Origin of the sequence: Stenotrophomonas forensis (assembly GCF_028752115.1) — a bacterium.
GTDB classification, from domain to species: domain Bacteria; phylum Pseudomonadota; class Gammaproteobacteria; order Xanthomonadales; family Xanthomonadaceae; genus Stenotrophomonas; species Stenotrophomonas forensis.
In genome coordinates this window covers 2,547,669-3,007,703 of record NZ_CP082270.1, presented here as the reverse complement: position 1 = coordinate 3,007,703, position 460,035 = coordinate 2,547,669, and the positions used below count along the sequence as shown (strand labels likewise).

The window sequence follows — 460,035 nt, the reverse complement described above, 5'->3', positions numbered from 1 at the left end:
TAACCAGGTCGTGGCGGGGGCGGTGACAGCAATCATGCGGGCTCCTTTGCAGCAGTCGTCATGGCGTATGCGAACGCCAGAAACAGGCACGCCCCGCAGAGGCGGGGCGTGCATGCAGCTGCAGTATGGGCGGACGCCAATGAAAGCGACGTCAGCCCATCAATGGATCAACCATTGGCCTTGTGCTTGGCCAGGCGCAGCCAGGTGTCGACCACGGTATCCGGGTTCAACGACACCGACTCGATGCCTTCCTGCATCAGCCATTCGGCCAGATCCGGATGGTCGGACGGGCCCTGGCCGCAGATGCCGACGTACTTGCCCTTGGCACGTGCCGACTTGATCGCCATCGACAGCAGCTTCTTCACTGCCGGGTTACGTTCGTCGAACAGGTGCGCGACGATCGACGAATCGCGGTCCAGGCCCAGGCTGAGCTGGGTCAGGTCGTTGGAGCCGATCGAGAAGCCGTCGAAGATCTCCAGGAACTCATCGGCGAGCAGTGCGTTGGACGGCACTTCGCACATCATGATGATCTTCAGGCCGTTCTCGCCCTGCTTCAGGCCGTTCTGTTCCAGTACCTCGATGACCTTGCGGCCTTCTTCCAGGGTGCGCACGAACGGAATCATGACCCACAGGTTGTCCAGGCCCATTTCGTTGCGCACGCGCAGCACGGCCTTGCACTCCAGCGCGAAGGCGGCCGAGAAGCTCGGGTCGACGTAACGGCTGGCGCCGCGGAAGCCGATCATCGGGTTCTCTTCGTGCGGCTCGTAGTTGCTGCCGCCGATCAGGTTGGCGTACTCGTTGGACTTGAAGTCCGACAGACGCACGATCACGGCGTTCGGGGCGACCGAGGCGGTGAGGGTGGCGATGCCTTCGGCCAGGCGGTCCACGTAGAAGCTGACCGGATCACCGTAGCCGGCGATCTTCTCGTCGATCTTCTTCTTGGTCGCCGCGTCCTGGCGGTCGTACTCCAGCAGCGCGTTCGGGTGGATGCCGATGTGGCTGGCGATGATCATTTCCAGGCGGGCCAGGCCGATGCCGGCGTTCGGCAGCTGGCCGAAGTCGAAGGCACGTTCCGGGTTGGCCACGTTCATCATGATCTTCAGCGGTGCCGGTGGCATGTTGCCCAGATCGGTGGTGGTGCGTTCGAAGCCGAGCTTGCCTTCGTAGATGAAGCCGGTATCACCTTCAGCGCAGCTGACGGTGACCAGCTGGCCATCTTCGATGACCTTGGTCGCGTTGCCCGAACCGACCACGGCCGGCACGCCCAGCTCGCGCGCGATGATCGCGGCGTGGCAGGTGCGGCCACCGCGGTTGGTGACGATGGCCGAGGCGCGCTTCATCACCGGTTCCCAGTCGGGGTCGGTCATGTCGGCGATCAGCACGTCGCCCGGCTGCACGCGGTTCATGTCGTCCAGCGTCTTGACCACGCGGGCCACGCCCGAACCGATCTTGGCGCCGACGGCGCGGCCCTCGGCCAGCACGTTGCCGCCCTTCTCGGTCAGCGCGAAGCGCTCGATCTGGGTCGCGTGGCTGCGCGACTTCACCGTTTCCGGGCGCGCCTGCACGATGAACAGCTTGCCGCTGACACCGTCCTTGGCCCACTCGATGTCCATCGGGCGGCCGTAGTGCTTTTCGATGACCAGGGCCTGCTTGGACAGTTCCTGCACGTCCTCGTCGCTGATCGAGAAGGTGTTGCGCAGTTCGGCCGGGGTGTCCTCGATCCTGACGCGCTCGCCGGGGACATCCGAATACACCATGCGGATCGCCTTGCTGCCGAGCGAGCGGCGCAGGATCGCCGGCTTGCCGGCCTGCAGGGTGGGCTTGTAGACGTAGTACTCGTCCGGGTTGACCGCGCCCTGCACGACCATTTCGCCCAGGCCGAACGAAGAGGTGACGAACACCACGTCGCGGAAGCCGGACTCGGTGTCCAGGGTGAACAGCACGCCGGAGGAACCGACGCCCGAACGCACCATCAGCTGCACGCCGGCCGACAGGAACACGTCTTCATGCTTGAAGCCGTGGTGCACGCGGTAGGCGATGGCACGGTCGTTGTACAGCGAGGCGAACACTTCCTTGACCTTGTGCACGACATCGTCGGCACCGGTGACGTTGAGGAAGGTTTCCTGCTGGCCGGCGAAGGACGCATCCGGCAGATCCTCGGCGGTGGCCGACGAGCGCACGGCCACGGCCACGTCGCCGCCGCCGTTGTCGGCGCTCAGCTGGGCGTAGGCGGTGCGGATGTCCTGGTCCAGCTGCGGCTGCAGCGGGGCATCGATCACCCAGGTGCGGATTTCCTTGCCCGCGGCGGTCAGCGCGTTGACGTCCTCGACGTCCAGCGTGGCCAGCTTGTCGAAGATGCGCTTGGACAGGTCGTTGTGCGCGATGAAGTCCTTGAAGGCTTCAGCGGTGGTGGCATAACCGCCCGGCACCGACACGCCCAGACCGGCAAGGTTGCCGATCATCTCGCCCAGCGACGAATTCTTGCCGCCTACGCGGGCCAGGTCGGCCAGACGCAGTTCGTGCAACCACAGGATGTTCTCGTTCAAGCGCGATGCTCCGTTTGGCCATCGCCCGAGGCGGGCTGGAATGGCCGCGTCCGTAGGAAGAAGCCGATATGATGCCGGGCAGACCACCGTTGGCACAAGCTTGTGCTGACGGCCTTTTTAGGCTTCGTAGGGGGTAAAAGCGCGCATGTCGACCATCCGTCCGGTGTTCTACGTTTCCGATGGAACCGGTATCACCGCTGAAACCATTGGGCATAGCCTGCTGACCCAGTTCTCCGGGTTCAGCTTCATTACCGACCGCATGTCGTTTGTCGACGACCCCGAAAAGGCGCGTGAAGCCTGTGCCCGGATCCAGGCGGCAGGGGAGCGGTACCAGGTCCGGCCGATCGTGGTGAACTCCTGCGTGGACCAGAGCCTGAGCCTGATCCTGGCCGACAGCGGGGCGCTGATGCTGGATGTGTTCGCACCGTTCATCGAGCCGCTGGAACGCGAGCTGGCCAGCCCGCGCCTGGCGCGGGTCGGCCAGGCCCACGGCATGGTCGATTTCGACACCTACCACCGCCGCATCAACGCGATGAACTTCGCCCTGACCCATGACGATGGCATCGCGGTGAACTACGACGATGCCGACGTGATCCTGGTGGCGGTGTCGCGCGCCGGCAAGACGCCCACCTGCATCTACCTGGCCCTGCATTACGGCGTGCGCGCGGCCAACTACCCGCTGACCGACGAAGACCTGGAAAGCGACCGCCTGCCGCCGCGCCTGCGCAACTACCGGCGCAAGCTGTTCGGGCTGACCATCGACCCGGACCGCCTGCAGCAGATCCGCCAGGAACGGCGCCCGAATTCGCGCTACGCCAACCTGGATACCTGCAAGCGCGAGGTGGCCGCGGCCGAAGTGATGTTCCAGATGGAGCGCATTCCGACGCTGAGCACCACCCACACCTCGATCGAGGAGATTTCCAGCAAGGTGCTGGCTACGCTGGGGCTGCAGCGCGAGCTGTATTGATCCGTGCACCACGACCAACGGTCGTGGCCTACCTACGTGGCGGGCATTGCCCCTCCTCCACGGTGGGTATCGACCGTTGGTCGATACCGAGCCCCTTTGGTCGGGGCGATCCCGCCCCCACGTTGAAGCACCAACGTGTAGGATCGACCCATGGCCCACGCCTCGCCCCGCACCGAACGTATCCCCCGCCTGAGCCGGCTGAGCTGGCTCATGGGCCTGTACGCGGAAAACTACCGCCACCTGGTGCGCCTGTTCGCGCCGGCCGAGCTGGTTGCGGGCAGCTACATCTCTTCGGTGGGTGATGGCCTGGACGTGCGCCTGGACGTGATCGAATGCCACCGCTACACGGTGGAACTGCGCCTGACCTACGACCTGGCCGACCCGGTCACCGGCGAGCCCGATCCGTCGGCCTATGTGCGCCTGTACCGCGACGCGCGCCAGGCCGAGACCACCCACTGCTACGTCGGCCGCCGCTGGCAGGACACGATGGGCCTGTATCCGCCGCCGGCGGAGCTGATCAGCCACCGCATGCGGATGAACACCTTCCTCGGCAAGTGGCTGGAATACCTGGCCGAGCGCGGCCACGGTGTCGCCACCCTGCGTCGCGATCCCGACGGCATCCCCACGCCGACCGAGCGCCGCCTGTCGCTGGTGCGCTGATCGGCCATAATCCGGGGCTGACCTGCCGCTGGATGCTGCCCCATGCCGTACACCCCGATCGTCGCCACCCTGGGCTACGTGCTTTCGCCTGATCGTCGCCAGGTGCTGATGATCCACCGCAATACCCGCCCGGGAGACCACCACCTGGGCAAGTACAACGGGCTGGGCGGCAAGATCGAAGCGGACGAGGACGTGGCCGCGAGCATGCGCCGCGAGATCCAGGAGGAGGCCGGCATCGACTGCACCGGCATGCGCCTGCGCGGCACCATCAGCTGGCCCGGCTTCGGCAAGCACGGCGAGGATTGGCTCGGCTTCGTGTTCGTCATCGATGGCTTCGAAGGTACTCCGCACGGTGGCAACCATGAAGGCACGCTGGAGTGGGTGGAGCTGGACAAGCTGGACACGCTGCCGATGTGGGAGGGCGACCGCAATTTCCTGCCGCTGGTGTTCGATGCCGACCCGCGCCCTTTCCACGGCGTGATGCCGTACAAGGACGGCCGCATGGTGAGCTGGTCCTTCAGCCGGCTGTAACCCGGCGAATCGGGTGGGTGCCGACCTTTCGGGTGGGTGCCAACCCTTCTGGTGGATGCCAACCTTGGTTGGCACGCTCTTCCGGCCAATTAATACCCGGACAATATTGACAGTCTCAAATTACCCGGGCAATATTTGCGCATCGCCTCCGATGCCCTTGCCATGCCTGCGTCCCGACTTCCTCAGTTCAGCTGTTTCGACGGCCATCGCCTGGTGGCGTCCGGTACCCCGGAAGTCGCCGCGTTGGCGCTGAAACAGCTGCGCGCCGACAACGCCGCCGGTCCGCTGCTGGTGTTCGACAACGCCACCGGCCGCACCCGCGATTTCGATACGCGCGGCACGGATGCGCAGCTGCTGGCGCGGGTGGCCGAGGCGTTCCCGCCGGCCGTGGAAGCGGATCCGGAAACCCCGGTCGACGATACACCTGCAATCCCACGCGGCCGCGGTCGACCCAAGCTGGGCGTGGTTGCCCGCGAAGTGACACTGCTGCCGCGCCATTGGGCGTGGCTGGCCGAACAGCCGGGCGGGGCCTCGGTGGTGCTGCGCAGGCTGGTGGAATCGGCCAGCCGTGCCGGCGCGGACAGGGATCGGCAGCGCCGGGACAGCGAGCGTGCCTATCACTTCCTGCAGACCATCGGCGGCGACCTGCCGGGCTTCGAGGACGCCATCCGCCTCCTGTTCGCGCATGACCGCGCGGGTTTTGAAACGGCATTGCACGCGTGGCCCGACGACGTGCGCACGCATGCCCTGCGCCTGGCGTTCGATGACCCTGCCAGCACTGCCGACGGCTGAAACACCCCGCGCTCGCTGAGCGAGCGCTTCACCTGATCGCGGGCCACGGCCCGTTCCCTTCGTGCGCGCTCTTTGCTGGCTGAAACGCCGGGCAGGGCGCCGCTTTGCCCAGAGACTCCGATGAACCCTCCTGCATCTCCTGCTGCGCCGGTTGCGCAGCCGCTGTGGCGCACCTATCTGACCCTGCTGCTTCCGATGCTGCTGACCAATGCGCTGCAGTTGGCCGCAGGCACACTGGACAACATCTATCTGGGGCACCTGCTTGGCACGCAGGCCGTGGCCGCCGCCGCCGCATTCTTCCCGGCTTTTTTCCTGCTGCTGGCGCTGGTGATGGGCCTGGCGACCGGTGCGATGGTGCTGATCGGCCAGGCCTGGGGCGCCGGTCGGCCACACCAGGCGCGAGCGGTGGCAGGCAGCGCGGTGGCGCTGGTGCTGTCGCTGTCGGTGCTGGCGATGGCGGTGGGCGGCCTCTTCGCGCCGCAGCTGCTGGCAGCACTGGGTACGCCGGCACCGATCCTGGACGAGGCCATCGCCTATGCGCGCGTGTTGTTGCTGGGGGCGCCGGCCTTCTTCCTGCTGTGGCTGGCGACCGCCGTAAGCCGCGCGGTGGGCGATGCGAAGACGCCATTGCACGCGCTGCTGCTGGCCACAGGGGTGGGCCTGTTGTGCACGCCACTGCTGATCCTGGGCTGGGCCGGCCTGCCGCGGCTGGGTGCGGCCAGTGCGGCGGTATCGGCGGTGTTCGCTTCGCTGCTGGGCCTGGTCTGGTTGCTGTGGCGCTGGCATCGTCTGGCACACCCGTTGGCGCCGGGCCATGATCTGCTGCGCGCCATCCGTTTCGATCGGGGGCTGATCCGCTCGATGCTGCGCATCGGCCTACCGTCCTCGCTGCAGATGTTCAGCCTGGCCATTGCCGAGATCGTGTTGCTGGGCTGGATCAACCGCTACGGCTACACGGCCACGGCGGCCTACGGTGCGGTCAACCAGTTGATGAGCTGGGTGCAGTTGCCAGCCATGTCGCTGGGCATCACCGCCACCATCCTTGCGGCCCACGCGATGGGCGCGGGGCGTGCGGCGCGGTTGCCGGCCATCGCCCGCACCGGCGTGCTGCTGGGGCTGGCGTTGCTGGCGGCGGTGGTGATGCTGGTGATGGCATTGGCGCCCTGGCTGAGCGGCCTGATCCTGGCGGCGCCGGAGGTGCGCGAACTGGCCGCGCTGCAGCTGCGTACGGTGGTCTGGGGCGTGCTGGCAATGGGTGTCACCGCGGTGCTGGTCGGGGTGATGCGTGGCAGCGGCACGGTTTTGCTGCCAGCGTTGCTGGGCATGTCGGCGGTGTTGCTGGTGGAACTGCCGCTGGCGATGTGGCTGCAGGCGCGGCATGGGCTGGCCGGGCTGTGGTGGGCGTGGCCGCTGGGATTGCTGGCGATGCTGGTGATGCAGGTGTTCTGTTTCGCGCGTTGGCGGCGACGGGTGCAAGGCGGGTAATACCGGCCGCTGGCCGGCAACGCGGAACGGTCGGGGCAGCCGGCCAGCGGCCGGCTCTACCACGTCAGCGCCGCTGTGCCAGCAGCAGATGGAAGTGCTTTTCGCGGGCCTGGCCATCGTTGCCGGGCGCGGTTTCGCGGTGGCTGCGCCAGGCAGAAACGCCGAACCCGGCGACACGCAGCGCCAGCTCCACTGCATCCAGCTCGTGCAGCTGGAAATCGGCGGTGAACGGCAGGCTGCGCATGAAGGCGGCATCGCCGAAGGCCAGGCATAGCCGGCCACCCGGGCGCACGACCCGTGCCAGTTCGCCCAGCACCGGCGCCAGGTCTGGCCAGAAGTACAGGGTGTTGACGGCCAGTGCCGCATCCATCGCGGCATCGGCGATCGGCAGGGCATGGGCGTCGCCATGGCGCATCCCGGCCCGCTCGGCCAGCCCGGCGGCGACGAGCTGCCGGTTGCCGGCCTCGACCATGGCGCTGGACAGTTCGATGCCCAGGTAGCGGCTGTCGCTGGCCTGCAGAAGCAGCGGCGCAAACGCAGCGTTGCCGGGGCCGATCTCCAGCACCCGTTCGCCTGAGGTCACCGCCAGCAGGCCGATCGCGGCCCGGTTGAGCGCGCCATTGCTGCGGTTCATCGATTCGGCCACAGCCTGTGCGGCGTCGCCGTGGGGGTGCCGCAGCTGCGCGGCCAGGGTGGAAGCATCCAGCATCATCATCGTCCGTCGCGGGAATCTGGACGTGGCGGCGGCGGGGTCCGCCGACGACCATAGCGCTGCCTTCGCAGCTTGGGAAGTAGGGGAACCCCGCTTCAGGGTGATGAGTAAATGTCCAGCGTCGCAGTCGGTGAGATCTGGTTGTCCACAGGGGGTGTGGATTACGCGTGGGCAACTTTGTGGATAAGCGGCGACAGGCGCCACCCCCCTAGGCTGTCAAGATGGGTGGCGAAAAATTCACCGCCAGTGAGGACAGGTGAGGGAGCAGTGAAGGATCGGCGCGGCCAGTGCTGTCGCCAGCGGCGGCGCTCGCGGTAACCTGTGGGCCTTGATGCTCCGTGAGACCCCATGAAACGTCACTTCTCGATGCTGCGCGAATTCCAGCTGGCCGACTGGTTCACCCTGGCCAATGCTTTCTGCGGCACCGGTGCGGTGTTCGCCGCAATGCGCTTCCTGCAGGACGGCGAGCGCGGCTACCTGATGTTCGGCATGGCGCTGATCCCGCTGGCCTTCATCTTCGACGCGCTGGACGGGCGCATCGCGCGCTGGCGCAAATCCAGCTCCACCCTGGGCCGCGAGCTGGATTCGCTGTCGGACGTGATCTCCTTCGGTGTGGCCCCGGCCGCACTGGCCTATGCCTGTGGCATGCAGGGCGGGTGGGACTGGCTGGTGCTGAGCTATTTCGTCTGCTGCGGCGTCAGCCGCCTGGCGCGCTACAACGTCACCGCCGAGGCAATGACGGGCGACGAGGGCAAGGTCACGTATTTCGAGGGCACCCCGATCCCGACCAGCCTGGTACTGGTGATCGTGCTGGCGATCGCGGCAGGCACCGGCGCCATCGGCCAGGAAATCTGGTTCGGCCAATGGCAGATCGGCCCGTGGCAGCTGCACCCGATGGTGCTGCTGTTCGCCCTGTCCGGGTCGCTGATGATCAGCAAGACCCTGCGTATTCCCAAGCCATGACCCAGCCCTGCGGAGGCCTGCGATGACCAGCTCGGCCCACGACGCCGGCAGCAGCGATTTCGAAGCCCTGGCCCGGCAGTACTTCGGCGCCTGGGGAGATGCCCTGCGCCACGCGGCGACGCCTGGCGCCCCGGCTGGCGATGGCCCGGGCAGCTGGCAGCGGCTGTTCGACGAGTGGGGCCAGCTGCTGCCCGAACAGGGGCCGGGCGCGCCGGAAGACGCGGTGCGCCGGTTCCGCGAACAGGCCGGTAGCTGGTACGGCACCATGCAGGACGTGGCCGCGCGATTCGCCGGCCGCGACGCCAGCAGCGCCGACGTGGCCCAGGCCTGGCGCGAGGCGGTGCAGGGGCAGGGTGATGGCATGCTGCAATGGATGCTGCAGGGCGCTCGTGGCAGCACCCACGCCGGCGCCGCCGTGCCCGAATTCGCCGCCTGGCTGCAGCAGTTCCAGCTGCAGGCGGGCCCGTGGCTGCAGAGCCCGGCATTTGGTCCGGGCCGTGAGCACCAGGCGCGCTGGCAGGCGCTGCTGCGCGCGCAGGAGGAATACCAGCAACATTCGCGCGCCTACGTCGAGCAGATCAAGCAGGCGCTGGACGAGGCCTTCGCGTTGTTCGAGCAGCGCCTGGCCCAGCACGAGCAGCCCGGCAGCCAATTGACCAGCGCCCGCGCGATGTTCGACCTGTGGATCGAAGTGGCCGAAGAGGCCTACGCCAAGGTCGCCATGTCCGAGCCGTTCCAGCAGGTGTACGCCTCGCTGGGCAACGCACAGATGCGCCTGCGCGCCGGCCTGCAGCGCGAGGTGGAACAGATGAGTGAGCGCATCGGCCTGCCGACCCGCAGCGAGATGGACGCCGCGCACCGCCGCATCGCCGAGCTGGAGCGCAGCCTGCGCCGCCTGCAGGCGCAGGTGGCGGTGCTGGCCGGTACCGCCACCGTGGATCCCGTGGCGCAGCCGGCGCCGGCGAAAGTGAAGCCGGCCGCGCGCAAGGCGGTGAAGAAGGCCGCACCTGCCAACAAGGCGGCCCCCAGCAAGGCGCCTGCAAAAAAAGTGCCCGCAAGGAAGGCGCCTGCGAAGAAGGCCGCCGCCCGCACCTCGTCACGGACGCGTGACCGATGAAGGGACCGCTGGGCTTCAACGCCGACGACCTGATGCAGGAAACCCTGGCCATGCAGCGCAAGCTGCTGGAAGGGCTCACGCTGCTGCCGCAGGTGGAGGACGTGGATTATGGCGTGACCGCCCGCGAGGAAGTCTGGCGCGACGGCAAGGTGGTGCTGTATCGCTTCGTGGGCGAACAGGCGCCGACCCGGCGCACGCCGCTGTTGATTGTCTACGCGCTGGTCAACCGGCCGTACATGGTCGATCTGCAGGCTGATCGCTCACTGGTGCAGAAGCTACTGGCGCTGGGCCAGGACGTATACGTGCTGGACTGGGGCTACCCGGACCGCTCCGAACGCTTCCAGACCCTGGAGGATTATCTGCTGCGCTATATCGATGGCGCGGTGGACGTGTTGCGCCAGCGCAGTGGTGGACCGGTGGACCTGCTCGGCATCTGCCAGGGCGGCGTGTTCGCGCTGTGCTACGCCGCGCTGCGCCGGCACAAGCTGGGCAAGCTGATCACCATGGTCACCCCGGTCGATTTCCAGACCGCCGACAACATGCTCTCGCACTGGGCGCGGCAGGTGGACGTGGACCTGCTGGTCGACACGCTGGGCAACATCCCGGCCGATCTGATGAATGCCAGCTACCTGATGCTCAAGCCGTTCCGCCTGAACGTGCAGAAGTACGTGGGCCTGCTCGACATCCTCGATGACAAGGCCGCGCTGGAGGATTTCCTGCGCATGGAGAAGTGGATCTTCGACTCACCGGATCTGGCAGGCGAAGCGTTCCGTGACTTCATCAAGCAGTTCTACCAGGGCAATGGATTGGTGAATGGCACGGTGCGGATCGGCGAGGAGGCGGTGGATCTGTCGCAGGTGACCCTGCCGGTGCTGAACATCTACGCCGAGCAGGACCATCTGGTGCCGCCGGATGCGTCGCGTGCGATGCGCGGGCGTCTGGGCACCGAGGACTACACCGAGTCCAGTTTCCGCGGCGGCCATATCGGCATTTACGTGTCCGGTCGCGCACAACGCGAAGTGCCGGCCACGATCGATGGCTGGCTGAAGGCTCGCGACCTGTAGAGTCGAGCTTGCTCGACTGCCCTTGGGGGGATGATGACGTACCGGATTTCGTTGATTCTTGCCGCACTGCTGGCGGCACCCCTGGCCCACGCCGCCCCTGGCCCGCAGGCGCAACGCGAGATCGCCCAGTTGATCTCCAGCCTCGACGGTTCGCAGTGCCGGTTCCAGCGCAATGGCAGCTGGTACGACGGCAGCGATGCGCGCGCGCACCTGCAGCGCAAGTACGACTACCTGCTGAAGAAGGACATGGTCGACAGCGCCGAGCAGTTCATCGAGCGCGCGGCCAGCCAGAGCAGCATGAGCGGCAAGCCCTATCGCATCCAATGTCCCGGGCAGCCTGAACAGACGGCTGCGGCCTGGTTCGGCGCCCGCCTGCAGGCCCTGCGCCAACGCGCGCCGTAGACATGGCCGGGGTGTAGAGTCGAGCCGCGCTCGACTGCGCTTTCTGGTTCCCGAGGAGATGCCACCATGAACACCACACCACGCACGCTGTCGCGTTCACTGAACGACCGCATGATTGCCGGCGTGATGGGTGGCATTGCCCATCGCTTTGGCTGGAACGCCACACTGGTACGGATCGTGTTCGTGCTGGTCTCGATCGGCTCGGCGGCCTTCCCCGGCATCCTGGTCTACCTGATCCTGTGGCTGCTGATCCCGAACGAGGCCGATTGAACGCCGCCTCCCGGCCCTGGCCACTCTGGCTGCGCGCGCTGCAGGTGCTGGGCGCGGTGTGGACGCTGCCCAATACGCTGATCGGCCTGATCGGTGGCCTGGCGGGCCTGCTGGGTGGGGCGACGCTGCGCTGGAGCGCCCGCGACTGTGCACTCATCTTCGATCACTGGCCGTGGGGGCCGGGCGGGGCGATCACGCTGGGCAATGTGATCCTGCATACCGGACACGACCTGGGCATGTCCTGTCGCACCTATGCGCATCAGGCCGGGTGGGGCGTGGAGCCGCTGATCCGGCTGGACGACCACGAGCGCGCGCACGTCTACCAGTACCTGGTGCTGGGACCGTTGTACCTGCCGGTGTACCTGCTGTGCGGCGGGGTGAGCGCGCGCAATCCGTTCGAGCGCGCGGCGGATCATTACGCCCGGTTCGGGCAGGGTTGGTGGCCGTAGGTTTCCAGCCAACGGCGCAGCCCCTCGTGGGTTGGTCGCGGAATGCCTGCTTCCTGGGGGCTGGCCGGGTGGGTGGGGCTGGCGGGGACGCCGTGAACCCATCCATGGGGGCTTAGCCGCGGCATCCATGCCGCGGATACCCCGCCACCCCCACCCACCCGGCCGCTGACAGTTTCCGTGCGCGTCCAGCCACGGAAAAGAAAAAAGAAGATCAAAAGCAGAAGCGGCCTGGCCGGCTGCTTTGTTGCTTCCTGTAGAGCCAAGCGATGCCTGGCTCACGAGCAAGCGCAGTGCGCGACCCGCTTTTGCTGTTCTTTTTCTTCTCCGTGGGTGGACGCGCACGGAAACTGTCAGGGGGCGGTCGGGATGGGTTCGCGGGACCGTTGGCGCCATGGATGGCGCCATCGAGCCCCCATGGACGGGTTTACGGCGTGTCCCGCGAGCCCACCCCGACCGACCCAATCACATGAAGCGCATTTCGCGGCCAAGCCACGAGGGGCTGCGCCGTTGGCGGGAATCCCCCGGGATTCGTTAGCCGGAAGTTAAAGATCCGTAAGCATTCTGCTGCGATCCCGCAGTCATCTGCATGCAACCGATCGTCATTAGCCTTCGTGACGTTCCAGTCAGGTTCGACGCGGTAAGCTCTCCCTCGATGAGCTCGCAGCATCGCTCATCGAGTGCAGTACGCAGTAGCAATTTGGAGGAATACATCACATGGCAATCGTTCTTTATGTCGGTGGTAGCAAGGATGGCGAGAAGGGCGTGGTGCCCTACGGCTTCAGCAAATCCCGCGCCGACACCGCGCTGGGGCCGGAGTTCTACACGGAGCGGTTCATGGAACTGCAGGGTGTCGGCAAGGTCCGCCTGATGGCCCTGGAAAGCATGCGTGACGACATCGTCATGCAGCGCGCCGCCCGCCACTACCGCTGACCTTCGCAACACGCGGCAGGGCGCGCCCACCATCGTGCGCCCGCGCCGGCATCCCAGCCCAGGGCCGGTCCGCGCCCTCTCTCCGCCAGGATGCCGGCGTCCACTCCGGGTACGCCGCTGAACCTCGCCGCCTGTCAATGCCTTGTCCGGCTCCGTCGTCGGTTGCCAGAATGGGGTCTTCCCGTAACGCGGCACAGACCTGAAGCAATGCACGACGCCAAGAACGCCCAGAGCGCGCTCGCCCAGCAGATCGCCCAGACCATCGCCGACGAGATCGGTGCCCAGTCCGCCCAGGTACGTGCCGCCGTCGGCCTGCTCGACGAGGGCGCCAGCGTTCCGTTCATCGCGCGCTACCGCAAGGAAGTGACCGGGGGCCTGGATGACACCCAGCTGCGCAACCTGGAAGTGCGCCTGACCTACCTGCGCGAACTGGAAGACCGGCGCGCGGCGGTGCTGGCCAGCATCGGCGAGCAGGGCAAGCTCAGCGACGAACTGCGCAACGACATCCTGGCGGCCGATACCAAGAGCCGGCTGGAAGACCTGTACCTGCCGTACAAGCCCAAGCGCCGTACCCGCGCGCAGATCGCCCGCGAGGCCGGGCTGGAGCCGCTGGCCGATGGCCTGCTGGCCGACCCGACGCAGGACCCGCAGGTGTTTGCTGCCAGCTTCGTCGATACCGAAAAGGGCGTGGCCGATACCAAGGCAGCGCTGGAGGGCGCGCGCGCGATCCTGATGGAGCGCTGGGGCGAAGACGCCGCGCTGGTGGGTGAGCTGCGCACCTGGCTGGGCGAAACAGGGGTGATCCGCGCCCGCGTGGCCGAGGGCAAGGAAACCGAAGGCGCCAAGTACCGCGACTATTTCGAGCATGCCGAGGCACTGGCGAAGATCCCGTCGCACCGGTTGCTGGCGCTGTTCCGTGCGCGGCGCGAGGAAATCCTGTTCCTGGAGCTGGACCCGGGCAACGATGCCGAGGTCGGCCACCAGTACGCCGAAGGGCGCGTGGCGCGCAAGGCCGGCATCGCCGACCAGGGCCGAGCCGCTGACCGCTGGCTGCTGGATGCCTGCCGCCTGACCTGGCGCGCCAAGCTGCACACCCACCTGTTGCTGGACCTGTTCAACCAGGCCCGCGAGAAGGCCGAAGCCGAGGCCATCGCAGTCTTCGGCGACAACCTCAAGGATCTGCTGCTGGCCGCGCCGGCCGGCCCGAAGACCGTGCTGGGCCTGGACCCGGGCATCCGCACCGGCTGCAAGATCGCCGTGGTCGACGCCACCGGCAAGCTGGTCGCGACCGATACCATCTACCCGCACGAGCCGCGCCGGCAGTGGGACCAGTCGCTGCAGACGATCAAGCAGCTGTGCGCCAAGCACAACGTGGAACTGATCGCGATCGGTAACGGCACCGCCAGCCGCGAGACCGACAAGCTGGCCGGTGAAGCGATCAAAGCGGCCGCCAACCCGAAGCTGCAGAAGGTGGTGGTCAGCGAGGCCGGCGCGTCGGTGTACTCGGCGTCCGAGTTCGCCGCCAGGGAATTTCCGGGCCTGGACGTGTCGCTGCGCGGCGCAGTGTCGATCGCGCGCCGACTGCAGGATCCGCTGGCCGAACTGGTCAAGATCGAACCCAAGGCGATCGGCGTCGGCCAGTACCAGCACGACGTGGACCAGTACCGCCTGGCGCGGGCGCTGGATGCGCGGGTCGAGGATTGCGTGAACGCCGTTGGCGTCTACGTGAACACGGCCTCGGCGGCGCTGCTGTCACGCGTGTCCGGCCTGTCGGCCACGGTGGCCGAGAACATCGTCCGCCATCGGGACGACAACGGCCCGTTCAAGCGCCGCAAGGACCTGCTGAAGGTCGCGCGCCTGGGCGAAAAGACCTTCGAGCAGTGCGCCGGCTTCCTGCGCATCGCTGATGGCGACCAGCCGCTGGATGCCTCGGCCGTTCACCCGGAAGCCTACCCGGTAGTGGAGCGCATCGTGGCCAGCACGGCGCGCCCGATCAAGGCGCTGATCGGCGACGGCAGCTTCCTGCGCGGGCTGAAGGCCGAGCAGTTCACCGATGCCACCTTCGGCGTGCCGACCGTGCGCGACATCCTCAAGGAACTGGAGAAGCCGGGTCGTGACCCGCGCCCCGAGTTCAAGGCGGCGCGTTTCGCCGAGGGCGTGGAGGACATCAAGGACCTGCGCGAGGGCATGGTGCTGGAAGGCGTGGTCAGCAACGTGGCGGCCTTTGGGGCCTTTGTCGATATCGGCGTGCACCAGGACGGCCTGATCCACATCTCGGCGCTGTCTGATACGTTCGTGAAAGACCCGCGTGACGTGGTCAAGGCCGGTGACATCGTCAAGGTGAAGGTGCTGGAGGTGGACGTGGCGCGCAAGCGCATCGCCCTGACCCGGCGCCTGGACGACATCCCCGGCCAGGCCACCAGCCGCCCGGGCCAGCGCGACGAGCGCGGCCAGGGGCAGGGGCCGCGCCGTGACGCGGGCGGCCAGAACCGTGGGCCGAACCGCGGCCAGGGCAATGGCGGCCGCCCCGGCGCGTCGGCAGCACCGGCCAACAATGCCCTGGCCGAAGCCTTCGCCCGCGCCAAGCGCAGTTGAGGATCGTGGCCCCCGTCACGGTTGATCCGGGGCGGGGGGCTTGTCGGTTTTCCCCGTGATTGCGCACACTGGCGCTTGAGGGGAGGCGTTCGGCCCCCCCCGCTGTCGCTGGGGAGGGCCATGACGCCAGCACGACCCGCCGTCTTCGTTGCAGGCTGCAGCGCGCCGCTGCGGCAGATGCGTGCCTGCGCGGGCGGGGGAACGGGTTGATGGCGGGCCAGGGAAACAACGGCAACGGGCTGCTTGAACGACGCCTGCAGGAGTTGGCCGAAGAGCGGCGCCGGCTGGCGATGATCATCGACGGCACGGCGGCCGGTACCTGGGAGTGGAACGTGCAGACCGGCCAGATGCGGGTCAATGCACGCTGGGCCGAGATCGTCGGCTACCGCCTGGAAGAGCTGCAGCCGATCTGCCAGGAAACCTTCCTGAAGCTGGTGCATCCGGATGACATCGCGTTGTCTGATGCCGCGCTGGAGGATCATTTCGCGGGCCGCAGCGACAACTACGCCTGCCTGCTGCGCATGCGGCACAGGAACGGCCAGTGGATCTGGATCCAGGACCGCGGCCGGGTCTTCGAATGGGACGGGCAGGGCCGGCCGCTGTGGATGGCCGGCGCGCATGCCGACGTGACCGAGCTGCAGCAGGCGCGGCAGGATGCGGCCGAGACCCGCCAGCGCCTGCAGGCGGTGGTCGATGCGTCCGATGAGGTGGCGGTGATCGCCACCGATACCGATGGCACCATCACTCTGTTCAATACCGGTGCGCAGCGCCTGCTGGGTTACAGCGCTCCGGAGGTGGTCGGCCAGCGCCGGCTCAACGCCTTCCATGATCCGGCCGAGCTGAACGCCTGGCTGCAGCCGCTGGCCGATGCCGAGGGCAATCTTCCGGGCGTGTTCGAGGCGCTGAGTGCGCGTGCCGACGGGCAGACCTACTCGCGGCAGTGGACCTTGCTTCGCAAGGATGGCCAGCCACGGCAGGTGCGCCTGTCGATCAGCCGCATGGATGGGGCCAACGGGGTGCGCATCGGCTATGTCGGCATGGCCATCGACATCACCGAGATCCTGCAGGCTCGCGCCGAGGCCCGCCTGTCGGCGGAGAAGTTCGCCGGTGCGTTCACGTCCGCCGCGCTGGGCATGGCCCTGGTTTCGCTGGAGGGGCGCTGGCTGGACGTGAACGACGCCCTGTGCCGGATCCTGGGTTACCCGCGCGAAGAGCTGCTGCAGGTCGATTTCCAGCGCCTGACCCATCCCGACGATCTGCAGGCCGATCTGGCGCTGGTGCACGATCTTCTGGCCGGGCGGCGCAGCCACTACCACCTGGAAAAACGCTATCTCGACCGCGATGGGCGGGTGATCTGGACTCGGTTGTCGGTGTCGCTGGTGCGCAACGAGCATGGCCAGCCGGTGCATTTCGTGTCGCAGATCCAGGACATCACCGCCCAGCGCAGCAGCGAGCAGCGCTTGTTCGAGAGCGAGCAGCGCAGCCGCCTTACGCTTGATGCGGTGGCTGACCTGGTGCTCAGCGTCAACCTGGATGGTCGTATCGACTATGCCAATGCTGCGGCCGTGCGCATGCTGGCCGGCGATGGCGCACTGTCGCTGGCCGGGCACAAGGTGCAGGACGTGCTGGCGCTGACCACCGAATACGCGCCGGGCTCAGTGCTGGATGTCTCGGTGCTGCTGGACCCGGAAAGCAATGCCGTGGACCTGCATGCCGATCTGCTGTTGCGGCTGGGCACGGCAACGGTACCGGTGGACCTGACCCGCGCGTGGCTGCGCGATGACGAAGGCCATGTGCGCGGTGCGGTCTGGGTGCTGCGTGACGACACCCAGCAGCGTGCGCGCCAGCGCGAGGCGCGGCACCTGGCCGAGATCGACCCGCTGACCGAACTGAGCAACCGCCGTGGTTTCGAAGTACACCTGCAGCAGGCCATCACCCGCGTCGAGCGTACCGGCCAGGCGGCCTCGCTGATGTACATCGACCTGGACCGCTTCAAGCCGGTCAACGACACCTGGGGCCATCTGGCTGGTGATGCCGTGCTGTGGGCGGTGGCCAGTGTGCTGCGCCATGGCGTGCGTGACTCGGACGTGGTGGCGCGGCTGGGCGGTGACGAATTCGCGGTGATCCTGTCCGGCTGCACGCCGCGCCGTGCAGCGCGCATCGGTGGCGAACTGCTGCATACGCTGGCATCGCTGTCCATTCCCTGGGACCAGGACCGGCTGCGGGTCGGTGCCAGTATCGGTGTCGCGCCGCTGGCCGGCGGCATGAGCGTGGACCAGGCTGTGGCCGCGGCCGACGCCCAGTGCTACCGGGCCAAGGCGATGGGCCGCAACAACGTGCAGGTGCAGGGCGAACTGTCCGAGCTGCCGGGTGACGACGGCGAAACGGGCTGAACCGGCCCGCACCGTGGTGGTGGATGAAGGATGTTTCATTTGCCCGTGCCGGCTGATTTGGCGAGCATGGGCCAGTCTCGACTCCAGCGGTGCCCATGTCGCGCGTATTGACCATCGAGGATGACGCCATCACTGCCCAGGAAATCGTGGCCGAGCTGGGCAGCCATGGCCTGCACGTGGACTGGGTGGCCGATGGTCGTGAAGGCCTGGTGCGCGCGGCCAGCGGCGACTATGACGTGATCACGCTGGACCGCATGCTGCCTGGCCTGGACGGCCTGGCCATCGTCACCACGCTGCGGCGGATCGGCGTTGCCACGCCGGTGCTGATGCTCAGCGCGTTGTCCGACGTGGACGAGCGCGTGCGCGGCCTGCGCGCCGGTGGCGACGACTACCTGACCAAGCCGTTCGCCTCCGACGAGATGGCGGCGCGGGTGGAAGTGCTGTTGCGTCGCCGCCAGCAGCCGGCCAGCAACGAGACCGTGCTGCGGGTCGGCGACCTGCAGCTGGACCTGCTGGCGCGCACCGCCCACCGTGGCGGGCGCAGCCTGAGCCTGCTGCCGACCGAGTTCAAGCTGCTGGAGTACCTGATGCGCAACGCCGGGCAGGTGCTGACCCGGATGATGCTGTTCGAGGAAGTGTGGGGCTACCACTTCGACCCGGGCACCAACCTCATCGACGTGCATATCGGCCGCCTGCGGCGCAAGCTGGACCAGGCCGATGCACCGTCGCTGATCCGTACCGTGCGCGGCAGTGGCTATGTCCTCAGCGAAACTGTCTGACGGCTGGCGTTCGTCCAGCAGCCGCCTGCTGGGGCTGTACAGCCTGCTGTTCGTGGCCTGGTCGTGCGTGCTGCTGGGGGTGCTGTACTGGCGGGTATCGCTGTACCTGGACGAGCTGGCGCAGTCGGCGGTGCTGCAACGCGCACATCTGTTCGAGCACTTCACCGGCGATGGGCTGACCGCGGCGCTGCGCGAGAACCGCCGCTACGACCTGCATGGCATTGATGCCTACGGCCTGTTCACCCCCGACGGAAAACCGCTTGCGGGCATGCTGAAGTCGCTGCCGGCACAGCTGCCACTCGATGGCAGCGCACACCCGGTTTCCGGATTGCCCATCGCCGATGTGAACGCGCGAGGCAAGCGCGGCTTCGGCCTGGCGATGCCCACCCGTGACGGCCGCATCCTGGTGCTGGTGCGCTACAGCGGGCCGTTGAACGAGGTCAATCACCTGATCCTCGACGCGCTGTTGTGGGGCGTTTCACTGACCCTGGTGCCGGGTCTGCTGGGCTGGCACCTGTTGCGACGGCGGCCGCTGCGACGCATCCAGGCCATCGAACAGGCGACCGCGCAGATCGTGGCCGGCAACCTCGGCCAGCGCCTGCCGCTGTCCAACCGGCGCGATGAACTGGACATGCTGGCGGCCATCGTCAACGCCATGCTCGACCGCATCGAGCAGCTGATGACCGAGGTCAAAGGAGTGTGTGACAACATCGCCCACGACCTGCGCACCCCGCTGACGCGCGTGCGTGCGCAGCTGTACCGCATGCGCCAGCAGGTGCAGGAGGACGACCCGCAGGCAGTGGCGCTGGAGCAGGTGCTGGAAGAAACCGACACGTTGATGGCACGCTTCCGCGCGCTGCTGCGGATCTCCGAGCTGGAGGATCACCAGCGTCGTTCCGGCTTCGCCACGCTGGCGCCGGACACGCTGCTGCAGGAGATCCACGCCTTCTATGCACCGCTGGCGGAGGAGAAAGGGCAGGTGTTGCTGCTGGAGTTGGCCGCCGATCTGCCGGGCGTGATGGGGGATCGCGGCCTGTTGTTCGAAGCGATCGGCAACCTGCTCGACAATGCGATCCGGTTCGCACCGGAGGGCGGCCGCGTGCAGCTCTCGGCGCGGGTGGAAGACGGCGCGACCTGCATCGCGGTGGAGGATTCCGGGCCGGGCATACCCGAGATGGAGCGCAGCCTGGTATTCCAGCGTTTCCATCGGGCGGAGGCGAGTAAGGGCGGTGGATTCGGCCTGGGCCTGTCGATCGTGGCAGCCATTGCGGGGCTGCATGGGTTTCGCCTGCAGGTGACGTCGTCCGCGCTGGGTGGCGCGCGCTTCAGCCTGCTGTGCCGACCGCAGGTGCTGTAGGGGGTGTTCTTCTGCAGGGCTTGCAGCCCTGCACCTGCCGCAATCAACGTCAACGTCAAAAGCGGGCAGTCCGTGGGATGGCGGGGTGGGTCCGGTGGCAGGGGACGCCGTGAACCCATCCATGGGGGCTTGGTCGCGCCATCCATGGCGCTCACACCCCTGCCACCGGACCCACCCCGCCTTCGACAGTATTTCGCGATCTGCTGGAACGGCATTCTGCTCTGGTAGGTGTCGACCTTGGTCGACACGGTAGATCTGATCAAAGTTTGACTATCGATATCTGACGGATGTGTCGACCAAGGTCGACATCCACCAACAGCCACGGGAATCTGTCAGAGGTGGGGCGGTGTCGGAGTGCGGGGTGTCAGCCGCATGGATGCGGCTGCCAAGCCTACACGGACGTACTTGCGGCGTCCCCGCACTCCGGCATCGCCCCACCAAACCGCGGAAAGCACGCTGTTGCTGTTGCTTTGGCTGTTGCTGTTGCCGTTGCTTCTGCGGGTGCAGGGCGCAGCCCTGCCGAACCCACTCCCTTCATGAAATATGTTTCATCTGCGGCACAGCCTTGTTTTAGCCGGTAGCGCCGATACTTGCCGGCCTGCGCTGCCCGCGGTGGGCAGTGGCATCGCTGGAGAGCCGCATGCTCGGGTTGGTCAGGACCGCGCTCAACAAGCCTTACACCTTCGTGGTGATGGCCATTTTCATCTGCATCGTCGGTCCGCTCAGCGCGCTGCGCACCCCCACCGATGTATTCCCCGATATCGGCATCCCCGTCATCGCCGTGGTCTGGCAGTACACCGGCCTGTCACCGGATGCGATGGCCGGGCGGGTGATCTCGCCCTACGAGCGTGCGCTCAGCACCACCGTCAACGACATCGAGCACATCGAATCGCAGTCGCTGGCGGGCATGGGCGTGGTCAAGGTGTTCTTCCAGCCCGGCGTGGACATCCGCACCGCCAATGCGCAGATCACCGCGATCTCGCAGACCATAGTCAAGCAGATGCCGGCCGGCATGACCCCGCCGCTGATCCTCAACTACAGCGCCTCCACCGTGCCGGTGCTGCAGATGGCGTTCTCCAGCCCGACGCTGGGTGAATCGCAGATCCGTGACCTGGCGCAGAACACCGTGCGCCCGCCGCTGACCTCGATCCCTGGCCTGGCCATTCCCGCGCCCTACGGTGGCAGGCAGCGCCAGGTCACCCTCGACCTGGACCCGCAGGCAATGGCGGCCAAGGGCCTGTCCGCGCAGGACGTGGGCAACGCACTGGCCGCGCAGAACCAGATCACCCCGGTCGGCACCGCCAAGCTGGGCAGCAACGAATTCACCGTGTTGCTCAACAACAGCCCCAGCGAAATCGAAGCGCTGAACGACCTGCCGATCCGCACCGTCAACGGTGCGGTGGTCACCATCGGCCAGGTCGCCCATGTGCGCGATGGCTCGCCGCCGCAGACCAACATCGTGCGGGTCAACGGTGGCCACTCGGTGCTGATGGCGGCGCTGAAGAATGGCGACGCCTCGACCCTGACCCTGGTCAGCCGCATCCGGGCCATGCTGCCGCAGATTGGCGAAACCCTGCCGCCGTCGCTGAAGATCTCGTTGCTCGGCGATGCGTCCACCTTCGTGCGCGAATCGATCAGCAGCGTCGCCCGCGAGGGCATCATCGCCGCGCTGCTGACCAGCGTGATGATCCTGGTGTTCCTCGGCAGCTGGCGCTCGACCGTGATCATCGCCGCCTCGATTCCGTTGGCGGTGCTGTCGGCCATCGCGCTGCTGTCCGCCGCCGGGCAGACGCTCAATGTGATGACCCTGGGTGGCCTGGCACTGGCCGTGGGTATCCTGGTCGACGATGCCACGGTCACCATCGAGAACGTCAACTGGCACCTGGAGCAGGGCAAGGGCGTACGCGAGGCGATCCTTGATGGCGCTGCGCAGATCGTCGGCCCGGCATTCGTGTCGCTGCTGTGCATCTGCATCGTGTTCGTGCCGATGTTCCTGCTCGACGGCATCGCCGGCTATCTGTTCCGACCGATGGCGCTGGCGGTGATCTTCGCCATGGCAAGCTCGTTCGTGCTGTCGCGCACGCTGGTGCCGACCATGGCGTTGTACCTGTTGCGTCCGCACCGGGTGGAGGGCGGGGCAGGCCATCATCCCGAGGATGCGTTCCTCAACCATCATGAAGGCGATCATCCGCAACCGCCTCGCGCACGGATGGCGGCCACGCTGGTGCGCTGGCAGCAGCGCTTCGAAGCCGGATTCTCCGCCACCCGCGACCGCTACCACGCGCTGCTGGGCCTGGCACTGGCGCACCGGGGCCGCTTCCTGCTGGGTTTCATGGCCTGCGTACTGGTGTCCTTCGCGCTGCTGCCAACCCTGGGCCAGGACTTCTTCCCGGCCACCGAAGCCAGCGCGTTGTCGCTGCATGTGCGCCTGCCCCTGGGCACGCGCATCGAGGAAACCGCTGCAGCGTTCGACCGCATCGAAGCGCGCATCCGCCAGGAACTGCCGCCGCAGGAGATCGATGCCATCGTCGACAACCTCGGCCTGCCGATGACCGGCATCAACATGGCCTACAGCGCTACGGGCACCATCGGTCCGCAGGATGGTGACATCCAGGTCTCGCTGAAACCGGGTCACGGCGATGCCGCCGAATACGCGCGACGCCTGCGTGAGGTACTGCCTTCGGCCTTCCCGGGCGCCAGCTTTGCGTTCCTGCCCGCCGATACCAGCAGCCAGATCCTCAACTTCGGTTCGCCGGCACCGCTGGACGTGCGCATCGCCGGACCGGATGCGGCCGGCAATCGCGCCTATGCGCAGGAACTGCAGCGCCGCCTGCGCCACGTGCCGGGCCTGGTCGACCTGCGCCTGCAGCAACCCGATGGCTACCCGACCCTGAAGGTGGAGGTCGATCGGCTTCGCGCCAATGGGCTGGGCATCACCGAGCGCGATGTCACCAACAGCATGGTGGCGTCGCTGGCCGGTAGCGGCCAGGTCGCCCCGACATTCTGGTTGAGCCCGAAGAACGGCATCTCCTACAGCGTGGTCGCCGCCACGCCGCAGTACCGCATGGACAGCCTGGCCGCACTTCAGGCGCTGCCGGTCACCGGCAGCGCTGGTGGCGTGCCACAGGTGCTCGGTGGCCTGGCCGAGATCCAGCGCGGCTCCAGTTCGGCGGTCGTTACCCATTACAACGTGCAACCCACGCTGGACGTATATGCCAGCGTGCAGGGCCGCGATCTCGGCGCCGTGGCGGCCGACGTGCAGAAGATCATCGATGGCATGGCAGGCCAGCGGCCGCGCGGCACCGAGGTTGGCCTGCACGGCCAGATCGATGCGTTGCACGTGGCCTTCAGCGGCCTGGGCTACGGCCTGCTGGCTGCGATCGTGCTGATCTACCTGCTGATCGTCATCAACTTCCAGTCCTGGACCGATCCGTTCGTGATCATCACCGCGCTGCCGGCGGGCCTGGCAGGCGTGGTCTGGATGCTGTTCCTGACCCACACCACGTTGTCCGTGCCGGCATTGACCGGTGCCATCCTGTGCATGGGCGTGGCCACGGCCAACTCGATCCTGGTGGTCAGTTTCTGCCGCGAGCGCCTGGCCGAGCACGGCGACGCGGTCAAGGCCGCACTGGAAGGGGGGTTTACCCGCTTCCGCCCGGTCTGCATGACCGCGCTGGCGATGATCCTGGGCATGCTGCCGACTGCACTGTCCACTGAACAGAATGCACCGCTGGGCCGCGCGGTGATCGGCGGCCTGCTGCTGGCCACGTGCGCCACGCTGCTGTTCGTGCCGGTGGTGTTCGCATTGGCCCACTCCCGTAAAACCCGTACTGCTCCTGCCGGAGAACCCCTGCATGTCTGAGTCTTCGCTGCCGCAGCATTCGCTGCGCCGTCCTCTGGTCCTGGCCGCCGCCGTGGTGGTCATCCTCGTTGCCGGTGGCCTGGCCCTGCGCGCGCAGCAGGCACACGCCGTGGTCGATTGGACCGAGCGCCAGGCGGTGCCGTCGGTGCAGGTGGTCACCGCAGGGGCGCGGGGTGCTGCGGGCACGATGACGCTGCCGTCGCACCTGAGTGCCTGGACCGAAGCACCGATCCACGCGCGTGTGGGTGGCTACCTGAAGTCGTGGAGCGCTGACATCGGCCAGCCGGTGAAGGCGGGGCAGGTGCTGGCGGTGATCGACAGCCCGGAGCTGGACCAGCAGATCGCGCAGGCGCATGCCCATCTGCTGCAGGTGCAGGCCGATGCGGCGCTGGCCAAGGTCAGCGCCGAGCGCTGGCAGGGCATGCTCGGCAGCCATTCGGTATCGCGCCAGGAAGCCGACGAGAAGCAGGCCAATGCGGTGGCCGCACAGGCCAGCGTGGAAGCGGCGCAGGCCGACTACGCGCGGCTGCAGGAACTCGGTCGTTACCGCACCTTGCGTGCGCCGTTCGATGGCACGGTCACCTCGCGGCAGACCGATGTCGGCCAGTTGATCCGCGCCGATGACAGCGGGCGCGAGTTGTTCAACATCGCCGATACCCGACGCCTGCGCCTGATGGTGCCGGTACCGCAGAACAGCGCGGCCAGCATCCGTCCCGGGCTGCAGGCAACCTTGCAGGTACCGGGCCAGGAGGGACGCCACTTCACCGCCACCCTGCAGGGAGACTCCAGCGCGATCGACCGCAGTTCCGGCACCCTGCTGGCACAGTTCGTGGTCGACAATGCCGATGGCGCACTGCTGCCCGGCAGCTACGCGGAAGTGACGCTGCCACTGCAGGGCGGGGGAGCTGGCGTGAGCGTGCCAGCGGAGGTGTTGATCTTCCGGGCCAAGGGCACCCAGGTGGCAGTGGTCGACAGCAAGGACATCGTGCACCTGCGCGACATCCATATCGCCAGTGACCTGGGCAGCACGCTGCGCGTCGACCGAGGCCTGCAGGCCGGGGACAGGGTCATTCCCAATCCGCCTGATGCACTGCGCGAAGGTGACCGGGTGCATGTGGTGGCCGGCGGACAGGAGCCCACGCATGCCCGCGGCTGAGCGCGCTGCCGTACTGGCGGCGGTGGCGGTGGCGGTGGCGCTGGCATTGGCTGGCTGCTCGCTGGCGCCCGCCTACCAGGTGCCAGCGGTGGCAGTGCCGGTGGCCTATGAACGTGCAGGGGCCACTGCCGGATCAGGGGCGCTGCCACAGGCGTGGTGGCAGGCCTTCCAGGACCCGGTGCTGGACCGGCTGCAACAGCAGTTGGGCGCGGCCAACCCGAGCCTGGCGTTGGCCGTGGCGCACTACGATGCGGCACGCGCCGCAGCGGGTGGAGTGGCATCGGCGCGGGCGCCCCAGGTCGGCTTCAGTACCGGCCCGGTGCGCCAGCGGCAGTCCGATGACAAGCCGCTGCGCAGCGCCACCCAGCCGGCCATCTATGACAGCAATACCGCCACGTTCTCGCTGTCGTTCGACCTTGATCTGTGGGGCCGCCTGCGCAACGCAGCTGCCGCGGGCAAGGCGCGTGCCGAGGCCAGTGGTGATGACCTTGCCGCTGCGCAGCTGAGCATGTCGCAGCAGTTGGCCGGGCTCTATCTGCAGCTTCGCGGCGCCGAGGCGCAGCAGGCGATCCTGCATGACAGCATCGAGGACTACCGGCAGGCGTTGGCGCTGACCGAAGACCGTTTCCGTGGCGAGATCGCTTCGCAACTGGATGTATCGCGCGCGCAGCACCAACTGGCCAGCGCGCAGGCCGATCTGGATGCGCTCGACGGCCGCCATGAACTGCTGCGGCATGCCATCGCCGAACTGGTCGGCGCGCCGGCCACCGGCTTCGTCATCGCCGACGCGGGTCTGCCGGCCCTGCCATCGGTGCCAGCCGATCTGCCCAGCCGCCTGCTGCAGCGACGGCCGGATATCGCTGCCGCTGAGCGCCGGGTGTTCGCTGCCAATGCGGGCATCGGTGTGGCGCGCGCCGCGTGGTTCCCGCAGCTCAGTCTCAGCGGCCTGCTGGGCGGCCAGACCTCGGGTGGCAGTGCCCTGCTCGACGCGGGTAACCGCTACTGGGCGCTGGGTCCACTGGCGGCGCTGCCGGTGTTCGACGGCGGCCGTCGCAAGGCGGCCAAGGCCGAGGCCTATGCCGAGTTCGACGCGGCCTCGGCGCAGTACCGGGCTACCGTGCTGGCCGCGATCCGCCAGGTGGAAGACCAGCTGACCCTGCTGCGCCAGCTCGATGCGCAGCGCGGCCACGAGCAGGATGCGGTGACCGCCGCACGGCGTGCCGAGCAGATCGCCAATGACCGTTACTCCGGTGGTGCGGTGAGCTACCTGGACGTGGTCAGCGCTCAGACCGATGCCCGCCAGGCGCAGTTGGGACTGCAGGACATCCAGAGCCGGCAGCTGCAGGCCAGCGCGGCGTTGATGGCGGCGCTGGGCGGAGGCTGGTCGCGATAGCCGCTGGAGGCGGTCTCAGCCTGTGAGAGGGCGGGGCGGAACAATCGCCCCATCCACCCCGGACAGGAGAGTGCACGATGATGGCCTGGAATCGAACTGTCGTTGCCGCCTACGCACCGGCGATGATTGGCTGGTGCCTGGCGCTGGCCGCCGGCTTGCGCCTGGAACAACTGCGAGGCGACCTGCATGCGCAGGCGTTGCTGCCGCTGCTGCACGGCGGCGTTGTGGCGTTGCTGGTGCTGACACTGGCCTGCACGCTGGCCGCAAGCGCGGTGCTGTGGCGGGCCAATCGGCCACCACCGCGAACCGCCGCCCCGTGATCTACAGCGCAGCGGCTTCCATCAGCACGAACCGGCAGGGCGCACGCTGGAAGGCGTTGATCTGTGGCACCAGGCGCTGGAAGTGTTCGCTGGCGCAGTGGAGGTCGAGCGCGGCGCGGTCCGGCGAGAGCTCGATGAAGACGAAGTGCCCGGGATCCTTCTGGTCAACGAACAGTTCATAGCTGATGCACAGCGGCTCGCGCTGCGTGCAGGCAACCAGCTCCCGGTAAAGCGGAAGCACGGTTTCCACGGCAGCGGGATGGATGAAATCCTCGGCGATCACCTTGAGCATGTCGGTACCTGCAACGCGGGCCCTGCAGGATAGTGCCGGCACAGGGCCGGCACCATCCACCGTCAGCGCAATACTGCGTCCGCACTGACCAGCTGCACATCGTGCATCTGGTTGAGGTAGGCCTCGTAGTAGCCCTTGTGCGAGGCGCCGACGATGGCCAGCATGCGGCTGCCGGGGTGCAGGCCCAGCACGTCGCGCATGTTGGCGACCATGCGCAGGTTGCGGGTTTCCCAATAGCCGACATACATCCTGCCGAACGCCTTGGCTGACGGCTCGACGAGTGTCGCGCCGAAGTCGCTCCGGTACGCGTCCATCGCCGCCGCGGGACTGTTGTAGGCCCTGTACAGCGCCAGCACGCCGTCGGGCTTGTCCAGATCGGCGACCAGACGCTTGTCGGCCTCCCGCCGCGCCTGCGAGTGCGCGTTCTTCCAGGCGCCGGTGATGGCGGCGTTGGCCGCCGCTTCGTCCTCGGCAGGTGTGGGTGAATCGGCGGTGTGGTCGTCCACCGCCCAGAGACGCTCATGGCCGAGGCGCGCAGCGACTTCGGCAGCGATCAGATTCGTTTCATTGCGGCGAGCCAGGCCTTTGTCGAGGAACTCGACCAGGGCCGCGCTCAGCCCGTCGCCGTCCTTGCGTTCGGCGGCGGGCAGGCGCAGCCACTGCACCTGTGCAGATCCCCGTTCGCCCGCCGCAAGAAACAATGCGGCCAGCCGACGACGCTGTGCAGGCGTCGGATCATGTGGCCAGTTCGAGAGCAGGCGCTCGACCTCGGTGTTCGCAGCGGGCACGTCCAGTCCGGTCGCGGCCTGTGCGGCCGAAGTGTCGAAGCAGTAGGTGGCCACGCTTTCCGCGTAGCGGGCGGGGTAGCGGCGCATGAAATCACACTGCAGGCCGGACAGGTCCTCGGTGGCGATCAGCTCGGGTTTCCAGGCGACCAGTCGCTGCAGCAAGGGCTCGAGCAGGGCCGGCTGGAAGGTCTTGGGCAGCCCGGACAAGTGGGTGCTGCCCAGTACCAGCACTTCGTTCGGGCGCCCGGCGGGCGGCCCCTTCAACTGGTCGGGATGGAAGGTCGGGCGATAGGGGGCATCGGCGGCCAGGGCGCCGGCGCTGCACAGGCCCAGGATCAGGAAGCTGGCCAAGCGTGTGAACATGCGATCTCCGTGTCAGTGAACGTCCTGCAGTCCGCTGCATGCTGGCCATTTTCATCTGCCTCGGAATCTCCCGTTGGTCATGCAAACCTTTTCGGCTTGAACTGCATCGGCGTTCGGGCGAGGCTGTGCTCAATGAAGGCAACGACGACCCATATCCCGCGTCCCAGCGACTGGACCATCGGCAGCCCGCGGCTGAGCCTTCGGCCCTTCACAACGGATGACGCAGGCGAGGCGTTCATCGCGATCACGCCGGGGCTGACCCGCTACATGGCGTTCGATCCGCCGGCATCGGAGCAGGCATTCGCCGTGGTCTGGCGCGCGTGGTTGCTCACCATCGCTGATGGTTCGGACTTCACATTCGTCATCCGCCGCCGCACGGACCACACCTTCCTTGGCTTGGCAGGCCTGCATCGCACCGGTGATGCGGAACCCGAGTTGGGCATCTGGATCGCTGAATCGATGCATGGGCAGGGCTATGGCCGCGAAGCCGTGTCGGCGGTGCTGGCGTCCGCGTCCCTGCGGCTGGACTGCGCCGCATTCCGTTACCCGGTAGCCGAGCAGAACGCGCCCAGCCGGCGCCTGGCGGAATCCCTCGGCGGTGTCCCCGTCGCGCGTGAGCAAGCTGTGAAGTACATCGCGATTGTCTACCGCATCCCCGCGATGGCGTCGCAAGTTGCGACGGACGTCGCGGAATCCCGCTAAAGCCGCCCGCCCCATCGCCGATATCCCCTCTGGATCCCGCTCCAGTCACCCGCTGCAGGACCCCAGGCTGCCCCCGATGGGCGGTCCGCGCTGTGTGTTCCGCCGCTCCCAGATGCCGATCGCACCCGCACCAGATGTTCTTGCCAGCCGCTCGAGGGGTGCCCACCCGGTACCTGTAGTCCCAAGCAACTGAAGTTGCCGCCGGGCATCCCGCCCGTCGGGTCGCAACCGCTTACCGGACACCGAGGATCAGACAATGCTCATTCCAGGCTTCACGGCGGGCGCGCAGGCGCCGGCCGAGCTGCATACCCGTTGGTCGCCGTGGCGTGCGCTGCTGGGCGCGCTGGCCCCGCAGCAGCGCACCCGCACCGAGCCGGCGGCGACCCACCGCGCCGAGCTCGAAGCCCAGGTTGCGGCGTTGCACCGCGTGCAGGCGGTCATCGAGTTCGCACTCGACGGCACCATCCTGCAGGCCAATGACAACTTCCTGCAGGCGATGGGCTACCGGCTGGATGAGATCCAGGGCAAGCACCATTCGCTGTTCGTCGATCCCGAACTGGCACGCAGCGCGGAATACCGTGATTTCTGGGCGAGGCTCGGGCGCGGCGAGTACGATGCCGGGCAGTACCGTCGCTTCGGCAAGGGCCAGCGCGAGATCTGGATCCAGGCGTCGTACAACCCGGTGCTTGACCAGCAGGGGCGGCCGTACAAGGTGGTCAAGTTCGCCACCGACATCACGGCGCAGAAGCTGCAGGCGGCCGATTCCGCGGGGCAGCTGGCGGCGATTGCAAAGTCGCAGGCGGTGATCGAGTTCAGCATGGATGGCCGCATCCTCTCGGCCAACGACAACTTCCTCGCCACCACCGGCTACAACCTTGATGAGGTGCGTGGCCAGCATCATTCGCTGTTCGTCGAGCCGGGGCATCGCAGCAGCGATGAATACCGCCAGTTCTGGGAAAAGCTCGGGCGCGGCGAATACGATGCCGGGCAGTACCGCCGCCTCGGCAAGGGCGGGCGTGAAGTCTGGATCCAGGCTTCCTACAATCCGATCCTCGACCTCAACGGCAAGCCGTTCAAGGTCGTCAAGTACGCTACCGACATCACCGCGCAGGTGCATGAGAACCAGGCGATGCAGCGTGCGGTTGCGCAGACCCGCGAGGTGGTGGCCGCAGCCAAGCAGGGCGATCTCACCCGGCGCGTGGCCACGGCCGACAAGCAGGGTGCGATCGCCGAACTGTGCGACGGCGTGAACTCACTGGTCGAAGCGATGGCCGCGATCATCGGCCAGATCAAGTTCGCCGCCGATACCATCGCGGTCGGTGCGACCGAGATCGCCCAGGGCAACAGCGACCTGTCGCAGCGTACCGAGCAGCAGGCGGCGTCGCTGGAGGAAACCGCGGTGTCGATGAAGGGGCTCGCCGAGACGGTGCAGCGCACCGCCACCAACGCGCGCCAGGCCAGCCAGCTGGCCGGTGGGGCGGCCGATGTCGCCGCGCGGGGCGGCAGCGTGGTGCATGAGGTGGTGGAGACGATGGCGGTGATCAATGCATCTTCGCGGCGCATCGTCGACATCATCGGAGTGATCGATGGCATCGCCTTCCAGACCAACATCCTCGCACTGAATGCCGCCGTGGAGGCTGCGCGTGCCGGCGAACATGGCCGCGGCTTCGCGGTGGTCGCCACCGAGATCCGCGAGCTGTCGCAGCGTTCGGCCAGCGCCGCCAAGGAGATCAAGCAGCTGATCGATGAGTCGGTGGCCAACGTCGGGGCCGGTACCGCCCAGGTCGAGAGTGCCGGCCGCACCATGGACGAGATCGTGACCAACGTGCGCCGGGTCAGCGATCTGATGACCGAGATCAGCACCGCCTCGCAACAGCAGAGCGATGACATCCAGCAGATGAACCATGCGGTGGACCTGATCGACCAGGGCACCCAGCAGAACGCGGCCCTGGTCGAAGAGGCTTCGGCTGCCGCGCGCAGCATGGAGGAGCAGTCGGCGCACCTGTTGCAGACCGTGGCCAGCTTCCGTGTCCAGGAAGGTGCTGGCCATGCGCATGGGGTACCGGCCCTGCGCGCGGTCTAGGCGCGCTGGCCGGACGGGGCCTCGGCGGTGCCGGGCGCCGGGGCGAGGTGCACGCAGTTGCGCCCGTCACGCTTGGCGCGGTACAGGGCCTGGTCGGCGTGAGCGACCAGGTCACTGGGTTCGCGCTCATCGCCGGCGGCCTGCCACGCCACGCCCACGCTGATGGTCACCTGGCCGTCGGCAGCCGGCAGTGCGGCGCTTTCGACGGCGGCGCGCAGCCGTTCGCCCAGCTCCAGCGCGTGCATTGCCTCGGCCGAGGGCAGGGCGGCGATGAACTCCTCGCCGCCGTAGCGGGCCAGCAGGTCATCGCCGCGCTGCAGGCAACCGTCGAGGATCGAGGCAACCGCGCGCAGGCGGCGGTCACCCTCCGGGTGCCCATAGGTATCATTGAGCCGCTTGAAGTGATCGATGTCGATCATCAGCACCGCCAGGCCCAGGCCCTGGCGGCGGGCACGGCGGTGCGCCGCGCCGAGTGATTCATCGAAGCTGCGCCGGTTGCCCAGCCCGGTGAGCGCATCGCGCCGGGCCAGCGTTTCCAGTTCATCGCGCTGGCGCTGGATGTCGACCTGGCTCAGCACACTGCGCAGGGCATAGCCGAGCAGGGCGCCCAGGAAGCCCACCGTGGCCAGGGTCGGCTGCAGGCGGGCGACCAGCAGCGCCACCATCATCAGCAGCAGGGGCAGCATCAACGGCACGCCGGCATCGACGATGCGCCGCAGCGCGAGGGAAATCTCCGCCGCGGGGCGGCGACGACGGCTGCCGGCCATCACTGCCAGCAGCACGAACAGTCCGCTGATCAGCAGGTCCCCCCAGCTGCCATCGGGCAGTTGTGGCTGGTAGGTGTTGATGTAGAGCGCCAGCAGGAAGTAGCCCGCCGCGTAGAGGGTCAGTGTCCGGAAGAAATCACGGCGGTCGGGATTGTCCTCGGCAATGAAGCGGATCAGTGCGAAGCAGAACACCAGGCTGTTCTGCACGCTGCTCATCGTCTTCAGGCACTGCGTCCACAACGCGGGGTTCAGAGGGGCCATGGCCTGGGTGTGCACGTAGTACAGCAGCCACAGCAGCGCGATGATTGCCAGGTCCACCGCACGGATGGCGCGGCTTCCGCCTCCCGGGCTGGCGGCCACGTAGGTCAGGGGAATCCGGTAGAACACGTACAGGATCAGCGATGACACGGTCATCTGCGCGGGATCGAGGCCGGCCACGTTGCGGTACAGCAGGGCCAGCAGTGCAAGCGAGAACAGCGCGACGGCGGCGCCAAGCATCCGCCATTTGCAGGCCGCGCGGCTGTCACGTGCACGCCGCGCGCAGGCCAGTGCGGCCAGCAATGGGGCGGTGATCAGCATCAGGTAGGAGCCGACCGGATCCTGCGGGCCGATCAAGGCAATGACGAGCGCGTGCGTGACCACAAAAAACAGTGCAGCACGCAACGTCATGCATTCCCCCGCCCCGATCCGGCGCGATCACGATAGGCAGAAGTGCGTGAGGCTGGCAAGAAAAGTGTGCGCTGCGTCTAGTGCCAACGTTGTCAGCGGTCGCAATTGTGCTTCAGCGGGGGGACGTGACCGCACCTTCGAGATGGGCAAACAGCCAGAAATTGCGAGGGTGGCCCCGTACATGACGATAGGCGTGCAGCAGCCCCTCCCGCTGCATGCCGAGACGCTCCAGCACGGCGATCGAGCGGGCATTGCTGTCGAGGACGGTGGCCTGGATGCGGACCAGGCGGCGTACTGCGTGCCCCCAGTCGAGCACTGCGCGCGCCGCATGCGTGGCCAGCCCTTGTCCCTGCCAATCCGGGTCGAGGTCATACGCGAGCTCGGCGCGGCGGTGCAGGAGATCGATGCCGTTCAAGCCGATGGTGCCGATCAACCCGTCCTCGGCATCGGCCAGCGCCCAGCGCTGATCGGGGCCGCCCGGCATGTAGCGGGCGATCTGCTGGCGCAACGCGTGTTCCGAGATGTCGCCCCAGCTGGTGTGTTCGATCACGCCCGGCAGCGAGAGGTAGCGGGACCATGCGGCCGCATCATCCGTCCGCAGGGGGCGCAGACGTGCGGGCAAGGTGTCCGGAAGTGGCGGCACATTCGACGCAGGCATGCCAGGCAGTGTGGGCACCTTGGGCCTGGAAAAGCAAAAGGCCAGGTCATGGACCTGGCCTTTGATGCAGTGGTGCCGGTGAAAGGACTCGAACCTTCATGGGGTCACCCCCGGCTGATTTTGAGTCAGCTGCGTATACCATTCCGCCACACCGGCAGGCAGCGCGTGAGTGTAACCGAGGTCGGCAGGGCTTTCATAGGGGCAGGGCCATTCGGGGCGCTTCCTGTCGGCATCGGCCCCGTGGTGGCTATACTGCGGCGGCGTGAATACCTCCAGGAGCGGTAGCCGATGACAGTGTTGCAGGACCTGAGGGTGCTGGTGGTCGAGAACGACGAAATGAGCGCCGCGCTGCTGCAGATGCAGCTGGTGCATGCCGGCGCGACCGTGGTCGGGTTGGCCGCGAGCGTGGACGAAGCGCTGCGCCTGCTGGAGGATTCGGCGCCGGACGTGGCCCTGCTCGACTACCGCCTGGCCCGCAACGAGACCAGCGAGCCCGTGGCGGCAGCGCTGTCGGCACGCGGTGTGCCGTTCGTGCTGGCCACTGGCATGCTGGCCGAGCAGTTGCCGGCGTCGATGCTGGCTGGGGTGCTGCTGGTCAAACCGTACCTGTCGGTGGATCTGTCCCAGGCGCTGGTGCGCGCGGTGGGGCATTCCCGCGTCAAGGCCTGATTGGCCCCGGCGCAGAGGACCGGCGTATGCTGCCGTGGCCTGAATGCTCAGGCCTACAAGGAGAGTGGCATGAAGAAGTGGATCAAGCGCATGGTTGCTGCGGGTGTCCTTTCGATGGCGGTCTTCGGTGGTACCGCGACTGCCGCATGGTGCGGCCAACCCTGCTTCCAGCTCTACAAGAGCTGCATCGCGCGCGGCGGTGAGGTCGAGCAGTGCCTGCAGGAACAAGCCTTCTGCGAAGAGGCGATGTGCGGCGGCAACCCCTGATCCAGAAACCCCGCCCAGGCGGGGTTTTTCATAGGCGCGTGGTGTTCATCCGGCTTCGTCGTATACGTAGCGGATGTCCTCGCGGTCGTCGAGGATGCGGTATTGCAGGGCCAGGTCATCCGGGTCCGGATTGAGCCAGGCGTCCAGGTGCTCCCGGCGGATCGGCACCACACCGCGGTCATGCCCGGCGGCGGCGACATCGGGTGGCGGGGCATCGGTGATCGTGGCAAATGACAGCAGCCGGCCTTCCGGTCCTTCCCACTCTGCCCACAGGCAGGCCAGCAGCAGGTCGCGGGGCGGATCGGGGCGGAATTCCAGCACCACGTCCTGTTCCTTCTCGTCGGCGCCCAGCGTGCGCGCGTCGATGGCGTGGCGTGGCACGTGCTCATAGAACGCCTGCACGACCACGACCCCATGGCGCAGCCCGAATGCGCCGCGCCAGTAGCCTTCCAGGCTGTCGCGCCGGGCATTGTAGGTGCCGGGGTAGAGCACGTCGTTGCGTGCTGGCGTGTCCGGCAGCCGGCACTGGTAGCGCATCGGCTTGATCACCCGCCGGCCGTTGTCGCTGACCATGACCGGTGCGTAGGTGCCCGGGAAAATGCGGTTGTCGCGCGGCAGCAGCTGCACCCGATGCAGATCCTCCAGCCGGGCCTGCGCGCGCTCGATGCGGTTGCCGGCCACGCGCAGGTCGTTGCGCGCCTTCTGGGTGGGGCGGGTCGCCAGCGTGGCGTGGGCGATATCGCGTCGTTCGCGCTGCCGGACCAGCTCGGCCTCCAGTGCCTGCTGCTCCTGCGCATGCCATTGCTGGATCTTTGCCACGATGTCGCGGCCCTGTTCCGTGCGCGCGCCGGCAAAGCCGTCGTCCATGGCTTTTGGGGTTTTCGGGCGCTTCTTGCCGGGATCGTGCGCGTACAGCTCGGCGAATTCCTCCAGCGAGAGAATGGCGCCGAACTCGCGCACCAGCTTGGCGTAGTCGGCGCGGATCAGGGCGGAATAGCACATGCGAACTCTGCCGGTGTGGGTCGCAGCGGCTGCGACGTGGATGCGGCAGGATAGCCCGACACATCAGGAGATGCCGCATGAATGAATCCGCCACCTGCCAGTTCCGCGAAGCCGTGCCCACGGTCGAGGACTACTGCCGGCTGCGTGTACTGGCAGGCCTCAGTGCCAAACATCAGGACGCCGCTGCGCGCGCACTGCCCAATACCTTGTTCGGCGTCTGTGCCTACCAGGGCAATGAGCTGGTAGCGATGGGGCGCATCGTCGGCGATGGCGGCTGCCACCTGCAGGTCTGCGACATCGCCGTGCTGCCACGCCTTCAGGGGCAGGGCCTGGGCAAGGAGGTGATGCGACGGCTGGACGACTGGATGCGGGCCAGCCTGCCGCCGTCGGCGTACGTCAGCCTGCTGGCCGATGGTGAAGCGCACCGGTTGTACGCACAGTTCGGCTTCGCGCCCACCGCGCCGGCGTCGATCGGGATGTATCGGCGGTTCTGAAATGAGTGCCTGGATTCCAGGCAAAGAAAAACCCCGGCCGAAGCCGGGGTTCTCAAGAATTGGCGTCCCCACGGGGATTCGAACCCCGGTCGCCACCGTGAAAGGGTGATGTCCTAGGCCTCTAGACGATGGGGACGCACGAAAACTTCAAGTTGTAGAACCTTCGACGGCCTAATGTCGAAGTGGTGGAGCCAAGCGGGATCGAACCGCTGACCTCCTGCATGCCATGCAGGCGCTCTCCCAGCTGAGCTATGGCCCCAATGAAACCGCGGATGATCTGCCGGGAGCAGAGTCCGTTTGAAACTGGCGTCCCCACGGGGATTCGAACCCCGGTCGCCACCGTGAAAGGGTGATGTCCTAGGCCTCTAGACGATGGGGACGCACGAAAACTTCAAGTTGTAGAACTTTCGACGGCCTAATGTCGAAAGTGGTGGAGCCAAGCGGGATCGAACCGCTGACCTCCTGCATGCCATGCAGGCGCTCTCCCAGCTGAGCTATGGCCCCGTGTTACCGAGCCGCCTATCATACCTGCGTGTTCACGTTTGTGGAAGCCTTTTTTCAACTTTTTTCGTCCCGGTTCATCCGAAGCCACAGGGGCAGGGGAACCGCAACGCCACAACCTGAATGCCGGTAGGCGGTGAACAAAAAAGACCCGGTTATCGGCCGGGTCCTCGTTGTTCGTGATGAGTGGCGTCCCCACGGGGATTCGAACCCCGGTCGCCACCGTGAAAGGGTGATGTCCTAGGCCTCTAGACGATGGGGACGCAATTCTCATCAATGTTCTTTAGCGACCTTTCGACGGCCTAATGCCGAAAGATTGGTGGAGCCAAGCGGGATCGAACCGCTGACCTCCTGCATGCCATGCAGGCGCTCTCCCAGCTGAGCTATGGCCCCACGTCGCTGAGGAGCGAAATAATAGCCTTGCCCCCGGGGGTTGGCAAGCATTTGTTGCACTTTTCTTCACGCACGCTGCGCGGCAGATTCCTGTCGCGGTGGCTACGCGTTGTCGCCGGTCAGCGCCGCCAGGATCGGGCATTGATCCAGCGCACCATGCCCGGGGCAGGCGTCGACCAGCTGCGAAAGCGCGGTGTGCATGCGCTGCAGTTCGGCCATCCGTTGCGCGATGTCCTGCAGGCGGGCCTGTGCGGTGTCGCGCACGCTGCCCATGTCCTGCGAGTGACGATCACTGAGCGCGAGCAGTTCGCCGATCTCGTCCAGGCTGAAGCCCAGCGCTTTGGCGCGGCGGATGAAGCGCAGCCTGCGCAGGTCCGGCTCGCCGAAGATGCGGTAGCCACCGGCCGAGCGCGCCGCCGTCGGCAGCAGCTGCTGCCGCTCGTAGTAGCGGACGGTATCGATCGGCACGCCAGCCTGGCGGGCCAGTTGTCCAATGTTCATGGCGGATTCCTGCAGGTGCTGCAGGTCATTGTGAAGCCTGGAGTCTGGTCAAGGGTCAAGACCTGGCCCGGAGGCGCGTATTCAGCGCACTTTGCAACTTTCTTCATAGCCCCGCCGCTGGACCAGTTCCTACCCTTCGCCTGAACCGGCCGTTCGATGGCCTGTAACAAACCGAGGAGGTGGTCTGTGGATGGAATCAGGAACGAGGGATTCGTCGAGGTCGCGGTGGTCGAGTATCCGGGAGGCGATCCGTCTGCCGCCTCCGTACTGGCTGAGATGGCTCATGTCGCAAATCGCCTGGCCCAGCAACAGCGCCGGCCGTTCAAGCGTGTGCTGGTCACGCGCTGGATCGTACCCGCCAGTCAGACCGGTGTGCACCGCATCGCCGGTGCGGAGATGCTCGATGCCGCCATTCCTGCGGTGATCGCCGTTCCCGGGCAGATCAGTCCCGGCACCTGCCTGCGTGCCGAAGAAGTCGTGCTGGACTGGCTGCGCGCCCACTATGACGGTGGCAGCCTGCTGGCTGCAGCCAGCGAAGGTGTGAGCGTTCTTGCGCGTGCGGGCCTGCTGGCCGGGCGAACGGTCAGCGGGCCTGATCTGGGGCGGCACCCGGGATTGCAGGCGCAGGCCGTGAGCTGGGTGCCGAGCGAGCGTGCGCTGGTCGATGACGGCGATCTGCTGACCGTCGGCGGATCGCAGGCGTGGCGCTTCCTGGGGCTTCGGCTGCTGTACCGGCTGCATGGACAGGGCGTGGCCAGCGCGGTGGCGCAACAGTTGGGCATCACGGTGCCGGATGCAGTGCAGCAGGATCTGGAGCGCTTCAGCGCCAATTTCGCGCATGGTGATCGCGACGTACTGAAGGCGCAGCGCTGGCTGCACACCACCGCAGCACGTGGCGCCACCCTGGCCGCGATCTGCGAGGTCTCGGGGCTGGAACCGCGGACGCTGCAGCGACGCTTTCTCCGGGCCACCGGTCTGCGGCCCATCGAGTATTGCCAGCGGCTGCGCATCGCCAAGGCGCAGACGCTGCTGCAGCAGGGCGCCGGTATCGACGAAGTGGCCTGGGGGGTGGGCTATGCCGACCAGAGCGCGTTCCGGCGCCTGTTCCTTCGCATTGTGGGCATGACGCCCGCCAACTATCGCCGCCACGTCAGCTGCAAGCGACGCGAGCGGCCGCTGATGCCTTCGGTCGCAGGCAGCCTGCGTGGGCTGCAGGCGCCGACGGGTGCGCAGCTGGGGCGAAGCGCCGCGTGAGACATCAATGTTGCAGTCGTGCTTGCAACCTGGGCGTGACGCTTCGACCATGGAGTGGATGAATGATTGAACAGGTGGGTTGATGTCGAGTGTTGGACCGGTTCCGATGCCGGTGGTGTTGATTCTTGTGTGCGCTGCGCTGGCCATGGCGGTTGCCCGCCTGTGGCCACGCGGAAACGCCCCGGAGCCGCTGCCGTCGGCGGCCAGCATGGTGCTGGACATGCTCCTGATCGGCCTGCTGTGCGGTCGCATCAGTTTCGTGGCACTGAATTTCGCGCTGTATCGTGGCGCGCCGTGGAGCATTCTTCAGATCACCGATGGTGGCTATCATCTGGTGGTGGTGGTGCTGGCGGGGCTTGCGTGGGGGCTGTGGCGCCTGCGCCGATGGCCCGTGTTACGTGCGCCGGTGCTGACAGCGGCCCTGGTCGGCGTATTGCTCTGGTTTGGAGGGAGCCAGGTATTGTCGCTGTGGCAGGAGCGCCAGATGCCATTGCCGACGCTGCAGGTGACGGATCTGCAGGGTGGCCCGGTTGATCTGCAGCAGTTCCGGGGCTCGCCGCTGGTACTGAATCTGTGGGCCACATGGTGTGGCCCCTGCCGCCGAGAAATGCCGGTGCTGGCCGCGGCGCAGCAGGCACATGCCGATGTGCAGTTCGTATTCCTCAATCAAGGCGAAACCCTGGATGAGGTCCAGGGTTTTCTCGCCGACGAGCGGCTGGTGCTGGGAAACGTGTTGCTGGACGACGACGCGGCCGCATCAACCGTGCTGGGCGTGCAGGCCTATCCTTCGACCCTCTTTTTCGATGCCGACGGGCGCCTGCGTGAACTGCACCTGGGCGAACTGACCGCCGCTGGTCTTGAACACAAACTGCGCCGGCTGCGGTAGCCTGCGCGGGCATCTCACTACGGAGTTCCCATGTTGTCGACTTCCCTGCGCACCGCTCCGGCGTTGCTGTTGTTGCCGGTCATGCTGGCATTGGCCGCCTGCAGCCAGGCCCAGACTCCGCCAGGCAAGACTGCGGCGGCACCGGCCGCAAGCGCTCCAGCCGCTGCCAAGGGTGACCGTCCCGCAGTGTTGAAGGGCATCGAAAAGCACGGCTTCGAGGTCGTTGCCGAGTTCGATGCGCCGGGTGGACTGCGTGGCTTCGCCGGTGTGGTGGGGGGGCAGCAGCCGGCTGCGGCCTACGTCACCGCTGACGGCAAGCACGTGCTGGTCGGCAGCCTGTTCGATGCCGAAGGCAACGACGTGGCTGCCGAGGCCGTGGAAAAGCTGGTCGCCGCACCGATGTCGGCCAAGATGTGGACCAAGCTGGAGGCCAGCGCCTGGGTGCGTGATGGCAAGGCCGACGCACCGCGTGTGGTCTATACCTTCAGCGATGCCAATTGCCCGTACTGCCACAAGTTCTGGGAAGCGGCCCGCCCATGGGTCGATGCAGGCAAGGTGCAGCTGCGCCACATCATGGTCGGCGTAATCCGCGAGGACAGCCCGGCCAAGGCCGCAGCCATCCTGTCGGCGCGTGACCCGAGCGCGGCGCTGCTGGAGAACGAGCACCAGTTCGACCGCGGTGGCATCAAGGCGCTGCCAAGCATCAGCCGCGAGATCGCGGGCAAACTCGATGCCAACCAGGTGTTGATGATCGAGATGGGCTTCCAGGGTACTCCGGGCATTCTGTTCCAGGATGCGCAGGGCCAGGTGCAGCGTCGTGCCGGCCTGCCGCAGGGGGATGACCTGCAGACGGTGCTGGGCCCGCGCTGATCGAAACCCGCATCGCATGACGTGAACCGCAGGCCCGCATGGTGACATGCGGGCCTGCTGCATTCAGCGGCCCAGGCGGGCACAGCCACCTGCGCAGCACCTGTTCTTCGTCACGTCTGAATCGTGACTGACATCAAGCATCGCGCCTTGATTCCAATCAAGGCCAAAAACGACAGCCGGATTAGCCTGTGACGCATGGAATACAGCGTCACTACGCGATGGATGCCGCGTTCGCCAGCCCCCAATCGGGGTCGGCCGGCTCAGCCATTCACGACACTCTCACTCCCTGCTTGTTACCCAGACCGCTGCGGTCGCCACCTCTCTGGCAGCGCGGCCTTGATGGAGTCGACATGGGGGCGGGCAGGACAGTGTCATCGTTCTGTTGCCTGCCACGCGCAGGCTGACCGGTGTCGTCGACGCAGTACCTGCATTTCCAGCAACGGCAACGCGAGGCCAGGGTGGCGCATGCGTGCGCTCCGGGAACGTGATGCGAATGTTCGTCCGGGGAGGATGCAATGCGTGTGGCGGTACTGAGTCTGGCGTGTCTGGGTGCACTGGCGATCACGCCAGCGTATGCGCAACAGCACGATGCGGAGGATACACAGACACTGCGGCGCGAGATTGCCGCCATGCGGCAGGCGCTGGAAGGCATGCAGCAGCGCCTGGATCGGCTTGAACAACGCGACGCGACGCCTGCGCCTGCGTTGGCGCAGATGCCGGCAGCGCCTGTAGCGGCTGGTGCTGCAACGGCGGCTGCGACCGATGTAGTCCATCGCACCCAGGTGCCGGGTGTGGCACAGCCGGTGCTGCCGCAACGCGACTCCGTGGCCGACCCGTCCACCGCCGCATCGCGTCCGGACAGCGCCGCAGGCCCGACCGACCCCGATCTGAAGGGCTTCTTCGCCATCCCGGGAACCGACACGGTGATCCGCATCGGGGGCTACGCCAAGCTCGATGCCATTGCCGACTCGCGCGCGGCGGGTGACGAAGACCAGTTCATTCCCTCGTCGATGCCGGTGGGGGGCAGTCATCGCGACGTGTCCAACTTCAACATCCATGCCAAGCAGACCCGCTTCAGTTTTGAAGCGCGGCGACCGACCACGCACGGCAATCTGCGCTTCTACCTGGAAAACGACTTCTTCGGCAGCAGCGATGGCTACGAGTTCCGGCTGCGCCATGCCTATGGCCAGCTTGGCAATACCTACGCCGGCTACGGCTACTCCAGCTTCATGGACCCGGACAGCCTGCCCGACACGCTGGATTTCGCAGGGCCGGGCGGTGCCGGTTATCTGCTGGTGGCGGGCATCCACCACAGCTTCGCGATGGGCAAGGGCAACACGCTCACCGTCGCCGCTGAAGACCCGAAGACCGAACTGGCCGGGGCCACCGAGGAACGGGCCGCAGTGAACCGGCTGCCCGATGTGACGGTGACCGCGCGCATGGAGCGTGACTGGGGCCATCTGCAACTGGGTGCGGTGGCGCGCAGCCTGGCCTATGACGGCGATGGCGAGCGCGACCGGCGCATGGCCGGCGGCCTGCAGCTCAGCGGCTCGGCCTCGGTGGGCGAGCGCGACCTGTTGCTGTTTGGTGCATTGGGCGGGCGTGGCCTCAGCCGCTACACCGCCGACCTGACCGGCTCCGGGCTGGATGCCGTGGTCGGCGCCGATGGCCGCCTGGATGCATTGGACCTGCATGGTGGCTTCGTGGGCTACACCCATTACTGGTCCGAACTGTGGCGCTCGAACCTGATCCTCGGGCAGCTGACGCTGGAACGGAATGCGGCACTGGCCACCGACGCGTTCCGGCAGAGCCGCTACGGCGTGTTCAACCTGATCTGGAGCCCGGCGCCCTCGTGGACGATGGGCATGGAGCTGCTGTACGGCCGCCTGGAACAGCAGGGCGGCACGCGCGGCGACACGGTCCGGGTGCAGGGCAGCCTGCAATACAACTTCATCAAGTAAGCGCCAGCGGCCGTACGCCAGCGCAACCGTCCCCACGCCCGGCCGTACCGGGCTCATGCCAGTACAGGAGATTGTCATGGCAGAAGCAAAGAAAATCGGGGTGGTCGGAGCCACCTTCCTCGTCGCCGGCAACATGATGGGCTCGGGTGTGTTCCTGCTGCCGTCCAGCCTGGCCAAGATCGGTACCGCCTCGATCTGGGGCTGGCTGATCACCACTGCCGGCGCGTTGCTGCTGGCCTTCGTGTTCGCCAAGCTGGGCAAGCTGGCACCGAAGGCGGGTGGTCCCTATGCCTACGCGCGTGACTGGTTCGGGCCGTACATGGGCTTCCAGACCAACACCATCTACTGGTTCGCCAACTGGATCGGTAATGTCGCCATTCCGATCGCCGCGGTGGGGTACTTCAGCTACTTCTTCCCGATCCTGTCCGAGCCGCTGGTGCGCTGCATCGCGGTGCTGGTGCTGGTGTGGGCGCTCAGCTTCGCCAACATGATCGGCCCGGCCTTCGTCAGCCGCGTGCAGACGGTCACCACCAGCTTCGCGCTGGTGCCGATCCTGGGCATCGCCATCTTCGGCTGGTTCTTCTTCGATGCCGACATCTTCAAGGGCGCCTACAACGTGTCCGGTGAGTCGAACTTCGGTGCGATCTCCAGCGCCGCGGCGCTGACCCTGTGGGCCTTCATCGGCGTCGAATCGGCCTCGGTGACCGCCGGCGTGGTCGAGAACCCGGAAAAGAACGTGGCCCGGGCCACGCTGGCGGGCGTGTTCCTGGCTGCCATCGCCTATATCGCCAGTTCTTCGGTGATCATGGGCATGGTGCCCAACGGTGAACTGCAGACCTCCGATGCGCCGTTCGCATTGGCCGCGGCCAAGGCGGTCGGTGGCTGGGGCGGTGCGCTGGTCAGCCTGTGCGCCTTCATCGGTGCTGCCGGTTCGCTGGGCGGCTGGATCCTGCTGACCGCGCAGAGCGCCAAGGCGGCGTCGGATGACGGCCTGTTCCCGAGCATCTTCAGCAAGACCAACAAGGATGACGTGCCGGTCAAGGGCGTGCTGATCGTAGCGGTGCTGATGACCCTGGCCGTGCTGGTCACCTCAACCTCGGAAACCGCGTCCGCGCAGTTCGACGTGATCACGTCAGCGGCGGTGGTGCTGACGCTGCTGCCCTACATCTACTCGTGCGTGGCGTGCTACTTCGTGGTCGAGCGTTCGCACACGCTGGTCCACACCGGAGCGTTCTGGACCCTGACCAGCCTGACCGTCGTGTACTGCCTGTGGGCGATCTACGGTTCGTCGGGAACCATCGTGCAGTACGCCTTCCTGTTCGTGCTGTTCATCACCGTGTTCTATCCCTTCTTCAGCGAGGAGCGCCGCCAGCAGCGGCAGCGCGCCCGCGAGGCCTCGGCGATCAGCGCCGGCGCCCAGCGTTCCTGAGTTAGACAAGGAGAATCAACGTGTACTTCAAGTCCCTGGACTACCCGGTCATTGTCATCGACAACGACTACGAGTCGCCGCGCATCGGTGGCATCCTGATCCGTGCACTGGTGGAAGAGCTGCGCAGCAACGACCAGCGCGTGCTGTGCGGCCTGAACCTGGATGATGCCCGTGCCGGTGCCCGCACCTACGTGGCCGCTTCGGCCGTGCTGATCTCGATCGATGGCAGCGAAGAGGTGGACGGCGAGTTCCAGCGCCTGACCGCGTTCCTGCGTGAGCAGAGCGCGCGCCGCGCCAACCTGCCGGTGTTCCTGTACGGCGAGCGCCGTACCATCGAGAAGGTGCCGAGCAAGCTGCTCAAGTACATCCATGGCTTCATCTTCCTGTTTGAAGACACCAAGAGCTTCATCTCGCGGCAGGTCATGCGCGCGGCCGAAGACTACATGAAGAACCTGCTGCCGCCGTTCTTCAAGGCCCTGATCCACCATGCGGCCGAGTCGAACTACTCCTGGCATACGCCGGGCCATGCCGGCGGCGTGGCGTTCACCAAGTCGCCGGTCGGCCGCGCCTTCCACCAGTTCTACGGTGAGAACACCCTGCGCAGCGATCTGTCGATCTCGGTGCCGGAGCTGGGCTCGCTGCTCGATCATACCGGCCCGATCAAGGACGCCGAGAACGAAGCGGCGCGCAACTTCGGCGCCGACCATACCTTCTTCGTCACCAACGGCACCTCCACCGCCAACAAGATCGTGTGGCACGGTACGGTGGCGCGTGGCGACGTGGTGTTCGTCGATCGCAACTGCCACAAGTCGCTGCTGCACGCGCTGATCATGACCGGCGCGGTGCCGGTGTACTTCACCCCCAGCCGCAACGCGCACGGCATCATCGGGCCGATCAGCCTGGACCAGTTCACGCCCGAGTCGCTGCAGCAGCGCATCGCCGCCAATCCGCTGGCCAGCAAGGCCTACCAGGCCGGCTCCAAGCCGCGCATCGCGGTGGTCACCAACTCGACCTACGACGGCCTGTGCTACAACGCCGAGAAGATCGCCGACGAGATCGGCAGCGCGGTCGACTTCCTGCACTTCGACGAAGCCTGGTATGCCTACGCCGCGTTCCATCCGTTCTACGAGAACCACTACGGCATGGCCAAGGGCAAGCCGCGTGAGCAGGATGCGATCATCTTCACCACCCATTCCACCCACAAGCTGCTGGCCGCGTTCTCGCAGGCGTCGATGATCCACGTGCGCAATTCCGCACATCGCAACCTGGATGCCGAGCGCTTCAACGAATCGTTCATGATGCACACCTCGACCAGCCCGCATTACGGGGTGATCGCGGCCTGTGACGTGGCCTCGAAGATGATGGAAGGTGACGCCGGCCGTTCGCTGGTGCAGGAGATGCACGACGAGGCGATCGCGTTCCGCCGCGCGATGCTGCACGTGCGCGATGACCTCGGCCGCGACGACTGGTGGTTCAGCGTGTGGCAGCCCACCAAGGTCGAGCGCAGCCTGGACAAGGGTGATACGCCGGCACCGCTGGTGGCCAAGCGCGAGGAGTGGTACCTGCAGCCGGATGCGCACTGGCACGGCTTCGAGAACCTGGTTGACGACTATGTGCTGATCGACCCGATCAAGGTGACCCTGCTGACCCCGGGGCTGGCGATGGACGGCAGCATGGGCAAGCTGGGCATCCCGGCGGCGGTGCTGAGCAAGTTCCTGTGGAGCCGCGGTATCACCGTGGAGAAGACCAACCTGTACTCGGTGCTGTTCCTGTTCTCGATGGGCATCACCAAGGGCAAGTGGAGCACGCTGGTCACCGAGCTGATGGCGTTCAAGGAGCTGTACGACCGCAACGCACCGCTGAGCCAGGCACTGCCGTCGCTGGCCGCTGACTACCCCAATGCCTATGCCGGGTGGGGCCTGCGTGACCTGTGCGATGCGCTGCACGCGTTCAACCAGGAATTCTCGGTGGCCAAGGTGATGCGCGAAATGTACGTGGACCTGCCGACCCCGGTGATGACCCCGGCCGACGCCTACAATCACCTGGTGAAGGGCGAGATCGAGCGGGTCGACATCGAGCAGCTCAGCGGCCGCGTCGCCGCCACCATGCTGGTACCGTACCCGCCGGGCATCCCGACCATCATGCCGGGCGAACGCTTCGGCGACAGCGACGAGCCGATCATCCAGTCGCTGCGCATCGCCCGCGAGCAGAATGCCCGTTTCCCGGGCTTCGAGTCGGACGTGCACGGGCTGATCATCGAGCACGATGGCGATGAGGCCTCGTACAGGGTGGAGGTGCTGAAGGCCTGACCGGCGACGGTCGGCCCTTCGGCGAACGATGGATACTGCGCGCGAGCAACGCATCCTGAAGTTCTCGATCGGGGTGACCATCGCGGTCAGCGCGGTCGGCTTCATCGGTGGCCTGCTGGTGGGATCGCAGGCCATCCTCTTCGATGGTGTCTACAGTCTGGTCGACGTTGCCCTGACGCTGGTGTCGTTGTCGGTACTGCGGCTGGTGGCGCGGGAACAGAGCCCGCGCTTCCAGTACGGTTACTGGCACCTGGAGCCGATGGTGGAGGCACTCGGTGGGGTGATTCTGTCGCTGGCCTGCGTGTATGCGCTGGCCAACGCGGTGATTGGCCTGACCACGGGCGGGCACGAAGTGAAGTTCGGGCCCGCGCTGTGGTGGGCGGCGTTGCTGAGTGCCAGCAACCTGGCAATGGCCGCGTTCGTCGCGCAGCGTGCGCGGCGCCTGCGCTCGGCGTTGCTGTGGCTGGACGTGCGTGGCTGGCTGCTGGGCGGATTGATGAGCCTGGCCGTGGTGCTGGCCTTCGTGCTGGCCCTGGTGCTGCACGGCGGTCAGTGGCATCACTGGGTGCCGTACCTGGATTCGATCGTGCTGGCGTTGATCAGCCTGGCGGTACTGCCGGTGCCGGCGCGAAGCGCGTGGAAGGCCATGCGTGAAGTGCTGCAGGTGGCGCCGGATGACCTGGACCGGCGCGTGCAGCAGGTGATGCAGGCGTTCGTGGCCGAGCGCGGCTATGCCGGCTTCACCAGCCACGTGGCGAAGATGGGGCGGATGCGCTTCATCGAGATCCATGTGCTGGCCGACCCGGCGACACCGCTGGGCTCGGTGGGCCAGGTCGATGCGATGCGTGATGAGATCGCAGTACGGCTGGATGCACGCGGCAGCACGTTCTGGCTGACCATCGATTTCACTGCCGATCCGGCGTGGACCTGACCCGGCATCGGTAGCGTCGAGCAGGTTCGACGCTACGAAGGGCCGTGATCGTTGCGCGCGCCGGACTACTCTGTTGCGTTGGATGCATTTGACCTCAACCGGAGTTGAGGTCGCAGACTGCTGCGCAATCCCGGTCATCCATACGAGGCCTGGGGCGCCTAGCGCAGGTAGTACTCCACCGGTACCACCAGTTCCTGCGGCGCCTTCAGTTCAGCAGGAATGGGCGGCAGTGGCTGCGCGCGGCGGAAGGTCTGCAGCGCGGCGTCGTCCAGCATCGGCTGGCTACTGGACTGCTCCAGACGCAGTGCCAGCAGCCGCCCCTCACGGTCGATGCTGGCCCTGACCCAGGCCGTGCCCTGCTGGCGTCGTGAGCGCGCGGCGGCAGGGTAGTAGCGGTACCGCTCCAGCCGCGCCATCAGGCGGGCTTCCCACTGGTCGCTGGCGGCGCCGGCCTGGAAGTCCGCAGGGGGTGCGTCTGGAGCGGGCGGCGCGGCCGTGATCGATGCCGGTGCGGGACTTGCATCGGTCGCGGCCGCAGGCGGGGCGATCGGCAGGGGCTGGCGGCCACGGCCACCGGTCTCGCTGGCCGCCAGCTCACCCTCGCGCGCTGCGGTGGGGGTGGGCGGTGGGGGCGATTTCGTCGGTTGCGATGCACGTGCCTGCTGCGCCTGGCTGGGGGTGTCGGCCTGGCGTTCCTCCACAGGTTGCGGCGGCGTGGCCGGTGCCAGCAGGCGCAGGCTGATGCGCACGTCCTGTTCCGGGGGGGGCAGCGCGGGCGGCGTGGCCACCCAGTGAACCAGCAGCAGCAAGGGCAGCAGGTGCAGGCCGATGCTGATAACAACGGCCTGCCAGTGGTGGCCACGCTCAGTCATCGCCCAGCACCCACAGCAGGTCGGCATCGGTGGCGTCGACCTGTTCGCCTGGAGACGCCAGCACGATCACCAGCGCCGGGGTACCCGGTGGCAGATGGCCCGGCACGCCGGTACCGCGCAGTACATGCCAGCGCCCGGCGACCAGCAGCGCCGGGGCCGGCGCATCGATCAGTACCTGTGCCATGCGGCGATCGCGGGCGTACTGTACGGCCAACATCCCGTCCAGCATCGGTGCTGCGTCTGCATGCTGTGCCAGCACCACCGCCGACAACCGTTGCCGAGCCGCAGCAACCGGAAATGCTACCGGTTCTGTAGAGGCCAGCAGGGTGTTGACCTCGGCGCGCGACAGGTTGCCGCCGACCAGCGCAATGCCTGCAGCCGCGGCGTCCTGCACCAGACCACCGTAGGCGGCCCACGGCCAGCGCGCGTCCCAGTCCAGCAGTTCCTGCAGGCGTGGGCCCTCGGCCTGGTTGCCCTTGGCCAGCCAGCGCTGTACCCGCTGCAACCGCGGCTGGCGTTCGCTGGCGATCATTTCCATCACCAGCGCACCCTGCGGGCGCTGCTGGTGCAGTGCCTGCAGCAACCAGCGCTGGGCGGCATGGTCGCCCGCAAGGTCATGACGCTCGCCCAGCAGCAGTCGCTGCGCGCCGGCCGCACGCTGGATGAACATGGACTCGTCCAGCGGCTGGCCGCTGGCGAGGTCGATCACCGTGCCGGGCATCGGCTGTGCGCTGGCCAGGGAGGTCAGCGCAAGCAGGCACAGCAGCAGCCAACGGCGGCTAGAACGCCACATTGACGCCCATCGAGACGGTGCGGCCACGGCCGTTGCCGCGGTCAAGGATCGGGCTGAAGATGCTGTCGATCGAGGCATTGTTGTCATAGGCCTTGTTCTGCAGGTTTTCGATGTTCAGCCACAGCGTGGTGTTGGGCTGGGGCTTGAAGCTGGCGTAGAAGTCCAGCAGCACGCCGGTGCCGCCGGTCTTGCGGGTCTGGAAGAAGTCGTAGCCTTCCTCGGTGGGACCGGAATACTCGGCGCGCAGGCCGGCCTGCACGCGCTGCTGCCACCAGCGGCCGCCGACGTCCAGCGTCCAGTAGCGGTCGGGCAGGGCGGTGATGTCTTCCAGGTTGACGAACTCGATGGCCGGCGCGCTGGTCTGCGAGCGGGTCCAGCTGAGGGTGGCGTGGTAGTGCTCGCTGGCGTAGTGCGCCTCCAGCTCGATGCCGCGCATGCGCACGATGCCCTGGTGGTTCATCCAGCGCGTGGTGGTGCTGAAATCGTCGGCATCCAGCGTATCGGTCCAGGCATTGAGCTGCGGATCGCTGTCGATCGGCACCACGAACGGCGCCACTTCCGGCGGATGCACGATCAGCAGGTACTGTGGCTTGATGTAGTCGCGGATGCGGTTGTCGAAGCGGGTGATGCGCAGCTGGGCCAGGTCGCCGTCGACCAGCAGCGAGTCGGTGCTGAGGTTGGCGCCGAACTGCAGGTTGCGCGAGCGCTCGCGGCGCAGGAACGGATTGGCGCCTACGCCGTCGGCATCGCTCATGCCCTCCAGCGGAATCTTCTCGAAGAACATTTCCTGCACCCGCGGCGGCCGCGAGGTGCGCGAGACTTCGGCGAACAGCTGCAGCCAGTCGGTCGCCTGCAGAGAAACCGCCAGGCTGGGGCTGAGTGCACGCTCGGTGCGGCGCACATCGATGTTGCCGCCGTTGATCTCCGCGCACTGGCCCGGCACCTCGGAACAGCCGGGGATATGGCCACGGATGCCGTAGCGGTCCTGGCGCAGGCCGGCGGTCAGTGCATAGATGTCGTACTGCAGTTCCAGCGTGCTGAACACGCTGTCGAGCTGGCTGCGCCCCTGCGGGTTGGCGCCGCGCAGGGTAGGCGTGTCGGCCACGAAGATGTCCGACTGGTGCTTGATGCCGGTGTTCCAGCGCGCCTGCAGCGCGCCGATGTCGAAGCGGCTGGTGTTGTCGAGGGTCCAGCTGCTCAGGCTGCTGTGGGTACGGCGGCCGATGTAGCTGGAGTCCTCCACCGGCGGGTAGAACAGCCGGGTCTTGTTGCTGGCGAAGGTCGCACGCAGGTCGACCCACGGGGAGTAAGGCGTGTAGTGGTAGCTGGCGCGCTGGTTGCGTGCGGAAATCTGCCACGGGTAGTTGTGGTAGAAGTCGTTTTCGTAACGCATGTGGCTCAGGTCGAGCCGATGCTGGTCGCTGGGCTGCAGGCGCGCTTTCAGCAGCCAGCTGCTGGGCTGCTGGCTGCCAGGGTCGGCCTTGTTGGTCTGCCCGCGTGCCGTCGCGTATTCGCCGCTGCGGCTGCTGCTGGCGGCGGCGAGCAGGCCGAACTGGCGGTCGCCACCGTCTTCGCTGTGGCGCCATGCGCCGGCGAAGGTGCGGCCACTTCCATAGCCGTTGTTGCCATGCCGGTAGCCTGCACGCAGGCCCCAGTCGCGGCCTTCGCCAAGCAGATCGTCGATGTCCAGGGTGCGGAAGTTGGCGCTGCCGGCCAGCGTACCGGCGCCATCGCCACCGGCGACCGCCCCGCGCTGCACGTCCACGCCGGCCAGCAGGAACGGATCGACGTAGGCGAACGGGCCACCCGATCCATGGCCGGCGTTGTTGCGGAAGGTCTGGGTGACACCGTCGATCATGGTGTTGACCCGGCCGGCGCCGGTCATGCCGCGGATGTTGACCTGCAGGCCGGGCTGGCTGCGCGAGTGGAAGCTGTGGGTTCCGGGCATCGAGCGCAGCAGGCTGTTGCCATCCTGGCGCTCGGCCATCGCCACCCGCTCACTGCCTACAGCGGGAGCGAAGCCATCGCGGGTGGCGGGCACGTACTGGCTGGCGCCGGTGCCTGGCGCCTGGCCATGCGCGGTGTCGCCCTGAACGCGCAGCGGCCCGGTGCGGCGGCTGCCGTCGCTGCGTTCGGCGGGCGCCGGCTCCAGGGTGGCGCGACGTGCATCGATGAAGCGTGGGCGCAGGCCACTGCCGGCCAGCAGGCGTGACAGCGCCTGTGCGTCATCGAAGTCACCGCGCAGGGCCGGTGCAGGATGGCCAGCGGGCAATGCCGCGCCGATCACCAGGTCGACGCCGGTCAGGCGGCTGTACGCATCCAGCGCGGCGGCCAGCGGCTGCGCGGGCAGATCATAGGTGCGGGTGGCCACCTGCGCGTGGGCGCTGGAGGGCAACAGCGGAACCGTGCTGGCACAGGCCAGCGACAGGGCAAGAACAAGGGGGCGGTGGCACAGCATCGAAGACTCCAGGGGCTGACGCAGAGCGTCGTCATCCTGGGTAGACGCAGCGGCAGGCCCGATGTCAGGGCGCATCAGCATGTTCCCTGCGCGGCGGCAACCAGACCTGCACGCCCGCGCCCAGGCGCAGCACGCGCACGTGCAGCTGCGCGGCCAGTTGATCGCGGTTGCTGGCTGCGCCGTCGGCACTGCCCAGCAGGGTGACCGGTTGCTGGCGCAGGCGCGCGCCGATGATCCAGGTGTGCCCGCCGTGCCAGCGGTCCAGGCCTTCGGTGACATCGGCGAGGGGGGCCGAGACCCAGTGCAGGCGTCGTTCGCGCCAGGCAAGGCCGCCGCTGTCTGCCGGCTGGGCGGCAGGCGGTGACTGTCCGTTGAAGCGTACCTGTTGCCCCTCGGCCGCCTGCACGGTCCCGCTGCCGTCCTCTACCCGGACGCGATGTTCGGTGACCGTGACCCTGCTGCTGTTGCCCTGCACGACGAGGTCGAAGGCAGTACCCAGCGCAGTGACCGTGCCATGCGGCGTATGCACCTGGAACGGCCGGCGGGCGTCGGCAGCGACCTTGAACCAGGCCTGGCCGCGTTGCAGCTGCAACTGGCGATGTTGCCCATCAACGCGCACATGCACTTCGCTGCCTGGTGACAGCAGGACATGCGAACCGTCCGGCAGCGCTTCGTCGCGGATTTCGCCAGCGGCGGTGCGCAGCACCTGCGTGGCCGGCGGCGGGGCAGGGCGGCCATACAGTCCAAGCGCGCACAGCAGCAGCACCGCAATACCGGCTTCACCCAGGTGGCGGCGGCGCCGGCGTTGCTGCTGGCGCTGAAGGCTGGGGGTGGCGGCACCGGCCTGCCACAGCTGCTGCAGGTGCTGGTACTGCAGGGCATGGCGCGGGTCGGCCTGGCACCATTGGTTGAACGCGTTCTCATCGCGTTCGCCGTCGTGCCCATCCAGCCACCAGCGGGCGGCTTCGCGTGCGATGGTGTCCTGGCTCATGGGCCAGGCACCTGCTGCAGGGCGACCAGGGCGCGCAGCAGATGGCCGTGCGCGGTCTGCCGGCTGATGCCGAGCTGGCGCCCGATCTCGGCCAGGGCCATCTGCTCGACACGGGCGAGCAGGAATACCTGGCGCGAGCGCGGTGGCAGCGCGGCGATGATCGCATCGAGATGACGCAGCTGTTCGGCGTCGAGCAGGCGCTGGTCCGGCAGTGGTGCGGGATCGGCGATGGCATGCAGCTGGGTGTCATCCAGCGCCTCTTCGCGCCGGCGCTGGCGCTGCCGGTAGTGGTCGGCGATCAGGTTGTGGGCAACGCGATACAGATAGGCGCGGCCATTGTTCAGCAGGCCGCTGGCGGCGACCTTGACGATACGCAGCCAGGTTTCCTGGACGACGTCATCGGCATCGCAGCGTTGCGGGAGTTTGCGACGGACATGGGCGTGCAGCGGCCGGTAATGGGCCGCGCACAGCTGCGCGACATCCGTCGGTTCGACAGGCGTGGACACGGGGCGGGCGACAACTGGGAAAGGGAACAGCCCGCGGCGGCAAGGGCAGCGGCAGCACCTTACAGCAAAAGAGAATCATTTGCATCCATGGGTGGCCATCAGCCAGTGATGGACCCGCCAGCCGTTGGCCGGCATGCCCCCAAACGGGTCAGAGGTCGCGGTACTGGATCTGCGCGGCGAGCACGCGCAGGCCGTCAGCGTTGCTGGACAGGATGCGCTCCTCGCCGATACCTTTCTGCCGCTTCAGCTGGAAGCCCTGTTCGCTGGGCAGCCGTGCGGCGATGACGTCCATGCGCAGCAGGGCGTCGGGGCCGCTGCAGTCGAAGTGGCCCCAGTAGGCGCCATCGCGGTAGACCTGCAACCGGTAATTCATCGTGGCATCTCCGGCAGGTCCTGCAGCCAGTGGTCGAACATCGCGGTGGCGGCGGCTGCCAGCGGGGCACCATAGCGGCGCGCCTGCGCGCGCAGGTCGTTCGGGTCGATGCCGGCCTGGGCCAGTTCCAGGGTGTGGCCGATCAGCCAGCGTTCGAACTGGCGCGCGTCCAGCTCCGGATGGCATTGCAGGCCCAGTGCGTGCTGACCGATGGCAAATGCCTGGTGGCGGCAGGCGGGCGTGCTGGCCAGGCGGCGTGCGCCGGGCGGGAGTTCGAAGCCCTCACCGTGCCAATGCAGTACCGGAATGCCCTGCAGGGCCTGCAGGGGCGAGCGCTGGCCGTCATCGGTGAGCAGCAGTGGCGCGAAACCGATCTCCTTGCCGCCACTGGCAACGACGCTGGCGCCGAGCGCGCGCGCCATCAGCTGCGCGCCGAGGCAGATGCCCAGGGTTGGCCGCTGCTGCTGCAGGCGACGCTGCAGCAGGGCGATGCTGTCGGTGACGAAGGGATAGGTTTCTGTGTCGTTGGCACTGATCGGGCCACCCAGCACGACCAGCAGTTCGGCCGCTTCGGCATCGTCGAGCGGATCGACACCGGCCTGCAGCACCTTCAGCTGCCAGCCCTGCGCCAGCAGCAGCGGTTTCAGGGTGCCGAGATCCTCGAAGGCAACGTGCTGCAGGACCACCGCGTGCTTCATGCCGGTGCTCCGCTGGTGGGCCAGTAGAAACTGTCCGGGGTGGCGCGGGCGCCGAAGATGGCCTGTCCGACGCGGACCACGGTGGCGCCTTCCTCGATGGCCACTTCGAAGTCGCCGGACATGCCCATCGACAGCTGCGACAGGTCGAGACCGGCGGGCGCAGAGCACTGCAGCTGGTCGCGCAGTTCGCGCAGGCGCACGAAGCAGGCGCGCACCCGCTCGACCTCCGGGGTGAACACTGCCAGGGTCATCAGGCCGCGCGCGCGCAGACGATCGAAGGCGGGCAGCTGCTGTACGAAGTCGCCGACCGCGTCGGGTTCGAGTCCGTACTTGCTGGGTTCAGCCGAGGTGTTGACCTGTACGAATACATCCAGCGTGCGGTCTTCCAGCTGCAGGCGCTGCTGCAGGGCCTCGGCCACGCGCAGGCTGTCCAGCGCCTGGAACTCGCTGGCGAAGCGCGCCACGTAGCGCGCCTTGTTGGTCTGCAGGTGGCCGATCACCGACCAGTGCACGCCCAGGTCGGCCATGGCCTCGGCCTTGCGCTGTGCCTCCTGGACCTTGTTCTCGCCCAGTTCGTGGCAACCAGCGGCCACGGCCATGCGGATGCGGGCGTCATCGACGGTCTTGCTGACCGGCAGCAGGCGCACGCTGGCCGGATCACGGCCAGCGCGGGCGCAGGCGTCGGCGATGCGCTGGCGCACGGTGGCCAGGTTGGCGGCGATCTGTTCAACAGACTGGGCCATGGGCCAGTCGGCGGCAGCAAGGGGCATGCGGGCACCTCCAATGCGGAATGGCCAGGGTGGGATACACTGGCACAGGACAAGAGTTATTTTGGCATAGGACAAAATGAAAATCACCGGGCATAGCGCCGAGTCGATCTTCGACAGCATCCGCGACGGCATCGGCAAGGGCCGCCTGCCGGCCGGCAGCGTGCTGCCGCCGGTGCGTGAGCTGGCCGAGCAGCTGGGGGTGAACCGCAACACCGTGGCCGCAGCCTACAAGCGGCTGGACGCGGCGGGCCTGGCCAGCACTGCCGGCCGTCGCGGCACGGTGGTGCGCGGCTTGCCGTCGGCAATGGCACGCGAAGGAAGCACGCCGGGAGTGGCCCTGCATGACCTGGCCAGTGGCAACCCGGACCCGCGCCTGCTGCCGAACCTGCGACTGGCTCCGGCGGCGCCACGGTTGTATGGGGTGGGCACGGTCGACCCGCGGTTGCAGGCGCTGGCACGGGCCTCGCTGGATGCGGATTGCCCCGAGGGGTATGCGCTGGAGCTGACCCATGGCGCGGTCGATGGCATCGAGCGCCTGTTGGCAGCATGGCTGCTGCCGGGTGATCGCATCGCGGTCGAAGATCCCTGTTTCCTCGGCAGCCTCAACGTACTCAACGCGGTAGGCCATGCGCCGTTGCCGGTGGCGGTGGATGCGCATGGCATGCAGGTTGAATCGCTACGTGCCGCGCTGGAGGCCGGCGCACGCGCGGTGCTGCTGACCCCGCGTGCGCACAATCCGACCGGGGCCAGCCTGGATGCGAAGCGCGCACGGGCACTGCGGCAGCTGCTTGCCCACTATCCGCAGGTGGCAGTGCTGATCGACGATCACTACGCGCTGCTCTCGCAGCAGGCCTACCATTCGGTGTTGCCGCTCGATGGCCGGCGCTGGGCGCTGTTGCGCTCGCTATCCAAGCCGCTTGGCCCTGACCTTCGGCTGGCCTGGTTGGGCTGTGATGAGGAAACTGCGGCGCGGTTGCGGCTGCGGTTGGCATCGGGCACGGGCTGGGTCAGTCATCTTCTGCAGGACGCGGCCACCTCGGTGCTGGGCTCGGCGTCGCAGCGGGCGAAGATCGCGTCGGCAGGCGAGCGTTACCAGCAGCGCCTGCAGTCGCTGCAGGAATTGCTCGTTGCACGTGGCGTGGCGACGCCGCAGCCGATGGAAGGGCTGAACCTGTGGCTGCCCTTGCCGGCCGACAGTCATCCGCAGGTGCTGGCGCTGGCCGCGCGTGGCTGGCATGTGCGCGCGGGCGAAGTGTTCGCGGTGGCGGCGCCCGGGCATGGCCTGCGCATCACCTGCGCGGCGCTGGGGCCGGTGCAGCAGCGGCAGCTGGCCGATGATCTGGCGGCGGTGTCTGGACTGTAGAGTCGAGCTTGCTCGACTGCTCGTGCCAACAACAGTCGAGCAAGCTCGACTCTACAAAGGTGAAGCAAAGTCGAGCAAGCTCGACGCTACAAAAGCAGATCAGGGCGCGGCGTTGGCGCCCGGGCGCACGTAGTAGGACTGGCCGCTGTCATCGACGAACATCAGTTCAGGCTTTCCCTGCCAGGAGGTGAGCATGGCGCCGGTATTGTTCTGGTGCTTGACCATCAGGCTGGCGCCGCGGTCCGGGTTGGCCACCACCTTGAACACTTCAGTGGTGCCGGTGGCATCGTCCAGGGTCAGCAGGGCCTCGCCGCCGCGGTCGCTGGTGCCATAGCCACCGCGTTCGGAGCCGTCCGGGCCGAGCAGGATCAGGCCTGACAGGGCGGTCGCACGCGGCCCCTGGGTGCGGCCCTGGCTGAGAGGATCGGGAACCGGTGCGCCGAGGATCACCCGTGGCTGTCCGCTTTCATCGTGGATGACCAGCCCGCGTGCTTCGATGATGCGCTGTGGCGATTGGCTGCGATGCAGGCTCCAGGCGGTCCAGCCGGACACCAGCAGGGCGAGGGTGGCGACCACCAGCGTGGTCAGCAGCAGTGCACGGGGCATCGTGTCGTCCTTCCTTGGATGTGCCGACGATAGCGGATGCGGACCGGCAATGGCCAGTTCGTTGTGTGACGTTGTGTATCGTCAGTGGAAATCGCGGCTGTGGCTGCGCAGTCCCTGCAGTAGTTCATCCAGGCAGTGCATGCGCTGCACGATGACATGCTGCACGCCATCGACGCGCTCCAGGCGGCCATCGATCTGCATCAGCTGGGTATCAACCAGCACCCGGTGCTGGCGATCAGCGATGTGCCGCCAGACCACCGCGTTGACCATGCCGGTTTCGTCCTCAAGGGTGAGGAAGGTCACGCCACTGGCGGTCTGCGGACGCTGGCGCATGCGTACCAGGCCGGCAATGCGCACGCGGCGGCCATGGCCGTGAGCCGCCAGTTGCGCGGCGTCCAGGCAGCCACGAGTGCGCAGCTGTGCGCGCAGGAACGAGATCGGATGGCGGCCAAGCGTGGTGCCGGTACTGCGGTAGTCGGCCTGCATGTCTTCCCAGGTGCTGGGCAGCGGCAACGGCACGCGGGCCTCGGCGGTGGCGCGGGCGTGGTCGAACAGCGGCAGCCGGTTTTCAACGCCGGAGATATCCCAGCGCGCACGATGGCGATGGCCGCTGAGCCCACGCAACGCGCCAGCATCGGCCAGCAGGCCCTGTTGGCGACGGTCCAGCGCGGTGCGCTGGCACAGGTCGCCCACGTCGTCGAAGGGGCGCCGCGCACGTTCTCGCATGATGGCCTGCACGGCGGGTTCGTTGCAGCCATCGACCAGGCGCAGGCCGAGCCGGATCGCGGCCGGTCCCTTGCTGAAATCCAGCGTGCAGTCCCAGTCGCTGTGGCGCACGTCCAGCGGCAGCACGCCGATGCCATGCCGGCGCGCGTCCTGCAGCAGCTGGTCGGGGCTGTAGAAGCCCAGTGGCTGGCTGTTGATCAGGCTGGCGGTGAACGCGGCCGGGTGGTGGCACTTCAGCCAGCAGCTGGCATAGGTCAGCAGGGCGAAGCTGGCGGCGTGGCTTTCCGGAAAGCCGTAATCGCCGAAGCCCTTGATCTGCTCGAACAGGTGTTCGCCGTATTCGCGGCTGAAGCCGTTCTTCAACATCCCCGCCAGCAGCTTCTCGCGATGCGGCTCCAGCCCGCCACGGCGCTTCCACGCGGCCATCGAGCGGCGCAGGGCATCGGCCTCGCCCGGGGTGTAACTGGCCGCATCCACCGCCAGCTGCATCACCTGTTCCTGGAACAGCGGCACGCCCAGGGTGCGCGCGAACACGCGCTCCAGCTGCGGCGGGTAAAGCGGCTCTTCCAGGTTGTCCAGCGCCTCTGGACCCTGTTCGCGCAGCAGCCGGCGGCGCTCCAGGTAGGGGTGCACCATGTCGCCCTGGATCGGGCCGGGGCGCACGATCGCCACTTCGATCACCAGGTCGTAGAAGTTGCGCGGCTGCATGCGTGGCAGCATCGCCATCTGCGCACGCGACTCGATCTGGAACACGCCGATGGTGTCGGCGGCGCTGATCATGTCGTAGGTGGGTGTGTCCTCATCGGGAATCGCATCCATGCGCCCACTGTGCAGGCCATGCTGCTGCAGCATCGCCAGGCATTTGCGGATGGCGGTGAGCATGCCCAGTGCCAGGCAGTCGACCTTCATCAGGCCGGTGGCATCCAGGTCATCCTTGTCCCACTGGATGACGGTGCGGTCGGCCATCGCTGCGTTCTCGACCGGTACCAGGGTGGACAGAGGATGCTCGGAAATCACGAAGCCGCCCGGGTGCTGCGACAGGTGGCGTGGGAAGTCGATCAGCTCGGCGGTCAATGACAGCAGCCGGCGCATCAGCCAGGTGTCGGGATCGAAGCCGCGTTCGCGCAGGGTCTCCGGCAACGGCACGTGGCCGCCCCAGTGATCCATCGCCGCCCCCAGTTCGTTGACCTGGTCCATCGGCAGGCCGAGCGCACGGGCCACATCGCGGATCGCACTGCGGCCGCGGTAACTGATCGCCACCGCAGTCAAGGCAGCACGTTCACGCCCATAGCGCTTGAACACGTACTGCAGCACTTCTTCGCGGCGCTCGTGCTCGAAGTCGATGTCGATATCCGGCGGCTCGTCGCGTTCGGCAGAGATGAAACGCTCGAACAACAGATTGCTGCGTGCCGGGTCGATCTCGGTCACGCCCAGCACGAAGCACACCGCCGAGTTGGCCGCCGAGCCACGGCCCTGGCAGAGGATGTCCTGGCTGCGCGCGAAGCGCACGATGTCCTGCACGGTGAGGAAGTAGGAGGCGTAGTTCTTCTGCCGGATCAGCGCCAGTTCGTGTTCGATCTGTTTGCGCTGCGCCGGTTCGATGCCGTTCTTCCAACGCCACGGAATGCCACGCTCGACCAGCACGCGCAGCCAGCTGTCCGGGTCGTGCCCTTCCGGCACCAGTTCGCGCGGGTAGGTGTACTGCAGCTGCTCCAGGGTGAAGTGGCAGCGTTCGGCGATGCGCAGGGTCTCGGCCAGCAGTTCGGGCGGATACAGCTGGGCCAGCGCGGTGCGTGGGCGCAGATGGCGCTCGCCATTGGGAAACAGGCGCCAGCCGGCTTCGGCTACGCTGCAGCGGTGGCGGATCGCGGTCAGCGTGTCCTGCAGCGCACGGCGGCGGCGCACGTGCATGTGCACATCACCACTGGCAACCAGTGGCAGGCGGTGGCGTTCGCCAAAGGCCTGCAGCTGCTGCAGGCGATGCGCGTCGTCATGCTCGTGATGCAGCTCCACCGCCAGCCACAGGCGATCATTGAAGCCGGTGCGCAGCAGCTCCAGATCGGTGGCGGCCGGCTGCCGGTCCAGCCACAGGCAGAGCAGCCCGTCGGGCAGGCCGAGCAGGTCGTCGCGCAGGCAACGGTATTCACCCTTGGCCGCGCGTCGCCGGCAGGTGGTGATCAACTGGCACAGCCCGGCATAGGCGGCCTGGTCGGTGCACAGCAGGGCCAGCTTCGGCCCGTCCTCGACCTGGAACTCGGCGCCGACGATCAGTGCCACGCCATGCGTCTTCGCCGCCTGCCAGGCGCGCACGATGCCGGCCAGCGAGCACTCGTCGGTGATTGCCAGCGCCCGGTAGCCCTGGCCGGCGGCGCGCGCGAACAGTTCTTCGGCAATCGAGGCGCCGCGCTGGAAACTGAACGCCGACAGGCAGTGCAGTTCGGCGTAGCCGGGCAGTTCACTTTGCATGGCGGCTCAGCCGAACCAGCCGTGCAGCATCCACGGTGCATGCGGATCGTTGCGTGTGCGGAAGGCCCAGCCGCGCTGGCCATGTGCGGTTTCCACCACGTAGTAATCGCGGCGTGTATCGGCCTGGTCCCACCAGCCCGATTCGATCCGCTCCGGCCCGGCGATGATGCGCAGGCGTGGATCGCGCAGTGGTTGCGGCGTATCCAGCAGCCAGCCCGGACGTAGCGGCCAGTACGACGGCGGTTTGACCGCCGGCTGGGTGCCGCTGGCGCGTTCGGGGCGATGGTCGGCCTGCACCGCCAGCGGCTGCACGGCGTCATCGCCCAACCGCGCACGCAGGCGCTCGCGCAGCTGGGTCCAGGGCATCGCCTGCGCCGGCCGGGTATCGAACAGGTCACGCGCGGCGGGCACGAAGGGCGGCAGCTGCTCGGCCTGCAGGCGCAGTGCGCGGCTGCCGGCGGGCAGGGCGAAGGCTTCCATGCGGTTGCGCGCGATTTCGAACAGCAGCGCGGGATCACGCTCCGGTGCCAGCAGGCCGATGGTCAGCACGCTGGGTGGCAGCAGGTCGTGCTCGAAATGCAGGTCGAAGCGCTGCACGCCACCATCGCGGGAGCACAGGAAGGCGGCCAGGTCCAGCAGCAGGCGACGCAGCGGGAACAGCAGGGCCTGGCTGGATTCGATCTCATATTCGAATTCGATGCGCGCATCGAAACGGTCGGGAGGCTGGTAGTAGCGCAGTGGCGCGGTGGGCAGGCCACGCAGCGCATCCAGCTGCTGCAGCACGTCGGGGGCGAAGCGCCGGGCCAGGCTGTCGCGCGGCAGTGCGAGCACCGCACCCAGCGTGCGCAGGCCGGAGCGTCCCAGCACGGTCACTGCTTCGCTGGGCAGCCCACAGCGCGGCAACGGCAGCTGCGCGAGTACCACCGGCAGCTGCTGCGCATCGAGGCCGAGGCCATCGTGCACGTTGGCCAGCACGCGCGCGGCATGCGGCGTGGGCGCGGCCACCAGGCGATGGCGGAAACCCAGTTCGTGCAGTTCACCGCGCAGGCGTTTCTCGATGGTCAGCCAGTCACCGAACAGGGCACGGCTGGCACCGATCTCCAGCACCAGCGCATGCGGGAAATCGAGGCTGACCTGCGAACTGTAGGCATAGGCCCAGCTGGCCAGCAGCTGCCGGGTGTGCTGTTCGGCGTTCGGGTCGTAGTCGTTCAGGTGCATGTCCTGCACCAGCACCTGCGCGGCCGACAGCAGCATGCCCGGGCGCAGCCCGGCTGCCCGTGCGGCCGGGCTGACCGCGCGCAGCACGCGGCGTTGTGCCGGACCCTGCAGCAGCACCAGCGGCCGCTGCGGGTCCGGTTGCAGGCGCAGCACGCTGTCCAGCGCCAGCTGCGGCAACAACAGGCAGGCCCAGTTCACGGCGCGGCCTCAGTGGCTGATGGCCAGGGGCAACGGCTGCGCCGGCGGCAGGCCACCACGGCATTTCAGTACCCGCACCTGGCCGTGGTCGAGCTGCAGGCGCAGGCTGGCCGGGGAGGGGTTGCGCGCTGCCTGCGCCTCGCGGAACACGAAGCCCAGGCACTGGCCGCTGTCGGCGGCGACCTGCAGCCGGCGCAGGGCACGGTCATCGGCCTGCTGTGGCCAGCACAGCACCGCGGCGCAGGCGGCCGAGCGCAGGCACTGCTCGGCCGCCCACAGCGCCTGCTTTGGCACGGCGTGGATGATCTGCAGCTGGGCCAGGTCCAGCCCGGCCGCCGCCCAGGCCGGCGCATGCGGGCGGTACGGGGGCGCGACCAGCACGATCGGGCGTCCGCGCTGGCTCAGCTTCGCCAGCGCCGGCCAGACCAGCGCCAGCTCGCCCACGCCCGGGGCTGCCTGCAGCACCTCGCACAGCCCGCTGGCCGGCCAGCCACCGCCGGGCAGGCGTGCATCCAGTGCCGGGTGGCCGCTGGCCAGGTGGTCGCTGGCGGGCCCTTGGCGGGCCGGGCCGCGCCACAGCTGGCGGCCATCCAGCAGCCGGTCGAGGGCGACGACGGCGCCCATCAGCCGGTCCTCCAGGAGAGGCGCCGGGCGGGCTGGGGGCGACAGGAATGGGCGGAAACGGCGGGCATGGAGCGAGTATCGACAGGCCGGTATCAGGGGCTGAGACCGGACATGCTACTCGCCCTGTGAGTAGAATTACTAATGAAATTGATGGGTCGGGTTTCAGGTTGCTGAAGGGGGAAAGGAGTGCCGACCAGGGTCGGCACCCACAGGCCCCGGTTACGGGCGGACCGGCAACGCCACCGGGCGCAGCGGCGCGGCATCGCCACCGCGGATCTTCAACGGGCCGCCGATGAAGGCGAACTCGTAGACCTTGTCACGGGCCAGTTCGTCCAGCGCCACCAGTTCGATGATCGGCGCGCCCTGCTGGGCCAGCAGGTAGGTGTGCAGTGGCACGTAGTCATCGGACACTTCCGAAGGGAAGGTCTCGAAGCTGAGGTTGTCGGCGCCGACGATCATCGCGCCGCTGTCTTCGACCAGGAAGCGCGCGGCGTCCAGGCCCATGCCCGGCGGGTTGGCCATGTACGCCCTGGGCTGTTCGAACAGGCGCATGCGGCCGGTGCGGATCAGCACGATGTCACCCTGCTGCAGCTTCACCTGCTGGCGTGCCAGCGCATCCTTCAGGTCCTGGCGGGTGACGCGGTAGCTGTCCGGCAGCATGTCCACGCCCTTGGCACCGGCCACGTCGATCAGTACGCCACGCGCGATCAGCGGCGGGAATTTCTCGATGCCGGTGACATTCCAGCCACGATCGCCGAGGTGTTTGTCGGCCTCGAAGCCGTTCCAGATCTTTCCGTGGATACCGAAGTGGTTCAGCGCATCGATGTGGGTGCCGGTGTGGCTGTACATCGAGAACGCCGTGCCGGTGTAGCTGCGGGTGAGGTTCATGGTCTCGCCCACGCCCATCGGGTCGTCCATCACCGTGCCGCGCGGGGTGTGGGTCATCCAGAACTGGTAGTGCGGGTCGCCGGCGTCCTGCCAGCTGGGCATGCCGACGTAGTACTCGGTGGCCAGGTCATAGGCCTTGCCGCCGCTGACCCGCGACAGGATCGCTGCGCGCGACGCCTCGGTGATCAGGTTGAGGCGGCCGATCTCGTCCTTCGGCCCCCAGGGGCTGGTGCCGACCTGCTGGCCGGAAGGAACGCGTTCGTGCGCGGTCACCGAGGTGGAAGCAGCGGTGCCGGCCAGCAGCAGGGCCAATGCGGTGGCCAGGGTACGTGGGGTCATGGGGAATCTCCTTGCAGGGGGGAATGGTGCGGCTCAGGCCGCGACCAGCGGCGCCAGGGCCTGGCGCAGGTGCGGCAGCGGCAGGGTCTGCAGGCGCAGGCCGTTGCCGCCGATCACGGTGGGAATGGAACGGATGCCGAGTGCAGCGGCTTCGGCGCGGTCGGCCTGCACGCGCTGGCGTACTGCGTCGCTGCGCATGTGGTCAGCGAAGGCACCACGCGGGTGGCCGAGCGCTTCGGCGATGTCCAGCAGCACTTCGGCATCGCCGATGTTGCGGTGCTGGTGCAGGTGCGCCCACTGCACGGCATCGAACATCACGCCGTGGGCCTCATTGCCGCCAAGCATGCCGGCGGCCTGGCAGGCCAATGCGCCCAGCCAGCCGGAGGGATATTCGAAGTCCTGTGCACGCATGCCTTCGATATCGATGCGCGCGCTGTCTTCATGCGCGGCGCAGTCGGTCCAGTGGCGCAGGATGATCGCCTTGGCGCGCTCCATCGAGCCGAATACCTCGACCATCTGTGCGCGCGAGTCCTGCAGCACGAAGCTGCGGTGGCGCACCTGGATGCCGAACTCGGCCGAGACCTGCTGCAGGCGCGGGGCCAGCACGAAGCACCAGCCGCACACCACGTCGTGGAAGAAATCGACCACTGGCGCTGCAGCGGTGGGGGAAGAAACGGAAGACATCGGCCTGCCATCGGTGAGAGGGGAGGCGGCAGGTTAGGCAGCGCGGCGTGGCTGAAACAGCACGCCACGGGCAGCTCAGTTTTCGCTGGCGGTTACGAATCCAGGCCGGCGCAGGCGGGCAGCTCGGCGTGCAGGAAATCGATGAAGGCACGCACCTTGGGCTGCAGGTGGCGCGAGGTGGGGTAGACCGCATGCACGAAGCGCGGTGGATAGCGGTGGTCGGGCAGCACCTGCTGCAGTTCGCCGCGGGCCAGTGACGGCGCTGCAAGGAACGAGGGCAGGGCGCCGATGCCCATGCCGGCCACCAGCAGATCGCGCAGCATCAGGCTGTTGTTGACGGTGACGCGTGCCGGCAGGGTGATCGTCACCTGGCCATCGGGGCCGAGCAGCGGCCAGCTGCCGGGTGAGTCGGACAGGCTGTAGGCCAGCACGCTGTGCGCCTGCAGATCGTCCACCGCCTGCGGTGCCGGATGCTGTTGCAGGTAGGACGGGGCCGCGCACAGCACCTGCTGCAGCGAGGCCAGCCGGCGCGCCACCAGTCGCGAGTCGTCCAGCTCGGCGCGCAGCCGCAGCGACACATCGAAGCCTTCGCCGACCGCATCGAGCAGGCGGTCTTCCATCACCAGGTCCAGCGACAGCTGCGGATGCTGCTGCAGGAAACGCGGCAGCAGCGGCGACAGCGTGCTCAGCGCGAACGACTGCGGCGCATTGACGCGCAGGCGCCCGGCCACTTCGCCACGCTGTTCGGCGATGCCACGTTCCAGCGCGTCCAGCTCGTCGAGCAGGCGGCAGCACTCACGGTAATAGGCATGGCCGGTTTCGGTCAGGCTCATGCGGCGTGTGGTCCGCTGCAGCAGCACCACGCCCAGGTGGGTCTCCAGCGTGCGCAGCTGCTTGCTCAGCCCGGCTGGCGACATGCCCAGGTCTTCGGCGGCACGGGCCAGCCCGCCGCGTTCGACGATGCGGCGGAAGGCACGCATCAGGTTGAAGGAGTCCATGCCGGTCCCGGGCGCGATGAGGGCGCCATTGTAGATCCACGCCAGGCGTGGGTGCTGGAATGACGGTGCCGACCAGGGCGGGCATCCAGCAGGCGCGTGGCGGGTTGCGCCGTTTGTTCAAGCCGGCAACCGTCGCATCGCGCCAGCATGCAGGCCCCTCACGTTTCGGGTTGCCCATGAAGCACTGGATCCTCCGCCTGTATGCCCCGTTGTTCCTGCTCGGGTTCGTTGCCACCGCCATCGCCTGGGTGGGCCACCTGCATGGTGATCCGCTGTGGCTGCTGGCCTTGCTGCTGGTCGCCATCGCGGTTTCGTTCGGCGCTGAACGCGCCTGGCCCTACGACCCTGCGTTCAACCACGACCAGGGCGACAGCCTGCGTGACACCCTGCATGCGCTGGTCAACGAAAGCCTGAACCTGCTGTCGATCGCCGCGGTGCCGCTGTTGGCCGCGCTCATTCCGTGGCAGCTGTGGCCGGTGCAGTGGTCCTTCGCGCTGCAGGTACTGCTGGCCATCGTCTGCGCCGATCTCGGCATCACCCTGGTGCACTACGCCAGCCACCGCATCGGCTGGCTGTGGCGGCTGCATGCGGTGCATCACAGCGTCACCCGCATGTACGGCTTCAACGGCCTGATGAAGCATCCGCTGCACCAGGCGGCCGAAGCAGTGGGCGGCGTGCTGCCGCTGCTGGTGCTGGGCCTGCCGATGCCAGTGGCGTCGGTGCTGGCATTCGCCATTGCCATCCAGCTGCTGTTGCAGCATTCCAACGTGGACATGCGCCCCGGTGTGCTCGGCCGGGTGATGGCGTGGGCGCCGCTGCACCGTTTCCACCACATGCGCTACGGCACCGCCGGCGACGTCAACTTCGGCCTGTTCCTGACCGTATGGGATCACCTGCTGGGAACCGCCTTCGATGCGCCGGGCTACCGGCTGCGGCAACGCGATCTCGGCATCGGCAGCCAGCCGGACTATCCGCGCGATTATCCCGGGCAGCTGCTGGCACCGTTCCGTGAACTGCCACATGGCGAGGTGCCGGAGCTGCCCGAAGGGTTGCGCAGGCGCGGATGATCCCGCATGTCAGGTCGCGCGCAGCTGCAGGCCCTGCAACTGCGCGGCACCGATGCCGAACATGCGGTGCAGGTTGCGTGACAGATGGGCCAGGTCGGCGAACCCGGCCGCGTGGGCGCTGTCGGTCAGGCTGTGTCCACGCAGATGATGCGCGAGCGCATTGCGCAGTCGTTGCCACAGTACCCAGCCGCGCAAGGTCACAGACAGGTCTGACTGGAAGCGCCGATGCAGCTGGCTGGTCGACAGGTGGGCCGCTTCGGCGATATCGGCGGCCGGCACCGGGCCAGGCAGGTAGTGGGTGATACGGGCCAGTGCCGCCTGCACGCGTCGATCCAGCGGCTGCGGACGGCTCAGTCGTGGCAGCCAGTCCTGCAGTGCCACCGCGTTGCCCGGCAGGGCGTGCAGATACCGCTGGATCTGTGTGGGATCGGCATGTGCTGGCTCAAGAAAAACCGTGCAACCGTCCTGCGGTGCCGACAGGATGGCATGCGACTGGAAGGAAGGCAGCCACAGGCGTTGACCCTGCTGCCGCACGCCATCAACCTCGACCTGCCACGCTGCACCGTCGCTCAGCAGCAGTTGATGGGCGTAGTGCGCATGCGCAGCGCTGCCACCGGCATGGCCCTGCAGCACGGCCACGTGGGCATCCAGCAGCAGCGTGCCATTCCAGGGCAGGGCGGGAGAGGACATGGAGGAATTGTAGATCCACGCCATGCGTGGATGAATCTACATCGAAATCGATTAATTCGACGATTGATCGAAGAGCATCCACGCATGGCGTGGATCTACTGCAGATTGCGGCGAATTGTCGAAGGCGGGGTGGGTCCGGTTGCGGGGGCGTGAGCGCCATGGATGGCGCGACCGAGGCTACATGGACGTACTTGCGCCGTCCCCCGCAACCGGACCCACCCCGCCACCCCACAGGAGCCCATCTTTTGCTTCTGCTGTTGCATTGGCCGTTGCCTCGGCGGGTGCCGGGCGCAGCCCGGCCGTGCGTACCCTCAGCGCCCGTGCGGGTCGGGGCGGTGATGCACGTACTCGACCACCGTGCCATCGGGATGCACTGCATTGAACGCCGCGCCGGTCGGCACCACCTGCAGCGGGAAGATGATTTCGGCCCCCGCCGCGACCAGTCGGTCGTGATAAGGCCGCACGTCATCGACCAGCAGCGTCCCGGTGGTCGAAGTGAAGGGGGCCAGCGCTTCCTCGCACCCTTCGATCAGCAGGAAGGCTCCGACCATCGCCAGGCGCAGGCCGGCATCGGGAAACGGGAAGCCCGCATCGGCCACGACGCCCTGCAACTGCTCGTAGAAAGCCACGCTCTGCTCCAGTTGGCCCGGGGCCACGAACACCCGGATCAACACGCGTGGGCTGCGTTGGCTCGAGGTATCACAGCGGTCGCGCCAGAGATGATCGAAGTCGCGGTGTATGTTCATGGGCGGGGTTCAGGGCCGGTGACGCCCCATTATCGGCAGCCCCGTGCGGCCTGCTGATGACTGCCGGTGATGGCCTGATAACCGGCGGCCAGGTTGCCCCTGTGACTTAGGTCCTGTTGACAGGTGTGAACGCCCTCGCACAATCTTCACATGATTGGGCCGCCCAGCGCGGCCCGGACAGGCAGGTTGTCACGCCGGGAGGAGGGTCCCGCGCGCAGACCGGCCCGTCCTTCGGCCTGCGGGACGTTGCCTGGCAACCCCTGCGCGGCATGAACGCTGCACCCTTCGGCGGCACTTTCCCTGGACCGATTGCCTTGGCAACGGAATTACGCCTGCCGATGAAAACGTTTACAAAGCCGCTTGCCCTCTCCCTCGCCCTGTCTGCTGCGCTCGCCGCCCCGGCCTGGGCCGACCCTGCGGCGTTCACCGTGTTGACCCTGGAACAGGCGCCCGGCGCCGAAGCAATGCCGGCCCTGGCTGCGCAGCTGAAGAGCCTGAAGGTGGACGCGGTGAGCGTGCGCCAGGTGCAGCGCGGCATCGGCCAGGTCGATCCGCTGCAGGTGCTGGCCGATGGGCTGGGCTACGAGTACCGCTTCATTGCTGCGGGCAAGGACGATGGCCAGACCCAGCGCGGCCAGGCCGTGCTGACCCGGCTGCCGATCGCCGCTGAGTCCGGCCCCGACCAGCCGGGCCTGAACTACCTGCGCCTGGACGATGGCCGCCACACCGTCGCGGTCTATACCGATGCCGGTGCAGGCGCGGCCCAGCTGCCGGCGCTGGTCACGCGCTCGCGGCTGGGTGCGCCGGCGGTGCTGCTCGGTGCCGTGGCTGGCGAATCGGCCACGGCGGCCGGCTTCGATCCGGCGCGTGTCGCACTGGAAGCAGACGCCAGCTACTTCAGTGATGGCTTCCAGGCTGCCAGCAGCGCGCCGTTCAAGGTGGAAGGCAGCAGCCTGCGTGCCACGCTGCTGACTCTGGCCTATGCCGCTGACACGCATGGCGACACGCCGTGGATGGACACCACCCTCAACGCCGACGCGCGCGCTGCGCTGCTGCTGAAGGCGATGACCGAGGATGAGAAGTTCCAGATGCTGCACAGCTACTTCGGGCTGGGCAAGGACGGTGGCCCGCTGCCGGAAGGCGCGGTCGGTTCGGCCGGCTTCGTCCCGGCGGTGCCGCGCCTGGGCATTCCCTCGCAGCAGTCGGCCGATGCCGGCGTCGGCGTGACCAATCCGGGTGGCATCCGTCCGGGCGACTTCGCCACCGCGATGCCGTCGGGCCCGTCCACTGCATCCAGCTGGAACCGCGAAGTGGCCTTTGCCGGCGGCGCGACCATGGGCCGCGAGGCCTGGCAGCAGCGTTTCAACATCCTGCTGTCGGGCAGCGTCAACCTGCAGCGCGACCCGCGCAATGGTCGCAATTTCGAGTATGCCGGTGAAGACCCGCTGCTGGCCGGTTCGATGGTCGGCGCGCTGATCCAGGGCGTACAGAGCCAGCACGTGATCTCCTCGATGAAGCACTTCGCGCTGAACGACATGGAGACCCGCCGCAACTTCCACGACGTGCGCATCGGCGAGCAGGCCATGCACGAGTCGGACCTGCTCGCCTTCGAGATCGCGCTGGAGGCAGGCCGCCCGGGCGTGGCGATGTGTTCGTACAACAAGATCAATGGCACCTACGGCTGCGAGAATGGCTACCTGATGAACCAGGTGCTGAAGCAGGAATGGAAGTTCCCCGGTTTCGTGATGTCCGACTGGGGTGGCGTGCACAGTGGCTCGAAGGCGGCGCTGGCCGGCCTGGACCAGCAGTCGGCCGGTGAAGTGTTCGATGCAGCCGTCTTCTTCGACGAACCGCTGCGCCTGGCCGTGCACGGTGGCGTAGTGCCGCAGGCGCGCCTGAACGACATGGTGGCGCGCATCCTGCGCACGATGTTCCTGCACGGCAACTTCGACAACCCGCCGCAGCACCAGAAGGTGGATGCCGAGGCTGGCTTCGCCGTCGCCCAGCGCACGGTGGAAGAGGGCAGCGTGCTGCTGCGCAACGAGGGCAACCTGCTGCCGCTGGCCGACAGCGTGAAGCGCATCGTGATCATCGGCGGCCATGCCGACAAGGGCGTGATCGGTGGCGGCGGTTCGTCGATGGTGGGCGTGACCGCCAAGGGCACCAATGCGGTGCCGGGCGTGCTGCCGACCACCTGGCCGGGCCCGGTGATCTTCCACCCGTCCTCGCCGCTGGAATCGCTGCGCGCTGCACGTCCGGATGCAACCATCGAGTATGTGGACGGCAGCAATGCCGCCGCTGCAGCCAAGGCTGCCGCGCAGGCCGACGTCGCCATCGTGTTCGCCACCCAGTGGGCGGCAGAATCGGTGGACCTGCCGGACATGCAGCTTCCCGACAACCAGGACGCCCTGATCTCGGCCGTGGCCAAGGCCAACCCGAAGACCGTGCTGGTGCTGGAAACCAACGGCCCGGTGCGCACGCCGTGGCTGGCACAGGTGCCGGCGATGCTGCAGGCGTGGTATCCGGGCATCCGCGGTGGCGAAGGCATTGCCGCGCTGCTGACCGGCCAGGTCAATCCGTCCGGCCGCCTGCCGGTGACCTGGGTGGTGGACGAATCGCAGCTGCCGCGCCCGCACATCGACGGCCTGGGCTTCAAGCCGGCCAAGCCGTTCGGTGATGTGTTCGATTTCGATATCGAAGGCGCCAACGTCGGTTACAAGTGGATGGCGGCCAAGGGCCTGACCCCGACCTTCGCCTTCGGCCACGGCCTGTCCTACACCTCCTTCGCCTATGAAAACCTGAAGGTGAGCGTGGAAGGCTCGCGCCTGGTCGCCAGCGTCGACATCCGCAACACCGGCAAGCGCGCCGGTGCCGACGTCGCCCAGCTGTACCTGAAGCTGCCGGCCGGCAGCACCACGCCGATCCGCCTGATCGGCTATGACAAGGTGAACCTGCAGCCGGGCGAACAGCGCCGCATCCGCATCGAGGCCGAGCCGAAGACCCTGGCCCATTACGATGCACAGGCGCGCCAGTGGAAGATCGACGGCGGCACCTACCAGGTGCAGCTGTCGCGCAACGCCGCCGAGCCGTTGCAGAGCGTGGACGTACAGCTGGTTGAGCAGGTGCTGCGCTGATGCCTGAGGACACGGCCCCGCAACGGGCCGTGTCTGAAAAAGGGGACGGAGGGAATTAAGTCGTTTATGGCAGAAACGACTTAATTCCCTCCGTCCCCTTTTTTCATGCAGTGAACCAGTCGCGCAGGAAATCGATCAGCTGCCGCACTTTGGGCGACGGCTGTGCACTGTGTGGATAGACCGCGTACACGCTTTGCTGTGGGAAACGATGCAGGCGCAGTACTGGCCGCAGCCGGTTCATGGCCAGGTCGTCCTCGATCAGCCAGTGGGGAAGAACGGTGACCCCGGCACCGGCCACGGCGAAGGCGCGCAGGCTGCTGGCGCCATCCACGCGTACCACTGCATTGGCCGGATTGGTGGCAAACAGCGCATCACTTCCGTCCGGCGCGATCACCGGTACATCGGCCAGCCGTGGGTAGCCCAGGCGCGGCAGCGTGCCGAGCTGAACCGGATCGTCCGCGGCATCAGCGGACGGCAGGCGCGCCAGCAGTGAAGGCGCCGCCACCGCACACAGAGGGTGCTGTTCCAGCTCGCTGGCATGCAGGCCAGAGTCGGGCAGGCGGCCAAGACGGATCGCCAGATCAAAACGCTCGGGAATGAGGTCAGCCGGTGCCGGCGAGGTCGACAGATGCAGTTGCAGGGCCGGGTGGCGCGCGCGGAACGCCTCCAGTGCCGGGATCAGGCGCAGCTGTGCGTACTCCGGTGTGGTGGTCAGGCGCAGTACGCCCTGCAGTTGGTGCTGGTCGCGGCGCGCGGCATCGATCGCCGCCTGTGCAGCATCCAGTGCCTGCACGCAGTGCTGCAGGAACTGTTCACCGGCCTCGGTCAGGGCCAGGTGACGGGTGCTGCGCAGCAGCAGGGTCACGCCCAGCTCCTGTTCCAGCCGCTTCAGGTTGAAGCTGACCACCGCGCGGCTCAGGCCGAGGCGGTCGGCCGCCGCGGTCAGGCTGCCGGCCTCGACCACAGCACGGAAGATGTCGAAGCGATCGAGGCTGACCATAGACATCAATTGTCAAAACAGATTTGACAGTGTTGCAGCTGTCGTCGTGTTTTTCCAACAACGCCTGCCGGGCATGCTGGCCGCTTCCCTGCTGGAGCGCCGTCGATGCCGTCCCCCCGCCTGCGCCATGAGGCGATCTTCCTGTTGGTGTTCGCCCTGGACCTGGTCAACATGTTCATTGCCACGGTGGCCTATCCGGCATTGGCGGCCGAGCTGCATGCCGACGTCGGTACCCTGGCCTGGGTCGGCACTGCCTACATGCTGGGCCTGAGCGTGGTGATCCCGTTGGCGCCATGGCTGGCCGCACGCTGTGGCGAGCGCCGCCTGCTGCTGGTGGCACTGCTGCTGTTCGCGATCGCCGCTGCGCTGGCGGGAGCCGCGCCGGGCATCGGTTGGCTGCTGGGGTGGCGGCTGCTGCAGGGCCTGGCCGGTGGCCTGCTGATTCCGGTGGCTCAGGCGGCGGCCTACCGGCAGTGCACGCCTGACCAACGCGGTGCACTGACCCGGCGCATCCTGCTGGTGGCGCTGCTGGTGCCGGCACTGGCGCCAGCGCTGGGCGGGCTGCTGGTGCAATGGCTGTCCTGGCGCGGTGTGCTCTGGGCCAGCCTGCCTCTGGCACTCATGGCGATTGGACTGGTGCTGGCGTGGATGCCCGCCGACGTCCGTCGTACTGTGCCGCGCCTGCAGGCCCATGCGCTGACCACCGCGATGGCGGCGCTGGGCGCGCTGCTGCTGGCGTTGACCTGGCTGGGCGAACCCGGGCATCGTCTTGCCGGCAGCGGGTTGCTGATGGTCGCGGTGGTGCTCGCCGTCGTCCACCTGCGGCATGCACGTCGGCAGCCGCAGCCCCTGCTGCGCTGGTCGCTGCTGTCCCATCGCAGCCTGCGCCTGGCGATGCTGGTGTATCTGGCGGTGCCGGGCGTGTTCATCGGCAGCCAGCTGGTCAGCACCCTGCAACTGCACCAGGCCGGTTACAGCGCCGCGCGCATCGGCGCACTGATGCTGCCGTGGGCGCTGGCCTCGGCCATCGCGATCACCGCCAGCAAGCGCCTGCTGGCTCGCTTCGGCCCGGCCGCAGTGCTGCGTGCCGGCATGTTCCTGCAGGCCAGTGGCCTGCTGGCGATGGCGCTGTTGCCACAGCCGGCGTTTGCGCTGGCCGGGCTGCTGTTCGCGCTGATGGGTGCTGGCGGCAGCCTGTGCAGCAGCACCGCGCAGACGCTGGCCTTCCATGGGGTCGAGGGCGAAGCGCTGGGCGATGCCAGTGCGCTCTGGAACCTCAACCGCCAGCTCAGCTTCTGCCTGGGCACGGCCGCCATCGCGCTGCTGCTGGCACTGGCCATGCAGTGGCTTCCGGCCCGCGCCACTGGCGTGGCGCTGGGTCTGGCCGCCGTACTGACCCTGCTGCCGATGCTGCTGTTGCGTCGGCCGAAGCAGCTTCTTCTTCCACACCCTGGGAATTGATGATGGATACCACCGCAGAACATGAAATCCACCACCTGCACGACAAACTGCAGGCCTGGTTCCGTGCCGAGGTCGGCATCGACGCACTGGATGATCTGATGGCGCATTTCTGTGCAGACTTCAGCATGGTCGGCATCGCTGGTCGCAGGCTGGACCGGATTGCCGTGCAGGCACTGTTCGCGGGCGGTCATGGCGCGCGTCCAGGGCTGCAGATTTCCATCGACGCCGTGCAGGCGGTGGAAGCGCCATCACCGCTGGCGGTGCTGCGCTATCGCGAAGGACATGCGATCGATGGCGGCGAGCCCGCATGGCGGGAGTCGCTGACGGTACTGAGGCAGGAGCAGGAGCAGGAGCAGGGGCGCTGGTGCTGGCTGGCGCTGCATGAGGTGGCCGCCTGATTGGAAAGGCCGGCCGCTGGCCGGCAACCGCGTACCGGCCCCAGGATCATGACCTTGCCGGCCAGCGGCCGGCACTACCGGGCGACGGCACATGTGCCATCAGTCCTGCCTGTATCCACCGCAGAATGCAAAGCCCGCCCACACTTCACGGCACATGGCAGGAGTAGGCTTGAGGCTTTCCTGCCGGGAGGGGTCTCCATGCGTGTGCGTGCCGTTGCTGTAGCCATCGCCCTTTGCCTGTCCAGCACCGTGCTGGCTGCCGATACCCCGCCGATGACCCCGGACATCAGCGGCAAACCCTTCGTTGCGCCGGATGTCGGCCGCGACTACGACAAGCGCGTGGTGATGGTGCCGATGCGCGATGGCACCAAGCTGTATACGGTGATCGTGGTGCCCAAGGGTGCCCACAATGCGCCCATCCTGCTGACCCGCACGCCCTACGATGCCGCTGGCCGCGCCAACCGCAGTGATTCGCCGCGCATGCGCGACCTGCTGCCGCAGGGCGACGAGGTGTTTGTCGACGGCGGTTACATCCGCGTGTTCCAGGACATCCGTGGCAAGTATGGCTCCGAGGGGGATTACGTGATGACCCGGCCGCTGCGCGGGCCGTTGAACAACACCAAGGTCGACCATTCCACCGACGCCTGGGACACCATCGACTGGCTGGTGAAGAACGTGCCCGAGAGCAACGGCAAGGTCGGCATGCTCGGTTCATCGTATGAAGGTTTCACCGTGGTGATGGCACTGACCGACCCGCACCCGGCGCTGAAGGTGGCCGCACCGCAGAGCCCGATGGTGGATGGCTGGATGGGTGACGACTGGCTCAACTACGGTGCGTTCCGCCAGGTCAACTTCAACTACTTCGCGATGCAGACCGAGAAGCGCGGCAAGGGCACGCCGCTGCCCAGCCTCGGCTACGACGACTACAGCACCTTCCTGCGCATCGGTTCGGCCGGCGACTACGCACGTTTCACCGGCGTGGACCAGCTGACCTGGTGGAAGAAGCTGGTCGAGCACCCGGCCTATGACGCCTTCTGGCAAGGCCAGGCGCTGGACGCGGTGATGGCCAGGACGCCGTTGAAGGTACCCACCATGTGGCTGCAGGGCCTGTGGGACCAGGAAGACATGTGGGGCGCCAACCACGCCTACCAGGCGATGGAAGGGCGCGACAGTGGCAACAACCGCAATTACCTGGTGATGGGCCCATGGCGGCACAGCCAGGTGAACTACAGCGGCAGTGAACTGGGCGCCCTGAAGTTCGATGGCGATACCGCGCTGCAGTTCCGCCGCGATGTGCTCAAGCCGTTCTTCGACCAGTACCTTGTGGACGGTGCACCCAAGGCCGACACGCCGCCGGTGCTGATCTACAACACCGGCGAAAACCACTGGGACCGCCTGAAGGGCTGGCCGCGCAGCTGCGACAAGGGCTGTGCCGCCAGCAGCAAGCCGCTGTACCTGCGTGCCGGCGGCAAGCTGGCGTTCCAGGCGCCGGCGGCAGGCGAGGGCGACTTCGAGGAATACGTGTCCGATCCGGCCAAGCCGGTGCCGTTCGTGCCGCGACCGGTGCGCTTCAGCGACCGCGACATGTGGACCACCTGGCTGGTCAAGGACCAGCGCTTCGTCGATGGCCGCCCGGACGTGCTGACCTTCATCACCGAACCGCTGAGCGCGCCGCTGCGCATTGGCGGTGCGCCGGTGGTGCACCTGCAGGCATCGACCAGTGGTACCGACAGCGACTGGGTGGTGAAGCTGATCGACGTGTATCCGGACCAGGAAGCGTCGACGCCGGAGATGGGCGGCTACGAGCTGCCGGTGTCGCTGGCGATCTTCCGCGGCCGTTACCGTGAGAGCTTCAGCGATCCGAAGCCGCTGGCTGCCAACGAAGTGCTGCCGTACCGCTTCGATCTGCCCAACGCCAACCACACCTTCCAGAAGGGGCACCGGGTGATGGTGCAGGTGCAGTCCAGCCTGTTCCCGCTGTACGACCGCAACCCGCAGACCTACGTGCCGAACATCTACCTGGCCAGGCCGGGCGACTACCAGAAGGCGACGCAGCGGGTCTGGCACAGCGCCGCGCAGGCCAGCTACATCGATCTGCCGGTGTATTGAGGTTGATGAGGTGCGCCGGGCACGCGATGCCCGGCGGCCGCGGTAGTGCCGGCCGCTGGCCGGCATCCGCGACGGTGCCAAAGCGTGTCGACCAAGGTCGACACCTACCCAAACGGAGCCATGGCGCGTTGGTCGTGGTCGCATGATGGGGGTGGTGCCGGCCGCTGGCCGGCATCCGCGACGGTGCCAAAGCGTGTCGACCAAGGTCGACACCTACCAAAGCGGAGCCATGGCGCGTTGGCCGTGGTCGCATGATGCGGGTAGTGCCGGCCGCTGGCCGGCATCCGCGACGGTGCCAAAGCGTGTCGACCAAGGTCGACACCTACCCAAACGGAGTCATGGCGCGTTGGCCGTGGTCGCATGATGGGGGTAGTGCCGGCCGCTGGCCGGCATCGACGCTGGTGCCAAAGCGTGTCGACCAGGGTCGACACCCACCAGGACAGAAGCTGCTACCCGACCTTTGAAGGGCCGGTACGCCAACGGCTGGGCACCAGGCCAAAACGCTTGCGGAAGGCGGCAGCAAAGTTGCTGGGATGGCGATAGCCACTGGCGGCCGCAGCCTGCTCGACGGTCCAGCCGTCTTCGCGCAGGCCCTGTTCGGCGTGGCGCATGCGTTGCTCGTGCAGGTAGTCGAACACCGAGCAACCGTACTGCTGGGCGAAATGGCGGCGCAGCGAGCTCGGGCTCATGCAGGCCAGCTGCGCCAGTTCGAGCAGGCTGTGGGCGTGGCTGGGATCATCGTGTAGGTAGGCGCGCACACGCTCCAGGCGCTCGCGCTGTCCCGCGCGCAGCGTGCGCACATGGTCGGTCTGCAGATCCTCGGCCTGCAGGCCGACGGCCAGCAGCTGCAGGGCCACGCCCTCGCGCCACAGCGCATCGATGCCGTCCTGCCAGGGGCTGTCGAACAACTGGCCCAGCACCGGCAGCAGAGTGTGCGGAATCGCCCAGTGGCGGCACTCCAGGTGGGTGTTGAGCGCAGCATGCAGCTGCGGCAGCTGGAACAGGTCCGGATCGATCTCGGCCGGCACCATCACGCTGACCCCGCGCATGCGCGTCTCGCCTGGGTGTGCGCCGGTCATCTCGACCTGCTCGCGATGGTGCGCGGTCATCGCGGTGCCGGCACGCAGAGTGAAGCCCGCGCGTCGTGGCATGCGGACGTCGACCTGGCCCTGCAGCATCACGCGGATGGCCAGCCCCGGGCTCTGCTGGGCGGTGGCGACGTACGGGAAACGATTATGCACGTCGGACGCGATCAGGCTCATGCCGCCGCGCAGGAACTGCTCGTTGACCTCGCCGTGGCCGGCCCACTGGTCGTCGCGCAGGTGTTCCGGATCGGCGCGGTAATCAAAGCCGTGGCGGTGGCCGAAGCGGCGGTAATCGGCAAAAGTGAAGTATCGGGACATTGCTCGGCACGTACGCAGGAGGTGGACGCTGGCTGTGCCTGGCCCATGCGCTCTGCGATGCAGATGCACGTCCGGTGGTGGCCTGTGCAGACCCGCTGCGATGCGGTGGCGACGGCATGCCGGATGGCTGGGGAAACGCCAGATTGGAATTCGTGTGTCGAAGAAACTGGAAACGTTTCCTATTGTCGCCCTGATTCATCTGCATTTGATTTCGAGATGGTCAAAACGATTGATCAATACGGCCAAGTTGATTGCTGCGCAGAACATACGGCGGCGTCTTGCATGCAAATCCATACGCAGATCCCTACATCAACCTGAGTTGAGGTTTTATGGGTGGAACGATCGTTCGTGGACGCACTGTCTGCCGGGTCATCACAGGCAACGTCGTAGCGTGAGGGTTCAACAGCGGCCAGCCGCATCGAAACCCCCACAGATGGAGAATGCAGATGATTGACTACCAGCTCACCGGCAAGACCGCGATCGTGACCGGAGGTGTATCCGGCATCGGCCTGGCGGTCGCACAGACCCTGGCTGCGTCCGGTGCGCGTATTTCGGTCTGGGATCTGAAGCAGGACGCGGTGGATGCGACGGTGGCGCAGCTGCAGGGCAGCGGTGCACAGGCGATCGGCATTGCACTGGACGTGACCGATGATGCCGCTGTCGAGGCGGCGGTGCAGCGCACGGTGAAGGAACTGGGCGGCCTGCATGTGGCGGTCAACAATGCCGGCATCGGTGGACCGGCCGCCAGCAGCGGTGACTATCCGATCGATGGCTGGCAGCGCGTGATCGACGTCAACCTGACCAGCGTGTTCCTGTGTCAGCGTGCGCAGATCCAGGCGATGCGTGCAGCGGGTTCCGGTGGCAGCATCATCAACATGGCGTCGATCCTGGGCCAGGTCGGCTATGCCGGTTCAACCGCGTATGTCGCGGCCAAGCACGGCGTGGTCGGGCTGACCCAGACCGCTGCCTGGGAGCATGCGGGCGACGGTATCCGTGTCAATGCGGTCGGCCCGGGCTTCATCAGCACGCCGCTGCTGGAGAAGATGGACCCGAAGGTGCGCGCCACGCTGGAAGGACGGCACGCGCTGAAGCGGCTGGGCACGGCGGAGGAAGTCGCGGCGCTGGTGGCCTGGCTGGCCAGCGACGACGCCTCGTTCGCGACCGGCACCTATTACGCGATCGATGGTGGCTACCTGGCGCAGTGATGCAATGATCGCCGATGGCGCCGGGCCCGGCCTGGCGGCACCGGGTGAACGGGCCGTGGTGCTGCCTTCACCCCCGTCCCACGCTGTGCACGCAACGCTGCCGCAAATACCCGGAGGCGGCGATGGAACTCACCCAGGATGTCTCGATCCTGCTGCGCGTGGGCGCGGCGATGCTGTTTGGTGGCGTGCTCGGCGTCGAGCGCGAAATGGGCAAGCACGCTGCCGGCCTGCGCACGCACATGCTGATTGCTGGCGCCGCTGCGCTGATCGTCGGCCTCGGTGATTCGGTGGCCGAGCATTTCCAGCAGGAGCGCTACCGCGACCTGCTGCAGGTCGATCCGGTGCGACTGATTGAAGCGGTGGTGGCCTGCGTCGGTTTCGTTGCGGCCGGCACCATCCTGCGCGGTTCGCGCGAGGACCAGGTCAGCGGGTTGACCACCGCCAGTTCACTGATCATGGCGGCGGCCATCGGCATTGCCGTGGGCATCGGCAAGTACGTGATCGCGATCGGGGTCAGCGTGCTGTGCGTACTGGTGCTGGCGGTGATGCGGCGGTTGGAGAGGCGGATTTCGTAAGGAAATCTCGAGTTGCCGGCCAGCGGCCGGCACTACCATCAGGGTCTATTTGGTCGGACCAATATGGCGCCTAGCCCTATGGTCTAATAGGCGTTCCGCCGGAGTGACGGTTAAATCCGCCCTAAGTGGCTCGATGAGTTCACTTATTGGTAATACCAATAAGTATCGGCCACGGCGACCCACCGCCTGCGGTGGAGCACATCCCGCCCCCAGTCGAGAGCCTTCATGCAGCCCTGGCAACACCTGTACGACCCCGCCGGCAACCTGTGGTTGTCCAGCCTGATCGCGCTGCTGCCGATCGCGTTCTTCTTCATCGCCCTGGCCGTATTGCGGATGAAGGGCTGGCTCGCCGGCACGATCACCGTGGCCATCGCGCTGGGCGTGGCGCTGCTGTTCTATCGCATGCCGCTGACCCAGGCGTTGGGCGCAGCCGGCTTCGGCTTCGTTTACGGCCTGTGGCCTATCGCCTGGATCATCATCGGCGCGGTGTTCCTGTACAAAGTCTCGGTCAAGACCGGGCAGTTCGACATCATCCGTGCCTCGATCCTGTCGGTCACCGAGGACCAGCGCCTGCAGATGCTGATGGTCGGCTTCGCCTTCGGTGCCTTCCTGGAAGGTGCGGCCGGCTTCGGCGCGCCGGTGGCGATCACCGCGGCGCTGCTGGTCGGGCTGGGCTTCAAGCCGCTGTATGCCGCCGGCCTGTGCCTGATCGTCAACACCGCGCCGGTCGCCTTTGGTGCAATGGGCATTCCGATCATCGTGGCCGGGCAGGTCACCGGCCTGGATGCGTTCGAGATCGGCCAGATGGCTGGGCGCCAGCTGCCCTTCCTTACGATCATCGTGCTGTTCTGGATCATGGCGATCATGGATGGCTGGCGCGGCATCAGGGAAACCTGGCCCGCGGTGCTGGTGGCTGGGGGCTCGTTCGCCATCGCGCAGTACCTGACCTCCAACTTCATTGGCCCGGAACTGCCGGACATCACCGCCTCGCTGGCATCGCTGGTGTGCCTGACCCTGTTCCTGCGTCGCTGGAAGCCGGTGCGGATCTTCCGCTTCGATACCGAAACCAGCGCCGAGGCGGCCGCGCAGGCGCTGGAGGCACCGCGCTACAGCGTCGGCCAGATCGCCAAGGCCTGGTCGCCGTTCCTGATCCTCACCGCGATGGTTACGCTGTGGAGCATCAAGCCGTTCAAGTCGCTGTTCGCGGCGGGCGGCCCGCTGGAGCACTGGGTGCTGAAGATCCCGGTGCCGGGCCTGGACCAGATGGTGCAGAAGATGCCGCCGATCGTGGACGCGCCGCTCAGCTACGAGGCGATCTACAAGTTCGACTGGTTCTCGGCCACCGGTACCTCGATCATCCTCGCTGCGGTGATCGCCATCATCGCGCTGCGCATGCCGGCCCGTTCGGCGCTGCAGACCTTCGGTGAGACGGTGCGCGAGCTGCGCATGCCGATCTACTCGATTGGCATGGTGCTGGCCTTCGCCTTCATCGCCAACTACTCGGGCCTGTCGGCCACGCTTGCCCTGGCACTGGCACACACCGGTGATGCGTTCCCGTTCTTCTCGCCGTTCCTTGGCTGGCTGGGCGTGTTCCTGACCGGCTCGGACACTTCGTCCAATGCTTTGTTCTCGGCACTGCAGGCCACCACCGCACAGCAGATCGGCGTGTCCGACGTGCTGCTGGTGGCGGCCAACACCACCGGTGGCGTGACCGGCAAGATGATCTCGCCGCAGTCGATTGCCATTGCCTGCGCCGCGGTGGGGCTGGCCGGCAAGGAATCGGACCTGTTCCGCTTCACCGTCAAGCACAGCCTGATCTTCACCACGATGGTCGGCCTGATCACCCTGGCCCAGGCCTACTGGCTGACCTGGATGATTCCCTGAGCCATGCACGGTCGGCCGACCACCCGCTGCGCGCTTCGGGCCACAATGGCGCCATGAGCACGCAACGTATTTCGGACAAGGTGGCTGCGCAGCTGCGCGGCCTGGTGCAGGACCAGCGGCTGCAGCCGGGTGACCGGCTGCCGGCCGAGCGCACCCTGGCGGCGCAGCTGGGCGTCTCGCGCACCGCATTGCGCGAGGCGATCGCACAGTTGGCCAGCCAGGGCCTGTTGACGGCGCGGGTCGGTGGCGGCACCTACGTGGCCGAACCGGCGGCGCGGGCGCGGCAGGCACTGGATGAACCGCTGGCGCCGTACCTGCCGCTGTTCCAGGGCGACCCGGAATACCGCTTCGACGTGCTGGAGATCCGCCACGCGCTGGAAGGTGCCACCGCCTGGCATGCCGCGCTGCGCGCCACTGACGAGGACCGCACCCGCATCGCGCAGGCGTTCCAGACCATGATGGATGCGCACGGCAAGGACGATCCCACCGGTGAAGCCGAGGCCGATGCGGCCTTCCACCTGTCCATCGCCGAGGCGTCGCACAACCTGGTGCTGCTGCAGGTAATGCGCGGCCTGTTCGAACTGCTGCAGACCAACATCTCGCAGAGCCGCGAGAAGCTCTATACCTCGGCGAGGACCTTCTCGCCGCTGTCCGACCAGCACCGCGAGATGATGGACGCGGTGCTGGCCGGCGACCCCGAACGCGCGCGCGCCGCCGCGCATGCCCACCTCGAGTTCGTGCACACCACGCTGCGCACCCTCGATGACAACGAAGCCCGGCGTGCGCGGGCCTCGCGTCTACCTTCCCCACACGGTTGACCCCATGATCATCTCCGCCTCCACCGATTACCGTGCTGCAGCCGAACGCCGGCTGCCGCCGTTCCTGTTCCACTACATCGATGGCGGTGCGTATGCCGAGCACACGCTGAAGCGCAACGTTTCCGACCTGTCCGACATCGCGCTGCGCCAGCGCATACTGCGCAACATGTCCGACCTGAGCCTGGAAACCGAACTGTTCGGCGAAAAACTGGCGATGCCGGTGGCGCTGGCGCCGGTCGGCCTGACCGGCATGTATGCCCGGCGCGGTGAAGTGCAGGCGGCGCGCGCGGCCGACAGCCGCGGCATCCCGTTCACCCTGTCCACTGTCTCGGTGTGCCCGATCGAAGAAGTGGCGCCGGCGATCCAGCGGCCGATGTGGTTCCAGCTGTATGTGCTGCGCGACCGTGGCTTCATGCGCAACGCGCTGGAGCGCGCGCAGGCCGCGGGCGTGACCACGCTGGTGTTCACCGTGGACATGCCGGTGCCGGGCGCGCGCTATCGTGACGCGCACTCCGGCATGAGCGGGCCGAACGCCTCGCTGCGCCGTATCGGCCAGGCCATCACCCATCCGCACTGGGCCTGGGACGTGGGCCTGTTCGGCCGCCCGCATGACCTGGGCAACATCTCCACCTACCGTGGCAACCCGACCGGGCTGGAGGACTACATCGGCTGGCTCGGCAGCAACTTCGATCCGTCCATTTCGTGGAAGGATCTGGAGTGGATTCGCGAATTCTGGAAGGGCCCGATGGTGATCAAGGGCATCCTTGATCCGGATGATGCACGTGATGCGGTGAAGTTCGGAGCCGATGGCATCGTGGTCTCCAATCACGGTGGCCGCCAGCTGGACGGCGTTCTGTCCACCGCACGCGCATTGCCGGCCATTGCCGATGCCGTGCAGGGCGACCTGAAGATCCTCGCCGATTCCGGCATCCGCACCGGCCTGGACGTGGTGCGCATGCTGGCGCTGGGCGCCGACACCGTGCTGCTGGGCCGTGCCTTCGTCTATGCACTGGCTGCGCAGGGCGAAGCCGGGCTGGCCAACCTGCTGGACCTGATCGCCAGGGAGATGCGCGTGGCGATGACACTGACCGGTGCGCGCCGCATCGCCGACATCGGCCGTGACTCGCTGGTCAGCCTGCCGTGAGTGGCCACGATGCCGTGCTGGCGCAGTTGCGCGATGCGGTCGGCAGCCGCCATGTACTGACCGGTGACAAGGCCACCCGCCGCTTCCGCCGTGGATACCGTTTCGGCGACGGCCCGGTGCTGGCGGTGGTGCGCCCGGGCACGTTGCTGGAGCTGTGGCACGTGCTGCAGGCCGCGGTGCAGGGTGGGGCGGCGATCATCCTGCAGGCGGCCAACACCGGCCTGACCGGCGGCTCGACCCCGGATGGCAACGACTATGGGCGGCCGATCGTGCTGGTCAGCACGCTGCGGCTGACCGGCATCCAGCTGTTGAACGACGGCCGGCAGGTGCTGTGCCTGCCCGGCGCAACGCTGGATCGGCTGGAACAGACCCTGGCGCCGTTGGGCCGCGAGCCGCATTCGGTGATCGGCTCGTCCTGTATCGGCGCGTCGGTGCTGGGTGGAATCTGCAACAACTCCGGCGGCGCGCTGGTGCGTCGCGGCCCGGCCTATACCGAGCTTGCGTTGTACGCGCAGGTCGATGCGCAGGGCCAGCTGCAGCTGGTCAACCATCTGGGCATCGCGTTGGGCGATACACCCGAGCAGATCCTGCAACGCCTGCAGAGCGGTGACTATACGCCCGCCGACGTCGGCGATGGCGACGGTCGCGCCGCCTCCGATCCGCGCTATGCCGAGGAGGTGCGCCGGGTCGATGCCGATACCCCGGCGCGCTTCAATGCCGACCCCAGCCGTCATTTCGAGGCAGCGGGATCGGCCGGCAAGCTGGCGGTATTCGCGGTGCGGCTGGATACCTTCGAGAAGGAGGCCGCCGAGGTCTTCTACATCGGCAGCAACCGCACCGACAGCCTCAGCGCGATCCGGCGCCAGCTGCTGACCGGCTTCGAGCGCCTGCCGATTGCCGGTGAGTACATCCACCGCGATGCCTATGACATCGGCGAACGCTACGGCAAGGACAGCTTCCTGCTGATCGACCGTCTCGGCACTGCCCGCGTGCCGGCCGCCTTTGCGCTGAAGAGTCGTGTCGATGGCTGGTTCGAGCGGCTGGGACTGCGCGGGGTGACCGACCGGGTGATGCAGGTGCTGACCGGGTTGCTGCCTTCGCACCTGCCCAAGCGCATGGGCGAGTTCCGCCAGCGCTATGAACATCATCTGCTGCTGAAGGTGTCCGCGCAGGACGCAGCGCAGACCGAGGCCTGGTTGCGGGACTTCTTCGCAGGCCATGAAGGCGGCTATTTCCACTGCACGGCAGAGGAGGGCCGCAAGGCGTTCCTGCATCGCTTCGCGGTGGCCGGTGCTGCCGTGCGCTACCGTGAAGTGCATCGCGAGAAGGTGCAGGACATCGTGGCACTGGACATCGCGCTGCGCCGTGACGATGCCGACTGGTTCGAGCAGCTGCCCGCCGACATCGACAACCGCCTGCTGCACAAGCTGTACTACGGGCACTTCCTGTGCCACGTGTTCCACCAGGACTACATCGCGCGCAGGGGCGAAGACCCGATGGCGATCGAGCACGCGATGTGGGCGCTGCTGGACCAGCGCGGCGCCGAGTACCCGGCCGAGCACAACGTCGGCCACCTGTACCCGGCCAAGCCGGCGCTGGCCGGGTTCTACAAGCAGCTGGACCCAAGCAATACCTTCAACCCGGGTATCGGCCAGACGTCGAAGGCAAAGGGGTGGGGTGGCTGCGATTGCGGCTAGACAACCGATCCGGGTAGCGTCGAGCTTGCTCTGCGGCCTCTTTGCCGGATTACATGCAGTCGAGCAAGCTTGACTCTACGGGGTAGCGGTTACCATCGGCATTCCACATGCAGGAGCCACCCCGATGCCCATCACCGTAGCGCGCAGCGTGTTGTGTACCGCATGGCTGGCCACGCCGCTTCTCGCGCTGGCCCAGGGCTCGATCCTGCCGCAGCAGCGTGATGCGGCAGGCAACGTGATGGAGCCGCTGGGACAGGTGCTGGACGCGGCAGGGGTGCGTCATTGCACCGCCGATGGCGCATGGTGCGTGCGCGTGCAGCCGGTGGCCAACGATGGTGATCGGCCCACAACGCTGGAGGTGTCGGAGCGGGGAGCCACGAAGGGCGACCCGCATGTCTACCACGTCAGCATCGACGTGCCGCAGGAAAGCGAACTGAAGCTGTGGCCATGGATCGTGCGCCTGGCCCCCGGTGTGGGTAGCGATGCGGTGGTGACCGACCCGCAGCAGCGCGCCCGCCAGAATGTACTGGTAGGGGGCATCGTCTCCTTCAGCAGCATGTATTCCGGCGGCGGTGCCGATGCGTCCACGTTGCAGTTGGCACGCGTGCGCCACCTGCAGGACGACATCCAGGTGGATGACGATGTACTGACCGTTCCGTGGCAGGGCAATGCGTCGATCCGGGCCTGTTTCAGTGAACAGGATGCGAGGCAACGGGCCGGGGCCTGCCATGATGAGTACAGTTTCTCGGCGAAACTGGGACTGGACCCGGTTGCGCAGGCCATGCCGGTGCTGCGCTACCAGACCGTGGCCACACGATTCCCTGCCGGCGCCTCGCGCTTCGAGGATTCACTGGCCAAGGGCCCGCTGAAGAAAAAGGACCTGCGCACCGAGCAGGACCCGGCGTGCAGCTACACACGTCTGTTCCGCTTCAGCGAAGGAATGTTCCATCCGGACCAGGCGCTGCCGGACTGCGCAGGCTATACCGAACCCTGAGCCCTGTAGAGCCGAGCCTGCGCTCGGCTGGCTTTCCGTGCAGCCTGACCGGAGAGCAGTCGAGCATCGCTCGACTCTACAGAAGCCTGTGGCAGCGTTTACTCGCAGCGTGCGGCGGTGATGATGTTGTCCTTGTCCATGTAGACCCGCAGGCGGTCCGGGCGGATGTCCTTGGTGGTGATGGTGGTCGGGCCGATCGGATTGACCAGGCCCGCGCCGCTCTCACGCGACAGCCGACGCAGGTTTTCTTCGTTGCCTGGCTGGCCTACCGCCCAGCCCAGCTGACTGGCGTCGCAGCGACCCGTTCCCTTTACTTCCGGGCCGGGGGTGCTGACACAGGCCGACAGCAGCAGGGGCGCGGCAAGGGCGGCAACGGCGAGACGGGTGATGCTGATTCGGGTCATTGGAACGGCTCCAGGTGGGGCATGATGGCGCCACCATAGCACCGTGCCCATGGCGACGGCATGCGTTGGATCAAGGCGCGGCGTTCACGGCGGGCCAGGCTGGCCGCGCTTGATCGCTTCCCACACCTTGTCCACGTGCGCGCGCAGCACTGGCGCAGCCGAAGCCAGCGCAGGATCGTCCTGCCGGTCGCCGCCGAAGGGTTCATCGCCTTCCACCTGCACCAGCGATTCACCACGTACTTCGTAATACTGCTCCCCCTGGCGAAGGCCGATGCGCAACTGCTGCGGGTCGACGCCGCCGCCACAGAAGCTGTGGCTGGCCAACGTAAGCTCGGCGCGGCCGTCGTTGTCCAGGTCGGTTGCGGTTACCTGGTCCAGGAAATAGCCGGCGTCCAGGTCCAGGCCTTCGCATTGGACCGGATCTTCCTGGATCCAGCGTGACGTCCAGGGCGCCGCCAGGCTAGGACGCCGGAACAGCTCTGCACGCAGGGTGATCTGATCCAATGGTTCCTTGTCTTCCTGCGCCGGCGATGTCTGTTCGCTACGCGAAATCAGCAGCAGGCCCGCGCCGTCGATGTCCTCGAACACCACCTGCCTCAGCAGCGTGCCCGGGTAAAGACCTTTCAGATCCGCGTCGGATAGTGCAGGAGAGGTCTCGAACGTCGCATTGGGGGCCGACCCGCCACATCCGCCCATGGTCAGCATGAAAGCGATCAAGAGACATTGACCGGGTCTGCGAATGCGTCTTGCGTCAGTGCTCATCCATGCCCGCCACTGGCACTGGCCAGGCTTTTCCAGATGTCCATGACCGTCCGCTCATCGACCCCCGATGTGGAAGTCGCTTCATTGCTGAGAATGAAATTGCTATAGAAGAAGTGGGCATTGGCCACGGGCATGAATGCCACATGACACGTTGAGGTGGCTCGATACAGGGGCGCGTCCCGGTCGTCACAATCCACTTCGGCAGTAAACAGCGTGCGGCCGTTGATGATGATCGGCTTCAGTTCATGGGTAGACATGCCTGAGGTTACCTGCAAGTGCTCCTGAGCATCAGGAGACGCTGTTGCTGCAATGCCGAAATCAGTGATGAACTGCTCGCTGGAGGAGAAACAGAGAAATCCGATGCTCTTGTGATTTCGCCGGAAGTCAAGGCACTTGGTCTGCGGATAGTTGCGTGCAATCGGACCATCAGCTGTGACTGTAATTCCTCTTGGGGAGCGCGCACTGAGTTCGTTGTCCTTTGGCATTGATGAGCAAGCGGGAGCCCAAAGGCAGGAGAGGGCTACCAGTGCTGTAAGCCTGTTTGATAACTGCTTCATGGTGTGCGCATAGGACATGATGTGCCCATAAGAGCGGTTGTAGCTGATCGGAACTGATGCTGTCTGCGTCAGACTCCCATTACCAGTTGCGGTGGCCCGATGCAGGGGGCGTTTCCGTCATCAGCGTCCACTTCGGCAGTAGACAGCCTGCGACCGTTGATGGTGAATGGCGTCATCTCATAGGTCGACATGCCCGAGGTGACTAGCAAGCGCGCTTGAGGATCAGGAGAATTTGCCGTCGCTGTAATGCCTGAAGCGGTGGTGAGCTTCTTGCTGGGGGAGGGGCAGGTAAATCCAACGCTCTCACCAGGTTCATTGTTCTCTGGCGTGGATACTGTCCCGCTTCCCGCTGCGTGCCGTGAGCACGCAGCGTACTTCGGTCAGTCGCCCTGGGCCTGGCAGGCCGCGACCAGATTCAGGCCTGCAGGTCCACGATACTGTGCTGCCTTGCTATCGAAGGTCAGCCGGATCTTCTCGGTACGGACTGCACCACCGTGGCCCTGCGGGCAATTCCGCGTCGCTTCCAGTTCAGGCCACACGGCATGGGGCATGGCAGGTGCTGACAATGTCGTGAACTTTCCTTCCAGAAGACGGATGTAGGTTCCGTCCTTGCATTGGGCGAGGACCAGTTTGTCGGTCACGTCGATGTCGCCGTAACTGCTGCCGAAGTAGGTCAGGATGGCATCCTTCCGGCCATCCTTGTTCAGATCCGGTGTGTCGCTCAACGACGTCTTCCCCTGCTGCCCGCTGTAGGGGCAACCTTCATCATCTCCGGGCGGGCAGGCGCTGACGTGCTTTCCTTCCAGCGGCAGCAGTTCGATCCGATCGTCAATGGAGACTGCTGCGCAGGCGCGGTCCAGGACGTCGGCGACAGGCTGCTTGGCCGCGCAGGAGGTAGCCAGGCAAAGACCGGCCAGCAGCGGCGCGGCGCGAAGGACGTAAGACATGGTCATATTCCCGTGGTATCGAAATGGAAGGAGCCGCGGCCATCGCGCAAGGCGCCCAACTCATTGTTGAGGGTGTAGTTGCGGCCGTTGCGCCCGGCATAGGTCGGCCAGTTGGCGAGGCGATCCTGCGTGTCGTTGACGGAAAGTGCGTCAGTGAGCAACTGCGCGGTGATCGCCTGCTCGTGTGCGTTGGTCCATTGCGCCGGTGCCGTCGACCAGTTCAACTGGGCATGGCCGTTGATGGCACGGGTCAACGAATCCCTGACGCGGGCGCCGGTCACGTGGCCCGGACGGAAGATATGCCACCGAAGCAGGATCGCGACGGATTTTTCCGATGTGTAGATATCGCCCAGCGTGCCGTTGATATGGACGGCACCCACATTGACCGTGATAGGGGCTGAACGGATATCGCGGATACGGAAGCGCACCATATCCCACATCGCCTGCTGGAAGTTCGCGCAGGTGCGACCGATCATGGCCAAGCGATAGAACCAGTGCCAGGTCTTGAAATAGTTTGCTTCCAGGGTCGCCCGGTCGACCATGGGCAGCTGCGCCAGACCGGTGGCCGCCTGTGCAGGTTGCGTCTGTTCGTCGTGATGGCGGATCCAGCCCACGTACTTCCGGCCCGTACGGTCCCAGAGCGGCCCTGTGTTGACGCCTGCCCAGGCCGTCGCCGGATAAAGACCCAGATTCCCGAGATAGCGCTGGTAGTCGGCTTGATTGCGGTGCAGGAAGTAGGCCAGGAAGCCAGGCAGCTCGCCATTGTCGTAGCCGCCGGCAGGCATCAGGCCCATGGTCCAATGGCACGGGCCGAGAGAGACCAGAGCGTCATCGTAGGCATTGATGCTGTCGAACATGCCCATGCATTCCTGCTCGGCCGTGGCACGCACAACACGATAGGTGGACGCTGCGGCGCCGTTGGGTGTGGCGGCCAGGATTGCCGTGGTGGTCGCTGGACCGATCAAGCGTTCCGGCGTCATTTCCGCTTCGGCCCACGTATGGTTGGGCACTTCGCTCATCGGGCCGCCATAGGTCATGAACCGCGCGTAGCTGCCCAGCGACTGGTACTGATCATCACGGCGACCGTTGGGAAGCGTGTAGTGTCCGGTGAAGTCCCTGCTGAACATCCGGACGCGCGCGACCACCCGGTTGGAGGCATTGCGCACGGTGCCCTGCGTGATCTCGTCGAAGTTCCAGATGTTGACGCCGTTGGTATACGGCGTAGTGCGCTGGTTGTTGCCGGTGGCAACCTGCCATGCCTCGATGACCACCGGGCAACGATAGTTGTTGCGCAACCAGTGTTCCATCGCTGTGCGCGTATTGGCGTTCATCACGCCGCTGATCGGGCCGGTGTAGCGCGATCCGTTGGCGACCCGGTCCAGCGAGGCGACGTGATAGCTTTCCGGTGGATTGGAATTGGGGCGCAGTCCCAGTGCCATCACTTCCGGTGCGGTCAAGCCTGCCTGGGGTTGCCAGCCGTGCAGCCGTCCCTGGTTCAGTTGGGCGGCATTGGCCATGCTGGCATAGATCTGGAACTCTCGTACCGCCCACTCGGTGCCGCGGCCGAATCCACCATCAGGTGTGCCGACGAACATGAAGCCCAGCGTACGCAGGTCCTGCTGGAGCTGGCGTACGTGCTGCGGGATCGCCAGCGTCGCGCCGCCCTGGTTCTGCGGTGTCTGTGCGTTCGCAGGCGTGGGCGGGGGCGGGTTGTCGACGCCACCCCAGCGAGGCGGCCTGTTGTTCGCAGGCGTGCCATCGTGGTCGCCTCGTCGGAGGTTGTGATTGCCGTAGATCATGCATCCGTCCTAGATGTCGTGGTCTTTGCCCAGCGAGGTGACGCCGGGAAGGCTGGGTGTATTGAGCCCAACCAGCGCACGTGCCTGGTGGAAGCGCTGCATGGCCATGCGGCTGAGCTGGCCGAAGTCGCCGTCGACCGCGCCATCGTAGAATCCAAGGTTCTTCAGGCGCGACTGCAACCCGGTGTGCTCGTCCGTCTGCTTCTGTGCGGCAAGATCGAGTGTCCATTCCCAGGGGTGGTTGTCGGCGCCGAACGGAAACACCTTCAGCTTGGCCTGCTTCGCGCCTTCGGGCATCTCATGCATCAGGCTGCCATCGGAGCCCAGCTCGCCTTCGAAGCGTTGCCCGCCGATGTCCAGTGTGTAGGGTTTGCCGGCCAGTCCTTGCAGCCCGAACTGCTCGACCAGGCGCAGCCCGAACTGCTGCGGTACCAGCTGCGTGCCTCGCGGAAGGTGCTCGGGAATGGCGGGGTTGGTATCGGCCCCCATGAACGGATGCTCGCCCGCCTTGACCTTGAACTCGCCCGGGCAGCTGAAGGTGATGTTGCCGCCCTCCAGCGTGATCGCACTGCTGCCGGCCTGCAGCACCACCTTGGTCTGCGCCAGCACGTCGATGCGCTCGTCGGTGGCGGTGATGGTCAGCGCCTGCTCGCTCAGCAGCTCCAGCTCGCCATCGTTGGCCTGCAGGCTGACCGGCCCCTGCGCGGCGATCACCCGCAGCGGGCCGCTCTGCGCGAACAGCGAGACGTGCTCGCCGGACACGGTGGCGAGGGTCTCGCCGGCGCTGACGTGCAGGTCCTGCTGCACGGTCATCTGCAGGTTCTGCCCGGCATAGGCCACGGCGCTGGCCGCAGTGGTCCAGGCCACGTGGTGCGGCGCTTCGGCCACCAGCAGCGGCGTGCCCAGCCGTTCCACCGGCTGCTCGCCAGGGCTGCGGCCGTCGCTGCCGGGCTTCATCGCGCTCTGCCCGTTCACGTCGCCGGTGTAGCGGCCCTGCGCCTTCGGGTCGATCTGCTCGCGCAGCTGCTGGGTGCGCTGGTACTCGGCCAGGCCCGGCACCTGCTGCTCGGCCAGGGTCTGCTGCATCTGTTCCAGGCTGCGTTCGGCGCCTTTGAGCTGCGCCACCACGCTGGCGTTGTCCATCACCGTGGACGCGGCGCGCTCCTGCAGGCTGGCCGACAGCAGCAGGCCTTCGCTGGCATGCACGTTGCCCCAGCCCTGGGTGGCCAGTTCGAAACCTTCGCCGCGCAGCGCGCCGCGGGCGGTGTCCTGATGGGCGATCAGGTAGCCCAGTTCCAGCCGGCTGTCGGCCAGCGAGCTGTGCAGGCGGGTACGCAGCTGGCCGGGGGTATCATCCATCAGCCACTGCTGGGTGCCGCTGCCGTCGTGGGCCTGGGTATGCAGGCCACTGAGCACGCCGGGATGGCGCGCGTTCTCGTCGATGCCACCACCGAAGGGTGGGGCGACCTCGCCGTTGTACAGCTGGCCGGTGATGCGTGGCTGATCGATGTCGCCGTGCAGGAATTCCACCAGCACCTCGCTGCCCACGCGGGGCAGGAAGCTGGTGCCCCAGTTGGGGCCGGCCACCCATTCGGCCACGGCCACCCAGCTGCCGCTGGTGTGGTCGCCGGGGGCATGGCCGGGCTGGGCGCTGCCGGTGTCGGTCAGGCCGCCGGGGTTGGGCGTGCTGCCGCGCTGCCAGCCGAACTGGATGCGCACCTGGTGCTCGCGGTTGGGGGTCACCGCCGCGTTGGCGATGCCGACCACGCGCGCGGTCTGTGGGCCGTGCAGGGTGGGGCGGTCCTGCGGCAGGGCGCGCAGCGGCACGCCACTGCCGGTGGCGATGAAGCTGTTGCGGTAGGCACCGCGCTCCAGTGCCGGGCTGCCCAGCAGGTCGGCGATGCCCTGGTCCAGGTTGTTCAGGGCCACGTGCTGCACCGCCAGCAGCTGGAAGGCCTGGCCTTCGTGCTGCGGATGCTGGGCCAGGCTGAAGGTGCTGCCGGCGGCCAGCTGGCGCTCGCTGCCGCTGCCGCTGTAGAGCACCTGGCCGACGCGCAGCGCATCCAGCCGCGCCTGCGCTTCGGCATCGGCCCAGCCGGACTGCGCGAAACGGCCGGCGCGCGGCTGCACATAGACCTCCAGCGCCGGCAGGCTGCCAGCGTCGGCACTGGACTGCGCGGCCACGGCACCGACCTGCTCGCTGTGCCAGCTGGCCACGGTGCTGGCGTTGGGCACCAGCTGCTGGCGCTCGGCGAAGGCGGTGATGCCATCGCGCGCCTCGGCCATGTCGGCGCGATGGAAGCGCAACGTGCCGCGGTCAGGCAGCTCGGCCCCCGGCTCGAACACCACCAGCGTGTGCGCGGCCTCATCTCCCTGTGCCTGCTCGATGCGCCAGGCCAGGCCGGCTTCGGCCAGCAGGCGGGTGACGAAGGCCCAGTCGGTCTCGCGGTACTGGGTGGTGATCGCACGGACCGGCAGTTCGGCCTGCACGTCGAAGCGGAACACTGCCTGCGGGTAGTCGGTGAAGATCTGCTCGCAGATGGCGCGGGTGTCCTGGTCCTGGAAGATCACCGCGTTGCGGCGCAGCCGCAGCAGCGCCGTCCAGGGTTCCAGGATCAGGCGGTAGCGGGCCAGGCCGCCATCGCTGCCCAGCTGTGCCGCCTCGGTGCACAGGCCATGCCACTGCCGCAGCGCGCCGTCGGCCTGGCGCAGCTGCAGGGTCAGCGGCTGCTCCAGCCAGGATTCCAGCTCCAGGAAGGCGTCGGTGGCCAGGCAGTCGATCTGCAGGCGGTTGTCGCCGCAGACCGATTCGGTGCCTTCGAAGCGTTCGACGACCAGCCCTTCCTCCGGCCCCTTCAGCTGGATCAGGCGTTCGCGATGGGACAGCGAAGCAAGGGATGCGAGCAGTGCGGAGCTTGGGATGTCCATATCATCAGGCTCATGGCAGGGTGATCGTGATGTGGGCAGTGCGCTCGGGCATCTGCACCACGTCGTTGTAGGCCGCCAGCTGCTGGCGCGTCTCATGGCCAAGATAGGTGCGCATGCCGAAGAAGGCGACGATGCCAAAACAGCCGACCACCACAGCCGGCAGCCACAGCGGCACCACGCGGCGCAGGCTGTGGCGAACATTGTCCGGCGGCAGCGCGTGAGGTGCGAAACCGTGGCGCTTGCCCTTCAGGTAGACGATCTCATCGCCCAGGCGGGCGGTCAGGTAGCCCAGCTTCTCGGTGCCTTCCAGCCGGTACTTGCCTTCGAAGCCCATCAGCAGGCAGTAGTGGTAGACCTCCAGCGAAGGCAGGCGCGCGGCGCCCTGTCGGCGCAGCTCTTCCAGGCGGTCGAAGAAATGCTCGCCGGCCAGGTGCTCACCGAACAGACGCAGCTGCAGCGGGTTGCGTTCCCAGGTTTCGTGCAACGGCGAGGGCTGTGACAGGATCGCCTCGTCCACGGCGGCACAGAATGCGTACTTGGCAGCGTAGACATCCTCGGACGCCACGCCCAGGCGCATCGCATTGCGCTCCACGCCATCGAGGAACTTCTGCACCGTCTGCACGAAGCTCTCCGCATCATGCGGCAGCTGCCCGCGCTTGAGCAGCAACAGCAGGTAGAAACCGTCGGACATCAGGTCCTGCAGGCTCTGCGGGTTGGCGGCCTGCGGTGTGGGATTGGCCATCGCGCCGTTGGCGGTCAGCGACGGCATCGGGCCCGGAGTCGGGGGCAGGGGGGAATTCATCATGAGGTCACCGCCACAAGTTCCATCTTCAGCTCGGCAATGCCGGCCGGCACGTAGATCATCACCGACTGCGCCTTGAGCATGCGCTCATACAGCGCGCCGCGCGCGTCCAGTTCGAAGTAGTGGCTGCCAGGGCGCACCGGGATCGCAGCAGGCACCTGTGCGGCATGGGTCAGCTTCACGCCCGGCAACGCAGACAGCACGCACTTCTCCACGTCATCCGGCGCGCCGACCTTGAACCGCACCGGCACGCTCTGGATCAGTTCCTGTGCCGGCAGCGACGCCGACACCGACAGGTAGAACGAGGCGTTGCCATCGATGCGCTGCGAGTCCAGCCGGCCCAGGTGGTAGGAGGGCTTGATCTCGTTGAGCGCGATCTTGAAGTAGCGCGTGGAAATCACCGTATCCAGCAGTGCGCGCACGATCTCCAGCAGCTTGCGGAACGAGGCTTCCGGCTGATCGTGGCGATACACCGGTAGGTCGCCCAGCTGGTAGGCATTGGAGAATGTGAGCAGTGCGCCGGCCATGCGCAGCAGTTCCTGGTGCAGGCGCTCGGGATGCAGCTGCGGATGATGCAGCAGATGCGCCAGTGCACTGAACGAACTGTTGATGGTGTGCAGCAGCCAGAACGAGGCGATATCGCCGGAGCGGAACTCGATGATGTTCTGCGAGGTCTGCCGATGCAGGCCATACAGTGCGTCCACCTTGGCCTGCAGCGCGTCGAGCACCGCGCGCAGTTCGCGGTGCAGGAACGGCGAGGCCTGCAGCTGCGCGCACGGCGGAATGAACTCGTCATCCAGCTCGAAGCCGCCGCTGGAGGTGCGCCGCACGCGCGCCACCGGCACGGTGGCGTAGGCATCGCGCGGCTGATCATCGGTCAGCAGCTTCACCGCCTTGCTGAGGAAGGCCAGTTCGGCTTCCACCGCATCGGTGAACAGGTCCTGGGTGTCACGATTGGCCTGGCGGTAGCGGGCCAGCGCGGTGCCCTCGGCATCGGCGCAGTTGGCGCCGTCATCGCGCAGCAGTGGCAATGCCAGGTAGACCACGGTGGACTGCACGCCCGGCGGCAGATCCTGCAGCGACACCGCATCGGGCAGGCTGTCATGGGCCGGCGCGTCGTAGGTCTCGCCATCGGGAAACACCGCCGAGAGGTCGAGCGGACGCAGCGTGCCGCCGGCAAGTGCATGTGGATCGAAGCGCACCCGGCGCGCACCCCAGGCATAGGGATGCAGCGTCTGCGAAAGGTCCTGCAGCCGCGCTTCGTGATAGGCGTCCTGACGCTGGAAATGCTGGGGGCGCAGGAACAGCCCTTCACCCCAGAGAACCTTCGACATCCTGCTTACATAAGCCACGTTCAATCCTTGGAAATAGCTCAAAAAAATCGCCCTGGCGGGCCGGTTCCGTCATCGTCGCGCTCCGCTGCGACAAAACTCCCCATCCAGTAATGTGAAAACGTGAGTCGCTTCTCACATTTAGCGGGCCGGGGCAAACCTTGCACTGGCGATACTATCGCATCGACGAATTTGGGTGCCAGAATTCCGGCGCGATATTATTTCGCGCCTGCACAACGGATTGATGCAAGACTGCCCGGATCTCCGGAAATGCGCGTCAACAAGGCTTTGCTGTCACTGGTCAGCGCACAGGCATGGACGCCGATGGTGACCCCGTCCTGCGGCAGGGTCTTGCCCTTGGTGTCGAATGCGAGCCGCCAGCGATTCTCGGCCGGGGCGCGGAACAGGGCGACCACGCCAAGCACTGCACTTCCTTCACTCAACTGCTCGGACAATTCCTGCCGGGCACCGGGGGTCAGTACGACTTCGTTGACCGACAGCAGGTCCGCACCCAGGGCCGCCTGCTCGCCAGCCTGGTCCAGGAAGGCGTTGAAGGGGGCCTGTTCGAAGCGCTGCAGACTGCGCAGGTGGTAGATCTTGACCACCGCGGCAGTGGCCCGCTTGTCATTGCCGGCATTGAGGTTGCTGCCGGCATACAGGCGAAGCGGGACGATCGGGGGCGCCTGGGGTTTTTCCTCACGGATGCCGACCGCCTGCAGGGTCTTGTCCATCGCTTTACCCAACTTGCTGTCGCTGGCGCAACCTGCCAGGGAGCCGGACATAATCAGGGAGAAAATCGTGACGGAGATCACGCGGCGGAATCGGAAAAGTTGCGCATTCATGTGCAGTCGGCGGGCTCGGAGTGCGGGGTAAAAGGTGCGCGTATATGCGTTTTTGCTCGCGAATATCACATCGGGATGTGAAGAGTGTGTCTACCGGATTCGCCATATTCTTGACGAAATTCACTATACCGGCGCGTATTCGCGAATGTACACTGCCGCCGACAGGGGCAGGAATCCCGTGTGTTGTATCGGCGGAGATTCGGCTTCCTTTAGGAACTAATTTCGACGAGGGATCACTATGGAAGTGAAGGCAATGGGGAAGGCTGTATACCGGCCGATGTTCGCGCTGATGATGTTCTCGGGCCTGGCGGCCTGCGCATCGGCACCGAAGAAGGCCGAGGTCGTGCCGTTCGAAACCACGCTGAGCAACGCGGAGGCGCAGGTGACCGCTGGCGGTGCCGATGCCGCGATCAGCGCGTTCGAAGTGGCGGCCAAGGCCGACCCGACGCGCAAGGAGCCGTGGGTGCGCATCGCACAGCTGCAATTCGATCAGGGCCAGTACGCCCGCGCGATCGTCGCGGCGGAAGAGGTGCTTCAGCGCGATCCCAACGATCTGGTGGCTGATGGCGTGATCACCGTTGCCGGTTTCCGCGTTGCCAACCAGTCGCTCACTCGTCTGCAGGGGCGTGGTGCACTGGCGTCGGACACCGCACGCAAGGAAGCACAGACGCTGGCCACCACCCTGCGCAACACCATGGGTGACGCGATTCTCGATCCGACGCCCAAGCCCAAGCCGCGCAGCCGCGCCCGCGCAGGCCGTGCCGTCGCTCCGGCCGCCAACGCGCAGCCCGCCGCCACGCAGCCGGCCAAGCCCGCTGCCCGCTCGAACACCTCCGATCCGTTCCAGAACATCGGCAACTGATCCGGAACCGGCCCCAGTCAGGAGACACTCATGGCCAAGAAGGAAAGCATCCAGAAGCGGCTGCAGAAGATCCGCCCGCCGCGCGTCCAGCTCACCTACGATGTGGAGAAGGGTGACGCGATCGAGCAGAAGGAACTGCCGTTCGTGGTAGGCGTGATGGGCGATTTCAGTGGCAACCCGGAGCAGCCGCTGCCGAAGGTGAAGGATCGCAAGTTCGTCAACGTCGATCTGGACAACTTCGATGAAGTGATGGAAGGCATCGCGCCGCGCGCGGTGTATCGCGTGCCGAACAGGATCAGCGACGAAGGTGGCGAGTTCGGCGTCGAGCTGAAGTTCAACTCGATCGAGGATTTCCGCCCCGAATCGGTGGTGGAGCAGATCGAGCCGCTGCGCCGGTTGCTCGAGTCCCGTACCAAGCTGGCTGATCTTCGCAACAAGCTGGCTGGCAACGAGAAGCTGGAAGACCTGCTGACCGATGTGCTCAACAACACCGAGCAGCTGAAGAAGCTCGGCGTGACCAAGGAGGACTGACCCATGTCAGCTGAAGCCAGCCAGTTGGCCGCCCAGGCCGTCGAAACCGAAGAGGTGGGCCTGCTCGACCAGATCGTCGAGAAGAGCAAGGTCGCCAAGTCCAAGACCGAGCATGATCGCGCCAAGGACATCATCGCCGCCCTGGCGAAGGAAGTCCTCGACGGCACCGTGGTGGTCTCCGACAACCTCAACCTGACCCTTGACGCACGCATCGCCGAGATCGACCGGATCATTTCCGAGCAGCTCAGCGCGGTCATGCATGCCGAGCCCTTCCAGAAGCTGGAAGGCAGCTGGCGGGGGCTGCATTACCTGTGCCAGCAGACCTCCACTGGCCCGAACATGAAGATCAAGGTCTTCAATTCGCCGCAGAAGGACCTGGTCAAGGACTTCAAGTCGGCCATCGACTTCGACCAGAGCGCGCTGTTCAAGAAGGTCTACGAGGAAGAATTCGGCACGTTCGGCGGTGCACCGTTCGGCGCGCTGATCGGTGACTACTTCCTGGGCCGCCAGCCGGAGGACATGTACTTCATCGAGCAGATGTCGCACGTGGCCGCAGCGGCGCATGCGCCGTTCATTTCCGCGGCCGGCGAAGGCATGTTCGGCCTGGAAACGTTCACCGACCTGGGCAAGCCGCGTGACCTGGCCAAGGTGTTCGACACCGTCGAGTACGCCAAGTGGAAGTCGTTCCGCGAGAGCGAGGACAGCCGCTACGTGGGCCTGACCATGCCGCGCTTCCTCGGCCGCCTGCCGTACAACCCGAAGGACGGCACCACGGTCGAGGGGTTCAACTTCGTCGAAGAGATCGAAGCGGCCGACCACAGCAAGTTTCTGTGGTGCAACACCGCCTACGCGATGGGTGCGCGCCTGACCCAGGCGTTCGAGAGCTTCGGCTGGTGCGCGGCCATCCGCGGCGTGGAGGGCGGTGGCCTGGTCGAAGACCTGCCGACCCATACCTTCCGCACCGACGATGGCGAAGTGGCGCTGAAGTGCCCGACCGAAGTGGCGATCACCGATCGTCGTGAAAAAGAACTCAGTGACCTCGGCTTCATGCCGCTGGTGCACTGCAAGAACACCGACTACGCCGCGTTCTTCGGCGCACAGTCGGCACAGAAGCCGAAGAAGTACAACACCGATTCGGCCAATGCCAACGCGATCCTGTCTGCACAGCTGCAGTACATCTTCGCGGTCTCGCGCATCGCCCATTACCTCAAGGCGATGATGCGCGAAAAGATCGGCAGCTTCGCTTCGGCGGGCAACGTCGAGGAATTCCTGAACCGTTGGATTGCCCAGTACGTACTGCTGGACGATAACGCGTCGCAGGAAGCCAAGGCGCAGTTCCCGCTGCGTGAAGCCTCTGTGCAGGTTTCGGAGGTGCCGGGCAAGCCCGGTGTCTACCGCGCGGTGGCCTTCATCAGGCCGCATTTCCAGCTCGATGAGCTGTCTGTTTCGTTGCGTCTGGTCGCCGAACTGCCGGCGTCCGCGAAAAAGTCGTAACGATTTGCTTCAACTGAAGCGTCCAGGGGAGTCCGCTCCCCGGATTGCAGTGACGCTTATTTCAAGAGGGCGTAGCCCCCCTTAACCGCCAGGCCCGCGCCTGGCACATCAAATCTCACGGAAGAACGGAATTTAGGAGACCAGATATGCAGCACGCTTTCCTCTCGATTGACACCATCAAGGGCGAGTCGCACGACGACAAGCACAAGGACTGGATCGAAATCCAGTCGTTCTCGCAGGACCTGTTGCAGCCGCGTTCGGCCACCGCGTCGACCTCCGGCGGCACCACCGCAGCCCGCGTGAACCTGTCCCCGATCGAAATCACCAAGTCGATCGACCTCGCCTCCACGGCCCTCAACCAGGCCGCCTCCAACGGCACCACCTTCCCGAAGGCGCAGATCCAGTTCATGCGCGCCGACAAGGACGGCAACGCGATCAATTACTACACGGTCGAGCTGCTGAACGTGCTGGTCCACCGCGTCACCACCACGGTGGACAAGGAAGGCATGCCCCAGGAAGTTGTTCAGTTGAGCTTCGGCGCCATCAAGTGGACTTACCAGCAGCAGAAGCCGGAAGGCGGAGTTGGTGGCAAGACCGTCGCGCAGTGGAGTGCAACCAAGAACATCCCGAACTACACCGTGTGATGTTGTGTCGCTGCGATGGCGCCTCGTGCGCCATCGCAGTCTGATCGCCGGGCAAGGCCAGGAACGGCCTTGCCCTTGATGCACCGCTGCCGCCCGCACGGATGCCGAACCTGAGTGGATCGACCAATGAAGGGACTCGAACCCAGCCTGCTGGAAAAACTGTTCGACGACGCCCCCAAGCAGACGGGCGCCGGGCCGGTCTTCAAGTCCGTCTCGCTGGAGCAGTACAAGGAATCCATCGCCCGCGACCTGGAGGGGCTGTTGAACTCGCGCGCCGCGTTCCAGGAAGGCGACATGAAGGAATTCCCCAATTGCCGGCAATCGCTGCTGACCTACGGGTTGGCGGACTTTTCCGCGATGAGCCTGGCCAACGCCTACGATCGTGCTGCCATCTGCCGCTCGCTGGAGCAGGCCGTGGCGCGCCATGAGCGCCGCCTGCGCAACGTCAACGTCCATCTGGATGCGGGCAACCAGTTTGCCGGCGGGCTGCATTTCACCATCCATGCGCTGCTCGACCTGGAGCCTGCGCGCGAGCCGGTCAGCTTCGATGCGATGCTGCAACCCTCGACCCTGCAGTACCAGGTCACCCGCGCACGTCGCACGCAGGCCGCCTGATGCAGGACCTGCTGCCTTACTACGAACGCGAGCTGGGCTACCTCCGCCGTTACGGGCGCGAGTTCGCCGAGCGCTACCCGAAGATCGCCGGTCGCCTGCAGCTCTCCGCCGAGGGCAGCCAGGACCCGCATGTCGAGCGCCTGATCGAGGCCTTCGCGCTGCTCAGTGCGCGCGTATCCAAGCGCATCGAGGATGACTATCCCGAGTTCACCGACGCACTGCTGGATGTGCTCTATCCGCACTATCTGCGGCCGTTCCCCTCCTGCTCGATCGCCCATTTCGATACCGAAGGGGTGGCCTCCAAGCTGAGCGCGCCGGTACGCGTGCCGCGTGGAACCGCCGTCCAGAGCCGTCCGGTCCGGGGCGTGCCCTGCGATTTCCGTACGGCCTACGATGTGGTGCTGGCGCCGGTCGGCGTGCAGCAGGTGGTGTATCGCAGCGTCGCCGATGCGCCAATGGCGACGACCCTGCCGGCCGGAACCGGTGGCCAGATCTCGATGGGCTTCCAGCTGCTGTCCGATCAGCTGGGTTTTCACCAGTTGGGTACCGATCGCCTGCGCCTGTTCCTCGATGGCGAGCCGTCGGTACGGGCTGCGCTGCGCGATGCCCTGATGCTTGGCGTGAAGGCGGCCTACGTCGAATCCGATGGCGACGGACGCTGGCGGCGCCTGGACAGCGTGCCGTTGAGCCCGGTCGGGTTCGCCGACGATGAGGCCCTGATCGACTTTCCGGCGCGCTCGCACCCGGCCTATCGGCTGTTGACCGAACTGTTCGCCTATCCCGAGAAATTCGGCTTTGTCGACCTGCACCTGCCGTCGGTGACGGCGGGCGCCAGCCGACGCTTCACCCTTCACCTGGTGCTGCACGCCCAGGGCCAGGACCGGGGCAACGCGATGGTGCTGGAGGAGCTCGGCGCACACAACGTGCGCCTTGGCTGCACGCCCATCGTCAATCTGTTCCGCACCAGCGGCGAGCCGATCCGTGTCACCCATCGTACGGTGAACTACCCGGTGCTGGCGGATGCACGCCGCGCGTTCGCCTATGAAGTGCATTCAATCGACTCGGTGCACCGCATCCGGCAGACGCCGCAGGGCGAGCTGATCCAGGCATTCCGGCCGTTCTATTCGCTGCATCATGGCGAAGACCCCGAGCGCACCGGCCAGTACTGGGTGGCGCGGCGGGACGAAGACATCGCGCGGCAGAGCCCGGGTTTCGAAACCGAGATCAGTTTCGTCGACCTGTCGTTCAATCCGGTACTGCCGCAGACCGATACGGTCAGCCTGGAGCTGACCTGCAGCAATCGCGACCTGCCCAACCAGCTGGCGTTCGGCGTGGCCGGGGGCGACCTGACCATTGAGGGCGGCAGCCCGGCCAAGGCGATCAGCCTGCTGCGCAAGCCGACCAAGCCGCTGCGATTCCGCCATGGCCGCAACGCGCAGTGGCGCCTGATCTCGCACCTGTCGTTGAACCAGCTGTCGCTCACTGCCAGCGGGCTTCCGGCACTGAAGGAGATGCTGCGCCTGTACGACCTGTCCGGCAGCAATGTGTCGGCCCGCCAGATCGACGGCATCCTCGAGCTGCAGCAGACGCCGGTGACCACCTGGATGCACGGCCGCCAGTTCGCCTCGGTGGTGCGTGGCCTGGAAATCCGCTTGACCATCAATGAGGCCCATTTCGTGGGAACCGGCGTGGCCGCCTTCGCCCAGGTGATGGACCACTTCTTTGCACTCTACGTGCATGCCAACAGCTTTACCCGACTGGTGCTGGTATCCGGCGACAGCGGAGAGGAGATCGTCCGATGCCCAGCGCGCAGCGGCGAATCGATCCTGGCGTAGCCCAGCAGCTGCTGGCCGAACCACACCGCTTCGAGTTCTTCCAGGCGGTGCGCCTGCTTGAGCAGGTGTTCCAGCGCCAGGGCGTCAAGCCCGGCCAGGCGGTGCCGATGCGCGTGCGCTTCCGCAACTCGCTGTCGCTGGGGTTTCCGGCCACCGAGTTGTCGGCCGAGGGCGAGGTGTATTCGCTCAAGGGTGAGCGGCTGTTGGACCGCGAGGCCGTGGAACAGGCGCTGCATGGCGAGGAACTCGCCGAGGTCCACCTGACGCCGCAGTTCATGGGCTTGCTGGGGACGGCCGGTGCGTTGCCCCTGCACTACACCGAAACCCTGCAGCTGCGCGAGCTCTACCAGCGCGACCGGACCGCGCGGGCGTTCCTGGACATCTTCTCCACCCGTGCGGTGTCACTGCATTACGCTGCCTGGAAGAAACATCGCCTGGCGCTGCAGTACGAGCTGGATCGCCGTGAGCGCTTCCTGCCGCTGGTGCTGTCGTTGCTGGGCATGGGCATGAGCGAGCTGCGCGACCGCCTGCACGAGGGCGACGGCGAGATCTTTGACCAGGCGGTGGCCTATTACGCCGGCGCGGTGCGGCAACGACCGGTCTCGGCGGCGCTGATGCAGCGCGTGCTGTCGGACTATTTCCAGGTGCCGCTGCACCTGGAGCAGTTCGTGGGCGCGTGGTACCGGGTGCCGCCGGGGCAGGCGACCCGCCTGGGCCAGGCCAACGCGGTGCTGGGCGCCAGCGCGCTGGCCGGAGACCGGGTGTGGCAGCGCGACCTGCGCCTGCGCCTGCGCATCGGGCCGCTGCGCCGCGACCAGTTCGATGCGTTCCTGCCGGGTGGCAGTGCCGCCGAAGCGCTGTCCAAATGGCTGTCGCTGCTGACCGGCGGCATTCTTGAGTATGAAGTTCGCCTGGTGCTGCGGGCCGAGGATGTGCAGGGCAGCGCACTCGGTAGCGCAGGGAGCGTCCGCCTGGGCTGGGACAGCTACCTGTGCACCCGGCCGCAGGATACCTCGCGTGAGGACACCACCTATGGCATCCACACATTGCAATGACACTGCGCCGATGGCGTCCGCGCCATCGGCCCCCGAACGGTTCCAGCAAGGAGTGCGCGTTTCCGCATGAGCATCAACCTCAAGACCCTGATCAGCAAACTGGACGACACCTGCCGGCAGGCCGCCGAACGGGCGGCGAACCTGTGCATGGCACGCGGCAACTACGAGGTGGACCTGGAACACCTGTTCCTGGCCCTGCTGGAACAGCCGCAGAGCGATTTCGTGTTGATCGCACGGCGCAGCGGCATCCTGCCCGAGTCGCTGGAACGCGATCTCAACGACGAGATCAGCCAGTTCAAGACCGGCAACAGCCGCACTCCGGTGTTCTCCCAGCACATTCCCAAGCTGTTCGAGCATGCCTGGCTGATCGCCTCGCTTGACTCGGAAACCACCCGCATCCGCAGCGGCCATCTGCTGCTGGCCCTGCTGACCGAACCCGACCTGGCGCAGCTGGCTTACCGGGGCTCCAAGCTCTTCGTGCGCTTCAAGCGCGACGAGCTCAAGCACGACTTCGCCAAGCTCACCGAGGGCTCGCAGGAAGCGGTGCAGACCGTGCGCTTCGCCGATGCCTCGGCCGGCGGTGAAGCGGGCGAGGACGAGGGTGCGGTGCCGGGCGAGGCCAAGGGCGGCCTGTCCAAGACGCCGGCCCTGGACCAGTTCACCACCAACCTGACCCAGCGGGCGCGCGATGGAAAAATCGACCCGGTGATCGGCCGCGATGGCGAGATCCGCCAGGTGATCGACATCCTGATGCGCCGCCGCCAGAACAATCCGATCCTTACCGGCGAGGCCGGCGTCGGCAAGACCGCCGTAGTCGAGGGGCTGGCCCGCCGCATCGCCGACAAGGACGTGCCGGACGTGCTGCAGGGGGTGGAGCTGCACACCTTGGACATGGGCCTGCTGCAGGCTGGCGCCAGCGTCAAGGGCGAATTCGAGAACCGCCTGAAGAACGTGATTGACGAGGTCAAGAAGAGCCCGCATCCGATCATCCTGTTCATCGACGAAGCGCACACCATGATCGGTGCCGGCGGTACCGCCGGCCAGAACGATGCAGCCAACCTGCTGAAGCCGGCACTGGCTCGCGGCGAGCTGCGCACCATCGCCGCCACCACCTGGGGCGAGTACAAGAAGTACTTCGAGAAGGACGCCGCGCTGGCGCGCCGCTTCCAGGTGGTGAAGGTCGAGGAACCGAGCGAGGCGCTGGCTGCGGCGATGCTGCGCGGCATGGTCGGGCTGATGGAGGCGCACTTCAACATCCGCGTGCTGGATGAGGCGGTGACCGAAGCGGTGCGCCTGTCGCATCGCTACATCAGTGGCCGCCAGCTGCCGGACAAGGCAGTCAGCGTGCTCGACACCGCGTGTGCAAAGGTCGCGCTGGGGCAGAGCGCCACTCCGGCGATCATCGAAGACACCCGCAAGCATCTGGACCGGCTGCAGGCGGAGATTTCCGCACTTCAGCGCGAGACGGCCGGTGGCAGCGACCAGCATGGCGAACGCCTGGCTGAACTGCATGCACAACAGGCCGAAGCGCAGGCCGTGCTGGCCAGCAACGAAGAGCGCCTGGGCCGCGAACGTGACCTGGCCGGCCGCATCGCCGTACTGCGCCAGCAGATGGAGCAGGGCGAGGCTGCATCGGGCGATCCCGAGCCGTCCAACGACGACAACGAAGGCGATGTTGCCGTGGCCAAGCCGGCTGCCAAGCGCGGCAAGGCCAAGGCCGAACTCTCGCCGCAGCATGCCGAGCTGGCGCGGTTGCAGGCCGAACTGCGTGAGCTGCAGGGCGAAACCCCGATGGTGCCGTTGCAGGTCGACGGCACCGTGGTGGCCGAAATCGTTTCGGCCTGGACCGGCGTGCCGCTGGGTCGCATGGTCAAGGACGAAATCCGCACCGTGCGTACGCTCGGCAATCTGTTGGTCGAGCGCGTGATCGGCCAGGACCATGCACTGGATGCGATCGCCCAGCGCGTGCGCACCGCCACCGCCAAGCTGGAAGACCCGAACAAGCCGCGCGGCGTGTTCATGTTCGTAGGCCCGTCCGGCGTCGGCAAGACCGAGACCGCGCTGGCCCTGGCCGACATCCTGTATGGCGGCGAGCGCAAGCTCGTCACCATCAACATGAGCGAGTACCAGGAAGCGCACAGCGTGTCCGGCCTGAAGGGCTCGCCGCCGGGTTACGTGGGCTACGGAGAGGGTGGCGTGCTGACCGAAGCCGTGCGCCGCAACCCGTACAGCGTGGTGCTGCTGGATGAAGTCGAGAAGGCCCATCCGGACGTGCTGGAAATGTTCTTCCAGGTGTTCGACAAGGGCATGATGGATGATGCCGAAGGCCGTGAGATCGACTTCCGCAACACGCTCATCATCCTTACCTCCAACATCGGTTCCTCGCAGATCATGCAGGCCTGCCTGAACAAGCCGGCCGAAGAGATCCCCGGCGCGGAGGCATTGTCCGACGCGCTGCGCCCGGTACTGATGCGCACCTTCAAGCCGGCCTTCCTCGGTCGCCTGAAGGTGGTGCCGTATTACCCCATCAACGATGACGTGCTGGCGCAGATCATCACGCTCAAGCTCGGCCGCATCCGCGACCGCGTCATCGCCAATCACAAGGCCACCTTCAGCTGGGACGACAGCCTGGTGGAGGCCGTGCTTGCACGTTGCACCGAAGTGGACTCGGGTGCGCGCAACGTTGACCACATCCTCAATGGAACCCTGCTGCCGGAAATCGCCGAGAGCGTGCTGGCGGCAATGGCCGAAGGAAACCGGATCAACGCCATCAAGGTCACCGCCGGCAAGAAGGGTGACTTCAAATACAAAGTGTCATGACACTGAGCAGAAGGAGAACGCTGATGGAATTCTATGGATTTGACCGCGAAGCGGCCCTCAACCACTGCGACAGCCTGGAACTGGGGCTGGGCCGTGAACTGGACCGCGTGCGTGCCTGGAACCGGCTGCGCCCGGAGCATGTGATCGAGCTGCTGGACACGGCCGTGCCCGCCGCCCGCCAGGATGCCCGCAACGTCGCCGCGCAGATCAGCCGGGGTTCGTGGCGCATCCACATGGATGCCCCGGTGGTTGGCAAGCCGCAGCTGGTGAGCAACGTACGCGAACTGCAGATCACCGCCGGCGGCCGCGATTACCGCCTGAAGATCAGCGAGGGCGTGCGCCTGCAGCTGGAAGAGATCGTCCAGGCTGCCTGACGGACGTGCGTGCCTGTCGCCCCGGCCGGGGCGCAGGCCGCGCGCACGCGGGAAGCGGAGTACACCGATGCGCATGCCGCATGCAGACCACCTTGAGGTACGGGAAGTAGGGGAAGCACCATGGATCTGGTAAACAACCTGCGGGCAGCCTTGGCCGGCCCCTCGCACGCACAGCGCTTCCTGCGGCTGCACACGTCGCTGGGGAGCGATGTGCTGGTGGCCGAAACCCTCGATGGCGTCGAGCAGATCGACGGCATGGGTTTCCAGTGGACGATCACCGCACTGTCGCTGGATGCCGGCCTGTCACTGGCACCGCTGATCGGGCAGGGTGCGCTGCTGCAGCTGCAGCAGGCTGACGGCAGCCTGCGCCCGTTGCACGGTCGCATCACCGCCGCCGAGCGGCTGGGCAGCAATGGCGGCCTGGCGCGCTATCGGCTGCGCCTGCAGCCGTGGCTGGCGTTCCTGTCGCAGCGGGTGGACAGCTACGTCTTCCACGACAAGACCGTGGTCGAGATCGTCGAGGACCTGTTCGCCGACTACAGCGGGCTGGCACCGGCCTGGCGCTGGTCGCTGGGTGACGCCAGCCAGTACGCGCGGCGCAGCCTGACCACGCAGTACCAGGAAAGCGACCTGGCCTTCGTGCAGCGGCTGCTGGCCGAGGAGGGCATCTATTACTGGTTCGAGCATGCCGGCGAGCCCGGCGGCGCGGACTTCGGCACGCATACCCTGGTGCTGGCCGACCATAGCAACGACACCACCGAACTGGGCCGCGTGCGCTTCCATCGCCGCGACGAGAGCGAGCGCAGCGACAGCGTGCAGCAGTGGTCCACCGCGCACCGCTGGCGGCCGGGCAAGGTCGAACGTACGACCTGGGACTACCGCACCCTGGAGCGTCGCCAGGCCAGCGCCGAGGCCGAGCAGGGCAACGACCTGGGCATTGTCGACCGTGATACCTGCGGCCCGTATGGCTGGCAGGACAACGCACGCGGCCAGCGCCGCGCGCAGCAGCATCTGGACGCGCTGCGCGTGCGCACCCATACCATCGACGGCGCCGGCCAATGGCGGGCATTGGCACCGGGCGCGCGCTTTGGCCTGTCGCAGCATCCGCAGGTGGGCGAGGACGCACAGTTCCTGTGCCTGTCGGTGCTGCACCAGGCGCGCAACAACCTCGATGCCGACGTGTTCGACGCTCTGGAACAGACCCTGGGTCCGTCCAGCGTGGCGGTGCCGGCGCTGCCGGATGCGCTGTCCGGGCTGGCCTACGGCCAGGCGCCGGGCGAGGTGTCCACCGCCTTCTACGATAACCGCTTCGTCGCCATCCCCGCCGAAGTGAACTACCGGCCGCAGACCGAGGACGGCCACGGCGCGCACCTGCATCCGCGGCCGACCATCACCGGCACGCTCAGCGCGATCGTGGTCAGCGACGGCGACCCGTTGCTGTCCGACCGCGACCATCGCATCAAGGTGCAGTTCCCGTGGCAGCGCGGCGGCAACGCCAGCAGCGGCCTGGCCCATCCCGGCGGCGACGACAACGCACCGGCCAACGGAGGCGCCTGGACCTGGGTGCGGGTGATGACCCCGTGGGCCGGCGACAACTGGGGCGGGGTGGTGCTGCCGCGGCGTGGGCAGGAAGTGCTGGTGGCGTTCCTGGAAGGCGATATCGACCGCCCGGTGGTGGTCGGTGCGGTCTACAACGGCCGTGGCCAGCAGGACGCACAGCACAACCAGATCAACGGCGGGGGCGCCACCGCCACCGGCAACGCCGCCGCCTGGTTCGAGGGCAATGACCACGCGGCGGTGTACACCGGTTTCAAGAGCCAGGCGCTGGCCGACAGCCAGGGCGGCACCGGCGGCTACCAGCAGCTGCGCTTCGACGACACGCCCGGGCAGGGCCGCGCGCAGCTGTCCACCACCCAGCACGAGACCACGCTGACCCTGGGCCACCTCAAGGGCGGCCAGGACAATGTGCGCGAAGGCGAGCGGGGTTTCGGCGTGGAGCTGTCCACCCAGGCACAGGGCGCGCTGCGTGCCGGACGCGGCCTGCTGCTGACCACCGAGCAGGGCTCGCCGCAGATGGCCGCGCCGCAGGCATTGAGCCAGCTGCAGGAAAGCCAGCAGCTGCTGCAGCAGCTGGCCGAATCGGCCGCCAACCAGCAGGCGCAGCTGCCCGGCGAGCCGACCGAGCTGCCGGTGGACACCACCCTGACCGAGCTGCAGGAGACGCTGCGCGCCACCCACAGCGGCAGTGCCGCCGGCAGCATCGCCGGCGGCGATGGCGAGGCACCGGGCTGGAGCGCGCCGGTGCTGCTGGGCAGCGGTGTGGCCGGCGTGCTGAGCCTGACCCCGGCCGACCAGGTCTGGGTCAGTGGCACCCACACCACGCTGGCCAGTGGCGTGGCACTGAACTGGATGACGCAGGGCTCGCTGACGATGGCGGTGGCCGGCGGTCTGGTGATGTACACCGCCGGCGTGCAGCCCAGCGGTGAAAGCCCGAACCAGGAGCGCGGCATCGCGCTGCACGCCGCGCAGGGCAAGGTGAGCGCGCGTGCGCACAAGAACCAGATGATCGTGGCGGCCAAGACCAAGGTACGCATCGCCAGTACCGAAGCGGACGTGCAGCTGTCGGCGCCGAGCAAGCATCTGCTGGCGACGGCGGCGGGGGCCTACATTCGCATTGAGGGCGACAACATCGAGCTGGGCGCGCCGGGAAAAGTGGAGTTCAAGGCCAGCCAGCGGGAGTGGGTGGGGCCGGCGAGTGTCAACGCGCCGCTGGTACTTCCTAATCCAGCTGACGCCTACAAGCTCAAGTACGTGCTTCGCGATTTCGCGGGACAGCCGATGCCGAACTCACCGTATGTGCTTGTGATGCCCGATGGCAGTGCACGGGAAGGTACCACCAATGCGCAGGGTGAAACCGAGCAGGTGGTGACCAAGGGCCCGCAGAACATCCATCTCTTCGTCGGCGACGGTGAAACCAAGCACGAAGGCTATTACCTCAACGACGAAGCGTAAGCGCGCAGACCGTTACGGCGCGACAAGGAAGACACCATGGCAACTGGAAATTTCAGACTCTATTACCTGGCTGACAACGGCCAGCAGCGTCCTGCCGCGAAGGTCCGCTACCGGATCCTGCAGCTGCCTGATCGCAACGAGGTCGTCAATGGAACAACCGACGCACAGGGCCTCACGAAGTTCGTGAATACCACGCCGAATCCGTTGCAGAACCCGTTGGACAAAGGTGTCAAGCCTGCTACGCAGGTACCGTTCCTTCCGCCCTCAACAATACGATTCCAACTGGAAGTCTGGGACTTCGACCAGCGCAAGTGGGCGCAACCGGACTTCGCTGGCCGCCAGAAGAAGGCGGTCTCGCACGACATCGAGCTTCAGCTCAACAGCACCATCATGACGATGGCACCGATCCAGTGCGCGCTTGAACTGCAGCCCTATTTCCGGGTGAAGTTCCAGATGCAGGCCGACCAGAAGGCGCTACCCAATGCCCCTTACCTTGCCTATGCGGTGGATGCAAAGGGACGCGAAGTTGCTGGCAACGACGCGGCGGGCCGGCCAATCAAAGGAAATACCGACAAGAACGGCATGACGCCGCGCATTACCTGCAACGGGCGTCGTCGCTTCAATTTCAATCTGCCGGGAAGCAAGGTCGGCCGCAACACTGACATGCTGGAGCCATTGATCAAGGGACAGTCCACCACGCTATATGTGCTTGGCATGAAGAGCCAAGTAGCCATGAGCGAGTCTGGGCAGGGGCGGACAGCCAGAGTCGACGGCAAGATCAGCGCGCCCGCAGTTCTCAACGCCGAGGCACGCGAGCTGCTGTTGCTGACGCCGGATGTCTGGAACGAGTTCGAAGAACTCAGCGGCATGATCGAGAATACGATGGCCGGTCTGCACCGATCCAGGGCGAATCTTGACAATGCGTTGCAGGGGCGCGATGCCGAAGCAGTAGCCGCCGCCGAAAAGGCGTTGGGTATTGCTGAAGACAATGTGGCGAAGATGCTGAATGACAACTTCTCGAAGCTGACAGACTTGAAGGAGGTTGTCACCTTCGAGACCTACGACAAAGGCAGGCACGCAGGCAACGGAAGTCTGGCTGATCGTTCCGGCCTACGCCGTCGCTACATTCCCGCCAAGAAGTACGAGGAACTAAAGAAGCGGCGGATCATGGGTATTCCCACAGCGGTGAACACCTCTGTCGGCACCAAGGTCAAAGGTGGTCCGGTCAGTGGCTCCAGCGAGGGCAAGCACGAGGTGACCGGCACCAAGCCATTCGACGCGGCGGACTTCAAGAAGTCAATCCGTTCCATCACGCTGCAGGCGAAAGCCGAGACAAAGATGGATCCGTTCGTCTTCGACATCATCGACGCCGGCGGCAACGAGTTCGTGGAGCACGTCCAGAAAAGCGATTCATATGAAGTTGCGAGCGCTTCGCAGTGGCTGCGTTTTGTTGCGGGCGCAGGTGCCAGCAGCGCTGCTACGTGGAATCCTTCAAAGGGAGTTGCGGCAGCGAAGGCTGAGGCCAATGCCTCTGCCAAGTTGATTCTGTTTGAGGGGAAATGGACGCACAGCTACTCCGTTCCAAGCATCAAGGGATGGCAGATGCAGTTCGGGGATGTCGATCTTGGAGCGATCGTTTTTGTACTGGCCTGTGAGCTGTACGGGTTCGTTGGCGCCAAGGGCACGCTCGCCGGCTCTGCTGAAATCAAATACGTAGGCAAGAAGCCCGTTGCTACCGCCCAACAGCGTGACCGTTCGCAATCGCTCGCCGAGAATTTTGACAGCCAGCGGGGGCTGCCGCGCGCGCAGCTTGATCCAGCCCGGGTGCGCATGCTGGGCATGAATGAATCGGCTCCGAAGGGGAGCGGAGCGGGTGTTCAGCTGACCGCTGAGGTTTTCGCAGGCGTGGAGGGGGGGATCACGCCTTCTGGTGATCTGCGCTGGTTGCCGCCAGATCGCAAGGAACCTGTGAGCTTCGCCAAGATTGCATTGGATGTGGCAGTCAATGCGGGCGCAGGCGCAAGCGCGCAACTCAACATTTACTTCAACAGCGGGAAGTTCCGCATTCGTGCATCTGCACGACTCTGCTGGGGTGTAGGCGCAAAGGGGGCAGTGGATTTCGCCGTGGACGCAGGTGGCATGCAGGAATTCGTGAAATGGGTGTTCTACCAGTTGGCCCACTCCGGATTCATCAAGCTTACCTATATCGCGCAGGACGCATTCAACGTTCTCTCCAAGTTGTTGTTCATGGTCGTTGCAGAGGATAGCAGCATGGGCAAAGCACTGGCTCAGACCATCGACGAGATCAATGATCGCTTCGACAGGCTGCAGGGGAGGCTGCAACGGGCGAGCGCTCGTGATGCACTGGTCAATCGAATCAACAGCAAGCCGGACTGGCTCATTTACGCAACACCAGAGACCAGGGGGATGCTGCTTTACGCCGTTACCCGACACTACCCTGAATCACATGCGCGCAATCTTCCTGAGTTCTCTCCGGGTTGGGGCGACATCGAGATCCACGCGCTGCCAGGGCACAAGCAGGCTGTGCTGAACATTCTGCAGCCGGTCACATCCAGGCCGGAGTGGATGAATGTCATGCAACACATGACGATCGAAGGAAAGCGCCGGCCCGACGGCGGCAAGGCGGAAGGTGACGTGGTGCGCTTCCTCGATTACGGCTACTCGCTGAACAATGATCTGCCCAACGTGTTCGGGACGATGAACAAGCACTCGCGCGACAAGGTCGGCGATGTGGGGAATTCCTATCTCCAGTCCTTCCTTGAGAAGCGCGCAAAGTTGCTCAATGAGTTCCCGAAGGGATACGAGGTGGCTCAGATCATGAACATTGATGATCCAGTACAGCTGGCTGCGTTGGACGGCACCGAAGCTCCGACTTTCGCAATGATGGATCCCCCGGGACTATGGTTGGATCGTGACGATCAGACCATGCTTGCATGATGCCGCCGAGCGGCGATGTATCGCCGCTCCCTGGTACTTCAGACAGCAGGCCCCAAGCCTTAGTCCTGAGTAACGCAGCGGAATCCATGGCTCCTGTTCTGATTGGAATCAATCTCGCTCCCATCCGTATCCTTGTGCCTTGGAGGATTCGGGAGGCGATGATCGCGAGTGAAAGTCATTGAAACCAAGGCGAGTGAGTCGCCGCCGCGATTGCTGTTTCCCCGGATGACCTTCTCTGTGCCGCTCTTTGGGCCGGTGGGATTTCTTGAATCACCGCCGGAGTATTCAGCTTCGTACCAATCCTGGACCCATTCGTAGCCATGGTCGATCATGTCGTATAGACCGGCTGGGTTGGGAGGGAACCTGCCCAAGGCAGTTCCGCTACCGTCCTCATATTGGGAATAACTCGCGACATTGCGACCATCATCAACGGTGCCTGTATCGGTCGGATACACAACCATCTTCCCACCGGAGCGCGCCGCGAACTCCCACTGTGCCTCGGTGGGAAGTGTCAGCTTCCGACCTGATGTTGCTCCGGCCCAGTTGCAGAAGTCCACAGCGTCCTGCCACTTCACTCCCGCCGCGGCCTTGAGGTCAGCACGATATCGCTTTGCGTCAAGCGCTGAGGTGCCTACCCTTGGGCGGCCAGTCGCGTCCGTGAAAGCATCAAAATCTTCAATCGAAACTTTATGCGCCATGATCGAAAAACCGTCCAGCGTGATTTTCCGGAGGACGTCATCATTCATCGCTCCACTGTAGGGCAGCTTGTCCTCGTTGTGCACGGGGCCAAAATCACCCATCAGGAACGAGTCACCCTTGATCGGCACCAGGTCCGACATGATCTTTTGCTGAGTAGCTGTACCGGAGCCACGGTCCACTTGGACAGATGGTCTTTCCTCCTTGGCGCATGCAGTGGTAGTAAGCGGCAGGGTGGCGAGCAGGACGGCTGTCCGAAGTGAAAGCATAGACATGAAGAATTCCTTTGGCCGAGCACTGCATAGTAGCAGCGGACCTGGCGCACTAAGTGAATACCCCGTCGCAACGAGAAGGCTGCGATTGCGCCATCTTCAGGTCCGCCCTGCCCAGTATATGATGCGCTTGCCAAGCTCTCCGGCACTCATCGGGTGATAGATGCGACTTTGTCGCCCCTTCATGGCTCTATGGCTGGAGCAGGTCGACTAGGCAGTGCTCGGGTGAAGCTTGGGGTGCGGCAGTATCTCGCCAACCGCCCTATGCATCCGGCTCGAATCCTCCGCCCTCAGTCCCGATTGACGCAGCGGAACCCGTGGCTCGCATTCTGATTCGCATCAATGTCACTTCCGTGGGCGTTCTTGAGCTTGGGGGGATTCGGAGGCTGGTGATCGCGCGCAAACGTCATGGCAACAAATACAAGTGAATCACCGCCACGACTGTCATTCCCTCGAATTACCTTCTGGGTACCCTTCTTCGGTCCAAGAGGATTTTTTGCATCACCTCCCGTGTAGTTTTCCTCGTACCAATCCTGTACCCATTCATAGCCGTGATCTGTCATGTCGTACAACCCTGCCGGATTGGGAGGGAACTTGCCCAGAGAGGATCCGCTGCCGTCATCGTACTGGGAATAGCTCGCGACATTGCGACCATCTTCGATGGTGCCTGTATCGGTCGCGAACAGAACCATCTTGCCTCCTGACCGTGCCGCGTACTCCCACTGTGCCTCGGTTGGGAGTGTGAGCTTACGACCCGACCCCTTCCCAGCCCACGTGCAGAAGTCCAGGGCATCCTGCCACTTCACTCCGGCAGCGGCCTTGGGATCGGCACGATAAAGCGTCGAGTCAATCTTCGAAGTACCCACCCTCGGGCGGCCAGTAGCGTCCGTGAAAGCATCAAAATCCTCAATCGACACTTTGTGGGCCATGATCGAAAAGCCGTCCAGCGTGATCTTTCGAAGCACGTCATCGTTCATGGCTCCGCTGTAGGGCAGTTTGTCCTCGTTGTGCACGGGGCCAAAATCACCCATGAGGAACGAGCCTCCCTTGATCGGTACCAGGTCAGATACGACCTTTTGTTGCGTAGCTGTACCGGGGCCGCGCTTCGCTTCGGACGGGGAATCTTCCGCCTTGGCACATGCAGATGTAGTGAGTAACAGAATGGCTAATAGAGCTGCAGTCCGGGGCGAGAGTGTGGACATCAGGGACTTCCTTGGCCGAATGATCCATGCTATCGCGCTCGCCCAGCCAGTGCATCCCGATCGAGCGGAGTGCACAATCACGTGGGCCCGTCGGTGGCGACACTGGCCGCCCAGTAGTCGCATGGCATGTCATGCTCGCCAACGCTGCGGGAAAGGGAGATTGGATGTATACCGGATGGATGCGCGATTTTCCCGTGGGACGTCCACTTTCTCCCCAGGAGAGTGCATCGCGTTTCAATGTACATGCCGCTCAATCCGTGGCGCCCGCCGAACACGCCTGCCTGGTACGCTTCAATTCGACCTGCATCGAGCTGATCGATCGCCGCTTCCGTCTGCGGGGAATGGTGTCGACCACGGTAGTCCTGCTTGGCACGCTGGGGCTGTTCCTGCTCGGCTTCTTCCTGCTCTTCACTCTGGTCTTCCCCAACCTGGAGGGGGACATATGGGACTGGGTGATGTACGGCATGGTGGGCGCTTGCGTGGTCGGCGCCCCCGCACTGTTCTGGCATATCACCCTCCGATACGAGTTCTTCACCTACGTCTGGTACCCGACGAGATTCAACCGGCGCAACCGGAAGGTCTACTTCTTCATGGGCGGGAAGGAGGGCGCGGTGTCCGTCCCATGGGATGAGGCCGTCTTCTACATCGGGCAAGGAACCAGCGAGGAGTTCCTGCGTGACCTGCGGTGCAGCATCGTTGAGGATCATCTCGTCAAGCGGACCTTCGCTGTCGGTCACTACTTCGATGACGAGTTGAAAATACGTGGCATCTGGGAGTTTGTCCGCCGCTACATGGAAGAAGGGCCCGCCGAGGTGGTCGACACCATCGACGGTCGGCAGATGAACCTGTCGGTCAAGCCTTCCCTGCGCAACTGCTATCTGTTCGTGGTCGCCAGCCTTGGGCCGGCCATGCTGAGTGCCCGGTTCATGCTTATGCCACTGCTGCTGCCCTTGGTGCTCTGCCGGTGGCTGGTCCTGAAGTCCTGCCGTGTGCCAGTGTGGCCGCAATGGGTGCAGGATGAGTGCGAGGTCGACGCGAATGACCCTCTGAGGCTGGCCGAGCCTGAGGTCATGGCGCAGTCGGAGTGGGATCGTCGTTCAACTCGATCAGGATAATGCCGCAGATGAGTCAGTTCGCCGGCTGGCTTGCCCAGCGCTATCGCAACAACCGCCCCCTCTCCCAATATGAAGAAGGTGCCGATGTGCGCCAGTTCGACTCTTCGGCGTTTACGCCGATCAACAAGGGCATCATCGGATTGGATGCTGACTCCATGGAGTATGTGGATCGGCATTTCTTATACCGCGGATGGGCTCTGATGGGTGGCAGCGTCTTTGTGGTGCTGGGTGCAATCTTCATCATTGCGATGCTGCACGCGGCTATCTCCACCGAGAACAAAGCTCAGTCACTTGATGCCATCTATGCTGCCGTCGGCGTTAGCACCCTGGCTCTCGCGTTTGTCGGATTTGTCTTCTGGATGCTGATACTGCGGGACATCTTCCGCTACCAGTACTACCCCATCCGCTTTGACCGAACCACGCACCAGGTGCATGTCTTCACAGGCGGACGCAACAAGGTGATTTCAGCGGCCTGGTCGGATGTCCGCTTCATCATTGGCAGGGACAAGCCCGCTGGGCCCGGTGACGACTACACCTACGATCTCAGGGGCCTGGTGATGCGCGGCGATCAGGTCGTGCACACCTTTGCGGTAGGCTCGGATTGCGGTTCGAACCCTGCCGTCGTGCTCGCGCACTGGGAAATGATCCGGCGCTTCATGGAGCAGGGGCGTTCCGCGCTTCCGTTCCCGCCGTTGCAGCTCTACACCTCAGTGGTGCCGAGCTTCCGCAATGCGTTCATCATTCATGTCTCTTCTGCGGGCGCAGGGCTGATGTGGATTGCACTGCCGCTCACCTTGCCCTGGGCGCTGTTCCGCTTCCTTGCGATGAAGCTGTGCCGCAAGCCGGTCTGGCCGGCGGCCGTGACCCGACGTGGAACATCCGAGCCTTCCGATACGCCGCCGCTGCGTGCGCCGGCCGTATACGGGCGAGTGGATCATGCGGGCGGCCGGGCGGATCAGATGGATCGATTCTGGAAGGAATCGATCGCTGCTGCGAAGGCCCGCAACGATGAAGTGCGGCAGCAGCTCCTGCAGGCAACGAGCCGGGTCTGACAGAAACTGCGCTCGGCAACGTGTGCGGGCTGGTAGCGGTCTTCGGGTACAGCAGAGTCGAGCATGGCTCGACTCTACAAAAACGCGTCACATCGCCGGGCAGGCCGGGTCCTTGCCGCTCACCGCTGCGCAGATCCGGCGGCGGCAATCCACGCCCTTCAGCGACGCGGGGCTGGGGCAGGCACGCAGCTGAGCCTGGATGTTCGATTCGGTCGATGCGGACTTCTTGCTGGCCACGCGCTCGAAGGCGGCGCGCTCGTCTTCGGTGCGTTTGCGCTGGTCGGCCTCGATCTGTGCGATCAGGTCGTCCATGCTTTGCGGTTGGGCATTGGCCTTCGTTTTGGCCTTGGCCTTGTCCTCTTCCTTGATGATGCCGAGCAGGGTGCCGAGCAGGTTTTCATCGCCCTTGCTCTTTGCGTCGCTCTGCGTTGCGGCACGCGAAGCGCGTGCGGCAGGCGCAGGACTACGTGCGGCCGCCCCGCTCGCTGCAGTCGCCGCCGATGGGGCCGCAGCGACCGAAGCGGCATCAACGGATGCAGGCGCTGTGTCTGCGGCAGGTGCAGGCAGGGCCGGCTCACCGGCGGTGGCCGGCGCATCGACGATCATGGCAGCGCCGTCACGCGGGGCGCCCGCCGGAATGTCCGGGTGCCCGGTGGCATGGGCCGGATCCGGTGTGAGCGAATACTCGCTCGGTTCCGGATAATCGCTGCTGCCGGAGAAGCCCCAGACGGCCAGCCCGGCAAGGGCGACGACAACGGCGCCGATGCCCAGCCATAGCCCCAGGCGTCGATTGCCACCGGCCGACACGCGCGCAGCACGAGGGGACGCGGTTGCCTGCCGGCCCTCCATGTCTGCCAGAATACGGCCCGAATTCGGGGCCTGGCCCTTCGCCTGCGCTCCCCCTGAGAGCAGACTTGGCCGATTGATTCCGCCATTATTCAAGTGCATCCAGCCCTTGGTTTGACTCGGCATCTGCCGAAGCGAATTTCCGCATTCTTAGTGAAAGGCGGTGGGGCGTCAACCAGATTACGAGTCAAGGAGGACCGGTGTTGCCAATCGTGGTTGCTGCCATTGCCGTTGTCGCACTTGTGGCGGCGGTGTGCTGGGTGTTGCTGTTTCCCGAGACCGTGGAATCGCTGCGCCAGGCACTGTCGCGCCGCTTGGGCGGATTCCGTCGCAAGGCGGGTCGGGTGGGCGATAAAGTCGGTCATGGTGTTACCCGGGTGCGCAGTGGGGTTCGTGAAGAAGCCGGCGCTGCGCACAGTGCCCTTCGGCGGCATTGGCCGATTATGGCGATTGCGGCAGCGGCGCTGCTGATTCCTCCAACTGTGATATTGATCACACGTCAGACGGTGGTGCTCGAAGATTTTCGCGGCGATGATCTGGCGGAGTCGAGTTCGATGGTCGCCCAGCTGCTGCGGGGGGAGCGCCTGACCCCGCCGCCGCCGCCACCACCGGAAGTCTTCACCACCGCCGAGGTGCGCCGCCTGCGGCCTGAAATTGTGACGGCAGACCGCAAGTGGGATCAGATCGATGCCGACCTGCAGCAGCGCGTGCTGGCCATCTATGAGGTGATGCGCCGCCAGTACGGTTACGAGATGGTGCTGATCGAGGGTTACCGCAGTCCGCAGCGGCAGGCCGAGTTGATGGCCGGAGGCAAGGCGACACGTGCCGGCGCCTGGCAGAGCTGCCATCAATATGGGCTGGGCGTGGACAGTGCGCCGATCCGGGATGGCAAGCTGCAGTGGGACATGAACGACGAGTGGACCAAGCGTGGTTACTTCCTGTACGGCGAGCTGGCTGAACAGGCAGGCCTGGACTGGGGTGGAAACTGGCGCAGCATCAAGGATTATGTTCACGTGGAAATGACAGCGCGTTGCCGCGCGGCCCGTGCGGCCAAGCGTGAAGAACTGTCACGCCAAGGGTGATAACCGCATGGCGGTGCTGGTATGGTTACCGCGATGATCTGGGTCGCCGGGGAACAGGGGGCGATGGAGCGCCAGGTCACACAGGATCAAGGAGCATGATGGATGGCACGACCGTTTATCGTCGTCGGTGACAAGCTCAGCCACGGAGGCAGCGTGGTGGCAGGCACCGGCCAGACCGATATCAATGGCAAGGCGGTGGCCCGGGTGGGCGACCGTGCAGTCTGCGCCGTGCATGGCGCAACCTCGATTGTCAGTGGTGACGCAACCGTCGTGATCGATGGTCAGCCGGTGGCGCGCGATGGCGACCGCACGGCGTGCGGAGCGACGCTGATGGCGTCACAGGCCACCACTGGCCTGCGCTGAACGACGCGGTCGACGGGAGCAGCGCATGGAGCACGGCAACTGATGGCGGGATGGCTGGGCAAGGCAGCGTCGGTGGTGATGGTCTTCATCGCCACCTGGGGCGCGACGATTCTTTACTGGCGCAACAGCGGCACGGTACCGACCGGCATGCAGATGCTGGCCTATCTGGGGCTGCTGCCGGTGGGGCTGAGTGGTGCCGGCTTCATGCTGCGCAACGCCGCGCGGCGCGGCGCCGATGTGGCGTTGCAGAAAGCCGGTGAGGATCGTTCCGGCCCGGCCCCGGCCGAACGCGAGAGTGTCGCTGGCGCCCCGTCGGGCGTGCCTGCCGTTGCGTTGCTGGCCGGCCACCTGCGCCTGGGCATGGACCTCGATGCGCAGGCCCTGCTGGCGGCTGCGGCGGCGCCACCGCGCCCGGTGCTCGACGGGCGTTTCCGCGACAACTACAACCTGCCGGTGCGGATGAGCGCAGCACCTGATCTGGACGAATTCGAAGTCCTGCAGGTGCGCCAGGACGGTATCGATACCGCCGCGCACGAACGGCGTGCACTGGCGCTGCTGCGGCCGGTGCTGGAACGCCTGCTGGAGGCCGCCTTCACGGCCCTGCCGGAGATCGAAGCCTCCGAAGAGGTGGTGGTGGCCGGCCTGCGCCGCCGCGATGAGCAGCGCGTTGAGAATGTCCTCACCCTCGAATTGCTGGTGCCGGGCAGCTGGTCCGATGGTTTGCGCCCGTGGGTACAGGAGTGGCTGCAGCAACAGGCGCGTAATGCCGGCCTCGATGCGCGCCGCTTCGACGTGCGCATTGCCGTGCTGGATGGCGCGCGCGAGGTGTGGCCGCATGTGCAACGGGTCATCGATGCGCTGGCGTCGTCGCCGACGCCACGCTGGCACCTGCTGTTGGCGGCCGCGTCCAGCATCGATGCCGGCATCGTCTCGGCCTGGCAGTCGGCCGGGGTGCTGGCGACGGCGCAGCGCACCGATGGCCACGTACCCGGTGAAGGCGCAGCGGGCGTGTTGCTGGCCAGCCAGGCTGCTGCACGTGAAGGCGACGCCCGGCTGTGGCGACCCCAGCTGGTCAGTGCCGAGCAGGTCGAGGGGCAGCGCCCGGCAGAACAGCGTCGGCAGCTGGCGGCGCTCGCCACCCAGTGGCATGCATCACTGGCGACCGATGGCGCCCAGGCCCAGTTCGTACTGCACGACGCTGACCACCGGGGCGACCTGATGGTGGATGCCGCTGCCATCGCTGCCACCCTGGCACCCGATCTCGATTTCAGTCCGCAGAGCCTGGCGCTGGCCATCAGCGCCGGCGAACTGGGCCCGGCGCTGCCGCTGGCCCAGCTGGCGCTGGCCCACGCGCAGCTTCAGCGCCAGAGCGAACCTGTGCTGCTGCTCGGTGTCGCCGACAACCAGCAGCGCCTGTTCGGGCTGGTCGATCCTCTTCCTTCCCCGACGCTGACGGCCGAGGCGCCGTCCGCTCCCTGACCCCTGGATCCCTGCATGAGTTTGAGCAATTTCAGCTACTACCTGCGCGACTACCGTCTGTGGATGGTGATCGGCCTGGTCGGTGCCGCTGCGCTGGCCCACTACGGCGAGGCCGAGGCACGGCAGATCGGCATCTGGGTCGCCATCGTGCTGGCCGGCCTGCTGGTGCTGGCGCTGCTGGTCTGGGTCGTCAAGCGGATGCTTGCCCGGCGCGCCGCCAAGCGCGTGGAGGCAATGGTCAAGGACGAGGCGGACAAGGCGGTAGCCAGCGCGCAGCCGGCACAGCGCGCCGATACCGAAGCGCTGCGTACGCGCATGATGGATGCGGTCAAGCAGATCAAGTCCTCGCGGATGGGGGTGCTGAAGGGCAACGCCGCGCTGTACGAACTGCCCTGGTACGTGATCATCGGCAACCCGGCGGCCGGCAAGAGCACCGCGATCCTCAATTCGGGCCTGCAGTTCCCGTTCGAGGACAACCGCGGCAATGTCGTGCAGGGCATCGGCGGTACCCGTAACTGCGACTGGTACTTCACCACCAACGGCATCGTGCTCGACACCGCCGGCCGTTACTCGGTCAGCGTCGAGGACCGGCTGGAGTGGCTGACCTTCCTCGGCCTGCTGAAGAAGAACCGCCCGCGTGCACCGATCAATGGCGTGATCATTGCCGCCAGCCTGGCCGAACTGTCCGGCAGCAAGCCGGAGTTCGCCATCGAACTGGCCAAGAACCTGCGCCAGCGCGTGCAGGAAATCACCGAGCGCCTGGAAGTATTCGCGCCGGTGTACGTGCTGTTCACCAAGGCCGACCTGATCGCCGGGTTCAGCGAGTTCTTCCGCAATCTCGACCCGGGCGAGCGCGAGCATGTGTGGGGCGCGACGCTGCCGTTCGACGTGCAGCAGCAGGGTGACGCGCTGGCCGCCTTCGACAGTCATTTCGATGAACTGGCCGAAGGCATCAAGGAAATGAGCCTGACCCACATGGCGATGCAGCGTGGCCGTGAGGTCTCGCCGGGCCTGCTGTCGCTGCCGCTGGAGTTCGTCGGCATCAAGCCGGCGCTGCGCACCTTCATCGCCACCCTGTTCGAAGACAACCCCTACCAGTTCAAGCCGGTGTTCCGCGGCTTCTACTTCTCCAGCGCGCTGCAGGAAGGGCGCTCGGTTCACCACGCCTCCGAGCGCGTCGGCCGCCAGTTCAACCTGGAGCGCGGCTCGAACGTGGACGAGGCGCCGACCGGGCATACCGCGTTCTTCCTGAAGGACCTGTTCCGCAAGGTCATCTTTGCCGACAAGGAACTGGTGCGGCAGTATTCCAGCCCGCACCAGAACCGCCTGCGCTATGGCGTGTTCCTGGGCGCGGTGGGCGTGCTGGCCCTCGCGCTGGGCCTGTGGACGTGGTCGTACACCACCAACGCGCAGCTGGTGGCCAATGCCACGAAGGACCTGGACCAGGCTGTGCGCGTGCAGAAGGACCGCATGGACCTGAAGTCACGTATCGATGCGTTGCTGCTGCTGCAGGACCGCATGGAGCAGCTGGACCGCTATGGCAAGGAGGGGGGCATCACCACCCATCTGGGCCTGTACCAGGGCACGGCCATCCGCGAGAAGCTGCTGCGCGAGTACAACCACGGCATGCAGCAGGTGATGCTGGCGCCGACCGTATCGAACCTGGAGAACTATCTGGGCCAGGTGGTCGCCGAGCGCGACAAGCTGGGGCAGGGCACCAGCAGCGCTGCCGAGAGCGAGGTGCTGTACCAGAACGCGTCGCCGACCAGCACCAACGATGCCTACAACGCGCTCAAGACCTACCTGATGCTGGGCAACCCCAAGTATGTGGAGGGTGCGCACCTGTCGCAGCAGCTGACCCTGTTCTGGCGCACCTGGCTGGAAGCCAACCGCGGGCAGATGAGCCGCGAGGAAATGGTCCGCGCGGCTGAGAAGCTGATGACCTTCTACGTGGCGCAGGCGGGCCAGCCGAGCTGGCCGCAGGTGCAGAACAAGGTCACCCTGGTGTCCGACACGCGCCAGGCACTGGGCCAGGTGATGAAGGGCCAGCCGGCGATGGAGCGCGTGTACGCGCAGATCAAGGCCCGTGCCGGTGCGCGCTTCACCACCACCACGGTCGACAGCCTGATCGGCGTCGAGCGCAACGGCCGCATGATCAATGGCAACTACGCCATTTCCGGTGCGTTCTCGCGCAAGGCGTGGGAAGAGTACGTGCAGGATGCGATCAAGGAAGCGGCCAACACGCAGCTGAGCACCACCGACTGGGTGCTGGGGACCACCGAGCAGAGCGACCTGTCGCTGGCCGGCAGCCCGGAGCATGTCTCGCGCGAGCTGGTGAACCTGTACAAGAACGACTATGCCCGCGAGTGGACCCGGTTCCTGCAGGGCCTGAGCGTGGCGGAGTTCAGCACCTTCGACGAGGCGGTGGCACGCATCAACAAGCTGGGCGATGCCAGCAATTCGCCACTGCGCGTGCTGCTGGAGCGCATCAACGAAGAGACCGTGTGGGACAACCCGCAGGCGCTGGCCCGCTCCAGCAAGGCGCGCAAGGGCTTCGTCGCCTGGTTCCAGCGCACCATCCTGCGCAAGGACCCGGCCGCCGCGGCTGCGGCACAGCCGGTCGGCCCGATCGGCAAGGCGTTCGAGGGCATTGCGCGCTTGACCAGCGAGCGCGGTGACCAGCCGGCCGTGATCACGGCCTACTTCGACACGCTGGCCAAGCTGCGCGCGCGTCTGAACGCGATCAAGAGCCAGGGCGAGATCGGGGTCGCTACCCGCAAGCTGATGCAGGACACCTTCAGCAACGAAGGTTCCGAACTGAGCGTGGGCCTGGCGCTGGTCGATGAGCAGGTGCTGACCGGGCTGGACGAGAAGCAGCGTGAAGCGCTGCGTCCGCTGCTGCTGCGCCCGCTGACCCAGACCTTCGGCACGTTGATCGCGCCGACCGAGAATGAAGTCAACAAGACCTGGAAGGCACAGGTCTATGATCCCTTCAAGGCACGCATCGGCCAGCAGTACCCGTTCAACCTGAACTCCGACGTCGATGCGGCGCCGAGCGACATTGCCGGCATCTTCGGCGCCAGTGGCAGCATCGCGGCCTTCAACAAGGAGGCACTGGGTACGCTGGTGATCCAGCGTGGCCCGCTGCTGGAGACCCGCCGCTGGGCCGGGCAGGGCGTGAACCTGTCGGCCGAACTGGTGGCCAACTACGGCAACTGGGTGAGTGGTTCGGCGGCCGGTGCGGCGCAGGACACCACGATCTTCGAGATCCTGCCGGCACCGGCGGCCGGCGCGCTGGAATACACCATCGAGATCGACGGCCAGGTGCTGCGCTATCGCAACACGCCACCGCAGTGGACGACCATGCAGTACCCGAACGTCGGCCAGGTGCCGGGCGTGAAGATCACCGCGGTGACCGGCGATGGCAGGACGGTGGAAGTGTTCAGTGCGCCAGGTTCGAACGGCGTCAACCGCTTGATGGGGGCGGGCCAGGTCGAGCGCCTGGATGACTCCAGCCGCATCACCTGGACGGGCAACGGTGTGTCGGTGCCGGTGGAGATGCGCATCGTCCGTCGTGCCGGTGAGGCCGCACAGGGCGGAGGTGACTGGCAGCGCGGGCTGCAGTTGCCCGAACGCGTTGCCGGTGGCGAGCCCGCTGCGCAGGCGGCACCCGCTGCTGCGCCGGCAGCGACGCCGGCTCCGGCCGCTGGAGGCGCCCGATGAGCCGGGTGGTCAGCGCGGGCGTGTCCTATTTCGGCAAGGTCCCCTCGCGCGGCGATTTCGTCCGCGCGGCCGACAACCACCAGCTGCTGGGCTGGCTTGACCGCTGGGCCGGCGAGAGCCTGGAACTGCTGAGCCAGAGCCCGGACTGGAAGCAGCGCTACGACGAAGCGCCCGAGATCCACTATGCCTTCCTCGGTTCGCGCAGCAAGATGGTGCTGTGCGGCCACTTCCTGGCCAGCCGCGACGCGTCCGAGCGGCGCTTCCCGCTGCTGTCGGCGTTGCGCCTGGATGCGCCCGAGCCGTTGCCGTTCATCGGCCGCAGTCCGTTGGCGATGTCCAACGCCTGGTCGGGCCTGGCCAGGCTCGCACGCCAGGCCTACCAGGACAGCGACGCAGCACAGGCGCTGGCACAGCTGGCCGATGCCCGTTTCAGCATCAGCACCGACCCGGGTGACTACAACGGCAGCTTCCAGGATTTCCTCGAGAACACCACGGTGGCCGACCTGGAGCAGCGCCTGCGCGAGTCCGGCCACGGCGACGTGGCGCTGCGCCAGGTGCTGCCCGCGCTGGGCCTGCTGCTGCAGCCGGTGCTCAGTGGCGGCGACGTCAACATCGACAAGGCGCTGGTGTTCCCGCTGGTACGCGATCCGGCCTATCGCCCGCTGGTGGCGGCGTTCTGGCTCGACCTGCTGTCCAGCTTCGTCGCACGCGGCGATTTCGAACTTGCCGTACTGATCCGCAACGACGCTGCGCCAAGCATGATCGTCGGCTTCAACGGCGCTGATCGCCAGGTGCTGCGCGCCGTGCTGGATCCGGCCGAGGCGGGCGACTTCCTGATCCGCATCCAGCATTCGGAGTGGGTGGACGACTACCTGCGCGGCGACTACAACCTCAACCGCTTCGGCAGCTTCCTCGACCGTGACGACCTGGCCCTGGCCACCGCACGCAAGCTGTTCGGCGAGACTTTCCTGGGAACCTGACGATGCGCCTGTGCAAACCTCTCCATCTCATGCTGCCGCTGCTGCTGGTGGCCGCGCCGCTGGCCGCGCAGAACGCGCCGGCAGCGGCCGCCGGCGAGCGTCCGGTGGTCATCGAAGGCGTGGTGCCTGACCAGGCGACCAAGGCCAAGCTGCTCAACAACCTGCGCGCGGTCTATGGCGCGGAGCGGGTGGTCGACCGCATCCAGGTGGAAACCATCGCCACGCCGCCGAACTGGGGCGACTATGTTTCCGGCATGATCAATCCGGGCCTGAAGCGGGTGTCGCCCGGAAAGCTGGAGGTCAATGGCCAGGCGGTGCGCATTACCGGTGAAGTCGGCAACGAAGCCCTGCGCCAGCAGGTTGCCAGTGACCTGAGCCTGGCCAGCAACACCAGTTACACGGTGACAAACGCGCTGAAAGTGGGCTCGCAGCAGAACGTGCTGGACCAGACCCTGGCCAACCGCATCATTGAATTCCAGAGCGGCAGCGCGCGCCTTACGCCGTTCGGCATGGGCATCCTCGACGAGATGGTGGCGAAGATGGCGCAGATGCCGGACAGCCGGTTCCTGATCATCGGCCACACCGACAATGTCGGCCAGCGTGAGTCCAATCTCACGCTCAGCCATGCACGTGCGCTGGCGGTGAAGAACTACATGATGTCCAAGGGCATCCCCGGCAGTCACATGGACGTGCTGGGCAAGGGCCCGGATGAGCCGGTGGCAGACAACACCAGCAACGACGGCCGTGCGCGCAACCGCCGGATCGAGTTCAAGATCCAGTAACCGCGCCCGGGGAGCCGGTCAGGCTCCCCTGCCGTGGCGCGCAGCTCAGTCTTCTGGATTGACGTCCAGCATTTCTTCCATCTGTTCCAGCGTGCCGTGGTCCTTGATGACCCGCTTGAGCCAGACGTGCAGCGGCATCTCGCCCCAGCGCGCTGCCTTTTCCGCCAGATAGGCGACCGGGCTGTGCGGCTCGGTACGGCGGAAGAACTCGGCGACCTGGCGAAGCTGCTGCAAGGCTTCCTTGCGCGAACCCGGCGCACCGGCGGGACCGCGCGAGGGCGCAGCCGGCGTCGTCTCGAACGTGGGTGCGTCTTCGGCGAAATGGCTGTCACTGAACGGGTCTTCCACCGCCCCGGTCTCGCCATCAAGCAACACTCCGGCCTCGCGGGCAAAGCGCAGCACGGTGCGCTGCAGATGCTCAAGCTGTTCGCGTACGGCGCTGAAGCTGGGGCCGTCCAGCCCCAGCCGGTTGTCCACTGCCGCCTGTAGTTCGGCCAGGGCCTGGCTGCAGTCGGGCAGGTCATCCGCCAGCTGGCGGTAGAACCCGTGCTGGGTATCGCGGCGGGCGGCAGTGAGGATGTCCAGGCCGGGCCGGCCGTCATCGTCCTCGCCACTGTTGGCGCGGGCGTGGGCATGCTCGAAATCGGTCAGGCTGAAGCGCCCCTGCGGGGCGACGATGATCGGCACCGCCCGCAGCCACTGCAGCGAATTGGTCAGCAGCCAACTGAGGTTGCCGATGCGTTCTTCGAAGTCGCCGTCCGGAGCCTGAGGATGGACCTCTTCCCAAAAGCGGTCGCACAGCCCGGCGGTGACCCGGTAGCCAGCAGCCAGGCCCTGGAAGCCTTCCAGCTGGGTGGCCGCCTCGCTGAGCCAGCCGGCCAGTCGCAGGTCCTTGGTGCGGGTCTGCAGCAGGCTGTCGGCCTCGCGCAGCACGCTGCTCCAGTCGGCGTACTTGATGTCGGTCTGCCACGCACCCTGGTCCAGGGTCGGGTCGTCGGCACGACGGTTTTCGATGATCCGATCGAATTCCGCCGAGAACGACAGGTCTTCACCGGTCGGGGCGTTTTCCGAAATCGGGGCCAGCAGGGCTTCCTGATCCAGCATGGCAGGTCTCGTTGGGGACTGCGGACGATTCTAGCCTTTGAATGTGAACGCGATTACGGGATCCGGGCAAGTGCCTGTAGCTGAATACGTTATTCCGTCGGTTATGTGACGCAAAGCGCAGTTCGTTGCGCAATAACGCGCCGTGATTTTGACGAACACGCTGTTCTGGTAGATTCGGGAACTGGAAACCGACGCCATTCCGCATGGATCTGGCGTCTTCACTCTGGAAATGGCATGGATCAGCTGAATTACCTGATGACGCAGGTTGCAGGTCTTGGCGATGCGCAGCGCCTGTATCGTCTGCAGTCGGAAGCATTCACGGGATGCACCGTGGAGCGCTGGCGTGGACGTGACGCGCTGGGCGAACACGCATGGACCGAGGTCGAGGTGCTCTGCACTGATGCTGGCCTCGAACTGGGGGCATTGCCTGCCACGCGCGCAACGTTGATCACGCAGCTCGCCGACGGCGGGCAGTGGCAGCGCAGCGGGCTGGTGGCCGACGCCGCGCGGGTCGGGGGCGACGGTGGGCTGGTGCGTTACCGGTTGCACCTGGTGTCGTGGACCTGGTGGCTGCAGCATGCGCGCCACAGCCGCGTGTTCCAGGAGCAAGGCATCCGCGCCATTGTCGATGCGGTGCTTTCCGCACACGCCGACATCGCACGCTGGCGCTGGGCCGAAGGCGTCGACGCCTTCCTGGGTGAGCGTGTGCGCAGCTACTGCGTGCAGTACCGTGAGAGCGATCTGGACTTCCTGCAGCGCTTGCTGGCCGAGGAAGGACTGGGCTGGCGCTTGTATCCGGACGAGGAAGCGCCCTGCGGCAATGGCCTGGAGATCTTTGCCGACAGCGTTGCGCTGCCCGAGGATGCCACCAGCGCCGGGGCCGGCGTGCGCTTCCATCGCAGCGATGCCACTGAAACCAGCGACAGCGTGCAGGCCATCGGCCTGCACCGCAGCCTGGCCAGCACGACGGTCAGCCTGCAGAGCGATGATTATCGCCAGGTGCGTGCACTGTCGGGCCAGTCGCCGATGGAAGGCGGCGGCAGCGGGTCCACCCGCGAGGATTTCGATGCGGTGGGCGCCTATGCCTTCAGCGATGGCGCGGCCGCATCGCGCCAGGCCCGCCTGCAGGCGCAGGCGCGCGAAGCACACAGTCGACGCTGGCAAGGGCACGGTACCGTGCGCGGCCTGCAGTCGGGAAGCTGGCTGCGGTTGCAACAGGCCCCGGGCGGTACACCGCCTGAGCTGCTGCTGGTCGCGGTCGACCATGCCGGCATCAACAACCTGCCCACCGACCTGCGTCGCAGCCTTGACGACGCACTCGGCGTCGCCCCCGGCGACAGCGCAGACGCCGCACTGTGGCAGCAGGCTGAGGCGATTGGCTATGGCAATCGATTTGAGGCGGTGCCGCGCGCCACCCCGTGGCGACCCCAGCTGCTGGATGGCACCGGGGCTCGCCTGAATCCTCGCCCGACGGTGCCCGGGTACCAGACGGCAGTTGTGGTGGCCGGCCAGGGAAGTGACAGCAAGGACCTGCACGCCGACAGCCACGGCCGCGTGCGCGTGCGCTTCCATTTCCAGCAGGGGCAGGGCGAGGGTGCCCATGACAGTGCCTGGTTGCGCGTGGCACAGCGCTACGCCGGACCGGGCGTCGGCAGCCAGTTCCTGCCGCGGATCGGCCAGGAAGTGCTGGTCGGCTTCCTGGATGGTGATATCGATCGGCCGCTGGTGCTGGGGGCGCTGTACAACGGGCGAGGCGAGGCCGGCGTGACGCCGACGCCCGCTGGTGCCAGCAGCGAGGGCGATGTCTCTGCCTACGGCCAGGCCGGTGATGCGCGCCACAGCGCACAGGCCAACCTCAGTGGCGGCCAGGCGCCGGCATGGCACGCAGCAGGCGCGGGCGACCAGGCGCATCGGCAGGGCGGAGCACTCTGGGGTATCCGCTCGCGCGAATGGGACGGCGGTGAAGGCAGCAACCACCTGTTGTTCGACGATTCCAACCAGCAGCTGCGTGCGCAGTTGGCGAGCAGCCAGCAGGCGTCGCAGCTGTCGCTGGGTCACCTGCGGCACCAGGCTGACAACTATGTCGGCAGCGTCCGCGGCACCGGCTTCGAGCTGCGCAGCGATGCCTGGGGGGCGGTGCGGGCGACGGCGGGCGTGTGGTTCACCGCCTATGGTCATCGATCAACCGCACCTGCAGGCGAGGCGGTGCAGCCCGCCGCGCTGCTGACCCAGCTGCAGGCCCTGGGCGAGCGCTTCACCCAGGCCGCGCGCACGCATGTAACCAGTCCGTTGGCGATGCAGGAGGGGGCCAAGGCCGCGGCGCGCTCCAGGATGGTGGCCGACAAGTCACCGGTCCCCGGCTTGCTGGCGAGCGTGCGTACCACCACCGGTGGCGACGATTTCGGCGCAGGAAAGGGCAGTGCGGCCGAGCGCGCGTCCGAGGCGGGCCAGGGCAGGGTGCCGCATTCGGGCGACCCGCTCCTGGGGATGGCTGCTCCGCAGGGCGTTGTGCAGGTGGCGGGTCAAGCCATGCACTGGAGCAGCGGCGAAGGCCTGCTGCTGGCCAGTGGCAGTCACAGTGAGGCGATCACGATGGGGCAGGCGCGGCTTCATGCCGGGCAAGCGATCGGAGTGCTGGCATCCGTCGTTGAAGGGGCCGCCGCCGCTCCGACGGCACTTGACGTGGTGGCCGGCAGCGAAACGCTGGACATCCAGGCGCATGCAGACCTGGTCCGCATCCAGTCGCGTGGTGCGCTGCGTGGCGCCAGCGCGCAGGCACCGGTGGAGCTCGCCGCGGCCAACACGATCCACGTCGCGACGTCCGGAGGGGCCAGCCTGACCATTGCCGGCGGCAGCATTACCATTGCTTGCCCCGGCACGATCACCGTGCATGCCGGCAGCAAGTCATTTGTTGGGCCGGCCCAACAGGGCTATCCGCTTCCCCAGTTCCCGCGCAGCAGCTGCAAGAGCTGCATTCTCGACGCGATGCGCCAGGGCACGCCGGGAGTGCTGGTGTGATGAATCGTTATGCGGTGATCGACAGCGCGCAGCGGCCGCATTTCCATGAGCGGCTGGAGCGCCTGGGCGCGCACTATCGCTCGCTGTTCGAGGGCACGGCCGAGGCGAGCCTGCTGGATATCGCTCCCTTGCTGGTGGCCTGGCAGGACACCGCCGTGCACACCAGGCTGGATGCGGAGATCCGGCAGATGGGGACGCAGCGGCCGGGCGTGACCCTGCTGTGGAGTGCGCTGGATCTGGACGAGCTCGCCAAGCGGCTGAGGACCTTCCATCTGGTCAAGGTGCCCGAGAAGGGCGGTCGCGAAATGCTGTTGCGCTGGTACGACACCCGCATCCTGCCTGCGCTGCTGGAACTGCTGGTGCCCGCGCAGCGTGCCGCGTTGCTGGAGGGCGTGCAGCGCCTGCAGTACTTCGATCGCTATGGCGATCTGCAGGAATGGCCGCTGGCCGAGGTGGACGATGCCGGTCTGCCTGCGCTTCCGCCATTGCGCCTGGACCAGCAGCAGTACATGCGCCTGCTGGACGCGTGCGAGCCGGATGTGGCCATCGCCCAGCTCCGCCGGGTCATTCCCGATGAGATGAAGCGGGTGCCTTATCGCTCGCTGTACCCGTTCGTCGTCAAGCATATGCAGGACACGATCGCGCACGGCGTGGACCAGGTGGACGATCACGTGCAGTACCTGTTGCTGGCGCTGTACACCTCAGGCGCATGCCGGGAACATTCCGCCGTGCGGGCCCGGTTTTCGCAGGGGGCCAGAGCCTTTGAGGCTTCGTTCCCGGATTGGGCGTCGGCCTTGCCTGACGATATCTGGTTGATGGGCGTTCCATTGTGGGAAGCCCCCACGGCCTTGCCGGCCGAAGCGGCAACACCACTGAACTAGAGGAACAACCATGCGTTTGATGCGCACTCAACTGCTGGCGGCCTTGGTATTGCTGCTCCTGGTGCCAGCCCTGGCCGCGTGCAAGGGGCGGACAGCCTCCACACCGGTGGCTGTGCTGGGCTACAACCATACCGATGCCTACATCGCGCAGTTCCTTGTGAACGGCGGCAGTGGCGGGTCGGCCGATTCCCACTCGGAAGGCGGAACGGTGTGCTGCGCGATGCTGCCTGATCGATGGACACCGGATATGAAGGTGGAGATCGAATGGACGACGGATCTCGAAACGTTCCAGAAGGCGACTGTTGCAGTTCCAAAGTACGACCAGCCCGGAAACCTGGCGGTCCATTTCCTGCGCAACGGACAGGTCAAGGTCTTTGTTACCGGTCTGGTGCTGGGTCATCCCGATTATCCGTTGACCGGCCCTGAAGCGCCCTTGCGCGAAGGCGAGAATCCGGTGTGGGAGCACCTTCGGCGCCCCCTCGAAAGCTGATCAGAGGGCCAGGCGCGAATGATGACGTCAGCAACTACATCGGGAATAAAGATGCTGGAAACCAGAAGGCAACAGCCATGACGCGCTGCTCGGGTCGCTGCTGCACCCTCAAGGACAAGAAGAAATGATCCCACGATTCGTGCGTACACATCACATTATGCGTGTTCCGCTGCTGTCCGCCCTGGTTGTGCTGCTTCTGCTGCCGGTACTGGCCGCCTGCAAGGGCCAGCCCACCTCTACACCTGTGGGAGTGCGGGGCTACAACCATACCGACCAGTCCATTGCGCAGTTCCAGGTGAATGGTGGAAGCGGAGGATCGGCTCGACGTCACTCGGCAAGCGGCACGGTCTGCTGCGCTGTTGTTCCTGACCGATGGACTCCGGATCTGAACGTGGAGATCGAGTGGACAACTGATCTGGAAACCTACCAGAAGGCGACGGTATCAATCCCCAGGTACGACGAGGTTGGCAGTCTCGCTGTTCACTTCCTGCGCAATGGCCAGGTCAAGGTGTTCGTGACCAATCTGATACTGGGGCACCCGGACTATCCGTTGACGGGACCCGAGGCGCCGTTGCGTGAGGGGGAAAATCCCGTGTGGGAGCACCTCCGGCGCCCGCCCGCTGGCTGATGGTAAGCGGGGTGGGATCAACAGGGACAAGCAATCCGGCAGGGACGGACATCGGAACAAGGAGGCAAGGACATGAATGAACGCACGGCGACTGGCGCGCAGCCCATGCCCGCCAACGGACAGCGGGCCCTGAGCGGCGCTGAGGCACAGCGGCGGGCGAAGGCGATGGCGTGCCTGCGCGAGAAGGGTTCGCAATGCCAGGGCCAGGTGCATGTGAGCATCTACTTCGATGGCACCGGCAACAACCGTGAGTGGGAAGGAACCTTCGTCACCGGCAAGACACGCGCCACCCGCACCCAGCTTGCACGCAACGGCCACAGCAACGTGGCACGCTTGTACGACGCCAACCTGGCCGAGCCGGAGAACGGCTTCTTCAGCGTCTATGTTCCCGGCGTGGGGACGCCATTTTCCGAGGTCGGCGATACCAACCAGGATGGCGACACGCTGGGAGGAGGGGCTGCACGATACGGTGCCGATCGCATCCATTGGGCGATCCTGCAAGTCATCAACTCGGTGCATCAGTACCTCAAATCCAATGATCTGATCACGCCGGCTGAAGCCAAGATCCTGGTCGGTTCGATGAGCGAGACGCGCCTGCTGGAAGGTATGACGCGCCGCGCCATGCTGACCGGAATCGCGCAACGCCTCGAGCGCGTGGTGAAAAGCCACCAGCGTCGCGTCACCTCTGTGCACGTGTCCGTTTTCGGTTTCTCGCGCGGTGCCGCACAGGCGCGGGCGTTCGTGCATCGGCTGTATGAAACCGCCGAGGCCTGGGGCAGCGGCTGTGGCTACAACATCGCCGGTGTTCCGCTCTACCTAAATTTCATGGGTATCTTCGACACCGTAGCATCGGTGGGCGTTGCTGCCATGAGCCGGGTATCCAAGGGCAAATGGGACTGGGCCGCCGGTGACATGATGAGCATTCACCCCGAAGCCCGGCAATGCGTGCATTTCGCTGCCCTGCATGAGCAGCGCATCAACTTCCCGCTGGATCTGGCGACCAGCGGGAAGGAAGTGCTTTATCCCGGCATGCATTCCGATGTCGGCGGTGGCTACTCGCCCGGCGGCCAGGGCAAGGATTTCGTGTCGGGCGCAGCGAACGGCAAGGCCAAGCTGTCACAGATTCCGTTGATCGACATGCATCACGAAGCCATCAAGGCGGGTGTCATGATGGAGACGATCACCGAACTCAACGAGGACCCGGCCTATGCCACGCATTTCGGCTGCCACCCACAGCTGATCCGCGATTACAACGCCTGGCTGACCGGCCATGGGGTGCCTGCAGGCGCACACACACAGCAGATCACCGGTCATTGTCGGCAGTACGTGGCCTGGAAGGGCAAGCGCCTGCCCAACGGCCCACAGAGCTTGCTACAGCAGCCGTTCTTCAAGCAGTCCGATGCAGAGGATCAGGTGGATCTGGCCAACGCGCAGCGCGACTTTGCCAATCTGGTCACCGAGCTGGCCCAAGGCAAGAGCGACATGGCGGCTTACCGCCGCCAGCTGGATGAAAGCCAGAAACGCATGGACGCCGGACGCAAGGCCGGACGTCCGGTGTTCGAGCCAACCCCACGAGCGTCCGCTGCGGCCTACACCTACGCAGGCATTCCCGCCGAAACCAGCACCCTGCTGGACCTGGTGCTCAACGCTACGCCGGTGCCTGATGTCAGCACCAACCTGTTCGACAATTACATGCACGATTCGCTGGCCGGCTTCTACATGATGAAGTGGACGGAGCTGAACATTCCGCGCCTCAATACCTACGGCTACCTGCGCTATCGCGAGGTCTTCAGCGTCGCCGGCAGGAGGGCGCAGGAGTGCCGCGATCCCGCCACGCTGCCGCCCGCGAATATCCCCTCCATCGGCGGCGCGTTCCAGCAGCTGGGAACCGCAATGGGCGGCTGACCGGTGAAGATGGCCGGGTTCGTGAGTCGAGCGGCGCTTGCGGCAGCAGGCGTACTGCTTTCGGCGAGTTGCCATGCGCAGCCGCCCGACGTGGGCGGGTGGCGCCGGGTCTCCGACAGTGATTACGTGCGGCACTTCCATTTCTCCATGCTTCCCCATGCTGCACCGGTGGGAAGTCGCTGGGCGATCTACGACGCCAGGGCAGGCCGGGTGGTGTGTTGCCTGTCGGTGCAAGGCGCCGAGGTGAGTGAAAGCGAGCTCCAGGACCGCTTGCACATTCCGGGGCCGTGGGTGACCGATCTGACCAATGGCTGGAATCTGGATGCCGCACCCTATCGTCCGCATGTCCAGCTGCTGAAGGCGCAGGATGCGATGGGCAGCCATACCTTCAGGGAAGAGGGCGACGCAGCGGGTGGCCTGTTGCTGCCGCCAGATGCGCGGGTGGTGGGGGCGGATGCGCTGGAGATTGCCGGGGAGCGCTATACGGTGCAGCGCGATGAAACCTCGCTGGCCGATGGCGATGGTGGCGTACACACCTACACCTTGAAACCGGCCAGGGGCGGTGCAGCCCTGAGGGTCGAGGTGCCTTTCGGAACCTATTAGCGGGCATGCCTGCTTCGTTGCCGGGCTGGAACCGGCGCCGCCGCGCCTTTGCCCGTCCCCACATGGCAGCCGCTGCATCTTCATGGCATCCTCACGAAACTGATTGGCCTGGTGCCATCGACGGATGAACAACATGCACAACTGGATCGCACCCGCGGCCGGCGCGCTGATGGTGGCGCTTTGCCTGGCCGCCCCCGCGGCACAGGCGGCCGAGCCGACCTTCGGTGGCTGGCGCAACCTGGGCTCGCGCGATGGCGCCGAGCCGGCGTTGCGGGATGTGCCGTTCGCGCTGCTGCCGGTGCCGGCGAGCCGTGACGCCCGTTTCGCGATCTACGACCGCGAAAGCAAGCGGCTGGTGTGTTGCCTGCAGGTGGCCAGCGCCGAACTGGACGATACGGCGTTGCGCAAGGTCTACCAGCTGCCCGAACAGTGGGTGACCGATCTGCGCAACGGCCGCAGTACGGCGCGGCCGTGGCCGACCCGGGTCTACGAGATGCGGCGTACCGATGAACTGGTCGACTACGGCTTCAGTGATGCGCCCGAAGCCTACAGCGATCTGGGTGGGCTGCTGGTTCCGGCCAACGCACGGCTGCTGCCCGATGGCAGCGTGCAGGCCGGGTCGACCTACCGCCTGCAGTTCCGCAGCACGCCGCTGGGCGACGACAGCAGCGCGCTGGACCGCTTCACCCTGCAGCCGGCCCAGGACGCGGGCAAGCCGGTGGTGGTGGAAGTGTCGTACGGCACCTACTGACCCAGGACAGTGATCCGGCGGAACGCCGGGATCGCCATGGAAGCGATTCGGCGCGACCCCGCATATCCCGGGCAGGGCAAAGGAAAGCTTCCATGCCGCCGGCGCGGTGCGTGGCTGGGAGGGCGGCTACACTACGGGCCGCGGCCGTTGGCCGAGCCACTGACGTGAGTGCCGTGCCCCGCCTGTTGCTGCTGTTGTCCCTGTCCGCGCTGGCTGGTTGTGCCAGTGCTCCGCCACCGCCGGCCCACTCCGATGCGTTGTGGCGGTTGATCGAGCGTGACTGCCGCGGGGCCGAAGGCCCGCGTGGTGACTGCCTGCAGGTGGAGGCGGCGGTGGATCGGCGCGATGTGCTGGTCAAGGACGCGCACGGCGACTACCAGTTCCTGCTGATGCCGCTGGACAAGCTGAGTGGCATCGAGAACCGCAGCCTGTACCGGCGCGGCGCACCGAATTACTTCGCCGCCGCCTGGCAGGCCCGCGGCCATACCGAGCGGGCCCTGGGCCAACCGCTGCCGCGCAGCGTGGCCAGCCTGGCGCTGAATTCACCGCATGGGCGCTCGCAGCATCAGCTGCATATCCACATCGACTGCCTGCGTGCAGACGTGCTGCAGGCCCTCGATGCGCAGGCGGCTGCGCTGGGCACAGAGTGGGCGCCACTGCCGGTGCTGCTGCGTGGCCATCGCTACCAGGCACGCCTGCTGCCGGGCGCGGAGCTCACCGCTAATCCGCTCAACCTGCTGGCCTATGGCCTGGCAGGCGTGGACGATGTGGGCCAGTGGAGTCTGGTGGTGGCGGGGCGTGACCGGGTGCAGGGTGGCCCGGGCTTCATCCTGCTGGCCACCCGTGTGGACGCGGAAACCGGCAACGAGGCCAGCGGAGAAGAGTTGCAGGACCACGCTTGCTCGGTGCTGACCGGTGCCGGCGATGTGCTGGAGCGGGTGCGCTAGTCCGCCACCTGCAGGCCGCTGCGCCACGTCGGCGCGGTCAGTGCCCACAGCTGGCGATCCTGCCAGCCGTCCATGTCCAGATGATGGTCGCGCAGCAGGCCTTCCAGGTTGAAACCGAAGGCGTGCAGCGCGTTGGCGAACGGCGTGTTGCCGTCCGGGGGCAGCATCACGAACAGGCGATGCAGGCCGACGCCGTCGAACAGGAACGGGCACAGTGCCTGCAGCATGGCGTCGACATGCGGATGCCCGTGCTGCAGCGATAGCAGCTCGACGCAGCGCGCCTCCTGCGATTGCAGGCGGATGTGCAGCTGGTCCAGCACCGTGCCGTGTTCGTCATCGAAGACGCCCAGCAGCAGCTGGTCGTTGTCCTGCTCCAGGCGTGAGCGATGCATATGGGCGAGGAAGCGTGCTTCCTCGTCGATGCCGGACGGGGGGTGGCGGCCGCGCTGCCGACGGTCGTCGAACAGGCGCCAGCGCGGCAGATCGGTGCGCTGGAACGGGCGCAGGGTGATCGGCGCCACCTGCAGCTGCAGCAGATGGCGGCGCAGCACCGGGCGTAGCGGGGGGAGGGCGGGGGTCGGATATGGGCTGATCATCCCCGCAACGATGGCGAGGCCCGCAGCGGCAGACCATTCAAATCGTTGCAAAAGCGTGATCGCTGCCGCGGCAGGTCTGATTCGGTTCAGGCATAAGTCCATCAGGGCTGGTCATTTCCGTTGAAACTGCCCATTCAGGACACTTTCGTTACGGGAACGTTATGTGCCGATGGCCGCTGCCCGTGCCACCACCCACTCCTCCAGGAAGCCCATGTCCGCCTCTCACAAGGCGCTGCGCCCGCGTCCGCTGGTGCTCGCGCTGTCGTCCCTGATGCTGGTCTCGTCGCCGGCCTTCGCGCAGGAAAGCGCACCCACCCAGTTACAGGAAGTGAAGGTCACCGGCTCGCGCATTCCCCGCGCCAGCGTCGAGGGGCCGTCGCCGGTGACGGTGATCAGCCGTGAGCAGATCGATGCGCAGGGTTACCGCAATGCCTTCGATGCATTGAGTGCCTTGACCGAGAACACCGGCAACGTGCAGGGCGAAGACTTCGGCAACACGTTCACCCCGGCCGCCAACACTATCAATCTGCGGGGGCTGGGCCCGAACCGCACGCTGGTACTGGTCAACGGCCGACGCCAGTCCGACTACCCACTGGCCTACGAAGGTTCGGTGAACGTGGTCAACCTGGCCAACATTCCGAGCGCGCTGATCGAGCGCATCGAGGTGCTGGCTGCCGGTGCATCGGCGGTGTACGGCTCCGATGCCATTGCCGGCGTCGTCAACATCATCCTCAAGGACCACTTCGAGGGCGTGGACGTGAACGTGCGCGCTGGCGGTACCCAGCAGGGCGGTGGCGACAACCAGCGCGTACAGGTGGTCGGCGGCGGTTCCGGTGAGCGCTGGGACGGCCTGTTCGGCTTCGAGTTCGATGTGCGCAAGGCGATCCACGCGCGCCAGCGCGACTTCATGGATTCGCTGGACGATGACCCGACCGGCAAGGCGCCGCAGGCCACCGCCATCGCCTACCGGCGCAACGCCGCCACCGGCCGCAACATCGACCCGGGTACGAACGGCTGCGACCCGGCGTCGGGCATCTACGGCGGCAGTGTGTTCCGTGCCTTCAACCCGCGCCAGGGCTGGTACTGCGGCAGCAATGAGGCTGCCGCCAGTTACTGGACCGTGCAGACCGAGAAGCGCAACCTCAATGGGTATGGCCTGCTGACCTTCCACGTCAACGAGACCACCGACCTGTTCGCCGATCTGGCCGTGGGCAGCGCACGCATCACCAACAACACCCGCGCGCCCACCTGGACGTCGGCCCGCAACTATTTCTACAACCAGACCACCGGCAACCTGGAGAGCTGGTACCGTCGCTTCGCACCGGAAGAGATCGGTGGCCTGCCGCGCAACGCCAACCGCTTCCTGGAAAACTCGTGGTCGTTCAACGTCGGCGCGCGAGGCCGGATCGGCGACAGCGACTGGGACTATGAAGCGGTCTACAGCCGTTCCCGCTACGAGAACCGTACCCGTCGCCCGGTACTGCTGGCCGGCATCAACGAATACCTGCTCGGCCCGAAGCTGGGCGTGCGCGATGGCGTGGAGGTCTATGCACCGGACCCGGCACGCCTGTTCAAGCCGCTGACGCCGAACGAGTACGAGGGGCTGTCCGATTACCAGGAAAGCCGCAATGCAGCGTGGCTGCAGACCTTCAGCGCCAGCATCAACGGCCGCCTGTTCGCGCTGCCCGGCGGTGATGCCGCGCTGGCGGCGGTGGTCGAGGCCGGCAGCCAGGGTTACCGCAACCGCCCCGATCCGCGGCTGGGGAGCGGAGAGTTCTGGAACACCAGCGCCGGCATCGGTGCCGGTGGCGAGCGCGACCGCTATGCGGCGGGTGTTGAACTGCAACTGCCGTTGCTGAAGTCGCTGACCACCACCCTGGCCGGTCGCTACGACCAGTACCGTGCCGGCGGCGAGCACCTCGGCAAGGCCACCTGGAGCTTCGGCGTGGAGTTCCGCCCGATCGAGAGCCTGCTGATCCGTGGTACCGCTGCGACCAGCTTCCGCGCGCCGGACATGAACTACGTGTTCGCCACCGAGACCCGTGGCTACAACCCGGGCATGACCGACTACTGGCGTTGCCGCACCGCAGGCCAGTCGTATGACAACTGCGACTACAACGGCCTGTCGATTGACTACAGCAACCGCGCGAATGCGCAGCTGCAGCCGGAAACCGCCAAATCCTATGGCTTCGGCGTGGTCTGGTCGCCGCTGGCCGGGCTGGATTTCAGCGCTGACTACTACGACATCCGCATCGACAACGAGGTGACCAGCCTCGACACCAGCCGCATCCTGCGCGACGAGGCCGATTGCCGCCTGGGTCGCACGCTGGGCGGCGAGGCGCGTGATATCGGCTCACCGTTGTGCCAGGACGCGCTGTCGCGGGTGATCCGCAACCCCTCCAATGCCACCGTGCAACCGGACCAGGTGACCCGCGTGCTGATCAACCCGATCAACGCGGCGTCCGAATCGGTACGCGGCCTGGACCTGAAGGGCAACTGGCGCTTCGATGCGGGCCGCTATGGCCGCTTCACCACGCGCCTGGCCTACACCGTGGTGCTGGAGCACACATACCGGCAGTTCTCCGACGACCCGGAGCGCGACATCCGCAATTCGCTGGATGACTACCAGTGGCGCAGCAAGGCCAACGGCAGCATCACCTGGAACCAGGGTGACTGGACCACCACGCTGTATGGCAACCGTTTCGGCTCGCTGCCCAAGAGTGATGGCAGTGGCCGCATGGGTCCGTACATGACCTACAACGCCAGCGTGTTCCGCCAGTTTGGTGAGAACCTGTCGGTGGGCGTGATCGTCAACAACCTGCGCGACAGCCGCCCGCCGGCGGACAGGAACGGAGGCGGCTGGCCGTTCTATCCCGTCGGCAACTACGACCCGTATGGCCGCCAGTACTGGTTGCAGCTGGACTACCGGTTCCGCTGATCCCGCTGCAAGCGAAAGGCCCGGCATTGCCGGGCCTTTCGCCTTTCACTCATCGTGTGGTGCCGCTGCGCCCGCCGCCGGTTCAGGGCAGCGCCTGCTGCAGGTACGACTCGATGACATAGCTGAAAGGCTGCTGCTGGCGGTCGCGCAACAGGGCGCGCACTTCCAGGATCACGCCATGATCGCCTTCGCCGCGCGGCGGCCAGAAGGTCTGGTCGGCCAGGGTCTGGCGCTGGAAGCCGAGCGGGCCGACCACGCGCCCGAAGGGCTCGTCAGTGCTGTCCAGCACGTCGTTCATGGCCGGGCTGAGGTGGCCGGGCAGGTACCAGTTGTCGGCCTCGGACAACACGCGGGTGCCACAGACCAGCTGCACGCGGCGGTAGCGCAGGGCGGTACCGGATTGCGCCGCGCCCAGCGCCTGCAACACGTCGGCCGGTGCCGGCTTGTCCTGGCCGCGCACGCGCACCGCACGCACCCGTGCCTGCTCGGCCAGGCCATGCTCGGCGCACCAGTGCTCCAGGGTGGCGGTAGCGCTCTGCCCGGACAGCACGCGCTGGTGCAGCCGTTCGACCAGCGCAGCCGGCGCGATGCGCTGCTGTCCAGGCGGTGCCTGCAGCGGTGCAGTGGCGGCGGCATCAGTGGCGGACAGGCTGGCGATCGGGGCGGCGGCAAGCAGGGACGCGGCCTGCCAGCGGCGGAGACGATCGTGGCGGTCGGACGGGCCCATGCGGCATCACAGCGGAAACAGGTGCCTATGGTACCCGTTCAGGCGTGTGCACGGCGTGGCAGCGGCCGGCCGTCGTTGCGGCATTCATCGTTCTGATGAATGCATGGCATCCAGATATTTCGTTGGCCGATGGGGGTGCCGGGGGCGCAGGATGGCGCCATGACCTGGCTTTGCGGGAGTTTCCGATGACGCTTCAGTTCGTCCATGGCGGCGTGGATCGCGACGGTGCACCGTTGCATTTCCACATCCGCAACGGACGCATCAGCGGCCTGAACGCAGAAGGCACGCCGCGCGAAGGTGCGGAAAGCGTCGATCTGAGCGGCTTTGCCGTCCTGCCAGGCCTGGTGGACGGCCATATCCACCTGGACAAGAGCTTCGTGGGTGATCGCTGGCATCCGCACCAACCGGTGAACAGCCTGCGTGAGCGCCTGGCGGTGGAGAAGGCGGCGGTGGCGGGCGCGGCACCGATGGTCGACCGGGCCGAGGCGCTGATCCGCCAGTGCAGCGGCTTCGGCACGGTGGCGATGCGCTGCCACGTCGACATCGATGGCAGTACCGGGCTGCGCCATCTGGACGCGGTGCGCGAGGCGGCGCTGCGCTGTGCCGACATCGTGCGCATCCAGCTGGTGGCGTTCCCGCAGGCCGGGGTGATGTCCTGCCCAGGCACCGCCGTAGTGCTGGAGCAGGCCATTGCCGCGGGCGTGGAGGTACTGGGCGGCATCGACCCGACCACCCTCGACGGCGATGCCGAAGGGCAGCTGGCGCTGTTGTTCGGCCTGGCCGAGCGCTATGGCGTGCGGCTGGACATCCATCTGCACGAACCCGGCGAGACCGGGCTGGCACAGCTGCTGCGCATCGCTGCGCGGACCCGGGCGGCCGGATTGCAGGGCCGGGTGGCGGTCAGCCATGCCTATTCGTTGGGTGAAGTGCCGCTGGCGCGCGCGCTGCAGGTTGGCGAGGCGCTGGCCACGGCCGGCGTAGCCATCATGAGCAATGCACCGGGCGACCACCCGTTCCCGCCATTGCGTGCGCTACATGACGCCGGCGTGCGCGTGTTCGCCGGCAACGACAACATCCGCGACTGCTGGTGGCCGTACGGCAATGGCGACCTGCTGCAGCGGGCGATGCTGCTGGGCTACCGCTCCGGCTTCTACACCGATGCCGACCTGATGCTGGCGCTGGACATGGTCACCACCCATGCCGCTCAGGTGATCGGGCTGCCACAGTACGGCCTTGCGGAGGGCTTACCGGCCACCTTTGTCGCGGTGCGTGCCGACCATGGCCCGGCGGCGGTGGCTGCAGTGCCAGTGGAACGCCGCGTGGTGGTGGACGGCCGCTGGCTGTAGATCCACGCCATGCGTGGGTGATGCGATCGAATCCGGCGCGCGGCTCACACGTAATCGTCGGCGCGGGTCGCGACGAACTCCTCCAGCCACGCCAGCAGGTGGGCAATGTCGATCACCTCGCCCTGTTCGACGCGCTTGAGCAGCAGCGTACTGGCGCCGATCTGCAGGCTGCTGTCGGCATAGCGCGGCACCGCATCGATGCCCCAGGCGTCGGTGACCTGCATCCACGCCAGGCCTGGCACGCGCTGGGCCAGGGTGTCGCCGAACGCCACGCCAAGGGCCTCCCAGCCGTCGCCGTCGTCACGGTCGATCAGTCCGGCGTCGACCACACGCTGCAGCGTGCTGGCTGGCAGTGGCCATTGCACCGGCAGGCTGGGGAAACCGGCCGCCACGCGTGCAGCGATCAACGACCGCTGGTGTTGCAGATGGGTCTGCAGGGCCGCGGGCAGGGGATCGAAGCGGGCGGGAATTTCGTCGGACATGGCGAGGCGCCGCGGAGCACGGAAACAGCGGGCACTGTATCTGGCGATGTGACGCCCAGGCGCGGCAGGATTGTTCAGATATCGATGTCTGATGCGCGAAACGCATCCACACATGGCGCGGATCTACGCTGCTCAATCCGGTTCGCGCTGCACCTGCCGCCACAACTCGCTGGCCAGCGCGCGCACGGCGTCATCGGCATCGGCGCGATGCAGCAGGCCGATCTCGTAGTTGTCGATCACCGGCAGGTCGCGCTCACCATCGATGATGCGGTGTTCACGCATGACCGCGCGTCGGGGCAGCAGGCTGATGCCGATGCCATCGGCCACCGCGCCCTGGATGCCGCTGAGCGACGAGCTGGTGAAGGCGATGCGCCAGCGCAGGCCCAGCGCTTCCACGGCGTGGATCATCTCGTCGCGATACAGCCCGCGCGGCGGGAAGGTGACCAGCGGCAGCGGATCCAGCTGCAGGCAGCTGCTGCGCAGGCTGTCGATCCAATGCATCGGCTCACGCCGGCAGTGCACGGCCTGACGCGTGTTGCGACGCTGTTTGACCAGCACCAGGTCCAGCTCGCCATGGTCGAATCCGTGCGCCAGGTCGCGGCTCAGTCCGCTGCTGATCTCCAGCTTCACCTGCGGATGGCGACGGCTGAAGGCCGCCAGCATCCGCGTGGTCTGCGCGTTGACGAAGTCCTCCGGCACGCCGATGCGTACGGCGGTCTCCACCGTGGCGCCGGCCAGCGCCTGGGCCATTTCCTCGTTCAGGTCGAGCATGCGCCGCGCGTAGCCGAGCAGGGTGTGGCCGGCATCGGTGGGATGCACGTCGCGGTGGCCGCGTTCGAGCAGGCGGTGCCCGGCCAGTTCCTCCAGGCGGCGCACCTTCTGGCTGACCGTGGACTGGGTCGAATGCAGTCGCGTGGCGGCGGTGGTGAAACTGCCGCAGTCGGCCACCATCACCAGCGCCCGCAACAGGTCCAGTTCGAACAGGGTTCTATTCGATTTGGCACTGTCTGGCATTTGAACATTTCACTTCTGGATGCAAGTGGCGACTTCTACCATGCAGGAAAGGGGGGCGGCAAGCAGGGCGCTGCGGTTGTGCCGGCAGCGCCCGCAGGACCCGCCGAACAGGAGAAACGAAGATGCGTATCCATCGTTGCCGTCGCTGGCCCGCTCCGCTGGGGCGCCTGCTGCTGCTGTGCCTGCTGGCGATGGCCATTCCTGCCTGTTCGGCCACCGCGGGCTCGCCCGATGCGCGCCTGCGCGACGCGGCCGCCCGCGGCGACAGCGAGGCGGTGCGCGCGGCGCTGGAAGAGGGCGCCGATCTCGACGCTCGCGACGGCCAGGGCCGTACCGCGCTGCTGCTGGCCACGCATGGCAACAACGTGGATGCCGCGCGCGAGCTGATCGAGGCGGGTGCTGACGTCAATGCCAAGGATGCGTTGCAGGACAGTGCCTACCTGTACGCCGGTGCGCGTGGCCTGGACGAAATCCTGGCGATGACGCTGGCGCACGGCGCTGATCTGCACAGCACCAACCGCTATGGCGGTACCGCGCTGATTCCGGCCGCCGAGCGCGGCCACGTCGCCACCGTGCGCACGCTGCTGCGCGCGGGCGTTGCGGTGGATCATGTCAACCGCCTGCACTGGACCGCATTGCTGGAAGCGATCCTGCTCGGCGATGGAGGACCGCGTCATGTGCAGATCGTGCAGCTGCTGCTCGATGCCGGTGCCGATCCCGAGCGCGCCGACGGCGATGGCGTGACACCACTGGCCCATGCGCGGCAACGCGGCTACACCGACATCGAAGCACTGCTGCGCCAGTACGGCGCGGTGCGCTGAGGCCCGACCCCTTCCACCCGCACGCTGGGCGTGCCCATCAGGATGCTGTCCATGTTCCGTTTCCATTCGCTGTCTCTTGCCGTCCTTGTTGCGGTGGCGCCGCTGTCGGCCGCGGCCGCCGAGCGTGCCGACCTGCTGATCCGCAATGCCACCGTGGTGGATGTCGAACATGCCAACACGCTGCCTGGGCAGAGCGTGGTGATCCGCGGCGAGGACATCGTTGCCGTTGGTCCGGACGCGAAGCTGCGCAGCCAGTGGACGACCGCCCGCCAGATCGATGCCAAGGGCAAGTACCTGATCCCGGGCCTGTGGGACATGCACGTGCACTTCGGTGGCGGCCCGGCGCTGATCGAAGAGAACAAGGCGCTGCTGCCGCTGTACATCGCGCATGGCATCACCACCGTGCGTGACTGCTCCGGCGACCTGCCCGAGCAGGTGCTGCAGTGGCGTGGCGAGATCGCCAAGGGCACCCTTTTCGGGCCGCGCCTGCTCAGTTCGGGCGCGAAGATCGAAGGCATCAAGCCGGTCTGGAAGGGCACGATCGAAGTGGGCAGCGAGGCGGACGTCGATCGGGCGATCGCCCGCCTGCAGCACGACAAGGTCGATTTCGTGAAGATCACCGACAGCACGCTGAAGCCGGAGCTGTTCCTGTACTCGGCCAGTGCTGCACGCAAGGCCGGCTTCAAGGCTTCGGGCCATATCCCGATGGCGCTGACCGTGGAGCAGGCCGTCGATGCCGGGCTGGCTTCGATCGAGCACCTGGACTATGCGTTCAAGGCCGGCAGCAAGGACGAGGCGCAGATTGCAGCCGACTTCGCCGCCGGCCGCATCGACCGCGCGGAAGCCAACCGCCGGCTCGACGCCAGCTTCGACCGCGATACCGCGATGCACGCCTACCGCGATTTCGCCAGGCGCGGCGTGTTCGTGACGCCGACCCTCAACGGTGGCCGCATCCTCGACTTCCTCGACCAGGATGACCACGCCAACGACCCGTACCTGGCCTACATCGGCCCGGGCCTGCGCGCGACCTACCAGTGGCGCGTCGACCGTGCCGCCAAGGCCACGCCCGCGCAGATCGAAGCCCGCCACGCGCAGTACCACCAGGTGGCCGCAGTGCTGCCGCTGCTGCAGGAGGCGGGCGTGACGATCATCGCCGGCACCGATGCGGGCTTCCTCAACTCGTACAACTTCCCGGGCATTGCGCTGCACCAGGAACTGCAGCTGTTCGTGAAGGAGGGCCTGAGCGCACCGCAGGCGTTGTCGGCAGCGACCCGTTCCGGCCCGGCCTGGTTCGGCCAGATCGATCGCTACGGTGGCGTGGCCATCGGCAAGGCCGCCGACCTGGTGCTGCTGACCGCCAATCCGCTGCAGGACATCGCCGCTACCGAAAAGATCGACAGCGTGATCCTGCGTGGCAACGTGTATGACCGTGCGGCGCTGGACAGGATGCTGGCCGAGACCAGGGCGAAGGTCGCGGCCTGGAATGCCGAGACGGCCAAGGCCAACTGATGGCGGAGTTGGGCGCCTTCATTCCTGGAGAGTCGAGCCATGCTCGGCTCACTCTGTTCCGCTGTCCAAGTATTCGATCCGGTTGGGATTCATCCACGCATGGCGTGGATCTACTGATCGTGGGATCCGTGCGTCAATCGTGGCCGCTGTCGTCCAGGCTGATGATGCCGCGCCGCAGCGCCTGAGTGACCGCATGCGTGCGATCGCCGACGCCGAGCTTGTCCATCAGGCTCTTCATGTGCGCCTTCACCGTCTGCTCGGAAATCTGCATGCGTTCGCCGATGCGCTTGTTCGACAGGCCACCTGCGACGTGCCGCAGCACTTCGGTCTCGCGGGGTGACAGCCGGTCTTCCACCACGTGCGCGGCGATGCTGGCAGCCACCGCCGGTGGGATCGGTGCGCGCCGGCCACCGGCCACCATGCGGATGGTGTCGACCAGTTCATGGCGCAGCATGTCCTTCAGCAGATAGGCACTGGCACCGGCCTGCAATGCGCGCACCGCACGCACATCGCCTCGGTAGGTAGTCAGCACGATGATCCGTGCACGCGGGTCGAGCGCGCGGATCCGCACGATCGCTTCAACGCCATCCAGGCGTGGCATCTGCAGATCCATCAGCACCACGTCCGGGTGCAACCGCTGGTAGCACGCGATGGCCTCTTCGCCGTCGGCGGCTTCGCCAAGCAGCTGCAGATCGGCCTGCGCGCCCAGCAGCGCCGCCAGGCCGTCGCGCAGCAGGGGGTGGTCATCGACCACAAGGACGCGGATCGGGGCAGGGATTTCAGTCATGCTTCGGAGTGCTCCAGGGCCAGCGCCAACGCGATGGAAGTCGGTGATACAGGCGCCGCGCGGGGACCGCCAGCGCAATTTCGGTACCCAGTCCGGGGCGCGTCCACAGCTGCAGCTCGGCACCCAGACGCTGCGCCCGCTCGCGCATGCCCTGCAGGCCCCAGTGGCCGTGGCCGGCGTTCTCGTCGGCGATACCCACGCCATCATCGCGCACGTGCAGCAGGAAGCAACGCGTGCCGTAGGACAGCTCCACCTCGATGGCACTGGCGTCGGCGTGACGCAGCGCATTGCGGATCGCCTCGCGCCCGATCAGGAAGACCTCTTCAGCGGCGTCGGCCTGAAGCAGTGGCGCTGCCCCCTCCACGGTCAGGCGCAGCGGGTTGGTGCCCTTGCCGGCGTACTCGGCGTGCACGTCGGCCAGCGCCGACGCAAGGTCGCGATCGGCGAACGGGCCATCACGCAATGCGTTGACCCGCTCGCGGCCTTCGGCCAGGTTGCGCTCGGCCAGCTGCATCGCCGACTCCAGCTGGCTGCGCACCGGCGCCGGGGTCTGCGCGGACTGGCTGATCGCATGCAGGCGCAGGATCAGGCCCTGGCTGCCCTGCAGCAGGGTGTCATGCAGGTCGCGGGCGATGCGTTCGCGTTCACCGTGGCGCTCCTGCAGACGAGCACGGAACAATGCCGCCAGCTGGCCACTGCGGATGCGTACGGCCATCACCAGCAGTGCCAGTATCGCCGCTGCGCACAACAGCTTGAACCACACCGTCTGCATGAACGTAGGCGCGATGCGGAAGCTGCGGCTGGCCGGCATGGTGCTCCAGATGCCGTCTTCGTTGGCAGCTTCCACCTCGAAGCGGTAATTGCCCGGTTCCAGGTTGGTGTAGTACGCACGGGTACTGCTGCCGGCGTCCTGCCAGCCGTCGTCGACGCCGGACAGGCGATAGCGGTAGCGGTTGCGCTCCGGGCGTGCCAGCGACAGCGCCACGTAGTCGATCTGCAGCTGGCTGGTGCCCGCAGGCAGGCGCAGGCCGTCGTGCAGGGGCTGGTGTGCGCTGCCGTACAGCACCTCGCCGATGCGCACGCTGGGCGCCATCATGTTGACATGCGATCGCGTGGTATCCAGCCAGGCCAGGCCCTGGTTGGTGGCCAGCCACAGCAGTCCGTCATCGGCCAGCGCGGCGGTGGCGATCGGCCCGCTCTGCAGGGCAATGCCTGGCATGCCGTCCACCGCATCGAACAGGCGTGGCGTCACCTGCATGCCGGTGCGCAGGGCGCCGCGCAGCTGGCTGCTCTGCAGCCGTACCAGGCCCCGGCTGCCATTGAGCCACAGGTGCCCGCGTGCGTCGGCGACCATGCCGGTGATGCCTTCGAGCACACCGGCCATGTCAGTGCGGACGGGCACGAATGGGCCATTTCCCACGCGCGCGGCAAGGCCGGCTTCGCCGGCCACCAGCAGCAGATCCTGATGCTGCAGCAGCGCGGTCACCGGCCCCACGGCAAGCCCCTGGGTGGTATCGAAGGTGTCGATGCCCGTGCTGCGCATGCGGCGCAGCCGGCCGTCGGCATAGCCGAGCAGCAGCTGGCCCTCGTGGTCCAGTGCAAGCGTTGAACAGGCCAGCTCGGGCAAGCGCGTTTCGCGCCGCCATTGGCCATGCCGGTAATGCAGTACGCCGTGTTCGCCACTGCAGACCCAGGCCTGTTCGTCGTCGGCGAACAGCAGGGCATGCAGCGGTTGCCCGGTGAATGGTGCCGGCAGCGGAATCAGGGTGGTGTGGCCGGCCACCGTGCGTGCCAGGTTGACCCAGTCGAACTGCCAGACCGGTGTGGGCGCCTGGCGTGCGGCCGTCTGCAGCTGCGCGGCGTTGCCGTCCAGCAACGGCCGGCGCAGATCGTACAGTTTGAGGTCTTCGCCATAGCCATAGACGCGTCCATCGCTGGCCCGCACCAGTGAGCGGTAGGGGTCGCTGGGGCCGGCGGTGAGCGTATGCACGCTGCGTGCGCGGAAGCGGTTGAGGCCAAGATTGGTGCCGACCCAGAGGTTGCCCTCGCGATCGACGATGATCGGCACGGCCGAGGTGGCGGTCAGCCCGTGCGGTGAATCGAAGCGTTCCATGCGTACGGCATGATCGCCCTGGAAGGTGACCCGCGCCACACCGCCATGTGGGCTCATCGTGGCCCACAACGCACCATCGGCGGTGAACTGCAGGCGCGCGGCGACCAGATCCGGCAATCGCCGTGCTTCGCGCTCATGCTCGGCCATCAGGCCCTGCGCGTTGGCCAGCGGCGAGGTGCCGCGCACGCGGTCGGCCAGCCACACTTCGCCCTGCGGGCTTTCGGCCAGTGACGCCATCTGCGATACGGCGATGCCGGTGTCCCTGAACACGGCATCGCCTGATGCGCGCATCCAGACCTTCAGGTCGGCCAGGACCCAGAAGGTGCCGCGGCTGTCATGCAGCACCCATTGCACGCGATGCTCCGGCACGCCGCTCCCGCTCGGCAGCGGTTGCCAGCGCTGGCCGTCGAACCAGCGCAGGCCACCATTGATGGCTGCCCACAGCCGGCCGTCACGGGCCTGGCTGAAGTGTGGCACCACGCCGACCGGCACCCCCTGGCCGCGGCCGTAGTTGTGCAGCTGGCCGCGCGCGAGCTGGCTGATGCCGGCCTGGAAGTAGCCGATCCAGAGTGCGCCATCGCTGCCGTGCGCCAGCGTGACCATGTTGGAGGAGGGAAAGGCGCTGCCGACCGGTGCCGGCTGGCGTTCAAAGCGGCGGCCATCGAAGCGGTAGAGGCCCGAGCCGGTGGCCAGCCACAACAGGCCATCGCGGTCCTGGCTGATGTCCCAGATATCGCCGGGCGCGCCCTGGCCAACCCGCCAGGCGGTGTGCTCGTAGCCGGGCAGGCCGCTGCTCAGCAAAGGGCGCTGCACGGCGAACGCCTGCAGGGAGATCAACAGCAGCAGGCACGCCAGCAGCGCTGGCAGGCGGTGCTGGAACGGGAAGGGGCGGCCACGCATGGCGGGCATTCTGTCAGGTACGGGGCAGGCCAGGGTGACCCGAACGGGGTAGGCGCATGGCGCGCCGCTCGGCTATCACCCCGGCATGTTCCGTGGAGCCCGGCCATGCAGCGCCTGTTCGTGATGTTTCCCGACCGTGCACCGGGCCTTGGCCTGCTCTGGTTGCGGCTGTGGGTGGCCGCTGCGTTGTGCATGCCGGCGGCGCACGCCGGTGAGTGGTCGATACCCGGCCTGGTGGTGGCCGCGATGCTGGTGCTGGGCGCGCTGACCCCGCTGGCGGCGGTGCTGGCAACGCTGGGCCTGTACCTGCTGGCCCAGCCCTGGGCACTTGCGCCACTGCCGCTGGCGCTGCTGCTGCTTGGGCCGGGCGCCTATTCGCTGGATGCCCGGCTGTTCGGCCGTCGCCTGCTGGGGCGGCGGCCTCCCCCATTCGGGTAGGTGCCGGCTTCGTCCGACGGGGGTAGGGCTTCCGGCGCGTGGCACCGACCATGAGCCACCCCTCTGCGGCGTCCCCCATGGCCACCGTTTCCCTGCCTGCTTCGCCCGCCGCATCGCTGGCCCCGCACCAGACGGCGGCGTTGCAGCGCGCCCTGCGCTATGTCGATGACCACCTGTCACAGCCGCTGCGGGTGACCGAGCTGGCGGAGGCTGCCTGTGTCAGTCGCTTCCATCTGGTGCGCCTGTTCCGTAGCGGCACGGGCGCCAGCCCGCTGCGCTACGTGCGCCGCCGCCGCATCCAGCGCGCCTGCCAGCTGTTGCCGGGCGCGAAGCAGCCGATGTCATCCCTGGCGCAGCAGCTGGGCTTCTTCGACCAGAGCCATTTCGTCCGCAGCTTCCGCGCTGAGACCGGCTGCAACCCAGGCCAGTACCTGGCCGGCGATGCGGCCCTGTTGCTTCCCACAGAAAATGTTTCCAACGGAGTCCATCCATGAGCCTTGCCACCGCTGTTGCCGCCCCGTCCCTGCTGTCGCCCACCGATCACGCACTGGTGCTGATCGACTTCCAGTCGCAGATGGCATTTGCTACCCATACCATCGACATCTCGGCGCTGCGCAACAACGTGTCGCTGATCAGCAAGGGCGCCAAAGGATTCAACGTACCGGTGCTGCTGACCACGGTGGCCGAAACGTCGTTCTCCGGCCCGATGTTCCCGGAACTGCCGGAGATCTTCCCGGGCCAGCCGGTGTTCGACCGGACCTCGATGAATACCTGGGAAGATCAGGCGGTGATCGCGGAGATCAATCGCATCGGCAAGCGCCGCCTGGTTCTTGCCGGCCTGTGGACCAGCGTCTGCATCGTCGGTCCGGCGCTGTCAGCGCTGGCGCAGGGGTTCGAGGTGTACGTGATCACCGATGCCTGTGGCGATGTCAGCGAAGAGGCCCACGAGCGTGCGATCACCCGCATGGTGCAGGCCGGCGCGGTGCCGATGACCAGCGTGCAGTACCTGCTTGAACTGCAGCGCGACTGGGCACGTGGCGAGACCTACGAGCTGACCACCGGCATCGCCCGCGACCACGCCGGCGGCTATGGCATCGGCATCCAGTACGCCAAGCGCATGTTCGGCGCGCAGGAAGGCGGGCACTGAGCATGCTGGCCGGCCATGGCCTCGACCTGGCCCTGCTGATGCTGCGCGTGGCAGCCGGAGGCTTCCTGCTGCCGCACGCGCTGGGCAAGCTGTTCGGCTGGTTCGGAGGCCCCGGGCTGGCCGGTTTTGCCACTGAACTGCGCGGCTTCGGCCTGCCAGCGGTGGCACCGCTGCCGCTGTTGCTGGCCCTGCTGCAGGTGCTGTCCGGGCTGGCCGTGCTGCTGGGCTGGCAGACCCGCGTCGCCGCGCTTGCGGCGGCTGCCTTCATCGGCTTCACCGTACTGTTGGCCTTGCCCAGGGGCTGGTTCTGGATGCGCGGCGGTAGCGAGTACCCGTTGATGTGGACCACGGTACTGCTGGCCCTCGCGCTGGCCGGGCCCGGCGCCTGGGCACTGGACGGCCAGCGCCTTCCAGGAGACCTCGCATGAGTCACGATCCACTCGACCACGGCCGCCGCAACGTGGTGCTGGGCGGCAGCGCCGCGATGGCGCTGGGCCTGGCTGGCCGCGCCGGAGCTGCATTCGATTCCACTTCCAAGGAGCGTCGCATGAGCACGCTGGTCATCCGCAATGCCCGCATCACCACCCTCGACCCGCAGCAGCCACACGCACAGGCGCTGGCCGTGCAGGAGGGGCGCATCGTTGCCGTCGGCAGTGACGAGCAGATCATGCGCGACTGGGGCACCGAAGCGACCCTGATCGATGCGCAGGGCCGGCGCCTGTTGCCCGGCCTCAACGACAGCCACACGCACCTGATCCGCGGCGGCCTGAACTACAACCTGGAACTGCGCTGGGATGGCCTGCGTTCGCTGGCCGATGCGATGGCGATGCTGAAGGCACAGGTTGATCGCACCCCGGCGCCGCAATGGGTACGCGTGGTCGGTGGCTTCACTGCCGCGCAGTTCAACGAAAAGCGCCTGCCGACCCTACAGGAACTCAACGACATCGCGCCGGATACGCCGGTATTCCTGCTGCACCTGTACGACCGCGCGCTGCTCAACCGCGCTGCGCTTCGGGCCTGTGGCTACACGAAAGACACGCCGGACCCGCCGGGCGGGCAGATCGTGCGCGACTCGCTGGGCAACCCGACCGGACTGCTGCTGGCCAAGCCCAACGCGCTGATCCTGTATGCAACGCTGGCCAAGGGGCCCCGGCTGCCGATCGAGTACCAGGCCAATTCCACCCGCCACTTCATGCGTGAGCTGAACCGGCTGGGCATCACCTCGGTGATCGACGCCGGAGGCGGTTTCCAGAATTATCCGGAGGACTACCAGGTCATCGAGCAGCTGCACCGCGATGACCAGCTGACAGTGCGCATCGCCTACAACCTGTTCACCCAGAACAAGGGCAAGGAAGTGGATGACTTCCGCGGCTGGAGCGAGATCCTGCAGCCTCGCCAGGGCGATGACCTGCTGCGCCACAACGGGGCCGGCGAGATGCTGGTGTTCTCCGCTGCCGACTTCGAGCTGTTCAACGAGCCACGCCCGGAGTTGCCGGCGGAGCTGGAACCGGAACTGCACGATGTGGTGAAGCTGCTGGTCGAGAAGCGTTGGCCGTTCCGCATCCACGCCACCTACGACGAGAGCATCACCCGCATCCTGGACGTGTACGAGCAGGTCAACCGCGAGGTGCCGTTCGATGGCCTGCACTGGTTCATCGACCATGCCGAGACCATCACTCCGCGCAACATCGAACGCATCCGCGCGCTCGGCGGCGGCATCGCCGTGCAGCACCGCATGGCCTACCAGGGCGAGGCCTTCGTCGAGCGCTACGGTGTGCAGGCGGCGCGGCATACGCCGCCGGTGAAGCGGATGCTGGCCGAAGGCGTGCCGGTGGGTGCCGGAACCGATGCCACCCGTGTGGCCAGCTACAACCCGTGGGTGGCGTTGTCCTGGCTGGTGACCGGGCGCACCGTGGGCGGCCTGGCCCTGTACGGCGATGAGAACCTGTTGGAGCGCGAACAGGCGCTGCGCCTGTGGACCCAGGGCAGCGCGTGGTTCTCGGGCGACGAAGCGGTGAAGGGCACGCTTAAGGCTGGCCAGCTGGCCGACTTCATCCTGCTGTCGGCTGATTTCTTCCGCGTCGATGACGCGCAGATCGCCGACATCACCAGCGTGTTGACCGTGGTCGGTGGCCGCATCGTGCACGCCGACGGTGACTACGCCGGCCTGGCCCCGCAGCTGCCGCCGGCGATGCCCAACTGGTCGCCAGTGAACAGGTTTGGCGGCTACCACGTGGGTGGAGCCGCGACCGGCCTGGCCGCTGCCCACCGCCATCACCACGGTGTGGCCTGCAGTACGCATGGCGCCCATGGTCATGCCGCCCGGCACGTGGCGCCGACCGATGACCTGACCGCGTTCTGGGGCGCGATGGGATGCTCGTGCTTCGCGTTCTGAGCCTGGCGCTGCTGGCCATGCCGGCGCTGGCGCTGGCCTGCGACGGTGGCCACTGCAGCGATGCAGGCGACGGCCAACTGCAATGGGATGCGTCGCTACGCGTGCGTGGCCTGTACTACGATCCGACCCGCTTCGGCATCGGAGGCGCAGAGGATGGCTACGGCCTGCTGCGTGCGCTGGCCTCGGCCACCTATGTGGAAGACACCTGGCAGGCGAAGCTGCAGCTGGGTGTGCACGCCGAGAGTGGCAAGGCCGGCGGCCCCGGCCGTACCGATCGCAGCGCGTTGGACGTGCAGCAGGCGTACTGGCGCTGGCAGCGCGGTGTCTTTCATTTGCAGCTGGGCCGGCAGGAGGCCGGCTACGGCAGCTCGCGGCTGTTGTCGGTACGCGATGGGCCGAACATCCGCCTGGCCTTCGACGGCGCACGTGCAGGCTGGAAAGGCCGCCTCGGCATGCTGGACCTGATGGTGTTGCGGCCGGTGGAGAATCGAGCCGGTGCCTTCGATGATCGGGGCGAACACGGTGCCCACCTGTGGGGTGCGTACGCCACGACGGCGCGCGGTCAGGCGTCGGGCCAGTGGGATCTGTACCTGCTGGACTACCGCCGCGACGGCGCGCACTTCGCCGCAGGCAGCGGTACCGAACGTCGGCAGACACTCGGCGCGCGCTGGTTCGGCCAGGCCGGTGCACTGGACTGGAACAACGAACTGGTGGTGCAGGGCGGTGAACTGGGTGCCGCCACGGGTGACCTCGACATCCGCGCCTGGACGTTGGCCACCGATACGGGTTGGCGCTGGCCGGACCTGCCGCTGCAGCCACGGCTGGGCCTGAAGGCCGACATCGCCAGCGGCGACGGCAATCTGCGCGATGGCCGGCTGGGAACGTTCAATGCCTTGTTCCCGAAGTCGGCCTACTTCAGCGAGGCCAGCCTGCTGGCGCCGGCCAACCTGATGGATATCCAGCCTACGCTGAGCCTGCGCCTGCACGACGCGGTGACGACGGAGCTGGGCGTACAGATGGCCTGGAAGCATCGGCGCACCGATGCGGTCTACACCACGCCGGCACCGCTGCTGGCGCTGCCAGGCACTGCCGGTGGCGCACGCCGCATCGGCAACCAGTACAAATCCGAAACCCGCTGGCAGGCCAGCGAACACTGGCAATGGCAGCTGCAGCTGGCCTGGGTCGATGCCGGTCCTGCACTGAAGCAGGCCGGAGGCCAGGACACGCTGTTCGCCTCGATCATTGGAGCATGGCAATGGTGAACGCAACCGCGTCGCAACCTTCCGTACCGGCCGCAGGGGCCTGGTCGCCGTTGAAGATCCGGATGTTCCGTTCGATCTGGCTGGCGATCCTGGCCAGCAACATCGGCACCTGGGTCAATGATGTGGCCGCCGCCTGGGTGATGGCCGAGCGCACCGGCTCACCGTTGATGGTGGCGCTGGTGCAGTCGGCGACCACGGTGCCGATCGTGCTGCTGGCACTGGCCGCCGGCACCCTGGCCGACATCGTCGACCGGCGCAGGTACCTGCTGGCCACCCAGGGCTGGATGCTGCTGGTGGCTGCTGTGATGGCGGCGCTGACCGCCATGGACATGCTGACCCCGCAGCTGCTGGTGCTACTGACCTTCTGCATGGGGTGTGGCGCGGCGATGGCGATGCCGGCGCAGGCCGCGATCGTGTCCGAGCTGGTGCCGCAGCCGATGCTGGCTTCGGCGGTGGCGCTGAACTCGATCGGCATCAACATTGCGCGTTCGATCGGCCCGGCCATCGGCGGCGTGATCGTGGCCCAGCTCGGTGCGGTCTGGGCCTTCGGTTTCAACGCCATCACCTTCGCCGCGATGCTGTTCGTGGTGTGGGGCTGGAAGCGCGACCCGAAGCAGTCCAGCCTGCCGCCGGAAGGCTTCGGTGCCGGCCTGAAGGCAGGCCTGCGCTATGCCAGCCGCGCCGGGCGGCTGCAGGCAGTGCTGATCAAGTCGGTCGGCTTCTTCTTCTTCGCCGCGGCGATGAACGCGTTGCTGCCGGTGGTGGTGCGCGGGCAGATGCAGGGTGGGGCAGGGCAGTACGGCATGCTGCTGGGCTGCATTGGCATCGGTGCGGTCGGCGGCGCGCTGCTGCTGCCGAAGCTGCGCGCACAGATGGACCGCGACCTGCTGGTGCTGCTGGCCACGCTGTCGCTGGCGTTGAGCCTGGTCGGGCTGGCGCTGACCCGCAGCTGGTACGTGCTTCCCGTGGTGATGCTGGTCAATGGCTTTGCCTGGATCACCGTGCTCTCTTCGCTGCAGATCGCCGCGCAGACAGCGGTACCGGCGTGGGTACGTGCGCGCGCGCTGGCGCTGTACATCATGGTGTTCTCTGCCGGCATGGCCGCTGGCGGCCTGAGCTGGGGCGCGCTGGCGCAGCGCACCTCGCCCGAGCTGGCCCTGCTGGTGGCTGCCGCCGGTGCGGTGATCGGCGGGCTGCTGGTCTGGCGCGTGCGCATCGCCGGTACTGAAGACCTGAACCTGCGTCCGGCCGGGCACTGGCCGGCACCGGAACTCTCAGTACCGGTATCCAATGATCGCGGCCCGGTGCTGGTGACCATTGAATACCGCATCGACGAAGCCGATCGCAGCGCGTTCCAGGCGCAGATGCGCGCGTTGGGCACGATCCGTCGCCGTGATGGCGCCGTGGTCTGGGGCGTGGTTGAGGATGTGGCAACGCCGGGCATCCACCTGGAGTATTTCGTGACCCCGTCGTGGCTGGAGCATCTGCGCCAGCACGAACGCATCACCGCCGATGACAAGGCGATCCAGGAGGTGCTGCGCGAACTGCATCGCGGCGAACGGGCACCAGTGGTACGTCACTTCGTGGGCGGCCATGACCCGCTGCCCAAGGCCGGCGTTCCGCACCACCACAGTGACATCTGACCTGCTCTGGTAGAGCCGGCCGCTGGCCGGCTGCATGTGCTTTGGATCAGGATGGAAAAGTTGCCGGCCAGCGGCCGGCACTACCGCAGAAGCGGCGGCGCTTCAGGCGCCGCCGCAGTCCATCACTTGCGTGCGAACGCCAGCAGGTCGGCGTTGAACGCGTCGGCGTGGATGACCGTCAGGCCGTGCGGGGCCCCGGCATACACCTTCAGTTCGGCGTCGCTGATGATCTGCGAGGACAGCTTGGCCGAAGCATCGAACGGTACGATCTGGTCATCATCGCCATGCACGACCAGCGCAGGCACGTCGATCTTCTTCAGGTCACCGGTGTAGTCCACTTCCGAGAATTCGTGGATGCAGTCGTACTGGCCCTTGACGCCGCCGAGCATGCCCTGCAGCCAGAACGAATCACGCATGCCCTGGGTGACGCTGTTGCCATCGCGGTTGGCGCCGAAGAACGGCGTGGCCAGATCCTTGAAGAACTGCGAGCGGTCGCCGCCGGTGCCCTTGCGGATGCCGTCGAACACCTCAAGCGGAGTGCCGGCCGGGTTGCCGGCGGTCTTCAGCATCAACGGCGGCACGGCGCCGACCAGCACCACCTTGGCGACGCGCTTGCTGCCGTGGCGGCCGATGTAGTGGGCCACTTCGCCGCCGCCGGTGGAATGGCCGACCAGGATCGCGTCCTTCAGGTCCAGCGCGTCGATCACCGCGGCCAGGTCGTCGGCGTAGGTATCCATGTTGTTGCCGTCCCAGGTCTGGCTGGAGCGGCCGTGGCTGCGGCGGTCGTGCGCAATCACGCGATAGCCGTTCTGCCCCATGAACAGCATCTGCGGGTCCCAGGCATCGGAGGACAGCGGCCAGCCGTGGGCGAACACGATCGGCTGTCCGCTGCCCCAGTCCTTGTAGAAGATGCGGGCGCCATCGGCGACGGTGACGTAGTTGCTCATTGCAGGTTCCTTGGCGGAAGGGAGGGAAGGCATCGGCAGGCCTGCCGGTGCCTCCGGCAGTACAGCGCAATGGCTATCGGATGCCTTGCACGCCTGTGCTGGATTGCCGGGGCTGTGACGTGTATCGCTCTGGCGGCGGACCGGGGGTCGGCTGACGATGGCAGCGGACCTGTCGCGGAGCCCGCAATGCCCAGACTTCCATGCTGCCTGTTGGTGTGCCTGCTGCTGTCGACCGCAGTAGGCGCGCAGACCCACGTCTACAAGTGCGTGGACGGCGCTTACCCGGTCTACCAGCAGACGCCGTGCCAAGGGCGCGCGGAATGGCGCTGGGACGTTCCGGCGGAACAGTCCTTGTCGCGTGGCCCGGTGCCTGCCACGTCCACTGCAGCGCCGGCCCGGCGGCGGGCGTCACGCCCCGGGCGCGCGCGGGCTGCGCTGATCCCGATCAGCGCCGATCCCGCCGCCTGTGAGCGTGCGCGGCAGCAACGCGGGAAGGCGTTGGCCAGGGCCAGGCGCCTGGACTTCGTACAGCGCCGACAGCTGGATGACGCGGTGCACGACGCGTGTCGCTGATTTTGGTGCTGAAAACGACAACGGCGCCCATGGGCGCCGTTGTGCGGAGACGCTGGAAGCGCGGGCTCAGCGACCGTCGCTGGCCGCCGCCGGTGCCGGCGAGGGCACGCTGTCCGGCTTGGGCAGGCTCAGCTCCGGGTTGCCCTGTTCGGCCTGCAGGATCTGGATACGGCGCTGCAGCGCGTCCAGCTGGCTGTTGGTGCTCTGCACATCGGTACTCAGGCTGACGGCCTGCTGCTGGGCCTGCTGCAGGGCCGCGCTGACCTGGGCCGACTGCGCCTGCTGCTGTTCCATTTCCTGCTGCAGCGTGCGCAGGCGCTCCTCGTTATAGGCCACCAGGCGCTCGGTGTAGCGCTTGCCGGCTTCCAGCCGGGTGGTGTCGATATAGACCTGCGCCAGCTGTTCGGACTGCTGCGCAAATGTGCGGTACACGCGCTCTGCGTTGTCCACGGCATCGGTCTTGATCACCCGCCAGAAGTTCTTTTCCTGGAACAGGGCGACGTAATACGTCAGGGTGTTGGCGTTGAACAGCAGGCTGGCACCGTAGTTGCCGTTGTAGGTGGTACGCAGCTCGGTCAGCTGGCGCGAATCCATCAGCTGCTTGAGTTCGTCCACGGTGTTGCGCACTACCGGTGCGGTGCGCGCGGCCGGCTCTGCGGCTGCTTCGCGGTCGCCACGGGCAGCCATCGCCGCCGGTGCCACCAGCATCATGGCCACGGCCAGCATTGCCGCGCCGCGCGCCTGACGGGCGAAGACCGCGCCCCCTGAAGTTTCTCGCATGTCTAGACCATCCACGGATGAGTGTGGGTTGAGATGAAGGTGGTTCCCCGCCGGGAGTCTAGCATGGGCGCGGGCGCCGCCAAGGGCGCCCGTCACGGGTCAATAGACCAGCTGCACGGCGCTGCACTGGATCGATTGCACGTTGACATCGGTCCGCCCCAGTTCCAGCCCCAGCACGCTGGCCAGCAGGTTGGTCAGCAGGGTGCCGACGCTGTTGAGGACCGGGCGCAGCGCGGCCAGGATCGGCTTCAGCAGCGTGCACAGCAGGCCGCTGCAGCTGACGCTGCCATCGGGGTTGCTGACGCCGGTTCCACCGGCACCATCGAGGAAGCCGGCCGGCGCGGTCTGGATGTACGAGGCGAGGTTGTTGCGCACGCAGCCGTTGTAGTCGATCAGGTTGCCGAGCAGGCTATCGCAGCGGTTGATCAGCAGGCCGCCGACCAGTGAGCCGAGCAGCCCGTCGAGCACGCCCAGGCCCTGGCCGGTGACGGTGACCTTGAACGCATCCCAGACCGGCCCGTCCTTGTGGCAGGTGACCAGGTTCAGCAGGCCGCAGGCGTAGGGCAGGCCGCCGGGCACATTCCAGCTGTTCAGCGGCGCCAGCTGCCGGCTGGGGTCGCCATCGCGCAGCAGCGGAATCAGCTTGTTGACGTCATAGCGCGTGTTGGGCGGGAACGTGGCCTGCAGGTAGCGGTCGGCCAGCGCCTTGGCGGTGTCGTTCGCGCTCATGCCCTGCTTGGGTGAGCTGAGCATGCCAGACAGGACCCGCAGCAACTCGTTGACCAGATCGGAAACGGCATTGCCCAGTGCCAGCGGATTGATCTGGGTGGAGCCGCTTTCGCCGGCAGCCAGGGTCAGGTTCTGCGAACTGGTCAACGCGGGCAGGGTGATCTTGTCGTTGATCAAGGGCTGGCCCAGCAGTGTCAGCAGCTGTTCCTTCTGCAGGGTGTTGTCACAGACATTGTTCTTGGAGAACCGCTGTGCGGGATCGACGTTGCCGACGCAGGCGCGCAGCACCGAGGAATCGACCTGAATGGTGGCCTGGGGCGAGGTGCCGCCGCATTGGATGCCGGTCAGCGTTCCCATTGCGTTGGCGACATCGACGTGTACGGGCAGATGCAGGCGCGTACCCAGCAGCTGCAGCAGTGGGCCGAGCGCAAACAGGTTGTTGCTGTCGACATCGGCCATCAGCCGGACCTGCGCGTTGTAGGCGCGCGACCCGACGCCACCGATGGCGATCGACGGCGGTTCGACCACCCCGGCCTGCACGTTGATGCCCAGCAGGTTCAGGCCGCCGATCGCGATGCCATTGCCCTCATTGGCGATGGAAATGGCGGTGCTGATCAGGTTGAGGACGCTGATCTTCGATTCCAGCGCGCTGCCGGCGGTACCGTCCGGAGAAATGACTTCGGCGAACAGGCCACCGCCGCCGGATTCGCTGCCCAGCGCGATGTTGAGCTTGGTGATGTCCAGCCGGGTGGCGACCAGGTCCGACAGGGCACGCAGCTGCACGCCGACGGTGGTATCGCGGCCGACCACCGTGGCGGTGGCGTCGACCAGCTGCGCCAGCGAGATCTTGTTGACTGCCAGCAGGCGGTTGAAGTCGGCCACGCTGAGGTTGGCGCTGACTGGAATGTTGAGCGCCTTCAGCAGGCCGGAGGGTGTGACGTTGGCCTGCGCCAGGCCGTCATAGGAAAGCACGGTGGCGTTGGTGACATCCAGGCCGATCAGGCGCAGGGTCGACATCAGCAGCGAATCGCCGCGGGTCCGCAGCAGCTGCGAGCCGACGGCGAACACCGCAGTGGGCTCGGAGCGGCGCGCCACCGCCTGCACGCTGACGGTCGGCAAGCTGGTGTTCTGCCCGAAGAAGGGCAGCACGCTGCGCTGCGCGATGACCTGCACGGCATTGCGTGGATTGGCGGCATCCACAGTCCCCTGGAAACGATTGGTCGTGCCGCGTGTCGCGCTCCAGTTCCCGCACCTGATCTGCAGGCTGCCGGCAAACCGGTTCTGGGTCAGCGCGCTCTGCCGCGCCGCGCTGTTGTCACTGTTGTCCGACGTGCACAGTTCCAGGCGCTGGGCGCCGGCCAGCGCCGCCAGGTCGGCGACCTTCTGCGCATCACGCTTGGCCCAGAACAGGTAGCCGATCTCGACCAGCCCGAGCATGGCCAGCAGCACCAGCATGACCAGCATCATGGTGACCGACATGCCGCCGCGGGGGCGGTTGAAGCTGAACTGGCGTGGGCGTTTCATGGCCTACCTCAACGTCCGGATGAGGATGTTCCCTTGGACTTGCCGACATCGGTTTCAAAGAAATCGGGAATCTCGTGCTGGAAGCTCTTCAGGTAGCGCGCGTAGCTCAGGGTGGCCTGGTCACCGAGGATCGGCAGGCGCGCGCCGGCCTGCTGTCCCGAGGCCTGCAGCTGGAACAGGCTGCGCGTGGCGTCGCCGATCTCGCTGCGGCGTACCGGGGGTGCAGGTGCGGCCGCTGTGCTGGCGAGGTCGTAGGCAGGGGGTGATGCGGGTGCTGGTACGGGCGCACGAGCCTCGGGCGCGGACACGTCGACCGTTGCCAGCGTTTCGGACTGCAGCGGTTGCGCTGCGGTTGCCGCGGGACGGGCACCGCCGAGCATCTGCCCGGTCAGCGGCTGTTGCTGTGCCTGGGCAGCTGTCGCCAGCAGCAGGCCGCTCAGCGCGGGCAACAGGCGACGGGTCAGGAGCGGCTTGATCATGGCGTGTTCCCGGTGGGCTGGTCTTGGGTGCTGAAGCGTTCGAGCATCGAAGGTGGCAGGCGCTGCGGATCCCGCGCATCGCGGATGTCGCGGCGCGCTTCGGCGGCCAGCCGGGCTGCGGCCTGCGAGCGGGCCGGCGGGCCGGCAACCGCGCGGGGGGCTGCCACCTCGCGTGCCGCTGCTGCCGCCTGGCGCTGCTGCAGGCGTGCGCGGATCTGCTCGGCCTGCTGCTGGATGCCGCGGCGGCTGTCTTCGTTGAGGTTGGCCTGCTGGGCCAGGCGCTCGGCCGTGGCGGTGTCCCCACGCAGCACCGCCCACAGTGCAAGGTTGGCCGTCGCCTTGGCATTGCCGGGTGACAGCTCGAGCGCCTTTGCCAGCGGCTCACGGGCCTGGTCGAACTGTCCTGCACGCAGCCGCGCGTAGCCCAGATCGCCGAGGTAGTCGGTGTTCAGCGGTTCCAGTTGGGTGGCCCGGGCCAGAGACTGCTCGCTGCCGGCGTCGTCATCGCGATGCGCGGCGATCAGGCCCAGGCCATGTGCGGCGGCGGCCGCCTGCGGCCCCGTGGACAGTTCACGGTAGAGCGCGATGGCCGCGTCGGCCTGCCCGGTCTCGCGCAGGGCGTCGGCCTGCAGCAGCCGCAGCGCCGGGCGATCACCGTAGCGCTGGCGGAATGCATCGACGTGGGCCAGCGAGGCATACCAGGCGCCCTGCTGCTGCATGCGCGCGATCAGTTCCAGGTAGGCGTTGCGGCTGTCCTGTGGTGCCGGTTCGGGCGCGGCCAGGCTGGGCGCGCGCAGGTACTTCGGCGTGGTCGACGCGCAGCCACTGGCGACGGCGGCAAGGGCGAACAGCAGGCAGGCGGTGCGAAGGGCGGGCATCAGGTCGTTCCCATCGAGGACATGGTGGCGGCCAGCGCAACCAGCGCCGGGCCGGCAAGAACCAGCATCAGCGCTGGCAGCAGGGTCAGCATCATCACTACCGTCATCTTCACCGAAAGCTTGCCGACCTTTTCCTTCAGCGAGTTGCGGCGCTGCTCGCGCAGGCGGATGCTGAACTGGCGCAGTGGCTCCTGCACCGCGCCACCGTGTGCATGCACCTGCAGGATCAGTTGCACCAGGCTGCTCAGGTCGTCGTCACCGTAGACGTCACTCAGGCGGCGCAGCGATTGCGCGCGGGTGCGCCCGTGGGTGTAGGCCACGTTGGCTTCCTGCAGTTCACCGCCGAGGATCGGCAGCGCATCACGCAGCTTGTCGCCCAGCGTCTGCAGGCTCTGGTCCATGCTGAATCCCACCCCCTGCAGCAGGCGCAGCAGGTCGATCAGCAACGGCAGCTCGTTCTCGACTGCACGGCGGCGACGCTTGACCCAGGCAGACAGGGCGAACTTGGGCAGCAGCAGGCCCGCGGCCAGTGCACCGATCACCACCATGATCTTCGCCAGCCCGGTCGCTTCGCTGAAGGCCAGCGCAAGGGCCAGTACCAGCAGCGCGAGCAGCAGGCGGACGCCGAGATAGATGGCGGTGCCGCGGCGCGTGTTCCAGCCGGCCAGATCCAGCAGCAGGCGATCCTCGTTGGCCAGCAGCGCGGCTTCCAGGCGGCCACCACTGAGCGCGCGACCGAAGCGCTCCAGCCAGCCCAGCGAGTCGCGGCCCGTGGCTTCCACTTCGCGCGCCTCGTCACGCGGCTGCAGAGCGGTCTTGAGCGTGGCCGACGTGCGCTGTTCACGATGGCTGCGGACCCAACCGGCAAACCCGAGCAGGGCCACGCCCGCGGCCAGCACCAGCAGTGAAAGCGCAAACCAGGTACTTGCACTCATCGGGCTTCTCCAGGGGGGCTGCGATGGCTCATAGCGATTTGGCCAGTCGATACAGCAGGAAAGCGCCCACCAGCTCCAGGCCCAACGCGATCAGCAGGACCTTGTGGCCGAGCGGCTCGTGCAGCACGGGCTGGAAGAAGTCGGGGCTGGCGATGGCCATCAGCACGGCGCTGGCTGGCGGCAGCAGGCCCAGCACCCAGGCCGACATCCGCGTTTCCGAGGTGGTCGCCGCCAGCTCCTGCTGCGCCTGTTCCAGGTCGCGCATGAAGTCGCCCATGCGCTGCAGGATCTGGTCGGAGCGGCCGCCGATGCGCACGCTGACGCCGATCACCACCGACAGCACCTTCAGTACATCCATGCGATAGGGCTGCGCGGCGAGTGACAACGCGCGATCCAGATCCATGCCGCTGCGGGCATAGCGCACCGTGGTGTCTAGCAGGCCGCGCAGCGGCGGGCTGGTCTGCATCGACGCAACCTGGAACGCCGCCTGCAGGCTGTTGCCCAGCGCGGTCAGGCGCACCAGGTTGTCGAGGAAATCGGGCAGCTGGTGCAGCAGCTGCGCGCGCAGCCGGGTGGTCCGGCGCATGATCCACAGCCAGCAACCGAGCGCGTACAGCAGCAGGGTCAGCGGGAACATCCACGCAGTGCCCAGCCGCAGCATGGCCGTCAGTGACAGCACCAGCCCCGGCACCAGCAGCATCACCGGAAGTTTCCAGCCCGGTTGCAGGCCCGCACGTTGCAGCAGTCCATTCCAGGGCAGCGGCCTGCGCCCGCTGCTGGCAGGCCGTGCAGGCTCGTTGGCGGCGGCACTGGCGATGCTGGCCGATGGCGAAGGGGCTGTATTGCCACGCGCCAGCTGCTGCTCGGCATGCTGCAGCGAAGCCTGGCGCTGCTCGCGGGTGCTGGCCGTGCCCCACAGCCATGCCGCCAGCGCAAGCAGCACGGAGATGATGCTCAGCACGCCCAGCAGCAGACCGGTGCCCATGCTCAATAGTCTCCGTACAGCGATTCGCGCAGCAGCTGGCGGAACGGTTCCAGCTTGTGCGAGTGGGGCTGGAAGCCCAGGCCGACCCAGCGGTCGATCTCCCGGCCGTTTGCGTCGATCTGCAGTTCGTGCCGGAACATCTCCTGGGTGGTGATCAGGTTGTCGCTGACGCCGGTGATTTCCGTGATCGAGACCAGCACGCGGCGGCCGCTGCCCAGTCGCGAGATCTGCACGATGAAGTCGATCGCACTGGCAATCTGCCGGCGAAGGCTGTCTTCGCTGCCCTGGAAGCCGGCGAAACCTGCCAGCATCTCGATGCGGTACAGGCAATCACGCGGTGAATTGGCATGGATGGTCGCCATCGAGCCGTCGTGGCCGGTGTTCATCGCCTGCAGCATTTCCAGCACCTCGGCGCCTCGGACTTCGCCGACCACGATGCGGTCCGGCCGCATGCGCAGGCTGTTGCGCACCAGGTCGCGGATGCTCACCGCACCATGGCCTTCGGCGCCGCCGATACGGCTTTCCAGACGCACCACGTGCGGGTGGTTGAGCGACAGTTCGGCAGTGTCCTCGACGGTGATCACGCGCTCATTGGGCGGCACGTAGCTGGCCAGAGCGTTCAGCAGCGAAGTCTTGCCGGAGCTGGTTCCGCCCGACACCAGGATGTTGCAGCGGCCCAGCACCATCGCTTTCAGCAGCGCCTGCATCGGCGCGTCGAAGGTGCCTTTGGCCAGCAGCTCGTCAGGCGTGAACGGGTCCTTGCGGAACTTGCGGATGGAGACCATCGGTCCATCCACCGCCAGCGGCGAGATGATCGCGTTGAGTCGCCCGCCATTGGGCAGGCGCGCATCGACCATCGGGTTGGAGTCATCCAGGCGGCGCCCCAATGGTGCGAGGATGCGCCGCAGGATCCGCAACAGGTGGGTATCGTCGGTGAAGCGCTGCGTGGCGCGCTTGAGCTGGCCACCCTGCGAGACGTGCACGTCCTTGAAGCCGTTGATCAGGATGTCTTCGATCGACGGATCATGCAGCAGGTCGTCGAGCGGGCCGAAGCCGGTCAGCTCCTTGACCAGCCCTTCTGCGACCACCTGCATTTCTTCTTCATTGATCGGGATGCGCCATTCCTGGATGAAGCCCACCGTCTGCACCTGCACCCAGCGTGCGATGGTATCCGGCGCCCAGGAATCGATGTCGATGCGCTCGTCCTCGATGCTGTTGAGCAGGTGCTCATGCGCGGCCGACAGCACCTTCTGGTACTGCTCGGTCTGCGCGAACGGCAGGTGGCCCGGCGGGTTGTCGGGCAGCACCGGGCGGGTGGCGGCATGCGGGAACGGGGTTACCTTGTCTTCCATTGCGATCCACCCAGGGCAAGGGAGAGTCTTTCCCGCAGTCCCTGTGCCTGCACCGGGCATGCAGCCGGGTCCAGGCGCGAAACGAGCGGGGCGAGGGCACGCAGGTAGGGGTCGCGCGGTGCGTCCTGCAGCAGCAGGTGGCCCTGGCTGGCAGCGAGGCGCACGCGTGGACGTTCGGGCAAGGTGGCCAGCAGCGGCACCTCGAAGCGGCGCGCGATCTGTTCGGGGCTCATGCCGCTGCTGTCGTCGTGGCGATTGATCACCAGCTGCAGCCGCTTCTCGCGTTCGCGCTGACCCGCCAGATGCTTCAGCGCCTGGTCGAGCGACACCAGGGTAGCGATCGAGGCGTCGGTGACCAGCCAGATTTCGTCGGCCTGGTCCAGCAGCAGCGGCGGCAACTGCCGCAGCGGGCAACCACCGGCATCGCACAGAACACTGGCGAACACGGCGCGCAGGCGCTGCAGCAGTGCACCCGGATCGGAGGGCGGCACCGCGTCACTGCCACCGGCCCGATCAAGCAGCACCAGTCCGGAATCATGGCGGGCCATGGCGGTGCGGGCGAGGGTGGCATCGATGCGGCTGGCGTTGCGCAACGCGTCTTCGTAGTGGAAGCGGCTGTCGAGGTTGAGGTACAGCGTGAGATCGCCGGACGGCTGTGCCAGCTCCATCAGCAGGCCATCCTGCTGCAACGCTTCGCCCTGGGCGAGAGTGCGGGTCTGCTGCGCGAGCACTGACAGGTGCGCGGCCAGGGTGCTGGTGCCGACCCCGGCACGCACGCCCAGCAGCACGATCAGGCGAGCCTTGTGCGCCAGTTGTGGCGAGGCCGTCGGTCGCGGTGACAGCGCGCGTCGCAACGCGGCTTCGATGCCGGCGTTGTCGCTGTCCAGGTCCAGCACGTCGCGCAGGCCGGCGCGCAGCGCGATCACCACGCCTTCGACCTGGCCGGCACTGGTAGCGCCGACCGCGACCAGCACCAGGTCCGGCTGTGTCTGCTGCAGCTGCTGGGCCAGTGCGCTGGAGGCGGCCGCGTGTTCGGGGCGGAAATCGAGCAGCACCAGGCTCTGGCCCCCGCGTTGAAGGTCCTGTGCGGAGGTCGGCGCGTTGCTGTCCTGCCAGTGCAGGGTCGTGGTCGGCGGCAACTTGGCAGCCAGCCGGGGCAGCAGTTCGCGATCCATTCCGTACAGGACCAGGTTCATCGGTGGTCCCTGTGGATGCAGTGGCTGGGCGGTGGCGTAGGGCATGGTCGTGGTATCGCAGGCATCATGGAATCAGCGTGAGAAGCCGGGCACCGGGTCCTGGCTGATCGGGCCGAGCAGCCACGAGCCCCATTCGGGCAGGTTCGGCTTGGCTTCGCGTGCGCCGGGCAGCGGTAGTTCGGTGTTGCGCGCAAGCGGCTGCACCAGCCGCGGCGTGACGATGATCACCAGTTCCTTGTCCTGACGCTTGTAGTCGAAATTGCGGAAGAACGAGCCGATGATCGGCAGGTCACCGAGCAGCGGAATCTTGTTGACGCTGGACACCACGTTGGAGCTGACCAGGCCGCCGATGACGAAGCTCTCGCCGTCACCCAGTTCAACCGTGGTGTCGGCCCGGCGGGTGGTGATCGAAGGGATCTGCACACCATTGAGGGCAATCGAATTGCTGTAGTCCAGGTCGCTGGCTTCCGGCGCGACCTTCAGTGCGATGCGGTTCGGTGCCAGCACGGTCGGGGTCACGGTCAGCCCGATGCCGAACGGCTTGTAGGTGATGGTGGTGGTGCCCAGGCCCTGCGGTTCCAGGATCGGCAGTTCGCCACCGGCCAGGAAACTGGCGCTCTGTCCGGACAAGGCGACCAGGGTGGGCTCGGCCAGCACGCGGGCCATGCCGTTGCTCTGCAGCAGGTCGACATCGGCATTCCACAGGCCCTTGGTGGAACCGAACACCAGGCGGAACGCCGAGGAAATCGGTGAAGTGGACTCGTTGCCCGATTCGCCTTCCTTCATGCCGGGCAGGATGCCGGTGTTGCCGGGCAGCTGGCCGCCGGGACGGGCGATGCCATAGGCGAAGCTGCCGTTGCGGTTCTGGAAGCTGATGCCGATCTGCTTCAGGGCGGTCTTGTTGAACTCCACCACCTTGACCTCGACCTGGACCACGCCACCGCTGCTGACCGTCGACGCGTCGGCGAGCTGGCCCTCTTTGCCAAGTGCCATCGCCGCAGTCTGCTGTTCCTGCATGTGCGCAAGCACGCTGTCCGTGCTTCCCTGCAGCAGGCCCTGTTGGCCCTGCTGGGTGAACAGCAGGCCGCTCGTGCCGGTGCTCGCCGCGCCCTGCACAGCGCTCTGCACGCGCACCTGCACGCGCTGTGGCTCGGCCTGCTTGCGGTGCCACAGCAGCAGTGTGGTGGTGCCGGGCGCCTTGCCCACCAGCAGCGCCTGGCGCTGGCCGCGCAGCATCACGATGTCGGCGACACCAGGGTCGGCGATGGCCACGCGCTCGAGGTCGGCGGGCAGGCTCCATGGGCGCTGCTCACGGGCCTGCAGCACCAGATCGTCGGCGGCCACGCTCGTTGCCGGTGCCAGCAGCACCAGCATCAGGGCCAGCCAGCGCTGGCGAGGGGAGGGGCGTGGAGACAGTCGGCGTTGGGTCATGGATGCACTCGGGGCAGGTCAGAGGGAACCACGGGGAGCGGAGCTGTCACCCCGGATGATTTCAATGCCGGAGGCGCGTGGCGCACCGTGGCGGACGGCCGGTGCGCGCGGCGGCGCCTGCGGGTTGACGCGGGTCGGGGCGGCGCCACGCCCGGCCAGCGCATCGCCGTCAATGCCTGCGAAGGCGTGGTTCTCGGGTCGCTGCAGGGCCACCTGCTGCTCTGCATCCAGTCCGCGCAGCGGATCGATCACGCCCCGCGCCTGCGGGAACAGGGCAAGGTCGGGCAGGCCGGTATCGGCCGGATTGCGCAGCGCCAGGAACAGCTTGCCCTGCTGGGCGCCCAGCAGCAGCCGGTTGGCGTCCGCCACCGGTACCGCCAGTACCGCGCTGCGCGCCGGCTGGCGGGTCTCGTCGCTGGCGCCATGGCTGCTGCCGGTGATGTCCGCGGCGCGTGCGTCGTTGCGTTCGCTGCCATCGGTGCTGGCGGCGGTATCGCCCGGGTTCGGCGCGATATCCTGCTGGCCATAGCTCAGCACGCGCAGGCGCGACAGCAGCAGGCGCGCCTGTGCGGCCTCGCCCGGGCCCCCGGCGCTGGGCTGGGCGGTGCGCAGGTTGAGGAACACATCGACGAAATCGCCGGGGAGGATGCGATTGCCCGCGCCGACCAGTTCATCGACCGGCACCGCCAGTGCGCGCTCACCGGGCCGCAGCTGCAGCGAGAAGCCCTGCGCGAGGGCCGAGGAGCTGATCGCGCTGCCTTCAGCAATGTCCTGGACCGGAACCTTGCCGACCACGGTGGAAATGCTGGTCGCGGCGCCGGCGACCGGCGTGGTGCGCTGGGCCAGTCGCAGCCCATTGGCGGTGATCGGCTCGCCGGCCGGCAGCCGGGCGACGGCTTCGACCACCGTGATGGCCTGCGGGTCCGCGCTGGCAACCGGCGCCACATGTACCGGCGCGTCGGGCTTGCGGCCGATCATCAGTGCAATCACGGCCAGCAGCACGGCCAGGCCGATCAGGGCGACGGCGGCAATGCGGGTCAACTTGAGCATGGAACCGTCTCCTGTACCAATCGTCAGGTGCCGCTGCCGAGGTCGAGCTGGGCGACCGCGACGCTGCGGATGGGAGCCCGCATCACCCACCCGTAGAGGGTGGCGGTGCCGGGCAGGAAGGGGTGGCCGGCATAGTCGTAGCTGACCGTGACGGTGATGCACTGCGCGGCGGGCAGCCCTGCACACGGCGCGGGCGCGGCGACCACGATGGCATTGCTGCCGCCCGCGCTGCAGTCCACGTCCTGCTTGGAGAACTGCAGCAGCCACTGCATTGAAGTGCGTGCTGCGACACAGGCCGCGGTGCGGCGCTGGGCGTTGGTGCCGTAGCGCAGGGAGGCGCGTGCTCCCTCTGCGGATGCGGTCGCCAGCGTCTGCTGTGCGGCCATGATCATCACCCCGGTGAAAGTGAACAGCAGCAGCGGCAGCAGGCCGAGCATCAGCATCAGTGCGAATTCGATGCTGGCCACGCCGCGTTGCCGGCGAGGGCTGCGAGTGTTCATGAAACACCTCCGTAGACCTGGATGATGATCCAGCCGATGGCCGACAGCGCCAGATAGGCGGCGTAGGGAATGCCGTGGCGTCCCTGCCGTGCGCTCTGCAGTTCGCGCAGGGCAGGATGTGACTGCCACTGCGAGCTGGCCCGGGTCATCTGCAGCTGCAGGCCGGCCGGCAGCATGGGGCCGAGGCGACGCGAGGCCAGCACCACCAGCGCATGAAGCCCGGCGGCGAGGCTGGCGACCACCCAGATCGGCAGCAGTGCCTCCAATCCCAGCAGCAGGCCCAGCACCGCAAAGAACTTCACGTCGCCCGCGCCCATCCAGCGCACGGCGTAGAACGGAAGCAATGCGACCAGGCCCAGCGCCGCGCCGGCGACGTGGGAGCCCCACGGCAGGCGCGGCGTACTGAACTGGCCAGCGATCAACAGCGGTACAGCCAGCGCGCACGCGGCAAGCAGCCAGGCGTTGGGCACCCGGCGGGCATACAGATCGCTGATCGCGATCCGCAGGCACATGCCGATGGCCAACAATCCCAGCAGTGTCATCGCACACTCCGTCGCCCGATACCGGGCTGTCCCTGGAAACTCCCCGACCTTGCTTCCGGTAGTTTCACTATTACCGGTGTTTGGATCGGTCCATATCCGCCGCGTTTACTTCGGCGCCGTGGTGGCGTCCTTGGCGATATCCTGCAGGTGCTCGAACAGCGTGGTGAAAAACGCGCTGATCTGGGTGCGGCCGACCGCGATCAGGACACCGGCAATGACCGCCGCCAGCAATCCATATTCAAGCGCGGTGACACCATCTTCTTCCTTCAGGAACGTGCGGATCGATGCGTTCATGGTGATTTTCTCCCTCTACCTGTCTGCTGCAGGACACCTGTTGGGCGGTGGCCCGGCTCCGCCGGGATCGTCCGTGGACCCCCGCGCGTCCTGGCGGGGGAGGCACGACGGGGTGTGCCCGCCGTGCTCAAGCAGGGTGATCGGCCCAGGGGAAAACGCCGGCCGCGCGCCGTCCACCGCGCGACGCTGCGCCGCTGGTCGGAATGTCGTGCAATACGGCCATGGTCATGTGCTCCCCCAGGGTGCGGCCGCGTTGAAGTGGCCGGATCACCGTGTTATCGACTTTGCCTGAATGGCGGTTCGCTGCAACTGGAACCTATATGCAAATTCGGCAGAAACCCGCTGATGCTTAAACTTTCAGTCTGGTTCTGTGACGCAAATCCGTTCGCGGGCAAAACGATTCACTGACGTGCAGATAATGTGATGCCCTTTCGATCGCATGCGAGAACCGTGCCAGTCGCGGCCACATTTTCTTCACCTGTGTATCTATTTTCTTCAATGCAGGCTGCGGGTTTACCCAAGTAGATTATCGGGCATACTCGCCTTCAGGTTGTGGCAATTCCCGGGCCGGTTGCATGGCATTGGCTGCTTCCATTCCGGCAACGACGGATGTTCGTGGAAAGGTGTGGCCCTGTCAGGCAGTGGGGGCCGCAGCGTGTGACGGATCAATGGGGGGATGACACTGTCATGGTCGATGGTGGGGTAGGAGACAGCGACGACAGCGGCCTGCGATCAATCGATCTGGCGACGCTGAGCGGTGTACTTCGGGTGTGCGATGTCGAACTGCTGCTGCTCGATGGTAATGGGCCGCGGGCGGCATTCGCTTCGCGCGTACACGAGGAAGCCCTGTTCTGCAGCATCAGCTGCGGATTCCATTGCCGCGGCCGCTTCATGCTGCCACCGGACTGGGCGATGCTCGGATACCTGCACGCGACCGACGAGACACTGAGCTGGTGCCACGGCATACCGCTGACGCCCGGAATGGCATTGACGGTGATGCCTGAGGGCATCAGCGAGTTCACGCTGAGCCCAGGTACGCACCTGACCCTGATGCTGGTGCCGGTTGCGCGTGTACAGCGCAAGCTGACCGAGCTGAGCCTGCGCAGCACGCCGCCGGCCGGACAGGCATTGTCGCTTTTCAACCTGTCCAGCGAATCGGCGCCGCTTGCGCGTCATTATCAGCAGTTGCATGTCCAGCTGGGGCAGGGCGGCAACCTGGAGCCAGAAGAGGCAGAGCGCTTGCTGCACGAGCATGTACAGGCGCTGCTCGGGGCCGGTGCTGCCGATCGGCCCGGCTGCAGCCGCGCGCGGCGAACGCATTATCTGATCGCGCAGCGCGCGGAGAACTTCATGCGGCTCAACCTGCGCCGCAATATCTACATGAATGAGATATGCGACGCGGCCGGGGTCAGCGAGCGTGGCCTGCGCTACGCCTTCGAAGACCTGTTCGGCACATCGCCCAACCGCTATCTGTCGATGCTGCGGCTGTGCGCGGCCTGCCGCAGCCTGTCGATGGCGGATTCCAGCCGGCGCTCGGTGAAAGCGATCGCGCTCAGCTGCGGGCTCTGGGACCTCTCCCGCTTCGCCGACAACTACCGCAAGGTATTCGGCGAACTGCCCCGCGATACCCTGATGCGCGCCCCGGCGCAGATTGGCCAGCCGGCCTGAATCAAGCGGCACAAGGGTTTTTCCGCGGTTTCTGCCGGAATTGCACATCCGCTTGCCGATATGGTTGCCGCTTCTGCATAACCGGCTGCCGATTCCGGTCGTGGATTTGCCGGAATGCGCGATTGCCGTGCCGGAATGAAGTGCGCCGTGGCTTCCGCCCGCGCTGAAATGTCAGTCACCTGCCTAGCGGCAAGTCCACTGACATTCCAGTTGTTCGCCTACGGGGGAAATGCTCATGAACCGCATCTACCGGCGTGTATGGAACCGCCAGCTCAATGCTCTGGTTGTGGCCTCGGAACTCGCCACGGGCGACAGCGGTGGCACCGCTGCCCGTGATCCGCGCAGTGTCCTGCTGGTGCCGACCGCCCTGGCCCTTGCCCTGCTGTGTGCGCTGGCCAGCGGGCACGCGGGGGCATCCGAATCGAATCAATCGCTGCGTGACCTGCAGGCGCTTGCAGCCAAGTACACGCAGCCGATGCCGGTCAAGGTTGATGCCGAAGTTGCATTGGCAGCTGCCGCGCGACAGGCGCAGAGCAGCCCGGCGATCAGCGCGGATGCGCGCGTTGGCCTGCAGCTGAGCACGGCGTCGCTGCCGGTGGTGCGTGATGTGCTGCCGGCCACCGTACAGGTGAAGCTGGCGGCCGGCAGCACGCCGAAGCAGGTTGCGGTACCGGGTCTTGCGGCGGATGTGCGCGCCAGCGTAGGCCTGGGCAATGCTGCGGTACGGGGCGCGCAGGTGGATGCATCGCTGGCTGCACAGGTTGCGCCGGCGGCGCAGGCGCCGCTGGGCATTGCCGCAGACGCACGCGCCAAGGCCAAGGTCGGTCTTGCGGGCGCGCAGGTGGCGTCGATCGACAGCAGTGCCAAGGCTGCGGCCGGCGTCAGTGCTGCGTCGGCGGGAGGCCTGCCAGGCCTGAAGGCAGCGGCTGATGGTGCGCTGGAGTCGAAGCTGAAGGTGGCGGGCCACCAGATCGACGCTCAAGGCCAGGCCAGGGCGACGGCAGCGGTCACGCTGCCTGCCAAGGAAGAGGTGCCGGGAGAAACCCATGACCGCGCGATCACCGCGGCTTTCGATACCGGCGTAGCCGGCAAGGTGCGCGTGCAGGCGCCGGATGGGCAGGAAGTGGTGGCAGATCGCAATCTCAAGCTGGCGGGCCAGGCAACCGTAGCGGCGCAGAACAGTGCGCTGGGTATGGGGGGCCTGGTCGGCGGTGTGGTGGGCGCCGCTGGGAATGCTGTCGGTGGTGCATTGAATGGCACGGTTGGCACGGTCGGGAGCGCGGTTGGCGGCGCGCTGAACGGTACGGTCGGCAGCGTCGGTAGCGCAGTAGGCGGCACGCTCAACAACACCGTAGGCGCCGTGGGTGGTGCATTGAACGGCGCGGTCGGTACGGTCGGTAGCGCAGTCGGTGGTGCGCTCAACGGCACGGTCGGCAACGTGGGCGGTGCGGTGGGCGGCACGCTCAACAACACCGTAGGCGCCGTGGGTGGTGCATTGAACGGCGCGGTCGGTACGGTCGGTAGCGCAGTCGGTGGTGCGCTCAACGGCACGGTCGGCAACGTGGGCGGTGCGGTGGGCGGCACGCTCAACAACACCGTAGGCGCCGTGGGTGGTGCATTGAACGGCGCGGTCGGTACGGTCGGTAGCGCAGTCGGTGGTGCGCTCAACGGCACGGTCGGCAGCGTGGGCGGGGCCCTGGGTGGCACGCTCAACAACACCGTGGGCGCCGTGGGTGGTGCATTGAACGGCGCGGTCGGCACAGTCGGCGCGGTGGGCGGCGCCGTCGGTGGTGCCCTCAACGGCACAGTCGGCAGCGTGGGCGGTGCCCTGGGCGGCACGCTCAACAACACCGTGGGAGCTGTGAGTGGTGCATTGAACGGCGCGGTCGGCACAGTCGGCGCGGTGAGCGGCGCCGTCGGTGGTGCCCTCAACGGCACGGTTGGCAACGTAGGCGGTGCGGTGGGTGGCACGCTCAACAACACCGTGGGGGCCGTGGGCGGCGCATTGAACGGTGCTGTCGGTACGGTCGGCGGCGCTCTCAACGGCACGGTTGGCAACGTAGGCGGTGCGGTGGGCGGCACGCTCAACAACACCGTGGGCGCCGTGGGTGGTGCATTGAACGGCGCGGTCGGCACAGTCGGCGCGGTGGGCGGCGCCGTCGGTGGTGCCCTCAACGGCACGGTCGGCAACGTGGGCGGTGCGGTGGGCGGCACGCTCAACAACACCGTAGGCGCCGTGGGTGGCGCACTGAATGGCACCGTGGGCACGGTCGGTGGAGCCGTTGGCGGCGCCCTCAATGGCACGGTCGGTACCGTAGGCAGTGCAGTCGGCACCGTTGGCAGCACCGTCGGTGGCGTGCTGAACGGCGCCACTGGCGGCGGCACCGGTGGCCTGGGCGGGGTGCTGGGCAACACGCTTGGCAACGTCGGCAGCGCCGTGGGCAACCTGCTCAATGGCAATCTCAATGGCACCCTCGGCAATCTGGGCAGCGCCGTGGGTGGCCTGGTCGGTGGCACGCTCGGCGGCCTCGGCCTGACCAAACCCTCCGCGATTCCGCCGACCAGTCCGAAGGCGCCGGCTGCCGCCGACCCCAATGCCGGCCTGATCATCGGCACCGGCGGCCTGGTCGGTAATGTTGGCCAGCTGATCGGTCCGACCACCACCAGCCTGTTCGGTGGCAACGGCTACCTGAGCAACGGCAACCTCAAGCTCAGCAATGCCAACGTGATGCAGACCTATTCGACGGTCAACGTGCTGGGGCTGCCGGTGGTCAACCTGTCGCCGGTCGGCAGCACGCTCAATGGCCTGGGCGGTGCGGTTACCGGTGGCAGCTCGCACCTGACCCTGATCGGTGGCGTTACCTCCGACAGCTACATCTACAACATCAACAACGGCAATCCCGGCGGTCTGCTTGGCCTGCTGCTGCCTAAGGATTCGCCGGCATGGGCGGCCAAGTGCCTCGACATCGCCCTGGCCGACATCTCCTGCTGGGCGGTCAATGCCGCACAGGATTACCAGGTGCTGATGGGTGACGGCGCCTTTGCCAACGGTTCCAAGGAAGTGGTGATCGGTGCCAACGCCCGCCACGAACTGCCGAAGGTGGATGCCAATGTCGCCTTCCCCGGTGCCGGCACCAACGATCCGAGCAACCCGACCGGGGTACCGACGGCTGACTATGCCGCGCGCATGGGCCACTCGGTGATCGTCGGTGACAGCGCCGTCGGCACCGCCAATGGACAGACCCTGCTGGGCGCGGAGGCCACCTCGAACCAGGCCAACTCGGTCGCACTGGGCTACCGTTCGGCTGCACTGCGCGGTGCGCAGGCCAGCTACAGCGCCTATGGCCTCACCGCGCCGCAGGTCTCGGCCGGTGAAGTGTCGGTGGGTACGGCTGGCGGCGGCGAGCGCCAGATCACCAATCTCGCCGCGGGTAGCGCCAACACCGATGCGGTCAACGTGGCCCAGCTGAAGGGCGCGATCAGCCTGATCAACGGCGTGGCCGATGTCGCGGTGACCTACGATCTGGACGGTGCCGGCAACCCGAACTATCGCCGGGTCACGCTGGGCGCAGGCACCGGTACCACCACCATCGGCAACCTTGCCGGCGGCGCGGTCACTGCCGGCAGCCTGGAGGCGGTCAACGGCGGACAGCTGGCAGGCACCAATGCGGCCATCGCCAGCTTCTTCGGTGGTCGTGCGGCCTTCGATCCGGCCACGGGCGCCTTCACCGCGCCGCTGTTCGAGATCAGCACCATCTCCACCGGTGGTGCCATCGCCAAGGGCCTCTATACCAACGCCACCGATGCCTTTGCAGCGGTCGATGGATCGCTGGTCAACCTCAACACGCAGATCACCGATATCCGCAACGGCGGCACCAAGTACCTGCGGGTCAATTCGACCGGTACCGAAGCCGTGGCCAGCGGCACCGACTCGATCGCGGTCGGTACCAACGCCCGTGCAACTGCTGCCAACAGCATCGCCGTCGGTGCCGGCAGCCTGGCTGACCGCGCCAACAGCGTGTCGATCGGCGCGGCGGGTGCGGAGCGCCAGGTCACCAACATGGCGGCCGGCACCGCCGCCACCGATGCGGTCAACGTTGGACAGCTGCAGGCAGCCGCGGCCGGCGCGCTGCGCTACGACCTCAACGGCGACGGCAGCGTGAACTATGCCAGTGCCACGCTGGGCCAGGGCGGTACCGCCACCACGCTGCGCAACCTCGGCCCGGGCCAGGTGAGTGCCACCAGCAGCGAGGCGATCAACGGTGCCCAGCTGTTCGCTGCCAACCAGGCCGTGGCCACCCACCTGGGCGGCGGCGCAGCGGTGAACGCCAGCGGTGTGCTGACCGCACCGACCTACTCGATCAACAACATCGCCGCCAACGGCACCATCACCAAGGGCAGCTACAACGACGTCGGCACCGCGTTCGACGCGGTCAGCAATTCGCTGGCCAACGTGGCCGACCAGACCGGCGAGATCGACAAGCTGGCGGTGAAGTACGACGTCGATGGCAGTGGCAACGTGATCAACAGTGTCTCGCTGAAGGGCACCGGCACCGGAGCGGTGAAGGTGACCAACGTCGCCGCAGGCAGCATCCTGGCCGGCAGCAGCGATGCCATCACCGGCGACCAGCTGTTCAGCACCCACAGCACCATCGCCAGCTACTTCGGTGGCAACACCGCCTTCAACGGCACCACCAACGTGTGGACCGCACCGAAGTTCAGCATCTCCAGCATCGCCACCGATGGCAGCTTCACCAGCGGCGACTACAACAACGTCACCGCGGCTTTCAACGCGGTGGACGGTTCGCTGAAGGTCCTCAACCAGCGCATCACCAACGGGGGTGGTGGCAGTGCCTACCTGGCGGTGAACTCGACGGCGGCGGCTGCCACGGCGGCCGGTGCCGAAGCGGTGGCGGTCGGCCCGCAGGCCAGTGCCGCAGGTGCCAACAGCGTGGCGGTCGGCAACGGCGCCAGCAGCAGTGCCGGCAACAGCGTCGCGCTGGGTGCCGGCTCGGTGGCCAGCGTCGGCGCGCAGAGCGGTTACACCGGCGCCTACGGGCAGACCGGTGCCAGCAACTCGGCCGGTGAAGTGTCGGTTGGCAGCAGCGGCAGCGAACGCAAGATCACCCACGTTGCCGACGGCTCCGACGACCACGATGCGACCAATGTCGGCCAGCTGAAGAATGGCGTGAACTACGCCATCGACCAGTCCAAGTCCTACACCGACCAGAAGATCAAGAACATCACCAACGTGGCCGGCAGCTTCCGTGCCAACAACACCAACAACCTGGCCGACCCGTCCGCCAGTGGTGCCAACTCGGCCGCCGGTGGTGCAGGCTCGACCGCCGCCGGTGCCAATTCGACCGCGCTGGGCAACGGTTCGCAGGCTCAGGCCGACAACTCGGTGGCACTGGGTGCGGGTTCGGTGGCGAACCGGGCCAACACGGTGTCGGTCGGTGCCGCCGGTGCCGAGCGCCAGGTGGTCAACGTGGCCGACGGCTCGCAGGCCACCGATGCGGTCAACGTGCGCCAGCTGCAGGCCTCGCAGCAGGGCACGATCCGCTACGACACCACGGTCAACGGTGCCACCAACTACAACAGCGTCACCCTGGGCAGCACCGGCAGCGGCCCGACCACCGTCCGCAATGTTGCGGCCGGTACCGCGGGCACCGATGCGGTCAACGTGGACCAGCTGAAGTCGGGCATGGCGCAGACCCTGGACTGGTCGAAGGCCTACACCGACGAGCGCATGGGCGGCTTCGAGCGCGACCTGCGCAAGACCGACAACCGCGCCTCGGCCGGTATCGCCTCGGCGATGGCCACTGCGGCGCTGCCGCAGCCCAGCGAAGCCGGCCGCAGCATGGCTTCGATCGCCGCCGGCAGCTACAACGGCGAATCGGGCGTGGCGCTGGGCATCTCCGGTGTCTCCGAAGGCGGGCGCTGGATCTACAAGTTCAGTGGTTCCACCAACAGCCGTGGCGAGGCCGGTGTGGCCGTCGGTGCCGGCATCCAGTGGTGATCGCCGCCGCCGGGCCGCAACGCGGCCCGGCGGCGCGGAAACGTCAACAGGGGGAATGACATGAAACAGCATCGCATCGCCCGGGCCGGCCACGTTGCCGCGACACTGGGCCTGATCCTGGGAATCGGCCTGCTGGCCGCCTGTCGCAGCCATGCGCCGGCCGCCGATGGCCCCGCCGAAGCCACCGCCGTGCATTTCCCGGAGGCATCGAAAGCCTCGCTGAAGGAAGGCACCTATCCCGACGTCGCCGATCTGCGCCGCTTTGCGCCGGGGATGAGCAAGCGCCAGCTTTACACCCTGCTGGGCACGCCGCACTTCAACGAAGGCATGTGGGGCGTGCGTGAATGGAACTACCTGTTCAACTTCCGGACCGCGCAGGGCGCGGAGTACTTCACCTGCCAGTTCCAGGTGCGCTTCGACGGCAAGGGCATTGCCCAGGCCGGGTACTGGAAGCCGGAATCGTGCGCGGCCGTGCTCGACCCACCGCGTCCGCCCGCGCCGCCGGCACCGCCACCGGCGCCATTGCCGGAACAACCGTTGCGGCTGTCTGCCGACGCACTGTTCGGTTTCGACAGCGCCGTGCTCAGCGCCGAAGGCCAGCAGGCGGTGCAGGGCATCCTGGCGCAGGTGCGCGAGGCGGCGCAGGTGCAGTCGATCCGGGTGACCGGGTACACCGACCGCATCGGCAGCGCCAGCTACAACCAGGCGTTGTCGCAGCGCCGCGCCGACGCCGTGCGCAACGCACTGGTGCAGGGTGGGGTGCCTGCCGGCAGCATCAGTGCCGAAGGCCGCGGGGCCGCCGAGCCGATCGTGCAGTGCGAGCAGCGCAACCGCCGCGAGCTGATTGCCTGCCTGGCACCGAATCGGCGGGTGCAGATCGCCGGGATGGCCCATCCGCGCTGAGATTCCTGCGCCGGGGCATGACCCCGGCATTCCGAGTCCCCCCTGACCGTCGGCAGGACGTGGCAACGTCTCCCCCGTCATCCACGCCTGCCGGCGGCTCAGGTTTTCCATGGTGCACGCGATGAATGCCCAATTCCTGCCTCTTTCCATGAAGACGGAAACCACACTGAGTGTGTACGGCCAGCTCGGCAACCACGCCGTGGTGCGTATTCCCGGGCGGCGGCTGCCGGGGTTGATCCTGCAGGCCGATACCGTGGCGGGGTTCCTGGCCCAGCTGCAGGAAGCCCAGGCCTGCCTGCGCAGCGGCCGCGCACAGCGCACCGATGCCGAGCTCGACATGCTGATCGACGTTCTGCAGCAGTGGTACGCGCTCATCGAATCGCGCCTGGCCGATGCCGGCGAGGCGTTGTAGGTAAAAGGGGACGGAGGGGATTAAGTCGTTTCCGGCACTGCCGGGGCAAGAACGACTTAATCCCCTCCGTCCCTTTTTCTAGGCGCGGGCGCTTACGTGCCAGCAGGCGGCCTCCACGCGCACGCGGTCGCCTTCGATGAAGGGGGCGAACGCCGCCAGTGCCTTGTCGCGAAGTGCGGCGGCGCGGGCTTCCGGCATCGAGCGCAGGGCAAGACCCAGCGGGCCCAACTGGCCTACGTACGTCGGCAGGTCATCACGGGCGATCGAGCAGGGCAGGTCCACGGCGACCACATCCACATCCTTCCAGCCGGCGGCCAGCAGCGCGTGCCGCACGCGTTGGCCATCGGCGAAGGCGAACTGTCCCGGAGCGCCGGGCACGCGCGGCGGCAGATCCAGCGCATCACCAATGGCGCGCTCGGCGGTGGTCATGAACGGATTTTCGTCTGCGCCGCGCCAGGCAATGAAACGAAGGCCGGCGCCGGGCAGCGCCGCGCGGTGCAGGTTGGCGAAGGCCGCGCCGCTGTCCTCAAAGAACATCACGCCCAGCCGCGACTGGATCCAGTCGTAGTGTGCCGGCGGCAGCGGATGTTGCTGCGCATCGGCCACGATGAAGTCCGCCGCTAGTCCTGCGTCGGCGGCACGCTGCCGGGCCAGCGCCAGCATCGGCGCGGAGATGTCCAGGCCGGTGCAGTGTGCTTGAGGGCGCGCTGCCGCCGCGGCCAGCAGGCTGGCGCCGGTACCGCAGCCAATGTCCAGCAGCTGGGTGACGGTATCCGGCAGCTCGCTGACCAGCAGATCGGCCAGCGGCTGGAACAGGCCATCGAGCATGGCCTGTTGCGCGACCCATACCTGCCCGCCAGAGCCATTCCAGAGCGCGCTTTGATCAACCGGGGATGTGCTGGCCATGGCCTTGCCTTGCAGGGAAGTTGCCCATAGGTTGGCGCTTGAAGGCGACTTGAGGTCAAGCCCATGCGTGAACTGGATATCGGCGAGGTGGTGAAGCGCAGTGGCGTGCCGGCCTCGACACTGCGTTACTACGAACAGCTGGGGCTGTTGCAGGCCCTGGGCCGTCGCGGCATGCGCCGGCAGTACGACGAGCAGGTGCTGGAACGGCTGGCACTGATCGGCCTCGGCCAGGCGGCCGGGCTGTCGCTGCAGCAGATCGGGGTATCGCTGCCGCCCCTGCGCGGATGCCTCACGCTGGACCGGGACGCCCTGCTGGCACAGGCCGAGATACTGCAGCGGCAGATCAGCCAGCTGCAGCGGATACGCCGGCACCTGCAGCGGGCAGCGGCCTGCCCGGAGGCGCAGGATGCGCGCCGGTGCGGCTCATTCCGCAAGTTGTTGAGGGCCCAGCAGCGCATCGCGAGAGGGTGAGAGAAGCGCATCCACGCCATGCGTGGATGAATCAATCGCGCGTACTGACTTCCCAGGTGGCGTGCAGCACGCCTGGCACGTGTTCCATCCGCGCCAGCACCACGTCCAGTTCATCGGCGCTGACGGCGGTGCTGACCAGGACCGCGATCACATCGGTGGGCGCGTCGGCATGTTCGACCACCTGCACATCGCCAACCGGATACTGCGCGGCCTCCAGTGCATCGACCAGCCGCTCGCGCACGCGCGGCACTGCTTCGGCATCCACGCTCAGGCGCACCTCGTAGGTCGCTTCGGTCGCCGCCTCGTTGATCGGGATGCGGTTGATCGCATTCACCAGCGGCCGCAGCAGGGTGTTGCCGGCAATGATCAGCACCGTCAGCAGCACGCCCTCGGCCAGCATGTCCGCACCGGTGCAGCTGCCGACCGCCGCCGAGCACCACAGCGTGGCGGCGGTGTTCAGGCCGCGCACGTTCATGCCTTCCTTCATGATCACGCCAGCGCCGAGGAAGCCGACGCCGGAGACCACGTAGGAGATCACCCGCACCGCCTCGGCACTGCCGGCGATGCGCATGCCCAGGTCGACGAAGGCAGCGGCGCCCACCGCGACCAGCACGTTGGTGCGCAGGCCGGCGGTGCGCTGCCGGTACTGGCGTTCGGCGCCGATCAGCGTGCCAAGCACGAAGGCGGCCAGCAGGCTGACCACGGTGTCGGCGAAGGGGCCGGCCTGGAAGGTTTCAATGAAGCGCATGGCCCGAGTCTACCCGGTGGAGGTGACAGTAGATCCACGCCCTGCGTGGATATCCAGATGTGCCGGAAACGACTTAATCCCCTCCGTCCCCTTTTGTGGGGTCAGTCGGTGTCCTCGACGCGCTCGCCCATCAGTTCGCGCTGGCGCTTGTCCAGTTCCTCGGCGTAGCGCTTGCGCACGAAGGCTTCGGAGACCACGCCCAGCACCTGGCCGTCGGTGGCTACCACGGCCAGTTCGTCGGCCTGGGTCTGGTCGAAGCGCTGCATCACGCTGACCACGTCCGCGGCCGGCGACAGTGACACGTCACGGTTCTCGGCCAGTTCGCCGATCGCGGTCTCCGGCTTCACGCCATCGCCATAGACGCGCGGGATCTGCACGATGCCGGCGTAGTGGCCTTCGCCATCGATCAGCACCACCCGGCTGCCCGAACCCAGCGGGAAGCGCTGGCGGAACGCGGCAGCGTCGAGGTCGGCCGGTGCGGTCGCCACGCCCTTGCGCATCAGCCGGCCGGCGCTGAGGTTCTGCACCCAGCCGACGTCGCGGGCGCTCTTGATGGTCTCACCGCGCAGGTGCATGCGCCAGGTCGAGAACGAGTAGCCGAACCACTGCCGTACCAGCGTGCTGGAGACCAGCACCGCGCTCATCACCACGCTGGTCAACAGGAAGTCGTGGGTGCCTTCCAGTACCAGCATGGCCATGGTCATCGGTGCGCCGACCACGGCGGCGGCCAGCGCCGCCATCCCGGCCAGTGCGGCGGAGGTGGCGTCGATCACCGGCACCCCGGTGGCCATGGCCAGCAGGCCGGCGAACAGGGCGCCGACCAGGGTTCCCATGAACAGAGAGGCGAAGAACAGGCCGCCGCGGAAGCCGAACCCGAGCGAGATGCCCGAGGCCAGGCACTTCAGGGTCAGCAGGCCGCCGATCCAGATCAGCGGCAGGTGCGTCGTCAGGTCCAGGTGCAGCGCGCCATGGCCGGACGACAGCACCTGCGGGCTGGCCAGCGCCAGTGGAATCAGCAGCAGGCCGCCCACCACCGGGCGGCCCCACAACGGCAACGGGCTGCGCTTGACCGTGCCTTCGATCGAGGCGATCAGCCGCATCACCGCGATGCCGACCATCGCGCAGCAGCAGCCGAGCAAGCCGTAGATGGCGTAGTCGGCGGCGCGGACATCAATCGTCGAGGCTGCCGGCAGCAGGTAGGCCTCGATGCCGGCCTGGTCGGCCACGAACGCGCCGGCCAGCGCGGCGACCGCGACCGGCGCCAGTGCCGCCGGGGTGTAGGCACCGATGACGATCTCGAAGGCGTAGAACGCGCCGGCCAGTGGCGCACCGAAGGCGGCGGCGATGGCACCGGCGGCACCAGCGCCGACCAGGATGCGCACGTCGTTGCGGCGCAGGCGCATCACCCGCCCCAGCTGCGAGCCGCTGCCGGCGCCCATCTGCGTATACGACGCCTCCAGCCCGACCGAGGCGCCGCAGCCGTTGGACAGCAGGGTCTGGGTCAGCACGATCAGGTTGTCGCGCATCGACATGCGGCCGCCATGCAGCGCATTGGCTTCCACCGCATCGAGCAGGGGCCGCTTGAGCCGGGTCGCGGCCAGGCTGACCAGGCCGACCAGCAGCCCACCCAGCGGCAGCACCAGCAGCGCGGTCCAGGTCAGCGAGGGCAGGGAGCTCAGCCGCATGCCTTCGTCCAGGCCATACAGCGCGCCCTGCAGCCAGCGCGCGATGCCCGATTGCAGCAGGGTCAGGTAGCCGGCGATCAGGCCGACCAGCAGCGCCAGCGCGATGAACCACAGGTCGCTGCCACGCAGGCGCAGGCGCAGGCCCTGGAAGGCCGCATGCAGGCGCGATGGCGAAACGGGCAGTGACATGGTGGCGGCATGATACGCCGCCACCGTGAGCGCCACCGTCACTGCATCGGGCGGTTATCGCCTCAGAAGCGGTAGCGGCCCTGCACGTAGAAGGTGCGCGGCGCGGCCACCATGCGCCCGGCGTTGCCGTCGACGTTGCGGGTGTACCAGCGCTTGTCGGCCAGGTTGTTCACGCCCAGCGCGATCTCACTGTCGCCCAGCCCCGGCACCTGCCAGGCCACCTGTGCGTTCCACAGTCGCACGCCGGGCACGCGGCCCACGCGCGCGTCGGCGGTCTCGGCCCAGGTGTTGGCCGCATCGGAGAACTGGCCACTCTGGTGGGTGCTGGAAACGTTGAAGGTCCATCCGGCCAGGGCGTAGCGGGCACCCACGCTGTCGGTGTCGCGCGAATAGAACGGCACGTCCAGGCCGCGGTTGTCGCCGGACTGCTGGATCGCCTTGGTCCAGGTGTAGTTGGCGTACAGCTCCAGCCCGGCCAGCGCGCTGTCCTCGGCGAAGTGGTATTCCAGCGCGCTTTCCACGCCCTTGTGGTCGGTGGCGCCGATGTTCTGGAAGGTCGGCGGGGTGATGCCCGGCACCTGCAGGATCTGGTTGTCGAAGCGCATCTTGAACACGGTGATTTCCGCGCGCAGTGCGCCGTCCTGCCAACGCGCGCCCAGTTCGGTGGTCTTGGCCACTTCCGGGTTCAGCGGGTTGCTGGCGGTCTGCGAATTCAGCTGGATGTTCTGCACTGGACCGAACGAGGTGGTGTAGTTGCCGAACACGGTCAGCTGCGGGGTCAGCAGGTAGGCAATGTTGAGCGAGGGCAGGGCCTTGTTGTTGCGGCTGCTGAAGGTCGCGCTGCCGCCAGACTGGCGGCGGTCCATGTCGATCCACTCCATGCGCACGCCCGGGGTGATCCGCCACTGGCCGACCGCGATGCGGTCGTCGATGTAGAACGCGTGGGCGTCGGTGGCGTTGTCGAAGCGGGTGGTGGCGCTGGCCGCACCGGTGCGGCGGGTCACGGTGTAGCTGCGGTCGTTGCCGCGCTCGCGCAGGAAGCGGTAGCCGGCGGTGATGTCATGCACGGTGCTGCCCCAGTGCAGGCGCTGGGTGTAGCGCGGCTCGATGCCGAGCACGCGGTAGTCGCGCGGCTGCACGGTCAGCTGGGTGTTGGCGGCATTGATCAGCGAGCTGGCGCGGCTGCTCTCGTTGTAATAGGCCAGCACCTCGAACTCGCTGTTGGCCGACAGCGTGTTGGTGTAGCCCAGATCGATGCCGGTGCGATGGCCCTTCCAGAAGTCGGTCGGGCGGGTGTTCTGGAACGGATCGGCCTCGTACTGCGCGCGGGTCAGGCCGCCCGGAGTCAGTGAGCGCACATCGTAGTAGGACAGCTTGGCACGCAGTTCCTGCTGTTCGTCGATGGCGTAGGCGAACTTCAGTGCGAGATCGTTGAAGCGATCATCGCTGCCCTGGCGCCAGCCGCGGCCGTCCTGGCCGGAGTAGAGCAGGGCGGCGCCCAGCCCGTTGTCGCCGGTGCCGCCGAGGAAGGCGTTGTACTGGGTGCTGTCGCCACCGCCGTGATCGTAGGCGGTGTAGCGCACACCGGCCTCACCGTGCAGGCCGGCGCCGGTCGGAATGGCGCGGGTGCTGAAGTTGATGATGCCGCCCACGTTCTGCGGCCCGTAACGCACCGCGCCGCCGCCGCGCACCACGTCGATCGATTCGATGTTGGACAGGCTGGTCGGCGCGAACGACAGCTGCGGCTGCCCATACGGCGCCACCGCCAGTGGCACACCATCGAGCAGTACGGTGGAGCGCGGCGAATAGCGACCGGTGAGGCCGCGCACGCCGATGTTCAACGACACCGAGCTGCCGGCCGTACCGGAGTTGTCGGTGACCTGCACGCCGGGGATGCGGCGCATGGCATCGCCGATGCTGGCCGCGCCGCTGGCCTCGATGCGCTGGCGGTCGACCACGGTGCGGGCGCCGGCGAAGCTCTTGACGCTGTCGTGCAGGCCGGTGCCCAGCCAGCTGCCGGAGACCTGGATGCTGTCCAGCGTGGTGGCGCCGTCCTGGGCGAAGGCGCTGGCGGCCGGGAGCAGGCACAGGGCGAGGGCGGCGGCCAGCGGCAGGCGGGCCGGTCGGAGGGCGTTGATGGGCATCGGTGCAGGTCGTGGAAGGTCGTAAATGAGAATTATTGCTGATTCCATTCGCCAATGGAATGCGTCTGCGGTTCATGCCGATGACCGGGTGGTAGAGTGATGGATTGCTTCCTGACTCGCTGAGATCCGCCATGTCCCAAGCCGCTTTCTACCCCGTCGGAACCCCTGGCCAGCCGTGGGGAGCGGCGGAACGGGACCAGTGGCGTGGCCGCCAGCAGCGCCTGCGTCGCTATGACCAGGAGGTGTTGCCGCGCATCGAGGCCCTGGCCTCGCGCTTCGACAAGGTGGCTTATGGCCAGCTCGACTACGCGGGCGAGACCTACACCCTGTTTGCCCTGCGCAGCCGTGACTGGAGTCCGGCCCTGCCGGCCGCGCTGGTCACCGGTGGCGTGCACGGCTATGAGACCAGCGGCGTGATGGGTGCGCTGGAGTTCCTCGAGAAGCACGCCGCCGACTATGCCGGCAAGGCCAACCTGCTGGTGGCGCCGTGCGTGAACCCGTGGGGCTTTGAGCGCATCAACCGCTGGAACTTCGATGCGATCGACCCCAACCGCAATTTCCGCGCCGACGGCCCGGCGCGAGAGTCGACCGCCGTGATCGAACTGATCGCGCCCTACCAGGGCCAGTTCGTGCTGCACATCGACCTGCATGAAACCACCGACAGCGACGAGAGCGAGTTCCGCCCGGCCCTGGCGGCGCGTGATGGCAAGCCGTTCGAGCCGGGCCTGATCCCGGATGGCTTCTACCTGGTCGACGACACCGCGAACCCGCAGCCGGCGTTCCAGCAGGCGGTGATCGCCGCGGTGGAGAAGGTCACCCACATCGCCCCGGCCGACGACAAGGGCGAAATCATCGGTTCGCCGGTGGTCGCCCATGGCGTGATCGAGTACCCGCTGGAGAAGCTGGCGCTGTGCGCGGGCATCACCGGTGCGAAGTACACCACCACCACCGAGGTCTACCCGGACAGCCCGCGCGCCACGCCGCAGCAGTGCAACGACGCACAGGTGGCCGCAGTGTGCTCGGCCCTGGACTACGCACTCGCCCATCGTTGACGAAAAAGGGGACGGAGGGAATTAAGTCGTTTGTGGCACAAACGACTTAATTCCCTCCGTCCCCTTTTTCGGTTCACCCCAACGCGTCGACCCACCACAGGGCGGCCGGACCCGGCGGCGTGTCGCGGCGCCACAGCAGGTCGCTGTGGATACGCCGTGGCCAGCCGGGCAGGGTCAGTTCCACCAGCTGCCCACGGTCATAGCGCTGTACCAGCGCGCGTGGCAGTTCGGCCCAGCCGATGCCGTCCTCGGTCATCTCCATCACCATCAGGTAGTCGGTGGCGGTCCACGCCAGCCCGGTGGCTGCACGTGCATGTTCGACCTCGGCGCTCAATCGCACCTGCCGGTACCGGGCCAGCTGGGCTGCCGCGCGGCGGCCGGCGTCGGCCAGCGGATGGTCGCGCGCCACATAGATCGATAGTTCGCTGTGGTGGGCCAGCGGTCGGGCCACCAGTTCATCGGGATAGCGTTCCTGCCTGGGCAGCAGGCCCAGGCCGGCCCTGCCGCTGCATACAACTTCCAGCACGTCCTCACCTTCGGCATCCAGCCATTCCAGCTCGATTTCCGGGAACGCCTCCGCAAACCGTTGCAGGACCCGCAGCTCCGGATCAAGCTGGTAGACATCGGAGAACACCACGGTCAGGCGCGCTTCGACCGGTGCGGCCAGGCGCACGCTCAACTGCTGAAGGCGCACATCGGCGGCGAGGATCTCCTGGGCATGCCCGAGCACCTGTCGGCCGGCTTCGGTCAGCTGTGGGTAGCGCCCACTGCGGTCGAACAGGCTCACGCCCAGGTCGGCTTCGAGGTGGGCGATGGCGGTGCTGACCGTCGACTGGGTCTTGCGCAGCCGGCGCGCTGCCGCCGAGAACGAGCCGAGCGCTGCGGCTTCGACGAAGGCCTGCAGGGATTCAGGAGAGTAGGGCATTGATCCATCGCTCTTGTCGATGGAATCCATTTTGATCCCACCGTAAAAGACGATGATACTGCCGGTCGTCGCCCCTGTCTGTGGGGCGTTCCGGATCATCCACGCATGGCGTGGATCTACTGATGGCGGGGCGCGGTCCCCGCCCTGCAAGGAGTTTCACATGTCCCGCACTGTTCCCGCCCGTGGCGCGCTGGTCGCTTGGGCCTGCCTGACCGTGGCGATCGTCGCCGAAGTGGTCGGTACCTCGTTCATGGCCCATGCCGCCCGTGATGGCGGCTGGACCGGTTACCTGGTCATGGCTGGCGCGCTGGCGCTGTCCTATTACTTCCTGGCGCTCTCGGTGCGTCGCATCGCGGTCGGCGTGGCCTATGCGGTGTGGGAAGGCCTCGGCCTGACCCTGCTGACCGTGGTCGGCGTCACCGTGTTCGGCGAGAGCCTGTCATTGCAGCAGCTGGCCGGCCTGGTGCTGGCGGTGGTCGGCATCGTCTGCGTCACCCTCGGGGAGGCGCACTGATGAACACCCTGGCCCTGTTTTTCGTGATCTGTTCGGCCTTGATCGACGTCGCCGCCAACATGATGGTGGCCAAGTCGGAAGGCTTCCGCCGCTGGCGCTGGGGTGTTGCGGCGATCGTCATGGTCTGGATCGCCTTCGCCCTGCTGGGCCAGGCGGTGCGCTACATGGACCTGGCCACCGCCTATGCGATGTGGGGTGCGATCGGTGTGATCGGTACCGCTACCTGCGGCCGCCTGCTGTTCGGCAACCGCCTGCGTCCGATCGGTTGGGTCGGCATCGCGCTGGTCACGTTCGCGGTGCTGCTGCTCAGTACCGCGAAGTAGTTCGTCGCTGTGCCAACCAAGGTTGGCACCCACCAGAGCTGAGCCGCTGTGCCAACCAAGGTTGGTGCCTACCAGAACCACGGTTGGCAGCTACCAGCGCGTGAGCCGCCGCAAGCAAGCGCCCCGGGGAGGACCTCTCCGGGGCGCTGTCGTATCCGCAGGGCTCAGAAGCGTGCGGTGAAGTTCAGCCGCGTGGTGCGGCCCGGGCCTGGCATCAGGCTCATCGCCAGCGTGTCCATGTAGTAGGTGTTGCGCAGGTTGCTGACCACCAGTTCCACCTCGGCTTTCGGGGTGAACTGCCAGCGCGCGTAGAAGTCATAGATCGCGGTGGGCAGGTAGATGTTCTGCAGGCCGGTCGAACCGGTCGTGTTCCAGGGCTTGTCCAGTTCATGGGTGGGGCCACTGTTGTAGGTGCGGCGAATGCCGGTATCCAGGCGGCGGTCGAACAGGCGGAAGCCCAGCGTGCTGTGGATCGAGTACTTCGGCGGGTTCTGCGCGTTGACGAACGAGGTACCGAAGCCGCCGTCCACGCAGTCCGGCGTGGTATCCAGCTTGCTCCACTTGGCATACGGGTCTTCGCGCAGGCGCTTGGCGGTGGCCGCATCGCAGGTGCGTGCGCGCTGGTAGTAGCTGGCCGACAGGTCCAGGTAGGCAATGCCGGCGTCATAGCCCGACTGCAGCTCGTAGCCGGACACCGTGTAGTTGTCGACGTTGTCGACGTAGAACGCCCAGTTGCTGGAATCGAAGCGGCGGGTGATCGCGTTGTCGATATCGTTCTTGAACCAGGCCACCTTGAACGCCAGGCGGTCACCTTCGCGCCAGAGGTCCTGCTTGAGCAGGCTGAAGCCGATGTCCCAGGAGCGGTTCTTTTCCGGCTTGAGGTCGGCCACTGGCGCCGAGGTGCTGTTGCCCAGTGTCGATTCGAACAGGCTGGGCATCTTCCAGCCCTGCGCGTACTTCACGTAGAAGAACATGTCCTCATCGAGGTTGAAGCGAGCCTCGGCATAAGGCGCGAAGCCATGGCCGGAGCGGCGGATCGCCGGCTTGTAGCCCCACGCGGTGGGAATCTGCTTGGTGTAGAAGCCATTGGCGCCGCGCGGATCGGGAATGAAGCCATCGAAGTCATAGGCCTGGCCCAGCGTGCTGTCGCCATAGGGCGTGGCACGTAGCGAGTCATACGTGTAGTTGCCCTGTGCGTCCGGGTACCACTCCTTGTACCAGCCCGGCAGCAGCTGGCCGCCTTTGCTCAGGCGCGCGAAGGTGTAGCGCAGGTCGCGCGATTCGCTGACGAAGGCCACGCGGTTGCGGTCACGGGTGCGGTAGTCGATGAAGCGCCCGCCCGCGGTCAGCGACAGCCAGTCCCACGGCTGCCACTGCAGCGAGGCGACGACGCTGGCTTCGCGGCGCGTGCCCGAGCGCAGGTAGCGGTTGTTGTTGTAGTCCACCGGCAGCACCGGCGAGTTCGGCGCGGTGTCCTCATGCTGGAAGGCGGCACCGTAGCGCAGCGTCCACTCACCCAGACCGTTGCTGAAGCGGGTGGTGTTGCTGCTGTCCAGACCCCAGCGCTGGGTCTTCACGTCCGACTGCAGGCCCGGGCCGTAGGTCTCGCCCAGCGTGTCGGGCATCGCGTCGCCCGGATAGTTCTTGAACAGCGGCGTGTTGGCGATGTTGCTGTTGAACATGCGGCTGGTGGCGGTGGTGAGCCACAGCGTGCTGCTCAGGTCCAGCCACGGGTGTGCCTCGGGCCGGTAGCGGTGGCGCAGCGAGGTGGCATTGACCCGCATTTTCCCGGGCTCGAACTGGAACATGGTGTTGGCCTTGTCCACGTAGGTCACCCATTCGTTGGACTCGCCCACGCGGCCGATCGCCGACGGCATGATCTCGCCGAAGCTGGAGTTGAAGAAGCGGTGGCTCAGCTCCAGGCGCTGGTCGGGGTCGGGTGTCCAGGTGAATTTCAGCAGTGCCGATTCGTTGTCGGTATGCGTGTTGAGTACCTCATCGCCTGGATGGAAGAGCTTGGACACCGCCTGGCTGGACATGCCGGTGCCGCCGCTGGACAGGTGCTGGTCGTCGTAGCGGTGCGCGCCGTTGCTGCCGGCAAAGTAGTTGCCCTGGCGGCGACGTGCATAGGCGGCCACCAGCTGCCAGTCTTCGCCGCGCTGGGCGAAGGCCACGCTGCCATTCCAGTCACGCGGGTCGCGCAGGCTGTTGCGGTTGTCGCTGCCACGCGCTACCTGCTTGAACACGCGCGTGCGGTCGATACTGTTGTCGGCCACGCCGCCGCGCACGCGCAGGCCCCAGTCCTGCCCATCGTCGAGGATGTCATCGACGTTCAGCGTTTCCATGTAGACCACGCCGCCGATCGCGCTGGCGGCATTGGCGGCCAGGCTCGGTCCCTTCTCGATGCTGACCGCGCTGATCAGGTCCGGATCGAGGTAGCTGCGCTGCTGCACGCCGGCATAGCCGCGGTACACGTCGATGGCCTGCTGGCCGCCGTCGATGATCACCGGCACCCGATTCTGCCCCTGCAGGCCGCGGATGTTGACGTCCAGCGCGCCGCCATTGCGGACGTCAGCGGTGTGCACGCCGACCGCGCCGGCCAGCACGTCGCCGATCGACTGGCCGCGGAAGCGCTCCAGCTGCTGGCGGTCCAGGTGCACGCGCGAGCCGCTGTCACGGTAGACCGCATCGGCATCGGACAGGCCCCACGGCGAAGCGCCTTCGCTGGCCTGGCCAGCCACGCGCAGGGTGCCGATCTGGCGCACCGCTGCCTCGGCGTTGGGTGCCGCCTGCAGCACCACGCCGCTGGCATCCCGCTGGAAGGTCAGGCCGGTACCGGCCAGCAGCTGTGCCAGTGCGGCATCGGCGCCGAGCGTGGCCTGCACGCCGTTGCTGTGGCGGCCCCGGGTCAGGCGCGCGTCGGCGGCGATGGACAGGCCCGATTGCTGGCCGAATGCGGTCAGGGCCCGGTCGAGCGCACCCGCGGGGATCTGCCAGCGAACGGCAGCAGCGGTGTCCTGTGCATGGGCGGGGGCCGGCAACAGGCACGGGGTGGTCAGGGCCAGGCACAGCGCGATGGCCAGCGGGCGAGGGGAGGGGCAGGGTAGTTTCATGGGGGCGGCAACATCCGCAATGGGTTCCCTTGTAGTGCCCGCCGAGCGCGCAGAAAGGGAACCACGAATCACCCGGGACGCACGACGGTCCACCACGGCCAGCGCTGCTCGATGCGGATCGGCAGGGCGCGGGCCAGCAGCTGCAGGGCCTGCAGGCTGTCCAGGCGTGGCAGTACGGCGGTGACGTTCAATGTGGTGAGCGCCGGATCACACCCGAGGTAGCCGCGATGGTGGCGGGCCAATTCGTCGATGACGCGGATCAGGGGCACGTCCTGCACCTGCAGTCGGCCGTCCTGCCAGTCGCCACGCAGCGGATCGGCATCGATCGGTGACAGTCCGCCCATTGGACCGATCCGTACCGCCTCGCCTGCGGGTACGTCCTGCGCCGCGCCGAACAGCGGCAGGCAGCGCACCACGCCTTCGAAAACATCCAGGCGGCTGTCCTGTGCCTCGCGGCCGACCGCGAAGCGGGTGCCGATCGGCTGCAGGCGCGCGCCCGGTACATGCACCGACAGCGGCAGATGGGCAAATGCGGGCAGATGCCCGGTCTGCAGCAGCAGTTCGCCGCGCAGCAGGTGGAGGTCGCGGAGGCCGTTGCCGATGTCGATCGACACTTCACTGTCGGCGTTGAGCCACAGCCGGCTGCCATCGGCCAGGGTCCAATGCCCCGTGTGTCCGGCGGCGGTGCGCTGCGTCTGCAGGCCGCGCTGCAGCTGCACGGCATGCAGGCCGAGCAACGAGAAGGCGCCAAGGCCGAGGGCGCCGCCGAGCCCGCGCAGTGCCTGCCGGCGGCGACGGCCAGCGGCGTCCACCGCCCTCGCTGCCGCGGGAGCCGACAACGGCGCGAACGACTGCCAGACCGACTCGACCCGCTGCCAGGCATCGGCGTGGCCGGCATCGGCGTGCAGCCATGCGCGCCAGCGCTGCTGGTCGCCGTCACTCCAGCCCTGCTGGCGCAGCGCGAACCACTCCGCGGCCTGTTCCAGCGCCGGGCTGGCGAGCGCGCTGCTCATGCCGTGGCGTCGCCGGACAAGCGCAGGCAATGCAGCATCGCCTGCGCCATGTACTTCTTGACCATCCGCTCGGACACGCCCAGCTGCTGGCCGATCTCCGCATAGCCGAGTCCGGACAGCCGTGCCAGCAGGAAGGCGCGCCGCGGTCGCTCGGCCAGGCCGGACAGCATGTCGGCGATGGCATGCAGCAGCTGCAATGCCTGCGTGCGTTCCTCCGCAGACGGGTGCACCGGCTCCGGTTGCGCGGCCAGCGCGGCCAGATAGGCACGCTCCAGGTCGGCGCGCTGCCAATGGTTGACCAGCAGCGCGTGCGCGATGGTGCTGAGGTAGGCACGCGGCAGGCGCAGCTCGGCCGGATCGACGCGACGGCTGAGCAGGCGCAGGAAGGTGTCCTGGGTCAGGTCGGCAGCGCAATCGGCGTTGTGGGTGCGGCGGCGCAGCCAGCCCAGCAGCCAACCATGGTGTTCGCGGTAGAACCCCGCCAGCGCAGTGCTGGAGGCGGCGGGCACGGCCATCGGCATTGATCATTAATGAGAATGATTCCCATTATAGAATGATCGTGCGTCACTCGACAAACCTTGTGCAGCCAGGGCGCGAGGAGGGGGGATTTGCGATGCGCCCCTGCGCTCGCCGACACTGCGGTTTTCCACAAGGAGTGTCCGCATGTTCAGCCACATCACTGTTGGAACGAACGACATGGAGGCCGCGCACCGCTTCTATGAGGCCCTGTTCACCGCCCTCGGTGCGCGCCCGGGGGTGTTCGACGACAAGGGTCGCCTGGTGTACTTCAAGGACGGCCGGATGTTCATCGTCACCGCCCCCATCGACGGTGAGCCGGCGTGCCATGCCAACGGCGGCACCATCGGCTTCACCCTGGACAGTGCCGAGGCCGTGCGCGGCTGGCAGGACGCCGGCGTGGCCCATGGCGGCACCGCCATCGAAGATCCGGCCGGCATCCGCAACATGGCCGGACGCCAGTTGTTCCTGGCCTACCTGCGCGATCCAGACGGCAACAAGCTGTGCGCGGTGCATGTGATGTCGTGATGCAAGGCGCGCACAGCGGCGCGCGCGCGATAGCACGAAAGCGCGCGCGCGGGCCGTGACCCGCGGCCGCGACTTCATGCTCTGTCCACTGCGGTTCAGCCAGAATCGGTCGGCTAATCCTTTGATCTGCCGGAGAACGCCGCCCCATGGAAGCCCTGGAGCCGCAACAATCCCCGGTGCGCACCCTTCGGCCTGTGTTCGCCTTCGCGGCGATCGTTGTCGTGGCGTTCGCGCTGTTCGTCAGCCTGTTTCCGCTGGGTGCGGGCCGCCTGCTGGTCAAGGCCCAGGACTGGGCCGCGCTCAATGTCGGCTGGTACTACCTGCTGGCGATGACCTTGTACCTGGTATTCGTGGTCGGCGTGGCGCTTTCCAAGTATGGCGGCATCAAGCTTGGTGCCGACCATGACGAGCCGGAGTTCAGCTATCTGTCCTGGGCCGGCATGCTGTTCGCCGCGGGCATCAGCATCACCCTGTTCTTCTTCTGCGTGTCTGAACCACTGACCCATTACCTGCAGCCGCCGCAGGGTGACCCCGCAGCGGGTGAGGCCGGTGCGCGCCAGGCCATGCAGCTGCTGTTCCTGCATTGGGGCCTGCATGGCTGGGGCGTGTTTGCGCTGGCGGCAATGGCGATGGCCTATTTCGCCTACCGCCATAACCTGCCGCTGGCGCTGCGTTCGGCGCTGTACCCGCTGATCGGCAAGCGCATCAACGGCCCGATCGGCTACACCGTGGACGCGCTGGGCATCGTCGCCACCGTGTTCGGCATCGGCGCCGACATGGGCTTCGGCGTACTGCACCTCAATGCCGGCCTGTCGCACCTGTTCAACATCCCGCACTCCAACCTGGTGCAGATCATCCTGGTGGTCAGCATGATGGGCGCGGCGGTGGCCGTGGCTGTTTCCGGCGTGGAGAAGGGCGTGCGCTGGATGGCCAACATCAACATGCTGCTGGCGATCGCGCTGGTGCTGTTCATGCTGTGCGCCGGCCCCACGCAGTACCTGCTCAGCACCTTGATGCAGAACCTGGGCGACTACCTGGGCAGCGTGGTCGGCAAGAGCTTCGACGTGTACGCCTATGGCGGCCGCCCGGAGTGGCTGGGTGGCTGGACGGTGTTCTACTGGGCCTGGTGGATCGGCTGGGCGCCGTTCGTCGGCCTGTTCATCGCGCGCATCTCGCGTGGCCGCACCATCCGCGAATTCGTGTTCGGCGTGTTGCTGATACCGCTCGGTTTCACCCTGGCATGGCTGTCGATCTTCGGCAACAGCGCGCTGGACCAGGTGCTGCACCACGGCCAGCAACAGCTGGCGCAGCTGGCCGTGGATGATCCACCGACGGTGCTGTATGCGCTGCTGGATGGCTACCCATGGAGCCGCACGGTGATTGCGGTGACGGTGCTGGTCAGCTTCATCTTCTTCGTCACTTCGGCCGACTCGGGGGCAGTAGTGCTGTCCACGCTGTCCTCGCATGGCGGTGCGCCGGAGGATGACGGCCCGCGCTGGCTGCGTGTGTTCTGGGGCACGGTGATCGCGGTGCTGACCGCCGGCCTGCTGCTGGCCGGCAGTATCGATGCGCTGAAATCGGCGGTGGTGCTGGCGTCGCTGCCGTTCTCGGCGGTGCTGTTGCTGATGATGTGGGGCCTGACCCGCGCCTTCAGTGACGAATCGCATCGCAAGCGCGCGCTGCAGTACCGGCCATCGCCGCTGATCGGCGATGACCGCCACCACCAGGGCTGGCGCCAGCGCCTGAGCCAGGCGATGCACTTCCCGGTGCGCGATCAGGTCTACCGCTTCATGGACGACACGGTGAAGCCGGCGATGGAAGCGGTGGCCGAGCAGCTGCGCGGGCAGGGCTGGGACGTGACCACCCGCTTCGAAGCGGGTGACATGGAGCTGTCGGTCAACCACGGCGAACAGCAGGACTTCCTGTACCGGGTGATCCTGAGTGGCTACCTGACGCCGTCGTTCGCCGCGCAGCAGCTGCGCAACCAGCGCTACTACCGCGCCGAGGTGCATCTGTTCGAGGGCAGCCAGGACTACGACCTGGTCGGCTACAGCCGCAAGCAGATCATCAACGACATCATCAGCCAGTACGAACGGCACCTGCAGTTCCTGCACCTGAGCCGTTGATGCACGACCGCTGTGGTGGGTGCGGACCGTTGGTCCGCACACCCTTGTAGAGCCGCATCAGAACCGGTAGCGCGCCCCCAGCGAGACGAACTGCCCGCGCAGGTTGTACTGGCTGATGTCGAAGCCGCTGGAGCCGCCAGCCGGGTCGAACGGCGGGTCCTTGTCGGTCAGGTTCAGCACCGACAGCGACAGCGTGGTGTTGGCAATGCCTTCGTACGCCACGTACAGATCCAATTGGTGATACGGCTTGATGCGGTCGCGCAGCCCCGGATTGCTGGTGGCCGTCGCCACACGCTGGTCGTAGCCACTCACGTACTGCAGGCTCAGCGTGCTGCTCCAGTCGCCGACCGCCCAGTTCAACGACGTGGTGCCGCGGGTGCGCGGCAGTGCGCCGTGGCGGTTGTTGCCGGCCCCGTCATAGGGCGCCTGGCCGGCCACCAGCGGCTGCTTGAAGCTGAGCAGGTGGGTCCAGCTGCCGGCGAGGGTGAAGTTGCCCCAACCGTCGGTGCGGAAGGTGCGGCTGGCGTCGAGGTCCAGCCCCGAGGTGGTCAGTTCGCCCTGGTTGGCGTACTGGTTGGTGATGAACTGGATGCGTCCGTTCTCGCGTTGTACGCGGCCCGGGAACAGGGTCGGGTTGTCGACGATGAACTGCGCACTGTCAGGCTTGACCAGGTTGTCCTGTTCGATGCGGTACCAGTCCAGGCCGATGCTGGTATCGCCATCCGGCGACCACACCGCACCCACGTTGAAATTGCGCGAGCGCTCGGCCTTCAGGTCCGGGTTGCCGGTGCGGATGTTGGTCACGCCGCGGCTGCCACCCGGTTGCAGTGGGTCGAACGGATCGATCACCGAGCCGTAGCTGACGGTCTGGCCCGGCGCGATCTCCGGCAGCGACGGCGCGCGGAAGCCGCGCGAGAACGAACCGCGCAGCAACAGGCTGTCCAGCGGCTGCCAGCGCAGCGCGACCTTCGGCGAGAACGCCTTGCCGAAGTCGTCATAGCGGTCGCCGCGGCCGGCAAGCTGCAGTTCCAGCGTGCGGTGCAACGGCACGCTCAGTTCGGCGTATGCGGCGCTGACCTGGCGCTCGCCGTTGACCACGTTGATGGCCGGGCGCAGTTCGGTGCCCGACAGCACCTGCGCGCTGGTACGCGCATCCAGCGATTCCTTGCGGAATTCGGCGCCCCAGGCGAAGCCGACCGTACCGGCCGGCAGCTCCCACAGCGAGGTCGAGGCCTTCACATTCAACGCGTGCAGCTTGTACCAGCCGGGGCGCTTGGTCTGCAGGCGCAGGGCATCGAGCGCGCCCGGCGTGCTGGACGGATTGAGGAAGTTGTAGCTGCCATCGCGCAGGATCTGCTCGAACGCGTAGCGGTTGACGAAGTTGTCGACGTATTCGCGCTGCGCGCTCTGCGAGGTCAGCGCCGCCACCTCCCAGTCCCAGCGTTCGCCACTACCACGCACGCCGGCCAGTGCACGGTAGAACACCTGGGTGTTGTCCTTCAGGCGCGGGCCGAGGTCGAAGAAGGTGTACTCGAATGGCAACGGCGAGTTGCCCGGGTTGTTCGGGTGGCCGACCGGCAGCGCTGCCGACACGTCGATCAGGGTACCGGTGGCCGGGTTGTAGGCGCGCAGGCCGGGGCCGACGGTGAGCGGCGCACTGAAGATCTGGTCGGCCTTGTTGTGGCTGTACAGCACGTCGGCGAACGCTTCGACGCTGTCGTTGAAGCGGTAGGTTGCACTCAACGACGCCTGCAGGCGCTCGGCGCCGGGCTGCAGCGTCTTGAACGGTTGTGCATTGAAGGCGCAGGCCTGGCCGGGCAGGGTGCTGCCGAAATCGCTGTACGGCCGCAACTGGCTGCCATCGGGGCAGTTGGCGAATGGCTGCGGTGCGCGTGGGTTGGACAGCCAGTTGCCACCGGCAGTGGACCAGCCGGCCAGGCGGCCACCGGGCTTGTCGCGGAAATCGCCGCTGCGGGTGTAGGCGCGCTGATCGGCGTCGAGGCGATCTCGCTTGAGCAGGTCCAGCCCGAACAGCACGTTCCAGCCCTGCTGTTCGAGGTCACCGAAGCCGGCCAGCAGGTTGGCCTTGCGTTCGTTCAAGCCGCCCTGGGTAGCAGTACCGAAACCGCCGCCGACCTCCACGCCCTGGAAGTTCTTTCGCAGGATGATGTTGATGACGCCGGCGATGGCATCGGAACCGTACACCGCCGAGGCACCGTCCTTCAGCACTTCGATGCGTTCGACCGCGCTGATCGGCAGCGCGTTGAGGTCGACGAAGGTGTCCTGCGTGTTGAGCGCGAAACCGAAGTTGGACACGCGGTAGCCGTTGACCAGCACCAGCGTGTTCTTCGGCGACAGGCCACGCAGGCCGATCGAGGCCGAGCCGGCGGCGAAACTGCCGGTGTACTGCTCGTCGAAGCTGTTGCCGGCATTGGCCGACAGGTTGCGCAGCACGTCGGTGAGGGTGGAGCGGCCGGTCTGTTCGATCTGTTCGCGGCTCACGATCTGCACCGGGTTGGGCCCGGCGGTATCGCTGCGCTTGATGTTGGAGCCGGTCACCAGCACGGCGCCCAGGGTGGTGCTGTCCTTGCCGGTATCGGCGGTTTCAGCGGCGCCGGCAGCGCCGGCGGAAAGGCCCAGCGCGATGGCGCCGGCAAGCAGGTTCAGGGTAGTGCGGTACATGGAAGCGACAACGCCGAACGGGGGAGGAGCCTCCAGTACCGCACGCAGCTACATGCGCCTTCCAATGACGAAAGCGCATTCAGTTATACATCACAGGTTCTTAACGAAATGACTCGGTGGGTGCGGGCCGTTGGTCCGCACACTGACCGGAAAGCAGCCGAGCATGGCTCGGCTCTACAGAAGGCAATGGCAGCCCATCAAGGCCGCAGCAGCACCTTGCCGCTGCGACCCGAGCCACCCGCGGCCTTCGCTGCCTGGGCAATGTCATCCAATGCGAAGACCCGCTCCACCGGCAGGGTCAGTTCGCCGCCGGCGGCGCGCTTCAGCAGTTCGCCGACCAGCCGCCGCTTGTCCTCCACCGCCATCGCCTGGCTCACCTTGCTGCCCCAGAAGCCCTTCACCGTGGCCTCCTTGTAGATCAGGCCACCGGCGGGGATGTGCATCGGCTGGCCGCTCATCACGCCGAACGAGACCAGGGTGCCGTGGTGGCCAAGCAGGTCGACCAGGTCGCCGCTGGCGTCGCCGCCGATGGAATCGACCGCCGCCGCTGCCTGTGCTTCGCCCGTTGCTGCGCGCACGCGATCCTTCCAGCCGTCCACCGAGGTATCGAACACGTGATCGATGCCGAGTGCCTGCAGCTGCGCCACCGCGTCGGCGTTGCGCACCAGGTTGGTCACGTGCACGCCGCGCGCCCGCGCCAGCATCGCCAGCGACTTGCCGACGGCCCCGTTGGCGGTGTTCTGCACGATCCACTGGCCCGGCTCGACGTGCAGGAACTCCAGCAGCATCAGCGCGCTCAGCGGCATCGCGATCAGCTGTGCGGCCATCTCGTCGGCGATGGCGTCCGGCATCGGAATCACCATGCGCGCCGGTGCGATGAACGCTTCGGCCCAGGTGCCGTGCACCGAGGCGGCGGCCACGCGCTGGCCGATCTGCAGGCCCTCGACCCCTTCGCCAAGCGCATCGACCACGCCCAGTGCCTCACTACCAGCGATGGCCGGCAGGGTCGGCTTGTAGCCATACAGGCCACGCACGGTCAGCAGGTCGTGGTTGTGGATCGAGGCCAGCACGGTACGGATGCGCACCTCGCCGGGGCCGGGTTCGGGCAGGGCCACATCGGCAACGGCAAGGACGTCGGCCGGGTCGGCGAAGGAAGCGTACTGGGCAGCGCGCATGGGCGGTGTTCCGGGGAAAGTGGAGGTTGTATCGAACTGGGGACGAGGGCGCGGTCGACAAGGCGCCGCCGCTGCAACACGGCATCCTGCGACGGATCGTCGCGTCATGTCGTGATTACCTCATCTTGTGTTGACGGCTCGGAATATCCCCACTATGTTGTGGCCGTCACTCCCGGTCAGCCGCCGCCGCCGGACATGCAGCAAACGTCCCGCGGCCCGCCCCTGAAGGCTTGCCGTGTCGACGCGGCCGCCATCGCGCGGACACAGGTCGCCCCCACGGCCCGGATACCGGCCGCAGGCGCAGGCTCTTGCCGACGACCTGATGATCCCGTGCGTTGGCATCCCACCCCGATCGCCCCGTGCGCCGGTATCGCGTGCAGGGCTGCCACGGCATCGACGCCGCTGTGCGTGCGAGCCTGGAGACGCAGGACCATGACCGACAACACCTACCGCGCGGCCGATCTGGCCGGCGCCGGCGACGCTTTGCGCGCTGGCGGCGAGCGCGTGCCGACCTGGATCACCAAGGAGGCCGGCAACCGTCGCCTGCCGTTCGACGCCGAGCGCCTGCAGCGCAGCATCGATACCGTGCACGCGGAGTTCCCGCAGCTGGATGTAAGCGACTATCGCCGCGTGGTGCAGGCGATGGTCGAGCGCAAGCCGAGCCTCAGTGCCGATGACCTGGTCGACCTGCTGATCCGCGAGGCCGAATCGCGCGTGGATCTGGTCGCACCGGAGTGGGAGCAGTTCGCCGCACGCATCTACCTGCGCCGCCTGTACAAGCGCGCCAGCCGCAATCGCTTCTATGACGTCAGCCTGAAGTACGGCTCGTACGTGGGCCTGCAGGAAAGCCTCGCCGACCGTGGCATCTACAGCAACGACATCCTGCGCTGCTATTCCAAGGAAGAGCTGCAGCAGGCCGGCGAGATGATCGAGCCGGAACGCGATCGCCTGTTTGCCTACAACGGCCTGTACCTGCTGGCCACGCGCTACCTGGCCAGCGACCGCAGCCGCGAGGTCTATGAACTGCCGCAGGAGCGCTGGCTGACCATCGCGCTGTACCTGATGCAGGAAGAGAAGCCGCGGGAGCGGCGCATGCAGCTGGTCGGCGAGGCTTACTGGGCGCTGTCGAACCTGTACATGACGGTGGCCACGCCGACCCTGGCCAACGCCGGCAAGGTCGGTGGCCAGCTGTCCAGCTGCTTCATCGACACGGTCGACGACAGCCTGCAGGGCATCTATGACTCCAACACCGATATCGCCCGCGTGTCCAAGCATGGTGGTGGTGTGGGCGCCTACCTGGGCTACGTGCGCAGCAGTGGCGCACCGATCCGTGGCGTGCCCAATTCCTCCGGCGGCGTGGTGCCGTGGATCAAGCAGCTCAACAACACCGCGGTCTCGGTCGACCAGCTCGGCCAGCGCAAGGGCGCGGTGGCGGTGTACCTGGACATCTGGCACCGCGATATCGAGGCTTTCCTCGATCTTCGCCTGAACAATGGTGACCAGCGCCTGCGCGCGCACGATGTGTTCACCTCGGTGTGCGTGCCCGACCTGTTCATGGAAGCGGTCGAACGTCGCGCCGACTGGTACCTGTTCGACCCGCACGAAGTGAAGAGCGCCAAGGGCTGGTACCTGCAGGACTTCTACGATGAGAAGCGCGGCTCGGGCAGCTTCCGCGACCGCTATGCCGAGCTGGTGGCCGACGAGCGCATCAGCCGCCGCACGGTGAAGGCGATCGACCTGTTCAAGCGGATCATGCTCAGCCAGCTGGAGACCGGCAACCCGTTCCTGTTCTACCGCGACGAGGTCAACCGCAAGAACCCGAACAAGCACGCGGGCATGGTCTATTCCAGCAACCTGTGCACCGAGATCCTGCAGAACATGAGCCCGACGCGGATGATCCAGGAGATCGTCAGCGGTGACCAGATCGTCACCACCCGCCGCGCGGGCGACTTCGTGGTCTGCAACCTGTCCTCGATCAACCTCGGCCGTGCGATCAGTGCGCCGGATGACCTGCTGGCCACCGACGTGCTGGAGCGCCTGATCCCGATCCAGGTGCGCATGCTCGACAACGTGATCGACCTCAACGCGTTGCCGGTGCCGCAGGCCACGATCACCAACCGCAAGTACCGCGCCATTGGCCTGGGCACCTTCGGCTGGCACCACCTTCTGGCGCAGCAGGCGATCCAGTGGGAATCGCCGGATTCCGAACAGCTGGCCGACCGCCTGTACGAGCGCATCAACTTCCTGACCATCCAGGCCAGCGCGCAGCTGGCCAAGGAGAAGGGCAGCTACCCGATGTTCGCCGGCAGCGACTGGCACAACGGACGCTACTTCAGTGACCGCGACTACAGCGGCGCGGACTGGGACAGCCTGGCCCGCGAGGTCGCCACGCACGGCCTGCGCAACGGCTGGCTGCTGGCGGTGGCGCCGAACATGAGCACCGCGCAGATTGCCGGTTCCACCGCATCGATCGATCCGATCTACAGCGCGTTCTACTACGAGGAAAAGAAGGATTTCCGGCGGCCGGTGGCCGCACCCGGCCTGTCGCTGGAGACCTGGCCGTACTACGAGAAGGGCGCCTACAAGGTCGACCAGTTCGCCAGCGTGCGCCAGAACGCGCGCCGCCAGCGCCACGTGGACCAGTCGATCAGCTTCAACCTGTACGTGCCAAGCACGATCCGCGCCAGCACGCTGCTGGAGCTGCACCTGAGCGCGTGGCGCGAAGGCCTGAAGACCACCTACTACGTGCGCTCCAACGACATCGACATCAGCGAATGCGAGTGGTGCGCGAGCTGACCAATGGTAGTGCCGGCCGCTGGCCGGCAACACGGTAGAAATAGAACGAAGGCAGAAAACCATGGCAACCCCCCTCGACCGCATCAAGATCCTCGAACCGCGTCATCCCAACCGCAGCACGGGGATCATCAACGGACGCACCAGTGGCATCCTGAACTGGAACGACATTCCGTATCCGTCGTTCTATCGGGCCTACAAGGAACTGTCGACCAACTTCTGGATCCCCGACGAAGTCGACATGAAGGCCGACGCGCGCCAGTACGGCGAGCTGTCCGGGCGCGAGAAGAATGCCTACGACTCGATCATCGGCCTGCTCGCCACGCTGGATTCGCCGCAGACCCGCTTCATCTACAACGTGGCCGAGTACATCACCGATCCGGCCGCGCATGCCAACGCGGCGATCATCGGCCAGCAGGAGGTGATCCACAACGAGAGCTACAGCTATGTGCTGGCCTCGATCACCGACCTGCCGAACCAGAACCGCGTGTTCGAGCTGGCGCGCACCCATCCGACCATCATCAAGCGCAATGCGCCCATCATGGGCGCGTATGACGACTTCATGCGCGAGAAGACCGCCGAGACGCTGCTGAAGTCGCTGATCCAGTCCTCGATCCTGGAAGGCATCAATTTCTATTCCGGTTTCGCGTACTTCTACAACATGGTGCGGCAGAACCGCATGACCGGCACCGGCAAGATCATCAGCTTCATCAACCGCGACGAGCTGGCCCACACCAAGTTCATCAGCGAGCTGATCCGCGCCATCATCGGCGAGAACCCGGAGCTGCAGACCAACGAACTGACCGCCTATGTGCACCAGGCGTTCGAGCATGCCATCGAGCTGGAGACCCAGTGGTCGTCGGAAGTGCTGGATGGCATCGACGGCATCGATGTGGAGGAGATGACGCGCTACGTGAAGTACCGGGCCAACAAGATGGCCGGCATGCTCGGCATCGAGCGCCTGTACAGCGACACCACCGACAACGTGATGCCGTGGATCAAGGCCTACGCCGACAACTTCACCGAGACCAAGACCGACTTCTTCGAGATGCGCAATGCAAGTTACAAGAAGACCAACGTCGACAACGGCTTCGACGACCTCTGAGCCCGGCGCGGCGCTGAGGATCCTGGTGGTGGTGGCCTCGCTGAGTGGCAACACCCGCGAGCTTGGCCGGCAGATTGCCGGGCGCTGCCGCGCTGCGGGCCACGCTGTGCACTGGCAGGAGGCGGATGACCTGCGCCAGGCGCCGCCCTTGGCGGCCGACGAGGCCGACCTGGTGCTGCTGGGCTGCTGGACCGACAACGCCGGCCGCACGCCTGCGGAAATGAAGGCTTGGGTGGCCGGCATCGCCGAGCGCGGCGAGCGGCCGCGCCAGCTGGCGGTGTTCGGAACCGGCGAGACACAGTGGGGGCAGGAGTACTACTGCGGCGCCGTGCACCGCTTGATCCGTTATTTCGGCAGCGACTACCCGCCGCTGGAGATCGAACAGATGCCGCATGGCGAGCGCCATGCCGCGGCCATCGAGGCCTGGACCGATGCGGTCCTGGCCCATTACTGGAGCAACACCGATGCAGATCATCGACGCCACCACGCCTGAGCAGTTCCAGCAGCTGCTGGCCGAACACCCGCGGGTGCTGGTGGACTTCCACAAGGACCAGTGCCCGGGATGCCGGATGCTGGAAATGTCGCTGCATCGGGTGGCGAACAGTGTGGCGGGGCAGGGCACGACCCTGTTGCGGGTGCAGCTGGAGGTGCTGGGCGAGGCGTTCTTCAGGGAACTGGGGCTGCGGCAGACGCCGACGCTGTCGCTGTTCCGTGACGGAGACGAACGACAGCGCCTGCCTGGATTCCAATCGCCGCAGCAGATTGAAGCGGCTATCGCGTTGTATCTGTAGGCCGCGATCCCGGCTTTTGTAGAGTCGAGCCATGCTCGACTGTTGTTCGCACGGTGCGCGATGAGTCGAGCATGGCTCGACTCTACAACGGGCTATGCGCCGGCGAAGGTATCCACCAGCAGCTTCACGTTCAACACCACGATCACCAGCGCGATGACCCACGCGATGCTGCCCAGCCAGCGTGGCGCCACCAGTGCGCCCATCGTCACCTTGTCGGTCACGATCCGCACCAGCGGAATGATCGCGAACGGCAGCTGCATCGACAGCACCACCTGGCTCAGCACCAGCAGCTTTACCGCGCCCTGGTCGCCGAACAGCACGATCACCACCACCACCGGAATGATCGCCAGCGCCCGGGTGATCAAGCGCCGCAGCCACGGCGGCAGGCGCAGGTGCAGGAAGCCTTCCATCACGATCTGCCCGGCCAGCGTGGCGGTCACCGTGGAGTTCAGTCCCGAGGCCAGCAGGGCGATCGCAAAGAGGGTGGCCGCCGCGCCCACGCCCAGCATCGGTGCCAGCAACTGGTGCGCCTGCTCGATGTCTTCCACATCAAAGCGGCCGTTGGCGTGGAACACCGCCGCGGCCAGGATCAGGATGCTGGCATTGATGAACAGCGCGAGGGTCAGCGCGATGGTGCTGTCGGTGACTGCCCAACGCAACGCGCTGCGACGCCCTTCATCGGTGCGCGGGTAGGCGCGGGTCTGCACGATGGACGAATGCAGGTACAGGTTGTGTGGCATCACCGTGGCGCCGATGATGCCGATGGCGATGTACAGCGCATGCGGATCGGTCACCACCTGCGCACGCGGGATGAAGCCGCCGAGTACCGCCATCACCGGTGGCGCGGCCATTGCGATCTGCACCACGAAGCAGGCGAAGATCACCATCAGCAGCGCGATCACGAAGGCTTCCAGTGCACGGAAGCCGCGGTTCATCAGCAACAGCACCAGCAGCGTATCCAGCGCGGTGATCACTGCGCCCCACAGCAGTGGCAGGTCGAACAGCAGTTTCAGCGCGATCGCGGTGCCGATCACCTCGGCCAGGTCGCAGGCAATGATCGCCGCTTCGCACAGCGCCCATAGCGCCAGGTTCACCGGCTTGGGGTAGCGCGCGCGGCAGGCCTGGGCCAGGTCCATGCCGGTGGCGATGCCGAGCCGCGCCGACAGCGCCTGCAGGATCACCGCCATCAGGTTGGAAATGAGGATGACCGACAGCAGCAGGTAGCCGAAGCGCGAGCCGCCGGCCAGATCGGTGGCCCAGTTGCCCGGGTCCATGTAGCCGACCGAGATCATGTAGCCCGGGCCGAGGAAGGCCAGCAGGCGGAACCACCAATGGCCCTTGTCAGGCACCGCTACAGACGCGTTGAGCGCGCCCAGGCTGGCCGGAGTGGAGGCCGAAGGGTCGCGGGGCGCCAGGGTGTTCATGGGTCCGAATATAGCTCCTGCTATAGTCATTAGCAATGTGAAACAATCGTCTTTATCGCGTTACTGGTCCAGAATTCAGGTTCAACACCGGAGTACACCGGAAGGACAGGCGCAGGCGTGGGCAAGACCGACGATTCGACATCGCTGAAGAGCACCCCCTTGATCGAGGCCGAGCGCCAGGTCGAGAGCTTCCGGCAGGTACGCGAGGCGCACCGGATGGAGCTGGTGGAGGACTATGTCGAGCTGATCTCGGACCTGCTGGCCGACGGCGGCGAGGCCCGCCAGGTCGACATCGCCACGCGCCTGGGCGTGGCCCAGCCGACGGTGGCGAAGATGCTGCGGCGCCTGGCCCGTGACGGCTGGGTGGTGCAGCGGCCGTACCGTGGCGTGTTCCTGACCCCGGAAGGCGAGGCGCTGGCGCAGGCCAGCCGCCAGCGCCATCAGACCGTGGAGCGTTTCCTGTTGGCGCTGGGCGTGGACGCGGATACCGCGCGCCGTGATGCCGAGGGCATCGAGCACCATGTCAGCGAACAGACGCTGGCGTTGTTCGAGGCGTTCGTGCGCAAGGCCGAGGGCGGGGCGCCGTAGCGGAAGCACCGGGCAATGCCCGCCGGCATTTCGCGCGATGCGTGCTGAGTCGGGCATGGCTCGACGCTACAGATCAGGCGGGCAACGGGCCTGTTGTTGCGCGCACGCCTGCGTCGTCCATTCCTTCAACACCGGCTGCAGTCCTTCGTAGCGCCGGCCTTGCCAGCCATTGGCAAGCACCTTGCCATCGGCGTCGATCAGCACAAGATTGGGCGGGCCCAGCCCCGCCAGGGCCTGCAGCGCGGGCATCCGCCTGGCGCGGCGCGGGTCGAGCACCGGCCACGGCATGTCCTGCGCGTGCATGTAGCGCCGCAACGCGGCCTCGCTTTCGTCCAGGCTGACGTACACCACTTCGGTATCGGCGCCGGCTTCGCGCAGGGCATCGCGTACGCTGCGCAGGGTCGGTACGAAGGCATGGCAGGGCGCGCACCAGTCGGCACCGAAATACAGTGCCACCAGTTTCGGCGGCGGTGACCACTGCATCGGCCGCAGCGATCGCTGCTCGGGACGCATCAACGAGGCGGAAACCTGCGCGTGCAGGTCCGTCGCCATCGCCGGCGCGGCGAGCAGCAGCGCGCCCGCCAGCAACAGTGTTCGCAGTGTATCAGAACGCATAGCGCAGGTTGACGTACCACGAGCGCGCAAAGCGCGGCCCGTAGACGTAGTCGCTGTCACGCAGTGCACCGGTTTCCAGGTCCTTCTGGCGCTGGTCGAACACATTCTTGACGCCTGCCGCCACCGACACTTCCTGCTGAGCCTGCGCGCCCAGATGCCGGTGCCAGCGTGCACCGAGATCGGTGACCAGGAATGCGCGGGTGCGATGCAGTTCGCCCAGCCGGTTGTTCAGCACCGACATCGGGCCGGTGTGGCGCAGCGCCACGAAGGTTTCCCACGGCTCGGCCGGCATCCAGCTGAGCTGGGCCAGCCCGGTCCAGCGCGGTGTCTTCAGGTAATCGCGGCTCTCGATGACGGTGTCGCCGCCCTCGCCGGTGTCGTCGAAGATGCGCTGCGGTTCGCGGAAGCGCGAGCGATACCATGAGGCGCCGGCGGTCAGCCGCCACTGCGGCGAAGGTTGCCAGCCGAGATTGGTTTCCGCGCCCAGCACGTTGGAGCCGGAGGCGTTGTAACGCAGCTGGCTCAGCTGGCCGTCATCAGCGCGCTGGATCTCGCCCAGTGCGAAGGTGTCGCGGATGCGCGCATACGAGGCGGTGGCATCCCAGCTCCAGACCGGGTTGGCCGGGTCCGAACGCCAGTCAAAGCCGAACAGCGTGGTCAACGCGCGCTCTTCCTTCAGGCCGTCGGTGTTGTGCACGCGCACCTGTTCGCCGCCGAGGGTATCCACGTGCACGTCCTCGACGAAGATTTCCGGTGCACGGAAACCGGTGGCGATGCCGGCGCGCCATTTCAGGTTCGGCGTGGCCTGCCAGGCCAGCGCGATGCGCGGCGAGAACACCGCATTGTCCAGTTCGGAGCTCTTGTCCACACGCGCGCCGAGTACAAGGTCCACGTTGTCACGCAGGCTCCACTCGTCCTGGATGAAGGCGCCCAGGTTGTGGAAGGTCGCATCCTCCAGTACCGCAAGGCGCTGCCCGGCGCCGTTGCGGTTGTCGTCGCGCAGCGCCTCGTGCTTGTACTGCACACCGAAGGCCAACGCGTGCGCGCCCAGTCGCCAGTTCAACTGGCTGTCGATGTAGTGCAGCGGGTTGTGGGTGCGGCCGTACTGGCGCCACGAACGCGAGGCGGCACTGCCGGCCACGTTCGGGTCCAGCTGCGACGGGTCATAGCCCGGCGCCGATGGATCGGTGACCACGTCGCCGAGGCCGCCATAGAAGCTGTCGCGATCAATGTCGGCGAACGCATAGGCCAGACGGAAATCGACGTCGGCATTGATTTCCTGATCCCAGGACACGCTGCCACGGCGATACTTCGTATCCAGCGATTCGGCGATGTTGGCCAGGTATTCGGGCTGGTCCAGGCGGTTGCCGCCGCGGCGGGTTTCGTCGGTCACCTGCAGGTCCAGGCGCAGCCGCGTGCCCGGCGTGGGCGCATACCAGGCCTGCAGCCCGCCGACCTTGAGGTTCTTGCGGGTGATCTCGGTATAGCCGTCGCCGTTGTAGTCGATGCCGCTGTTCCAGTTGCGCTGTGCGATCACCGACAGCCCGGCGTCGGAATCTTTCGCGACCAGGTCCAGGCGCACATCAGCGTTCTTCTGCGGCGTGCCCTTCAATACATCCACGCCCGCCTGCACATGCCCCCCACTGCGTGCCGGCAGCGGCGGGATCAGGTTGATCACACCGGCCACTGCGCCCGGGCCGTACAGCGCCGAGCCACCGCCCTTGACCACTTCGATGCGGTCGACGAAGCCGGCCGGAATCTGTTCCAGCCCGTACACGCTGCCGAGTGTGGACAGCAGCGGAATGCCATCGAACAGTAGCTGGTTGTAGGCGCCGGGCAGGCCCAGCAGCTGCACTTCGCTGGTGTTGCAGTTCTGGCAGTTGCTTTCCACGCGCAGGCCGTTGATCAGTTCGGCGGCACGCGAGAAATCGGTGGCCGCACGCAGTGCGATGTCCTCTTTGCGCAGGACCTCGGTGCGGATCGGCACGTCCGACAGCAGGCGTTCGCTGCGGGTGGCGGTACTGACCTTGACCTGCACGCGGTCCAGTTCGGTCGGCTTCGGTGAGGCGGCCAGTGCAGGCAGCGGCAGGATCAGGGCGATGGCGGCGGCCAGAGGCAGCCGATGGAAGAGCGGGGTGGCAACGTGCATGCGGGCGTCGTCCTTGGGGGAGGAAAGGCGGCGAGGGCGACCTGGCTGGAGCATATGAAAGCAGCGGCTTATAGATATAGCAAGTGCTATATATCGAAGACGCCGCAATTCTGGGCGCGCCAGGCATCCGGGTGGATCATGCAAATGTTATAACATTACATACCGAGGCCGCGACCCTGCCGGTGGTCATGTGCCGCGATGCACGATTCGCGTCTTGTCAGCCGCGGCGGAAGGCGGCGGGGGTGCGGGCGCCGACGATGATCATGCGGATCATCGTGGAGATCTGCTCGACCAGTTCCGGGTCGTTTTCCGGAGGCTGGTCCATGGCCGACGCGCCCATCGCGAACACCAGGCGCGTGATCGCCATCGAGACCAGTTCCGGCTTGTGCAGGACCGCACCATCGAGGGCGGCCAGGCGCACCAGGTCGTGCTGCAGCTCTTCCTCGAAATAGTGCAGCTCGCGTTCGACGGCGTGCTTGAAATCGTCCGAGCCGACGGCCCCTTCGCGCAGCAGCACGTGCAGCAGCTTGTCGTCGGCACGCAGCTGCTCCATGAAGGTCTCCACCGACACCCGCACCACGCTGCTGGCGCTGGAGGTGGCGCGCTGGCGGGCCTCGCCGATGATGGTGCGCAGCGAGCGGCCGGCCACGTCGATCAGGGCCACGGCCAGTTCGTCCATGTCGCGGAACTGCCGATAGAAGCTGTTCGGTGCGATGCCCGCCTCGCGGGCCACTTCACGCAGGCTCAGCGTGGACAGGCTGCGGTGCGGCCCGATCAGCTTCAGCGCGGCAGCCAGCAGATCCTCGCGGCTCACCGTTCGGCGGGTCGGGCTGTTGGCATCTTCGTTCGGCGTCAGGGCGGTGGCGGCGGCCATGGGTGTTCCGGTGGGGCAAGGCTGAATCATACCCAATCCGGTTCAATATACACATGTATACACAGGTGTATGTGCGCCCGTATAGTGCGCCCATGAGCGCTGTCGTCCGTCCTTCCCTGTTTTCTCCGCACCGCTGGGTGTCGCCGACGCTGTTCGATTTCTGGGCAGGTCAGCTGAATCCTCTGTGGACCCTGCGTGAGCCGATGGCCCGCTTGGTACGGCGTGAGCCGGCCGGTGAGGGCGCGGCAACCCTGGTGCTGCGCACCAACCGGCACTGGGCCGGCATGCGCGCCGGCCAGCACGTGACCCTGAGCGTGGAAATTGAAGGACGTGTGTGGCAGCGCAGCTACAGCCCCACGGTGCTTGGGCGACGCGAGCTGGCGATTACCGTCAAGGCGGTCGAGGGCGGCCGGGTCAGCCAGCATCTGGTCAACCACGCACGGCCGGGCGAGCTGTTCCGTGTCGATGCCGCGTTCGGCGAGTTCCACATGCCCGCCGCCGCGCCGGTGCTGCTGCTGGCTGCCGGCAGCGGCATCACGCCGATGCGAAGCCTTCTGCGCGAAGCCTGCCAGCGCCCATTGGCGGCACCGGTCGACCTGTTCTACTGGGAGCGCACTGCCGCCCATCTGCAGTTCCGTGATGAACTGCAGGCGCTGGCGGCGGCGCAGCCGAATCTGCGCGTGCATCTGCTGGCCACCCGCGAAGGCGACATCCCGGCCGCGCGCATCGGCAGCCATGACCTGCAGGTGCCCGGCGATGACACGCCGCTGGCACAGCGCCATGTGCTGGCCTGCGGCCCGGATGGGTTCGTCGCCGCCGCACGTGAACGCCTGGCGCATCAGGTGGCGGGCTTCCAGGCCGAGGCTTTCACCCCGCCGGTGCCGTTGCTCGATGCCAGCAGCGAAGGCGAGGTGTCGTTGACGCTGGCACGCAGTGGCCGCCAGCTGAGCGTGCCGCGCGGCCGCTCGCTGCTGGAAAGCCTCGAAGCCCATGGCATCAAGCCCAAGCACGGCTGCCGCATGGGCATCTGCAACACCTGCACCTGTGATCGCGTCAGTGGCGCTACCCGCCACCTGCGCACCGGCGACCTGCAGTCCGAATCGGCGCAGCCGGTGCGGATCTGCGTGAGCGCGCCGACCACCGACCTGACCCTGGATCTCTGAGGACGCCTGCCATGACCCGCGCTACCGACCGTGCCCTGAGTACTGCCGAGATGCATGCCTTCGGCGAGGAACTCGACGCGATCCGCGACCGTGTGATCGGCAGCCTCGGCGCCTCCGATACCCGTTACATCCGCCGCGTGGCCGCCGCCGTGCGCTGGTTCGGCGTCGGTGGCCGTGGCCTGCTGTTCCTGGCCGCGTTCTCGCCGCTGTTCTGGATGCCGCTGCTGTGGCCGGCCGCGATCACCGGCACGCTGCTGCTGGCGCTGTCGAAGATCCTGGAGAACATGGAGCTCGGCCACAACGTCATGCACGGCCAGTTCGACTGGACCGGCGACCCCAAGCTCAATGGCAATACCTACGAGTGGGACATCGTCGCCACCGCCGACAACTGGCGCAAGACCCACAATTTCCGCCATCACACCTACACCAACGTGCGTGGCATGGACGATGACATCGGCTATGGCCTGCTGCGCATCTTCCCGGAACAGCGCTGGAAGCCGTTCTACCTGCTGCAGCCGATCATCGCGCCGATCTTCGCGCTGCTGTTCCAGTGGGGCGTGGCCGCGCAGGACCTGCGCCTGGGCCGCTGGCTGAAGGGCCGCATGAGTGCCCGTGCGATGTGGCTGCAGACCCGCCCGGTGGCGCGCAAGATGGCCCGCCAGGTGCTGAAGGACTACGTGTTCTTCCCGCTGCTGGCCGGCCCATTCTTCCTCACCGTGATGCTGGGCAACATGGTGGCCAACGGCCTGCGCAACATCTGGACCTACGTGATCATCTTCTGCGGCCACTTCACCGCCGAATCGGAAACCTTCCCGAAGGAATGCCTGCGCAATGAATCGCGTGGCCACTGGTACCTGCGCCAGCTGCGTGGTTCGTCCAACATCAGCGGCGGCTTCCTGATCAACGTGCTGTCGGGCAACCTCAGCCACCAGATCGAGCACCACTTCTACCCGGACCTGCCGGCCAACCGCTATGCGGCCATCGCCAAGGAAGTGAAGGACATCTGCCGCCGCTACGGCCAGCACTACAACAACGGCTCGCTGCCGCGCCAGTTCGGCCAGGTGGTCTGGCGCATCCTGCGCCACGCGTTCCCGAGCAAGCCGCGCCGCCTGCCGATGGCGGACATCATGTCCGCACCGGCATCGGCCAACGCGGGCTGATCCACTCAGCCCGCCTTCGCCAGGGCCGCCTGTTCGCGGTCCAGGCGACGCAGGAACACCTGCATTTCCTTGCGCGCCTGCTGGTCGCCCTTGCTGCCGGCCACGCTCAGCCCGCGCTGCCACGCCTCGCGCGCCGCCTGCGGCTGGCCACTGGCCAGCCACGCCTTGCCCAGCAGCTTCCAGGCCGCCGAGTACTGCGGATCGAGCACCACGCAGCGGCCCAGATGGGTCGCCGCGCGTACCGGGTTGCCGGCATCCAGCCAGCCCTTGCCCAGGCCGAAGCGCAGCAGCGCGCCGTCCTTGCCGCTGGCCAGCATGCATTCCAGGGCCTCGATGTTCATCAGCGCACCTCCTGCAGCAGTTCCTGCGGTCCCGGCTGGAAACGACCGCGATGGAACAGCAGGGGCGCGCCCCCGTTCTCGTGGACATCGATGATGCGGCCAGCCAGCAGCAGGTGATCACCCACCGGCCATTGCGCGTGGCGGGTACAGGTGAGGTGGGCCACCGCACCGGCAATGCGCGGCGGGGCGTCTTCGTCATCCTCCAGCAGCGGCAGACCGTCGAAACGGTCGCGCACCTGTGGATCGGCGAAGCGCCGTGCCAACGCGTCCTGGTCGGCTGCCAGCACGCTGATCGCAAAGCGGGTGGCGCGCTGGAAGGTGGACAGGCTTTGCGCATGCAGCGCCAGGTTCCACAGCACCAGCGGTGGCTGCAGCGATACCGGCACGAACGAGTTGATCGTCAGGCCGACCGGTTTGCCCTGCGCGTCGCGCGCGCAGACGATCGCCACGCCCGTGGGGAAATGGCCGAGCAGCCGCCGCAATGCACGCGGCGGCATCCCGACCGACGGCACCGGAGCCGGGGCGGGGAACACCCCCGCCCACGGCCCGGCGTACGGCAGTGTCTCGCCGCTCATGAGGCCCGGGCCTGGCGGTAGCGCCGGCCGACCTCGGCCCAGTTGATGATGTTGAAGAACGCACCGATGTAGTCCGGGCGACGGTTCTGGTAATGCAGGTAGTAGGCGTGCTCCCAGACATCCAGTGCCAGGATCGGCGTGTTGCCGGACAGGCCGACCGCTGCGCCCATCAGCGGGCTGTCCTGGTTGGCGCTGCTTTCAACCTGCAGGTGACCGTCGCGATCAGTGGTCAGCCACGCCCAGCCGCTGCCGAAGCGGGTCTGCGCGGCCTTGCTGAAGGCATCCTTGAACGCATCGAAGCCGCCGAGATCGCGATCGATGGCCGCGCCGAGTTCGTCATCAGGGGTGCCGCCACTGGCGCTGAGTACGGTCCAGAACAGGCTGTGGTTGGCGTGGCCACCGCCATTGTTGCGCACCGCGCCGCGCTGCGCTTCGGGCACCGCATCAAGGTTGGCGATGAGCGCCTCGACCGGTTGCGCGGCGATGCCGGCCTGCTCGAGGGCGGCATTGAGGTTGTTGACGTAGGTCTGGTGGTGCTTGCCGTGGTGGATCTCCATCGTGCGCGCATCGAAGTGCGGCTCGAGGGCGTCATAGGCGTAGGGGAGCGGGGGAAGCGAGTACGACATCGAAGCAATCTCCGTGGGGAAGGCCAGCGGGCTGGCCGTGGGGAGATCGTTATCGCACCTCAACATTGGTTGAGGTCAAGCGCGGCGTAGAGGCGTGGTAGTGCCGGCCGCTGGCCGGCAATCAACGAAGGTCGGGTTGCCGGCCAGCGGCCGGCACTACCAGGACCCGCTTTTCGAACCCTCACCGGCGCGCTGATGCGCTGCCCGCGCTCGCAGGAAACCGTCCGGTGGCGGGGGGGAGGGGCTGGCCGGGACCGTTGGCGCCATGGATGGCGCCATCGAGCCCCCAAGGATGGGTTTACGGCGTGTCCCGGCGAGCCCTCCTCCCGCCACAACCGATATCAACAAAAGCGCCGGAAGGCGAACCGGCCGCCAGCGCTTTCATCAACTCAGCTCAGCCAGTCCCTGCAAGCGCTGTCGACCTGCTCGCCACACGCCTGCTGCATCCGCTGCTGCAACCGCGCCAGGGTCTCTGCGCCCTGGTGCTTGCCACTCCACGCTTTCAGCTGCCCGGCCAGGCGCTCGAAACGCTGGCGCGTGCGCTGGTGATAACCCGACGGCTGTGCGTCCAGTTCGGCGATCAGCGAGCTGGTGGCCTGCTCGATGCGCGGTGCATCGTCCGGCGCCAGCTTCAGCAACCCTTCCACGTACAGCACGCCCCATTGCACGCGGGTGGCCGGGCCCTGTGCACCGTCGTAGGCACGCTTCAGCCATTCCAGTGCACCGGCGGTGTCGCCGCGCTGCTCGGCCAGTTCGGCCAACTCGGGCATGTAGTAGTACGGCTGCTCACTGCGCTTCAGTTCGGCCAGCAACAGCGCTTCCGCTCCCGCGTCGTCACCCACCTCGCGCAGGGCATAGACCGCGCTGCTGATCGTGGCCTGGCGCGCATGGGCATCGGTGGCGGCAGCATCGGCCGTGGCCACGCGTTGCTTGACCCGCGCCACCAGCGCCGCCGGCAGCGCGCCCTTCGGTTGCTGCTGGCGGGCCAGCGACACCTCTGTCAGGGCCCGCGACAGCGCGTCGTCGGCGCGGTCGCCGCGCTCTGCGTCGGCGCGTTCCAGCGCCACCAGCAACTGCTGGCCCAGCGTAGTGCGGGTGGCCGGGCCGGCACTGGCCTGCTTGACCAGCGTGGCGCCGGCATAGCCCAGCAGCTCGCGGTTGCGGCGTACCTCGGCCGGCTGGGCCAGTACCGCCTGCAGCAGCTCACGGACTTCGGTGGGCGAGGCGCTCGGTTTCTCCGCGGTGGCCAGCGCCAGCAGCGCGAAACGACGCTGCAGGGTAGCCTCTGGCGCCGCCTTGGATAGCTGCCGCAGCACGTCCTCGCTCCTGCGTTCGCCGGCCAGGCGGTTGGCATCCACTTCCCAGCCGTAGTCGCCCAGCACCTGCCAGTCCTCGGCGGCCAGCCTGTCCGGCGTCGCCAGCGCGGTGGCCAGTGTGGCAGCGACTGCGCTGCGGCGTCCGGCGGCCACGGTCAGTGCGCGGGTCAGTTCGGCCGCGTCGTTGCCACCGGCCACGCGGGTGATTTCGTTGCGCTGCGGATCGAGCACGATCAGGGTCGGGTAGCCGCGCACGCCGAAGCGCTCGCCCCACGCCTGCGCCCCTTCCTCGTCGCCATCCAGGTAGACCGGCACGAACTTGCCGGTCAGCGCGATGAAGGCCGGGTCCTTGAACAGGCCGGCCTTGAGCTGGTTGCAGGGCGGGCACCAGACCGCACCCCAGTACAGCAGCACCGGCTTGCCGCTGTCGGCGGCCTCGGCGAACGCATCGTCGACGTCGCCCTGGCGCCAGGCGATGGCCGTGGCTGGTGCTGGGGCTTCGGCGGAGTTGGCGGTGGACACCGGGGCTGGCGTGCAGGCGCTCAGCGCCGAGGCCAGCAGCAACACGGAAAGCGCGACGCGCATCGGCAGCATCTCGAAGGGCAGGGTGACAGGCCATTGTAGGAACGGCCGGGGAACGTGCTGATTCAGTTTGCTTATGTCGGGCGTGCTGCAGGGCATGACGCCCGTCGGGCATTGCCGGTCAATGCCGGGCGGATGCCTTCAGGCCGCTGCCCGCACCATCTGCTGATACACCAACCCATTGAACTCGCCAACCTCGCCATCCAGCACGAAGCCATAGCGCAGGTAGGTCGGCACTGCATTGAGCGAGGCGCGGACGGTCAGCATCGGCCCGCGCACCTGCGGAAGCACCGCTTCGAACAAGGCATGACCGATGCCCTGGCCCTGGCAGGCGGGATCGACGAACAGCATCGCCAGGTGCCGTCCCTCCTTCAGTTCGACCACGCCGACCACGCGTGCGTCCTGCTCGGCCACCAGGATGAGGTTGTCGCCCCGCAGGCGTGCGCCGAACGCATCGGTGGCCGCAACGCTACCGAAGGTGGCGATGCCGGTTGCGCTGAGCGTCGGCGCTACTGCCTCGTTGAACGCGGCCAGGCACACGCCACTGATCGCAGGCAGGTCATCGGCATGGGCGGGGCGGATCTTCGGCATGCAGCGTTCTTCCAGTGGTGTGTGGCGCGTCAGCGTCGCCGGGTACCTGCACGCTAAGCTGGCGGAATGAGTGAATTCAATCCCGCCTACGCTTCGTTGTTTCCGCAGCAAGGGCTGAGCCTGGGCCTGATGACGCCCGTTGCGGCGCATGGGCTGGCCGATCCACGCGAGGCGCGGCGCATCGCGCGGCTGGCCGACGATCTGGGCTTCGCCGCACTGTGGACGCGCGACGTGCCGCTGATGGTGCCGCAAGGGCCGGATGCGACGGCCAGCGCATTGGACGATCCGTTCCTGTGGCTGGGCATGCTGGCTGCCGCGACCGAGCGCATCGCGGTCGGCAGTGCGGCCATCGTGCTGCCGCTGCGGCAACCGCTGCAGGTGGCGAAGTCGGCACTGAGCCTGGACCGGATCAGCGATGGACGTTTCGTGCTGGGGCTGGGATCGGGCGATCGACCGGAAGAGTTCGCCGCCTTCGGCGAGGACCTGGAGGGCAGGGCGGCGACCTTCCGCGAACGCTGGTCGCTGCTGCGCGCGGCGCTGTCACCTGATGCCGATGAGCGGGCCGCGGTGCTGCGGGCGACCGGCGGCTTCGATGTGCTGCCGGCGCCGGCCACGCGCATTCCGATGCTGGTGGTGGGCACGGCGCGGCAGAGCCTGCAGTGGATCGCGCGCGAGGCCGAGGGTTGGGCCACCTATCACCGCGAGGAGGCTGCGCAGGAAGGGCGCATCGGCTTGTGGCAGCAGGCGCTCGTGCAACGCGGCGGGGCAGGCAAACCGTTCGTGCAGTCGATGCTGCTGGACCTGCAGGCAGACCCGCAGGCACCGCCCGAGCCGCTGCCGCTGGGCCTGAAGGTCGGCCGCGACGGTCTGCGCGACTATCTGCTGCGCGTGCATGCGCAGGGCGTGGCGCATGTGATGTTCAACCTGGTCGACAGCGGGCGGCCGATGGATGAAGTGCTGCGCGAGATCGGGGAGCAGATCCTTCCGCACATGCTTCGGTAGGTGTCCACCTGGGTGGACGCGCTTTTGCCGCCACGCCCGTCAGGCATGGCCCGGCGCTATCCAGTGGTGCCAGGCTTGCGTGCATCTGCGTATCATTCGCATTTGATTTCCCGATGCCGGAGCCCCGCGTGACCCAACATTCCCCCATGCACCCGAGCGGACGCCTGTTCGCAGTGGTCGCCTTCATCGAGGCCGTGACCTGGGCCGGCCTGCTCATCGGCATGTGGATGAAGTACGGCCCGATGGCCAACGTGGCACTGGTGAAACTGTTCGGCCCGCTGCATGGCGTGGCGTTCCTGGTCTATGTGGCGGTCACCCTGTTCGCGGCCGTGCGCCTGCGCTGGCCTTGGTGGGCCAGTGCGCTGGCGCTGCTGGCGGCCCTCCCGCCGCTGGTCACGCTGCCTCTGGAATGGTGGTTCAAGCGGCGTGGCCTGCTGGGCCTGCGCGCAACGCGCTGAAGCCACTGTTACACGCTCATTCAAGAGAATGGGTATCAAATGCAAATACGAGCCGTTATCATTTGAGGGTGGTGTCCGCCCCTGAACGGGACGGATGCCGGGCGGGGCGCACAGGCGTACCCGGCGATCCTTCCCTGTTACGGCTGGTGTTCCATGCACGCACGTCCCGTCGTTCCCGGCTTGCCGGCGCTGGTCCTGGCAGCCCTGATCGGCACCATGGCGATGATGTCCTTCGTCGCCGTGATCGGTCCGGTGGTCCGCATGCTCGGCCTGTCCGAGTGGCACGCTGGACTGTCAGTCACGGCGGCGGGCGTGTTGTGGATGCTGGCTGCGCGCCCGTGGGGGCAGCTCAGCGACCGCATTGGCCGCAAGCGCGTGCTGATGCTGGCGATGAGTGCCTACACCGTGGTCTACATCGCGCTGGCGGTGTTCATCGATGTTGCTCTGCAGGCGGTGCCGCCGGTACTGGTGTCGGTGCTGGTGCTGGTGGGTGCACGCGGCCTGATCGGGCTGTTCTATGCGGCCGTCCCGCCCACGGCCGCCGCGCTGATCGCTGACAAGGCCCCGGCCGGACAGCGCGCCAGCTTCCTCGCCCGGCTGGGCAGCGCCAACGCATTGGGCATGGTGCTGGGTCCGGCGGCCGCGGGTTGGCTGGCCTACACGAATCTGTCGCTGGCGCTGTATGTGGCCGCCGTGCTGCCGCTGCTGGCGCTGGCATTGCTGGCCTGGCGGCTGCCGGCCACGCCGCCGGTGGCGGGAGGCGGCGCGCAGCGCCGCACGCCGATGCGCAGGCTCGACCCGCGCCTGCGCCTGCCGCAGTTGGCGGCGTTCATCGCGATGGTGTCGGTCACCATCGCGCAGGTCACGGTCGGCTTCTTCGCCATTGATCGATTGGGTCTGGATGCTGCAGCCGGCGCGCGCATGGCCGGCATCGCGCTCACTGCGGTCGGTGTCGGTCTGATCCTGGCGCAGGCGTTGGTGATGAAGCTGGACGTGCACCCGCGGCGCTGGATCATCCTCGGTGCACTGATCTCCGGTATTGGTTTCGCCTCCGTGGCGGGCGTACAGCACGCCTGGCAGTTGCCGGCGGCCTACGCGCTGGCCGCTTTCGGCATGGGCTTCGTGTTCCCCTCGTTCCAGGCGCTGGCCGCCGATGCAGTGGAAGCGCACGAGCAGGGCGCCGCCGCCGGCACCGTGGCGGCAGCGCAGGGCTTGGGCATGGTGGCCGGGCCGATGCTCGGCACGCTGTTGTATCGCGGCGGGCCGAGCCTGCCTTACCTGCTGGTCGGCGCGCTGCTGCTGTTGCTGTGCGCGCTGGCCGCAGCGCACCGGATGAAGGAGACCCCATGAACGATTCCCTGATGCAGGGCGCGTGGCCCGAGGCTGCACCGGCGCTGTTGGAGAACAGCGACGACGCGTCGCTGTTCCTGCTGCAGCATGCTGGCCAGCACGTGCACGCGCGTGGCTGTCGGGCGACGCTGCCGAATGGAGCGCTGGCCAGCTTGGCCGGGCGCGTTGCCGAGTTCTTCGCGCAGCAGCGCGGCGGGCCGGGCCTGCTGGTCGGGGCGGTGCCGTTCGAGCCGCGTGCCGACGATGCGCTGTACCAGCCCGAGCGCCTGCTGCCGGCGTTGCCGCTGCAGCCACAGGTGGCACCCGCGCTGCAGGGCCCATTGCAGGCCGAGCCCGCAGCGCAGGACTATGCAGCCGCCGTTGCCGCGGCAGTGCAGGCCCTGCGCGCACCCGAACAGGACCTGCACAAGGTGGTGCTGGCGCGCAGCCTGTTGGCGCGTACCCGCAACGCGCTGTCACCGGAGGTGCTGCTGGCGCGCCTGGGCGCCGATCCTTCGGTGGCCACCTACGCGGTTCCGCTTCCGGTCGAACTGGGGCAGGCGCCCGCCTGGCTGGTCGGCGCAACGCCCGAGTTGCTGCTGCGCAAGCGTGGCGCGCAGCTGTTGTCGCATCCATTGGCCGGATCTGCACGCCGCAGTGCCGATCCTGCCGAAGACGAGCGCGCCGCGCAGGCATTGCTGGCCTCGACCAAGGATCATGACGAACACCGTCATGTGGTGGACGCGATCGTCGACGGCCTGGCGCCGTACTGCAGCCACATCGATGCGCAGCCGCGCCCGGCGCTGCATGCCACTGCCAGCATGTGGCACCTTGGCACGCGCATCCATGCCACCCTGAAGGACCCGCAGACCCCTGCAGCCGAGCTGCTCGCGCAGCTGCATCCGACACCGGCAGTCTGTGGCACGCCGCGCCTGGCGGCGCTGCAGCGCATCCGCGAGCTGGAGCCGGTGCCGCGCGGTTTCTATGCGGGCGCGGTCGGCTGGCTGGACGCACAGGGCGACGGCGACTGGTACGTGGCGATCCGCTGCGCGCGACTGCAGGGCACGCAGCTGCGCCTGTACGCAGGTGCCGGCATCGTCGCCGAGTCGCAGCCCGAGGCCGAAGTGGCCGAGACCGCAGCGAAGTTTGCTGCCCTGTTGAATGCGCTGGGCGTCCACGACGCCGCGCCCGCGATCGAGCCTGCTGCATGAACATTTCCGACACTTCTTTCCGCATTCCACTGCGCCAGGTATGGCCGGACGATCTGGTGGCGCGCTACCGCGAGGCCGGTCACTGGCGTGGCGAAACCTTCCCGGCCTTCCTGCGCGAGCGCGCCGAATGCTATGCCGATGACATTGCCGTGGTCGCTGGCGACGTGCGCCTGAGCTATGCGCAGCTGTGGCACGAAGCCGGCCGTATCGGTGCCGGGCTGCTGGCACGGGGCCTGCAGCCGGGCGAGCGGGTGCTGGTGCAGCTGGGCAATACCGCCGGTTTCATCACCACGGTCTGTGGCCTGTTCCGCGCTGGCCTGGTGCCGGTGTATGCGTTGCCCGCGCATCGCATCACCGAGCTGGTGCACTTCGCCAACAAGGCCGAAGCCAGTGCCTACATCACCACCGATCTGCACGACGGCTTCGATCATCGCGGGCTGGCGCGGGCATTGCAGGCCGACGTGCCGGCGATACGCACGGTGGTGATCGACGGCGATGCGCAGGAATTCATCGCGTTGGACGGGCTGCAGGGCGACCGCGCCCAGCTGCCGGCCGACCCGGACCCGCAGTCGGTGGCTTTCCTGCAGATCTCCGGTGGCAGCACCGGCCTGTCCAAGCTGATTCCGCGTACGCACGACGACTACATCTATTCGTTCCGTGCCAGCAACGCGATCTGCGGCATCGACCGCGACAGCGTGTACCTGGTCGCGCTGCCGGCCGCACACAACTTCCCGATGAGCTCGCCGGGGTTCTTCGGCGCGCTGTACGCCGGTGCCCGCGTGGTGCTCAGCCCCGGCCCCGGCCCGGACGCGGCGTTCCCGCTGATCGCCCGCGAACACGTGACCTGCTGTGGCCTGGTGCCGCCGCTGGCGTTGCTGTGGGCGCAGGCGGCGGCGACCACCGCGCATGACCTGTCCAGCCTGCAGGTGCTGCAGGTGGGAGGCGCCAAGCTGGTGCCCGAGGCCGCGCGGCGGGTGATCGACGGCCTGGGCTGCACATTGCAGCAGGTGTTCGGCATGGCCGAAGGCCTGGTCAATTACACCCGGTTGGATGATCCGGAAGACCTGATCGTCGCCTGCCAGGGGCGGCCGATCAGTGCGGACGATGAAGTGCGCGTGGTCGACGACCACGACCAGCCGGTGGCCGAGGGCGAGGTCGGGCACCTGCTGACCCGCGGCCCGTACACCATTCGCGGCTACCACAACGATGCGGTGGCCAATGCACGCTCGTTCACCGACGACGGCTTCTACCGCACCGGTGACCGCGTGCAGCAGCTTCCGGGCGGCTACCTGGTGGTGCAGGGGCGCGCGGGTGACCACATCAACCGGGCTGGTGAGAAAATCTCCGCCGAAGAGATTGAAGATCATCTGCTGGCTCACCCGGGCGTGTTCGACGCCGCCGTGGTCTCCATTCCCGACGACTATCTCGGTGAGCGCAGCTGCGCGTTCGTGATCCAGCAGGGTGAGCCGATCAAGGCGCCAGCACTGAAAGCCTGGATGCGCACGCGCGGCCTGGCCGCGTTCAAGGTGCCGGACCAGGTTGTGTTCGTCGACAGTTTCGATACCACCGCGGTCGGCAAGATCAGCCGCCGCGAACTGCGTGCGCAGCTGCGTGCGCGTCATCTGCAACAGACAGGAGGAACGCGCTGATGGCGCTGCCCCGCATTACCCACTATCCCTTGCCGACCGCTGCCGAACTGCCGCAGGCGCGCGGCCCGTGGCGCCCGCAGCGCGATCGCATCGCACTGCTGGTGCACGACATGCAGCGCTACTTCCTCGCCGCGTTCGATGCCGGCAACGCGCCGCTGCGACCGGCCGTGGACAACATCGCGCGGCTGCTGGCGCATTGCCGTGCCCACGGCATTCCGGTGTTCTACACCGCCCAGCACGGTGACCAGGACCGTCGTGATCGCGGCCTGCAGGCCGACCTGTGGGGGCCGGGCATGCGCCGCAGTTCCGACCATGAGCCGATCATCGAAGCCGTCGCACCGCAGCCGGGCGAGCATGTGCTGGTGAAGCATCGCTACAGCGCTTTCCAGCGCAGCAACCTGGAAACGCTGATGCGGGTGCGCGGACGCGACCAGCTGCTGGTGACCGGTGTGTATGCGCATATCGGTTGCACGGCGACGGTGGTGGAAGCGTTCCAGCGCGACATCGAAGCCTTCATCGCCGCCGATGCCGTGGCGGATTTCTCGCGCGCCGACCACGATCAGGCGCTGCACTGGATCGCGCGCACCAGCGGTGTGCCGATGACGACCGACCAGCTGCTGGAGGCACTGTAATGATCGCTACGGGTGAGGTGCTGGACCTGGAGCGCATGCGTGCCGATGTGGCGCGGGTGCTGGACTGTGCACCGGCCGAGATCGGTGACGACGACAACCTGATCGACCTGGACCTGGATTCGATGCGCATGCTCGGACTGGTGCTGGCCTGGGGCAACACCGGGTTGCCGCTGGAGTTCTCGCAGCTGGCCGAGCACACCACGCTGCGCCAGTGGTGGGGCGTGGTGCAGACGCTGCAGGCTGCGCAGCGCGCATGAACGCCGCTGCGTTGGCCACACCGCTGGCTTTGACCGAGGCCCAGGCCGGGCTGTGGTTCGCACAGCGGCTGGCACCGGACAATCCGTCGTTCAATACCGCCCATGCGGTGTGGATCGACGGCCAGCTGGATGTGCCCGCATTCGTGGCGGCGGCCAACCAGGCGGCGGTTGAATCCGAGGCCTTCGCGCTGCGCTTTGCCGAAGGCACCGACGGGCAGCCATTGCAGTGGCATGACCCGGCGCATGTGCCGCTGCTGTCGGTGCGTGATCTGTCCGGCGAGACCGACCCGGTGTCGGAGGCGCGTGCGCTGATGCAGGCCGACCGGCTCAGCGCGGTCGATCCGACCCGCGACCGGATCAGCCAGCAGGTGTTGTTCGACCTGGGCGGACAGCGCTGGGCGTGGTACCTGCGTGTGCATCACCTGGCCGCCGATGGTTATGGGATGGCGCTGTTCAGCGACCGTGTCTGCGCGCTGTATTGCGGCCGCGCAGGTGAGCCCCTGCCGGGATTGGTTGGGGTGCTGGCCGACGACGCGGCCTATCGCGCAGATGCGCGCCGTGGACTGGCCGGGCAGTGGTGGCGCGAGCAGCTGCAGGGGGCGCCTGCGGGCGTGGGCCTGGCGGGTACCGAGCCGGCCAGCGATGATGCGCTGCGCTGGGTGCAGCCGCTCGATGCCGCGTTCCGCGAGCAGCTGCTGCAGGCTTCGGCGCGCTGGCTGCAACCCTGGCCGGATGTGTTGGCCGCGTTGTCGGCCGAGTATCTGCGACGGATGAGCGCGGCCGACGAAGTGGTGGTGGGCGTGCCCTTCATGGGGCGACTCGGCAACGCGTCGGCCCGCGTGCCGGCGATGGTGATGAACGTGCTGCCGCTGCGTGTCGCGGCGGGCGAGGGCAGTGTCGAGGCGTTTACCCGGGCACTGGGCCGGCAACTCAGCCAGGGCCGCAAGCACGGTCGCTATCGTGGCGAGCAGTTACGCCGTGACCTGGGCCTGGTGGGCGCGCAGCAGCGCCTGCACGGCCCGCTGGTGAATGTGCAGCCGTTCTACGCGCCGCTGGCACTGCCCGGCGTGCAGGCGACGCTGGAGGTGCTGTGCACCGGGCCGGTGGACGACCTGACGCTGGGCTTCCGTGGCGATGGCCAGCGTGTTCTGGATCTGGAGATTGAAGCCAATCCCGCGCTGTACCGCCGCGAGGATGTGCAGGCGCATGCCGCGCGCCTGCTGCATTTCGTGTCGGCGGCGCTGGACGCTGACGACATTGCGACGGTGCCACTGGCCACGGCCGACGAAGCCCAGCAGGTGGTGCACGGCTTCAATGCCACTGGACATGCGCTGCCGCAGACCACGCTGGTCGAACTGCTGCAGCAGGGCATGGACCGCGATCCGCAGGCGACCGCGCTGGTGTTCGGTGATACCGGGCTGGACCACGCCACGCTGGAGGCGCGCAGCTTTGCGCTGGCCGCCCAGCTGCGCGCGATGGGCGTCGGCCCGGGCAGCGTGGTGGCGGTGGCGTTGCCACGCTCGCTGGAACTGGTGATTGCGCTGGTGGCCGTGTTGCGTGCGGGAGCCGCGTACCTGCCGCTGGACCTGGCCCATCCTGACGAACGCCTGGCGCGCATCCTGGCCTCGGCGCAGCCGGCGTGCGTGCTGGCGGCGGCGGATGTGTCGGCGCGGATGTCCAGGGTGCCGGTGCTCGCACCGGAACAATGGACCGCACTGAGCTTCGCCGCGCCGTGGGCCGATCCGGCACCGGACGATGCGGCCTACGTGATCTACACCTCCGGTTCGACCGGCGAACCCAAGGGCGTGGTCATCGAGCACCGCGCCATCGTCAACCGCCTGCTGTGGATGCGCGAGCACTACGGCATCCGTGCAGACGACCGCGTGCTGCAGAAGACGCCGGCGACCTTCGATGTTTCGGTCTGGGAATTCTTCCTGCCGCTGCTGTGTGGGGCCACGCTGGTGATTGCCGGGCCGGACGCGCATCGTGATCCGACCGAGCTGGCACGGCTGATCCGCGCGCATGACATCACCACGGCGCACTTCGTGCCGTCGATGCTCGATGCCTTCCTGGCCGCACCGGCCTCCGAAGGCCTGCAGCTGCGTCGCGTGTTCACCAGCGGCGAGGCGCTGGACGCCGCACTGCGCGACCGCTTCCATGCGCGCGTGCGCGCCGAACTGCACAACCTGTATGGCCCGACCGAAGCGGCCGTGGACGTGAGCTACTGGCCTGCGTCGGCGCAGGACCGTTCACGGCCGGTGCCGATCGGTTTCCCGGTCTGGAATACCCGCCTGTACGTGCTGGACGCGCGGATGCAGCCGCTGCCGGTGGGCGTGCCCGGTGATCTCTACCTCGGTGGCGTGCAGCTGGCGCGTGGCTACCTTGGCCGCGATGACCTGACCACCGAGCGCTTCCTTGCCGATCCATTCCTACATGGCGAACGCATCTATCGCACCGGCGATGTGGCGCGCTGGCGCGACGATGGTGCGGTCGAGTACCTCGGCCGCAGCGACCACCAGGTGAAGTTGCGCGGCCTGCGCATCGAGCTGGGCGAGATCGAGGCGGCGCTGCGCGAGCTGGCGGGCTTGGAGCGCGTGGAAGTGCTGCTGCGCCAGGACGCGCCCGGCGATGCCCGGCTGGTGGCCTACGTGCCATCCGCGCTGGCCGATGCCAGCGCACTGCGCAGCCATCTGGCCACGCGCGTGCCGGATTACATGGTGCCGTCGGCATTTGTTGGCGTCGATCACTGGCCGGTGACCGCCAACGGCAAGCTGGACCGCAATGCGTTGCCGAAGCCACCGCAGCAGGACGTGGGCGGTTTGGCGCCGCGCACGCCGCTGGAGCAGGAGCTGGCCGAGCTGTTCGCTCAGGCGCTGGGCCGCGAGGCACCAGTAGCGGTGGATGCCGACTTCTTCAGCCTCGGCGGTGACTCGCTGTCGGCGGTGCATCTGCTGCTGGCTATTGAACAGCGCTGGCGCTGCGATCTCGGCCTGGGTGCCCTGTTCGCACAGCCGACCGTGGCTGCCCTGGCGACGCGCATCGCCGAGCCGCCGGCACTGGCCGACCATGCATTGGGACCGGTCATCGCGCTGGCCGCCACCGATGCGACCGGGCCTGCACCGCTGTTCGCGTTGCACCCGGCCGGTGGCATTGCATGGAACTATCGGGCCCTGGCCAGGGCGCTGCAGCCGGCGCGTGCGGTGTACGGCCTGCAGTCGCCCGCGCTGGATGCACGCGAACCGATGCCGTCCAGCATCGAAGCGATGGCCAACGACTACGTGCGCCGCATCGTAACGTTGCAGCCGCAGGGTCCGGTGCACCTGCTGGGCTGGTCGGTGGGCGGCATCCTCGCCCAGGCGATGGCGGTGCGCCTGCATGAGATCGGCCGTGAGGTGGGTGAGCTGGTACTGCTGGATGCCTACCCCAGCGAGTGCTGGCGCACCGAACCGGAGCCTGACCCGATTGCCGCGCTGCGCGCACTGCTGGCGATCGCCGGCCATGACCCGGAGGCGCATCCGGAGCTGGACAACCGCGAACGCATCCTTGCATTCCTGCGGCGAGGCGGCAGTGCGCTGGGCAGTCTGCCGGATGTAGTGCTGGACGGCGTGGTGCGTGCGGTGACCGGCACCAATCGATTGATCCGCGAACACATCCACCGGCCGTTCGACGGCACCCTGGTACATGTGCGCGCCGGTCGTGATCACCAGGCACGCCCGCAGCTGCGGGCGGCGCTGTGGCGGGCGCACGCACGCAAGGTGCAGGCGCTGGAGCTGCCGTTCCTGCACGCCGAACTGACTGGGCGTGACGCGGTGGCACAGTTGGCACCGTGGCTGTCGGCGCGGCTGCGCCACTGGGATGAGCAACAGGAGATCGCAACATGCAGTTGACCGGCTTTGAAGGCCGCGTGGCCCTGGTGACCGGCGCGGCCGGTGGCATCGGTGAAGCGCTGGTACGGTTGCTGGCAGCGGCTGGCTGCACGGTGGTGGCCACCGATCGCGAGGCGCCACGTGTGGATGACGCGGGCGTGCACGCGTTTTCGCTCGATGTGACCGACAGCGTGGCGGTGGACGCACTCGTGGATCGGGTGGAAGCCAGCCTCGGGCCGATCGGCCTGGCCGCAAGCGTGGCCGGGGTGCTGCACGTGGGCGAAGTCGCCGGGACCACCGATGCCGACTGGCGCCGGGTATTCTCGGTGAACGCCGATGGCGTGTTCCATGTCGGGCGTGCACTGGCGCGGGTGATGTCGCCACGCCGGCAGGGTGCGATTGTCACTGTCAGTTCGAATGCGGCGGGCGTGCCGCGGCATGGCATGGCCGCCTATGCGGCATCCAAGGCTGCCGCCACGATGTTCACCCGTTGCCTTGGGCTGGAGCTGGCGCCGCTCGGCATCCGCTGCAACATCGTCGCCCCGGGTTCAACACTGACCCCGATGCAGACCGGCATGTGGCAGGACGAGCGCGGTGCGGAGCGGGTGATCGCCGGCAGCCTGGAGACCTACAAGGCGGGTATTCCACTGCGCAAGCTGGCCACGCCCGACGACATCGCGCATGCGGTGATGTTCCTGCTGTCCGAACAGGCCGGCCACGTGGCGATGAGCGACCTGTACGTGGACGGCGGCGCCACCCTGCGCGGGTGAGTTTTGTAGAGTCGAGCCATGCTCGACTGCGTTGCGGCATGAGTCGAGCATGGCTCGACTCTACAGGGCGTATCGCGCCGATCCGACAACGCCAGCCATGCCAAGCGGTGTCTCAAGGCAGCGTCAGGCGGTACACCAGCACGCGGTTGTCGTTGTCGTACGGGCTGTCACAAGCCTCGCCCTGCATGCGGCAGTGGCGGGCGATGAAGTCGTTGTCGTTGCCGATCAACAGCAGCACGTCGTTCGGGTGTCGCGGGTCCAGGGCCGGCACTACGTCCATGGCTTCCCACTTCTCCGACAGCAGGCCAGCATGCGGGCCGCGCTTGGTGTCCAGGTCCAGCCCGGCACGCGCAAGCTGCGGGCGGTCGAGCAGGTTCAGCAGCTCGTCGCTGCGTGCGGGCACGATGCCGGCCCTCAACGTGGTGTCCGCCGCGTCGGCCAGTACCGAGGTCGTGCCGGTTTCGTAGGTGCTGCCGGCCAGGTTGCTGGCAGCAGACACATCCACCAGCAGCACAGACTTGTAGACGATGGGGTCGTTACCGTCCTTGCCGAGGCCGTTGCCATCACGGGCCAGCAGCAGGAAGCGGTTGGCATCCAGTGCGCGCAGTTCGCTCTGCGCGGCGGTACGGTCCAGCTTGCCCTTGCCGTCGTGCGCGTACGCGGGCAATGCCATCACGTAATGGCCGATCGGCTGCTGTGGCGTCGGTGAGGTCGTCACGTCATAGACCAGCACGCGGGTGTTGATGCGTCCGGCCGCATTGCCCTGCGCGCTGTCCTGCAGCGTCGCGCTCTGCAGTGCCACGAACAGGCGGCTGCCATCGGGTGACAGGCCCATGCCTTCCACGCCCTGGTTGTTGCGCCGACCGGTCTGTGGCGGCACCAATGAACCGAAGGCCGGCTTGCCCTCGCGCTGCGGCCTGAGCGCGGGCGGCGCCACGATCACACCCTGCAGCTGACCCTGCGCATCGAAGTAGTAGACGTTGGCGGTGTACTCGTCGCCGATGTAGAAATGGCCATCGGAGGTGAACTGCAGCGACTCTGCATCCAGCGAGACCTTGCCCGCGCCTGCGCCGCTGGCCGGCGAGGGCAGCACCACCTCGCGCTGCGTGATCGTGTGGTCGCCCGGGTCGGCACCGGTGAAGGGTTGCCCGTTGAAGTCCTTCAGCACCACGCCCTTGTCGGGCACCATTCTCAGCGTGCCCAGCGCACCGGGCTTGCCCGGGGTGGTGTCGATGCGCAGATGCATGCGCTCCACGCGGCCGGCGTAGTCGTAGAACAGGCCGGCCTCGGGATCGTTGCGGCCACGGTCGGGCAGGGTCCACAGCACGCCCTGGTAGCCGTTGGCGGTGCGCTTCCAGGTGCCGGGCTGTACCGCCAGCGACGAGAACGAGCCCAGCGTGTCGCCGAGGAAGTCCACCGTGCCCGCCGGCAGCCGCCCGGCGGCGACTAGGCCTCTATCCACGTAGGTGCGGCCGCCCAGTTCAAGGGTGCGTGGCGGCGCACCACTGGCCTCGTGTGGGGCGGAGTATCCGCTGGCGGAGAGGGTGGCCAGCAGCAGGGCGGTCGCGAGCATCGGTGGACTCCGGGCGGTCGATCAGAAGCGAAGGTCGATCGTACCGAACACCTGGCGCGGTGCCGAGGCATGGAACACGTACAGCTTGCCGGCCGGGTCGCTGGGCGCGAACACGCTCGAATCCAGGTTGCTGGCGTAGCGCTTGTTGGTCAGGTTGGTCACGTTGAACGACAGGCGCATGCCCTTGGCGAAACCGACCTGGCCGAAGTCATAGCCACCGGCCAGGTCGAACACGGTGAAACCACCGAAGCCCTGGTCGTTGGTGTAGGTGTAGAAGCGCTCGCCGGTGTACTTGCCACGCAGGCTGGCGAACCAGCCATTGTCACGCCAGGTGATTTCGGTGGCCAGCAGCTGCTTCGGCGTGTCGGTCTGGATCTTGCCCTTGATCTGCTGCTCGACGCCGGCCTGCACGTAGTTGGAGGCATAGGTCGAGCGGTTCAGCGAGGCCGAGGTGTACCAGCTGAAATGCGCGTTCGGGGTCCACAGCACGGTCAGCTCGGCACCGCGGCTGTCGACGCCGCCGACGTTGTAGAAGCGATTGCCGCAGGTCGGGCCGACCGGCTGCCGCGAGTCACAGGGGTTGTACTGCAGCAGGCGGTTGTCGAAGCGCACGCTGTAGGCCGCGACCGAGGCCTGCAGGGTATCGGTGACGAAGCGGTAGCCGGCTTCCAGAGAGCGAGATTCCTCCGGCTTCAGGTTGCCCTGCGCATTCCAGGTCGCTTGGCTGACCGCTTGCGGACCGAGCTTGAAGCCGCCCTGGAACATGGCGATGTTCTCGGCATAGCTGGCGAAGACTTCATGGTGTTCGGCCAGGCGGAAGTTGGCGCCGATGCTGGGCAGGAAATTCTTGCTGGCCTTGAGCGAACCGGTGGCGAACTGGTTGTTCGAGCTCGGCGAGATCGGCGTCTTTGCGTCGCCCGGCAGCGCCTGCGCATCGGAGGTCGCGTGTGGGCTCTTGGCGCCGAACTCCAGGGTCAGGCGGTCATCGAGCAGGCGCCAGGTGTCCTTCAGGAAGAACTGATGGGTCTTCCAGCGGGTACGCTGGGCGAACACGCCGACATCGGAGGGCAGGGTGTTCATACCGCTCAGGTCACGCGGGCCGTCCACGGCGGTCTGGTAGCGCTCGGCGCTGCTGGTGTTGCGCTCGTACCAGACGCCGCCTTCGATGCGGTGCGCGCCCAGCTCCCAGTCGAAGGACAGCGTGCCGCCGTCGCGGTCGATGGTGTAGATGGTATTGCGGAAGATGATCGGAATCTCCTGCGCGGTGCCCTTGTTCGACCACGCACCGCTGTTCCAGTTGTGGCCTTCGCCGCGGTCATCATGGTGGTAGGCCAGCGCGCGCAGGCTGAAGCCATCGGCCAGGAAGAAGTCACCGGCCAGGTAGTACAGGTTGTCGTCACGCAGGATCTGCCCGGCGGTGAAGGCACCGTCGGCGTCCTTGTCCGGGCCGCTGCTGTCGCACTTCTTCGCGTTGAAGCTGGCGGTGTTGCAGTAGGCCTTGGCCACCGCCTTGTTCCAGTCCGGTGCGTAGCCGCCCCAGTCCCAGCCGAGACCGCGCGACATCTCGTCCTTGGACAGGTAGAAGTAGTCGGCCTGGGTGGTGCGCGAGGTATCGACGAAACCGGTGATCTGGCCGCGGCCGAAGTTCCACACGCCCTTGGCATTGAACTGCTTGGTAGTGGATTTATTGTAGGCGGTCTGGTCGTTCCACAGATCGGAGACGGCGTTCATGCCGGACACGTAGCCGGAGAAACCGTTGTACTCGCCGCTGTCCACGCGCACGAAGGTGCGGCGGTTGGCATCGCTGCCGAAGGTCTGCACCACGCGGCCGCCGAGTTCCTGGGCCGGGCGGTCGGAGGTATAGGAAATCGTGCCGCCGAGGTTGCTGGTGGACGGCGTACCGAGGCTGCCGATACCCACCGCCAGTTCCGCACCGGCCATGTTCTCGCTGATCAGCGCACGGTTGATGGTCAGGCCGTTGTAGTTGTTGTACGCGCCATCGCCCAGCGGCACGCCGTCGAGCGTGTAACCGAGACGGGTGGAGTTGAAGCCGCGCAGGCTCAGCGTCATCGACTGCTCGTTGGTGCCCAGCGCATCGGCCGACTGCGCGTTGACGCCCGGCAGCAGGTTCAGGGTCTTCTGCAGGCTGGTGCCCGGCGGCAGGATGTCGAGGTTCTCGCGGGTGATGCGCTGCACCTGGCGGGCTTCACCGCTGCCGATCACAGAGACCGCATCGAGGGTGGTGGCGGAGGGCGTGCTGGAGGTCGGGGCAGCATCCTGCGCCCAGGCCGCGGGAGCGAGCGCGATCGACAGCGCAGCGGCCAACAAAGTCTTCGTCATGTTGCGGACACTCAGGCAGGCACGAGCCACCGCGTCGGTGCGGAGCTCATGGAGTTGAAAAGGGGAGACAACCGATGCGACCGGCGGGCGCTGCAGGCGCCGTGGGTCAACGTGAAAATGGTGCGCTAGACAGATGACTGTCTGGTGACACCGCTACACGCGTGGCATGCCGACGCATGCATGGGTAGATGCCAACCTTGGTTGGCATGCGCAGCGGCGAACAGACGCTGCGCTATCCGGTTGGTGGAGCGCCAACCAAGGTTGGCCTTTACCAGACGCGCCGATCCGGAGCATCGTATCTAGGCGCGCGGATCAGGAGTGTCGTATCCAGCGGCGCCGAACGAGGTCGGCGTCAATGCGCGATCAGCCAGCGTTGCGCGGCTTGCGCGTGCGCTTCGGCTTCGCGGTATCTGCACCGCTGGTAGAACCGTCCTGCAGTGCCTGCAGCCACGACAGGGTGTCCACGTAGTCGATGAAGTGGCGCAGGTAACCGGGGCTGGTCGCCTGCATCGTGTCCAGCATGCGCTGCACCAGTACCGCCGAGTTCAGCGGGCCGCCGTCGGCCGGGGCCTCGGTGCGCAATGAGCGACGCACCTGCAGTTCGCTGCGCAGTTCCGACCACTCGCGCTGCACCTGCTGCAGCATCGGCACCTGCGGGTAATGCGGCAGCGAGCGCGATCCCGCATCGAGGTCGCGCACCAGCGCACGCAGGCTATCCAGTGCGGGTGGCTTACTTGGCATCCGGGGCCTTGGGCTTGGGAATCGGCGCGATTTCCACGCGCCGGTTGCGCGCGCGTCCATCTTCGCTCGCGTTGGAACTGACCGGCTGCTCGCTGCCGAATGCGGCGGCAAACACGGCATCGGCGGGCACCCCGTCGGCGATCAGAGTGCGGGTCACGGTCAGCGAACGTTGCGCGGACAGCTCCCAGTTGTCGGCGAAACGGCGGTTGCCTTCGCGCACGGGCGCGTCGTCGGTGAAGCCGCTGACCATCAGGATTTCTTCGCGGCTGCCCAGATAGGCGGCCAGCGGCGCAGCGAGGCTGCGCAGCAGCTCCTGGCCTTCTGGCTGCAACTGGTCCGAGTTCAGTGCGAACAGCACGCTGCCACTGATGCCGATGCGGCCATCGACCAGGGTTACACGGCCGGCCGCCAACGGACCGGCCAGCGCCTGTTCCAGCGTCTGCAGGCGCTTGGCTTCGGCCTGGCGCTGCTTCACTTCCTGGTCCAGCCGCTGCGACAGCTCCAGCTGCACCGCGACCACCCCGACAAGGATCAGCACGAACGCCCCCAGCAGCACCGACATCAGGTCGCCGAAGGCGGCCCAGATCGGGGCGTGTGAACCGCCGTCGACCTCCAGCTCGTCGCTCATGCGCTGCCGGCCTTGCCGCGGCGCGCGGCCAGCTGCTGCAGTTCTTCCATCACCTGCTTCTGCGACAGCAGGCTGAGATCGACCACCTCGCGTGCCTGCGCCACGTAGTAGGCCAGCTGCTCGTCGCTGCGGGCCAGCGAGGCATCCAGCGCGCCGCCAATCTGCTCCAAGCGGCCGGACAGTTCGGTGGAAGCGCTGCCGAACTGTGCGACCGCCTCGCCGAACGTGCCGGCCAACTGGCCAACGTCACTGGCGCTGCCGCTGAGGGCTGCTGCAATGCCAGCCAGCTTGCCGGTCTCCGCGGCGATATGGTCGGTGAAGCGGTTGCCGACGCGTTCCAGCAGCTCGGCCGAGCCGCCCACCAGTGCGTCCACCGCGGTGCGCTGTTCGTGCGAGGCGTGGTTGATCGCATCCAGCAGGGTCTGCACGGTGGCCAGCAGGCGGCCGCGCTCTTCCAGCATCGCGTTGTCGCGCACCAGGCTCTCGGAGAGCGTGCTGCGCAACTCGTTGATGACGTCGGCGGCGGCCTTCGGCGCGGCGGCGGCGGTCTGCAGCAGGGTGGAGACTTCCGCCAGCGTGGCGCTGGCCTGGGCGCGGCCGTTCTCGCCGATCTGCTGCGCCGTCTCGGCCAGCGTGTCGCAGACCTGCTGCTGCTGCGCGGCCAGGCGTTCGCCGTTGGCCTGCAGGCGCTGGGCCAGATCGGTGGAGACGTGCTGCAGGGCATCGCTCCAGCGCTGTAGGCGCTGTTCGTCACCGGCCTGCAATTGCGCCTGCAGGGTGGCGTGCGCCTGCTGCAGTTCGGCACTGATCGCGTCCCAACGCGCCTGGCGCTGCTGCTCGCGGCTGTCCAGGCTGGCCTGCAGTTCAGTGTGTGCGGCAGCGGCGGCGGCCTGCGCGGCCTGCCACTGCTGCGAACGCTGGTTTTCGTGCTCCTGCAGCAAGGACTGGCTGGCAGCATGGCGCTGGTCCAGTGCTTGCAGCAGTGCCTCGGCACGCGCGTCCAGATGCTCGCTGGCGGCCAGCAGTGCCTGCTGCTGGCGTTCGACCAGCGCGGTATTCAGTGCCTGCTGCTGTTCGGCGGCGGCGCGCCAGGCGTCTGCATTGTCGCGAGAATCGGCCTGCAGGCGCTCGCCGATGCGTGTCACCAGCGCTTCGGCGTGCGTGCCCTGGCCATCGCTGAAGGCCTGCAGGTGCTGGCGAAGATCGCTCACCAGCGCCTGTTGTGCCTGGGTCTGCTCGCTCACCACCTTGGCCCAGCTGGCTTCGGTGGCAACGCGGCTGCGCTCGAAACCGTCGCTGAGACCGGCCAGCTGCTGCTGCACCGCCTGCTCGACACGGGCATGCAGGGCCTGGCCATGCTGGGCCAGCCCGGCCAGGGTGGTCTCGGCCATCGGCTGCAGTGCGCCACCGATGGCGGCCGCGCTGGCTTCGGCACCTTCGCGCAGCGACTGTTGCAGCGACACGGCCAGGCGCTCCTGCAGGGCCTGGCTCTGGGTAAGGAACTCGGCCTGGCCGGCCAGCAGGCGTTCATTGGCGGCGGTGCTGTGCTGTTCAAAGGTCTGGGTCATCGCCTGCAGGCGGTCGACCAGTGCCGGCAACGCAGCGGACTGCGCCTGCAGCAGGCGCAGCGATTCGGCGCGCTGCCAGGCTTGCGAGTACGGGTGCAGGTCGCCGGCAATCGCACGGTCCAGCTGCTGCACGGCCTGCAGGCGGTCACGACGCAGCAGGGCAGCCAGCAGGCCCAGCATCGCCGAGCTGGCAACACCGGCGATCGAGGTGCCGAACGCCACCGCAAGGCCCTGCACCGGCGAGGCCAGCGAGCCGCGGATGGCAGCCATGTCGGTCGCGCTCTGCAGGGCCAGGCCGGTGCCGCGCAGGGTATCCATCATGCCCAGCAGGGTGCCGAGCATGCCCAGCAGCACCAGCAGGCCGACCAGGTAGGGAGTCAGCACCGGCGCGGGCAGGGCGGTGCGCTCGCCTTCCACGCGCAGGCGCACGGCGTTGCGCAGGCCCACCGGCACACGCTCCAGCCAGGGGGCCAGGCTTTCCTTCGCGCTGGACAGGTCGCTCAGCGCAGTGCGCAGGCCGTTGCTGGCCTGGCGGTAGCGGTACAGCTCCACGCCACCGGCGATGTAGCAGGCGGCGATGATCGCGGCCACCGCTGCCCCCAACGGATGCACCGAAACGTAGCCAATGCCGATCCAGCACACGGCCAGCAGGCCGACAAGGAAAACAACGACATGGAAAGCAGTTCTGGACATGGTGTTCCGGTCAGTGGGAGCGCAGGGCGTCTTGCAGCCCTTCGATCGGGTGGAAGCGCAGCTGCAGCTCGGCGAGCAGCAGGGTGCGCATGTCATGGCGGAAGGCCGCGCGCCAGCCCGGCTGGCCGTGCACGCGTTCAAAACGGGCGCCGAGCACCGCCGGCGCAGTGGCCAGCAGGCTGTGCTCGCGCGGGGTGAGGGTCTGTTCCATCACCGCATCGACCTCTGCCAGCCGTGCCAGCTCGGGCGAAACCTGTACCAGCTGGTCGCGCAGGCGGCCGCGCAGGCGCCCGGTGGCGGTCTGGATGGCCTGCTGCAGCACCCGATAGCGCTGGCGCAGCGAGGCGAAGTTGGGGGTGGCGACGGCTTCGGCCAGGTCGAGCAGGCGCTCGGCCTCGGCATCCTCGCGGATCGAGGCCAGCAGACTGGCATGGGCCTGGGCGCAGTCGGCCAGCACATCCTCGACTGCTTCGGCGGCCTCACCCGGCTCGGGCAGGCGCCCGCCGAGCGCCCCGGACAGGGCCACGGCACGGCTCCAGTCCACCCACTGGCCGAGGCGATCGGTCAGGGCGGGACTGCTGGCCGGCATCGCGCCGTCGCTGAGACGGGCGAGCAGGCGGAGGAAGTCCGGTCCACCCAGGACCGGCTGCGCTGCGTTCGCCATCAAGGGGTGAGGGGCCAAAAACCGCTGATTTTACAACCAGATGACCCCGGCTGGATGAAGGCGGGGCAGGGGGAGGGGACCCGCAGGCGCGACAAGGCTTAGAATGACCGGCTGCACCCACCCGTTCGACCCTGGAGTTCCCCAATGACTGTTGCGCAGTTCTATCCGATCGGCACCCCCGGACAGCCCTGGGGCGACGCCGAACGCGCACAGTGGCGGGCCCGCCAGCAGCGCCAGCGCAGCTACCACGACGACGTGGTGGCCGCCCTTGAGCGGCTGGATGACAGCGTCTTCGATGTGATCCAGTACGGCCAGCTGGACTACGCCCCGGACCACTATCCGCTGTTCGCGGTGGTCAACCACGACTGGAACCCGGCACTGCCGACCGCGCTGATCACCGGCGGCGTGCATGGCTACGAGACCAGCGGCGTGCATGGCGCCCTGCAGTTCCTGGAGCAGCAGGCCGAGCGTTACCTGGGCCGGCTGAACCTGATCGTGGCGCCGTGCGTCAGCCCGTGGGGCTACGAGCGCATCCAGCGCTGGAACCCGGATGCCATCGACCCGAACCGCAGCTTCCGTGACGGCGGCCAGATCGAGGAAGCCGCCGCACTGATGCGCTGGGTGGCCGAGCGCAAGCCGAACCTTTTGGTGCACCTGGACCTGCACGAGACCACCGACAGCGACCTGCAGGAGTTCGATCCGGCCCGTTGCGCCCGCGACGGCAAGCCGTTCGAGCGCGACACCATTCCGGACGGCTTCTACGTGATCGGCAACAGCGAAGATCCGCAGGCCGAATTCCAGAAGGCGCTGATCGCCGCGGTTGCGCCGGTCACCCACATCGCCCCGGCCGATGCCGAGGGCAATCTGGTCGGCCTGCCGTTGCAGTCGCCGGGCGTGGTCTGGGGTGAATCGCGTTCGATCGGCGCTTGCGCCGGCTTCACCGACGCGCGCTTTGCCACCACCACCGAGGTCTACCCGGACAGCCCGCGCACCAACCCGCAGGAATGCAACGACGCGCAGGTGGCGGCGGTGTGTGCGGGCCTGGATTTTGCCCTGGCCACGCAGTAAGACATCCGCCCAGGGGCGCGCCGGGTCATGCCCGGCGGGTCAGGCGTGACCTAGCCCAGCAGGATCACGCCCCACACCGTGCCGACCATCAGCAGCGCGGTGGTCTGGGCGGCGCTGCCCATGTCCTTGGCGTTCTTGGACAGCGGGTGGTGGTCAAGCGAGATGCGGTCGACCACTGCTTCGATGGCCGAGTTGAGCAGCTCCACCAGCAGGCTGATGAAGCAGACGGCCAGCACCACGGCCCGTTCGATCGTGCTGATGTCCAGCACGAACGCCGCGACCATCAGAAGTGCGTGCAGCAGCAACAGCTGCCGGAAGGCCGCTTCGCCCCGGAAGGTGGCGATGAAGCCGTCGCGTGAATGGATCAGCGTGTGGAAGATGCGGCGAAGGCCGGTCTTGCCATGCGGGTACTTGCCGCTGTCCCTGGGGTGAGGTGGCTGCATGCCGGTCCTGCCATGAATTGACCTCGCGACAGGATGTGCAGACGGGCGTCGGGAAAGCGTCGGACCCTCGTTAGCATTGCGCTCAACCGGCGTAGTACTGCGAAGGGCCGAGTCACCTAGCTACGCAGGAATAGCCGTGCGCGGCCGCCGGCGATTCACTCCGCCGGGCTGCGTGAATCGCGGATCGAATAGACCACCGAGAAGATCTTCCAGCCCTGTTCGGTGCGGATCAGCTGCCACATCTCCTTGCCCCAGTTGGTCTTCACCCCATCGTCGTGGAAGCTGTAGTCAAACGACACCGAAGCCACGTCGCCATCGGTCTCGATCTTCGTGTTGGAGAATTTTTCCTCCCTCGGCTTCGGCGACGCCACGACTCCATCGATCAGCGCGATGAAATTATTGGCGGGAATCTTCCGCGCCTTGATCGCATCGGGCTTGGCCTTGCGGATGTCCTGCAGGCGCACATCCTCTGAAACGTACTGCCAGCCGATGTCTTCCGCCTTGTCCGAGAAGAACAGGCCCATGTAGGTCGGCTTGTCCTTGTTGATCAGCGAGGTGCGGAACGATTCGACGACCTGTTCGATGGCCTTGATGTCGGCGGCTGCATTCTGCGCGGCGTGGGCTGGCAGGCAGGCGGAGAAGCAGAGGGCGAAGACGGCCGTTCTGGCGGTTGACACGCGAAGTTCCTTCCTGGGTGATAGAGATGAGCGCGGGTGTTGATCGGCGTATCCGGTTTCGAAAGTACGCTGCCTTTGCGACGCTAGCACGAGGGGCGGCGTTGCGCAGGGCAGTGCTCTCCGGCGCCGCTGGGCCATGCCTGCCGCCTCCCTTCCGCCCCCATCTTGACGTTCCCATTCACCAGGCGCAGGCTGCCCGAGCACGTTTCCTAACCAGAAGGAGACTTATGACCGCCACCGCTTCCCTGCACCCGGCGCCCGACACCCCGGGCCGTTCCCGCCTCTGGAGCGTGTTCTGGCTGCAGGGCGTCATTCCCAGCAACATTCTGTGGGCCGTGGCGCTCTGGGCCCTGGCCAACGGGCGCACGCCGCTGCTGCTGGGGGTGTTTGCCGCCCTGCTGCTCTACACCGGCTGGATCATCCCTGCGGTCTGGCGGGCGGCGCCCAGCGCACACAATCCCAACCTGGGCGTGGCCGCACGCGGGTTGACCGTGGCCTGGGGCCTGAACACCGTGCTGGTGATCTTCTTCCTGACGCTGCAGTTGGTGGGTCAATAGAACTGAACAGGCTCGCCGCCCCGGTCGAAGGCGGCGAAGCGGCCGATCTGACCGTCATGGATGGCATTGACCATCAGTTTCAGCGGGCGCGCGGCCTCATCACTGTTGGGGGCGAACCCGGCGCGGCCGTCCAGCGCGGCCACGAACACCAGGTCCCAGTCGATGCCGGTGGTGGTCGATTCAGCCGCCAGCGCCTGGAAGCTGGGCACTTCGGCGGGCAGCTTGTCCACGCACAGCACCGGCGACAGGGTGCCGCCCTCGCGGCGGTCATGCCGGTCGCGCTGGTCGTCGGTGGGCGATTCGGGCAGCTCGGCGCGCACGAATACGAACAGCAAGCGTTGCGGTTCAGCCTGCTGGCCTGCGGCGTGCAGCAGCTGCTGGAAATCGTTCATCATCATGAGGGTTGTCACACGCCCGCTGCACGGAAAGCCGCATGCTGCCACAACGCCTGCCGTGTGGGGCCGAAGACGATTGATTTAAGTCATGCCCATGGAACTGATGGCCGCGTACTCTGGCAATCGTTCCAGCAGACGAGGGTTTCCGGGCCGTTCCGGGCACAGGCAAGACGGTGGAGCAACAAGGTGGACCAGCCATGAGCCAACTCACCGACGGTTTCGGACGCAGCTTTCCGTACCTGCGCCTGTCGTTGACCGAAGCCTGCAACTTCCGTTGCAGTTACTGCCTGCCCGATGGCTACCAGGCCGATGGCCGCCCGCGCTTCCTGCAGGTGGATGAAATCGCGCGGCTGGTGCGCGCGTTCGCCGCGCTGGGCATGAGCAAGATCCGCCTGACCGGCGGCGAACCCAGCCTGCGCAAGGACCTGGACGAGATCATCGCCACCGTGGCGGCGGTGCCGGGCATCCGCAAGGTGGCCATCACCACCAACGGCACGCTGCTGCCGCGGCGCCTGCCCGGCTGGCACCGGGCGGGGCTGACCGCGCTGAACGTAAGCATGGACAGCCTGCAGCGCGAGCGCTTCAAGGCCATTACCGGGCACGATCGCCTGCCGGAGATCGAGCAGGGCCTGGCCCTGGCGCAGGCACTGGGCCTGCCGGCGATCAAGCTCAATGCGGTGCTGCTTCGCGGCCTGAACGACGACGAGCTGCCGCAGTGGATGGACTACCTGCGCGACCGTCCCTTCAGCGTGCGCTTCATCGAACTGATGCGCACCGGCGACAACGAAGCCTATTTCCAGCGCCACCACCTGCGTGCCGACGTGGTGATCGAGCAGCTGCTGGCCGCTGGCTGGCACGAGCGCCCGCGGGCCGCCGATGCCGGTCCGGCGCGCGAGTTCGGGCACCCCGACCATCGCGGCAGCATCGGCATCATCGCCCCGTATTCGCGTGACTTCTGCAAGGGCTGCAACCGCCTGCGGGTGACCGCCAAGGGCGACCTGCGGCTGTGCCTGTTCGGCGAGTTCGGCGTGCCGCTGCGGCCGCTGCTGCAGAGCGACGATGACCATGACGCGCTGCTGGCGCGCATCACCACCCAGCTTGGCCTGAAAGCGGCCGGGCATGGCCTGCACCAGGGCCAGACCGGGCTCACCCCGCACCTGGCCTCGATCGGAGGATGAGCAACACGATGAGTGGGGAATTGAATGCGGCCTTCCATATGGCCGATGTCCGCGACAAGCGCATCACCCGCCGCCGTGCGGTGGCGGTGGGCGAGCTGCATGCCGGCCCGGTAGCGTATCCGCTGATTGTCGAGCGCCGCCTGCCCAAGGGCGATGCGCTGGTGATGGCCGAGATTGCCGGCCTGCAGGGCGCCAAGATGGCCTCGATGCTGATGCCGCTGTGCCACCCGTTGCCGCTGGAGCTGGTGCAGGTGTTCTGCGCGCCGGTACCGGAACGGCAGGCGATCCGCGTGTGGTGCGAGTGCGCCAGCGAGGCGCGCACCGGCGTGGAGATGGAGGCACTGGCCGGCGTCAATGCGGCGCTGCTGACCCTGTACGACCTGAGCAAGCCGGTGGAACCGGCGCTGCGCATAGAAGGCATCCGCCTGCTGTTCAAGGAAGGCGGCAAGCGCGGTGTGTGGCTGCATCCCGATGGCATGGACGAGGCCGAGCGCGCGCGCTTCAAGCCGCGTGCACCGAAGGGTCTGGAGGGCGCGGCCTGCGCGGTGATCACGCTGAGCGACCGCGCCAGCGAGGGCACCTATGAAGATATCTCTGGCCCGACCCTGGTGACCGGTGTGAAAAAGCTGGGCGGTGAGGTTGTGGCCGCCGAGGTGCTGCCCGATGGCATCGAGCCGCTGGCCGGGCGCCTGCAGGCATTGGCCGCCGACGGCGTGCGCCTGTGCCTGTGTACCGGCGGTACCGGGCTGGGCCCACGTGACCTGACCCCGGAGGCGCTGCGCTCCTTGAATGCGCGGCCGGTGCACGGCCTGGCACAGATGGTGCGGGCGCTGAGCGCGCAGCACACACCGATGGCGTGGCTGAGCCGTGCCGAAGTAGTGCAGCTGGGCGCCATGCTGGTGTTCGCGCTGCCGGGCAGCCCGAAGGCGGCGGCACAGTGCCTGGACATCCTGGCGCCGGTGCTGGGCCACGCGCTGGCGATGGTCGACGGTGGTGGCCACTGATGATTGCCTATAGCGAAGCCCTGCAGCACCTGCTGGACGCAGCCACGCCGTTGCCGGCTGAGCGCCTGCCACTGCATGAGGCCGGCGGCCGCACTCTGGCCAGTGACGTCATCAGTGAGCAGTCGCTGCCGCCGTTCGACAATTCTGCGATGGACGGTTTCGCGCTGCGCGCCAACGGCGCGACGTTCGACGCCGGTCGCGAATTCGCCGTGCAGGGCTGGCAGGCCGCAGGCGATGCCGGTGCCGAGGGCGGCGAGGGCGCCTGGGAAATCATGACCGGTGCACGCATGCCGTCCGGACTGGACACCGTGGTGCCGGTCGAGAACGTGGACATCCTCGCCAGCGAGGACGGCCGCCCGACCCGCATTGCCCTCAAGGCGCCGGCCAAGCCGGGCCAGCACGTGCGCCTGCGCGGGCAGGACGTGAGCGACGGCGAGCGCGTGCTGCAGGCCGGGCAGGTGCTGGATATCAACGCCCGCACCCTGCTGCACGCCATCGGCGTGGGTGAGGTGGCGGTGATGGCACGACCGAAGGCCGCTGTGATCGCCACCGGCAAGGAGCTGGTGACCGAGGCCGCGCAGGCGCTGGAATCGGGCCAGATCCGTGACAGCAACCGGCCGTATCTGGTGGGCCGCCTGCAGGCGGCCGGCGCCGAGGTGGTCTGGCAGGGCACGGTGGGCGACGACGTGGCCGCGTTCAACGCGGTGCTGGATCAAGCGCTGGCTGCGGGTGCACAGCTGCTGATCAGTACCGGCGCGGTGTCGGCCGGCCGCTACGATTTCGTTCCCGATGCGCTGCGTGGCCGCGGTGCGCGCATCGTGTTCCACAAGGTGGCGATCCGCCCGGGCAAGCCGCTGCTGTTCGCGGTGCTGCCCAATGGTGCCCTGTATTTCGGCCTGCCGGGCAACCCGGTCTCGGCCGCCGTCGGCCAGCGCTTCTTCGTGGAGCCGGTGCTGCGCCGCCTGCTGGGGCTGGCGCCGGAAACCGTGTTGCAGCTGCCGCTGCAGGCCGACGTACGCAAGCCGCCGGGCCTGCGCTTCCACGCGCGTGCGCGGGTGGAAGTGGACGCGCAGGGGCGCCTGAGTGCGCGCGTGCTGTCCGGGCAGGAGTCGTTCCGTTTGATGTCCATGCTGCAGGCCAACGCCTGGGTGGTGCTGGAGGCCGAGGGAGACCTGGCCAATGCAGGCACCTACGTGCGCGTGCAGGGCTGGGGTCACCACGAACCGGTGCAGCTGGTGAGTCAGGAGTGATGATGAAACAGGTGAATCTGCAGTTGTTCGGTGCCTTTTCCGATCTGGATGCCAGCCGCGAGATCGCGGTGAACGTGGCCGGTGGCACCGTGGCCGACCTGCGCCAGGCGCTGCGCGAGCTGCTGCCGGTGCGCTGGCCGGGCTTCCGCGCCGGCCTGCTGGACTACTCGGCATTCGCCGACCAGCAACGCGTGCTGCGCGACCACGAGGCGCTGCCCGACGATGGCCGGGTGGCGATCCTGCCGCCGGTAAGCGGGGGCTGAGCCATGAGCGAGAAGATCATCGCGAAGGTGGTGGACCGCGCGCAGGCGGCGATCAATCCGGCTGAAGGCATCGCCGCGGTGTCCGATCCGGGTTTCGGCGGCATCGATGTGTTCATCGGCAAGGTGCGTGACGTCAATATCGGCCGGCCGGTGACCGGCATCACCTATGACCTGTTCGAGCCGCTGGTGCTGAACGAGTTCAAGCGCCTGGCCGCGGACGTGGAGGCTGCGTTCGGGCCGAAACTGAAACTGTACGTGGCGCACGCCAAGGGGCGCCTGGGTATCGGCGATGTGGCGGTGGTGGTGGCTGCCGGCAGCCCGCACCGTGACGAAGCGTTCCGTGCCTGCCGGCAGCTGATCGAAGCGGTCAAGCACCAGTGCCCGATCTGGAAGCAGGAGCATTACGAGGACGGCGACAGCGAGTGGAGCGAAGGGTGCAGCCTCTGCCATGCGGACAGCGAGCCCGCACACGCCCATGACCACGCGCACGACCACCAGCATTGACGGCATCGTGCTGGCCGGCGGGCTGTCCAGCCGCATGGGTCGCGACAAGGCGTTGCTGCCGTGGCAGGGGCGCACGCTGCTGGAGCACATGCGCGGCCTGTTGTTGCAGGCTGGCGCCAAGCGGGTCTGGGTAAGCGGCGACTATCCGGCTTTCGGCGGCATCCCCGACCAGGTGGCGCGCTGTGGCCCCCTGGGCGGGCTCTACAGCGTGGCCACGCACATGCCCGATGGCCCGGCCTGGGTGGTGCCGGTGGATACGCCGCTGCTGCCCCCGCGTTTGTTACAGCAATTACGTGACGGCCATCGCAGTCCGTGCACGATCTTTACGGGCCACCCCCTGCCCATGTTGCTGAATATGGACGATGCTTGCCGGGCCGCGCTGGCATCGATGCTGGATGACCCCGACGGCCCGCGCTCGCTGCAGGCGCTGCAGCGCGGCCTGGGCGTGAACACCGTCGCCCTGGCCCCGGTTGACGAGGCCGGACTGGTCAACTGCAATACCCCCGAACAATGGGAGGATGTTGCGTCATGAAAGTGCAGTTGCAGGACCAGTCGGTACGGCTTCGCCTGGACGAGGCCGAGCTTGCGCGCCTGCTGGCCGGTGAATCGGTCGAGAACATGACCCGCTTTGGCGGCATCGAAGGCTGGGGCATGGCGGTCTCGCTGCATGCTGGCGAGCAGCCTGTGATGCTGGACGGCGGCACCTTCTGCCGCCTGGTGCTGCCGCGCGATGCGGTAGAGGCACTGGCAGCACGCCTGCCGTGCCGGGATGGCCTGCCGTTCGACATCGCCCTGGACGAGGGCGGCCAGCTTCAGCTGCAGTTCGATGTGGATGTACGCGACAGCGTGCGCCAGCGCGGGGTAACCCGCCGCAGCACCGCTTCATCGGTTTGACATTTGTCAGGGGCAGGGTGGAAACCCGTTCCTGATTGATCCAGATCAACCCCGTCGTCCGTGCTGCACGGCCTAATGGCTGCATGACGACGGGTCACAACTTGAAACGCAGTACCCACGTCATTCCACAGCCTTGGAGCCATGTATGACCGTCGGTAGCGATCCTGTTGTCCGCAGCACCTCCCGTCCGGGTCGCGTCATCAGCGACTGGACGCCGGAAGACCCCGGCTACTGGGAGCGCACCGGCAAGCGGGTCGCCACCCGCAACCTGGTCATCTCGATTCCCTCGCTGCTGCTGGCCTTTTCGGTCTGGGTGCTGTTCTCGGCGGTGTCGATCAGCCTGCCGAAGATCGGCTTCAATTTCAGCACTGACCAGCTGTTCTGGCTGGTGGCACTGCCCAGCCTGTCCGGCGCGACCCTGCGCATCTTCTATTCGTTCGTGATTCCGATCTTCGGTGGCCGCCGCTGGACGGCGCTGTCCACCGCCTCGCTGCTGGCGCCGACGATCTGGCTGGGCTTTGCGGTGCAGGACCCGGCCACGCCGTACTGGGTGTTCGTGGTCATCGCCATCCTGTGCGGATTTGGCGGTGCGAACTTCTCGTCGTCGATGTCCAACATCTCCTTCTTCTACCCCAAGCAGAAGCAGGGCCTGGCGCTGGGCCTGAATGCCGGCCTGGGCAATGTGGGTGTGTCGGTGGCGCAGGCGGTGATTCCGCTGGTGATCACCGTGGGCGTGTTCGGTGCGCTGGGTGGTGCGCCGCAGCCCACGGTGGAGGGCGGGGCGTCGCTGTTCGTGCAGAACGCAGGTTTCATCTGGGTGCCGGCGATCGCGATCTGTGCGGTTGCGGCCTGGTTCGGAATGAACGACCTGACCAGTGCGCGCTCGTCGTTCTCCGAGCAGGCGGTGATCTTCCGCCGCAAGCACAACTGGCTGATGTGCTGGCTGTACATCGGCACCTTCGGTTCCTACATCGGCTTCTCGGCCGGCTTCCCGATGCTGGTGAAGAGCCAGTTCCCGGACGTGAATCCGCTGGCCTACGCCTTCATCGGCCCGCTGCTGGGCGCGTTGATGCGCTCGGTGGGCGGCAGCCTGGCCGACCGCTGGGGCGGCGCGCGCCTGACCTTCTGGGTGTTCGCGCTGATGATCGCTGCCGTGTTCGGGGTGCTGCACTTCCTGCCCAGCCACGGCCAGGGCGGCAACTTCCATGGCTTCCTGCTCAGCTTCATGGCGCTGTTCGTGCTCAGTGGCATCGGCAACGGCACCACCTTCCGCATGATCCCGGTGATCTTCCGCACCCTGCACGAGCGCTGGTCGGCCAACGACACCGCCGAAGGCAAGGCGGCGGCCGCGCACCAGGCCAGCATCGAGTCGGCCGCGGTGGTCGGCTTCTCCGGTGCGATCGGCGCCTATGGCGGCTTCTTCATCCCCAAGAGCTACGGCTCGTCCATCACCTTGACCGGCAGCCCCGACATGGCGCTGTACGGATTCGTTGTTTTCTACATCACCTGCCTGGCCGTGACCTGGTGGTGGTACTACCGGCGCGGTGCCGAGACACCCTGCTGACAACTTGAAAACGCACCGCAGCCAATGAACACCACAGCCACGTTGCAGATGTCCGCAAAGGGAGACCCCCGATGAGTTATTTCCTTGATCGCTTGCAGTTCTTCAAGCGTGACCCCCAGTCTTTTGCCGATGGCCATGGATTTGCCAAGAGCGAGGGCCGCGACTGGGAAAACAGTTACCGCGCCCGCTGGCAGTACGACAAGGTCGTGCGCTCCACCCACGGCGTCAACTGCACCGGCTCGTGCAGCTGGAAGATCTACGTCAAGAACGGCCTGGTCACCTGGGAAACCCAGCAGACCGACTACCCGCGCACCCGCCCGGACCTGCCCAACCATGAACCGCGTGGCTGCCCGCGTGGCGCCAGCTATTCCTGGTACCTGTACAGCGCCAACCGGTTGAAGTACCCGCTGATCCGCGGCACGCTGCTGCGCCTGTGGCGCGAAGCGCGCAGGAGCAAGGCCCCGGTCGATGCCTGGGCCAGCATTGTCGAGGACAAGGAGAAGGCGCGTTCGTACAAGAGCCGCCGCGGCATGGGTGGCTTCGTACGGCTGCAGTGGGAAGAGGCCAACGAGATCATTGCGGCCTCCAACCTGTACACGGTGAAGCAGTACGGCCCGGACCGCGTGGTCGGCTTCTCGCCGATTCCGGCGATGTCGATGGTGTCCTACGCGGCGGGCGCGCGTTACCTGTCGCTGCTGGGCGGCGCCTGCCTGTCTTTCTACGACTGGTACTGCGATCTGCCGCCGGCCTCGCCGCAGATCTGGGGCGAGCAGACCGACGTGCCCGAATCGGCGGACTGGTACAACAGCCGTTACATCATCGCCTGGGGCTCGAACGTGCCGCAGACGCGCACGCCCGACGCGCATTTCTTCACCGAGGCGCGCTACAACGGCACCAAGACGGTGGCGATCTGCCCGGACTATTCCGAGCTGGCCAAGCTGACCGACCACTGGCTGCACCCCAAGCAGGGCACCGACGCGGCGCTGGCCTTTGCGTTCGGCCACGTGATCCTGCGCGAGTTCCATGTCGATTCGCCTTCGCAGTACTTCCAGGACTACTGCCGCCAGTACTCGGACATGCCGATGCTGGTGCGCCTGGAACGTCGCGACGATGGCCGGCTGGTCCCGGGCCGCTTCCTGCGCGCCAGTGAACTGGGCGGGCTCGGCGAAGCCAACAACCCCGACTGGAAGACCCTGGCCTATGACCAGACCAGCGGCCAGATCGTGGTGCCGAACGGCTCGATCGGCTTCCGCTGGGGCGAGAAGGGCAAGTGGAACATCGAAGAGAAGGCCAGCAACGGCGCCGATACGCGCCTGCAGCTGAGCCTGTCTGAAACCCACGACGGCATCGAGGCGGTCAGCTTCCCGTACTTCGGCGGCATCGAGACCGACGGCTGGACCGCAGCACCGGCCGATGACGTGCTTGACCGCAACATCCCGGTGCGTCGACTGGCCCTGGCCGACGGCGGCGACACCCTGGTGGCCACGGTCTACGACCTGCTGCTGGCCCAGTACGGCGTGGACCGTGGCTTCGGCGGCGGCAACGTGGCGCGCAGTTTCGACGACATGGTGCCGGGTACCCCGGCCTGGCAGGAGCGCATCACCGGCGTGTCGCGTGCGGAAGTGATCGAGATCGCCCGCGAATTCGCGCGTACCGCCGACAAGACCCATGGCCGCTCGATGATCATCGTCGGCGCGGGCATGAACCACTGGTTCCACAACGACATGAACTACCGCGGCCTGATCAACATGCTGATCATGTGCGGTTGCGTGGGCCAGACCGGTGGCGGCTGGGCGCATTACGTGGGCCAGGAAAAGCTGCGCCCGCAGACCGGCTGGCAACCGCTGGCGTTCGGCCTGGACTGGAGCCGCCCGCCGCGGCACATGAACGGCACATCGTTCTTCTATTTCAACACCGGGCAGTGGCGTTACGAGAAGCTGCAGGTGGACGAGCTGCTCTCGCCTCTGGCCGATGCCAGCAAGTACAGCGGCAGCCTGGCCGATCTGAACCTGCGCGCCGTGCGCATGGGCTGGTTGCCGTGTGCGCCGCAGCTGGACCGCAATCCGCTGCAGCTGGTGCGGGAGGCTGAAGCGGCCGGCATTGCCCCGGCCGACTACGCGCTGGGCAAGTTCAAGGATGGTTCGCTGGACTTCGCCTTCGCCGACCCGGATGCGCAGCAGAACCACCCGCGCATGATGTTCATCTGGCGCTCGAACCTGCTCGGTTCGTCGGGCAAGGGCCACGAGTACATGCTGCGGCATCTGCTCGGCACGCGCCATGGCCTGCAGGGCAAGGACCTGGGCGAGATGGGCGCGATCAAGCCGGAGGAGGTGAAGTGGCGTGACGAGGCACCGGAAGGCAAGCTGGACCTGCTGGTCACGCTCGACTTCCGCATGTGCACCACCGCGCTGTACTCGGACATCGTGCTGCCGACCGCAACCTGGTACGAGAAGGACGATCTCAATACCTCGGACATGCACCCGTTCATCCATCCGCTGTCCAAGGCGGTGGATCCGGCGTGGGAATCGCGCAGTGACTGGGAGATCTTCAAGGAGGTCGCCCGCACCGTGAGCGAGATGGCGCCGGGTGTGCTGGGCGTGGAAAAGGACCTGGTGCTGGTGCCGACCCTGCATGACACGCCCAACGAACTGGGCATGCCGTTCGGCGTGGCCGACTGGAAGAAGGGCGAGTGCGAGGCCATCCCGGGCCAGACCATGCCGTCGATGACGGTGGTGGAGCGCGACTACCCGAACCTGTACCGCAAGTTCACCTCGCTGGGCCCGCTGCTGGACAAGCTGGGCAACGGCGGCAAGGGCATGAGCTGGGACACCAGGCACGAGGTCGAATTCCTCGGCAAGCTCAACCACACCGTGCACGACGAGGGCGTCAGCCACGGCCGCCCGGCCATCTCGACCGCGATCGACGCGGCCGAAGTGATCCTGCACCTGGCGCCGGAAACCAATGGCCACGTGGCAGTGAAGGCCTGGGAGTCATTGGGTACCTTCACCGGCCGTGAGCATACCCACCTGGCGGTGGGCAAGGAGCACGAGGCGATCCGCTTCCGTGACATCCAGGCGCAGCCGCGCAAGATCATCTCTTCGCCGATCTGGTCGGGGCTGGAAGACGACAACGTCAGCTACAACGCCGGCTATACCAACGTGCACGAATTGATTCCGTGGCGCACGGTGACCGGCCGCCAGCAGTTCTACCAGGACCACGAGTGGATGATCGACTTCGGCGAGGCCTTCATGGGCTACCGGCCGCCGGTCAACACGCGCACGGTGGAGCCGCTGTTGAACCAGCGCCCGAACGGCAACAAGGAGATCGTGCTGAACTGGATCACCCCGCACCAGAAGTGGGGCATCCACAGCACCTACAGCGACAACCTGATCATGCAGACGCTGTCGCGCGGTGGCCCGATCGTGTGGTTGAGCGAGGATGACGCGCGCAGCGGCGGCATCGTCGACAACGACTGGATCGAACTGTTCAACGTCAACGGCGCGATCGCCGCGCGTGCGGTGGTCAGCCAGCGCGTGATGCCGGGCATGGCGATGATGTACCACGCCCAGGAACGCATCATCAATGTGCCGGGCTCGGAGATTTCCGGTACCCGCGGCGGCATCCACAACTCGGTGACCCGCATCGTGCTCAAGCCGACCCACATGATTGGTGGCTACGCGCAGCTGGCCTATGGCTTCAACTACTACGGCACCTGCGGTACCAACCGCGACGAGTTCGTGATCGTACGCAAGATGGACAAGGTCGACTGGCTGGATGGTGAGGCTGTTCCTGCGGCTGCGAAGGAGGTGGTGTGATGAAGGTCCGTGCACAGATCGCGATGGTGCTGAACCTGGACAAGTGCATCGGCTGCCATACCTGCTCGATCACCTGCAAGAACGTCTGGACCTCGCGCGAGGGCGTCGAGTACGCCTGGTTCAACAACGTGGAAACCAAGCCGGGCATCGGCTACCCGAAGGAATGGGAGAACCAGGACAAGTGGAATGGCGGCTGGGTGCGCACCCGCGCCGGCAAGCTGGTGCCGCGTGCCGGTGGCCGCTGGCGGATGCTGGCCAAGATCTTCGCCAACCCGGACCTGCCGCAGATCGACGACTACTACGAGCCGTTCGACTTCGACTACCAGAACCTGCACACCGCCAAGGACAGCCAGCACCAGCCCACCGCGCGGCCACGCTCGCTGATCAGCGGCGAGCGCATGCAGAAGATCGAGTGGGGCCCGAACTGGGAGGAGATCCTGGGCTCGGAGTTCAGCAAGCGCTCGCGTGACTACAACTTCGACCAGGTGCAGAAGGAGATCTACGGCGCCTTCGAGAAGACCTTCATGATGTACCTGCCACGCCTGTGCGAGCACTGCCTGAACCCGGCGTGCGTATCGGCGTGCCCGTCGGGCGCGATCTACAAGCGCGAGGAAGACGGCATCGTGCTGATCGACCAGGACAAGTGCCGTGGCTGGCGCATGTGCGTGTCGGCCTGTCCGTACAAGAAGATCTATTACAACTGGAAGAGCGGCAAGTCGGAGAAGTGCATCTTCTGCTACCCGCGCATCGAGATGGGCGAGCCGACCGTGTGCTCGGAGACCTGCGTGGGCCGCATCCGCTACCTGGGCGTGATGCTGTACGACGCCGACCGCATTGCCGAGGCCGCCTCGGTGGCCGCCGAGAAGGACCTGTACCAGGCGCACCTGGACATCTTCCTGGACCCGAACGACCCGGCGGTGATCGCTGCCGCGCGCAAGGAAGGCATTCCGGACAGCTGGCTGGACGCGGCCAAGCAGTCGCCGGTCTACAAGCTGGCCATCGACTGGAAGCTGGCGCTGCCGCTGCACCCGGAATACCGCACGCTGCCGATGGTCTGGTACGTGCCGCCGCTGTCGCCGATCCAGTCGGCGGCCGAGCGTGGCCGGGTGGGCATGAGCGGCGAACTGCCGGACGTGGCCTCGCTGCGCATCCCGATGCGCTACCTGGCCAACCTGCTGACAGCCGGTGACGAGGCACCGGTTGTGCGCGCGCTGGAGCGGCTGATGGCGATGCGTGCCTGGCGCCGGGCCAAGAACGTGGACGGCGTGGAAGACACCGCGGTGCTGGAGCAGACCGGGTTGAGCATTGCCCAGGTGGAAGAGATGTACCGCTACCTGGCCATCGCCAACTACGAGGACCGTTTCGTGATTCCGACCGGCCACCGCGAATATGCCAACGATGCCTTCGGCGAACGCGGCGGCTGTGGCTTCACCTTCGGCAACGGCTGCAACGGTGACAGCCCGGCCGACCTGTTCGGCCAGCGCAGCACCAGCACGTTCGTGGTGGACAAGGGGCCCAACCACCGTCGCAAGGAGGTGGTGTGATGAGCGTGCTCAAGCTGGTCGGGGTGCTGCTGGACTACCCCCGTGAGGAACTGTGGCAGCACGGCGAGGAACTGCTCGCCGCCTGCGACGACCCGGCGCTGAGCGCCGCCCGCCGCCAGCAGCTGCGAAGCTTCGTGCAGCAGCTGCTGGGCACCGATGCGCTGGATGCGCAGGCCGCCTGGCTGGCCAGTTTCGACCGTGGTCGTTCGATGAGCCTGCTGCTGTTCGAACACATCCATGGCGAATCGCGTGATCGCGGCCAGGCCATGGTCGACCTGGTCGAGACGTACCGCCGCAATGGCTTCGAGCTGGATGCTCGCGAGCTGCCGGACTACCTGCCGCTGCTGCTGGAGTTCCTGGCCCATCGGCCCGGCAGCGAGGCCCGTGAGTGGCTGCACCACATCGGCCACATCGCCGGCATGCTGGCTGCGCGCGCCGCCGAGCGCGAGCTGCCGCATCGGGTGCTGTTCGAGATCCTGGTCGAAGCCGGCGACGGCAAGGCCGATCTGCAGGCGCTGCGCCAGCGTGCCAGTGAAGAAGTCCGCGACGATACCGCCGAGGCCATGGACCGCTTGTGGGAGGAAGAGGCGGTGCGCTTCGGCGCCGAAGCCCCTGCCGAAGACTGCAAGCCGCCCGTGCGTTCGCCGGCCCGTCCTTCGCATCGAGAGGTCCAGCCATGAGTTACTCCCTGCATCAATTCGCCTTCCAGTACTACCCGTACATCGCCGTGGCGGTGCTGCTGATCGGCAGCTGGGCCCGTTATGACAAGGCCATGTACACCTGGCGCACCGGCTCCAGCCAGATGCTGTCGGACAAGGGCATGCGGATCGGCAGCAACTGCTTCCACATCGGCATCCTGGCCATCCTTGGTGGGCATCTGGTCGGCCTGCTGACCCCGCATGCGGTGTACGAGCACTTCATCACCTCCTCGCAGAAGCAGATGCTGGCGATGGTGGTCGGCGGTGTATTCGGCGCGCTGTGCTTCATCGGCATCAGCATCCTGCTGGTACGCCGCCTGTTCAATGCGCGCGTGCGTGCCACCGGCAGTTTCGGCGACACCCTGGTGCTGGTGCTGCTGTTCGCCCAGCTGTGCCTGGGCCTGTACAGCATCCGCATTTCGGCCGGCCACCTGGACGGCGGGGTGATGGTGCAGCTGGCCGAATGGGCCCAGCACATCGTGACCTTCCGTGCCGGTGCCGCCGACTACATTGAAGGCGTCAGCTGGGTCTACAAGATGCACATCTTCCTGGGCCTGACCCTGTTCCTGATCGCGCCGTTCACCCGCCTGGTGCACGTGTGGAGCATCCCGATCAGCTACCTGTGGCGGCCCTACCAGGTGGTGCGCCGGCGCCAGGCCACGCTGCGCTACGGGCCGCGGGAGTAAGCCATGGGCAGCCTGCCGAAATTCCTGCCGATCACTGTGATCGACTCCGCCGCACCGGTACCTGCCGAGGCGCATTCGCACCACCACGATGCGGCGGAGCAGGGGCCGCGTTCGCTCGGGCAGCCGGCACCGTGCCGGCTGTTCGTGGACGACATTGCCATCAGCGAGGCCGAGATCGCCCGCGAGATGCAGCACCATCGGGCGATGCGCCCGGAACAGTCACGCGCCGAGGCAGCGCGTGCACTGGTGGTGCGCGAGCTGTTGCGCCTGGAGGCGCAGCGGCTGGGGCTGCAGGCGCCCGAGGGTGGGCGGGTCAGCGATGAAGAAGTGCTGATCCAGCAACTGCTGGAAGATGCGATCGAGGACCGTGTACCCACCGACGAGGACTGCCGCCGCTATTTCGAGCAGAACCCGGAGCGCTTCCGCTCGCCCGATCGCGTGCGCCTGCGCCATATCCTGCTGGCGGCAGCGGCCGATGACGTGGCCGGGCGGTTTGCCGCACGCACCGAGGGTGAGCGGCTGGTGGGGCTGCTGAAGGAATCGCCGCACCTGTTCGCCGATTTCGCCCTGCGCCATTCGCGCTGCCCCTCCAGCAGCGAGGGCGGTGACCTCGGCTGGCTGCAGCGGGGCCAGACCACGCCGGAGTTCGATCGCCAGGTGTTCCGCCTGCGCGAAGGCCTGGCCGGCTTCCCGGTGGAATCGCGCTGGGGCTACCACGTGGTCTGCATCGACGCCCGCGAGGAAGGCCAGCCGCAGCCATTCGAAGCGGTGCTGCCGCAGCTGCGTGACTACCTGGAACTGCAGGTGCGGCAGCGCGAAGTGCAGGCCTACCTGCTGCAGCTGCAGGAACGCTATCCGGTGCGCGGGCTGGAAGAGATCGAAGCTGAAGCGGATATCGGCTGACCCATCGTGAACGAGGAGACTCCATGAACCAGGCTCTTGCCCCCGCCAGTGCCGGGCAGCAGCAGCGTGCGCTGTGGCTGAGCACTTTCGCTTTTACCGTGTGTTTCGCCGTGTGGATGATCTTCTCGATCATCGGCATCCAGATCAGCCAGCAGCTCGGGCTGAACGACACCGAGTTCGGCCTGCTGATCGCCACCCCGGTGCTGACCGGTTCGGTCAGCCGCGTGTTCCTTGGCATCTGGTCCGACCAGTTCGGTGGCCGCAAGGTGATGGTGCTGGTGATGCTGTGTGGCGCCGTGGCCACCTGGATGCTGACCTATGCGCAGACCTACACCCAGTTCCTGTTCGCTGCGCTGTGCGTGGGCATCGCCGGTGGCAACTTCTCGGTCGGCGTGGCCTACGTGTCGAAGTTTTTCCCGGCCAGCAAACAGGGCACCGCGCTGGGCATCTTCGGTGCTGGCAACATCGGTTCGGCGGTGACCAAGCTGCTGGCGCCGCTGGTGATGGTGGCCGCCGGCTGGACCATGGTGGCCAAGGTCTGGGCAGTGGCGCTGGCCGTCACCGCCGTGTTGTTCTTCCTCTTCAGCAAGGAAGATCCGTCGCTGGAACAGCGCCGCCGCGAAGGCGTGAAGCCGGTGCCGTTCGCCGAGCAGATGGCACCGCTGAAGAACCTGCAGGTGTGGCGGTTCTCGCTGTACTACTTCTTCGTGTTCGGCGGCTTCGTGGCGCTGGCATTGTGGCTGCCGCACTACCTGGTGGGCGCCTATGGCATGGACGTGGGCACCGCCGGCATGCTGGCGGCGTGCTATTCGATCCCGGCCAGCCTGTTCCGCGTGGTCGGTGGCTGGATGTCGGACAGGATGGGCGCGCGCCGGGTGATGTACTGGACCTTCGGTGTCTCGGCCATCTGCACCTTCCTGCTGGCCTACCCGGACACCGAGTACGTGGTGAAGGGCATTCACGGCCCGATCCACTTCCACCTGGCCATCGGCGTGGTGCTGTTCACCGTGCTGGTGTTCGTGCTGGGCTTCTTCATGTCGCTGGGCAAGGCCGCGGTCTACAAGCACATCCCGGTGTACTACCCGGATCGCGTCGGCGCGGTCGGTGGCGTGGTCGGCATGATCGGCGGCCTCGGCGGCTTCATCCTGCCGATCGTGTTCGGTGCGCTGAACGATGCGCTGGGCATCTGGAGCAGCTGCTTCATGCTGCTGTTCGTGCTGGTGGCCGCTGCACTGGCCTGGATGCATTTCGCCATCCGCCGCATGGAGCGCCGCCACTTCCCGCAGATCGACCGCGAGACCGATCTGCCTGAAGCCATCGATGCCGCCGCGGCCGATCGTGCGCGCGGCAGGTGAAGGGTTTTGCCGGCCAACGGCCGGCACGACCGTGTGTGTGAAGGGGTAGTGCCGGCCGCTGGCCGGCATGAATCCGCGGATGCGTCGCGCTTGATTTCAATCAGGGCAACGCGAGGAGGGACGCCCGAAGATGTCTGCCATGAGCTTCCACGTTGATCAGAGTGAGGACACCGCGCTGCAGGCGGCATTGCTGCGGCAACCCCGGCATGTGCTGTTCCCGCCGGCTGACCAGTTCAGCACCGGCTTCGGCGAAAGTGGATGGCGCGCCGCGGTGCGCGCCAGCAACGAGCACCTGATCCCGCGCGGCCTGACCCTGGGTTTCCAGGCCGGCCGCGGCGGACGCGAGGTATCGCCGCAGGCCTATCTGGAGACACTACTGCAGGCGTTGCGGTTGCAGGCCGATGCACTGGCCGAGGACCGCGAGGTGGTCGCCATGGTCCTGCAGCTGGGGCTGGCCGAAACGCTGCCACCGCCGCAGCTGGGCCAGCTGCTGGACGCGGTGCCGCAGCATCTGCGCACCGTGGCACGACCCCAGGTGGAGGTGCGGCTGGATGCAGGCAGCGCGTTGTCACCGGCACAACTACGTGCGCTAGGGTGCACCCGCCTGAACGTGATCGACCGGGCTGACGCGCCGGGGCCGACCCTGCTGGCGCAGGCGCGGCAGGTGGGCTTCACCGCGCGTTACTACCAGTTGCGGGTGCCAGCCTGCGAGGATGCAGGCTTCATCGAACGCCTGCATGAGGTGCTGGCCGAAGCGCCCGAGCGCGTGCTGCTGCCGGCAGCGTGCGCGTTGCCGCAGCATCCGTCCGCCGCGAACTGGCTGCAGGCCTGGCGCCTGCTGCGCGCAGCGGGCTACGAGGCGATCGGCGGCGATCACTATCAACGCGGTGACCTGCCGAACCCGCACGGGCCAGGCGATGGCCAGCGCCACTGCGACCTGGCCGGCGTGCCGCGCCGTGACCGCAGCGATTTCATTGGCCTCGGCCTGTCTGCCTGCAGCCAGATCGGCGAGGTGTTCTACCGGCTGGAGGACGAATGGGATCAATGGCGCGCTCGGCTGCAGGCCGGGCACATCGGCGTGTCCGCCGGCCTGATCCTGTCTGAAGACGAGCGGCTGGCGGCCGAGGTGGCGCAGAGCATTGCCTGCGACCATGCCCTCGATGCCGCCGCCTTCGAATGGCGCAACGATGAACCGTTCGAGGAGTGCTTCGCCGCACAGCTGCCGGCCCTGTCGCCACTGCTCGCTCGCGGCTGGGCGCAGTGGGACGCACGCGTGCTGCGCCTGGCCGAAGAAGGTCGCCTGCTGTGGCGTATGATGGCTGCATGCTTCCGGCCGGCGGCCGCCATCGCTTGAGTCTTGCCTCGATGTCTCCGAATCCGCCCTCGCATGGCCGCCTTCGCCAGGCGACACCGAATCCCGCTGCTGCCGACGACGGCGACGCACTGCATTTCTGCAGCACCTGTGCGTTCTCCGATGCCTGCATGTCGCAGGGGTATGACAAAACCGCGCTGGGTGACCTGCATGTGCTGGTCGACCATGTCGGTCCGTTCCATGCCGGTGACTACATCTTCCGTGCCGGCGAATCGTTCGACTCGATCGCGGCGGTGCGCGCGGGCATGGTCAAGACCTTCGTCGATGACAGCCAGGGCAATGAACAGGTGCTGGGCTTCAGCCTGCCAGGCGAGGTGATCGGCCTGAACGCGATCCATGGTTCGCGCTTCCCCTGCAATGCGGTCGCGCTGGATACCGTGCACCTGTGCCGCATCTCGTTCCCCAAGTTGAGCCTGCTGGCCACGCGCATGCCGGGGCTGCAGGCCAAGCTGTTCAGCCTGCTCAGTGCGGAGATCGGCAAGGTCGCCACGTTGGCGGCCAACCACCGCACCGAGGAGCGCATGGCCGCGTTCCTGCTGGACATGTCCGAACGTTATGCACGGCGCGGATTCTCCGCCACGCGCTTCAACCTGACCATGGCGCGCACCGAGATCGCCAACTACCTGCGGATGGCGCCGGAAACCGCCAGCCGCGTGCTGCGCCGCCTGAGCGATGATGGGATCATCGCGGTGAAGCAGCGCGAGATCCTGCTGTTGCAGCCCGAGCGCCTGGCGGCGCTGGCGGTGGCTGACGAATCCAATCCGAACTGAACCAGGCCGGGAGCCGACCATGAAACGAGCGGGACTGTTGTTGCTGGGACTGCTGGCCACGGTGCCGGCCTGGGCGGCCGACCTGACGGTGTCGGCGGCATCGAGCCTGACCGAGAGCTTCCGTGAACTGGGTGCCGCCTACGAGAAGGCACACCCGGGAACCAAGGTCGATTTCAACTTCGCCGCCTCGGGCGTGCTGCTGCAGCAGATCAGCCGCGGCGCGCCGGTGGACGTGTTCGCCTCCGCCGATGAAACCACCATGGACCAGGCCCAGCAGCAGGACCTGCTGGCCGCGGGCACGCGCGAGGTGTTCGCGGTGAATGCGCTGTGGGTGGTGGTGCCGCCGCAGGCCAAGGCCGCGCCGCGCAGTTTGAAGGACCTGGCCGGTACCGGCGTGCAGCGCATTGCGCTGGGCAACCCGGACAGTGTGCCGGTCGGCCGCTATGCCAAGGGCGCGCTGGAGAAGGCTGGGCTGTGGCCGTCGGTGCAGGGCAAGACCATCACCACGCAGAACGTGCGCCAGTCGCTGGATTACGTGGCGCGTGGTGAAGTGGACGCCGGCTTCGTCTACGCCACCGATGCGCAGGCGATGCCGGACCGGGTGCGCCGGGCCTTCGCGGTGCCGGTGTCGGGGCGCATCGCCTATCCGCTGGCGGTGACCAAGGCCAGCGCGCAGCCGGTCGAAGCCAAGCGCTTCACGGCGTTCGTGCGCTCGGCGCAGGGCCAGGCGATCCTGGCCAAGCAGGGGTTTGGCAAGCCCTGAGGCATGGATCTCGACTGGAGCGCACTGGGGTTGTCGCTGAAGGTGGCCGGTTGGGCCACCGCGATCAACCTGGTGCTGGGCGTGGCGCTGGGCGCGCTGCTGGCGCGTCGGCGCTTTCCGGGCCGTGAGCTGTTGGATTCACTGCTGACCCTGCCGATGGTGTTGCCACCGACGGTGCTCGGCTACTACCTGCTGGTGCTGATCGGACGCAATGGCCCGATCGGCGCGTGGCTGCAATCGTGGTTCGGTATCAACCTGGTGTTTACCTGGCAGGCGGCGGTGATCGCGGCGGCGGTGGCCTCGCTGCCGCTGGTGTTCAAGCCGGCACGCGCGGCGTTCGAGGGCGTGGACGGGCAACTGGAGCAGGCCGCGCGCACTCTCGGCGTGTCCGAAGCGGCGGTGTTCTTCCGGGTCACGCTGCCGTTGGCCTGGCGCGGCATTCTTGCCGGCCTGCTGCTGGCCTTCGCGCGCGCGATGGGCGAGTTCGGCGCAACGCTGATGGTGGCCGGCAGCATTCCGGGCCGCACGCAGACGCTGTCGATCGCCATCTACGAAGCGGTACAGGCCGGGCAGGATGGCAAGGCCAATGCGCTGGTGATCCTGACCTCGGTGGTGTGCATCGTGATCCTGCTGCTGGCCGCGCGGCTGGTCGGCGGACGCCGCCGGGAGCTGCGTGATGTGGCTTGACCTGCAGGTGCAGCGGCGGCTGCAGGCGGCCGGACAGGATTTCGTGTTGGACGTGTCGCTGCAGTGCTCGCAGCGGCAGGTGGTGCTGTTTGGGCCCTCCGGCGCGGGCAAGAGCCTGACATTGAAGGCGGTGGCCGGGCTGCTGCGGCCCGGCCAGGGCCATGTGCGCCTGCAGGGACAGACCCTGTTCGATGCCGCAACCGGCGTGGACCTGCCGCCGCAGCGTCGCCGGCTGGGCTACGTGTTCCAGGACTATGCGCTGTTCCCGCACCTGAGCGTGCGCCAGAACGTGGCGTTCGGGCTGCAGAGGGGCTGGTTGAATCCACGCAGCAGCCAGCGCTTCGAACCGGTGGAGCAGTGGCTGCACGCGTTCCGCATCGACACGGTGGGCGATCTGCTGCCGTCGCAGATTTCCGGTGGCCAGCGCCAGCGCACCGCCCTGGCGCGCGCCCTGGTGACCCAGCCGCAGGCGCTGCTGCTGGACGAACCGTTTTCCGCGCTGGACCACGACCTGCGCCAGCACCTGCGCCAGGAACTGGAAACGGTGCTGGACAAGACCGGCATCCCGTTGCTGCTGATCAGCCACGACCCGCAGGACGTGGCCGTGTTCGGCCAGCAGGTGGCCCGCGTGGTGGACGGCCGCATCGTCGGCGAGTGACCCGTGATGGACGCACTGGCGATGGTGGGTTACATCTGATGGTAGTGCCGGTCGCTGGCCGGCAACCATGGAATCCGGAGCAGCCGGCCAGCGGCCGGCTCTACCGCACCGGGGGTTCAGCGGCATCTGATGGTAGTGCCGGCCGCTGGCCGGCAATCATGGAATCCGGAGCAGCCGGCCAGCGGCCGGCTCTACCGCATCGGGGGTTCAGTGGCATCTGATGGTAGTGCCGGCCGCTGGCCGGCAATCATGGAATCCCGAGCAGCCGGCCAGCGGCCGGCTCTACCGGGTCAATCGTTGGTCGCCCACTGGATGAACGCCCAGCGCCGTGTCGGTGCCATGCCGAAACGATGCTGCGGCGAGCGTGCATGCCATGCGCGCACGCGGGCTTCCTCATCCGCATCCAGCGCACCGAACAGTTCCACGGCCTGGCGCACCAGGCCGTCGGCATCCTGGGCGACGTCGCGCACCGATTCGGGCAGATAATCCACCTGCGGCGAGCGGCCCATATCCAGCAGCATGTTGATCGGGTAGCGGTGATCGGGCATCGGCACCCAGTCGCGGCCGAGCAGCTCGGCCAGCTCGGGCACGCCGGCACGCGGGCCGGTGGCGAAGGTGATGCAGGCGCGCTGGCGGGCGTGCGCGTCCAGCCTGCGCAGCGCTGCCTCAAGGTCCGGCACCATCAGTGAGCGCGAGGCAATGGCAAGGTCGCAGCGCGGCACGGCGTGCCAGTCATCGGTCCACGACAGCTGCCACGGCGTAACGTTGCTGGCATCTTCGCGTGCGATCGCGGCGCGCAGGCCGTCGAGCATGCCGCTGCTGTAGTCCAGGGCATGCACGTGCTGCACCTGTGCAGCGATGGGCAGGCTCAGCAGGCCGGGCCCGCAGCCGACATCCAACACCGTGGCCACACCTCCCAGATCAAGCCGGGCCAGGAAGGCGTCGCTGTAGTCATCGTGGCGGCGTTTCCAGCTGGTCTGCGCGGCGCGCGCATCCCAGGCACTGGCCGGCTTGGCCTGGAATGCACAGGCCAGCAGGTGCTGGCGATAGCGCGCGGCGTGGTCGATCGGGGTGGGTAGCGGTGTACTCATGGGGAAGATCCAGAAGCGGGCAGGGCGGCAGCGACGCGTGCCGCATCGACGCCATACAGCGTGGCGAGGCGTTCGGGGGTGGCGATCTCCCGCGCAGGGCCCAGTGCCTGCAGGCTGCCCGCCGCCATCAGTGCGATGCGGTCGGCGACCTGCAGCGCGTGCTGCGGTTGATGGGTGGACAGCAGCACGCCGATGCCACGGTCGGCCAGGCGACGCACGGTATCGAGGATGCGCAGCTGGTTGCCGAAGTCGAGGCTGGCGGTGGGCTCGTCCATCACCAGCAGGTGCGCCTGCTGGGCCAGCGCACGCGCGATCAGCACCAGCTGACGCTCGCCGCCACTGAGCGTGGTCACCGTGCGTTCGGCGAGCGCATGCAACCCCAGTTCGCGCAGGCACTCCCCGGCGATGGCTTCATCGGCACGACCGGGGGCGGCCAGCAGGCCCAAGTGCGCGGCGCGGCCCATGGCCACCACCTCGCGCACGCGCCAGGCGAAAGGCATGGGTGAGGCCTGCGGGACATAACCGATGCGGCGAGCAATGGCAGTGCGGTCATGCGCGCGCAGCGGCGTGCCCTGCAGGTCCACCTCGCCGCGCACGGCGGGCAGCAGGCCGTGCAGGGTGCGGAACAGGGTGGTCTTGCCACAGCCGTTCGGGCCAAGCAGGCACAGCACTTCACCGGGGTGTACCGTCAACGCGAACGGCGCACCCAGTGCCACGCCGGCATGGCCGATGACCAGTCCGCGCGCTTCCAGCAACGGTGTGCTGCTGCTCATGGCCGACGCTCGCTGCGCGCCAGTACCAGCAGGAAGCAGGGCACGCCGACAAACGCGGTGAGGATGCCGAGCGGTAGTTCGATCGGCGCCAGGGTACGCGCCAGCGTATCGGCCGCGAGCAGGAAACTGGCGCCGAGCAGCAGGCTGGCCGGCAACAGGCGGCGGAAGTCGGCGCCGACCAGCAACCGCGCGATGTGCGGAACCACCAGCCCGACCCAGCCGATGATGCCGGCCAGCGACACCGCTGCTGCCGTGCACAGCGTGGCGGCGGCGATCAGTGTCCAGCGCAGCGGCGTGACCGCTACGCCCAGCGCGCTGGCCTCCTCGTCGCCGAGGCCGAGCAGGTTCACCCGCCAGCGCAGCAGCGCCAGCGGCAACAGCCCGATCAGCAGCAATGGCGCGGTGACCTTGAGGTCGTCGATGACCACCGCGTTCAGGCCACCGAGCAGCCAGAAGGTGATCGACGGCAACTGCGTGTACGGATCGGCCAACAGCTTCAACAACGAGATGCCGGCGCCAAGCAGCGCCGACACCGCGACACCGGCCAGCACCAGCACCAGCACCGGGTCGTGACGACGCACCAGCGCCGCCACCAGGCAGACCAGGCCGACCGCACCCAGGCCGCCGGCAAAGGCGATGCCCTGCACCAGCAGCATCGGCAGGCCGAGGAACAGGCCCAGCGACGCGCCAAGACCCGCGCCCGCGGAGACGCCGAGGATGTCCGGCGACACCAGCGGATTGCGGAACATGGCCTGATAGGCCGCGCCAGCGGCGGACAGCACCGCGCCGATCAGGACGGCGGCCAGCACGCGCGGCAGGCGGATGTGCCAGAGCGCGGCCTGCACCGCAGGCGCGGGGGGATCGCCCGTGCCGAACAGCTGCCAGCCGATGGCCTGCAGCAGCGCCGCCGGTTGCACCGGGAACTGGCCGACCGAGAACGCCAGCAGCAGCATCGCCAGCAGCAGGCTCCAGCCACCGGCATGCCAGGCCCAGCGAGGAAGCGTGCGCATGCTCAGGCGTTCGCCAGACTGCGCGCAAGCGCGGCGGGCAACGGTTGGCCCCACAGCAGATGATGCAGCGCGCTGATGCGCCCGCGAAGGGCAGCAGGTGCAAGCGAGGGCGTCGCGCCGGGATGCAGCCTGGACAACAGCCACGGCAGGCCAGGCAGGCGGTTGATGCCGGGCGGGCCATCCAGCCAACCGAACGGCAGCACCGGCGCGCAGTACAGCCGCGCGTCCCGCACGGCGCGCAGCGCACGCCAGCGCGGATCCTGTGCGGCATGGGCTGCGAAGCCAGCATCCTGGGTCAGGATCACGTCCGGGTCCCAGGCCAGCAGTTGTTCGAATGAGACGCGGGCCAGGCCGCCGGCACCGGCACTGGCCGCCACATTGCGGCCGCCACAGAATTCGATCACTTCGGTATTGATCGAGCCGGACAGGCCGCTTTCCAGGCCATCGCTGCCGCGTCCGTAGTAAACGCTGGGCCGCGCCGCCTCCGGACGCGCCGCCAGCACCTCGCGGACCAGCGCCAACTGCGCTTCGGCGGCCTGCGCCAAGGCTTCGCCGCGTGCGGCCACGCCAAGGAACCTGCCGACGTGGCGCAGCTGCGCTGGATGATCAGGCAGGCGCCCGGCAATCAGCTCGAAGGGAATCGCGGTCTGCTTCCACACCCGCTCGGCCGAGTCGCGATAGCTGGCGTCGAAATCTCCTGCGTCCAGCACCAGGTCCGGCTGCATCGCAAGCAGGCGCTCGAGGCTGACCGTACTGCCGCGCCCGGCAAGGCGTCCGACCACCGGCAATGTGCGCACGACTGCCGGCAGCTGCGCCAGCGCGTCGGGCGAGACCTTCATCGGCCACCCCAGCAGGCGCTCGGGCGCCACCGCGGCCAGCAGCACCGCGGCCGGTGGACCGGCCGCAAACACGCGCCTGGGTGTGGCCTTGGGTGCGCCCAGCCGCAGCACACGCTGTGCCGGCATCGCCAGCAGTCCGGCACCGGCGGCCAGCAGGGGCGCCAGCGCGAACGCCTGCAGCAGGGCGCGCCGCCTCATGCGGCGGCGTCCGGTGCGGTACGGCAGGCATCCCACCAGGCTTGCAGTGCCGCGTCCTCGGCCGGCAGCTCGACGGCCATGCCGCCGGTGAACTGCCGCCATGCGTCGAGGTAGGGCAGCTTCACCGCGGTCAGCAGCGGGATGCCCGCCAGCATCAGCGCCAGCAGCTCATCGGCCATGCCGCCGCCCTCCGATTCCAGCGTGCCGAAGCGGTTGGCGATGGCCAGCTCGGCATGGTCCTGCAGCGCCCGGCGCAGCACCACGCTGGCATCGGCGATGCCGCCCGGGTCGAGGTTGCAGCCACACGAGGCCTGGCCCAGCGCCTGGCTGATCGGGTAACGTGAAGCGGGATCGGTCACGTCCATCAGCGCCATGCGCTTGCCGCCGTTGGCCGCGGGCTCGTGCGGCAGGTGCACCAGCCCGCGCACGCGGTGTCCGGCGGCCAGCTGGCGCGCGGCGAAGGCGGCCAGCAGTCCATCGGGCTCGCCGCTGTGGTCATGCACGATCGCCGCGATGCGCGGTGTCGAGGACGCGGTCATGCTCAGAACCTCCAGTTGGCATTGGCGAACCAGGTACGCCCCGGCATCGGGTAGCCGTCGGCCAGTTCGTACCATCTGTCACCGATGTTGCGCACGCCGAGGTCGAAATCCCAGGCCTCGCGCGGGCTCCAGCTGGCCTTCAGGCCGGTGATGCCGTAGCCGGGCAGTGCGCGTACCGGTCGCGCCGCGTCGGCGTAGCTGACCTTGCGGCCCTGTTCGGCGTCCAGCGTGGCCTGCAGCTTCCACTGCGGCAGCAGCTGCCAGCCCACCGCCATGAACAGCCGCTGGCGCGGGCTGTCGAGCAGGGCCACGTTGCGGTCCTGCAGGTTGGTGCGACGCAGCCAGGTGTAGCTGGCCTGCAGGTCCCAGTCGTCGCCGATGCGCTGGCGCAGGCCCAGTTCCACACCCTGGTGGCGGGCCTTGCCGATGTTCTGCGCCTGGTTGCAGGTGCTGCCGCCGCACTCGCGCGACGCCACTACCGCGTTCTGGATCAGATCATCGATGCGGCTCTGGAACAGGGACGCCTGCAGCTGGCCGCCTTCCCACCAGCGGCCACGCAGGCCCACTTCGAAGTGGGTGGCGTGCTCGGGCTTCAGGTCCGGGTTCGGCAGGGCCGCGCCCATGCGCGCCGAGTAGCGGTCCTTGATGGTCGGGAAGCGCGTGCGCCGCGCCACGCTGGCGTACCACTGCTGGTCCGGCGCCAACTGCTGCACGTACTCCAGTACCTCATTGGTGGCATCAGCGCTGCCGGTCGGCCAGAAGTACACGCGCTTGGCGTCGCGGCGGTCATGGCCGACCCCCACGCGCAGGTGCGAGGTATCGGTCAGTGCGATGCGGTCCTCGATCGCCACCGAGGTGGTGACATCACGGAAGTCCTTGGTCGGCGAATGCGGATTGCGCTCGCTGTGCTGGTCTTCCTTGTAGTGGATCGCGAACTGCAGTTCCTGGCGCGGCAGCGCCGTCGTGGCCAGGGTCACCGAGCCGCCCACGGTGCGGTCGTCGTAGATGCTGGGGAAACTGCTGTTGTCCATCGCCACCTGGTAGCTGCCGTCGGTATAGGCGTCCAGGCCATTGCCATAGGTATCGCGGTAGACGCGGGTGCGCAGCGTGGTGTGCTCGCCCAGGCGGGTGTTGCCGATGAAGTACAGGCTGTCCTTGTCCCACCACGGCCAGCGCCAGTAGCGGATGCCGCTGCGCGCGGTGCCGGTGTAGACCGGGTTGTCCTTTTCGCCGTCCTGGCGCGCGTAGCCGATCGCGTACTCGTCACCCTCGCGCGGGGTGTAGCCCAGCTTGAACGACAGGCGGCGGTCGTCGCGCGAGGCGTTGCGGCGGTCCTTGCCGGTGTCGGTGGGCACCCGCTTGTAATCGACGAAGCCCTTCGGCAGCGGGAAGTCATCGGCCTTCAGGATCGATGCGCCCAGCTGGAAGTACCAGTCGCCGCGGCGGCCGCCAAGATTGACCGCCGCCTTGCGCTCGCCACCGTCGGCGATGCCCAGGCGCACATCACCTTCCAGCGGGCGCTCGGGACGGCGGCTGACCAGGTTGATCGCACCGCCCAGGATGTTCGGCCCGTACAGCAGCGAGGCCGCGCCGCTGGCGACCTGGATCTCGGCCAGGTCGAAGGTGGTGAAGCGGCCGAAATCCACGTAGCCGTCATAGGGCACGTAGAGCGGGATGCCGTCGAGGAACACCGGCACCTGGCGGGCATCGAAGCCGCGCAGGTAGACCATGTCCTCGTTGCGCGAGTTGCGCGCCAGGCTGACGCCCGGCAGCACGCTGACCGCATCACCGACCGTGTTGCGGTCCAGCTGCTGGATGCGCTCGGCGTCGAGGCTGCGTTCGGCCACGGTGGGCGAGGTGCCGCGTTCGGCATGCACGTCGATGGTGCCCAGGGTGAATACCGGCGGCGGCGAGGCGGTGTCGGCGGCGGCGGTGGCGGCCAGCGGCAGCAGCAGGGCAGACAGGGGTAGAACGAAACGACAGGTACGCATCCTCGCGAGTCCTCGGGTTCGTTATATCCAAGATGATATAACGGTTGGCAGGGGTCAACTTGATGACCGACCCGGGGATTCTCGGCGCCGGCCGGCGCGGCCACCTTGATCGATATCAAGCCCGGTGCAGGGGAGCGACGCCGTACACTGGCCGTTCGCGCGCAACGCAGGAAAACGAGCACCATGAGCGAGGCCGGGCCACCGTTGGAACTGCAGGGCAACCTGTGGCTGAGCATTGCCGGGCAGAGCGTGGGGGGCCGCGGGCGCTTCGCGCTGTTGGGGTTGATCGATGCCTGCGGCTCGATCAGCCAGGCCGCCAAGCGCATGGGCATGACCTACAAGAACGCCTGGGATGCGGTGGATGCGATGAACACCGCCGCCGGCGAGCCGCTGGTCGTGCGCAGTGTAGGCGGACGTGGAGGAGGCGGTGCGCAGCTGACCGTGCGCGGCCACCAGCTGATCGCCCGCTTCGAAGAGGTCGAGCGCGCGCACCGCACCTTCCTGCAGTCGCTGCAGGCCACCCCCGGGCTGGACGAGGATCTGGCCCTGATCCGGAGAATCGGCATGATCACCAGTGCACGCAACCAGTTCCATGGCCGGGTCAGCGCGCTGGCCACCGGTGCGGTCAACGACGAAGTGCAGATTGAAGTGGCGCCGGGGCTGGCGCTGGTGGCCACGATCACCCATGGCAGCGTGGAAGCATTGGGGCTGGCGGTGGGCGTGCCGGCCTACGCGCTGGTGAAGGCCTCGTCGGTGATCGTCGCGCAGGGGGAGGGGCGTTATTCGGCACGCAACCAGTTCAGTGGCAAGGTGGAACGGCTCACCGAGGGCGCGGTGAACGATGAGGTGGTGGTGGATATCGGCCACGGCTGCAGTGTGGTGGCGGTGATCACGCGCACCAGCACCGCGGCGCTGGAGCTGCGCGAAGGCAGCGCGGCAACGGTGCTGTTCAAGGCGTCCAGCGTGATCGTCGGCGTGCCGATGTAGATCGACCTTCGGTAGTGCCGGCCGCTGGCCGGCAGCTTCATGGTACGAAGCGCAGCCGGCCAGCGGCCGGCTCTACTCAAGGCGTCCAGCGTGATCGTCGGCGTGCCGATGTAGAAGGGGTTTGGGTAGTGCCGGCCGCTGGCCGGCAGCTTCATGGATCGAAGCGCAGCCGGCCAGCGGCCGGATCTACCCATGGTGTCCAGCGTGATCGTCGGGGTGCCGATGTAGCGCGATCTTCGGTAGTGCCGGCCGCTGGCCGGCAGCCTCGTGATGTGAAGATCAGCCGGCCAGCGGCCGGCTCTGCCCGACGGACGGGTCAATACAGCTCGCAGTGGGTGCGGCCTTCGCTGCGGAGGGTGTCCCAAAGGCCTTCGCCGCCGATGCCATCGATCGCGTCGCGTATCGCGCCTTCCAGGTGGCGCTTGTTGCCGCACAGGTACAGATGCCCACCACGGGCAAGCACATCGCGTACCTCGCTGGCACGCTGCTGCAGCACATGCTGCACATAGACCTTGTCGGCCCCATCGCGCGAGAACGCGGTATGCAGGCCAGCCAGCGCGCCGCGCGCGTGCCAGTCCTGCAGCTGCTCGCGATAGAGGTAGTCGTGTTCGCGATGCTTCTCGCCGAACACAAGGTGCACTTCACGTTCGCAGGAGGTCGCCTGCAGTTCCTGCATCAGGCCCATCAACGGCGCGATGCCGGTGCCGGTGCCGACCAGCAACAGCGGTGCTTGCCCGGCATCGGGCAGATGGAAGCCGGGATTGGAGCGGCAGTACACACGGGCGTGGTCGCCGCCATGCAGCAGGCTGCCGGTGGCGGTGCCAAAGCGCTCGCGGCCACGCAGGGTGTAGCGTACTTCGCGCACGCACAGGCTGAGCTGGTCATCGTACGGGTGCGAGGCAATCGAATAGGCACGCGGCAGGCGTGGCGACAGCAGCTCGCGCAGGCGCGCCAGCGGAATGCTGTCCGGGGTGGCGTGATCCTGCAGTACGTCCAGCAGGTCCAGGCCGTGCAGGTACGCCTCCAGTTCGCGCTTCTGGCTGACCTTCAGCAGGCCCTTCAATGTATCGCTGCCGCCGAGCCGGGCCAGTTCGCGCAGTACGTTCTTGCCCAGCAGGCGCAGCTCGCGGTCGTGCAGGCTGGCCACGGCGCCGGTGTCGCCGTACCAGTTGGCCAGCGCCTGCAACAGTGCAGGGTCGTTCTCTGGTACCACGTGCAGGGTGTCACCGGCCCGGTAGGCCATGCCGCTGCCGGCAATGTCCAGCTGCAGGTGCCAGGCCGCGGGATCGCTGCTGTTCAAGCGGCGGCGTTCAACGATGCGCGCGGCAAAGGCGTTGTCTTCGCCATAGGCGGTCACCTGCAGGCGCAGGTCCTGGCCGGCGGCGGGGTTTCCGTCCAGCACCTGGCCGAGCACCGGCTGCCATTGCTGGAAGAACTGCTCGTAGCCGAGATCGGCATCCACGCGGTGCAGCAGCGGTTGTGCCTGGCGCTCGCTCAGTGCGGCATCCAGGGCCTTGGTGAAGCCACAGAAGCGGGGGTAGCCGGTATCGCCAAGCCCGAATACCGCATAGCGCAGGCCGCTCAGCGTCGGGGTCTGGCGCAGTGTTTCGAAGAACTGCTCGCCGTTGGCCGGCGGTTCGCCGTCACCGAACGAGCTGGAAATCGCCAGCAGCACATCGCCGTGGCCGAGGCTGGCCACGTCGATGTCGTTGAAGGGAAGCACCTGCGGCGCGTGCGGCTGCAGGTCCGCGCCCAGGCGCTGGGCCAGGGCGCGGGCATTGCCCGACTCGGACGCGAAGCCCACCAGCAGGCGGCTGATGGCGGTGCTGGTCGGGAGGGCGTTCACGCGGCCTCGTAGAAGTCGTCGAACTTTTCCTTGCTGAACTCGACCAGGTCGTAGTTCTGCATCAGGTCGTTCACCACGCGGCGGATGCTGATGTACGAGGTGATGTTGCCGTCGGCGTCGAACAGCGGCTGCACGGTGGTGTCGACCACGTAGAGCACGCCGCCCTTGCCCAGATTCGGCACGATGCCGGTCCAGGTCTTGCCGGCCTTGATCGTGTCCCACATATCCTTGTAGACCGCCTTGGGCACGTCGGGGTGGCGCACGATGCTGTGCGGCTGGCCGATCAGTTCTTCGCGGGCGAAGCCGGTAAGCGTGCAGAACAGGTCGTTGGCGTAGGTGATGTTGCCCTGCAGGTCGGTGGTGGAGATCACCATGACGTTCTGCATGGCGTTGAGGAGCTGGGCGTTGTCGGGGGTGTAGCTCATCGCAGGGTCCTTGTGGATGCCGGAAACGCCGGCGTGTTCGGGTCCTGCATAGGAATACGCCCGCGCGGCGGCGGGCGATTTGATATTGGTCAAGTGACCGACGGGATCGGCTGCGACCGGGTGTCGCAGGGAGGTTTCTATAGAGCCGGACATGGGCTCGGCTCTACCCAGGAAGGCCGGGCGCGTCAGCCCATCAGGTAGCGCAGTACACCCGCCGAGACCACGCCGATCAGCACCGTCGGCAGCATCGACAGGCGCGTGGCGGCCAGCAGGGTGATCGCCAGTGCCGCCAGATCGGCCGGCTTGTCGGCGACGAAGTCCGGTGCGATCACCGAGATCAGCACGCAGCCGGGTGCGGCTTCCATCACTGTTACCGCGCGCTTGCTCAGCGCACGGTTGCGCAGCGCCAGGAATCCGACGATGCGGGTGAGGTAGGTGGCGGCCGCCATCAGCACGATGGTCAGCACCGAAGTCCAGTGAATCAAGCCATTGAAGATCATGCCGCGTCCTCCGCCAGCAGCCAGGCCGCCGCGAGGCCGGCCAGCGCACCGCTGGCCACGTACCACGCGCCGGGAACCAGCAGGTAGGTGGTGGCGGCCACCACCAGGCTCACCAGCCAGGGCCGCGCGGCCTTCATGCCCTGCCACATGCCGCGCAGCAGCACCAGGAACACGGCGGGGAAGGCCATGTCGAAGCCGTAGGCGTGGATGTCGCCCAGCATCGGGCCGACGATCGCGCCCAGCGCGGTGCAGGCCACCCAGACCGTGTACAGGCCGGCCGAGACGCCCAGGTAGTAGGCCAGGCTGAAGCCGAGGGCGCGGCGGCGTGCGTCGGCCACGCCCATCGCCCAGCTCTCGTCGCACATGAAGAACAGTGCCGGCAGCACCCGGCGGCGCGGAAGGTGCTGCAACAGCGGTGCCAGGCTGGCACCCATCAGCAGGTGGCGGCTGTTGACCAGCGCGGTGATCGCCACGATCAGCGCGATATGCGGCGGCGAGGTCCACAGCTCGACCGCGGCGAATTCCGAGCCGCCGGCAAAGTTGAGGCCGGTCATCAGTGGTACTTCAAGGGCGGTCAGGCCCTTCTGTGCGGCCTGGGCGCCGAGCACCAGGGCGAAGGGAATGAAGCCGATCATCACCGGCACGGCGGCGCGCAGGCCGCGCAGGAATTCGGCACGCGGGGCGGTGTCGCAGGTGGCGTCAGGCAGGGGTAGGGTGGTACGGGCGTCCATGGAACGACACAACTGAGTGGGGTGGCCCATCCTAGCGGTCCAATCACGAAATCGGGTTGCGTTGGTGCCATTGAATTAAGGAAGATTGGAATTTCCTGCGGCCATAGTCGGAACGGATGGAATTTCATGCAGTACCAGCTCGACAATCTTGATCGGCGCATCCTCGACGCCCTGCAAGGGGACGGACGCCTGCAGAACCTGGAGCTGGCCCGTCAGGTGGGCCTCTCGCCGTCGGCCTGCCTGCGCCGGGTGCGGCTGCTGGAGGAAGGCGGTTACATCGACCGCTACGTGGCGCTGCTGAACGAGGCCAAGGTCGGGCGGGGGTTCACCGTATTCGTGCGGGTGTGGCTGCGCGGGCAGGACGAGGACACCACCAATCACTTCATCAACAGCATCAAGTCTTTCCCGGAAGTGCTTGAATGCCATCTGATGGCCGGTGACTGCGACTTCCTGCTGCGGGTGGCGGTGGCCGACCTTGATGCCTACCGGCAGTTCCAGATGCAGCACCTGAACCGGATTGCCGGGGTGCAGAACACCAAGACCGAGATTCCGATGCAGCGGATCAAGCAGACCACCCGCTTGCCGCTTTGAGGGGTGGGGGCTGGCCGGGTTGCACCCGGCACCCGCGGTCGTGCCGGCTGCTGGCCGGCAACCCCAGCAGCAACAGCAACAGCAGCGGGCATTCCGTGTGTTGGCGGGGTGGGTCCGGTTGCAGGGGACGCCGTGAACCCGTCCTTGGGGGCTTGGCCGCGGCATCCATGCCGCGGACACCCCTGCAACCGGACCCACCCCGCCTTCGACACTTCGACAGTTCCCCGCGAGGTGCCGGAACGGCATGAGCTGCTCCTGGTGGGTGTCGACCTTGGCTGCTCCTGGTGGGTGTCGACCTTGGTCGACACGCTCTGGTCGGCATGGGGCCGGATGCCGTTGCTTCACAGCGGGCTCCGCGCGGCCGGGCTCGCCCTCGGCCGTGGGCGCTGGTCATCGCAATGACATGTGCTGCCGGTACGGTTTGAACCCGCTTGCTGGTCGCGCGGGCCGGGGTTCCGGTCGTGCCGCGCGTGCATTGCAGCTGCTGTCGCTGCCGAGGGTCATGTGTTCTACGTCAGGGGGCTGAATGGACACCATGCGGTCAGAACTTGGAGGGTGGCCATCGCCGCATGGCTGCTGTTGTCCTTCGCGGCCGCCGCACAGGACGGTGTTCATGCCTACGACATCCCGGCGCAGCCGCTGGAGCTGGCCGTCGAGCGCTTCAGTGTCATCAGCGGGTGGTCGGTGATGTATCCGGGTGACCTTGCCGCTGGGCGCAGCAGCCATGCGCTGCGTGCCAGCCTGCCGCCGTTGCCTGCGCTGCAGGCGCTGCTGCAGGACACCGGCATCGAAGCCGAGGTGATCGGCGAGCAGCGCGTGGTGCTGCGCCGGGGCGCGCAATCCGCGAATGAAATGACGAGCGGCAGCGAACCTGCCGACGCCGAGCGGCGCCGTCGCTATGGCGACGTGCAGCAGCGCCTGCGCGAGGCGTTCTGTGACGACCCGGGCATCGCGCCGGGCCGCTATGCAGCAACGCTGCGCTTCCGCATTGACAGCGACGGCCAGGTGCACGCGCCCGAGATGGTATCCGGCAGTGGCAATGCAGGCCGCGACGCACGCCTGCTGCAGACTCTGGCGCAGCTGGTGCTGGCGCCTGATGCCGCCGCACTGCCGCAGCCGGTGACGCTGCAGATCCGACCTTCCGGCATCGACCACGACTGTGGCCGGCGCTCGCCCCTTCCATGACTTCAAGGATTCGAACATGAGCAACGGTACGGCTGGGGCAGTTGATCTGATGGACCACCTTCTGGGGGCCTATGACGAGCTGAAGCGGCGGCTGGTGCGCAAGCTGGGCTCGGAAGAGCTGGCAGGCGACGCGCTGCAGGATACCTGGATGCGCCTGAGCGCCCGCCGCGATCGGCTGGACGCGGTGCAGAACCCGGCGGCCTACCTGCTGCGCATGGCGATGAACACCGTGATCGACCGGCAACGTGCCGACCATCGACTGCTGAGCCTGGATGAGGTGGATGCGCTGATGGACCTGGCCGATCCGGCGCCGGGCCCGGCGCAGGCCGCGGAACTGGACTTCGCGTTGCAGGACATGGTCGCCCTGCTGCAGCGCATGCCCGAGCGCCGCCGCCGCATCCTGCTGGCCATCCGCGTCGATGGCCTGCAGCAGCGGGACGTGGCCGAGCACCTGGGCGTGTCGCTGCGATTGGTGCAGCGCGAACTGAAGGCGGCCCAGGACTACCTGGCCGAGCGCAGCGGGCAGGGGCGCCAGGTGCGGTTCTGAGCGCCGGCATCCGTCTACACTTTGACGCCGAGCAGAACCCCGCAGCGTGCGGGTCCGGCATGAGCCCCCATGGACGCTGACGATCGCCCGCAACGCCCGCTGGATGCCGTCGAGCGTCAGGCGCATGCGTGGGTGGTGCGGCTGACCTCGGGCGAGGCCACCGCCGCCGATGGGCGCAGGTTCCGCGCGTGGTGCGACGCCGATCCCCGCCATCGAGAGGCCTTCGGCCGTGCACGGCGGCAGTGGGACCAGGTGCGGCTGGCGGGCGAACAGCTGCCGGCCGCGGCACGCCAGCCGGTCGCACCGGGCCGTGCACAGCGATGGAGCCGGCGTGCCTTCCTTGGCGCTGCCATTGCCGCGCCGGCCAGCCTGGTGGTGGTCGCCGCGATCCGCCCGCCGCTGGGCCTGTGGCCGCCGGTCACGGCAATGGCCGCCGATTTCCACACCGGCACCGGCGAGCGCCTGCAGATCACGCCGGTGCCGCAGCTGAAGATCGATCTGGATACGCAGAGCAGCCTGCGCCGTCGCGCCGCCGCCGATGGCGAGGGCTTTGAACTGGTGCAGGGCCAGGCCGCGATCGAAACCCGGGCCGGCCTGCGCCTGGCGTTGTTTGCCGGGCCTGGCTGCGTGATTGCCGACGAAGGTGCGGTGCGCCTGGACGTGCGCAACACCCACGGCCAGGTGCGGGTCACCTGCCTGCACGGCAGCGCCCGCATCGAGCACCCGCAGGGCCGCCTGCAGCTGCAGGCGGGGCAGCAGACCCGCTACGACGAGCGCCTCAGTGGCGTGGTGGCCGAGGCGGTGGCCTCGGAGGTAAGCGCCTGGACCGAGGGCATGCTGGTATTCCGCCGCGCACCGCTGCGTGAGGTGGTGGACGAGATCAACCGCTACCGCCGCGGCAGGATCGTGCTGGGTGAGTCGGCGTTGGCACGTGCGCCGGTCAGCGGCCGCTTCCGCATCGATGATCCCGACGCGGCCCTTGAACAGCTGCGACAGTCGATGTCGCTGGATCTGCGTCGCTTTCCGGGTGGCATCGCCGTCCTTGGTTAGATGATGACGCTGGCCCCGCGCTTCACGCAGGGCCGTTGCAAGCAAGGAGAGGCCAAGGGTGCGCAACGAGACCATCGGTGTGCTGGATCTGCGTCGCAATCTGTCGGCGTTGCTGGAGACCACGCAACGACGACCGTTGATGGTGCATCGCTATGGATCACCGTGGGTGTGCGTGGTCTCCGAAGCGCAATGGCAGCAGCAGGCGGTGCTGCTGGAGTTCGATCCGCAATCGCATCCGTTGGCGATGCTGCTGCGCCTGCAGCAGCAGGTACTTCCGCTGCCAGAGGCGGGTGCGCTGGCGCCCGCGGCGATGGCAAGGGCGCTGCTGCTGATGGGCATGTACGCAATCGATGAGCTGGCGCAGCTGCACGACCAGGTGCAGCACCATCGGCTGTGGCACTGGTTCGTCGCTGGCGGCCACGGGATGATGGAGGGCTGGCAGCTTTCGCCGTTGCGTGTTGCGATGGCGTCATGGCTGGATGACGTGGCGATGACCGATGCGCTGGCGGCCTTCGCGCAACGCAGCGAGGTGGCCGTGCTGGCGCGCCGCTGTGGCGGCGACGTGCCGCGCCTGGAGCGCGAAGCCTGCAGGCGGATGACGCTGCGATGACGCCGATGAGGAAGCGCTACGCAGCGCACAGAGAGGCATTCGCGCTGTCGCTTCATCCGCCCTGCCGACGTCTTTCCTGAGTACGGCGCATCACGCGTCTCAGAGCGCAGGCGATGCCGATGGCAGACAGTCGCAGTGTCACCATGCTGGAGCTGGACCGGCACCTGAGCCAGTCGCTGGAGCAGGCGCGGCATGCGCCGATGAACGTGCAACGCTATGGACGCTCGTGGGTATGGGTGCTGTCCAGCGATGCGTGGGCGGATGCTGCGCGTTGGGCAGCGCTGGACAGCAGCACGCATCCGTTGTTGGCCCTGCGCAGGGTGCTTGATGCGCAGTTGCGGCCCTGGCCCGAGACTGTCATGAACCTGCTGCCGTTCGATGCGGGCGATACGCGCGCGCTGCAACGCGCCGCGTTGCTGGTGGTGATGCGCGATCTGAACAGCGCGCAGCGGGTGTTCGATGACCTGCGCTACCACCAGGCCTATCGGTTGTTCGTCGGCCTCGGTCACGGCACGGCATGGTCGCCGATGCAGTGCGTGCGGCTGCTGCAGGCATGCGCGCAGCCGCTGCTGCGTGCCTGTATCGAAGACACGCTGGGCGAAGTGCCTGCACCACTGCTGGAAGCCGCGTGCGTGCCTGCAATGCGCGCAATGCCACAGCAGGTGCAGGCACTGCGAATAGCAGGCGGATGTTTATCGTACTGACACATGCACCGCTGACCATGGCGCAGCGGTCTCTTCCAGGATGACGGGGGCGGAACAATGGCAAGGCAGGTTCGTGGTCGCTGGGCTCGGCAGCAGGGTTTCAGCCTGATCGAGATCATGGTGGTGGTGGTGATCATCGGCATCCTCGCTGCGTTGATCGTGCCGCGCTTGATGGATCGCCCCGACCAGGCGCGGGTGGTGGCGGCGCGGCAGGATATCGCTGCGTTGATGCAGGCATTGAAGCTGTTCAAGCTGGACAACGGACGCTACCCCACTGCCGAGCAGGGGCTGAAGGCACTGGTGACACCACCGCAGGGCGGCGGTGCAATGCCGGTGGCCCCCTATCTGGACCGCCTGCCGGACGATCCCTGGGGCCATCCCTACCAGTACCAGATTCCCGGCACCCACGGCGACATCGATGTGTTCTCGCTGGGCGCGGACAGCAAGCCGGGCGGCGAGGCCGGCAATGCGGACATCGGCTCCTGGCAGCTGTGAGGCCCGCCGATGGCAACCCGGATGCGTTCGGTGTCGTGCGCCGGCCAGCGTGGCATGGCGGTGATCGTGGCGATGCTGGTGGTGGCGCTGGTGGCGGTGATCGCCACCGCGCTGCTGACCCGGCAGTCGGCGCAGCTACGCATGCTGCGCGGCGACCAGCTGCGCGCGCAGGTACGCATGACCGTGGACGCCTCGCTGGAGCGCGCGGCACAGCAGCTGCGTGAAGACGCGCGCGAGCAGGTGACGACGGTGCGCGACGGGCGCTGGGCGCGGCCGCTGCAATCGCAGGTGCCGCTTCCGGTACAGCTGCAGTTGGTCGATGCGCAGTCGATGTTCAACCTGCGCAACCTGCTTGCACAGGGCAGGCCGGACCCGGACGCTCGGCACGCGTTCATTGCCCTGTGCGCCGGGCAGGGGCTGGGGCAGGGCGCCTGCGCCGCTGCGGCCGAGCACATACAAGCGCGCCTGCGCGATGGCGACATCCAGGCGCAGGCACCCCTGCCGCGCGAGTCATTGATCGAGCAGGCCTTTGCGGGGTCGGATCCGGTGGCCGTGCAGGCACTGGCGCGGCGCACCGTGGTGCTGCCGGCGCAGACCCTGGTCAATGCCAACACCTGCGATCTCAGCGTGCTGCAGGCGGTCACGCCCGAGGTCGAGCGAGGGCGCCTGCAGGCGCTGCTCGGAGAGCGTGACGGCGGCCACTGGCTGCTCAATCGCGGTGACATCGCCAATCGACTCCAACTGAGCAGCGCACAGATGGCCCTGTTGCCCCTTGGCATTCATAGTGAGTGGTTTCTCGCCGTCGGCCAGGTACAGGCCGACGGTCAGGCGGTCGACTTCCGGGCGCTGATCTGGCGTGAGTACCGCGATGACGGTGTGCGCGTGCAACGCGTGTGGACGAGGATCGGTGCATGAGCGTGCAGTTGAGGATCTGCCTGCCACCGCTGGAACGCCTGCGCACCGACAGTGAGGTCGATTGGGCGCTGTTGCACAAGGGCGCCGTGCAGGCGCATGGCCGCGGGGCGCTGATGGCACTGGGCCAGCGCCATTCGCAGGCCGAGGTGCTGGCCTGCCTCGATCCGCACGACCTGATTCTGCTGGAGCTGCAGCTGCCACCGCTGACCGGGCGCAGGCTGCAGGCTGCATTGCAGGGCGAAGTTGAGGCGATGCTGCTGGACGACCTGCAGGAAGTCGCCCTGGCGCACGGCGCGCAGGCCGATGACGGCAGCGTGCCGGTCGCCTGGCTGGGCCAGCAGGCGATGGTGCAGGCACAGCAGCTGCTGGGAGCGTGCGGCCTGCGGCTGCGGGCACTGTATCCGACGCCGCTGCTGCTGCCGTGGAACAGCGGGGAAGCGACGCTGCGGGCCTGCGGTGAGCACCTGCTGGTGCGCAGCGGGCGCGACCGGGGCGGCGTGCAGTGGTGCGGCGGGCGTGACGCGGGCGCGGTGATGCAGGCGCTGGCGGCACGGCTGCAGCAGTCCGGCGTACAGGCCGTGCAGTGGATCGGTAGCGTGCCGTCCACGTGGCCGGAAAGCCTGCCTGCCACGCCGGTCGCGCACGAACTGCAGGCCTGCGGACCGTTGCCAGGGTGGTCTCTGCCCCTGCCCAGTGCGGCCCGGAAGCGGCCGCGGCTGGCGATCGGGCTGGCATTGGCCGCGGTGCTGCTGGCGGCACTGGGCCTGCAACTGCAGGTCTCGCGTTGGCGCAGCGAAGGCGAGGCGCTGCAGCAGGACATGGCGCGGCAGTTCAGCGCGCGCTTCCCAGAGATCACCGATGTCGTGGACCCGGTGCTGCAGGCGCGGCGGGCGCTGGCAGCACCGGCGCCGCTGCCGTCGTTGCCGGCGGTGCAGCGGCAGGTGGCCAGTACGCTGCAGGCGATTCCGGAACTGGGCGGCCAGGTCCGCGGCCTGCGTTACCAACCGGGCCGGCTGGACCTTGAACTGGACGCAGATGCGCAGGCGCTGGTTGACGACGCACAACGGCTGCAGCAATGGCAGCAGGCGGCTCAGGCACAGGGCCTGGAGCTGGCCCGCGCGAGCGATGGGCGCCTGCGCGTGAGCGGGGGCGACCGGTGACCACACCGACCCTGCGCCGGGGTGGGGGCCTGGCAGGCCTGCAGCAGCGCTGGCAGCGCCTGCCGCCTCGCGACCGGTTGATGCTGGGCGTGATGATGAGTGCGCTGCTGGTGGCGGGCCTGTGGTCGTTCTGGCTGGAGCCGCTGCTGAAGCAGCGCGCGCACTGGCAGGCAGAGCTGCCGCGGCTGCAGGCGCAGGCCACCGCACTGGCGCCGCTGCTGCGCGCCCGGGAGCGCCAGCAGCAGGCCCGGGATCAACGCCCGACGCTGGCCGGGCTGCGCGAACGGATCAGGTCCGCCGGCCTCGCCGAAGGACTGCATATCGAAGCACGCGACGGGCGCTGGCACCTGCAGGTGAAGGCCGTGCCCGCCGACGCGCTGTGGAACTGGCTGCTGCCGGTGCTGGCCGATCCGGCCATCGAACTGCAGCAGCTGCAACTGACACGTACAGGGGATGCGAACATGCCGGCGGCACGGATTTCCGGAAACATCGTGATGGCACCCGTTGCGGGTGGACATTCATGAGAGCGACGCGCAGTCTTGCCTGCAGCAGCGCGCTGGCCCTGATCGTGGGCATGGCGCATGTTCCGGCTGTGGTGCTGGCGCAGGACGCCCGCGATGAACCGGTGCAGTTGAACCTGGTGGATACCGATATCGGTGGCGTGCTGCGCATGGCAGCGCGATTCACCGGCCGCCAGTTCCTGGTCGATCCGCGGGTGACCGGCAAGATGACCGTGGTCTCCGAGGGTCCGGTCAGCCGTACCCAGGCCTACCAGCTGCTGCTGGGTGCGCTGCGCATGCGTGGCTTCGCCGTGGTCGAGAGCGGCGGTGTGAGCCGGGTGGTGCCACAGGCCGACGCCAAGCTGCTCGGCGGACGCGTCGGTGCGGGTGGCGCCGGCGGCGAGGTGACCACGCGGACCTTCGCGCTGCGCTACGAGAACGCGGCCGCACTGGTGGCGGTGCTGCGGCCGATGATCAGCCCGGACAACCCGATCACGGCCAACCCGGGCAACAACACCCTGGTGATCACCGATTACGCCGACAACCTGGAGCGCATTGCGCGGGTGATCGCCAGCGTGGACACCCCCGCTGGCATGGACACCGATGTGGTCAAGCTGCAGCAGGGCATCGCGGTGGACGTGGCGGCGATGGTGGCGCCGCTGCTGGATGCACAAGGCGCCGAGCCGAGCCAGAAGGTGGTCGTGATGGCCGATCCGCGCAGCAACAGCGTGCTGCTGCGCTCCAGCAGCCCCGGTCGCACGCGCCTGGCGCGGCAGCTGGTGGAGAAGCTGGACAAGGCCCAGGACGAGTCCGGCAACCTGCACGTGGTGTATCTGCGCAACGCCCAGGCCAACCAGCTGGCCGGGGTGCTGCGCGGCGTGGTGGCCGGGCAGAGCGATGCACCGGCGATGGGCAGCAACGAGGGCATCACGCCGTTGCCCGGCGATGCCAGCCGCAGCACGCCGTCACAGCCGTCGCAGGCGCAACAGGCAAAGACCGGCGGCAATGCGCTCGAATCACAGCGGCTTGATCCGAACCGCCGCGACCCGATCGAGGCCGGCAGCACCGGCTTCAGCCAGAACGGCATCTCGGTGCAGGCCGACGTGGCAACCAACACGCTGCTGATCTCGGCGCCCGAGCCGGTGTACCGCAACCTCCGGCGGGTGATCGACCAGCTTGACCAGCGCCGCGCGCAGGTGCTGGTGGAAAGCCTGATCGTGGAGGTCAACCAGACCGACGCGGCCGAGTTGGGCGTGCAATGGATGCTGGGCAATGGCCGCACCTTCGGCGGCACCCATTTCGGCGGCACCACCGGTGGCAGCGGGCTGAACACCGGCGCGCGCACCACCCTGGACGTGCTGCCCAAGGATGGCCTGAAGATCGGTGTCATCGACGGCACCATCAATCTGCCGGGGGTCGGCCAGATCCTCAACATGAAGGCGCTGGCCAATGCGCTGCAGAGCAGGGGCGGTGCCAACATCCTGTCCACGCCCAACCTGATGACCCTGGACAACGAGGCGGCCAGCATCATGGTCGGCCAGACCGTGCCGTTCGTCAGCGGTCGTTACGTGACCGACGGCGGGGGCGGCAGCAACAACCCGTTCCAGACCATCGTGCGCGAGGACGTCGGCCTGAAGCTGCGCGTGCGTCCACAGATTTCCGAGGGCGGCACGGTGAAGCTGGACATCTACCAGGAAGTCAGCAGCATCGACGCGCAGAGCGCGAGCAGCACGGCCGGCATCATCACCAACAAGCGTGCACTGGACACCAGCGTACTGCTGGACGATGGCCAGATCATGGTGCTCGGTGGGTTGCTCGAAGACAGCGTCAGCCATGGTCGTGATGCGGTGCCCGGGCTGGGAAAAATCCCGGTGCTGGGGGCACTGTTCCGCAGCGATACGCGCAAGCGCGCCAAGACCAACCTGATGGTGTTCCTGCGCCCGCACGTGGTGCGCGACCCGGCCGCCGGGCAGCGTCTGACCCGCGACCGCTACGACTACATGCGCAACGCGCAGGCCGGTGCGCAGCCGGCACAGAGCTGGGCACTGCCCGCGCTTTCCGCGCCGCAGCTGCCGCCGCAGGATCTGTCCGTGCTGGGCCAGGGCAATGCGCGCGATGGCCAGGGCCAGCCGTTGCAGAACAGCAGCCTGGCGGCGTTGTATCCGGCCGGCGAAGGCGATGCGCAGCTGGTGCAGTTCGCGCAGGGGCTGGACGTGGCACGCGCCAACCAGGGCGTGGCGCAGGCGCGGGCACTGGGATTGCAGGCCTATGCCGAGGCCACGCCGGGCGGGAGTGGACAGCGCCTGCGGGTGCGGCTGCCACGCGATCCGGCGAGGCTGGACCCGGCGCTGCAGCAGTTGCGTGGGCTGGGCTACACGCCGGAACTGGTGATCGGTCCGTGAGCGTGACCGCGCCGCTGCCGTATGCCTGGGTGCGCAGCCACGGCGTGATGCTGGCCGAGGCCGGCGGTGAGCCGGTGCTGCTGGGCACTGCCGAAACGGCCGCCTGGGCAGTGGCCGAACTGCGCCGCCGGCATGGCCCGCTGCCGTTCCAGGCGCTGGATGCCGCAGCGTGGCAGCAACGGCTGGGGGAGCGGTATCGCGACGGCGGCGATGCCGCAGCGGTGGTCGGTGCCGCTGAAAGCGAAGTGGATCTGGACCGCCTGATGCAGGACATGCCGGAAGTCACCGATCTGCTGGACGCGCAGGACGACGCGCCGGTGATCCGGATGATCAACGCGCTGCTGGCGCAGGCCGCACGCGATGGTGCCAGCGACCTGCACATCGAGCCGTTCGAGACCCATTCGGTGGTGCGCTACCGGGTGGATGGCACCCTGCGTGACATGGTGCAGCCACGCCGTGCACTGCACGCGGCGCTGGTGTCGCGCATCAAGATCATGGCGCACCTGGATATCGCCGAGAAGCGCCTGCCGCAGGACGGTCGCATCGCGATCCGGGTCGGCGGCCGGCCGCTGGACATCCGCGTGTCCACGGTGCCGACCGGGCATGGCGAGCGCGCCGTGCTGCGCCTGCTGGAAAAGGATGCCGGCCGCCTGCAGCTGCAGCGGCTCGGCATGGCCGACGACACCCTGGCCACGTTCACCGGATTGATCCGGCAACCACATGGCATCGTGCTGGTGACCGGCCCGACCGGCAGCGGCAAGACCACCTCGCTGTACGCCGCGCTGGGCCAGCTCGACAGCAGCACCAGCAACATCCTGACCGTGGAAGACCCGGTGGAGTACGACTTCGCCGGTATCGGCCAGATCCAGGTCAATGCGCGCATCGGCATGAGTTTCGGCACCGCGCTGCGCGCGATCCTGCGCCAGGACCCGGATACGATCATGATCGGCGAGATCCGCGACCTGGAAACCGCGCAGATCGCGGTGCAGTCATCGCTTACCGGGCATGGCGTGCTGGCCTCGCTGCACACCAACGACGCGATCTCGGCGGTGACCCGCCTGGCCGACATGGGCGTGGAGCCGTTCCTGCTGGCTTCGTCGCTGCGCGGCGTCCTGGCGCAGCGGCTGGTGCGGCGCCTGTGCACCCAGTGCCGGCGTGCAGAGGTGGATGGCGAGGGCCGTACCGTGTGGCGCGCGGTGGGCTGCGCGGCGTGCGCGAACAGCGGCTATCGCGGGCGCACCGGTATCCATGAACTGTTCGTGGTCGATGAGCGCGTGCGCGCCCTGATCCATGAAGGGCAGGGTGAGCCTGCGCTGCGGGAGGCGGCGCGGCGTGCCGGCATGCGCAACCTGCGCGAGGATGGCCAGCGCTGGGTCGACAGCGGCGTGACCACGCTGGAAGAGATCCTGCGCGTTACCGGCGACGCCTGAGGCGACGATGGCACTGTTCGACTACCAGGCCGCCAATGCGCAGGGCCGCATCGAGAAAGGACAGCTGGATGCCGACAGCCCGCGCAGCGCGCGCCAGCTGCTGCGCGGACGCGGGCTGACACCGGTACAGGTGAGTGTGGCGCGCGCTGCAGGCAGTGGCTGGGGCGCACGCCGCCTGTCCGCCAGCGAGCTGGCCTGGGCCACGCGCCAGTTGGCCAGCCTGCTGGCCGCAAGCCTGCCGCTGGAAAGCGCGTTGAGCGCGGTGATCGAGCAGGCCGAGCGCCCGCACGTCGCGCAGGCGCTTACCGCGGTGCGTGCCGACGTGCGCGCCGGCCAGCGCCTGACCGTGGCACTGGCCGCGCGGCCGCGTGATTTCCCGCCGATCTACCGTGCGCTGGTCGGTGCGGGCGAAGACTCCGGTGATCTGGCCCGGGTGATGGAGCGTCTGGCCGACTACATCGAGGAGCGCAATGCACTGCAGGCCAAGGTGCTGACCGCCTTCATCTACCCGGCGGCGATCAGCCTGGTATCGGTGGCGATCGTGATCTTCCTGCTCAGCTACGTCGTGCCGCAGGTGGTGACCGCGTTCGTGCAGGCGCGGCAGACGCTGCCGATGCTGACCCAGGTGATGCTGGCTGCCAGCGCGTTCGTGCGCAGCTGGGGCGTGTGGGTGGCGCTGTGCAGTGGCGCGATGGTGGTGGCGTGGCGGCTTGCACTGCGCCGGCCGGAGCTGCGCCTGCGCTGGGATGCGATGCTGCTGCGCGTGCCGATGGTCGGGCGCTTCGTGCTGGGCGTGAACAGTGCGCGCTTTGCCTCGACGCTGGCGATCCTGCTCGATGCCGGCGTGCCGCTACTGCGTGCCCTGGAGGCGGCGCGGCAGACGTTGGGCAATGCACTGCTGGCGCGCTGCGCCGACGACGTATCCGCGCGGGTACGCGAAGGCGCGGCGCTGGGCTCTGCGCTGAAGGTGCAGAAAGTCTATCCACCTATCCTGGTGCACCTGGTGGCCAGTGGCGAGAAGACCGGTTCACTGGCGGCACTGCTGGATCGCGCTGCACAGACCATCTCACGCGAGATCGAACGCCGGGCGATGGCACTGACCGCACTGCTGGAACCGACCATGATCCTGGTGATGGGCGGGGTGGTGCTGACCATCGTACTGGCGGTGCTGATGCCGATCATGGAGATGAACCAGCTGGTGCAGTAGATCCACGCCATGCGCGGATGGAATCACCCGATTCTCCACACAATCCTCCACACCTTTTCCTGATCTTCCACAGGTTTCTTAAGCGGCCTGTCATCGGCGCAGACCAGCATGGACACGTCGCCGCAGAGTGGGCTGGGAGGCCCTCGGCGGCAGCAGGCGTGAAGTGACCGTTCCTCCCTTGGTGTTTCCCTTCGCAGTAAACCCTTCAGGAGAAGATCATGAACAAGTACAAGACCCTGGCCGCGCTGGTTGCCACCGCGCTGCTGGCCACCGCCGGCGCCGCCTCGGCGCAGTCGCTCGTGCAGGGCGGTGGCGCGTCGCTGCCGGCCAAGCTGTACAAGGGTTCGGCCGACAGCATCCTGCCGGCCAACTTCAGCTATGAAGTGACCGGCTCGGGCACCGGCAAGCAGGCCTTCCTGGAAAACCGTGCCGACCTGTTCAAGACCACCGGCACCGTGCATTTCGCCGGCAGCGACTCGGTGCTGACCGACGCTGAGATTGCCGCCTACGCCGCCAACTTCGCCCCGACCTACGGCCCGCTGATCCAGATTCCTTCGGTCGGCACCTCGGTCACCGTTCCGTTCAACAGCGCCGGTGGCAACCTCGACCTGAGCGTCACCCAGCTGTGCGGCGTGTTCGCCGGCACGATCACCAACTGGAGCACCCTGGACGCGAATCGTTCGGGCCCGATCACCGTCGTGTACCGCAACGAGAAGAGCGGCACCACCGAACTGCTGACCCGTTTCCTGGCCAGCGCCTGCTCGGCCAGCGACACCGCCGGCAGCACCCTGATCGGCGGCAAGTTCAGCACCACCCAGGAGTTCTGGAAGCAGTTCTCGTCGCTGCCGGCGAACTTCACCACCGCTTCGGCGCTGGGCAGCCAGCCGCTGTATGACAAGGTCTACGCCACCACCGGTGCGATCGGTTACATCGGCCCGGACGTGGTGCCGAACCTGAGCGACGCCACCAAGATCGCCAAGGTGCGTGGCTTCTCGCCGAACGACCCGAGCGTGCAGGCCACCCTGGACACGGTGCTGCCGCCGACCGGCGCTGCTGCCAATGACGTGCGCAACTGGGCCCCGGTGTTCACCAACCCGCCGGCCGTCGGCTACCCGATCGTGGGTTACACCACCTTCGAACTGGGCCAGTGCTACAAGGCCGGCAACGTTGCGCTCGCCCTGCGCGGCTTCCTGCTGGGCCACTACAACGGCAACAACGATGCCGCTTCGCGTGCCCACGGCTTCGTTCCGCTCACCGCGGCCTGGCGTGATGCCATCCGCAACCGCTTCGTGCTCGCCAGCAGCGTCAACGGCGTGAACAACGCCAGCGCCTGCGCCGGCCTCGGCCGCCCGTAATCGCGTCGAACGCAGTGCTTGAACCGAGCGCCGGCCGTGAGGCCGGCGCTCTCTTGCGTGTGGCCGCCGGCCCCGGACCGGACAGGTATCCGGTCCATTCCTGCATCGGCGGCGCTGTCTTTTGATGTCGGCTTCACGCAGCCGTCCCCGTCTTACAGAAGCAGGGCGCGTGCCGCCCGATCCTTCAGAGCGCGCCGTGATCGCGGCCGCCCAACCAGGTTGACGAGGTTCAGATGTCGCATCCGCTCACGACCGCTTCGCGCCCGTCCACGCTGCGCCGCAGCCACCCGATGGCCTGGGCCGTCGCCGTTGCGCTTGGCACGGTGGTGGCGCCGGCCAGTCAGGCCCAGCAGGCCTTCAGCCCGGCCTGGTTTGCCGACCGCGGTGCCGCCCAGGGCGCGGCCGCGCAGAGTGGACGCATGCCCAGCGGGGTGCCGATCCAGTTCCAGCTGCCCGCGCAGCAGCAGGATGCAGCCCGCCAGCAGCTGCAGCAGTCGATCGACAACCTGGGAACCGCCGCACAGGCCATCGCGCTGCAGCAGCGGCTGCAGCAGGAAGCCAGGCAGGCACGGCGTGACGCGGGATTCGTGGTCGCCGACGGGCTGGGCAAGGACGGCCTGAAGGTGGATGAGAACCCGCTGACGCGGGGCTGGACCAACGCCCGCGAGGCCATCCAGGCGCAGGGCGCCGATGGCCGCGTGCAGGTCAGCATCGAACAGACCGCAGACAAGGCGATCCTGAACTGGGAGACCTTCAACATTGGTGCCAACACCACGTTGAACTTCCTGCAGAACGCGGACTGGGCGGTGTTGAACCGGGTCAACGATCCCAACGCACGGCCCAGCCAGATTCTCGGCCAGCTGAAGGCCGACGGCAGCGTGTTCGTGGTCAACCGCAATGGTGTGATCTTCGGCAGCAACGGCCAGGTGAACGTGCGCAACCTGGTGGCGGCGGCCGCGCGGATCAGCGACACGCAGTTCCGTGACGAAGGCCTGTACAGCGTCAACGCCAGTTCGGATGCGCTGACCGAGGCGTTCGGCAAGGTGATGGTGGAGCGAGGTGCACGCATTGCCACCCATGAGCCCACCACGGCCACGCGCGGGGGCGGCTATGTCCTGTTGGCAGGGCGCAGCGTGGAGAATGCCGGCCAGATCGACACCCGCAAGGGCCAGACCCAGCTCGCCGCGGGCGACAGCTTCGTGATCCGGCGCGGCGTGGGCACGGCACAGAACACGTCGTCCACCACCGGTGGCAACGAGATCGCGCCGCGCTTCGTGGCGGGCAGCACGGCAGGCGATGTGCGCAACAGCGGCCTGATCCAGGCACGCGAAGGCGACATCACGCTGGCCGGACGTCATGTCGAGCAGGCCGGCGTCGCGGTCGCCACCAGCACCCTGAACCAGCGCGGCACCGTGCACCTGCTAACCTCCGCCAGCGATGGCAAGGCCAGCGTGACCCTCGGCCGCGATGCCACCACGGCCATCCTGCTTGAGGACGATGGCAAGACCACCGCGCTTGACAGCCAGCGGCAGGCGCTGCTGAACGAGTCGGCCACCCAGGACAAGGTGCGCAGTACCGCCGCACAGGGCGCGTTCGACAACCTGTCGCGGCTGCAGGATCGGCGCGACCAGTCGCGCGTGGAAATCGTCTCCGGTGGCACGGTCGAGGCCCAGGCCGGGTCGCTGACCTTGGCCACCGGCGGCCAGATCGTGGTCGACGCACGCCAACGCACGCTGTTGGGCGATGGCGCACGCGTGGATGTATCCGGCGCCACCGGGGTGAAGGTGGCGATGGAGAGCAACCAGCTGGAAATCAACGTGCAGGGCAACGAACTGCGCGATGCCCCGGACGTGCGCGATGCAGGCACGCTCAACAGCAGCCGGGTCTGGGTCGACCGGCGCGGTCTGATCTACGTGCCGGCCGGTACCGGCGGCCATGAAGGCGAGCGCTGGTATGCCGGTGGAGGACTGCTGGAAGTGAGCGGCTACCTGGGCAACCAGCGCCACTCCATCGGCGAATGGGCCGCGCAGGGCGGCACCGTGCAGCTTGCCGGCAGTGAAGTGGTCAGCGCCGCGGGTTCGCGGATCAACCTGTCCGGCGGCAGCCTCGATGTGGCCAGCGGCATGCTCAAGGAGAGCTGGCTGCGCGGCAACGATGGACAGCTGTATCGCCTGGACGACGCGCCGGTGGATCGTGGATTCGCCGGCCTGTATCGCGGTTTTGAAGTGGAACAGGCGCGCTGGGGCATCACCGAAGCCTGGCGCAATCCGTTGATCGGCAATGAATCGCGTTACGAGAATGGCTACACGGTGGGACGCGATGCCGGGCGGCTGCTGGTTTCGGCGCCCTCCGCGGTGCTGGAGGGGCAGATCGATACGGCCGTGTTCAATGGCGTGCGGCAGACGCGGGCACCGGGCAGCAGCACCGATGGCTACGTGCAATCGCAGACGGCGGTGGCACGCGGCGCACAGCTGTGGCTGGGGCGCTACGACGGTACCGGCCGCAATGCGGTGTTCGACTCGCAGGTGCGCATCGGCACGGCCCCGGCGGCCACCGCACGCTGGAGCCTGCAAAGCGCGCTGGATGAGAGCCGGCGCAACACCGTCTGGCTTGATGGTGCACAGTTGAGCGCCCAGCAGTGGGGCCGGCTGGACCTGGCGACGGCAGGCGGCATCCGCGTCGACGGTGAGCTGGCCCTTGCCGATGGCGGGCAGCTGAACCTGGTCGGTGGTCGCGTCGACATCAACGGCCAGGTCCGGATTGGCGGTGGCAGCCTGACTGCCAGCAACCTCCTGGCCGACGCCACCGGCCGCATGCAGGTGGTGCAGGCCAACGGCCGTGGTGTGGTCGCATTGGGCGAAACGGCGGTGATCGACCTGGACGGGCGCTGGGCAAACCAGCGCCTGGACGGCGGCGCCGGCAGCGCGCAGGCGTGGATCAACGGCGGTCGCGTGCAGCTGGAAAGCAGCCATGATGTGTCGTTGGCCGCAGGCAGCCGCATCAGTGTCGATGCAGGTGGACGCGTCGACCTGCAGGGCAAGGCCAGTGCAGGCAAGGGCGGTGACATCGCCCTGCTGGCCGACAGCAGCCAGGTGACCACCGACGGCAGTGGGCGCTTGCAGCTGGACGGGCGGCTCAGCGGCCTGGGCGGCACGGGGGCCGGCACCCTGCAGCTGGCGACCGGGGGCAAGGTGACGTTGGCTGACCGGGCCCGCGACGATGGCAGCCTGTGGTTGTCACCGACGCTGCTGCGCAGCGGATTCGGTCAGTACGACATCAACGGCCATGCCGGGCTTGAGGTGGCCGATGGCACCCAGCTGGACGTGCGCGCACCGACGTTGCGCGTGCGCCAGGCCGCTGCCGATGCAGCGACCGCAGGCGAGGGCCTGGAGGCCTGGACGGCACCGCTGTATGCCTTCGACCCGGGTAGCGGGTCGGTCACCCAGCGGCAGGGCGCAAGCGTGCTGCTGCGCTCGCAGCGCAATACGCTGGGCGGAGATGTAAGGATCGGCAGCAACGCGGTCGTGCAGGTCGATGCCGGGCAGTCGATCGAGCTGCGCGGCGGTGGCAACATCGACGTGGCCGGTGCGCTGATCGCAAAGGCAGGCAGCATCCGCCTCGACGATGTGCGCGACAACCAGCAGCGCTACCAGATCGGCGGCACCCCGTTGCGCTATCGCATCGGCAGCAACGCGCTGCTGGATGTGTCCGGCGACAGCTTCGCCGCGGAGGACGCCGCGGGTCGCCACCAGGGCGTGCTGCACTCGGGCGGCAGCATCGGGATCGGCGGTACGCTGGACTGGGAGTCGCGTGACGCGCTGGAGAACCGCCCACCGGATGCCTTCGTGGTGGTCGAGCGCGGCGCGGTTCTGGATGCGTCCGGTACCCGTGAGACGCTGACGGTGGATGGCAGTGGCACCCGCTCCGTGGCCAGCGACGGCGGCACGATCGTGCTGCGCTCGGCCAATGGCCTGTACCTGGATGGCACGCTGCGGGCGGCGGCCGGTGGCGTTGGCGCGCAGGGCGGCACGCTGGGCGTGGCCTTCGGCGGTGGGGTGTACGAGCGCCGGGCGGGCGCTGCGGAGCTTGGCCCGCGTGCAATCACCCTGGTGCAGCAGTCCAGCGATGCAGCCCCTGGCGCGTCCACGCCATTGCAGCACGGGCACGCCGAGCTGTCGGCGGCACAGGTGCAGGCCGGTGGCTTCGACCATCTTTCGGTGTTCGGCGATCTTCGCGCGCAGGGGGATGTCGACCTGCGCGTGGGGCAGAGCCTGCGCCTGTACGGACTGAGCGATGCCGCGATGGGCATGGCCACCGGCAGCGCGGCGGGATCGGCATTGCACGTGCAGGCGCCCTATGTGCGCCTTGCGCAGGCACGCTGGTTCCGTGACACCTCGGACAATCCCTTTGTGGCGCCGGTGGCGGCCCGTGCCGACGCCGGCAACCACAGTTTCAGCGCCTCGGCACAGGTGCTGGACGTACGCGATACGGTCGATCTGGCCGGCTTCGGCAGCGCCCACCTTGCCAGCAGCGGCGACCTGCGGCTGCTGGCGAAAGTCAGTGGCAACAGCAACTTCTTCGATACCCAGCTGCTGGCGCCGTCGAGCCTGGACATCACGGCCGCGCAGATCTATCCGGTTGCCGGAACCAAGGGCCGTATCGCGGTATCGATCTACGACGTGCTGGGTGGACAGAACAACTGGACCGATGCCAAGGGCGTGCTTCGCATCCATGGCACCGGCGCCACGCCTCCTGCGGCCGATTCGGTGTTCGGTTCGCTGGCGTTGGTTGCCGCCACGGTCGAGCAGGGAGGCGTGGTGCGCGCGCCGCTGGGACAGCTGGTGATCGGCGGCCTGGGCCCAGGCAACGTCGCGTCGCGTATCACGCTGTTGCCCGGCAGTGTGACCTCAAGCAGCGCAGCCGGCCTCAGCGTTCCCTTCGGTGGCACCGTGGATGGCCAGCGCTGGCGCCTGAACGGCAAGGATGTCAGTCCCAGCCTGGTGGGCATGATCAACACCGTGGACACGGTGGGTGTCGACCTGCATGCCAACAGTGTCGACATCCAGGCCGGTGCGCTGCTGGACCTGTCCGGTGGCGGCACGCTGACCGGCGCAGGGTTCGTCAGTGGCCGCAGCGGCTCGGTGGACGTGCGCAGCCACGCACTGCGTGACGCCAATCCGGCTTACACCTTCAGCGCCAGCAGCAACGCGGTGTATGCCATTGTCCCGTCCTACCGCAACGGCATCGCGCCGCTGGGCCTGGCCGACGGCAGCGCCGACCCGGGCATCGGCCAGCGCATCACCGTGCCTGAAGGGGTGCCGGGCCTGGCGGCGGGCACCTATACGTTGCTGCCGGCGTCCTACGCGCTGCAGCCGGGCGCGTTCCGGGTGGAAGTAGGGGCGCAGGGCACGCAGCAGGCGTTGGCCACCGCCACCGGAACCGGCTCGTGGAAAGTCAGCGGCCAGCAGGCGCAGGGGCTCGCGCCTTCCGCATCGCCGTTGTGGACGGACCTGGTGCTGACCCCGGCCGACGTGGTGCGCCGCCACTCCGGCTACAACGAAACCGGCTACAACGCGTTCGTGCAGGAAGATGCGGCGCGGCGTGGCATCGCGCGTGGCATGCAGTCGGTGGACGCCGGCACGCTGCGGCTGACGCTGGGCGCCGGTGCAGGCCTGGGCACCACAGACGCACTGCGCATGCAGGGCATGACACGTTTCGCGGCCGAGGCTGGCAGCAAGGGCTTCGGCGGTACGGTGTCGGTGGTGGGCAATGGTGGCCCGAGTACCCTGGAAGTGCTGGGCGCAGGCCAGCGCGCCAGCGCGGGCAGCATGGCGGCCATTTTTGCCGACGCGCTCACGGCGTTGCAGCCCTCGCGCCTGATGGTCGGTGTGACCCTGCGTCCGGACGCCACTCTGCCCGGCACGCTGAATGTGAGATCGGAAGGCGGCGGCGTGCTGGTTCGTTCCGGTGCAACGCTGAGCGCCCCCGAGGTGATCCTGGGCGCAGCAGCCGGTGGCGCGGGCGTGGTGATCGAGCAGGGCGCCGTGATCAGCACGGTCGGGCGTGGAAAGCCCGGCTACGACGCCACCGATGGCTACCTGATGAAGCTCGATGCGATCACGGGCGTGCTGGCCGTGTCCAACGGCCAGACCAACCTGCTGTCGGGCGGCGCGGCCGCCCGGGTGGCGATCGATGTGGGCGCCTGCCGCAGCGACAGCTGCACCGGGCAGACCCGGTTGCTGTCCGAGGGCAGCATCAATGTCAGTACCGAGGGCGGGTTCCAGCTGCGCGACAATGTCAGCTATGGCACGCGCCGGTTGGGCCTGTCGATGACCGCCATCAACCTCGGTGATGCTGCATCGTTGCAGGCGATGGCTGCACAGGGTGCCCTGCCGCAGGGGCTGGCGCTGAACCAGCAGACCCTGCAGCAGCTGCTGCGGGGCAATACCGCGCTTGGCACGCCCGCGCTGGAGACACTGAGCCTGTCCGCGCGCGACGCAATCAATGTATTCGGCAGCGTGGACCTGGACACCCGCAATCCGGCCACCGGCAACAGCAGCCTGCGCGAGCTGGTGCTGGGGGCGCCGGCGATCCATGGCTACGGCAAGGCTGGTGACCAGGCCCGCATCTATGCCGACACGCTGGTATGGGATGGCACACAGGCGGTATCGACGGTGCTGACCGACGGTACCCCGCAGGCGCCGGGCGCGGCGATGGTCGATCGGCTCGGCCATGGGCAGCTCGAGCTCAACACCCGCTCGCTGATCCTCGGACGCGCGCCCTATACACGCCCCAGTTCGGAAGTGCCGGCCAACCGCCAGGTGCTCGGTTTCGACGGCGTCTCGCTGCGGGCCACGCAGCAGGTGCAGTTCGCCGGCAAGGGCACGCTGGATGTCTACCAGGCCCAGGGCGCCTACCAGGCCGGCACGGGTTGGCAGTACAGCGGCGGCGCACTGGACATCCAGGCACCGCTGCTGACCGGCGCGGCGGGAAGCACCCTGCAGGTACGCAGCGGGGGTGATCTGCGCATCAGCGGCGCCGGCCAGACCCAGGGGCACGAAGCGCTGGGCGCCGAACTGGGGCTGCAGGCACGCAATATCCTGATCGACTCCGCCGTGGCGCTGGCCTCGGGCCGCCTGCAGGCCAGGGCGGACGGCGACGTGGTGCTGGGCAGCAACGCCCGCATCGACCTGGCCGGGCGCCGCATCCGCATGGACGATCTGGACAAGTACAGCTGGGGCGGCGACGTTGAACTCACCGCCCGCCAGGGCAACGTGCTGGCCGCCGCTGGCTCGAGCATCGACGTCTCGGCATCGAACAACCGCGCAGGGCGGATCACCGCCAATGCGCTGGGCGAGAACGCGGGCCGCATCGACCTGGCCGGGGCCCTGCGTGGCGGCGCGAGTGGTCGCCAGGCCACCGGTGGCAGCACCGTGCCCTATGACAGCGGCGAACTGCTGTTGCGCGCGCAGCAGCTTTCCGACTTCGCCGGCTTGAACCGCCAGCTGGATGCGGGCGGCTTCTTCGGTACCCGCAGCTTCCAGCTCAAGCAGGGCGACCTGACCGTGACCGACACGCTGAAGGCGCGCAACGTTGCGCTCAGCATCGATGGCGGCAGCCTGCATGTGCTCGGCACCATCGACGCCAGCGGAGAGCAGGTGGGAAGCATCCGCCTGGCCGCGCGTGACCGCCTGCAGGTGGATGGACGGCTGGATGCACACGGCAGCGGGCTGCGGGTGGACAGCTACGGCAAGATCATCGACAGCAGCAACCGTGCGCTGGTGGAGCTGGGCAGCCGCGACGGCGAGGTGGTGCTGGGCAGTGCCGCGCGCGTTGACCTGCGCAGCGGCACCGCAGTTGCACAGGGCACCGCGCCCGGCCAGAACGATGGCGTGGCACGAGGTACCTTCACCCTCAATGTGCCGCGACGGGGCACTGACGATGCAGCAGTGCGCGCCGAGTCCGGTGCGTCGGTCACCGGCGCGCGGGATGTGCTGGTCAATGCCTTCCGGCGCTATACCGACGCGCCGCTGGCAGCGACGCCGGACGTCAATGGCCATCGGCCGCAGCTGGTCACCCAGCAATGGCTGGACACGGTGGTCGATCCGCACAACAAGGCATGGATGAACGCCGCCCTCGGCAACGCCGATCTGGCGGCGCGCACTGCGGCACTGGGCAAGGTGCGCCTGCGGCCTGGCGTGGAGATCGTGGGCCAGGTGTCGGCCGACAATCCCACCGGCAACCTGACCGTGCGCGGCGACCTGGACCTGTCCGGCTACCGCTATGGTCCGCAGGCCAATCGCAATGACCCCCTGCGTCGTGGATTCGGCGAGTCGGCTGCGCTGGTGCTGCGCGCAGCGGGCGACCTCAGCATCTACGGCAGCATCAATGATGGCTTCGCGCCGCCCCCGGCCAATCCGGATGAATCGGGCTGGATGCTCGGAGAGACGGCCGATGCCAATACGCTTCGCATCACCCCGCTTGGCGGCGACATCGTGGTGCCCATCGATGGTGTGACGCTGCAGGCCGCGACACGGTTCCCGAAGGGCGCGGTGCTGAACTACGCGATTCCGGTCACGCAGACCGATGTGCCCGCCGGCACCGTGCTGCCGGCGGAGATGCGGCTGGGCGCCCGCCTGCTGCTGGCGGCGGGCACGGTGCTGCCGGCAGCCGTCACCCTCGCCGACGGCACCGTGCTGGCTGCGGGCAGCCTGCTGCAGCAGCCGTTGCAGCTGGCGGCCGGTGACCGGCTGGGCGCCGGCTTCCGGCTCGCTTCGAAAGCAACGCTGGCGGCGCAGCTCTGGCCGGCAGGCGCGGCGTTGCCGGAGGCCATGGAACTGTCCGGCGCGGTTGCACTGGCACCGGGCTCGCTGATTCCGTCGATGACCGCGGTGAAGCTGCCCGGCGGCAAGCCGGTCAACCTGCGGCCGGCCGATGCCAACGGCAGGCAGGGCCGCAACTGGGCGTTGGCGGCAATGTTGCCGGAAGGCACCACGTCGTGGGATGTCACTGCCGTGGCCGGTGCCGATACCTCGGCAGCCGATCCGCGCCTGCGCCGGCTGGGTGCCAAGGGCGACCTGATCCTGGCCGACAGCCACTATGGAACGATCGGCACCGTGCAGAAGACCAGCGAGTGGATCGGCGAGCGGGTCCTCACCCTGGATGGCGCGCTTGCGCTGATCGGCGATCCCTCCTACGCCAATCGACCGTTGAAGGAAGTGGCCGAAGAACTGGGCGTCGACGAGCAGACGCTGTGCGACGCAGGCGAAGGCTTCTGCGGCCTGGCCCCGCGCCTGGTGGCCAAGCAGGCCTCGCTGGACCTGGTGGGCGACGAGTCGGCGGTGGGCATGTCGGCGAAGGAATTCGCCGAGATCTTCGGCATGACCGAAGAAAGCTTCTGCGCGATCACCGACTACTGCTATGGCGGCGGCGAACTGATCGAGAAGACGATCTATGGCTCGAAGCTGGGCACGCCACTGTGGAGTGTGCTGCGCACCGGCAAGGGCGACCTGCAGTTGCTGGCCGGCCGCGACGTGCGGATGATGTCGGGCTTCGGTGTGTACACCGCTGGCGCCCCGACATCGCTCGGCAACGGGCGCGATGCAGCGTTCAATCCGGGTCGGGCGCCGGCACCGGGGCTGTCCACCGTGCTTGGGCCGACCGATGCGGACGGGCGCTATGCAGCCGCCTTGGGGGCATGGCAGGCCTGGTATCCGGACCAGGGCGGAAACCTGACCGTTTCCGCGGGCCGCGACATCCGTGGCGACCTGTGGGACAGCGCCGGCCAGGTCGGATTCGATGTCACTCCGCGCAGCCAGACTGAAGGCGCGGGCTTTGCCCCCAGCGCGGTGGGCAACTGGCTGTGGCGCCAGGGCAGCCCGGGCGTGGCCGGGGCGCCGTCCACGGCGACCAGCTGGTGGGTGAACTTCGGCAGCTACACCAGCCTGCCGACGCTGACCGGTGCGCGCATGGTGGGCTTCATGGGCTTCGGCACGCTGGGTGGCGGCAACCTCACCCTCGAGGCCGGCCGTGACGCCGGCGTGGCCAGCGGAACCGTGGTCAATTCACTGGCACGCCATTCGTCCGGCGTGGTGGCAGCGGTGGGCTCGACCGGGCGCGTCGAGGCGGACGGTACGCTGCACCTGACCGGTGGCGGCGACCTGGCGGTACGCCTGGGTGGCGCGCTGAATCCGAACCTTGCACTGGCAACCAGCGATCCATCATTGAACCAGCCCAACCTGCCGCTCAGTGGTGCGCTGGTGAACCTGCGCGGGCGCATGCAGCTGGACGCGGCACGCATCGGTGGCATGGTCACCAATGTGGCGCACTACGTGGCGCCGTACAGCGGCCTGAGGCAGGAAGATCCGTTCCGCGCGCAGCTGGGCGATGCCATGGGCGGGCCGGTGCTGGTGCTGGGCGACGCGGTGGCGACCCTGCAGTCGCGCGGCGACCTGGTGCTGGCCGGCGTGGCCGACGCCGGCCGGGTGCCGGTGCCCAGCTACAACGCACTGGCGCTGGGCGATGGTCGCACCGCCGCTTCCAGCAGCTGGTTCTCGCTGTGGACCGCCAATACCGCGGTGGACCTGATCTCGGCCGGTGGCGACCTCGCACCTGGCCAGCAGAGGGGAACCGTGATGGCCACCGCCGAGTCCGGCGAACTGTTCGCCGAGGCGGTGAAGCAACGCGGCGGTGCCGATCTTCGCTACTGGCTGTATCCCTCGCAGCTGCGGATGCTGGCCGCCAGCGGCAGCATCCGCCTTGCGGAAACTTCGACCACGGGCGGTGATGCGCGCGATGTGCTGCTGACCGCACCCTCGGCACGCGGTTCGCTGGAAGTGCTGGCGATGGACTCGATCCTGGTGCCGATGCGCGGTGCCGACATCAGCAGCTCCGGCGCCGATGTGCGCTTGCCGTCGCCGTTCGCACCGGCCTTCACCGCCGAGGTGGGCGCGACGGTGATCGGCAATGCCTCGGTGGATGGCGTGGCGGGCAATCCGCGCGCCTCGCTGCCGCTGTTCGCGTTCGGCCCGAATGCGCCGCTGGCGCGGGAACTGCGCGACGGCACCAGCGCGCCGAATCGATTCTATGCAGTGCAGGGTGACATCGTCGGCCTGAGGACCGGTGGCCAGTGGACGCTGGACAATGCCATGGGCACGCGCAGCCTGCTCAACTGGAGCGATCTTTCCGCCCCGGTCCAGGTGCGCGCCGGTGGCGACATCCTGGTGTCCAGCATCGGCGCCATGAACACTACTGCCACCGACATCACCGTGGTGCAGGCCGGGCGCGATGTGGTGCGCAGCACGGTGCACGTGGCCGGACCGGGCAACGTTGATGTCAGCGCGGGTCGCCAGCTCCGCTTCGAGGACGCGGGCAGCGTGACCACCACCGGCGGCCTGATCCAGGGCGACACCCGGCCGGGTGCCAGCGTTTCCTTGACGGCCGGCGACCAGCACATCGCCTTCGATGCCGTGCGCGCCCGTTACCTGGGGGCTGCCAATCTTGCCGATCCTGCGCAGCCGCTGGCGGCGCAGCCGGGGAAGGTGGCCAAGATCTACGACGCGGAACTGAAGCAGTGGCTGTCGCAGCGATTCGGCATGAGCGTCGACGACGGCTCCGCGCTGGCCGCCTTCGATGCGCTGCCGAAGGAGCAGCAGCACATCTTCCTGCGCCAGGTCTTCTATGCCGAACTGCGCGAGGGAGGCCGCGAGTACAACGATGCCGAGGGGCCGCGCTTCGGCTCCTACCTGCGCGGGCGCGAAGCCATCACCACCCTGATGCCGGACAAGGATGCAAACGGTGCGACCCTCGACCGGACCGGCGACATCGTGATGTTCGGTGGCTCCGGCGTGCGTACCGAAGCCGGTGGCAACATCGAGCTGCTGGCGCCGGGCGGCCAGATCGTACTGGGCGTGGCGGGCGAGGTTCCGCCGGCCAGTTCCGGCCTGATCACCCAGGGTCGCGGGGATATCCGGCTGTTCAGCCAGGACAGTGTGCTGCTGGGACTGTCGCGGGTGATGACCACCTTCGGCGGTGACATCCTGGGCTGGTCGGAGCAGGGCAACATCAACGCCGGGCGCGGCTCGCGCACCACGCTGCTGTATACCCCGCCGCGCCGCGTCTACGACCGCTGGGGCAATGTCGTGCTGTCACCGCTGGCGCCTGCGACCGGCGCCGGCTTTGCCACCCTGAATCCGATTCCGGAAGTGCCGGCCGGCGACGTCGACCTGATCGCGCCGCTGGGCACCATCGACGCGGGCGAGGCGGGCATCCGCGTCTCGGGCAACATCAACCTGGCTGCGCTTCAGGTGCTCAACGCCGCCAACATCCAGGTGCAGGGAGAGAGCAAGGGCCTGCCGGTACTGGCCACGGTGAACGTCAACGCGCTGGCAGCAGCCAGTGCGGCGGCAAACAGTGCCAGCCAGGCCGCACAGGATGTGATGCGCAAGAGCCAGGACGACGCGCGGCGCAACCAGCCGTCGGTGATCAGCGTGCAGATCCTCGGCTTCGGCAGTGGCACCAGCAGCATCCAGCCGCCGGCGCATGGCAACACCGCCAGCGGTGGCTACGACGACAACAGCGCCTTCCAGTTCCCGCAGGCCAGGCGCGATGAAGGCAAGCAGCGCCGCTGAGCATCGAACGGCGCTGCAGACGGCAGCATCGGGCCAGCCGCCACGGAACGGTGGCGGCCCCAGCCAGGACGGCACGGAGGGCAGGGAGCGGCCATCAGCGGTGAGGACCACCGACACGGCGCCGCCGGGTGCAGGAGTGCGCCCGGCGGCAGGAGGGCAGTGGGTCGCTGCCTGCCAGTAGATCCACGCCACGCGTGGATGACTTTCCTCCAGCGGCGCCCTAGAACCCCACCACCCGCCGATAGCTCAACGCACCACGCCCGTCGCGCAGCTCCAGCCGCAGTTCCAGGCCGGTGGCCGGCAGCACATCGCCTTCGCCCGGCAACGACGCCCAGCCCGCCCCGGGCTGCCACGCGCGCAGTTCGAAGCGCTGCACGGCGCGTGCCACCGCAATGCCCTTCGACGGCTCGGGTGCGGGCAGCGGGTAGCGGTCGGTGGCAGCGCCGCTGGCCCGCCACAACGTGTCCCCCTGCCGCCACCAGCGCACGCGCTGCCAGCGCAGCCCGTCGCTGCCCACGCTGCGGGTGATCTCCAGCGCGAAACTCCCGTCCGGGTGGCGCTCACTGACCAGCGAGGGCGGCAGCAACCGCTGCGGCTGATCGGCCGGACGCACCGCGCCGTTCATCAGCGCATCATCGGCGCGCATCTCGACATCGCGCTGGAACTGCTGAACCGCGCGCAATGCACGCGTGGTTTCCGTATCGGCCTGGCGCAGGCGCTGGTCGCTGCTGGCCACGCTGTCGATGGCCCGCCAGCAGATCAGTGCCAGTACGCCCATGATGGTGATCGCGATCATCACCTCGATCAGGGTGAAGCCATGCACCGGGCGCTTCACGGCGTGGCTGTCCAGGGCAGCTGCATCCGTGCCAGCGACTGCCGCGGCGACTGTTCGGCCACCACGCTGAGTTCCAGCTGCGGCTGCCCATCCGCCCCGGTGCCCAGATGCTGCAGCACCAGGAACCGGCTGCGCCCCTGCAGGCAGCGCTGGCGTGCCTCCTGCGGTACCTGTCCGGCCAGGCGCAGTTCCTGCCATCGATCCTGCGCACACATCAGGGCCAGCCGACGGTCGCGCAGGCGCGACTGATCATCGGTGGCGACCGCGACCGATCGCATCACCGCGGCCAGGGCAATCGACACGATCGCCAGTGCGATCAGCACTTCGATCAGGGTGAATCCGCGCGTGTTCCGTTTCACTGCACGACCTGCAACTGTCCGCTGCCATCATCACGAAGACGCAGCAGGCGACCGTCCAGCGACAGCCGTACTTCCCAGGCAACGCCGATCCATTCCGGGCTCAGTTCGATGGCGGTGGCCGGCTGTACCGAAATGCCGGCGGCCTGCCACTTCTGGGGCCGCAGCAGGTCGTCGCGCTGTACCTCCACCCAACGGCTGCCTTCGCGGCGGCTGAAATGGTAACCGTCGGCGTCGGCCTGCCAGCGCACGGTGTTGCCATCGATGCGGGCCTCGTCGCGCGCGACCTGCAGGCGTTGTGCCAGCCGCTCGGCCTCCTGCCGCAACTGCCGCGCGGGGTCGAGCAGGCTGCCCAGGCCCAGGCCGATGCCGGCCGTGCAGATGCCGATGATCACCAGCACCACCATCAGTTCCAGCAGGGTGAAACCACGCGGAATGTGCAGCATCGACATTGCCTCCGGTCCTTGCCGATGCCTGCCAGCGTATGCGCGGATGATGAAACAAAAGCGTCAGCGGTAGCTGCTAGCGTAGGCGGACACGAACGTGGCGATGGTGCAGGACATGGACAGGCGCTGGGATCGCAATCGGCTGTTGACCGTGCTGGCAGCGACGCTGCTGCTGGCCGTGGTGGCCTACTGGACGGTGACCCTGTCTGCGGTCGCGCCAGCGGCGGTGGCCAGCGAAGCGCCTGCCGAGGCCGCTGTGCGGCCGGTGTTCGCGGCGGCGGCCAGCCTGCCGCTGGTGCGGCTGCTTTCGCCCGGCGCCGTCCAGACCGAAGTGGTGGTGCTGGGGGTGATGGCCGGCGAGCATTCGCCGCTGGCCTTGCTCTCGGTCGATGGCCGTCCTGCAGAAGCGTACGCACCGGGCCAGCGGCTGGGACCCTGCACGGTACTGGCCAGCATCAGTGCCAGCACGGTGGAACTGAACCAGGCAGGGCAGTCGCGCAGCCTGCCGGTGCCGGAGCTGCCACCGGTGCCGACGGATGGCATCGTGCCGGCCGCTGCGCAGCGTGGCGCCCCGTAGCGCCGAGCCCACGCTCGGCGGCAGATGCACGGGTTCAGCGCGCCGGACGCTGCGGCACCACCGAACGACCAAAGGCATCGCCCATGCGCTGCCGCGTGCCTTCCAGGTTGTACTGCATCAGCTGGTTGCCAGGCTGCCGCATCAGGCGTTCGGCTTCGGGCAGCGCCGGTGACCTCGCCGGTTTCGGCGCCGGTGCCAGCTTGCGCTGCAGGCAGTCCCAGGCAGGGATGCGCTCGCCGTTGACCTGCACTTCGATGCATGGCGCGGCATCGTCCTGCTGCTTCGCTTCCCCGGCCTGGAGCGGTGGCACCACCAGCAGCAATGCCAGGGCGAGGGCAGGGTGGAGGCCCGTCTTCAATGAACTGCTCATCTCGAATCTCCTGCGGCAACCGGTGTTCTTCAGCGAAGACGTATGGCGAAGGCAGTGTCCGCCCGCGAGGGTTGCGGCGCTGTCAAAAGATGACAGGGCTGTCACAAAACTGTTGGCGGCTTTGACGCGACGTGCACGTCCTGTTGGTAGATCCACGCGCCGCTCCATGGCCATTCCCTTCGATACGACGCGATGCCTTCGATGACTCCTGTTCCGTCCCGAGCCGTCCGCCTTCCGCTGCGCCTGCATCCGTTGGTGCTGGCGCTGGCCATGATGCCGCTGCCGTTGTTCGCGCAGCAGGCGCCCGCGCCCAGCGTGAACATCAACGAATACATCGTGCGCGGCAACACCGTGCTCGATCCGCGCCAGATCGAACGTGCAGTGGAGCCGTTCCTGGGCCCGGGCAAGACCCTGGCCGATGTCGAGAAGGCGCGTGATGCGGTCAATGCGCTGTACCAGCAGGCCGGTTACCAGTCGGTCTACGTTGAACTGCCGGAACAGCAGGTCAGTGGCGGCGTGGTACTGCTGAAGGTGCAGCAGACGCCGATCGGCCAGCTGCGCGTGGTCGGCACCAGGCACGAGTCGCCCGAACGCATCCGCGAGCGGGTGCCGGCGCTGGCCGAAGGCAAGGTGCCCGATTTCGAGCAGGCGCAGAAGGAACTGACCGCGCTCAACGAAGGCGGGCGCCGGCAGGTGATGCCACTTGTGCGCGAAGGCCAGGTGCCCGGCACCATGGACGTGGACCTGCAGGTGGAAGAGAAGTCGCCGTGGCGCGTCAGCGCGGCACTGAACAACGATCGCAGCGCCGATACCGAGAAGCTGCGCCTGAGCACCTCGCTGGCCTACGACAACCTGTGGCAGCGCGGGCACAGCGTCAACGTCGGCGTGTACCTGGCGCCGCAGGACACCCAGCAGGCCAAGGTGTTCTCGGCGTCGTACATGATGCCGTTCGAAGGCACGCCCTGGAGCCTGGAAGCTTCCGGCTACAAGTCCGACAGCCGGGTGCTCAATGCCGGCGCGCAGGTCGGCACCGGGTCAGGCACCAACGTGATCGGCAATGGCCATTCGATCGGCCTCAAGCTCAACTATCGCCTGGCCGGCAGCCGCCAGTGGTGGCGCCAGCTCAGCCTCGGTGTGGACTTCAAGGACACCGAGGAAGACACGCAGATGGAAAAGGGCAGCCTGAAGACGCCGTTGAAGTATGCGCCGATCACCCTCGCGTTCGTGGGCGTGCGCCAGGGCGAGCAGGACCAGTTGAGCATCAATACCCAGCTGGTGGCCGGCACCCGCCGCCTGCTGGGCTACGGCAGCGATGCCACCGCATTCGGGCAGAAGCGATTCTGGGCCGATCCGAGTTTCGTGGCCTTCAAGGCCGACGTGGCCAACACCCATACCTTCGGCAGCGACTGGCAGTGGTATGCGCGCGGCTCGCTGCAGGTGACCGACGCGCCGCTGGTGTCGGCCGAGCAGTTTGCCGCCGGCGGCATGTACACCGTGCGTGGCTATCTGTCGGCCGAAGCGATCGGCGACTACGGCGGCCTGGCCAGCCTGGAATGGCGCACGCCGGCGTGGTCGCTGTGGAGCGGCACCGATCTGCGCGTCTACAGCTTTGCCGACGCGGCCTACCTGCGCCTGCGCCAGCCGCTGCCCGATCAGCGTGACAAGTACAACCTGGCCTCGGTCGGCCTGGGCGCGCAGCTGCGCCTGGGCGAACACCTGCAACTGCGCCTGGACTACGCCTGGCCCTACGCCGACGGCCCGGTCACGCGCAAGGACGACCCGAGCCTGCATTTCAACATCAGCACCAGTTACTGACCCTTCCCTTGAACATGCGTTCTCCGGAGACCCTTCGCATGGACCGTTTGCTTTCCCGAGTGTTGTTGCTGCTGGCCGCGCTGGTGGCGCTGCCCGCCGCTGCGGCCGATGCCAATTGGTGGCAGGCCGAATGGAAGTACCGCAAGCCGATCACCGTCGACGCCGGCCCGCAGGGCGCCGGCCTGGCCGGTGACCCGGGCCGCACGCCGCTGCTGCTGCGCCTGCATACCGGCAACTTCGGCTTCGATGGCACCCAGGATGCGGGCAGCGACCTGCGTTTCGTCTCGGGCGATGGCCGCACCGTGCTGGCCCACCAGATCGAACAGTTCGATCCCAAGCTCGGCCTGGCGCTGGTCTGGGTGGACGTGCCGGCAGTCAGCGCCGCCGCACCGCAGACGATCTGGATGTACTACGGCAACGACAAGGCCCCGGCCAGCGGCAATGGCCAGCAGGTGTTCGACCCGGACTACACGCTGGTCTACCACTTCGCCGAAGCCAATGCCCCGGCCCGCGACACCACCGCCTATGGCAACAATGCCGGGGCCGTGGTGCCGCCGTCGGAAGGCTCGGTGATCGGCCGTGGCGTGCAGCTCGGCGGCGGTCCGCTGCCGCTGCCGGCCAGCGCCTCTCTGGCGCAGCAGGCGGGCGCGCCATTGACCGTTTCCGCGTGGATCAAGCCGGGCAGCAACAGCGCCGCACAGGCGATCTATGCCCGTCGCGACGGTGCGGCCGAGCTGGTGCTCGGCATCGAGAACCGGGTGCCGTTCGTGCAGCTCAACGGCCAGCGCAGCACGCCCGCGCAGCCGATTCCGGAAGGGCAGTGGGCGCATGTGGCGCTGACTGCGGAGAAGGGGACGCTGCAGCTGTACCTCAATGGGCGCGTGGTCGCCCAGCTCAGTGGCGATCTGCCGGCCCTGAACACCGCCGCCGTGGTGGGCGCCGACGCCGCGGGTGCGGCGCAGCCGCTGGCCAACTTCGAAGGTGCGCTGGATGAGCTGCGCATCTCGCGGGTGGCGCGCCCGGCGGCGCTGCTGCTGGCCGATGCCACCGCGCAGGGCGCCGATTCGCGCCTGATCAGCTACGGGGCCGACGAGCAGTCGGCCGGGCAGAGCCACTTCGGTTTCATCCTCAAGGCGATGCCGTTCGACGCCTGGGTGGTGGTGGCCATCCTTGGCCTGATGATGTTGCTGTCGTGGGCGATCATGATCGCCAAGAGCCGCCACTTTGGCCGCACCAGCAAGGCCAATGCCGTGTTCACCGAGAGCTTCGGCAAGCTGTCCGGCGTGCCGCTGCGCACCCTGTCCGACATGGACCGCCAGGGCAAGGCGCCGACCGCGATGCATGAGGGTTCGCTGTGGCGCATCTACCAGGTCGCCATCGATGAAATGCAGCAGCGCCACCAGCGTGATGGCAACAGCGGCTACCTCAGCGCGGCCACCATCGCCGCCATCCGCGCCTCGATGGATGCAGTGATGGTGCGCGAGCAGGAAGGCATGGCGCGGCGCATGAACTGGCTGTCCACCACCATTGAAGGCGCGCCCTATGTGGGCCTGTTCGGCACCGTCATCGGCATCATGCTGGTGTTCGTGGTGGCGGCGATGGCCGGCGCGGTGGACATCAACTCGGTGGCGCCGGGCATGGCCGCCGCGCTGCTGTGTACGGCCGCTGGTCTCGGCGTCGCGATCCCGGCGCTGTTCGGCTACAACTACCTGGGTGCGCGCGCCGAGGCGATCGGCGCGGACATGGCGGTGTTCATCGACGAGTTCGCCGCGCGCCTGGCCGAAGAGCAGGACGGGCGCGGCCCGGCCGCGGTCCAGGGCTGAGGGGCGCGCCATGGGCCAGAAGGCGAAGTTCGGCATCAAGAAGCGCGAGAAGGGCATCAACGTGACGCCCTTCGTCGACGTGCTGCTGGTGGTGCTGGTGATCTTCATCCTGACCAGCAACGCCTCCATCCCCGGCATCGAGGTCAACCTGCCGAAGGCCAGCAACAGCGTGGCGCTGGAGAAGCCGAAAACCAAGGCGATCACCATCGACCCTAGCGGCCAGGTGTTCCTCGATGCCTACCCGGTGACGATGGCCGAACTGGAAGACCGCCTGCGCACCGAACGTGCGACCACGCCGGACTTCCCGGTGATCGTGCGCGGCGATGCGCAGGTGCAGTACGCGCGCGTGGTCGAGGTGCTGGACCTGCTGCGGCGGCTGGAGCTGGCCCAGGTCGGGCTGGTCACCGGCAAGGCACAGGGCTGAGGCATGACGGCCCATCAACCCCCTCGGCCGGAGCCCGGCATGCGCGGTCGCCAGCTGCTGGTGACCGTCGCGCTGGTGCTGGCCGCGCTGTTGGTGCTCGGCATCGCGGTGTGGTGGCTGCTGTTCAAGGACACCGCCAGTACCCGCAGGCCGGTGGTGCAGCCGCCGATGCTGGCGCTGCCGCCTCCTCCGCCACCGCCCCCGCCACCGCCGGAAAAGCCGCCTGAGCCGGAAACGCCGGAAGAGACGGTCCCCGAGCCGGAGCCGCTGGATCAGCCGACCCCGGCGGAAGAACCGACGCCAACCCCGGACAACGCCGACCCGGTAACGATGAATGCCGACGCACAGGCCGGCGGTGACAACTTCGGTATCCAGTCCGGTACAGGCGGCGGCACGTCCGGCGTGGGCCGCGGTGGTGCCGGCAATGCCACTTACGGCCGCTACCTCGGCTACCTGATGCAGCAGGCGATCGCGCGCGACGACAAGGTCAAGCGCCTGGCGTTCCAGCTGCAGGTGAATGTGTGGCTGGCCGCCGATGGCCGCCTGGAAAAGGTCGAGCTGGTGCGCGGCAGTGGCAACGAGGAGGCCGATGCGGCCGTGCTCGATGCGCTGCGTCGCATCGGCAAGGTCGACCAGGCACCGCCGCCGTCGCTCGATTTCCCCGCCCGCGTCCTGATCCAGGGCCGCCGGCCCGGGGCCTGATTCCCGACTTCCGTGATTTCCACTCTTTCGATGAGAACCGTGATGAACGACCACGACCGCGCACGAACCGACTCCCGCCGCCCGCGGCCGGCCCGACGGGCGCTGCTGTGCTGCGCCGTGCTGCTCAGCCTGGCGGCCCCGGCCGGTGCGATGGCCGCAGAAACCACCATGGTCAAGCTGATCAAGGGCCTGATCGCCAGCGGCGCGCTGAAACCCGAAGACGGCCAGGCGCTGCTGGTGCAGGCCGAAGCCGAAGCGGCCGCCGCACAGCGCACCGCCGCCAGCGGTAGTTCGGCCGCCAGCGGCGGCGTGGTCCTGGAAGCCGGCGACGTGCGCGTGCCTTACGTGCCGCAGAGCGTGCGCGACGGCATCCGTGACGAAGTGCGCCAGGATGTGATGGCGCAAGCGAAATCGGAAGGCTGGGCGGCGCCGAACGAAGTGGCCGAATGGACCAAGCGCATCAAGGTCACCGGTGACATGCGCGTGCGCAGCGAATCGCGCTTCTATTCCGAGCGCAACAGCGACATCGTGAGCAACTGGCCGGCGATCAATTCCGGCAATGGCTTCGATACCAACACCAACACCAACCTGCAGCTGCCGCCGCTGTTGAACAGCCGCCAGGACCGCCGCAACCTGTGGCGCATCCGTGCCCGCCTGGGCATCGAAGCGACCATCGGCCAGCACACCACCGCCGGCGTGCGCCTGGCCAGCGGCAGCAGCAACGGCTCGGTGTCGACCACCGAACAGCTGGGCGGCGGTCTCAGCAAGAAGGATGTGTGGCTGGACCAGGCCTGGCTGGCCTACAGCCCGGCGGACTGGGTGACGGTGCGCGGTGGCCGCTTCGGCAATCCGTTCTGGACCAGCGATACGCTGTTCTCCAACGACCTGAACTTCGACGGCCTGGCCGCCAACCTGAAGTACGACTTCGACGGCGGTGACCTCGACCTGTTCGGCAACCTGGCGGTGGTGCCGCTGGAGTACACCTCCGACAGTTCACCCAGCCAGAGCCGGGTCAAGACCCCGAACGAGAACAAGTGGCTGTCCGGTGCGCAGGTGGGCGTGAACTGGCGCTTCAACGATGACAACGCGCTGCGCGCGGCGCTGGGCTACTACGACTTCAAGAACATCAGCGGTCGCCTGTCTTCGCCGTGCGCACTGTATGCAGGTGCGGTGGGCTGCGATACCGACTGGTCGCGCCCGGCCTTCATGCAGAAGGGCAACACCCTGATGCTGATCCGCGACATCGCGCGCAATCCGCTGGACCCGGCCAACACGCCCACCCCGCAGTACGTCGGCCTGGCCTCGGCGTTCCGCCTGGCCACGCTGAACCTGCGCTGGGATACGCAGCTGGCGCAGGGCATCGGCCTGCGCCTGGACGGTGACTACATCCGCAACCTGGCCTACGACAAGCAGGCGATGTTCAGCCGTGCCAACAATGGCATCGTCAACAACTACGACGCGGGCGGCACCGCCAGCATCAACACCTTCCGCAGCGGCGATACCGCATGGATGGTGCAGGCCACCTTCGGTGCCACCGAGCTGAGGGAGAAGGGCCAGTGGCAGGCACTGCTGGGCTACAAGCACATCGAGGCCGATGCGCTGCCGGATGCCTACAACGACCCCAACTTCCACCTGGGCGGCACCAATGCCCGCGGCTACTACGTGGGCGGTGCCTACGCGCTGGATGCGCGCAGCTGGATCAGCGGCAAGTGGATGGCGGCCAAGGAAGTGTCCGGTGCGCCACTGTCGATCGACGTGTTCCAGCTGGAGTTCAATACCGGCTTCTAGCCGGATCGCGTGATGCAGATCACGCCGGGCGTGGCGGGGGCGCAGCGATGCGCCCGTCTAAGGAAAGGAGACCACGCGTTGCACGAAAGGAGGAGTGGATGAGCCGTCGCAAGCTGTTTGAAAGTCCTGAACCGTCCAGCCAGTTGCTGGGCATCGGGCCTGCCTATGTATCGGTGGAAGGGCTGCGCCAGCATCTGGCGGAGTTCCTGCTGTATGCCGGCCGGCCGGTGGTGATCATGCGCGGGCGCAGCGAAGTGGGCTACTTCCTGCCGGCGCGCTGCTGGCGCCAGCGCGATGACGATCCGCTGGCGGCGGCGGCTGCCGACCAGCTGCTGGATGCGGCCGGTTTCCAGGCCGAGGACATCCAGCAGGTGGAGCAGGAGTTCAACGCCATGCGCCAGCGCACCGTGCTGCATTCACGGCGCTGAGCTGTCTGTAGAGCCGGGCCATGCTCGGCTCTACAGTAGATCCACGCCATGCGCGGATGGGGTTACGCCGCAGCCCCGCGCTCACTGGTGATGCGTGCACCCTCGCGCATCACCAGGGTCACCGGGGTCCTCTCCACTACCTCCAGCAAGCGCTGCCACTGTGCATCGCTCAGCTCCGCGCTGGCATGCAGGACGCGGTGCACGTGGAAGCGCCCGTCCTCGTCACGCTCGGAGCGTAGTTCGGCATGGAACTCACCCAGTTCCCAGCCCTTGCGCTGCGCGTACATGCGCAGGGTGATGGCGGTGCAGGCCGCCAGCGAGGCCAGGTACAGATCGAACGGGGCGAAGCCCTTGCCCTGGCCGCCAAGCGTTGCGGGCTCGTCCGCATCGACATCGAAGCTGCCATTGCTGATGTGGTGCAGGTAGTTGTCGCCGGTCGAAACAATGCGTGCGTAGGCCATGCGGATCTCCTCTGTAGCGTCGGGCCATGCCCGACGCGTTGGACTCTACCGCCTTGCGCGCTCAGCTGCGCTGCGAATCCAGCGGCTCGTGGCTTTTCTGCACGTCCTGCGCCTTCAGGTAACTCTCGATCAGCAGCTGGTAGTTCGGGAAGATCCTGGTGTAGACCTCGGCCCACTGCTGCGCATCGTCGCGGTTCCAGCTGCGCTGGATCTCCGAGGCCACCGCGGCGGTGTCCATCGGCACCACGCCGGCCTGTACCACGCGCGCCAGGGTGATCTCCTCGGCCATCTTCGAATAGGTGCCCGAGGCATCGATCACCGCGAACACCTGGTAGCCGTCGGCGACGGCGGCGATCGACGGGAAGGCCATGCACACGCTGGTGATGGTGCCGGCGATGATCAGCTGTTTGCGGTCAGTGGCCTTCACTGCGGCAACGAACTCGGGATTGTCCCAGGCGTTGATCTCACCCTTGCGCGCCACGTACTGCGCATGCGGGGCAGCTTCGTGGATCTCCGGGATCAGCGGGCCATTCGGGCCCTGCGGCACCGAGGCGGTGGTGATCACCGGCATCCGGGCCAGCGTGGCCATCTTCGCCAGTGCAGTGGCGTGGGCGCGCACGGTGCTGAACGGCATGTCTGCGATGGTCTGGAACAGGCCGCTCTGGTGGTCGATCAGCAGCATCGCGGCATTGTCCGGATCGATCACCGGGCGGGCGCCGTTGAAGTTGGCGGGGGTACTCATGGTCAGTCTCCTTTGGGGGAAGGACCGGGGTGGCCCGATGGCGGCGGCGGGCCGGGGCCCGCCGCGTTGAAGCGCTCAGTGCGCGATCTGGCCGAAGCGGCCGCTGTTGAAGTCGTTGACCGCCTGCGCGATCTCGGCCTGGCTGTTCATCACGAACGGGCCATAGCCCACCACCGGCTCGTCGATCGGCTCACCGCTGAGCAGCAACACGGTGGCGTCGCTGTCGGCGTCGACGAACACGTCCGTGCCAGCGCGGTCGAAGGTGACCAGCTGTGCCTCGCCGACCGGCGGGCCGCCGTTGATCCGCACAGAACCCTTCAGCACCACCAGCGCCAGCGTGCGGCCATCGGCCACCGGCAGTTCGGCGTGGTGTCCCTGCTGCAGGCGGATGTCCCAGACATCCATCGGCGTGTGGGTGCGGGCCGGGCCGGCACGGCCGTCGAAGCGACCGGCGATGACCCGCACGCGGCCAGCGCCCCCAGGCAGATCCACCGAGGGAATGTCTGCATCGAGCAGGGTCTGGTAGCCCGGCGCACCCATCTTGTTCCGCGCCGGCAGGTTCACCCACAACTGGACCATGTCCAGCGTGCCGCCGCGCCGGCTGAATTCCGGCGTATGGAATTCCTCGTGGAGGATGCCCGAGGCAGCGGTCATCCACTGCACGTCGCCCGGGCCGATGGTGCCGCCGGCCCCGGTTGAATCGCGATGGGCGACTTCGCCCTCATAGACGATGGTGACCGTCTCGAAACCACGATGCGGGTGCTGGCCGACCCCACGCGGGGTGTCGCTGGGCGCAAAGCTGTACGGGCCAGCGTAGTCCAGCAGCAGGAACGGGCTCAGGTGCTGGCCGTGGGTGTTGTACGAAAACAGCGAGCGGGCGGGGAATCCGTCGCCGACCCAATGCGGGCGGGGGGCGCTGTAGGTACCGGTGACACGCTTCATGGCGATCTCCTGGCCGGGGCTGCCGGCCGTTGCTCTTCGTTGCGGAGACGATATCGCTGCAACAATTAGCTCGGTAGACGCCATTATTTGCCGTCATAGTCCTATCTGGTGAACAATTGGCCCAGACCTTGCGCCGCAGGAATTCGCCCCGTGTTCATCGCCGATATCCGCCGCTGCGACCTCAACGACCTGTTCTACTTCGCCATGGTGGTGGAGCACGGCGGCTTCTCGCAGGCCGGCCGGGCGCTGGCGATGCCGAAGTCGAAGCTGAGCCGGCGCATCGCGCTGCTGGAGGAACGTCTGGGCGTGCGGCTGATCCAGCGTTCGACCCGGCGCTTCTCGGTCACCGAGGTCGGCCAGGACTACTACCGCCACTGCAAGGCGATGCTGGTTGAGGCCGAAGCAGCCGAAGAAGCCATCGCGATGTCACGCGCAGAGCCGCGCGGCACGATCCGCCTGGCGTGCCCGATCGCGATCCTGCACGCGCGCATCGGCCCGATGCTGGCCGACTTCCTGGCCCTGCACCCGCAGGTGACGGTGCAGCTGGAGGCCACCAACCGCCGCGTCGATGTGGTGGGCGAGGGTGTGGACGTGGCGATACGGGTACGGCCGCCGCCGCTGGAGGACAGCGACCTGGTGGTGCGCGTGCTGGCGCGCCGCGCCTGGTGCACCAGTGCCAGCCCGGCGCTGCTGGATCAGCTGGGCACGCCGCAGGTGCCGGCCGACCTGGCGATGATGCCGAGCGTCGATCTGGCATCGCCCAGCCAGCAGCACGTCTGGGAATACACCGGGCCCGGCGGCGTGCAGGCCAGCGTGCACCATCGCCCGCGCCTGGTCAGCGATGACATGATCGCGCTGCGCGCGGCCGCGGTTGCCGGGGTCGGGGTGTTGATGCTGCCGTGGATGATGATCAGCGAGGAGCTGGCCCGTGGTGCGCTGGTGCCGGTGTTGCCCGAGTGGGTGCCGAAGCACGGCATCGTGCACGCCGTGTTCCCATCGCGGCGCGGATTGCTGCCGGCCGTGCGGGCGCTGCTCGATTACCTGGCCGAGCGTTTCGAGGCGTTGGACGAGCCATAGCCCCAGCATCCACGCATGGCGTGAATCTACTGAATGTGTCGACTCGACTGTGCTTGCCGCCTGCAGCCATGCAGCCCACAATTCACCTCCGGACCGTCGCCATCACGCCCATCATTCCCCGGTCCGGCCTTGGCACCTATGTCTCCCAATGCCCTGGCGCTGGTCGAGCTGCTGATCCGCGAGCGCCGTGCGTTGTCTCGCTTCATCGCGCGCTATCTCGACCCGGCCAGTACCGAGGACACCCTGCAGAACCTGTACCTGAAGGCCAGCAGCGTGCCCGGCGATCCGCCCATCCTGGAGCCGCGTGGCTATCTGTACCGGATGGCCTATCACCACGCGCTCAACCGCAGCCAGGCCGATGCCCGCGAGCGGCGCGCGATGGCCGAGTACGCCGCCGACATGGCCGGGGCCGGCCACGATGGCGAGGCGCAGGCGCTGGACCAGGCACAGCTGCGTGAGATCACCCAGACCATCCTTGCGCTGCCCGGGCAGGTGCGCGAGTGCTTCGTGCTCAACCGCTACCTGGGCCTGAGCGAGCGCGAGATCGCCACGCGCCTGGGAATCTCCAAGAGCCTGGTCGGCAAGCACGTACTGCGCGCGGCGCTGCTGATCCAGCAGCACCAGCAGGGAGTGCGGCGATGAGCGGCGATTGCCGTGGGCAGATCGCGCCCGCCGTTGTCACAACAGGAAAGCGCACCCGTTCGCGGTGCGGCAGGCCACAACCATGACCACGTCCGAACCCTCGCCGCGTCAGGCCAGGCAGGCGTTGCGCTGGGTGATCCGGTGCAGTGCAGGCCCACTGCCCGAACGCCAGCAACGAACCCTGCAGCGCTGGCTGCAGGCCGATCCCCGCCATGCGCTGGCCTGGCGCCAGCAGCAGGCCTTCTGGCAGGGGCTGGATGCCGCCGGGCCCGAGGTGCTGGCCGCGCTGCCCGGGCTGACCGCCGATCGCCAGGGGCTGCGGCCGCTGGCGCCGCGCCGCCGCCTGCCGTGGCTGCTGGCCTCGGCCGCTGCCGTGGTGTTGATGGTCGCCGCCGCACCGCAGGCAGTGCTGCTGGCACGCAGCGACCTGCGCAGCAGCGATGCGCCGCGCGTGGTGCAGCTGGAAGATGGCAGCACTGCCGTGCTGGATGCCGGTACCGCGCTGGCCATCGAGTTCAATGGCCAGCAACGGCACCTGCGCCTGCTGCGCGGCCAGGCCTGGTTCCAGGTGGCACACGAGGCCCGGCCGTTCCAGGTCGAGGCGGCGGGTGGCAAGGTGCATGACATCGGCACCGCGTTCAGCGTGTCGATGCAGGACAGCACGGTCACCACCCAGGTCAGCGAGGGCGTGGTCGATGTGCGCCCGGGCGATGGCAGCGTGCAGCGCCTGCATGTGGGGCAGGCACGTGTGTTCCGTGACGGGCGCTGGCTGCAACCGCTGCAGCAGGTAGGGCCGGATGGCGTAGCGCCGTGGCGGCGCGGTGAAGTGGTGATCGACGATCTGCCGGCGGCACAGGCCATTGCCGATCTGGGGCGCTACCGCCGTGCACCGGTCTGGGTGCTGGGCGGGCAGGGTGCCCGCGTGCGGGTCAGCGGCCTGTTCCACCTGCAGCACCCGGAAACGGGCATCGATGCGGTGGCTGCACAGGCCGGGTTGCGCGTGCAGCGCCTGCCCGGCGGGGCGCTGGTGGTCTGGTGAAGCCCGGTTGGCGCAGCGCTGGATCGGTCACATGAAAAAAACATGAAAAAACCGTGGGCAGTCGCCGCATGCGGCTGTCTATAGAGGTATAGCCAGAGCGAAACACCGTTTTTCCTCAAGCCAGACATGCCACCGGCACCGGATGTGCCGGCGGTTCCGCCCCGCTTGAGGAGTTCCTGTCCATGCCGTCCACGGCATCCGCCTGTCACCGTCGCGCCACCGTCCTGGCCCTGGCCATCTCCACCGTACTGCTGCCGTTGGCCGGGGTGCCGACCGCGCAGGCGCAACCGGCGGTCGTCGCGCCGCTGCGCCAGTACGCCATTCCCGAGCAGCCGCTGGCCGATGCCGTGCGTGCGTTCGGCCGCCAGGCCGATGCCCAGGTGGTGTTCCGCAGTGACCTGGTGGAAGGCCGTCGTTCCAGTGCGGTGAGTGGCGAGTACAGCCAGATGCAGGCCCTGCAGCAGCTGCTGCGCGGCAGCGGGGTGCGCGCACAACGCGGCATGGACGGCACCTGGAGCCTGCGTGCCGCGGCGGAGGCGGGTGAGGGGGAAGGGGTGCGGGTGACCGAGACACTGGACGTGGCCGGTCGCCTGCAGTCGGAAGGGGGCGAGGCCCGCGATCGGCGCGGCTACGATGATGTGTTCGCGCTGGACCTGACCACGGCGTATTCGGGGCGCGACCGGGTGGAACGCTACCGCGGCTCCAACCCGGCCGACGTGGTCAAGGATCTGGTCGGCGTGTTCAGTGGCGATGCGCGCAACAGTGGCGCGCTGGACATCAACATCCGCGGCATCCAGGGGCCGGGGCGGGTGCCGGTCAGCATCGACGGGGGCGAACAGGCGTTGACCGTCTGGCGCGGCTACAACGGCGTCAGCAACCGCAACTACATCGATCCCAACCTGATTGGTGGCATCCAGGTCATCAAGGGGCCAGGGCTGGTGCGCGATGTGCACAGCGGGATCGGTGGCGCCCTGGTGATCAAGACCATCGATGTTGACGACATTGTTGCGGCCGGCGAGCGCTTTGGCGGGGAGCTGAAGATCGAAGGCAGCAGCAATGCGGTGGCGCCGCGCCTGCCGCGGCTGCATACCGGCGAGGACTACCGCACGGTACCCGGCTTCCCGCAGGGCTCGCCGAACTCGCCCTATGACGACCGCACCCTGGTGGTGCCGGTGAAGTCGCGCAGTGGCAACAACCCCTTCGATGGCGAGGACCAGGCCTGGCGCCTGGCGCTGGGCGTGCGTGGCGACAACGTCGACCTGATGGCCGCCTACGCCTGGCGCAAGCGCGGCAACTACTTCTCCGGCAGCAAGGGCAGCAGCTACTACGACCAGGACCCGCGCGAGAAGTACGAATACCAGGGCATCGACTACATCACCACGTTGGCGCGCTACTTCAAGCCGGGCGATGAAGTGCCCAACACCTCCAGCGAGCAGGAATCGTGGCTGGTGAAGGGAACCTGGCAGATCAACGACGATCAGCAGCTGAAGGCCACCTGGCGGCGCACGCTGTCGCACTATGGCGAGATCATGCCGTCGCGCATCTTGTCCGCGCCGGACTATGGGCGCATCCAGTGGCCGCTCAGCCGCGTCGATTCGGATGCCTGGAACCTGGAGTACCGCTTCCAGCCAGCCGGCAGTCGTTGGCTGGACCTGTACGCCAACCTGTGGCGCACGGAAACGGAAAGCGACACCTACACCGCCGGTGGCTTTCCTAACTTCGCGGTGGGCAACCCGGCATGGAACCCGGACGCCAGCCCGATCCTGCGCAACACCGCGCTGGCCAACGCGCGCAACGACCGCACCGGCCTGATCCTGAGCAACCGTTTCGCACTGCATTCGACCCTGGACCTGACCGTGGGCGGCAACTGGCAGTACGAAAAGCTCGGCTCGACCGATCCGTATTTCGGTACCACCGATGGCTGGCGCATGTTCCCGCGTGCCGGGCGCCGCCAGGAGGGCGAAGGCTACCTCACCCTGGAGTGGCGTCCGGTGGACTTCCTCACCCTCAACGCAGGCGTGCGTTACAGCCGCTACTGGGCCTTCGATGATTTCCTCGAGGCGCACCCCGAGCTGCTGACCAAGGGCGTAGGTGGCAAGGAAGCGCAGTACACCGTGAACGAGTTGCTGCCCCGTCCGGCAGACCTGCAGTCACGCATCGATGCACTGGAAGCGCGCCGCGCCGTCTGGGAAAAGCGGGGCATGGGCTGGTTCATCGACCAGAGCATCCGCAACCTGCTGGCGCCGTACGAGACCCCGCGCCCGGTGCAACACACCCGGCCCTGGCTGCCCGATGCCGATGGCAACTACACGCGCGCAGGCAACCCCTGCCTCAATGGTGAAGTGGCGGCCATTCCCGGCGTGCAGCCGGTGTTTGCCGGCAGCGACCAGGTCTGCAACATCGGCAACAGCGTGCAGTCGCGGCCGGTGGATGGGCGCAACAGCCGCCGGCGCGACGATGCCTGGCTGCCGACCTTCTCGGCCACGGCTCACCTGTCCCCGGCCGCGCGTGCCTACGTGCGTTACAGCGAAGCAGTGCGGTTCCCGAGCATGTTCGAAAGCACCATCGCCTTCTCCGGCAGCCTCAATCCGCTGTACGCGCTCAAGCCCGAGCACGCCTACAACTACGAGATTGGCTACGTGCACAACCTGTCGGCCCTGTTCGGCAACACCGCCGATGCCGACGTCAAGCTGGCGTACTACGTGCACAAGACCCGGGACGTGATCGAGCGCGACGGCAACTTCCTGTTCGACAACATCGACAAGCAGACCATCCGCGGCATCGAGCTGCAGGCGCGCTTCGACAACCGGCGCTTCTTCACCGATCTGGGCATCACCCGCACGCTGGAAAACGAAGTGTGTGACGAGAGCACGGCGGTGCTGCTGGACGCGAACCGCGGCCTGGTGCCGAACTGCGTGCAGGACGGCTTCGTCGGCGGCTACCTGCTGACCCAGGCCATTCCCAAGCTGTCGATCAACTGGTCGCTGGGCACGCGCCTGTTCGATGAGCGCCTGGAACTGGGCAGCCGCATCGTGCACTACCAGCGCCACGAGAACCCTGATCTGCAGGCCTACCGCGACCGCCTGCTGAGCGGCGGCAGCGGCCTGCTCTGGCAGAACGTGCCGTTCACCTGGGGCAACATCACCACCGTCGATGCCTATGCGCGCTGGCGCTTCAACGAGCATGCCAGCGTCGAACTGGTCGGCAGCAACCTCGGCAACCGCTACTACGTCGATCCGGCCACGCGGTCCACGCTGCCGGCGCCGGGCCGCACCCTGAAGCTCGGCGTCACCGCGCGCTTCTGATCTCCCACTTTCAAGCGTTGTACCCGTAGTTCCCTCAATCAAGGAGCAATACCATGAAAATGATCTCCCGTTCGGTTCTCGCCGTTGCCGCCTCGCTGGCTCTGGTCGGTGCCGCGCATGCTGCCGATATCGTCGGTGCCGCCAGTGCCAAGACCGATGCCGAGCTGTACGTGGCGGTGGGCGAATCGCAGGTCAATGGCGGCCCGCACCGCGCTGGCAAGGCCGGTATCGGTGTCGGCACCGTGTCCCAGGCCAAGCCGGTGGACTTCCAGGGCCTGAGCGCCTACTCGGCACCCACCACCGTCAATGGCGTGACGGTACGTACCCTGGCCATGCCGATCACCGGCGCACCGGGCAGCCACGCCGGCATGGGCCACTTCAACTTCGTCAAGGTTGGCAGTGGCGATGTCTGGTTCGGTGAATGGTCCAAGGATGGCGCCGCCGGTGGCTTCAACAACCGCCAGGTCTACTTCGTCGGTGACCGCGCCGGCACCACGCTGCCCGCCGGTGTGGCGTCCTACACCGTGGCTGGCCTGAACAAGTTCAACGGCAGCAACCTGCTGAGCGGCACCTTCGACGCCGACTTCGGTGCCGGCACCCTGGATGGTGCACTGTCCGGCAATGGCCTGAATCTGGCCATCGTTGCCAACATCAACAGTGCCGACGCATCGTTCGCCGGTTCGGCCAACGTCAATGGCAGCGTCAACGGCACCACCCAGGGCCAGTTCTTCGGCGCCAACGCCGCCACCCTGGCCGGCATCGCCACCTTCGCCGGCAACAGCCAGTACGACACCGCCTTCGGCGGCAGCAAGAACTGATTGCCACGCCCCTGACGGGGCAGGGCAGGGACAAGCCGCGATCCGCCAGTCCCTGCTTCGGCCCGCTGCATGCACCACCACGGATCGACCATGCGCCATCCCATCTTCCTTGTGATCCTGTTGCTGGCCGCTGCCGAAGTGCGCGCCCAGCAGGATGATCTGCGTCGCGTGCTTGAGCAGGGCAGCGAACTGCGCCACCAGCAGCAGGACCAGCAGCGCCTGCGGCAGGCCGAGTCGGAGCGGCCGACCATCACCATCGACGGCCAGACCCTGCGCGTGGAGCGCACCGTCGACGATCTGGGCCAGGCGCTGTACCTGTCGCTGCAGCATCAGCAATGGGGCGCCGCGCAACGCTTCCTGGACGAATACATCGAACTGCCCGGCCACGACCCGTTGCTGCGCCACTACGCGCAGGGCAGCCTGGCGCGGGTGGGCGGCAATCACCGCCGCGCGGCCAACGAATACGAGGCGCTGCTGGCGGCGCAACCGGATTTCCTGCCGGCGCGCCTTGAACTTGCGCGTGTCTATGCCGAAGACCAGCGCGACCGTGATGCCGTGGCGTTGTTCACGGCCATCGCCGGTGGCATCAATGCCGACGACCCCGCCACCGCAGGGGTGCGCGGACGGGTGGACGCCTACCTGGCCGCGCTGCAGGCGCGCCAGCGCTGGAAAGGAGCGCTGGCCGCCGGCCCGGCATGGAGCGACAACATCAACCGCAGCTCGGCCAGCCGCACCTGCCTGTTCGGCGTCGGCGAGACCTGCATCATCCAGCGCAATCTTCCCGATGCCCAACGCGCGATGGGCCTGGACTACGACGGCAACCTGGAACGTCGCTGGGCGCTGGCCGGTCATCATGGGGTCTATGTGCGCGGGCTTGCGTTCGGCCAGGCCTGGCGCGGGCACAGTGCCTACAACGAACTCAATGCCAGCGTGCAGGCCGGCTACAGCTGGCGCAGCGCACGGCATACCCTGCAGATCGCGCCGAGCTATGACTACCAGGGCCTGGGCAATCGGGCCCTGCAGGGCGGCAGCGGGCTGCACGGCGAATGGCAATATGCGTTGGACGCGCGCAGCCTGCTCAAGCTGGAGGCCGACTGGAAGCGCCAGCGCTATCGCCAGCGCGGCCTGGCCAGCAATTACGACGGTGAGTTGGCTGCGGTGTATGCCACCTGGTTCCGTGCGCTCAACCCGCGCTGGACCCTCTTTGCCGGGCTGGACCTGAGTGACAGCCGTGCCGCCAATCCGGCCAACGGCTACCGCCAGCGAGGCCTGCGCCTGGGGGCCGCGCGCCAGTGGACGGGTACCACCGCCACCGTGTTCGTTTCATTGCGCGAGCGTGACTACGATGCGTGGAGCCCGTTGCTGGAGGCGCGGCGCGAGGACAGCGAACAGAACCTCATCGCCATCGTGCGCAGCGAACGGCTGGCGGTCGCCGGGCTGGTACCCAGCCTCAGCCTGCGTTACGCGCGCATCGACAGCAATGTCGGCTGGCTGTACAGCCACGACCGCAGCCTGCTCAGCCTGAAGTGGGAGCGCGCGTTCTGAGGTAGAGGCCGGCAGTACCGGTTCTTCATTGATCGTCACGCGCTCTTGTAGGCCGGATCGCGCATCCTGCCCTCGTTGCGACCGCAGGCGGGTCGCGTGCATCGAGGAGTGCAGGGCGTGCTGGAAGCCGGTAACAAACCAGAGGGCCTGAAAGGGCTGCGCGTGCTGGTGGCGGAAGATGAATTCGCCATCGCGATGTTCCTGGTCGACTACCTGGAGCTGAAGGGCGCACAGGTGATCGGTCCTGCCGGTGACCTGCAGGCATTGGGGCGGCTGGTCGATACCCATCCGATCGACGTCGCATTGCTCGACATCAATCTCGGCGGCGAACAGGTCTATCCGTTGGCCGATCGCCTGGCGGAGGCAGGGACGCCGTTCCTGCTCACCTCCGGCTACGACGACAACTTGCCGAGCCGTTTCGCCGCGGCCCCGCGCTGCACCAAGCCCTATCACATCGAGGCCCTGGTCCAGCAGCTGGCCGGGCTTGTCGCTGCACCGCAGGCGTCTGCGGGCATCGCCTGACCGGGCCGTATGGGGCGCCGTATCGAAGGTTTCCATACCGCCGACCGGCAGGCCGGCATGCCGCCGGCGCTGCGGCTGCACGCACGCCACGACGGGATGGCCGCGCGCATTGCCCGGCATGACTGGGCGTCGACCGCGCTGGGGGGGATGGACCGCTGGCCGCCGCACCTGCGCGCCACGGTTGATCTGATGCTGGCCCACGGCTTCCCGATGATCGTGCTGTGGGGCGAGCAGCTGGTGCAGCTCTACAACGACGGCTATGCCGAGATCCTCGCCGACAGGCATCCGGCCGGGCTCGGCCAGCCGACCCGCGAGTGCTGGCCCGAGGTCTGGCACATCAATGGACCGCTCTACACCCGGGTCTGGCAGGGCGAAACCCTCACCTTCGAGGACAAGCTGTATCCGTTGGCCAGGCACGGCCGCCTGGAGGATGTCTGGTTCACCATCACCTACAGCCCGATCCGCGGCGAGGAAGGGCGCATCAACGGCGTGCTGGTGACGATGTTCGAGACCACCGCCGCGCATCTGGCGCAGGCCGCGCGCGAGCGCGAAGAACTGCGTCGGCGCGAGAGCGAGCGTCGCCTCGAGCTGGCCTTCAGGATGCTGCCGGTGGGGTTGTGCATTGTCGATCTGGACGGTCGCATGCTGTTGTCCAACGACCAGATGCGCGCCTATCTGCCCACCGGCAAGGTGCCCTCGGCCGATGCGGACAACCAGCACCGCTGGCGAGGCTGGCACACCGACGGCAGCGCGATCGGGCCCAATGATTTCGCCATTGCCAGGGCGATGCGCGGTGAAACCGTGGTGCCGGGGCTGGAGTTCCAGTACCTGCATGACGACGGGCGCGCGCGCTGGACACGGGTTGCTGCCGCGCCGCTGCGCGATGCCGATGGCGAGGTCAGCGGCGTGTTCGCCATTGCCGTGGACATCGACGACCTCAAGCGCGCCACCGAGCGCCAGTCGGTGCTGCTGGCCGAACTGCAGCACCGGGTGCGCAACATCATGTCGACCATCCATGCCCTTGCCTGGCGCACCCGCGCGTCGGTCGGCAGCGTGGATGAATATGCCGAGCGCCTGTGCGGGCGCCTGATGTCGCTGGCGCGCACGCAGAGCCTGCTGACCCGCGGCGCCAATGCCGGGGTCTGCCTGCGCGGCATGCTCAACGAGGAAATCGCGGCGGAGACGCCGTCGATGGCCGCCTACTGCCTGCAGGGCGAGGATGTGCTGCTGCCGCCCAAGGCCGCCGAAGTGCTGTCGCTGGCCATCCACGAACTGGCCACCAACGCACTCCGGCATGGTGCGCTGAGCCATGACAGCGGCCGCGTCGAGGTGTCCTGGCATCTGCAGGTACAGGATGAACACCCCTGGCTGGGCCTGCACTGGTGCGAGCGCCATGCCGAAGTAGAGGGCTGGGCGCTGCCCCGGCAGCGCGGCCTAGGCCGTACCCTGATCGAGCAGCGCGTGCCGTATGAACTGGCCGGCACTGGCGAGCTGCGCTTCAGCCCGCAGGGGCTGGATGCCTGGATCCGGTTCCCCCTGCGCGAGCGCGACAGCCTGCTGCAGACCGATGCGCCGCAGCCCGGGCCGGCCCGGTGAAACCCGGTTTATCCCCAATTTGGCCAAATTGGGTATAGTGGCCATAGTCCACCTCTACCCGGAGCTGTGCCATGACCCTGCCGCTGGATCTGCCCGGCCTTGAAAAGGCCCCGGCCTCGTCGGTGAAGACCCGCGGTTGGCCGAGCCTGATGCGCACCGTGCGCGAGAAGCAGGCGCTGGTCATCACCAACCACAACCACCCCGAAGCGGTGATCGTGGACATCCGCACCTATCAGGAACTGCTGGCCAAGGCGGCCGGCGGTGATGCCGGTGAGCGCAGCGAGGAGCTGATGCGCCTGCGCAGCGAGTTCGACCAGACCCTGGCCGGCCTGCAGCGCGGCGAGGGGCTGGGCAAGGTGCTGGGCCAGCCGATCCGTCGCGGCCGCAAGGTCACCCTCGGCCGTCCGCTCTGACCGATGGGGCGGATCCTGGTGCTGGCCGGCGTCAATGGCGCTGGCAAGAGTTCGCTGCTGGGTACCTGGCTGGAGGCCGAAGGGCTGAGCTGGTTCAACCCGGATTCGTTCACCCGGCGCCTGGTGGAGGCTGGCTGGCCGCTGCCCGAGGCCAACGCCGAAGCGTGGCAGGAAGGCACCCGTCGCCTGCGCCAGGCGATGGCCGACGGCACCGACTTCGCCTTCGAGACCACGCTGGGTGGCAACACCATTCCGCGCCTGCTGCGCGAGGCCTGCGAACGGCACCACGTCGCGATCTGGTTCTGTGGCCTGGCCGATGTCGAACTGCACATTGCCCGCGTGGCCGCGCGGGTGGCAGCCGGTGGCCACGACATCCCGGTCGAGAAGATCCACGCGCGCTTCGATTCCGCGCGCGAGAACCTGCTGGACCTGCTGCCGCACCTGGCCGAACTGCATGTCTACGACAACAGCGCCCCGGCCGATGCCGAGGGCTGTGTCGAACCGCTGCCGGTGCTGGCGATGGCGCAGGGCCAGCTGCAATACCCGGTGTCGGTGGCCGAACTGCTGCACACCCCGGACTGGGCCAAGCCCATCGTGATGCGTGCGATGGAATTGAACGCCGCACCGTAGATCCACGTTATTCGTGGATCGCGTTTCGCGCCCAGCCTCAGGCCGGCTTCACCTGCTCGGGCTCCGCAACGTCGGGCAACGGCGGCAAGCTCGGGTCCACCGTCACCGGCACGTCGCTCTTCAACAGCGCGGCCGCTTCCTTGTCGCTGCCCACCGCCGGCGGTGAACCGCGCAGCGGCAGGCCGGCGGTTTCCTTTACGAACAGCATGGTGACCAGGCCGATCACCGCCGCGCCCATCAGGTAGTAGGCCGGCACCAGCGGATCGCCGGTACGCTCCACCAGCCACGCGGTCACCAGCGGCGTGGTGCCACCGAACAGCGACACCGACACGTTGAAGGCGATCGACAGCGCGCTGTAGCGCACCGGGGTATAGAACAGCGCCGGTAGCGTGGACGGCATCGAACTGGTGAAGCACACCAGCGCCAGGCCCAGCAGCATCAGGCCGAGGAAGATCATCCAGTCGTTGCCGCTGCCGACCAGCAGCAGGCATGGCACCGCCAGCACCAGCAGCGCGATGCACGCACCGATGATCATCGGGCGACGGCCCAGCTTGTCACTGAACAGCCCGCCGACGATGTTCAGCGGCATCATCACCAGCATCACGATGATGATCAGCAGCAGGCCCTTGCTCTCGGCGTAGCCCATGGTGACGCTGAGGTAGCTGGGCATGTAGGTCAGCAGCATGTAGTCGGTGACGTTGAACACCAGCACCAGGCCCATGCACACCAGCAGCTGGCGGCCGTGCACCTGGAACAGCGCACCCAGCCCGGGCCGGTCATGTTCGCGCTTCTCGGCTTCCTCGGCGAAGGCGCGGAATGCCGGGGTTTCTTCCAGTTTCATGCGCATGTACAGGCCGAGCAGGCCCAGCGGGCCGGCCACCAGGAACGGAATGCGCCAGCCCCAGTCCAGCATCTGCTCGCTGCTCAACAGCATGTGCAGCGCGGTGACGGTGCCGGCACCGGCGATGTAGCCGCCCAGCGTGCCGAACTCCAGCCAGCTGCCCATCAGGCCGCGGTTGCGGTCGGTGGAGTACTCGGCGATGAAGGTGGCCGCACCGCCGTACTCGCCGCCGGTGGAAAAGCCCTGCACCACGCGCGCCAGCAGCAACAGCACCGGGGCCCAGATGCCGATGCGCTCGTAGGAGGGAATCAGGCCGATGGCAAAGGTACCCAGCGCCATCAGGATCATGGTGAACGCCAGCACTTTCTGGCGGCCGTAACGATCGCCCAGCGGGCCGAACACCAGGCCGCCCAGCGGCCGCACCAGGAATGCCACGGTGAAGGTGGCGAAGGCCGCGATCACCTGTGCGGTGGGATTGCTGGAGGGGAAGAACACCTGGCCGATGGTGACGGCCAGATAGCCGTACACGCCGAAGTCGAACCACTCCATGGCATTGCCCAGTGCAGCCGCGCCGACGGCGCGCTTGAGCATGGGCTTGTCGACAACGGTGATCTCATCGACCTTCAGGTGGCGGCGGCGTTTGAACCAGCCGAAATGAGCATGTGAATCGGGGGTGTCCTGCATGGAGGCTCCCTGTCAGGTGGGGGAATGAGCGATGGGTGTGTTCCGGGAACAGGCGCGATGCCACGCGCACGGCACGGCACGGCACCGCCGCAGGGGCGGAAACACGGAAACGGGATCACCGCGGCAGCGCAGTCAGCGGCCGGGTGTCACATCAGCGTGGGGAATGCAGGCAGAAGGGCCTGCGGGCGTCAGCCGCCAGGATCCAGCGCGAGGCGATGGAAATGCTGGGCGGGAACATGCGTGGCAAGCGAAGCGCCGGTCGGCAGTGCTTCCCACGTAACAGGTGCGCCCGTCACGTAGTGGGTCGTGTCGATCATCCGTTCATCATAACGGCATCGGCGTGAGCATGCAGCGAAGCCGCCTGATCTGCACGCTGTGTTCCATCGCGCCTGTTCATCCGCAGCGCGTGTGTGATGACATGCGTTGAACGAACTGTGGCCGCGCTGCTCACGCACAGCTGGCTACGGTGCAGGTGAACGCACTCCACAAGGAACATCGCATGACCCGTCGCATTCCCGAAGGCACCCTCATCATCGTCGCCGATGGCGGCTCTGCCCGCGTATTCACCAACGTCGGCAGCGAGCATCAACTCAGCTTGAAGCAGGAAGGTGAGCTGCGCCTGCAGGACATCAGCGAGCAGGGCATCTCGGGGCAGGGGCCGGCCGGCGCGGTGCCCAAGGACATGTCGATCTCACAGCTCAATGAAGCCACCTTCGCCAAGCAGGTCGCCGAGCAGCTCAACGACGATGCTTTGAACAACCGCTACGCGCATCTGGTGCTGGTGGCCGACCCGACCACGCTGGGCCGCATCCGCCCGCTGCTGCACAAGGAAGTGCAGTCGCGCCTGCTGGGTGATATCGCCAAGGATCTGACCAACGCACCGTTGGCCGATATCCAGAAGGCGCTGGCGGCGTAACGCGCATGCCGTTCATGCGTGATCACCTCTCGGCAGAGCCGGCCCGTGCGGATATGGAAGCACAGCCGGGCTGGCAACTGCTGGAGTTCGGCGCACCGTGGTGCGGCCACTGCCAGGCCGCACAGGCGGCATTGCAGTCTTTCGTCGATGCCAACGATCTGGTGCATTGGAAAATCGAGGATGGCAAGGGCAAGCCGCTGGGCCGTGCGTTCAAGGTGAAGCTGTGGCCGACCGCCGTGCTGCTGCATGACGGCCACGAGGTGGCACGCGTGGTGCGGCCACTGGACAGTGCCGACCTGGCAACCCTGCAGACGGCACTGCCGGATTGAGTGCAGCTAGGCGCGCGGCTAGCGCAACGGGTAGAACGGCTCGATCATCTCGGTGCCGGTGGCCTCATCGCCCTTGAACGACAACTCGAAGGCGCCACCCCACAGCGTTTCGGGGTGGTCGAGCACCTGCAGGGTTTCCATGCGCAATGCCTGCAGTCCAATCAGATGCGCGGCTTCGTCGCGGCTCACCCAGCGATACTGCTTGTCCGCGGTGGTGGCGGGCGGATGCCCACTGCGTAGCGAGGCACGATAGTGCTGCCGGAACGATACCGCGTCGTGCGTCGGGTCGGGCGGGTCCTCGTTGAAACGATAGCTGTAGACGGCCGCCAGCGCGAACGGTGACACCTGCAGGCCAAGCTCCGTTGCCAGCTGCCGCAGTGCTTCCTGCACGCTCTGCTTGCGGTTGGCGCGTACGGCAGGCGTCATCCAGCCACTGCGGTTGTGTTCCAGCAGCAGGCGGCCCTGATCGTCGGTGACCAGCAGGCGCAGGATGGTGTAGTCGTCCTGCGCGGTGCGCGCAACGGCGGGTGGCGGTGGGGGCGGATCGGCATGGACAGCAGAGGCGGTGGCGATCATTCCTGCAATCGCGATCCATCGTGCAGCGCGGCGGGCCATGCGGGGTCTCCCTGGTCTGGGCGCAGGGTAGGGCGGCCCAGGGTGGCGGGCAAGTGCCGGCTCACCCCACTCGGGCTCAGTGAAGGGTCACCTTCTCCGCCTCCTCGCGCAGCGCCTGCAGCAGGCATCGCCCGTGCTGGCTCAGCATGATCATCGCCGTGGCGATCTGCTTCGGGTTGTAGCCCATCGGCGCCGGTGGCTTCGGCTCGGGGCCGTACTGCTCGCCGATGAGGATAGCCATGCCCTCGGCGCTGTTGAAGGCCTGTTCGATGCGATGGAGCAGCGATTCCATGGCCGGGCTGAGCGGACGTTCGTGGATCATGCGGGAACTCCCTGGGTGTGATGGCCACCGCGAGGGTGGCGGGCAGTGCCCGTCGCATTTATGACGAGCGATGTCTGTCCCTCTTTCTTTTCGGGGGTTCCAATCCCGGCAGCGGTATGTCCGCTGCGGCGCCATCCTGCACAGGCCATGGCGCGACGCGCCAATTGATGTGTCGTCTTGTTTCGTCCTCTGCAAAAGGCGTGGTCTTTCAGATGGGAGGTTATGGACAACAATTTACGCATAGCAGTCAGCTGGTGGAGAGGTGGGCGACAAGCCTATGAGCCGATTCGTCGCGCGGCCATGCAATTGAGTGCAAACCTGCGCGCCAATCCCGACGGCCGCACTGCAGCATGCGACATGGCGATACCGGTGCTAGCATCCGGCCATCGCCTGAATCGATCCAAATGCCGATGCCCACGCTGGACCGTCGTTTCCTGATCGCCGTTGCCGCCACTGCCATGCTGGCTTCCGGCGCCGCGTTGGCCGCCACGCCGAAATCCGCTGCCGAACGCGCCTATGCGGCGGTCGACCCGTTCATCGGTACCGGCGGCGAAGGCCACACCTATCCCGGCGCCACAGTGCCGTTCGGCATGGTCCAGCTCAGCCCGGATACGCGCATCCAGCCGCGCGAGAAGGCCTATGGCTGGGCCGCCGGCTACCGCTACGACGACAGCAGCATCGTCGGTTTCTCGCACACGCATTTTTCCGGCACCGGCCATTCCGATCTGGGCGACATCCTGCTGATGCCGTTCACCGGCACACCGGGGCTGGAGCGCGGCGATCCGGAAAAGCCCCGCAGCGGCTATGCCTCGCGCTTCCGCCACGACGATGAGAAGGCCGAGCCGGGCTATTACGCGGTCACCCTGGATGATTACAAGGTGCGCGCCGAACTGACCACCAGTGCGCGCGTGGGCGTGCATCGCTATGCGTTCCCGAAGGGCACCGAGGCCAAGGTGCTGCTGGACATGCGCACCAGCATGTACGACTACCCGGGCAAGGTGCTGTGGTCGCGGGTGCGGGTGCGCGCCGATGGCACGGTGACCGGCTTCCGCGAAACCCGCGGCTGGGCACCGGGCCGCCAGCTGTACTTCGCGATGCGCTTCTCGCGTCCGCTGGCCGGGCATGAACTGCACAACACCGAGCAGGACATCGTCTACAAGGGCTTCCCGCCGCCGGGCGAGAAGGACCCGGAGCAGCGTGCGCAGATCGAGGGCCGGCAGCTGGTCGGTACGTTCGCCTTCGGCAAGCTGGACGCACCGCTGGTGGTGAAGGTGGCCATTTCGCCGGTCAGCGAGGCCGGCGCCATCGCCAACTTGGATGCCGAAGTGGCGGACTTCGATTTCGACCGCGTGCGCGCGCAGGCCAAGCAGGAATGGACGCAGGCGCTGTCGGTGCTCGATATCGAGGCACCGGAACATGCACGCCGCAGTGCCTACACCGCGCTGTACCACACGATGCTGGGGCCGACGCTGTTCATGGATGCCGACGGCCGGTACCGCGGCTCGGACAACGCCGTGCACAAGGCAGAGGGCTACACGAATTACTCCACGTTCTCGCTGTGGGATACCTACCGTGCGCTGCATCCGTTGCTGACCCTGGTGCAGCCGGAGAAGCGCAACAGCGACTTCGTCAATTCCATGCTCGCCCACCACGAGCACAGCCCCTATGGCATGTTGCCGGTGTGGTCGTTCCACGGCCTGGAAGACTGGTGCATGATCGGCTACCACGCGGTGCCGGTGATCGCCGATGCGTACGTGAAGGGTATCCGCGGCTTCGACGCCGACAAGGCGCTGAAGGCGATGGTCGAGACCGCGAACTACGGTCCCTATGACGGCATCGCGCAGTACCGCGAGCTGGGCTACGTGCCGATCGACGAGGAAGGCGAAGCGGCCAGCAAGACGCTGGAATACGCCTTCGACGACTGGACCATCGCGCGCATGGCGCAGGCCATGGGCAAGACCGATGTTGCGGCCACCTTCGACAAGCGCGCCGGCAACTGGCGCAACGCCTTCGACAAGGACACCGGCTTCATGCGCGCGCGCAAGCGCGATGGCAGCTTCCGCACGCCGTTCGACCCCAGCGCCAGCGGCTACGGCACCGACTACACCGAAGGCAATGCCTGGCAGTATTCCTGGTATGTGCCGCAGGACGTGGCCGGCCTGGCCGCAGCACACGGGGGCAGCGACAAACTGCTGGCGCGGCTGGATGAGGTATTCAACGCCAAGGTCGATCCGTCGATCTTCGAGCACATGGAAGACATTACCGGGTTGATCGGCTGGTACGCACATGGCAACGAGCCCAGCCACCACGTGGCCTACCTGTATGCGTACGCTGGCCAGCCGTGGCGCACGCAGGCGCGCCTGAAGCAGATCATGGACACCCAGTACGCCGATCGCCCCGATGGGTTGGCGGGCAATGATGACGTCGGCCAGATGTCGGCGTGGTACGTGTTCACCGCGCTGGGCTTCTATCCGGTGGCGCCGGGCTCGGGCGAGTACATCCTGGGCCGTCCGTTCCTGCCCAGGACCGCGATGCGCCTGCCGAACGGAAAGACCTTCACCATCGTGGCCGACGGATTGGACGACAAGCACACCTATGTGGGTAGCGTGAGCCTCAACGGCACGCCATTGCCGCGCACGTTCCTGCGCCACGACGAGATCCTGGCCGGTGGCGAACTGCGCTTCAGCATGCAGGCCGAGCCGAACAAGGACTGGCCGGGGCAGGGCGCGCAAGCGCCGTATTCGATGAGCCGGTGATGCGCACTGGGGCGACATGGGGTGATTTCCGCTTCTTGTAGGTGCCAACCTTGGTTGGCACGCGGGAGGTCAACATCGCCAACCAACGTTGGCCTCTACCGGAACCCGATCACTGCTGGCCGTGGGTGTCCGCGATGCATCGCCCAGATGCCGGTGCTGCGCACTGGGGCGACATGGGGTGGTTCCCGCTTCTGGTAGGTGCCAACCTTGGTTGGCACGCGGGAGGTCAACATCGCCAACCAAGGTTGGCCTCTACCGGAACCCGATCGCTGCGGGCCTTGGATGTCTGCGATGCATTGCCCGGATGCCTGTCGCGATCTGCATGATTTGTCGAGTGCGGATCAGGGTTCAACGGAAGGATTCGCACCGGAATCGGTGACGCAGCGTCGCCGCCGGACCGTTCCAGGCCACATTCATAGCATTCTGATTTCACCTCTCCCATCCCGTTGCTAGGGTCCTGCGCACAGAAGTGCGCCAGGGTGGTGCACGGGGTGTAGGTCATATGCACACGTTGCATGCGCATGAGGATGCAGCGCTGCTGCACCGGTTTGAACTGCCCGGCGCAGGGTCTCTGCTGGTGGAGCGCTGGCACGGACGCGAGGCACTGTCGGAAGGTCTGGATTACCACATCGATGTACTTGCGGCGCGCGCGGATGCTGCCTGCGAACACTGGTTGGGCCGGCCTGCGACGCTGCACACGCGTGATGCGCAGGGGCGCGACATTCCAAGGGCAGGGCTGGTGCGCGAGGTACGTCGGCTGGACGGCGATCGGGAATTCACCCGCTACCGTATACGCCTGGCGGCATGGACCTGGTGGCTGGGCCAGCAGCGCAACAGCCGCGTCTTCCGTGACGCAGCCGTCAGGCAGATCGTGGATGCCGTGTTCGCCGAGCATCAGGCACGTGCCTGCTGGCACTGGAGCGATGATGCACGGGCCCGCCTGGACGCCCTCCCGCCGCGTCACTACTGCGCTCAGTACCGCCAGTCGGATATGGATTTCGTGGCCTGCCTGTTGGCCGAGGAAGGCATCGGCTGGCGTGTCGAGGCGGATGCGGAGGCGCCCGCGCTGCATCGCATCGTCCTGTTCTTCGACAGCGTGGCCTTGCCGCAGGATCCGCTGTCGGCACGCGACGGTGCCCTGCGCTTCCACCGCGGCCACGCGGCCGAGCAGGAAGACAGCGTAGTACAGCTGGCCCGGCATGCGCGGCTTGGCCCGCGCCGGTTGAGCATGGTCAGCGATGACTATCGGCAGGACCGTACCTTGGCCGTCCAGTTGCCGGTGGACGGCGGCGGTCATTCGCCTGTCGAGCAATATCTGGCGTGCGGCGCCCAGGCCTTTGAGTCGCATGCGGAGGCCGAGCGGCGTGCCGCGCTTCTGGCTCAACGCCATGAAGCGGAGCGGCAGGGATGGCAGGGCATTGCCACGGTGCGCTGCCTGGCCGCCGGCACATGGTCCAGCATCAGCCAATGGTCGCCGCAGCAGGTGCCCGAGCTGCTGCTCACCTCGGTGGAGCATGCCGGGGTCAACACCTTGCCCGCGCGGCTGCGCCAGCATCGTCCGGAGCACGCCCTGCAGCGGGATGGGTTCCTGCCCGACGCGCTGCAGCGCCATGCCCAGCAGTTGGGCTATGCGGCTGCATTCCATGCCGTTGACCGCCAGCGCCCCTGGCGGCCGCGCGCACCGGAGCAGGAGGGCGAAGCCCAGGTGGTAGGTCGGCAGACGGCCATCGTGATCGGTCCTGACGATCGCACCGGGGTAGCCGAAGGCGATCAGGTGCACGCTGACGCGCTCGGGCGGATCCGCGTGCGCTTTCCGCTGATGGATGCAACCGGCAGGCCGGCGCACAGCGCATGGTTGCGCGTGGCGCAGCGGTTTGCGGGCCCGGGGGTGGGCAGCCAGTTCCTGCCGCGCGTGGGCCAGGAAGTGCTGGTGGGCTTTCTGGAAGGGGACGTGCAACGCCCGATCGTACTGGGTGCCCTGTACAACGGACGCGGTGAGAACGATCCATCGCTGCACGCGCAGGCCTGCGATACGCACGTTGGCGGCATCGGCAACCTTGCCGGTGGCAATACGCCGGCCTGGCATGCAGCAGGCGAGGGCGAGCAGGCGCATCGCCATCCGGGTGCGCTCTGGGGTATCCGCTCCCGGGAGTGGGGTGGTGAAGGCGGCTCCACGCTCCAGTTCGACGACACCGACCACCAGCTCCGCCTGCAGTTGGCCACGACACAGGCCAGCACCCAATTGAACCTGGGCCACGTCATCCATCAGCGCGGCAATTATCGTGGCAGCCTGCGTGGGCAGGGTTTCGAGCTGCGCAGCGATGCGGCGGGCGTGGTGCGCAGCGAGCGCGGCCTGTGGCTTGGTGCGTATCCGGCAGGGGCTGCCCAGCCAGCAGGTACGGCGGTGCAGGCCGGCGCGTTGCTGGCCCAGTGTAGGACGCTGGCCGCTGCGTTCGGCCAAAGCGCGCGCCTGCACGGTACTGCCGGGCTGCATGCCTCGACTGCGTTGACACCCCTGCGCGACGCGGCAATGGGCGTGGTTGCGGCCGATGACTTCGGCCGCGCGCGTGATGCTGCCGGTGACACGGTTGCAGCGGGTGGTGTCCCGCATTGCACGGCACCCCTGTTGGGCATGGTGGCGCCACGCAAGGCGCTGGTGGCGGGGCAGGCTGTGTTCTGGCAGGCCGGGCAAAGCCTGCTCCTGGGAGCAGGCGCTGCCGGGCAGGCCGTGGTGAAAGGCCACGCGCGGCTTCATGCGTCGCAGTCTGTCGGCGTGCTGGCTTCGGCCTCTGCTTCTGCATCGGGATGTCCGTCCGGCATGACCATCGCTGCCGGCGAGCAGCCGGTCGACATCCAGGCGCAGGGCGACGCGGTAAAGCTGCAGTCTCGGCAATCACAGCGCCTGGCCAGTACGCATGCAGCGGTTGAACTGGCGGCAGGACGTGCGCTGGTGGTGCAGGTGGAAGGCGGCGCCAGCCTGACGATCGAAGGCGGCAACATCCAGTTCAACTGCCCGGGAACCCTGACGGTGCACGCGGGCCAACACAGCTTCATCGGTCCGGCGTCGCTGGCCTATCCGCTGCACACGCTGGGCGCCGCACCCTGCCGTGCCCGCTTCCTTGTACGCGATCACGCCGGTGCACCGCTGGTGGGGGCGGCCTACTCGATGCAATTGCCGGATGGCCGCTGGCTGAGTGGAAACACCGACGGCGACGGACTCACCGAGGAGGTCGTCACCGATGGCCCGGAGAAGGTGGGCCTGTTCGTGGATGACGAACGGCACGAAGGCTACCTGCGCGACGCAGGCAACAGCTGAGCGGGTCAGAAGAAAGGAATCTGGTACATGAGTTCTGGAAAGTTCACCCTGTTCCGCCATGACGGGCATGGCAACGTCGTGCCCTGCGCGGACGTCACCTATCGTATCCGCGATGTACTGCATGGCTTCGCCGTCGTGGCATCCGGCACGACCGACACGCTCGGCGAAACCGATCTGGTGACGCTGGCGGAGCGCGCGCAAACTCCGGCACCACCGGCCCTACCCAACTGGCGCAGAGGCTGGCCGAACCTCGGCCCGGGGCCGGCCGGCCTGAAGCTGCCCTGGCCGCGGCGCAACGTGCCGGACGCAGCCGCCGGGGCCGGGCAGGGCGCCCGCCTGCCGCAGAGTGAGCATCGATACCAGCTGCAGGTCCGCGATGACGCCAGCGGCGAGTGGACCGATCCGCTGTTGCATCCGGACTGCCATGAGCCCGCGCAGCTGGGCCCCTGGAGCGAAGATCCACGGGCCGACGCGTCGCTGCGGCCTGCGTTGGAGGTGCGGCGGCTGCGGTTGCGGCCGTTTCACCAGCTGCAGTTGCAGCGGCAGAGCCCGCCAACACCGGTGGCGGAGGCCGGCTTTGTGGGCTACCGCCGCGACCGCGATGGAACTGAGGTGGTCGCCCTCGACGTGCACGGGCGGCCGGTCCGTGGCTTAACGGATATGCAGGGGATGACCCCGCGTCTGTTCTGCGAACAGGATCTGCGGCTGGTGTTCACCCTGCCGGGCAGCCGCAGCGAACTGCGCAGTGCGCTGTCCGAGCCACGGGTGGTCGGGCAACCGCGCCTGGTGCCGATGGTGCCGGTGAAGATGCATGCGGTGGTGAGCGGCCCCGGCGAAGGCGCCACGCTGGAGCTGGCCGGGAAGATCAGTGCACCGGCGCTGCTGAATGTGGCCGACGAAGAACTCCTGCTGCTGACACCCGAGGTCTGGGAGGAGTTCCGCGAGGTTGCGCGATCCATTGAAGGCAGCCTCTCAGCCGTGCCGCGCGCCCGCTGGCAACTGGAGGAGGCGCTGGCCGGCCGCAGCCTGGAGGCGGTGGCCCAGGCCGAGAAGAACCTGGGCATGGCCGAGGACCGTGCAGCGGCCATGCTCAACCGCAACTTCGCCCGAAAGGCCGATCTGGTCGAAGTGATCACCTTCGAGAGTTACAGTCGCAAAGGGGACGGCGGGGCGCAGCAGGAGGTGGGCCTTCGCCGGAACTACCTGCCGCGGTTCAAGTACGACGAGTTCAAGGGGCGCCGGGTGATGGGCGTGCCCACCCGCGTGGATCTGGGCATGTCGACACGGGCAGGCGACAGCGGGATGTCCGTGGGCAGCGCGGCCCGGCAGAAGGGGCCGGCCTTCCAGAACTTTGATTCACGCAAGTTCATGGAATCGCTGATGACGATCAAGGCCCAGATTGGCCGGAGCGTCAAGGCGCCGAACATCCAGTTCGACCTTATCGAGCTGGGTGGGAACCAGTTCTCCGAGCTGGTGCGCGCGTCGGAGACCTACTCGGTGGAGACCTCCGCGCAGTGGCTGCGGTTTGTGGCGGGTGCCGGGGCCAGTGCCCAGGCCGAGTGGGACCCACTGCACCGCAAGGCCAGCGCCAAGGTCGATGCGGGTGCACATTACAAACTGGCGCTGCTTGAAGCAAAAGCCGTGCATACGTGGTCGATTCCCTCGCGTACCGGGTGGATGCAGCGCTACGGCGATATCGACCTGGGCGCGATCGTATTCCAAATGTCGTTGGAGCTGCACGGCTTTGCTGGAGTGAAACGGGCGTTGATGGGCGCTGCCGGCGTGAGCATTGATCGTGGTGCTGCCAAGGTTGACGCGCAGCCACGTGATCGTGATGACAGCTTCGTGCCCAGCTTCGACATCGTGCGCGGCATGCCGCGGGCTGATATGGGCGATCCGCCGGGCGAAGACGGTCGGCCGTCGAGACGCGTGGTGATGGCTGCGGTGGGCGAGAAGCCGCCGGAGACCTTGAATGGCATGCAGGTGAATGCGGAAGCCTTCGTAGGTGTTGAGGCGGGCTTGACGCCTGCGGGTGAATTGCAATGGCTGCCGCCCCAGCAGGGAACACCGGTGACGCTTGCGAAGCTGAGCTTGGATACGGCGGGTTCTGCGGGCGTGGGCGCCAAGGCGCAGCTGTATGTGTACTACGCGAAGGGACGTTTCAGGATCAAGGTCAGTGCGCGGTTGTGCCTGGGCATTGGCTGCAAGGGGGCGCTGGATTTCGTGGTGGGAGTGGAGGGAATGCTGGAGTTCGCCAAGTGGGTGTATTACCAGTTGGCGCATGCGGGGTTCAGGGAGCTGATGTTCTTTGCGCGAGATGCGCTGAAGTACTTCTCCCAGATCGCCTTCCTCGAGGTGTCCGCCGGAGGATCTGTAGAAAGGTTCCTCGCCCAGAACATCGACCGCGCGCTCAAGGCTGTAGAAGATCAGATTGGCAAAGCGCAGATTGCGCGGAATCGAATTGAACTGGTTCGAAGAATCAACTCCGCTACGGGAAATTCAGATCTCAATAGTGCATGGCTCTTGTACGCAACACCTGTGACTCGTGGAATGATCCTCTACACCATCACTCGCCACAACTGGATAACGCATATGAATAGTCCAGCTGAATTCGAGGGGATTTTTGATCCTCAGCTGCACTACCTTCCTGATCACAAGAAGGCTGTAATCCGCGTGATAAGGGGCGTCAGCCTTGTCAGTGAATGGCTGGCGATGTTTCAGTACATGACTGCCGACGGCGAGATTAGCGGTGAGTCACTGGGCAAGCTTGAAGGCGATGTAATTAAATTTCTTGACTATGGGAACTCGCTGTCAGGTGACCTTAGAGGAAAAGTAATTGATCCAATCAATGTGGAAGGTGATGTGCCATCAGATCGGCTGGGGAGCAGCTACGTCGAGCAGTTCATTGCCCATCGCAGAAGACTGCTGGGTAGCTTTCCAAAGGGGTATGAGGTAGTGCAGTTGCAGCGGATGGACCTCGATGCGCTCCTGGCGCTTGACGGCAGGGACGCGCCTACATTTGCAAGCATTGATGGCGACTACCTGCGCTCGCGTGGGCAGGAACAACGGGCTGTTGCGATACTTGGTCACAGTGGTTCGCCTGCAAACGCATCCTAGTTTGCAGGCGTCACGACCCCAGAAATGAATAGCGGTGCAGGCCCGTTGCTGGGCCGCGTCAGCTGTCCTTTGAACTGGCAGGGCCGGCGGCTGCGCAACGGAACCTGTTTGAGCTGTTCGGATTGAGCAGTCGCCTTCCTTCTTCCGAGAGAAGCGGGTCTGGAGAAGGGTCTGGAATGTCCTTGAACCGGGTAAACGTCATCGACACGATGAAGAGCGAGTCCCCTCCTCGATTGCTGTGGCTTCGTTGGACCTTCTCCTTGCCATGTGCAGGTCCGCGTGGATCTTGCGTGTCTGAAATGTCGTAAGTATTGCTATACCAATCAAGCATCCACTCAAATCCATGATCAATCATGTCGTACAGGCCCAACGGGGTGGGCGGATATTGTCCAAGCGGAGTAGGGCCAGACATATAGCCACGCTGGGAAGCATAGTGCGTGATGGTTCTGTAATCCCCGACATTCCTTCCATCGTCGACGCTCCCATCATCGGTGGGCCAGATCACGAACTGCCCTCGGTTGCGCGCCGCGTATTCCCATTGCGCCTCCGTCGGCAGCTCCATCTTGCGCCCGATAAGCCCGCCAACCCATCCACAGTACTGATGCGCCGACTCCCAGCTCACGCCGACCGGGAGGTCGTCTGGCAGGTTCCTGTACTTCAGATCCTTCGGGTACTGCGCTGTCCGGGGCTGGCCCGTTGCATCGGTATATACGTCGAAGTCGGCGTAGGTGATCTTTTTGGCGCCGAGTGCGTAGCTGCTCAGCGTTACCTCACGCAGTACGTCGTCGTCGCGCTCACCGCTGTAAGGCATCTTCGCGCGCGGATCGATGGGGCCGAAATCACCCATGATGAAGGTGCCGCCTTCCACCTCCACCAGGTCTCTTTTGGTCTTTTGCGACAGCGCTTCGATGCGCGCTGTGAGCTCAGGAGAGTGCTTCTGGGGCGCTTTGACGGTCGAGCCTTGGCACGCCGTCAGCAGAAGTGCTGTTGGCACAAGGGATTTCAGAAGGACGGGTGGAATAGGCGGCATGGAAAGCACCGATCATTTCTGGATGGACTGAATTAGCGTAGCAATGCCAGATATGGGGAGGCACTTATGACGGGGTCAAGGAGTGTGAGGCGGCACTTTCCATAGGACGCAGAGATGCAGTGGCGGCGCATCGGAACCTGTTCAGGCTGTTAGGGTCGAAGAGATACTTCGCATCGTCGTCCAGAAGTGGATCTGGACCCGGATTTGGATGGCGTTTGAATCGAGTGAATGTCATCGATACGATGAAAAGAGAGCCTCCACCCTGATTGCCGCTGCTTCGCTGGACTTTTTCATCGCCATGCACTGGTCCGCGAGGGTCTTGTGTGTCGGAGATGTCATAAGGATCCCGATACCAGTCAAAGACCCACTCATACCCATGGTCGATCATGTCATACAGACCCAGTGGGGTGGGCGGGTACTGACCAAGAGGAGTTGGACCGACCGTGTAGCCATGCTTGGAGGCATACGCTCGGAGCGTCTTGTAGTCGCCAACATTCCTTCCGTCGTCGACGCTGCCATCATCGGTGGGCCAGATCACGAACTGGCCCCGGTTACGCGCCGCGTATTCCCACTGCGCCTCTGTCGGCAGCTCCATCTTCCGCCCGATCAGTTTTCCTACCCATCCGCAGTACTGCTGCGCTGCCTCCCAGTTCACACCTACCGGTAGGTCGTCCGGTATGTTTCTGTACTCTAGGTCGAACGGGTACTGCGACGTTCGTGGCTGCCCCGTCGCATCGGTGTACACATCGAAGTCGGCGTAGGTGATCTTCTTCGCACCGATTGCGTAGCTGCTCAGTGTTACCTCACGCAGTACGTCGTCGTCGCGCTCACCGCTGTAAGGCATCTTCGCGCGCGGATCAATGGGGCCGAAATCACCCATGATGAAGGTGCCGCCTTCTACCTCCACAAGGTCTTTTTTGGTCTTTTGCGACAGTGCTTCGATGCGCGCTGTGAGCTCAGCAGAGTGCTTCTGGGGCGCTTTGACGGTCGAGCCTTGGCACGCGGTCAGCAGAAAGGCCGTTGGCACAAGGGATTTCAGAAGTGAAGGTCGAGGAAGCGGCATGAGAAGCACCGATCAGTTCTGGATGGACTGAATCAGCGTAGCAATGCTGCCGCAAGGCGCGTGGCGGCTTCACGGCTCAGGCATCGTGCCAGGTGCGGCCGGGCACAGCTGGTCGCTGCGTAGATCAATGGCTGCCGATGGACAGAGCCAACCAAGGTTGGCGTCTACCGGTGTGTCCCGCTACGGTCGCCGTGGGTGCCATCCAAGGTTGGCATTTACCGGGAACGAAACCGCAGCCCCACCCGTGCGCCACCGATCGGAGCGGTATCGATCACCAATGCCGCACCATGCCGCTGCGCGATCTCTGCCACGATCGCCAGCCCCAGGCCGCAGCCTTCGCCCTCGCTGCTGGCCCGGTAGAAACGTTCCGTGACACGCCCGCGCTCGGCCTCGGCGATGCCGGCGCCGTCGTCGTCCACCCACACCTGCACACCTTCGGCGTTCTGCTGCAGGCCGAGCGTGATCACGCCGCGCACGCTGCCATAGCGCAGCGCATTGTCCAGCAGATTGCCAAGCGCTTCGCGCAGGAGTTGCGGATCCCCCTGGATCAACACGCCCTCGTCGGGCCCGTCGTAACCCAGGTCTACACCTGCGGCCAACGCCCTGTCCGCATAGCGCTCCACTACGCCGCGCGCCAGCACCGCCAGATCCACCGGCTGCAGCGGCAACGCGCTGCCTTGCGGATCTTCGGAACGGCTCAGCATCAGCAGCTGGTTCACCAGGTGCTGCAACCGCGCCAATCCGCCCAGCGTGCCGGACAACGCCAGCTGCTGCGCCTGCGGATCATGCTGGCGCAATGAACTCTCCAGCTCCACCTGCATCGCCGCCAACGGCGTGCGCAGCTGATGCGCGGCATTGCTGACGAAGCGCCGTTGTGCGGCCTGCATCGCGTCCAGACGCTGCAGCAGCGCGTTATAGGCCTCTACCGCCGGCCACAGTTCGCGCGGCGCCTCCTGCGCGGGCTCCAACGGCGCCAGCGGGTCGGGGCGTGGGCTGGCCAAGCGGCGCGCCACCTGATTGGCATGGCGTGCGGCGGCGCCGGTACCCGACCACGCCAGCCACGCGGCCAGCGCGAGGATCGCCGCCTGGAACGGGATGCTGGTCATCAGCAGCTTGCGCTCCAGCCGGTGGCGTTTGCGCAGCGTTTCGGCCACCCGCAAGCGGATCTCGTGGCCGGGCCCGGCGCTGACCACCACTTCGACCATGCGCACCGGCTGCCCACGCAGCCGTGCGTCGTAGTAGACGGCCTCGTCATAGCGTGCAGCGGCAACGGCAGGGCGGGGCAAGGCTTCGGGCAGGTCGCCGTACAGGCGTCCGCCCCCGGCATCGACCACTTCGCCATGCACTTCGTCGGTGGTGTCCCACGTGAACATGCGCGACACCGCTGGCGTGATTTCGATCGAGGCGCGTCCATCCTGCACCTCCACCAGTTCGGACAACGACATTGCCGAGTCCAGCAGCCAGCGGTCGTAGACCTGGCCAGCGTAGAAGCGCGCCAGTGCGAACGAACCCACCGCGCTGCACAGCATCAGCACCAGCAGCGGCAACCACAGGCGCCGCAGCAGCAGGCCACGCAGGCTGTGCACGCGCTCAGTCACCGCCGGCCTCCAGGCGGTAGCCGAGGCCGCGCAGCATGCGGATGCCAACGCCGGCACGCGCCTGTTCCAGCTTGCGGCGCAGGCGGCTGACATGCACTTCGATCACCGACAGGTTGGCCTCGTGGTCCCAGCTGTACAGCGCATCGAACAGGCGCTGTTTGGTGACGGTGCGGCCGGGATGCTGCATCAGTGCTTCGACCAGCGCCAGCTCACGCGCGGTCAGTTCGATACGCTGGCCATCGACCTGTGCTTCATTTCGGATGCTGTCGAAGCACAGCCGGCCCAGTCGCTTCTGTGCCGGTGCATCACTGCGGCGGCGTGACAGCGCACGTAGCCGCGCCTCCAGTTCGCCCAGTGCGAAAGGCTTGGCAAGGTAATCATCACCGCCGCGGTCCAGTCCCAGAATGCGGTCGTCGACGCCATCGCGCGCGGTCAGGATCAATACCGGCAGGGTGACACCGTCGTTGCGCAACCGCGACAGCAGGTCGAGGCCATCGACATCGGGCAGCGACAGGTCGAGCACCATCACGTCATACGGTGCACTGGCCAGCGCGGCCGGTGCATGCAGCCCGCGCGAGAGGTGGTCGCACAGGTGCCCGGCGCTCTGCAGGGCGCGGATCAGTCCATCGGCCAGGGCGGCATCGTCTTCGATCAGCAGGATTCGCATTGCAAGCTTCGTGCAAGGTTGGGGCAAGTTTGGCGCAAGTGCGTCACCTTACCGTGACGCGCATGAATTTCTCCCTTCGACTTGCGGCTGTGCTGGCCGCCCTCGTGTGTGCGCCCGCAGCGTCGGCGCTGTCCCTGGCGGACGCGCAGCGCGCCATGGAGGCGCACAACCCGGACCTGCGTGCCGCGGCGCTGGAGCTGCGTGGCGTGCAGGGGGATGCGCAGACCGCTGCCCTGCGGCCCGCAGCCGAGTTGTCGATCGGCAGCAGCAAGATCAGCCCCAAGCATGGCATCGGCCCCGGCCGCTGGCAGGACAAGCGGGTGGATAGCACGCTGGGTGTGGGCTGGACCTGGGAGCGTGGTGGCAAGCGAGCGCTGCGCATCCGCCAGGCGGACGCGTTGCTGCAGGTGGCCGGGCTGGAAATGCTCGATACCCGGCGCCGCCAGCAGGTGGCGCTGCGCGAGGCCTATTTCGGTCTGAAGAGCGCGCAGGAGCGGGCGCAGATTGCCGAGGCCAACCGCCAGAGTTCGACCGAACAGATGGCGGCAGCGGACAAGCAGGTCGCAACCGGGGCGATGGCACCGGTCGATCGTGCGCGGTTGGCGGTGGACGACCTTGCCATAGCCGATGCCGCGCGCGAGGCGGCGCTGGACCTGCGCGACGCCCGGCACGCGCTGGCGCTGCTGCTCGGCAGCGATGACAGCAGCAACCTCAGTGCCGACGACCCGTGGCCCGACACCCGCAGTGTGGCCGCCACGCGTGCGTTCGATCCGCAGCAGCGTGCCGACTTGCGCGCGGCGCACTCGCGGTTGGCTGCTGCCGATGCCGGTGTGGCGCTGGCCCGAAGCGAGCGCCATCGCGACATCCAGCTGGGCGTGGAGGCCGAGCGTGAGCCGACCGACATCAGCGGTGTCACCTGGGGGGTGTCGTTGACCATTCCGCTGGGTGGACCGTCGCGCGCACGCGGTGCCATCCAGCGCGCCGAAGCGGATCGGGACAGTGCCGCACTGGAACTGCAGGTGCTGCAGCGCGAAGCGCGCGCCGAACTGGACCAGCTGCAGGCCAGCGCGCAGTCCGCCGCGCAGCGCCGCACCGATTACGAAGGGCTGCAGTCCGACGCCGCGCGCAAGGCGGTGCAGGGCATCGAGCTGGCCTACCGCCGCGGTGCCGCCAGCCTGACCGACCTGCTGGATGCGCGCCGCAGCTGGCGCGACTTCGAGGCGGCGCTGATCGAGGCGCGCGCCGACCATGCCATTGCCCTGGCGCGCTGGGAAGCCGCCACATCCGTTGCCGAAGGAGAGTCCCGATGAAGTCCACCGTCGCCCATCGCCCGTGCGCGCGCCCTGCGTTGCTGCCGGTGTTGCTGGCACTGGCCCTGCTCAGCGGCTGTGGCCGCGAGCCGGCGTCGTACACCGAAGATGCGCCGCAGGTCAGTGCCGGCCAGATCCAGTTTCCGGCCGACAGCCGCCAGCTGGACGTGCTGCGCAGCGAGGCGGTGACCGCCGGTGCCAGTGCCAGCCTGCAGCTGCCGGGCCGTGTGCTCTGGGATGAGACCCGCTCCAGCGCATTGCGCACGCCGCTGCCGGGGCAGGTCGCGCGCATCGAGGCGCAGCCGGGCCAGCAGGTAAAGGCGGGCCAGATCATCGCCTGGATCACTTCGCCGGAGTTCGGCCAGGCCCAGGCTGAGGGCGCGCGTGGCCGCGCCGAACTGCAGCAGGCCCGCAAGGAGCTGCAGCGCACCCGCGAGCTGCATGCGGCCGGTGTGGCGTCCGGGCGCGAACTGGACGAGGCCGAGGCCAACTTTGCCGGCAGCCAGGCCGATCATGCGCGCGCAACCGCCTTCGCCAAGGCCTATGGCAACGGCCAGCACGTCGATCAGCGCCTGCCGCTGCGTGCGCCCATCGAGGGCGTGCTGGTGGAACGGCGGATGAGCCCGGGCATGTCAGTCAGCCCCGACAGCGAACAGCCGCTGGCGGTGATCGGCGATCCGGATCGCCTGTGGCTGCTGCTGGACATTCCCGAAAGCCTGGCCGGGCGATTGAAGGCCGGCATGCCGGTGAGCGTGCTCGGCGCCGATGGCAAACCCCTGCAGGCCACACTGCAGCATGTGGACGACTTCGTCGACAGCGAGCGTCGCGTGGTCCAGGCCCGCGCCGAGCTGGACAACCGCACGCGCGGATTCAAGGCTGGGCAGTACGTGCGCGCTCAGGTGGCGCTGCCGGCCGAGGGCGGCGTCTCGCTGCCGGATGCGGCGGTGCTGTTGATCAACGGCACGCAGGTGGTGTTCGTGGAGGAGGGCAAGGGCCGCTTCGTGCGCCACGCCGTGCACGCCGAAGAGCTGGGCGATGGCCGCCTGTGGGTGCGTGAGGGCCTGGCGGCAGGCAGCAGGGTGGTGGTCGAAGGTGGCCTGCTGCTGCAGCAGCTGGTCGACAGTGCGCCGACGGCGGCCAGCAGCGGCACGGGGCATGCCGCCCCATGATCGATCGCCTGATTGCCTATTGCCTGCGCCAGCCGCTGATGGTGATGCTGGCGCTGCTGCTGTTCATTGGCGCGGGCATCGCCGCGTTCCGCGTGTTGCCGGTGGAAGCCTTCCCGGATGTGTCAGACACCCAGGTGACGGTGGTCTCGCTGCACCCGGGCCGCGCCGCCGAAGAGGTGGAGCGCGAGGTGACGATGCCACTGGAGGTGGCGCTGTCCGGCATTCCGCATTCGGTGCGGGTGTTCTCGCATACCCAGTTCGGCCTGTCGATGATCATCCTGACCTTCGATGACAAGGCCGATGACTATTTCGCGCGCCAGCAGGTGCTGGAACGCCTGCAGGGCGTGGAGCTGCCGGAAGGGGTGACGCCGGAACTGGAGGCGATGAGCTCGGCGGTGGGCGAGATCTACCGCTACGTACTGAAAGGCCCGCACCTGACCTCGACCCAGCTGCGCACCGTGCAGGAATGGACGATGGAGCGCAGCCTGCGCACCGTACCGGGCGTGGCCGATGTGATCAGCTTCGGCGGCTTCGCGCGGACCTTCCAGGTCAAGCCGGACCTTGACAAGCTGCGGGACCGCGGCATCAGCCTCGGTGAGTTCGCCGAGGCCCTGGAGAAGGGCAGTTCGAATGCCGGCGGCGGCTACGTGGAGCGTGGCCAGCAGCAGTTCCTGATCCGCGGCGTGGGCCTGATGCGCTCGCCGGCCGACATTGGCAACGTGGTGGTCGGGCAGCGCGGCGGTACGCCGATCCTGGTGCGCGACCTGGCCAGCGTCGCCGACACCGGGCTGCCGCGGCAGGGCCTGGTCGGGCAGGATGACAACGACGATGCGGTGTTCGGCATGGTGCTGATGCGCAAGGGCGAGAATCCGTCCGACGTGCTCGACGCCTTGCATGCGCGCATCGCCGAGATCGAGGCGAACCAGTTGCCGGCCGGGGTCAGCATCGAGCCGTTCTACGACCGCTCGTGGCTGGTCTCGACCACGCTGAAAACGGTGTTCCGCAACCTGCTGGAAGGTGCAGTGCTGGTGTTCCTGGTGCTGTGGCTGTTCCTGTACAACGCCCGCGCGGCGCTGATCGTGGCGGCAATGATGCCGCTGGCCCTGCTGTCGACCTTCCTTGGCCTGCACCTGTGGGGCGTGCCGGCCAACCTGCTGTCGTTGGGGGCGATGGACTTCGGCATCATCATCGATGGTGCGGTGATCGTCACCGAGCACATCGTCTCGCGGCTGTCGAAGCTGCCCCCCACGGCAGACAGGAAGACGCGCTTCTCGACCATCCTTTCAGCGGCATCGGAAGTGGGCCGGCCGACGTTCTTCTCGATGATGATCATCATCGCCGCGCATATCCCGATCTTCACCCTGCAGCGCCAGGAAGGCCGCATGTTCGCGCCGATGGCCTATTCGGTGACGTCGGCGCTGATCGGTGCGTTGATCCTGGCGCTGGCCGTGGTGCCGCTGTTCTGCTACTGGTGGCTGCGGCGCGACCGCATGCGCGACGGCAATCCGCTGATGGACCGCCTGACCGAGTGGTACAGACCGGTGCTGGAGCGTGCGCTGGCCCGCCCGCGCGCGGTGGTGCTGACCGCGGTGGCGTTGCTGGTCGGCACGCTGGCGTTGGGTACCCGGCTGGGCTCGGAGTTCCTGCCGGAACTGGACGAGGGTTCGATCTGGCTGACCGCCACGCTCGACCCCAGCACCAGCCTGGCCGAGGCGCAGCAGCAGTCGCGGCGCATCCGCGAACTGGTCGGCACGTTCCCGCAGGTATCGACGGTGGTGGCGAAGCTGGGCCGCCCGGAAGATGGTTCCGATGCCAAGGGCGCCAACCAGATCGAGGCGTTGGTGGCATTGAAGCCGGAGAAGGAATGGCCGAAGGGCGTAGACAAGCGGCAGCTGGTGAGCGACCTGCAGCGAACGCTGGAGCAGCGCATACCGGGGCCGGAATTCTCGATCTCGCAGCCGGTGCGCGACAACATCCTGGAGAGCATTTCGCAGATCAAGGGCCAGGTGGTGATCAAGGTCAGCGGCTCGGACCTGGACGTGCTGAACCGGCAGGCGCAGGCGATCCTTGGTCAGGCGCGCAGCGTGGACGGCGTGGAAAGTGCCTTCATCGACCGCGACGGCGCATTGCCGCAGCTGCAGATCGAGATCGACCGTGACCGGGCTGCGCGTTATGGCCTGAATGTGCGCGACATCGACGAAGTGATCGAGACCGCACTGGGCGGGCGCCAGGTCGGCGAACTGTGGGAGGGCGATCGCAGGTTCCCGATCACGCTGCGGCTGGACGACGCCGACCGCGACCTGCAGCGGCTGCGCACGGTGCCGGTGGGGATCGGTGACGGCCACGCGGTGACGCTGTCCGATGTGGCCGAGTTCCGCATGGCCAGCGGCGCGATCAACATCTCGCGCGAGAACGCGCAACGGGTGAAAGCGGTCAGCATTTTCATCGCCGGGCGTGACATGGGCAGCGTGGTGGCCGACATGCGCAAGCGCGTGGAGGCCAGCGTGCAGCTGCCGGAGGGCTACCGGCTGGAGTGGTCCGGCGAGTTCGAGAACCAGCAGCGCGCGATGAAGCGCCTGGGCTGGGTGATTCCGCTGTCGGTGCTGCTGATCTTCGTGCTGCTGTTCGATGCCTTCAAGGACATCAGCAGTGCGGCGTTGATCCTGGCCAACGTGCCACTGGCGATGATCGGCGGCATCCTGGCGCTGTGGCTGACCGGCATTCCGTTGTCGGTGTCGGCGGCGATCGGCTTCATTGCATTGTTCGGGCAAGCCGTATTGAACGGGGTGGTAATGCTCAGTCGCTTCGCCCAGCTACGCGAACAGGGCATGGACCTGCTGCAGTCGGTGGTGCAGGGTTCGCTGCAGCGCCTGCGCACGGTGCTGATGACCGCACTGCTGGCAATGTTCGGGCTGCTGCCGATGGCGACTTCGCACGCGATTGGTGCCGAGACCCAGAAGCCGCTGGCGGTAGTGGTGATCGGCGGCCTGCTGTCGGCGATGCTGCTGACCCTGCTGGTGCTGCCCACGCTGTACTACTGGGTGCACCGCCGCCGCGAGGCGCGGTAGATGCCAGCCCTGGTTGGCGCGTGCGGAACGCCCACCAAGGTGGGCGGCTACCCGGTGTGCCGTGCCCTGGTGGATGCCAACCTTGGTTGGCATGCGCCAAGGCGGCCACCCAGCGGGCGACGAACAGCGTGCCGTGATCTGGTAGATGCCAACCTTGGCTGGCATGCGCCAAGGCGGCCACCCAGCGGGCGACGAACAGCGTGCCGTGCTCTGGTAGATGCCAACCTTGGTTGGCATGCGCCAAGGCGGCCACCCAGCGGGCGACGAACAGCGTGCCGTGATCTGGTAGATGCCAACCTTGGTTGGCATACAGCACCTGCCCACGGCGGACAATCGTGCATAATCAACCCACACCATCCGGACAGCCGAACAATGGACCGCTTTACGGCCATGCGCGCCTTCGTCCGTATCGTCGAGCGCCGCAGTTTCACCCGCGCCTCCGAGGACCTTGGCCTGCCACGGGCCACGGTGACCGACGCGATCAAGGCGCTGGAACAGCGCTTGGGGGTGCGCCTGTTGAACCGGACCACGCGGCTGGTGGTACCGACCCTGGAGGGTGAGGCCTTCTACGGTCGCTGCCTGCGCCTGATCGCCGACATGGACGACGCCGAGGCCGCGTTCCGTGACGTGCCACCGCGTGGCCCGCTGCGCATCGAGGTGCATGGCACGCTGGGCCGGCATCTGCTGTTTCCGCACCTGCCGGACTTCCTGCAGCGCTACCCGGACATCGAGCTGGACGTCAGTGAGGGAGACCGCTACGTCGACCTGCTGCGCGAAGGCGTGGATGCGGCGATCCGGGTCGGCACGCTGGCCGACAGCGACCTGGCGGCGCGACGGCTGACGCTGCTGCGTGAGGTTACCGTGGCTTCGCCGGACTACGTGCAGACCCGGGGCTTGCCCGAGGGAATCGACTCTCTGAAGGACGGCCACGAAATGATCGGCTATCGCTCCAGCGCCACTGGCCAGCTGATTCCCCTGGAGTTCCAGCAGGACGGGCAGGTCTGCTACGTGCCGTTGCCGGCACGGGTGCTGGTGTCCGGTGCGGATGCGTTCCTCGGCGCCGCGCTGGCAGGGCTGGGCATCATCCAGGCACCGCGTTACCGCATGGATCCGTACATTGCGCGGGGCGAGCTGGTCGAACTGCTGCCGCAGATGCCGCCAACGCCGAGCCCGCTGAACCTGGTCTACCCGCGCAACCGCACGCCCTCGCCGCGGTTGCGGGTGTTCATCGACTGGGTGGCGGCGCTGTTCGATCGGGCGGGGTAGTGCCGGCCGCTGCGCTCGGCAGCAGCAGTTCGAACACGGTGCCGGTTTCATCCGAGGCGACGCCGACGCTGCCGCCATGGGCCTGGGCGATGGCGCGGGTGATCGCCAGGCCCAGCCCGGCGCCTTCATGGCGGCTGCGCTCGCCACGATAGAAGCGGTCGAACAGGCGCGGCAGCGCTTCGGTGGCAATCGGCGTGCCGAGGTTGTGCACGCTGATTCTGCACCGGCCGGCCCCCTGTTCCAGCCGCACCCGCACCTCGCTTCCCGCGCGGGCGTGCTTCAACGCATTGGACAGCAGGTTGGCAATCGCACGGTGCAGCATCAACGGGTTGCCATCGACGCGCGCGGTACCGTCGCGGCGCAGCGTCAACTGCCGGTCCTCGGCCAGCAGCCCGTAGAACTCCAGCAGCGAATCCACCACCGCATCCAGCGCCACCGGCTCGCGCGAAGGCAGTACACCGGGTGTCTCGGTCTGCGCCAGGTACAGCAGGTCACCCACGGTCTGCGCCAGCTGCTGAAGCTCTTCCGCACAGGAGGCCAGCGTCTCCCGATAGGCCTCGTTGCTGCGTGGATGGGCCAGTACGACCTGCACCTGGGTCAGCATGTTGGTGATCGGCGTACGCAGTTCGTGGGCAAGGTCGCCGGAGAACTCGGTGAGGCGTGCGAAATCCTGCTGCAGCCGCGCCAGCATGCCGTTGAGGGTCTGCGCCAGCTGCTCCAGTTCGGCCGGTGCCCGGCGTGCACTCAAGCGCCGCTGCAGGCGCCCGGCGGTGATCTCGCGGGCGTCATCGGCCAGCGTGCGCAGGGGGCGCAGCGTGCGCTGCACCACGTAGCCGCCGAGCAGGCTGCTGGCCACCGCCGCGGCGACGATCGCAATGGCGAGCAGATGGCGGAAGCGCTGCAGGAACGCGGTATGGCGGGCATCGTCGATGGCCAGCAGGGTGACCAGCTGGCTGCCGTCTGCCAGGGTCTGGCGCAGGTGCAGGGCATGCATGCAGCGGCCATCGGCAAGCGTCCAGTCATGCCGGCGCGGTGCCGTATCGACGGGTTGGCGGCGGGCATGTTCGCGCAGCAGCGGCGGTGCGGTGGAGAACAGCACGCGGCCGCGATCATCGGCGATATGGAAGGCGATGTCGGGATGATGGCCGAGCGCGGCGGCCAGCCGTTGCGCGCGTGCCGATGCCGGCCCGCGGGAGGCCAGGTCGTTGATCAGCGCGACCTTGTTCTCCAGCTCGGTGAAATCCTGCGCCACCAGATCGTGACGGGCGCTGACATATATCGCGACGCCCAGCGCCGCCAGCACCAGTGTGGCCACGGTGGCGAACAGCACCGTCAACCGCACCGCCATGGAACGGCGCAGGCTCATCCGTCGCGCGCAGCACCGTCCTCCGGCGCCTCCAGCACATAGCCCATGCCACGCACGGTCACGATCAGCTTGGCGTCGAACGCGTCGTCGATCTTCGCGCGCAGGCGGCGGATGGCCACATCGATCACATTGGTGTCGCTGTCGAAGTTCATGTCCCACACCTGCGAGGCGATCAGCGAGCGGGGCAGCACTTCACCCTGGCGGCGCGCCAGCAGTTCCAGCAGGGTGTATTCCTTCTGGCTGAGCGCGATGCGCTGGCCGGCCCGCTCCACCCGGCGCCGCAGCGTATCGACCACCAGATCGGCGATGACGATGCGCTCGGCCTGCGGCAACGCCTGGCCTCGGCGCAGCAGGGTACGCACGCGCGCCAGCAGCTCGGCGAAGGCGAAGGGCTTGGCCAGGTAGTCGTCGGCGCCCAGCTCCAGGCCGTGCACGCGGTCGGCGATGCTGCTGCGTGCGGTAAGGAACAGCACCGGCAGCGGCCAGCCGTCCGCGCGCAGCCGCGACAGCACGTTCCAGCCGTCCAGCCCGGGCAGCATCACGTCGAGGATGACCAGCTGGTATTCGCCGGTGCCGGCCAGATGCAGCCCATCGACGCCGTTGCAGGCAAGATCGACCACGTAGCCGGCTTCGATCAGGCCCTGGCGCAGGTAGTTGCCGGTCTTGGGTTCGTCTTCAACGATCAGCAGTTTCATGGTGCGCCCATCATCGCAGCTTGCACCTGCATCGGCCCGGACCGCTCATGCCAGCGGATCCAGTGTGCCCAGCACCGCCACGCAGGCCAGCACCAGCAGCACCAGTACCGACTCGCAGGCCAGGCTGTGGCGCAGAGCGCGCAATGGGCGCGGCTGCCAGCCGCCTCGGATGGACACCGCCAGCGCGGGTACCAACCGCCAGCGATGCAATGCGGCCAGCGCCAGCATGCCGCCCACAAGGGCCAGTTTGAGCAGCAGCCAGCGCCCATGCGCGGTGCCGGCCAGGGTCTGCACCGATCCCCCAAGATCGACATAGGTATAGGTGCCGGTCATCGCCAGCGTCGCGACGATGAGGGTGCCGGGCAGGGCAAAGCCGTGCGCCGCCCGCCACAGTGCATGGGTACGCTCGCGCAGGCCCACGCCCTGGGGGCGCAGCGCCAGCTGCAGCAGGGCGGCGATCGCACCCACCCAGGCGCCCGCGGCCAGCAGATGCGCGAGGCCGGCGATCAGCCGCAGCGTGCCGCCGGGGCCATCACCGGCGGCGGCATGGCCGTTCCAGGCCAGGCTGGCCAACGCGATCGCCGACAGCAGCATCAGCGCAGCACGCCATAGGCCCCGCAGCGGGCGGTTGATCGCCAGCAGCGGCAGCATCGCCAGCAGGGCCACACCCCGCAGCAGGCCTGCCTGGCCTACCGGCGTTCCGCTGAGGAACCAGTGTGCGGTCGCGCCATCGATGTCGGTTGGCGCGATGCCGAGCACGCCGGAAAGCCGGGTCAGCGCGTCGACGGCCACCAGCAGCAGCGCGATGAAGGTCATTGCCAGCAGGGCGCCGCGCGGCAGCAGCGGACGCACGAACAGCGTGCGCCCGAACAGCAGCATCAGTGCCACATACAGCGCCAGCCTCAGCCCATACGGCGAGAGCTCGACCACAAGCGCGGCCTTACTTCACGGTAAAGCGGTAGGTGCCGGTGACCGGATGGCTGTCCTGGCCGACTGCGCGCCATTGCAGTGCGTAACGGCCTGCGGGCAGCGGCTTGCCGAAGCGCGCGCGCAGGGTGTGGCCGTCTTCGGAGACCTCCTGCGCGGTGGTCGGCATGGCCATCTTCATGCGGCCGTGGTCCATGCTCAGCTCGATGCGGGTGGCACGCGGCATCACCTTCTCACTGAACTGCAGCTCGATCTGGCTGGCCGGGGCCACGGTGGCATCGGCGGCCGGCGTGGCCCGCACCAGGCTGGGATGGGCCAGCGCCAGTGGCGCGATGGCGAGGCCGGCCAGCATCAGCATGAGCAGGGCGGGACGCTGCAGGGAACGGATCATTGCGGAGCACCTGTGGGGACTGTGGCCCTCAGGGTGGAGGCCGGCACCTTTCGATGGCCTGACCTGGACATTACCGGTCTGTAAGGTTGGCCGGTGCTGCACAGCGGCGATCCGGATCACCCGCTGCGCGCCTGCGCGATCCAGGCCGAGGGCGAACAGCCAAGCACACGGCGGAAGGCCGCGCTGAACTTGCTGGGGTTGGCGTATCCGCTGGCCAGGGCCACGTCGGTGACGGTGCGGCCCTGCGCCAGCGCGGCGCCGGCCCGCTGCATGCGGTGCCGGGTCAGGAACGCGTACGGTGGCAGCCCGGTGGCGGCGCGCAGGGCGCGGCTGAAGCTGGACGGCTGCATCTGCACGGCGGCAGCCAACTGGGTGACGCCCAGCGGCTGGCCCTGCTGTGCATCGATGTAGTCCTTCAACTGCAGCAGCCGTTGCGCCGACAGCGGCGTGGCCGTGCCGCCCACCTCGCTCCGTTGGCCGGCAAGCTGGCCCAGGCGATGCAGCAGCACCTGCGCGCCGTGTTCGAGAAAACCGGGCAGGCACGCACCGGCCTGCGCGCTGCACCACAGCGCCTGCAGCACCGAGCCCACCACCGGATCCTGGTGAAGCCGCGCCGCCAGCGGCTGCAGCTGCTGCAGCGCCAGCGCGTGGTGCGGGTACGCGTGGGTGTCGATGGCAATGCCGAGCACGTCGACGGCGGGGCTGGCGTAGGTGCCGCGGTCGCCAGGCAGGACCAGGTTGAACTGGCCCGGTCGCCACGGTGCCTGCAGCACGCCGTTGAGCGTGCGCTGCTGCAACCACCCCCCGCCGGCCATGGCCATGCCCAGGCGCAATTGCTGCGGATGCCCCATCTCGCCTTCGCTGGCCTCGAAGCGGTGGCGCAGCAGGACCACCGCCCCGTCCGGGCTGACGTGGGCGGCCGCAGGCTGGGGGCCGGTTTCGCGCAGCATCTGGTCGGCGAGGGCGGGCATCAAGGATCCGGAAATGGAGCGGCGCTGCCGCGAATGGAGTGGCGGGATGGCGCGAATGTTACAGGATAACACTCTTGACCCGCGCTGCCGCCGCCCGCGCGTCCGCCTTTCCATCCGTTGAGGTCCGTCCGTTGAAGTCGTCCACGCCTGCTGCCGCCCTTGTTGCGGCATCCCTGCTCATTCCTGCCATGCCCGCGCTTGCCCAGCAGGCCGCCCCGGCCACGCTTGACGGTGTCCGTGTCACTGGCTCCAAGCGCGATACCCCGTACCTGAAGAGCGACCTGTCGGTCACCGTGCTTGATCGGCAAGCGCTGAAGGAGGCCGGTGTTACCGAGTTCCGTGACCTCGACAAGCTCGCCCCGAATGTGAAGTTCAATGCGATGGGCCAGCTGAGCAACATGTTCATCTCGATCCGCGGCATCGAGTCCAATCCGTTCCTGGTCAACCGTGCGTCGGTCTATATCGATGGCATTCCGTTCCGTGAACTGAGCAATGCCGTGCTCAACCAGGTCGAGTCGGTGGAGGTGCTGCGCGGGCCGCAGGGCACGCTGTACGGGGCCAACAGCGAGTCCGGCCTGGTGCTGGTGCGCACACGCGGTCCGGCCGATGCGCGCGAAGGCGAACTCAATGTGCGCAGTACCTGGTTCGGCAATGGCAACGGCACGGCACTGGACGGCTTCCTGGCCGGCCCGTTGAGCCACGATGGCCGCCTGTCCGGCTCGGTGGCGTTCATGGGCTCGGACGAGGATGCCTACCTGAAGAACCTCACGCCCTCCGGTGCGCGCGGCAGGGTGGGCGAGGGCTACCTGCAGGGCAAGCTGCGCTGGCGGCCGAGCGACTACGTTTCGGTGAATGCACTGGCCTACCATCTGCGCACCCGCGCGCCGGGCATGTTCGAGTACGAGTACCTGCCGCTGGATACCGGCCTGTACAACCGCACCTACGGCAGCTCGCTCAACGGCGGCCGTCGTGCCGGTGATTTCACCTACATCAATGACGCACCCAAGCGCACCGAGAAGGATGAGTCGGTGGCGGGCCTGAGTGCGCAATGGCAGCTGCAGGCCGGCACGCTGGACGTGGCCGCCTCCTGGCGGAACGAGGAAGTGACCTCGGCCGGCTACGACTTCGACATGACCCAGAGCGCGGCACTGGCAGGCCGCATCTACGACCGGAAGAACGAATGGACGGCCGAGGCGCGCTTCAGTTCGCCCAGTGACCAGGCGTTGACCTGGATGGCCGGTGTGTCGACCTACCGCAACAGCAAGGATTCGATTCTGGGTACGTTCGTCGGTCCTGCGCTGCGTGGGCTGGACAGCTACAACCTGGCGCCGCGGCAGACCTCGAAGGGGGAGGACTACAGTGTGTTCGCCACCGCCAGCTATACCTTCCCGTCGCTTCCACAGCTGACCGCAAGTGTGGGCCTGCGCCATGAGCAGGCGCGGCGTTCCACCGAGCAGCGTGCCGGCGCGCTGGACCTCGGCGCCGGCGGCCGCGTGCTGTACCGCGATGCCGCGCTGGCGCATACCTTCTCGGCCACGCTGCCGCGGGTGTCGCTGCGCTATGACGCCACCGACGACCTGTCGTTCTATGCGGCCTCGGCCAAGGGCTACATTCCGGGCGGCTTCAATCTGGCCGCAGCGCAGAGCGATGTGGTCAACGACAAGGTGCTGCGCTATGAATCCGAACGCATGTGGAGCCATGAGCTGGGCTTCAAGATGAACCTGGCCGGTGGCCGTGGCCACATCGGCGGTGCGCTGTTCCACATCACCTCGGACAACTGGCAGGAGATCCAGGTGGCCACCGATGCCAACGGCCGCCCGATCTCGTCGGACTACGTGGGCTCGGATGCGTCGATCCGTTCGCGCGGCGCGGAACTTGAAGGCGTGTTCGAGGTGATGCCCGGCTTCACCCTGATGGCCAACGTGGGCTATGTCGATGCGAAGTACACCAAGCTGTGGGTCAGCGTCGACCAGAACCTGGCCGGCAAACGGGTCAAGCTGACCCCGCATTACACCGGCTATCTGGCGGCGCGCTACCAGTTCCAGTCCGGTCTCTACGCGCGGCTGGAATCGCAGTTCACCGGTTCCAGTGCGCTGGACGAACGCAACCGCGCCTTCCAGCCGGCCGTCGCGGTGCTGGGCGCGCAGCTGGGCTATGAGCGCGGGCCGTGGAGCACACGCGTGTTCGTGCAGAACCTTACCAACAAGCGCCGCATCAACGGCCTGATCTTCGACAACCTGGCGTTCGGCCGCGACGGTAATTACTACGGTCCGGTCGACAGCCCGCGCATCGTCGGCGCGGAAGTGGGCTATCGCTTCTGACGAGGCAGGGACGCCGGCCAGCGGCCGGCGCTACCGGTGGTGGTGCGGCGCGGACGGCCCGCGCTTCCAACGACAGGTAGTGCCGGCCGCTGGCCGGCATCTTCGAAACGCTACCGGTGCTGGTGCAGGGCGCGCCTGTTGCCAATATGCGCACAGGCCAGCAGCACGCCACCACAGGCCGTTGCCACCCCATGCCACAGCAGCGATTCCTTCAGCGGCAGGTACAGCGACGCCGACAGCAGCAGGCCGGCGCCCACGCAGGCCAGCCGCAGCGGCCACCTGCGACCATGCCGGCGCAGCCCCGCCGTGGTGCTGGCCAGCGCCAGCGCCGAGGCCACCAGCGCGAACAGCCACTCCCAGCGCGACATCATCAGCAGCAGCGTCATCGCGCCATGGCCGGGGCGCTGGAACGAGCGCAGCGCCATCATCGCGGCCGGCACGAACGCCAGCAGCAATGGCAGGGCGACGCAATGGGCGGCGCAGGCCAGCGACAGCCAGGCACCGGCCAGATCGAGGCGGGGATGCCAGCGTGCCGAAGCTGGCGGCTGGGCCAGGGCCCTTGCGGGCATCGAGGGGATATGGTCCATAATGTTACATAGTAACAATTGGAGTCTCCCCCATGAAGCTTCCCGCTGCTTTTTTCCTGCTGCTGGCTGCCAGCGCCGCGCAGGCCCATGACGTCCGCCAGCTCGGTGCGCACGTGCACGGCCAGGCCACTGTTGATCTCGCGCTCGATCAGGGCGTGCTGGAACTGGCCCTGCAGGCGCCGGGTATCGGCATCCTCGATTTCGAGCGACCGCCGGCCAACGCCGCTGAGCGGGCATCGCTGGCACGCGCCACCGCGGTGCTGAAGAGTGGCAGCTGGGTAACGCTGCCGACGGCGGCGCATTGCCGGCTGGCCCGCAGCGATGCCAGCGCCGAGGGCTTCGATGCGACCGCCGCGGCACCGGCTGCCGGGCAGCACCGTCACGCCGGCTTCAGCGCCAACCTGCAGTACCGCTGTGCCAATCCCGCGGCGTTGCGCGCCCTGGTGATGCGCCTGCCAGCCGTGTTCCCAGGCCTGCACGAGGTCATCGTCAACACCGCAACCGATCGTGGCCAGGGCCGCAGCGTGCTGACCGCCACCCAGCTGCGCGTGGTACTGGCGCCGTGAGCAGCGCTGCGCTGATCAGGCTGGATGAGGTGCAGTTCGGCTATGGCCTGCGCCTGGTGCTGGACATTCCGCAGCTGTGGATCGAGCAGGGCAGCAGCGTGCTGCTGCGTGGGATCAGTGGTGGCGGCAAGAGTACGCTGCTGGGTCTGTTGGCCGGGGTGCTGCTGCCTGGCAAGGGCCGCGTCGAGGTGGCCGGGCAGGCGTTGCAGGCGATGCGAGGCGCCCGCCGCGACCGCTTCCGCGCCGACCACCTGGGCGTGATCTTCCAGCAGTTCAACCTGCTGCCGTTCCTCAGTGTGCGCGACAACGTTGCGTTGGGCCTGCGCTTCTCGCGCCTGCGCAGCGAGCGCATCAGCGGGCCGCTGGACGCCGAGATCGCGCGCCTGCTGGGCGCCCTGCAACTGGACCCGGCGCTGATGCAGCGGCGCGCGGGCACTCTGAGTGTCGGCCAGCAGCAGCGCGTGGCGGCCGCACGTGCGCTGATCGGCCGGCCGGCGGTGCTGCTGGCCGATGAACCGACCTCGGCGCTGGACCGGGAGGCCGCCACGGCCTTCCTGCAGTTGATGTCCGCACAATGCCAGGCGGCCGGCACCACCGTGGTGGTGGTCAGCCATGATGATGGTCTGCAGCCGCTGTTCGACCGCACGATTGCCCTGGCGGAGATCAACCATGCAGGTGGCGCCCATGCTTGAGCTTGCCTGGGCCAGCCTGCGCAGCCGCGCGTTGAGCGTTGGCCTCACCGTACTGGTGATCACCCTCAGCGTGGTGCTGTTGCTGGGCGTTGAACGCGTGCGCGCACAGGCGCACGAGGGCTTCGCCAGCACGGTGTCGGGTACCGACCTGATCGTCGGTGCGCGTTCGGGGCCGGTGAACCTGCTGCTGTATTCGGTGTTCCATATCGGTGACCCGACCAACAACGTGTCCTGGCAGTCCTACCAGGAGCTGTCGGCGCTGCCGCAGGTGAAGTGGGCGGTGCCGCTGTCACTGGGTGACTCCTGGCGTGGCTACCGCGTGGTCGGCACCAGTGGCGGCTACTTCGATCACTATCGTTACGGCGCCGGTCACGCGCTGGCGTTCGCGCAGGGGCGGCCGTTCGACGATCTGTACGATGCGGTGATCGGGGCCGAAGTGGCCGCTGCGCAGCGGGTCGGCCTCGGCGATGAGATCGTGCTGGCCCACGGCACCGGTGCGGTTACGCTGGCCACCCATGCCGACAAGCCGTTCCGCGTCGCCGGCATCCTGCAGCGTACCGGTACGCCGGTGGATTCATCGGTACTGGTCTCGCTGCCGGCCATCGAGGCGATCCATGTGGATTGGCGCTCGGGTGTGCAGCTGCGCAGCCAAAGCGTCAGCGCCGAGCAGGCGCGTCACCTGGATCTGACCCCGACCAGCATCACGGCGTTCATGCTTGGCCTGAACTCGCGCATCGCCACCTTCTCGGTGCAGCGCAGGATCAACGAGTACCCGGACGAGGCGATGCTGGCGATCCTGCCGGGCGTGACCCTGCAGCAGTTGTGGCAGTCGCTGGGCACGGCCGAACGTGCCCTGCAGCTGATCAGCGCGATGGTGGTGCTGCTGGGCATGGTGTCGCTGGTGGCGCTGCTGGTTTCGACCCTGCAGGAACGGCGGCGCGAGATGGCCGTACTGCGTGCGATCGGTGCGCGGCCGGGTTACATCGCCGCCCTGCTGGTGGTTGAAGCGGTGGCGACCAGCGCGGTCGCCTGCGTGCTCGCGCTGGCGGTGCTGGCCGTGGCCAGCCTGGCGGGCCGCGCGTGGGCGCTGACCAGCTTCGGGCTGTCGATCACCCATGTCTGGCCGGACGGCCGCGAGCTGGCCTGGGCCGCAGGCGTGCTGGTGATCAGCGCGGCGGCCGGGCTGGTGCCGGCGCTGCTGGCCTATCGGCGCACGCTGGCCGATGGCCTGTCGCCGGGAGGCTGAGCATGCGCTGCTTGTGGATGTTGCCGATGCTGCTGTCCCTGGCTGCCTGCGAGCGGCCGGTGGATAGCGGCGTGCAGGCGCTGCCGCCGTCGCCGGTGATCGACCGCAGTGGCGCCGTGGCTGCGGGCACGGCTGAAGAACAGGAGCTGGACTGGCTGCAGATGATGCCTGGTGATGAGCTGGCCGCGCTGGAGCGGGGCGAGGGCCCCGAGGTCGAGCACAACGGCAACCGGCGCATGCCGCAGTTCGGCACCTTCCGCACCGTGGACGCGGTACTGGAACGACCGGTGCGCCTGCCGGGCTACGTGGTGCCGCTGGCCAACGCGCAGGACGGGCGCCTGACCGAGTTCCTGTTCGTGCCGTATTACGGCGCCTGCATCCACGTGCCGCCGCCACCGCCCAACCAGATCGTGCACGTGCTGCTGCCGCGCCCGATCGAAATGCCGGACATGTATTCGCCGTTCTTCCTGGCCGGCACCCTGCGCGCGGAGCGGCTGGACGACGACCTGGCCGGTTCTGCCTACACCATGCGCGATGCGCACCTGAGGCCCTATGAACCTTGAGCACGTTGCAGTGCTGGTGGGCTGCCTGTGTCTGGGTGGCTGTACGCAGCCGGTGCCGACCGCCGCACCTGTCAGCACCGCGCAGACCGCGCATTCCGCGCAGCCAACGGTGGCCGATGCTCCCATCAACCGCTGGGATGCGCTGCGGCCCGATGAAGTGACCTATCAGCGGCCGCCGCCGCAGATCGGCCTGTCACGCAATGGCATGGACGGCGTGGGCGGTTTGATCGACGACACCGGTTCCGGCACGCCGCCGGGGCAGGAGATCGACCATTCCAGCCCCGACCGCGCCAGGCAGTTCGGCTCGTCGCAGGTGGTCGATGCCGCCGATGGCCGTGCCGTGGATCTGGACGGCTACGTGGTGCCGCTGGGCACCAACGACGCCGGTCTGGTCGATGAACTGCTGTTCGTGCCGTTCTACGGCGCCTGCATCCATGTGCCGCCACCACCGCCGAACCAGATCATCCATGTGACCCTGGCCACGCCGATCGCGCTGGGCGACCTGTGGGACCCGTACCGGCTTGCGGGACGCCTGCAGGTGAAGCGCTTCGATGCGGATATCGCCAGCGCGTCCTACGACGCCGCAGCGGCAACGCTGACGGCGATCCACAACTGATGCGCACGCGCTGGATCATCGTTGCCGGCGTGCTGGTGGGCGGCGTGGTGTTGGCCGTGTGGTGGCATCGGCGCGCCGCGGTCTCCGAGCCGCCGGCGATCGCGTTCCCGGCGCCCGCGGCGGATGCGCGCCAGCGCATCGAACAGCGCATGATCGAGGAACCGGCCTTTCGCAACGACGTGCTGTTCCTGTTGGCGGCCACGCTGCGTGATCGCTGCCAGCCGGCACAGGCGGGGCTGTTGGCGCGCATGGCCAATCGTGCGTCACTGCCGGTGCTGGCAGCGGTCAGCACGGTGACCCAGCAGGATCCCACGCTCGACCGGCCGATCTACCAGTACATCCAGCATCGCGCCGATGCCCTGCGCTGTGGCCAGCCGTTGCAGATGCCGCTGGCGGCGGGCCGCAGCATGGACGTGGACATCGAACAGTACGCACGCACCTTCCCCGACAGTTACTTCGATCCGCAGCGCAGCAGTGAACCACGTGACTTCGCTGGCCTGTCGTTGCAGCAGCGCGCCGGCAATGCCTGCAACAGCGTGGTGTATTCGGTGCTGCCGCTGGGCGGCACCGACTGGCGTTGCAGCAGCCTGCGCGCCAACGCACGCGGGCGGGTGCGCGGCCTGTGCGAGGACGAACTGCGCCGCCAGCACGGCGGCATCGGCGGCGAGCTGGACATGGCGGTGGGGCAGGGCATGCAGGCGGCCGTGGTGTCCGCGATGGCCGCATTGCCGGAAGACTGCCGGTGAGGGTTTACCCGTAGAGCAGGCCATGCCTGGCTGGGGTGTCCGATCGAGCAGGTTAGCCTCTACAGAAGCTGAATCGATCGATTCCGACCGTCATAACTATACAGGATATCCTGTATAGTTATGACGGTACTTCACCCCCATCAGGTTTCCCCATGGCTCTGTCCCAGCCCTTGGCCGGTGCTCCGGCCCTGTCGCGCGCCCGCCGCTGGGCGCTGTTGTTCACCGTGGCCGCCGGCCTGCTGCTGGTCACGCTGGACAACTCCGTGCTCTACACCGCGCTGCCCACACTTACCGAAGAACTGTCGGCCAGCGCCGGCCAGGCGCTGTGGATCATCAATGCCTATCCGCTGGTGATGGCCGGCCTGCTGCTCGGCGCCGGCACGCTCGGCGACCGCATCGGCCACCGCCGCATGTTCCTGATCGGCCTGGTGGTGTTCGGTGTTGCCTCGCTGGCCGCGGCATTCGCGGAGAGTGCGGCGCAGCTGATCGCCGCGCGCGCGTTCCTGGCGGTGGGTGCGGCGGCGATGATGCCGGCCACGCTGGCGCTGATCGGCCTGAGCTTCCACGAAGAGCGGGAGCGCAACATCGCCATCGCGATCTGGGGCTCGGTGGCGATCGTCGGCGCCGCGCTCGGCCCGATCATCGGTGGCTGGCTGCTGCAGCATTTCTGGTGGGGCTCGGTGTTCCTGATCAACGTGCCGGTGGTGGTGGTCGCCTTCGTGGCCACGCTGCTGCTGGCGCCGGAAGGCCAGCGCGATACCTCGCGCCCATGGGATCTGGTGTCGTCGGTGCTGGCGCTGGCTGCGCTGTCCGGGTTGGTGTTGGCGATCAAGTCGCTGATCGCCACGCCGCCGTCGTACGCGCTGGGCGCCGGCGCGCTGCTGCTGGCGGTCATCAGCGGTGCGGCGTTCGCGCGGCGCCAGCAGCAGCTGCCGTACCCGCTGCTGGACTTCGCGATCTTCCGCAATCCCGCGTTCCTGGCCGGCACGCTGTCGGCGGTGTTCACCCTGTTCGCGATGGCCGGCCTGCAGCTGGTCACCACCCAGCGCTTCCAGCTGGTGGCGGGCTTCACCCCGTTGCAGGCGGGCCTGCTGGTCTCGGTGGCGGCGCTGGGCAGCCTGCCCAGCGCGTTGCTGGGCGGCAGCATCCTGCACCGGGTCGGCCTGCGTCCGCTGATCTGCGGTGGCCTGGCCGCAGGCGCGGTGGGTGTCGGCGTGGTTGCGTTCGGCTTCCCGCACGGCCTGGGCTGGGTGGTGGCCGGCATGGCCATCACCGGCTTCGGCATGGGTTCGGCCATATCGGTCGCGTCCACCGCCATCCTCAATAATGTGCCGGCGCACCGTGCGGGCATGGCCTCGTCGGTGGAGGAAGTCTCCTACGAATTCGGTGGCCTGCTGGCGGTGGCGATGCTGGGCAGCCTGAGCGCGGCGATGTACAGCGCCTTCCTGCCGGTCTCGGCCGACATGCCGGCGCTGGCCCGCGAGGGCTTCACCCAGGCCCTGCATGTGGCACGCGAGAGCGGGCAGGGCGAGTGGTTCACGCTGGCCACGGCCGCGTACGACCGCGGCTACCAGATCGTACTGCTGGTGATCACGGTGATGCTGGCGGTCGGTGCGACGATCATCGCGCGCCTGCTGCGCGGCCGCGTCGGCAGCCGCGAGGGTGCGGCCGATCGCGTAAAATGATGCGATGAGAACCAGCAAGCGCGACCGCATCCTCGACGCCGCCGTCAACGTGATCAATCGTGACGGCGTGCGTGCGGTGACCTTCGAGTCGGTGGCGGCCGAGGCCCAGCTGACCCGCGGCGGCCTGCTGTACCACTTCCCCTCGCGCGAAGCGCTGCTGCGTGGCATCGACGAACATCTGGTGCAGGCCTGGGAAGCGTCGATGGAAGCGCTGCTGGGCAAGCGCGCCGGCGAAGCGACGGCGCTGGAGCGCTACCAGACCTTCGTGCGGGTGTCGGCGCAGAGCGCCACCCGTGCCGAGCTGATGTTCATGCTCGAATCGGCCGACCCGGATGCCGATGAGCGCCCGTGGGGCCCGGCGGTACGACGCTGGGCGCCGTTGCCGCCTTCACCCGGGCAGGACGACCCGGCCGCGCTGGACAATTTCGTGGCGCGGCTGGCGGCCGATGGCCTGTGGATCTACGAAGCGATGTACGAAGGGCAGCTGGATGAAAGCGTGCGTGCCCAGGTCGCCGAACGCATCGCCGGGTTGCTGGCGAAGTCCGATGGGGCGGCCAGCTAGGCCATCGGCCATCGCGCGAGCATTGCTCTTGGTAGAGCCGACCGCTGGTCGGCTGCCCTGTAGCGTCGAGCCATGCTCGACGGCCTTTCAGGCAAGGCCGGCCAACCACGCCCGTGGCGACGCCCCCAGCCGCTTGCGGAAGGCCTTCGACAACGACGCGGTATCGGCAAACCCCACCTCGATGGCGACCTGCTTGACCGCCACGCCCGCACGCAGCTGCGCGCAGGCCAGGCTCAGCCGCCAGTCCAGCAGGTAGCTCGCGGGTGTCGCCTGCATCACCTCCTTGAACACTGCCGCGAAGGCGCTGCGCGACATGCCGGCGGTGGCAGCCATTCGCGGCAGCGTCCATTCGTGCTGTGGCGCCTGGTGCATCGCGACCAGCGTACGCGCCAGCCTTGCATCGGACAGGCCGCGCATCAGCCCATGGCTGACACCCGCCGCATCCGGGTGATCGACCACCCAGCGCAGGATCTGGATCAACGCCACCTCGAACAGGCGGTTGGTCAGCAGCCGTGAACCACAGCGTTGGCGATCAGCCTCGGCAAACAGCAGGTGCAGGGTGTCGTCCAGTTCGCTGATCGCAGCCAGCGGCACCACCATCACCGGCGGCAGTGACTGCACGATCGGATTGCGCGCACCACCATCGAAATCCAGCGTGGCGCAGGTGAAATCCGGTCCCTCCAGCGGCGCGTTGTGGAACACGTGGTGCAGCGGCTGCGGGTACAGCAGCAGGCTGGGGCTGTCGATCTTCAGTCGTGGCAGTGCGGTATCGCCATCGGGATGGCGGACCTCCATCTCGCCCTGGCGAAGGATGTGCAGGAACGCGCGCCCGGGCTGCGGCGCGAACACGTGACGTCCACACAGCGGCCCGCTGTGGAACAGCGCGGCCTGCACGCGGAAGCGCTCCAGCAGCGAGGACAGCCGGTCAGGCGCGGAGGTATCTGTGTGGGTTGCAGAAGCGCTCATGGACGAATGGACAATACGAGCGGCCGATATGGCCTGATAGGTCCATGGAGTCTACCTAGGATGGCCGGGTCGTCCAATCCCGGGCGCTTTCCCAAGGAGATCCACCATGTCCCGTGTCCCCCTGATCGATGCATCCGCCACCACCGCCGACCGCCAGGCCCTGCTGGGCCAGGTGCATGCCGCCTTCGGTGCCACTCCGGCGATGTTCCGTGCCGTGGCCAATTCCCCGGCCGCGCTGCAGAGCATGTGGGGGGCGTTCGGTGCGCTGGGCGCTGGCCGCCTGTCCCCGTTGCTGGGCGAGCAGATCGCCGTGGCCATTGCCAACCGCAATGCCTGCGAGTACTGCCTGGCCGCACACACCGCGCTGGGTCGCAAGGCTGGCGCCAGTGGCGAACAGATGGCCGCCGCGCAGATCGGGCAGTCCAGCGATCCGGCCACGGCCGCCGCACTGGACTTCGCACTGAAAGTGGTCGAGCAGCGCGCGCAGATCGCCGATGGTGATGTGCAGGCGCTGCGCGCGGCGGGTTTCGACGATGAGCTGATCGTCGAAATTCTCGCCCATGTAGCACTCAACCTGTTCACCAACTACGTCAACGTAGCGTTCGACGTGCCGGTGGACTTCCCGAAGGTGGCACTGCGCTGAGGCATGCCTCGGCCGGGGGCGAGGTGCTCCCGGCCGGTTTCAGACCGCCGTGTCGTCGTGCGTCTGCAGCCGCTCCGGATGGGTATACACGTTGAATCCGTTCTCGCGTGCGAACCCGACCAGGCACAGCCCGGCACTGCGGGCCAGGTCGATCGCCAGCGCGGTCGGCGCCGAGACCGCGGCCAGTACGCTGGCGCCGGCGCGCACCGCCTTGCTGACCATCTCGTAGCTGGCGCGGCTGGAGATCACCAGCAGGCCGCCGTCGATGACGTGCTCGTTGTGGTGCAGCGCGCCGATCAGCTTGTCCAGCGCATTGTGCCGGCCGACATCCTCGCGCACCCAACCGATCCGCCCGCTGGCGTCGGCCCAGGCCGCAGCGTGGGTGGAACCACTGACTTCGTTCATCGGCTGGTGTTGCGACAGGGTGGCCAATGCCCGTTGCAGCGCGGCATGCGGATAGGTGCGGCGTCCGCGGATCTGCGGCAGCGGACGCAGCACGTCCTCCAGTTGCCGCGTGCCACACAGACCGCAGCCGCCACGGCCCGGCAGCAGGCGTCCGTTGGCCGGGTCCAGATCGGCGCCGGGTGCGTCGTCGGTCACGGTCATCTGCAGCTCGATGCCCTCCAGCTGTGGCCGCACATCGATGGTCACCAGCTGCGACGGCGCGGTGATCAATCCCTCGCTGAGCGAGAAGCCCAGCGCGAAATCTTCCAGGTCGCAGGGGGTAGCCATCATCACCGCGAAGGCGGCGCCGTTGTAGCGCATCGCGACCGGCACTTCCTCGGCCACCACGTCGACCTGCTGCTGTTGCCCCTCGCTGCGCCAGCGCTGCATCGGGCGCTGGGCCGTGCCGGCAGGCGGGGTGTGCGGCGGGGTGGAGTCAGGCATTCAGCGTGTCCGGGCAAGAGGGAAACGCAGGTGGTGGACCACCCACGGCATCGAGAATAGCGCAGTGGCCGCGCGCTGACGCGGTGGTAACCGTTGTCATGACACGCTGTGCTGCAATCGGTTCCAGCCTCTGGCGCCGTCGCGTGGACCATGCTTGACTGTAGGGCTTGGCGAGCGGCCGAATGGCAGCACGCCCGCATTCCGCGCCGTTCTGTTGTTGCGTTCCTCCCGCCAGGTTCCCGAACATGTCCGAGCAGAAGCCACCGCGCTACAAGCCCTACAACCAGCCGGCCGGTGGCTGGGGCGCCGCCGGCGCCACCGCCAAGGTGCTGCTGCAGCAGAGCGTGATCGGCAAGGGCTCCAAGGCGCTGCTGGCGATGAACCAGCCGGGCGGCTTCAAGTGCCCGAGCTGTGCGTTTCCCGATGCCGACGAGCGCAGGAAGCTGGAATTCTGCGAGAACGGCGCCAAGGCGCTGGCCTGGGAAGCCACCCAGTTCCGTGCCGGGCGTGAGCTGTTCGCCCAGTACACCGTCACCGAACTGATGGCGCAGACCGACTACTGGCTGGAGATGCAGGGCCGGCTGACCGAGCCGATGCGCTACGACGCGGCCACCGATCACTACGTGCCGTGCAGCTGGGACGAGGCTTTCGCGTTGATCGGCCGCCATCTGCAGGCGCTGGACAGCCCGCACCAGGCCGAGTTCTATACCTCCGGCCGCACGCCCAACGAAGCGGCGTTCCTGTACTCGATCTTCGTGCGCGAGTTCGGCACCAACAATTTCCCGGACTGCTCGAACATGTGCCACGAGCCGACCAGCCGTGGGCTGCCACCGGCCATCGGCGTGGGCAAGGGCACCATCGTGCTGCAGGACTTCGAGCACGCCGAGGCGATCTTCGTGATCGGCCAGAACACCGGCACCAATTCGCCGCGGATGATGAGCAACCTGGTCGAAGCGCGGAAACGTGGCATCCCGATCGTGGCGGTCAATCCGATGCCCGAGCGCGCGCTGATCCGCTTCGCCGAGCCGCAGGACGTGGTGCAGATGGCCACGCTGGGTTCCACCGAAATCAGCAGCGAGTTCGTGCACATCCGCATCGGCGGCGACCTGGCGCTGATCAAGGGCATGATGAGGGTGATGTTTGAACGCGAGGCGCAGGGCGAGCGTGTGCTCGACCACGACTTCCTGGCCGAACACACCGTGGGCCTGGATGCGCTGCGCGACGATGTGATGGCGCAGGACTGGGACGATCTCGTTCGCGTTTCCGGCATCTCCGAAGCGCAGATCCGCCGCTGTGCGGAGATCTACATCCGCTCCAACGCCACCGTGATCTGTTACGGCATGGGCCTGACCCAGCACCAGTACGGCTCGCGCCTGCTGCAGCAGGTGGCCAACCTGCTGATGCTGCGCGGCAACTTCGGCAAGCCCGGTGCCGGCATCGGGCCGATCCGCGGCCACTCCAACGTGCAGGGTGACCGCACCGTCGGCATCGACGAGAAGCCCAAGCCGGCCTACCTGGACCGCGTGCAGCAGGTGTTCGGCTTCGATCCGCCACGTGAGCACGGCCACCATGTGGTCGAGTCGATCGAAGCGATGCTGGACGGCAGCGCCAAGGTGTTCATCGGGCTGGGTGGCAATTTCATCCATGCCGTGCCTGATACGGCGCGTGCCTATGAGGCGATGCGCGGCCTGGAGCTGACCGTCGGCATCGCCACCAAACTCAATCGCGGGCATCTGGTGCATGGCCGCGATGCGTTGATCCTGCCGGTGGTGGCGCGCTCGGAACGTATCGTGACACCGGCCGGCGAGCAGTTCGTCACCATCGAGGATGCGATGTCGAACGTGACCGCATCACGCGGTGTGCTGGAACCGGTCAGTGCCGAGGTGCTGCCCGAGGTCGAGATCGTCTGCCGCATGGCGATGGCAACGCTGCCTGGCAGCAAGGTCGACTGGGCCGCGTGCATGCACGACTACACCCCCATCCGCGACCTGATCGCGGCGGTGTACCCGGAGATCTACACCGGCTTCAACCAGCGCATCCAGCAGCCGCACGGCTTCCATCTGGATATTCCGCCGCGCCGCCGCGTGTGGCCCACCCCCAATGGCAAGGCCAACATCCTGGTGATGCCCGGCCTGGACGTGGACGAGCCGGTGGATGACCCCGAGATGCTGCGGCTGGCCACGGTGCGCTCGCACGACCAGTACAACACCACCATCTACAGCTACAACGACCGCTACCGCGGCGTGTACAACGATCGCATGGTGCTGTTCATGAACATCGAGGACCGGCTGGCGCGTGGGCTGCAGAAGGAGGCGCAGGTCAGCCTGGAGACGATCAGCCGCGATGGTGTGAGCCGGCGCATCGATGGCCTGACCGTGCTGGACTACCCGATGCCGCGCGGCGCGCTGGCCGGCTACTACCCCGAACTGAATCCACTGTTGCCGCTGGACTACTACGACCGCATCAGCGGCACCCCGGCGGCCAAGTCGATTCCGGTAAGGATGCGTGCGATGGCGGCGTCGATGACCTGATGCGCGCATCGGCTATCATCGACGCGTGAACCTGCCTGGCCTGCTGCTGCGATGGATGCTGCTTGTTGCCCTGGTGCTGAATGCACCGGCGCTGGCGCTTGCGTCGTTGCCGGATGCATCGGTGCCTACAGCAGGGCATTGCGTCGCCCCGCATTCCACTGCCATGGACGGATGCTGCGACGAAGCGGCATCAACGCTCTGCGCAAGCGGTGAGTGCGAATGCCCACCGGCCTGCCTGGGCATGCTGGCCACGTTGAATGGAACGCCCGCGTCGCCCTGGCGCGAGGCGCCTATGCCGTTCAACGCGGCGCAACGCGCGCCGCCGCCTTTGCCGGACCCGTTGCGGCCACCCATCGATTGATTCCTGCAGGCGCGCAAGCGCCTGCCATGGCTGCTCATTCTACTTACGACCCTGCCTGTGCCATTGATGCGCCGGTGGCGGGCGGTACTGCCCGCATCTGCAAAGGAATCAACCCATGAACCGTTCTCTCTCCCTCGGCCTGCTGCTGGGCACTGTGCTTGCCACCGCCGCCTGCGCACGCGCTGCTGAAGACGCCACCGCTGCGTCGTCTGCAGGGCAGGCCCCGGCGGCACCCGTCACGGCCAGCCCGGCCTCGATCGATCCCGCATTGCCGATCGCTGTCGTGCACAAGACCGCCAGCTGCGGATGCTGCGGCATCTGGGTCGACCACCTGAAGGCCGAAGGCTTCCAGGTGGAGGTGCGCGATACCGATGACATGAACCCGATCAAGGTCGGGCTGGGGGTGCCGGTCGGCAAGGGCTCCTGCCATACCGCCGAGATCGGCGGCTACGTGGTCGAGGGCCACGTGCCCGCCGAGGACATCAAGCGCCTGCTGGCCGAGCGCCCGGCGGCGCGCGGTCTGGTGCTGCCGGGCATGCCGGCCGGTTCGCCGGGCATGGAAATGCCGGATGGCTACGTGCAGCCGTATACCGTCGAGCTGGTGCGTACCGATGGCAGCATCGAAGCGTTCGCCGAGCATGGGCAGGACGGCTGACCTTGTAGAGCCGAGCCCACGCTCGGCTTGCTCTTTGTAGAGTCGAGCTGTGCTCGACTGTTCTTCGCTTCAGTCGAGCAAGCTCGACTCTACGGAATCAACGGGCCCGGACCGTTTCCTTGGCCAGCTGTGCGTCGAATTTCTTTTCGGCCTCATCCGCGTAGGCCTTGCAGGTCAGTGCCTTGGCACCTGCCTTGCTGCCGGCGGCATAGTCCCAGTGGCTGGCGCCCGGGTGTGGCGTCAGCAGCAGGTCGCAGGGCAGCCCGCGCACGGTGGCGAAGCTGCGCGTGTAGTCCTCGATCAAACGCGGATAGCGGACGTTGCCACGCAGCTGGTAGCCCGGCGCGCTCAGGCTGTCGGCATAGGCGATGCGCACCGGCTTGCCCTCGTGCGTATCGGTCCAGGTCCAGGCCGTGCTGCCGGGGGTGTGCCCGGGCATGAAGTGTGCGGTGAACGCGATGCCGCCCACGGTGACCACTTCGCCATCCATGATGATGCGGTCAGTGCTGGCCGGCGGATAGGTGATGTCATCACCGAAGTGCAGGTCATCACTGCCGCCGCGTGCCAGCAGGACCGCTGATTCTGCGTTGGCGACCACGCGTGCTCCGGTACGACGCTTCAGTTCCGCCACCGGGCCGGCGTGGTCGGCATGTGCATGGCTGAGCAGGATCAGCCGTAGGTCCTGCGCTGCCACGCCGCGCGCCTTCAGGTTGTCCAGCAGGTGGCCGGCCATCTGTGGCATGCCGCCGTCCAGCAGCACCGCGCCTTCGCTGGTCTGTACCAGCAGCGCGGTCAGGTTCTCGGTGCCGATCTGCCAGGTGTGGTCGGCAATCTGCAGCGGTGCCATCGGCTGCAGCCAGGACGCATCCACGGTGTATGCCCGCAGCTGCGGCAGCGGTGTTTCGGCGGCCGCCGCGTGGGCGGCCGGCAGTGCAGCAGCCAGGGTGAGGGCGAGCAGGGAAGAGCGCATGGTCCAGGTCCGTTTGAAGGAGGCCCAGAAACTAGCACGGGCCTCCTTCATCACGTTCCGCATAGATTTCATGGCTCCCATAAGGGCGCCATGGATCAGTACCGGTACTGCCACCCCAGCGTCAGCACCCGCCCACGGCCGGAGAAGTAGCTCGGGTTCGACGGCGTGGTCTGCGAGTAGTAGCTGATGTACTGCCTGTTGGCCAGGTTCTGCACGCCCAGGGTGAAGCTGTGCTTGTCCAGTGCATAGCGCGCGACCAGGTCCATGGTGGTGTAGCCCTTGAACTCGGCTACCCGCGCGCCCTGCAGGTCGAAGTCGCGGTCGAATGCGCGGCTGGCCTGCAGGCGCGTGCTCAGCTGCGGCGTCCAGTTCTGCTCCCAGAACGCGGTCAGACGGTTCGGCGCGATGTTGACGCCGGCCAGATCGCTGTCGAGGCGGCCATCGAGGTTGGCGTCGTAGCGGCCGTTGGCGCGTGCGTAGCCCAGGCCGAGGCGGCTGTCGCCCAGGCGCAGGCGCAGGTTGGTCTCGAAGCCTTCCACGCGGGTGGCCTGGCGCTGCACGGCATAAGCGTCGATGCCCGGGTCGTAGACCAGCACCGAGCCGAGCTTGGATTCGGAGGTGTAGTAGGCGATGTCACCGCTGAAGCGGCCATCGTCGTACTCCAGCCCGATTTCGCGGTTGTCCGACACGACCGGGGACAGGTCGATCAGGCTGTCCACGCGCTGGCCGTCACGGTTGATCGCGCGCAGCACGCGGCCGACGTCGGCCACCGTGTAACCCTCCGAGTAGGAGGCGTACGCATTGAGGCGATCATTGATGTACCAGACCGCGCCGAAGTTGGGCAGGGTCTCGCTCATGGTCGGCTTGCCGCCGGTCACCTTGCGCGCGCCATAGCGGGGCAGGGTGGTGTAGTCGCCTACTTCCAGCTCGCCCTTCTCGTAGCGCAGGCCGCCGGACAGCATCAGGTGGTCGGTCGGCCACCAATGCAGCTGCAGCAGTGGCGACAGGCTCTGGTAGGTGGTCTGCGGCACCCAGTTCATGCCGCTGGCCAGCAGCACCTGGTGGGTGCGGTCGCGCAGGCCGTCCAGGCCCAGGGTCACGTCCAGCGTGGTGTCGTCGATGCGGGTCCAGCTCTGGGTCAGCTTGAAGCCGCGCTTGTCCGATTCGTTCTGGGTCTGGTCCCACGCAGCATTGGCGCCGGTGTTGCCCCACGGGTCCCACTGGCTGGCGCCATAGCGGCCCTCGAAATCGACCGCGAAGGCCTGCGCCTGGAAACGGCCACCGAGCAGGTCGGCGGCGCTGTAGTCCAGGGTCAGCGAGCGCGAGCGGTTCATCGGCGGCTCCAGCGGCGTGTCACCGCGCACCGAAATCGTCGGCCGACCGGTGCGGTAATCACCGTTGACCGCCAGGTAATTGTCCAGCCCACGCAGTTCGTAGCGGTTGGCCATCAGCTGCAGGCGATGGCCCTCGGCCAGGTTCCAGCCCAGCTTGGCGAACACGTTCGACGAGGTCGAATCCATCAGTTCGCCCTGCGCATTGGTGCCGATCGAACGGCCCTCGCCATCATGGAACAGGCCCTGCTTCTCATAGGCCAGGCCGGCGACCAGGTCGAACTGCTCGCCGCGCACACCGACCAGCGCAGAACCGCGCTGGCCACTGTCATCGCGGCGGCTGGGCAGGGCGCTGCTGTAGCTGATGTGGGTGTCGAGCAGGAACGCACCGGGCTCGCTGGGCGCACTGCGGGTGATGATGTTGACGATGCCGCCGGTGCCACCGATGCCCTGCAGCGCGTTGGCACCATGGATGACCTCGATGCGTTCGATCATCGCCGGGTCGATGGTGTGCGAGTCACGCGAACCATCGCGCAGCGGCGTCGACTGCGGTACGCCATCGACCATGTACAGGATACCGCGGCCGCGCATCGTTTCACCGTAGTTGGACATCTTCTCGCGCGCCGGCGCGAAGGCCGGAATCTGCGAGGACAGCACGCGCGAGACGTCCGAACCCAGCGCCAGCTGCTGCGCGATGTCTTCGCGGGTGAGCACGGTGATGGTGTTGGGCATGGCGGTCTCGCCCTGCGGCATGCGCGCGGTCGAGGCCGATACCGTGACGCGGGCCAGCGAGGTCGGCGCGGCACCTGCGGCCGCCCGCGCCGGGGCGTTGGCCTTTGCCGGCGCTGGCGCGGCGCTGACCACGAAGACGCCCGGCGAACGTTCCTGCAGGGCCAGGCCCTGTCCCGCCAACAGCCGCTGCAGGGCGTCGCGCGGGGTGTAGCGGCCATCCAGCGCCGGCGCCGTGCGGCCGCTCACGCTGTCGGCGGCGAACAGCAGCTGGATGCCACTCTGCCGCGCCAGCGTGTTGAGCGAGGCCTGCAGCGGGCCGGCGGGCAGATGCAGCTCCATCGGCGCAGGCGCGGCGGCCTGCGCGGCGGCGGGCAGGGCAGCGCAGAGGCAGGCGGCGAGCAGGGAGGGAGCCAGCCGACGCAGTGCGGCGGGCGAAACAGGGCGGGTCATTCGGGGGTCCTTCGGAGGGGTTCACGCACCTGCCGGATGGGACGGCGCACAACCCACCCTTGCGAAGGCGATCAATGGCGATCAATCGCGCCTGCGCAGGTGCAGGCTGCCATCGGCGGCGGCGTGCACCTGTACCGGCAGGATCTCCGGCAACAGTGCCACGGCGGTGTCGGCGCGGTCGGCGTCGAACACGCCGGACACCTGCAGCGGGCCCAGCGTGGGGTCATCCAGCACGATCGGACGGTCGTGATAGCGCTGCAGGATCCGCAACACCTCCACCAGCGGCAGCCGATCGAACTGCAGCCGCCCGGTGGTCCAGTCGGCCGGGTCGGTGTCGATCGCCTCGGGCGGAGAGATCGACCCCGGCTGCGCCAGCAGGCGCTGGCCGGGCTTCAGGCGCTGCTCGGCATCGCTGCCCTCGGCGCGTACCCCCACCTCGCCGCGCCACAGGGTCACTTCGCTCAGATCGCCCTGGCGATCCACATCGAACACCGTGCCGTAGTTGCGCACGCGCACCGGTCCGGCATCGACCTCGAAGCGTCGCCATGCCGAATGCTGTACCTGGAAGCGGGCGCGCCCCTGGATCAACACCACCTGCCGTGAACGCAGGTGGCGACGCACCTGCAAGTGGGTGCCGGCATCGAGCAGCAGGTGGCTGCCGTCGGCCAGATCGAGTGCGCGGCGTTCGCCTGCCGCCGTGCGATGGTCCTGCACCTGCCAGGCCGGATCGACCAGCAACAGCGCGCCGGCCATCAGCGCCAGTGCGGGCAGCACGACCTTGGCGGCACGGCCGCCGCGACGACGCTGCAGCGTTTTCGGATCCGGCAGCGGAAACCGTTCCTTCAGCGCATCGCGATGCTGGTCGAGCAGTTCATCGGTGGTGGCAGCCTGCGACGGCTGCGGCCGCGTGGGAGGCCCGGGTGTACGCCTCATTGCTGCATGGCCTGCCGGCGGCAGTCGGCCATGGCCAGGCGCAGGTGGCGTTCCACCGCCTTCAGGCCGATACCCATCCGCAGCGCGACCTCGGCCTGGGGCAGTGCGTGGATCTTGTGCAGGATGAACACCTGCTGGCGCCGGCACGGCATGCGCTCGATGGTCGCGCTCAATTGCTGCAGCGCCTGCAGGCCCTGGGCCTGCTGCTCGGGCCCGGGCCGGGGGCAGGCATCGTCCGGCAGCTCGGCTCGCGCTTCCACCCAGTGCCGGCGAAGATCTTCGGCGCGGCAGCGATCAACCGCCGCGTCATGCGCGATCCGGCGCAGCAGCGCGATCGGCTGCCGTGCATCGTGCAGCGGCGGGCGCTCCAGCAGGCGCACGCAGACGTCGTGCACCACCTCGCGGGCCAGTCCGGGCGAGCGGAAGCGGCGGCGCAGGTAGTCCACCAGTTCCTCGTAGTGGCGCGCCAGCGAAGACACCAGCGGCAGCGCAGGTGGGTGAGGCGAGGGCAGCTGGGACATCCGGACCGGCAACAGGGGCGAGGGGCGGCTGCAGGGAGGGCATCCCTGCACGATGACGCAATACTAATGGGAACCGTTCGCGTTTGCTATGTCCCGGCAGCCATTGATTGTTCGCAGCGGCTGGAAGGTGAAACCACGATCATCGGCTGGAGCGCAGAATCGGCCCGGGCTAGCCTGCCAGCAGGCTCAAGGAGATCGTTACATGCATGTGCTTCTGGTGATCACCGCTGGCGTCCTGCTGCTGGGCGTGTTCCTGCTGTTCGGCCGGCTCTGGAGCGTGGGCAGCTCGCAGCTGCCTGCCGCGCTGATCGCGTTCATCGCCACCTGGCTGCTGGTCTCGGTGGCCAACATGTGGATAGGGGTCAGCAAGGCGGGCTACGCGGTGCGCGAAGAACTGCCGATCCTGCTGCTGGTGTTCGCCGTGCCGGCACTGCTGGCGGGCCTGCTGTACTGGCGCCTGGCGCGCTGAAGGCCCGCCATGAGCACCCGACTGCGCCTGCCCGCGCTGCGCCATCGCGATGGCCACCATGCCCGCGTGACCTACGAAGAACTGTTCTTCGACCTGGTCTACGTGTTCGCGGTCACCCAGCTCAGCCACCACCTGCTGCACCACCTTGATCTGGCCGGCGTGCTGCAGACCCTGGTGCTGTGGTTCGCGGTCTGGCTGGGCTGGCAGTACGCCTGCTGGGTCAGCAACTGGTTCGACCCGCAGGCGCCGCGCATCCGCGGCCTGCTGTTTGCCACCATGCTGCTGGCGCTGCTGATGTCCTCGTCCATTCCCGAGGCGTTTGCCGACCGGGCCTGGATGTTCGCCGGGGCCTACGCCACGATGCAGGTGGGGCGCACGGCATTCGTCCTGTTCGAGGTCGGCCGCAACCATCCGCTGGCGCCCAACTTCCGCCGTATGCTGGCTTGGGTCAGCGTTTCGGCGTGCTTCTGGCTGGTCGGTGCCGCGGCCGATGGCTCTCTGCGCCTGGCGTTGTGGGCGGTGGCGGTGGCCTGCGAGTACATCTCGCCGATGTTCGGTTTCGCGTTCCCGGGCATGGGCCGTTCGCACACCCGCGACTGGACCATCGAGGGCGGGCATCTGGCCGAACGCTGCCAGCTGTTCGTCATCGTGGCGTTGGGCGAAACCCTGCTGGCCACCGGCGGCGTGCTCAGTGAAGTCGAGCACTGGAGCGGCGAAGTGGTCTCGGCGGTGCTGGCCACGTTCGCTGGCACGATCGCCATGTGGTGGCTGTACTTCGGCATCTCCAGCCGCGATGCCACCGAGGCCATCACCCATGCCGAAGACCCCGGGCGGATGGGCGCCAACTTCCATTACGTGCATGCCTTGCTGATCGCCGGCATCATCGCCACAGCGGTGGGCAACGACCTGGTGATGGACCATCCGGGTGCAGCCGTCAGCACGGTGTACGCCACCGTGATGGTGGCCGGGCCGTTGATCTATCTGCTGGGCAGCGCCCTGTACAAGCGCGTGGTCTATGGACACACGCCGCGCTCGCACCTGCTGGGCGCCGCGGCGCTGCTGGTGCTGGGCCTGCTGTTGCCGTGGCTGCACCTGCTGGCCGCCGGATGGCTGACCAGCCTGGTGCTGCTGGGCGTCGGCCTGCTGGATACGCGGATGAAGCGGCGCACCCGGCAGGTGGAGGGCTAGAACCCGCCGCCGGTCTTGAAGCCACCGCCACCACTGATGCCACCACCGCTCTGGAAGCTGCTGCCGCTGGAACTGGAGCTTGAACTCGAACTCGAACTCGAGCTGGAGCTTGAACGAGAGCTTGAACTGCTGGATCCGCCCGCAAGCAGGTCGAACAGGCTGCCAGAGGAGCGGGTGGTGCTTCGGCTGCTGGTGGTGCTGAAGAAGGATGCGGCGACGGTGGCCGGGGCGGCGGCCCGGTAGCTCGGTGCCTCGTACGCCTGACGCTCGATATCCGCAGCGGCCTGGTAGCTCCTGCGCGCAGCCTGCAGGCTGTCCAGGCGCTTCTTCAGCACGGCCATTTCGCGGGTGTGCTCGCCCACCATGCCATCGATCTCGCCCAGGCGCAGGCGACTGCGATGGATGCGTTCGAGCACGGCATCGTCCTCGCCGGAGGCAGTGGCGGCGACGCGTCGGTACAGGTCGTCCATGCTCTTGGCCGACAGCGTGCGCGCCAGCGCGGTGAGCAGGGCGCCGCCTTCGGCATCGGTCCAACTGCGGAAACCATTGATCTGTGCCTGCTTGGCATCCACGGTCTGCCGATGCAGCTGCTCAGCCAACAGCGCCTGCGCCACTGCGCTCTGTGCCGTCTGCAACTGCTGGCGCAGCGGGTCGCCGCCGGCGTCGGCGAGGGCGGCGTCGCGGGCCTGCTGCACCGGCTGGCGGGCCGCCTCGACGTCGGCACGGGCCCGTCCGGCATGCTCCTGCAGATAGGGCGGAAGCTCGACCAGCGTGGCGTACTCGCGACGGGCACGGTCGAAGCCGCACAGCTCGGCCAGCCAGCCATCGACCGTGCGCACCAGCGGCCAACCGCGATAGGCCGCGCTGCCGAAGCTGCGACGGTGCAGGTACATGAAGATCGGGTCGGCCTGGTAGGCGCCGGCCTTGGCATCATGCTCCGACTGCGCAGAGGTGGCCATGCGTTCGACCGTGTCGGCGCGTGCCTCGGCCAGCTGCAGGTCGTCCTGCAGCACCCTGTAGGTGGGTTCCGCTTCCAGCGTGGTGTCCACCTGGTTCTGCAGGGCCTGCCACTGGCCGCCAGCGGCGTCGCGTGCGGCAACGGCCTCCTGCGAGCGCTGCTGCAGCGACTGTTCGATGTCCAGCAGCGCCTGCAGCTCGTCGGCCAGCACCGCCGCTTTGCGATCGCGGCGCTGCAGGTCGGCGCTGGACTGCTGCAGCAGGTCCCTGGCTACCATCGGCGGCGAATCAATGGCGGCCTCGGCCTGCAGGCGGGCCAGTGCATTGAAGTCTTCGCGGACCCGGTCGTGCAGCGCTTCCTGCTCCTTGACCAGGTCCAGGCACTGGTCGCCGCGCGTGGCCAGTTGTGCCTGCACCTGGCCGATATCGGTTTCGACATCGGCAATCGCGTCGTTCAGATCTCTCATGTCAGTTCCTTACCCATCACCATTCGGTGATGTAGCCGCCGGTGGTGGGCATGCGGAAACGCGGCGACAGGCTGCCGCGCGGCTTGCTGCCGATCTGGTCATCTTCGATGATGCCGTTGTCCTGCTTGTCGGCTGCGACCCGGTTGTAGGTGGCCTCCGGCACGCGTACGGCGAACAGCGAGGCCCACTCATCCTTGCCGGTCTCCTCGTTGCGGATCAGCAGTTCGGTGGCGTTGCCGGCCTCGTCCAGCGCTTCGGTCACCAGGTAGTAGTTGCGGCTGCCATTGGCCTTTTCGCTGTAGCGCCAGACGCCGGTACGCTCACCGTCACGGTTGACGATGCGGTAGACCAGGGACTTGGACAGCAACGCCACCAGCTGGCCGACCTCGTCGATCGCCGGCCCGGCTTCGGCCAGTGTCTCGACGCGGACCCGCTGGGCGGCCTGGTCCAGCGCACGTTCCAGCCGTTTGCGGTCTTCGCCCGCAACGCCCGTGGCCAGGCCGTCGGCCTTGAGCTGGGCCAGCCGCTCGTTGAGCGCGGCCAGCTTGTCGGCGCTGCCGATCAGCTCCTTCAGCGTGGTGACTGCCAGGGTGGCCGCGGCCATGTCGCCGGCGCGAAGTGCAACATCGCCGGCGGTGTAGGCGCGTGCGCGTACCTTCTCGGCGTCCGGCGTGAGGCGTGCCGCCCTTGCGGCGGTGTCGGTGGTGTCCAGCAGTTCGCTGGCATCGATGGCCTGGCCGAGCGTGGTCACCCGCTCGGTCAGTGCGGGCAGGGTTTCCCTGGCGCGCGCCAGCAGCGCTGCGGCGGCCTGCCGCTGCTGCTCCACCTGGGCGGCGGCCTGTTCGCCGGTGGCGCTGCCACCACTGCTGATACGCGTGAGTTTGTCCTGGCGGATCAGGGTGGGCAGGCCCGCCATGGCGGCGGGCACGCCGGCGAAGCGCCGCTGCGCTTCCGCCAGCGCTGACTGGGCGCGCTCGGTCAGGGGCTGCAGGCGCTCCGCACTGGCGTTGGCGCGCGGCAGCAGCCCCTGCAGGGACTGTTCCTGCCGGGCCAGCAGGGCGCGCGCTGCTGCGGCCTCCTGCTGCTGCGCTGCCACCTTGTCGTTCAACACCTGGACGTTCTTCTGCACGTTGCTTTCGTGCACGAACGCGCCGAAGCTGCGCGCCATCATCAGCAGCGCACCGAGCACCAGCAGCACCAACGCCGCCATCAGCGCCCATTTCAGCAGCCGACGGCGATCGATCCAGCGTCGGGCCAACCAGGCCTTCCAGCCACGCGGCGCAGCATAGAGGTAACGCTGCTCACGCTGGGCCTGGATGCCGGCCTCGACGATCTCGTCGGAGACCTCGATACCCTGCGAGCGATACAGTTCAAGCAGGCGCTGCTTGAGCCTCGCCTGGTCATGGCCGCTGTCGGCCAGTGCCTTCATTTCGGCATTGCGGTAGCGCAGCTGGTCGACCACATCCATGGTCAGCAACGCATCCTGCAGCTCGGCAGGGGCCATCGTCGCACTCACGTCAGCGCGGCTCCGGGCTCGGCGGTGCCTGCAGCAGTGCGGCGAAACGCTGCTTGCCCTGTTCGACATACTCGGCAATCTCCACCGAGTCGCGGGTGGCCTGGCTGCGCAGCTGCTCGATTTCCTGCAGCGACGTCTCCTGGAAGCGCACCACCGCATCGACCAGCTTGCGCACCGAATCGACGCCGATGGTGGCGCCGTAGCCGGCCTTCAGGCCCTCGTGCAGCACTTCATCGCCAATGTTGGCCACCGCTTCCAGCCCCTTGGAGGTACCCTCGGTCATCGCATTGAGCGCCTGCGTGGACTCATGCAGCCCCATCTGCGTGGTGAAGGCCAGGTTCAAGGCGGTGAAGCTGGTTTCGTTGGTGGAGAAGAACACCACCGAGCGCTCGTTGACGCGGCGCTTGACCTCGTGCGACTGGTGCACGCGCAGCATGATCGCCTCGGAGGTGGCGTAGTTCACCTGCAGGTTCTCGGCCAGGTCCTTGGCCAGCTGGTAGCGCGACTCTTCGGCCTGGCTGTTGCGCAGCGCTTCATCGCGGGCCATCACCAGGCGGCCGGTATCGGCGGCATCGGCGGCCGGGTCGGCCGATTCCACGCGCTGCTGCGCCTGCTTCAGCGTTTCGCGCGCTTCGGCCAGCCGCTGCTGCTGCAGCTTCAACAGCTCATGCGCCTGGATCTCGGCATCCTTGATCGACAGGCGGAAGTCGCCGTACATCTCCAGCACGCGCGATTCACGCTGCAGCTGCTCGGCCGAATCGCGGCTGACCTCCAGGAACGTACGGCGGATCTTCTCGAACCGGCTCGGGATATCGCCGCGGGTGACCTTCATCCACAGGTTCTGCAGGCGCTCGCCCATGTCGATCTTGCCGTCGCGGACCTGTTCGACCATGGTGCTGGCATCGTCACGGATGCTGTCGAAGGCGCGGACGATCTCGGTATAGCGGTCGGACACCTTGGCCGAGCTGATTTCATCACGCATCACGGCATTGAAATGGCCGGACTGCTGCAGCACCCGGGCGATGGCCACCACGCGGCCCTGGTCAAGCGTGGACAGCTGCGAAACCAGCGCGATGGCCGGTGCGTTGTTGTCCTGCGGGGCGGCCAGGCCCAGGCTGCGCAGCGTAGCCATGGCGCGGTCGAGGTAGGTGGTCGGCGCGGTAGCGGCCGGCGTGGCAAGGAGAGTGTTCTCGGGCATTTCGACGGCTCCGGTCAGGGCAAGCAATGAGGAACCTGCCGCGCCAAACGGGCAGGGTGCTGCGAAACAGAGGGGAAGGGGAGCGGGAGCCGAGTGCTGCGCGGCAGGCCGGCTCGGTCGAGGGCGGCTGGCCCGGCAAGGGCGACGAAGATGTCCTGTTCAAGCATGGTGCATTCCCTGCAGATCGCCCCCTGGCGTTTCCGTGCCCATTGTAGCGGCGGTGACGGGCAGGTGAAGCCCCACCGATGGCAGGGTGGAGTAGCGTTGGCGCACATGCAGGTGCAGGCAAGCGAGGCCTTCGTGCAGAACCTACCGCAGTGGTTGATCTGGGCTGGACTGTCTGCCGTGTTCGCGGCGCTGACCGCGCTGTTCGCCAAGGTCGGCGTCAAGGGCGTCGACTCGGACCTGGCCATGGCCATCCGCACCCTGATCGTGGCGGCGGTGATCCTGCCGCTGGTGGTGGTCACCGGCAAGTGGTCCAACCCGCTGCTGCTGCCGGGGCGCACCCAGCTGTTCCTGGTGCTCTCCGCCCTGGCGACCGGCGCCTCATGGCTGTTCTACTTCCGCGCGTTGCAGAGTGGCGAGCTGGCCAAGGTCGCGGTGGTCGACAAGTTCAGCGTCGTGCTGGTGATCGTGCTGGCCTATCTGCTGCTGGGTGAGCGACCCAGCCTGCGCGAGTGGAGTGGCATCGGCCTGGTCGTGGCCGGGGTGATCGTGCTGGCCACCCGGAAATAGCGCAGGCGGAATGCTGTGCGACGCTGCCGACCGCTCTGCCTTGCTGCTGGGTCAGGGCGAGCCCGCCTGCAAGCGGTCGTACATCCGCACCAGGTCGACCAGGGTGCGCGCCCCCATCTTGCGCATCACCTGCGCGCGGCGCACCTTCACCGTGATCTCGCTGACCCCGAGGTCGCCGGCGATCTGCTTGTTGAGGCGCCCGCGCACCACGCCATCGACCACCTCGCGCTCGCCGGCATTGAGCGTGTTCCAGCGCTGCTGCAGGGCACCGAGTGCCTCGCCGTCGCGGCGGCGCTGGCGGTCCAGCTCGATGCCCCTGTGGATCGCATCCAGCAGCTCCTGGTCACGGAACGGCTTGGTCAGGAACTCGATGGCGCCGTCCTTGATCGCATTGACGCCCATGGCGATATCGCCGTGGCCGGTGATGAATACCACCGGCAGCTGCAGGCCATGGGTGCCCATGCTGCGATGGAACTCCAGCCCGCTCTGGCCGGGCATGCGAACATCCAGCACCAGGCAGGCCGGTGCATCTTCCAGTTCGTGGTCCAGGAACGCCTGGGTAGAGGCGAAGGCCCTTACCTGCAGTCCCATCGACGCCAACAGATCTTCAAGCGCCGCGCGCACCGAGGGGTCGTCGTCGATCACGTAGACGATCGGTGCCGGATCGGCAGCAGGGGCAGTGGGCTTACGCATGAGGGACATCCGTGGCGATGGGCAGGTCGAAGACGAAGCAGGCCCCGCCGCCGCTCGGGCGCTCGGCGTGGATCTGGCCGTCGTTGGCTTCGATCATCGAACGGCTGAGGCTGAGGCCGAGGCCAAGACCGTGTGACTTGGTGGTCCAGAACGCATCGAACACACGCTCGGGATGGTCGGCGGGGAGGCCGACACCGCGATCGCGCACACTGAGGCTGATCCGCGCGCCATCGCGCTGGGTCAGCAGGGACAGGCGCCTGTCAGCGGCAGGCACCGCTTCCATCGCGTCCACCGCATTGAGAATCAGGTTGCCGATCACCTGCTGTACCTGTACGCGGTCGGCCTGCACCGGTGGCAGGTCGGCATCCAGCAGCAACGCCACCGCCACGCCATGCCGATCCAGCTCGCTGCGCGACAGTGCCAGCATTTCTTCCACCGCCTGGTTCAGATCGAAGGCGCGTCGCTGCGGCGCGGCACCCTGGGTCAGGCCGCGGATGCGCGCGATCACGTCGCCGGCGCGGTGCGCATCGGCCAGGATGCGGGCCACGGTCTGCCGTGCCTTGTCCACGTTCGGCGGGTCCTGCGCCAGCCAGCGCTGGCAGGCCTCGGCACTGCTGGCGATGGCCGCCAGCGGCTGGTTCACCTCGTGCGCGATGGAGGTGGTCAGCTCGCCCACGGTGGACGCGCGCGCGACCCGCAGCAACCGTCCCTGGGCCTCCTGCACCGCCGCCTTGGCCGCTTCCATGTTCAGGGCCAGGTAGGTGGTGATGCCGATCACCAGCATGCCGATCACCGAATTGACCAGGCCGATGCGGTAGGTGCCGAAGCGGGTCAGGAAGAAGCTGAGAGCGGTCAGCGCGATGCAGGCAAGGGCCAGCGTGATCAGCCCACGGGCGGCCAGCACGCGCGAGGCGGCCAGGATGACCGCCGCGTAGAAACACGCCGCCGCAACGGCGTAGTCGGTGACGGTGTCGATCAGGAAGATCGCCGCCATCACGACGATCAGGGCCAGCAGCACCAGCGGGCGACGGGGCGACAGCGATGGCATCGGGACAGCTCCCTGGCGTGGGCGGAAAGGATAGCAAAGCGATGCTGGGTAGTGCCGGCCGCTGGCCGGCAGACCGCGGCGTTCAGGCTTCTGGTAGTTGCCGACCTTGGTCGGCAGGCCCGGGCAGGAATCATGATGCCTGAGGGATTCTGCCGACCAAGGTCGGCATCTACCAAAGCAACACGTGGAAGCGCTGAGCCACGCCCGGCGGAACGCATCCGGCGGCCGGCGCTACTCCTCCAGGCTGGCGTTCCAGAACCCCTGCAGTACGCCAGGCGTGGTCGCCAGCGTTGCCAGCACGGCATCCAGTTCGCCGGCATCGACCGTGGTGGCGTACAGCACTGCTTCGATCTCCACATCGCGTTCGCCAAACGGCCGCTGGTCCACCGCGCGTACCGGGTACTGCGCCTGCTCCAGCAGCAGTAACAGCTGGTCAAGCACGTCGGCCTGCTGCTCGCGCTGGCAGACCACGTTGATCGCATAGGTTGCTTCACTGAAGGCTTCCGGCAGCGGCTGCCGCTGGATGCGATTGACCACCGGCCGCAGCAGCGTATTGGCGGCCAGCACGAAGATCGCGGCCATCACCGCTTCCGGCAGCAGCTTGATGCCGGCGCACGCACCCACCGCCGCCGAGCCCCACAGGGTGGCGGCGGTGTTCAGGCCGGACACCTGCGCGCCGTCCTTCATGATCGCGCCGGCACCGAGAAAGCCGACGCCGGAAATCACATAGGCCACCACATGCAGCGGCGACGGCGGCCCTCCGTACAGGTCATGGAAGCGCACGGCCAGGTCGACGAACACCGCCGCGCCTACCGCCACCAGCGTGTTGGTACGCAGCCCGGCGGTGCGCTGGCGCAGTTGCCGTTCCAGGCCGATGGCCGTTCCCAGCACGAAGGCCACCGTCAGGCTGATCAGCGAGCTCAGGGTGGCGCCGGCGTTGAACGCCGGCAGGTTCGGATTGATGTCGAGCATCCATTTCTCCCTGGACAAGCCGGCCAGTGCTTACTGCCAGCCGTAGCGACGGATGTAGAACTTCTTCAGCGCGGTGGTCAGAACCGCATAGCCGAACAGGATCGCCACCAGGAACGGCCAGTAGCCGGCCGGCAGGGCCTGCAGCTTGAAGTAGCCGGCCAGCGGACTCATCGGCAGGGCCACGCCGATGGCCATGATCAGGCCGGTCATCAGCAGCAGCGGCGGTGCAGCGATGCTCTGCAGGAACGGCACCTTTGGCGTGCGGATCATGTGCACGATCAGGGTCTGGGTCAGCAGGCCGACCACGAACCAGCCGGACTGGAACAGGCCCTGGTCGGCAGGCGTGCGTGCATCGAACACGTACCACATCAGGGCGAAGCAGGTCAGGTCGAAGATCGAGCTGATCGGCCCGAAGAACACCATGAAGCGGCCGATGTCCGCCGGGTTCCACTTCAGCGGCTTGCGTACCAGTTCCTCGTCCACGTTGTCGAACGGAATGGCAATCTGCGAGATGTCGTACAGCAGGTTCTGCACCAGCAGCTGCAATGGCAGCATCGGCAGGAACGGCAGGAAGGCCGACGCCACCAGCACCGAAAACACGTTGCCGAAGTTGGAACTGGCGGTCATGCGGATGTACTTGAGCATGTTGTTGAAGGTGCGCCGGCCCTGGATGACGCCTTCCTCCAGCACCATCAGGTTCTTCTCCAGCAGGATGATGTCGGCGGCCTCCTTGGCGATGTCCACCGCGCTGTCCACGCTGATGCCGATGTCGGCGGCACGCAGCGCGGGCGCATCATTGATGCCGTCGCCAAGGAAGCCGACCACCTTGCCCTGTGCGCGCAGCTCGCGCACCAGGCGCTCCTTGTGCAGCGGCGTCAGCCGGGCGAACACGCGATGGTGATGCAGCGCCCGCGACAGTGCGCCATCATCCATGCGCTCGATCTGCGGGCCGGTCAGGATCGTGTCCGCGTCCAGCCCGACCTGGGCGCAGACGCGGGCGGTGACCAGTTCGTTGTCGCCGGTGAATACCTTCACCTCCACGCCATGCGCGGCCAACGCCTGCAGTGCCTGCGCGGCGGACTCCTTCGGCGGGTCGAGGAAGGCCACGTAGCCGACCAGGGTCAGGTCGCACTCGTCGGCCTGCGAGTAGGCGGTCCGGCTGGCCGCGGTTTCCTTCATCGCCACCGCCACCACGCGCAGGCCCTGTTCGTTCAGTTCCTCGGTGGTCTGCCGCACGCGCGCCAGGCGCGCGTCATCCAGCGGCATGTCCTGGCCGTTCTCGCGCACGGTGCTGCACACGGCCAACATCTCTTCCACCGCGCCCTTGCAGATCAGCTCGTGATGATCCTCGCGCTCGGACACCACCACCGACATGCGGCGGCGCTCGAAGTCGAACGGGATTTCGTCCACCTTGTGGTAGTCCTGCGACAGCCGCAGCGAGCTCTGCAGCTCCACGTGTTCCAGCACCGCGCGGTCGAGCAGGTTGATCAGCCCGGTCTGGAAATGGCTGTTGAGGTAGGCGAAGGCCAGCACGTCCTCCGAATCGTGACCGAACACGTCGGTGTGGCGTTCCAGCGCGATCTTGTCCTGGGTGAGGGTGCCGGTCTTGTCGGTGCACAGCACCTCCATCGCGCCGAAATTCTGGATCGCATCCAGGCGCTTGACGATCACCTTGCGCCGCGACAGCAGCACCGCACCCTTGGCCAGCGTGGAGGTGACGATCATCGGCAGCATTTCCGGGGTCAGCCCCACTGCCACCGACAGTGCGAACAGGAACGCCTCGGTCCAGTCGCCCTTGGTCCAGCCGTTGATCAACAACACGAACGGCACCATCACCAGCGCGAAGCGGATCAGCAGCCAGCTGACGCTGTTGACGCCGGCCTGGAATGCGGTGGGCGCACGGTCGGTGGCGGTGCTGCGCTGGGCCAGGGTGCCGAAGTAGGTACGGTTGCCGGTCGCCAGAACGATGGCGGTGGCGGTGCCGGACACCACATTGGTGCCCATGAACAGCAGGTTGTTCTGCTCCAGCAGGCCGGCCAGGCCATCGCCCGGGTGCGCGAACTTCTCCACCGGCAGCGATTCACCGGTCATCGCCGCCTGCGCCACGAACAGGTCCTTGGCGGTCAGCACGCGGCAGTCGGCCGGAATCATGTCGCCAGCCGACAGCACGATGTGGTCACCGGGCACCAGTTCGCGGATCGGCAGGTCCAGCAGGCGTGCCGGGCGACGGCTGTGCAGGTGTGCACCGAAGTACTGGTCGGCCACGTCGGCGGCCTCGGTACCCGGATTGCGGCGCAGCACCCGCGCCGTGTTGCCGACCAGGGCCTTCAGGCGTTCGGCCGCGCGGTTGGAGCGGCCCTCCTGCACGAAGCGAATCAGCGTGGACAGCAGCACCATCGCGCCGATCACGATCGTCGCCTTGAGGTCTTCGGTCAGCCAGGACACTGCCGCCAGTACGGTCAGCAGCAGGTTGAACGGATTGCGGTAGCACTGCCACAGGTGGCGCCACCACGGCAGCGGCTTTTCGTGATCAACCTCGTTGGGGCCGAGCGTGGCCAGTCGCTCCCCGGCTTCGTGCGGGCTGAGGCCATCGGCATGCGAATCCAGCGTGGCCAGCAGCTCCGCTTCCGGCTGCTGGGCCAGGGTGACCAGGCCGGTGGTAAGCGCGAACGGCGCCGCTTCGGCGCTGCCCGGACCGAAGCCGGCCTCGGGCATCGCACGGCGGCGGAACAGGTTGCCTGCGCGACGGCTGCGCAGGAAGGCGTTGAACCAGGCGTTGAGCAGGCTCATGGGACTCTCCTCGAATGTCAGAGCCGGCCGGGGCCGGAACACGAACGGAACGGATGGAACAGGTCAGGCGTGGCGCATCGCCAGCACCGCCGGCGACCACGGCTGCATGTGCAGGCGCTGGCTGCCGCCGATGCACAGCGGCTTCATCGCATCGCGCAGGGGGTAGGGCAGGTGGCGCAGCACGTTGATGCGCTCGCTGATCGGCAGCAGCGACAGCGCGTCGGCCACCACGCGTGGCGAGCCGAGCGAGAGCGAACGGGCGAACATGACCGGGCCGTGCTGCAGCAGCTGGCTGCGCAGGGCGGCAACATCGCGCTCACCGATCAGGCGGCGCAGGGTGATGTAGAGGATCTTGTAGGACATGGGGGCGATCTCCAGGCAGGCGGCACCTGGCGATCCCCCGTCACTCAGGCAGGCAGGGACCGGCGGGCAGGCGCCAGGAACAGGCAACAGGCAGGCATCCGGGGCGCGTCGTGCCCGGCAGGGTCGGGGTCCATCTGCGTCTCCATGAGGGGAGGGTGCCGGCCAGGGTTGCCCTGGCCAGTGGCGCTATTGTCCGCCCCTGAATGGGGCAGTCCTAGAGGCTCGTGGGTTAGCCCGGCTATACCTTGGTATAGCCGTGGGCGGGGGAGCGTGCGCGGCCAACACGGCCAGGCGCGCGCACAGGCGCGCCGGCGCCGGGAATCAATGCGCGGCCGCAGGCGCGGTCTGCTTGCAGACGTCGTATTCGCCGCGGCTCAGTTTCTGGTCACGGTCGGTATCGCAGGTGTGCAGGCGCTCGGCCCAGTCCGGTGCGACTGCATCCACTTCGGCCAGGGTGACGATGCCGTCCTTGTCCTTGTCGAGGGATTCATAGGCGGGGAGCAGCTTCACTTCGGTGACGTCTTCGCCCGCAGTGGCCTTGCTGGCCTCCTGCGGCTTGGAGCAGGCGCCCAGCAGCAGGGTGCTGGCAATCACGAGGGCAGCAGGGACGAAGCGGAAACCGGTCATGGCGTACTCCTGAGGGTGTGGGATCGCCAGCGTGGCGCCCTTGGCCGGATCATCGGCACCGCTCCGTAAGGGAGGTGCGAAGAACGCCGGTGTTCGCGCAGGTGGGTGGGCCATCGTTCACGGGACGCCCGAGGGACGACCAGCTGACGGAATTGTCAGGCAGGCGACAGCCAGGCGCCGGAGGCTACCGGTAAGGATGGCATCAGGCCCGCGCAGCCCCCGCGCCGGCACCGGTATGGACTCCCCGCATGCGAATTCCCTTCCTGTCCGCGCGAATGCGTCGCCGCCACCTTGCACTGGGTGCGCTGTTGCTGGTGGTGCTGTCGCTGGTGATGCTGTTCCATGGCGTGTCGCGGGGTGACGCGCAGCCCGCCAGCACCCCGCCACCGGTGCCGGTGGTCACCGGTCGCGTCGAGCAGCGCGATGTGGCGCACTGGCGCAGCGGCGTAGGCACGGTGCAGTCATTGCAGAGCGCGGTGCTGCGGCCGCAGGTCGATGGCGTGCTCACCGAGGTGCTGTTCGAGGAAGGCCAGAAGGTGCGCAAGGGACAGCTGCTGGGGCGCATCGATGATCGCGCGATCCGCGCCGATCTGGGCGTCGCGCAGGCCGCAGTGGTGCGTGACCGCGCCACGCTGGATGCCGCACGCTCGGACCTGGCCCGCCTGCAGCACCTGTCCAGCGATCAGCTGGTGTCCCGGCAGATGCTTGAACAACAGGCCGCGACGGTACAGCAGCTGCAGGCGACCGGGCATGGCAACCAGGCGGTGGTGGACGCCGCGCAGGTGCAGCTGTCGTACACCCGCATCCTGGCGCCGATGGACGGCCGCATCGGCCTGCGCCAGGTCGATCCAGGCAATCTGGTGCGGGCCACCGATACCCAGGGGCTGGTCACCGTGCAGCAGACCGACCCGATCTCGGTGGTGTTCGCACTGCCGCAGGATGCGTTGCCGCAGCTGCGGCGGGCATTGGCCTCCGGTGAAGTGGCGGTGCAGGCGCTGGACCGGGATGGTGGCCTGCTGTTGGCCGAAGGCCGCCTGCAGGTGATCGACAACCAGGTGGAGGAAACCTCCGGCACCGTGCGCCTGCGTGCGCGCTTTGCCAATGCCGATGATCGGTTGTGGCCGGGCCAGCTGGTCAGCGTGCGCGTGCGCACCGGCCAGAGCACCGGCGCCCTGGTGGTGCCGGCGGCGGCCATCCAGCGCGGCGTGGACGGCAGCTTCGTCTATCGCGTGCTCGGCGACGGCAGCGTGGAAATCCTGCCGGTCAGCGTCGGCGAGGCCGAGAACGGGCAGGTGGCGGTGCAGGGCGAACTGCGCGTGGGCGATGTGATCGTGCGCGACGGCCAGTCGCGCCTGCGCCCGGGTGTGGTCGTCGCTGAAGCCGCGGCAGCGGCCGTACCGGCTGCCAACGGCGGGGCCGCCCCATGAGTGCGCGTGTCTCGCTGTCCAGCTGGTTCGTCAGGCACCCGGTGGCGACCACGCTGCTCACTCTGGCGGTGGTGCTGCTCGGCGTGGCTGCACTGCCGCGGCTGCCGGTGGCGCCGCTGCCGGAGGCCGAATTCCCCACCATCCGGGTCAATGCCAGTCTGCCCGGGGCCAGTGCCGACACCATGGCGTCGGCGGTTGCCACGCCGCTGGAAACGCAGCTGACCGGCGTGCCAGGCATCATCGAGATGACCTCCACCAGTGCACTGGGCAGCACCTCGATCACGCTGCAGTTCGATCTGGAAAAGAACATCGATACCGCCGCACAGGAAGTGCAGGCGGCGATCAATGCCGCCGCCGGGCGCCTGCCCAGCGACCTGCCGAACCTGCCGACCTGGCGCAAGGTCAATCCGGCCGACAGCCCGATCCTGGTGCTCAGCGTGGTGTCGGCGCAGATGTCGATGACCGAGCTGAGCGATCTGGCCGAAAGCCGGCTGGCGCGTTCGATCAGCCAGATCAGTGGCGTGTCCGAGGTCAACATCGTCGGCCAGCAGCGCCCGGCCATCCGCATCCAGGCCCAGCCGGAGCGGCTGGCGGCGATGGGCATGACCCTGTCCGACCTGCGCGGGGTAGCCCAGAACGCCAGCCTAAACCAGGCCAAGGGCGCGCTGATGGGCGAGCAGCGTACGTCCACCTTTGAAGCCAACGACCAGTTGTTCGATGCGCAGGACTACCGGCAGCTGGTGGTGGCCTACCGCGCGGGCTCGCCGGTGACGCTGGGCGACGTCGCGCAGGTGGTCGACGGTGCCGAGAACGCCTACGTGCAGGCGTGGCCGAACGGGCAGCCGGGCGTGGGCCTGATCATCAGCCGGCAGCCGGGCGCCAACATCGTGCGCACCACTGACGCAGTGCTGGCAGCACTGCCGGAGCTGCGTGCGAACCTGCCGGCCAGCGTCGATGTGGACGTGCTGAACGACCGCACGCGCACCATCCGCGCCTCGCTGCACGAAGTGGAAGTGACCCTGGTGCTGACCATCGTGCTGGTGGTGCTGGTGATGGGCCTGTTCCTGCGCCAGCTGTCGGCCACGCTCATCGTCGGCGCGGTGCTGGTGGTGGCGCTGGTGGCCACCTTCGCGGCGATGTATGTAGCCGGTTTCAGTCTCAACAACCTCACCCTGGTGGCACTGGTGGTGGCGGTCGGCTTCGTGGTGGACGATGCCATCGTGGTGGTGGAGAACATCCATCGCCATCGGGAGGCCGGATTGGGGCCGATCGAGGCCGCGCTGAAGGGGGCCGAGGAGATTGGTTTCACCGTGGTATCGATCAGCCTGTCATTGATCGCAGCGTTCATCCCGCTGCTGTTCATGGGCGGCGTGGTCGGGCGCTTGTTCGCCGAGTTCGCGCTGACCATCACCGTGGCCATCCTGATCTCCATCGTGGCCTCGCTGACACTGGCGCCGATGATGGCCGCGCACCTGATGAAGCGCATGCCGGCGCATCGGGACAGCCAGGACACGCTGGCCGGGCGCCTGCTGGCCGGCTACGACCGCAGCCTGCAATGGGCGCTGGGCCATCCACGGCTGATACTGCTCGGCTTCGGCGCCACCGTGGCGGTGGCCGTGGCGTCGTACGTGATGATTCCCAAGGGCTTCTTCCCGTTGCAGGACACCGCGTTCGTCGTTGCCACCACCGAAGCGGCACAGGACATCGGCTTCGAGGAGATGGCGGCCAAGCACCAGCAGCTGGCGAAGATCGCCGCCGAAGATCCGGCGCTGCTGGCCTACAACCATGCGGTGGGCGCGACCGGTGGCAGCCAGACGCTGTCCAACGGGCGTTTCTGGTTCATCCTCAGGGACCGTGGCGACCGCGACGTGGACGTGCACGCCTTCATCGACCGCCTGCGCGCGAAGATGGCCAGCGTGCCCGGCATCACCGTGTACATGCGTGCCGCGCAGGACATCAACCTCGGTGCCGGGCCGTCGCGCACCCAGTACCAGTACGCCCTGCGCGGGCAGGACAGCCGCGAACTGTCGCGCTGGGCCGAACAGCTGACCACGCGCCTGCGCGGCCTGCCGCAGCTGCGCGACGTGTCCAACGACCAGCAGGTGGGCGCCAGTGTCACCCGGCTGCAGATCGACCGCACCGCCGCAGCGCGCTTCGGCCTGACCGCCAACGATATCGACCAGGTGCTCTACGACGCCTTCGGCCAGCGCCAGATCAACGAATTCCAGACCGACACCAACCAGTACCGGGTGATCCTGGAGATCGCACCGGGCCTGCTCGGCCAGGTCGATGCGCTGTCCTACTTCCACCTGCGCTCTCCGCTCACCGGGCAGATGGTTCCGTTGTCGGCGGTGGCGCAGGTGCAGCCGCCGGGCAACGGTCCGCTGTCGATCAGCCACAATGGCATGCTGCCGGCGGTGAACCTGTCGTTCAACCTGGCGCCGGGAGTTTCGCTGGGCGAGGCAGTAACGCTGGTCGAGCAGGCACAGGCGCAGATCGGCATGCCTGCCAGCATCAGTGGCCGTTTCCAGGGCACCGCACAGGCGTTCCAGGAGTCGCTGGCCAGCCAGCCGATGCTGATCCTGGCCGCATTGCTGGCGGTCTACATCATCCTCGGCGTGCTCTACGAGAGTTTCGTGCATCCGCTCACCATCCTGTCCACCCTGCCTTCGGCCGGTATCGGTGCGGTGCTGATGCTGTGGCTGTGGGGCCTGGATTTCTCGATCATGGCGCTGATCGGCATCGTGCTGCTGATCGGCATCGTCAAGAAGAACGGCATCCTGATGGTCGACTTCGCCCTCGATGCGCAGCGCAATCGTGGGCTGACGCCAATGCAGGCCATCCACGAAGCCTGCCTGACCCGTTTCCGCCCGATCATGATGACCACGCTGGCGGCACTGCTCGGCGCCATCCCGCTGATGATCGGCTTCGGTACCGGCTCGGAGCTGCGCCAGCCACTGGGCGTGGCGGTGGTGGGTGGCCTGCTGATCAGCCAGGTGCTGACCCTGTACAGTACCCCGGTGATCTACCTGGCCCTGGACCGGCTGTTCCTGCAGCGCCGACGTGAGCGCAGGGCAGCGGCAGGCGCCGCGCTGACGGAGCCCGGATGAAACTGCTGATCGTCGAGGATGAGAGCAAGACCGCCCATTACCTGCGCACCGGGTTGGGCGAGCAGGGCTGGGCAGTGGATCTGGCCGCGGACGGCGTGACCGGCCTGCACCTTGCGCGCGAGTTCGACTACGACGTGATCGTGCTGGACGTGATGCTGCCGGGCATGGACGGCTTCAACGTGCTGCGCGAACTGCGTCGTAGCAAGCAGACCCCGGTGATCATGCTGACCGCGCGTGACCGCGTGGATGATCGCGTGCACGGGCTGGGGCAGGGCGCCGACGACTACCTGGTCAAGCCGTTCTCGTTCATCGAACTGCTGGCGCGCCTTCAGGCGCTGGTGCGGCGTGGGCGCCAGCAGGAGCCGACCGAGCTGCAGGTGGGCGACCTGCAGGTGAACCTGCTGGCACGACGCGCCTATCGTGACGGCGCGCGACTGGACCTGACCGGCAAGGAATTCGCGCTTCTGGCGTTGCTGGCGCAGCGACGCGGCCAGATCCTGTCCAAGACGGTGATTGCCGCCCAGGTCTGGGACATCAACTTCGACAGCAATACCAACGTGGTGGAAGTGGCGATCAAGCGGCTGCGCAGCAAGCTCGATGGCCCGTACCCGAGCAAGCTGCTGCACACCGTGCGCGGCATGGGCTACGTGCTGGAAGTGCGTGACGACGAGGACGACGGTCGATGAGGATGTCGATTGCGCAGCGCCTGTCGGCGATGTTCGCGCTGGCCGCGCTGCTGGTGTTCACCCTGCTGGGCATCGGCGTGTACGGCGTGCTGGAGCGGCAGGTGGTGCGCTACCAGCATGCCGAGCTGCAGACCAAGCTGCATGCGGTCAGCGGCAGCGTGGCGATGTGCGATACCCGTGAACGCTGGAGCAAGGTGCGCGACAAGGTCGGCAACCTGATCTCCGGTGACCGCGACACCCTGGTCTGGGCGTGGAGTGATGACCCGACCTTCCGCATCGGGGCGGAGCGTCCTTCGGTGCGGCCACCGGCCAAGGGCGATGCGGGGATGGGGACGCTGCAGCGGGCAGGCGGGCATCCATTGCGCACCCTTTACGAGCACGTGCCTGGCAAGGGGGTGCGGCCGGCCGTGGATCTTTGGATCGGCATCGATTCGGAGCCCTACACCCACGCATTGCAGCGCTTTGCGTGGGCGCTGTGGATCGCCGGCGCGCTGGGCGTGCTGCTGGTGGCCGGGCTAGGCTACTGGATCGCGCGCCTGGGGCTGGCACCGCTGCGCGCGCTTTCCGACGAGGCACGCTCGCTCAGTCCACAACGGCTGTCGCAGCGCCTGGCGGCCGATGGCCTGCCGGCGGAACTGGGCCACCTGACCAGCGCGTTCAATGGCGCGCTGGACCGGCTGGAAGCGGCCTACACCCGCCTGGACGGCTTCAATGCCGACGTCGCCCATGAGTTGCGCACGCCGCTGGCCAACCTGATGGGCCAGACCCAGGTGGCGCTGTCACGGCCACGCGACAACGCCGAGCTGCAGGAGGTGATGCAGTCCAACCTGGAAGAACTGGAACGGCTGCGTGCCATCGTCAACGACATGTTGTTCCTGTCGCGTGCCGGGCAGGGTGACATCGCCATGGAGACCCGTCAGGTTGCGCTGGCCGAGGAAGTGGCGGCCGCAGGCGACTTCCTCGAGCTGTTGTTCGAGGATGCCGGGCTGACCCTGCACATCGAGGGCGACGCCACCGCCCGCATCGACCCGTCGCTGTTCCGGCGCGCATTGACCAACCTGCTGCACAACGCCGTGCAGCATGCGCGGCCCGGAAGCGCGGTGCGCGTGCAGCTGCAGGCCGAAGGCGAGGGCGCGCGCATCGCGGTAATGAACGAGGGCGCCGGCATCGCTGCCGAGCACCTGCCGTTGCTGTTCGAGCGCTTCTACCGCGTGGACCAGGCCCGTGAGTACCGGGGCGAACGCCACCACGGCCTTGGGCTTTCGATCGTCAAGGCCATCGCCATGCTGCATGGCGGCGACGTGTTCGTGGCCAGCCACGAGGGGCTGACCACGGTGGGGTTCACGGTCGCCTGCTGAGGCGGCAGCTCAGCTGCGCTTGCCGAACTGGTCGGCAAATGCATCCGTGGCCCGTACCAGCGCGTCGACCGTGGCCGGTTCGTTCGCACTGTGGCCCGAGGTCACCATCTCCAGCCGCGCTTCCGGCCATGCCTTGGCCAGATCCCAGGCACTGCGCGGCGGGCAGATGATGTCGTAGCGGCCTTGCACGATCACCCCGGGCAGGTGGCGGATGCGGTCGATATCGCGCAGCAGCTGGTTGGCTTCAAGGAAGATGCCGTTACGGAAGTAGTGCGCTTCGATGCGCGCCTTCGCCAGCGTGTCCAGCGGATCATCGGTGGATACGGCATCCACATCGTGCTGCAGGGTGGCGGCGTTGTCCTCCCAGCCCAGCCACGCCTGTGCCGCTTCGATGCGGGTGGCTTCATCGGCGCTGTCCAGGCGCGTCCAGTAGGCGGCGATCATGTCGGCGCGCTCGCCTTCTGGAATATAGGCCTCGTAGCGGTCCCAGCGTTCGGGGAAGATCCAGCGCGCACCGCCGCTGGCCTCTGCGAACCAGCGGTTTTCGATCTCGCGGCCGAGGAACACGCCGCGCACGATCAGCCCGGTCGCACGCGCGGGATGCGCCTGCGCATAGGCCAACGACAGCGTTGAGCCCCAGGAGCCGCCGTAGACCAGCCAGCGTTCGATGCCCAGATGCTCGCGCACCTTCTCGATGTCGGCCACCAGCGCCTGCGTGGTGTTGTCGCGCAGCTCGCCGAACGGCGTGGAGCGCCCGCTGCCACGCTGGTCGATCAGCACGATGCGGTAGCGCGCCGGGTCGAAGAAGCGGCGATGGGTCGGCGAAATGCCGGCGCCCGGCCCGCCGTGCAGGTACACCACCGGTATTCCGTCCGGCGTGCCGCACTCCTCGATGTGCAGGGTGTGCAGATCGCTCACCGCAAGGGTGAACTCGCGGTAGGGCTCGATGGCCGGGTACAGGGTACGCATGACGGGTGTCTCACAAACAGGGCCTGCAAGCATACCTCCCGCCGTGGCAGCTGGCGTTGGCCCCAGCCTGCCTTGCAGGCGCCGGGTGGGCCGATAGGATAAATTGTAGGCCACTCACCTGGGGATCACGGTCATGGCGGGCTCAGACGTAGTGCATGGCCCCGCCAGGCAGGCGGTGGCTGCGCGCCTGGACGACCTGCGCCAGCTGCGCCGCCGATTGCTGTACGGAGGCGGCGCGCTGATCTCCGCACTGGTAATGCTGACCGCCCTGGTCAGTGCCATCGCCGATGTCGAGGAGTTCCACGCGCGGGAGAGGCATTCCTTCAACGAGGCGCGTGCCGCCGCCGAATACTACCTGCTGCAGCGTGATCGCGCCTATGCCACCTCCATCAACGGTAATGATGTGCTGTGGCGTGACCAGCGGGCCGGACTGGCCGCTTCCGGTGCCGGACTGGCCGCCCGCTTCCACGCGCAGGGCGAAGAAGTGCTGGTTCGCTCCGAAGGGCGTACTGCGGTGCCCTGGCTGGTGCTGGGGCTGAAGGACAAGCCGCTGCCGGAACAGGAACTGGCCGCGTACCTGGGCATGGTGGACATCTATTCGGCCTACACCGCCGATTCGATCACTTCACAGAATGCTTCCGGGCCATTGCTGGTCTATGCCTACGAGCCGCAGGGACGGCTGCTGGCGGTGTCCAACATCAGCGGTGAATCCCAGTTGCTGCGCGCACTGGGTGTAACGACCCGCCAGCAGGCCTTCGCGCGGCTGCTGGGTGAGGAACCGCGGTTCCGCCAGGCAACCGTGCGTCCCGGGCCCATCCGTGAAGCCGCGCGCGAGGGGCGCCTGATGTCGCGCTATGGCATCAATCCGTTCACCGGTCAGCCGTCGCTGATCGGCATGGTCACCCTGGCCGAAGGCACCACTCCGTACTTCCGGCGCGTGGTGTTTGAATCTGTCGGCAACATAAAGGCTCAGCTGGAAGCGCGCGAGCAGGGTCGCTACCTGGTCAGCACGGCAGAGCGGCAGGTGGTGCTCAGTACCGGCGGCCTGTCCAACCGGGAGCAGGATCTGTTGATGAGGCTCGCGCCAAGCGACACGGCGCGCGCAGGGAGACAGCCGCCGCGACGGTACAGCCAGGGGTCGTTCGTACTGGCCAGCGGGCTGCCAGGCGTCGAGTGGACCCTGAGCCATGTGTACGGCTGGTCCGATATCTGGCGCAGCCAGGGCGCCTACCTGCTGGCCCGTGCGCTCAGTGCGCTGCTGATCATCAGTCTGCTGTGGTGGCTGCTGCGGCGCATCGACCGGCGTGTGTTCACCCCGGCGCTGGCCGATGCTTCGCGGGTGTACGAGAGTGAGGCGCTGAGCCGGGTCATCATCGGGACGGCACCGGTCGGACTGGTCCTGCTGGCCAGGGACAGCGGTGAGCCGCTGTTGCAGAACGACGCTGCGCGTCAATTGGTTGAGACCGTACGCACGGCCAGCGAAGTCGCGTCGCCGCCACTGTACTTGCGCCTCGCCGAAGTGGGTCGCAATGCGCGCATCGATGAAGTACTGGAACTGCAGTGGTCTCCCGCCGAATCGGGCACCGCCACCCAGTTGCAGATCAGCATGGCGCAGGCCACCTATTACGAACGGCCGGTGTGGGTCTGCGCACTGCGCGACGTCACCGCCCAGGTGGAGCTGGAAGAAAACCTGCGCCGCGCTCGCGAGGATTCCGAGGCGGCACGCCAATCCGCCGAAGCGGCCAACCGGGCCAAGTCCGCCTTCGTAGCCACCATGAGCCACGAGATCCGCACGCCGCTCAACGGCGTGCTGGGCCATCTGGAGCTGCTGGCCCGCTCGCCGTTGCAGCCGGGCCAGCGCGAGCGGCTGGACCGCATCCGGTTCTCGGCCGACGCCCTGATGCGCATCATCAGTGACGTGCTGGATTTCTCCAAGATCGAGGCCGGCCAGCTGGATGTGGAGCCGGTGCCCTTCGCGTTGCGCCCGCTGATCGAAGGCGTGGCGCTGCTGTTCGCACCCGATGCGCTGCGCAAGGGCGTGCGCCTGTACTTCACCGTGGACGCGGCGGCCGGCCAGCTGTGCGTGGGCGATGCACACCGCATCCGCCAGATCCTCACCAACCTGGTGGGCAACGCGGTCAAGTTCACCGAATCCGGGCGCATCCTGCTGCGGGCAGAACTGCACCACTCGGCGGGGCAGGGTGCTCAGCTGCGCGTGCAGGTCATCGACTCCGGCATCGGCATGAACCCGGAACAGACCGCGCAGCTGTTCCAGCCGTTCCAGCAGGCGGACGCCAGCGTTTCGCGTCGCTACGGTGGCAGTGGGCTTGGCCTGGCGCTGTGCCAGCAGATCGCCCAGGCGATGGGCGGGCAGGTGTCGGTGGAAAGCACCGAAGGGGTTGGCAGCAGCTTCACCCTGCTGCTGCCGATGCAGGTACAGGCGTTGCAGCCGCCGCCCACGCAACCGCTGCTCGGCCGGCGGGTGACCGTCTTGTCGAGCACGCCGGAATGGCGCGCCGAGATGGAGCGCCTGCTGGTCGCGTGGGGGGCGACCGCCGCCGTGCTCGACCGCCCGCAGCACGACGACGAGGGCGGCGATGCGCTGCTGATCGTGGGCGACCACCGCGCATGGAGCATCGACGAAGAGCAGCAGCTGATGCAGGGCTACGCGCGCACCGTGCATGCCCATGCACAGGGCCCGCTCAGCGCGGAAACCCGCGGCGACCGCATCGAAGTCAGCAGCTACGCCAGCGAGGCCGTGCTTGAGGCACTGGCACCCGGCGAAAGAGCGGGGGGCCACGTGGCGGTGGTGAAGCCTGTACGAGCAACGGCCGCCCGCGGGCGCGTACTGCTGGTGGAGGACAACGCGGTGAACCGCGAGCTGATCCAGCAGCAACTGGAGGAGATCGGTTTCGCCGTGGACGCTGCCGGCAATGGTGCGGAGGCGTTGGAACTGTGGAAGGACGGTCACTACCGTGCGGTGCTGACCGACATCAACATGCCGGTGATGGATGGCTATGCCCTGGCCCGTGACCTGCGTCAGCGCGGCCAGTCGCTGCCGATCCTGGCGATCACCGCCACGGCGCTGGCCAGTGAACGCGAGCGCTGCCTTGCTGCCGGCATCGATGATCTGTTGCTGAAGCCTTTCAACCTGGACCGGCTTGAGGTTGCCCTGGCCCGCACCAACGCTCCAGCGGACCACGTACGCGGCCAGCAGCGGGAGGCGGGGCCGCTGCGGTGCCGGTGCCTCGCGACATTCCGGCAGGCATCCGCCGGATTTTTGTTGATACCGGCGACCAGGATCTTCAGGCCATCCTCGATGCACGCGCCAACGTGGACACTGCAGCGCTTCTGGAGCGTGTGCACGGATTCAAGGGGGCATTGCAGATGATGGGCGAGCAGGCGCTGGCCGAGCAGTGCGGCGAGATCGAGAGTGTGTTGCGCCAAGGTGCGAGCGCCAGCGATGGGGCGTTGGATGCACTACAGCTGGCTCTCAGCGCCCGCCTGGAGGACTATCGCCGCGATCTGGACGCATCGTTGTAAGATGCAGCGGCGAGGGCATGGCGTATCGATGCCGGTGGCCAGTTGCGAATCGGAGCCGAGCATGGCTCGGCTCCACAGTAGATCCACGCCATGCGTGGATGCCTTTCAGAAATCCATCGTCGCCGATAGCAACACGGTGCGCGGCGCGCCCAGTGCCAGGCTCGACAACAACGGCATGCCCCAGTACGCCTTGTTGGTCACGTTGTTAACACTGGCCCGCAATGCCAGCGGGCGGCCGGCCAGCGTGGTGCTGTAGCGCGCCCCCACGTCGAACAACGTGCGTCCCGGCACCGACAGGCGGTTGTCGGCACTGATGTACTGCTTCGACATCGCGGTGGCGTTGCCGGTCAGGGTCAAGCCCTCCAGCGCCGGCACATCCCATTCCACGCCCAGCTTGGCCTGGCGCTGTGCCACAGCGGTAGCAATGCGGCCTTCATTCACGCCGCCTGCGGTGCGGGTCAGCTTGGGTTGCACGTAGGCCACGCCGCCCATCAGGCGCAGGCCATCCAGCGGTGCGCCGAAGAAGCCCCATTCCACGCCGCGGTTCCGCTGCTCGCCACCGAACGAGAAGATATTCGTGACCGGGTCGGTGTAGCTGCTCGGCCGCTTGATCTCATACACGGCAAACGTGTGCGCGAAGCGGCCGAGGTCCAGCTTCAGGCCCAGCTCTTTCTGCTTGGTACGGAATGGGGCGAACACATCACCGGCATTGGCGGCGGTCATCGGCGCGGTGGCACCCTGGCTCAGGCCCTCGATGTAGTTGGTGTAGACCGAGACCTTGTCGGTGGCCTTCACCAGCAGGGCGAAGGCCGGGGTGGTGGCACTCTCGTCATAGCGCGAGGTGCGTGCACCGGTGGCCACGCTGAAGGTCTCGCTCAGCACCTGCTGGCGGCGCACGCCCACGGTCAGCTGCACGCGGTCATCGGCGAAGGACAGCGTATCGGCGAAGCCGATGCTGTCCAGCTTCAGCTCGGTATGCGAGATGTGCGGTGCCACGAACGGCGCCGCCGGGCCCCACACCGGGCGGTACAGGTTGGTGGTCCAGTCCCAGCCAGGCACGCTGCGGCGGCCGTAGTCGTTCTGGGTGTGCTGGTAGTGGGTTGCGTTGGCGGCCCACTGGTGGCCGACGCTGCCGGTGTGGAAGTTGCCACGCAGGCCGGCATCACCGGACTGTTTCTTGATATCGAACGCGAGCTGGCCGATCACCGTGGTGAAGTCGCCGGCCGGGTTCAGCACCTGCGCGCTGATCGAACCGTTGTAGCGGTAGTCGGTCTTGCTGGTGCCATAGGCCAGGTAGGCCATCAGGTTGTCATTGATGTCCAGCTCGCCGCGCAGCATTGCGCCCTTGTCACGGCTGTCGACGTAGGCCCAGTCCGGGTTGATCAGGGTATCGCCGCGCGGCGGCCGCGGAATAGCCACGCCTGGTGCCAGGCCAACACCACGGGCCGGGCCGTCGACGCGGTCGTCGGCGCTGTACAGATCGGCGGAGAGGCGCGCGCGCTCGCCGCGCCAGTCCAGTGCCAGCGCACCCAGCTGCACCTTCTTGCTCTGCTTGCCCACGGCGCCGTCGCCATCACGGTAGGCACCGTTGAAGCGGATGCCGAACTGCTTGTCGGCGCCCAGCCGGCGGCCGAGATCCACGTGCGTGCCGAACTGCGCATCGGAAGCGAAGTTGGCGCTGACCCGCAGCAGCGGCTGTTCGCCCGCGCGCTTGGGCACCAGGTTGACGCTGCCGCCAACCGAGCCGCCCGGCGGCATGCCGTTGAGCAGTGCGGACGGGCCCTTCAACACCTCGATGCGCTCGAACATCTCCGGCGAGGTGCGGTAGTACGGCGCCATGCCGCTGAGGCCGTTGAAGGTGGTGTCGCTGGTGCTGGAGGCAAAGCCGCGGATCGAATAGTTCTCGCTCCACGAACCGGTCACGCCGTTGCTGAACACCGTGGGGTCGGTCGCCGCGATGACGTCGGTCAGGTCCCTGGCCTGGCGGTCGCGGATGAACGCCTCGGTATAGCTGACGGTGCTGAACGGCGTGTCCATGAAGTCCTTGTCGCCGAGCAGGCCGACGCGGTTGCCGGAGGCTACCTGGCCGCCGGCATAGTCGCCGGTTACCCGGCGCTGTTCCTGCACCTGGACCGAGGGCAGGGTGGACGGCGCCGAGTCCGCCAGCGCAGCGAACGAGGCCAGCAGGCCCAGCGCCAGGGCCGACACGCGGTAGCGCCGGGCAGCGCCCGGCAGATGCATCGACACGCGGGAACCACCCCCGGCCGGACGAAGGATCGAAGAACGAACGAACTGCACGGTCATGCCAGATTCCTGTGAATCGCAGGTGCGAACGCGCCTGGCGCGCTGCCATCGGCAAGCACGGGGAGAGGGCGCAGCGCAGGGTTGTCGGCTGGGTGGGGACCTGGCGGGAAGTGAGCCACGGGCTCGATTCCGGCGTGCGTCGTGATTGCGAACCAGACGCATTCCGAATTAGTTGAGTAAAGTAAACTAAATTGCAGGGTGCGGACAAGAGGGTCCATTTGCTGGCACGCTCACTACGGTATGAACATGCACACCGAGATCCCGGCGCCGGCCCGTGGCCGCCCGCCCACCATCACCCCCGATCGCCTGGCCGACATCGGCATCAAGCTGGGCCTGCCGAACCTGACCATGGCCAACGTGGCCGCCGAACTGGCGGTGACCCAAGCCGCGCTCTACAAGCGTGTGGCCAATCTGGAGGCGCTGAAGCGGCTGGTAGCCGATACCGTGTTCCAGCGCTGGCAGATTCCGCGCGCCTCGGCCGACGCACCGGGTGGGCTGGAGGCCTATCTGATGGGTTTCGTGGCATCGCTGTGCGAAGTGGTGAAGGCCCACCCCGGGCTGCCGCCGTACCTGCTGCGCCGCGCGGTGGCGACCGCGCCGATGCTGGACAAGATCGCCTCGCACCAGGCGCATGTGGCCGAAGTGTTCGGCCTGCCGCTGGACAAGGCGCGCTGGCTGCTGGCCACGATTGCGTTCTACTGCATTGCAGGTGCCGACACGATCTACGCGATTGCCGATGACGAAGAGGGGCAGGTGATCACCGAGTTCAGGCAGGGGATGCGTGCGCTGGTGATCGGTTCGCTGGAGGTGCTGCAGCTTCGCTAGATCCACGCCATGCGTGGATGCCGTTGCACGGTTCGCCACGGCCCCATCCACGCATGGCGTGGATCTACAATGCGACCATGCCTGCCACGCCCACCCTCGATGATCTGCGCCGCTACGCGGTGGCGCGCACGTTGTTCAAACCCACCACGCTGCTGAGTGCGATCCGCCGCCTCGGCTTCGTGCAGGCCGACCCGATCCGTGCGCCGGCACGCGCGCAGGATCTGACCCTGCGCCATCGGGTGAAGGACTATCGCGCAGGGGATCTGGAGCGGCGCTATGCGCGCCTGCCGGTGGAGGAGGATTGCCTGGTGAACTACGGCTTCCTGCCGCGCGAGCATCTGGCGCTGATGCATCCACGGGTGTCCAAACGCGCGTGGGACGCCGAAACCCAGCGACGCGCGGCGGACGTGCTGGCCTTCGTGCGCGAGCGTGGCAGCGTGCATCCACGTGAGGTGGACCAGGCCTTCGCGCACGGCCGGGTGACCAACTACTGGGGTGGCACCAGCAATGCCAGCACCCATCTGCTGGATGGCATGCACTACCGCGGCCTGCTGCGTGTGCAGCGTCGTGACAGCGGCACGCGTATCTATGCGGTGGCCGACCACAGCGAAGCCGATGCCAGCGAACAGGCGCAGATTGAACGCGCCGCCGCCCTGATCGACCTGGTGGTGCGCAAGTACGCGCCGTTGCCCTCGGCCAGCCTGACCTACCTGGTGCGCCTGCTGGGCTACGGCGCACCGCATCTGGCCGAGCAGACCCGCAAGGCGTTGGCGCTGGCCAAGCAGCAGCTGGCCAGCTGCACGCTGGAAGGCACCACCTGGTACTGGCCGGCGGATGAGAATCCGCGCTCGCGCCGCCATGCACCGGACGAACAGGTGCGCCTGCTGGCCCCGTTCGACCCGGTGGTGTGGGACCGCCGCCGCTTCGAGCTGCTGTGGGCGTGGGTCTACAAGTTCGAAGCCTACACGCCTGCGCCGAAGCGCCAGTACGGCTATTACGCACTGCCGGTGCTGTGGCACGACCAGGTGGTGGGCTGGGCCAATCTCAGCGTACGCGACGGTGAACTGGCATCGAGCGTGGGCTATGCCGGCAGGTCGTTGGCACGCGACAAGGTGTTTCGAGGCGCGCTGGACGACGAGCTGCAGCGTATGGCCGCGTTCCTGTAGCGTCCGGGCATTCGTGCCCACCAAGGTGGGCACCTACCGAAGCAATTCCAAACTAGTCTGGTGGGCATCTACCGATACCGTCGTGCATGCGCCACCATCGCCAACACCACTACGCCGGCGGCCACGCTGGTGTGGCCGGATAGTGCGGCCAGACCAGATCCCACCCCCAGCCCGCGCATTGCGAATACGGTGCTGAACACCAGCAGCGCCCACCCCATGGCCCGCAGCTGCTGGGTCGCCTGCGCGCTCAGCACGCGACGCACCACGTCCCGCTGATGGCGTTCCATCGAAAGCGCAAGGCAGGCGAACGCCGCTACTGACAACACGAAGAGAATGAGGTGGATCATGCGCCGGCCTCCGGTACCGCATTGCGTGACGCTGCAGACGGCCTTGCGCGCTTCGCCTTTGGCGCATGCCGCCAGGTGCGCCAAGCCAGTAACGAGTGCAGGGCGGCCAATGCCAGCAGGGTCAGGTCGGTCCCGGCAAACGCCCAATCGCCCATCGCCAGCGCGTGCCACAGTGGGTGCGAGGTGGTCATCGCAGTCAGTACTGGCAACAGCGCCAGCAGCAGTGCCGCCAGCAGAAACTGTTCGATCCACGCGCGCTTCGCTGTACGCAGCGCGGCGTGCACGAACATGGCCGCCCAGGCCAGGAAGAACAGATGCATCTCCCAGGCCGCGCGGCTGTCCATGGCGACCGGCAGCAGGCGGTTGGCCCACAGGTAGGCGGCCATCGCCACCGACAGCCCGGCGACGGTGGCGATGTTGAGCCGCTCGACCAGGCGGAAACCGAAGTAGGGCCGTTGCGGATCGGGCAGCTGCGCGCGTCGCTTGACCGTCCACAGCACAAGCCCAGTGCCGACCATGGCGGTGCCGGCCAGGCTGACGATGAAGTACAACCAGCGCAGGGTGGCATCGGCGAAGCGGCCCAGGTGCAGGCCATACAGCACGCCCTGGGTATCGGCGGCGACGCCTGAGTGTTCCTTGATCTGCAGCAGCTGCCCATCGCTGCCGTCGAACAGCAGGTAGTTCGGGGTGGTGGAAACACGGCTGGACTGCGCGCGCACCACGGCCACGCGTGCGTTCTCGTCGCCGGGATTCTGTACCTGCACGCTGCCTGCAGCGCCAGTGCCCCAGCGCTGCTCGGCCTGTTGCACCAGCGCACCGACGTCGGTGAGCGGGGCAGGGTGGCCTGCTGGCTTCTGCGGCGGCAGGAACAGGCGCATCTCGCTGATCACTTCGGCCTGCTGGCGTTTGTCCGGCAGTTTGGCCAGGCCCCACGGCATGTACAGCACCGCCAGCATCACCAGCCCGCTCCAGGTGATCATGAAATGGAAGGGCAGGCCGAGCACCGAGACCGCGGCGTGACCGTCCAGCCACGAGCGCTGGCCCTTGCCCCAGCGGAAGGTGAAGAAGTCGGCGAAGATCTTCTTGTGGGTGATCACGCCGCTGACGATGGCCACCAGCATGAACATCGCACACAGGCCGACGATCCAGCGGCCCCACATGGCCGGCATGTAGTGCAGGTTGAAGTGGAAGGCGTAGAAGAAGTCGCCGCCACCCGTATCGCGGGCCTGCAGCGGTGCACCGGTGCTGGCATCGAACAGGCCCGAGTCGAAACCGTGGCGGCCGCGTCCGCCCGGGCTGGCCCACATCGCCGACACCCATGGCATGCGCTGGCTGGGCAGGCTGAGGTTGATCTGGCTGGCTGCAGGCGTGTCGGCCATGATCGCCGTGACGGTACGCTGCGCGACCGCAGCCGCGTCCGGCAACGTAGACGGTGTGGCGATCTCCGGGCGGGTGTAGCGCGAGAGCTCGTCGCGGAAGTAGCTGGCGGTGCCGGTGAGGAACATCGCGTACAGGATCCAGCCGGCCAGCAGCCCTACCCAGGTATGCAGGTCGGACATGGTCTGGCGGATACCGCGTGGCTTCGGGGAGCGATCGACCTGGCTCATGCCCCGCCTCCGTCGCCAACCGTTTGTGCGATCAACCACAGCGGCAACGCGGTCATGACCAGGCCCAGCCACGCACGCCATGCCGAGCGCACTGCGAACACCCAGACCACGGCGCCGGCATACAGCAGGAAGCTGGCAAGCATGCCGCTGAACACGGCCTGGCGGCCATCGATGGGCAGCGCCAGTGCGGCGATGCTGCACAGCGCAGCCAAGGCATAGCCACCGAACAGCGCGGCGAGGATACGTGAGACCAGCGGCAGCCAGGCCAGCACGGAAGCGGTACGGGAAACGCTCACATCAGTTCTCCGGGGCGCCCTGCGCGATGGCGGGGCGCTCGTGTATCAGGCATCAGAAATCGACGGTGGCCGACAGCAGGGCGGTGCGCGGCGTGCCCAGCCCGGAGCCAAGGCTGCCGGCCCAGTACGCTTTGTTGGTGAGGTTCTGCACGGTGGCACGCAGCACCAGCGGGCGACCGGCGGCCTGCAGCGCGTAGCGGGCACCGAGGTCGAACACGGTGCGGCCCGCCACCCACTGGCTGTTGTCTGCGTTGATGTAGCCCTTGGACAGGCTGACTGCATTGCCGGTGAGGGTGAGGCCGGCCACGGCGGGCACATCCCATTCCACGCCCAGCTTGCCCTGCCACTGCGGGGTGGCGGTGGCCAGGCGGCCCTGGTTGATGCCGCCCTGGGTGCGGGTCAGCTTCGGCTGCAGCCAGCCGATGCCGCCGAGCACGCGCAGCTGTTCGCTGGCCTGGCCGAACACGGTCCATTCCACGCCACGGTTGCGTTGCTGGCCCCCGAACGAGAACACGTTGGTGGCCGGGTCGGTGTAGGCGCCGGGCTTCTCGATCTCGTACACGCTCAGCACACTGGCCAGGCGACCGAAGTCAACCTTGGCACCGACCTCGCGCTGGCGCGTCTTGTACGGCGGGAACACGTCGCCAGCGTTGGCGGCGGTGGCCGGGGCGGTGCTGCCCTGGCTCAGGCCTTCGATGTAGTTGGCATACAGCGACAGGCGATCGTTGGCCTTGAACAGCAGTGCACCGGCCGGAGTATTGGCGCTGGCGTCGTAGCGTGCAGTGCGCTTGCCGGTGCTGCCATCGAAGGTATCGCTGAGTACGGTCTGGTGACGGATGCCCAAGGTCAGCTGTACGCGATCATCGATGAAGGACAGCGTATCGGCGATGCCCACGCTGGTGGTGCGCACTTCCGCGGTCTTCGGCAGCGACGCATCACTGAAGCTTCGATCAATGGCCGGGCCCCACTGCGGGTTGTAGATGTTGGTCACCCAATCCCTGGCCAGCAGGTTGCGCTTGAAGCCGAATTTCTGGTCGTGCTGGTACCACGCTGCACTGATCGCCAATGCATGATCGACCGCACCGGTGCGGAACCGTGCCGAGAGGCCGGCTTCGGCGGTGTCCTTGCTGTAGATGAAGCGCTGGTGGGCGAAGTTGTTGCGGAAGTCGCCGGCTGCGTTGGTGATCAGCGTGGTGGCGCTGGCGATGGAGTCGAAATCGGTGTGGCCGTGCCCGTAACTGGCATGCGCCTGCAGGTGGTGGTTGATGTCGAACGACCAGCGCAGCGCGGCGGCCTGGTCCTTGACGGTGCTGAAGGTCCAGTCCGGTGCGAACAGGGTGCTGGCCTTCGGCGGTCGGGGCACCGCCAGGCCGGGCGACAGCGACACGCCACGGTTGAGGCCATCCACATGGTCGCGGCTGCTGAGCAGGTCCAGCGACACCTGCGAGCGCTCACCACGCCAGTCCAGGCCGAGCGAGGCCAGCTGCGTCTTGTGCTGCTGGTGGTCGGTGGCGGTGTCGCCGTCGCGGTGCACGGCATTGAGGCGCACGCCGAACTGCTTGCCCGCGCCAAAGCGGCGGCCGACATCCAGATGACCGCCCCACTGCGTGTCGCTGCCATAACTGGCAGTGAAGCGGGTCAACGGCGTGTCGCCAGCACGCTTGGGCACCAGGTTCACCGCACCGCCCACCGAGCCGCCCGGCGGCATGCCGTTGAGCAGCGCGGACGGGCCCTTCAGCACCTCGATGCTCTCGGCCAGCTCCGGGGTGACGCGGTAGTAGGGAATCAGCCCGTAGAGGCCACCGAATCCGATATCCGACGAGGCGACACCGAAACCGCGGATGTTGAAGTAGTCGGTGATGCCACCACTGGACCCACTGCTGTAGACGCTGGGGTCGGTCAGCGCGATCACCCGTACCAGGTCCGGCGCCTGGATGTTGTCGATGAATTCGGCGGTGTAGCGGGTGGTGTTGAACGGCGTGTCCATGAAGTCGAGCTCGCCGAGCAGGCCGACGCGGCTGCCGCGCGTGACCTGTCCACCCGCATAGGCATCGGTGGGTGCGGTCTTGTCGGCGCGCACGTTCACGGTGGGCAACTGGCGGGCGCCATCGGGTGCATCGTTGGCGTGGGCGGCGATGGCGATCAACAGGGTGGGCAGCAACGCTGCACGTGCGGCCACGGACAGCGCGGAGCGGCGTGGGAGGGGCAGGGTTCGCAGGGGGAGGGACATGGCGGTTCTCGTGTGGTGGGTCGTGCGATCGGCCAGCACGGCGCCGTCGATGACCTGCAGGGGCAGGGCGACGCGGGCTGTGGAATGGCTGGCAGAGGGCACGGCGCTGCCGCTGGGGCAGTGCTGCACGCGAGGTGCGTGGGCGATCTGTGGCTGGGTGGAACGACGCGCGTGGCGCGGATGCTGCCGTGTGGATCAGATATCGTCGGCAAGGTCGTCGAGGTCCTGCAGGCCACCGCCGCGTGCCAGCACGCGCTCGTAGTTGCGGCGGCGACGCTGGTCGGTTTCGGTGGTGGTCTCGCCACGCTTCCAGTAGCCGGCAACGGCAACATCGGTGCGTGGCAGGCCGACCGTTTCGATGAAGTGGCGGCGCAGGGCGCGCATTTCCTCGCGCTCCCCGGCCGCCCAGACCGTGCTGCCAGGCGGCGGCTGCTGTTGGCGCGCCTGCTGCAGCAAGGGCGCGTCACCGGTGGCAAGGCGATGCACGCAGACACCGTCGAGGTGCGGCAGCTCGTCTACCGGGAAAGCATCCTCCGAGCTGACCCAGGCCCGCGCACGCTGACCGACAGGCCACTGCTGCAGCAGGGCAAACAGGGCTGGGATGGCGCTCTGGTCTGCGAACAGCAGGGCGCAGGTGCCTTCGCGCTGCGGCACCTGCAGATGGGGGCGCGGCCCGGTCAGATCGAAGGCATCACCGGGGCGCAGCGCACGTACCCACGCCAGCATCGGCCCCGGCGCCTCGTGCAGCACTACGTCGAGAGTGAACTGGCGGGCGGCGGCATCGACGCTGCGCACGGTGTAGATCCGTGACACATCGCCGAACCCGGCGCCCAGCTGGATGCGCACCGCGATGTTGGCACGCTGCCATGGCGCAAGTTCTGCGTGTTCCGGCAGCTGGACCAGAAGGCGCAGCAGGCTGGCACACGGCTGCACGACCGCGACCACCTGGACCTGCAGCGCCTGCAGGCCGCGATCATGGTCGGCGCTGCGCAGCCGCCCGGCCGGGGTGATTGAAGTGGGGGACGCGGACATCGACAACGATCCTGGACACTGCAGATGCGAATTAGTTACATCATAGTAAACTAAATTGATCGCGCTGCAACCCGGGCCTGTCCGAAGGACACGCGACGCGTTGACCACTGCGTGGCGGCGGACCACCATGACAGGCCTTGCCCGCGCATCACGAAGGAACCCTTACCGCATGGCTGCACCAAAAAAAACCGCCTCCCGTGGGCGACCGCCCAGCATCACCCGCGAGCGCATCGCCGACGCCGGCATTGCCATGACGCTGCCGGGGCTGAGCTTCGTCGGCGTGGCGGCGGCACTGGGTGTCAGCCATATCGCGCTGTACAAGCATGTGGCGAATCTGGCGGCACTGCGCGAGCTGGTGGCCGAGGCGATCTTCGAGCGTTGGCAGGCACCGGCGCTGGATGCCGCTGGGCAGCGCAGCATCGTGGAGGATCTGCGTGCGTTCCAGCGCTCATTGCGGGCGCTGGTGGATGACAATCCGGGCCTGGCCCCGTTCCTGGTCAGCCACGGCGCGAAGACGCCGGAGATGCTGGCGCGCATCCAGCGCCACCATGCCGAATTCAGTCGCGTGCATGGCCTGCCGCTGGAACAGGCGGCATGGCTGCTGTCGACCGTGGGCTATCACGCCGTGGCGCTGGCCGACACCGTGTATTCCCGGCATGCGCTGGTGGATACCACGCGCCGGACCTTGGATCGGAAGGCACAGCAGGCCGAGTTCGACCGCAGCATGGAAGCATTGATCATCGGAGCATTGGCGATGTGCGGGCGCATGGCAGCCCCTGGGTAACGCTCATTCCAGGTGGGCAGCTACCGGTCATGCTCCGCATCCTCCATGCCCGGGCTGACCCGACGACCGATGTCCTTCAAGCGCGCCAGCTGGTCCACCATCGACGGCGCATCATCCAGGCTGCCGACGAACGTCCACAGGTAGGTCATCACTGCGTACACATGGCCCGGGGTCACCCCGTCGGTGGTGGCGAGGCGGCCGATGGTCAGCGCGAACAGCACCGCGGCGGCTGCGCCGACCACCACGAAGGCGCCCGCTTCGCGGTCGGACAACAGGATGCGCAGTCGCGACAGCGTGGTGTAGTGACGGCGCAGCACCGAGGGGCTGACCCGGTCGACCAGGCGGATTTCATGTTCCAGCCGGTTGTTCAGGCGCCCATGCAGCTGCTCGTTGCGGCGCGCGAATGACGGCAGCAGCAACAGTGCGCCCAGCAGGGCGACCAGGCTTGCAGCGCCCACTACGGGTTCGATCGCCAGCAGCATCGCGGCCGCGCCGAACATCGACACCAGCGCGGTGGCGATGATTGGCACGTGCTTCTCGAAGAAGTCGACGAACTCGCGCGCCAGCACCACGCGTGCGGCGGAGGTGGAGGTAGCGTGGCCGAGACGCCGCTGTGCCTGCACCACATTCACTGCCAGGTCGGCATAGATGCGGGTGAAGGTGCGCGTATCCACCGCACGGCGGGCGGCACCGACCAGCCAGAACAACAGCACCACGCCGGCATAGGAGATGGCGTGGCCGATGTCGCCGCGGATGATCGCGTCCACCGCGAAGCCGGCAAACAGGGGGTAGGCCAGCAGCAGCGCGTTCTCCAGCGCGACCAGCGAGAACGTACCGGTGAGCTGCCAGGGGTAGGTGCGCAGGATCGCTTTGAGGGTGGCGGCCGCATTCTGCTGGCCGATGCTGCCGGCGGCCGCCGCCGGATCGTGGGGGTGTTTCATCGGGATGCCTGGAGGGGACGGAGACAGGGCAGGGGATGGATGCCTGCCATCTGCCCGGTCATGCCCAGTATCGGCAGCCGTTTGGAGCGGGCATGGAGGGACGATGGAGATCGCGTGGAGACAACCGCGGTGTTCAGCGGAGGGCGTGGTGCCCACCAGGGTGGGCCGCTACGAGGGCTTCACCGCCGCGCGTGCACCGGCCAGCGCAGTTCGAATGCACTACCGCCACGCTCGGTCGCGCGGCATCGCGCCGTTCCGTGATGGGCCACGGCAATCGCCCGCACCACGGCCAGGCCCAACCCGGAGCCACCGCTCTGCCGTGAACGTGAGACGTCGGTGCGCTGGAACGCTTCGAAGATGCTGTCGCGCAGTTCATCCGGAACACCAGGACCGCCGTCTTCCACGGCCACGGTGCAATGCCCTTCGGCCAGGATGACGCGCACCCGCAGCGGGCAGGGAATGGCATGGCGGCGTGCGTTTTCCAGCAACGCCAGCACCGCCTGGCGGATGCGCGCCGGATCACAATCGGCCAGTGCCGGACGCGCCTCCAGTGTCACCGAGAAGCCACTTTCGGTGAGTGCCTCGGACATGGCTTCGACCACCGCCGCCACCTGCACGCTGACATCGCTGCGTTGCAGCCGCAGGTCCAGGTGGCCGCTCTGGGCCAGGCTGACCACGCGCAGGTCCTCGATGATGCGGGTCAGGCCCTCCAGCTGGGTGAGCATGCTGTTGAACTGTTCCGGCCCCGGTTCGAACACGCCCTCGGCGATGCCCTGCAGGCGGCCGCGCAGGATGGTCATCGGCGTACGCAGTTCGTGCGCGATTGCTGCATTCCAGAACACCCGGTTCTCGGACATGCGGCTGAGGCGCTCGGCCATCGAGTTGAAATCGCTGACCAGCGTGGCCGCTTCAGCCATGGTGGTATCACCGCCGCGTGCACGCGCGTCCAGATCGCCGCTGGCCACCCGGCGCAGGCTCTCGGCCACCGAATTCAACGGGGTGATGATGCGCCGGGTCAGGCGCGAGGCGACCAGCGTAGCGAAGATGACGACCACGCTGGCGGTCAGGCCGATCCACAGCCATTCCAGGCCGGACGGCATGATGGTTTCCGGCTGGTCATACCAGCGCGGATAGAACACTTCCATCAGGTAGTAGAACAGGTAGAAGCCGCTGATCGACAGCACCGTCGAACACAGCGAGGCGACGGTGATGGACAGCGTGATCTGGCGTCCGATGCTCTTGCCTTTGGGGTTCATCATTCAGTCCAGGAAGCGGTAGCCGACGCCGCGGATGGTGGCGGGAATGCCGATCACGCCGACGTCCTCCAGCTTGCGCCGCAGTTTGCTGACATGGCTGTCGACGGTGCGTTCCTGGGTATCGCCTTCGGGCAGGCAGGCATGCAGCAGGTCCACCCGCGCATGCACCTGCCGCGGTGCACGGGCCATGTGCACCAGCAGACGGAACTCGGTGAGGGTGAAGGTCAGTGCATGCAGCTGGTCGCCGCTGCGCACGGTTACGTCGTGACTGCGCAGGTCGATCTCGAACGGCCCCTGCCGGATCAGCCCGTTGGGTTCTTCGGCCACCGTCCTGGCACTGCGGCGCAGCACCGCCTGGATGCGCGCCACGATCTCGGCGGGATTGAACGGCTTGGCCACATAGTCGTCGGCGCCCACGCGCAGGCCGGTCAGCTTGTCCACGTCCTGGTCGAGTGCAGTGAGCATGATCACCGGGGTGTTGCCCCGTCGGCGCAGTTCGCTCAGTACCTGCCAGCCATCCAGCAGGGGCATCTGCACGTCCAGCAGCACCAGGTCCGGGCGCAGCTGGCGGTGGGCGGCGAGGGCGGCCTCGCCGTCGGCGGCACGGGCGCTGCGCAGGCCGGAACGGTGCAGGTAGGCGCCCAGGATGTCGGCGATCTCGCTTTCATCTTCGGCAATCAGCACCAGCGGCGGCTGGCGGGTACGGAGGGCGTGTTTCATTGCGTGATGCGCAGCGTTGCGGTGGCGGCCAGTCGGCGAGGCCGACGAGGCTAGCGGCCGTTGATGGAGACTCGGTCGAGATTGTGTCGAGATTTCATGGACACGCGCGGCGACGTTCAGCTGCGGGCCGCCTGCCTGAACGGCGGCGCCCTCTCCACGCAATCTCCATGCTGGCTGCAGAAGACGTCCACACGCGGCCACCAGACTGGGGACTCAGCGGTCGCACCGGGCGACTGCGTGCAGCTGGGCCTTTCGATGAGCAACCGCAGGACCTGGATCATTGTTGCCGCCGTGGCCGCGTTGGCTGCCGGCGCCGCCGCGTGGGTAGTCGCCGATGGCGACGAGGCCGCGCTGATCACCGCGCCGGCCCGGGTGGCTGATCTGGAGAAGACCGTGCAGGCGGTGGGCCGGGTCAATCCCAAGGAACTGGTGGCGGTGGGCGCGCAGGTGTCGGGGCAGGTCAAGCGCCTGCATGTGGTGCTGGGCCAGCGCGTGCAGGCCGGCGACCTGATTGCCGAGGTCGATTCACAACCACAGCGCATCGCGCTGCGCAGCGCCGAGGCTGCCACCAGTACGCTGCGCGCCCAGCACACCGCCAGCCAGGCCCGCTACGTGCAGGCCAGCCGTGTGTTCGAGCGGCAGTCGCAGCTGGTGGCGTCGCGGCTGGTCTCGCAGGAAGGTTTTGAAACCGCACGGGTGGCCCGTGATGCCGCCCGCGCCGACGTGGCTGCGCTGCAGGCGCAGATCGACCAGGCGCTGACCCAGGTGGAAACCGCACGGATCAACCTGGGCTACACCCGCATTGTTTCGCCCACTGACGGCTACATCGTTGCGATTGTCACCAAGGCTGGGCAGACGCTGAATTCGATGCAGACCACGCCGACCATCGTGATGCTGGCACAGATGGACACGATGACGGTGCGTGCCGAGATCGCCGAGGCCGATGTGGAACTGGTGGCGCCGGGGCAGCCGTTGTGGTTCTCGACACTGGGGCCGAGCGGACGCCGCTATGAATCCCACCTTCAGCAGCTTGAGCCGGCGCCGTCCTCGATTGCCGAGGCGGCCACCGGCGCTGCGGGCGGCTCTGCACAGACGCCGAAGGCGGTGTACTACGCCGGCCTGTTCGATGTGGCCAACCCGGGCCTGGCGCTGAAGCCGTCGATGACCGTCAAGGTGACCCTGCAGCTGGCGCGGGCGGCCAACGCGTTGCAGGTGCCGCTGACGGCGCTGACCGAGTCGGACGACACACAGGGCCAGCACGCCACCGTGCAGGTGGTTGATGCCAAGGGGCGCGTGCGCGAACGTGCAGTGACCACCGGCCTGCGCACCGCCACTGCCGTGCAGATCCTGACCGGCCTGCGCGAGGGCGAGAACGTGGTGGTCGGCCAGGCGCCCAGCGGCGCCGACGCCGAGCCGACCAGCCTGCTGGGGATGTGAGCATGGCCGACGCACTGCTGGAACTGCGCGCGGTGTCGCGCGCCTATCGCTCCGCCGCCGGTGAAGTGGTGGTGCTGAAGGACGTCTCGCTGCGCATCGATGCCGGTGAGTTCATCGCCATCATCGGCCCGTCGGGGTCCGGCAAATCCACGCTGATGAACATCCTCGGCTGCCTCGACCGGCCGACCGAGGGCAGCTACCGGGTGAACGGCGAGGCCACCGAGCAGATGGCGCCGGATGCGCTGGCACGGCTGCGCCGCGAGCACTTCGGTTTCATCTTCCAGCGCTACAACCTGATGGAGAACCTGAGCGCCACCGAGAACGTGGCGCTGCCGGCGGTGTATGCCGGCGTGGATGCAGATACGCGCACTGCCCGTGCACGCACGCTGCTGGAAACACTGGGGCTGGGCGAGCGCACCGCAAACCGGCCGAGCCAGCTGTCCGGCGGCCAGCAGCAGCGCGTGTCCATCGCACGTTCGCTGATGAACGGCGGCGCCATCGTGCTGGCCGATGAGCCGACCGGCGCGCTGGACCATGCCAGTGGCCAGCAGGTGATGGCCGAGCTGAAGCGCCTGCACGCGCAGGGCCATACGGTGATATTGGTGACGCACGACGCCGCGATTGCGGCCAACGCCGCGCGGGTGATCGAGATCGCCGATGGCCGGGTGGTGGCCGACCGGGGCGAACGCAGGACGCAGGCCGCGCACTCCGCACGTGCATCCGAACACGAACCTGCGCCGCGTGCCGAACGCCGCGCACGGGTGGACGCAGTGCGCGAGGCGGCGCGGATGGCCGTGCGTTCTATGCTGGCCCATCGCCTGCGCACGCTGCTGACCATGCTCGGCATCATCATCGGCGTTGCTGCGGTGGTGACCGTGGTGGCGCTGGGCAAGGGCGCGCAGGCCCAGGTCGAGTCGCAGATCAACGAGCTCGGCGCCAGCACGCTGGAGATCTACCCCGGCGCCGATTTCGGCGACCCGCGCTCGGCGGAGATCGAGACACTGGTGGTGGGCGACGCCGACCACCTGGCCGCCTTGAGTTACGTGGACAGTGTCAGCCCCAACCTGAGCGGATCGGTGGCGGCGTTGCAGGGCAGCCGCCGCGCGAATACCCAGGTGCTGGGCGTAGGCGCGGATCTGCCGCGCGTGCGCGGTCTGCGGCTGAAGGCCGGGCGCTTCTTCAGCGCTGACGAAGTGGACGCGCATCGCGCCGTGGGCGTGGTCGACCAGAAGGCAGCGAAGGCACTGTTCGCCGGTAGCCCGATCGGCAGCACGGTGCTGCTGGGCGGTATGCCGGTGGAGGTGATCGGCGTGGTGGGTGCCAGTGCCTTTGCCGGCGGCGCAACGCCCACGGTCTACGTGCCGTACACCTCGGCCGCCTCGCGGCTGCTGGGCAGCCAGCGCCTGGAGAGCATCACCGTGCGCGTCCGCGACAATGTGCCGACCAACGCCGCCGAGGCCTCGCTGGCGGCCGAGCTGCAACGCCTGCATGGGCGCCGCGACTTCTTCATCTACAACGCCGACCAGATCCGCAAGGCGGTGATGAAGTCCAGCCAGACCATGGCCGCGCTGGTCTCCGCCATCGCGGCGGTGGCGCTGGTGGTGGGCGGGGTGGGAGTGATGAACATCATGCTGGTGTCGGTGAAGGAGCGCGTGCGCGAGATCGGCGTGCGGCTGGCGGTGGGCGCACGCCAGGGCGACATCCTGCGCCAGTTCCTGATCGAGGCGGTGCTGATCTGCCTGTTCGGTGGCGTGCTCGGCGTGCTGTTCGCGTTCGCGGTGGGGGCGTTGTCCAGCCTGCTGTCGCTGGGCGTGCCGTTCCTGTTCACTGCGGGGCCGGTGCTGGCCGCGCTGGCGTGCTCGTCGGCGATCGGGCTCGGCTTCGGCTACTTCCCGGCACGCAGTGCGGCGCAGCTGGACCCGATCCAAGCGCTGGCGGCGGAATGACGCCATGTGCGACTGTGGGTAGCGCCGGGCTGTGCCCGGCGCCATCGCTCAGGCCGCGTAGACCTGCGTGTCCACATATTCCGACAGGCCCCTGCACGCCAGCAGCAGGCCCTCGCGCACGTCGTTGCCCACCTGCTGCGCCTCTTCGCCATCCACGCGCACGCGCTCGCTGGCATGCAGCAGTTCCAGCAGCACGGTGAGGCCGGCGTTGGCACGGTTGATGCGCGCCAGCGCCACGCACTGCCCCGGTGCGCGCCCCTTGCGCTGCAATGGCTGGCCGTCGGCCGCTTCCACGTCGCGGATGCGTTGCAGGCAGCCCAGCAGGGTGATGCCGTTGGCGGCGGGGTTGGCGGCGAGGGTGGTTTCCAACGGCTCGGCGAGGGTGTCGGGCAACTGGCTGGCGACATCACCGAGGGTGGCGAACAGGTACGGGTAGCGGTCGGCGCTCATGGCGGTTTCCTTATGCGTTGCGCGAAGGAGCCACCCTGCTTGACAGCAAGGGTGGCGGACGGTGCATGGTTCCAATACCGGTGACTAACGTTGCCAAAGCTCCGGCGGGCACGAGGCCCCCACGCACCGCCCGCCATAGATGCGCGGACAGAGTGCCTGCCGGCGCCTTCCAGAGGGATTGGACGACGCCGACAGGCAAGCGTAAACAACATTAGTCAAACGGGATTGGAAGCCCGTGCCACCCGTTGTCGGTGGCTGGATATGATTTGCATGCAGCGCCTTGGCTGCCAATGAGAATAGTTGGAAAGTTCGAAATTATTGGAATTTAGATGCACCCGCGCAGCGAATGATCGAGGCGTGCCAATCACGACATTGCGTGCGATGCAGCGTAGCGTGTGTGGCGCGTCAGGAAGCCGGTCGAGGATGCCTGCGCACGCGTGCGCGTTCGCGATACAACCGGCTGTCGGCACGCTGCAGGGTATCGCCCACTGATTCGCCAGGCGTGTGGTGCGTCGCACCGAGTGAGAACGGCGTCGGCGACTGCGCGGCATGCTGCAGATACCACTGTTCCAGCACCGCCAGCCGCCCCGTGTCCGGGGTGATCAACACCACCATGAACTCGTCGCCGCCCATCCGCACCACGTTTTCCGCCGCACCCAGCGGCGAGCGCAGGAAGGCGGCGAACTCCACCAGCACGGTATCGCCGCGCGCATGGCCCTGGGTGTCGTTGATCTGCTTGAAGTGATCGAGGTCGAACATCAGGCAGGCCCAGGGCTGGTCGGCCAGCTCGTCCAGCCGTGGCAGGAAGCGGCGGTTGTAGCTCTGGGTCAGCGGGTCCTTGAAGGACATCTCGCGCAGCTGCTGTTCCTGCATGCGCAGCGCGGTAACGTCCTGTGCGTGGCCCAGCACGTAGGGCGGGTTGGCCTCGCTGTCGAGCACGTTATGGTAGGCCCAGAAGTGGCGGGTGCCATCGGCGGCGATCAGCTCGATCACGCCGGCATCGGTGTGGTTGACCGCAATGCGGGCGAGGTACGCCTTGAACGCGGCGTGCTTCTCCGGCGGCATCAGGTCGCACAGGCTGCGCCCGATCATGTAGCTCTCGTCGAAGCCCAGCGATTGCACCGCGGCCGGATTCACCGAGGTCAGCACGCCTTCCAGTGTGTGCGTGCAGATCAGCCCCAGGCTGTAGTGGAACAGGCGCCGGTAGCGGGTTTCGCTGGCTTCCAGCGCATCCAGTGCGGCGCGCTCTTCGGTGATGTCCTGGATGGCGCCGACCAGGCGCGGGCGGCCGTCGACCTGCTGCCGGCCGCCGACGACGCGCGTCCAGATGTCGCGGCCGTCGGCGGTGGTCATCGGTAGCTGCACTTCCCAGGAGGTGCCTTCGTCGATGCAGCGCTGCACGGCGGTGCGGATGATGTTGCGGCTGTCTTCGCGATAGAACGACAGCGCGGTTTCCAGGGTGGGTTCAAAGGTGCTGCGCACACCGTGGATCAGCTTGGTCTCGCGGGTCCAGCGCACGTCGTTGCTGGCCAGATCCAGTTCCCAGCCGCCCACCCGCGCGGCGCGGTTGGTGCGTTCCAGGAAATCCTCGCTGCGCTTCAGTTCGCGGTGCAGGGCCTTGGCCTGGCCGACCTGCGCCATCAGCGTGCTGCGCTGTTCCAGCACCTGGGTGGTGACCCGGGCCAGGTGCACCATCAGTTCGCGCTGCGACGGCGACAGCACGCCGGGCATCGGGTCGAGCAGGCACAGCGTGCCGATGCGCGCACCGTGCGCCGAGCCCAGCGAGATGCCGGCGTAGTGGCGGATGCGGGGGCCGCCGATGACCAGTGGATTGCTGGCGAAGCGCGGGTCCTGGCGGGCGTCGGGAATCTCGAACAGCGCATCCTGCTGGATGGTGTGCGTGCAGAACGAGATTTCGCGTGCGGTCTCGCTGATCCCGTCCAGCCCGATGTTGGCCTTGAACCACTGGCGCTCGTCGGCCACTACCGAGATCAGCGCCATGGTCATGCCGGTGGCGGTACGAGCGGCGGCCACGATGGCGTCAAACACGGGTTCCGGCGGGGTGTCCAGCAGGTGCAGCCGGTCAAGTTCAAGCAGTCGTTCGGCTTCGTCCATGGCGCTTTTCAGGGCTGGGTGGCGAGGGCGGCTTCGGCGGCTGTCAGGCACTACGCTAGTGCGTACCGCGTTATGTATCGCCATCACCGGGTGATGCCAACGTGAGGCAGCGCGGTCAGCGCTTGTGCGGCGAGCGGGGTGGGCGTACTGAAACGTGACGGTGGTCGCGAACGTGCCAGCGCCACGGAAACTCCACGGCGCGCGTGATGCCGATGCGCGGGCCGACCACCGGGTCGAGCGGGGGTGCGGTGCCATCGCTGGCGATGACGATGCCCTGGTTGCCGGTGACCAGATCGGCACCGTCGAAGCGGCGGTCCAGCCCGAACGCCTGGGAGAGTTTGCCCGGGCCGCTGGCCAGATCGTGGTCGCGCCTGGCAGCCGGGCGCAGTTCGCGCATGTGCTGCAGTCCGGCCAGCGGCTCGGCGGCACGCAGCAGTACGGCCACCCCTTCGCCGATCTCGCCACACACCACATTGCTGCCCCAGTGCATGCCATAGGTGAAGTAGACGTACAGGTGCCCGGCTTCGCCGAACATGCTGGCGGTGCGTGGGGTCGGCCCACGGTAGGAATGCGCGGCCGGGTCCACGCTGCCCGCGTAGGCTTCGACCTCGACGATGCGGGCCGCGCGTCCATCGTCGCGCACCAGCAGCTTGTTGAGCAGCTCCGGCGCAACCTCGGTGGACGGGCGCTGGTAGAAGCGGCGGGGGAGAATCTTCCAGTGCGGCGGCAATCCATCCAGCACGGCAGGGGCGGGCTCTGCGGGAACACTGGGCAGTGTGACCGCTGCCGGGTGAAGCCGCTGCCGATGCCGGCTCACGGCTGATCGGGACGCGACGCCAACGCGGCGCGCCGGGCGGCGTAGACCTCCGGCGCCTGCGGCTTCACGAACAGGGCCACCAGCTCGGGGTACTCACGCTTCACTGCCGCCTCGATGCGGGTGATACAGGCCTCGATCTGCGGGGTACGGCGGTCATCCTCGAACTCGGCGCTGAGCATCGCAACGACCTGCTGCGGGCCCATCTGCAGGGTGGTCACGCCGTTGGCGCGGCGCAGGTCAGGATCGGTTTCGGCCACGGCCAGGATGCGCTCGGCCACCGCCGGGTGCGCGGGCTCGCCCACCAGCAGTCCCTTGGTTTCCCGCGCCAGCAGGAAGGCCGTGACGGCCAGCACGGCGGCGATGCACAGCGAGGCCACGCCGTCGAGGATCGGCATGTCCAGCCACTGCGCGGCGAGCAGGCCGATCAGGGCGAAGCCGAGACCGAGCAGGGCGGCGCTGTCTTCCAGCAGCACCGTGAAGGTGGACGGGTCCTTGCTACGGCGGAAGGCCTCGAAATAGCCGAGCGTGCCCTTGGTGCGCCGGAACTCGCGCAGCGCCACCCACCACGAGGCGCCCTCGAACAGGAAGGAGATGCCCAGCACGCTGTAGCTCAATGCGTGGTTGGTAGCGGGCTGTGGGTTGCGGATGTGCTGGATGCCTTCGTAGGCCGAAACGCCCGCGCCTGCAGCAAACACCAGCAGGGCGACGATGAAGCTCCAGAAGTAGAGTTCGCGCCCATAGCCGAAGGGATGCACCTGATCGGGTGCCTTGCCGGCACGCCGCAGGCCGTAGAGCAGCAGCAGTTCGTTGAGGGTGTCGACCAGCGAATGCACGCCCTCGCTGAGCATGGCCGAGCTGCCGGAGATGCCCGCGGCGATGAACTTGGCCACGGCGATGGCCAGGTTGCCGGCAAGGGCCGCATAGATGACAAGACGGGAACCGGTGGGAGCGGACATCGCGCAGGCGGTAGCGGGCGGAGCGGATCATCTTCCGCGCCCGCCCGTGCCCAAGGCGTGCAGGTACGAGGCGTCAGCGCCCGGCGGGGTTCAGATACAAGCGCGCGCCGTCGGATTCGCGCGACCCTGACCAGCGACCACCGCCGGAGAAGCTGAAGCGCCCGAACACGGTGTTGCTGGTGTCGGTCAGAAGCAGCTGGTCACCGGACAGCACCCAGCGATTGGCAGAGAAGAAGCCGTCCGGGCAGCCGGCGGGCACATAGGCGCTATAGCCACCGAACCATTCGCTGTTGCGCAGTTCGATGGTGCAGGTGCTGCCATTCTCCTGGTCCAGCGTCCAGCGTCCGAACAGGTCACTGTCGCGGATATCTCGACTGCGACGGCGGTCATGCCCCCAATCATTGTCACGGTCGTTGCGGCCAACGCCGGCGTCTACATCAACCGCCCTGTTTTCACTGCGTATTTCGGACTGGGAGGTGTCGCGGGTGGTGGACTGTGTGGCCAGGCTCCCGATATCGCCGGAGGTGGACACTTCGCTGTTCCGGGTCTGGGTGCTGCTGGATTGTGTGGTCTGTTCGGTGCGGGTGGTCTGTTCGCCGAAGCGGAACGAGGCGTCCTGGGCCACGGCGGGCAGGGCCAGGCAGCACAGCGTGGACAGGCAGGTACTGGCAAGCACGGCAGCCATCGCAGGAACCTCGGCAGGGTCGACCGGGCGAGTATCGGGCCGGTGAGGCGGGGACCGCGTGATGGTCACGCGGCCCCCGTCGAGTCAGCATCGAGCGTCATGTTGCCGATACTCCGCGGCGGAGGCGAGGGAGCTCATGACGACCACGTCGAGCGGCGCTCAGTCCGCCATTACCCGCCCAATCGCATCGGCCAGCAGGGCGCGCACGCGTGCCGGTGGCAGGTCCGGGTCGCGCACGGCGCGCATGGCCAGGCCTTCCACCAGCAGCCGCAGCAGCAGGGTGCGCCCGGCGATGGCTTCCTCGTCAATCGGCCGGCCCAGGCGCGCATCGTGCTGGCGCAGCCAGTCATGGATGGCGGCGCTGGTCTGCTTGTCGTGGGTGCGCAGTACCTGGGCCAGCATCGGGTCGCGGTGCGCTTCGGCGTTGATTTCGGCGTACAGCGCCACGCTGGCGATGGCATTGCCGTGGATCGGCAGCACCGCGCCGCGCGCCCATTGCCGATAGCACTCCAGCAGGCCATCGACCAGATCGGACGCCGCGGGCATCTCGCTGATCGACGCCTGGTCGTGGCGCAGCTGGCGCTCGATCAGGGCCAGGATCAGGGTTCGCTTGTTGGCGAAATAGCGGTACATCAGCCCTTGGCTGATCTCGGCCTCGGCGGCGATATCGCCGATGGAACCGGCGTGGAAGCCGCGGGTGATGAAGCACTTCTGGGCGGCATCGAGGATGCGCCGGCGCTGGGCCTCGGCGTGTGCGGCGGCGGCGTCATCAACGGGTGGGGCTACGGCGGGCTTTGGCGTCATTGCGGAAGGTCAGGGCGTCCAGAGACGGGATAGTACGTCACAAAAGGTGTGAATGAACGGTCATTCATTTGTAATTCCCGACTCCCAGACTGCGCCGGCCTTCTCCTTCCGCGAACGAGTCCGATGCGCTACGCCACGCTGCACCGCCCGCTGCTCACCCTCGCCATTGCCGCCGCGCTGCCGGCGATGGCCCATGCCGAAGACGGCCCTGCTGCCGATACCAGTGCTACGGCTTCTGCCGACGCGGCCCGAGCCGTGGTGGCGCTTGACCAGGTGATGGTGACCGCGCAGAAGCGCGCCACCAACCTGCAGGAGACCCCGATTTCAGTGTCGGTGGTCGATGCCGAAGCGTTGAAGGATCGCAGCGCGATCTCGCTGGGCAGCCTGTCCGATGGCTCGATTCCTTCGCTGCGGGTGACCCCGTTCGCGACCCGCAGTTCGGCACTGAACATCGGCATCCGTGGCATCGGTGCGTCCGGCGATGCCAACCAGCCGGCGCGCGATGCCGGCGTCGGCATCTACGTCGATGGCGTGTTCATGGGCCGCGCGCAGGGCCTGGGCAGCATGCTCTACGACGTGGAGCGCATCGAAGTGCTGAAGGGCCCGCAGGGCACGCTGTTCGGCCGCAACACCGAAGGCGGTGCGGTCAGCATCGTGACCAAGGCGCCGACCGGCGAGTTCGGCGGCAGCGTCAGCGCCGGTGTGTCCAACTACAGCGGCTACAACAGCGCGCTGCACCTGGACCTGCCCAAGGTGGGCGACGTCAGTTTCAAGATCGACGCGGTGCAGGCCAAGCGTGGCGGCACCACCGACAACCCGATGCGCGGCGAGCGCGACTTCAACAGCTACGACAAGCGTGGTGCACGGCTGAGCGCGCTGTGGCAGCCCCGTGATGACGTCTCGCTGCTGTACGCGTTCGATCGTTCCTACGATGCGACCACGCCGTACCACACCCAGGTGCTGGTGCCCGGTGCCTACCTCAGCCCGCTGCAGAAGGCCGGTGCCAGCCTCGATCGCCGCGACAGCGCCATCCTCGGCGGCCCGCAGGAAGACAACATCGGCCGCACCAGTGGCCACCTGTTGAACCTGTCGTGGACCTTGAACGAGAACCTGGAACTGAAGTCGATCAGTTCCTACCGTGAGCTGACCCAGGGCCAGTTCGACATGGGCCTGGTCGATGCGATCTCGGCCTACGGTGGCGCGGGTACGCCGTTCGGCCGCTACAGCCTGGCCCAGGTCTACCAGCACCAGTACAGCCAGGAGTTCCAGCTGATCGGCAACACCGCGCAGGTGCAGTTCCTCGGCGGTGCGTTCTACTACCACGAGACCGCGGGTGACAATGCGCAGACGCCCAACATGCTGGTGTGGGGGCCGGGCGGGAACAGCTACACGCTGAACCCGGCCACCAACCCGCTGGACCTGTCGCGGGTGCGCATCGACCGCGCCAGCAAGGCGTGGACCGACAGCCTGGGCGTGTTCGGCCAGGCCACGTGGACCCCGGAGACGATGCCGGGCCTGCACCTGACCGCCGGCGGCCGCTACACCCGCGATGACAAGAAGGGCAGCCTGTACATCGTCAACGGTGCGGCGACGAGTCTCGCCTTCAAGGACCGCTGGAGCCGCTTCGACCCGATGGTCAACATCGCCTACGACCTGGGCGAGCACGCGATGGTCTACGCCAGGTACAGCACCGGCTTCAAGGCCGGTGGCGCCAACTCGCGCTCGACCAACTACACCGCGTTCGGCCCGGAAGAGGTGACCGCCTATGAGCTGGGCTTCAAATCGCAGTTCTGGGACAACCGTGCGCGCTTGAACCTGGCGGTGTTCGATTCCACCATCGCGCACAAGCAGATGGACTTCTCGCTGCCGTTCGACCCGAACAGCGGCGAAACCCGCACCACCATGGTCACCACCAATGCGCTGAGTGATGGGAAGTCGCGCGGTGCCGAGCTGGAGTTCAACGTGATGCCGGTGGACAACCTCACCCTCGGCCTCAACTACGCGTATACGAAGATTGACGCGCAGACTGCAACGGACCCGTTCGGTGCGGGCGTGCAGGTGACCGTGCAGCCGCTGCTGGCGCCGAAGAATGCGGGCAGCCTGTCGGCCGACTACCTGGTGCCGTTCGCCAACTTCTCGGCGCTGAAGTTCCATGTGGACGGCAACTGGTCCGATGGCTACTACACCAGCGAGTACGACCAGATGCTCACTGACAGTTCGTTCGTGGTGAATGCCCGCGTGGCGCTGGTGGATGTGCCGGTGAACAGCTCCGGCACCACGATGTCGTTCTCGCTGTGGGCACGCAACCTGCTGGATGAGCAGCACCTGTTCTACAAGCTCAACAGTCCGGCGCTGGGCCAGACCGGCATCTTCAACGACCCCCGCACCTTCGGCCTGGATGTGGCCGTCAACTTCTGATTCGAACGGAGACTCCCATGAAGCACCGCTCTACCGAACTTGCCCTGGCCGTGATGCTCAGCCTGCCGCTGGCGGCCACCGCCGTGGCCGCAGACGCACCGCAGGCCGTTGCCGCGAAGCCGGCCGCTGCCGCCAATGTGAAGCCGGTCGCCGCCGATGCGCAGCGCGTACTTCCGCTGCAGGGGGCGTGGAACGTGCGCACCTTTGCTGGCCTGCAGGGCCGTCATGGCCCGATTCCGGCCGCTGCGTTCGTGCGTACCGCCGATCTCGGCCGGCTGACCGACGCCGATCGCGATGCATTGGCCGCTGCCGGCGTGAAGCTGGACATCGACCTGCGCACCGCGGACGAAGAGGCACAGTCGCCAGACCTGCTGGCCAAGGATGATCGCTTCGACTATCAGCGCATCTCGCTGATGGGCACCGAGAAGATGGACCTGCAGAAGATGATGACCAGCTTCCCGGATTCACTGGGCGAGGCCTATGTGCAGTGGCTGGGCCATAGCCAGCCGCAGTTCAAGCAGGTGTTCCAGCGCATCGCCGCGCAGCAGGACGGCGCGGTGCTGTTCCATTGCACCGCGGGCAAGGACCGCACCGGGATCATCGCCGGCCTGCTGCTGGACCTGGCTGGCGTGCCGAAGGCCGAGATCGTGCACAACTACGCGATTTCCGCGTACTACCTGGAAGGGCAGCCGAAGGACAGCGCGATGAATGCGCAGATCATGGCGCTGATCAAGCAGAACCCGGAGATCGGCCGCAAGATGGCCGGCATGTCCGGTACCGCACCGGACAACATGGAGCAGTTCCTCGCCGCGCTGCACAGCCAGTACGGCAGCGCCGAAGGCTACCTGAAGTCGATCGGGGTAAGCGAGCAGGAGATCCAGCAGCTGAAGGTGCGGCTGGGGCAGGCGGGGTGAGGGTCGTGGTGTGCCGGACGGATGCCGGCCAGGCCGGCACCCGCCCGGGTCCATCAGGGTTGCAGCGGTGCGACCAGGATCGAGGCGTCCAGCACCGGGAACGTCTGCGGTGCCTGGCCGGTCGATGCGACCAGGCGGATCTCCAGCGTGGTCGTGCCGTCATCGGCGGCCTTGACTGCCTGCAGCGCTCCCAGCTTCTGCGGCAAGGGCACCGCAAAGGTGGTGGGATGGCTGTGGTCCATGCCCGGCATGCTGGGCCCGAAGAACGAGACCGTGCCCGCGTAATAGGGGCTGTCGGCAGCAACAGCCGAGGTGCCGGCGGGTGCATTGACCAGGACGTCGAACTCGCGCGTATTGTTCAACCCCTGTGGGCGCTCCAGCGTGACTTCGGCAATCAGCTGGCGCGGTGCGGACGTGGCGAGGTGCGCGCGCACCGCTTCGTTGGGAACCGCGACGCGGACGGCGCCATCGGACCGCGTGCCGCGGACCAGCCGTACCGCACCGGCGGCTGCAGGCAGCGCTGCCGCCTGCAGCAGGTCGTTGCGGCCCGGATAGACGTAGTCGTAGTCGAAGGCAGTGGTGGAGAAAAACGCGCTTGCCGGACGCTCGCCGACGAAGCCGCCCTGGGCATTGACGAAGAAGCGGAACGGCTCGTTCATGAACTGGCGTCGCTGGTCGACGTCGACCGGCATGATCGGCTTGCCCCGCGATTGTTGCAGCTGGTTCCACACGTCCCACAGGCGGTCCATGTTGGCGTGGTGCAGGTAGAAGATGGGGTCCAGCGGCGACAGGAAGTTGGTCATGTTGCCGTAGGGACCGGGATCGACCGCGCCGACACCGCCGATGCAGTTGTGCACCTTGTTGTGCGGGAAACCCTCAAGCACCGAGAATTTCGTGGCGCCATCAGGCGGCACCACGTGCGACGCCGTGCGTGAACTGGTGAAGCTGCGGCTTACATCGGCATTGTAGAAGTCCACCGGCGACAGCCCCGCATGGATCGTGTCGGGAGACACCGCCGAGGCCGTCTTGGCATCGAAGCCCGGATTCTCGCGCCACAGGTAACGGGCACCACAGGTGATCGCATAGGCCGCATTGCCGGAAATGCCGGTCTTCTCCGTGGCGCTGTATCCGGTCACGTCGTTCCACACATCGTCGGCCGTGAGATAGCCGCGCAACTTGAGCTGGCCGCGTTGGCCCGCGTCGAGCTTGTCCCAGTAGCGCTGCAGCGCCGGGCGCATGAACCGGGTGAACACCGCCAGGTTGCGCGTATAGGGCGCATAGGCGCTGTCGGTGGGCGTGAGTACGCCATCGAACATCGCAGGAGGAATACGCGGCAGCTCGGTCCAGTCCCAGTAGGGCATCGCGAACTGCGGATCACCGCTGAGCGTGCGGATGGTCTGCTCGAAGTAGCCGACATAGCCGCGGTGCCAAACGTAGAACCACCAGTTGCCGTGCGGGCAATCCATCAGGTGCACGAAGGCGTTGCGGAACCAGTTGCGTGGATCGTCCGGCGGCAATTTCAGCATGGCATTGATGCCGCGCGCGTAGCTGGCCAGCATGCGCTGGCCCTCGGGACTGGTGACGTTGTAGCGGTGGTAGCGGGCCTGCACGGCCTTTTCGGCCGGTGTGGTGCCGCTGGCCCAGGCTGCGGGCGCGACCAGTGACGCCAATGAAGCGCTGGCGGTGGTGGCAAGAAAATCACGACGTGTGTAGCGCATAGCCTTCCCCCTGGTGATTGGTTGAACCGCGTTGGGTTACAAATCACTGGCAAGGCCGGCGGCAGCAGGGCGGCCGACCCGACGGGGACATCCAGCCCCGCCGCTTCCACCGGCATGTGCAGCCATGGCCGGATGGGAAGCGGCGGTAGTATAGGCATGCGCTACGGCGACGATCTGCGAAGCACGCCACAGACGGCAGCGGGTAGAGACCACCGCGGCCTGAAGCCGTTCACCGTCGTCGTTGCGGCGTCGTCGATCAGCCAGGCATGGCCTGGCTCTACCGATCGGGCTTTACCCGTGCAACCCGTATCCGGTACTGGTACACGTTGTCGCCTTCGATGCGCGTGGCCTCGGTGCCACGCACCTGGCCCACCTTCTGGTTGGAGCCGGTGACCGGTTGTGCCTTGACCTCGGTCTCGTGCTCGAAGGAATGCGATTTGTCGGTGTTGCGGTAGTAGCGGTACAGCGCCCAGTACAGCGCAGTTGCGCCGGCCGGACCTGCCGCCAACAGCCAGAGGCCGCTATCGTCGCTCATGAGGTTGCCATCAGGATGAGGATTGCCAGTGCTTCGATGACCGTGCCGGCGGTCAACGCCGCCAGCAGCATCTTCCATTGCTGCACCGGCACGCTGCCCATGGTTTCGCCGGTACGGCCGTTCACTGCGATGTAGTGCAGCATGCCGCCGTTCTTGCCGGGCTGGTGGTACGAGTACAGCCAGACCGGCAGGTACATCGATACCCAGCGGGTGCCATGCACTTCCAGCTGTTCCTGCTCCCAGCGCACGCCACGGTTGTAGCCGCGTACCGAAGATTCCACCTGCGAGCGCGCAATGGACAGCAGCTGGTCTTCAAGTCGTGGCCGCAGCTTCTCCACGTCCAGGTTGCGCTTCTCGGAAGTGAAGCCCGCCAGGTACGAGGCATTCCACTTCACCGCGTTCTTGGTGTCGAACGGCAGGATGGTGTTGATGATGTTGTTGGTGTTGGCGCGGACATCCAGATTGCCGCGCTCGGCGGAGGATTCCAGCGGCAGATCGTCCACGGTGAAGTCGACCTGGCGCTCGATCTGATAGATGTCGGCGTCATAGACGGTGCGCTTGTTCTTCTCGCTGCCTACCGTGTACTGGCGGGTCTGGATCTCGCCCTTGCCGGCCACGGCCGCACTGACATTGCCATCGACGATCATGTAGGGCAGGAACACGCCCACCACGTTTTCCGGGGTGAACTCCTGCTTGAACGCCTTCAGCGCGAACATCCGGCGCTTGTCGACGAACTGGCGGATGCGCGCGACGGCATCGTCCTTCTTGATATGGAAGGGAAGGACGGCATCGGGCACCGCGCCGTTGCTGATCTGTTCGTTGACGCCGAACACATGGCGGCACCAGTGGCAGCGCGCCGTCATCGTGCTTTCGGTATTGACCGTGACTTCGGCGCCACAGCCGGTGCACTTGAAGGTCATCAGCGCCGAGGTATCGGCGTCGATGTCACGCGCGCCGGAGGCGATGACGGTGCCACGCAGCTGGTCGATGGCTTCGCCCAGCCCGAACTCCTCCTCGACCCGCGCGCCATGCCATTCGTGACGGCAGTACAGGCAGATCAGGATGTCGGTGCCGGCCTTGGGCCGGATGTCGGTGGCGCCGCACTTCGGGCAGCGGTTGAGGCCGTCCTTCAGCTCGCTGGCCGAGGTGTCGATGGCCACCGGGTCCGGGGCCTCCACTTCATCGCGGATGGCCTGCGGCAGCGTCGAGGTGTCCAGCGGGAAGCTGCCGGGCAGGGGAGGGACGTCCTGCGGGGAACCCGGCCCATCCAGCGACGCCGCCGGCAAGGGCGGCGGCGTCGCGGGCGCGGATCCGGGCAGCGGCGGTGGGCCGTTTCGGGGATCGGACATGGTGGTTGTGCGTCCTGCAGTTACAGGCCCAGCGCCTTGGCCTTGAGCGCGTCGTAGTCGCTCTGGGTGATCAGGCCCAGGTCGAGCATTTCCTTGGCCTTCTTCAACTTGGCCACTGGATCATCGGCGGCCGGCGTGGTCGGCTGCTGCATGCCACCGACACCAAACATGCCCGAGGCCATGCCGACGCCGACCAGGCCTGCCGCGCCGCCGTTCTCGCCGGCGGACTGGATGCCCTGGGCAACGCTGGCCTGCAGGTTGGAATTGCCGCGCGAACCGGACAGCGCATCGGCGCGCTGCACGGTCTTCAGCAGTTCGCGGGTGTTGGCGTCGTACTCGATGGAGACGATGGCGGTCTTGACGATGGCCAGGCCGCGATCGCTCTGCCACTGGTACGCCTGCTCGACCGCGGCCGACAGGCTCTGCGCGAAGCCGATCGAATCCTGCTGCAGCTTGGTGATGCGGTTGCCCTTGCCGGGATCGTTCGTGTACAGGCTGAAGGCCGGGGCCAGCGAACCGACCACTTCATTGAACAGCTGGCTGGCGGCGGCGTTGTCCAGGTCGGTGAAATCGAACACCTGGCCCGGCTGCAGGTAGCTGGCCGGCACGAAGTTCTTCACGAACAGGATCGGGTCGACGATCTTCAGCGTGTACGAGCCACGGGTGACCGCGCCGACCTGGGTGTTGAGGAAGCCGTCGTCCCAGTAGATCTCCGACTGGGTGCCGAAGCGGTTGTCCGGCAGTTCCTTCAGCGACACGAAGTAGGCGGCCTGCTGCGAGCCCGGCTGGCCGCCGAACTTGAAGCGTTCCCAGCTCTGCTTGATGAAGGTGCTGACCAGGCCGTCGCCGGCAAAGATCGACTGCGAGTTCAGATCGTCCGAGCGCCACTCGTAGCCGCCCGCTTCGGCAACGAACGCGGTGATGGCGCCGTCCTGGAACAGCAGCAGGCCGTAGCCTTCCGGCACAACGATCTTCGAACCATTGCTGATGATGTTGGACGAGCCACTGGTGTTGGAGCCGCGGCCGGCGTTGGTGCCGCGCGGTACCGCTGCGAACAGGGCCGCCGTGGACGGCAGGCCCGTGGGCACGGTGTAGAAGTCCTTCCACTGGTCGGCCAGCACACCGCCAACCGCACCCTTCACCGCCTGTACCAGACCCATGTCCAACTCCCTGTGATTCGAGGGCAGGCACCGTGCCTGCCGAGCGTGGCTGAATATAGCAGCGGCCGGGGACGGCAGGAGTGCCGGAAGATGAATTCCGATCAGGCCCGGTCGGTACCGCCCGGACCGGCGCGCAACGCCTGCAGCACGGCGGCCATGTCCAGTGCGCCCAGCCCGGCGTGCTGCGCCTGTGCGAACAGCGCATCGCTGGCGTTGATCAGCGGTGCATGCATGCCGACCTCGCGCGCGGCGGCGGCGACCAGCCCGCTGTTCTTGTACACGTCGGTGATCGAGGCCTGCACGGCAAAATCGCCACGGGCCATCTTGTCCAGCTTGATCCGTGACACGTCACTGGCCATCGGCCCGGCATTGAGCACCTGCGCGAAGCGTTCCAGCTCGATGCCGTGGGCTTCGGCGAAGTGCACCGCTTCGGCCAGGCCGGTGACCAGCGTGATGAGGTACAGGTTCACCGCCAGCTTCATGCGCAGTGCGGACGGCACACTGCCACAGCACACCGTCTGCCGGCCCATCGGTGCCAGCAGCGGTGCCGCCACAGCGAGATCGGCATCGGTGCCGGCCAGCAGGATGACCAGTTGCGCCGCTTCGGCCTGCACACGGGAGCCGGAGACCGGCGCTTCCACGTAACGGCCACCCGCGGCGCGGATCTGTTCGGCCAGCGCCTGTGAATACGCCGCCGAACTGGTGCCCATGTTGATCAGCAGGCGGCCGCGCACGCGTTCGCCGAACGCGCCGCCCTGTCGATCAAGCACGCTGTCGATGGCTTCGTCGTTGGCCAGCATCAGGATGAGGGATTCGCAGGCTGCGAATACGTCGTGCAGCTGCTCACGGACCTCGATGCCTGCGGCACGCGCGGCGGCGTGGTTGCGGCCGGAGCGGGACCAGCCCTGCACGGCATGGCCCGCCCGCGCCAGGTGGCTGGCCATGGGGGTTCCCATGACGCCCAGGCCGATGAATCCCAAAGGCATGGCTGGCTCCAGAGCAGGACAGGACGCCCATCATGCCGCAGACCGGCGCTGCGTGGCTCAGCCAGCTGCGCGCAGGATCAGTGCATACCCCACCAGCAGCAGGACACACAGCGGCAGCGTGACGAATGAAGCGATCATCCAGCGCAGCGCCTTGCGCGATGCCACCGTGGCCGGGCCGATCTGGCCGGCGGCGAGCAGCGATGACGTGCGGTTGGCGTAGACGGTGGCGACGATGCCGAAGGGCCAGAAGCCACCGAAGATACTCAGGATCGCCCACATCAGATAGTTTTTGGGGGCTGCCGGGCTAGTGTGTTCCATACGTTGAATCTCCTTGGTTGGGCGCGGATTATGCCGCCCGCTGGCGGCACCGGCATACGGGCCCGGTGCTGCACGCTGCCCAGATATCGCTGGCGCCGCGCCACGGCCCGCGAAAAGGACGATTTCCTGGTGGTGCAGGAGCCCGCCGACCCGTGGATGTGGTGCGGCAATCTGGATATTCACGTGATTATCATCACGTTTCTCTTGAAACTCCGATTCGATAATCGGAAATGCCGGCGCCGTGAAGGCGTTGGGGGAATCCGGATCCGTCCGACGTCCGCATCGTCGACCCACCGACGGCAACCCCCTGGGGGCATGGGGGCGGACAGCGTGCGCGTTGATCTGCGTGTGCAGCGGCTGGCGCGAGGCGCGGCGTAGGCATCGCAGCATCACGCAATGAAGCCAGACGCTAGGCATTGCGCGATCGCCTGGTGCAGCAGCACCGGGGCGCCATTCGCAAGGGGAGTTTCAATGCACAGGCAAGTCAGTCAGATGTTGCAGCGCGCCTATCGACCGTACCGGTCCTTGCCCGACCTGCTGGGCGCGTTCATCAAGGAGTTTTCGCAACACCATGCGCTGCGTGGCGGCCGTGTCCATCTGCGTGGACCGGACACGGCCCCTGGCCAGGACGCGTCGCTGGAGGCCGGCCAGCGCCTACCGATCCGCTACGGCGGCGAGGTGCTCGGCGAGCTGCAGCTGGAAGGCGAGGCGGGTGGACTGGACAGCAGTGCGCTGGCGCTGGGTGAAGCGTTCGCGCATCGATGCGCACATCTGATCAAGCGTTATGAAGCGCAAGCCTGGGCCGAACAGGCCCTGAGCCGCCCGTTGCTGCTGGTCGGCGCCTGCGATGCGTTGAAGCGGATGGAGGAGTTCGTCGAGCGCGCTGCTGCCAGCCAGTTGCCGGTGCTGCTGCGCGGCGAATTCGGCACCGAGAAGATGGAACTGGCCGCGGCCCTGCACAGCTGCGGTCCGCGGCGGCGGGGGCCGTTCGTCGAGGTCAACTGCGCCCATCCACAGGAAACGCCTGCGGACTGGTTCGCGCGCGCCCGCGGCGGCAGCCTGTATTTCCACGAGGTGGATGAGCTTCCGGTTCCCTTGCAGGCGCAGCTCTCGCATTGCATCCGCGACCTGGAGACCGCCACCGTCCAGTCCGGCCAGGCCCGCGCGATCCGGGTGATCGCCTCCACCAGTGCCGACCTTGAACAGCGTGTGCGCGAGCGGCAGTTCTCGCGGGCGCTGCTGGCCGGGCTGGAGTTCCTTACCGTGGACATTCCCCCGTTGCGCGAGCGCAGCGACGACATCGATGCGCTGGTGGCGCGCTCGCTGCAGATGCATGGGTTCAACCCGCAGGTCATCAGCGAGGACGTGCTGGATGCGCTGCGTGGCCATGACTGGCCCGGCAACCTGCTGGAGATGGAGCGGGTGGTGGTGCGCCTGGCGGTGATGACCGGCGGGCGCAGCATCCGTCGTGAGGACCTGCTGCGGCATGCGCCTGGCCTGATGCTGGGCGAAACAGTGGTGGATGCCGATCCTCCGGTGCCCGACGGAGAGGCGCTGCAGGCGGCCGGGGCAGTACCGCAAGCTGTCGCTTCGACGACACCTGCGCCGTCGCACGACGGCCTGCACGATGGCCTCAAGCGTGCGCTTGCCTATCTGAAGGATCACGCCGCCGAGCCGGTCACGCTGGGCGATCTGGCGCGCCAGGCGCATGTGAGCCAGTCGCACCTGGGCTTCCTGTTCCGCAGCGAACTGGGCACCACCTTCAAGCTGCTGCTGCAGCAGCAGCGCATCGAACACGCCAAGCAGCTGCTGCGGGGTGGGCAGCGCCTGCGCATCACCGATGTCGCGCTGCAGGTCGGCTTCGGTGACCTCAGCCACTTCGAGAAGAGCTTCCGGCGCCTGGTCGGGGTCAGCCCGCGCAGCTATCGGCGCATACCGGAGCAATGAAAACCCCGGCGCAGGTTCAGGCCTGCCCGGGGTGAGCGCATCACCGCAGCGGACGCTACCTGGCGTTCGCTTCGGCGGCCCTGCGTACCGCTTCCTCGGCAGCCTCATCGGCGCGCCGGGCGGCTTCGGCGGCGGCTTCGACGGCCTGCTGCGAGACCGTCATCGCCTGGCGGATGCCTTCCTCGCTTGCCGCCATCGCGGCGTCGGCAAGTTCCTGCGCAATCTGCATGGGGGTTTTGCCGCCGGGACGGTCCGGCGTGGGGAACGGAGAGGGTGGGATCGGGAAGGTCATCGCAGGAACTCCTTCTGGGGCTGGGGAGGAGGAGCCGTCGTTGCGCTCCCCCAGGATGTGGCGCAATGCCGCCTGGGCATCGGCCAGGATCTTCTGCGCTTGCTGCCGCGCGGCCTGACGGCCGGCGTTCACGGCCACGCCGGCGGCCGAGGCCAGCGCGGCCGTGGCTGCCTGCACGCCGTCATCAGGCCCGGGCGCGGGTGAGGGCGGGCTCACACCGCGTCTGCCTGGTAGCCGATCTCGGCCTCATCCTCGGCGAAACGGCGCGTTCGGCGGTAGTCCTGCAGGGTGATGACGTTGTCCTCCACCTGGATGCGCGCCTGTTCCTTGGAGCCATCGATGGCGAACAGCACGCTGGCACCGTCCTGGCCGAGCTGGCCGCGCGAGACCGGATGGTTGTCGAGGAACGCCTGTGCGCTGCGCAGTTGCCGGCGCGCGGCCTCGCGCCATCGTTCACCATCCAGCTGCAACCCACCGCCATCGCCCAGGAACATCGCGACCTGCTGCGCGGCCAGCGAAATGCGGGCGTAGCCGATGTGGCGGTTTGCCGCCAGTGTTTCGGCAATGGCGGCGCGCACCTGCTCGGGGGATGGAAGATGCGAAAGCTGAGGCCCGTCCAGGTAGCCGAACAGCATCGGTAGCAGGGTCTGCAATGCGTGCGTGGCACGTTCCAGGCGCAGGTCGCTGTTGCCTCCCGGCCGATAAGCACGCAGGTAGAAGCGGAAATAGTCGGCGAACTCGATCGGCCTGCGTGCGTGCTGCAAGGCGAAACGGGCCGCTTCGGCCTGGACCTCGCTGGGCGGGTTATGGCCGCCCTGTTCCTGGGCCAGCTGGTACAGCGCCAGCGATTCACGGAAGTCGAGCTGCTGCAGCAGCGGCGCGTCGCCGGCGCCAACGGCCGCGAGGAAGGGCCGGTATGCGCCCAGTTCCTTGTTGCTCAGCAGGCCGTGCCGGACCAGCACACTCTGCACTTCATTCGACAGCAGGTTGCTGGGCGGGCTCGATTCCAGCTGGCGCAACGCTTCAAGTTCGTCGGTGTGAAGGCTGAGCAGCTTGACCGGGCTCACCTGCAGGCCGGCATGGGGAAGCCAGGCCATGCGTGAACCATGCAGGCCCTGCTGCACGCCTTCGAGCATCGCGCCTTCGTCTGCAAAGGCGTATCGATGCTCGTGTGAATCGATGGCCCACTGCAGCCAATAGTGGCCGCCATCGACGAACGGCAGCACGCGCTTGGTTCGCGAACTGAACTGGCCGGGATGGGGAACGGGGCGACCGTCGATGAAAACGCTCATGCGTGGCTCTCCTGGCGGCCTCACTGGGCCGGAAAATCCTTGAGGACGGTCGCAGCGGCGCTGCCGACGCGGGTGAAGTCGTCGGTGGCCCCCTGCATCATGGTCTGCGCCTGCGTAAGCACCCTCGCATACTTTTCGTCTCCGGTCGCCAGGTATTGAGCCATGGCCACGCCGGCGGCGGTGGTTGCGATGGTGGAAACGTTGCGCAGCGCGTCGGCCGCGTCCTGCACGGCAATCGCCGCGGACTGGGCCACCGATTGGTAGGCCTTGCCGGCGCCACTGGTCTTCACCACGGTCGTGGCCATGGTGGCCGTCTGCACCTGGTTGATCACATCGATGACCTGGGCGTTGACGTTGCTCGGGTCCATACGGGCTCCTTGATGGGCGGGGCGGCCGGAATGCAGCCGCGGCACGGTCACGGCGTGGCGTCGGTGCCGCCGGCGGCCGCGGTGGAGGGGGAGTCTGGCGCGGGGTCGTGGGCGGGACCCGCTGCCGGTTCCGGACCGGGCGTGGAGTCGGGCGCAGGTCCGGGCGCGGGCGCCGCGCCGTCGCCTGCAAGCTGTTCGAGCGTGTGCAGGCTGGCGGTGGCGGCCGCAGCGTCGGCAGTGGCACCGTGGGTCTGTGCCTGCAGGACGCTGATGGCGGTCTTTCCTTCTGCGGTAGCCGCGGCGATCACCGCCGCGGGCGAAGGCGGCGCCGGCACCGGCCCTGGCAGGGGAATGACCTGCGGCGGTGGCGGCGGCGGGGGAAGCGGAGGCGGCGGTGGCACCGGCCAGGGGGCATTGATCATCTTCGCGCAGGCGGCGGTGACCGCGGCGTTGCTGACCATGCCTGCGCCCTGTTGGCGCGCAACCGCGTTGTGCATGGCCGTGCCCAGCGTCTCCAGCATGACCATGTCGAGCATGCTGAAGGACTGCGCCGGCCCCTGGGCCACCAGCAGGGTCGAGGCGGCACTGACGCTGTCGACGATCTGGCTGTTGACGGTGTTCTCACTGCTCATGATGGAACGGCTCCCTTCTGGATGATCAGGGCCAGGACCTGGGCCAGGCTGGCGCCGGCAGTGACCTGGCCGCGTTGCTGGTTGGCCACGGCGTTCTGCATGGCCAGGCCAAGGCTGTCGGCCATCGCCAGGTAAGTGGCGGACATCGCGAATGACGGGGCGAGGGCGATCGCCAGGCCCGAGCCGGCGCTGGCAGCGTCCAGCAGGTAGCCGGTGGCAGGCGATGCGGCCATCAGACAGGGGCCCGGCGTGACGCCACCCGGGCGGGGGCGCTGGGGGGGGCGTCACGCCGGGCCGACACGTCAGCGCAGACCCAGGATTTCGCGGGTAGCCACGCCGTTGGAGGCGGTGTCGATGGCATACAGCGTGGACACGCCCTGGGTGGTCGAGGCCTGCATGGTCACGTAGGACTGCTGCTGGTTGTTGGTGGCGTTGTGCGCGGCGTTGGACAGTGCCTGGCTGGTGGCCACGAACAGATTGCCCATTGCGATGGCCGGCGCATCACCAAGGACCTTGGTGTTGACCTGCGAAACCGAATCGGTGATCTGGCTGTTGACGGCGGTGGGAAATGCCATGGTGGAAACTCCTTGGGTGGACAGCACTACAGGAACGGAGACTGCCGGCACTTAGTGGAATCAGCCGAGAATCTTCCGGGTGGCGGCGCCGGTGGCGCCGGTATCGACGGCGTAGAGCAGTGCAACGCCCATCGTGGTCGCGGCCTGCGCCGTGACGTACATCTGCTGCTGGGCGAGCGTTGCGTTGTGGGCTGCATTCGCCAGGGCCTGTGCCGTGGCCTGGTACAACGTGCCCATCGCCGTGGCGGGGGCCACGCCCAGCACCTGCAGGTTGGCCTGGCTGACCGAATCGGTGATCTGGTCGTTGACGGCCGTGGGAAATGCCATGGCTCAGCTCCTTGCCTGCCGGCGCATCACGCGCCGAGGATCTGCTTGGTGGCCACACCGGTGGTGGCGGTATCGATCGAGTACAGCGTGGCCACGCCCATGGTGGTGGCCGCCTGCGCGGTCACGTAGGACTGCTGCTGGGCGTTGGTGGCGTTGTGGGCGGCGTTGGCCAGCGCCTGCGCGGTGGCCTGGTACAGGTTGCCCATGGCGACGGCGGGCGCGTCGCCCAGCACCTTGGTGTTGGCCTGGGTGACCGAATCGGTGATCTGGTCGTTTACAGCGGTCGGGAATGCCATGTCGAGCTCCTTGAGGTTGGCGGATCAGCTACGGGACGACGGATCAGGAACCGAGGCCGCGGACGCGGGTGCTGAGGATTTCCTTGCTGGCCACGGCCGTGGTGGCGGTGTCGATCGAGTACAGCGTGGCCACGCCCATGGTGGTGGCCGACTGCGCGGTCACATACGACTGCTGCTGGGCGTTGGTCGCGTTGTGCGCCGCATTGGCCAGCGCCTGTGCGGTGGCCTGGTACAGATTGCCCACCGCCACGGCGGGCGCATCGCCCAGCACCTTGGTGTTGGCCTGGGTGACCGAATCGGTGATCTGGTCGTTTACCGCGGTTGGAAATGCCATGTCCTGCTCCTGCGAAAAGGTGGAAGTGCGTGGTATCCAGTGTCACGGTGCGTGGTGCGTAACTGCGTGTGCTTCACCGTGGATGCAGAGTAGAAACAAGCGCTGCTGCTGGATTGGTGGAATCGACGGAGAATGCGGGGGAAATGGTGTGAAGAGCGGGGCCGCGATGCGGGTGGTGCCGTCGCCGCATCATCGCTTTCTCCGCATCCGCGTCGGCCGCCTACTGCTGTTCAATGTAGCGGGCCATGCGCAGGTACCAGTCGATGGACTGGGACTCGGCAAAGCGTCGCTGCCTGCGCTCCCACGCCGCCAGGGCGGCCCCTCCGGCAGGCATCGGCACGGGCACCGGCCGCAGCGTGTCGGGAATCGAGACGGGCTGGAATGTCCCCAGAGAGCTGCTCAGCTCGTCCTGCGCCACGGTGCAGACCGCATCCAGTTCCCAGTCGACCACCGACCCGGCGGTCGGACGATTGAGCCAACCGGTCTGGGCCATCAGGTTCGCGTTGATCCGTGTCACCAGGTCGGCGATGTCCTGGCCGCCGGGCAGGTCAAAGCAGACCAGGTAGAAATCGGCGCCTCCCGGCGCGGTCTGGAACAGCGTGTGGTAGGCCATCACATAACCTGCGTCCAGCTCGACGCCGGTTTCTTCCTGGAATTCCCGCCTGGCCGCATGCTCGGCGGTTTCCGCATCCGACATGCGTCCCCCGGGCAGTGCCCACTGCCCGGCCTGGTTGACCAGGCGCGGCGATTGCGAGCCGGCCCAGCCGGAAATGCGCCGCTGTGCGGCGTTGACGGTCGCCTGCAGGTTCGGGTCCGGCCATGCGGGGATGCCTACATTTTGAAGCTGGACCCAGGCCGGCACGGCCCCTCCACCCGCGACCCAATCGGCCGCCCCCATGGCGGCGGCCCGGTCCACGGCGGCCAGTACCGTCGGCAATGCTGCCTGCAGCTGCGCCAGGACCTGGCCGGCGTTGTTGACCGCAACGGCCGCTTGATTGATGGCATCCCGCGTGGCGACGCCATTGGCGGCAGCCCCCGCGGGCCACGCAGACGTCGCTGCAAGCACGGCATTGGCCAGCGACGCGTTGATGGCGGCGACCGCGCCGGCATTGACGGCGCTGCCTGCGGCAACGTTCACCACCGTGGTCAGGGCGGACGCCGCCTCGGCCACCAGCACCGGCGCGGCATAGCCGCTCCACCAGGCATTGGTGATCTGCTTGCGTGCGATCAGGTACTGATCGTCCGAGCGAAGTGTTGCGTAGACCTGTGTCATTTCGTTTCTCCGGTTGGAACAGCGTCGTGCCTGCCGCAGTGGATGGAAGGGCGGCAGCGCGGATCAGGGCGATGTGTCAGTGGTTGCGATGCTCGATCAGGTAGGTGAATTCGTTCCGCGTGTTCTCACGCGGTGCAATGGGCGGGAGGAGGGTGTCGTAGCGGGCCTCCCACGCCGGGGTATTGCGCCGATCGAGGAACGGCCGATCCTTCTCGTCAGGGAGATCCGGTGGCCCGGGTTTGTCCGGGGACAGGTGTTTCAGGTGCTCGGCCAGGCTTCCGGCCACCTCGACCACCTTTTCGTAGAGCACCTGCCGTCGCTCAGGCTCGGCGAACTCTTCCAGGTCGGTCCATTCGATGGTTGAACCCATCGCCTTGATCCGCTCCATCCCTTTCCAGTTCAGAAGCGCGTTCTCCCACACTTCGGTCCTGGCCAGCACCCGCGGCAGCTCGGTGACGGCCCAGGTATAGGTCTGCAGGTTCTGGGTGCGCATCACATCCATCAGCGAGGCCTTCAGCCAGATGCCGGTGAGGTCTTTCAGCGCACTGTGGTACGGGGCCCAGTCACCCAGGGTCACCTCCGGCTCGTCAGCATCGATCGCGCGGGTGGAGCCGGCATCCCAGGCCTTCTGCTGCAGCTCCAGCTGCGGCGCTTCCGCGAGTTCGGCCAGGGCGCCGGTCAGCAGTTTTCCAACCACCAGGTAGAGCAGGGCGGAGCGACCAATCGCCTCGGGCGAGAACAGCTTCCTCGCCTCCGGTTCCACACCGAGTGCACGCTGGTATCGGCACCACGCCTGCAGCAGCACATGCCGCCAGTACCAGGCCGTCAGCTTCTGCCCGGCCTTTTCGCCGCTCAGCTTCTGCTGTGTACGAACCGCTTGCGAGTAGTGCTTGTCGTGGGTCTTGTACATCATGTACAGGAAGTAGCCGCTGAGCGTCATCGGCAGGTTCATCTGCGAGGCGTAGCCTTCGGACCAGAATTTGCTGCAGCGGGCCAGGATGATGCCCGGGGTATAGCTTTCCCAGTCGAGCTTGCGCAGCTTGTGGCGCAGCAGCCCGGCGGGAATGTTGATGCCATCGTCTACATTGCCGACGTTCAACCCTTCGCCCACCTCCTTCCAGCTGGCATAGTCGATGGCCTTCAGTGCCACCAGCTCCAGCTTCAGCTGGCCCGTGTTGATGTGGGTGTTGAGCAGTTCGACCAGCTTGGGTGCGAACTGTCCCGCCCAGTCGCCGAGCGTGATGGCGTTGACGCCCTGCGTCTCTGCTTTCTGGATGGACGCCTGCAGCATCGCCACAAGCTGTTCCTTGAAGGCGTAGGCTTGATCAATGGCGCCGAAGCGCAGCGGCGGCGTGACGAGTTCGAAGACGTTGCCGGAATCGGATTCGAGCTTCCATGGCTCGGTGCCAGCGATGTCGAAGCAAGCTGCGACCACGTGGGTGAACGCGAAGATCACGCTGTCGTGCGTGCAGAACTCGATCTCGATGCCATACGTGTTGTCGGGCAGCGCCTCGCCGCCCTTGCCGATGTCGATGCCCTGGACGGTCGGGCGCTTGCTGACGATCCAGCCAAGCTGGCCGTCTTCTGCGATGTTTGCCATGCGAATGCCCCTGCATGAGTGCGCGACCGGGAATGGCCGGCTCAGGGGCATGCTAGAAACGGGGAGACTGCGGGAATCGGCGAAATCGACGCGCAATGCGGTGCCATTGCGTGGATCGGCACCGATGCGGCGGAATCGACGACGGCGGGCCATAGCCTCGCCGTCGCCGGGCCACGGGGGCTAGAGCATGTACGGGATCTTGAAGGCCAGGGTGAAGTCCGGCGCATCCGGGGTCAGGCCGATGCCGAGCAGGGTCACCAGGGTGGTGTGCTGGTTCAGCGCATAGGTCACGCCGAGATTCAGTGACGCCGCATTGGCATCGCTGCCGATCACCTTCATCCACTGCCCGCCCTGGAAGCGGGTCGAGGCGCGGGCGCTGATGCGGTCGCTGAAGGACAGGCTGAGGCTGGTGCGTTCGTTGAACGCGAACGCCACGCCGGCGCCGAAATACACCGAGCCGCCGAGCTTCACATCGCCGGGATTGACGGTGTCGGGGTTGCTGTCGATGTCGTTGAAGCCGCGCGGGAACGAATGTACGTAACCCAGATTGGCGAACAGGATGGCCGGGTCGGCGGTCTTGACCATCGACAGGCCCACATTGGCCTGCCAGACGCCGTTGCCGGTGGGCTGTTCTTTCGGTACGGCGAAGCGGATGTAGTCATCGTCGTCGCGCTCGATCACCTTCCAGTCCAGGCCGTAGGGCGCGCGCCCGGTGGGTGCGGTCACCCCGGCGGTAAGAACGGTTTCAGGCCGCCAGCCGCGCTCACCGAACAGGCGGTAGTTCGCGCTCAGGCCGATATCGCCCAGGCCATTGCCATTGGTCTGTTCCTGGGCGATGGCGGCGGCCGCACCCCCGGCACCGCCTTTCTGGTACACCGTGCGCCGTGCGAGGTACGGCACGTCCAGGTTGAGCGTCAGGTTCGGACTGACGCCCCAGCGTGCGGCCAGGTTGTAGGTGAGCGAATCGGATTCGACGTTCTCGATGGCGATGTTGCCGAGGAAGATCGCATCCAGTGCCAGGAAGCCGTTGAGGGTGAGCTGCTTGCGGTCATAGCGGGCGTAGGTGAGGCTGTTCTCGATGGTGAAGCGGCGCGAGAACAGGGCCGATTGCTGCTGCTTCACATCATCCACGCTGCGCCGCGACTCCTGCCTGACCTGCTGCGCTTCGGCCGCAGTGCTGGCGTAGCCTTCGCCGCCGGGCGCTGTCTGTCCCGGCGCTGCCTGTAGAGTCGAGCCATGCTCGACTTCCGTGTCCGTGCCCGTGCCCGTGCCGGTTGCCGCCGCCGTTGCCGGCCCGGCAGGCCCCGTGCGCCCACTCAATCGCGCCTGCATCGCCTGCACCTGCATGTCGAGCTCGCGCAGGCGTCGGACTTCCTGGGCGTAGTTGCTCTTCAGCTGCTCCAGCTGGTTGGCCAGGGCCTGCACATCGGCGTTGTCGTCGGCCGTCGGCGGCGCGGCGAGGGCGGTGCCCGCCAGCGCCGCCAGCGCCAACGGGGTGATCCTCAGAAGGGTATGCATGTTCGTGTCCTGCGTTGTGGAACGCGTCCCCCAATGCCGCGCCGTACTACTGGCCCGGCCCCATGCCGCGGTTCAACGCAATCGCCTGGGCCACGTTCTGGCTCAACGGCAGGTTGCCGCCCGCGGTGTTGCGTACCAGCTCCAGCCGCAGCTGGTTGCTGGCTGCCTGGCCGTCACCGGCCAGGGCAATGCCCTGGCCGACGCTGCCATTGCGTATCCATTGCTGTACCAGGCCCTGGCCATCCACCTGCAGCTGCAGGCGCGCCTGATTGCCATCGAGCACGGCGCTGGCGCTCACCCCGGCCTGCTGCGCGCTGGCCGAGTGCGCGCTGTCGGACTGCATCGCGGGAACGTCGCCGTCACGCACCAGCAGCGTGGTGGTGTTGCGCGCGGCGTTGCCATCGCCGGCGACCTGCACGCTCTGCACCAGCCCACTGACATTGGCCAGGCCGCTGCTGTCGATGCTGCGGCCCGCTGTGACAGGCAGCGGCGCGTCGGCGGCGGTGACATGCACGCTGGGCTGAAAGCTTAGCTTGGGTGCACCACCGCCGCGGAAATCCATGCCCAGGGTCAACGTGCCTTGCAGGGCCGTGCCATTGCTGGCCTGCCACTGCGAAACCATCGTCACCCCGAACCAGGCCACGCTGTTGCCGCCCACCGTGTAGCGGCCGCGCATCAGGTTCAGTTCGGGGTCCGGAATTTCCTTCAGGCCGCGACCCGGCGCTGCGTCCGCCGCCCGCACCGTCAGCGCGGGAAGCATCAGCAGCAGGGTCATCAACAGGGGAAGACGGATCATGGCGAAGCCTCCTTCAGAACAGGTCGGCATGGCTGAAGCCGAAGTCGACCAGCTCGGCATCGGTGATCGGCCCCTGCCGCGCGTAGAGCGCGCGGGCACTGGGCCGTTCGCTGGGTTGCAGCAGCACCGTGTTACGGTCGAAATCACTGCCGATCACCACGAACACGGCGCGTGACGGCCACGCGGCGAGGAAGTCCGGCAGTGCCAGGCTGCGGTTTCCGAGGATCGGATCGGCCACTTCGACGATGCCTTCACGCACCTGCTTGAGCACCACGAAATGGCGGAAACCGCGCACGTCCATCAGCACCAGCCCGGGCACGCGCAGGGTACGCAGGCGCGCTTCGTCGATGCGGTAGCCGCGCCCGCGCATGCCCAGTGATTCCACATAGCGCTTGATGTCCAGCAGCGAGAAGCCGCGCTCGGCCACCAGTGCGGGGTCTGAAACCCCCATCATTCCCTGGATCACCGTCGCCTCGTCGGTGTCCAGGTGGTAGGCATGGCGCAGGATGGTGGCCAGTGCGGCCGCGCCACAGCTGTAATCGGTGTGCTGGCGCACCACGTTGCGGTAGCGCCGCTCCTGCATGCTCTCCACTTTCTGCTGCAGCAGGGCGCCATTGGGCAGTACCCCGCTGAAGCGCACCTCGCCCGCCCACGCGGGGGTGATGCCCAGCAGCAACAGGCACGCCAGCAGCCAGGTTGAAGGTCGGCAACGGAACATCGCGTTCTCCGGCAGCAGGGGGGAGCCCCTGTTCCAAGGGGGAGGAGGAACAGGGGCTCCCGGAACCCGGTCATTGGCGGATGGCCGGGGTGTTGCGCTTACTCGCCGCTGCCACCACCACCGCCGGTGCTGGGCTGGGCGACTGCCAGGGCGAGGCTGTTGGCCTGCAGGTTGCCGGTACCCGATGCCACGTTCACGCCGATGTTGCCGGAGGCGCCGGAGAAGGCACTGCCCGACAACGCCGAGGTGTTGGTGGCATCGACGTTCACCCAGCGCGTGGTGCTGACCGTGCCGCTGAGGCTGGCGTACAGATCGGCCACGCCCAGCTCGACGAACTGGCTGGTGCCGCTCTCACGCGTGTCGAAGCCCAGGCCGCCCACCCCCGGCCGGTTGGGGTTCATCGTGGCGTTCTGGATCTCGTTGTCCAGGTCGATGTGGCCGGTGCTGTTGCCACCCGGATGCGGCAGCGCGCCGTTCCACGTATCCAGGTAGTAGTTGGCCATCTGGTAGGCATTGCCGGTGCCGCGATAGGTGCCGGCGCCGTAGCCCAGGGTCAGGCCACTGACGCTGCCGCGCATGCCCACCTGTACGGTGTCGGTGTAGGACTGCACGAAGCCGGCGTTGCTGACGGTGTTGCCGGTGGAGACCTGGTTGGAGCTGATGCTGGATTGGGCAACGGCCGTGGTCGCCACCGAGGCGGCCAGCGCGTTCTTCTGCTCGTTGTTGTTGCCCGACGCGATGTTCACGCCGATGTTGCCCGAGGCACCGCCGAAGGCATTGCCGCCAAGCGTGGCCGCATTGGTGACGCCAGCGTTCTGGGTGACGTTGCCGAACCCGGCCTGGTTGACGAACACTTCGGCGTCGGCCATGCCGAAGCTGAAGGACGCATCCGCCGCCGACAGCGATGCGGCGTTGTCCTGCGCGTTGTTGTCGCCGGACACCACGTTGAAGCCGAGATTGCCGGACGCGCCTGCGCCTACGCTGTCGCCGATCGAGGCACGGTTGGTGACCAGGCTGTTGCTGGTGGCGTTGTTGCTGATCGACTGGCGGTTGTCGATCACCGCGATGGCCGCCGAATCGAGGTCGATGTCGCCGGTGATGGTCGGATCACCGGAGAAATTGACGTCGGTGCTCAGGCGCAGGTCCTTTTCCAGGTTCACGTCGACGCCGTGATTGTTCTTTTCCTTGCGTTCGTCGGCCTGGATGTTGCTGTGCTTCTGCACATTGACGTTGACGGTGCGGTTGCGTACGTCGTTGTCGGTGTGATTGTGGGTGTCGTTGCGGGTTTCGCTGACGGTGTGGTTGTGGTTGATGTTCGCGTTGGCGTTCTGGTTGTCCCAGCCATTGGCCGCAGCGGCGGTCGAGGCAGTGGCAATCGCCATGGCGAGCATGGTCCGTTTGACGGTCGCTTTCATGGTGCCCTCTCTCTCATCGGATGGTGCATCGGTGGGTGGTTGTCACGGGCGGTCCTGCACGACGAGGCCCAGTACGTTGGCCGTATCGTTGCCGCTGCCCGCGATCTGATTGAGTTGCAGGACCCCGTCGAATCCCCGCAGTGCGGTGCTGGCTACACCGACGCTGCGGGTTCCCGTCGCAGCGCCGCGATCGACGCCGTCCCGCCCCCCTGCCAACGCGGAACCTTCGGCGGCCAGGGCCGTGTCGTCGGTTTCGCGTATGCCCTGTCGGGCCAGCGTCGCGCTGACGACGTTGAGCGTCGTGTTGGCGCTGCCGCTGGCCTGGTTGATCGAAGCAATGCCGCTGGCGCCTGCCAGTGCCTCACCGCCGATGTGCGCGGCGGCATGCAGGGGTGCGGACAGCACCCGGTTGCCGTTCTGCAGCTGTTGTGCGCTGATGGCCACATCGGCGCGTTCAGCGCGGGCGATGCCGCGCAGATTGGCCTGCAGGTTGAAATCGCCTGCCGCCTGGTTCACCGCGATGGCGCCGCTGGCACCTGCCAGTGCGCGGCCCTCGATGCGGGCCAGGTCCAGATAGGCGAGCATGCCGCTGTAGTCGTCGGCCGATGCGGACAGCGGCGCGGCGATCACCGCCAGCAGCGGCCACGCCAGGGCCTTCACTTGCCACCTGCCGGGGCGGTGCCCTGCAGCGGGAACTGGCCCAGCGCGCCGCGCACCGTATCGGTGATGCCACGGGTGCTGTTGCCGACCGCGCCCAGCGGGCCACTCATCGTGCCGCCAAGACTGCTGCCGACCATGCCGTCGCCGTTGCGGCCCAGCGTGCCGCCCAGGGCCTGCTGGGTAACGCGTTCAACGGTGGTGCCGCCCGGCGCGGTCGTGGGAGTGATATGGCCTGCACCCATTCCCGCGTAGTCGGCATCGCTGAGCTCATCCATTCCGGAGGCCGGGTCACCGCTTCCGAGCGCCGCGGCGACCTCACGCTGCGGCTTCGGATCGGCAATCAACGCGATGCCCGGTGGCGCCATGCGGTAGGCCGGCCGGGCCGCGACATCGCGCAACAGGACTATTTCGCCCGGTTGTGCCTTCACCCCCTGGCGGGCGCCGGACGCGCCTGCACCCGTGGCGACGGCCAGCAGGGCAAGGGCCAGCGATGCAGCCAGGCCACGAATCAGGGTGGTGCCGTCCATGCCGATCTCCCGCGATGGGTGCGGCGGAACCACGCATCAACCGTGCCAACTGCCAAAGGCTGGTGCAGCAGCCGATGCCGGCGGTGCGGCGGGGTGGGGTGCTGCCGGGGCGTTACAGCGGCGTCGGGAAATTGTTGGGATTGCGCAACCCGCAGGCGCCACAGGGCAAGGGGGCGGCTGACTGTCGCATTGTTGTTACAGGTGCCGTCGCGGACTGCAACGGTGCCGCTTCAGCCGGTGATTTCTTGACGCGCTGCTCATTGCGCCGCCGTTTAGCGCGGCGCTAGGATCCGCCCAACAAAGGCCGCCGAGGTGGCCGTGGAAGTCCCGGCGGAGGGCGGCACGCCGGCGATCGACTGACAGCCCGCCGACGGTGTCCGGATGCTGGGGGAAGCATGGCGGCGGTCCCGGAAGCTTCAAGCTCGCGCTGTGTGCTGTGGTTTGGCCAGCCGCTGCCGAACGAGCGCAGTGCGCTCGCGGCCGCCGGTTGGTATGTGCGCAGCATTCAACCTGACCCTGCCATGGCGATCGGGCTGCGTGGCCGTGATCGATTGTTGGCTGTGCTCGATCTTCGCCACCTGGACGCAACGGCGTTGCAGCTGCTCGCGCCATGGATCGAACAGCACCGGCATCTGCCCTGGCTGGCTGTGCTGCCGCCAGGCGCAGGTGCCACACCGTCGGCATGGTTGCCCGTGCTGCAGCACTGTCCTGCACGGTTCACCCTGCCATTCGGCCTGCAGGACCTGGTCTGCGCGATGCGCAGCCAGTTCGATGCGGATGATCTGCCCACCGACGAGGCCTGCGCAGGGCAGGGGCCGCGCGCATTGATCGGCGAAAGCCCGGCGCTGCATGCGGTGCGCACGGTGCTGCACAAGTTCGCACCGGTGGAGCTGCCGGTGCTGGTCACCGGCGAAACCGGCACCGGCAAGGAGCTGGCCGCGCATGCGCTGCATGCGCTGTCCGGGCGTGCCGGCAAGCCTTTCATCGCAGTGAACTGCGGTGCGATTCCGGCCAACCTGGTGCAGTCGGAACTGTTTGGGCACGAGCGCGGTTCCTTTACCGGCGCCGACAAGCGCCAGATCGGCGTGTTCGAATCCGCGCAGGGCGGCACCGTGTTCCTGGATGAGGTGGGCGATCTGCCCGCCGAGGCCCAGACCAGCCTGCTGCGGGTATTGCAGGAGGGGACGTTCGAGCGTGTCGGCAGCAGCCAGTCGCTGCGTGCCGATGTCCGCGTGCTGGCCGCGACCCACGTGGAACTGGAACAGGCCGTGGCGCAGGGACGGTTCCGAAGCGATCTCTATTACCGGCTCAACGTGCTGCGCCTGCTGATGCCACCGCTGCGCGAGCGCGGCGCCGACGTGCTGCTGCTGGCCGAGCACTTCCTGCGTTGCTTCCGGCGGCGCCACACGGTGCGCGCACGTGGCTTCTCGCCCACAGCAAGCCAGGCGATGCGACGCTTTGGCTGGCCTGGCAATGTGCGTGAACTGCTCAACCGCGTGCAGCGGGCGGCGATCATGGCCGAGGGCGAGCTGATCAGCGAGCGTGACCTTGAACTGGGGGAACCGGCCGAGGCGCTGCCCAGCGCGATGCTGCATGATGCGCGTGGTCAGGCCGAACGCGATGTACTGCTGCAGACGCTGCGCCACACCGGCTACAACGTGTCCGAGTGCGCGCGGCAGATGCAGATCTCGCGGGTGACGGTGTACCGGCTGTGCCGCAAGCACCGCCTGGAGCTGCCGGCACAGCGCTGAGCCGGGTTGACGCCGCCGCCCGTACCACCCAGTCTGCGGCCAACGACCGCCGCCCTTGCCCTGCGCGAATGAACCAGAGCCCCGAACTGCTGCGCCGCCTGCTGCGTGCCAAGGACCGGATGGACCGGGCCAGCCATGAAGACTGGCCGGTTGCCCGCCTGGCCGAGGTCAGCGCGGTTTCGCCCGCCCACTTCGCGCGCTCGTTCAAGCAGGCCTTCGGCCTTCCTCCGCACCGTTACCTGCTCAGCCGACGCATCGAACGGGCGGTGGGGCTGCTGCGCGACACCGAGCTGGCGATCACCGAGATCGCGGCGCAGACGGGCTGGACCAGCCTGGGGACCTTCGGCCGGATCTTCCGCGACATCACCGGCGACAGCCCGGGCAATGTGCGTGACCGCGAGCGCGCTGGGCACGCCGCGGCGGAGAGCGTACCCGAGTGCCATGCCCGTGCGGCGCAGCGGCCAGACCTCAACATGGCAGTTTTGGAGAAGCGCCGCCGCCAGGCCGTTGCTAACGTGGACCGCACCTGAGGGAGGTCCCATGACGAATACCGTGAATACGGTCGGCCTGTATGTACGCGACCAGGATGAAGCACTCGAATTCTACGTCGGCACGCTCGGTTTCGAGGTGCACACCGACGTGCGCAATGGCAGCTACCGCTGGTTGACGGTACGCAGCCCCGGCCAGGATGGTTTCCAGCTTGGCCTGTTCGTTCCCGGCCCGCCGACCCATGACGCGGCGACGGCGCAGGCGCTGCAGCAGCTGGTGGCCAAGGGGGCGATGCCGCCGCTGGTGCTGGCGGTGGACGACTGCCAGGCACGCTATGCGCAATGGCAGGCAAAGGGCGTGGAGTTCATCCAGGCACCGGTCGAGCGCTTCGGCGCCATCGACGCCGGATTCCGTGATCCGTCCGGGAACGGCTGGAAGATGATTGAAGCCCGCTCCGAAGCGAGGCGTCGTCAATGAGTCGCGGTGGTTGGGCGCGGCCGGTGCACCGCTGGACCTCGATCGTGTTCACCCTGGCGGTGATCGCCAACTTCGTGGCGCGCGCGATGGGGCAGGGTGAACCTGCGGCGTGGATCACCTACTCGCCGCTGCCCCCGTTGTTCCTGCAGCTGTTCACCGGCCTGTACCTGTTTGCGCTGCATTACGCAGTAAGGCGCCGCAGCGCCGCGCTGGGCGCTGCGGGCTGAGCGTGGATCAGGCGACCGCGTCGATCGCGTAGCCGGCAAGCAGGGCCGGCAGGTCTTCCATGCGCTGGAAGATGACCTGGGCGCCGGCCGCGCGCAGCGCCTCCGGCGTGCTGTGGTGCGGGCCACCTTCGCTGAAGCCGAACACGGTGGCGCCCGCTGCCACACCCGCGGTGGCACCGGTCACGGTGTCTTCAATCACCGCGCAACGCTTCGGGTCCACGCCCAGTGCAGCGGCGGCCGCCAGGTAGACATCCGGGTGCGGCTTGGTGTTGGGCATGTCCTGGCCGCTGTAGACGTGGTCACCGAAGGCATCGAGGATGCCGACCTTGCCCAGCTGCAGCTGCACCTTGTGCAGGTCCGCACCGGAGGCACAGGCGATCCGGCCGCCGGTAGCAGCCGCGATCGCGCGCACCGCCTCCGGCGCACCCTGGATGGCCTGCAGGTCACGCTCCAGCGCGATGTTGCGCTGCAGGCGGAATTCCTCCAGCCATTCCTCGGTGAACGGCTTGCCGGTGCGTTCCTCGATCAGGCCGGCCAGATGGGCCACCGACTGGCCGAGGAAGACTTCACCCGCCTGTGCCGGGGTCAGCGGCCAGCCACGCTCGGTCAGCATTTCGGAGAGTACGCGGGCCACCAGGGGCTCGGAATCGACCAGCACGCCGTCACAGTCGAACAGCACGGCATCGAAGGGAAAACGGGACATCTACAGCTCCAGGGGCAGGCGGTTGGGCGCGGGTATCCGCCATTTTCCCATAGCGGCGAGGACGAGGCACCCGACGATCACAGGGTGCCTCGACGCGGCGGGCCGATCAGCTCAGGTCGCAGCCCGCCGGCTGCGGCCAGGTGGTGGCCGGCAGCATGTTCTTCAGCGAGGCCGGCGCATTGATGGCCACGTAGCTGGCACCCAGCAGCTCTTCCAGGTCGGCGATGGTGACCAGGTAGCTGTCCAGGCTGCCGAGGTTGGCTTCATTGGGGATGATCCAGCTGATCGCCTTGGCGGTGCCGGTGTTCGGGTCGCGGGTGATGATCGTCTTCCAGAAGAATTCCGGCGTCGGGATGCCGTGGCTGGACAGGAAGTAGTCGTTGGACGCATCGCCGTAGACCACGCCGCCGTAGACGTCCACCGGCGCGATGTCGCGGTAGCACTCGGCCACGTTCTCGGCCTTCACCCAGATGCCCTGGTTGAAGCTGGACACCTGCGGCACGATGTTGGTCATGTAGTTGGCGCGGCGGATGTAGGTCGCGTTGTAGTCCATGTGGTTGGAGGTCACCAGGTGGCCGCGGTCATAGCCGGACCGGATGCTGGCATACGAGGCGGTGCTGGTCTGGCCGAGGCAGCCGGCCGGCAGGTCCGGGTCCTTGTAGAAGCTGGACGGACGCGCGGCGGAGCCGGTGTCGGCGGTGAGCGTGTACTCGTAGCGGGTGGCGCTGTGGATGCTGCAGTCGTAGGTCAGCACGAAGCCGCCCTTGTTGAGGGTGACGACCTGGGCCTGGGCGGCGCCGGCGAAGGCGCTGAGGACGAACGCGAAGAAGAAGCTTGCAAGACGCATTGCGGTGCTCCAGCAGAAGATTCAGGGCGCAGCCGTCCGCCACGACCAGGCCGTTGCCAGGTCGGGGAATCGGTTGCGGAGAGGGGTGCTGCGGACTGCGGTGGAACGTGACCGCGACGACAGGGCCACAGAGGCCGTGCGGTGTCGTAAGCGTCACAAGCGGTCGTCTTTCGGTCAATGACGAAACGACGGAGCTGTGACAGCGCGCAAGCACTGGAGATGTGTCAGATGGAGCCGGGCATGACTGAAACGCAGGCGTGCTAGGGCGTCGCGATGCCTGCCATCACGGTGTGTTGGGCACACAGCGCCCGTGCAGCAAGGCGGAAGTGAAGTGGCCTTATGAAGTCGATCCGTCCTTGGGGCCCATCGCTATCGGCATCGATCCGCGCGGCAAGTAATGCAGCAAACGTCATGCTGCGTCGCAAGGTGCCAGCCACCATTCGCACTGGTACGGTCCGAGCCGTTGCACCACCACCGACGGGGAGAGACGACGATGCGCAAGGCTCTGCTGCTGTTGCTCCTGCTGACCGGGTTGGCCCCCAGCGCTTGGGCGGCCACGGTCAAGACCACCCACCGGACCATTCCCAGCTGGGATGGAACGCCTCTCGGGGCCTTCGTCATCGAACCGCAGGATGCGGGCAGCGGCCGGTACCCGCTGCTGGTGATGCCCAGCAGCTGGGCCGTGCCCAGCGTCGAGTACGTGGGCGTGGCGCAGGCGCTGGCACGGCGTGGCTATGTGGTCATCAGCTACAGCTCGCGTGGCTTCTGGGAGTCCGGCGGCAGCATCGACATCGCCGGGCCGGCCACGGTCGAGGATGTCAGTGCGCTGATTGACTGGGCGCTGGACAACACCCGCGCCGATCCGGCCCGCATCGGTGTTTCGGGCATCTCCTACGGCGCCGGTACCAGCCTGCTGGCGGCGGCACGGGATCCGCGCATCAAGGCGGTGGCCGCGCTCAGCGGCTGGGCCGATCTGCAGGCCTCGCTGTACAGCAACGACACCCCCAGCGCGCAGGGGATTGCCCTGCTGGTGGCGGCCGGATTGGCGACCGGGCGCCCCGGCACGGAGCTGGCCACCATCAACCGCAATGTGCTGGTCGGCAATTACCAGGGCGCAGTGGACTCGCTGCTGCCGGTGGCGGCCCAGCGCAGTCCTGCGGCCAGCATCGACGAGATCAACGCCCACCAGCCGGCGGTGTTCCTGGCCAATGCGTTCAACGACAGCCTGTTCCCACCGGGCCAGCTGGTGGACTTCTTCAACCGGCTGAAGGGGCCCAAGCAGCTGCAGCTGCGCCACGGCGACCATGCGCTGAACGAAGCGTTCGGGGCACTGGGCATTCCCAACGAGGTCTACGACCAGGTGGGCGACTGGTTCGATCACTACCTGAAGGCGGTGGCCAATGGCATCGACCGCCAACCGGCAGTGCAGCTGAAGTCACAGAAGGGCAGCTGGAGCCGCTATCCGGACTGGAAGGCGACCAGCGACGGTGCCGTCAGCTACGGGCTGACCGCACCCTCGGGCCTGCTGCTGCCGACCGGTGGCCTGGCCGAGAAGGGCGGCACGACCGGCTGGAACTACCGCATCGGCAGCGGGCTGCTGACCGCGGCCAACTCCGGCGTGGCGATGGCCTCCGGCGCGCTGCAGATGATCAACCTGCCGCCGGGTGCCTACGTGCCGTTTGTCGGGCGTAGTGCTGCAGGGGTCTGGCAGGGGCCGGTGCAGTGGAGCGCGCGGCGCCTGGATGGTGCGCCGGAAGTGCGCCTGACCGTCACCCCCAGCCGTGCCAACACCACGCTGTATGCCTACCTGTACGCCGAGGATGTGCTGGGCAATGGCCAGCTGATCAGCCACAAGCCGTACACGCTGCGTGGCGCCACGCCAGGGCAACCGAAGACGCTCAACCTGCGCCTGGAGGCGAGCAGCTGGAACCTGCCTGCAGGCAGCCGCCTGACCCTGGTGGTCGACACGGTGGACCTGCGCTACGCCGGCATCAGCCAGCTGGGGGGAACGGTGACCTTCAGCTCGCCGGCCCACGCTCCCTCGGTATTGAAGGTGCCGTTGCATTGAGACTGGCCAGGAGAGGAATGGACCCATGACCATCGCGCGGCTGCTGCTTGCCGCGGTACTTGTTGCGCCAGGCGCGGCAGGCGCAGCGACGGATTGGCGGGGCACGCTGTTGACGGACCTGGAGGCTGCCGACGCGGCGATGCGCGGCAGTCATCCTGGCACGGTGGACCGGCAGAACCCGGGATTCGTCCTCCAGTTGCGGGATGCGCTGGCCCTTGCGCGGTCACGCGCGGACACGGTCGACAGCTTCGCCGGCTACTGGTGGGCCATGAAGGGTTACGCGGCCTCGTTCAATGATGGCCATGTCAGCCTCAACGCGCGTGCTGCTGCGCCGGAGCTGCCGACGCGGTGGCCGGGCTTCCTGACCGGCTTCGACGGCGACGTGCAGGTGGTCATGAGCGTGGACGATGGCCCGGGCCATCCGCCATTGGGTGCACAACTGTTGTCCTGTGACGGCGTCGATGCGGCGACGCTGGCCGCGCGTCGGGTGGGCGACTTCAGTGGGCGCTGGAACCTGCAGGCCAGCCGCATCCAGGGTGGTGGCGAAGTATTGCTGGAGCAGGGCAACCCCTTTCTGCTCGCGCCGCGCAGCTGCGTATTCCGCACCGATGGGCGTGAGACGGCGTATGCGCTGCAATGGACGCCGCTCGATCCAGCGCAGCGTACGCAGCGGCTGGCCGATACCCGTCGCAGTTTCCGGCCGGCCAACGGTTGGCACGCCCTGCCCGGGGGCGGCTACTGGATCACCACCAGCAGCTTCAATGCCGATCCGGCGGCGCAGAATTTCAAGGAACTGACAGCGTTGCTTGAGGCGCTTGGGCGGGTGCCCGAACCGCTGCAACAGGCGCCGCTGGTGGTGCTGGATGTGCGCGGAAACACCGGTGGCGCGTCGCAGTGGAGCATCGAGCTGGCGCGATTGATATGGGGGCGTGCTGCCGTGGATGCGCTGCCGGACCACAGCTGGGTGGAATGGCGGGCGTCGGATGCCAACATCGCGCAGCTGCGCGGCTTCCTGCAGAAGCTGGAACAGGCGCCCGATGCGTCGCCGGAGCTGCTGCGCATGCTGGAAACCGTGACAGCGGGAATGGCGTGGGCGCGAGGGCGGGGGGAAGCCTTGTGGCGTGAGCCGTCGGAGGCCAAGGCGAGTGCGGCGCCGGCGCCCGTCGTACCCGTGCGCGCGGGCAGGGTGGTGATCGTGGCCGATGCCGCCTGTGGTTCCGCCTGCCTGGATGCGCTGGACCTGTGGAAGCGCCTGGGTGCGGTGCAGGTGGGTGTCGAGACCTCGGCCGACAGCCTGTACATGGATGTCAGGCCCGACATGCTGCCCAGCGGGCTGGCCCGGATCTCGGTACCGATGAAGGTGTTCCGTGGGCGGGTGCGCGGTTCGAACGAGCCTCACGCACCGGATCGCCGTTATGGTGGCGACATGCGGTATACGCCGGCGCTGGAAGCGTGGGTACTTTCGCTGCAACAGAACAGCGGGCCCGGTCCAGTGGGCCCACCATAGGAGACCACCGCTTGAACACTCCAAGCCCTGATCCTGCAACCACGCCCTCCCAGGGCAGGGCGCTGCGTCGCTGGATGCTGACACTCGCCGCGTTGTTCGGCGTGGCCCTGCTGATCTACCTGGGCAGCGCCATCCTGCCACTGGCCAGGCCCGGTGGGATATATGGCGGAATGGGGGTGATGATGATGCTGCCGATCCTGCTGGCGTGCGCGGCATTGGCGGCACTGCTGGGCAGCTCGGTGGTTGCGGCGATTGCATGGTGGGCCGGGGTGCGCCGGATCGGGTTCGTTCTGGTGATGCTGCTTGCTGCGTGCCTCAGCGCAGTCAGCTTCATTGCGGGCTTTGACTCGCCACTGGCGAGGTGATCAGCGCAGGTCCGGCGGATTCATTGATGCGTCGCGCACATGGGCATCGCCGGGCCCAGGCTGCAATCGCGCTTCGATGTCCGGCGGGAACATGGGAATCCTGCTGGTCCGCATCACCGCCCAGCGCATCATCGCGTGCAGGTGGTTGAACGGCAGCATGGTCAACCACATCACCGCAGGCATCTGCGCGTCAGCGGCGAAGATGCGTTCCTTGCAGAATGCAAGGCTCTCGCGCTTGCCGTCCACCGGCATGCAGTACTGCACCGCATCCAGCACCGCCGCCGGCCCTTCCTCCATGTAGCGCCGCAGGAATTCCCAGTGCGCATGCGCATTCTTGATGCGGGAGGTGGCGATGCAGAAGGCGAATGCTTCCCTGACCGTCGCGCCGTCCGCGTCCAGGATCAGGCCGCGGACATCCCAGTTGCGCCAGCCGAAGGTTCCGGTTCCGCGGCCCAAGGTGAAATAGATCTGGTCCCATCCCGCGCTGAGGATCGTCCCGTCCAACCGGAACACATGAACCTGGCGATGCTTGCGGTCGAACACGATGGGGTAGTAGGTCCAGCGGAACAGTTCGCGGCACGCTACCCACGCACTTGCTGCAGTGAACACCGCAAGCATCGCGATGCTGATGAACACGGCTGCCCAGAGGCCATTCTCGTTGGGCAGCTTCTCCACGACCAGCAGCCACAGCAGCATCGACATGCCGCCAACTCCGAACGCCACGCCTATCGCACCCAGCAGGGCGACAAAGCCTCGGGGGCCGTACCACCGATCCACTGAGACCAGGCAGTTCGAGTTCATCTTCACGACGCAGAGCTGGGCCAGCAGAGGCACGTCGAGACGCGTCTTCTGCCGCAGCCGATGCTCTCGATCGAACGCGGCGAGGGGACGGTTGCTCGGAAACCTCGAGGTGAAGCCGGTGAAGTCCATGGTCGCTCCTTGCTGCGTGGATTCTAACCAGTTCATCAGCGCGGCCGGAAAGCGAAGCGCAGTCCTCTTCCAGCGGCTTGCGTTGAAGGGCGTATCCCGGGAGACTCAGTGCGTTGGCGTTCCCGAATCGATAACAAGGATGCTGTCATGGCGCTTCAGCAGGAACTTCGCGACCTGATCAACCTGTCTCATGCGTTGGCCTGGAAGGGCGCGGGAGACTCGCCCAGCGCATCCAACATTCCCGACGAACCCGGGCTGGTTTCGGCGTTTCTCGATGAATCCATACAGAATCAGCTCGAAGCCAGCCTTCAGGGCGCGCTCGGCAGCAGCGCAAGCGTACAGGTCAACAGCATTTTTACCCACAAGACCCCATTGGTGACGCCTGAAGGCCGCAGTGCGGTGGAGATCGGCGATCTGCTGCTGGTGCGGCAGCACTTCGTTACGACAACCGACTCCGTCGAGGGGCGGGCGCTGCTCCTGCAGGCCAAGAGGAACAAGCATCCGGACAGCGGCGACATCTCGGAAGGCAAGCCGCAGATCCAGTATCTCCTGTACAAGGACTGGCCGCGTTTTCACGGTGACGGTCGCCTCGGCCACTGTCCGGACCCGACGCCGACGGGGGGCGTGGAGCAACCCTGGGACTTCAGTCTTTCCAATCCACTGGGCAGGTTTGGCCAGTATGTGGCCATCTTTGATGGCCAGGCCCACCCGCATCCGGCGGTATTACCGCTTGCTGCGCCCACGGCGGCTTTTGATGCATCACGTTATCCGCCTGATGGCGGGAAGGGGACGCCGAGGACAACATGGGCATGCGGACAGGTCCAGCCGACCCCACCGGTCACGAACATTGCCTGCAACGAGGACTTTGCCGAGGTACTGGAGCATTTCTTCCTTGGCACCGTGGGTGAACACTTCACGCCCGGCACGGTGAGTGGCGACGACCATTGGTCGCGCTTTGTAACCACCATGCTGGGGGCGGCCACGCAATCCAGCTACACATTCCTGTCCTCCCGTACGAACGTGCTGAAACCCACTTCGCGCGGTGCGAAGATAAGTACGCTTCTGGGTATCCAGCCCCTGCTCAAACTGGCGATCATGAAGGAGATTGATCGCCACTTTCGCAGTGCGGCGTTCACTGCATCGTTTGACTACGACCACGAGCCGCACTTCTTCCACCGGGCGATTGAGCGTTCGGCATTCGTCAATCATCTCGCCCAGATCCAGCAGAGGCTGCGCCGGGAGCTCGATATCGAGTATGGCGGGTGGTTGCCGCCGGACGATATGCCCGGGCCGGACAAGAGTGGGGGAGGTCATGTTCCGATCCTCTCGATCGCCAGCAGTGGACCGAAACCGCTTCTGCCTGAGCCAAGAGAGCCCCGCTTCCGGGGCGAATAGCATCGGTGCCAGTGCGCTGGCGGGGCACACTCTGGCCCCGCCCGGTCAGGGTCGCCCCGGATCATGCATCCCGCGCAGCTTTTTTTTGTTGATCTTGCCCACGCTGGTACGCTCGATGGACTGCACGAAGCTGACGCGTTCCGGAATCGCATAGCGCGAGATGTCGCCCGAGCGGCTGCGCGCGGCGACGAGGTCAATGATCTCCGCTTCCGTGACGTCGCTGCCGACCTTCCTGACCACCAGCGGCAGCGGCCGCTCGCCCCATTTGGTGTCTGCGATCCCGATCACGGCCACTTCGCTGACCGCGGGGTGCAGAGCGATGATGTCCTCCAGGGCAAGCGAGGAGATCCACTCGCCGCCGGTCTTGATCACATCCTTGATGCGGTCGGTCACGCGCAGGTAGCCACCTCCGTCGATGTTGCCGATATCCCCGGTATGCAGGTAGCCGCCCGCCCACAGCGCCTCGGACGCTGCCGGGTCGTGCAGGTAGCCTTCGGTCAGCCAGGGCGCGCGTACCACCACCTCGCCGGTGGCGATGCCGTCGTGGGCTACGTCGTTCATGTCCGGGTCGACGATGCGCAGCTCGACCAGCGGCACCGGTATGCCGGCCTTGGTGCGCAGCGAGAGAACCTCATCCGCATCGGTCACGGCCTCGGCGTCGATCTGGGCGACGGTCAGCAGCGGACAGGTCTCCGACATGCCATAGCCCCCGAAGATGTCGATGCCGCGTGCCAGTGCCCGTTGTGCCAGTGCACGCGGCAGGGCCGCCCCACCGATGATGACCTTCCAGTGGGCCAGATCGGTGTCCGCCGCAGCGGGATGCTCCAGCAGCATGTGCAGGATGGTCGGTACGCAGTGCGAGAAGGTCACCTTCTCGCGCGCGATCAGTGCCAGCAGGTTGGCAGGCAGGTAGCGCCCCGGGTACACCTGCTTGATGCCCAGCAGTGTGGCCACATAGGGCAGGCCCCAGGCATGCACATGGAACATGGGAGTCATCGGCATGTAGACATCACCGCGATGCAGGCGCCCCTGGGTGGCTGCACTGCCCAGCGCGGCCATGCCGGTCAGCGAATGCAGGACCAGTTGCCGGTGGCTGAAATGGACGCCCTTGGGCAGGCCGGTGGTGCCGGTGGTGTAGAACATCGTGGCACGGGTGTTCTCATCGAAGTCCGGGAACTGCGTGACTGCAGGGGCGGCGCGCAGGCCAGCCTCGTACTCGGTCACGAAACCCTCTGGCAAGGGACCGACGGCATCCTCCAGCAGGATGCGCGTGCGCAGATCCGGCAGCTGCTCGTCAATGCCGTCCAGTATCGGCAGGAACTCGCGATGGGCGAGGAGTACCCGCGCGCCGCTGTGGTTGAGCGTGTAGGCAATCTGTTCGGGGGCCAGGCGCACGTTCACCATCATCAGCACCGCGCCGATCATCGGCACGGCGAAGTAGGCCTCCAGGTAACGGTTGCTGTCCCAGTCCATCACTGCCACGGTATCGCCGTGCCTGACCCCGAGCGAGGTCAACAGCCCGGCCAGCTGGCCGATGCGTGCCTGCAGCGTCCGGTAGTCGAAGCGGACCGAATCGCCATAGACGATCTCCTGGCCTGGGTTCACCGCCAGTGGCGTGTGCAGCAGCTGCTTGATCAGCAGCGGACAGGTGGAGGCGCCGGCAGCAGGGGGGAATGACATGGGGTGTCCTCGTGGACGACGTATCGGTGGCCGCCCTTCAATCCGCCACACTAGCCGCGCGCCGACGCGGCGCCAGCGTACCTAGGTACGCCTGCCCAAGGGGGGACGATTTGCTACTCTCGCCTGCACATGCCAACCCTGCTCATCGCCGACGATCACCCCTTGTTCCGCGCGGCCCTGCATCGCGCGGCCGAAGAGGCCGTGGCCGACCTGCAGATCAGTGAAGCCGATTCACTGGGGGGCGTGCTCGACGTGCTTGAGCGCCAGCCGATCGACCTGATGCTGCTGGACCTGCACATGCCGGGCAACCACGGCCTGGCCGGACTGGCCACGCTGCGCGCGTTGCAGCCGGGGCTGGCGATCATCATCGTTTCGGCCAATGAAGAGCCGCAGGTAATCCGCCGTGCCATCGACCTCGGCGCCGCCGGCTATCTGCCCAAGAGTTCAGGCCTGAACGAACTGCAGTCTGCGCTGCAGTCCGTGCTGGAAGGAGAACGCTGGATACCTTCACTGCTGCGCGAACCGGTGGCCCGGGTAGCGGCGTTCAGCAAGGATGCCGACCTGGCCGCGCGCCTGGCCAGCCTGTCGGCGCATCAGTACCGGGTACTGAGCCTAGTGGCCGAAGGCCTGCTCAACAAGCAGATTGCCGACCGGCTCGGGGTACAGCTGCGCACCGTCAAGGCGCACATGACACGGATCATGGAGCGGCTGGGAGTCCGCAATCGGGCGCAGGCGATCCGCGTTCTGCATGAAATGGGGCTGGCCGATCCCTCCCGGCAGATTGAAGACGCAGCAGAGCGCTGACCGCTCAGGGCGCTGTCGCTGCGGCAGAGGCCAGCAGGTGGTTGATCGCCCAGCGCAGCGCCAGTGGCTTGAAGGGCTTGCTCAGCAATGACAGCCCCGCGCCGCGCACCGCCTCACGGGTCTCGGCGCCGGTGTCGGCACTGAGGATCACCGTGGGCCGTGGCCCGTGCGCTGCAGCCAGGCGCGTGAACAGTGCCACGCCGGTATCGCCGTCATCGAGGTGGTAGTCGAACAGCCACAGTGCCGCATCGTGCGCCGACGCATCGATGCCTTCGGCGCCGTGCAGGGCGATGACATCGCAGCCCCAGGACAGCAGCAGCTGCTGCATGGCCGCCAGGGCGTCGGCATCGTTGTCGACCACCAGGACGCGGGTGCCCCTGAGGGTGCTGCCGGCGTTGGCAGGCGGTTCGATCCGCGGTGCCACCGGTGCTGCACTGCGCGCCACGCTGACCGAGAACACCGAACCGCGATTGACCACGCTGCGCAACTGCAACGGTGCGTGCAGCAGGGCCGCGATGCGGTGCGCGATGGTCAGCCCCAACCCCAGGCCCTGGCCATTGCTGCGGTCCACCCGATGGAATTCCTCGAACACCACCGCCTGCTGCTCGGCTGCGATGCCGGGCCCGGTGTCGTGCACACCGATGGACAGGCATTGGCCTTGGCGACGTACGCCCAGCAGGACGCCGCCTTGCCGGGTGTAGCGGATGGCATTGGCCAGGAAGTTCTGCAGCACGCGGCGCAGCAGCAGCGGATCGCTATGCACCCAGGCGTGGGTGCGCAGGTAGCGGAACTGCAGGCCGCGCGCCGCCGCCAGTACCGCAAATTCCTGCGCCAGCGGGTCCAGTACGGTTGAAAGTGCGAACGGGCGCGGATCGGCCACCAGACCGCCGGCTTCCAGCCGGGAGATGTCCAGCAGGCCGGACAGCAGGTCATCGGTGGAATCCAGCGCACCGCGGATCTGGTGCAGGAAACTGTCAAGGAACCCGGATTCGATGTGCTGCGACATGGCATCGGTCAGCAGCTGTGCGGCGTGCAGGGGTTGCATCAGATCGTGGCCGACGGCCGTCAGGAAGCGGGTTTTGGCCGCGTTCGCGCGCTCGGCGTCCTGTACCGCCTGCTGCAGCCGGGCGGTACGGTCCTGCACGCGGCGCTCCAGTGTTTCGTTGCTGCGCCTAAGTGCATCCTCGGCGCGACGGAACGCGGTGACATCGGTGAAGGTGGCTACGTAGCCGCCACCGGGCATCGGGTTGCCGCGGATCTCGACGATGGTGTTGTCCGGAAAGACCCGCTCGGAGAGGTGCGGGGTGCCGCGTTGCATGTGCGCGACGCGACGCTGCAGTGCCTGCTGCGGAGAGTCAGCGGGGCCCTCACCGATCTTCAGCTGCGCCAATGCCCAGGCGGTGAGGTTGATCACCGGCTGCCCGACCTGCAGCAGTTCCGGCGGAAACCGGAACAGCGCAGCGTAACGGCTGTTCCAGGCCACCAGCTGCAGCTGCGCGTCGACCACGCTGATGCCCTGGCTCATGTTTTCCAGCGCCGCTTCCAGCAGGCGCTGGTTGAAGCGCAGTACCTGGGTCGCTTCGCCGACGGCACGGGTCACCGCTTCCAGTGGCGCGGCGCCGCCGTCGCGTGCGGCCTCGACCAGCAGGCGTGCCATGCCGGCGCCGACCACAGCGGTCAGCTCACGTTCGACCGCAGTGACCCGGTCGTCATCCAGCAGCTGCCCCGCATCTCCTGCCATCAACTGGCGCGCACGCTCCTGGCCGAGGAAGCGGCCGGCGGTCTTCCGCAGCGAGGCCGCTGCCACCGCGTCGCGCCGCCGTGGCAGCGAAGGGCGCACGGCCCGCGATACCAGGGCGACGGTGAGCAGGTTGACCGCCAGGCTCGCGCCCATGCTGATGGCGATGTGGCCGGGCTGCATCCGCAGCGAGACCACCGTCAGCCATCGCAGCCCCTCCGGGCTGGCGGCCGGTGCAGGGAGCACCATCGGCAGCAGTACCAGCCACAACCAGGCCAGTGAACCCAGCACGATGCCGGCGACGATGGCCGGCGAGGGCGTGCGTGGGCGGTACACCGCCAGCAGCACCGCCGGCGCCAGCTGCGAGAGCGCGGTGAAGGACATCAGGCCGAAATCGCTGAGCGCCTCGGTATCGCTCATCGCGCGGCTGTACAGCCACGACATCAGGAACACGGCGAGGATGCCGGCACGGCGGAACGCCAGCACGCGCGGACGCAGGTCGGCATGCGCCACGCCGCCCTCGAAGCCACTGATCAGGCGCGAACCGAAGCCGTGGTTGCCGAGCATGATCGACAGGGTCAGCCCGGACAGGATCATCATGCCGGTTGCCGCGCTCAGGCTGCCCAGGTAGGCCAGCAGTGCCAGCAGATGGTGGCCACCGGCCTGCGGCAAGGCCAGCACGTACAGGTCGGGCGTCACCGACGCCGGCAGCTGCGCGGCTCCGGACAGTGCCATCGGCACCGAGGGCAGGCCGATCAGCAGCAGATAGACCGGAAACATCCAGCGCGCCGTTTTCAGGTCCGAGCTCTGGCGCAGTTCCACCACCCCGACATGGAACTGGTGGGGCAGGGTGAAGGCAGAGATCGCGCCCAACGCGACCATGGTGAGGTAGTCCGGGACGATGGCCGGTGGCGGCAGCTGCGCCATCCTGTCCAGCAGCGGCATGCCGGACCGGTGCACCGACAATGCCGCATACAGGCCAATGGCCAGCAGCGCGGCCAGCTTCAACAGTGATTCCAGGCCCAGTGCAACCACGATGCCACGGTTCGGTTCGGTGGCCGACGCCTTGCGCGCGCCGAACAGCAGGGTGAAGGCCGCCATCGTCAACGCGAACCAGAACGACATGTCCAGGTGCGCGCCGGCCGGTGCGAAGCGATCGCCAAGCAATGCCCCCAGTCCCTGGCTGACGGCTTTCAGCTGCAGCGCGATGTAGGGAATGATGCCGAACAGAGCAACCAGGGTGATGGTGAAGCCGAGGCCGCGATCTGCGCGCAGCCGGGCCACCACCAGGTCGGCGATGGTGGCACTGTTGTGCTGCTTGGCCAGGCGCCCCAGCCGCATCAGGAAGGGCAGGCCGAAGGCGAAGATCAGCGCCATCCCGGCCAGGGTCGGTGGAATCGGAAAGCCCCATTGCAGGCCCTGCGAAGCGGCGCCGTAGTAGGTCCATGCGGTGCAGTGCACCGCCAGCGACAGCGCATAGATGGCCGGCCACGCGCGCGCCAGCCGGTGCCCCTGGCGCTCGCCCCAGAGGGCCACGCCAAACAGCAGTACGGTCCACGCAATACAGGCGAACAGGACGACAGTAGGCGTCAACATCGCTCCAGTGTAGGCAGGGAGCCGGGCAGGCGGGTGCTACGGGGCAAGCACGATCAATGACAGCTGCTCAGCAACCAGTGCCAGCTCGCCATCGTCAACGCGTTCGACGGCCTTGCGCTGGGTGAGCAGCCACTGACCCGGCTGGCGTGCATCCAGCGACACCAGCTGCGAGCGCACGCGTACGTCGGTGCCGCTGGATACCGGCGCCAGGAAGCGGACCTTGTTCAGGCCGTAATTGAGGACATGGGCAATACCGGGAAATCCGGCCAGGGCCGCCACGTCGTCCTGCACGGTGAGCGAGAGCAGCAGGAAGCCGTGTGCAATGGTGCATCCACCGGGCAACTGCGCCTGTGCGCGCCGCGGATCGACGTGGATCCAGTTGTGGTCGCCGGTGGCGTCGGCGAAGGCGTCGATCGTTGCCTGCGTGATGCGCATGCCGGCGCCCACGCGTTCCTCCGCGGCCCACCGCTGCAGGGCCTGCAGCGCACTGGGCAGCGCGTCCGCCACAGGGCCGCTGCTCACCGCACACGCTCCAGCAGGGCCAGGATCGCATCGCGTGCTTCAGGCTCGGACAACATCGGCGCATGACCGACGTCGGGCACTTCGACCAGGCGGGCACGCTCCGATGTCGCCGCCATCTGCCGGGCAACATCGGCCGGCAGGATATCGGACAACGCACCGCGCACCACCAGCACCGGCACCCGCGCGGTCAGCCCGCGCACCGCGCGCCACAGCACGGGGCGCAGCAGCCACAACAGCCAGGGGCGGGTGGTGCGGATCACCGCCGGGTCGTAGTCCAGTTCCAGCAGCCCATCGCTGCGCGGGCGGAAGGTACGCACCGCCATCGCCCGCCAGTCATCGGTGCTGAAGCGCGGGAAGGCGGCCTTGCCGATCGACGCCACATAGGCCGTGGCCTGCTCCAGATCCATCGGCGGCACCGGCTTGCCGGCGTACTTGCCGATCCGCGCCAGCGCTTCGCGCGGCACTTTCGGGCCGGCGTCGTTCAGCACCGCGGCGGAAATCAGCTGCGGTGCGCGCGAGGCGAGGGTGATGGTAACCAGCACGCCCAGCGAGGTACCGACGAACACCGCCTTGTCGATGTTCTGCGCGCGCAGCAGCGCCACCATGTCATCTGCATAGGTGCGCGGGTTGTAGCTGGACGGATCATGCGCACGTTCTGATCCGGCGCGGCCACGCAGGTCGACGGCGATCACGCGCCAGCCCACGGCAGTGAGCATGCCGGCAAGCGCATCGAAATCGGCGCCATTGCGGGTCAGGCCGGGGATGCAGACCACCGTGCCGCGGGCCGCCTGCCCGGTATCCGGTGCATGGTCACGCGCGTGCAGGCGCAGGCCATCGTCGCTGTTCCAGTACAGATCTACGTAAGACTGCGTCATGCAGGGGCTTCCTGGAAATCGTATCGGATGCTCTAGAAATCGTAACGGACGCTGAGGCTATATTGGCGTGGCGGGCCATAGAAGCCAATCAGCGTGCCGACTGCCGGGATGTTGTAGCCGGTGGTGCGGTACTCCTTGTCGGTCAGGTTGGTGCCCTGCAGCGAGAAGGTCCAGGCATCATCCAGCCGCCAGATCAAACCGGCATTGACCAGCCCGTAGCCGTCCTGGCGGATCACCGGGCTCAGATCGGTGGTCGGCCACACTTCGCTCTGGTAGCTGTAGCTCACCCGTGCCGACAGGTTGCTGCCGTTGGCCAGCTCGGTGCGGTATTCCACGTTCAACGCACCGGAGAATTCCGGCGCATTGGTGAACTTCATCTGCTGGGCCACGTTGATGCCGCGGTCCATGTACTCGTCGTACTTCGTGTCCAGCCAGGCCAGGTTGCCGGAAATCAGCCAGTGCTGGGTGGGCAGGTACTGGTACTCGACCTCCAAGCCCTTGACAGTACCGGCACCGGCATTGGTGAAGTCGCCGAAGAAGGAATCATCGATGCCATCGCCATTGGTATCCAGGCCGGTGAACACCGACAGCTGGATGTCCTTGTACTTGTTGTAGAAGGCCGACAGGTTCAAGAACAGGCGCTGGTCGAGGAAGGCCATCTTGCTGCCGACCTCGTAGCTGTCCACGGTCTCGTCGTCGAACGGCTCGGCCGAGCGCGGCACCGCCACCGCGTTGGCGCGGATGTTGTAGCCACCGGACTTGAAGCCGCGCGTGGCCAGGCCGTACACCATGATGTCCGGGGTGATCTGGTAGTCCAGTGAGACCTTGGGCGAGACGTTCGTGAAGTTGGTCTTCTTGTCGAAATCCGCGGTCACCGCCACCGGCCGGCTGAAGCCCGGGTCGGCATAGAGCCGGTTGAGCACGATCGCGCGCTTGTCCTCGTCGGTGTAGCGGGCGCCCACATCCAGCTTGAGCCTGCTGGTCAGGTCGAAGGTCCAGTCCGCATACAGCGCAATGCTGTCGGTCAGCACCTTGCCCTGGTTGTCGGCGAACTGCGCGCTGAAGTAGTTGTTCTGGATCTGGCCACCGGCCTCGCCGCTGAACTGGTACAGGCCGACCACGCCGCGCACGCGGCCGCCCGCATCGTAGTTCAGCTGCACTTCGTTGCTGACCTGGTTGTCGTTGTAGGTGCCGCTGACGTCGGCCAGCTTGACCGGCGTGGTATCGAAGTCGATGTTGGCCTCGCTGTCCGATTCGCGCTTGGCCACCACGTACTTCACGGCGATGTCCTCGTTCGGCCGCCAGTTCACCGTGGCCGAAGCGCCCTTGGTCTCCACGTTGTTGAGGTTGCGCATTCCCGAGCGGATGTCGTAGCGGCTGTCCATCGGCGGGTAGGGGCGCAGGAACGGGTTCGGCGCCAGCATCTTCGAGCCACGCATGCCGGACTGGTCGTCGATCCAGTCCAGTGCGAACTGCACGTCGAAGTCGTCGCCCGCATAGGCGCCGAGATTCAGGCGTGCCGCGTTGACCTGCTTGTCGCTGACCGGTTGGCCATTGACGGTGTTTTCGCCAAAGCCATCGTGATTCATGCTGGCAACTGCCACGCGCGCGCGCAGGCCGCTGTCGGCGCCGCCGATCGGGCCGCCGATGGCCGCCTTGGCATCGAGCTGGCTGTAGTTGCCCACGGTGATCTGGGCGAAGCCCTCGGTCTGGGTGGGCAGGCCGCGCGAGATGTACTTGATCGCGCCGCCGATGGTGTTCTTGCCGTACAGCGTGCCCTGCGGGCCGCGCAGCACCTCGATGCGCGAGACATCGAATACGTCCAGCAGGGCGCCCTGCGGGCGCGCGATGTAGACGTCATCCAGATAGATGCCCACGCCCGGGTCGGCGCCCCAGGTCGGGTCGGACTGGCCGATGCCGCGGATATAGGCGGTGACCGTGCTGCTGGCGCCGCGCGCGGCGTAGATGGTGAGGTTGGGCACCTGCGCATCCAGGTCGCTGATGTCCTGGACATTCATCCTGTCCAGCGCTTCGGAAGTAAAGGCGGTGACCGCCACCGGCACTTCCTGCAGGGTTTCCTCGCGCTTGCGGGCGGTGACCTTGATGCTGTCCAGGTTGGTCGGCGAGGCGGACCGGCCGGCCGGCGGCGCTTCCTGTGCCAGTACCGGCCCTGCGGCCAGCCATGCGCCGATCATGAGACTCAAACCGTTCCGCTTCATCCACTCCTCCCCCAGGCATGTCCGTATTGATGGCCCCTTGCCATCCCTGCAGCCAAGGCTAGCGGTGTCATCCGCCGCCAGCGAGTGGACCTAGGTCCAGTCGGCAGTGGCCATGGGATGCGGATACTGGGGGCGCCCCCAGCCGGGAACGCTCCCCGGTACGCCTTCATCCACGACCCACGCAGGAGGATCTGGTCATGAACTCCACAATCGATTCGATCAAGCGGGTGCTGCTGATGCTGTGCCTCTGCCTGGCAGCGGGCAGCGCTTCCGCTGCAGGCCCGGCCGGACATTGGGACATCGGCCTGTACGGCAATCTGTTCGGCGCCCGCGAGTACCAGGTCTGGGTACCTGCCGGCTACGACGACGTCCAGCCGCTTCCGCTGCTGCTGGTGCTGCACGGCTGCGTGACCGGGCCGAACCTGATGGGCGAGGCCTCGGGCTTCAACGATGTGGCCGATACCGAGGGCTTCATCGTGGTGTACCCACGACAGAACGTCACCGCCAACCCGGCGCGTTGCTGGAACTGGCAGCTGCCCATCAACCAGGCGCGCGACAGCGGCGAAGCGGCGATCCTGGCCGGCATCGTGGACAAGGTGAAGGCGGGCTACAGCGTTGATCCGCACCGCGTCTACGTCACCGGCATTTCCGCCGGCGGTGCGATGACCTCGATCATGCTGGCCTGCTACTCGGACGTGTTTGCCGCCGGCGCCATCCATTCCGGCGGCATGTTCAAGGGCGCGACCACGATTTCCGGCAGCGCCTATGCACTACTGGCAGGCAGCATCTACTCGCCCGACAGCAACGGCAGGCTGGCCTGGCAGTGTTCCGGATCGCCGTCGCCGCGACCGCTGCCGGTACTGGTGTTCCATGGCAGCGCCGATCTCACCGTCAACCCGGTGAACGGACAGCAGGCCGTGCGCCAGTTCCTGCAGACCAACGATCTGGCCGATGACGGCCAGGACAATGACTCGGTGAAGTATGTGCCGACCAGCACCTATCACGGGCAGGTACCGGGCGGCCGCGCCTATACGGTGGATACCTATGCCTACGGCGGCCGTACGCTGGTCCAGCACTATGTGGTGCAGGGCATGGGGCATGCGTGGAGCGGCAGCCAGTCGGGCCTGCCGTTCACCGACCCCAAGGGGCCGGATGCCACGCTGATCACCTGGTTGTTCCTGAAGGACTACCAGCGCTGAGCCTGGTCTTCAGCGCCGGGCCCGCGCAGTCGGGTGCTCCGCTCCGCCAGGAAGCGCTTGGGCGGGGCACCCACGGTCTTGCGGAACATGGTCACGAATGCGCCCGCGCTGTCGTAGCCCAGCTCATCCGCAATAGCCTGGACGGTCTTGCCGCCGGCCAGCATCGGCAACGCGACCACCACGTGCATCTGCCGGCGCCAGCGCCTGACGCTCAGGCCGGTTTCACCGGAGAACAACCGGGACATGTTGCGCTCGCTCATGCCGATCCGGCCGGCCCAGACGTCCAGCGTTGCCCGCTCGGCGGGCGCGGCCAACATCGCACTGGCCAACCGGCGCAGCCTCGGCTCGGACGGCATCGGCAGGTGGATCCACTCCGGTGGCGCGGCA

At 67.3% G+C, this 460,035-nt stretch carries 396 protein-coding genes and 7 tRNA genes (2 of these 403 running past the window's edge); 213 read left to right on the top strand and 190 right to left on the bottom strand.

The annotated features are described in order from the left end of the window. Both K5L94_RS13980 and ppsA read right to left on the bottom strand, forming a co-directional pair. Positions 1-36 carry the 5' portion of a mechanosensitive ion channel family protein gene (locus K5L94_RS13980; protein WP_053450144.1) on the bottom strand. The gene continues 849 nt to the left of window position 1, outside the view, so 36 of the gene's 885 nt are visible here — the first part of the coding sequence; its start codon is at positions 34-36; the stop codon falls past the left edge of the window. A gap of 131 nt (positions 37-167) precedes the next feature. Further along, positions 168-2,546: a phosphoenolpyruvate synthase gene (gene ppsA / locus K5L94_RS13975; RefSeq protein WP_164087392.1), complete on the bottom strand. Its 2,379-nt coding sequence runs from the start codon at positions 2,544-2,546 to the stop codon at positions 168-170. A gap of 145 nt (positions 2,547-2,691) precedes the next feature. On the opposite strand from ppsA, the gene ppsR reads away from it, so the two are divergent. The 5 genes from ppsR to K5L94_RS13950 all read left to right on the top strand — a co-directional run bounded on the left by ppsR (position 2,692) and on the right by K5L94_RS13950 (position 6,981). Continuing rightward, positions 2,692-3,513, top strand: coding sequence for a posphoenolpyruvate synthetase regulatory kinase/phosphorylase PpsR (gene ppsR, locus K5L94_RS13970; RefSeq protein ID WP_006452040.1), 822 nt, complete (start codon positions 2,692-2,694; stop codon positions 3,511-3,513). A gap of 150 nt (positions 3,514-3,663) precedes the next feature. Continuing rightward, entirely contained in the window at positions 3,664-4,173 is a 510-nt protein-coding gene (locus K5L94_RS13965; protein WP_274510674.1) for a DUF1249 domain-containing protein, read from the top strand. 42 nt (positions 4,174-4,215) lie between these two features. Further along, on the top strand, positions 4,216-4,704 hold the full coding sequence (locus tag K5L94_RS13960; protein ID WP_053450141.1) for an NUDIX hydrolase: 489 nt from the start codon (positions 4,216-4,218) through the stop codon (positions 4,702-4,704). Between the two features lie 162 nt (positions 4,705-4,866). Beyond that, positions 4,867-5,496 (top strand): DUF2239 family protein, encoded by a 630-nt coding sequence (locus K5L94_RS13955; RefSeq protein WP_274510673.1) that lies wholly within the window; start codon positions 4,867-4,869, stop codon positions 5,494-5,496. Positions 5,497-5,616: 120 nt separating this feature from the next. Continuing rightward, positions 5,617-6,981 carry an MATE family efflux transporter gene (locus K5L94_RS13950; RefSeq protein ID WP_180880161.1) on the top strand — a complete coding sequence of 455 codons (1,365 nt, stop codon included), beginning with the start codon at positions 5,617-5,619 and terminating at the stop codon, positions 6,979-6,981. Positions 6,982-7,045: 64 nt separating this feature from the next. On the opposite strand, the gene K5L94_RS13945 is transcribed toward K5L94_RS13950, so the two are convergent. Next, on the bottom strand, positions 7,046-7,696 hold the full coding sequence (locus tag K5L94_RS13945) for a class I SAM-dependent methyltransferase (protein ID WP_180880205.1): 651 nt from the start codon (positions 7,694-7,696) through the stop codon (positions 7,046-7,048). 345 nt (positions 7,697-8,041) lie between these two features. Here K5L94_RS13945 and K5L94_RS13940 point away from each other — a divergent pair, with 345 nt between their 5' ends. The 15 genes from K5L94_RS13940 to K5L94_RS13870 all read left to right on the top strand — a co-directional run bounded on the left by K5L94_RS13940 (position 8,042) and on the right by K5L94_RS13870 (position 26,743). Beyond that, entirely contained in the window at positions 8,042-8,656 is a 615-nt protein-coding gene (locus K5L94_RS13940) for a CDP-alcohol phosphatidyltransferase family protein (protein WP_006452013.1), read from the top strand. Positions 8,657-8,678: 22 nt separating this feature from the next. Then, complete coding sequence (gene phaE / locus K5L94_RS13935; RefSeq protein WP_274510672.1) at positions 8,679-9,773, top strand: class III poly(R)-hydroxyalkanoic acid synthase subunit PhaE; 1,095 nt, start codon at positions 8,679-8,681, stop codon at positions 9,771-9,773. Continuing rightward, on the top strand, positions 9,770-10,837 hold the full coding sequence (locus K5L94_RS13930; protein ID WP_053450137.1) for a class III poly(R)-hydroxyalkanoic acid synthase subunit PhaC: 1,068 nt from the start codon (positions 9,770-9,772) through the stop codon (positions 10,835-10,837). Before phaE ends, K5L94_RS13930 begins: the two co-directional genes overlap by 4 nt. Positions 10,838-10,870: 33 nt before the next feature. Beyond that, entirely contained in the window at positions 10,871-11,239 is a 369-nt protein-coding gene (locus tag K5L94_RS13925; RefSeq protein WP_053511285.1) for a YfeK family protein, read from the top strand. A 66-nt stretch (positions 11,240-11,305) separates the two neighbouring features. Then, positions 11,306-11,509: a PspC domain-containing protein gene (locus K5L94_RS13920; protein ID WP_006452007.1), complete on the top strand. Its 204-nt coding sequence runs from the start codon at positions 11,306-11,308 to the stop codon at positions 11,507-11,509. Beyond that, entirely contained in the window at positions 11,506-11,958 is a 453-nt protein-coding gene (locus K5L94_RS13915) for a hypothetical protein (RefSeq protein WP_053511281.1), read from the top strand. The genes K5L94_RS13920 and K5L94_RS13915 overlap by 4 nt, the downstream gene beginning before the upstream one ends. Positions 11,959-12,672: 714 nt before the next feature. Further along, the gene (locus K5L94_RS13910; RefSeq protein ID WP_006452005.1) at positions 12,673-12,888 is read left to right on the top strand and encodes a hypothetical protein; all 216 of its coding nucleotides are present in this window, start codon (positions 12,673-12,675) and stop codon (positions 12,886-12,888) included. A gap of 207 nt (positions 12,889-13,095) precedes the next feature. Next, positions 13,096-15,483: a Tex family protein gene (locus K5L94_RS13905; protein ID WP_274510671.1), complete on the top strand. Its 2,388-nt coding sequence runs from the start codon at positions 13,096-13,098 to the stop codon at positions 15,481-15,483. 209 nt (positions 15,484-15,692) lie between these two features. Continuing rightward, entirely contained in the window at positions 15,693-17,876 is a 2,184-nt protein-coding gene (locus tag K5L94_RS13900) for a PAS domain S-box protein (RefSeq protein ID WP_274510670.1), read from the top strand. 95 nt (positions 17,877-17,971) lie between these two features. Further along, positions 17,972-18,655 (top strand): response regulator transcription factor, encoded by a 684-nt coding sequence (locus K5L94_RS13895; RefSeq protein WP_053450133.1) that lies wholly within the window; start codon positions 17,972-17,974, stop codon positions 18,653-18,655. Next, positions 18,633-20,012 carry a sensor histidine kinase gene (locus K5L94_RS13890; RefSeq protein WP_274510669.1) on the top strand — a complete coding sequence of 460 codons (1,380 nt, stop codon included), beginning with the start codon at positions 18,633-18,635 and terminating at the stop codon, positions 20,010-20,012. Before K5L94_RS13895 ends, K5L94_RS13890 begins: the two co-directional genes overlap by 23 nt. 640 nt (positions 20,013-20,652) lie before the next feature. Next, a complete protein-coding gene (locus K5L94_RS13885) occupies positions 20,653-23,874 on the top strand; it encodes an efflux RND transporter permease subunit (protein WP_274510668.1) in 3,222 nt (1,073 codons plus the stop codon). Beyond that, positions 23,867-25,030, top strand: coding sequence for an efflux RND transporter periplasmic adaptor subunit (locus tag K5L94_RS13880; RefSeq protein ID WP_180880217.1), 1,164 nt, complete (start codon positions 23,867-23,869; stop codon positions 25,028-25,030). Before K5L94_RS13885 ends, K5L94_RS13880 begins: the two co-directional genes overlap by 8 nt. Continuing rightward, on the top strand, positions 25,017-26,423 hold the full coding sequence (locus K5L94_RS13875; RefSeq protein WP_274510667.1) for an efflux transporter outer membrane subunit: 1,407 nt from the start codon (positions 25,017-25,019) through the stop codon (positions 26,421-26,423). The genes K5L94_RS13880 and K5L94_RS13875 overlap by 14 nt, the downstream gene beginning before the upstream one ends. An 80-nt stretch (positions 26,424-26,503) precedes the next feature. Further along, positions 26,504-26,743: a hypothetical protein gene (locus tag K5L94_RS13870; protein ID WP_274510666.1), complete on the top strand. Its 240-nt coding sequence runs from the start codon at positions 26,504-26,506 to the stop codon at positions 26,741-26,743. A gap of 1 nt (position 26,744) precedes the next feature. Here the strand turns inward: K5L94_RS13870 and K5L94_RS13865 are convergent, their stop codons facing one another. Continuing rightward, the gene (locus tag K5L94_RS13865) at positions 26,745-27,035 is read right to left on the bottom strand and encodes a putative quinol monooxygenase (RefSeq protein WP_274510665.1); all 291 of its coding nucleotides are present in this window, start codon (positions 27,033-27,035) and stop codon (positions 26,745-26,747) included. A 62-nt stretch (positions 27,036-27,097) separates the two neighbouring features. Continuing rightward, the gene (locus K5L94_RS13860; RefSeq protein ID WP_274510664.1) at positions 27,098-28,186 is read right to left on the bottom strand and encodes a DUF5694 domain-containing protein; all 1,089 of its coding nucleotides are present in this window, start codon (positions 28,184-28,186) and stop codon (positions 27,098-27,100) included. A gap of 132 nt (positions 28,187-28,318) precedes the next feature. On the opposite strand from K5L94_RS13860, the gene K5L94_RS13855 reads away from it, so the two are divergent. After that, positions 28,319-28,888: a GNAT family N-acetyltransferase gene (locus K5L94_RS13855; RefSeq protein WP_197605383.1), complete on the top strand. Its 570-nt coding sequence runs from the start codon at positions 28,319-28,321 to the stop codon at positions 28,886-28,888. Positions 28,889-29,144: 256 nt separating this feature from the next. Continuing rightward, positions 29,145-30,971 carry a methyl-accepting chemotaxis protein gene (locus tag K5L94_RS13850; protein ID WP_053450124.1) on the top strand — a complete coding sequence of 609 codons (1,827 nt, stop codon included), beginning with the start codon at positions 29,145-29,147 and terminating at the stop codon, positions 30,969-30,971. On the opposite strand, the gene K5L94_RS13845 is transcribed toward K5L94_RS13850, so the two are convergent. From K5L94_RS13845 to K5L94_RS13835, 3 genes are all read right to left on the bottom strand, one after another. Continuing rightward, a complete protein-coding gene (locus K5L94_RS13845; RefSeq protein ID WP_053450123.1) occupies positions 30,968-32,407 on the bottom strand; it encodes a GGDEF domain-containing protein in 1,440 nt (479 codons plus the stop codon). The genes K5L94_RS13850 and K5L94_RS13845 overlap by 4 nt on opposite strands. A 112-nt stretch (positions 32,408-32,519) precedes the next feature. Further along, complete coding sequence (locus K5L94_RS13840; RefSeq protein WP_133934980.1) at positions 32,520-33,065, bottom strand: GNAT family N-acetyltransferase; 546 nt, start codon at positions 33,063-33,065, stop codon at positions 32,520-32,522. Between the two features lie 70 nt (positions 33,066-33,135). Next, positions 33,136-33,221, bottom strand: a tRNA-Leu gene (locus K5L94_RS13835). A 132-nt stretch (positions 33,222-33,353) separates the two neighbouring features. On the opposite strand from K5L94_RS13835, the gene K5L94_RS13830 reads away from it, so the two are divergent. Beyond that, positions 33,354-33,734: a response regulator gene (locus K5L94_RS13830; protein ID WP_006461765.1), complete on the top strand. Its 381-nt coding sequence runs from the start codon at positions 33,354-33,356 to the stop codon at positions 33,732-33,734. Positions 33,735-33,803: 69 nt separating this feature from the next. Beyond that, a complete protein-coding gene (locus K5L94_RS13825) occupies positions 33,804-34,001 on the top strand; it encodes a hypothetical protein (RefSeq protein ID WP_006461763.1) in 198 nt (65 codons plus the stop codon). A 45-nt stretch (positions 34,002-34,046) separates the two neighbouring features. On the opposite strand, the gene K5L94_RS13820 is transcribed toward K5L94_RS13825, so the two are convergent. Continuing rightward, a complete protein-coding gene (locus tag K5L94_RS13820) occupies positions 34,047-35,003 on the bottom strand; it encodes an SOS response-associated peptidase family protein (RefSeq protein WP_274510663.1) in 957 nt (318 codons plus the stop codon). 77 nt (positions 35,004-35,080) lie between these two features. Between K5L94_RS13820 and K5L94_RS13815 the strand changes: the two genes are divergently transcribed. Then, complete coding sequence (locus K5L94_RS13815) at positions 35,081-35,497, top strand: GNAT family N-acetyltransferase (protein WP_133934978.1); 417 nt, start codon at positions 35,081-35,083, stop codon at positions 35,495-35,497. A gap of 60 nt (positions 35,498-35,557) precedes the next feature. Here the strand turns inward: K5L94_RS13815 and K5L94_RS13810 are convergent. The 7 genes from K5L94_RS13810 to K5L94_RS13780 all read right to left on the bottom strand — a co-directional run bounded on the left by K5L94_RS13810 (position 35,558) and on the right by K5L94_RS13780 (position 36,892). After that, positions 35,558-35,633, bottom strand: a tRNA-Glu gene (locus K5L94_RS13810). Between the two features lie 47 nt (positions 35,634-35,680). Then, a tRNA-Ala gene (locus tag K5L94_RS13805) sits at positions 35,681-35,756 on the bottom strand. 45 nt (positions 35,757-35,801) lie between these two features. Then, positions 35,802-35,877 (bottom strand) — tRNA-Glu (locus tag K5L94_RS13800). 48 nt (positions 35,878-35,925) lie between these two features. Further along, positions 35,926-36,001 (bottom strand) — tRNA-Ala (locus tag K5L94_RS13795). Between the two features lie 184 nt (positions 36,002-36,185). Continuing rightward, positions 36,186-36,261: transfer RNA gene (locus tag K5L94_RS13790), tRNA-Glu, on the bottom strand. A gap of 54 nt (positions 36,262-36,315) precedes the next feature. Then, positions 36,316-36,391, bottom strand: a tRNA-Ala gene (locus K5L94_RS13785). A 102-nt stretch (positions 36,392-36,493) separates the two neighbouring features. Further along, positions 36,494-36,892 carry a heavy metal-responsive transcriptional regulator gene (locus K5L94_RS13780; RefSeq protein ID WP_053450073.1) on the bottom strand — a complete coding sequence of 133 codons (399 nt, stop codon included), beginning with the start codon at positions 36,890-36,892 and terminating at the stop codon, positions 36,494-36,496. 186 nt (positions 36,893-37,078) lie between these two features. Here K5L94_RS13780 and K5L94_RS13775 point away from each other — a divergent pair, with 186 nt between their 5' ends. The 7 genes from K5L94_RS13775 to K5L94_RS13745 all read left to right on the top strand — a co-directional run bounded on the left by K5L94_RS13775 (position 37,079) and on the right by K5L94_RS13745 (position 46,532). Beyond that, complete coding sequence (locus K5L94_RS13775; RefSeq protein WP_274510662.1) at positions 37,079-38,146, top strand: GlxA family transcriptional regulator; 1,068 nt, start codon at positions 37,079-37,081, stop codon at positions 38,144-38,146. Positions 38,147-38,228: 82 nt separating this feature from the next. Continuing rightward, on the top strand, positions 38,229-39,032 hold the full coding sequence (locus K5L94_RS13770) for a TlpA disulfide reductase family protein (RefSeq protein WP_274512634.1): 804 nt from the start codon (positions 38,229-38,231) through the stop codon (positions 39,030-39,032). 30 nt (positions 39,033-39,062) lie between these two features. Continuing rightward, entirely contained in the window at positions 39,063-39,902 is an 840-nt protein-coding gene (dsbG, locus tag K5L94_RS13765) for a thiol:disulfide interchange protein DsbG (RefSeq protein ID WP_164087824.1), read from the top strand. A gap of 515 nt (positions 39,903-40,417) precedes the next feature. Continuing rightward, a complete protein-coding gene (locus K5L94_RS13760; protein ID WP_274510661.1) occupies positions 40,418-41,863 on the top strand; it encodes a DcaP family trimeric outer membrane transporter in 1,446 nt (481 codons plus the stop codon). Positions 41,864-41,939: 76 nt separating this feature from the next. Next, entirely contained in the window at positions 41,940-43,292 is a 1,353-nt protein-coding gene (adiC, locus tag K5L94_RS13755) for an arginine/agmatine antiporter (protein ID WP_006461445.1), read from the top strand. Positions 43,293-43,312: 20 nt separating this feature from the next. Further along, entirely contained in the window at positions 43,313-45,601 is a 2,289-nt protein-coding gene (locus K5L94_RS13750) for an Orn/Lys/Arg family decarboxylase (protein ID WP_274510660.1), read from the top strand. Positions 45,602-45,629: 28 nt separating this feature from the next. Then, the gene (locus tag K5L94_RS13745) at positions 45,630-46,532 is read left to right on the top strand and encodes a cation diffusion facilitator family transporter (RefSeq protein ID WP_006461443.1); all 903 of its coding nucleotides are present in this window, start codon (positions 45,630-45,632) and stop codon (positions 46,530-46,532) included. A gap of 158 nt (positions 46,533-46,690) precedes the next feature. On the opposite strand, the gene K5L94_RS13740 is transcribed toward K5L94_RS13745, so the two are convergent. The 8 genes from K5L94_RS13740 to K5L94_RS13705 form a co-directional block, all read right to left on the bottom strand. Continuing rightward, a complete protein-coding gene (locus K5L94_RS13740) occupies positions 46,691-47,404 on the bottom strand; it encodes an energy transducer TonB family protein (protein ID WP_197605367.1) in 714 nt (237 codons plus the stop codon). Then, a complete protein-coding gene (locus K5L94_RS13735; RefSeq protein ID WP_274510659.1) occupies positions 47,397-48,197 on the bottom strand; it encodes a ChaN family lipoprotein in 801 nt (266 codons plus the stop codon). The genes K5L94_RS13740 and K5L94_RS13735 overlap by 8 nt, the downstream gene beginning before the upstream one ends. Next, entirely contained in the window at positions 48,184-50,655 is a 2,472-nt protein-coding gene (locus K5L94_RS13730; protein WP_274510658.1) for a TonB-dependent receptor, read from the bottom strand. Before K5L94_RS13730 ends, K5L94_RS13735 begins: the two co-directional genes overlap by 14 nt. A gap of 64 nt (positions 50,656-50,719) precedes the next feature. Continuing rightward, positions 50,720-51,646, bottom strand: a complete 927-nt coding sequence (locus tag K5L94_RS13725; protein WP_053450065.1) for a FecR family protein — start codon at positions 51,644-51,646, stop codon at positions 50,720-50,722. Next, positions 51,643-52,152: an RNA polymerase sigma factor gene (locus tag K5L94_RS13720; RefSeq protein WP_053450064.1), complete on the bottom strand. Its 510-nt coding sequence runs from the start codon at positions 52,150-52,152 to the stop codon at positions 51,643-51,645. The genes K5L94_RS13725 and K5L94_RS13720 overlap by 4 nt, the downstream gene beginning before the upstream one ends. Before the next feature lie 148 nt (positions 52,153-52,300). Beyond that, positions 52,301-52,525 (bottom strand): hypothetical protein, encoded by a 225-nt coding sequence (locus tag K5L94_RS13715; protein WP_053510853.1) that lies wholly within the window; start codon positions 52,523-52,525, stop codon positions 52,301-52,303. Beyond that, positions 52,522-53,223: a glutamine amidotransferase gene (locus K5L94_RS13710; protein WP_053450062.1), complete on the bottom strand. Its 702-nt coding sequence runs from the start codon at positions 53,221-53,223 to the stop codon at positions 52,522-52,524. The genes K5L94_RS13715 and K5L94_RS13710 overlap by 4 nt, the downstream gene beginning before the upstream one ends. Continuing rightward, positions 53,220-53,993, bottom strand: coding sequence for a YggS family pyridoxal phosphate-dependent enzyme (locus K5L94_RS13705; RefSeq protein WP_274510657.1), 774 nt, complete (start codon positions 53,991-53,993; stop codon positions 53,220-53,222). Before K5L94_RS13705 ends, K5L94_RS13710 begins: the two co-directional genes overlap by 4 nt. A 76-nt stretch (positions 53,994-54,069) precedes the next feature. Here K5L94_RS13705 and ptsJ point away from each other — a divergent pair, with 76 nt between their 5' ends. After that, on the top strand, positions 54,070-55,356 hold the full coding sequence (gene ptsJ / locus K5L94_RS13700; RefSeq protein ID WP_053450060.1) for a MocR-like B6 salvage transcription factor PtsJ: 1,287 nt from the start codon (positions 54,070-54,072) through the stop codon (positions 55,354-55,356). A 99-nt stretch (positions 55,357-55,455) separates the two neighbouring features. Here ptsJ and K5L94_RS13695 read toward each other — a convergent pair whose 3' ends face one another. The 7 genes from K5L94_RS13695 to K5L94_RS13665 all read right to left on the bottom strand — a co-directional run bounded on the left by K5L94_RS13695 (position 55,456) and on the right by K5L94_RS13665 (position 64,103). Further along, complete coding sequence (locus K5L94_RS13695) at positions 55,456-55,962, bottom strand: hypothetical protein (protein ID WP_006461333.1); 507 nt, start codon at positions 55,960-55,962, stop codon at positions 55,456-55,458. Between the two features lie 81 nt (positions 55,963-56,043). Further along, the gene (locus K5L94_RS13690) at positions 56,044-59,154 is read right to left on the bottom strand and encodes an error-prone DNA polymerase (protein WP_274510656.1); all 3,111 of its coding nucleotides are present in this window, start codon (positions 59,152-59,154) and stop codon (positions 56,044-56,046) included. Positions 59,155-59,160: 6 nt separating this feature from the next. Next, positions 59,161-60,570 (bottom strand): Y-family DNA polymerase, encoded by a 1,410-nt coding sequence (locus K5L94_RS13685; protein ID WP_274510655.1) that lies wholly within the window; start codon positions 60,568-60,570, stop codon positions 59,161-59,163. A gap of 9 nt (positions 60,571-60,579) precedes the next feature. Then, positions 60,580-61,194 (bottom strand): translesion DNA synthesis-associated protein ImuA, encoded by a 615-nt coding sequence (gene imuA, locus K5L94_RS13680; RefSeq protein ID WP_274510654.1) that lies wholly within the window; start codon positions 61,192-61,194, stop codon positions 60,580-60,582. A gap of 219 nt (positions 61,195-61,413) precedes the next feature. Continuing rightward, on the bottom strand, positions 61,414-62,421 hold the full coding sequence (locus K5L94_RS13675; RefSeq protein ID WP_006452003.1) for a cyclase family protein: 1,008 nt from the start codon (positions 62,419-62,421) through the stop codon (positions 61,414-61,416). A gap of 33 nt (positions 62,422-62,454) precedes the next feature. Continuing rightward, entirely contained in the window at positions 62,455-63,105 is a 651-nt protein-coding gene (locus K5L94_RS13670) for a DsbA family oxidoreductase (RefSeq protein WP_053450057.1), read from the bottom strand. Positions 63,106-63,197: 92 nt separating this feature from the next. Beyond that, positions 63,198-64,103 (bottom strand): LysR family transcriptional regulator, encoded by a 906-nt coding sequence (locus K5L94_RS13665; protein ID WP_180880248.1) that lies wholly within the window; start codon positions 64,101-64,103, stop codon positions 63,198-63,200. 176 nt (positions 64,104-64,279) lie between these two features. Between K5L94_RS13665 and K5L94_RS13660 the strand changes: the two genes are divergently transcribed. Next, on the top strand, positions 64,280-65,170 hold the full coding sequence (locus K5L94_RS13660; RefSeq protein ID WP_274510653.1) for a sterol desaturase family protein: 891 nt from the start codon (positions 64,280-64,282) through the stop codon (positions 65,168-65,170). Positions 65,171-65,179: 9 nt separating this feature from the next. Here the strand turns inward: K5L94_RS13660 and K5L94_RS13655 are convergent, their stop codons facing one another. Both K5L94_RS13655 and K5L94_RS13650 read right to left on the bottom strand, forming a co-directional pair. Continuing rightward, entirely contained in the window at positions 65,180-65,884 is a 705-nt protein-coding gene (locus K5L94_RS13655; RefSeq protein ID WP_053450055.1) for an AraC family transcriptional regulator, read from the bottom strand. 287 nt (positions 65,885-66,171) lie between these two features. Then, complete coding sequence (locus K5L94_RS13650; RefSeq protein WP_040007487.1) at positions 66,172-66,606, bottom strand: VOC family protein; 435 nt, start codon at positions 66,604-66,606, stop codon at positions 66,172-66,174. Between the two features lie 338 nt (positions 66,607-66,944). Between K5L94_RS13650 and K5L94_RS13645 the strand changes: the two genes are divergently transcribed. Beyond that, positions 66,945-69,740: a beta-glucosidase family protein gene (locus K5L94_RS13645; RefSeq protein WP_180880922.1), complete on the top strand. Its 2,796-nt coding sequence runs from the start codon at positions 66,945-66,947 to the stop codon at positions 69,738-69,740. Positions 69,741-69,843: 103 nt separating this feature from the next. Here the strand turns inward: K5L94_RS13645 and K5L94_RS13640 are convergent, their stop codons facing one another. Further along, positions 69,844-70,740, bottom strand: coding sequence for a LysR family transcriptional regulator (locus tag K5L94_RS13640; RefSeq protein ID WP_274512633.1), 897 nt, complete (start codon positions 70,738-70,740; stop codon positions 69,844-69,846). Between the two features lie 105 nt (positions 70,741-70,845). Here K5L94_RS13640 and K5L94_RS13635 point away from each other — a divergent pair, with 105 nt between their 5' ends. From K5L94_RS13635 to K5L94_RS13625, 3 genes are all read left to right on the top strand, one after another. Beyond that, positions 70,846-72,201, top strand: a complete 1,356-nt coding sequence (locus K5L94_RS13635) for an MFS transporter (protein WP_274510652.1) — start codon at positions 70,846-70,848, stop codon at positions 72,199-72,201. Positions 72,202-72,203: 2 nt separating this feature from the next. After that, entirely contained in the window at positions 72,204-72,599 is a 396-nt protein-coding gene (locus K5L94_RS13630; protein ID WP_274510651.1) for a DUF4440 domain-containing protein, read from the top strand. Positions 72,600-72,797: 198 nt separating this feature from the next. Next, the gene (locus K5L94_RS13625; RefSeq protein ID WP_274510650.1) at positions 72,798-74,708 is read left to right on the top strand and encodes a CocE/NonD family hydrolase; all 1,911 of its coding nucleotides are present in this window, start codon (positions 72,798-72,800) and stop codon (positions 74,706-74,708) included. Positions 74,709-75,157: 449 nt separating this feature from the next. Here K5L94_RS13625 and K5L94_RS13620 read toward each other — a convergent pair whose 3' ends face one another. Further along, complete coding sequence (locus K5L94_RS13620; RefSeq protein ID WP_053450050.1) at positions 75,158-76,111, bottom strand: helix-turn-helix transcriptional regulator; 954 nt, start codon at positions 76,109-76,111, stop codon at positions 75,158-75,160. Between the two features lie 446 nt (positions 76,112-76,557). On the opposite strand from K5L94_RS13620, the gene K5L94_RS13615 reads away from it, so the two are divergent. The 7 genes from K5L94_RS13615 (at position 76,558) to K5L94_RS13585 (ending at position 84,428) form a co-directional block, all read left to right on the top strand. Beyond that, positions 76,558-77,316, top strand: coding sequence for an SDR family NAD(P)-dependent oxidoreductase (locus tag K5L94_RS13615; RefSeq protein ID WP_053451334.1), 759 nt, complete (start codon positions 76,558-76,560; stop codon positions 77,314-77,316). A 122-nt stretch (positions 77,317-77,438) separates the two neighbouring features. Beyond that, the gene (locus K5L94_RS13610; protein ID WP_008265586.1) at positions 77,439-77,891 is read left to right on the top strand and encodes an MgtC/SapB family protein; all 453 of its coding nucleotides are present in this window, start codon (positions 77,439-77,441) and stop codon (positions 77,889-77,891) included. A 225-nt stretch (positions 77,892-78,116) separates the two neighbouring features. Next, positions 78,117-79,775 carry an L-lactate permease gene (lldP, locus tag K5L94_RS13605; protein WP_053450049.1) on the top strand — a complete coding sequence of 553 codons (1,659 nt, stop codon included), beginning with the start codon at positions 78,117-78,119 and terminating at the stop codon, positions 79,773-79,775. 53 nt (positions 79,776-79,828) lie between these two features. Then, on the top strand, positions 79,829-80,593 hold the full coding sequence (gene lldR, locus K5L94_RS13600; protein WP_053450048.1) for a transcriptional regulator LldR: 765 nt from the start codon (positions 79,829-79,831) through the stop codon (positions 80,591-80,593). 4 nt (positions 80,594-80,597) lie between these two features. Continuing rightward, positions 80,598-81,737 carry an FMN-dependent L-lactate dehydrogenase LldD gene (gene lldD, locus K5L94_RS13595; RefSeq protein WP_053450047.1) on the top strand — a complete coding sequence of 380 codons (1,140 nt, stop codon included), beginning with the start codon at positions 80,598-80,600 and terminating at the stop codon, positions 81,735-81,737. Beyond that, entirely contained in the window at positions 81,734-83,434 is a 1,701-nt protein-coding gene (dld, locus tag K5L94_RS13590) for a D-lactate dehydrogenase (RefSeq protein ID WP_053450046.1), read from the top strand. The genes lldD and dld overlap by 4 nt, the downstream gene beginning before the upstream one ends. Positions 83,435-83,558: 124 nt before the next feature. Next, positions 83,559-84,428, top strand: coding sequence for a hypothetical protein (locus K5L94_RS13585; protein ID WP_053450045.1), 870 nt, complete (start codon positions 83,559-83,561; stop codon positions 84,426-84,428). A 98-nt stretch (positions 84,429-84,526) separates the two neighbouring features. On the opposite strand, the gene K5L94_RS13580 is transcribed toward K5L94_RS13585, so the two are convergent. The 9 genes from K5L94_RS13580 to tssJ all read right to left on the bottom strand — a co-directional run bounded on the left by K5L94_RS13580 (position 84,527) and on the right by tssJ (position 94,800). Continuing rightward, on the bottom strand, positions 84,527-84,832 hold the full coding sequence (locus tag K5L94_RS13580; protein ID WP_238581807.1) for an I78 family peptidase inhibitor: 306 nt from the start codon (positions 84,830-84,832) through the stop codon (positions 84,527-84,529). Between the two features lie 84 nt (positions 84,833-84,916). Next, the gene (locus K5L94_RS13575; RefSeq protein ID WP_148564977.1) at positions 84,917-85,594 is read right to left on the bottom strand and encodes a M949_RS01915 family surface polysaccharide biosynthesis protein; all 678 of its coding nucleotides are present in this window, start codon (positions 85,592-85,594) and stop codon (positions 84,917-84,919) included. Then, entirely contained in the window at positions 85,591-86,169 is a 579-nt protein-coding gene (locus K5L94_RS13570; protein WP_148564976.1) for a hypothetical protein, read from the bottom strand. The genes K5L94_RS13575 and K5L94_RS13570 overlap by 4 nt, the downstream gene beginning before the upstream one ends. A gap of 362 nt (positions 86,170-86,531) precedes the next feature. Continuing rightward, the gene (locus K5L94_RS13565) at positions 86,532-87,098 is read right to left on the bottom strand and encodes a hypothetical protein (protein ID WP_274510649.1); all 567 of its coding nucleotides are present in this window, start codon (positions 87,096-87,098) and stop codon (positions 86,532-86,534) included. A gap of 2 nt (positions 87,099-87,100) precedes the next feature. Continuing rightward, on the bottom strand, positions 87,101-88,897 hold the full coding sequence (locus tag K5L94_RS13560; RefSeq protein ID WP_053450041.1) for a peptidoglycan-binding domain-containing protein: 1,797 nt from the start codon (positions 88,895-88,897) through the stop codon (positions 87,101-87,103). 9 nt (positions 88,898-88,906) lie between these two features. Continuing rightward, positions 88,907-91,825: a type VI secretion system tip protein TssI/VgrG gene (tssI, locus tag K5L94_RS13555; protein ID WP_053450040.1), complete on the bottom strand. Its 2,919-nt coding sequence runs from the start codon at positions 91,823-91,825 to the stop codon at positions 88,907-88,909. Positions 91,826-91,835: 10 nt separating this feature from the next. Further along, positions 91,836-92,627, bottom strand: coding sequence for a type IVB secretion system protein IcmH/DotU (gene icmH / locus K5L94_RS13550; protein ID WP_040007497.1), 792 nt, complete (start codon positions 92,625-92,627; stop codon positions 91,836-91,838). Continuing rightward, positions 92,627-93,961, bottom strand: a complete 1,335-nt coding sequence (gene tssK, locus K5L94_RS13545) for a type VI secretion system baseplate subunit TssK (protein WP_053450038.1) — start codon at positions 93,959-93,961, stop codon at positions 92,627-92,629. Before tssK ends, icmH begins: the two co-directional genes overlap by 1 nt. A gap of 215 nt (positions 93,962-94,176) precedes the next feature. Beyond that, positions 94,177-94,800, bottom strand: coding sequence for a type VI secretion system lipoprotein TssJ (gene tssJ, locus K5L94_RS13540; protein ID WP_053450037.1), 624 nt, complete (start codon positions 94,798-94,800; stop codon positions 94,177-94,179). A 238-nt stretch (positions 94,801-95,038) separates the two neighbouring features. On the opposite strand from tssJ, the gene K5L94_RS13535 reads away from it, so the two are divergent. From K5L94_RS13535 to K5L94_RS13485, 11 genes are all read left to right on the top strand, one after another. After that, positions 95,039-95,662, top strand: coding sequence for a tetratricopeptide repeat protein (locus tag K5L94_RS13535; RefSeq protein ID WP_087944931.1), 624 nt, complete (start codon positions 95,039-95,041; stop codon positions 95,660-95,662). Positions 95,663-95,692: 30 nt separating this feature from the next. Continuing rightward, entirely contained in the window at positions 95,693-96,193 is a 501-nt protein-coding gene (gene tssB / locus K5L94_RS13530; protein ID WP_006465402.1) for a type VI secretion system contractile sheath small subunit, read from the top strand. A gap of 3 nt (positions 96,194-96,196) precedes the next feature. Further along, positions 96,197-97,687, top strand: coding sequence for a type VI secretion system contractile sheath large subunit (gene tssC, locus K5L94_RS13525; RefSeq protein WP_040007501.1), 1,491 nt, complete (start codon positions 96,197-96,199; stop codon positions 97,685-97,687). Positions 97,688-97,833: 146 nt separating this feature from the next. Beyond that, complete coding sequence (locus K5L94_RS13520; protein WP_006465355.1) at positions 97,834-98,331, top strand: Hcp family type VI secretion system effector; 498 nt, start codon at positions 97,834-97,836, stop codon at positions 98,329-98,331. A 126-nt stretch (positions 98,332-98,457) separates the two neighbouring features. Further along, positions 98,458-98,946, top strand: coding sequence for a type VI secretion system baseplate subunit TssE (gene tssE, locus K5L94_RS13515; RefSeq protein ID WP_006465264.1), 489 nt, complete (start codon positions 98,458-98,460; stop codon positions 98,944-98,946). Next, positions 98,946-100,781, top strand: a complete 1,836-nt coding sequence (tssF, locus tag K5L94_RS13510; RefSeq protein WP_008268648.1) for a type VI secretion system baseplate subunit TssF — start codon at positions 98,946-98,948, stop codon at positions 100,779-100,781. Before tssE ends, tssF begins: the two co-directional genes overlap by 1 nt. Next, positions 100,745-101,836 (top strand): type VI secretion system baseplate subunit TssG, encoded by a 1,092-nt coding sequence (gene tssG / locus K5L94_RS13505; RefSeq protein ID WP_006465179.1) that lies wholly within the window; start codon positions 100,745-100,747, stop codon positions 101,834-101,836. The genes tssF and tssG overlap by 37 nt, the downstream gene beginning before the upstream one ends. A 66-nt stretch (positions 101,837-101,902) precedes the next feature. Further along, positions 101,903-104,656 (top strand): type VI secretion system ATPase TssH, encoded by a 2,754-nt coding sequence (gene tssH, locus K5L94_RS13500; RefSeq protein ID WP_053450035.1) that lies wholly within the window; start codon positions 101,903-101,905, stop codon positions 104,654-104,656. Positions 104,657-104,679: 23 nt separating this feature from the next. Continuing rightward, the gene (locus K5L94_RS13495) at positions 104,680-105,030 is read left to right on the top strand and encodes a hypothetical protein (RefSeq protein WP_006465048.1); all 351 of its coding nucleotides are present in this window, start codon (positions 104,680-104,682) and stop codon (positions 105,028-105,030) included. A 120-nt stretch (positions 105,031-105,150) separates the two neighbouring features. After that, on the top strand, positions 105,151-108,042 hold the full coding sequence (locus K5L94_RS13490) for a type VI secretion system Vgr family protein (protein ID WP_274510648.1): 2,892 nt from the start codon (positions 105,151-105,153) through the stop codon (positions 108,040-108,042). Between the two features lie 36 nt (positions 108,043-108,078). After that, the gene (locus K5L94_RS13485) at positions 108,079-111,000 is read left to right on the top strand and encodes a hypothetical protein (protein WP_053450034.1); all 2,922 of its coding nucleotides are present in this window, start codon (positions 108,079-108,081) and stop codon (positions 110,998-111,000) included. A gap of 59 nt (positions 111,001-111,059) precedes the next feature. On the opposite strand, the gene K5L94_RS13480 is transcribed toward K5L94_RS13485, so the two are convergent. Beyond that, positions 111,060-111,971, bottom strand: a complete 912-nt coding sequence (locus K5L94_RS13480) for a formylglycine-generating enzyme family protein (RefSeq protein ID WP_053450033.1) — start codon at positions 111,969-111,971, stop codon at positions 111,060-111,062. Between the two features lie 287 nt (positions 111,972-112,258). Next, complete coding sequence (locus tag K5L94_RS13475) at positions 112,259-113,170, bottom strand: formylglycine-generating enzyme family protein (protein WP_080374934.1); 912 nt, start codon at positions 113,168-113,170, stop codon at positions 112,259-112,261. A gap of 131 nt (positions 113,171-113,301) precedes the next feature. Here K5L94_RS13475 and K5L94_RS13470 point away from each other — a divergent pair, with 131 nt between their 5' ends. Then, a complete protein-coding gene (locus K5L94_RS13470) occupies positions 113,302-114,285 on the top strand; it encodes a DUF6708 domain-containing protein (protein ID WP_204275086.1) in 984 nt (327 codons plus the stop codon). A gap of 8 nt (positions 114,286-114,293) precedes the next feature. Continuing rightward, positions 114,294-115,337, top strand: a complete 1,044-nt coding sequence (locus K5L94_RS13465) for a DUF6708 domain-containing protein (RefSeq protein WP_148564974.1) — start codon at positions 114,294-114,296, stop codon at positions 115,335-115,337. 87 nt (positions 115,338-115,424) lie between these two features. On the opposite strand, the gene K5L94_RS13460 is transcribed toward K5L94_RS13465, so the two are convergent. Next, positions 115,425-116,144, bottom strand: coding sequence for a hypothetical protein (locus K5L94_RS13460; protein ID WP_053450029.1), 720 nt, complete (start codon positions 116,142-116,144; stop codon positions 115,425-115,427). A gap of 239 nt (positions 116,145-116,383) precedes the next feature. Between K5L94_RS13460 and K5L94_RS13455 the strand changes: the two genes are divergently transcribed. The 6 genes from K5L94_RS13455 (at position 116,384) to K5L94_RS13430 (ending at position 124,592) form a co-directional block, all read left to right on the top strand. Further along, positions 116,384-117,265, top strand: a complete 882-nt coding sequence (locus tag K5L94_RS13455; RefSeq protein ID WP_239510805.1) for a M15 family metallopeptidase — start codon at positions 116,384-116,386, stop codon at positions 117,263-117,265. Positions 117,266-117,367: 102 nt separating this feature from the next. Further along, positions 117,368-117,628 (top strand): PAAR domain-containing protein, encoded by a 261-nt coding sequence (locus K5L94_RS13450; protein ID WP_006451293.1) that lies wholly within the window; start codon positions 117,368-117,370, stop codon positions 117,626-117,628. A gap of 42 nt (positions 117,629-117,670) precedes the next feature. Next, positions 117,671-119,107, top strand: coding sequence for a hypothetical protein (locus K5L94_RS13445; protein WP_274510647.1), 1,437 nt, complete (start codon positions 117,671-117,673; stop codon positions 119,105-119,107). A 15-nt stretch (positions 119,108-119,122) separates the two neighbouring features. Beyond that, entirely contained in the window at positions 119,123-122,830 is a 3,708-nt protein-coding gene (gene tssM, locus K5L94_RS13440; RefSeq protein ID WP_008267670.1) for a type VI secretion system membrane subunit TssM, read from the top strand. Then, a complete protein-coding gene (gene tagF, locus K5L94_RS13435) occupies positions 122,827-123,810 on the top strand; it encodes a type VI secretion system-associated protein TagF (RefSeq protein WP_006451227.1) in 984 nt (327 codons plus the stop codon). Before tssM ends, tagF begins: the two co-directional genes overlap by 4 nt. 2 nt (positions 123,811-123,812) lie before the next feature. Continuing rightward, complete coding sequence (locus K5L94_RS13430) at positions 123,813-124,592, top strand: OmpA family protein (RefSeq protein WP_053450025.1); 780 nt, start codon at positions 123,813-123,815, stop codon at positions 124,590-124,592. A gap of 45 nt (positions 124,593-124,637) precedes the next feature. On the opposite strand, the gene tssA is transcribed toward K5L94_RS13430, so the two are convergent. After that, the gene (gene tssA, locus K5L94_RS13425) at positions 124,638-125,696 is read right to left on the bottom strand and encodes a type VI secretion system protein TssA (protein WP_053450024.1); all 1,059 of its coding nucleotides are present in this window, start codon (positions 125,694-125,696) and stop codon (positions 124,638-124,640) included. A 234-nt stretch (positions 125,697-125,930) separates the two neighbouring features. Here tssA and K5L94_RS13420 point away from each other — a divergent pair, with 234 nt between their 5' ends. The 8 genes from K5L94_RS13420 to K5L94_RS13385 all read left to right on the top strand — a co-directional run bounded on the left by K5L94_RS13420 (position 125,931) and on the right by K5L94_RS13385 (position 134,919). Further along, positions 125,931-128,714, top strand: a complete 2,784-nt coding sequence (locus K5L94_RS13420; protein WP_053450023.1) for a type VI secretion system Vgr family protein — start codon at positions 125,931-125,933, stop codon at positions 128,712-128,714. Beyond that, on the top strand, positions 128,714-129,595 hold the full coding sequence (locus K5L94_RS13415; RefSeq protein ID WP_274510646.1) for a DUF4123 domain-containing protein: 882 nt from the start codon (positions 128,714-128,716) through the stop codon (positions 129,593-129,595). Before K5L94_RS13420 ends, K5L94_RS13415 begins: the two co-directional genes overlap by 1 nt. A gap of 10 nt (positions 129,596-129,605) precedes the next feature. Then, positions 129,606-130,085: a DUF3304 domain-containing protein gene (locus K5L94_RS13410; protein WP_274510645.1), complete on the top strand. Its 480-nt coding sequence runs from the start codon at positions 129,606-129,608 to the stop codon at positions 130,083-130,085. 124 nt (positions 130,086-130,209) lie between these two features. Continuing rightward, entirely contained in the window at positions 130,210-130,713 is a 504-nt protein-coding gene (locus tag K5L94_RS13405) for a DUF3304 domain-containing protein (protein WP_274510644.1), read from the top strand. A 333-nt stretch (positions 130,714-131,046) separates the two neighbouring features. Beyond that, positions 131,047-132,618, top strand: coding sequence for a T6SS phospholipase effector Tle1-like catalytic domain-containing protein (locus K5L94_RS13400; protein WP_337999984.1), 1,572 nt, complete (start codon positions 131,047-131,049; stop codon positions 132,616-132,618). A gap of 9 nt (positions 132,619-132,627) precedes the next feature. Next, positions 132,628-133,221, top strand: coding sequence for a hypothetical protein (locus tag K5L94_RS13395; protein ID WP_274510643.1), 594 nt, complete (start codon positions 132,628-132,630; stop codon positions 133,219-133,221). A gap of 133 nt (positions 133,222-133,354) precedes the next feature. Beyond that, complete coding sequence (locus K5L94_RS13390) at positions 133,355-133,972, top strand: decarboxylase (RefSeq protein ID WP_197564058.1); 618 nt, start codon at positions 133,355-133,357, stop codon at positions 133,970-133,972. Between the two features lie 173 nt (positions 133,973-134,145). Further along, a complete protein-coding gene (locus K5L94_RS13385; protein WP_274512632.1) occupies positions 134,146-134,919 on the top strand; it encodes a CDP-diacylglycerol diphosphatase in 774 nt (257 codons plus the stop codon). Here the strand turns inward: K5L94_RS13385 and K5L94_RS13380 are convergent. Next, entirely contained in the window at positions 134,916-135,515 is a 600-nt protein-coding gene (locus K5L94_RS13380) for a GNAT family N-acetyltransferase (protein WP_274510642.1), read from the bottom strand. The genes K5L94_RS13385 and K5L94_RS13380 overlap by 4 nt on opposite strands. 211 nt (positions 135,516-135,726) lie before the next feature. Here K5L94_RS13380 and K5L94_RS13375 point away from each other — a divergent pair, with 211 nt between their 5' ends. After that, the gene (locus K5L94_RS13375) at positions 135,727-138,453 is read left to right on the top strand and encodes a TonB-dependent receptor plug domain-containing protein (protein WP_274510641.1); all 2,727 of its coding nucleotides are present in this window, start codon (positions 135,727-135,729) and stop codon (positions 138,451-138,453) included. A gap of 82 nt (positions 138,454-138,535) precedes the next feature. Here K5L94_RS13375 and K5L94_RS13370 read toward each other — a convergent pair whose 3' ends face one another. Beyond that, positions 138,536-139,180: a hypothetical protein gene (locus K5L94_RS13370; protein ID WP_164240422.1), complete on the bottom strand. Its 645-nt coding sequence runs from the start codon at positions 139,178-139,180 to the stop codon at positions 138,536-138,538. Between the two features lie 185 nt (positions 139,181-139,365). On the opposite strand from K5L94_RS13370, the gene K5L94_RS13365 reads away from it, so the two are divergent. Then, complete coding sequence (locus tag K5L94_RS13365) at positions 139,366-140,526, top strand: amidohydrolase family protein (RefSeq protein ID WP_053450016.1); 1,161 nt, start codon at positions 139,366-139,368, stop codon at positions 140,524-140,526. A gap of 44 nt (positions 140,527-140,570) precedes the next feature. Here the strand turns inward: K5L94_RS13365 and K5L94_RS13360 are convergent, their stop codons facing one another. Together K5L94_RS13360 and K5L94_RS13355 are read right to left on the bottom strand one after the other, a co-directional pair. Beyond that, a complete protein-coding gene (locus tag K5L94_RS13360) occupies positions 140,571-141,008 on the bottom strand; it encodes a DUF3806 domain-containing protein (RefSeq protein ID WP_274510640.1) in 438 nt (145 codons plus the stop codon). A 132-nt stretch (positions 141,009-141,140) separates the two neighbouring features. Beyond that, positions 141,141-142,022: a LysR substrate-binding domain-containing protein gene (locus tag K5L94_RS13355; protein WP_053450014.1), complete on the bottom strand. Its 882-nt coding sequence runs from the start codon at positions 142,020-142,022 to the stop codon at positions 141,141-141,143. Between the two features lie 122 nt (positions 142,023-142,144). Between K5L94_RS13355 and K5L94_RS13350 the strand changes: the two genes are divergently transcribed. Beyond that, on the top strand, positions 142,145-142,843 hold the full coding sequence (locus K5L94_RS13350) for an ankyrin repeat domain-containing protein (protein WP_053450013.1): 699 nt from the start codon (positions 142,145-142,147) through the stop codon (positions 142,841-142,843). A gap of 51 nt (positions 142,844-142,894) precedes the next feature. After that, positions 142,895-144,352, top strand: a complete 1,458-nt coding sequence (locus K5L94_RS13345; protein WP_053450012.1) for an amidohydrolase family protein — start codon at positions 142,895-142,897, stop codon at positions 144,350-144,352. Between the two features lie 133 nt (positions 144,353-144,485). Here the strand turns inward: K5L94_RS13345 and K5L94_RS13340 are convergent, their stop codons facing one another. Both K5L94_RS13340 and K5L94_RS13335 read right to left on the bottom strand, forming a co-directional pair. Continuing rightward, positions 144,486-145,139, bottom strand: coding sequence for a response regulator (locus K5L94_RS13340; RefSeq protein WP_053450011.1), 654 nt, complete (start codon positions 145,137-145,139; stop codon positions 144,486-144,488). Beyond that, positions 145,132-148,161 (bottom strand): sensor histidine kinase, encoded by a 3,030-nt coding sequence (locus K5L94_RS13335; protein ID WP_053450010.1) that lies wholly within the window; start codon positions 148,159-148,161, stop codon positions 145,132-145,134. The genes K5L94_RS13340 and K5L94_RS13335 overlap by 8 nt, the downstream gene beginning before the upstream one ends. A 96-nt stretch (positions 148,162-148,257) precedes the next feature. On the opposite strand from K5L94_RS13335, the gene K5L94_RS13330 reads away from it, so the two are divergent. The 7 genes from K5L94_RS13330 (at position 148,258) to K5L94_RS13300 (ending at position 155,037) form a co-directional block, all read left to right on the top strand. Then, positions 148,258-148,590: a hypothetical protein gene (locus tag K5L94_RS13330; protein ID WP_053450009.1), complete on the top strand. Its 333-nt coding sequence runs from the start codon at positions 148,258-148,260 to the stop codon at positions 148,588-148,590. Positions 148,591-148,667: 77 nt separating this feature from the next. Continuing rightward, positions 148,668-149,084: a helix-turn-helix domain-containing protein gene (locus K5L94_RS13325; RefSeq protein WP_238581802.1), complete on the top strand. Its 417-nt coding sequence runs from the start codon at positions 148,668-148,670 to the stop codon at positions 149,082-149,084. Then, positions 149,081-149,737, top strand: a complete 657-nt coding sequence (locus K5L94_RS13320) for a hydrolase (RefSeq protein ID WP_053450007.1) — start codon at positions 149,081-149,083, stop codon at positions 149,735-149,737. The genes K5L94_RS13325 and K5L94_RS13320 overlap by 4 nt, the downstream gene beginning before the upstream one ends. Positions 149,738-149,739: 2 nt before the next feature. Further along, positions 149,740-150,165, top strand: a complete 426-nt coding sequence (locus K5L94_RS13315) for a DoxX family protein (protein WP_053450006.1) — start codon at positions 149,740-149,742, stop codon at positions 150,163-150,165. A gap of 119 nt (positions 150,166-150,284) precedes the next feature. Then, positions 150,285-152,132 carry an amidohydrolase gene (locus K5L94_RS13310; protein WP_187299815.1) on the top strand — a complete coding sequence of 616 codons (1,848 nt, stop codon included), beginning with the start codon at positions 150,285-150,287 and terminating at the stop codon, positions 152,130-152,132. After that, positions 152,111-153,394, top strand: coding sequence for an alginate export family protein (locus tag K5L94_RS13305; protein ID WP_053450004.1), 1,284 nt, complete (start codon positions 152,111-152,113; stop codon positions 153,392-153,394). Before K5L94_RS13310 ends, K5L94_RS13305 begins: the two co-directional genes overlap by 22 nt. Continuing rightward, positions 153,388-155,037, top strand: coding sequence for an MFS transporter (locus K5L94_RS13300; RefSeq protein ID WP_053450003.1), 1,650 nt, complete (start codon positions 153,388-153,390; stop codon positions 155,035-155,037). The genes K5L94_RS13305 and K5L94_RS13300 overlap by 7 nt, the downstream gene beginning before the upstream one ends. A gap of 122 nt (positions 155,038-155,159) precedes the next feature. On the opposite strand, the gene K5L94_RS13295 is transcribed toward K5L94_RS13300, so the two are convergent. After that, positions 155,160-155,984, bottom strand: coding sequence for an alpha/beta fold hydrolase (locus K5L94_RS13295; RefSeq protein WP_274510639.1), 825 nt, complete (start codon positions 155,982-155,984; stop codon positions 155,160-155,162). A gap of 186 nt (positions 155,985-156,170) precedes the next feature. Here K5L94_RS13295 and K5L94_RS13290 point away from each other — a divergent pair, with 186 nt between their 5' ends. Beyond that, the gene (locus tag K5L94_RS13290; protein ID WP_053451328.1) at positions 156,171-156,557 is read left to right on the top strand and encodes a hypothetical protein; all 387 of its coding nucleotides are present in this window, start codon (positions 156,171-156,173) and stop codon (positions 156,555-156,557) included. A 66-nt stretch (positions 156,558-156,623) separates the two neighbouring features. On the opposite strand, the gene K5L94_RS13285 is transcribed toward K5L94_RS13290, so the two are convergent. The 13 genes from K5L94_RS13285 to K5L94_RS13225 all read right to left on the bottom strand — a co-directional run bounded on the left by K5L94_RS13285 (position 156,624) and on the right by K5L94_RS13225 (position 169,232). Beyond that, positions 156,624-157,337: a DUF2968 domain-containing protein gene (locus tag K5L94_RS13285; RefSeq protein ID WP_040007538.1), complete on the bottom strand. Its 714-nt coding sequence runs from the start codon at positions 157,335-157,337 to the stop codon at positions 156,624-156,626. Between the two features lie 99 nt (positions 157,338-157,436). After that, positions 157,437-159,590: a TadG family pilus assembly protein gene (locus K5L94_RS13280; protein WP_053450001.1), complete on the bottom strand. Its 2,154-nt coding sequence runs from the start codon at positions 159,588-159,590 to the stop codon at positions 157,437-157,439. 8 nt (positions 159,591-159,598) lie between these two features. Beyond that, entirely contained in the window at positions 159,599-160,069 is a 471-nt protein-coding gene (locus K5L94_RS13275) for a DUF3613 domain-containing protein (protein ID WP_053450000.1), read from the bottom strand. Next, positions 160,066-160,947: a tetratricopeptide repeat protein gene (locus K5L94_RS13270; RefSeq protein ID WP_053449999.1), complete on the bottom strand. Its 882-nt coding sequence runs from the start codon at positions 160,945-160,947 to the stop codon at positions 160,066-160,068. The genes K5L94_RS13275 and K5L94_RS13270 overlap by 4 nt, the downstream gene beginning before the upstream one ends. Next, positions 160,947-161,882 (bottom strand): type II secretion system F family protein, encoded by a 936-nt coding sequence (locus tag K5L94_RS13265; protein ID WP_053449998.1) that lies wholly within the window; start codon positions 161,880-161,882, stop codon positions 160,947-160,949. Before K5L94_RS13265 ends, K5L94_RS13270 begins: the two co-directional genes overlap by 1 nt. Before the next feature lie 28 nt (positions 161,883-161,910). Next, complete coding sequence (locus tag K5L94_RS13260; RefSeq protein ID WP_053449997.1) at positions 161,911-162,867, bottom strand: type II secretion system F family protein; 957 nt, start codon at positions 162,865-162,867, stop codon at positions 161,911-161,913. Positions 162,868-162,869: 2 nt separating this feature from the next. Continuing rightward, positions 162,870-164,219 carry a TadA family conjugal transfer-associated ATPase gene (locus tag K5L94_RS13255; protein ID WP_053449996.1) on the bottom strand — a complete coding sequence of 450 codons (1,350 nt, stop codon included), beginning with the start codon at positions 164,217-164,219 and terminating at the stop codon, positions 162,870-162,872. Next, positions 164,204-165,460 carry a CpaE/TadZ family protein gene (locus K5L94_RS13250; protein WP_337999983.1) on the bottom strand — a complete coding sequence of 419 codons (1,257 nt, stop codon included), beginning with the start codon at positions 165,458-165,460 and terminating at the stop codon, positions 164,204-164,206. The genes K5L94_RS13255 and K5L94_RS13250 overlap by 16 nt, the downstream gene beginning before the upstream one ends. 27 nt (positions 165,461-165,487) lie before the next feature. Then, positions 165,488-166,846 (bottom strand): type II and III secretion system protein family protein, encoded by a 1,359-nt coding sequence (locus K5L94_RS13245; protein WP_053449994.1) that lies wholly within the window; start codon positions 166,844-166,846, stop codon positions 165,488-165,490. Between the two features lie 18 nt (positions 166,847-166,864). Further along, positions 166,865-167,896, bottom strand: a complete 1,032-nt coding sequence (cpaB, locus tag K5L94_RS13240; RefSeq protein WP_053449993.1) for a Flp pilus assembly protein CpaB — start codon at positions 167,894-167,896, stop codon at positions 166,865-166,867. 23 nt (positions 167,897-167,919) lie between these two features. Continuing rightward, the gene (locus tag K5L94_RS13235) at positions 167,920-168,396 is read right to left on the bottom strand and encodes a TadE/TadG family type IV pilus assembly protein (RefSeq protein ID WP_053449992.1); all 477 of its coding nucleotides are present in this window, start codon (positions 168,394-168,396) and stop codon (positions 167,920-167,922) included. Further along, entirely contained in the window at positions 168,393-168,938 is a 546-nt protein-coding gene (locus K5L94_RS13230; protein ID WP_053449991.1) for an A24 family peptidase, read from the bottom strand. Before K5L94_RS13230 ends, K5L94_RS13235 begins: the two co-directional genes overlap by 4 nt. A gap of 105 nt (positions 168,939-169,043) precedes the next feature. After that, positions 169,044-169,232, bottom strand: a complete 189-nt coding sequence (locus K5L94_RS13225) for a Flp family type IVb pilin (protein WP_006450700.1) — start codon at positions 169,230-169,232, stop codon at positions 169,044-169,046. Between the two features lie 687 nt (positions 169,233-169,919). Here K5L94_RS13225 and K5L94_RS13220 point away from each other — a divergent pair. From K5L94_RS13220 to K5L94_RS13205, 4 genes are all read left to right on the top strand, one after another. Next, positions 169,920-170,900: an AraC family transcriptional regulator gene (locus tag K5L94_RS13220; protein ID WP_006450645.1), complete on the top strand. Its 981-nt coding sequence runs from the start codon at positions 169,920-169,922 to the stop codon at positions 170,898-170,900. A gap of 235 nt (positions 170,901-171,135) precedes the next feature. After that, on the top strand, positions 171,136-176,919 hold the full coding sequence (locus K5L94_RS13215) for an ESPR-type extended signal peptide-containing protein (protein ID WP_274510637.1): 5,784 nt from the start codon (positions 171,136-171,138) through the stop codon (positions 176,917-176,919). 60 nt (positions 176,920-176,979) lie between these two features. Next, positions 176,980-177,822, top strand: coding sequence for an OmpA family protein (locus K5L94_RS13210; protein ID WP_053449989.1), 843 nt, complete (start codon positions 176,980-176,982; stop codon positions 177,820-177,822). 121 nt (positions 177,823-177,943) lie between these two features. After that, positions 177,944-178,234 carry a DUF6959 family protein gene (locus K5L94_RS13205; protein ID WP_019659952.1) on the top strand — a complete coding sequence of 97 codons (291 nt, stop codon included), beginning with the start codon at positions 177,944-177,946 and terminating at the stop codon, positions 178,232-178,234. A 78-nt stretch (positions 178,235-178,312) separates the two neighbouring features. On the opposite strand, the gene K5L94_RS13200 is transcribed toward K5L94_RS13205, so the two are convergent. Continuing rightward, complete coding sequence (locus K5L94_RS13200; RefSeq protein ID WP_053449988.1) at positions 178,313-179,140, bottom strand: class I SAM-dependent methyltransferase; 828 nt, start codon at positions 179,138-179,140, stop codon at positions 178,313-178,315. 63 nt (positions 179,141-179,203) lie between these two features. Here K5L94_RS13200 and K5L94_RS13195 point away from each other — a divergent pair, with 63 nt between their 5' ends. Continuing rightward, positions 179,204-179,611 (top strand): MerR family transcriptional regulator, encoded by a 408-nt coding sequence (locus K5L94_RS13195; RefSeq protein ID WP_053449987.1) that lies wholly within the window; start codon positions 179,204-179,206, stop codon positions 179,609-179,611. A gap of 31 nt (positions 179,612-179,642) precedes the next feature. Here K5L94_RS13195 and K5L94_RS13190 read toward each other — a convergent pair whose 3' ends face one another. From K5L94_RS13190 to K5L94_RS13180, 3 genes are all read right to left on the bottom strand, one after another. Beyond that, a complete protein-coding gene (locus tag K5L94_RS13190; RefSeq protein WP_005409984.1) occupies positions 179,643-180,359 on the bottom strand; it encodes an MgtC/SapB family protein in 717 nt (238 codons plus the stop codon). A gap of 101 nt (positions 180,360-180,460) precedes the next feature. Beyond that, on the bottom strand, positions 180,461-182,233 hold the full coding sequence (locus tag K5L94_RS13185; RefSeq protein ID WP_274510636.1) for a chloride channel protein: 1,773 nt from the start codon (positions 182,231-182,233) through the stop codon (positions 180,461-180,463). Positions 182,234-182,295: 62 nt separating this feature from the next. Next, the gene (locus K5L94_RS13180; protein WP_274510635.1) at positions 182,296-184,377 is read right to left on the bottom strand and encodes a TonB-dependent receptor family protein; all 2,082 of its coding nucleotides are present in this window, start codon (positions 184,375-184,377) and stop codon (positions 182,296-182,298) included. 131 nt (positions 184,378-184,508) lie between these two features. Here K5L94_RS13180 and K5L94_RS13175 point away from each other — a divergent pair, with 131 nt between their 5' ends. Next, the gene (locus K5L94_RS13175) at positions 184,509-185,429 is read left to right on the top strand and encodes a M14 family metallopeptidase (RefSeq protein WP_274510634.1); all 921 of its coding nucleotides are present in this window, start codon (positions 184,509-184,511) and stop codon (positions 185,427-185,429) included. 73 nt (positions 185,430-185,502) lie between these two features. Here K5L94_RS13175 and K5L94_RS13170 read toward each other — a convergent pair whose 3' ends face one another. Next, positions 185,503-186,354 (bottom strand): LysR family transcriptional regulator, encoded by an 852-nt coding sequence (locus tag K5L94_RS13170; RefSeq protein WP_053449984.1) that lies wholly within the window; start codon positions 186,352-186,354, stop codon positions 185,503-185,505. A 160-nt stretch (positions 186,355-186,514) separates the two neighbouring features. On the opposite strand from K5L94_RS13170, the gene K5L94_RS13165 reads away from it, so the two are divergent. Both K5L94_RS13165 and K5L94_RS13160 read left to right on the top strand, forming a co-directional pair. Continuing rightward, complete coding sequence (locus K5L94_RS13165; protein WP_053449983.1) at positions 186,515-186,868, top strand: SMR family transporter; 354 nt, start codon at positions 186,515-186,517, stop codon at positions 186,866-186,868. Then, entirely contained in the window at positions 186,868-187,191 is a 324-nt protein-coding gene (locus K5L94_RS13160) for a DMT family transporter (protein ID WP_053512188.1), read from the top strand. Before K5L94_RS13165 ends, K5L94_RS13160 begins: the two co-directional genes overlap by 1 nt. A gap of 164 nt (positions 187,192-187,355) precedes the next feature. Here the strand turns inward: K5L94_RS13160 and K5L94_RS13155 are convergent, their stop codons facing one another. From K5L94_RS13155 to K5L94_RS13145, 3 genes are all read right to left on the bottom strand, one after another. Continuing rightward, positions 187,356-190,304 (bottom strand): TonB-dependent receptor domain-containing protein, encoded by a 2,949-nt coding sequence (locus K5L94_RS13155; RefSeq protein ID WP_274510633.1) that lies wholly within the window; start codon positions 190,302-190,304, stop codon positions 187,356-187,358. Positions 190,305-190,372: 68 nt separating this feature from the next. After that, positions 190,373-191,317, bottom strand: a complete 945-nt coding sequence (locus tag K5L94_RS13150; protein WP_274510632.1) for a FecR family protein — start codon at positions 191,315-191,317, stop codon at positions 190,373-190,375. Beyond that, positions 191,314-191,832: a sigma-70 family RNA polymerase sigma factor gene (locus K5L94_RS13145; RefSeq protein ID WP_008264921.1), complete on the bottom strand. Its 519-nt coding sequence runs from the start codon at positions 191,830-191,832 to the stop codon at positions 191,314-191,316. Before K5L94_RS13145 ends, K5L94_RS13150 begins: the two co-directional genes overlap by 4 nt. 148 nt (positions 191,833-191,980) lie before the next feature. Here K5L94_RS13145 and K5L94_RS13140 point away from each other — a divergent pair, with 148 nt between their 5' ends. Both K5L94_RS13140 and betT read left to right on the top strand, forming a co-directional pair. Continuing rightward, on the top strand, positions 191,981-192,361 hold the full coding sequence (locus K5L94_RS13140; protein WP_006450259.1) for a VOC family protein: 381 nt from the start codon (positions 191,981-191,983) through the stop codon (positions 192,359-192,361). A gap of 146 nt (positions 192,362-192,507) precedes the next feature. Beyond that, complete coding sequence (betT, locus tag K5L94_RS13135) at positions 192,508-194,487, top strand: choline BCCT transporter BetT (protein WP_274510631.1); 1,980 nt, start codon at positions 192,508-192,510, stop codon at positions 194,485-194,487. 57 nt (positions 194,488-194,544) lie between these two features. Here the strand turns inward: betT and K5L94_RS13130 are convergent, their stop codons facing one another. After that, positions 194,545-197,169 (bottom strand): TonB-dependent receptor, encoded by a 2,625-nt coding sequence (locus K5L94_RS13130; protein ID WP_053449978.1) that lies wholly within the window; start codon positions 197,167-197,169, stop codon positions 194,545-194,547. A 197-nt stretch (positions 197,170-197,366) separates the two neighbouring features. After that, positions 197,367-198,344 (bottom strand): zinc-binding dehydrogenase, encoded by a 978-nt coding sequence (locus tag K5L94_RS13125; RefSeq protein ID WP_053449977.1) that lies wholly within the window; start codon positions 198,342-198,344, stop codon positions 197,367-197,369. A gap of 432 nt (positions 198,345-198,776) precedes the next feature. Between K5L94_RS13125 and K5L94_RS13120 the strand changes: the two genes are divergently transcribed. The 4 genes from K5L94_RS13120 (at position 198,777) to K5L94_RS13105 (ending at position 203,033) form a co-directional block, all read left to right on the top strand. Then, positions 198,777-201,140 (top strand): ribonucleoside-diphosphate reductase subunit alpha, encoded by a 2,364-nt coding sequence (locus tag K5L94_RS13120; protein ID WP_053449976.1) that lies wholly within the window; start codon positions 198,777-198,779, stop codon positions 201,138-201,140. A 61-nt stretch (positions 201,141-201,201) separates the two neighbouring features. Next, entirely contained in the window at positions 201,202-202,242 is a 1,041-nt protein-coding gene (locus K5L94_RS13115; RefSeq protein WP_008267116.1) for a ribonucleotide-diphosphate reductase subunit beta, read from the top strand. Positions 202,243-202,267: 25 nt separating this feature from the next. After that, complete coding sequence (locus K5L94_RS13110) at positions 202,268-202,735, top strand: flavodoxin (RefSeq protein ID WP_080374929.1); 468 nt, start codon at positions 202,268-202,270, stop codon at positions 202,733-202,735. Then, positions 202,707-203,033, top strand: a complete 327-nt coding sequence (locus K5L94_RS13105) for a thioredoxin family protein (protein WP_006450185.1) — start codon at positions 202,707-202,709, stop codon at positions 203,031-203,033. Before K5L94_RS13110 ends, K5L94_RS13105 begins: the two co-directional genes overlap by 29 nt. Positions 203,034-203,125: 92 nt before the next feature. Here the strand turns inward: K5L94_RS13105 and K5L94_RS13100 are convergent, their stop codons facing one another. Next, positions 203,126-204,457 (bottom strand): Nramp family divalent metal transporter, encoded by a 1,332-nt coding sequence (locus tag K5L94_RS13100; protein WP_274510630.1) that lies wholly within the window; start codon positions 204,455-204,457, stop codon positions 203,126-203,128. A 117-nt stretch (positions 204,458-204,574) separates the two neighbouring features. Here K5L94_RS13100 and mntR point away from each other — a divergent pair, with 117 nt between their 5' ends. Then, on the top strand, positions 204,575-205,045 hold the full coding sequence (mntR, locus tag K5L94_RS13095; protein ID WP_049457402.1) for a manganese-binding transcriptional regulator MntR: 471 nt from the start codon (positions 204,575-204,577) through the stop codon (positions 205,043-205,045). A 66-nt stretch (positions 205,046-205,111) separates the two neighbouring features. On the opposite strand, the gene K5L94_RS13090 is transcribed toward mntR, so the two are convergent. The 3 genes from K5L94_RS13090 to fabR all read right to left on the bottom strand — a co-directional run bounded on the left by K5L94_RS13090 (position 205,112) and on the right by fabR (position 208,683). Beyond that, positions 205,112-205,660 (bottom strand): thioredoxin-like domain-containing protein, encoded by a 549-nt coding sequence (locus tag K5L94_RS13090; protein ID WP_053449972.1) that lies wholly within the window; start codon positions 205,658-205,660, stop codon positions 205,112-205,114. Beyond that, a complete protein-coding gene (locus K5L94_RS13085) occupies positions 205,650-207,809 on the bottom strand; it encodes a TonB-dependent receptor plug domain-containing protein (protein WP_053449971.1) in 2,160 nt (719 codons plus the stop codon). The genes K5L94_RS13090 and K5L94_RS13085 overlap by 11 nt, the downstream gene beginning before the upstream one ends. A 217-nt stretch (positions 207,810-208,026) precedes the next feature. After that, positions 208,027-208,683: an HTH-type transcriptional repressor FabR gene (gene fabR, locus K5L94_RS13080; RefSeq protein WP_053449970.1), complete on the bottom strand. Its 657-nt coding sequence runs from the start codon at positions 208,681-208,683 to the stop codon at positions 208,027-208,029. 92 nt (positions 208,684-208,775) lie between these two features. On the opposite strand from fabR, the gene K5L94_RS13075 reads away from it, so the two are divergent. Together K5L94_RS13075 and K5L94_RS13070 are read left to right on the top strand one after the other, a co-directional pair. After that, positions 208,776-209,846, top strand: coding sequence for a ferredoxin reductase (locus K5L94_RS13075; RefSeq protein ID WP_053449969.1), 1,071 nt, complete (start codon positions 208,776-208,778; stop codon positions 209,844-209,846). An 11-nt stretch (positions 209,847-209,857) separates the two neighbouring features. Next, entirely contained in the window at positions 209,858-211,006 is a 1,149-nt protein-coding gene (locus K5L94_RS13070; protein ID WP_008266479.1) for a fatty acid desaturase family protein, read from the top strand. A 5-nt stretch (positions 211,007-211,011) separates the two neighbouring features. On the opposite strand, the gene K5L94_RS13065 is transcribed toward K5L94_RS13070, so the two are convergent. The 5 genes from K5L94_RS13065 to K5L94_RS13045 form a co-directional block, all read right to left on the bottom strand. Further along, the gene (locus tag K5L94_RS13065) at positions 211,012-211,347 is read right to left on the bottom strand and encodes a tetratricopeptide repeat protein (RefSeq protein WP_008267331.1); all 336 of its coding nucleotides are present in this window, start codon (positions 211,345-211,347) and stop codon (positions 211,012-211,014) included. Then, positions 211,347-211,922: a flavin reductase family protein gene (locus tag K5L94_RS13060; protein WP_053449968.1), complete on the bottom strand. Its 576-nt coding sequence runs from the start codon at positions 211,920-211,922 to the stop codon at positions 211,347-211,349. The genes K5L94_RS13065 and K5L94_RS13060 overlap by 1 nt, the downstream gene beginning before the upstream one ends. After that, positions 211,919-212,548 carry a superoxide dismutase gene (locus K5L94_RS13055; RefSeq protein ID WP_053449967.1) on the bottom strand — a complete coding sequence of 210 codons (630 nt, stop codon included), beginning with the start codon at positions 212,546-212,548 and terminating at the stop codon, positions 211,919-211,921. Before K5L94_RS13055 ends, K5L94_RS13060 begins: the two co-directional genes overlap by 4 nt. A 389-nt stretch (positions 212,549-212,937) precedes the next feature. Further along, entirely contained in the window at positions 212,938-214,458 is a 1,521-nt protein-coding gene (locus K5L94_RS13050; RefSeq protein ID WP_274510629.1) for a thioredoxin family protein, read from the bottom strand. Between the two features lie 129 nt (positions 214,459-214,587). Further along, positions 214,588-215,037, bottom strand: coding sequence for a GNAT family N-acetyltransferase (locus K5L94_RS13045; protein WP_274510628.1), 450 nt, complete (start codon positions 215,035-215,037; stop codon positions 214,588-214,590). Between the two features lie 66 nt (positions 215,038-215,103). Here K5L94_RS13045 and K5L94_RS13040 point away from each other — a divergent pair, with 66 nt between their 5' ends. The 9 genes from K5L94_RS13040 to K5L94_RS13000 all read left to right on the top strand — a co-directional run bounded on the left by K5L94_RS13040 (position 215,104) and on the right by K5L94_RS13000 (position 226,211). Beyond that, positions 215,104-216,039 carry a TIGR03571 family LLM class oxidoreductase gene (locus K5L94_RS13040; protein ID WP_274510627.1) on the top strand — a complete coding sequence of 312 codons (936 nt, stop codon included), beginning with the start codon at positions 215,104-215,106 and terminating at the stop codon, positions 216,037-216,039. A gap of 146 nt (positions 216,040-216,185) precedes the next feature. Continuing rightward, positions 216,186-216,497: a DUF3817 domain-containing protein gene (locus K5L94_RS13035; protein WP_274512631.1), complete on the top strand. Its 312-nt coding sequence runs from the start codon at positions 216,186-216,188 to the stop codon at positions 216,495-216,497. A 153-nt stretch (positions 216,498-216,650) separates the two neighbouring features. After that, positions 216,651-217,847: an MFS transporter gene (locus K5L94_RS13030; protein WP_274510626.1), complete on the top strand. Its 1,197-nt coding sequence runs from the start codon at positions 216,651-216,653 to the stop codon at positions 217,845-217,847. Then, entirely contained in the window at positions 217,844-219,037 is a 1,194-nt protein-coding gene (locus tag K5L94_RS13025; RefSeq protein ID WP_274510625.1) for an isochorismate synthase, read from the top strand. Before K5L94_RS13030 ends, K5L94_RS13025 begins: the two co-directional genes overlap by 4 nt. Continuing rightward, positions 219,034-220,686: a (2,3-dihydroxybenzoyl)adenylate synthase gene (locus tag K5L94_RS13020; protein WP_180880616.1), complete on the top strand. Its 1,653-nt coding sequence runs from the start codon at positions 219,034-219,036 to the stop codon at positions 220,684-220,686. The genes K5L94_RS13025 and K5L94_RS13020 overlap by 4 nt, the downstream gene beginning before the upstream one ends. Then, complete coding sequence (locus K5L94_RS13015) at positions 220,686-221,318, top strand: isochorismatase family protein (protein ID WP_274510624.1); 633 nt, start codon at positions 220,686-220,688, stop codon at positions 221,316-221,318. The genes K5L94_RS13020 and K5L94_RS13015 overlap by 1 nt, the downstream gene beginning before the upstream one ends. Further along, positions 221,318-221,575 (top strand): phosphopantetheine-binding protein, encoded by a 258-nt coding sequence (locus K5L94_RS13010; protein ID WP_006449827.1) that lies wholly within the window; start codon positions 221,318-221,320, stop codon positions 221,573-221,575. Before K5L94_RS13015 ends, K5L94_RS13010 begins: the two co-directional genes overlap by 1 nt. After that, positions 221,572-225,462, top strand: coding sequence for an amino acid adenylation domain-containing protein (locus K5L94_RS13005; RefSeq protein WP_274510623.1), 3,891 nt, complete (start codon positions 221,572-221,574; stop codon positions 225,460-225,462). Before K5L94_RS13010 ends, K5L94_RS13005 begins: the two co-directional genes overlap by 4 nt. Further along, the gene (locus K5L94_RS13000) at positions 225,453-226,211 is read left to right on the top strand and encodes a 2,3-dihydro-2,3-dihydroxybenzoate dehydrogenase (RefSeq protein WP_164241192.1); all 759 of its coding nucleotides are present in this window, start codon (positions 225,453-225,455) and stop codon (positions 226,209-226,211) included. Before K5L94_RS13005 ends, K5L94_RS13000 begins: the two co-directional genes overlap by 10 nt. Positions 226,212-226,323: 112 nt before the next feature. Here K5L94_RS13000 and K5L94_RS12995 read toward each other — a convergent pair whose 3' ends face one another. From K5L94_RS12995 to K5L94_RS12970, 6 genes are all read right to left on the bottom strand, one after another. Further along, positions 226,324-227,784, bottom strand: a complete 1,461-nt coding sequence (locus K5L94_RS12995) for an esterase-like activity of phytase family protein (protein ID WP_274510622.1) — start codon at positions 227,782-227,784, stop codon at positions 226,324-226,326. Positions 227,785-227,805: 21 nt separating this feature from the next. Next, entirely contained in the window at positions 227,806-230,124 is a 2,319-nt protein-coding gene (locus K5L94_RS12990; RefSeq protein WP_274510621.1) for a TonB-dependent receptor, read from the bottom strand. Positions 230,125-230,487: 363 nt separating this feature from the next. Then, a complete protein-coding gene (locus K5L94_RS12985; RefSeq protein ID WP_238581801.1) occupies positions 230,488-230,925 on the bottom strand; it encodes a DUF2894 domain-containing protein in 438 nt (145 codons plus the stop codon). Then, positions 230,855-231,493: an OmpA family protein gene (locus tag K5L94_RS12980; protein WP_006449800.1), complete on the bottom strand. Its 639-nt coding sequence runs from the start codon at positions 231,491-231,493 to the stop codon at positions 230,855-230,857. The genes K5L94_RS12985 and K5L94_RS12980 overlap by 71 nt, the downstream gene beginning before the upstream one ends. After that, positions 231,490-233,754 carry a DUF802 domain-containing protein gene (locus tag K5L94_RS12975; protein WP_274510620.1) on the bottom strand — a complete coding sequence of 755 codons (2,265 nt, stop codon included), beginning with the start codon at positions 233,752-233,754 and terminating at the stop codon, positions 231,490-231,492. Before K5L94_RS12975 ends, K5L94_RS12980 begins: the two co-directional genes overlap by 4 nt. A gap of 10 nt (positions 233,755-233,764) precedes the next feature. Continuing rightward, positions 233,765-234,418, bottom strand: coding sequence for a DUF3348 family protein (locus K5L94_RS12970; protein WP_164087360.1), 654 nt, complete (start codon positions 234,416-234,418; stop codon positions 233,765-233,767). Positions 234,419-234,562: 144 nt separating this feature from the next. On the opposite strand from K5L94_RS12970, the gene K5L94_RS12965 reads away from it, so the two are divergent. Further along, positions 234,563-235,486, top strand: coding sequence for a M14 family metallopeptidase (locus tag K5L94_RS12965; RefSeq protein ID WP_053449952.1), 924 nt, complete (start codon positions 234,563-234,565; stop codon positions 235,484-235,486). A gap of 50 nt (positions 235,487-235,536) precedes the next feature. Here the strand turns inward: K5L94_RS12965 and K5L94_RS12960 are convergent, their stop codons facing one another. Then, positions 235,537-235,929: a diacylglycerol kinase gene (locus K5L94_RS12960; RefSeq protein WP_008265627.1), complete on the bottom strand. Its 393-nt coding sequence runs from the start codon at positions 235,927-235,929 to the stop codon at positions 235,537-235,539. A 155-nt stretch (positions 235,930-236,084) separates the two neighbouring features. Continuing rightward, complete coding sequence (locus tag K5L94_RS12955; protein ID WP_053449951.1) at positions 236,085-236,606, bottom strand: nuclear transport factor 2 family protein; 522 nt, start codon at positions 236,604-236,606, stop codon at positions 236,085-236,087. A 227-nt stretch (positions 236,607-236,833) separates the two neighbouring features. On the opposite strand from K5L94_RS12955, the gene K5L94_RS12950 reads away from it, so the two are divergent. After that, complete coding sequence (locus K5L94_RS12950; protein WP_008264732.1) at positions 236,834-237,163, top strand: hypothetical protein; 330 nt, start codon at positions 236,834-236,836, stop codon at positions 237,161-237,163. On the opposite strand, the gene K5L94_RS12945 is transcribed toward K5L94_RS12950, so the two are convergent. Continuing rightward, positions 237,157-237,561 carry a hypothetical protein gene (locus K5L94_RS12945; RefSeq protein ID WP_053449950.1) on the bottom strand — a complete coding sequence of 135 codons (405 nt, stop codon included), beginning with the start codon at positions 237,559-237,561 and terminating at the stop codon, positions 237,157-237,159. The two genes, K5L94_RS12950 and K5L94_RS12945, sit on opposite strands and share 7 nt — an antisense overlap. A gap of 194 nt (positions 237,562-237,755) precedes the next feature. Between K5L94_RS12945 and moaA the strand changes: the two genes are divergently transcribed. From moaA to K5L94_RS12850, 19 genes are all read left to right on the top strand, one after another. Beyond that, positions 237,756-238,736 (top strand): GTP 3',8-cyclase MoaA, encoded by a 981-nt coding sequence (gene moaA / locus K5L94_RS12940; protein ID WP_053449949.1) that lies wholly within the window; start codon positions 237,756-237,758, stop codon positions 238,734-238,736. An 8-nt stretch (positions 238,737-238,744) separates the two neighbouring features. Beyond that, positions 238,745-239,740 (top strand): bifunctional molybdenum cofactor biosynthesis protein MoaC/MoaB, encoded by a 996-nt coding sequence (moaCB, locus tag K5L94_RS12935; RefSeq protein ID WP_274510619.1) that lies wholly within the window; start codon positions 238,745-238,747, stop codon positions 239,738-239,740. After that, positions 239,740-240,990 (top strand): molybdopterin molybdotransferase MoeA, encoded by a 1,251-nt coding sequence (locus K5L94_RS12930; RefSeq protein WP_274510618.1) that lies wholly within the window; start codon positions 239,740-239,742, stop codon positions 240,988-240,990. Before moaCB ends, K5L94_RS12930 begins: the two co-directional genes overlap by 1 nt. A gap of 2 nt (positions 240,991-240,992) precedes the next feature. Continuing rightward, the gene (locus K5L94_RS12925) at positions 240,993-241,253 is read left to right on the top strand and encodes a MoaD/ThiS family protein (RefSeq protein ID WP_053449947.1); all 261 of its coding nucleotides are present in this window, start codon (positions 240,993-240,995) and stop codon (positions 241,251-241,253) included. A gap of 3 nt (positions 241,254-241,256) precedes the next feature. Continuing rightward, complete coding sequence (locus K5L94_RS12920) at positions 241,257-241,757, top strand: molybdenum cofactor biosynthesis protein MoaE (RefSeq protein WP_274510617.1); 501 nt, start codon at positions 241,257-241,259, stop codon at positions 241,755-241,757. Next, positions 241,729-242,289: a molybdenum cofactor guanylyltransferase gene (mobA, locus tag K5L94_RS12915; protein WP_053449945.1), complete on the top strand. Its 561-nt coding sequence runs from the start codon at positions 241,729-241,731 to the stop codon at positions 242,287-242,289. Before K5L94_RS12920 ends, mobA begins: the two co-directional genes overlap by 29 nt. Continuing rightward, positions 242,286-242,651 carry a DUF7009 family protein gene (locus K5L94_RS12910; RefSeq protein WP_274510616.1) on the top strand — a complete coding sequence of 122 codons (366 nt, stop codon included), beginning with the start codon at positions 242,286-242,288 and terminating at the stop codon, positions 242,649-242,651. Before mobA ends, K5L94_RS12910 begins: the two co-directional genes overlap by 4 nt. A gap of 145 nt (positions 242,652-242,796) precedes the next feature. After that, on the top strand, positions 242,797-244,215 hold the full coding sequence (locus K5L94_RS12905; RefSeq protein WP_053449943.1) for a NarK family nitrate/nitrite MFS transporter: 1,419 nt from the start codon (positions 242,797-242,799) through the stop codon (positions 244,213-244,215). Between the two features lie 71 nt (positions 244,216-244,286). Then, a complete protein-coding gene (locus K5L94_RS12900; RefSeq protein ID WP_274510615.1) occupies positions 244,287-248,030 on the top strand; it encodes a nitrate reductase subunit alpha in 3,744 nt (1,247 codons plus the stop codon). Continuing rightward, positions 248,030-249,574 carry a nitrate reductase subunit beta gene (narH, locus tag K5L94_RS12895; protein ID WP_008268109.1) on the top strand — a complete coding sequence of 515 codons (1,545 nt, stop codon included), beginning with the start codon at positions 248,030-248,032 and terminating at the stop codon, positions 249,572-249,574. The genes K5L94_RS12900 and narH overlap by 1 nt, the downstream gene beginning before the upstream one ends. Continuing rightward, positions 249,574-250,254 (top strand): nitrate reductase molybdenum cofactor assembly chaperone, encoded by a 681-nt coding sequence (gene narJ / locus K5L94_RS12890; RefSeq protein WP_049457435.1) that lies wholly within the window; start codon positions 249,574-249,576, stop codon positions 250,252-250,254. Before narH ends, narJ begins: the two co-directional genes overlap by 1 nt. Continuing rightward, entirely contained in the window at positions 250,251-250,958 is a 708-nt protein-coding gene (gene narI / locus K5L94_RS12885) for a respiratory nitrate reductase subunit gamma (protein ID WP_006449390.1), read from the top strand. Before narJ ends, narI begins: the two co-directional genes overlap by 4 nt. 3 nt (positions 250,959-250,961) lie before the next feature. Next, positions 250,962-251,861 (top strand): peptidylprolyl isomerase, encoded by a 900-nt coding sequence (locus K5L94_RS12880; protein WP_274510614.1) that lies wholly within the window; start codon positions 250,962-250,964, stop codon positions 251,859-251,861. 23 nt (positions 251,862-251,884) lie between these two features. Continuing rightward, complete coding sequence (locus K5L94_RS12875) at positions 251,885-253,216, top strand: MFS transporter (protein WP_053509926.1); 1,332 nt, start codon at positions 251,885-251,887, stop codon at positions 253,214-253,216. 139 nt (positions 253,217-253,355) lie between these two features. Next, positions 253,356-254,570 (top strand): oxygen-independent coproporphyrinogen III oxidase, encoded by a 1,215-nt coding sequence (locus tag K5L94_RS12870; protein WP_274510613.1) that lies wholly within the window; start codon positions 253,356-253,358, stop codon positions 254,568-254,570. An 11-nt stretch (positions 254,571-254,581) separates the two neighbouring features. After that, the gene (locus tag K5L94_RS12865; RefSeq protein WP_274510612.1) at positions 254,582-255,358 is read left to right on the top strand and encodes a helix-turn-helix domain-containing protein; all 777 of its coding nucleotides are present in this window, start codon (positions 254,582-254,584) and stop codon (positions 255,356-255,358) included. Between the two features lie 19 nt (positions 255,359-255,377). Next, positions 255,378-256,121, top strand: coding sequence for a molybdate ABC transporter substrate-binding protein (gene modA, locus K5L94_RS12860; protein WP_274510611.1), 744 nt, complete (start codon positions 255,378-255,380; stop codon positions 256,119-256,121). Between the two features lie 3 nt (positions 256,122-256,124). Beyond that, positions 256,125-256,808, top strand: a complete 684-nt coding sequence (gene modB, locus K5L94_RS12855; protein ID WP_006449309.1) for a molybdate ABC transporter permease subunit — start codon at positions 256,125-256,127, stop codon at positions 256,806-256,808. After that, complete coding sequence (locus tag K5L94_RS12850) at positions 256,798-257,466, top strand: sulfate/molybdate ABC transporter ATP-binding protein (protein ID WP_274510610.1); 669 nt, start codon at positions 256,798-256,800, stop codon at positions 257,464-257,466. The genes modB and K5L94_RS12850 overlap by 11 nt, the downstream gene beginning before the upstream one ends. Positions 257,467-257,756: 290 nt before the next feature. On the opposite strand, the gene K5L94_RS12845 is transcribed toward K5L94_RS12850, so the two are convergent. Genes K5L94_RS12845 through K5L94_RS12820 form a run of 6 tightly spaced genes read right to left on the bottom strand, consistent with a single transcriptional unit; the run spans position 257,757 to position 263,907 of the window. Further along, entirely contained in the window at positions 257,757-258,557 is an 801-nt protein-coding gene (locus K5L94_RS12845; RefSeq protein WP_274510609.1) for a class I SAM-dependent methyltransferase, read from the bottom strand. Next, positions 258,554-259,330, bottom strand: coding sequence for an ABC transporter ATP-binding protein (locus K5L94_RS12840; RefSeq protein ID WP_274510608.1), 777 nt, complete (start codon positions 259,328-259,330; stop codon positions 258,554-258,556). The genes K5L94_RS12845 and K5L94_RS12840 overlap by 4 nt, the downstream gene beginning before the upstream one ends. Beyond that, positions 259,327-260,340 carry a FecCD family ABC transporter permease gene (locus tag K5L94_RS12835; protein ID WP_274510607.1) on the bottom strand — a complete coding sequence of 338 codons (1,014 nt, stop codon included), beginning with the start codon at positions 260,338-260,340 and terminating at the stop codon, positions 259,327-259,329. Before K5L94_RS12835 ends, K5L94_RS12840 begins: the two co-directional genes overlap by 4 nt. A 2-nt stretch (positions 260,341-260,342) precedes the next feature. Further along, positions 260,343-261,377 (bottom strand): ABC transporter substrate-binding protein, encoded by a 1,035-nt coding sequence (locus K5L94_RS12830; RefSeq protein ID WP_274510606.1) that lies wholly within the window; start codon positions 261,375-261,377, stop codon positions 260,343-260,345. Then, positions 261,374-261,916, bottom strand: a complete 543-nt coding sequence (locus K5L94_RS12825; RefSeq protein ID WP_274510605.1) for a DUF2478 domain-containing protein — start codon at positions 261,914-261,916, stop codon at positions 261,374-261,376. Before K5L94_RS12825 ends, K5L94_RS12830 begins: the two co-directional genes overlap by 4 nt. A 2-nt stretch (positions 261,917-261,918) precedes the next feature. Then, a complete protein-coding gene (locus tag K5L94_RS12820; RefSeq protein ID WP_274510604.1) occupies positions 261,919-263,907 on the bottom strand; it encodes a TonB-dependent receptor plug domain-containing protein in 1,989 nt (662 codons plus the stop codon). Positions 263,908-264,090: 183 nt separating this feature from the next. Between K5L94_RS12820 and K5L94_RS12815 the strand changes: the two genes are divergently transcribed. Further along, a complete protein-coding gene (locus K5L94_RS12815) occupies positions 264,091-264,894 on the top strand; it encodes a TOBE domain-containing protein (protein ID WP_274510603.1) in 804 nt (267 codons plus the stop codon). A gap of 316 nt (positions 264,895-265,210) precedes the next feature. On the opposite strand, the gene K5L94_RS12810 is transcribed toward K5L94_RS12815, so the two are convergent. The 4 genes from K5L94_RS12810 to K5L94_RS12795 form a co-directional block, all read right to left on the bottom strand. Beyond that, positions 265,211-266,740, bottom strand: coding sequence for a diflavin oxidoreductase (locus tag K5L94_RS12810; protein ID WP_274510602.1), 1,530 nt, complete (start codon positions 266,738-266,740; stop codon positions 265,211-265,213). Beyond that, positions 266,737-267,165, bottom strand: coding sequence for a PAS domain-containing protein (locus K5L94_RS12805; RefSeq protein WP_005409905.1), 429 nt, complete (start codon positions 267,163-267,165; stop codon positions 266,737-266,739). The genes K5L94_RS12810 and K5L94_RS12805 overlap by 4 nt, the downstream gene beginning before the upstream one ends. A 185-nt stretch (positions 267,166-267,350) precedes the next feature. Beyond that, the gene (locus tag K5L94_RS12800; protein ID WP_180878661.1) at positions 267,351-267,665 is read right to left on the bottom strand and encodes an AzlD family protein; all 315 of its coding nucleotides are present in this window, start codon (positions 267,663-267,665) and stop codon (positions 267,351-267,353) included. Beyond that, a complete protein-coding gene (locus K5L94_RS12795) occupies positions 267,662-268,396 on the bottom strand; it encodes an AzlC family ABC transporter permease (protein ID WP_274510601.1) in 735 nt (244 codons plus the stop codon). The genes K5L94_RS12800 and K5L94_RS12795 overlap by 4 nt, the downstream gene beginning before the upstream one ends. Before the next feature lie 126 nt (positions 268,397-268,522). Between K5L94_RS12795 and K5L94_RS12790 the strand changes: the two genes are divergently transcribed. From K5L94_RS12790 to K5L94_RS12720, 15 genes are all read left to right on the top strand, one after another. Continuing rightward, on the top strand, positions 268,523-268,987 hold the full coding sequence (locus tag K5L94_RS12790) for an Lrp/AsnC family transcriptional regulator (RefSeq protein ID WP_008265929.1): 465 nt from the start codon (positions 268,523-268,525) through the stop codon (positions 268,985-268,987). Positions 268,988-269,491: 504 nt separating this feature from the next. Continuing rightward, positions 269,492-270,172 carry a TonB C-terminal domain-containing protein gene (locus K5L94_RS12785; protein ID WP_337999982.1) on the top strand — a complete coding sequence of 227 codons (681 nt, stop codon included), beginning with the start codon at positions 269,492-269,494 and terminating at the stop codon, positions 270,170-270,172. A gap of 16 nt (positions 270,173-270,188) precedes the next feature. Then, positions 270,189-270,719, top strand: coding sequence for an RNA polymerase sigma factor (locus K5L94_RS12780; RefSeq protein ID WP_006449274.1), 531 nt, complete (start codon positions 270,189-270,191; stop codon positions 270,717-270,719). Positions 270,720-270,788: 69 nt separating this feature from the next. Continuing rightward, entirely contained in the window at positions 270,789-271,769 is a 981-nt protein-coding gene (locus tag K5L94_RS12775) for a FecR family protein (RefSeq protein WP_133934850.1), read from the top strand. Positions 271,770-271,827: 58 nt separating this feature from the next. Next, on the top strand, positions 271,828-272,379 hold the full coding sequence (locus tag K5L94_RS12770) for a hypothetical protein (protein WP_164087703.1): 552 nt from the start codon (positions 271,828-271,830) through the stop codon (positions 272,377-272,379). 119 nt (positions 272,380-272,498) lie between these two features. Further along, complete coding sequence (locus K5L94_RS12765; RefSeq protein ID WP_053451324.1) at positions 272,499-273,083, top strand: hypothetical protein; 585 nt, start codon at positions 272,499-272,501, stop codon at positions 273,081-273,083. Between the two features lie 57 nt (positions 273,084-273,140). Then, positions 273,141-273,578, top strand: a complete 438-nt coding sequence (gene gspG / locus K5L94_RS12760; protein ID WP_274510599.1) for a type II secretion system major pseudopilin GspG — start codon at positions 273,141-273,143, stop codon at positions 273,576-273,578. Between the two features lie 9 nt (positions 273,579-273,587). Next, a complete protein-coding gene (gspK, locus tag K5L94_RS12755; protein ID WP_164087701.1) occupies positions 273,588-274,493 on the top strand; it encodes a type II secretion system minor pseudopilin GspK in 906 nt (301 codons plus the stop codon). Then, positions 274,490-275,653, top strand: a complete 1,164-nt coding sequence (gene gspL, locus K5L94_RS12750; RefSeq protein WP_164087700.1) for a type II secretion system protein GspL — start codon at positions 274,490-274,492, stop codon at positions 275,651-275,653. Before gspK ends, gspL begins: the two co-directional genes overlap by 4 nt. Then, complete coding sequence (gene gspM, locus K5L94_RS12745) at positions 275,650-276,177, top strand: type II secretion system protein GspM (protein WP_006449243.1); 528 nt, start codon at positions 275,650-275,652, stop codon at positions 276,175-276,177. Before gspL ends, gspM begins: the two co-directional genes overlap by 4 nt. After that, the gene (gspD, locus tag K5L94_RS12740) at positions 276,174-278,555 is read left to right on the top strand and encodes a type II secretion system secretin GspD (RefSeq protein ID WP_164087699.1); all 2,382 of its coding nucleotides are present in this window, start codon (positions 276,174-276,176) and stop codon (positions 278,553-278,555) included. The genes gspM and gspD overlap by 4 nt, the downstream gene beginning before the upstream one ends. Next, positions 278,552-279,985, top strand: coding sequence for a type II secretion system ATPase GspE (gene gspE, locus K5L94_RS12735; RefSeq protein WP_080374927.1), 1,434 nt, complete (start codon positions 278,552-278,554; stop codon positions 279,983-279,985). The genes gspD and gspE overlap by 4 nt, the downstream gene beginning before the upstream one ends. 7 nt (positions 279,986-279,992) lie before the next feature. Continuing rightward, positions 279,993-281,192, top strand: a complete 1,200-nt coding sequence (gene gspF, locus K5L94_RS12730) for a type II secretion system inner membrane protein GspF (RefSeq protein ID WP_053449918.1) — start codon at positions 279,993-279,995, stop codon at positions 281,190-281,192. Between the two features lie 218 nt (positions 281,193-281,410). Further along, on the top strand, positions 281,411-282,547 hold the full coding sequence (locus K5L94_RS12725; RefSeq protein ID WP_053449917.1) for a substrate-binding domain-containing protein: 1,137 nt from the start codon (positions 281,411-281,413) through the stop codon (positions 282,545-282,547). Positions 282,548-282,780: 233 nt separating this feature from the next. Continuing rightward, on the top strand, positions 282,781-295,176 hold the full coding sequence (locus K5L94_RS12720) for a filamentous haemagglutinin family protein (protein WP_274510598.1): 12,396 nt from the start codon (positions 282,781-282,783) through the stop codon (positions 295,174-295,176). Positions 295,177-295,396: 220 nt separating this feature from the next. Here K5L94_RS12720 and K5L94_RS12715 read toward each other — a convergent pair whose 3' ends face one another. The 3 genes from K5L94_RS12715 to gspH are packed head-to-tail and all read right to left on the bottom strand — an operon-like array spanning position 295,397 to position 296,813. After that, positions 295,397-296,011, bottom strand: a complete 615-nt coding sequence (locus K5L94_RS12715; RefSeq protein WP_164087697.1) for a prepilin-type N-terminal cleavage/methylation domain-containing protein — start codon at positions 296,009-296,011, stop codon at positions 295,397-295,399. Further along, entirely contained in the window at positions 296,008-296,370 is a 363-nt protein-coding gene (gene gspI / locus K5L94_RS12710) for a type II secretion system minor pseudopilin GspI (protein ID WP_053449914.1), read from the bottom strand. Before gspI ends, K5L94_RS12715 begins: the two co-directional genes overlap by 4 nt. Continuing rightward, the gene (gene gspH / locus K5L94_RS12705; RefSeq protein ID WP_337999995.1) at positions 296,367-296,813 is read right to left on the bottom strand and encodes a type II secretion system minor pseudopilin GspH; all 447 of its coding nucleotides are present in this window, start codon (positions 296,811-296,813) and stop codon (positions 296,367-296,369) included. The genes gspI and gspH overlap by 4 nt, the downstream gene beginning before the upstream one ends. 103 nt (positions 296,814-296,916) lie before the next feature. Between gspH and K5L94_RS12700 the strand changes: the two genes are divergently transcribed. Continuing rightward, the gene (locus tag K5L94_RS12700) at positions 296,917-297,390 is read left to right on the top strand and encodes a general secretion pathway protein (RefSeq protein ID WP_187299814.1); all 474 of its coding nucleotides are present in this window, start codon (positions 296,917-296,919) and stop codon (positions 297,388-297,390) included. A 34-nt stretch (positions 297,391-297,424) separates the two neighbouring features. Here K5L94_RS12700 and K5L94_RS12695 read toward each other — a convergent pair whose 3' ends face one another. After that, positions 297,425-297,760, bottom strand: coding sequence for a hypothetical protein (locus K5L94_RS12695; RefSeq protein WP_164087696.1), 336 nt, complete (start codon positions 297,758-297,760; stop codon positions 297,425-297,427). Positions 297,761-297,961: 201 nt separating this feature from the next. On the opposite strand from K5L94_RS12695, the gene K5L94_RS12690 reads away from it, so the two are divergent. The 6 genes from K5L94_RS12690 to K5L94_RS12665 all read left to right on the top strand — a co-directional run bounded on the left by K5L94_RS12690 (position 297,962) and on the right by K5L94_RS12665 (position 304,740). Beyond that, positions 297,962-299,575 (top strand): ShlB/FhaC/HecB family hemolysin secretion/activation protein, encoded by a 1,614-nt coding sequence (locus tag K5L94_RS12690; RefSeq protein WP_274510596.1) that lies wholly within the window; start codon positions 297,962-297,964, stop codon positions 299,573-299,575. 38 nt (positions 299,576-299,613) lie between these two features. Next, a complete protein-coding gene (locus K5L94_RS12685) occupies positions 299,614-301,398 on the top strand; it encodes a DUF2341 domain-containing protein (protein ID WP_180878651.1) in 1,785 nt (594 codons plus the stop codon). A 10-nt stretch (positions 301,399-301,408) separates the two neighbouring features. After that, the gene (locus K5L94_RS12680; RefSeq protein ID WP_005409874.1) at positions 301,409-301,822 is read left to right on the top strand and encodes an ExbD/TolR family protein; all 414 of its coding nucleotides are present in this window, start codon (positions 301,409-301,411) and stop codon (positions 301,820-301,822) included. Between the two features lie 39 nt (positions 301,823-301,861). Then, positions 301,862-302,524 (top strand): cell envelope integrity protein TolA, encoded by a 663-nt coding sequence (gene tolA / locus K5L94_RS12675; RefSeq protein ID WP_053449910.1) that lies wholly within the window; start codon positions 301,862-301,864, stop codon positions 302,522-302,524. 42 nt (positions 302,525-302,566) lie between these two features. After that, positions 302,567-304,312, top strand: a complete 1,746-nt coding sequence (locus tag K5L94_RS12670) for a putative porin (protein ID WP_274510595.1) — start codon at positions 302,567-302,569, stop codon at positions 304,310-304,312. A gap of 98 nt (positions 304,313-304,410) precedes the next feature. Beyond that, positions 304,411-304,740, top strand: coding sequence for a hypothetical protein (locus K5L94_RS12665; protein ID WP_164086353.1), 330 nt, complete (start codon positions 304,411-304,413; stop codon positions 304,738-304,740). A gap of 62 nt (positions 304,741-304,802) precedes the next feature. Here K5L94_RS12665 and K5L94_RS12660 read toward each other — a convergent pair whose 3' ends face one another. From K5L94_RS12660 to K5L94_RS12650, 3 genes are all read right to left on the bottom strand, one after another. Beyond that, a complete protein-coding gene (locus K5L94_RS12660; protein WP_274510594.1) occupies positions 304,803-305,201 on the bottom strand; it encodes an OsmC family protein in 399 nt (132 codons plus the stop codon). A gap of 61 nt (positions 305,202-305,262) precedes the next feature. Beyond that, the gene (locus K5L94_RS12655; RefSeq protein ID WP_274510593.1) at positions 305,263-305,943 is read right to left on the bottom strand and encodes an isochorismatase family protein; all 681 of its coding nucleotides are present in this window, start codon (positions 305,941-305,943) and stop codon (positions 305,263-305,265) included. Positions 305,944-306,018: 75 nt separating this feature from the next. Continuing rightward, positions 306,019-306,885 (bottom strand): pirin family protein, encoded by an 867-nt coding sequence (locus K5L94_RS12650; RefSeq protein ID WP_053449906.1) that lies wholly within the window; start codon positions 306,883-306,885, stop codon positions 306,019-306,021. A gap of 150 nt (positions 306,886-307,035) precedes the next feature. Here K5L94_RS12650 and K5L94_RS12645 point away from each other — a divergent pair, with 150 nt between their 5' ends. The 10 genes from K5L94_RS12645 (at position 307,036) to K5L94_RS12600 (ending at position 318,472) form a co-directional block, all read left to right on the top strand. Continuing rightward, positions 307,036-307,962: a LysR family transcriptional regulator gene (locus tag K5L94_RS12645; RefSeq protein WP_053449905.1), complete on the top strand. Its 927-nt coding sequence runs from the start codon at positions 307,036-307,038 to the stop codon at positions 307,960-307,962. A gap of 138 nt (positions 307,963-308,100) precedes the next feature. Further along, positions 308,101-308,604: an RNA polymerase sigma factor gene (locus K5L94_RS12640; RefSeq protein ID WP_008266486.1), complete on the top strand. Its 504-nt coding sequence runs from the start codon at positions 308,101-308,103 to the stop codon at positions 308,602-308,604. Between the two features lie 82 nt (positions 308,605-308,686). Further along, positions 308,687-309,643: a FecR family protein gene (locus K5L94_RS12635; RefSeq protein ID WP_274510592.1), complete on the top strand. Its 957-nt coding sequence runs from the start codon at positions 308,687-308,689 to the stop codon at positions 309,641-309,643. Between the two features lie 182 nt (positions 309,644-309,825). Next, positions 309,826-312,948 carry a TonB-dependent receptor gene (locus K5L94_RS12630; protein ID WP_274510591.1) on the top strand — a complete coding sequence of 1,041 codons (3,123 nt, stop codon included), beginning with the start codon at positions 309,826-309,828 and terminating at the stop codon, positions 312,946-312,948. A gap of 53 nt (positions 312,949-313,001) precedes the next feature. Beyond that, on the top strand, positions 313,002-313,766 hold the full coding sequence (locus tag K5L94_RS12625) for a Slam-dependent surface lipoprotein (protein WP_053449902.1): 765 nt from the start codon (positions 313,002-313,004) through the stop codon (positions 313,764-313,766). A gap of 90 nt (positions 313,767-313,856) precedes the next feature. Next, entirely contained in the window at positions 313,857-315,311 is a 1,455-nt protein-coding gene (locus K5L94_RS12620) for a surface lipoprotein assembly modifier (RefSeq protein WP_053449901.1), read from the top strand. A gap of 117 nt (positions 315,312-315,428) precedes the next feature. Then, positions 315,429-315,833: a response regulator gene (locus K5L94_RS12615; RefSeq protein ID WP_053451320.1), complete on the top strand. Its 405-nt coding sequence runs from the start codon at positions 315,429-315,431 to the stop codon at positions 315,831-315,833. Positions 315,834-315,842: 9 nt separating this feature from the next. After that, entirely contained in the window at positions 315,843-317,429 is a 1,587-nt protein-coding gene (locus K5L94_RS12610) for a sensor histidine kinase (RefSeq protein WP_274510590.1), read from the top strand. Positions 317,430-317,500: 71 nt separating this feature from the next. Beyond that, positions 317,501-317,842 (top strand): type II toxin-antitoxin system prevent-host-death family antitoxin, encoded by a 342-nt coding sequence (locus K5L94_RS12605; protein WP_049457044.1) that lies wholly within the window; start codon positions 317,501-317,503, stop codon positions 317,840-317,842. A gap of 3 nt (positions 317,843-317,845) precedes the next feature. Beyond that, complete coding sequence (locus tag K5L94_RS12600) at positions 317,846-318,472, top strand: ATPase (protein ID WP_274510589.1); 627 nt, start codon at positions 317,846-317,848, stop codon at positions 318,470-318,472. A 37-nt stretch (positions 318,473-318,509) separates the two neighbouring features. Here K5L94_RS12600 and proP read toward each other — a convergent pair whose 3' ends face one another. Beyond that, positions 318,510-319,997, bottom strand: coding sequence for a glycine betaine/L-proline transporter ProP (proP, locus tag K5L94_RS12595; RefSeq protein ID WP_053449897.1), 1,488 nt, complete (start codon positions 319,995-319,997; stop codon positions 318,510-318,512). Positions 319,998-320,185: 188 nt separating this feature from the next. After that, a complete protein-coding gene (locus tag K5L94_RS12590; protein WP_258010884.1) occupies positions 320,186-320,314 on the bottom strand; it encodes a hypothetical protein in 129 nt (42 codons plus the stop codon). 182 nt (positions 320,315-320,496) lie between these two features. Here K5L94_RS12590 and K5L94_RS12585 point away from each other — a divergent pair, with 182 nt between their 5' ends. Both K5L94_RS12585 and K5L94_RS12580 read left to right on the top strand, forming a co-directional pair. Then, entirely contained in the window at positions 320,497-320,913 is a 417-nt protein-coding gene (locus K5L94_RS12585; protein WP_006448593.1) for a host attachment family protein, read from the top strand. A gap of 5 nt (positions 320,914-320,918) precedes the next feature. Next, a complete protein-coding gene (locus tag K5L94_RS12580) occupies positions 320,919-321,242 on the top strand; it encodes a thioredoxin family protein (protein ID WP_274510588.1) in 324 nt (107 codons plus the stop codon). Between the two features lie 18 nt (positions 321,243-321,260). Here the strand turns inward: K5L94_RS12580 and K5L94_RS12575 are convergent, their stop codons facing one another. Together K5L94_RS12575 and K5L94_RS12570 are read right to left on the bottom strand one after the other, a co-directional pair. Further along, complete coding sequence (locus tag K5L94_RS12575; protein WP_274510587.1) at positions 321,261-321,857, bottom strand: NUDIX hydrolase; 597 nt, start codon at positions 321,855-321,857, stop codon at positions 321,261-321,263. 76 nt (positions 321,858-321,933) lie between these two features. Continuing rightward, positions 321,934-322,179 (bottom strand): hypothetical protein, encoded by a 246-nt coding sequence (locus K5L94_RS12570; RefSeq protein WP_008267939.1) that lies wholly within the window; start codon positions 322,177-322,179, stop codon positions 321,934-321,936. Positions 322,180-322,583: 404 nt separating this feature from the next. Between K5L94_RS12570 and K5L94_RS12565 the strand changes: the two genes are divergently transcribed. From K5L94_RS12565 to K5L94_RS12555, 3 genes are all read left to right on the top strand, one after another. Continuing rightward, complete coding sequence (locus tag K5L94_RS12565) at positions 322,584-324,935, top strand: GH92 family glycosyl hydrolase (protein WP_274510586.1); 2,352 nt, start codon at positions 322,584-322,586, stop codon at positions 324,933-324,935. A 502-nt stretch (positions 324,936-325,437) separates the two neighbouring features. Beyond that, positions 325,438-328,251: a type VI secretion system Vgr family protein gene (locus tag K5L94_RS12560; RefSeq protein ID WP_274510585.1), complete on the top strand. Its 2,814-nt coding sequence runs from the start codon at positions 325,438-325,440 to the stop codon at positions 328,249-328,251. A 27-nt stretch (positions 328,252-328,278) separates the two neighbouring features. Next, the gene (locus K5L94_RS12555) at positions 328,279-331,368 is read left to right on the top strand and encodes a DNA repair protein (protein ID WP_274510584.1); all 3,090 of its coding nucleotides are present in this window, start codon (positions 328,279-328,281) and stop codon (positions 331,366-331,368) included. Between the two features lie 58 nt (positions 331,369-331,426). Here the strand turns inward: K5L94_RS12555 and K5L94_RS12550 are convergent, their stop codons facing one another. The 4 genes from K5L94_RS12550 to K5L94_RS12535 form a co-directional block, all read right to left on the bottom strand. Next, complete coding sequence (locus K5L94_RS12550; protein ID WP_274512630.1) at positions 331,427-332,398, bottom strand: formylglycine-generating enzyme family protein; 972 nt, start codon at positions 332,396-332,398, stop codon at positions 331,427-331,429. 64 nt (positions 332,399-332,462) lie between these two features. After that, positions 332,463-333,461: a formylglycine-generating enzyme family protein gene (locus K5L94_RS12545; RefSeq protein ID WP_274510583.1), complete on the bottom strand. Its 999-nt coding sequence runs from the start codon at positions 333,459-333,461 to the stop codon at positions 332,463-332,465. 215 nt (positions 333,462-333,676) lie between these two features. Further along, positions 333,677-335,059 carry a sensor histidine kinase gene (locus K5L94_RS12540; protein ID WP_274510582.1) on the bottom strand — a complete coding sequence of 461 codons (1,383 nt, stop codon included), beginning with the start codon at positions 335,057-335,059 and terminating at the stop codon, positions 333,677-333,679. Next, positions 335,052-335,726, bottom strand: a complete 675-nt coding sequence (locus K5L94_RS12535; RefSeq protein ID WP_049457052.1) for a response regulator — start codon at positions 335,724-335,726, stop codon at positions 335,052-335,054. The genes K5L94_RS12540 and K5L94_RS12535 overlap by 8 nt, the downstream gene beginning before the upstream one ends. Positions 335,727-335,788: 62 nt before the next feature. Here K5L94_RS12535 and K5L94_RS12530 point away from each other — a divergent pair, with 62 nt between their 5' ends. The 4 genes from K5L94_RS12530 to K5L94_RS12515 all read left to right on the top strand — a co-directional run bounded on the left by K5L94_RS12530 (position 335,789) and on the right by K5L94_RS12515 (position 342,539). Continuing rightward, positions 335,789-337,036, top strand: a complete 1,248-nt coding sequence (locus K5L94_RS12530; protein ID WP_274510581.1) for a TolC family protein — start codon at positions 335,789-335,791, stop codon at positions 337,034-337,036. Then, positions 337,033-338,205, top strand: coding sequence for an efflux RND transporter periplasmic adaptor subunit (locus K5L94_RS12525; RefSeq protein WP_274510580.1), 1,173 nt, complete (start codon positions 337,033-337,035; stop codon positions 338,203-338,205). The genes K5L94_RS12530 and K5L94_RS12525 overlap by 4 nt, the downstream gene beginning before the upstream one ends. Next, complete coding sequence (locus tag K5L94_RS12520; RefSeq protein ID WP_274510579.1) at positions 338,202-341,273, top strand: efflux RND transporter permease subunit; 3,072 nt, start codon at positions 338,202-338,204, stop codon at positions 341,271-341,273. Before K5L94_RS12525 ends, K5L94_RS12520 begins: the two co-directional genes overlap by 4 nt. Positions 341,274-341,645: 372 nt before the next feature. After that, a complete protein-coding gene (locus tag K5L94_RS12515) occupies positions 341,646-342,539 on the top strand; it encodes a LysR family transcriptional regulator (RefSeq protein WP_274510578.1) in 894 nt (297 codons plus the stop codon). Here the strand turns inward: K5L94_RS12515 and K5L94_RS12510 are convergent. The 5 genes from K5L94_RS12510 to K5L94_RS12490 all read right to left on the bottom strand — a co-directional run bounded on the left by K5L94_RS12510 (position 342,499) and on the right by K5L94_RS12490 (position 346,889). Beyond that, the gene (locus K5L94_RS12510; RefSeq protein WP_274510577.1) at positions 342,499-343,905 is read right to left on the bottom strand and encodes a heavy metal sensor histidine kinase; all 1,407 of its coding nucleotides are present in this window, start codon (positions 343,903-343,905) and stop codon (positions 342,499-342,501) included. The two genes, K5L94_RS12515 and K5L94_RS12510, sit on opposite strands and share 41 nt — an antisense overlap. Further along, a complete protein-coding gene (locus K5L94_RS12505) occupies positions 343,902-344,600 on the bottom strand; it encodes a heavy metal response regulator transcription factor (RefSeq protein ID WP_053449882.1) in 699 nt (232 codons plus the stop codon). The genes K5L94_RS12510 and K5L94_RS12505 overlap by 4 nt, the downstream gene beginning before the upstream one ends. Before the next feature lie 45 nt (positions 344,601-344,645). Further along, on the bottom strand, positions 344,646-345,530 hold the full coding sequence (copD, locus tag K5L94_RS12500; protein WP_274510576.1) for a copper homeostasis membrane protein CopD: 885 nt from the start codon (positions 345,528-345,530) through the stop codon (positions 344,646-344,648). Between the two features lie 10 nt (positions 345,531-345,540). Next, a complete protein-coding gene (gene copC, locus K5L94_RS12495; protein WP_274510575.1) occupies positions 345,541-345,918 on the bottom strand; it encodes a copper homeostasis periplasmic binding protein CopC in 378 nt (125 codons plus the stop codon). Positions 345,919-346,034: 116 nt separating this feature from the next. Beyond that, positions 346,035-346,889, bottom strand: a complete 855-nt coding sequence (locus K5L94_RS12490; protein WP_274510574.1) for a helix-turn-helix transcriptional regulator — start codon at positions 346,887-346,889, stop codon at positions 346,035-346,037. Between the two features lie 188 nt (positions 346,890-347,077). Between K5L94_RS12490 and K5L94_RS12485 the strand changes: the two genes are divergently transcribed. Beyond that, positions 347,078-349,210 (top strand): TonB-dependent receptor, encoded by a 2,133-nt coding sequence (locus tag K5L94_RS12485; protein ID WP_274510573.1) that lies wholly within the window; start codon positions 347,078-347,080, stop codon positions 349,208-349,210. A 110-nt stretch (positions 349,211-349,320) separates the two neighbouring features. On the opposite strand, the gene K5L94_RS12480 is transcribed toward K5L94_RS12485, so the two are convergent. Continuing rightward, on the bottom strand, positions 349,321-349,797 hold the full coding sequence (locus K5L94_RS12480) for a MerC domain-containing protein (RefSeq protein WP_274510572.1): 477 nt from the start codon (positions 349,795-349,797) through the stop codon (positions 349,321-349,323). Positions 349,798-349,829: 32 nt separating this feature from the next. Here K5L94_RS12480 and K5L94_RS12475 point away from each other — a divergent pair, with 32 nt between their 5' ends. The 8 genes from K5L94_RS12475 (at position 349,830) to K5L94_RS12440 (ending at position 356,473) form a co-directional block, all read left to right on the top strand. Continuing rightward, the gene (locus K5L94_RS12475) at positions 349,830-350,363 is read left to right on the top strand and encodes a ZrgA family zinc uptake protein (protein ID WP_053449876.1); all 534 of its coding nucleotides are present in this window, start codon (positions 349,830-349,832) and stop codon (positions 350,361-350,363) included. After that, positions 350,360-351,055: an ATP-binding cassette domain-containing protein gene (locus tag K5L94_RS12470; protein WP_053449875.1), complete on the top strand. Its 696-nt coding sequence runs from the start codon at positions 350,360-350,362 to the stop codon at positions 351,053-351,055. The genes K5L94_RS12475 and K5L94_RS12470 overlap by 4 nt, the downstream gene beginning before the upstream one ends. Then, positions 351,048-352,301 (top strand): ABC transporter permease, encoded by a 1,254-nt coding sequence (locus tag K5L94_RS12465; RefSeq protein WP_053451318.1) that lies wholly within the window; start codon positions 351,048-351,050, stop codon positions 352,299-352,301. The genes K5L94_RS12470 and K5L94_RS12465 overlap by 8 nt, the downstream gene beginning before the upstream one ends. A 2-nt stretch (positions 352,302-352,303) precedes the next feature. Further along, on the top strand, positions 352,304-352,864 hold the full coding sequence (locus K5L94_RS12460) for a DUF3299 domain-containing protein (protein ID WP_274510571.1): 561 nt from the start codon (positions 352,304-352,306) through the stop codon (positions 352,862-352,864). Further along, a complete protein-coding gene (locus tag K5L94_RS12455; protein WP_274510570.1) occupies positions 352,854-353,480 on the top strand; it encodes a DUF3299 domain-containing protein in 627 nt (208 codons plus the stop codon). The genes K5L94_RS12460 and K5L94_RS12455 overlap by 11 nt, the downstream gene beginning before the upstream one ends. Continuing rightward, positions 353,480-354,226 carry a hypothetical protein gene (locus K5L94_RS12450; protein WP_274510569.1) on the top strand — a complete coding sequence of 249 codons (747 nt, stop codon included), beginning with the start codon at positions 353,480-353,482 and terminating at the stop codon, positions 354,224-354,226. The genes K5L94_RS12455 and K5L94_RS12450 overlap by 1 nt, the downstream gene beginning before the upstream one ends. A 152-nt stretch (positions 354,227-354,378) precedes the next feature. Next, complete coding sequence (locus K5L94_RS12445; RefSeq protein ID WP_274510568.1) at positions 354,379-355,911, top strand: MFS transporter; 1,533 nt, start codon at positions 354,379-354,381, stop codon at positions 355,909-355,911. 4 nt (positions 355,912-355,915) lie between these two features. Further along, a complete protein-coding gene (locus K5L94_RS12440; protein ID WP_274510567.1) occupies positions 355,916-356,473 on the top strand; it encodes a TetR/AcrR family transcriptional regulator in 558 nt (185 codons plus the stop codon). 87 nt (positions 356,474-356,560) lie between these two features. On the opposite strand, the gene K5L94_RS12435 is transcribed toward K5L94_RS12440, so the two are convergent. After that, positions 356,561-357,439, bottom strand: coding sequence for an AraC family transcriptional regulator (locus tag K5L94_RS12435; RefSeq protein WP_053449869.1), 879 nt, complete (start codon positions 357,437-357,439; stop codon positions 356,561-356,563). A 106-nt stretch (positions 357,440-357,545) separates the two neighbouring features. Between K5L94_RS12435 and K5L94_RS12430 the strand changes: the two genes are divergently transcribed. Further along, entirely contained in the window at positions 357,546-358,082 is a 537-nt protein-coding gene (locus K5L94_RS12430) for a carboxymuconolactone decarboxylase family protein (protein ID WP_053449868.1), read from the top strand. A gap of 39 nt (positions 358,083-358,121) precedes the next feature. Here K5L94_RS12430 and fdhD read toward each other — a convergent pair whose 3' ends face one another. Continuing rightward, a complete protein-coding gene (fdhD, locus tag K5L94_RS12425; protein WP_053449867.1) occupies positions 358,122-358,970 on the bottom strand; it encodes a formate dehydrogenase accessory sulfurtransferase FdhD in 849 nt (282 codons plus the stop codon). A gap of 245 nt (positions 358,971-359,215) precedes the next feature. Between fdhD and K5L94_RS12420 the strand changes: the two genes are divergently transcribed. The 3 genes from K5L94_RS12420 (at position 359,216) to K5L94_RS12410 (ending at position 362,517) form a co-directional block, all read left to right on the top strand. Next, positions 359,216-361,501, top strand: coding sequence for an FdhF/YdeP family oxidoreductase (locus K5L94_RS12420; protein WP_053449866.1), 2,286 nt, complete (start codon positions 359,216-359,218; stop codon positions 361,499-361,501). A 25-nt stretch (positions 361,502-361,526) separates the two neighbouring features. Then, on the top strand, positions 361,527-361,862 hold the full coding sequence (locus tag K5L94_RS12415) for a hypothetical protein (RefSeq protein WP_080374925.1): 336 nt from the start codon (positions 361,527-361,529) through the stop codon (positions 361,860-361,862). 115 nt (positions 361,863-361,977) lie between these two features. Then, entirely contained in the window at positions 361,978-362,517 is a 540-nt protein-coding gene (locus K5L94_RS12410) for a DUF411 domain-containing protein (RefSeq protein WP_080374924.1), read from the top strand. 97 nt (positions 362,518-362,614) lie between these two features. Here the strand turns inward: K5L94_RS12410 and blaL1 are convergent, their stop codons facing one another. The 4 genes from blaL1 to K5L94_RS12390 form a co-directional block, all read right to left on the bottom strand. After that, positions 362,615-363,487: a L1 family subclass B3 metallo-beta-lactamase gene (blaL1, locus tag K5L94_RS12405; protein ID WP_053451316.1), complete on the bottom strand. Its 873-nt coding sequence runs from the start codon at positions 363,485-363,487 to the stop codon at positions 362,615-362,617. 95 nt (positions 363,488-363,582) lie between these two features. Continuing rightward, positions 363,583-366,000, bottom strand: coding sequence for a TonB-dependent receptor (locus tag K5L94_RS12400; RefSeq protein WP_053449865.1), 2,418 nt, complete (start codon positions 365,998-366,000; stop codon positions 363,583-363,585). A gap of 81 nt (positions 366,001-366,081) precedes the next feature. Continuing rightward, positions 366,082-366,933, bottom strand: coding sequence for a FecR family protein (locus tag K5L94_RS12395; RefSeq protein WP_053449864.1), 852 nt, complete (start codon positions 366,931-366,933; stop codon positions 366,082-366,084). Further along, positions 366,930-367,454 (bottom strand): RNA polymerase sigma factor, encoded by a 525-nt coding sequence (locus K5L94_RS12390; protein WP_053449863.1) that lies wholly within the window; start codon positions 367,452-367,454, stop codon positions 366,930-366,932. The genes K5L94_RS12395 and K5L94_RS12390 overlap by 4 nt, the downstream gene beginning before the upstream one ends. A gap of 202 nt (positions 367,455-367,656) precedes the next feature. Between K5L94_RS12390 and K5L94_RS12385 the strand changes: the two genes are divergently transcribed. Then, on the top strand, positions 367,657-367,923 hold the full coding sequence (locus K5L94_RS12385; protein ID WP_008265432.1) for a hypothetical protein: 267 nt from the start codon (positions 367,657-367,659) through the stop codon (positions 367,921-367,923). Between the two features lie 9 nt (positions 367,924-367,932). Then, a complete protein-coding gene (locus K5L94_RS12380; protein WP_053449862.1) occupies positions 367,933-369,111 on the top strand; it encodes a low temperature requirement protein A in 1,179 nt (392 codons plus the stop codon). Here K5L94_RS12380 and K5L94_RS12375 read toward each other — a convergent pair. Genes K5L94_RS12375 through K5L94_RS12365 form a run of 3 tightly spaced genes read right to left on the bottom strand, consistent with a single transcriptional unit; the run spans position 369,108 to position 373,249 of the window. Beyond that, complete coding sequence (locus K5L94_RS12375) at positions 369,108-370,535, bottom strand: coiled-coil domain-containing protein (protein WP_274510566.1); 1,428 nt, start codon at positions 370,533-370,535, stop codon at positions 369,108-369,110. The two genes, K5L94_RS12380 and K5L94_RS12375, sit on opposite strands and share 4 nt — an antisense overlap. Before the next feature lie 16 nt (positions 370,536-370,551). Further along, positions 370,552-372,051 carry a DUF6384 family protein gene (locus tag K5L94_RS12370; RefSeq protein ID WP_238581796.1) on the bottom strand — a complete coding sequence of 500 codons (1,500 nt, stop codon included), beginning with the start codon at positions 372,049-372,051 and terminating at the stop codon, positions 370,552-370,554. 1 nt (position 372,052) lies between these two features. Further along, positions 372,053-373,249 carry a hypothetical protein gene (locus K5L94_RS12365; RefSeq protein ID WP_053449859.1) on the bottom strand — a complete coding sequence of 399 codons (1,197 nt, stop codon included), beginning with the start codon at positions 373,247-373,249 and terminating at the stop codon, positions 372,053-372,055. A 273-nt stretch (positions 373,250-373,522) separates the two neighbouring features. Between K5L94_RS12365 and K5L94_RS12360 the strand changes: the two genes are divergently transcribed. Next, the gene (locus tag K5L94_RS12360; RefSeq protein WP_187299768.1) at positions 373,523-373,984 is read left to right on the top strand and encodes an EamA family transporter; all 462 of its coding nucleotides are present in this window, start codon (positions 373,523-373,525) and stop codon (positions 373,982-373,984) included. A gap of 51 nt (positions 373,985-374,035) precedes the next feature. On the opposite strand, the gene K5L94_RS12355 is transcribed toward K5L94_RS12360, so the two are convergent. From K5L94_RS12355 to K5L94_RS12330, 6 genes are all read right to left on the bottom strand, one after another. Continuing rightward, on the bottom strand, positions 374,036-374,677 hold the full coding sequence (locus K5L94_RS12355) for a response regulator transcription factor (RefSeq protein WP_274510565.1): 642 nt from the start codon (positions 374,675-374,677) through the stop codon (positions 374,036-374,038). Then, positions 374,670-375,725: a sensor histidine kinase gene (locus tag K5L94_RS12350; protein WP_274510564.1), complete on the bottom strand. Its 1,056-nt coding sequence runs from the start codon at positions 375,723-375,725 to the stop codon at positions 374,670-374,672. Before K5L94_RS12350 ends, K5L94_RS12355 begins: the two co-directional genes overlap by 8 nt. Positions 375,726-375,956: 231 nt before the next feature. Continuing rightward, entirely contained in the window at positions 375,957-376,697 is a 741-nt protein-coding gene (locus K5L94_RS12345) for an MgtC/SapB family protein (RefSeq protein ID WP_049457082.1), read from the bottom strand. A gap of 30 nt (positions 376,698-376,727) precedes the next feature. Further along, on the bottom strand, positions 376,728-379,487 hold the full coding sequence (mgtA, locus tag K5L94_RS12340; RefSeq protein WP_274510563.1) for a magnesium-translocating P-type ATPase: 2,760 nt from the start codon (positions 379,485-379,487) through the stop codon (positions 376,728-376,730). A gap of 63 nt (positions 379,488-379,550) precedes the next feature. Then, positions 379,551-379,850 (bottom strand): hypothetical protein, encoded by a 300-nt coding sequence (locus K5L94_RS12335; RefSeq protein WP_006447714.1) that lies wholly within the window; start codon positions 379,848-379,850, stop codon positions 379,551-379,553. 321 nt (positions 379,851-380,171) lie between these two features. Then, entirely contained in the window at positions 380,172-380,477 is a 306-nt protein-coding gene (locus tag K5L94_RS12330; protein ID WP_274510562.1) for an EF-hand domain-containing protein, read from the bottom strand. 248 nt (positions 380,478-380,725) lie between these two features. Between K5L94_RS12330 and K5L94_RS12325 the strand changes: the two genes are divergently transcribed. Genes K5L94_RS12325 through K5L94_RS12310 form a run of 4 tightly spaced genes read left to right on the top strand, consistent with a single transcriptional unit; the run spans position 380,726 to position 387,058 of the window. Further along, the gene (locus tag K5L94_RS12325; protein WP_274510561.1) at positions 380,726-381,904 is read left to right on the top strand and encodes an efflux RND transporter periplasmic adaptor subunit; all 1,179 of its coding nucleotides are present in this window, start codon (positions 380,726-380,728) and stop codon (positions 381,902-381,904) included. Then, entirely contained in the window at positions 381,901-385,014 is a 3,114-nt protein-coding gene (locus tag K5L94_RS12320) for a multidrug efflux RND transporter permease subunit (protein WP_274510560.1), read from the top strand. The genes K5L94_RS12325 and K5L94_RS12320 overlap by 4 nt, the downstream gene beginning before the upstream one ends. Continuing rightward, complete coding sequence (locus K5L94_RS12315) at positions 385,011-385,700, top strand: heavy metal response regulator transcription factor (protein ID WP_014037326.1); 690 nt, start codon at positions 385,011-385,013, stop codon at positions 385,698-385,700. Before K5L94_RS12320 ends, K5L94_RS12315 begins: the two co-directional genes overlap by 4 nt. Next, a complete protein-coding gene (locus tag K5L94_RS12310; RefSeq protein WP_274510559.1) occupies positions 385,697-387,058 on the top strand; it encodes a heavy metal sensor histidine kinase in 1,362 nt (453 codons plus the stop codon). The genes K5L94_RS12315 and K5L94_RS12310 overlap by 4 nt, the downstream gene beginning before the upstream one ends. Positions 387,059-387,067: 9 nt before the next feature. Here the strand turns inward: K5L94_RS12310 and pip are convergent, their stop codons facing one another. Continuing rightward, positions 387,068-388,027: a prolyl aminopeptidase gene (gene pip, locus K5L94_RS12305; RefSeq protein ID WP_274510558.1), complete on the bottom strand. Its 960-nt coding sequence runs from the start codon at positions 388,025-388,027 to the stop codon at positions 387,068-387,070. A 133-nt stretch (positions 388,028-388,160) separates the two neighbouring features. Here pip and K5L94_RS12300 point away from each other — a divergent pair, with 133 nt between their 5' ends. Both K5L94_RS12300 and K5L94_RS12295 read left to right on the top strand, forming a co-directional pair. Next, on the top strand, positions 388,161-391,418 hold the full coding sequence (locus K5L94_RS12300) for an ATP-binding protein (protein ID WP_274510557.1): 3,258 nt from the start codon (positions 388,161-388,163) through the stop codon (positions 391,416-391,418). Then, complete coding sequence (locus K5L94_RS12295; RefSeq protein ID WP_274512629.1) at positions 391,304-391,570, top strand: Hpt domain-containing protein; 267 nt, start codon at positions 391,304-391,306, stop codon at positions 391,568-391,570. The genes K5L94_RS12300 and K5L94_RS12295 overlap by 115 nt, the downstream gene beginning before the upstream one ends. A gap of 105 nt (positions 391,571-391,675) precedes the next feature. Here K5L94_RS12295 and K5L94_RS12290 read toward each other — a convergent pair whose 3' ends face one another. Then, positions 391,676-393,811 carry a TonB-dependent receptor gene (locus K5L94_RS12290; RefSeq protein ID WP_425507586.1) on the bottom strand — a complete coding sequence of 712 codons (2,136 nt, stop codon included), beginning with the start codon at positions 393,809-393,811 and terminating at the stop codon, positions 391,676-391,678. Between the two features lie 303 nt (positions 393,812-394,114). On the opposite strand from K5L94_RS12290, the gene K5L94_RS12285 reads away from it, so the two are divergent. Next, entirely contained in the window at positions 394,115-394,699 is a 585-nt protein-coding gene (locus tag K5L94_RS12285; RefSeq protein ID WP_053449848.1) for a TetR/AcrR family transcriptional regulator, read from the top strand. Positions 394,700-394,752: 53 nt separating this feature from the next. Then, positions 394,753-395,865, top strand: coding sequence for a DNA glycosylase AlkZ-like family protein (locus tag K5L94_RS12280; RefSeq protein ID WP_238581795.1), 1,113 nt, complete (start codon positions 394,753-394,755; stop codon positions 395,863-395,865). A gap of 68 nt (positions 395,866-395,933) precedes the next feature. Here the strand turns inward: K5L94_RS12280 and K5L94_RS12275 are convergent, their stop codons facing one another. From K5L94_RS12275 to K5L94_RS12255, 5 genes are all read right to left on the bottom strand, one after another. Continuing rightward, positions 395,934-396,212 carry a DUF3325 domain-containing protein gene (locus K5L94_RS12275; protein ID WP_053449847.1) on the bottom strand — a complete coding sequence of 93 codons (279 nt, stop codon included), beginning with the start codon at positions 396,210-396,212 and terminating at the stop codon, positions 395,934-395,936. Then, positions 396,209-397,819 (bottom strand): PepSY-associated TM helix domain-containing protein, encoded by a 1,611-nt coding sequence (locus tag K5L94_RS12270; RefSeq protein WP_274510555.1) that lies wholly within the window; start codon positions 397,817-397,819, stop codon positions 396,209-396,211. Before K5L94_RS12270 ends, K5L94_RS12275 begins: the two co-directional genes overlap by 4 nt. Continuing rightward, entirely contained in the window at positions 397,816-398,115 is a 300-nt protein-coding gene (locus tag K5L94_RS12265) for a DUF3649 domain-containing protein (protein WP_133934767.1), read from the bottom strand. Before K5L94_RS12265 ends, K5L94_RS12270 begins: the two co-directional genes overlap by 4 nt. Before the next feature lie 52 nt (positions 398,116-398,167). After that, positions 398,168-400,345 carry a TonB-dependent receptor gene (locus K5L94_RS12260; protein ID WP_274510554.1) on the bottom strand — a complete coding sequence of 726 codons (2,178 nt, stop codon included), beginning with the start codon at positions 400,343-400,345 and terminating at the stop codon, positions 398,168-398,170. 195 nt (positions 400,346-400,540) lie between these two features. Further along, complete coding sequence (locus tag K5L94_RS12255) at positions 400,541-401,377, bottom strand: siderophore-interacting protein (protein WP_274510553.1); 837 nt, start codon at positions 401,375-401,377, stop codon at positions 400,541-400,543. A gap of 169 nt (positions 401,378-401,546) precedes the next feature. Here K5L94_RS12255 and K5L94_RS12250 point away from each other — a divergent pair, with 169 nt between their 5' ends. Then, positions 401,547-402,161, top strand: a complete 615-nt coding sequence (locus K5L94_RS12250) for a TetR/AcrR family transcriptional regulator (RefSeq protein WP_053449843.1) — start codon at positions 401,547-401,549, stop codon at positions 402,159-402,161. Positions 402,162-402,181: 20 nt separating this feature from the next. Here K5L94_RS12250 and K5L94_RS12245 read toward each other — a convergent pair whose 3' ends face one another. The 3 genes from K5L94_RS12245 to K5L94_RS12235 form a co-directional block, all read right to left on the bottom strand. After that, complete coding sequence (locus tag K5L94_RS12245) at positions 402,182-403,102, bottom strand: ABC transporter six-transmembrane domain-containing protein (RefSeq protein ID WP_053449842.1); 921 nt, start codon at positions 403,100-403,102, stop codon at positions 402,182-402,184. 179 nt (positions 403,103-403,281) lie between these two features. Then, positions 403,282-404,358, bottom strand: coding sequence for an ATP-binding protein (locus tag K5L94_RS12240; RefSeq protein ID WP_274510552.1), 1,077 nt, complete (start codon positions 404,356-404,358; stop codon positions 403,282-403,284). 3 nt (positions 404,359-404,361) lie between these two features. After that, positions 404,362-405,078: a response regulator gene (locus tag K5L94_RS12235; RefSeq protein ID WP_274510551.1), complete on the bottom strand. Its 717-nt coding sequence runs from the start codon at positions 405,076-405,078 to the stop codon at positions 404,362-404,364. Between the two features lie 255 nt (positions 405,079-405,333). On the opposite strand from K5L94_RS12235, the gene K5L94_RS12230 reads away from it, so the two are divergent. Together K5L94_RS12230 and K5L94_RS12225 are read left to right on the top strand one after the other, a co-directional pair. Beyond that, positions 405,334-406,515, top strand: coding sequence for an efflux RND transporter periplasmic adaptor subunit (locus tag K5L94_RS12230; RefSeq protein ID WP_274510550.1), 1,182 nt, complete (start codon positions 405,334-405,336; stop codon positions 406,513-406,515). Between the two features lie 2 nt (positions 406,516-406,517). Then, a complete protein-coding gene (locus K5L94_RS12225; RefSeq protein WP_274510549.1) occupies positions 406,518-408,461 on the top strand; it encodes a MacB family efflux pump subunit in 1,944 nt (647 codons plus the stop codon). Positions 408,462-408,509: 48 nt separating this feature from the next. Here the strand turns inward: K5L94_RS12225 and K5L94_RS12220 are convergent, their stop codons facing one another. From K5L94_RS12220 to K5L94_RS12195, 6 genes are all read right to left on the bottom strand, one after another. Continuing rightward, the gene (locus K5L94_RS12220; RefSeq protein ID WP_274510548.1) at positions 408,510-408,911 is read right to left on the bottom strand and encodes a hypothetical protein; all 402 of its coding nucleotides are present in this window, start codon (positions 408,909-408,911) and stop codon (positions 408,510-408,512) included. A 405-nt stretch (positions 408,912-409,316) separates the two neighbouring features. Next, complete coding sequence (locus tag K5L94_RS12215; RefSeq protein ID WP_337999981.1) at positions 409,317-411,026, bottom strand: sensor domain-containing diguanylate cyclase; 1,710 nt, start codon at positions 411,024-411,026, stop codon at positions 409,317-409,319. Positions 411,027-411,141: 115 nt separating this feature from the next. After that, entirely contained in the window at positions 411,142-411,768 is a 627-nt protein-coding gene (locus K5L94_RS12210; protein ID WP_274510546.1) for a DNA-3-methyladenine glycosylase, read from the bottom strand. 71 nt (positions 411,769-411,839) lie between these two features. Then, entirely contained in the window at positions 411,840-412,799 is a 960-nt protein-coding gene (locus K5L94_RS12205) for a cation diffusion facilitator family transporter (protein ID WP_274510545.1), read from the bottom strand. Between the two features lie 73 nt (positions 412,800-412,872). Beyond that, on the bottom strand, positions 412,873-413,484 hold the full coding sequence (locus K5L94_RS12200; protein ID WP_274510544.1) for an AprI/Inh family metalloprotease inhibitor: 612 nt from the start codon (positions 413,482-413,484) through the stop codon (positions 412,873-412,875). 159 nt (positions 413,485-413,643) lie between these two features. Beyond that, on the bottom strand, positions 413,644-414,288 hold the full coding sequence (locus K5L94_RS12195; RefSeq protein WP_049457117.1) for a TetR/AcrR family transcriptional regulator: 645 nt from the start codon (positions 414,286-414,288) through the stop codon (positions 413,644-413,646). Positions 414,289-414,411: 123 nt separating this feature from the next. Here K5L94_RS12195 and K5L94_RS12190 point away from each other — a divergent pair, with 123 nt between their 5' ends. Together K5L94_RS12190 and K5L94_RS12185 are read left to right on the top strand one after the other, a co-directional pair. Continuing rightward, positions 414,412-416,706, top strand: a complete 2,295-nt coding sequence (locus K5L94_RS12190) for a TonB-dependent receptor (RefSeq protein ID WP_274510543.1) — start codon at positions 414,412-414,414, stop codon at positions 416,704-416,706. Between the two features lie 17 nt (positions 416,707-416,723). Next, positions 416,724-417,620 (top strand): tyrosine-protein phosphatase, encoded by an 897-nt coding sequence (locus tag K5L94_RS12185; protein WP_053449834.1) that lies wholly within the window; start codon positions 416,724-416,726, stop codon positions 417,618-417,620. Between the two features lie 53 nt (positions 417,621-417,673). Here K5L94_RS12185 and K5L94_RS12180 read toward each other — a convergent pair whose 3' ends face one another. The 6 genes from K5L94_RS12180 to K5L94_RS12155 form a co-directional block, all read right to left on the bottom strand. After that, complete coding sequence (locus K5L94_RS12180; protein ID WP_274510542.1) at positions 417,674-419,338, bottom strand: tyrosinase family protein; 1,665 nt, start codon at positions 419,336-419,338, stop codon at positions 417,674-417,676. Positions 419,339-419,615: 277 nt separating this feature from the next. Continuing rightward, positions 419,616-419,873, bottom strand: coding sequence for a hypothetical protein (locus K5L94_RS12175; RefSeq protein ID WP_164087945.1), 258 nt, complete (start codon positions 419,871-419,873; stop codon positions 419,616-419,618). Continuing rightward, complete coding sequence (locus K5L94_RS12170) at positions 419,870-421,222, bottom strand: TFIIB-type zinc ribbon-containing protein (protein WP_274510541.1); 1,353 nt, start codon at positions 421,220-421,222, stop codon at positions 419,870-419,872. Before K5L94_RS12170 ends, K5L94_RS12175 begins: the two co-directional genes overlap by 4 nt. A 20-nt stretch (positions 421,223-421,242) precedes the next feature. Continuing rightward, positions 421,243-422,382: an SPFH domain-containing protein gene (locus K5L94_RS12165; RefSeq protein ID WP_274510540.1), complete on the bottom strand. Its 1,140-nt coding sequence runs from the start codon at positions 422,380-422,382 to the stop codon at positions 421,243-421,245. Positions 422,383-422,483: 101 nt separating this feature from the next. Next, positions 422,484-423,368 (bottom strand): NAD(P)-dependent oxidoreductase, encoded by an 885-nt coding sequence (locus K5L94_RS12160; RefSeq protein WP_274510539.1) that lies wholly within the window; start codon positions 423,366-423,368, stop codon positions 422,484-422,486. Between the two features lie 57 nt (positions 423,369-423,425). Beyond that, positions 423,426-423,869, bottom strand: a complete 444-nt coding sequence (locus K5L94_RS12155; protein WP_274510538.1) for a CD225/dispanin family protein — start codon at positions 423,867-423,869, stop codon at positions 423,426-423,428. A 288-nt stretch (positions 423,870-424,157) separates the two neighbouring features. Between K5L94_RS12155 and K5L94_RS12150 the strand changes: the two genes are divergently transcribed. Beyond that, complete coding sequence (locus tag K5L94_RS12150) at positions 424,158-425,633, top strand: helix-turn-helix domain-containing protein (protein WP_337999980.1); 1,476 nt, start codon at positions 424,158-424,160, stop codon at positions 425,631-425,633. 55 nt (positions 425,634-425,688) lie between these two features. Here K5L94_RS12150 and K5L94_RS12145 read toward each other — a convergent pair whose 3' ends face one another. The 17 genes from K5L94_RS12145 to K5L94_RS12065 form a co-directional block, all read right to left on the bottom strand. Continuing rightward, on the bottom strand, positions 425,689-426,102 hold the full coding sequence (locus K5L94_RS12145) for a hypothetical protein (protein WP_274510536.1): 414 nt from the start codon (positions 426,100-426,102) through the stop codon (positions 425,689-425,691). Positions 426,103-426,137: 35 nt separating this feature from the next. Then, positions 426,138-427,217, bottom strand: a complete 1,080-nt coding sequence (locus K5L94_RS12140) for a hypothetical protein (RefSeq protein WP_274510535.1) — start codon at positions 427,215-427,217, stop codon at positions 426,138-426,140. 20 nt (positions 427,218-427,237) lie between these two features. Beyond that, a complete protein-coding gene (locus tag K5L94_RS12135) occupies positions 427,238-427,585 on the bottom strand; it encodes a hypothetical protein (RefSeq protein WP_006479484.1) in 348 nt (115 codons plus the stop codon). Between the two features lie 47 nt (positions 427,586-427,632). Continuing rightward, positions 427,633-428,217: a RebB family R body protein gene (locus tag K5L94_RS12130; protein WP_053449826.1), complete on the bottom strand. Its 585-nt coding sequence runs from the start codon at positions 428,215-428,217 to the stop codon at positions 427,633-427,635. Continuing rightward, positions 428,214-428,450, bottom strand: a complete 237-nt coding sequence (locus tag K5L94_RS12125; protein WP_008265905.1) for a RebB family R body protein — start codon at positions 428,448-428,450, stop codon at positions 428,214-428,216. Before K5L94_RS12125 ends, K5L94_RS12130 begins: the two co-directional genes overlap by 4 nt. 69 nt (positions 428,451-428,519) lie before the next feature. Further along, positions 428,520-428,792 (bottom strand): RebB family R body protein, encoded by a 273-nt coding sequence (locus tag K5L94_RS12120; protein ID WP_005416651.1) that lies wholly within the window; start codon positions 428,790-428,792, stop codon positions 428,520-428,522. Positions 428,793-428,852: 60 nt separating this feature from the next. Further along, complete coding sequence (locus K5L94_RS12115) at positions 428,853-429,119, bottom strand: RebB family R body protein (RefSeq protein WP_006446865.1); 267 nt, start codon at positions 429,117-429,119, stop codon at positions 428,853-428,855. Between the two features lie 26 nt (positions 429,120-429,145). Then, positions 429,146-429,415 (bottom strand): RebB family R body protein, encoded by a 270-nt coding sequence (locus K5L94_RS12110; RefSeq protein ID WP_005416649.1) that lies wholly within the window; start codon positions 429,413-429,415, stop codon positions 429,146-429,148. A gap of 43 nt (positions 429,416-429,458) precedes the next feature. After that, entirely contained in the window at positions 429,459-429,749 is a 291-nt protein-coding gene (locus tag K5L94_RS12105; protein ID WP_005416648.1) for a RebB family R body protein, read from the bottom strand. 220 nt (positions 429,750-429,969) lie between these two features. Continuing rightward, a complete protein-coding gene (locus K5L94_RS12100; RefSeq protein WP_164087472.1) occupies positions 429,970-431,022 on the bottom strand; it encodes an NUDIX hydrolase in 1,053 nt (350 codons plus the stop codon). A gap of 76 nt (positions 431,023-431,098) precedes the next feature. Then, positions 431,099-432,775 (bottom strand): hypothetical protein, encoded by a 1,677-nt coding sequence (locus tag K5L94_RS12095; RefSeq protein ID WP_258010861.1) that lies wholly within the window; start codon positions 432,773-432,775, stop codon positions 431,099-431,101. Positions 432,776-432,802: 27 nt separating this feature from the next. Then, positions 432,803-434,140 (bottom strand): transporter, encoded by a 1,338-nt coding sequence (locus K5L94_RS12090; protein ID WP_274510534.1) that lies wholly within the window; start codon positions 434,138-434,140, stop codon positions 432,803-432,805. 46 nt (positions 434,141-434,186) lie between these two features. Further along, complete coding sequence (locus K5L94_RS12085; RefSeq protein WP_053449822.1) at positions 434,187-434,936, bottom strand: hypothetical protein; 750 nt, start codon at positions 434,934-434,936, stop codon at positions 434,187-434,189. A gap of 13 nt (positions 434,937-434,949) precedes the next feature. After that, the gene (locus K5L94_RS12080; protein WP_274510533.1) at positions 434,950-435,654 is read right to left on the bottom strand and encodes a C39 family peptidase; all 705 of its coding nucleotides are present in this window, start codon (positions 435,652-435,654) and stop codon (positions 434,950-434,952) included. A gap of 98 nt (positions 435,655-435,752) precedes the next feature. After that, positions 435,753-437,069: an adhesin gene (locus K5L94_RS12075; RefSeq protein WP_164087474.1), complete on the bottom strand. Its 1,317-nt coding sequence runs from the start codon at positions 437,067-437,069 to the stop codon at positions 435,753-435,755. A 42-nt stretch (positions 437,070-437,111) separates the two neighbouring features. After that, positions 437,112-437,729 (bottom strand): hypothetical protein, encoded by a 618-nt coding sequence (locus K5L94_RS12070; protein WP_274510532.1) that lies wholly within the window; start codon positions 437,727-437,729, stop codon positions 437,112-437,114. Further along, positions 437,726-438,256, bottom strand: a complete 531-nt coding sequence (locus tag K5L94_RS12065; RefSeq protein WP_274510531.1) for a hypothetical protein — start codon at positions 438,254-438,256, stop codon at positions 437,726-437,728. The genes K5L94_RS12070 and K5L94_RS12065 overlap by 4 nt, the downstream gene beginning before the upstream one ends. 395 nt (positions 438,257-438,651) lie before the next feature. Here K5L94_RS12065 and K5L94_RS12060 point away from each other — a divergent pair, with 395 nt between their 5' ends. From K5L94_RS12060 to K5L94_RS12045, 4 genes are all read left to right on the top strand, one after another. Beyond that, complete coding sequence (locus K5L94_RS12060) at positions 438,652-440,007, top strand: sigma-54 interaction domain-containing protein (protein ID WP_274510530.1); 1,356 nt, start codon at positions 438,652-438,654, stop codon at positions 440,005-440,007. A gap of 68 nt (positions 440,008-440,075) precedes the next feature. Next, positions 440,076-440,537 carry a helix-turn-helix domain-containing protein gene (locus K5L94_RS12055; RefSeq protein WP_274510529.1) on the top strand — a complete coding sequence of 154 codons (462 nt, stop codon included), beginning with the start codon at positions 440,076-440,078 and terminating at the stop codon, positions 440,535-440,537. Positions 440,538-440,547: 10 nt separating this feature from the next. Then, positions 440,548-440,973 carry a VOC family protein gene (locus K5L94_RS12050; RefSeq protein ID WP_040007679.1) on the top strand — a complete coding sequence of 142 codons (426 nt, stop codon included), beginning with the start codon at positions 440,548-440,550 and terminating at the stop codon, positions 440,971-440,973. Then, complete coding sequence (locus tag K5L94_RS12045; protein WP_053449815.1) at positions 440,970-441,200, top strand: hypothetical protein; 231 nt, start codon at positions 440,970-440,972, stop codon at positions 441,198-441,200. The genes K5L94_RS12050 and K5L94_RS12045 overlap by 4 nt, the downstream gene beginning before the upstream one ends. A 7-nt stretch (positions 441,201-441,207) precedes the next feature. On the opposite strand, the gene K5L94_RS12040 is transcribed toward K5L94_RS12045, so the two are convergent. Further along, positions 441,208-441,903 (bottom strand): HAD family hydrolase, encoded by a 696-nt coding sequence (locus K5L94_RS12040; RefSeq protein ID WP_274510528.1) that lies wholly within the window; start codon positions 441,901-441,903, stop codon positions 441,208-441,210. Between the two features lie 106 nt (positions 441,904-442,009). After that, complete coding sequence (locus K5L94_RS12035) at positions 442,010-442,750, bottom strand: DNA/RNA non-specific endonuclease (RefSeq protein WP_133934724.1); 741 nt, start codon at positions 442,748-442,750, stop codon at positions 442,010-442,012. A 493-nt stretch (positions 442,751-443,243) separates the two neighbouring features. On the opposite strand from K5L94_RS12035, the gene K5L94_RS12030 reads away from it, so the two are divergent. From K5L94_RS12030 to K5L94_RS12020, 3 genes are read left to right on the top strand one after another with little or no spacing between them, the layout of a single operon-like run. Continuing rightward, positions 443,244-444,818, top strand: coding sequence for a S15 peptidase family protein (locus K5L94_RS12030; protein ID WP_274510527.1), 1,575 nt, complete (start codon positions 443,244-443,246; stop codon positions 444,816-444,818). A 25-nt stretch (positions 444,819-444,843) separates the two neighbouring features. Then, on the top strand, positions 444,844-446,325 hold the full coding sequence (locus tag K5L94_RS12025) for a hypothetical protein (RefSeq protein WP_274510526.1): 1,482 nt from the start codon (positions 444,844-444,846) through the stop codon (positions 446,323-446,325). Positions 446,326-446,336: 11 nt separating this feature from the next. Beyond that, positions 446,337-446,690, top strand: coding sequence for a hypothetical protein (locus K5L94_RS12020; RefSeq protein ID WP_148564971.1), 354 nt, complete (start codon positions 446,337-446,339; stop codon positions 446,688-446,690). Here K5L94_RS12020 and K5L94_RS12015 read toward each other — a convergent pair whose 3' ends face one another. Then, entirely contained in the window at positions 446,691-447,620 is a 930-nt protein-coding gene (locus tag K5L94_RS12015; RefSeq protein WP_274510525.1) for a DUF6708 domain-containing protein, read from the bottom strand. It abuts the gene before it with no gap. 147 nt (positions 447,621-447,767) lie between these two features. Here K5L94_RS12015 and K5L94_RS12010 point away from each other — a divergent pair, with 147 nt between their 5' ends. Next, entirely contained in the window at positions 447,768-449,015 is a 1,248-nt protein-coding gene (locus K5L94_RS12010; RefSeq protein ID WP_274510524.1) for a hypothetical protein, read from the top strand. A 45-nt stretch (positions 449,016-449,060) separates the two neighbouring features. Here the strand turns inward: K5L94_RS12010 and K5L94_RS12005 are convergent, their stop codons facing one another. After that, positions 449,061-450,695: a fatty acid--CoA ligase gene (locus K5L94_RS12005; RefSeq protein WP_274510523.1), complete on the bottom strand. Its 1,635-nt coding sequence runs from the start codon at positions 450,693-450,695 to the stop codon at positions 449,061-449,063. A gap of 129 nt (positions 450,696-450,824) precedes the next feature. Here K5L94_RS12005 and K5L94_RS12000 point away from each other — a divergent pair, with 129 nt between their 5' ends. Then, the gene (locus tag K5L94_RS12000) at positions 450,825-451,499 is read left to right on the top strand and encodes a response regulator transcription factor (protein ID WP_040007687.1); all 675 of its coding nucleotides are present in this window, start codon (positions 450,825-450,827) and stop codon (positions 451,497-451,499) included. Positions 451,500-451,503: 4 nt separating this feature from the next. Here the strand turns inward: K5L94_RS12000 and K5L94_RS11995 are convergent, their stop codons facing one another. Genes K5L94_RS11995 through K5L94_RS11980 form a run of 4 tightly spaced genes read right to left on the bottom strand, consistent with a single transcriptional unit; the run spans position 451,504 to position 458,425 of the window. Further along, the gene (locus tag K5L94_RS11995) at positions 451,504-454,833 is read right to left on the bottom strand and encodes a hybrid sensor histidine kinase/response regulator (RefSeq protein ID WP_274510522.1); all 3,330 of its coding nucleotides are present in this window, start codon (positions 454,831-454,833) and stop codon (positions 451,504-451,506) included. Positions 454,834-454,869: 36 nt separating this feature from the next. Continuing rightward, positions 454,870-455,355: a MaoC family dehydratase gene (locus tag K5L94_RS11990; RefSeq protein ID WP_274510521.1), complete on the bottom strand. Its 486-nt coding sequence runs from the start codon at positions 455,353-455,355 to the stop codon at positions 454,870-454,872. Continuing rightward, positions 455,352-456,230: an alpha/beta fold hydrolase gene (locus K5L94_RS11985; protein WP_274510520.1), complete on the bottom strand. Its 879-nt coding sequence runs from the start codon at positions 456,228-456,230 to the stop codon at positions 455,352-455,354. The genes K5L94_RS11990 and K5L94_RS11985 overlap by 4 nt, the downstream gene beginning before the upstream one ends. Positions 456,231-456,262: 32 nt before the next feature. Then, positions 456,263-458,425, bottom strand: a complete 2,163-nt coding sequence (locus K5L94_RS11980) for a TonB-dependent receptor (RefSeq protein WP_274510519.1) — start codon at positions 458,423-458,425, stop codon at positions 456,263-456,265. 221 nt (positions 458,426-458,646) lie between these two features. Between K5L94_RS11980 and K5L94_RS11975 the strand changes: the two genes are divergently transcribed. After that, positions 458,647-459,648: an extracellular catalytic domain type 1 short-chain-length polyhydroxyalkanoate depolymerase gene (locus K5L94_RS11975; RefSeq protein WP_274510518.1), complete on the top strand. Its 1,002-nt coding sequence runs from the start codon at positions 458,647-458,649 to the stop codon at positions 459,646-459,648. Here K5L94_RS11975 and K5L94_RS11970 read toward each other — a convergent pair. Beyond that, positions 459,636-460,035 carry the final stretch of an AraC family transcriptional regulator gene (locus tag K5L94_RS11970; RefSeq protein WP_274510517.1) on the bottom strand. It continues 443 nt past the right edge of the window, so the window shows 400 of its 843 coding nt (coding positions 444-843); the start codon falls outside the window, past its right edge — the gene reads right to left on this strand; it ends in the stop codon at positions 459,636-459,638. The genes K5L94_RS11975 and K5L94_RS11970 overlap by 13 nt on opposite strands.

Bases quoted from the DNA above. Each gene is read 5' to 3' on its own strand.
- ppsR (WP_006452040.1), top strand. From the start codon at position 2,692: ATGTCGACCATCCGTCCGGTGTTCTACGTTTCCGATGGAACCGGTATC.
- K5L94_RS13965 (WP_274510674.1), top strand. From the start codon at position 3,664: ATGGCCCACGCCTCGCCCCGCACCGAACGTATCCCCCGCCTGAGCCGG.
- K5L94_RS13960 (WP_053450141.1), top strand. From the start codon at position 4,216: ATGCCGTACACCCCGATCGTCGCCACCCTGGGCTACGTGCTTTCGCCT.
- K5L94_RS13955 (WP_274510673.1), top strand. From the start codon at position 4,867: ATGCCTGCGTCCCGACTTCCTCAGTTCAGCTGTTTCGACGGCCATCGC.
- K5L94_RS13950 (WP_180880161.1), top strand. From the start codon at position 5,617: ATGAACCCTCCTGCATCTCCTGCTGCGCCGGTTGCGCAGCCGCTGTGG.
- K5L94_RS13945 (WP_180880205.1), bottom strand. From the start codon at position 7,696: ATGATGATGCTGGATGCTTCCACCCTGGCCGCGCAGCTGCGGCACCCC.
- K5L94_RS13940 (WP_006452013.1), top strand. From the start codon at position 8,042: ATGAAACGTCACTTCTCGATGCTGCGCGAATTCCAGCTGGCCGACTGG.
- phaE (WP_274510672.1), top strand. From the start codon at position 8,679: ATGACCAGCTCGGCCCACGACGCCGGCAGCAGCGATTTCGAAGCCCTG.
- K5L94_RS13930 (WP_053450137.1), top strand. From the start codon at position 9,770: ATGAAGGGACCGCTGGGCTTCAACGCCGACGACCTGATGCAGGAAACC.
- K5L94_RS13925 (WP_053511285.1), top strand. From the start codon at position 10,871: ATGACGTACCGGATTTCGTTGATTCTTGCCGCACTGCTGGCGGCACCC.
- K5L94_RS13920 (WP_006452007.1), top strand. From the start codon at position 11,306: ATGAACACCACACCACGCACGCTGTCGCGTTCACTGAACGACCGCATG.
- K5L94_RS13910 (WP_006452005.1), top strand. From the start codon at position 12,673: ATGGCAATCGTTCTTTATGTCGGTGGTAGCAAGGATGGCGAGAAGGGC.
- K5L94_RS13905 (WP_274510671.1), top strand. From the start codon at position 13,096: ATGCACGACGCCAAGAACGCCCAGAGCGCGCTCGCCCAGCAGATCGCC.
- K5L94_RS13900 (WP_274510670.1), top strand. From the start codon at position 15,693: ATGGCGGGCCAGGGAAACAACGGCAACGGGCTGCTTGAACGACGCCTG.
- K5L94_RS13895 (WP_053450133.1), top strand. From the start codon at position 17,972: ATGTCGCGCGTATTGACCATCGAGGATGACGCCATCACTGCCCAGGAA.
- K5L94_RS13890 (WP_274510669.1), top strand. From the start codon at position 18,633: ATGTCCTCAGCGAAACTGTCTGACGGCTGGCGTTCGTCCAGCAGCCGC.
- K5L94_RS13885 (WP_274510668.1), top strand. From the start codon at position 20,653: ATGCTCGGGTTGGTCAGGACCGCGCTCAACAAGCCTTACACCTTCGTG.
- K5L94_RS13880 (WP_180880217.1), top strand. From the start codon at position 23,867: ATGTCTGAGTCTTCGCTGCCGCAGCATTCGCTGCGCCGTCCTCTGGTC.
- K5L94_RS13875 (WP_274510667.1), top strand. From the start codon at position 25,017: ATGCCCGCGGCTGAGCGCGCTGCCGTACTGGCGGCGGTGGCGGTGGCG.
- K5L94_RS13870 (WP_274510666.1), top strand. From the start codon at position 26,504: ATGGCCTGGAATCGAACTGTCGTTGCCGCCTACGCACCGGCGATGATT.
- K5L94_RS13865 (WP_274510665.1), bottom strand. From the start codon at position 27,035: ATGCTCAAGGTGATCGCCGAGGATTTCATCCATCCCGCTGCCGTGGAA.
- K5L94_RS13860 (WP_274510664.1), bottom strand. From the start codon at position 28,186: ATGTTCACACGCTTGGCCAGCTTCCTGATCCTGGGCCTGTGCAGCGCC.
- K5L94_RS13855 (WP_197605383.1), top strand. From the start codon at position 28,319: ATGAAGGCAACGACGACCCATATCCCGCGTCCCAGCGACTGGACCATC.
- K5L94_RS13850 (WP_053450124.1), top strand. From the start codon at position 29,145: ATGCTCATTCCAGGCTTCACGGCGGGCGCGCAGGCGCCGGCCGAGCTG.
- K5L94_RS13845 (WP_053450123.1), bottom strand. From the start codon at position 32,407: ATGACGTTGCGTGCTGCACTGTTTTTTGTGGTCACGCACGCGCTCGTC.
- K5L94_RS13840 (WP_133934980.1), bottom strand. From the start codon at position 33,065: ATGCCTGCGTCGAATGTGCCGCCACTTCCGGACACCTTGCCCGCACGT.
- K5L94_RS13830 (WP_006461765.1), top strand. From the start codon at position 33,354: ATGACAGTGTTGCAGGACCTGAGGGTGCTGGTGGTCGAGAACGACGAA.
- K5L94_RS13825 (WP_006461763.1), top strand. From the start codon at position 33,804: ATGAAGAAGTGGATCAAGCGCATGGTTGCTGCGGGTGTCCTTTCGATG.
- K5L94_RS13820 (WP_274510663.1), bottom strand. From the start codon at position 35,003: ATGTGCTATTCCGCCCTGATCCGCGCCGACTACGCCAAGCTGGTGCGC.
- K5L94_RS13815 (WP_133934978.1), top strand. From the start codon at position 35,081: ATGAATGAATCCGCCACCTGCCAGTTCCGCGAAGCCGTGCCCACGGTC.
- K5L94_RS13780 (WP_053450073.1), bottom strand. From the start codon at position 36,892: ATGAACATTGGACAACTGGCCCGCCAGGCTGGCGTGCCGATCGATACC.
- K5L94_RS13770 (WP_274512634.1), top strand. From the start codon at position 38,229: ATGTCGAGTGTTGGACCGGTTCCGATGCCGGTGGTGTTGATTCTTGTG.
- dsbG (WP_164087824.1), top strand. From the start codon at position 39,063: ATGTTGTCGACTTCCCTGCGCACCGCTCCGGCGTTGCTGTTGTTGCCG.
- K5L94_RS13760 (WP_274510661.1), top strand. From the start codon at position 40,418: ATGCGTGTGGCGGTACTGAGTCTGGCGTGTCTGGGTGCACTGGCGATC.
- adiC (WP_006461445.1), top strand. From the start codon at position 41,940: ATGGCAGAAGCAAAGAAAATCGGGGTGGTCGGAGCCACCTTCCTCGTC.
- K5L94_RS13745 (WP_006461443.1), top strand. From the start codon at position 45,630: ATGGATACTGCGCGCGAGCAACGCATCCTGAAGTTCTCGATCGGGGTG.
- K5L94_RS13740 (WP_197605367.1), bottom strand. From the start codon at position 47,404: ATGACTGAGCGTGGCCACCACTGGCAGGCCGTTGTTATCAGCATCGGC.
- K5L94_RS13735 (WP_274510659.1), bottom strand. From the start codon at position 48,197: ATGTGGCGTTCTAGCCGCCGTTGGCTGCTGCTGTGCCTGCTTGCGCTG.
- K5L94_RS13730 (WP_274510658.1), bottom strand. From the start codon at position 50,655: ATGCTGTGCCACCGCCCCCTTGTTCTTGCCCTGTCGCTGGCCTGTGCC.
- K5L94_RS13725 (WP_053450065.1), bottom strand. From the start codon at position 51,646: ATGAGCCAGGACACCATCGCACGCGAAGCCGCCCGCTGGTGGCTGGAT.
- K5L94_RS13715 (WP_053510853.1), bottom strand. From the start codon at position 52,525: ATGAATTACCGGTTGCAGGTCTACCGCGATGGCGCCTACTGGGGCCAC.
- K5L94_RS13710 (WP_053450062.1), bottom strand. From the start codon at position 53,223: ATGAAGCACGCGGTGGTCCTGCAGCACGTTGCCTTCGAGGATCTCGGC.
- K5L94_RS13705 (WP_274510657.1), bottom strand. From the start codon at position 53,993: ATGCCCCTTGCTGCCGCCGACTGGCCCATGGCCCAGTCTGTTGAACAG.
- ptsJ (WP_053450060.1), top strand. From the start codon at position 54,070: ATGAAAATCACCGGGCATAGCGCCGAGTCGATCTTCGACAGCATCCGC.
- K5L94_RS13695 (WP_006461333.1), bottom strand. From the start codon at position 55,962: ATGCCCCGTGCACTGCTGCTGACCACGCTGGTGGTCGCCACCCTCGCC.
- K5L94_RS13690 (WP_274510656.1), bottom strand. From the start codon at position 59,154: ATGCAAAGTGAACTGCCCGGCTACGCCGAACTGCACTGCCTGTCGGCG.
- imuA (WP_274510654.1), bottom strand. From the start codon at position 61,194: ATGGGCGCCGTCGTCGCCCTCGACCGGCTGCTGGATGGCCGCCAGCTG.
- K5L94_RS13675 (WP_006452003.1), bottom strand. From the start codon at position 62,421: ATGACCCCACGTACCCTGGCCACCGCATTGGCCCTGCTGCTGGCCGGC.
- K5L94_RS13670 (WP_053450057.1), bottom strand. From the start codon at position 63,105: ATGTCTTCCGTTTCTTCCCCCACCGCTGCAGCGCCAGTGGTCGATTTC.
- K5L94_RS13665 (WP_180880248.1), bottom strand. From the start codon at position 64,103: ATGGACTCCTTCAACCTGATGCGTGCCTTCCGCCGCATCGTCGAACGC.
- K5L94_RS13660 (WP_274510653.1), top strand. From the start codon at position 64,280: ATGAAGCACTGGATCCTCCGCCTGTATGCCCCGTTGTTCCTGCTCGGG.
- K5L94_RS13655 (WP_053450055.1), bottom strand. From the start codon at position 65,884: ATGGCGTGGATCTACAATTCCTCCATGTCCTCTCCCGCCCTGCCCTGG.
- K5L94_RS13650 (WP_040007487.1), bottom strand. From the start codon at position 66,606: ATGAACATACACCGCGACTTCGATCATCTCTGGCGCGACCGCTGTGAT.
- K5L94_RS13645 (WP_180880922.1), top strand. From the start codon at position 66,945: ATGAAAACGTTTACAAAGCCGCTTGCCCTCTCCCTCGCCCTGTCTGCT.
- K5L94_RS13640 (WP_274512633.1), bottom strand. From the start codon at position 70,740: ATGGTCAGCCTCGATCGCTTCGACATCTTCCGTGCTGTGGTCGAGGCC.
- K5L94_RS13635 (WP_274510652.1), top strand. From the start codon at position 70,846: ATGCCGTCCCCCCGCCTGCGCCATGAGGCGATCTTCCTGTTGGTGTTC.
- K5L94_RS13630 (WP_274510651.1), top strand. From the start codon at position 72,204: ATGGATACCACCGCAGAACATGAAATCCACCACCTGCACGACAAACTG.
- K5L94_RS13625 (WP_274510650.1), top strand. From the start codon at position 72,798: ATGCGTGTGCGTGCCGTTGCTGTAGCCATCGCCCTTTGCCTGTCCAGC.
- K5L94_RS13620 (WP_053450050.1), bottom strand. From the start codon at position 76,111: ATGTCCCGATACTTCACTTTTGCCGATTACCGCCGCTTCGGCCACCGC.
- K5L94_RS13615 (WP_053451334.1), top strand. From the start codon at position 76,558: ATGATTGACTACCAGCTCACCGGCAAGACCGCGATCGTGACCGGAGGT.
- K5L94_RS13610 (WP_008265586.1), top strand. From the start codon at position 77,439: ATGGAACTCACCCAGGATGTCTCGATCCTGCTGCGCGTGGGCGCGGCG.
- lldP (WP_053450049.1), top strand. From the start codon at position 78,117: ATGCAGCCCTGGCAACACCTGTACGACCCCGCCGGCAACCTGTGGTTG.
- lldR (WP_053450048.1), top strand. From the start codon at position 79,829: ATGAGCACGCAACGTATTTCGGACAAGGTGGCTGCGCAGCTGCGCGGC.
- lldD (WP_053450047.1), top strand. From the start codon at position 80,598: ATGATCATCTCCGCCTCCACCGATTACCGTGCTGCAGCCGAACGCCGG.
- K5L94_RS13585 (WP_053450045.1), top strand. From the start codon at position 83,559: ATGCCCATCACCGTAGCGCGCAGCGTGTTGTGTACCGCATGGCTGGCC.
- K5L94_RS13580 (WP_238581807.1), bottom strand. From the start codon at position 84,832: ATGACCCGAATCAGCATCACCCGTCTCGCCGTTGCCGCCCTTGCCGCG.
- K5L94_RS13575 (WP_148564977.1), bottom strand. From the start codon at position 85,594: ATGAGCACTGACGCAAGACGCATTCGCAGACCCGGTCAATGTCTCTTG.
- K5L94_RS13570 (WP_148564976.1), bottom strand. From the start codon at position 86,169: ATGTCCTATGCGCACACCATGAAGCAGTTATCAAACAGGCTTACAGCA.
- K5L94_RS13565 (WP_274510649.1), bottom strand. From the start codon at position 87,098: ATGTCTTACGTCCTTCGCGCCGCGCCGCTGCTGGCCGGTCTTTGCCTG.
- K5L94_RS13560 (WP_053450041.1), bottom strand. From the start codon at position 88,897: ATGATCTACGGCAATCACAACCTCCGACGAGGCGACCACGATGGCACG.
- tssI (WP_053450040.1), bottom strand. From the start codon at position 91,825: ATGGACATCCCAAGCTCCGCACTGCTCGCATCCCTTGCTTCGCTGTCC.
- icmH (WP_040007497.1), bottom strand. From the start codon at position 92,627: ATGAATTCCCCCCTGCCCCCGACTCCGGGCCCGATGCCGTCGCTGACC.
- tssK (WP_053450038.1), bottom strand. From the start codon at position 93,961: ATGTCGAAGGTTCTCTGGGGTGAAGGGCTGTTCCTGCGCCCCCAGCAT.
- tssJ (WP_053450037.1), bottom strand. From the start codon at position 94,800: ATGAATGCGCAACTTTTCCGATTCCGCCGCGTGATCTCCGTCACGATT.
- K5L94_RS13535 (WP_087944931.1), top strand. From the start codon at position 95,039: ATGGAAGTGAAGGCAATGGGGAAGGCTGTATACCGGCCGATGTTCGCG.
- tssB (WP_006465402.1), top strand. From the start codon at position 95,693: ATGGCCAAGAAGGAAAGCATCCAGAAGCGGCTGCAGAAGATCCGCCCG.
- tssC (WP_040007501.1), top strand. From the start codon at position 96,197: ATGTCAGCTGAAGCCAGCCAGTTGGCCGCCCAGGCCGTCGAAACCGAA.
- K5L94_RS13520 (WP_006465355.1), top strand. From the start codon at position 97,834: ATGCAGCACGCTTTCCTCTCGATTGACACCATCAAGGGCGAGTCGCAC.
- tssE (WP_006465264.1), top strand. From the start codon at position 98,458: ATGAAGGGACTCGAACCCAGCCTGCTGGAAAAACTGTTCGACGACGCC.
- tssF (WP_008268648.1), top strand. From the start codon at position 98,946: ATGCAGGACCTGCTGCCTTACTACGAACGCGAGCTGGGCTACCTCCGC.
- tssG (WP_006465179.1), top strand. From the start codon at position 100,745: ATGCCCAGCGCGCAGCGGCGAATCGATCCTGGCGTAGCCCAGCAGCTG.
- tssH (WP_053450035.1), top strand. From the start codon at position 101,903: ATGAGCATCAACCTCAAGACCCTGATCAGCAAACTGGACGACACCTGC.
- K5L94_RS13495 (WP_006465048.1), top strand. From the start codon at position 104,680: ATGGAATTCTATGGATTTGACCGCGAAGCGGCCCTCAACCACTGCGAC.
- K5L94_RS13490 (WP_274510648.1), top strand. From the start codon at position 105,151: ATGGATCTGGTAAACAACCTGCGGGCAGCCTTGGCCGGCCCCTCGCAC.
- K5L94_RS13485 (WP_053450034.1), top strand. From the start codon at position 108,079: ATGGCAACTGGAAATTTCAGACTCTATTACCTGGCTGACAACGGCCAG.
- K5L94_RS13480 (WP_053450033.1), bottom strand. From the start codon at position 111,971: ATGTCTATGCTTTCACTTCGGACAGCCGTCCTGCTCGCCACCCTGCCG.
- K5L94_RS13475 (WP_080374934.1), bottom strand. From the start codon at position 113,170: ATGTCCACACTCTCGCCCCGGACTGCAGCTCTATTAGCCATTCTGTTA.
- K5L94_RS13470 (WP_204275086.1), top strand. From the start codon at position 113,302: ATGCTCGCCAACGCTGCGGGAAAGGGAGATTGGATGTATACCGGATGG.
- K5L94_RS13465 (WP_148564974.1), top strand. From the start codon at position 114,294: ATGAGTCAGTTCGCCGGCTGGCTTGCCCAGCGCTATCGCAACAACCGC.
- K5L94_RS13450 (WP_006451293.1), top strand. From the start codon at position 117,368: ATGGCACGACCGTTTATCGTCGTCGGTGACAAGCTCAGCCACGGAGGC.
- K5L94_RS13445 (WP_274510647.1), top strand. From the start codon at position 117,671: ATGGCGGGATGGCTGGGCAAGGCAGCGTCGGTGGTGATGGTCTTCATC.
- tssM (WP_008267670.1), top strand. From the start codon at position 119,123: ATGAGTTTGAGCAATTTCAGCTACTACCTGCGCGACTACCGTCTGTGG.
- tagF (WP_006451227.1), top strand. From the start codon at position 122,827: ATGAGCCGGGTGGTCAGCGCGGGCGTGTCCTATTTCGGCAAGGTCCCC.
- K5L94_RS13430 (WP_053450025.1), top strand. From the start codon at position 123,813: ATGCGCCTGTGCAAACCTCTCCATCTCATGCTGCCGCTGCTGCTGGTG.
- tssA (WP_053450024.1), bottom strand. From the start codon at position 125,696: ATGCTGGATCAGGAAGCCCTGCTGGCCCCGATTTCGGAAAACGCCCCG.
- K5L94_RS13420 (WP_053450023.1), top strand. From the start codon at position 125,931: ATGGATCAGCTGAATTACCTGATGACGCAGGTTGCAGGTCTTGGCGAT.
- K5L94_RS13415 (WP_274510646.1), top strand. From the start codon at position 128,714: ATGAATCGTTATGCGGTGATCGACAGCGCGCAGCGGCCGCATTTCCAT.
- K5L94_RS13410 (WP_274510645.1), top strand. From the start codon at position 129,606: ATGCGTTTGATGCGCACTCAACTGCTGGCGGCCTTGGTATTGCTGCTC.
- K5L94_RS13405 (WP_274510644.1), top strand. From the start codon at position 130,210: ATGATCCCACGATTCGTGCGTACACATCACATTATGCGTGTTCCGCTG.
- K5L94_RS13395 (WP_274510643.1), top strand. From the start codon at position 132,628: ATGGCCGGGTTCGTGAGTCGAGCGGCGCTTGCGGCAGCAGGCGTACTG.
- K5L94_RS13390 (WP_197564058.1), top strand. From the start codon at position 133,355: ATGCACAACTGGATCGCACCCGCGGCCGGCGCGCTGATGGTGGCGCTT.
- K5L94_RS13380 (WP_274510642.1), bottom strand. From the start codon at position 135,515: ATGATCAGCCCATATCCGACCCCCGCCCTCCCCCCGCTACGCCCGGTG.
- K5L94_RS13375 (WP_274510641.1), top strand. From the start codon at position 135,727: ATGTCCGCCTCTCACAAGGCGCTGCGCCCGCGTCCGCTGGTGCTCGCG.
- K5L94_RS13370 (WP_164240422.1), bottom strand. From the start codon at position 139,180: ATGGGCCCGTCCGACCGCCACGATCGTCTCCGCCGCTGGCAGGCCGCG.
- K5L94_RS13365 (WP_053450016.1), top strand. From the start codon at position 139,366: ATGACGCTTCAGTTCGTCCATGGCGGCGTGGATCGCGACGGTGCACCG.
- K5L94_RS13360 (WP_274510640.1), bottom strand. From the start codon at position 141,008: ATGTCCGACGAAATTCCCGCCCGCTTCGATCCCCTGCCCGCGGCCCTG.
- K5L94_RS13355 (WP_053450014.1), bottom strand. From the start codon at position 142,022: ATGCCAGACAGTGCCAAATCGAATAGAACCCTGTTCGAACTGGACCTG.
- K5L94_RS13350 (WP_053450013.1), top strand. From the start codon at position 142,145: ATGCGTATCCATCGTTGCCGTCGCTGGCCCGCTCCGCTGGGGCGCCTG.
- K5L94_RS13345 (WP_053450012.1), top strand. From the start codon at position 142,895: ATGTTCCGTTTCCATTCGCTGTCTCTTGCCGTCCTTGTTGCGGTGGCG.
- K5L94_RS13340 (WP_053450011.1), bottom strand. From the start codon at position 145,139: ATGACTGAAATCCCTGCCCCGATCCGCGTCCTTGTGGTCGATGACCAC.
- K5L94_RS13335 (WP_053450010.1), bottom strand. From the start codon at position 148,161: ATGCCCGCCATGCGTGGCCGCCCCTTCCCGTTCCAGCACCGCCTGCCA.
- K5L94_RS13330 (WP_053450009.1), top strand. From the start codon at position 148,258: ATGCAGCGCCTGTTCGTGATGTTTCCCGACCGTGCACCGGGCCTTGGC.
- K5L94_RS13325 (WP_238581802.1), top strand. From the start codon at position 148,668: ATGGCCACCGTTTCCCTGCCTGCTTCGCCCGCCGCATCGCTGGCCCCG.
- K5L94_RS13320 (WP_053450007.1), top strand. From the start codon at position 149,081: ATGAGCCTTGCCACCGCTGTTGCCGCCCCGTCCCTGCTGTCGCCCACC.
- K5L94_RS13315 (WP_053450006.1), top strand. From the start codon at position 149,740: ATGCTGGCCGGCCATGGCCTCGACCTGGCCCTGCTGATGCTGCGCGTG.
- K5L94_RS13310 (WP_187299815.1), top strand. From the start codon at position 150,285: ATGAGCACGCTGGTCATCCGCAATGCCCGCATCACCACCCTCGACCCG.
- K5L94_RS13305 (WP_053450004.1), top strand. From the start codon at position 152,111: ATGCTCGTGCTTCGCGTTCTGAGCCTGGCGCTGCTGGCCATGCCGGCG.
- K5L94_RS13300 (WP_053450003.1), top strand. From the start codon at position 153,388: ATGGTGAACGCAACCGCGTCGCAACCTTCCGTACCGGCCGCAGGGGCC.
- K5L94_RS13295 (WP_274510639.1), bottom strand. From the start codon at position 155,984: ATGAGCAACTACGTCACCGTCGCCGATGGCGCCCGCATCTTCTACAAG.
- K5L94_RS13290 (WP_053451328.1), top strand. From the start codon at position 156,171: ATGCCCAGACTTCCATGCTGCCTGTTGGTGTGCCTGCTGCTGTCGACC.
- K5L94_RS13285 (WP_040007538.1), bottom strand. From the start codon at position 157,337: ATGCGAGAAACTTCAGGGGGCGCGGTCTTCGCCCGTCAGGCGCGCGGC.
- K5L94_RS13280 (WP_053450001.1), bottom strand. From the start codon at position 159,590: ATGAAACGCCCACGCCAGTTCAGCTTCAACCGCCCCCGCGGCGGCATG.
- K5L94_RS13275 (WP_053450000.1), bottom strand. From the start codon at position 160,069: ATGATCAAGCCGCTCCTGACCCGTCGCCTGTTGCCCGCGCTGAGCGGC.
- K5L94_RS13270 (WP_053449999.1), bottom strand. From the start codon at position 160,947: ATGCCCGCCCTTCGCACCGCCTGCCTGCTGTTCGCCCTTGCCGCCGTC.
- K5L94_RS13265 (WP_053449998.1), bottom strand. From the start codon at position 161,882: ATGAGTGCAAGTACCTGGTTTGCGCTTTCACTGCTGGTGCTGGCCGCG.
- K5L94_RS13260 (WP_053449997.1), bottom strand. From the start codon at position 162,867: ATGGGCACCGGTCTGCTGCTGGGCGTGCTGAGCATCATCTCCGTGCTG.
- K5L94_RS13255 (WP_053449996.1), bottom strand. From the start codon at position 164,219: ATGGAAGACAAGGTAACCCCGTTCCCGCATGCCGCCACCCGCCCGGTG.
- K5L94_RS13250 (WP_337999983.1), bottom strand. From the start codon at position 165,460: ATGCCCTACGCCACCGCCCAGCCACTGCATCCACAGGGACCACCGATG.
- K5L94_RS13245 (WP_053449994.1), bottom strand. From the start codon at position 166,846: ATGACCCAACGCCGACTGTCTCCACGCCCCTCCCCTCGCCAGCGCTGG.
- cpaB (WP_053449993.1), bottom strand. From the start codon at position 167,896: ATGCTCAAGTTGACCCGCATTGCCGCCGTCGCCCTGATCGGCCTGGCC.
- K5L94_RS13235 (WP_053449992.1), bottom strand. From the start codon at position 168,396: ATGAACACTCGCAGCCCTCGCCGGCAACGCGGCGTGGCCAGCATCGAA.
- K5L94_RS13230 (WP_053449991.1), bottom strand. From the start codon at position 168,938: ATGACACTGCTGGGATTGTTGGCCATCGGCATGTGCCTGCGGATCGCG.
- K5L94_RS13225 (WP_006450700.1), bottom strand. From the start codon at position 169,232: ATGAACGCATCGATCCGCACGTTCCTGAAGGAAGAAGATGGTGTCACC.
- K5L94_RS13220 (WP_006450645.1), top strand. From the start codon at position 169,920: ATGGTCGATGGTGGGGTAGGAGACAGCGACGACAGCGGCCTGCGATCA.
- K5L94_RS13215 (WP_274510637.1), top strand. From the start codon at position 171,136: ATGAACCGCATCTACCGGCGTGTATGGAACCGCCAGCTCAATGCTCTG.
- K5L94_RS13210 (WP_053449989.1), top strand. From the start codon at position 176,980: ATGAAACAGCATCGCATCGCCCGGGCCGGCCACGTTGCCGCGACACTG.
- K5L94_RS13205 (WP_019659952.1), top strand. From the start codon at position 177,944: ATGAATGCCCAATTCCTGCCTCTTTCCATGAAGACGGAAACCACACTG.
- K5L94_RS13200 (WP_053449988.1), bottom strand. From the start codon at position 179,140: ATGGCCAGCACATCCCCGGTTGATCAAAGCGCGCTCTGGAATGGCTCT.
- K5L94_RS13195 (WP_053449987.1), top strand. From the start codon at position 179,204: ATGCGTGAACTGGATATCGGCGAGGTGGTGAAGCGCAGTGGCGTGCCG.
- K5L94_RS13190 (WP_005409984.1), bottom strand. From the start codon at position 180,359: ATGCGCTTCATTGAAACCTTCCAGGCCGGCCCCTTCGCCGACACCGTG.
- K5L94_RS13185 (WP_274510636.1), bottom strand. From the start codon at position 182,233: ATGTCACTGCCCGTTTCGCCATCGCGCCTGCATGCGGCCTTCCAGGGC.
- K5L94_RS13180 (WP_274510635.1), bottom strand. From the start codon at position 184,377: ATGCCCATCAACGCCCTCCGACCGGCCCGCCTGCCGCTGGCCGCCGCC.
- K5L94_RS13175 (WP_274510634.1), top strand. From the start codon at position 184,509: ATGTCCCAAGCCGCTTTCTACCCCGTCGGAACCCCTGGCCAGCCGTGG.
- K5L94_RS13170 (WP_053449984.1), bottom strand. From the start codon at position 186,354: ATGCCCTACTCTCCTGAATCCCTGCAGGCCTTCGTCGAAGCCGCAGCG.
- K5L94_RS13165 (WP_053449983.1), top strand. From the start codon at position 186,515: ATGTCCCGCACTGTTCCCGCCCGTGGCGCGCTGGTCGCTTGGGCCTGC.
- K5L94_RS13160 (WP_053512188.1), top strand. From the start codon at position 186,868: ATGAACACCCTGGCCCTGTTTTTCGTGATCTGTTCGGCCTTGATCGAC.
- K5L94_RS13155 (WP_274510633.1), bottom strand. From the start codon at position 190,304: ATGAAACTACCCTGCCCCTCCCCTCGCCCGCTGGCCATCGCGCTGTGC.
- K5L94_RS13150 (WP_274510632.1), bottom strand. From the start codon at position 191,317: ATGAGCAGCGCGCTCGCCAGCCCGGCGCTGGAACAGGCCGCGGAGTGG.
- K5L94_RS13145 (WP_008264921.1), bottom strand. From the start codon at position 191,832: ATGGCCGTGCCCGCCGCCTCCAGCACTGCGCTGGCGGGGTTCTACCGC.
- K5L94_RS13140 (WP_006450259.1), top strand. From the start codon at position 191,981: ATGTTCAGCCACATCACTGTTGGAACGAACGACATGGAGGCCGCGCAC.
- betT (WP_274510631.1), top strand. From the start codon at position 192,508: ATGGAAGCCCTGGAGCCGCAACAATCCCCGGTGCGCACCCTTCGGCCT.
- K5L94_RS13130 (WP_053449978.1), bottom strand. From the start codon at position 197,169: ATGTACCGCACTACCCTGAACCTGCTTGCCGGCGCCATCGCGCTGGGC.
- K5L94_RS13125 (WP_053449977.1), bottom strand. From the start codon at position 198,344: ATGCGCGCTGCCCAGTACGCTTCCTTCGCCGACCCGGCCGACGTCCTT.
- K5L94_RS13120 (WP_053449976.1), top strand. From the start codon at position 198,777: ATGACCGACAACACCTACCGCGCGGCCGATCTGGCCGGCGCCGGCGAC.
- K5L94_RS13115 (WP_008267116.1), top strand. From the start codon at position 201,202: ATGGCAACCCCCCTCGACCGCATCAAGATCCTCGAACCGCGTCATCCC.
- K5L94_RS13105 (WP_006450185.1), top strand. From the start codon at position 202,707: ATGCAGATCATCGACGCCACCACGCCTGAGCAGTTCCAGCAGCTGCTG.
- K5L94_RS13100 (WP_274510630.1), bottom strand. From the start codon at position 204,457: ATGAACACCCTGGCGCCCCGCGACCCTTCGGCCTCCACTCCGGCCAGC.
- K5L94_RS13090 (WP_053449972.1), bottom strand. From the start codon at position 205,660: ATGCGTTCTGATACACTGCGAACACTGTTGCTGGCGGGCGCGCTGCTG.
- K5L94_RS13085 (WP_053449971.1), bottom strand. From the start codon at position 207,809: ATGCACGTTGCCACCCCGCTCTTCCATCGGCTGCCTCTGGCCGCCGCC.
- fabR (WP_053449970.1), bottom strand. From the start codon at position 208,683: ATGGCCGCCGCCACCGCCCTGACGCCGAACGAAGATGCCAACAGCCCG.
- K5L94_RS13075 (WP_053449969.1), top strand. From the start codon at position 208,776: ATGAGCGCTGTCGTCCGTCCTTCCCTGTTTTCTCCGCACCGCTGGGTG.
- K5L94_RS13070 (WP_008266479.1), top strand. From the start codon at position 209,858: ATGACCCGCGCTACCGACCGTGCCCTGAGTACTGCCGAGATGCATGCC.
- K5L94_RS13065 (WP_008267331.1), bottom strand. From the start codon at position 211,347: ATGAACATCGAGGCCCTGGAATGCATGCTGGCCAGCGGCAAGGACGGC.
- K5L94_RS13060 (WP_053449968.1), bottom strand. From the start codon at position 211,922: ATGAGCGGCGAGACACTGCCGTACGCCGGGCCGTGGGCGGGGGTGTTC.
- K5L94_RS13055 (WP_053449967.1), bottom strand. From the start codon at position 212,548: ATGTCGTACTCGCTTCCCCCGCTCCCCTACGCCTATGACGCCCTCGAG.
- K5L94_RS13050 (WP_274510629.1), bottom strand. From the start codon at position 214,458: ATGCTGCCGATGCGCGTCGCGCTTTCCGTGTTGCTGCTGGCCTCGGCG.
- K5L94_RS13045 (WP_274510628.1), bottom strand. From the start codon at position 215,037: ATGCCGAAGATCCGCCCCGCCCATGCCGATGACCTGCCTGCGATCAGT.
- K5L94_RS13040 (WP_274510627.1), top strand. From the start codon at position 215,104: ATGAGTGAATTCAATCCCGCCTACGCTTCGTTGTTTCCGCAGCAAGGG.
- K5L94_RS13035 (WP_274512631.1), top strand. From the start codon at position 216,186: ATGCACCCGAGCGGACGCCTGTTCGCAGTGGTCGCCTTCATCGAGGCC.
- K5L94_RS13030 (WP_274510626.1), top strand. From the start codon at position 216,651: ATGCACGCACGTCCCGTCGTTCCCGGCTTGCCGGCGCTGGTCCTGGCA.
- K5L94_RS13025 (WP_274510625.1), top strand. From the start codon at position 217,844: ATGAACGATTCCCTGATGCAGGGCGCGTGGCCCGAGGCTGCACCGGCG.
- K5L94_RS13020 (WP_180880616.1), top strand. From the start codon at position 219,034: ATGAACATTTCCGACACTTCTTTCCGCATTCCACTGCGCCAGGTATGG.
- K5L94_RS13015 (WP_274510624.1), top strand. From the start codon at position 220,686: ATGGCGCTGCCCCGCATTACCCACTATCCCTTGCCGACCGCTGCCGAA.
- K5L94_RS13010 (WP_006449827.1), top strand. From the start codon at position 221,318: ATGATCGCTACGGGTGAGGTGCTGGACCTGGAGCGCATGCGTGCCGAT.
- K5L94_RS13005 (WP_274510623.1), top strand. From the start codon at position 221,572: ATGAACGCCGCTGCGTTGGCCACACCGCTGGCTTTGACCGAGGCCCAG.
- K5L94_RS13000 (WP_164241192.1), top strand. From the start codon at position 225,453: ATGCAGTTGACCGGCTTTGAAGGCCGCGTGGCCCTGGTGACCGGCGCG.
- K5L94_RS12995 (WP_274510622.1), bottom strand. From the start codon at position 227,784: ATGCTCGCGACCGCCCTGCTGCTGGCCACCCTCTCCGCCAGCGGATAC.
- K5L94_RS12990 (WP_274510621.1), bottom strand. From the start codon at position 230,124: ATGACGAAGACTTTGTTGGCCGCTGCGCTGTCGATCGCGCTCGCTCCC.
- K5L94_RS12985 (WP_238581801.1), bottom strand. From the start codon at position 230,925: ATGGACGCGCGCGCAACCGGCGCGTGGAAATCGCGCCGATTCCCAAGC.
- K5L94_RS12980 (WP_006449800.1), bottom strand. From the start codon at position 231,493: ATGAGCGACGAGCTGGAGGTCGACGGCGGTTCACACGCCCCGATCTGG.
- K5L94_RS12975 (WP_274510620.1), bottom strand. From the start codon at position 233,754: ATGTCCAGAACTGCTTTCCATGTCGTTGTTTTCCTTGTCGGCCTGCTG.
- K5L94_RS12970 (WP_164087360.1), bottom strand. From the start codon at position 234,418: ATGGCGAACGCAGCGCAGCCGGTCCTGGGTGGACCGGACTTCCTCCGC.
- K5L94_RS12965 (WP_053449952.1), top strand. From the start codon at position 234,563: ATGACTGTTGCGCAGTTCTATCCGATCGGCACCCCCGGACAGCCCTGG.
- K5L94_RS12960 (WP_008265627.1), bottom strand. From the start codon at position 235,929: ATGCAGCCACCTCACCCCAGGGACAGCGGCAAGTACCCGCATGGCAAG.
- K5L94_RS12950 (WP_008264732.1), top strand. From the start codon at position 236,834: ATGACCGCCACCGCTTCCCTGCACCCGGCGCCCGACACCCCGGGCCGT.
- K5L94_RS12945 (WP_053449950.1), bottom strand. From the start codon at position 237,561: ATGATGATGAACGATTTCCAGCAGCTGCTGCACGCCGCAGGCCAGCAG.
- moaA (WP_053449949.1), top strand. From the start codon at position 237,756: ATGAGCCAACTCACCGACGGTTTCGGACGCAGCTTTCCGTACCTGCGC.
- moaCB (WP_274510619.1), top strand. From the start codon at position 238,745: ATGAGTGGGGAATTGAATGCGGCCTTCCATATGGCCGATGTCCGCGAC.
- K5L94_RS12930 (WP_274510618.1), top strand. From the start codon at position 239,740: ATGATTGCCTATAGCGAAGCCCTGCAGCACCTGCTGGACGCAGCCACG.
- K5L94_RS12925 (WP_053449947.1), top strand. From the start codon at position 240,993: ATGAAACAGGTGAATCTGCAGTTGTTCGGTGCCTTTTCCGATCTGGAT.
- K5L94_RS12920 (WP_274510617.1), top strand. From the start codon at position 241,257: ATGAGCGAGAAGATCATCGCGAAGGTGGTGGACCGCGCGCAGGCGGCG.
- mobA (WP_053449945.1), top strand. From the start codon at position 241,729: ATGACCACGCGCACGACCACCAGCATTGACGGCATCGTGCTGGCCGGC.
- K5L94_RS12910 (WP_274510616.1), top strand. From the start codon at position 242,286: ATGAAAGTGCAGTTGCAGGACCAGTCGGTACGGCTTCGCCTGGACGAG.
- K5L94_RS12905 (WP_053449943.1), top strand. From the start codon at position 242,797: ATGACCGTCGGTAGCGATCCTGTTGTCCGCAGCACCTCCCGTCCGGGT.
- K5L94_RS12900 (WP_274510615.1), top strand. From the start codon at position 244,287: ATGAGTTATTTCCTTGATCGCTTGCAGTTCTTCAAGCGTGACCCCCAG.
- narH (WP_008268109.1), top strand. From the start codon at position 248,030: ATGAAGGTCCGTGCACAGATCGCGATGGTGCTGAACCTGGACAAGTGC.
- narJ (WP_049457435.1), top strand. From the start codon at position 249,574: ATGAGCGTGCTCAAGCTGGTCGGGGTGCTGCTGGACTACCCCCGTGAG.
- narI (WP_006449390.1), top strand. From the start codon at position 250,251: ATGAGTTACTCCCTGCATCAATTCGCCTTCCAGTACTACCCGTACATC.
- K5L94_RS12880 (WP_274510614.1), top strand. From the start codon at position 250,962: ATGGGCAGCCTGCCGAAATTCCTGCCGATCACTGTGATCGACTCCGCC.
- K5L94_RS12875 (WP_053509926.1), top strand. From the start codon at position 251,885: ATGAACCAGGCTCTTGCCCCCGCCAGTGCCGGGCAGCAGCAGCGTGCG.
- K5L94_RS12870 (WP_274510613.1), top strand. From the start codon at position 253,356: ATGAGCTTCCACGTTGATCAGAGTGAGGACACCGCGCTGCAGGCGGCA.
- K5L94_RS12865 (WP_274510612.1), top strand. From the start codon at position 254,582: ATGTCTCCGAATCCGCCCTCGCATGGCCGCCTTCGCCAGGCGACACCG.
- modA (WP_274510611.1), top strand. From the start codon at position 255,378: ATGAAACGAGCGGGACTGTTGTTGCTGGGACTGCTGGCCACGGTGCCG.
- modB (WP_006449309.1), top strand. From the start codon at position 256,125: ATGGATCTCGACTGGAGCGCACTGGGGTTGTCGCTGAAGGTGGCCGGT.
- K5L94_RS12850 (WP_274510610.1), top strand. From the start codon at position 256,798: ATGTGGCTTGACCTGCAGGTGCAGCGGCGGCTGCAGGCGGCCGGACAG.
- K5L94_RS12845 (WP_274510609.1), bottom strand. From the start codon at position 258,557: ATGAGTACACCGCTACCCACCCCGATCGACCACGCCGCGCGCTATCGC.
- K5L94_RS12840 (WP_274510608.1), bottom strand. From the start codon at position 259,330: ATGAGCAGCAGCACACCGTTGCTGGAAGCGCGCGGACTGGTCATCGGC.
- K5L94_RS12835 (WP_274510607.1), bottom strand. From the start codon at position 260,340: ATGCGCACGCTTCCTCGCTGGGCCTGGCATGCCGGTGGCTGGAGCCTG.
- K5L94_RS12830 (WP_274510606.1), bottom strand. From the start codon at position 261,377: ATGAGGCGGCGCGCCCTGCTGCAGGCGTTCGCGCTGGCGCCCCTGCTG.
- K5L94_RS12825 (WP_274510605.1), bottom strand. From the start codon at position 261,916: ATGACCGCGTCCTCGACACCGCGCATCGCGGCGATCGTGCATGACCAC.
- K5L94_RS12820 (WP_274510604.1), bottom strand. From the start codon at position 263,907: ATGCGTACCTGTCGTTTCGTTCTACCCCTGTCTGCCCTGCTGCTGCCG.
- K5L94_RS12815 (WP_274510603.1), top strand. From the start codon at position 264,091: ATGAGCGAGGCCGGGCCACCGTTGGAACTGCAGGGCAACCTGTGGCTG.
- K5L94_RS12805 (WP_005409905.1), bottom strand. From the start codon at position 267,165: ATGAGCTACACCCCCGACAACGCCCAGCTCCTCAACGCCATGCAGAAC.
- K5L94_RS12800 (WP_180878661.1), bottom strand. From the start codon at position 267,665: ATGATCTTCAATGGCTTGATTCACTGGACTTCGGTGCTGACCATCGTG.
- K5L94_RS12795 (WP_274510601.1), bottom strand. From the start codon at position 268,396: ATGGACGCCCGTACCACCCTACCCCTGCCTGACGCCACCTGCGACACC.
- K5L94_RS12790 (WP_008265929.1), top strand. From the start codon at position 268,523: ATGCAGTACCAGCTCGACAATCTTGATCGGCGCATCCTCGACGCCCTG.
- K5L94_RS12780 (WP_006449274.1), top strand. From the start codon at position 270,189: ATGAGCAACGGTACGGCTGGGGCAGTTGATCTGATGGACCACCTTCTG.
- K5L94_RS12775 (WP_133934850.1), top strand. From the start codon at position 270,789: ATGGACGCTGACGATCGCCCGCAACGCCCGCTGGATGCCGTCGAGCGT.
- K5L94_RS12765 (WP_053451324.1), top strand. From the start codon at position 272,499: ATGGCAGACAGTCGCAGTGTCACCATGCTGGAGCTGGACCGGCACCTG.
- gspG (WP_274510599.1), top strand. From the start codon at position 273,141: ATGGCAAGGCAGGTTCGTGGTCGCTGGGCTCGGCAGCAGGGTTTCAGC.
- gspK (WP_164087701.1), top strand. From the start codon at position 273,588: ATGGCAACCCGGATGCGTTCGGTGTCGTGCGCCGGCCAGCGTGGCATG.
- gspL (WP_164087700.1), top strand. From the start codon at position 274,490: ATGAGCGTGCAGTTGAGGATCTGCCTGCCACCGCTGGAACGCCTGCGC.
- gspD (WP_164087699.1), top strand. From the start codon at position 276,174: ATGAGAGCGACGCGCAGTCTTGCCTGCAGCAGCGCGCTGGCCCTGATC.
- gspF (WP_053449918.1), top strand. From the start codon at position 279,993: ATGGCACTGTTCGACTACCAGGCCGCCAATGCGCAGGGCCGCATCGAG.
- K5L94_RS12725 (WP_053449917.1), top strand. From the start codon at position 281,411: ATGAACAAGTACAAGACCCTGGCCGCGCTGGTTGCCACCGCGCTGCTG.
- K5L94_RS12720 (WP_274510598.1), top strand. From the start codon at position 282,781: ATGTCGCATCCGCTCACGACCGCTTCGCGCCCGTCCACGCTGCGCCGC.
- gspH (WP_337999995.1), bottom strand. From the start codon at position 296,813: ATGCTGCACATTCCGCGTGGTTTCACCCTGCTGGAACTGATGGTGGTG.
- K5L94_RS12700 (WP_187299814.1), top strand. From the start codon at position 296,917: ATGGTGCAGGACATGGACAGGCGCTGGGATCGCAATCGGCTGTTGACC.
- K5L94_RS12695 (WP_164087696.1), bottom strand. From the start codon at position 297,760: ATGAGCAGTTCATTGAAGACGGGCCTCCACCCTGCCCTCGCCCTGGCA.
- K5L94_RS12690 (WP_274510596.1), top strand. From the start codon at position 297,962: ATGACTCCTGTTCCGTCCCGAGCCGTCCGCCTTCCGCTGCGCCTGCAT.
- K5L94_RS12685 (WP_180878651.1), top strand. From the start codon at position 299,614: ATGGACCGTTTGCTTTCCCGAGTGTTGTTGCTGCTGGCCGCGCTGGTG.
- K5L94_RS12680 (WP_005409874.1), top strand. From the start codon at position 301,409: ATGGGCCAGAAGGCGAAGTTCGGCATCAAGAAGCGCGAGAAGGGCATC.
- tolA (WP_053449910.1), top strand. From the start codon at position 301,862: ATGCGCGGTCGCCAGCTGCTGGTGACCGTCGCGCTGGTGCTGGCCGCG.
- K5L94_RS12670 (WP_274510595.1), top strand. From the start codon at position 302,567: ATGAACGACCACGACCGCGCACGAACCGACTCCCGCCGCCCGCGGCCG.
- K5L94_RS12665 (WP_164086353.1), top strand. From the start codon at position 304,411: ATGAGCCGTCGCAAGCTGTTTGAAAGTCCTGAACCGTCCAGCCAGTTG.
- K5L94_RS12660 (WP_274510594.1), bottom strand. From the start codon at position 305,201: ATGGCCTACGCACGCATTGTTTCGACCGGCGACAACTACCTGCACCAC.
- K5L94_RS12655 (WP_274510593.1), bottom strand. From the start codon at position 305,943: ATGAGTACCCCCGCCAACTTCAACGGCGCCCGCCCGGTGATCGATCCG.
- K5L94_RS12650 (WP_053449906.1), bottom strand. From the start codon at position 306,885: ATGAAGCGTGTCACCGGTACCTACAGCGCCCCCCGCCCGCATTGGGTC.
- K5L94_RS12640 (WP_008266486.1), top strand. From the start codon at position 308,101: ATGTCTCCCAATGCCCTGGCGCTGGTCGAGCTGCTGATCCGCGAGCGC.
- K5L94_RS12635 (WP_274510592.1), top strand. From the start codon at position 308,687: ATGACCACGTCCGAACCCTCGCCGCGTCAGGCCAGGCAGGCGTTGCGC.
- K5L94_RS12630 (WP_274510591.1), top strand. From the start codon at position 309,826: ATGCCGTCCACGGCATCCGCCTGTCACCGTCGCGCCACCGTCCTGGCC.
- K5L94_RS12625 (WP_053449902.1), top strand. From the start codon at position 313,002: ATGAAAATGATCTCCCGTTCGGTTCTCGCCGTTGCCGCCTCGCTGGCT.
- K5L94_RS12620 (WP_053449901.1), top strand. From the start codon at position 313,857: ATGCGCCATCCCATCTTCCTTGTGATCCTGTTGCTGGCCGCTGCCGAA.
- K5L94_RS12610 (WP_274510590.1), top strand. From the start codon at position 315,843: ATGGGGCGCCGTATCGAAGGTTTCCATACCGCCGACCGGCAGGCCGGC.
- K5L94_RS12605 (WP_049457044.1), top strand. From the start codon at position 317,501: ATGACCCTGCCGCTGGATCTGCCCGGCCTTGAAAAGGCCCCGGCCTCG.
- K5L94_RS12600 (WP_274510589.1), top strand. From the start codon at position 317,846: ATGGGGCGGATCCTGGTGCTGGCCGGCGTCAATGGCGCTGGCAAGAGT.
- proP (WP_053449897.1), bottom strand. From the start codon at position 319,997: ATGCAGGACACCCCCGATTCACATGCTCATTTCGGCTGGTTCAAACGC.
- K5L94_RS12590 (WP_258010884.1), bottom strand. From the start codon at position 320,314: ATGATCGACACGACCCACTACGTGACGGGCGCACCTGTTACGTGGGAA.
- K5L94_RS12585 (WP_006448593.1), top strand. From the start codon at position 320,497: ATGACCCGTCGCATTCCCGAAGGCACCCTCATCATCGTCGCCGATGGC.
- K5L94_RS12580 (WP_274510588.1), top strand. From the start codon at position 320,919: ATGCCGTTCATGCGTGATCACCTCTCGGCAGAGCCGGCCCGTGCGGAT.
- K5L94_RS12575 (WP_274510587.1), bottom strand. From the start codon at position 321,857: ATGGCCCGCCGCGCTGCACGATGGATCGCGATTGCAGGAATGATCGCC.
- K5L94_RS12570 (WP_008267939.1), bottom strand. From the start codon at position 322,179: ATGATCCACGAACGTCCGCTCAGCCCGGCCATGGAATCGCTGCTCCAT.
- K5L94_RS12565 (WP_274510586.1), top strand. From the start codon at position 322,584: ATGCCGATGCCCACGCTGGACCGTCGTTTCCTGATCGCCGTTGCCGCC.
- K5L94_RS12560 (WP_274510585.1), top strand. From the start codon at position 325,438: ATGCACACGTTGCATGCGCATGAGGATGCAGCGCTGCTGCACCGGTTT.
- K5L94_RS12555 (WP_274510584.1), top strand. From the start codon at position 328,279: ATGAGTTCTGGAAAGTTCACCCTGTTCCGCCATGACGGGCATGGCAAC.
- K5L94_RS12550 (WP_274512630.1), bottom strand. From the start codon at position 332,398: ATGCCGCCTATTCCACCCGTCCTTCTGAAATCCCTTGTGCCAACAGCA.
- K5L94_RS12545 (WP_274510583.1), bottom strand. From the start codon at position 333,461: ATGCCGCTTCCTCGACCTTCACTTCTGAAATCCCTTGTGCCAACGGCC.
- K5L94_RS12535 (WP_049457052.1), bottom strand. From the start codon at position 335,726: ATGCGAATCCTGCTGATCGAAGACGATGCCGCCCTGGCCGATGGACTG.
- K5L94_RS12530 (WP_274510581.1), top strand. From the start codon at position 335,789: ATGAATTTCTCCCTTCGACTTGCGGCTGTGCTGGCCGCCCTCGTGTGT.
- K5L94_RS12525 (WP_274510580.1), top strand. From the start codon at position 337,033: ATGAAGTCCACCGTCGCCCATCGCCCGTGCGCGCGCCCTGCGTTGCTG.
- K5L94_RS12520 (WP_274510579.1), top strand. From the start codon at position 338,202: ATGATCGATCGCCTGATTGCCTATTGCCTGCGCCAGCCGCTGATGGTG.
- K5L94_RS12515 (WP_274510578.1), top strand. From the start codon at position 341,646: ATGGACCGCTTTACGGCCATGCGCGCCTTCGTCCGTATCGTCGAGCGC.
- K5L94_RS12510 (WP_274510577.1), bottom strand. From the start codon at position 343,905: ATGAGCCTGCGCCGTTCCATGGCGGTGCGGTTGACGGTGCTGTTCGCC.
- K5L94_RS12505 (WP_053449882.1), bottom strand. From the start codon at position 344,600: ATGAAACTGCTGATCGTTGAAGACGAACCCAAGACCGGCAACTACCTG.
- copC (WP_274510575.1), bottom strand. From the start codon at position 345,918: ATGATCCGTTCCCTGCAGCGTCCCGCCCTGCTCATGCTGATGCTGGCC.
- K5L94_RS12490 (WP_274510574.1), bottom strand. From the start codon at position 346,889: ATGCCCGCCCTCGCCGACCAGATGCTGCGCGAAACCGGCCCCCAGCCT.
- K5L94_RS12485 (WP_274510573.1), top strand. From the start codon at position 347,078: ATGCCCGCGCTTGCCCAGCAGGCCGCCCCGGCCACGCTTGACGGTGTC.
- K5L94_RS12480 (WP_274510572.1), bottom strand. From the start codon at position 349,797: ATGGACCATATCCCCTCGATGCCCGCAAGGGCCCTGGCCCAGCCGCCA.
- K5L94_RS12475 (WP_053449876.1), top strand. From the start codon at position 349,830: ATGAAGCTTCCCGCTGCTTTTTTCCTGCTGCTGGCTGCCAGCGCCGCG.
- K5L94_RS12465 (WP_053451318.1), top strand. From the start codon at position 351,048: ATGCTTGAGCTTGCCTGGGCCAGCCTGCGCAGCCGCGCGTTGAGCGTT.
- K5L94_RS12460 (WP_274510571.1), top strand. From the start codon at position 352,304: ATGCGCTGCTTGTGGATGTTGCCGATGCTGCTGTCCCTGGCTGCCTGC.
- K5L94_RS12455 (WP_274510570.1), top strand. From the start codon at position 352,854: ATGAACCTTGAGCACGTTGCAGTGCTGGTGGGCTGCCTGTGTCTGGGT.
- K5L94_RS12450 (WP_274510569.1), top strand. From the start codon at position 353,480: ATGCGCACGCGCTGGATCATCGTTGCCGGCGTGCTGGTGGGCGGCGTG.
- K5L94_RS12445 (WP_274510568.1), top strand. From the start codon at position 354,379: ATGGCTCTGTCCCAGCCCTTGGCCGGTGCTCCGGCCCTGTCGCGCGCC.
- K5L94_RS12440 (WP_274510567.1), top strand. From the start codon at position 355,916: ATGAGAACCAGCAAGCGCGACCGCATCCTCGACGCCGCCGTCAACGTG.
- K5L94_RS12435 (WP_053449869.1), bottom strand. From the start codon at position 357,439: ATGAGCGCTTCTGCAACCCACACAGATACCTCCGCGCCTGACCGGCTG.
- K5L94_RS12430 (WP_053449868.1), top strand. From the start codon at position 357,546: ATGTCCCGTGTCCCCCTGATCGATGCATCCGCCACCACCGCCGACCGC.
- fdhD (WP_053449867.1), bottom strand. From the start codon at position 358,970: ATGCCTGACTCCACCCCGCCGCACACCCCGCCTGCCGGCACGGCCCAG.
- K5L94_RS12420 (WP_053449866.1), top strand. From the start codon at position 359,216: ATGTCCGAGCAGAAGCCACCGCGCTACAAGCCCTACAACCAGCCGGCC.
- K5L94_RS12410 (WP_080374924.1), top strand. From the start codon at position 361,978: ATGAACCGTTCTCTCTCCCTCGGCCTGCTGCTGGGCACTGTGCTTGCC.
- blaL1 (WP_053451316.1), bottom strand. From the start codon at position 363,487: ATGCGCTCTTCCCTGCTCGCCCTCACCCTGGCTGCTGCACTGCCGGCC.
- K5L94_RS12400 (WP_053449865.1), bottom strand. From the start codon at position 366,000: ATGACCCGCCCTGTTTCGCCCGCCGCACTGCGTCGGCTGGCTCCCTCC.
- K5L94_RS12395 (WP_053449864.1), bottom strand. From the start codon at position 366,933: ATGAGGCGTACACCCGGGCCTCCCACGCGGCCGCAGCCGTCGCAGGCT.
- K5L94_RS12390 (WP_053449863.1), bottom strand. From the start codon at position 367,454: ATGTCCCAGCTGCCCTCGCCTCACCCACCTGCGCTGCCGCTGGTGTCT.
- K5L94_RS12385 (WP_008265432.1), top strand. From the start codon at position 367,657: ATGCATGTGCTTCTGGTGATCACCGCTGGCGTCCTGCTGCTGGGCGTG.
- K5L94_RS12380 (WP_053449862.1), top strand. From the start codon at position 367,933: ATGAGCACCCGACTGCGCCTGCCCGCGCTGCGCCATCGCGATGGCCAC.
- K5L94_RS12375 (WP_274510566.1), bottom strand. From the start codon at position 370,535: ATGAGAGATCTGAACGACGCGATTGCCGATGTCGAAACCGATATCGGC.
- K5L94_RS12365 (WP_053449859.1), bottom strand. From the start codon at position 373,249: ATGCCCGAGAACACTCTCCTTGCCACGCCGGCCGCTACCGCGCCGACC.
- K5L94_RS12360 (WP_187299768.1), top strand. From the start codon at position 373,523: ATGCAGGTGCAGGCAAGCGAGGCCTTCGTGCAGAACCTACCGCAGTGG.
- K5L94_RS12355 (WP_274510565.1), bottom strand. From the start codon at position 374,677: ATGCGTAAGCCCACTGCCCCTGCTGCCGATCCGGCACCGATCGTCTAC.
- K5L94_RS12350 (WP_274510564.1), bottom strand. From the start codon at position 375,725: ATGCCATCGCTGTCGCCCCGTCGCCCGCTGGTGCTGCTGGCCCTGATC.
- K5L94_RS12345 (WP_049457082.1), bottom strand. From the start codon at position 376,697: ATGCTCGACATCAATCCGAACCTGCCGGCGTTCAACGCCGGCGCCACC.
- mgtA (WP_274510563.1), bottom strand. From the start codon at position 379,487: ATGAGCCTGCTCAACGCCTGGTTCAACGCCTTCCTGCGCAGCCGTCGC.
- K5L94_RS12335 (WP_006447714.1), bottom strand. From the start codon at position 379,850: ATGTCCTACAAGATCCTCTACATCACCCTGCGCCGCCTGATCGGTGAG.
- K5L94_RS12330 (WP_274510562.1), bottom strand. From the start codon at position 380,477: ATGACCGGTTTCCGCTTCGTCCCTGCTGCCCTCGTGATTGCCAGCACC.
- K5L94_RS12325 (WP_274510561.1), top strand. From the start codon at position 380,726: ATGCGAATTCCCTTCCTGTCCGCGCGAATGCGTCGCCGCCACCTTGCA.
- K5L94_RS12320 (WP_274510560.1), top strand. From the start codon at position 381,901: ATGAGTGCGCGTGTCTCGCTGTCCAGCTGGTTCGTCAGGCACCCGGTG.
- K5L94_RS12315 (WP_014037326.1), top strand. From the start codon at position 385,011: ATGAAACTGCTGATCGTCGAGGATGAGAGCAAGACCGCCCATTACCTG.
- K5L94_RS12310 (WP_274510559.1), top strand. From the start codon at position 385,697: ATGAGGATGTCGATTGCGCAGCGCCTGTCGGCGATGTTCGCGCTGGCC.
- pip (WP_274510558.1), bottom strand. From the start codon at position 388,027: ATGCGTACCCTGTACCCGGCCATCGAGCCCTACCGCGAGTTCACCCTT.
- K5L94_RS12300 (WP_274510557.1), top strand. From the start codon at position 388,161: ATGGCGGGCTCAGACGTAGTGCATGGCCCCGCCAGGCAGGCGGTGGCT.
- K5L94_RS12290 (WP_425507586.1), bottom strand. From the start codon at position 393,811: ATGCATCTGCCGGGCGCTGCCCGGCGCTACCGCGTGTCGGCCCTGGCG.
- K5L94_RS12285 (WP_053449848.1), top strand. From the start codon at position 394,115: ATGAACATGCACACCGAGATCCCGGCGCCGGCCCGTGGCCGCCCGCCC.
- K5L94_RS12280 (WP_238581795.1), top strand. From the start codon at position 394,753: ATGGCGTGGATCTACAATGCGACCATGCCTGCCACGCCCACCCTCGAT.
- K5L94_RS12275 (WP_053449847.1), bottom strand. From the start codon at position 396,212: ATGATCCACCTCATTCTCTTCGTGTTGTCAGTAGCGGCGTTCGCCTGC.
- K5L94_RS12270 (WP_274510555.1), bottom strand. From the start codon at position 397,819: ATGAGCCAGGTCGATCGCTCCCCGAAGCCACGCGGTATCCGCCAGACC.
- K5L94_RS12260 (WP_274510554.1), bottom strand. From the start codon at position 400,345: ATGTCCCTCCCCCTGCGAACCCTGCCCCTCCCACGCCGCTCCGCGCTG.
- K5L94_RS12255 (WP_274510553.1), bottom strand. From the start codon at position 401,377: ATGTCCGCGTCCCCCACTTCAATCACCCCGGCCGGGCGGCTGCGCAGC.
- K5L94_RS12250 (WP_053449843.1), top strand. From the start codon at position 401,547: ATGGCTGCACCAAAAAAAACCGCCTCCCGTGGGCGACCGCCCAGCATC.
- K5L94_RS12245 (WP_053449842.1), bottom strand. From the start codon at position 403,102: ATGAAACACCCCCACGATCCGGCGGCGGCCGCCGGCAGCATCGGCCAG.
- K5L94_RS12240 (WP_274510552.1), bottom strand. From the start codon at position 404,358: ATGAACCCCAAAGGCAAGAGCATCGGACGCCAGATCACGCTGTCCATC.
- K5L94_RS12235 (WP_274510551.1), bottom strand. From the start codon at position 405,078: ATGAAACACGCCCTCCGTACCCGCCAGCCGCCGCTGGTGCTGATTGCC.
- K5L94_RS12230 (WP_274510550.1), top strand. From the start codon at position 405,334: ATGAGCAACCGCAGGACCTGGATCATTGTTGCCGCCGTGGCCGCGTTG.
- K5L94_RS12225 (WP_274510549.1), top strand. From the start codon at position 406,518: ATGGCCGACGCACTGCTGGAACTGCGCGCGGTGTCGCGCGCCTATCGC.
- K5L94_RS12220 (WP_274510548.1), bottom strand. From the start codon at position 408,911: ATGAGCGCCGACCGCTACCCGTACCTGTTCGCCACCCTCGGTGATGTC.
- K5L94_RS12215 (WP_337999981.1), bottom strand. From the start codon at position 411,026: ATGGACGAAGCCGAACGACTGCTTGAACTTGACCGGCTGCACCTGCTG.
- K5L94_RS12205 (WP_274510545.1), bottom strand. From the start codon at position 412,799: ATGTCCGCTCCCACCGGTTCCCGTCTTGTCATCTATGCGGCCCTTGCC.
- K5L94_RS12200 (WP_274510544.1), bottom strand. From the start codon at position 413,484: ATGGCTGCCGTGCTTGCCAGTACCTGCCTGTCCACGCTGTGCTGCCTG.
- K5L94_RS12195 (WP_049457117.1), bottom strand. From the start codon at position 414,288: ATGACGCCAAAGCCCGCCGTAGCCCCACCCGTTGATGACGCCGCCGCC.
- K5L94_RS12190 (WP_274510543.1), top strand. From the start codon at position 414,412: ATGCGCTACGCCACGCTGCACCGCCCGCTGCTCACCCTCGCCATTGCC.
- K5L94_RS12185 (WP_053449834.1), top strand. From the start codon at position 416,724: ATGAAGCACCGCTCTACCGAACTTGCCCTGGCCGTGATGCTCAGCCTG.
- K5L94_RS12180 (WP_274510542.1), bottom strand. From the start codon at position 419,338: ATGCGCTACACACGTCGTGATTTTCTTGCCACCACCGCCAGCGCTTCA.
- K5L94_RS12175 (WP_164087945.1), bottom strand. From the start codon at position 419,873: ATGAGCGACGATAGCGGCCTCTGGCTGTTGGCGGCAGGTCCGGCCGGC.
- K5L94_RS12170 (WP_274510541.1), bottom strand. From the start codon at position 421,222: ATGTCCGATCCCCGAAACGGCCCACCGCCGCTGCCCGGATCCGCGCCC.
- K5L94_RS12165 (WP_274510540.1), bottom strand. From the start codon at position 422,382: ATGGGTCTGGTACAGGCGGTGAAGGGTGCGGTTGGCGGTGTGCTGGCC.
- K5L94_RS12160 (WP_274510539.1), bottom strand. From the start codon at position 423,368: ATGCCTTTGGGATTCATCGGCCTGGGCGTCATGGGAACCCCCATGGCC.
- K5L94_RS12150 (WP_337999980.1), top strand. From the start codon at position 424,158: ATGCACAGGCAAGTCAGTCAGATGTTGCAGCGCGCCTATCGACCGTAC.
- K5L94_RS12140 (WP_274510535.1), bottom strand. From the start codon at position 427,217: ATGAGCGTTTTCATCGACGGTCGCCCCGTTCCCCATCCCGGCCAGTTC.
- K5L94_RS12135 (WP_006479484.1), bottom strand. From the start codon at position 427,585: ATGGACCCGAGCAACGTCAACGCCCAGGTCATCGATGTGATCAACCAG.
- K5L94_RS12130 (WP_053449826.1), bottom strand. From the start codon at position 428,217: ATGAGCAGTGAGAACACCGTCAACAGCCAGATCGTCGACAGCGTCAGT.
- K5L94_RS12125 (WP_008265905.1), bottom strand. From the start codon at position 428,450: ATGGCCGCATCGCCTGCCACCGGCTACCTGCTGGACGCTGCCAGCGCC.
- K5L94_RS12120 (WP_005416651.1), bottom strand. From the start codon at position 428,792: ATGGCATTTCCCACCGCCGTCAACAGCCAGATCACCGATTCGGTTTCG.
- K5L94_RS12115 (WP_006446865.1), bottom strand. From the start codon at position 429,119: ATGGCATTTCCCACGGCCGTCAACGACCAGATCACCGATTCGGTCAGC.
- K5L94_RS12110 (WP_005416649.1), bottom strand. From the start codon at position 429,415: ATGGCATTCCCGACCGCTGTAAACGACCAGATCACCGATTCGGTCACC.
- K5L94_RS12105 (WP_005416648.1), bottom strand. From the start codon at position 429,749: ATGGCATTTCCAACCGCGGTAAACGACCAGATCACCGATTCGGTCACC.
- K5L94_RS12100 (WP_164087472.1), bottom strand. From the start codon at position 431,022: ATGACACAGGTCTACGCAACACTTCGCTCGGACGATCAGTACCTGATC.
- K5L94_RS12095 (WP_258010861.1), bottom strand. From the start codon at position 432,775: ATGGCCCGCCGTCGTCGATTCCGCCGCATCGGTGCCGATCCACGCAAT.
- K5L94_RS12090 (WP_274510534.1), bottom strand. From the start codon at position 434,140: ATGCATACCCTTCTGAGGATCACCCCGTTGGCGCTGGCGGCGCTGGCG.
- K5L94_RS12085 (WP_053449822.1), bottom strand. From the start codon at position 434,936: ATGATCCGTCTTCCCCTGTTGATGACCCTGCTGCTGATGCTTCCCGCG.
- K5L94_RS12080 (WP_274510533.1), bottom strand. From the start codon at position 435,654: ATGTTCCGTTGCCGACCTTCAACCTGGCTGCTGGCGTGCCTGTTGCTG.
- K5L94_RS12075 (WP_164087474.1), bottom strand. From the start codon at position 437,069: ATGAAAGCGACCGTCAAACGGACCATGCTCGCCATGGCGATTGCCACT.
- K5L94_RS12065 (WP_274510531.1), bottom strand. From the start codon at position 438,256: ATGGACGGCACCACCCTGATTCGTGGCCTGGCTGCATCGCTGGCCCTT.
- K5L94_RS12060 (WP_274510530.1), top strand. From the start codon at position 438,652: ATGGCGGCGGTCCCGGAAGCTTCAAGCTCGCGCTGTGTGCTGTGGTTT.
- K5L94_RS12055 (WP_274510529.1), top strand. From the start codon at position 440,076: ATGAACCAGAGCCCCGAACTGCTGCGCCGCCTGCTGCGTGCCAAGGAC.
- K5L94_RS12050 (WP_040007679.1), top strand. From the start codon at position 440,548: ATGACGAATACCGTGAATACGGTCGGCCTGTATGTACGCGACCAGGAT.
- K5L94_RS12045 (WP_053449815.1), top strand. From the start codon at position 440,970: ATGAGTCGCGGTGGTTGGGCGCGGCCGGTGCACCGCTGGACCTCGATC.
- K5L94_RS12040 (WP_274510528.1), bottom strand. From the start codon at position 441,903: ATGTCCCGTTTTCCCTTCGATGCCGTGCTGTTCGACTGTGACGGCGTG.
- K5L94_RS12035 (WP_133934724.1), bottom strand. From the start codon at position 442,750: ATGCGTCTTGCAAGCTTCTTCTTCGCGTTCGTCCTCAGCGCCTTCGCC.
- K5L94_RS12030 (WP_274510527.1), top strand. From the start codon at position 443,244: ATGCGCAAGGCTCTGCTGCTGTTGCTCCTGCTGACCGGGTTGGCCCCC.
- K5L94_RS12025 (WP_274510526.1), top strand. From the start codon at position 444,844: ATGACCATCGCGCGGCTGCTGCTTGCCGCGGTACTTGTTGCGCCAGGC.
- K5L94_RS12015 (WP_274510525.1), bottom strand. From the start codon at position 447,620: ATGGACTTCACCGGCTTCACCTCGAGGTTTCCGAGCAACCGTCCCCTC.
- K5L94_RS12010 (WP_274510524.1), top strand. From the start codon at position 447,768: ATGGCGCTTCAGCAGGAACTTCGCGACCTGATCAACCTGTCTCATGCG.
- K5L94_RS12005 (WP_274510523.1), bottom strand. From the start codon at position 450,695: ATGTCATTCCCCCCTGCTGCCGGCGCCTCCACCTGTCCGCTGCTGATC.
- K5L94_RS12000 (WP_040007687.1), top strand. From the start codon at position 450,825: ATGCCAACCCTGCTCATCGCCGACGATCACCCCTTGTTCCGCGCGGCC.
- K5L94_RS11995 (WP_274510522.1), bottom strand. From the start codon at position 454,833: ATGTTGACGCCTACTGTCGTCCTGTTCGCCTGTATTGCGTGGACCGTA.
- K5L94_RS11985 (WP_274510520.1), bottom strand. From the start codon at position 456,230: ATGACGCAGTCTTACGTAGATCTGTACTGGAACAGCGACGATGGCCTG.
- K5L94_RS11980 (WP_274510519.1), bottom strand. From the start codon at position 458,425: ATGATCGGCGCATGGCTGGCCGCAGGGCCGGTACTGGCACAGGAAGCG.
- K5L94_RS11975 (WP_274510518.1), top strand. From the start codon at position 458,647: ATGAACTCCACAATCGATTCGATCAAGCGGGTGCTGCTGATGCTGTGC.